324 protein-coding genes, 5 tRNA genes, 2 other RNA genes, 1 pseudogene and 1 riboswitch (1 of these 333 running past the window's edge) are annotated in these 461,373 nt (G+C 56.0%); of the genes and pseudogenes, 225 read left to right on the top strand and 107 right to left on the bottom strand.

The window, feature by feature from the left end; translation table 11 throughout:
* From OZX70_RS07705 to coaD, 8 genes are all read right to left on the bottom strand, one after another.
* A protein-coding gene (locus OZX70_RS07705; RefSeq protein WP_277180458.1) for a hypothetical protein crosses the window boundary here: on the bottom strand, positions 1-40 show its 5' end (the start). 365 nt of this gene lie to the left of the window's left edge; 40 of the gene's 405 nt are visible here — the first part of the coding sequence; its start codon is at positions 38-40; its stop codon lies beyond the left edge, outside the window.
* Positions 41-184: 144 nt separating this feature from the next.
* Positions 185-739: an acetolactate synthase small subunit gene (ilvN, locus tag OZX70_RS07700; RefSeq protein WP_277145708.1), complete on the bottom strand. Its 555-nt coding sequence runs from the start codon at positions 737-739 to the stop codon at positions 185-187.
* Between the two features lie 21 nt (positions 740-760).
* Positions 761-2,719, bottom strand: a complete 1,959-nt coding sequence (locus OZX70_RS07695) for an acetolactate synthase large subunit (protein WP_277180456.1) — start codon at positions 2,717-2,719, stop codon at positions 761-763.
* 239 nt (positions 2,720-2,958) lie between these two features.
* Positions 2,959-3,732 (bottom strand): ribonuclease III, encoded by a 774-nt coding sequence (gene rnc / locus OZX70_RS07690; protein WP_277182173.1) that lies wholly within the window; start codon positions 3,730-3,732, stop codon positions 2,959-2,961.
* A 382-nt stretch (positions 3,733-4,114) separates the two neighbouring features.
* Positions 4,115-4,309: a 50S ribosomal protein L32 gene (rpmF, locus tag OZX70_RS07685; protein WP_277142447.1), complete on the bottom strand. Its 195-nt coding sequence runs from the start codon at positions 4,307-4,309 to the stop codon at positions 4,115-4,117.
* A gap of 73 nt (positions 4,310-4,382) precedes the next feature.
* Positions 4,383-5,006, bottom strand: a complete 624-nt coding sequence (locus OZX70_RS07680) for a DUF177 domain-containing protein (RefSeq protein WP_277180454.1) — start codon at positions 5,004-5,006, stop codon at positions 4,383-4,385.
* Positions 5,007-5,052: 46 nt separating this feature from the next.
* Positions 5,053-5,934, bottom strand: coding sequence for a cell division protein (locus OZX70_RS07675; protein WP_277180452.1), 882 nt, complete (start codon positions 5,932-5,934; stop codon positions 5,053-5,055).
* Positions 5,931-6,425: a pantetheine-phosphate adenylyltransferase gene (gene coaD, locus OZX70_RS07670; protein WP_277180450.1), complete on the bottom strand. Its 495-nt coding sequence runs from the start codon at positions 6,423-6,425 to the stop codon at positions 5,931-5,933. Before coaD ends, OZX70_RS07675 begins: the two co-directional genes overlap by 4 nt.
* 229 nt (positions 6,426-6,654) lie before the next feature.
* Here coaD and OZX70_RS07665 point away from each other — a divergent pair, with 229 nt between their 5' ends.
* The gene (locus tag OZX70_RS07665; protein WP_277180448.1) at positions 6,655-6,990 is read left to right on the top strand and encodes a DUF3039 domain-containing protein; all 336 of its coding nucleotides are present in this window, start codon (positions 6,655-6,657) and stop codon (positions 6,988-6,990) included.
* A 307-nt stretch (positions 6,991-7,297) separates the two neighbouring features.
* Here the strand turns inward: OZX70_RS07665 and OZX70_RS07660 are convergent, their stop codons facing one another.
* Complete coding sequence (locus OZX70_RS07660) at positions 7,298-8,620, bottom strand: nicotinate phosphoribosyltransferase (RefSeq protein ID WP_277182171.1); 1,323 nt, start codon at positions 8,618-8,620, stop codon at positions 7,298-7,300.
* A 232-nt stretch (positions 8,621-8,852) separates the two neighbouring features.
* Here OZX70_RS07660 and OZX70_RS07655 point away from each other — a divergent pair, with 232 nt between their 5' ends.
* The 3 genes from OZX70_RS07655 (at position 8,853) to rdgB (ending at position 11,274) form a co-directional block, all read left to right on the top strand.
* Positions 8,853-9,491: a Pr6Pr family membrane protein gene (locus OZX70_RS07655; RefSeq protein WP_277180446.1), complete on the top strand. Its 639-nt coding sequence runs from the start codon at positions 8,853-8,855 to the stop codon at positions 9,489-9,491.
* 140 nt (positions 9,492-9,631) lie between these two features.
* Positions 9,632-10,396 carry a ribonuclease PH gene (gene rph, locus OZX70_RS07650; protein WP_277180444.1) on the top strand — a complete coding sequence of 255 codons (765 nt, stop codon included), beginning with the start codon at positions 9,632-9,634 and terminating at the stop codon, positions 10,394-10,396.
* 203 nt (positions 10,397-10,599) lie between these two features.
* Positions 10,600-11,274, top strand: a complete 675-nt coding sequence (gene rdgB, locus OZX70_RS07645; protein WP_277180442.1) for an RdgB/HAM1 family non-canonical purine NTP pyrophosphatase — start codon at positions 10,600-10,602, stop codon at positions 11,272-11,274.
* A gap of 11 nt (positions 11,275-11,285) precedes the next feature.
* On the opposite strand, the gene OZX70_RS07640 is transcribed toward rdgB, so the two are convergent.
* Complete coding sequence (locus OZX70_RS07640) at positions 11,286-12,287, bottom strand: AEC family transporter (RefSeq protein WP_277180440.1); 1,002 nt, start codon at positions 12,285-12,287, stop codon at positions 11,286-11,288.
* Between the two features lie 91 nt (positions 12,288-12,378).
* On the opposite strand from OZX70_RS07640, the gene OZX70_RS07635 reads away from it, so the two are divergent.
* Together OZX70_RS07635 and OZX70_RS07630 are read left to right on the top strand one after the other, a co-directional pair.
* Complete coding sequence (locus OZX70_RS07635) at positions 12,379-13,047, top strand: N-acetyltransferase (protein ID WP_277180438.1); 669 nt, start codon at positions 12,379-12,381, stop codon at positions 13,045-13,047.
* 52 nt (positions 13,048-13,099) lie between these two features.
* Positions 13,100-13,180, top strand: a tRNA-Leu gene (locus OZX70_RS07630).
* 75 nt (positions 13,181-13,255) lie between these two features.
* Here OZX70_RS07630 and OZX70_RS07625 read toward each other — a convergent pair.
* Complete coding sequence (locus OZX70_RS07625) at positions 13,256-13,753, bottom strand: YbaK/EbsC family protein (protein ID WP_277180436.1); 498 nt, start codon at positions 13,751-13,753, stop codon at positions 13,256-13,258.
* 209 nt (positions 13,754-13,962) lie between these two features.
* Here OZX70_RS07625 and OZX70_RS07620 point away from each other — a divergent pair, with 209 nt between their 5' ends.
* Positions 13,963-14,439 carry a flavodoxin gene (locus OZX70_RS07620; protein ID WP_277180434.1) on the top strand — a complete coding sequence of 159 codons (477 nt, stop codon included), beginning with the start codon at positions 13,963-13,965 and terminating at the stop codon, positions 14,437-14,439.
* A 105-nt stretch (positions 14,440-14,544) separates the two neighbouring features.
* Here the strand turns inward: OZX70_RS07620 and OZX70_RS07615 are convergent, their stop codons facing one another.
* The 3 genes from OZX70_RS07615 to OZX70_RS07605 all read right to left on the bottom strand — a co-directional run bounded on the left by OZX70_RS07615 (position 14,545) and on the right by OZX70_RS07605 (position 17,590).
* On the bottom strand, positions 14,545-15,609 hold the full coding sequence (locus OZX70_RS07615; protein ID WP_277180432.1) for a 2,3-butanediol dehydrogenase: 1,065 nt from the start codon (positions 15,607-15,609) through the stop codon (positions 14,545-14,547).
* A gap of 250 nt (positions 15,610-15,859) precedes the next feature.
* Positions 15,860-16,879 (bottom strand): aldo/keto reductase, encoded by a 1,020-nt coding sequence (locus tag OZX70_RS07610; RefSeq protein WP_277180430.1) that lies wholly within the window; start codon positions 16,877-16,879, stop codon positions 15,860-15,862.
* Positions 16,880-17,050: 171 nt separating this feature from the next.
* Positions 17,051-17,590 (bottom strand): MerR family transcriptional regulator, encoded by a 540-nt coding sequence (locus OZX70_RS07605; RefSeq protein ID WP_277180428.1) that lies wholly within the window; start codon positions 17,588-17,590, stop codon positions 17,051-17,053.
* A 397-nt stretch (positions 17,591-17,987) separates the two neighbouring features.
* Between OZX70_RS07605 and OZX70_RS07600 the strand changes: the two genes are divergently transcribed.
* Positions 17,988-19,214 carry a Na+/H+ antiporter NhaA gene (locus OZX70_RS07600; RefSeq protein ID WP_277180426.1) on the top strand — a complete coding sequence of 409 codons (1,227 nt, stop codon included), beginning with the start codon at positions 17,988-17,990 and terminating at the stop codon, positions 19,212-19,214.
* Positions 19,215-19,277: 63 nt separating this feature from the next.
* On the opposite strand, the gene OZX70_RS07595 is transcribed toward OZX70_RS07600, so the two are convergent.
* The gene (locus tag OZX70_RS07595; RefSeq protein WP_277180424.1) at positions 19,278-20,216 is read right to left on the bottom strand and encodes an EamA family transporter; all 939 of its coding nucleotides are present in this window, start codon (positions 20,214-20,216) and stop codon (positions 19,278-19,280) included.
* Between the two features lie 78 nt (positions 20,217-20,294).
* On the opposite strand from OZX70_RS07595, the gene OZX70_RS07590 reads away from it, so the two are divergent.
* The 6 genes from OZX70_RS07590 to OZX70_RS07565 all read left to right on the top strand — a co-directional run bounded on the left by OZX70_RS07590 (position 20,295) and on the right by OZX70_RS07565 (position 28,722).
* Positions 20,295-21,200, top strand: coding sequence for a LysR substrate-binding domain-containing protein (locus OZX70_RS07590; protein ID WP_277180422.1), 906 nt, complete (start codon positions 20,295-20,297; stop codon positions 21,198-21,200).
* Between the two features lie 180 nt (positions 21,201-21,380).
* Positions 21,381-21,866, top strand: coding sequence for a MarR family winged helix-turn-helix transcriptional regulator (locus OZX70_RS07585; RefSeq protein WP_277180419.1), 486 nt, complete (start codon positions 21,381-21,383; stop codon positions 21,864-21,866).
* Between the two features lie 299 nt (positions 21,867-22,165).
* A complete protein-coding gene (locus OZX70_RS07580) occupies positions 22,166-23,671 on the top strand; it encodes an MDR family MFS transporter (RefSeq protein ID WP_277180417.1) in 1,506 nt (501 codons plus the stop codon).
* A 505-nt stretch (positions 23,672-24,176) separates the two neighbouring features.
* Positions 24,177-25,724 (top strand): hypothetical protein, encoded by a 1,548-nt coding sequence (locus OZX70_RS07575; RefSeq protein WP_277180415.1) that lies wholly within the window; start codon positions 24,177-24,179, stop codon positions 25,722-25,724.
* A 21-nt stretch (positions 25,725-25,745) separates the two neighbouring features.
* Positions 25,746-27,794, top strand: coding sequence for a BspA family leucine-rich repeat surface protein (locus OZX70_RS07570; protein ID WP_277180413.1), 2,049 nt, complete (start codon positions 25,746-25,748; stop codon positions 27,792-27,794).
* Positions 27,795-27,825: 31 nt separating this feature from the next.
* Positions 27,826-28,722, top strand: a complete 897-nt coding sequence (locus OZX70_RS07565; RefSeq protein WP_277180411.1) for a class C sortase — start codon at positions 27,826-27,828, stop codon at positions 28,720-28,722.
* A 150-nt stretch (positions 28,723-28,872) separates the two neighbouring features.
* Here OZX70_RS07565 and gap (OZX70_RS07560) read toward each other — a convergent pair whose 3' ends face one another.
* Complete coding sequence (gene gap, locus OZX70_RS07560; protein WP_277180409.1) at positions 28,873-29,889, bottom strand: type I glyceraldehyde-3-phosphate dehydrogenase; 1,017 nt, start codon at positions 29,887-29,889, stop codon at positions 28,873-28,875.
* Between the two features lie 284 nt (positions 29,890-30,173).
* Between gap (OZX70_RS07560) and OZX70_RS07555 the strand changes: the two genes are divergently transcribed.
* Positions 30,174-31,049 (top strand): LysR family transcriptional regulator, encoded by an 876-nt coding sequence (locus tag OZX70_RS07555; protein ID WP_277180407.1) that lies wholly within the window; start codon positions 30,174-30,176, stop codon positions 31,047-31,049.
* Positions 31,050-31,110: 61 nt separating this feature from the next.
* Here the strand turns inward: OZX70_RS07555 and OZX70_RS07550 are convergent.
* A tRNA-Thr gene (locus tag OZX70_RS07550) sits at positions 31,111-31,183 on the bottom strand.
* A gap of 196 nt (positions 31,184-31,379) precedes the next feature.
* On the opposite strand from OZX70_RS07550, the gene OZX70_RS07545 reads away from it, so the two are divergent.
* Positions 31,380-32,744 carry a sugar phosphate nucleotidyltransferase gene (locus tag OZX70_RS07545; protein WP_277180405.1) on the top strand — a complete coding sequence of 455 codons (1,365 nt, stop codon included), beginning with the start codon at positions 31,380-31,382 and terminating at the stop codon, positions 32,742-32,744.
* 207 nt (positions 32,745-32,951) lie between these two features.
* On the opposite strand, the gene OZX70_RS07540 is transcribed toward OZX70_RS07545, so the two are convergent.
* Positions 32,952-34,289, bottom strand: coding sequence for a DUF6020 family protein (locus tag OZX70_RS07540; RefSeq protein WP_277180404.1), 1,338 nt, complete (start codon positions 34,287-34,289; stop codon positions 32,952-32,954).
* Positions 34,290-34,875: 586 nt separating this feature from the next.
* Here OZX70_RS07540 and OZX70_RS07535 point away from each other — a divergent pair.
* From OZX70_RS07535 to pgi, 4 genes are all read left to right on the top strand, one after another.
* The gene (locus tag OZX70_RS07535) at positions 34,876-35,190 is read left to right on the top strand and encodes a hypothetical protein (RefSeq protein WP_277180402.1); all 315 of its coding nucleotides are present in this window, start codon (positions 34,876-34,878) and stop codon (positions 35,188-35,190) included.
* Between the two features lie 273 nt (positions 35,191-35,463).
* Complete coding sequence (locus tag OZX70_RS07530; RefSeq protein ID WP_277180400.1) at positions 35,464-35,730, top strand: hypothetical protein; 267 nt, start codon at positions 35,464-35,466, stop codon at positions 35,728-35,730.
* Positions 35,727-36,059: a type II toxin-antitoxin system HicB family antitoxin gene (locus tag OZX70_RS07525; protein WP_277180398.1), complete on the top strand. Its 333-nt coding sequence runs from the start codon at positions 35,727-35,729 to the stop codon at positions 36,057-36,059. Before OZX70_RS07530 ends, OZX70_RS07525 begins: the two co-directional genes overlap by 4 nt.
* A 270-nt stretch (positions 36,060-36,329) precedes the next feature.
* The gene (gene pgi, locus OZX70_RS07520) at positions 36,330-38,024 is read left to right on the top strand and encodes a glucose-6-phosphate isomerase (protein WP_277180396.1); all 1,695 of its coding nucleotides are present in this window, start codon (positions 36,330-36,332) and stop codon (positions 38,022-38,024) included.
* A gap of 344 nt (positions 38,025-38,368) precedes the next feature.
* On the opposite strand, the gene OZX70_RS07515 is transcribed toward pgi, so the two are convergent.
* Positions 38,369-39,655, bottom strand: coding sequence for a hypothetical protein (locus OZX70_RS07515; protein WP_277180394.1), 1,287 nt, complete (start codon positions 39,653-39,655; stop codon positions 38,369-38,371).
* 215 nt (positions 39,656-39,870) lie between these two features.
* On the opposite strand from OZX70_RS07515, the gene OZX70_RS07510 reads away from it, so the two are divergent.
* The 5 genes from OZX70_RS07510 to OZX70_RS07490 are packed head-to-tail and all read left to right on the top strand — an operon-like array spanning position 39,871 to position 50,881.
* Positions 39,871-40,449, top strand: coding sequence for a LemA family protein (locus tag OZX70_RS07510; protein WP_277180392.1), 579 nt, complete (start codon positions 39,871-39,873; stop codon positions 40,447-40,449).
* 60 nt (positions 40,450-40,509) lie between these two features.
* Positions 40,510-43,095, top strand: a complete 2,586-nt coding sequence (locus OZX70_RS07505) for a DUF2207 domain-containing protein (RefSeq protein ID WP_277180390.1) — start codon at positions 40,510-40,512, stop codon at positions 43,093-43,095.
* Positions 43,096-43,135: 40 nt separating this feature from the next.
* A complete protein-coding gene (locus OZX70_RS07500; RefSeq protein WP_277180388.1) occupies positions 43,136-45,787 on the top strand; it encodes a DUF2207 domain-containing protein in 2,652 nt (883 codons plus the stop codon).
* 46 nt (positions 45,788-45,833) lie between these two features.
* On the top strand, positions 45,834-48,338 hold the full coding sequence (locus OZX70_RS07495) for a DUF2207 domain-containing protein (RefSeq protein ID WP_277180386.1): 2,505 nt from the start codon (positions 45,834-45,836) through the stop codon (positions 48,336-48,338).
* A 5-nt stretch (positions 48,339-48,343) separates the two neighbouring features.
* The gene (locus OZX70_RS07490) at positions 48,344-50,881 is read left to right on the top strand and encodes a DUF2207 domain-containing protein (protein WP_277180384.1); all 2,538 of its coding nucleotides are present in this window, start codon (positions 48,344-48,346) and stop codon (positions 50,879-50,881) included.
* A 241-nt stretch (positions 50,882-51,122) separates the two neighbouring features.
* On the opposite strand, the gene OZX70_RS07485 is transcribed toward OZX70_RS07490, so the two are convergent.
* Positions 51,123-52,778, bottom strand: a complete 1,656-nt coding sequence (locus tag OZX70_RS07485; protein WP_277180382.1) for a nitrate/sulfonate/bicarbonate ABC transporter ATP-binding protein — start codon at positions 52,776-52,778, stop codon at positions 51,123-51,125.
* A 321-nt stretch (positions 52,779-53,099) separates the two neighbouring features.
* On the bottom strand, positions 53,100-54,866 hold the full coding sequence (locus tag OZX70_RS07480) for an ABC transporter permease subunit (protein ID WP_277180380.1): 1,767 nt from the start codon (positions 54,864-54,866) through the stop codon (positions 53,100-53,102).
* A gap of 1,081 nt (positions 54,867-55,947) precedes the next feature.
* Here OZX70_RS07480 and rplS point away from each other — a divergent pair.
* From rplS to OZX70_RS07460, 4 genes are all read left to right on the top strand, one after another.
* Positions 55,948-56,316 carry a 50S ribosomal protein L19 gene (gene rplS / locus OZX70_RS07475; protein ID WP_277180378.1) on the top strand — a complete coding sequence of 123 codons (369 nt, stop codon included), beginning with the start codon at positions 55,948-55,950 and terminating at the stop codon, positions 56,314-56,316.
* A gap of 200 nt (positions 56,317-56,516) precedes the next feature.
* Complete coding sequence (gene lepB / locus OZX70_RS07470) at positions 56,517-57,272, top strand: signal peptidase I (protein WP_277180376.1); 756 nt, start codon at positions 56,517-56,519, stop codon at positions 57,270-57,272.
* 68 nt (positions 57,273-57,340) lie between these two features.
* Positions 57,341-58,156: a ribonuclease HII gene (locus OZX70_RS07465; RefSeq protein WP_277182170.1), complete on the top strand. Its 816-nt coding sequence runs from the start codon at positions 57,341-57,343 to the stop codon at positions 58,154-58,156.
* 157 nt (positions 58,157-58,313) lie between these two features.
* Complete coding sequence (locus OZX70_RS07460; protein WP_277180374.1) at positions 58,314-59,429, top strand: LacI family DNA-binding transcriptional regulator; 1,116 nt, start codon at positions 58,314-58,316, stop codon at positions 59,427-59,429.
* Between the two features lie 32 nt (positions 59,430-59,461).
* On the opposite strand, the gene OZX70_RS07455 is transcribed toward OZX70_RS07460, so the two are convergent.
* Both OZX70_RS07455 and OZX70_RS07450 read right to left on the bottom strand, forming a co-directional pair.
* Complete coding sequence (locus OZX70_RS07455; RefSeq protein WP_277180372.1) at positions 59,462-60,430, bottom strand: helix-turn-helix domain-containing protein; 969 nt, start codon at positions 60,428-60,430, stop codon at positions 59,462-59,464.
* A 2-nt stretch (positions 60,431-60,432) separates the two neighbouring features.
* Complete coding sequence (locus tag OZX70_RS07450; protein ID WP_277180370.1) at positions 60,433-62,799, bottom strand: DUF6020 family protein; 2,367 nt, start codon at positions 62,797-62,799, stop codon at positions 60,433-60,435.
* Positions 62,800-63,004: 205 nt separating this feature from the next.
* Here OZX70_RS07450 and OZX70_RS07445 point away from each other — a divergent pair, with 205 nt between their 5' ends.
* From OZX70_RS07445 to OZX70_RS07425, 5 genes are all read left to right on the top strand, one after another.
* Positions 63,005-64,165 carry a hypothetical protein gene (locus tag OZX70_RS07445; RefSeq protein WP_277180368.1) on the top strand — a complete coding sequence of 387 codons (1,161 nt, stop codon included), beginning with the start codon at positions 63,005-63,007 and terminating at the stop codon, positions 64,163-64,165.
* A 211-nt stretch (positions 64,166-64,376) separates the two neighbouring features.
* Complete coding sequence (locus OZX70_RS07440; protein ID WP_277180366.1) at positions 64,377-66,344, top strand: biotin carboxylase N-terminal domain-containing protein; 1,968 nt, start codon at positions 64,377-64,379, stop codon at positions 66,342-66,344.
* Positions 66,344-67,951 carry an acyl-CoA carboxylase subunit beta gene (locus OZX70_RS07435; RefSeq protein WP_277180364.1) on the top strand — a complete coding sequence of 536 codons (1,608 nt, stop codon included), beginning with the start codon at positions 66,344-66,346 and terminating at the stop codon, positions 67,949-67,951. Before OZX70_RS07440 ends, OZX70_RS07435 begins: the two co-directional genes overlap by 1 nt.
* Positions 67,952-68,091: 140 nt before the next feature.
* Positions 68,092-77,553: a type I polyketide synthase gene (locus OZX70_RS07430; RefSeq protein ID WP_277180362.1), complete on the top strand. Its 9,462-nt coding sequence runs from the start codon at positions 68,092-68,094 to the stop codon at positions 77,551-77,553.
* Between the two features lie 560 nt (positions 77,554-78,113).
* Positions 78,114-81,065 carry a BspA family leucine-rich repeat surface protein gene (locus OZX70_RS07425; protein ID WP_277180360.1) on the top strand — a complete coding sequence of 984 codons (2,952 nt, stop codon included), beginning with the start codon at positions 78,114-78,116 and terminating at the stop codon, positions 81,063-81,065.
* Between the two features lie 127 nt (positions 81,066-81,192).
* Here OZX70_RS07425 and OZX70_RS07420 read toward each other — a convergent pair whose 3' ends face one another.
* Positions 81,193-81,747, bottom strand: coding sequence for a DUF3021 family protein (locus tag OZX70_RS07420; protein ID WP_277180358.1), 555 nt, complete (start codon positions 81,745-81,747; stop codon positions 81,193-81,195).
* A 2-nt stretch (positions 81,748-81,749) separates the two neighbouring features.
* On the bottom strand, positions 81,750-82,238 hold the full coding sequence (locus OZX70_RS07415; protein ID WP_277180356.1) for a LytTR family DNA-binding domain-containing protein: 489 nt from the start codon (positions 82,236-82,238) through the stop codon (positions 81,750-81,752).
* 313 nt (positions 82,239-82,551) lie between these two features.
* Here OZX70_RS07415 and OZX70_RS07410 point away from each other — a divergent pair, with 313 nt between their 5' ends.
* Entirely contained in the window at positions 82,552-82,920 is a 369-nt protein-coding gene (locus OZX70_RS07410; RefSeq protein ID WP_277180354.1) for a hypothetical protein, read from the top strand.
* Positions 82,921-83,106: 186 nt separating this feature from the next.
* On the opposite strand, the gene OZX70_RS07405 is transcribed toward OZX70_RS07410, so the two are convergent.
* Entirely contained in the window at positions 83,107-83,595 is a 489-nt protein-coding gene (locus OZX70_RS07405; RefSeq protein WP_277180352.1) for a LytTR family DNA-binding domain-containing protein, read from the bottom strand.
* Between the two features lie 326 nt (positions 83,596-83,921).
* Here OZX70_RS07405 and OZX70_RS07400 point away from each other — a divergent pair, with 326 nt between their 5' ends.
* From OZX70_RS07400 to OZX70_RS07295, 22 genes are all read left to right on the top strand, one after another.
* The gene (locus tag OZX70_RS07400; RefSeq protein WP_277182169.1) at positions 83,922-84,389 is read left to right on the top strand and encodes a holo-ACP synthase; all 468 of its coding nucleotides are present in this window, start codon (positions 83,922-83,924) and stop codon (positions 84,387-84,389) included.
* A gap of 406 nt (positions 84,390-84,795) precedes the next feature.
* Entirely contained in the window at positions 84,796-87,561 is a 2,766-nt protein-coding gene (locus OZX70_RS07395; protein WP_277180350.1) for a BspA family leucine-rich repeat surface protein, read from the top strand.
* A 308-nt stretch (positions 87,562-87,869) separates the two neighbouring features.
* Positions 87,870-90,131: an exo-alpha-(1->6)-L-arabinopyranosidase gene (locus tag OZX70_RS07390; RefSeq protein WP_277180348.1), complete on the top strand. Its 2,262-nt coding sequence runs from the start codon at positions 87,870-87,872 to the stop codon at positions 90,129-90,131.
* Between the two features lie 347 nt (positions 90,132-90,478).
* A tRNA-Gly gene (locus OZX70_RS07385) sits at positions 90,479-90,549 on the top strand.
* Positions 90,550-90,639: 90 nt separating this feature from the next.
* Positions 90,640-91,386 (top strand): hypothetical protein, encoded by a 747-nt coding sequence (locus tag OZX70_RS07380; RefSeq protein WP_277180346.1) that lies wholly within the window; start codon positions 90,640-90,642, stop codon positions 91,384-91,386.
* Between the two features lie 128 nt (positions 91,387-91,514).
* Positions 91,515-91,784 (top strand): 30S ribosomal protein S15, encoded by a 270-nt coding sequence (gene rpsO / locus OZX70_RS07375; protein ID WP_277142331.1) that lies wholly within the window; start codon positions 91,515-91,517, stop codon positions 91,782-91,784.
* A 312-nt stretch (positions 91,785-92,096) separates the two neighbouring features.
* Complete coding sequence (locus OZX70_RS07370; RefSeq protein WP_277180344.1) at positions 92,097-94,832, top strand: polyribonucleotide nucleotidyltransferase; 2,736 nt, start codon at positions 92,097-92,099, stop codon at positions 94,830-94,832.
* A gap of 777 nt (positions 94,833-95,609) precedes the next feature.
* Positions 95,610-96,686, top strand: a complete 1,077-nt coding sequence (locus tag OZX70_RS07365) for a hypothetical protein (protein WP_277180342.1) — start codon at positions 95,610-95,612, stop codon at positions 96,684-96,686.
* 5 nt (positions 96,687-96,691) lie between these two features.
* On the top strand, positions 96,692-97,681 hold the full coding sequence (locus OZX70_RS07360; protein ID WP_277182167.1) for an ATPase, T2SS/T4P/T4SS family: 990 nt from the start codon (positions 96,692-96,694) through the stop codon (positions 97,679-97,681).
* A 4-nt stretch (positions 97,682-97,685) separates the two neighbouring features.
* The gene (locus tag OZX70_RS07355) at positions 97,686-98,354 is read left to right on the top strand and encodes a hypothetical protein (protein ID WP_277180340.1); all 669 of its coding nucleotides are present in this window, start codon (positions 97,686-97,688) and stop codon (positions 98,352-98,354) included.
* 2 nt (positions 98,355-98,356) lie between these two features.
* Entirely contained in the window at positions 98,357-99,007 is a 651-nt protein-coding gene (locus tag OZX70_RS07350) for a hypothetical protein (protein ID WP_277180338.1), read from the top strand.
* Between the two features lie 392 nt (positions 99,008-99,399).
* Positions 99,400-99,672 (top strand): DUF4244 domain-containing protein, encoded by a 273-nt coding sequence (locus OZX70_RS07345; protein ID WP_277182166.1) that lies wholly within the window; start codon positions 99,400-99,402, stop codon positions 99,670-99,672.
* A 135-nt stretch (positions 99,673-99,807) separates the two neighbouring features.
* The gene (locus OZX70_RS07340) at positions 99,808-100,275 is read left to right on the top strand and encodes a TadE family type IV pilus minor pilin (protein WP_277180336.1); all 468 of its coding nucleotides are present in this window, start codon (positions 99,808-99,810) and stop codon (positions 100,273-100,275) included.
* A complete protein-coding gene (locus OZX70_RS07335) occupies positions 100,272-100,709 on the top strand; it encodes an Rv3654c family TadE-like protein (RefSeq protein ID WP_277180335.1) in 438 nt (145 codons plus the stop codon). The genes OZX70_RS07340 and OZX70_RS07335 overlap by 4 nt, the downstream gene beginning before the upstream one ends.
* Before the next feature lie 208 nt (positions 100,710-100,917).
* Positions 100,918-103,944 (top strand): DNA polymerase III subunit gamma/tau, encoded by a 3,027-nt coding sequence (gene dnaX, locus OZX70_RS07330; protein ID WP_277180333.1) that lies wholly within the window; start codon positions 100,918-100,920, stop codon positions 103,942-103,944.
* Between the two features lie 3 nt (positions 103,945-103,947).
* The gene (gene recR / locus OZX70_RS07325; RefSeq protein ID WP_277180331.1) at positions 103,948-104,550 is read left to right on the top strand and encodes a recombination mediator RecR; all 603 of its coding nucleotides are present in this window, start codon (positions 103,948-103,950) and stop codon (positions 104,548-104,550) included.
* A gap of 274 nt (positions 104,551-104,824) precedes the next feature.
* Entirely contained in the window at positions 104,825-105,589 is a 765-nt protein-coding gene (locus OZX70_RS07320) for an aspartate kinase (RefSeq protein ID WP_277180329.1), read from the top strand.
* 188 nt (positions 105,590-105,777) lie between these two features.
* Positions 105,778-106,320, top strand: a complete 543-nt coding sequence (locus tag OZX70_RS07315; protein ID WP_277182165.1) for an ACT domain-containing protein — start codon at positions 105,778-105,780, stop codon at positions 106,318-106,320.
* Between the two features lie 191 nt (positions 106,321-106,511).
* The gene (locus tag OZX70_RS07310) at positions 106,512-107,585 is read left to right on the top strand and encodes an aspartate-semialdehyde dehydrogenase (protein WP_277180327.1); all 1,074 of its coding nucleotides are present in this window, start codon (positions 106,512-106,514) and stop codon (positions 107,583-107,585) included.
* Between the two features lie 338 nt (positions 107,586-107,923).
* Positions 107,924-108,544 carry a DUF5701 family protein gene (locus OZX70_RS07305; protein ID WP_277180325.1) on the top strand — a complete coding sequence of 207 codons (621 nt, stop codon included), beginning with the start codon at positions 107,924-107,926 and terminating at the stop codon, positions 108,542-108,544.
* A gap of 431 nt (positions 108,545-108,975) precedes the next feature.
* The gene (leuA, locus tag OZX70_RS07300) at positions 108,976-110,886 is read left to right on the top strand and encodes a 2-isopropylmalate synthase (protein WP_277180323.1); all 1,911 of its coding nucleotides are present in this window, start codon (positions 108,976-108,978) and stop codon (positions 110,884-110,886) included.
* A 290-nt stretch (positions 110,887-111,176) separates the two neighbouring features.
* Positions 111,177-113,294, top strand: coding sequence for a glycoside hydrolase family 36 protein (locus OZX70_RS07295; RefSeq protein ID WP_277180321.1), 2,118 nt, complete (start codon positions 111,177-111,179; stop codon positions 113,292-113,294).
* Between the two features lie 78 nt (positions 113,295-113,372).
* Here OZX70_RS07295 and OZX70_RS07290 read toward each other — a convergent pair whose 3' ends face one another.
* Positions 113,373-114,398, bottom strand: a complete 1,026-nt coding sequence (locus tag OZX70_RS07290) for a LacI family DNA-binding transcriptional regulator (RefSeq protein WP_277180319.1) — start codon at positions 114,396-114,398, stop codon at positions 113,373-113,375.
* 156 nt (positions 114,399-114,554) lie between these two features.
* On the opposite strand from OZX70_RS07290, the gene OZX70_RS07285 reads away from it, so the two are divergent.
* The 5 genes from OZX70_RS07285 (at position 114,555) to OZX70_RS07265 (ending at position 122,635) form a co-directional block, all read left to right on the top strand.
* Positions 114,555-115,823, top strand: a complete 1,269-nt coding sequence (locus OZX70_RS07285) for a sugar ABC transporter substrate-binding protein (protein ID WP_277180317.1) — start codon at positions 114,555-114,557, stop codon at positions 115,821-115,823.
* 243 nt (positions 115,824-116,066) lie between these two features.
* The gene (locus tag OZX70_RS07280) at positions 116,067-116,813 is read left to right on the top strand and encodes a sugar ABC transporter permease (RefSeq protein WP_277180315.1); all 747 of its coding nucleotides are present in this window, start codon (positions 116,067-116,069) and stop codon (positions 116,811-116,813) included.
* A gap of 8 nt (positions 116,814-116,821) precedes the next feature.
* Positions 116,822-117,667 (top strand): carbohydrate ABC transporter permease, encoded by an 846-nt coding sequence (locus OZX70_RS07275; RefSeq protein WP_277180313.1) that lies wholly within the window; start codon positions 116,822-116,824, stop codon positions 117,665-117,667.
* A 37-nt stretch (positions 117,668-117,704) separates the two neighbouring features.
* Positions 117,705-119,708, top strand: a complete 2,004-nt coding sequence (locus OZX70_RS07270) for a beta-L-arabinofuranosidase domain-containing protein (RefSeq protein WP_277180311.1) — start codon at positions 117,705-117,707, stop codon at positions 119,706-119,708.
* Positions 119,709-119,878: 170 nt separating this feature from the next.
* Positions 119,879-122,635, top strand: a complete 2,757-nt coding sequence (locus OZX70_RS07265; protein ID WP_277180309.1) for an Ig-like domain-containing protein — start codon at positions 119,879-119,881, stop codon at positions 122,633-122,635.
* 126 nt (positions 122,636-122,761) lie between these two features.
* Here the strand turns inward: OZX70_RS07265 and OZX70_RS07260 are convergent, their stop codons facing one another.
* The gene (locus tag OZX70_RS07260; protein WP_277180307.1) at positions 122,762-125,104 is read right to left on the bottom strand and encodes a transglycosylase domain-containing protein; all 2,343 of its coding nucleotides are present in this window, start codon (positions 125,102-125,104) and stop codon (positions 122,762-122,764) included.
* 285 nt (positions 125,105-125,389) lie between these two features.
* Here OZX70_RS07260 and OZX70_RS07255 point away from each other — a divergent pair, with 285 nt between their 5' ends.
* Positions 125,390-126,532, top strand: coding sequence for an inositol-3-phosphate synthase (locus OZX70_RS07255; protein WP_277180305.1), 1,143 nt, complete (start codon positions 125,390-125,392; stop codon positions 126,530-126,532).
* A 126-nt stretch (positions 126,533-126,658) separates the two neighbouring features.
* On the opposite strand, the gene glf is transcribed toward OZX70_RS07255, so the two are convergent.
* Positions 126,659-127,837 (bottom strand): UDP-galactopyranose mutase, encoded by a 1,179-nt coding sequence (gene glf / locus OZX70_RS07250; RefSeq protein WP_277180303.1) that lies wholly within the window; start codon positions 127,835-127,837, stop codon positions 126,659-126,661.
* 244 nt (positions 127,838-128,081) lie between these two features.
* On the opposite strand from glf, the gene ffs reads away from it, so the two are divergent.
* The 5 genes from ffs (at position 128,082) to OZX70_RS07225 (ending at position 139,976) form a co-directional block, all read left to right on the top strand.
* Positions 128,082-128,178: signal recognition particle sRNA small type (ffs, locus tag OZX70_RS07245), an RNA gene on the top strand.
* A 106-nt stretch (positions 128,179-128,284) separates the two neighbouring features.
* Entirely contained in the window at positions 128,285-132,790 is a 4,506-nt protein-coding gene (locus OZX70_RS07240) for a PD-(D/E)XK nuclease family protein (protein WP_277180302.1), read from the top strand.
* 157 nt (positions 132,791-132,947) lie between these two features.
* On the top strand, positions 132,948-137,333 hold the full coding sequence (locus OZX70_RS07235) for a UvrD-helicase domain-containing protein (protein WP_277180300.1): 4,386 nt from the start codon (positions 132,948-132,950) through the stop codon (positions 137,331-137,333).
* A gap of 222 nt (positions 137,334-137,555) precedes the next feature.
* A complete protein-coding gene (locus OZX70_RS07230) occupies positions 137,556-138,272 on the top strand; it encodes a GNAT family N-acetyltransferase (RefSeq protein ID WP_277180298.1) in 717 nt (238 codons plus the stop codon).
* A gap of 342 nt (positions 138,273-138,614) precedes the next feature.
* Positions 138,615-139,976, top strand: a complete 1,362-nt coding sequence (locus tag OZX70_RS07225; protein ID WP_348519431.1) for an MFS transporter — start codon at positions 138,615-138,617, stop codon at positions 139,974-139,976.
* Between the two features lie 471 nt (positions 139,977-140,447).
* Here the strand turns inward: OZX70_RS07225 and OZX70_RS07220 are convergent, their stop codons facing one another.
* Positions 140,448-141,470 carry a hypothetical protein gene (locus OZX70_RS07220; protein WP_277180296.1) on the bottom strand — a complete coding sequence of 341 codons (1,023 nt, stop codon included), beginning with the start codon at positions 141,468-141,470 and terminating at the stop codon, positions 140,448-140,450.
* 391 nt (positions 141,471-141,861) lie between these two features.
* Here OZX70_RS07220 and dapB point away from each other — a divergent pair, with 391 nt between their 5' ends.
* The 6 genes from dapB (at position 141,862) to OZX70_RS07190 (ending at position 149,600) form a co-directional block, all read left to right on the top strand.
* Entirely contained in the window at positions 141,862-142,614 is a 753-nt protein-coding gene (gene dapB, locus OZX70_RS07215) for a 4-hydroxy-tetrahydrodipicolinate reductase (RefSeq protein WP_277180294.1), read from the top strand.
* 9 nt (positions 142,615-142,623) lie between these two features.
* A complete protein-coding gene (locus tag OZX70_RS07210) occupies positions 142,624-143,976 on the top strand; it encodes an acyltransferase family protein (RefSeq protein WP_277180292.1) in 1,353 nt (450 codons plus the stop codon).
* Positions 143,977-144,111: 135 nt separating this feature from the next.
* Positions 144,112-145,392 (top strand): acyltransferase family protein, encoded by a 1,281-nt coding sequence (locus tag OZX70_RS07205; protein ID WP_277180290.1) that lies wholly within the window; start codon positions 144,112-144,114, stop codon positions 145,390-145,392.
* Between the two features lie 120 nt (positions 145,393-145,512).
* Positions 145,513-146,424: a 4-hydroxy-tetrahydrodipicolinate synthase gene (dapA, locus tag OZX70_RS07200; protein ID WP_277180287.1), complete on the top strand. Its 912-nt coding sequence runs from the start codon at positions 145,513-145,515 to the stop codon at positions 146,422-146,424.
* Between the two features lie 158 nt (positions 146,425-146,582).
* On the top strand, positions 146,583-148,607 hold the full coding sequence (locus OZX70_RS07195) for a ribonuclease J (RefSeq protein ID WP_277180285.1): 2,025 nt from the start codon (positions 146,583-146,585) through the stop codon (positions 148,605-148,607).
* Between the two features lie 147 nt (positions 148,608-148,754).
* Positions 148,755-149,600 (top strand): phosphatase PAP2 family protein, encoded by an 846-nt coding sequence (locus OZX70_RS07190; RefSeq protein WP_277180283.1) that lies wholly within the window; start codon positions 148,755-148,757, stop codon positions 149,598-149,600.
* A 68-nt stretch (positions 149,601-149,668) separates the two neighbouring features.
* Here the strand turns inward: OZX70_RS07190 and OZX70_RS07185 are convergent, their stop codons facing one another.
* Together OZX70_RS07185 and OZX70_RS07180 are read right to left on the bottom strand one after the other, a co-directional pair.
* Complete coding sequence (locus OZX70_RS07185; protein ID WP_277180281.1) at positions 149,669-149,959, bottom strand: hypothetical protein; 291 nt, start codon at positions 149,957-149,959, stop codon at positions 149,669-149,671.
* Positions 149,950-150,288, bottom strand: a complete 339-nt coding sequence (locus OZX70_RS07180) for a hypothetical protein (protein ID WP_277180279.1) — start codon at positions 150,286-150,288, stop codon at positions 149,950-149,952. Before OZX70_RS07180 ends, OZX70_RS07185 begins: the two co-directional genes overlap by 10 nt.
* Positions 150,289-150,821: 533 nt before the next feature.
* Between OZX70_RS07180 and OZX70_RS07175 the strand changes: the two genes are divergently transcribed.
* Positions 150,822-150,974, top strand: a complete 153-nt coding sequence (locus OZX70_RS07175; protein WP_277180277.1) for a hypothetical protein — start codon at positions 150,822-150,824, stop codon at positions 150,972-150,974.
* A gap of 108 nt (positions 150,975-151,082) precedes the next feature.
* Here OZX70_RS07175 and OZX70_RS07170 read toward each other — a convergent pair whose 3' ends face one another.
* Positions 151,083-154,151, bottom strand: a complete 3,069-nt coding sequence (locus OZX70_RS07170) for a BspA family leucine-rich repeat surface protein (protein ID WP_277180275.1) — start codon at positions 154,149-154,151, stop codon at positions 151,083-151,085.
* Positions 154,152-154,525: 374 nt separating this feature from the next.
* Between OZX70_RS07170 and pepN the strand changes: the two genes are divergently transcribed.
* The 3 genes from pepN (at position 154,526) to OZX70_RS07155 (ending at position 159,632) form a co-directional block, all read left to right on the top strand.
* On the top strand, positions 154,526-157,138 hold the full coding sequence (pepN, locus tag OZX70_RS07165; protein WP_277180273.1) for an aminopeptidase N: 2,613 nt from the start codon (positions 154,526-154,528) through the stop codon (positions 157,136-157,138).
* A gap of 344 nt (positions 157,139-157,482) precedes the next feature.
* Entirely contained in the window at positions 157,483-158,871 is a 1,389-nt protein-coding gene (glmM, locus tag OZX70_RS07160) for a phosphoglucosamine mutase (RefSeq protein ID WP_277180271.1), read from the top strand.
* Positions 158,871-159,632, top strand: a complete 762-nt coding sequence (locus tag OZX70_RS07155; RefSeq protein ID WP_277180269.1) for a peptide deformylase — start codon at positions 158,871-158,873, stop codon at positions 159,630-159,632. The genes glmM and OZX70_RS07155 overlap by 1 nt, the downstream gene beginning before the upstream one ends.
* An 81-nt stretch (positions 159,633-159,713) precedes the next feature.
* Here the strand turns inward: OZX70_RS07155 and OZX70_RS07150 are convergent, their stop codons facing one another.
* Together OZX70_RS07150 and OZX70_RS07145 are read right to left on the bottom strand one after the other, a co-directional pair.
* Entirely contained in the window at positions 159,714-160,718 is a 1,005-nt protein-coding gene (locus tag OZX70_RS07150; protein ID WP_277180267.1) for a LuxR C-terminal-related transcriptional regulator, read from the bottom strand.
* Between the two features lie 122 nt (positions 160,719-160,840).
* On the bottom strand, positions 160,841-161,263 hold the full coding sequence (locus OZX70_RS07145; protein ID WP_277180265.1) for a hypothetical protein: 423 nt from the start codon (positions 161,261-161,263) through the stop codon (positions 160,841-160,843).
* A 718-nt stretch (positions 161,264-161,981) separates the two neighbouring features.
* Here OZX70_RS07145 and OZX70_RS07140 point away from each other — a divergent pair.
* From OZX70_RS07140 to OZX70_RS07105, 8 genes are all read left to right on the top strand, one after another.
* On the top strand, positions 161,982-163,616 hold the full coding sequence (locus tag OZX70_RS07140; protein ID WP_277180263.1) for an FGGY-family carbohydrate kinase: 1,635 nt from the start codon (positions 161,982-161,984) through the stop codon (positions 163,614-163,616).
* 187 nt (positions 163,617-163,803) lie between these two features.
* Positions 163,804-165,321, top strand: a complete 1,518-nt coding sequence (gene araA, locus OZX70_RS07135) for an L-arabinose isomerase (RefSeq protein WP_277182162.1) — start codon at positions 163,804-163,806, stop codon at positions 165,319-165,321.
* Between the two features lie 401 nt (positions 165,322-165,722).
* Entirely contained in the window at positions 165,723-167,075 is a 1,353-nt protein-coding gene (locus tag OZX70_RS07130; RefSeq protein ID WP_277180261.1) for an extracellular solute-binding protein, read from the top strand.
* Positions 167,076-167,279: 204 nt separating this feature from the next.
* On the top strand, positions 167,280-168,203 hold the full coding sequence (locus tag OZX70_RS07125) for a substrate-binding domain-containing protein (RefSeq protein WP_348519445.1): 924 nt from the start codon (positions 167,280-167,282) through the stop codon (positions 168,201-168,203).
* Between the two features lie 210 nt (positions 168,204-168,413).
* Entirely contained in the window at positions 168,414-172,478 is a 4,065-nt protein-coding gene (locus OZX70_RS07120) for an ATP-binding cassette domain-containing protein (protein WP_277180257.1), read from the top strand.
* A gap of 352 nt (positions 172,479-172,830) precedes the next feature.
* The gene (locus tag OZX70_RS07115; protein WP_277180255.1) at positions 172,831-173,706 is read left to right on the top strand and encodes an aldo/keto reductase; all 876 of its coding nucleotides are present in this window, start codon (positions 172,831-172,833) and stop codon (positions 173,704-173,706) included.
* Positions 173,707-174,101: 395 nt separating this feature from the next.
* The gene (locus tag OZX70_RS07110; protein WP_277180253.1) at positions 174,102-175,220 is read left to right on the top strand and encodes an alcohol dehydrogenase catalytic domain-containing protein; all 1,119 of its coding nucleotides are present in this window, start codon (positions 174,102-174,104) and stop codon (positions 175,218-175,220) included.
* 446 nt (positions 175,221-175,666) lie between these two features.
* Positions 175,667-176,782 (top strand): Zn-dependent alcohol dehydrogenase, encoded by a 1,116-nt coding sequence (locus OZX70_RS07105; protein ID WP_277180251.1) that lies wholly within the window; start codon positions 175,667-175,669, stop codon positions 176,780-176,782.
* A 346-nt stretch (positions 176,783-177,128) separates the two neighbouring features.
* Here the strand turns inward: OZX70_RS07105 and OZX70_RS07100 are convergent, their stop codons facing one another.
* From OZX70_RS07100 to OZX70_RS07080, 5 genes are all read right to left on the bottom strand, one after another.
* Positions 177,129-180,305, bottom strand: a complete 3,177-nt coding sequence (locus OZX70_RS07100) for a DUF3427 domain-containing protein (RefSeq protein ID WP_277180249.1) — start codon at positions 180,303-180,305, stop codon at positions 177,129-177,131.
* Positions 180,298-180,717: a (deoxy)nucleoside triphosphate pyrophosphohydrolase gene (locus OZX70_RS07095; RefSeq protein WP_277182161.1), complete on the bottom strand. Its 420-nt coding sequence runs from the start codon at positions 180,715-180,717 to the stop codon at positions 180,298-180,300. Before OZX70_RS07095 ends, OZX70_RS07100 begins: the two co-directional genes overlap by 8 nt.
* Positions 180,718-181,227: 510 nt before the next feature.
* Positions 181,228-182,424 carry an ATP-binding protein gene (locus OZX70_RS07090; protein ID WP_277180247.1) on the bottom strand — a complete coding sequence of 399 codons (1,197 nt, stop codon included), beginning with the start codon at positions 182,422-182,424 and terminating at the stop codon, positions 181,228-181,230.
* A 167-nt stretch (positions 182,425-182,591) separates the two neighbouring features.
* Positions 182,592-183,647 (bottom strand): Gfo/Idh/MocA family oxidoreductase, encoded by a 1,056-nt coding sequence (locus tag OZX70_RS07085; protein WP_277180245.1) that lies wholly within the window; start codon positions 183,645-183,647, stop codon positions 182,592-182,594.
* Between the two features lie 350 nt (positions 183,648-183,997).
* Positions 183,998-185,047 carry a bile acid:sodium symporter family protein gene (locus OZX70_RS07080; RefSeq protein WP_277180243.1) on the bottom strand — a complete coding sequence of 350 codons (1,050 nt, stop codon included), beginning with the start codon at positions 185,045-185,047 and terminating at the stop codon, positions 183,998-184,000.
* Positions 185,048-185,449: 402 nt separating this feature from the next.
* Here OZX70_RS07080 and OZX70_RS07075 point away from each other — a divergent pair, with 402 nt between their 5' ends.
* Entirely contained in the window at positions 185,450-185,944 is a 495-nt protein-coding gene (locus OZX70_RS07075; RefSeq protein ID WP_277182160.1) for a very short patch repair endonuclease, read from the top strand.
* 241 nt (positions 185,945-186,185) lie between these two features.
* Here the strand turns inward: OZX70_RS07075 and OZX70_RS07070 are convergent, their stop codons facing one another.
* Positions 186,186-186,956, bottom strand: a complete 771-nt coding sequence (locus OZX70_RS07070; protein WP_277180241.1) for a DUF4391 domain-containing protein — start codon at positions 186,954-186,956, stop codon at positions 186,186-186,188.
* A 255-nt stretch (positions 186,957-187,211) separates the two neighbouring features.
* On the opposite strand from OZX70_RS07070, the gene OZX70_RS07065 reads away from it, so the two are divergent.
* Positions 187,212-187,284: transfer RNA gene (locus OZX70_RS07065), tRNA-Arg, on the top strand.
* 305 nt (positions 187,285-187,589) lie between these two features.
* Entirely contained in the window at positions 187,590-189,245 is a 1,656-nt protein-coding gene (locus OZX70_RS07060; RefSeq protein ID WP_277180239.1) for an ABC transporter substrate-binding protein, read from the top strand.
* A 184-nt stretch (positions 189,246-189,429) separates the two neighbouring features.
* Here OZX70_RS07060 and OZX70_RS07055 read toward each other — a convergent pair whose 3' ends face one another.
* Complete coding sequence (locus tag OZX70_RS07055; RefSeq protein WP_277180237.1) at positions 189,430-190,356, bottom strand: isoaspartyl peptidase/L-asparaginase; 927 nt, start codon at positions 190,354-190,356, stop codon at positions 189,430-189,432.
* Positions 190,357-190,758: 402 nt separating this feature from the next.
* Here OZX70_RS07055 and OZX70_RS07050 point away from each other — a divergent pair, with 402 nt between their 5' ends.
* Positions 190,759-191,736: an endonuclease/exonuclease/phosphatase family protein gene (locus OZX70_RS07050; RefSeq protein WP_277182159.1), complete on the top strand. Its 978-nt coding sequence runs from the start codon at positions 190,759-190,761 to the stop codon at positions 191,734-191,736.
* A gap of 184 nt (positions 191,737-191,920) precedes the next feature.
* Positions 191,921-192,121, top strand: coding sequence for a hypothetical protein (locus OZX70_RS07045; protein WP_277151277.1), 201 nt, complete (start codon positions 191,921-191,923; stop codon positions 192,119-192,121).
* An 88-nt stretch (positions 192,122-192,209) separates the two neighbouring features.
* Here OZX70_RS07045 and pntB read toward each other — a convergent pair whose 3' ends face one another.
* The 4 genes from pntB to xseA form a co-directional block, all read right to left on the bottom strand.
* Entirely contained in the window at positions 192,210-193,598 is a 1,389-nt protein-coding gene (gene pntB / locus OZX70_RS07040; protein WP_277180235.1) for a Re/Si-specific NAD(P)(+) transhydrogenase subunit beta, read from the bottom strand.
* A gap of 4 nt (positions 193,599-193,602) precedes the next feature.
* Positions 193,603-195,192: a Re/Si-specific NAD(P)(+) transhydrogenase subunit alpha gene (locus tag OZX70_RS07035; protein ID WP_348519430.1), complete on the bottom strand. Its 1,590-nt coding sequence runs from the start codon at positions 195,190-195,192 to the stop codon at positions 193,603-193,605.
* A gap of 316 nt (positions 195,193-195,508) precedes the next feature.
* Positions 195,509-195,844 (bottom strand): exodeoxyribonuclease VII small subunit, encoded by a 336-nt coding sequence (locus OZX70_RS07030; protein WP_277180231.1) that lies wholly within the window; start codon positions 195,842-195,844, stop codon positions 195,509-195,511.
* Between the two features lie 119 nt (positions 195,845-195,963).
* Complete coding sequence (gene xseA / locus OZX70_RS07025) at positions 195,964-197,286, bottom strand: exodeoxyribonuclease VII large subunit (protein ID WP_277180229.1); 1,323 nt, start codon at positions 197,284-197,286, stop codon at positions 195,964-195,966.
* A 339-nt stretch (positions 197,287-197,625) separates the two neighbouring features.
* On the opposite strand from xseA, the gene nrdD reads away from it, so the two are divergent.
* From nrdD to OZX70_RS07000, 5 genes are all read left to right on the top strand, one after another.
* Entirely contained in the window at positions 197,626-200,022 is a 2,397-nt protein-coding gene (gene nrdD / locus OZX70_RS07020; RefSeq protein WP_277182158.1) for an anaerobic ribonucleoside-triphosphate reductase, read from the top strand.
* 304 nt (positions 200,023-200,326) lie between these two features.
* On the top strand, positions 200,327-201,046 hold the full coding sequence (gene nrdG, locus OZX70_RS07015) for an anaerobic ribonucleoside-triphosphate reductase activating protein (protein ID WP_277182157.1): 720 nt from the start codon (positions 200,327-200,329) through the stop codon (positions 201,044-201,046).
* A 126-nt stretch (positions 201,047-201,172) separates the two neighbouring features.
* Positions 201,173-202,138, top strand: coding sequence for an Abi family protein (locus tag OZX70_RS07010; RefSeq protein ID WP_277180227.1), 966 nt, complete (start codon positions 201,173-201,175; stop codon positions 202,136-202,138).
* A 226-nt stretch (positions 202,139-202,364) separates the two neighbouring features.
* Entirely contained in the window at positions 202,365-205,118 is a 2,754-nt protein-coding gene (locus OZX70_RS07005; protein ID WP_277180225.1) for a leucine-rich repeat domain-containing protein, read from the top strand.
* 449 nt (positions 205,119-205,567) lie between these two features.
* Positions 205,568-210,628 carry an acyl-CoA dehydratase activase-related protein gene (locus OZX70_RS07000; RefSeq protein ID WP_277180223.1) on the top strand — a complete coding sequence of 1,687 codons (5,061 nt, stop codon included), beginning with the start codon at positions 205,568-205,570 and terminating at the stop codon, positions 210,626-210,628.
* 196 nt (positions 210,629-210,824) lie between these two features.
* Here the strand turns inward: OZX70_RS07000 and OZX70_RS06995 are convergent, their stop codons facing one another.
* Positions 210,825-211,958 (bottom strand): tRNA-dihydrouridine synthase, encoded by a 1,134-nt coding sequence (locus tag OZX70_RS06995; protein WP_277180221.1) that lies wholly within the window; start codon positions 211,956-211,958, stop codon positions 210,825-210,827.
* A 321-nt stretch (positions 211,959-212,279) separates the two neighbouring features.
* Between OZX70_RS06995 and OZX70_RS06990 the strand changes: the two genes are divergently transcribed.
* From OZX70_RS06990 to OZX70_RS06965, 6 genes are all read left to right on the top strand, one after another.
* Complete coding sequence (locus OZX70_RS06990) at positions 212,280-212,912, top strand: TetR/AcrR family transcriptional regulator (protein ID WP_277180218.1); 633 nt, start codon at positions 212,280-212,282, stop codon at positions 212,910-212,912.
* A gap of 384 nt (positions 212,913-213,296) precedes the next feature.
* Entirely contained in the window at positions 213,297-214,625 is a 1,329-nt protein-coding gene (locus OZX70_RS06985) for an MFS transporter (RefSeq protein ID WP_277180216.1), read from the top strand.
* 126 nt (positions 214,626-214,751) lie between these two features.
* Positions 214,752-216,137: a glycoside hydrolase family 30 beta sandwich domain-containing protein gene (locus tag OZX70_RS06980; RefSeq protein WP_277180214.1), complete on the top strand. Its 1,386-nt coding sequence runs from the start codon at positions 214,752-214,754 to the stop codon at positions 216,135-216,137.
* Between the two features lie 269 nt (positions 216,138-216,406).
* On the top strand, positions 216,407-218,602 hold the full coding sequence (locus OZX70_RS06975; protein ID WP_277180212.1) for a beta-galactosidase: 2,196 nt from the start codon (positions 216,407-216,409) through the stop codon (positions 218,600-218,602).
* A 125-nt stretch (positions 218,603-218,727) separates the two neighbouring features.
* Positions 218,728-221,106: a glycoside hydrolase family 3 N-terminal domain-containing protein gene (locus tag OZX70_RS06970; protein WP_277180210.1), complete on the top strand. Its 2,379-nt coding sequence runs from the start codon at positions 218,728-218,730 to the stop codon at positions 221,104-221,106.
* Positions 221,107-221,285: 179 nt separating this feature from the next.
* Positions 221,286-222,560, top strand: a complete 1,275-nt coding sequence (locus tag OZX70_RS06965) for a glutamate-cysteine ligase family protein (protein ID WP_277180208.1) — start codon at positions 221,286-221,288, stop codon at positions 222,558-222,560.
* 5 nt (positions 222,561-222,565) lie between these two features.
* Here OZX70_RS06965 and OZX70_RS06960 read toward each other — a convergent pair whose 3' ends face one another.
* Positions 222,566-223,168, bottom strand: a complete 603-nt coding sequence (locus OZX70_RS06960) for a helix-turn-helix domain-containing protein (protein WP_277180206.1) — start codon at positions 223,166-223,168, stop codon at positions 222,566-222,568.
* 212 nt (positions 223,169-223,380) lie between these two features.
* On the opposite strand from OZX70_RS06960, the gene OZX70_RS06955 reads away from it, so the two are divergent.
* Entirely contained in the window at positions 223,381-224,649 is a 1,269-nt protein-coding gene (locus OZX70_RS06955) for an MFS transporter (RefSeq protein WP_277180204.1), read from the top strand.
* A gap of 122 nt (positions 224,650-224,771) precedes the next feature.
* On the opposite strand, the gene OZX70_RS06950 is transcribed toward OZX70_RS06955, so the two are convergent.
* The 3 genes from OZX70_RS06950 to OZX70_RS06940 form a co-directional block, all read right to left on the bottom strand.
* Positions 224,772-225,374: a helix-turn-helix domain-containing protein gene (locus OZX70_RS06950; protein ID WP_277180202.1), complete on the bottom strand. Its 603-nt coding sequence runs from the start codon at positions 225,372-225,374 to the stop codon at positions 224,772-224,774.
* A gap of 353 nt (positions 225,375-225,727) precedes the next feature.
* A complete protein-coding gene (locus OZX70_RS06945; RefSeq protein ID WP_277180200.1) occupies positions 225,728-226,756 on the bottom strand; it encodes an alpha/beta hydrolase in 1,029 nt (342 codons plus the stop codon).
* A gap of 216 nt (positions 226,757-226,972) precedes the next feature.
* Positions 226,973-228,253, bottom strand: coding sequence for an MFS transporter (locus OZX70_RS06940; protein WP_277180198.1), 1,281 nt, complete (start codon positions 228,251-228,253; stop codon positions 226,973-226,975).
* 457 nt (positions 228,254-228,710) lie between these two features.
* Between OZX70_RS06940 and OZX70_RS06935 the strand changes: the two genes are divergently transcribed.
* Complete coding sequence (locus OZX70_RS06935) at positions 228,711-230,552, top strand: ABC transporter ATP-binding protein (protein WP_277182156.1); 1,842 nt, start codon at positions 228,711-228,713, stop codon at positions 230,550-230,552.
* A 28-nt stretch (positions 230,553-230,580) separates the two neighbouring features.
* Positions 230,581-232,596, top strand: coding sequence for an ABC transporter ATP-binding protein (locus tag OZX70_RS06930; RefSeq protein ID WP_277182155.1), 2,016 nt, complete (start codon positions 230,581-230,583; stop codon positions 232,594-232,596).
* A 169-nt stretch (positions 232,597-232,765) separates the two neighbouring features.
* Here the strand turns inward: OZX70_RS06930 and OZX70_RS06925 are convergent, their stop codons facing one another.
* Complete coding sequence (locus tag OZX70_RS06925; RefSeq protein ID WP_277182154.1) at positions 232,766-233,017, bottom strand: metal-sensitive transcriptional regulator; 252 nt, start codon at positions 233,015-233,017, stop codon at positions 232,766-232,768.
* Between the two features lie 446 nt (positions 233,018-233,463).
* Between OZX70_RS06925 and OZX70_RS06920 the strand changes: the two genes are divergently transcribed.
* From OZX70_RS06920 to hemH, 5 genes are all read left to right on the top strand, one after another.
* Complete coding sequence (locus OZX70_RS06920) at positions 233,464-233,841, top strand: cupredoxin domain-containing protein (protein ID WP_348519429.1); 378 nt, start codon at positions 233,464-233,466, stop codon at positions 233,839-233,841.
* A 185-nt stretch (positions 233,842-234,026) separates the two neighbouring features.
* On the top strand, positions 234,027-236,447 hold the full coding sequence (locus OZX70_RS06915; RefSeq protein ID WP_277180196.1) for a heavy metal translocating P-type ATPase: 2,421 nt from the start codon (positions 234,027-234,029) through the stop codon (positions 236,445-236,447).
* 600 nt (positions 236,448-237,047) lie between these two features.
* Entirely contained in the window at positions 237,048-237,950 is a 903-nt protein-coding gene (hemQ, locus tag OZX70_RS06910) for a hydrogen peroxide-dependent heme synthase (RefSeq protein ID WP_277180194.1), read from the top strand.
* Positions 237,943-239,379: an MFS transporter gene (locus OZX70_RS06905; protein WP_277180192.1), complete on the top strand. Its 1,437-nt coding sequence runs from the start codon at positions 237,943-237,945 to the stop codon at positions 239,377-239,379. Before hemQ ends, OZX70_RS06905 begins: the two co-directional genes overlap by 8 nt.
* The gene (hemH, locus tag OZX70_RS06900) at positions 239,369-240,316 is read left to right on the top strand and encodes a ferrochelatase (RefSeq protein ID WP_277180190.1); all 948 of its coding nucleotides are present in this window, start codon (positions 239,369-239,371) and stop codon (positions 240,314-240,316) included. The genes OZX70_RS06905 and hemH overlap by 11 nt, the downstream gene beginning before the upstream one ends.
* A 481-nt stretch (positions 240,317-240,797) precedes the next feature.
* Here hemH and OZX70_RS06895 read toward each other — a convergent pair whose 3' ends face one another.
* Both OZX70_RS06895 and OZX70_RS06890 read right to left on the bottom strand, forming a co-directional pair.
* Positions 240,798-241,427 (bottom strand): DUF6198 family protein, encoded by a 630-nt coding sequence (locus OZX70_RS06895; protein ID WP_277180188.1) that lies wholly within the window; start codon positions 241,425-241,427, stop codon positions 240,798-240,800.
* Positions 241,428-241,694: 267 nt separating this feature from the next.
* Positions 241,695-242,141 carry a MarR family transcriptional regulator gene (locus OZX70_RS06890; protein ID WP_277180187.1) on the bottom strand — a complete coding sequence of 149 codons (447 nt, stop codon included), beginning with the start codon at positions 242,139-242,141 and terminating at the stop codon, positions 241,695-241,697.
* Between the two features lie 137 nt (positions 242,142-242,278).
* Here OZX70_RS06890 and OZX70_RS06885 point away from each other — a divergent pair, with 137 nt between their 5' ends.
* The 4 genes from OZX70_RS06885 to OZX70_RS06870 all read left to right on the top strand — a co-directional run bounded on the left by OZX70_RS06885 (position 242,279) and on the right by OZX70_RS06870 (position 250,004).
* On the top strand, positions 242,279-244,459 hold the full coding sequence (locus tag OZX70_RS06885) for a TetM/TetW/TetO/TetS family tetracycline resistance ribosomal protection protein (RefSeq protein WP_277180185.1): 2,181 nt from the start codon (positions 242,279-242,281) through the stop codon (positions 244,457-244,459).
* A 102-nt stretch (positions 244,460-244,561) separates the two neighbouring features.
* Positions 244,562-245,599 carry an alcohol dehydrogenase catalytic domain-containing protein gene (locus OZX70_RS06880; RefSeq protein ID WP_277180183.1) on the top strand — a complete coding sequence of 346 codons (1,038 nt, stop codon included), beginning with the start codon at positions 244,562-244,564 and terminating at the stop codon, positions 245,597-245,599.
* Between the two features lie 221 nt (positions 245,600-245,820).
* Positions 245,821-246,522, top strand: coding sequence for an ABC transporter ATP-binding protein (locus OZX70_RS06875; protein ID WP_277180181.1), 702 nt, complete (start codon positions 245,821-245,823; stop codon positions 246,520-246,522).
* A 5-nt stretch (positions 246,523-246,527) separates the two neighbouring features.
* Positions 246,528-250,004, top strand: coding sequence for an FtsX-like permease family protein (locus OZX70_RS06870; RefSeq protein ID WP_277180179.1), 3,477 nt, complete (start codon positions 246,528-246,530; stop codon positions 250,002-250,004).
* A gap of 204 nt (positions 250,005-250,208) precedes the next feature.
* Here OZX70_RS06870 and OZX70_RS06865 read toward each other — a convergent pair whose 3' ends face one another.
* From OZX70_RS06865 to OZX70_RS06840, 6 genes are all read right to left on the bottom strand, one after another.
* Complete coding sequence (locus OZX70_RS06865; protein WP_277180177.1) at positions 250,209-252,077, bottom strand: bifunctional hydroxymethylpyrimidine kinase/phosphomethylpyrimidine kinase; 1,869 nt, start codon at positions 252,075-252,077, stop codon at positions 250,209-250,211.
* A 14-nt stretch (positions 252,078-252,091) separates the two neighbouring features.
* Positions 252,092-253,120, bottom strand: coding sequence for a bifunctional hydroxymethylpyrimidine kinase/phosphomethylpyrimidine kinase (gene thiD, locus OZX70_RS06860; protein ID WP_277180175.1), 1,029 nt, complete (start codon positions 253,118-253,120; stop codon positions 252,092-252,094).
* Entirely contained in the window at positions 253,090-253,827 is a 738-nt protein-coding gene (gene thiE / locus OZX70_RS06855; protein WP_277180173.1) for a thiamine phosphate synthase, read from the bottom strand. Before thiE ends, thiD begins: the two co-directional genes overlap by 31 nt.
* A 46-nt stretch (positions 253,828-253,873) precedes the next feature.
* Positions 253,874-254,806, bottom strand: a complete 933-nt coding sequence (locus tag OZX70_RS06850; protein WP_277180171.1) for a hydroxyethylthiazole kinase — start codon at positions 254,804-254,806, stop codon at positions 253,874-253,876.
* Positions 254,798-254,918: riboswitch (TPP riboswitch) on the bottom strand. It overlaps the preceding gene by 9 nt.
* 319 nt (positions 254,919-255,237) lie before the next feature.
* The gene (locus OZX70_RS06845) at positions 255,238-255,867 is read right to left on the bottom strand and encodes an NAD(P)H-binding protein (protein ID WP_277180169.1); all 630 of its coding nucleotides are present in this window, start codon (positions 255,865-255,867) and stop codon (positions 255,238-255,240) included.
* A 194-nt stretch (positions 255,868-256,061) separates the two neighbouring features.
* Entirely contained in the window at positions 256,062-256,676 is a 615-nt protein-coding gene (locus tag OZX70_RS06840; protein ID WP_277180167.1) for an NAD(P)-binding domain-containing protein, read from the bottom strand.
* 428 nt (positions 256,677-257,104) lie between these two features.
* On the opposite strand from OZX70_RS06840, the gene OZX70_RS06835 reads away from it, so the two are divergent.
* Entirely contained in the window at positions 257,105-257,458 is a 354-nt protein-coding gene (locus tag OZX70_RS06835) for a helix-turn-helix domain-containing protein (protein WP_277180165.1), read from the top strand.
* A gap of 79 nt (positions 257,459-257,537) precedes the next feature.
* Here the strand turns inward: OZX70_RS06835 and OZX70_RS06830 are convergent, their stop codons facing one another.
* Both OZX70_RS06830 and OZX70_RS06825 read right to left on the bottom strand, forming a co-directional pair.
* Positions 257,538-258,320 carry a TetR family transcriptional regulator gene (locus OZX70_RS06830; RefSeq protein ID WP_277180163.1) on the bottom strand — a complete coding sequence of 261 codons (783 nt, stop codon included), beginning with the start codon at positions 258,318-258,320 and terminating at the stop codon, positions 257,538-257,540.
* A gap of 72 nt (positions 258,321-258,392) precedes the next feature.
* Positions 258,393-258,572, bottom strand: coding sequence for a hypothetical protein (locus tag OZX70_RS06825; RefSeq protein WP_277180161.1), 180 nt, complete (start codon positions 258,570-258,572; stop codon positions 258,393-258,395).
* A 382-nt stretch (positions 258,573-258,954) separates the two neighbouring features.
* Here OZX70_RS06825 and OZX70_RS06820 point away from each other — a divergent pair, with 382 nt between their 5' ends.
* Both OZX70_RS06820 and OZX70_RS06815 read left to right on the top strand, forming a co-directional pair.
* Positions 258,955-261,831, top strand: coding sequence for an ABC transporter ATP-binding protein/permease (locus tag OZX70_RS06820; RefSeq protein WP_277182152.1), 2,877 nt, complete (start codon positions 258,955-258,957; stop codon positions 261,829-261,831).
* A gap of 210 nt (positions 261,832-262,041) precedes the next feature.
* Positions 262,042-263,433, top strand: coding sequence for a PLP-dependent transferase (locus OZX70_RS06815; RefSeq protein ID WP_277180159.1), 1,392 nt, complete (start codon positions 262,042-262,044; stop codon positions 263,431-263,433).
* 194 nt (positions 263,434-263,627) lie between these two features.
* On the opposite strand, the gene OZX70_RS06810 is transcribed toward OZX70_RS06815, so the two are convergent.
* A complete protein-coding gene (locus tag OZX70_RS06810; RefSeq protein WP_277180157.1) occupies positions 263,628-265,043 on the bottom strand; it encodes an FAD-dependent oxidoreductase in 1,416 nt (471 codons plus the stop codon).
* A 409-nt stretch (positions 265,044-265,452) separates the two neighbouring features.
* Between OZX70_RS06810 and OZX70_RS06805 the strand changes: the two genes are divergently transcribed.
* Positions 265,453-266,364: a CrcB family protein gene (locus OZX70_RS06805; protein WP_277180155.1), complete on the top strand. Its 912-nt coding sequence runs from the start codon at positions 265,453-265,455 to the stop codon at positions 266,362-266,364.
* Positions 266,365-266,655: 291 nt separating this feature from the next.
* Positions 266,656-267,552, top strand: coding sequence for an SPFH domain-containing protein (locus OZX70_RS06800; RefSeq protein WP_277180153.1), 897 nt, complete (start codon positions 266,656-266,658; stop codon positions 267,550-267,552).
* A gap of 215 nt (positions 267,553-267,767) precedes the next feature.
* Here the strand turns inward: OZX70_RS06800 and OZX70_RS06795 are convergent, their stop codons facing one another.
* Positions 267,768-268,613: a patatin family protein gene (locus OZX70_RS06795; protein ID WP_277180151.1), complete on the bottom strand. Its 846-nt coding sequence runs from the start codon at positions 268,611-268,613 to the stop codon at positions 267,768-267,770.
* 172 nt (positions 268,614-268,785) lie between these two features.
* Complete coding sequence (murI, locus tag OZX70_RS06790; protein ID WP_277180149.1) at positions 268,786-269,562, bottom strand: glutamate racemase; 777 nt, start codon at positions 269,560-269,562, stop codon at positions 268,786-268,788.
* Positions 269,563-269,769: 207 nt separating this feature from the next.
* Here murI and dapF point away from each other — a divergent pair, with 207 nt between their 5' ends.
* Positions 269,770-270,669: a diaminopimelate epimerase gene (gene dapF / locus OZX70_RS06785; protein ID WP_277180147.1), complete on the top strand. Its 900-nt coding sequence runs from the start codon at positions 269,770-269,772 to the stop codon at positions 270,667-270,669.
* A gap of 69 nt (positions 270,670-270,738) precedes the next feature.
* Here dapF and OZX70_RS06780 read toward each other — a convergent pair whose 3' ends face one another.
* Positions 270,739-271,413 carry a vitamin K epoxide reductase family protein gene (locus OZX70_RS06780; RefSeq protein WP_277182150.1) on the bottom strand — a complete coding sequence of 225 codons (675 nt, stop codon included), beginning with the start codon at positions 271,411-271,413 and terminating at the stop codon, positions 270,739-270,741.
* Positions 271,414-271,517: 104 nt separating this feature from the next.
* Here OZX70_RS06780 and OZX70_RS06775 point away from each other — a divergent pair, with 104 nt between their 5' ends.
* A complete protein-coding gene (locus OZX70_RS06775) occupies positions 271,518-272,402 on the top strand; it encodes a PHP domain-containing protein (RefSeq protein WP_277180145.1) in 885 nt (294 codons plus the stop codon).
* A 195-nt stretch (positions 272,403-272,597) separates the two neighbouring features.
* On the opposite strand, the gene OZX70_RS06770 is transcribed toward OZX70_RS06775, so the two are convergent.
* Together OZX70_RS06770 and OZX70_RS06765 are read right to left on the bottom strand one after the other, a co-directional pair.
* Entirely contained in the window at positions 272,598-272,822 is a 225-nt protein-coding gene (locus tag OZX70_RS06770; RefSeq protein ID WP_277180143.1) for a DUF3107 domain-containing protein, read from the bottom strand.
* A gap of 110 nt (positions 272,823-272,932) precedes the next feature.
* Entirely contained in the window at positions 272,933-274,618 is a 1,686-nt protein-coding gene (locus OZX70_RS06765) for a phosphotransferase (RefSeq protein WP_277182149.1), read from the bottom strand.
* Between the two features lie 112 nt (positions 274,619-274,730).
* On the opposite strand from OZX70_RS06765, the gene OZX70_RS06760 reads away from it, so the two are divergent.
* Positions 274,731-276,236, top strand: a complete 1,506-nt coding sequence (locus tag OZX70_RS06760) for an ATP-dependent helicase (RefSeq protein WP_277180141.1) — start codon at positions 274,731-274,733, stop codon at positions 276,234-276,236.
* 124 nt (positions 276,237-276,360) lie between these two features.
* Here OZX70_RS06760 and OZX70_RS06755 read toward each other — a convergent pair whose 3' ends face one another.
* The gene (locus tag OZX70_RS06755) at positions 276,361-278,001 is read right to left on the bottom strand and encodes a zinc-dependent metalloprotease (RefSeq protein WP_277180139.1); all 1,641 of its coding nucleotides are present in this window, start codon (positions 277,999-278,001) and stop codon (positions 276,361-276,363) included.
* A 216-nt stretch (positions 278,002-278,217) separates the two neighbouring features.
* On the opposite strand from OZX70_RS06755, the gene OZX70_RS06750 reads away from it, so the two are divergent.
* Entirely contained in the window at positions 278,218-279,279 is a 1,062-nt protein-coding gene (locus tag OZX70_RS06750; RefSeq protein WP_277180137.1) for a S16 family serine protease, read from the top strand.
* A 173-nt stretch (positions 279,280-279,452) separates the two neighbouring features.
* On the top strand, positions 279,453-279,869 hold the full coding sequence (locus tag OZX70_RS06745) for a DUF3052 domain-containing protein (RefSeq protein WP_277180135.1): 417 nt from the start codon (positions 279,453-279,455) through the stop codon (positions 279,867-279,869).
* A gap of 85 nt (positions 279,870-279,954) precedes the next feature.
* On the opposite strand, the gene glyA is transcribed toward OZX70_RS06745, so the two are convergent.
* Both glyA and OZX70_RS06735 read right to left on the bottom strand, forming a co-directional pair.
* Positions 279,955-281,274, bottom strand: a complete 1,320-nt coding sequence (gene glyA, locus OZX70_RS06740) for a serine hydroxymethyltransferase (RefSeq protein WP_277180133.1) — start codon at positions 281,272-281,274, stop codon at positions 279,955-279,957.
* A 242-nt stretch (positions 281,275-281,516) separates the two neighbouring features.
* Positions 281,517-281,590, bottom strand: a tRNA-Val gene (locus tag OZX70_RS06735).
* Between the two features lie 405 nt (positions 281,591-281,995).
* Here OZX70_RS06735 and OZX70_RS06730 point away from each other — a divergent pair.
* From OZX70_RS06730 to OZX70_RS06715, 4 genes are all read left to right on the top strand, one after another.
* On the top strand, positions 281,996-283,363 hold the full coding sequence (locus OZX70_RS06730; protein WP_277180131.1) for a DivIVA domain-containing protein: 1,368 nt from the start codon (positions 281,996-281,998) through the stop codon (positions 283,361-283,363).
* 135 nt (positions 283,364-283,498) lie between these two features.
* Positions 283,499-285,136, top strand: a complete 1,638-nt coding sequence (locus tag OZX70_RS06725; RefSeq protein WP_277182148.1) for an alpha/beta hydrolase — start codon at positions 283,499-283,501, stop codon at positions 285,134-285,136.
* Between the two features lie 266 nt (positions 285,137-285,402).
* Positions 285,403-290,841 carry an InlB B-repeat-containing protein gene (locus OZX70_RS06720; RefSeq protein ID WP_277180129.1) on the top strand — a complete coding sequence of 1,813 codons (5,439 nt, stop codon included), beginning with the start codon at positions 285,403-285,405 and terminating at the stop codon, positions 290,839-290,841.
* A 383-nt stretch (positions 290,842-291,224) separates the two neighbouring features.
* Positions 291,225-296,909, top strand: a complete 5,685-nt coding sequence (locus OZX70_RS06715) for an InlB B-repeat-containing protein (protein ID WP_277180127.1) — start codon at positions 291,225-291,227, stop codon at positions 296,907-296,909.
* Positions 296,910-297,144: 235 nt separating this feature from the next.
* On the opposite strand, the gene OZX70_RS06710 is transcribed toward OZX70_RS06715, so the two are convergent.
* Positions 297,145-297,642 carry a hypothetical protein gene (locus tag OZX70_RS06710; protein WP_277180125.1) on the bottom strand — a complete coding sequence of 166 codons (498 nt, stop codon included), beginning with the start codon at positions 297,640-297,642 and terminating at the stop codon, positions 297,145-297,147.
* A 307-nt stretch (positions 297,643-297,949) separates the two neighbouring features.
* Here OZX70_RS06710 and recO point away from each other — a divergent pair, with 307 nt between their 5' ends.
* Together recO and OZX70_RS06700 are read left to right on the top strand one after the other, a co-directional pair.
* Positions 297,950-298,672, top strand: coding sequence for a DNA repair protein RecO (gene recO, locus OZX70_RS06705; RefSeq protein ID WP_277180123.1), 723 nt, complete (start codon positions 297,950-297,952; stop codon positions 298,670-298,672).
* A gap of 2 nt (positions 298,673-298,674) precedes the next feature.
* Complete coding sequence (locus OZX70_RS06700) at positions 298,675-299,475, top strand: isoprenyl transferase (protein ID WP_277180121.1); 801 nt, start codon at positions 298,675-298,677, stop codon at positions 299,473-299,475.
* Between the two features lie 185 nt (positions 299,476-299,660).
* Here the strand turns inward: OZX70_RS06700 and OZX70_RS06695 are convergent, their stop codons facing one another.
* Both OZX70_RS06695 and OZX70_RS06690 read right to left on the bottom strand, forming a co-directional pair.
* On the bottom strand, positions 299,661-300,710 hold the full coding sequence (locus OZX70_RS06695; RefSeq protein ID WP_277180119.1) for a LacI family DNA-binding transcriptional regulator: 1,050 nt from the start codon (positions 300,708-300,710) through the stop codon (positions 299,661-299,663).
* An 88-nt stretch (positions 300,711-300,798) separates the two neighbouring features.
* Positions 300,799-301,176 carry a thiamine-binding protein gene (locus OZX70_RS06690; protein WP_277180117.1) on the bottom strand — a complete coding sequence of 126 codons (378 nt, stop codon included), beginning with the start codon at positions 301,174-301,176 and terminating at the stop codon, positions 300,799-300,801.
* Between the two features lie 153 nt (positions 301,177-301,329).
* Between OZX70_RS06690 and OZX70_RS06685 the strand changes: the two genes are divergently transcribed.
* From OZX70_RS06685 to priA, 16 genes are all read left to right on the top strand, one after another.
* A complete protein-coding gene (locus OZX70_RS06685) occupies positions 301,330-302,850 on the top strand; it encodes a glycine--tRNA ligase (protein ID WP_277180116.1) in 1,521 nt (506 codons plus the stop codon).
* 463 nt (positions 302,851-303,313) lie between these two features.
* Entirely contained in the window at positions 303,314-304,537 is a 1,224-nt protein-coding gene (dusB, locus tag OZX70_RS06680; RefSeq protein ID WP_277182147.1) for a tRNA dihydrouridine synthase DusB, read from the top strand.
* 263 nt (positions 304,538-304,800) lie between these two features.
* The gene (ftsZ, locus tag OZX70_RS06675) at positions 304,801-306,000 is read left to right on the top strand and encodes a cell division protein FtsZ (RefSeq protein ID WP_277180114.1); all 1,200 of its coding nucleotides are present in this window, start codon (positions 304,801-304,803) and stop codon (positions 305,998-306,000) included.
* Between the two features lie 21 nt (positions 306,001-306,021).
* Complete coding sequence (locus tag OZX70_RS06670) at positions 306,022-306,501, top strand: cell division protein SepF (protein ID WP_277180112.1); 480 nt, start codon at positions 306,022-306,024, stop codon at positions 306,499-306,501.
* 6 nt (positions 306,502-306,507) lie between these two features.
* Entirely contained in the window at positions 306,508-306,786 is a 279-nt protein-coding gene (locus tag OZX70_RS06665; protein WP_277180110.1) for a YggT family protein, read from the top strand.
* A gap of 95 nt (positions 306,787-306,881) precedes the next feature.
* Positions 306,882-308,156, top strand: a complete 1,275-nt coding sequence (locus tag OZX70_RS06660; protein WP_277180109.1) for a DivIVA domain-containing protein — start codon at positions 306,882-306,884, stop codon at positions 308,154-308,156.
* Positions 308,157-308,169: 13 nt separating this feature from the next.
* A complete protein-coding gene (locus OZX70_RS06655; RefSeq protein ID WP_277180107.1) occupies positions 308,170-308,718 on the top strand; it encodes a signal peptidase II in 549 nt (182 codons plus the stop codon).
* Positions 308,715-309,641: an RluA family pseudouridine synthase gene (locus OZX70_RS06650; RefSeq protein ID WP_277180105.1), complete on the top strand. Its 927-nt coding sequence runs from the start codon at positions 308,715-308,717 to the stop codon at positions 309,639-309,641. Before OZX70_RS06655 ends, OZX70_RS06650 begins: the two co-directional genes overlap by 4 nt.
* A gap of 81 nt (positions 309,642-309,722) precedes the next feature.
* A complete protein-coding gene (gene dnaE, locus OZX70_RS06645; protein WP_277180103.1) occupies positions 309,723-313,292 on the top strand; it encodes a DNA polymerase III subunit alpha in 3,570 nt (1,189 codons plus the stop codon).
* A 320-nt stretch (positions 313,293-313,612) separates the two neighbouring features.
* Entirely contained in the window at positions 313,613-315,010 is a 1,398-nt protein-coding gene (hisD, locus tag OZX70_RS06640) for a histidinol dehydrogenase (protein WP_277180101.1), read from the top strand.
* Between the two features lie 67 nt (positions 315,011-315,077).
* Positions 315,078-315,476, top strand: a complete 399-nt coding sequence (locus tag OZX70_RS06635) for a GNAT family N-acetyltransferase (protein WP_277180099.1) — start codon at positions 315,078-315,080, stop codon at positions 315,474-315,476.
* A gap of 267 nt (positions 315,477-315,743) precedes the next feature.
* Positions 315,744-316,907: a histidinol-phosphate transaminase gene (locus tag OZX70_RS06630; RefSeq protein ID WP_277180097.1), complete on the top strand. Its 1,164-nt coding sequence runs from the start codon at positions 315,744-315,746 to the stop codon at positions 316,905-316,907.
* 164 nt (positions 316,908-317,071) lie between these two features.
* A complete protein-coding gene (gene hisB, locus OZX70_RS06625) occupies positions 317,072-317,674 on the top strand; it encodes an imidazoleglycerol-phosphate dehydratase HisB (RefSeq protein WP_277180096.1) in 603 nt (200 codons plus the stop codon).
* Entirely contained in the window at positions 317,674-318,501 is an 828-nt protein-coding gene (locus tag OZX70_RS06620) for a hypothetical protein (RefSeq protein ID WP_277180094.1), read from the top strand. The genes hisB and OZX70_RS06620 overlap by 1 nt, the downstream gene beginning before the upstream one ends.
* A 149-nt stretch (positions 318,502-318,650) precedes the next feature.
* Complete coding sequence (hisH, locus tag OZX70_RS06615) at positions 318,651-319,349, top strand: imidazole glycerol phosphate synthase subunit HisH (protein ID WP_277180092.1); 699 nt, start codon at positions 318,651-318,653, stop codon at positions 319,347-319,349.
* A gap of 30 nt (positions 319,350-319,379) precedes the next feature.
* Entirely contained in the window at positions 319,380-320,105 is a 726-nt protein-coding gene (gene priA / locus OZX70_RS06610; protein ID WP_277180090.1) for a bifunctional 1-(5-phosphoribosyl)-5-((5-phosphoribosylamino)methylideneamino)imidazole-4-carboxamide isomerase/phosphoribosylanthranilate isomerase PriA, read from the top strand.
* Positions 320,106-320,171: 66 nt separating this feature from the next.
* Here priA and OZX70_RS06605 read toward each other — a convergent pair whose 3' ends face one another.
* Entirely contained in the window at positions 320,172-321,005 is an 834-nt protein-coding gene (locus OZX70_RS06605) for an IclR family transcriptional regulator (RefSeq protein ID WP_277180088.1), read from the bottom strand.
* 224 nt (positions 321,006-321,229) lie between these two features.
* Between OZX70_RS06605 and OZX70_RS06600 the strand changes: the two genes are divergently transcribed.
* The 6 genes from OZX70_RS06600 (at position 321,230) to glnA (ending at position 327,519) form a co-directional block, all read left to right on the top strand.
* Positions 321,230-321,523 carry a hypothetical protein gene (locus tag OZX70_RS06600; protein WP_277180086.1) on the top strand — a complete coding sequence of 98 codons (294 nt, stop codon included), beginning with the start codon at positions 321,230-321,232 and terminating at the stop codon, positions 321,521-321,523.
* Positions 321,524-321,534: 11 nt separating this feature from the next.
* On the top strand, positions 321,535-323,013 hold the full coding sequence (locus OZX70_RS06595; protein ID WP_277180084.1) for a glycosyl hydrolase: 1,479 nt from the start codon (positions 321,535-321,537) through the stop codon (positions 323,011-323,013).
* A gap of 70 nt (positions 323,014-323,083) precedes the next feature.
* On the top strand, positions 323,084-324,787 hold the full coding sequence (locus OZX70_RS06590) for a glycoside hydrolase family 3 N-terminal domain-containing protein (protein WP_277180082.1): 1,704 nt from the start codon (positions 323,084-323,086) through the stop codon (positions 324,785-324,787).
* Between the two features lie 99 nt (positions 324,788-324,886).
* A complete protein-coding gene (locus tag OZX70_RS06585; RefSeq protein WP_277180080.1) occupies positions 324,887-325,273 on the top strand; it encodes a hypothetical protein in 387 nt (128 codons plus the stop codon).
* The gene (gene pgmB / locus OZX70_RS06580; RefSeq protein ID WP_277180078.1) at positions 325,254-325,910 is read left to right on the top strand and encodes a beta-phosphoglucomutase; all 657 of its coding nucleotides are present in this window, start codon (positions 325,254-325,256) and stop codon (positions 325,908-325,910) included. The genes OZX70_RS06585 and pgmB overlap by 20 nt, the downstream gene beginning before the upstream one ends.
* 271 nt (positions 325,911-326,181) lie before the next feature.
* The gene (glnA, locus tag OZX70_RS06575) at positions 326,182-327,519 is read left to right on the top strand and encodes a type I glutamate--ammonia ligase (RefSeq protein ID WP_277180076.1); all 1,338 of its coding nucleotides are present in this window, start codon (positions 326,182-326,184) and stop codon (positions 327,517-327,519) included.
* Between the two features lie 104 nt (positions 327,520-327,623).
* Here glnA and OZX70_RS06570 read toward each other — a convergent pair whose 3' ends face one another.
* From OZX70_RS06570 to OZX70_RS06560, 3 genes are all read right to left on the bottom strand, one after another.
* Complete coding sequence (locus OZX70_RS06570) at positions 327,624-328,538, bottom strand: hemagglutinin (RefSeq protein WP_277180074.1); 915 nt, start codon at positions 328,536-328,538, stop codon at positions 327,624-327,626.
* A gap of 84 nt (positions 328,539-328,622) precedes the next feature.
* Complete coding sequence (hrpA, locus tag OZX70_RS06565; RefSeq protein WP_277180072.1) at positions 328,623-332,942, bottom strand: ATP-dependent RNA helicase HrpA; 4,320 nt, start codon at positions 332,940-332,942, stop codon at positions 328,623-328,625.
* Positions 332,943-333,200: 258 nt separating this feature from the next.
* Positions 333,201-333,818, bottom strand: a complete 618-nt coding sequence (locus tag OZX70_RS06560) for a methyltransferase (protein WP_277182146.1) — start codon at positions 333,816-333,818, stop codon at positions 333,201-333,203.
* A gap of 206 nt (positions 333,819-334,024) precedes the next feature.
* Between OZX70_RS06560 and hflX the strand changes: the two genes are divergently transcribed.
* From hflX to OZX70_RS06510, 10 genes are all read left to right on the top strand, one after another.
* Complete coding sequence (gene hflX, locus OZX70_RS06555) at positions 334,025-335,500, top strand: GTPase HflX (protein ID WP_277180070.1); 1,476 nt, start codon at positions 334,025-334,027, stop codon at positions 335,498-335,500.
* 242 nt (positions 335,501-335,742) lie between these two features.
* The gene (locus OZX70_RS06550; protein WP_277180068.1) at positions 335,743-336,828 is read left to right on the top strand and encodes a hydroxyacid dehydrogenase; all 1,086 of its coding nucleotides are present in this window, start codon (positions 335,743-335,745) and stop codon (positions 336,826-336,828) included.
* Positions 336,825-337,718 (top strand): sugar phosphate isomerase/epimerase family protein, encoded by an 894-nt coding sequence (locus tag OZX70_RS06545; protein ID WP_277180066.1) that lies wholly within the window; start codon positions 336,825-336,827, stop codon positions 337,716-337,718. The genes OZX70_RS06550 and OZX70_RS06545 overlap by 4 nt, the downstream gene beginning before the upstream one ends.
* Before the next feature lie 16 nt (positions 337,719-337,734).
* A complete protein-coding gene (locus OZX70_RS06540; RefSeq protein ID WP_277180064.1) occupies positions 337,735-337,974 on the top strand; it encodes a hypothetical protein in 240 nt (79 codons plus the stop codon).
* Positions 337,971-339,122, top strand: coding sequence for a Gfo/Idh/MocA family oxidoreductase (locus tag OZX70_RS06535; RefSeq protein ID WP_277180062.1), 1,152 nt, complete (start codon positions 337,971-337,973; stop codon positions 339,120-339,122). The genes OZX70_RS06540 and OZX70_RS06535 overlap by 4 nt, the downstream gene beginning before the upstream one ends.
* 46 nt (positions 339,123-339,168) lie before the next feature.
* Positions 339,169-340,440 (top strand): DUF993 family protein, encoded by a 1,272-nt coding sequence (locus OZX70_RS06530; RefSeq protein ID WP_277180060.1) that lies wholly within the window; start codon positions 339,169-339,171, stop codon positions 340,438-340,440.
* A gap of 122 nt (positions 340,441-340,562) precedes the next feature.
* On the top strand, positions 340,563-341,408 hold the full coding sequence (locus tag OZX70_RS06525) for a sugar phosphate isomerase/epimerase family protein (RefSeq protein WP_277180059.1): 846 nt from the start codon (positions 340,563-340,565) through the stop codon (positions 341,406-341,408).
* Positions 341,409-341,861: 453 nt separating this feature from the next.
* A complete protein-coding gene (locus OZX70_RS06520; protein WP_277180057.1) occupies positions 341,862-342,821 on the top strand; it encodes an L-lactate dehydrogenase in 960 nt (319 codons plus the stop codon).
* Positions 342,822-343,183: 362 nt separating this feature from the next.
* Positions 343,184-344,119, top strand: a complete 936-nt coding sequence (locus tag OZX70_RS06515; RefSeq protein ID WP_277180055.1) for an AEC family transporter — start codon at positions 343,184-343,186, stop codon at positions 344,117-344,119.
* A gap of 398 nt (positions 344,120-344,517) precedes the next feature.
* Entirely contained in the window at positions 344,518-345,411 is an 894-nt protein-coding gene (locus OZX70_RS06510) for a cation diffusion facilitator family transporter (RefSeq protein ID WP_277182145.1), read from the top strand.
* A 27-nt stretch (positions 345,412-345,438) separates the two neighbouring features.
* Here OZX70_RS06510 and lexA read toward each other — a convergent pair whose 3' ends face one another.
* Positions 345,439-346,146, bottom strand: coding sequence for a transcriptional repressor LexA (gene lexA / locus OZX70_RS06505; protein ID WP_277182143.1), 708 nt, complete (start codon positions 346,144-346,146; stop codon positions 345,439-345,441).
* 165 nt (positions 346,147-346,311) lie between these two features.
* Between lexA and OZX70_RS06500 the strand changes: the two genes are divergently transcribed.
* Both OZX70_RS06500 and nrdR read left to right on the top strand, forming a co-directional pair.
* On the top strand, positions 346,312-346,644 hold the full coding sequence (locus OZX70_RS06500) for a LysM peptidoglycan-binding domain-containing protein (protein ID WP_277180054.1): 333 nt from the start codon (positions 346,312-346,314) through the stop codon (positions 346,642-346,644).
* Between the two features lie 175 nt (positions 346,645-346,819).
* Positions 346,820-347,281, top strand: a complete 462-nt coding sequence (nrdR, locus tag OZX70_RS06495; protein ID WP_277180052.1) for a transcriptional regulator NrdR — start codon at positions 346,820-346,822, stop codon at positions 347,279-347,281.
* Positions 347,282-347,311: 30 nt separating this feature from the next.
* Here nrdR and OZX70_RS06490 read toward each other — a convergent pair whose 3' ends face one another.
* Positions 347,312-349,654 carry an AAA family ATPase gene (locus tag OZX70_RS06490; RefSeq protein WP_277180050.1) on the bottom strand — a complete coding sequence of 781 codons (2,343 nt, stop codon included), beginning with the start codon at positions 349,652-349,654 and terminating at the stop codon, positions 347,312-347,314.
* 423 nt (positions 349,655-350,077) lie between these two features.
* On the opposite strand from OZX70_RS06490, the gene mraZ reads away from it, so the two are divergent.
* From mraZ to OZX70_RS06430, 12 genes are all read left to right on the top strand, one after another.
* Entirely contained in the window at positions 350,078-350,680 is a 603-nt protein-coding gene (mraZ, locus tag OZX70_RS06485) for a division/cell wall cluster transcriptional repressor MraZ (protein WP_277180048.1), read from the top strand.
* Positions 350,680-351,795, top strand: coding sequence for a 16S rRNA (cytosine(1402)-N(4))-methyltransferase RsmH (gene rsmH / locus OZX70_RS06480; protein WP_277180046.1), 1,116 nt, complete (start codon positions 350,680-350,682; stop codon positions 351,793-351,795). The genes mraZ and rsmH overlap by 1 nt, the downstream gene beginning before the upstream one ends.
* Positions 351,792-352,241, top strand: coding sequence for a hypothetical protein (locus OZX70_RS06475; RefSeq protein WP_348519428.1), 450 nt, complete (start codon positions 351,792-351,794; stop codon positions 352,239-352,241). The genes rsmH and OZX70_RS06475 overlap by 4 nt, the downstream gene beginning before the upstream one ends.
* Positions 352,242-352,243: 2 nt before the next feature.
* The gene (locus OZX70_RS06470; RefSeq protein WP_277182140.1) at positions 352,244-354,043 is read left to right on the top strand and encodes a penicillin-binding protein 2; all 1,800 of its coding nucleotides are present in this window, start codon (positions 352,244-352,246) and stop codon (positions 354,041-354,043) included.
* Between the two features lie 82 nt (positions 354,044-354,125).
* Positions 354,126-355,013, top strand: a complete 888-nt coding sequence (locus OZX70_RS06465; RefSeq protein WP_277180044.1) for a UDP-N-acetylmuramyl peptide synthase — start codon at positions 354,126-354,128, stop codon at positions 355,011-355,013.
* A 143-nt stretch (positions 355,014-355,156) separates the two neighbouring features.
* The gene (gene murF, locus OZX70_RS06460) at positions 355,157-356,821 is read left to right on the top strand and encodes a UDP-N-acetylmuramoyl-tripeptide--D-alanyl-D-alanine ligase (RefSeq protein ID WP_277182139.1); all 1,665 of its coding nucleotides are present in this window, start codon (positions 355,157-355,159) and stop codon (positions 356,819-356,821) included.
* Positions 356,818-357,921, top strand: coding sequence for a phospho-N-acetylmuramoyl-pentapeptide-transferase (gene mraY, locus OZX70_RS06455; protein ID WP_277180042.1), 1,104 nt, complete (start codon positions 356,818-356,820; stop codon positions 357,919-357,921). Before murF ends, mraY begins: the two co-directional genes overlap by 4 nt.
* Before the next feature lie 53 nt (positions 357,922-357,974).
* Complete coding sequence (murD, locus tag OZX70_RS06450) at positions 357,975-359,477, top strand: UDP-N-acetylmuramoyl-L-alanine--D-glutamate ligase (protein ID WP_277180040.1); 1,503 nt, start codon at positions 357,975-357,977, stop codon at positions 359,475-359,477.
* Positions 359,470-360,876 (top strand): putative lipid II flippase FtsW, encoded by a 1,407-nt coding sequence (gene ftsW, locus OZX70_RS06445; RefSeq protein ID WP_277180038.1) that lies wholly within the window; start codon positions 359,470-359,472, stop codon positions 360,874-360,876. Before murD ends, ftsW begins: the two co-directional genes overlap by 8 nt.
* Before the next feature lie 66 nt (positions 360,877-360,942).
* Positions 360,943-362,112: a UDP-N-acetylglucosamine--N-acetylmuramyl-(pentapeptide) pyrophosphoryl-undecaprenol N-acetylglucosamine transferase gene (locus OZX70_RS06440; RefSeq protein WP_277180035.1), complete on the top strand. Its 1,170-nt coding sequence runs from the start codon at positions 360,943-360,945 to the stop codon at positions 362,110-362,112.
* A gap of 182 nt (positions 362,113-362,294) precedes the next feature.
* On the top strand, positions 362,295-364,001 hold the full coding sequence (locus OZX70_RS06435; RefSeq protein ID WP_277180033.1) for a Mur ligase domain-containing protein: 1,707 nt from the start codon (positions 362,295-362,297) through the stop codon (positions 363,999-364,001).
* Complete coding sequence (locus tag OZX70_RS06430; protein ID WP_277180031.1) at positions 364,001-365,389, top strand: FtsQ-type POTRA domain-containing protein; 1,389 nt, start codon at positions 364,001-364,003, stop codon at positions 365,387-365,389. The genes OZX70_RS06435 and OZX70_RS06430 overlap by 1 nt, the downstream gene beginning before the upstream one ends.
* A 253-nt stretch (positions 365,390-365,642) precedes the next feature.
* Here OZX70_RS06430 and dtd read toward each other — a convergent pair whose 3' ends face one another.
* The 5 genes from dtd to OZX70_RS06405 form a co-directional block, all read right to left on the bottom strand.
* Positions 365,643-366,128: a D-aminoacyl-tRNA deacylase gene (gene dtd / locus OZX70_RS06425; RefSeq protein WP_277180029.1), complete on the bottom strand. Its 486-nt coding sequence runs from the start codon at positions 366,126-366,128 to the stop codon at positions 365,643-365,645.
* Positions 366,129-366,207: 79 nt separating this feature from the next.
* Positions 366,208-366,602, bottom strand: a transfer-messenger RNA (tmRNA) gene (ssrA, locus tag OZX70_RS06420).
* Positions 366,603-366,811: 209 nt separating this feature from the next.
* Positions 366,812-368,044: an AGE family epimerase/isomerase gene (locus OZX70_RS06415; RefSeq protein WP_277180027.1), complete on the bottom strand. Its 1,233-nt coding sequence runs from the start codon at positions 368,042-368,044 to the stop codon at positions 366,812-366,814.
* 219 nt (positions 368,045-368,263) lie between these two features.
* Complete coding sequence (locus OZX70_RS06410) at positions 368,264-368,938, bottom strand: N-acetylmannosamine-6-phosphate 2-epimerase (protein WP_277180025.1); 675 nt, start codon at positions 368,936-368,938, stop codon at positions 368,264-368,266.
* Positions 368,939-369,018: 80 nt separating this feature from the next.
* Positions 369,019-370,077 carry an ROK family protein gene (locus OZX70_RS06405; RefSeq protein ID WP_277182138.1) on the bottom strand — a complete coding sequence of 353 codons (1,059 nt, stop codon included), beginning with the start codon at positions 370,075-370,077 and terminating at the stop codon, positions 369,019-369,021.
* Positions 370,078-370,495: 418 nt separating this feature from the next.
* Between OZX70_RS06405 and OZX70_RS06400 the strand changes: the two genes are divergently transcribed.
* The 7 genes from OZX70_RS06400 (at position 370,496) to OZX70_RS06370 (ending at position 378,788) form a co-directional block, all read left to right on the top strand.
* A complete protein-coding gene (locus OZX70_RS06400) occupies positions 370,496-371,491 on the top strand; it encodes an ROK family protein (protein ID WP_277180023.1) in 996 nt (331 codons plus the stop codon).
* Between the two features lie 16 nt (positions 371,492-371,507).
* The gene (locus tag OZX70_RS06395) at positions 371,508-372,251 is read left to right on the top strand and encodes an HAD family hydrolase (RefSeq protein WP_277180021.1); all 744 of its coding nucleotides are present in this window, start codon (positions 371,508-371,510) and stop codon (positions 372,249-372,251) included.
* A gap of 342 nt (positions 372,252-372,593) precedes the next feature.
* Entirely contained in the window at positions 372,594-373,883 is a 1,290-nt protein-coding gene (locus OZX70_RS06390) for a sugar ABC transporter substrate-binding protein (protein WP_277180019.1), read from the top strand.
* 76 nt (positions 373,884-373,959) lie between these two features.
* Positions 373,960-374,850 (top strand): sugar ABC transporter permease, encoded by an 891-nt coding sequence (locus OZX70_RS06385; RefSeq protein ID WP_277180017.1) that lies wholly within the window; start codon positions 373,960-373,962, stop codon positions 374,848-374,850.
* 2 nt (positions 374,851-374,852) lie between these two features.
* On the top strand, positions 374,853-375,689 hold the full coding sequence (locus OZX70_RS06380) for a carbohydrate ABC transporter permease (RefSeq protein ID WP_277180015.1): 837 nt from the start codon (positions 374,853-374,855) through the stop codon (positions 375,687-375,689).
* Between the two features lie 38 nt (positions 375,690-375,727).
* The gene (locus OZX70_RS06375; protein WP_277180013.1) at positions 375,728-376,846 is read left to right on the top strand and encodes a glycerophosphodiester phosphodiesterase family protein; all 1,119 of its coding nucleotides are present in this window, start codon (positions 375,728-375,730) and stop codon (positions 376,844-376,846) included.
* A gap of 187 nt (positions 376,847-377,033) precedes the next feature.
* Entirely contained in the window at positions 377,034-378,788 is a 1,755-nt protein-coding gene (locus tag OZX70_RS06370; protein WP_277180011.1) for a glycoside hydrolase family 13 protein, read from the top strand.
* A gap of 118 nt (positions 378,789-378,906) precedes the next feature.
* Here the strand turns inward: OZX70_RS06370 and OZX70_RS06365 are convergent, their stop codons facing one another.
* Entirely contained in the window at positions 378,907-380,409 is a 1,503-nt protein-coding gene (locus tag OZX70_RS06365; protein WP_277180009.1) for a DUF4127 family protein, read from the bottom strand.
* Positions 380,410-380,830: 421 nt separating this feature from the next.
* Between OZX70_RS06365 and OZX70_RS06360 the strand changes: the two genes are divergently transcribed.
* The 3 genes from OZX70_RS06360 (at position 380,831) to nagA (ending at position 384,590) form a co-directional block, all read left to right on the top strand.
* A complete protein-coding gene (locus OZX70_RS06360; protein ID WP_277180007.1) occupies positions 380,831-381,988 on the top strand; it encodes an ROK family transcriptional regulator in 1,158 nt (385 codons plus the stop codon).
* Positions 381,989-382,406: 418 nt separating this feature from the next.
* Positions 382,407-383,195 carry a glucosamine-6-phosphate deaminase gene (gene nagB / locus OZX70_RS06355; protein WP_277180005.1) on the top strand — a complete coding sequence of 263 codons (789 nt, stop codon included), beginning with the start codon at positions 382,407-382,409 and terminating at the stop codon, positions 383,193-383,195.
* A 51-nt stretch (positions 383,196-383,246) separates the two neighbouring features.
* Positions 383,247-384,590 (top strand): N-acetylglucosamine-6-phosphate deacetylase, encoded by a 1,344-nt coding sequence (nagA, locus tag OZX70_RS06350; protein WP_277180003.1) that lies wholly within the window; start codon positions 383,247-383,249, stop codon positions 384,588-384,590.
* Positions 384,591-384,984: 394 nt separating this feature from the next.
* On the opposite strand, the gene OZX70_RS06345 is transcribed toward nagA, so the two are convergent.
* The 4 genes from OZX70_RS06345 to OZX70_RS06330 all read right to left on the bottom strand — a co-directional run bounded on the left by OZX70_RS06345 (position 384,985) and on the right by OZX70_RS06330 (position 389,079).
* The gene (locus OZX70_RS06345) at positions 384,985-385,881 is read right to left on the bottom strand and encodes a carbohydrate kinase (protein ID WP_277180001.1); all 897 of its coding nucleotides are present in this window, start codon (positions 385,879-385,881) and stop codon (positions 384,985-384,987) included.
* 79 nt (positions 385,882-385,960) lie between these two features.
* A complete protein-coding gene (locus OZX70_RS06340; protein ID WP_277182137.1) occupies positions 385,961-387,259 on the bottom strand; it encodes an ROK family transcriptional regulator in 1,299 nt (432 codons plus the stop codon).
* A gap of 291 nt (positions 387,260-387,550) precedes the next feature.
* Positions 387,551-388,072, bottom strand: a complete 522-nt coding sequence (locus tag OZX70_RS06335; protein ID WP_277179999.1) for an NUDIX domain-containing protein — start codon at positions 388,070-388,072, stop codon at positions 387,551-387,553.
* A gap of 77 nt (positions 388,073-388,149) precedes the next feature.
* The gene (locus OZX70_RS06330; RefSeq protein WP_277179997.1) at positions 388,150-389,079 is read right to left on the bottom strand and encodes an AraC family transcriptional regulator; all 930 of its coding nucleotides are present in this window, start codon (positions 389,077-389,079) and stop codon (positions 388,150-388,152) included.
* A gap of 131 nt (positions 389,080-389,210) precedes the next feature.
* Here OZX70_RS06330 and OZX70_RS06325 point away from each other — a divergent pair, with 131 nt between their 5' ends.
* Complete coding sequence (locus OZX70_RS06325) at positions 389,211-390,638, top strand: MATE family efflux transporter (RefSeq protein WP_277179995.1); 1,428 nt, start codon at positions 389,211-389,213, stop codon at positions 390,636-390,638.
* A 53-nt stretch (positions 390,639-390,691) separates the two neighbouring features.
* Entirely contained in the window at positions 390,692-391,336 is a 645-nt protein-coding gene (locus OZX70_RS06320; RefSeq protein ID WP_277179993.1) for a sugar O-acetyltransferase, read from the top strand.
* Between the two features lie 7 nt (positions 391,337-391,343).
* Here OZX70_RS06320 and OZX70_RS06315 read toward each other — a convergent pair whose 3' ends face one another.
* Entirely contained in the window at positions 391,344-392,942 is a 1,599-nt protein-coding gene (locus tag OZX70_RS06315) for an aminopeptidase P family protein (RefSeq protein ID WP_277179991.1), read from the bottom strand.
* Between the two features lie 1,517 nt (positions 392,943-394,459).
* On the opposite strand from OZX70_RS06315, the gene OZX70_RS06310 reads away from it, so the two are divergent.
* The 3 genes from OZX70_RS06310 to OZX70_RS06300 all read left to right on the top strand — a co-directional run bounded on the left by OZX70_RS06310 (position 394,460) and on the right by OZX70_RS06300 (position 401,654).
* On the top strand, positions 394,460-396,103 hold the full coding sequence (locus OZX70_RS06310; RefSeq protein WP_277179989.1) for a folylpolyglutamate synthase/dihydrofolate synthase family protein: 1,644 nt from the start codon (positions 394,460-394,462) through the stop codon (positions 396,101-396,103).
* 301 nt (positions 396,104-396,404) lie between these two features.
* Positions 396,405-400,106, top strand: a complete 3,702-nt coding sequence (smc, locus tag OZX70_RS06305; protein WP_277179987.1) for a chromosome segregation protein SMC — start codon at positions 396,405-396,407, stop codon at positions 400,104-400,106.
* 381 nt (positions 400,107-400,487) lie between these two features.
* Positions 400,488-401,654, top strand: a complete 1,167-nt coding sequence (locus OZX70_RS06300; RefSeq protein ID WP_277179985.1) for a glycerate kinase — start codon at positions 400,488-400,490, stop codon at positions 401,652-401,654.
* 206 nt (positions 401,655-401,860) lie between these two features.
* On the opposite strand, the gene OZX70_RS06295 is transcribed toward OZX70_RS06300, so the two are convergent.
* The 4 genes from OZX70_RS06295 to OZX70_RS06280 all read right to left on the bottom strand — a co-directional run bounded on the left by OZX70_RS06295 (position 401,861) and on the right by OZX70_RS06280 (position 406,437).
* Positions 401,861-402,592: an amino acid racemase gene (locus tag OZX70_RS06295; protein ID WP_277179983.1), complete on the bottom strand. Its 732-nt coding sequence runs from the start codon at positions 402,590-402,592 to the stop codon at positions 401,861-401,863.
* A complete protein-coding gene (locus OZX70_RS06290; protein ID WP_277179980.1) occupies positions 402,589-403,833 on the bottom strand; it encodes a carboxylate--amine ligase in 1,245 nt (414 codons plus the stop codon). The genes OZX70_RS06295 and OZX70_RS06290 overlap by 4 nt, the downstream gene beginning before the upstream one ends.
* 54 nt (positions 403,834-403,887) lie before the next feature.
* A complete protein-coding gene (locus OZX70_RS06285; protein ID WP_277179979.1) occupies positions 403,888-405,450 on the bottom strand; it encodes a UDP-N-acetylmuramoyl-L-alanyl-D-glutamate--2,6-diaminopimelate ligase in 1,563 nt (520 codons plus the stop codon).
* Between the two features lie 222 nt (positions 405,451-405,672).
* The gene (locus OZX70_RS06280) at positions 405,673-406,437 is read right to left on the bottom strand and encodes an exonuclease domain-containing protein (protein WP_277179977.1); all 765 of its coding nucleotides are present in this window, start codon (positions 406,435-406,437) and stop codon (positions 405,673-405,675) included.
* 315 nt (positions 406,438-406,752) lie between these two features.
* On the opposite strand from OZX70_RS06280, the gene OZX70_RS06275 reads away from it, so the two are divergent.
* Complete coding sequence (locus OZX70_RS06275) at positions 406,753-407,343, top strand: sigma-70 family RNA polymerase sigma factor (RefSeq protein ID WP_277182135.1); 591 nt, start codon at positions 406,753-406,755, stop codon at positions 407,341-407,343.
* Positions 407,344-407,469: 126 nt separating this feature from the next.
* Complete coding sequence (locus OZX70_RS06270) at positions 407,470-407,763, top strand: hypothetical protein (protein WP_277179975.1); 294 nt, start codon at positions 407,470-407,472, stop codon at positions 407,761-407,763.
* A gap of 267 nt (positions 407,764-408,030) precedes the next feature.
* On the opposite strand, the gene OZX70_RS06265 is transcribed toward OZX70_RS06270, so the two are convergent.
* The 5 genes from OZX70_RS06265 to OZX70_RS06245 all read right to left on the bottom strand — a co-directional run bounded on the left by OZX70_RS06265 (position 408,031) and on the right by OZX70_RS06245 (position 412,534).
* Complete coding sequence (locus OZX70_RS06265) at positions 408,031-408,981, bottom strand: aldose 1-epimerase family protein (RefSeq protein ID WP_277179973.1); 951 nt, start codon at positions 408,979-408,981, stop codon at positions 408,031-408,033.
* Between the two features lie 393 nt (positions 408,982-409,374).
* A complete protein-coding gene (gene ybaK / locus OZX70_RS06260; RefSeq protein ID WP_277179971.1) occupies positions 409,375-409,884 on the bottom strand; it encodes a Cys-tRNA(Pro) deacylase in 510 nt (169 codons plus the stop codon).
* Positions 409,885-410,128: 244 nt separating this feature from the next.
* Positions 410,129-411,184 carry a type I glyceraldehyde-3-phosphate dehydrogenase gene (gap, locus tag OZX70_RS06255; RefSeq protein ID WP_277147295.1) on the bottom strand — a complete coding sequence of 352 codons (1,056 nt, stop codon included), beginning with the start codon at positions 411,182-411,184 and terminating at the stop codon, positions 410,129-410,131.
* Positions 411,185-411,253: 69 nt separating this feature from the next.
* Positions 411,254-411,625 carry an arsenate reductase family protein gene (locus OZX70_RS06250; protein WP_348519444.1) on the bottom strand — a complete coding sequence of 124 codons (372 nt, stop codon included), beginning with the start codon at positions 411,623-411,625 and terminating at the stop codon, positions 411,254-411,256.
* A gap of 159 nt (positions 411,626-411,784) precedes the next feature.
* On the bottom strand, positions 411,785-412,534 hold the full coding sequence (locus OZX70_RS06245) for a thiamine diphosphokinase (RefSeq protein WP_277179967.1): 750 nt from the start codon (positions 412,532-412,534) through the stop codon (positions 411,785-411,787).
* Between the two features lie 194 nt (positions 412,535-412,728).
* Between OZX70_RS06245 and OZX70_RS06240 the strand changes: the two genes are divergently transcribed.
* The 17 genes and pseudogenes from OZX70_RS06240 (at position 412,729) to OZX70_RS06160 (ending at position 431,834) form a co-directional block, all read left to right on the top strand.
* Positions 412,729-413,097 carry a VOC family protein gene (locus tag OZX70_RS06240; RefSeq protein WP_277179965.1) on the top strand — a complete coding sequence of 123 codons (369 nt, stop codon included), beginning with the start codon at positions 412,729-412,731 and terminating at the stop codon, positions 413,095-413,097.
* A 101-nt stretch (positions 413,098-413,198) separates the two neighbouring features.
* The gene (locus tag OZX70_RS06235) at positions 413,199-413,723 is read left to right on the top strand and encodes a GNAT family N-acetyltransferase (protein ID WP_348519427.1); all 525 of its coding nucleotides are present in this window, start codon (positions 413,199-413,201) and stop codon (positions 413,721-413,723) included.
* 355 nt (positions 413,724-414,078) lie between these two features.
* A pseudogene (infC, locus tag OZX70_RS06230) lies at positions 414,079-414,759 on the top strand (translation initiation factor IF-3); the annotation flags it as partial.
* Between the two features lie 349 nt (positions 414,760-415,108).
* The gene (rpmI, locus tag OZX70_RS06225; protein WP_277151572.1) at positions 415,109-415,303 is read left to right on the top strand and encodes a 50S ribosomal protein L35; all 195 of its coding nucleotides are present in this window, start codon (positions 415,109-415,111) and stop codon (positions 415,301-415,303) included.
* A gap of 54 nt (positions 415,304-415,357) precedes the next feature.
* Complete coding sequence (gene rplT / locus OZX70_RS06220) at positions 415,358-415,741, top strand: 50S ribosomal protein L20 (protein ID WP_277179963.1); 384 nt, start codon at positions 415,358-415,360, stop codon at positions 415,739-415,741.
* A gap of 110 nt (positions 415,742-415,851) precedes the next feature.
* Positions 415,852-416,967: a class C sortase gene (locus OZX70_RS06215; protein WP_277179961.1), complete on the top strand. Its 1,116-nt coding sequence runs from the start codon at positions 415,852-415,854 to the stop codon at positions 416,965-416,967.
* Between the two features lie 206 nt (positions 416,968-417,173).
* Positions 417,174-419,795, top strand: coding sequence for a hypothetical protein (locus OZX70_RS06210; RefSeq protein WP_277179959.1), 2,622 nt, complete (start codon positions 417,174-417,176; stop codon positions 419,793-419,795).
* Between the two features lie 153 nt (positions 419,796-419,948).
* Positions 419,949-421,967: an isopeptide-forming domain-containing fimbrial protein gene (locus OZX70_RS06205; protein ID WP_277179956.1), complete on the top strand. Its 2,019-nt coding sequence runs from the start codon at positions 419,949-419,951 to the stop codon at positions 421,965-421,967.
* 278 nt (positions 421,968-422,245) lie between these two features.
* Positions 422,246-423,166, top strand: a complete 921-nt coding sequence (gene xerD / locus OZX70_RS06200) for a site-specific tyrosine recombinase XerD (protein ID WP_277179954.1) — start codon at positions 422,246-422,248, stop codon at positions 423,164-423,166.
* A 317-nt stretch (positions 423,167-423,483) separates the two neighbouring features.
* Positions 423,484-424,323 (top strand): AAA family ATPase, encoded by an 840-nt coding sequence (locus OZX70_RS06195; RefSeq protein ID WP_277182133.1) that lies wholly within the window; start codon positions 423,484-423,486, stop codon positions 424,321-424,323.
* Positions 424,324-424,341: 18 nt separating this feature from the next.
* On the top strand, positions 424,342-425,166 hold the full coding sequence (locus tag OZX70_RS06190; RefSeq protein WP_277179952.1) for a segregation/condensation protein A: 825 nt from the start codon (positions 424,342-424,344) through the stop codon (positions 425,164-425,166).
* Between the two features lie 149 nt (positions 425,167-425,315).
* Entirely contained in the window at positions 425,316-425,993 is a 678-nt protein-coding gene (gene scpB, locus OZX70_RS06185) for an SMC-Scp complex subunit ScpB (protein ID WP_277182132.1), read from the top strand.
* Between the two features lie 106 nt (positions 425,994-426,099).
* Positions 426,100-426,918: an NUDIX domain-containing protein gene (locus tag OZX70_RS06180; RefSeq protein WP_277179950.1), complete on the top strand. Its 819-nt coding sequence runs from the start codon at positions 426,100-426,102 to the stop codon at positions 426,916-426,918.
* Positions 426,919-427,170: 252 nt separating this feature from the next.
* Positions 427,171-429,099: a translational GTPase TypA gene (typA, locus tag OZX70_RS06175; RefSeq protein ID WP_277179948.1), complete on the top strand. Its 1,929-nt coding sequence runs from the start codon at positions 427,171-427,173 to the stop codon at positions 429,097-429,099.
* Positions 429,100-429,253: 154 nt separating this feature from the next.
* A complete protein-coding gene (locus OZX70_RS06170; protein ID WP_277179946.1) occupies positions 429,254-429,778 on the top strand; it encodes an alcohol dehydrogenase in 525 nt (174 codons plus the stop codon).
* Positions 429,775-430,824: a prephenate dehydratase domain-containing protein gene (locus OZX70_RS06165; protein WP_277179944.1), complete on the top strand. Its 1,050-nt coding sequence runs from the start codon at positions 429,775-429,777 to the stop codon at positions 430,822-430,824. Before OZX70_RS06170 ends, OZX70_RS06165 begins: the two co-directional genes overlap by 4 nt.
* Positions 430,818-431,834 (top strand): prephenate dehydrogenase/arogenate dehydrogenase family protein, encoded by a 1,017-nt coding sequence (locus OZX70_RS06160; protein ID WP_277179942.1) that lies wholly within the window; start codon positions 430,818-430,820, stop codon positions 431,832-431,834. Before OZX70_RS06165 ends, OZX70_RS06160 begins: the two co-directional genes overlap by 7 nt.
* 11 nt (positions 431,835-431,845) lie before the next feature.
* On the opposite strand, the gene OZX70_RS06155 is transcribed toward OZX70_RS06160, so the two are convergent.
* Positions 431,846-432,103, bottom strand: a complete 258-nt coding sequence (locus tag OZX70_RS06155; RefSeq protein ID WP_277179940.1) for a DUF6725 family protein — start codon at positions 432,101-432,103, stop codon at positions 431,846-431,848.
* A 225-nt stretch (positions 432,104-432,328) separates the two neighbouring features.
* Here OZX70_RS06155 and xerA point away from each other — a divergent pair, with 225 nt between their 5' ends.
* From xerA to OZX70_RS06120, 7 genes are all read left to right on the top strand, one after another.
* On the top strand, positions 432,329-433,243 hold the full coding sequence (gene xerA / locus OZX70_RS06150) for a site-specific tyrosine recombinase/integron integrase (RefSeq protein ID WP_277179938.1): 915 nt from the start codon (positions 432,329-432,331) through the stop codon (positions 433,241-433,243).
* A gap of 198 nt (positions 433,244-433,441) precedes the next feature.
* Positions 433,442-435,088 carry an ABC transporter substrate-binding protein gene (locus tag OZX70_RS06145; RefSeq protein ID WP_277179936.1) on the top strand — a complete coding sequence of 549 codons (1,647 nt, stop codon included), beginning with the start codon at positions 433,442-433,444 and terminating at the stop codon, positions 435,086-435,088.
* A 355-nt stretch (positions 435,089-435,443) separates the two neighbouring features.
* Positions 435,444-437,075 carry an ABC transporter substrate-binding protein gene (locus tag OZX70_RS06140; RefSeq protein ID WP_277179934.1) on the top strand — a complete coding sequence of 544 codons (1,632 nt, stop codon included), beginning with the start codon at positions 435,444-435,446 and terminating at the stop codon, positions 437,073-437,075.
* Positions 437,076-437,274: 199 nt separating this feature from the next.
* Positions 437,275-438,201: an ABC transporter permease gene (locus OZX70_RS06135; RefSeq protein ID WP_277179933.1), complete on the top strand. Its 927-nt coding sequence runs from the start codon at positions 437,275-437,277 to the stop codon at positions 438,199-438,201.
* A gap of 17 nt (positions 438,202-438,218) precedes the next feature.
* Positions 438,219-439,196, top strand: a complete 978-nt coding sequence (locus OZX70_RS06130; RefSeq protein WP_277179931.1) for an ABC transporter permease — start codon at positions 438,219-438,221, stop codon at positions 439,194-439,196.
* 17 nt (positions 439,197-439,213) lie between these two features.
* Positions 439,214-441,238 carry an ABC transporter ATP-binding protein gene (locus tag OZX70_RS06125; RefSeq protein WP_277179929.1) on the top strand — a complete coding sequence of 675 codons (2,025 nt, stop codon included), beginning with the start codon at positions 439,214-439,216 and terminating at the stop codon, positions 441,236-441,238.
* Positions 441,239-441,369: 131 nt separating this feature from the next.
* The gene (locus tag OZX70_RS06120) at positions 441,370-442,236 is read left to right on the top strand and encodes an exodeoxyribonuclease III (RefSeq protein WP_277179927.1); all 867 of its coding nucleotides are present in this window, start codon (positions 441,370-441,372) and stop codon (positions 442,234-442,236) included.
* Positions 442,237-442,321: 85 nt separating this feature from the next.
* Here OZX70_RS06120 and OZX70_RS06115 read toward each other — a convergent pair whose 3' ends face one another.
* The 4 genes from OZX70_RS06115 to OZX70_RS06100 form a co-directional block, all read right to left on the bottom strand.
* Complete coding sequence (locus OZX70_RS06115; protein WP_277179925.1) at positions 442,322-442,735, bottom strand: VOC family protein; 414 nt, start codon at positions 442,733-442,735, stop codon at positions 442,322-442,324.
* Between the two features lie 130 nt (positions 442,736-442,865).
* The gene (locus tag OZX70_RS06110; RefSeq protein WP_277179923.1) at positions 442,866-443,969 is read right to left on the bottom strand and encodes a substrate-binding domain-containing protein; all 1,104 of its coding nucleotides are present in this window, start codon (positions 443,967-443,969) and stop codon (positions 442,866-442,868) included.
* A gap of 237 nt (positions 443,970-444,206) precedes the next feature.
* The gene (locus tag OZX70_RS06105; RefSeq protein WP_277179921.1) at positions 444,207-445,202 is read right to left on the bottom strand and encodes an ABC transporter permease; all 996 of its coding nucleotides are present in this window, start codon (positions 445,200-445,202) and stop codon (positions 444,207-444,209) included.
* A complete protein-coding gene (locus OZX70_RS06100) occupies positions 445,195-446,712 on the bottom strand; it encodes a sugar ABC transporter ATP-binding protein (RefSeq protein ID WP_277179919.1) in 1,518 nt (505 codons plus the stop codon). The genes OZX70_RS06105 and OZX70_RS06100 overlap by 8 nt, the downstream gene beginning before the upstream one ends.
* Positions 446,713-447,051: 339 nt before the next feature.
* Between OZX70_RS06100 and OZX70_RS06095 the strand changes: the two genes are divergently transcribed.
* From OZX70_RS06095 to acnA, 7 genes are all read left to right on the top strand, one after another.
* Positions 447,052-448,146: a LacI family DNA-binding transcriptional regulator gene (locus OZX70_RS06095; protein ID WP_277179916.1), complete on the top strand. Its 1,095-nt coding sequence runs from the start codon at positions 447,052-447,054 to the stop codon at positions 448,144-448,146.
* A gap of 196 nt (positions 448,147-448,342) precedes the next feature.
* A complete protein-coding gene (locus OZX70_RS06090) occupies positions 448,343-449,275 on the top strand; it encodes a DUF3710 domain-containing protein (protein ID WP_277179914.1) in 933 nt (310 codons plus the stop codon).
* Between the two features lie 109 nt (positions 449,276-449,384).
* Positions 449,385-450,182 (top strand): DUF3159 domain-containing protein, encoded by a 798-nt coding sequence (locus tag OZX70_RS06085; protein WP_277179912.1) that lies wholly within the window; start codon positions 449,385-449,387, stop codon positions 450,180-450,182.
* A 140-nt stretch (positions 450,183-450,322) separates the two neighbouring features.
* The gene (locus OZX70_RS06080; protein WP_277179910.1) at positions 450,323-451,621 is read left to right on the top strand and encodes an RNA methyltransferase; all 1,299 of its coding nucleotides are present in this window, start codon (positions 450,323-450,325) and stop codon (positions 451,619-451,621) included.
* Positions 451,622-451,635: 14 nt separating this feature from the next.
* Positions 451,636-452,211, top strand: coding sequence for a hypothetical protein (locus tag OZX70_RS06075; RefSeq protein WP_277179908.1), 576 nt, complete (start codon positions 451,636-451,638; stop codon positions 452,209-452,211).
* 175 nt (positions 452,212-452,386) lie between these two features.
* Complete coding sequence (locus tag OZX70_RS06070; RefSeq protein WP_277179906.1) at positions 452,387-455,065, top strand: HAD-IC family P-type ATPase; 2,679 nt, start codon at positions 452,387-452,389, stop codon at positions 455,063-455,065.
* 321 nt (positions 455,066-455,386) lie between these two features.
* Positions 455,387-458,104 (top strand): aconitate hydratase AcnA, encoded by a 2,718-nt coding sequence (gene acnA / locus OZX70_RS06065; protein WP_277179904.1) that lies wholly within the window; start codon positions 455,387-455,389, stop codon positions 458,102-458,104.
* Positions 458,105-458,226: 122 nt separating this feature from the next.
* Here the strand turns inward: acnA and OZX70_RS06060 are convergent, their stop codons facing one another.
* Both OZX70_RS06060 and OZX70_RS06055 read right to left on the bottom strand, forming a co-directional pair.
* Entirely contained in the window at positions 458,227-459,189 is a 963-nt protein-coding gene (locus OZX70_RS06060; protein WP_277179902.1) for a Bax inhibitor-1/YccA family protein, read from the bottom strand.
* 186 nt (positions 459,190-459,375) lie between these two features.
* The gene (locus OZX70_RS06055) at positions 459,376-460,140 is read right to left on the bottom strand and encodes a GTP pyrophosphokinase family protein (protein ID WP_277179900.1); all 765 of its coding nucleotides are present in this window, start codon (positions 460,138-460,140) and stop codon (positions 459,376-459,378) included.
* 132 nt (positions 460,141-460,272) lie between these two features.
* On the opposite strand from OZX70_RS06055, the gene miaA reads away from it, so the two are divergent.
* The gene (miaA, locus tag OZX70_RS06050; protein WP_277179898.1) at positions 460,273-461,325 is read left to right on the top strand and encodes a tRNA (adenosine(37)-N6)-dimethylallyltransferase MiaA; all 1,053 of its coding nucleotides are present in this window, start codon (positions 460,273-460,275) and stop codon (positions 461,323-461,325) included.
* The last annotated feature ends 48 nt before the right edge of the window (positions 461,326-461,373 follow it).

The following is a 461,373-nucleotide window of genomic DNA, read 5'->3' as shown; positions in this document are numbered from 1 at the left end:
TTTGTTCGTCAGGGACATTGCGGATAGTCAAAGTGCCCATTTGCCCTCCTTTAAAATGTTGATTACATATATGCTAGCAAAATGCTAGCATATATGTCAAATACGATTTAGCAGGAGACTCAGCAACAAAAAGGTGGATATGGCTTGAAACCATATCCACCTTAAATATGTGAATCGGAGTTGGTCAGCGCCCTCGAATTTCGCTGCCGACCACCTTTTCGCTCAAGGCGTGCGGGCCGCGAGTCACGGCTACGGCGCCGGAACGAACCAGCTCGATGATGCCGTAATCGTGTAAAAGACCGAGCAACGCGTCAATCTTGCCCTCGGCACCGGTGGCCTCGATGGTCAGGGATTCGGGGTGCACATCGACCACGCGAACTCGGAAAAGACGCACGATTTCCAATACGTCGGAACGGTTCGTCTCGTTTGCGGCGACTTTGATCAGCACCAGTTCGCGCTCGACGGCGTCGGTGTTGTCAAGGTCGACGATTTTCAGCACATGAAGCAACTTGTTGAGTTGCTTGATGATTTGCTCCAGTGGCACTTGCTCGACGTCGGCGGTCACGGTAACGCGCGAAATGTCCGGGCGCTCGGTGGGGGAGACGGAAAGTGAGTTGATGTTGAAGGCTCGGCGGGCAAAAAGGCCGGCGATGCGTGCCAGCACGCCGGGGCGGTTTTCGACCAGGACGGACAGGGTGTGACGCTCGCTGTGCGGAGTGGATGCGGGGTAGATTGCCATGATGTTCCTTTCTCCTTGTCCTTATTTTTCCGATTGTGCCGTTGACGCAGCTCCAGCGGCAACGATTGCATTGTCGGTATCGGTCTGAGGCTCGTCGGCGCTCGAATCTGAACCCGAATCCGAAGTATCATTGTGCAACAGCGGTTGCACGCCCGGCTTGTAGGTGACGGTGTCGTTGGACTGTCCGGCGGCCACCATCGGCCAGACCATCGCGTCCTTGTAGACGCGGAAGTCGATCAATACCGGACGGTCGTTGATCTCGTTGGCGCGTTTGATGGCAGCTTTCGCCTCGTCCTGCGTAGTCGCGCGGATACCGACGCAGCTATACGCCTCGGCGAGCTTCACGAAATCGGGGACGTTGATGATATCTTCCGTGTTTTCGCCATCGCGGATGCTGGTCTGCGAATAATGCTTGTCATAGAAGAGCGTCTGCCACTGACGGACCATGCCATAGACGGAATTGTTCAGGATCGCGATTTTCACCGGCGCATTGTCGATGAACGCGGCTGCGAGCTCTTCGGAAGTCATCTGGAAGCTTCCGTCGCCGTCAATCAGCCAGACCGGCTTCTTGCCGCCGAAATCTCGGGACGATCCGACTCGTGCTCCGATGGCGGCCGGAAGGCCAAATCCCATCGTTCCCAAGCCGCCCGAGGAAATCCAGGAATGCGGGTTTTCGAAGTCGATCAGCTGCGAGGCCCACATCTGGTGCTGGCCCACGCCAGAAACCCAGATGGTGGAGGGTGCAGCCTGACGTGAAAGCTCCTCGACGACCCACTGAGGCGAGAGCGTGCCGTCCGGCGTCGCTTCGTCATACTTCATGGGGTATTTTTCGCGCCACGAGTTGATGAGATTCCACCACGGCTTGAGATTCGTCGCGCCGCGTATGGCCTGCCCGCGCTTGATTTCGGCATTCAGGGCGTCAAGCACTTCCGCGACGTCGCCGACAATCGGCACATCCGGCTGGCGGCGTTTGCCGATTTCGGCCGGGTCGATGTCGATGTGAATGACGCGGGCGGCGGGGGCGAACGCGTCCATTTTGCCGGTCACGCGGTCGTCGAAGCGTGCGCCGATGGCCACCAGCAAGTCGCATTTCTGCGTCGCAGCCGTCGCCGCCAGCGTGCCGTGCATCCCCAGCATCCCAAGCACTTTCGGATCGGAATCCGGCACGATGCCGCGAGCGGGAAGTGTGGTGACAATGGGGGAATCGGTCAGATCAGCGAGCTCCTTGACTTGCGCGCCAGCGTTGGAACGCATGGCACCGCCGCCTACGTAGAGCACCGGACGGTAGGACTGCTCGAAGAGTTTTGCGGCTTCGCGCAGGACGTGACCGTGAGGTTTGGTCGTGGGATTATAGCCGGGAAGTATCATTTTTTGCGGCCAGGAATAATACATTTCACCGACTTGCGCGGTCTTGGAAACGTCGACGACGACGGGGCCGGGGCGACCTGAACGCGCGATATAGTGCGCTTCTGCGAGTACGCGTGGGATATCCTGTGCGTCAGTGACGAGGTAAGAATGCTTGACCACCGGATAGGTGATGCCGACGGTATCGGCCTCCTGGAAGGCGTCGGTGCCGATTGAATCGATGCCGACCTGCCCGGAGATGACGACGAGCGGAACCGAATCCATATTCGCGTCGGCGATCGGGGTGACCATATTCGTGGCGCCCGGCCCGGAGGTCACGATGCACACGCCTACGCGCCCTGTAGCGACGGCGTATCCTTCGGCCGCGTGACCCGCGCCCTGCTCATGGCGCATCAGCACGAAACGAAACTTGGTGTCGTCGTGAATCTGGTGATAAACCGGCAGGATAGCACCGCCTGGAATGCCGAAAACATCCTGCACGCCCAGATCTTCCAGCGTGCGGATCAGCGCCTGCGCGCCGGTCATTTTCTCGCCGTCGACGAGAGTCTGTTTGCTTGTCTTCGTTGGTGCTTTCGGCACCGCGCTGAATGCCTGTAAAGGCGTTGGTGACACCATCGTTCCTCTTATCTCTTCGGGTTTATAGGAATTGTCTTCTGACCTGCTGCGTATGGTGTACGTCTGCATGGTAATGACGCTCGGTGTTCGCTCGCCCGTTCGTGGCAGGCCGTGGCGCTATGCCGATGTGCTAGATATCATAGCGCCTTGCGTGCGTGGGAAACGCTTATTGCCCAAATATTGGCGGGGGTGTCGCAAGCCTGTGGGGATTCGAAAACCTGAAAGAATTCGAGGATTCGCTATTTTCGCTGCGATTTTCCATCGTTGTGATGATGGTGCTTTTTAGCCTGATGGCGGCTCGGATTCGTGTCCAATTCCGTCCATGCGGCTTTTGCCGCGGCGAGCTGAGCCTTGCGTTTGCTGGAACCGGTGCCGACGCCAAGCACTTCGTCATCGTCGCCGACGACGGCACGGGCGGTGAAGACCTGCGCGTATTCCGGCCCGGAGACGGCCATGCGGTAGCGCGGGTCTTCAAGCCCCATGCCGTGCGCTTTGACGGTCAGTGAGGTCTTCCAATCCAGTGCCGGACCTTCGGTAGCGACTTTTTTCAGTTCGTCGTCGACCAGATGGTGCACGACCTTACGGGCCTCATCAATTCCGTGTTCCACGAACGTCGCGCCGATCAGCGATTCGACAATATCGCAGAGAATCGAGCTTTTCTCGGCACCGCCGGATTCCGCCTCGCCATGACCGAGCAGGATATAGGGGCCGACCTGGAGCTTTTCGCGCGCGATTTGCGAAAGCGCCTTTTCCGAGACGGCCATCGCCCGCATCTTCGCGAGCTGGCCTTCGTTCATATCGGGGTGGACGCGATAAAGCGTTTCCGTGGAGACGAACTCGAGTACCGCATCGCCCAGGAATTCCAGGCGTTCGTAATTCGGCGCGCCCTCGTGCTCGTGCGAGAAAGAGCGGTGGGTGAGTGCCATCACCAGCATGTCCGGCGAAAGCGTGGTGCCCAGGCGCTTGAGCAGTTCCTGCTGCGGAGAGTTGGGTTTGACGGTGTCGGGTTTGATGGTGTGGAACTTGGCAGTGTCAGGCTTAGTGGTGCTGGATTTGGTGGCATTCGCCTGCGAAGAGGTCGTCGCTGTGGTCGGGGCAGTTTGTGAATTTGAGCCCATGGTGGTGGATTCGATATTTTCGTTATGTTGTGAATCGGTCACGATAGTCCTTTTATACGGATATGACCCCGACGAACATATTGCGGGCACCAAGCCGGTTGATGGCGAATACTGCGATATCGAATATCGTCAGGATAGCTGAACCGTATTGGCTACTGTAATACATCTGCGTGGCGGTGTAGATGGTGTTTTAATTATTTTAGATTAAAGCCGAACGTAAGTAGAGATGCAAAAGCCCCGCCACCCGTCGATGGCAGGGCTTTTATCTGCTAGTGTTTCACTTGCTCAGCGACTTGCTGATAGCCTCGCGATACACGCGGCCGCGGAACGAACCGCAGCTCGGGCAAGCCATATGCGGCAGGGTCGGCGCACCACAATTGGGGCAGGCGACGGTCTTGGCCGCGCTGGCCTTCCAGTTGGAGCGGCGCGAATGCGTGTTGGCTCGCGAAGTCTTGTACTTTGGCAGTGCCATGGTATTCCTCTATTTCGTTCGAACAAATTTGAGCTTAAGCGTAGACAAGTCTAACGCAATCTCGGTACAAGCGCTATTTGCGCTGTTCCTCTTCCTTTTCGAGCTCGGCTTTGAGACCGGCTAGAGCGGCGAAGCGGTTGTCGACCACGTCATGATGGTGATCGGGATTGTCGTTCAAGTTGATGCCACACTGCGAGCATAGCCCCTTGCAATCCGGCCTGCACAATGGCTGCAGCGGCAGGTTTTCGACCAAGGTATCGCGCAGGAGCGCTTCGAGGTCGGCGAAATTGCAATCGGCGCTCAGCGGGTAGGTGTCTTCCGACTCGTCCTCGCCGGCGATGATATCGATATCTTCGTCGTGCTTGCCGTGCCCGTTATCGGCGTTGACGCTCGCTTTGGCGGAATCAAAGGGGAAGAACGCGGTGACATCCATGCCCCAGTCGCGTTTGAGGGGGGTGAGGCAGCGCACGCATTCGGCGTGAACCGGCGCGTCGAAGTGGCCGGTGAAAATCAGCCCGTCGACGATGGAATCGAAGGAGCCACTCACTTTGACCGGCGCGCCCTCCTTCACCCCGATGACGTTGTCGCCGATGCCGCTTGGGGCGGGAAAATCGGCATCAACGCTTTTGCTTTGGCCGGGGCGCGAGATAATCTGCCCCACACAGACGGCCCATTGCGAATCTTCAGGTCTGCTCATATATCGTTATCATTCTTTCGAATCTGTCTGTTTGTATCTGTTTATGCTATTCGGTTTTCTTCGACGGCGTCTGCTTGTTGGCGAGAGCGTCGGCTTGGGTCTTTTCCAGCTGTGACGCGGCCTCGTGCTGGCGCTTGTCGATCACTTCGATGCCATTGCGGATGTCGCGGTCGTACGTGGTGACCTGGTCTTTCAAGGCCTTCATCACGTCGGCACAATAGGCGTTGGCGCCTTGTACGAGCTTGGTCGACTTGGCTTGTGCATTGTCCATGATCACGCGGGCTTTCTGCTGCGCGATATCTACGACGCGCTCTTGTCCGGCGAGAATCTGGGCCTGCTCTTCGGCATTCTGCTTGATCTGAGCGGCCTGGCTTTGCGCCTTGGTGACGATGGCCTGGGCCTGGCTTTGTGCGTTCTGCAGGCGTCGCTCGGCCTCTCGCATCAGCGAGGACGCGCGTTCGAGCTGGACGGGGAGCATGGCTTTGAGCTGGCCAAGCTGGTCGAGGAATTCGTCGCGGTCGAGACGCACCATGCCAGGGGTAAAGATGCTCGGTTTGGTCTCCTCGATGGCGGCGCTCATCTGGTCGATGATGTCATAGACCGTCGTGAATTCGTTGCGGCTTTTGCTTTCGGCGTTATCTGCGTTGTCGGAACCGTCATCGGAATCGTCGTCATTCGCGGACGTTTCGTCGTGATGTTCCCGCAGATCCGGGAGATCGGAGGGCGACGCAAAAAGTGGTTTGGCGGCTTTCGGGGCACCCGGATCATTGTCATCTACGACGGCATTATCGTTGGTTTCGTCGCTGTCAACGGGATTGTTGGGGTCCCCGTCTTCTTCATCGTGGTTCGGCGAAAGGTCGTCGATCGGAATCACCTTGGAAAGGGTATCGTCTTCCTCGCCGTTGAGGTCTTTTTCGTCCACCATCATTGACTCTTTTCTTTTTGAAGTTGTTCGGCGAGCATACCGACCACACAATCGGGCACCATGCCGGTGACATCGCCGCCGTGACGCGCCACATCCTTGACGATGGTGCTGGAAATATGCTCAAGTATCGGGTTAGCAGGCAGGAACATCGTCTCGACGCCGGAAAGTTTGCGGTTGACCAATGCCATCCCGAGCTCGGCCTCGTAGTCGCCGTTCTGGCGCAGGCCCTTGACGATAACCGATGCGCCGACCTTGGTGCAATAGTCGGTGATCAGCCCGTCGGTTGAAGCGACTACGACGTTAGGATAGCCGTCTTTTACCAAAGCCCGTTTGATGACATCTACGCGGGTCTTTTCCGAAAACATTGGGGTTTTCGCGGAATTTACGGCCACGACGACGTGAACCGTTTCGAAAATACGCGCGCTGCGTTCGATAACGTCCAAATGCCCTGCCGTGACTGGATCATACGAGCCCGGGCACACTGCAATAGTCATATTTAAAGGATAACGCCTGACGCTGATTTTCGGGCTTTATTCGGGTCTTCGAGGCGCCGGCGATTTTTTGTCCTTTGATTTTTTGTTCTCATAAACGATGCGACGATTCGGCGTGATGCCTAGAGATGAATGACATGGTAATCGTCGCTTGTGGTAAACGCCGGACGTTATGATATAGGCAGTATAGCGGTGATTGATGTGTGATTGTGTAGCCGAATAAGGAGACGTTATGACTGATTTTTTCGAAAGGCTGGATATTGTCGAGCGGCCGAATAACTGGCGCGATGAGGCTGGATTCGAAAATCCCTCCAAAAATCCGGATTCCGGCGCAGGGACCGCGGTGCTTGAGCGCCCGGAAACCAAAGAGGAAAACAAGCTTGACGACAACGGCGATGCCGATCGCTTCGCTCATTACGTTTCGCGTGACCGTATGCGCGAGTCCCAGCTCACCGGACGGCCTGTGGTGGCGCTGTGCGGCAAGATTTGGGTGCCGAAGCATGATCCTTCAAAGTATCCGGTTTGCCCCGATTGCAAGCGCATCTACGAGGAAATGACCGGCAAGTAAAGTCAGGTTTCTTGCGCGGAGACGATTATTGTTTCGCCGTTTACATAATAAAGGCTGTGTATACCGGAAATCGACGGTATGCATAGCCTTTTGCTTTATTTTGTACCTCTTGGTGCGCCAAGAGGGCGATTATATAAAGAATTGAGTGATATTCGTCAAATTTTGGGGCTCTTGGTGCGCCAAGAACCCCGTTTTCTGAAGAATTCACCTCAAAGCGTTGTATTTGGGGGTACTTGGTGCGCCAAGAACCCCAAAAATGAGCAAATTGATGCCGGAGCAGCAGGTTGTGATGCTGCGATTACGTTCTTTAGAGCACGTCGATTAGCGTGGGAATCGACGGGTCGCCCTTCATCAGCGATTGCGCGGTGATGGGCAGTTCGGCCAGTGCCTTCGCGTGGTAGTCGTGCGCGGCGGTGATGGCGTCGTGGCCCTGGTACTGCTTGTTGGGTTCACCGTGGTCCATGTAGGTGACCATCAGGTCTTTCCAGCCGTCCTCGGGATGGAACTTGGCTAGTTTCTCCTCGCTGCCAGAGATGACATGTTCGGCGGTGGCCAAACCGTATTCGTAGGAGCGGAAAGCTAGCTTGCGGCCCGGTACGGTAGCTTTGTGCTCGGATTTCTTGGCGACGGGCACCATTTCGCCGTTCTTGCCTTCACGTTCGGTGAGCTTGTAGACCATCGCGCAGGTAGGCGCGCCGGAACCGGTCACCAGCATTGTTCCTACGCCATAGGAGTCGACGGGAGCGGACTGCAGGGCGGCCAGCGCATATTCGTCGAGGTCGTTGGTCACGGTGATTTTCGTGTTCTTCGCGCCCAAGGCGTCCAGCTGGTTGCGTGTCTGCTGGGCCAACGCGGCGAGGTCACCGGAATCGATGCGCACGCATCCCAGCTCGGGGCCGGCCACCTCGACGGCGGTCTTGATGGCTTCCTTGATGTCGAAAGTATCGACCAGAAGAGTCGTGTTGGCGCCCATGGCGTTGATCTGCGAAGTGAAGGCATCGCGCTCTGAATCGTGGACTAGGGTGAAGCAGTGGGCCGAAGTGCCGATGGCCTTGAGGCCGTAAAGCTGTGCGGCAAGAAGGTTCGCGGTGCCTTGGAATCCGCCGACCACCGCAGCCCTGGCGGCGGCGACTGCGGCCCATTCGTTGGCGCGACGGCCACCCATGTCCATGCAAGGGCGCTTGCCTGCTGCGCTGGACATGCGTGAGGCTGCGGCGGCGACGGCGGAATCGTAGTTGAGGATCGAAAGCAGTAGCGTTTCAAGCAAGGTGCATTCGCCAAACGTGCCCTCGATTTCGAGGATGGGGGAGTCCGGGAAATACATTTCGCCTTCGCGGTAGCCCTTAATCGAGCCGGTGAATTTGAAGTTGCGGAGCCACTCGATGGTCTTGGGGCTGACGATCTTGCGGTCGGAAAGGAATTTCAGGTCATCGTCGTTCAGGTGGAAGCGCTCGAGCGCGTCGAGAATACGCCCAGTGCCGGCCACGACGCCGTAGCGACGTCCTTCGGGCAGATGGCGCGTAAACACTTCGAAGACGCACTTGCGATTCGCGGTGCCGTCCCTGAGCGCCGCGTCCAGCATCGTGTATTCATACATATCGGTCATCAAAGCCGGTGAATAATCCAGCATCACATGCCTCCCTGAGGTGTGTATCACTCGTGCCCCTTGCGTTGTCGGCTTTGCCGGCTTGGCCACGAGATTCGCGTCGCCGGATTGCCCGGCCGCGTTGCTTTTCACTTTGAGTCTAACCCGACACGGCGATTAATAGTAATTATGACTATAAGTAGACATTTCGGCATCGATTCATAAAAGATGCTGGCAGATTGAGCTGTTTTCGCATGTTGCCCATAAACTGAATCGCATGAAATATTTTGTCGGAATCTACCGTCTTGTCATCGCATTTCTGTGTCTGGCGTGGACGAGTGTGGCTTGGAGCGAGACCAGCTATTGGGTCTACTTCACCTACGAAACCAACTTCCTGCTCGGGCTGGTAATGCTGTGGGCCGGTATCGCGTGCCTTATCGACGGCAAGCAGCCGCCCGCGTGGCTCAAAGGCATTCTGACACTATATATATTGATTACCGGCGTTGTCGCTGCAACGCTTCTGCCGCCTGCCAATCCTGCGACCGCAAAGTATGTGTTCGGCATCATGACCAATGTCATTTTGCACCGGGTTGTGCCGATTCTCGCGGTGATAGATTTCATTCTTTTTGACGCCCACCGCCGCTTCAAGTGGCATTATGTGCTCACTTGGCTTATCTACTTCCCGTTCTATCTGGCGTTCGTGCTCATCCGTGCGCAACTCTGGCCCCATTCCGGGCCTGAGGCCGGCGGCAATCCGTACCCATACGGTTTCATCGATGTCAACAAGATTGGCTGGAACAAGATGTGGATCAATATCGCGATGTGCATCGTCGCCTTTGCTGTTATGGGGTTTGTCATCTTCCTTATTGACCGTATCCTGCCCAAGAAACCGCTGATTGGTTCCGTGCGCAACTGAGCGGTTGCGTGTGGAACTTCCGCGAACCCTGCTTCGCTATAGCAAACGGATATTTTTCTTTATTTGCATTATTCGCTATTCTTCCGCTGCGATGGTGAAATTTGTATACTGACGTGACCGGCTGATGGTAGGTTGGCGGTATGGCTGAAATCAAAGATTTATTGGATAAGAATACCGTTGTGCGCCCCGACGGACGTGCCGTCGACGAGCTGCGGCCTGTCAAGATCACCCGTCATTTCACCGATGCCCCGGAAGGCTCTGTGCTCATTGAATGCGGCAACACTCGCGTGATGTGTACCGCTACATTTGCGCCCGGAGTGCCACGCTGGCGCAAGGATTCGGGCCTCGGCTGGGTCACCGCTGAATACGCGATGCTGCCGCGCGCCACCTCCGAGCGCACGCCGCGCGAATCTGTGAAAGGCAAAGTCGGCGGACGCACGCAGGAGATCAGCCGCTTGGTCGGTCGTTGTCTGCGTGGTGTCATCGACATGAAGGCGCTGGGCGAGAATCAGGTGCAGCTGGACTGCGACGTATTGCAAGCTGACGGTGGCACTCGTACAGCATCGGTGACCGGCGCTTACGTCGCGTTGGTCGACGCCTTGCACTGGGCCGAAAAGCACAAGCACATCCGTTCCGCGCAGAAGGCCATTAAGGACCAGATTTCCGCGGTTTCCGTGGGCATCATCAACGGCACCCCGATGCTCGACCTGCCGTATATCGAAGACAGCCAAGCCATGACCGACATGAATGTCGCCATGACCGGCTCCGGCAAGTTCATCGAGATCCAAGGTACCGCCGAGCATCGCCCATTCACCCGCGACGAGCTCAACGTGCTGCTCGAGTTGGCAGAGAAGGGCAACAAGGAGCTCCAGCGCGCGCAGAACGAGGCGCTCGCAAAGGACTGAATTCAAAAGCGCCATAAATGGGCCGCTGAGACTTCGTGAATGGCTTGTTTATATCGGGTTCGGATGTTTGCGTCATAATTGGACCGCTGGGATTGTGCGAGTGGCGGTTTTATGTCGGATTCGAATATCCTCGCCATAAATGAGCCCCTGAGACCGAATCGGTGGCTCATTTATGGTGGAATATAGTTGGAAGGGAAGTTGGGATGAAAATCGTCGTCGCCACGCATAACGAGGGCAAGCTGCCGGAGATTCGTACCATCCTCGAGGAAGAGCTGGGCAAGGCCGCACAGCACGTCGAACTGGTTTCAGCAGGCTCGATGAACCTGCCCGACCCGGTTGAAACCGGTGTGACGTTTGAGGAGAACGCATTGATCAAGGCGCGGGATGTGGCGAAGCGAACCGGGCTGCCGGCGCTCGCCGATGACAGCGGACTGATTGTTGACGTACTTGGCGCGGCTCCTGGCATCCTTTCGGCGCGTTGGGCCGGTGCTCATGGCCATGACAAGGCCAACAACGCCTTGTTGCTCGCCCAACTTGAAGACATTCCCGACGGTAAGCGTGGTGCCCGCTTCAATTGTGCGGCGGCTTTGGTGGTGCCGAAGCATTGCGGTGAGGAACGGCCAAACGGAACCGCGCCGAAGGCCGAAGAGACCGTGAAGCTTGGCGAGATGCGTGGCACGGTCATCCGTGAGCCTCGTGGCGAGAACGGTTTCGGCTACGATTCCATCTTTGTACCAAATGACCAGCCTGGCCGGTTGAACGAAAACGACGAAAAGCTGACCAGCGCCGAAATGACAGCCGAGGAAAAGAACGCGATTTCCCACCGTCACAAGGCTTTCGTCGCGCTCGCCCCCGCGATCAAGGCGCTTATCGGCTGAGCAGAGCGCTCTTACATATGGATGATGAAGTGGGCGACGGTCATCATAATCGTTCCGACCACGGCGGTCAGACAGAGGATGAAGCCTGCGAGCTTGGCGTTGCCGAGCACCTTGTCGGTGAACATCGTCGAGAAGATGGCCGTCGGCGCGAGGCAGCACATCACGGCGGTCTCGCGGATGACGGAGCTGAACGGCAGGATATACCAAGCCAGCAAAGCAAAAATGATGGCGCAAGGTAGACGCCAGGCCATGACCTCGCCGACGAACTTGAGGTCGCGTTTGGAGCCTGGCAGATCGGTCAGCATGCCGACCATCACCATTGAGCAGAACGCATTCGCTGCCGAGAACGGCTGGCAGACTTGTGCGATCCAGTTTGGGAAGCGGAAGTTGAAGAGCATAAGCACCAGCATCAGAATGTAGGTGTCGAACGCCGGTGAAGTGACGAAGCCCTTGACGATGTTGCGAATCAGAGCACGGCGCTGAAGTCGGCGGGCATCGCGGTCGGTCGCCTTGATCCGCGGCAATGTCGGAGCGTCTCCGGCGTGCTGCTCGGCCAGTGTTTTGCCGGGGGTGATGTGCAGAAGATTCTGTGTCATCACGTTCGTACCGGCCGCAACCATGATGTCATTGCCGATGTCAAACATCGCCGCGGGAACCAACGCGGCCGGGCCGAGGAATGCCTGAACCATGGGGAAGCAGAAGCAGCCCACGTTGAACCCACTGCCGTTGAGCATCAGAAATGCGCGGTCGGAAACGGGGCGATGGCGCGTGGTAACGAAAATCAGCAGCGGTGGAATTAGGGCTGCGCAGAACGAAAAGCAGGAAAGCAGCAAAAGGTTGAGCTGGTGGGGGTTCGTAGCGAAGGAGTAAATAATAGCGCCGGGCAGCACGATATCGAATTCGAGCACTTGCACCACGCGATAGTCCTTCGGCCCCAAAATGCCGGTCCGTTTGAACAGGTATCCCAGCAAAATGATGAGCAGCAGCGTCGCTGGTTGAATGAGTGCTGACATGGACTTGTTTCTCTCCCTTTTCTATGGTTCTCTGCGCAGGCGGCGAGTCGGCCGTCAATTGGCTTACTCCGACATATCATAGACTTCGGCGTTGCCGTTAGACGGCAAAAAATCAGCAAATAGTTTTAAAGGTGTGCATATGGCGGGTTCAGATGCTTCAAATTCCCATATTGTGGGAACAATCAGACGTTGCGGGGTAGCCGATGCTGGTTTGCTGCACCAGCTGAGCGTCGAGACCTATGTCGATACCTTTGACGGAACAAGCTCGGATGAGGACATGAAAAAATTTCTTGCCGAGACTTATGCCGAGCCGATTCTGTGTAATGAATTGGCGAATCCGAATTCGATGTTTTTTATCATTTATATGACTGCTGATGCGCAATTTGGGGAACGGGGGCAAAGTGGCCAAATTGCAGAAGGCATTGCCGGTTCCGATGATTCTGCTGGAATCCCCGCTGGTTATATGAAGCTGAACTTTGGTGATGCCCAGCTCGAAGATATGGGACCAGACACGATGGAAATCCAGCGACTTTATATCCAGAAAGCGTTCAAGGGCTGCGGGCTTGGCACTCAGCTGATGACTCTAGCATTGGACGCGGCTCGCAAACGCAACTTGCGCAAGGTGTGGCTCGGCGTGTGGGAGCACAACGAGCCGGCCAAGCGCTTTTACGCCGGCAAGGGTTTCGTGCGCGTCGGTCAGCACGCGTTCTGGCAAGGCGATGACAAGCAGACCGATTACTTGATGGCGCGCGAGGTGTGAGAGTACTTCAAGGCTGCATTGTGCGGGACGTCTGATAGATTGAATTCGTTACGCGAGCATGGCGGAATTGGTAGACGCGCAGGATTTAGGTTCCTGTGACTTTGTCGTGAGGGTTCGAGTCCCTTTGCTCGCACTTAAGTAGTCGTCGGAATCGCAAGTGAGCCCTTAACGATATTGGGTTGCTCAGATTTCTCGGAATTGCTTCGTTTCAGATTTGAATTGGTGTAATCGTATAGCCAAGTTGTCTGCAGAATTTCTCCAAATCCGTAAAGCTCACGGCCAAAGTTTCGGTATTTTTGCCTGCATGGAAGCCAAGTGCCGGTTTGCCGCAAAGTTGCGTATCGATAAGAAATCGCAGGTTTGCAACATGGCGTTCCGGAAGAGCCAGCGGTGATACCAATCCGCTGGTAGTATGTAATACTTCCGTAAGTTCGTCTGAGGTAGCGAAATTCAGGCTGCTACGGCTGGTCTGTAGGATTTGCGCGAGTTTTTTGAAATCGATCCGGGTTGTCGGCGTTGTCATCAATAAAAAGTATGTGTTGTTCTTTTTGTTGTGGACAAGCATGTTTTTCGCGATAAGGCAGTTGAATTCAAGGCTGTGTTCCATGGTGGTCACAGGGTCGTGAAGAATGGTCCGGTAGGTGATGCCCATCCTTTCCAAGCGCCGTTTATAGAACTCGTTGTTTCCGTCGTCCAGTTGTGTCATTGTCGCTCCGTGTTCGTCTTGAGCCCAATTATATGGAGTGCCGATGGATTAGCGATGGGGAGATGTCGGGAGATAGCGCGATATGGCCAATCTAATAAGAATTAATTATTGCTGTGAGGTATGTCACTTTTTGGGTAGGCTTGGCATAAAATGTTCCTTGGTGTCATTGATTTACTGATAGTCAATGATTATCGGAGAAAGGGAACGTTATGGCTGACAATGTATTGGTGACATATTTTTCCGCTACCGGGAACACGCGCGCTGTGGCGCAGAAACTGGCAAAGGCTGTCAAGGCCGATATCAAGGAGATTCAACCGTCCATGCCTTATATCGCCTCTGATCTTGATTATGAGGATGAGAAAAGCCGGGTGAATGTGGAACATAACGTGGATGCACGTCCGCAGATGGCGGATCCAGTTGACGTCGACGACTACGATGTCGTGTTCGTGGGCTATCCGCTTTGGTTCGGCGTCGCGCCGCAGATTGTGCGCACATTCCTGGAAAGTCAGGATTTCGAGGGCAAGATCATCGTGACGTTTGCGACTTCCGGCTCGAGTTTGGAAGGTGCCAATGGCGAGCATCTGCACAGTTGCGCTCCTAAAGCGACATGGAAGACGGGTCGACGCTTTACGCCGGACGTCACACAGAAGACGCTGGCACAGTGGGTCAAAGAGCTTGACTTATAAACGAACAGCCGAACATATGAAACGGGCCGCTACCAGAAGGTAACGGCCCGATTTTGTTGGCAATGTGATCTCGGCTATAAGACCGAGACGTTTTTATCCCTCTCTTTAGAGCTGGACGAGAATCTTGACGTGTTGGGCGGGGTTGTTGTGCAACTCCTCAAGCCCGTCCTTGACGATATTTTCAGCCTTGATTTTGTCGGTGATGAACTTTGAGAGGTCGATGTGTTCATCGTGAATCAGCTTGATGACATCCTCGTGGTCGTTCGCATAGCCGAGAGAGGCCTCCATGCTTTTCTCGCCGCCGGTGAGTTCCTCGCTGACATTGATGGTCAGCGGCTTGGCGTGGATTGCGACGATTTCCAGTTTGCCTTCTGGCTTAAGCGAGGCCAGAAGCTGATGGACGACCACGCCCACACCGGATGCGTCGAACGCTACGTCGGCCCCTACGCCGTTGGTCTCCTTGTGCACCCGTTCAGCGAGGTCTTCCTTGCTGGGATCGACGACGATATCGGCCACGCCGGTATCAAGTGCCGCCTTTTTGCGGATGTCTGCAAGCTCGGAAACGATGACCTTGACACCTTTGGCCTTCAGCGCTTGGGCTACCAGCAGGCCGATAGGGCCGGCGCCGCCTACGACGGCGGTCTGCCCGGCCTTAACTCCCGTGCGGCGGACCGCATGGTAGGCGACGGAGAAGGGTTCGATCAGCGCCGCTTGGTCAAGCGGCAGATCGCCGATGGCGTGAACCCACCGGGACTCGACGACGATGTGCTCGCTCATCCCGCCGCCGCGACCATTGATGCCGATGAAGCCCATTTTCGGGCAGACGTTGTAATTCCCCGACTTGCAGGCAGCGCATTCTCCGCATACCATCAAAGGTTCTACGACGACGTTGTCTCCCACCTTGATATCGGTGTCCACGTCGTCGGCGATGGCCTCGACGGTGCCGGAGAACTCATGGCCGAACACAACCGGCAGTGTCTCCCCGGAAATGGGATGGGGCTTGTTCGGGTTGATGCCGCCCGATTCTGGTCCGTCGTAATAAAGGTGCAGATCCGAGCCGCAAAGCCCGGTGAACGCAGGGTGGATCTTGATGGTTCCGGGTTTCAGCTGCGGCTCCGGAATGTCGTCGATTTGGACACGTTCTTTACCGTAATAGCGAACAGCCTTCATGTTTTGCCTCCTTGCAAGAACTTAAATGGTTCTACTATTATAAGTAGTAATAATCAATAAATATCGAAAATCGGTAATTAAAAATGATAGATTTCTCACATAAATAGAAGTATTCGATTGATAAAATGGCTGACTTCAGCAACGTTGATGAAATATGGCCTTGGATGAGCCGAAATGCAAAAGCCTCATCCGCGAATGAAAAAATTCGTGGACGAGGCCTAGATTTCGTTAGGTTTTACAAGTCTTGAACTTACTTGGTTTCTGGGGGAACGGTAGTGCCGGCCAGGGCCTTCTCGCCCGGACGGGCCAGCGGACCGACCAATTCGTGGGCGATGTAGGGTTCTTCGAGGTAGTCGACCTCCTCTTCGTTCAGCTTGACGTCGAGCGCTGCCACCGCTTGGTCGACGCGCTTGGGGGAGCTGCAGCCGACGATCGGGGCGGAGGGGCCGTGAACCCAGTGCCACGCCAGCGCGATTTGCGACATGCTCACGCCATGCTTTTCGGCAAGTTCGGCCACGCGGTCGACGATGGGTTGGTCGACGTCGCGGTCGCGGTCGTACTTGCTGTGCTCCACTTTGTCGGTACGGCTGCGAAGCGAGTCGGAATCCCATGTCTTGCGCGCGAGATGGCCGGAAGCCAGCGGGCTATACGGCGTCGGAACGGCGTTGTACTGGCGGGCCACCGGGATGAGCTCGCGCTCGTCTTCGCGGTAGATCAGGTTGTAATGGCATTGCAGCGTCGAGAGCTTTGTCCATCCGTTCTCTTCGGCTACGACCTGCAGGTTGTGGTACTGGTAGCCGAACATCTCGCTGGCTCCGATGGCGCGGACCTTACCGGCGCGCACGAGTTCGTCGAGGGCCTGCATGGTCTCTTCCATCGGGGTGGTGTAATCGAAGCGGTGCAGGATGTAGAGATCAAGATAGTCGGTCTGCAGACGCTTGAGGCTGCCTTCGATTTCGCGCTTGATGGCTTTCGCGGAGGAATGGCCCTCGTTGAAATAGACCTTACTGGCGAGCACGACCTGGTCGCGCGGAACGCCAAGGTTTTTGAGCGCCTGGCCGATGTATTCCTCGCTGGTGCCGCGCGCGTAGCAGTTGGCGGTATCGATGGCATTGACGCCGAGCTCAAGTGCCCGGGCGAGAACGGCCTGAGTGCCTTCTTGGTCGATGGTCCAAACGTGCTGTTCCGGGTCCGGTTCGCCGAACGACATGCCGCCGATGAACATCGGCGAGATCTTGACGTCTGAATCTCCTAAGGTAATATGTTGCATTTTGTACTACTTTCTATTATTTTGTGATTATTTATGGTGTTGTTGCGTTGGACTTGTTGTATGTATTTAATGAACGATTGTTTCGATTCAAATGTTCGAATCCCGGTGGGCTTCATTCTGGGTCACCGGTTGCCTGGCGGCAAGACGACTTTTGGCGAGACCGTTTGCCTTTCAGCGGGCCGCCGCCTTCCGTTTCGTCTTTTTTGCGCTCGAGGCCGAACCGGTCAGCTTTGCTGCGGTTTCCGTTTCGGCGTCTTGATGGTTGTCGTGCCAGTGACTGATTTCCTTGACCTTTTGTTCGGCTCGGGCTCCAAGATTGGCCGCTTTTGCGTCGTCGCCGTCCGAGACGGCCTGCCAGTACTGAATTTTCAGATTGACGTATTCCTCGCGTGCCGTCAGGAACTGCCGTTCTTCGGTCAGTCGACGCTTCTGGTCGCGTAGTAAGTCGATTTCGGTCGGGGCGCCTTCACGTCCGCGCTTGCGATTGGCCATGTATTCCTTCATCTTGGCCAGTGGCATGCCTGTGGCCGAAAGGCAGGAGATGATCAGCAACGCCTGCAAATCATCGTCCGAATAGGCGCGGTGGCCGCTTTCCGGGTCGCGGGCGATCGGCGTAATGATCCCGACGTCTTCGTAATAGCGCAACGTGCTTTCCGGCAGGCCGCAATACAGCGACGCCTCGCCGATGGAATGCCAAGTCTGAGTGTTCATGTCCCTCACTCTATTGACTTAAAGCACTTGAAGTCAAAACGGCGGATACTATGAATTTTCCTCTTGGCTTTCACGTCACCTGGCCGAGAAACGATAATCACTGCTGAACTTTTCCAGGGCGGTTAACGTTCGCGTCGCTCTAGCTGGCTAGCTGGGAAAATGCTGCTCAACAGAAGATAGTGCGGAGTCCACAGAGAATATGCGGCGAAGAGAGGAAATCCCGTTTGCCGTGATTGATTTTTGCCAATATGGCAATAACGCGAGCGATTTCGGCATTATCGACAAGCGGACTCGTGGCGTGGATTATCTCTGATTTCTGGTCGTAAGTCCAGCCGGTTTTAACATCGCTATGTCGTTTCTGGGCGTAAATCTGCGGTATTGATTTACTATAAAAACAATGGGCATTTTAAGAAGAGCGGAACGATTGAAGTCGGGCTTGCTGCATTTCGCACGGGATGGCAGGAAATCTGGTGCGTTAATGCTGGCTGCCGCAATCCTTGGTCTGGCATTCGCGAATTTGCCGGTGATAGCCGGCATCTATCGTTCTCTCTCTGAGTATCGTCCGCCGATTGCGCTGCCCGGACTGATGATGAGCGTCGGCGATTGGGCTCGAGATGGGCTTTTGGCAGTGTTCTTCCTTGTGGTCGGACTTGATCTGAAGTGCGAGCTGACTACGGGTTCGCTTTCGCGGGCGCGTGACGCGATGGTCCCTGTTCTGGCTGCGATTGGGGGAGTCGCCACGCCGGCTCTTTTTTATTTGGCTGTGAACGCCGGCTCGCATCAAACCTTACGGGGATGGACGGTGCCGACCGCGACCGATATTGCCTTTTCCGTTGCGGTGCTTGCCATGACGGGTGGTGTCGGTGCGTTGCGGTTGCGGCCGTTTTTGACGACGTTGGCGGTGGCCGATGACGTGATTGGCATTCTTTTGATTGCCGTGGTCTACGCGCATGGCGGCAGTGTTTGGGCGTTGCTGGGGCTTGCCGTCTGCCTGGCTGTGTGGTTCGCACTGGTGCGTTGCCGTCGTGTCGTGTGGATTGTGGCCGTACCCGTTGCCCTGCTGGCTTGGTATATGGCGCTTTTGGCCGGCATTCATCCCACCATCGCCGGAGTTGCTTTAGGGCTGCTGGTGCCGGGGAGTCCGATTCGTGGAGAAGTCCGGGCGCGTGCGGAACGTTGGTCGAATCTTATCGGCCCCTTCTCGTCATTGCTGGTGTTGCCGATTTTCGCGTTTTTCGCGATGGGCGTCTCCCTGCAAGGTATGGGTATCGGCTCGCTGACTGGTCCCGTTTTTCTGGGCGTGTTCCTCGGGTTGGTCGTGGGTAAGCCGGTCGGGGTTTCCATCGTTGTTGAAATTTGCCGCTTATGTGGTCTGGTCACTTCTTCCAGCCAAGATCCGCAGGCCACAGTTCCCAGCCGGCTAGAACGTTTGGGGGTCGCCCAACTTTGCGGCATCGGTTTTACCGTTGCTTTCCTGATGGCGGATTTGGCATTTTCCGATCCCGTTCACGCTGGAATTGCCAAGACCGCTGTTCTCACGGGTTCCGTCGTCGCCGCACTTATTGGCAGTGCTGAATTGATAATCGCCAGAAGGTCTCGCAGCCACCAATCCGCAACGGTGTGAATCGTTGACAGTAATTGGTAATTGAAAACGATATCGATTTGTGCGTGTAAAAATTGGCTAGAATCAGCTGATATCCTTCCTGCTTTGCGTTGTGGATTGGCCGAAAAGCATGGCCGCAAGAGCGATGATAAAACCAACGATCTGAATCGGTGTAAGGGTTTCTCCGGCGAGCAGCACTCCGAGTGCGGCGGCGGTAAGCGGGGAGAGCAAGCCGAGCATGCCAGTGGAAGTAACCGGAAGGCGACGGATGCCAGCCGTCCAAATCGTGTATGTCGCCAATCCGCCGATAAGCCCCAGCCAAAGATATCCGCAGACGGCTTTGGCGTCAATTCCCGCGGGGACGCCGTCGATGCAGAATGCCGGAATAAGCAATACGATGCCGGCCCAGGTCAGTTGCCAGCTGGTCATCGCCATTGCCGAGGTGTTTTCGGGTTGTCCCCAACGTTTGGTGAGCGTGATTCCGGCTGCCATGCCGGCGTTGGCGAGAATTCCGGAGATTATGCCGATGACATCGAGCTTGGCGCCCGGTCCGAGGACCACGCAGGCTACTCCGGCAAGTCCGGCAAGACCCCAGACGAAACCACGTTTGGAGAACGATTGGCGCAGAAGAGGTGGGGCTAAAAGGGTGATGAGAATTGGTTGCGCCGCGGTAAACGTTGCGGCGACACCGCCGGGCAGATGTTGGGCGGTGACAAAAAGCAGCGGGAAGAACATGGCCATATTGAGCACGCCGAGCACGAGGCTTTTCCACCACCACGAACCGTGCGGCAGTCGTCGGGTGATGATCAAGCCGATAATGCCTGCTGGCAGTGAGCGCATAAGCCCAGAAAACAGGGGATGACCTGCCGGCAACAAAGCCGTGGTGCTCAGGTAGGTCGTGCCCCATACGATTGGCGACAACGCCGTCAGCAATGTCCATTTGGTCTGGCTACCCACATGGTCGCCTGGTTGCGTGTCTGTGTGCGTACCGGTTTGGGGCGACGATAGTTTCGATGTGCTCATAATTGCAATAATGCATGATATAAATTGATAATTCCAAGCGTTGAAAACGGTCTTAACTATGAATTAAATTCATTGATTATGCAGTTCCAGCAATTGAAATATGTGGTTGCGGTGGCCGAGGAACGTAATTTCACGCGTGCTGCCGAACGTTGCCTTGTCGGCCAATCGGCGCTCAGCCATCAGATTCGGGCCCTCGAAGAAGAACTTGGCGTCGAACTGTTCGCTCGGACCAGCCGTAGGGTCGAACTGACGCAAGCGGGCGAGGCGTTTCTGCCTCATGCCAAGGAATGCCTCAAGCAAATGAGCGCGGCGAAACGTTCTGTTGCGACGGAAACCATAGAAGGTTCCTTGACGATCGGTGTGATTTCGACGGCTACCGCAATTGATTTTCCTGAAGTGCTCAGCCGTTTCCATGCGGTTCATCCGGCCGTCGGAATCAGCCTGCAATCGGGAGGTTCCGATGTCTTCATCGAACAGATCAGAAAGGGTTCGATGGATGTCGCATTGCTGGGTGTGAGCGCGGATACCGATTTGCATGGTTTGCGCAAGCATGAGCTCATGCGTGAGCGGCTCGTCGCCGTTTTGCCGGTTGATCATCGTTTAGTTGGCAAGAGGAGCCTGCGTCTTTCGGAACTCGCGCAAGAACCGTTTATCGATTTTCCGGCAGGTGGCCCCGGACGCAGGCAGACGGATTTGGCGTTCCGCAAGGCCAATCTCGCCCGCACTGTGACGTTTGAGGCGATGGAAGTCGGGCTCATGGTTGAGCTGGCCGCGCACGGTCTGGGCGTCGCCCTTTTGCCGCCGGGTTCCGTCCCCGCTTCGCCCGGCATACGTGCGGTGCCGGTAATCGACGGGCCTACGCGAGTGCAATATCTTGCATGGAGCCAGTACAATTCCACTGCTGCAGCCCAAGCGTTCGTAGATGATTGCATTTCTTTCGCCGACCCACTTCTCTCGCTTTCTCGTTCGTCAAAGAGCGACTAGAAACGACGGTAAGGTCCAGGTTTTGATGGCCGTTGATGGTGTATACGCTCCTACTCATGCAACTTGGCGGGGTAGCAGCGGACTTGCCTCGTCAGACGGTTCCCGCAGTGCGCTATAAAAAGCGGCGCTTATAAAATGAGAATAAGTCGGGAGAAGTGATTAGTGTAGCAAGCTATGGATATGAAAGATGCGGAAATCGATGCAAACGGAGTTGATAGCTTGGGGCCGCTGATCAAGGTGGCGAATACCTTGATTGAGAAGGAGCTCAACAACCGTGTCGCTTCGATGTTCGAGGGCTACAGCCTCACCGGGCCGCAGATTACGTTGATGGTGTACCTGCACGACGCGCACGGGCATGCCGTCACCCAGCGCGAGATTGCGGATCGGTTTGTGTTGAGTCATCCTACGATTCGTGGCATCGTCAAGCGCTTGGAGGGTTCAGGGCTTATTAACACGTCGCAGCTGGAAAGTGATCGGCGGCAGATTTTGCTTGGTCTCACCGTTGAAGGGCGGCGGTTGATGGATGCGCATATTAACGATATTCATGGCGTGATGAAGCAAATTAACACAATGATTACCGATGGCTTGTCGGGAGCTGAGCAGGAGAAATTGGTAGCCGCGCTCAAACGTATCGTCGCGAACTTTTCGGAAGATTCGGCGCAATGAACTTGAGAATTGATGACGATTCCGTAGCAGGGAATGTGCATATGGGGCTAATTGATGCTTCAGTGCTGCCGTCGGCGGTGGGTCGAATTTTCGAAACGTTGAAATTCTGGGGTTTCTGCGGAAAGAGGATTCGTGTATCAGCTACTTTCGGAGCACCGAAGTTACTAATGAGCATGAAAATGGCTTCACTGCTATGTTTCTTCGATATTGAAGGGAACCGGCGCGTAATTGTGTGTCGATAATACGGACTTATTTTATTATCCAAACTGTAGCTTGCTATAAATCAGGAAAGGTTACCAATGGCAGATCAGGAATCGGAAATGCAGAAGGACGGGCAGCGGAACGCTCCGGACTCGCAGACTGAGTCTGGGCAGGAAAGCGGCAGCTTCACTTCGTCAATTACCCCGAGGCAGCGTGGGCTGATGATGGCGGTGCTATTGCTTGGCTCGTTCACGGCGCTTATGGCCGAAACATTTCTCAACAACGCGCTGCCTACAATCATGGGTGCGTTTTCGGTAAGCCAGGCTACCGCGCAATGGCTCACAACCGCCTACTTACTGGTGGTCGGTCTGATGATTCCGATGTCGGCGTGGGTGTTCGAGTCCTTTAACCTGCGCACCACGTTCGTCACGTTGATGGCCGTTTTCTTCGTCGGCTCGATAGTCTGTATTTTCGCGCCGAACTTCTGGGTACTGCTCGCGGGCCGCATCGTCGAGGCCATCGCGGCCGGCGGACTTATGCCGTTCATCCAGAATGTCATCCTGATGATGTTCCCGCCCGAAAAGCGTGGCATGGCCATGGGCGTCACAGGCTTGGTCATCGGTTTCGGCCCGGCGGTAGGTCCCACCATTTCCGGTCTGATCCTTAAAGTCTCAGGCTGGAAGATGCTCTTTATTATTCTCGCCGTCGCCAGTTTCATCACGGCCATACTCGCCCTGCCAGCCGTTCGCAACCTCACCTCGCCGCACCACAGCACGACTGATGTCATCTCGTTCGCCGAGTCCATTTTCGGCTTTGGCCTCATTCTTTACGCGCTTTCCGAAGTCGGCAACACCGGGCGGATTACGGTGATGCTCGCGGTGCTGTTCATCGTCGGTGTGGTCATCATGGCGCTGTTCTGCGTCCGCCAGTTGAAGCTTTCCAAGCCGCTGCTTGACCTCCACGTTTTCAGCAACGCACGCTTCGACCTGTGCACGCTTTTAAGCACCATCTCGAACATCGCTATGGTCGGCATCGAACTGGTGCTGCCGCTTTATCTGCAGACTACGCGTGGTGAATCGGCTCTCGCCAGCGGCCTGGTGATGATGCCGGGCGCTTTGGTCATGGTGGTCTGCAACCCGATTTCCGGAGCGCTATACGACAAGCTTGGCATCAAGAAACTCTCGCTGTTTGGATGCTTGATGCTCTTGCTCGGCTCGGTGCCGATGCTCTGGTTCAGTGCGAAAACGAGCCTGGCTCTGATCGGCCTGTGCTATGCGCTGCGCATGGTCGGCATCTCCTTCACTATGATGACCACCTTCACCGCCGGCATCAACTTGAGCTCGGCCCGCCTCACCGCCCATGCCAACGCCGCTTCGTCCACGGTACGTCAGGTCGGGGGATCACTGGGTACAGCGCTCGCGATGCTGGTCATCTCGCTGGCCGCCACCTCACAAGCCTCGGCCGGCAAGGCGGCGGCGCAGGCCATCGGCTACAACTGGGGTTTCATCCTCATGGTCGTTTTCGCGATCGTCGGCCTTGTCGCCTCGTTCTTCCTCCCGAACATCGTTGCGGAACGTGAGGCCATTGCCGCCGAGAACAAGTGAGGTTGGTCTTACTGCGACGAAAAGCATGTTTTGAGGCCTGTTTTCGTGCTTTTCGTCGCTGGTCTGGAATTGCTGCGACAAAAAGCACTATTGTGCACATGATTTGGTGTTTTTTACTGTTTGGAAGTAAATGGTGGTGGAAAGCGATGGTGCACTGCCAAGTGGGGTGGTGGTGGCCGGTAGCAGCCGAGCGGACGACACGCGGCAGATAGTGCGTTTCCGGGTTGTCAAATAAAACGAGTGACAGCAACAAATCGGGCGATGCTATGATCCGATGCCGGGCTTCTTGCTGTCTTGTTCGCGGCGTTGTGCCGCAGCTATTTCAATGGCATGGCTGATTGTCATACGTCAAAGGATTAACTGTCTACACAACAAAGTATTACCTGTCTAGTTCTTTGATAAACTGAATAATAATTGTCACAGAACTATCCATGATTGTCTGTTTTATTGTGTGATAGCCCAGGGTAATAGATTAATTCGGGAGAATTAAGGAGCGCATTACAGTATGAGTAAAGTAACATTCACTCGTCGAATCATTGGTGTTCCTGTCGCGCTTGCGGCCTGTCTGGCACTGGCCACTGGTACCGTGAGCGTGGCCAACGCCAGTCCGTCAGCACCGTCGGCTTCTTCTTCGTCGGTTGTCGGCACACAAGCCGCAGTGACTCTGACCGTCAAGGCGCTGACCGGCAATACGCTGGCGGGTCATACCCTCAAGTTCTACAAGCTTGGCACTTACACCGATGTGACGCCCGCAAGCGGTGCTATCACTGGATTCGATCTGACGACAGGCTCCGCCATGGAAACTACCATCAGCGCGGCTCTTGCGGCCGAGAGTATTACCGTCAACGGCACCGCCATTCATACCTTGGCCGGCTTGAGCGAGCCCGATTTGCACAAGGTCGCTTTGCGTCTGGCCACCGCGTTGACCGGCACCCCGGATGCAACGCTCACCAGTGCCAAGGCGACCGATACCGTCTCGCTTCCCGATGAAGGCTACTACCTCATCACCGATAGCAATGGCAACCCCGTCATCTTCGGTACGCAATCGGGCGGACGCGACATTCCCAGCCAGCAGAACAACACTGTGGTCATCAAGTCCACTGGTTCGGATGGCGAAGGTCCTTCCATCACCACCAATCCTGGGCACGACCCTACCGATCCGGATCCTGATCCCGGCGATCATATCGGCGATCACATCCCAGGCGACAACAAGGGCGACAGTTCCAAGAACAACTCAAAGCACATCGTCAAGGTCGCAGGATTGAAGACCGAAAGCTACCTTCACGGCACCTTCGCTCTGCCCGGCACCGAGACTGACCACAACACGGACCCGACTGCCACGTTTGCACTGTCCGATACTACGAACGCCAGATTGGAGACTCTGACCGTCAAGATCGGCGGAACCGCGGTCAATCCGACCGTGTCCGGCGGCAGCACCTACGATCTTTCCGGTCACCCCGGCGAAACCGTCACCGTCGACGCCAAGATCAAGGGCACCAACACCGATGGCGTGATTACCTATTCCAGCAAGAAAAGCGACAGTTCTACGGTCACCTCAACCGCCGACCTGCAACTTGTCTCCATCAAGCCTTCCATCAAGTTGCATCCCTACAGGGACAATACCCAAGACATTACTGGCACCTTCCATGTGACCGGCGGGGATGACAACATGGATGCGGTCGATACGGCGTCGTCCATCGCCAATCTTGGCCCCGGCACCTATACCGTGGCGCAGACCATGGTGCCCTCCGGCTATGACCAGAATGTCAAGCCCGGTTTTACCTTCAAAATTAATTGGGACGGCTCGACCACTGACCTGACCGAGACCACCAACTACGGTCTGCTCGGTTCCATCACCGGCGGCGGCGCGCTCGGCGCCGATCCCAACGCCGCAACGTCGACTCCGACCATTGACGTCTACAACGTGACGAACTTGGGTCAGCTCGCCGTCACTGGCGGGTTCGTCACCAAGACGATTGTCGTGGTGACCATTGTGGCGGCAATCGCCGGCATCGGTTTCACGGTCGCACGTCGTCATAATGCGCTGGCCTGATCCAAGCAAGGCTCATATCTTATGAACGGTACTGTATTGAAGCGGGTTCTCACGGCCGCCGTAGGTCTCGTCGCAGTTTTGTCGGTGACCTGCGGCTTGGCCCCGGCCAAGAACATCGCTTTGCAGGCTGCCAACAGCGACAGTGCGCAGGTATCATCCGATGACCAGCAGGATGTCAATAAAGGCAAGACACCGACCCCGCAACCGAAACCGGCGGGCAAGGCACCAGTGACGAAGAAGAGCGGCACGAGCAAGACTCCGCAGACGCAGGACGGCACCTGCACCGTCCAGCCGCAGACACCCATCGGTATCAATGCGTACTGGTCGGTCGATGCCGATTGCACCATGCACCTCGGATCGACGAGCGGAGTCGGTACGCTGCCGGACAACATCAGCAGCCTTCGGCAGTTCTATCCGTGGCTTTCTTCGTATCGTGACCTTATTGCTGCTGTCACCATCGACAACCCTGTAAAACTTCCGCAGCACGCAGAGCACATGTTCTGGTCTATGGGCAGTCTTGTTAGCTTCACTTCCGCGGCGAATTTGGATGCTTCAGGACTTATCTACGCCAATGGCATGTTCGAGGAGTGTTCTAATCTTGCAGCCCTCGACACGTCGAGTTGGAATCTTTCCGCGTTGATTAATGCTACCGGCATGTTCGAGGGCTGTTCCAGTCTCGCTGCGCTTGATACGTCGAGCTGGGGTCTTTCCGCGTTGACCAGTGCTGACAGCATGTTTAAGAACTGCTCCAATCTTGCTGCGCTTAATACAACATCGGGCTGGAACCTTGGGGCGCTGACCAATAGTCGAGAAATGTTTTCTAGCTGTTCCAGCTTGGACACGCTTGACACGTCGAATTGGGGTTTTTCTGCGCTGACCGACGCAACGTATATGTTCCTAAGCTGCAGCTTTACTGCACTCAACACGACAAATTGGCATCTCACTGCGCTGAAAAACGCCGACTATATGTTTGACAGCTGTTCCAGACTCGCTACGCTTGACACGTCGAATTGGGGTCTCGCTGCGTTGACCGATGCCACTTGGATGTTTTTCAGGTGCTCCAGTCTTACTGCACTCAACACGACGAATTGGAATCTTGAGGCGTTGACCGACAGTTGGGATATGTTTTATGCTTGTTCTAACCTAACTACGCTTGACACGTCGAATTGGGGTCTTAACGCACTGGACTATGCCAATAGTATGTTTTGGGGTTGCTCCAAGCTCACTACGCTTGACACGTCGAATTGGCAACTTTCTTCTTTGACTAACGCTGCTATCATGTTCAGCGGGTGTTCCGGTCTCACTACACTTGACGTGGCAAACTGGCGTCTTCCATCTCTGACGCATGCAGAAGGCATGTTCAGCGGGTGTTCCAGCCTCGTCACGCTCGATACGTCGAACTGGGGTATCAACGCAGTGATCTATGCATATAGTATGTTCAGCCGGTGTTCCAACCTCACTGCGATTGATATCTCAACTTGGAATCTTTCCCATGTGACCGATATCGATCGCATGTTCAGTTACTGTTCTCATCTTGATACTCTTATTACCGGCCCAAACTCATACACCCATCTTGGAGCTGGAGCTTACGCCTTCGTCGACTTTAGCGGCGAATCCCAATTCATGCGTGACAACGACCCATCCACTGTCACCAATATCCGCACAAACGGAGTGGCATCTGCACCCGGCACCTGGCGTCGCGTCCATGCGATTGCCACTATTCACGACAGCCGCGGTATTCTTCCCGACTGGACCGGTTACGAAACCGCGACCTACACTCCTACACTGCCGACGCATTCGGGCAACAATCCGAGACTTCTCGGATTCAAAACCGCGGGCGGCACCGAATACGCGCCCAGCTACCATGGCTCTCTTATCGGGCCGTCCGAATGGACCTCTGGGCAAAACAGCGCCACGTCCTACGTGCTGACGCCTCAATGGCTCGATCTGCTCTCGCATCTCGCCACCACCGGCGGTCACCGTCCACTCGTCGTGACATTTGCCATAGGAGCCATAGGTTTGATGATGGCCGGCATCGGTCTGGCGCTGCGTCAACGTCGCCATGCGTAAGTCTTCCGTGTCTGCTGATGGGCGACAACCGATGTTTCGCGACATCGTTCATATCGCTGGCCGACATGGCGCGAACAGCCGAAAGGGTTACTCGCGTTTCGTCGTTATGGCGGACACGTGCATTATCTGGCTACTCGTCGGCCTCATTTTCGGAAGCCTCGCCATCGGTTGGGATATTCGCGAAGTCGCCGCCGACAACGCCCGGCGCGACGGACTCAGAGCTCAAGCCGCGGCCGAGGCCTGGCCCAAAGAAAAACAGAAAGCCCAACTCGCAGCAGCCCTTGCCTACAACAGAGCGCTCGCCGACTCGCCCCAGGCTACCTTAGGACATGACGATGACCCCGGCGGCAAGGGATACGCCGGCATTCTCGACACGGGCGACGGCATCATGGCGCGTGTCATCATACCTACTATCAACGTCGACCTGCCCATCTACCACACGATAACCGCCAGGGTCCTGGAAAAGGGCGTCGGACATATGCCCGACTCGTCCCTGCCTGTCGGCGGAGCGTCGACACGTCCCGTTATCAGCGCCCACAACGGGCTCACCGGTGCCAAATACTTCGACGATTTGCCAAAACTCAAGCAAGGCGACCTCATCATCATCTACACACTCGGGCACGAGTTCGACTACCGTGTCAGCGACATCGTCACCGTACGCCCCGACGAAGTGCGACGGTTCACCATCGAACGAGGCAAGGACCTCATCACCCTCACCACCTGCACCAACGGCACCGCCTCCCGCCTAGCCGTCACCGCGCACCGCGTGCCATCGAGCAAACCGCCGTACCATGATGCGGGAATTGCAGCATTGGGTATCCCTGAGGCTCTGTTGGCGGGCTTGGGGACTCTATGGCTTGGCATCGGCCCCGTCATGATGCGAAACGCATGGAAACAGACCCGGATAGTTCGACATAGGCGGGCTTAATCAAAGAAAGTTTTACGGCGGCGAAAAGCACGATTTGGGCACGATTTTAGTGCTTTTCTCACGGTTTTGGTTTTATTGCGGTGAAAAGCACCATTTGAGAACTGTTTTGGTGCTTTTCACACAGGTTTGCGATTCCGTCGAATCGAGAGGTTACAGCCTCACGAAGTGTAGCAAGGTGCGCACCATGTTGCAGGTGAAGCCGTATTCGTTGTCGTACCAGGCGCTGACCTTCACCAGCTCGCCTTTGCCCTCGCCAAGCGGGACCACTTCGGTCAGGGTCGGGTCGAAGATCGCTCCGTGGGTGTCGCCGATCATGTCGGAGGAGACCAGGCCAGTGTCGTCGTATCCGAAGGAATCGTTGTCGCGCGTGACCTCGCGGAACATCGTGTTGATTTCCTCGGCCGTAGGCGCCTTGTCGAGCACCAGCGACAGTTCGGTCAACGATCCGGAACGAACCGGAACGCGGCGTGCCTGGCCCTTGAGCTTTCCGTCGAGTTCGGGAATGACCAAGCCGATGGCCTTGGCGGCGCCGGTGGAATGGGGAATGACGTTTTCGGCGGCGGCGCGGTTGCTGCGCGGGGTTTTGCTCTTCGTCCCGTCGGTCAGGCTCTGCGAGGCGGTGTAGGCGTGGATCGTGGTCATCGAGCCGCCGCGGATGCCGTATCGGTCATTCATCGGCTTGGCCAGAAGCGCGACGGACTGCGTGGTGCAGGAGCCGGGGGAGATGATGCGGTCGTCGGCGGTCAGAATGTCCTGATTGACGCCATAGACCACGGTCGGCATGTCACCTGCCGGCGCGGAAACGAGCACCTTCTTGACGCCCGCCTTCAAATGTGCCGAGGATTTTTCGGTGCTGGTGTAGAAACCGGTGGATTCCACCACCAACTCGACCCCATCGTTCGCGACCCACGGGATGTTCGCCGCGTCGCGCTCGGCGTAGACGGTATAGTGTTTGCCGTCCACGATGATGCCGGTCTCGTCGCTGGAAACTTCGGCAGGGAAGCGTCCCTGCACGCTGTCGTGCTGCAGCAGATAGGCGAGCATCGCTGGGTCGGTCAGGTCGTTGATAGCGACGATTTCGGCCTCGTCGCTTTTGAGTTCGAAAAGCCTGCGGAACGTGAGCCGGCCGATGCGACCGAATCCGTTAATACCAATCTTCACTGTCATAATGGCTCCTTGCTTTGTCTTTCGTTTTCCAACAGCTTCAAGATACGACTTCGAGCCAGTCCTGCATAGTATCTGAAATAGATATAGATATCACTAAATATGATAGATATCGTAAATTATGAGAAGGTAGAACCGTTGTGTCTACTGGGTAGTTTATTCGATATTTGCTGATAGCATATCAATATATCTGATTGTTCGGATAGATTATTCTAGTTGATTTGAAGGAGTCAGCCCACAGCGGCAACGGTGCTATGGTCATCGCTGTTACAAACGGAGGAAATGCGATGAATCTCAACGATCTGGAGATTTTCGAAGCTATTATCGAAACCGGTTCGCTCAACAAGGCCGCAAAAGCGCTCGGCTACGCGCAATCGAATATCAGTGCCCGGCTCAAATCGCTGGAGCACGAGTTCCACACAACGTTGGTGGAGCGCAGCGCGAAAGGCGTGGAGCCGACCCGTATCGGCAAGAGGCTTTATCGTGCGTCGTTGCGCATTACTGCCGAACTCGACGACGTGCGGCGCGAGGCGGCGGGAGCTCCGGGCGACCTGCTGATTACCGAAGCGCTGATGCATTACATGATGACCAACGTGCCGTCGTTCCATCCGGAAAGTTATGGCACCATCGTCGTCCGTCGCCAAAGCAATATCGTTCCCGAGGCGCGGCGGCACCAGTACAAATCCGTAGTCGCGTTCGTGGAAATGGACGAACTCGACAATTATCGACTGATGAGCACCGAGGTGCTGGAAGCCGCTTACCTTGCCGCCGAGGACATGGTCAAGAATATTCCGGTCGGTCGGGTGCCGCTGGCTGGCGCAAGGTATGACAAGAATTACGGAACGAGTAACGTCAGGACGCAGGGTGACGGAACTGGTGAGAAAATGCAGCCGATGTTCACCCCGATACCGCTCGATGTACCGCTTCTGATCAATCACGATAAGGAATGCGCCTTCCGTAAGCGTTCGTTGCGCGACCATATGGCCACGCGCAATTCACGCCGCCTGATGGAGGTCGATTCGTTGGAAACCATCGTCACCATGGTGGAGCAGGGCAAGGGAATCGCACTACTGCCGTCATATCTCACTACACAGCGTAAGTTGCGCAAGCTCAGCATGGAGCCGATTCGTCTGCAATATCGTGTCTACGGCGAAGTGGAATAGTTTCGTAATGCTTTGATGAAGTAGAAGTTAAACTTACTGTCAATTGAACTCAAAAATAAAGAGCCGCTTGACAGAATCGAACTGTCGACCTTCTCATTACGAGTGAGACGCTCTACCAACTGAGCTAAAGCGGCAATTGCCCGAGCGGTATGCACCACTCGCGCACAAAACAATAATAATACTGGATGATTTGCATTTTGTCCACGAGCCTCGCGTTCGGCCGTGTCTCGCAGGTCCGCGTTTGCAATGACAACGGGCTGAGCGACAATATATTAAGGAGCAAACAGGCTGGAATCGCGCGAAAAGGGATGGGCTACTTTGGAAAATGCAATGCCGGATGTATCGACCCAGGATAAGGGTTTCGAGGATTTTTATGCCATCATCCCCGCTGGGGGCACAGGTTCAAGGCTTTGGCCGCTGAGCCGCGGGGCGAGGCCGAAGTTTCTTTACGATTTGATGGGCAGCGGGCGCACGCTGATCCAGTCCACGTTCGACCGGTTGGCGCGGCTTGCGGGCCCGGAACGCATCGTGGTAAGTACCGGCTGGCGGCACGTCGCGGCGGTCGAGGCGCAGCTGCCGGAACTCAAGGAATCGAACATTTTTGCGGAACCCGTACCGCGCGATTCGACTGCGGCCATTGCGCTGGCCACGGCCATTCTTGCCCGTCGTCATGGCGAACATATCGTCGTCGGCTCGTTTGCGGCCGATCATGTCATCCGTGGCAAGGATTCGTTCGCGGACGCTGTGCGCCAGGCGGTGGCAGCGGCGCGGGCCGGGTATGTGACGACCATCGGCATTGCAGCATCACGCCCGTCCACGGCTTTCGGATACATTCACCAAGGTCGTTCACTCGGCAACGAAATTCCAGGCGCTCCGAACGCTCGGTTAGTGGAACGTTTCGTCGAAAAGCCGGATTCCGCGACGGCTCAGGCCTATCTCTCCACCGGTGAATACCGCTGGAACGCCGGCATGTTCGTGATGCGTGCGGATGTTTTGCTCGATCATCTGCGCGAATACAAACCGGAAATGTATGACGCAATTTCGCATATCGCCGACGCCTATATGGCTGTGGACCAAGACGACGGTGCCGATACGGCTGGAAACGCGGAAATCGCGGCGGCGCAATATGTCGGTCAAGAAGCTGCGGGTGTTGCTGGCGGCAAGAAGAATACCGAAGATGCCGCGAATGGTCGGGACGGCAGCAACGGCAGTGAGAGCGCTGATGATGGCATGGATGACGTTTGCATTGTCGGAGATGATATTGACGCTAAAGTCGACGACGCCGACAATGACGCCATTGACGAAGCGATGGCAACTTACTGGCCGGGTATCGAAAAAATCGCGTTCGATTACGCGGTAGCCGAGCCGTTGAGCGTGGCCGGCGGCGTGGCCATGGTTCCCGGCGATTTCGGCTGGGACGATATCGGGGACTTCAATTCCGTAGCGGCGCTCCTGCCCAGCACCGGAGCGCGCAATATTAAGATTTTGGGAGACAGTGACAAGGTCGTGAGCCTCGATAGCGCCGGCGACGTGGTGATGCCGCTGACTGACCGCACCATCGCCCTGCTCGGCGTCAACGATATGGTCGTCGCCGATACCCCTGACGCGCTGCTTATTGCTCCGCGCGCCCGCAGTCAAGAGGTCAAGGATCTCGTTGCCTACCTCGACCGCGAAGGCCGTGACGATATCCTGTAGGAGATCTGTATATAAGAGATTCTGGAGTGGTTTGCGAAGCTGCGAAGCTGCAAGGGCTTACTGACATTGTGCGTGACCCTGTATGACTCTTGCGGATGTTACGTGGATTACGCATGAAATACTGATTGGCGGGGGCTGTGCTGGTTTGCAACTTGATAAAGCCTGCGACGATTTGCCTCAGCTAGCTCGTTCCTTCTCGGTCTGCTTTTAGTCCGTCTTTGACGTTCCATTTCTCTTATCTCGTCCGAAAACCAGCGCCGCTAGGAACGGAATCAGAATGATCGCGCCCAGCATCAGACGTATCTGCACCGCCAGCGCGGAGAGCATCAACGAGACGCCGATGCTCAATGGTATAAGGAAAAGCGGCAGCAGCTCGTGCATACCTCGTCGCCATGCAAAAACCGCCAGCGCAATCAGGGCCCAATCCAAAATCGCGAGATTGAAGATTACGTGTGGTATGGGTGCCAGCTTGGACTGCGCGGCGTGGGCCTTGTCGGTGTGCAGCGCGGCGGCCAAAATGCTGTATTGGTCGTCAGTGTCCTGCAACGGATTGACTAGCGAGCCCTCGAACTTGGCGTAGGCGGCCACGCACGTGCCGAGGTTCGAGAAGCACACGTCGCTCCAGTTTTTCAGGAACGGGCGCAGGTCCTTGCCGGTGAGCGCGGGCACCTTGTTGCTCATGACGAAAAGGCGCTCCTCGTCGTAATTGGACGACCACTGCTGGGCGGGGCGGATTGCGGTGAAATAGGCGTTGGCCTGTGGGCTCAGGTGTTGCGGAGAACCGTGGAGGTTCTGGTAATAGATGTAGCCAACCTGCATCAGGGGCACACCGAGCATCTCGGTGGTGGGGGAGGGCTTGGCCTTCAGGCCGTAGTCGCAATAGGCGCCCCAGGCCGCGCTCAGGGCCGCGAAGGCGAGCAGCGAGGCGACAAGCTGCCTCCAATAATGGCGGAAATGGATGAGCAGATAGATGATGATGGCGAAGACGAAGATGAAATTGTTCTTGCGGAACTCGTTGGTCAGGAAAAGCGTAACGGCCAGACCGGCGAGGAACCATGGGTGGCGCAGCGCCGCGCCTCTAGTGTCGATCGCCTCGAAAACCTCCACGCACAGCAGCAGCGTGAACCCAGCGCACAGCACGTCCTTGGTGCAGGAGACCGCGTAGGCCGGGAAGAGCGGGTAGAACGTCCACAACAAGGTGGCTACGAGGGTTGCTCGGCGGCTCACCCTGCGAGCCAGCACGATCAGGGCTGTGACGATGCAGCCTGAGAAGATGAGCACCTGCAGCAGGTTGCTCAGCCACAGCTGGTTGCGTGCGATGAACCCCAGAAAGAACGTGTCGAGGATGGAATGCTGCTTATTAAAGGACCATTGAGCATATTGCTGGCGCTGGTCGGCGGCGTCGGGCGAGTCTATGCCGGGAAAGAGGACGATGTACGCTGCGAGGTTGACGACCAGCGGCAGGAGGATGTACCAAGGTCGGCGAGGTTTTGCGGAGGCTTGTCCGGTTGTGGATGCGGAGGAATCCGTTAAAGCAAGACTCATGGTGTCTCATTATAGAGGCACCGTCTAAGAGGAAGAATTGGATGCTTGGGTTGCGGGATTGTAGATAAACATTCCAGCCGAGGTCGTGGTTGCGCATAGAGATGTGAATGGTTCCGTCTGACTTTTGTTCTTGGCTTAGTAATGTGTATATCTCGCTTGACGGACGTCAAAATTGTCGGTAAATCTGTTGATAATTCATCGCCTGACCCCGCGACATGCCTAAGATGTGGATAACCGCTATCATTCGACCACAGTACCCGTTTTCGTCCCGGTAATTGGACGATTTTATGTTCAATGGGTACATGAACGAAATCAACGCAGAACCGATCATCCACCCGAGGATTCATCGACGGCATCCCGATGTCAGCGATGAGGATGTCCGGGCAGCTTGGCGATCTCGGGCATGCTTACGACTGAGACCGAATGGTTCCGGGCAATGGATTGCGATTGGTGTCGATGGCAAAGGTAGAAATCTTGAGATGATTGCCACTTATCATGTCCACTCTGGATGGTTAATTTTTCACGCTATGACTCCTGCCACGAAGCGTATACTGAAAGAAGCGAGGCTAATATGAAGGAGACAGTGATGCAGGACGAAGATGAGTTGTACCGTATGTTCGGTATTACTGCCGAGCAGGTTGAAAAATGGTCTGAAGAGGCCGACAACGATACATTGTTGGATGATGGTGGATGGGGGCCATGGATCAAGATTCGTGATTTGACTCCAGAAGAGCAGGATTCGTTAGATCGTGCAATCGTCCTTCGCGATCGCATTGACGCTCTCAAAGAAGAGACAGGGATGAGCGAACTCGAAGCCGAAATCAAAATGGAGGCCATCGTCAAGGCGGAGGAAGCGGCGAAATCTCAAGCTGAGTCGGAGAAAGCCGTTGCTTCGCGCTGATTGATGGCTGGCTTCAGCCCTGTAGGAACTGGCGGCGTTTGAAGTTGGTGACTGTTAGGCCGAGCAGGACGATGACGCTGGCGATGAGGCCTGCGACGAGATCGCGATGGTCGGTCGGGCGGGTGAAGGGCTAAGCCGACTACGCGGGAACAGGTCTTGAGTGAAAGCGGCTGTCCGTTCGCAATTCGCTCGTGGCAAACGTTGTAGTTTAAGGCTTCTGAATACGGCTACTGCAAACTTGTATTATAGTGTCAATAATGACACTATAACGCAATGGGAGATATAGAGAAGCTTGTTGGAAAGATGCGCAGCAGCCCGAAAGGTGTACGCTACGAAGATTTGCAGAAGGTGTGCGAGGCCTATTTCGGTCGACCTCGCCAACACTCCACGAGCCACTGCCTCTACAAGACCCCTTGGCCAGGTGACCCAAGGGTGAATATCCAAAACGACCATGGCAAGGCGAAGGCGTATCAAGTTCGTCAGGTATTAAAGGCCATAGATAAAATCGTCGGTGACAATACGTTAGGAAAAACAAAATGAGCGATATCCATCATTACACATATCGAGTCAGTTGGAGCCCAGAGGATGGCGAATTCGTAGGTACGGTCGCAGAGTTTCCAAGCCTTTCGTGGCTGTCTTCCAGTCAGATTGAAGCGTTCCAAGGCATCCTTGATATGACGGCTGGAACGGTGGCCGATATGCAAGCCAATGGCGAGAAGGTGCCTGATCCCATTGCGGACCGTCACTATTCCGGAAGGTTCGTCGTACGGGTTACCCCGGAACAGCACCGTGAGCTGGTACTTGAAGCTGCCGAGGAAAAGGTGAGCCTTAATCGGTTGGTCAGTGGCCGCGTCTTAGTGGGTGCCTGAGTTTCCGTGTTGCCGATGTGCGATTGTTCGCTTCAAATTCGATGGATAGCGCTTGGGAAAAATATGGAATGTCACAAAGCTCGAGAACTATCTGTCAGGTTTGAAATCGAACCTGTAGCTGGATTCGTCAACACGACGCTTTTTGTGCTGTTGTGTCCGCTTTTGTGAGTAAATTGATAAGCGTAGCAAGCGGTGGGGAACGGCATTTTCGGATAAGCAACGATAGAGCCATGAAACCCCCGCGGCACGTGATGAAAGGACCTTAATAATATGGCCATCAATCCTCCTATCGACGCCACGAAGACACCGGAATGGGCGGCGTTGCAAAAGCATTTTGACGAACTGAAAAGCGAAGGCATTGACCTCAAGAAGTGGTTCGCCGAGGAACCCAACCGCGTTGAAGAGCTGAGCTTCGATGCCGGAGACCTGCACTTCGACCTCTCCAAGGACCTTATCAAGCCCGAAACGCTCAAGCTTTTTGCCGACCTCGCCAAGGCCGTGCACCTTGAGGATCGTCGCAAGGCCATGTATTCCGGCGTCCACATCAACAACACCGAGGACCGCGCTGTGCTGCACACCGCGCTGCGCCGCCCGGTTTCCGACGAAGGCAAGTACATCGTCGACGGCCAAGACGTGGTCAAGGACGTGCACGAGGTGCTCGACCGCATCTACGCGTTCGCCGACAAGGTACGCAGCGGCGAATGGCGCGGCGTGACCGGCAAGAAGATCGAGACTGTCGTCAACATCGGCATCGGCGGCTCCGACCTGGGCCCGGTCATGGTCTACGAGGCCCTCAAGCCCTACGCAGACGCCGGCATTTCCGCCCGTTACGTCTCCAACATCGATCCCAACGACATCACTGAGAAGACGAAGGACCTCGACCCCGAGACCACGATGTTCATCGTCGTCTCCAAGACCTTCACCACCCTCGAGACGCTCACCAACGCTCGCGAGGCCCGCACCTGGCTCTTGAACGGCCTCAAGGCCTCCGGCGCCATCGACGGCAGCGACGCCAAGCGCGCCGAAGCCATCCGCAAGCACTTCATCGCCGTCTCCACCAACCTCAAGGGCGTCGAGGAGTTCGGCATCGACCCGACCAACGCCTTCGGCTTCTGGAACTGGGTCGGCGGCCGCTACTCTGTGGATTCCGCGGTCGGCACCTCCATCGCCATCGTCTGCGGACCGAAGCGCTTCGAGGAATTCCTCGCCGGCTTCCACGAGATGGATGAGTACTTCGCCAACACCCCGATCGAGAAGAACGTCATTGCGCTGATGGGCATGTTGAACGTCTGGTACCGCAACTTCTTCCACGCGGCCACCCATGCCGTGCTGCCCTACGACCAGTACCTGCATCGCTTCCCGGCCTATCTGCAGCAGCTCACGATGGAATCCAACGGCAAGTCCGTGCGCTGGGACGGCACCCCGGTGACCTGCGACACCGGTGAGGTCTTCTGGGGCGAGCCCGGCACCAACGGCCAGCACGCCTTCTACCAGCTGATCCACCAAGGCACGCAGCTCATCCCCGCCGACTTCATCGCCTTCGCCAACACCCCGAACCCGGCGAAGGACGGCGACCAGGATGTGCACGAGCTCTTCCTCGGCAACTATCTGGCGCAGACCAAGGCGCTCGCGTTCGGCAAGACCGCCGACGAGGTGCGCGCCGAGGGCACGCCTGAAGCCATCGTGCCGGCCCGCGTTTTCAGCGGCAACCGTCCGACCACCTCGATCTTCGGCGATGCGTTGACCCCGTTCTCGCTGGGCGAGCTGATCGCGCTTTATGAGCACATCACCTTCACCGAGGGCACGGTCTGGGGCATCGACTCCTTCGACCAGTGGGGCGTCGAGCTCGGCAAGCAGCTTGCCCGCCAGATCACTCCTGCGATCTCGCAGGACGATGACGCGCTGGCGGCGCAGGACGCCTCCACCCAGAGCCTCATCCGTTTCTATCGCGCGCATCGCAAGTAGTCAAAAGCGCTGAGGCATTGTGCCTTCTTCCGACTTGATGTTTGGACGAGGGTAGCAATGCGGGCAAAGTGCTCAGTCACCATACTCGGGTGACTGAGCACTTTTGCGTTTCTGAGCGTATGATGCGTTGAAAAGCTGATTGTTGGTCTCACTTTTCTGCTTTTCAACGCGCCAAAGCGTGGCACCGCGTTCAAAAGCAGATTATTGGCCCCATTTTTCTGCTTTTCAACGCAGTAGCTAGCGTTGATGCGTTCAAAAGCAGGAAAGTAGGGCTCATAATCTGCTTTTCAACGCAACTTACCGGGGTGTCTACCAACTAGCGATTGAAAAACGTACGGGGCAGCTTATTTGATGGTGTATATCGTCGTGTACAGGTCTTTCATTTCCTTGCTCGGCTTCGCGTCATCCAATTCCTTGTAGACGGGATTACTATCTCCGTACTCTTTGGTCTCGTAGAGGTAAGTCCTGATTTTGTCTTCTATGGCCCAGTACTTTTGCGCTTTGTCGAGATCGTTCAGGATTTCGTCGCGTGAGCCGAGAGCCTTGATCCTTTCGAGTTGCTTTTGCGCCTTGCCCATGCGTTTGAGGCACGCGTTCGCGTAGGCTTTGATGAACGGGTCTTTGGACTGGGCGACGCTTTGTGCGGACGCCTCGCAGTTGGTAATGATCGTCTGTATGGTATTGACGGAATCGGGGTCGTCGCTGAGATTTGTATATTTTTGTGCGTCCTCTTGGCAGGTTTTGATGGTGGCGGTGTAGCCGACCACCGAATCGCTGAAATTGTTGTGAGCGTTGATGTACTTCTTGTTTTTGGCTTGATATGCCTGATAAGCCTTGCGGATATTGCCGTAATCGCGGTAGGCCTGCGTTTTGGTGAATTTGTCGCCCGAATTGGCCACAGTGGCCGTGGCGGCCTTGAGGTCGTCGAGATCGTCCTGCTCGATGGTGTCGGCTGGGCCGTTCATGCCGCTGCTTTGAGTGACGATATACAGCGCGTGGATGAGCTGGTCGTGTGGCTTCTGGATATCCGCGGTGAACGTGTCGTTCGCCTTGTTGAGGATATGGGATTTTCTCACGCTCTCGTCGAATGTCTCTTCGTTTGAAGATGAAGATGTGGAATGGCTACCGAGATGCGGAAGAACGAACGGTGCTGCAACGAGCGCTATCACAAAGATGAGAGCGCAAGCGCTCGCGATTTTCGACTTGGGTTTGTCGCCGTTCCCGGCACTGTCGTCGTCGTCCGTGTCATCGTCATCGTCGTCGATATCATCCGCGTCATCGCTGTCTTCGCCTTCTGCGTTATCGTCTTCATTGCTGTCGGCGACGGTATATCTGCTAGCGTCTTTCTGATTGTCTTCGATGCTGTGGCTATCGTTGTTTTCGTCTTCGTTTCCGGCATCTTCGTGGCTCTCGTTATTGCCGGTTTTGCCGTGTCTGTTGTCACTTTGGTTCGACCACGGACTGCTTTCGCTGTCAACGCGGTTATCTTCGGCCTCGTCCGCTTCGTTGCTTTCGGTGGGTATTCGGCCTGAGCGCGTCGAATCGAGTTGGGATGAGGTGTCGTCGATGGATAGATTCTCATCCGATACCGGTATCTGCGTGTCTTCTGACTTCTTCTTCCAGCGATGCAATGTTGGCCGTCTCTTTCATGCTGCCAAGATGATAGGACTGTAATCTGCTCTCGTTGAGCATTGTATCAGTGCCTTCGGCAATGCGTTGAGCCTTCCTTCTGTTTCAAGGCCAGAGTCCTTGTATCATGGTTGAGAGAAGCTGTCTGGAGTTGAAATCGAATGTCAAGAATGAAGCGACGTCAGCTTGAACATGTTCATAAGAGAACGGAGAAGACATGAGCGCAGGGATAATTGCATTGCTGGTCGTGTTGGCCATCGTCATCATCATTATGGTGTGGGGCATCGTGGCTTATAACCATCTGGTCGCGTTGCGCAACCGCGTGCAGAACGGGTTCTCGCAGATCGACGTGCAGCTCAAGCGGCGCACCGACCTGGTGCCGAATCTGGTCGAGACCGTCAAAGGGTACGCGACCCACGAATCGCAGGTTTTCCAGAAGGTGACCGAGGCACGCGCCGAAGCCGTCAAGGCCGCCAGCAGCAGTGGGGCGACCACCGCCGACCGTGCCCAGGCCGAGTCGGCTTTGAGCAACGCTTTGATGGCCCTGCAAGCCACCGCCGAAGCGTATCCCGACCTCAAAGCCAATCAGAACTTCCTGCAGTTGCAGGACCAACTCTCCGATCTTGAGCAGAAGATCGCCTACGCCCGCCAGTTCTACAACGACGTGGTGCAGAAGCTCAACACCGCCGTCGAGACGTTCCCCTCCAACGTGATCGCCGGCATGTTCCACTTCAGCCAAGCCCAGTATTTCCAGGTCGCCGAATCCGACAAGGCGGTGCCGCAGGTCAAGTTCTGAGGTTGCCGGTGAAGTTGTGGTTCTGATACGCAACATGAAATCGTAGGAAGGCGCGTGGTGATGGGCGAGGTCTACAGCCTCAAACGGCTCGGCAAAGCGGCTCTGGTGGCCCTAGTGGTGGTTGTGATCGTCGTTGGCTTCTATGGGTTCTGCGCCTGGCAGGGCAGCGGCAGCGGAAACCAGATGAGCTACAATTCGCTCGATGACGATGCTGTGGTGATGTCAAATGGCGATTTGCGGATCACCCAGCATATCGACGTCAAGCTGGGCAAGCGCAAGGGGGACGACGACGGCGTCAAACCGTGGCGTGAACTGTTCCAGCGTTACCGCTTGGCCGACGCTCCCGGAAAAGCGGCGGATGAGATTGAGGACGACGAGGACACGCTCAGCGCCATCACCGATGTTTCAGTCAAAAACGTGACCACGGGCCAGACCTATCGCCATGGCGACGCGGATTCTCCCAACGCCCTGCACAGCTCACGCTGGGACGCGACCCATGCCGGGACTTGGTACGCACGCGATCTGGGGCATAATGCGAATGTGGATGACGACAAGCCCAGCGTGGATTACCGGCCCGCGGCCATGAGCTCAGCCAAATACGACGTCAAGAAGCAGCAGGACGACATGGCGAAGAGGCAGCAAAGGCAGCAGATTCTGCAGGGTCAGACGCAGGGCCAGCAGCAGACGCAGGCCGGCGGCGACAAGAACGCAGACGCGGATTCGGGTACAACAGATTCGGGAACAGCAGATTCAGATACCGCGGATTCAGATACCACAGATTCGGACGCAGGTTCCGATACGAAATATTCTTCGCGCGACTGGTACCCCGGCACAAAGCCTTCGAAAATGGGTGCAGCGCGCGACGTCATCGAAATCGGCTGGAACATTCCGACCACTACGTCGGCCGAAAGCATGAAATTCGACGTGACGATGACCTTCAAGGACGTCGTCAAGGTATACAACGACGTGGCCTACATGAAGTGGGAGCCCGTCGCCGACGACAACGGCATTCCCATCGGGCGTTTCCATGCCAAGGTTACCCTGCCGCAGGGCACGAAAGCCGGCACGATGCGTCAGTGGATGGACTATCCCCGCAATGGTGCCATCAGACGGACGGGGCAGCGCAGCATCGAGATGGATGCCGAGCATGTTCCCGCCAAGAACCATATCGATCTGATCTCCATGTTCGGCCACCACGGCATGGGCCAGGTCCGCTATCGCGTCCACAGGGCCGCGAAGGAAGATGTGGTCTCGTGGATGGAATATGAGCAGAGAAATTCCGTCAAAAACAGCGGTGACACTCGTTTTGTGCTGATCAAGTACATCGCGCTTCCGGTGCTTCTCGCTCTCGCGGTGGGCATCGCCGCGGTGATCGCCAGCAACGGGAAGGCTTGGATTCGCGGAGACGTGGATTACGTGCGCGACATTCCACGTATCACGCCCGGAGCCGCGGCCGATTTGATGGATGCCCTCATGCCCGATGACGTCGGCGACTCCAGCCTGGCATCACGACAGACGGCGTCCACGCTGCTTGAGCTGGCGAGCAAGAAATGCATTGCAGTGTATCCGGGCAAGGCGGATTGGTATTCGGGGCTCGACCTCGCCGCTGCGGCCGCCGACGTCAGCAAACAGGCCGGCACATGCCTTGACCGGGCGCTGGGCAGAGGCAAAAAAGCGGATACCGTCACCATCGCAATACTGCCGAAATCATCCAGAGCTGCCAGCAAGGGGCGAAAACTCTCGAAGTCGGAGAAAAGCCTGTTGGCCATGCTCATGGACATTTCCGTCAAGCTGAAATCCCTGACTTTCGACTTGAGCCAAGTCAACGATCAGCTCGGCGATTGGGAGAAGGGCGCGAAAGCGCAGGACAGGTTCTTTACCAGCGTCGACACCGAATACGCCAGTGGCGAGTACTTCAGGCGCTTCGTGTTCTCCTACGTTGCGGCCGCGGTGCTGGTTATCGTCGGGGCTTTGGAATCCCTGATCATCGACGGCCTCGCTTTCAGCGAATTGGGTTCCGGAACGGACGATTACGGGGCCGTCTGCGACCAGTTCCATGGCCAGTGGGGGCTGTCGCTTATCCTTGGTGTGCCGGTGATTTTCGTATTCGCATTCCTCTTCAGGCTGTTGAAATTCAAGGTCTTGACGCCGTCGGGCAGACAGGCAGGCACGCAATTGCTTGGCCTGCGTAGGTATATGGAAGACTTCAGCGATTTTTCTGAGCGGGATGTGCCCGACCTGGCGCTTTGGGACCAATATCTCGTCTATGCCACGGCTTTCGGAATCAGTGGGAAAGTCACCAAGCGGATGGCGCAGGTGTTCCCGAACCTCACCGATTCGTCCTGGCTGGACGGCAACGCCGGCGATTCGCTGCTTTACTGGTCGTACTACCCGTCGATCGGCGGTGTGGGTGCAGGCAATGGCGTGGTAGGTGCCGACGCAGGACAGGCGCTTTCCGGCGTTGACAGTTTCGGTGGTTTCGGCGATTTCGGCGCGCAGATCGCTTCCGGCTTCGACACCCTCCAGTCCACGTTCGCCGACTCCTTCAGCGGCTCCGATGGCGGTTCCGGCGGTGGTTTCGATAGTGGTGGCAGCTTCGGTGGTTCCGGTGGCGGCTCGGGCGGTGGCAGCTTCGGCGGCCGCTGAGACGTCCGGATAACTTGAAACGTAGACGGAAGAAAAGGCTATGAAGGGGAACAAAGACTGGTTGGTGAGGCTGCGAGCCATCATCTCATCGTTGATTCTTGCGACGGTGGTCACGGCTTTGGTGGCGTTTATACTGATGCCTTCCGGCGACGGCACCATGAGCTACCGGTCGCTCGACTACGACATGACGGTGCGTCCCAACGGCGACCTACGGGTGGTCGAGCATGTGGATGTGAAATTGGGCAAGCGGCGTGACAGCGACGGCGACAAGGCTCCGTGGCATCAGCTCTTCCAGCGTTACAAGCTCGACTCCAAGCAATTGAGCGCCATCACCGATGTGTCGGTGAAAGACGCCAAGACCGGCGAGGAATATGCGACCGGCGATTTGGCCGACGACTCCGATTTGAAATACACGCCGGATGACGTTTGGGACAGTGAATTCTCCCAGACCTGGTACGCGGTCAACGTCTCGTGCGGTTCCTCCGTGCGCTACAAGCCCGCCGGGGCCGCCGGACCTAGCAAGAAAACGGATGGCGACCGTCCGATTGACAACGGTATGTTCGATGGTTCCTATGGAGGCGTGGTTGGCCCCCAGCTGAATTCCAATGATCCCAGTGTTCCAGGGCAAGGCGTCAATGATTCGGGTGTTTCGGGTAATGGAGCCGAAACACAGAGCGACTCCGGCAACTCAGGCCTGAACTCCGGCAATCCCGATAATCTAAGCCGGAATTCCAGTGATTCTGGCGGTTCCAATGATTTAAGCGACTCCGGTAATTCAAGCAACCCCTCAAGCTACGTACAGCGGGTCCGTCCCCGTGTAGGCCGACTCGTGGCTCCAATCGAAGCCCGGGCCCAATCCCAGGCCCAACCGCGTGTCCATGCCGCTGCCGATACGCGCGACGATAATGGGACCTGCGCTACTGGCCAGTCAGGCGACACCATCGAGATCGGCTGGAACATCCCGGCGACTTATACCGCCGAAAGCATGAAATTCGACATCGCCATGACTTTCAAGGATGTGGTCACGCGCTACGACGACGTGGCCTATTTCAAGTGGGAGCCGGTGGGTGACGACAACAGCGTGCCGATCGACAATCTGCACGCACGGGTCACGCTGCCCAAAGGCCGGGCCAAGTCCGACGGATCTAAGGCGGCGGATAAGGCGTCTTCGGTGAACTTGCCTCAACAGTGGCTGCATTTTGCGGGGCTCGGCGATATTTCGGCTCACGGCAGCCACACCATCGAGTTCAACGCGCAGCACGTCGGAGTCCGCCGGCACGTCGATTTGGTGTCGATATCGCCAGCTTCGTCGATGGGCAAGGTGCGGCACACGCAATCCGGCGATCACGCACAGGCCGTCGTCAGCCACGAGAAAGCCGAACGATTGAAGGCGGCGGTGGTCAGCACTGCCAACCTCATCTGGCTGGTGGTCTCCGTTGTGGCGGTACTGGTCGCGCTGGGCTATCTTATGAACAAGTTCATCCGCATCGCGCCTGAAGCATCGTATCGAGGCGAGGTGGATTATTACCGCGACATCCCTGAGATCACACCGGTGGCCGCCGCCCATCTGATGGATATTCTGGAAGGCTCGCCGTCATCCAGGTTCGGCATCCGTATCGTCGGAACGAAGTACGCTCGGCGACTGGCTTCCCGTCAGATGGCGGCCGCAATGCTTTCCCTGACGCGCAAGAACCTCATCGCCATCTACCCGGGCAAGGCCGAATGGTACGGAGGGCTCGACCTTGCGCAGGCCGATTCTGACCAGGTTTCGCAACGGGTGCGTGACAATGCTTCGTCGTTTGGCGCCAAGACCAGCACCATCGTGATTTTGCCGTTGGCCTACCAGATCATCGGCGATAGCATGTCCGATGGCCAGCGTCGCGACGAACTGAATCTGACCCCCTCTGAACAAGCACTGCTCAAACTGCTCAAATCCTTCGCCGAGCACATTGACTCGCACGTTTTCGACTTGAAGCACGTGCGTCGAGCGGGCCGCAAGTGGACTGATGGTGCCGAGAATTACCGAAAGTTCACCACTGAGGCGGACAAGGAGTTCAAGCACTTCACGCTTGCTCATTCGCAAAGCGAGACCATATTCAAGGTCTCCGTGCTGCTCGTGGTGGCAGCGGTGATTGCGGGCCTTTACCTTTGGCGTCTCTACAGAATAGGTCTGCCTGATTTGGCTCTCATCGCTGCGTCGGCGGCAACGTTCATCGCCATCCTGTTCCTGTCGCTGATGCCTAACGAAACGTTGAGCGCCGACGGGCGCAAGGCGGCGGGTCCGGTACTTGGGTTGCGCAAATATATGGAGGATTTCAGCGATTTCTCCGATCGCGGCCCACAGGACTTGGCACTCTGGGACCAGTACCTGATCTACGCCACCGCGCTGGGCATCAGCGGAGAGCTGGTGCGCAAGATGGCCGAGGCGCAGCCGGCGCTCGCTGACGCGGCTTGGCTCGACGAGAATGCTCAAGGCTCGCTACTCTACTGGACGTATTGCGGTTCGGCATGGACCGGCGTCTCGGCTTCTGGCGCTTCGGGCTTTGGCTCCAGCGGCGGTTTCGCCGATCTCGGTGCACAGCTGAGTTCCGGTTTCGGCAGCTTGGGTGCGTCGCTCGGCGGCGGTGGCATCGGCGGCAGCTTCGGTGGTTCCGGTGGCGGTGCCGGCGGCGGCAGCTTCGGCGGACGGTAGGAAGCAATATTGAAGGAATCGAATTGAGAGAAAAGAGCCAAGACATATGAGCGGGAAAAGCCTGAATCTCAAGCGAATTGCCAAGGTATTGCTTGCGGCTTTGATACTGACGGCGATGATTGGCCTGTTTGTGGTGGCATGCGGTTCGCGCGTTCGGCCCTATAATCCTTACGAGTCGGATTTGAAAAAAATGAATGCCGACCTGGTCTATAACTCGCTCGAAGATGACGTGAAGGTGCTGCCAAACGGAGACTTGCACCTTACCGAGCACATCGATATGGAGCTTCAGACACGTGAAGACAAGGATGGTAAGGCCAAGCCGTGGCGTCAACTCTACCAACGTTATACGCTCAACCGCACCGATAAGGCGAAGGGTCCTTTAAGCGACATCGTCGACGTGTCCGTGAAAAACACAAGCAACGGGCAGGAGTATGCGCACGGCACCAGCGGCGACATCACCGATCCCAACTGGGATGCGAACCATGCCAATCAGTGGTACGCCGAAGACGTGGGCGGCAAGAACGGCACCGGGCACACGCCTTACCTTCCGGCAACAATGAAGGCTGACCAGTATGATCAATCGTCTGGCGCGGCTGGGTCTTCGGCCGCAACGACGGGTGCTCAGCCTGGTGCGGCAACGAACGTGCAGGTAGGTGGCGACGATACCATCGAAATTGGCTGGAATATACCATCTACCGATTACGCAAGTTCGCTGAAATTCGATGTTGATATGACGTTCAAGGACGCGGTGCAGGTCTACGACGACGTGGCTTACCTTAAATGGGAACCTATGGGCGATACCAACGGAACACCGGTATACGATTTCAACGCCACTCTCGCCTTTCCCGATGGAGTCAAGCAAAACGACACCAATGAATGGATGCATTACGTTGGTAGAGGTTCGGTATATCCGAATCCCGACGGCACTCTTTCGGCGCATGCCTTTGAGGTTGTGCCGGGCAGACATGTCGATTTGGTGACGATGTTCCCGTCTTCGGTCATGGGACAGGTGCGGCATCGCATCGCAGGCAAACACAAGCAAAAGGTGATCGATCAGGAGCGTGACGAGCAAAAGTCTTCCAACCCCAACCTTCAACGGCCCGCCCGTCGACATTGGAATATCTATCTGCCGTTCGTCATCTTGGAACTCGTCGCCATGGCTATCGGCGCGGTGTTCGTGGCGTATACCAACCGCAAGGGCAGCTACCACGGGCCAGTCGAGTATTATCGTGATATTCCGAAAATCAGCGCGACGGCGGCAGCTCAATTCCTTGACGAGATGCAAGGGACTCAAGGTGATTCGAAGCTCGACTCGCGTCAGCTTGCCGCCGCCATGCTCTCGTTGCAAAGCAAAAAGGCCATCGGCATCTATCCAGGCGAATCCCAGTGGTACGCCGGAATCGACTGGGCACACGTCACTGACAAGGAAATCGGCGATTGCATGAAACGTGGCGCAGCCGGTGAATTCGACGGGCAATCGTCTAGCGCGGCCGCCAAGCCTTACGGCCGGCACAGCAATGCCCCGAGTGCCAAAGAACCGTTGTATGAAAGAATCGGCAAGGAAAAGGGCGGTTTGGTCGACACCGTCGCAAAGACCACTGGTTTTGGTGGACGCAAAACGACCACCATCGTGTTGTTGACAAAGGTTCCAAAAGCCACCAAGGGTGCTCAAATTCTAGAAGATCCGATTGTGAGCACGCTCACCGGGCCGGAGATTGCGCTGATGGAGCTCTTACAAGCGATGGGTGAACGGCTCGGTTCCGACGTCTTCGATTTCAAGGATGTCCACGACAGGCTCTCGAATTGGTCGGAAGGCGCCAGCCGCGAGTCGAACTTCGTGCTCAAGGTGGAGGCTGAATACCGTGCCATGAAGCTGACTAAGGCATCGACGGTGTATACGGTATTTGAGGGCATCCTGCTGGTGGCCGGTGTGCTTGGCTTTGGCTACCTCTACATGATGTTTATGAGCAATCCTCTTACTGCGGCCAAACTGTTTGGAGCAGAAGCGCTGTATTTGCACGGCGATATTGCCAGGATGCTCAAGATCTTCCTGCCCGTGGTGTTCGTGTTGATTGTCGAAATATCACTGTTGCAGAAAGTCATGCTCAACAAGAAAGGCAATCTGCTCGCCGGCCAGTTGTTGGGGTTATGTAAATATCTCCTTGATTTCGGTGATTTCAAGGAGAGCGAGCCACAGGACCTGGCGCTTTGGGATCAATATCTCATCTACGCCACTGCCTTTGGCATCAGCGACAAACTGGCCAAGGGCATGACCAAAGTCTGGCCACAGATGACCGATGACAATTGGCTTGATACCAACGCTTCAGGCAGTCTGCTTTACTGGCCGCTCTACTCTGCGAGCCACGACGTGCAGGGCTATTCGTCTGCAAACTTCGACCTCGGCAATTTTGCCGACCTTGGCGGTCAGTTAAGCTCTGGCTTTGCCAGTATGAGCAGTTTCAGCGGAGGGGGCGGCTTCGGTGGTGGAGGCGGTGGTAGCTTCGGTGGTTCCGGAGGTGGCTCGGGCGGTGGCAGTTTCGGTGGAAGGTGATGGCTGTGGGTCATAGTCTTAATCTCAGACGCATTATTCGGCAGACTCCCTTCTGCCTGGTTTGCACGCTGGTGGTCGCGCTGTGCATGATTATTCCGTATTCCGACAGCGTGGCCGACGCCAAAAGCAAAGCGGAGGAGTCTTCATACAAGACCACATGGGTAGAGAAGAACCCCGGCTGCGCTGCCCGTCCCGACAGCTCGTTCGGCAGCAGCGCAATGGTGATCGATCAGTCGCACGACTTCGATGCCAAGCCCAGGATTTCCTATAATTCGGTGGATTATGACATGGCGGTGCAACCCAATGGCGACGTGCGTTTGAATGAGCATTTCGATGTGAAGCTCGCCGAGCAATGGGCCAATAATCGGGAACTTGAGTGGAATGATCTCACCACACGGATCGACCTGACTGACGAGCCGACGTTCTATCGGTTCCCCGGGGCTCAACTGGGTGCGGTGACCGACGTGAGCGTCCGCGATGCCGCGACCGGACAGGTCTATCGGCATGTGCCGCAGGATTGGCAGTATTATGGGTCCTCCGACAAGATCAGGTTCCAGCCTGGTATGTGGACGGCGGATACCATGGTGGGCAAAGTCGTCGAGGATTATGCCCCTGCCACGAGTTCCGGCGCTGCCCCGTTGACGGCAACGGATGCAAAGAATGCGCACGATATGAGCATGGTCAACCTGACTTGGGCGATTCCACCGGTGAAATCGGCCGAAAGCCTCAAATATGACGTTTCCATGACGTTGAAGGATGTCGTCACCCGTTGCGGCAACCATGCGTACTTCCGCTACGACACGTACGGCAACACGGATACCGGCCCGGCCAAGCACATGCATATGCGACTGACGCTTCCCAAAGGTACCAAGGGTACGCCGAAAGGCTTTGTGGGCTTTCCCGGACGGAAATCGGTGAAACGCGATGGTGCCAGACAGTTTGATTTTGACGCTTACGACGTCTCCGCGGCCTCGTCGACGGAATTCGCCGCCATATTCGACGCTTCCGGAATGGGACAAGTGGCGCACGATGCCGTATGGGACGGGACCAAAGGAAAATTCCGGGACAAGGGCAGTGCCGAGGACACGGATCGATATGACGATTCCGAAGAGGACAATGACGCGGCAGGCGAGGCCGAAGCCGATGCCGAGAAGGCCGACCAGGATTTTGCTTCCAATTGGCATTCGCAGGCATTCGCGTTTGCGATGATATTGCTGGCGTTCCTTGTCTTCGGAGGCATCATGATTGTCATCACCAACCGACGGACCAGTGTCAGCGGTGACATTCCCTATTGCCAGGACATCCCGTCGATGAGCCCGGCCTGCGCCGCACGGTTCATCGACGAGGTCCAGCCGTCCGGCTCCTCGATGGTCGCGGCCTTGAGCCGTGAGACACGGGCGATGCTCTCCACCCTGCTGTCGTTGGCCGACAAGAAAGTGATTGCGCTCTACCCGGGTGCGGTCTCGTGGTACGAAGGCATCGACCTGCAGACCGCCGACGTCGAGCGGATACAGGCCTGTGCCGAAGAAGGTCGGAAGAATGAAAACAGGAAAAGACAGGAAGACGGGAATGGCCATGATTCCTCGCAGCAAAGGAACATGCCGACAAGCCGTATCAGTATATGGCTCAGCCATGTGCTGTGGCGCACCGCCCTCGGCAGGTATATCCGCCGGCATCCGCGTCTGGCCGTCATCTTCGGCGGCATCGCCAAGCCCGCCGACGGCCGAACGGTAACGGTACGGCTTTTGGCGGCGACGCAAGGTTCGCAACATACGAAGAGCGGGCAGGACACACCGGAGTCGCAGAGTGCGCAAGGTTCGCAGAGTGCGCAGGGTGCGCAGGATGCGCAGGATGGTAGTGAAACGTCCGCAGCGCATCCGCAGCTGTGCGTATCCGAACAGGCGCTGCTCAACTATCTGCAGGCGTTCGCCATGTGGCACGGCTCATGCACCTTCGACTTGAACCAGTTGCGCAACTCCACCCAAAGCTGGCACCGGGCAGTGGCCAGTGGTCCGCGGCACGCGCAGCACAATACCGATTCTGCGGAGACCGAGATGGTCAATCAGTTCAATGAAGCGCAACAGGTGTGGGATGAAGGCCCGGAACTTCAATCGGATTTCATGGATGCGGAAAATGAAGAATATATGGCGCTGAGGCTGACCCAGTTCTCACGTGTCGCCGTGGGCGTGCTGGTGGCAATCGGCTGTTTCGTGGGTCTCGGCTACTATATTTTGCTGCAAATCTGGGATATGGGGCATCAGAAGGTCGCACTTACGCTGGGGCTGCCTGCGGTGTTCCTGGCGTTCATGGTGGTGACGCTGGTGCGCTATGTCGAACTGAGCCCAAATGGTCGGCTTGCCGCAACCCGGTTGGTAGGATTCATGGAATACATGAACGACTTCAGCGATTTTTCGGCGCGCGGCGTCGAGGATCTCTCTCTGTGGGGCCAGTATCTGATCTATGCTGCTGCGTTGGGAGTGGACAATAAGATTCTGCGCCAACTGGCGTTCCGTGTGCCGGACAATGCGTTGATGAACGGTTAGCAATGATGCGGATTGCGGCTGGCCGCCGACTGGTCGATGTACACGATGCTGTTGATGCGATGAAAATCACGGAATGACTGCAAAAGCCTGCTTTTTGACGCATGTGCAGCTGAAGTCGCGTTCGAAAGCAGATAATGTGGGCCAAGAATCTGCTTTTTGACGCATGTACGGCGGCAGGTGCGTTGAAAAGCAGAGAACGTGTGGCGGCCTTCTGCTTTTCAACGCAATGGGTCGGTTTGACCTACCGATTGGCCTCGTCGAGGGTGAGCTGGTCGTCATCGGCGTCGTAGTCGAAAAGCTCGCCGTAACGGCCCCAGGTCACCGCGATGTCGAACTGCTGCTGCGCTTCCTCGTCGGTGTGCTGGCTGCGCAGCAGGTCGAGGATGAGCTCGCCGCGCAAGCCACGGTCGGGATGGTTGCGCAGTGCCCGGTCGATGGTGCGCACGAGCGGCGCGTGGTCCATGACGAGCTGAGCGAAGAGCTTCTTGGCCTCGAGCACGTCGGCATGGCACCAGCGGTCGCCTTCGCGGGTGATGGTGCAGTGGCCGTTGTTGACCGTCAAAAGCCCCAGCATAGTGCCGGCATCGATCAACGGGAAGAGGTCGTCGACCTCGAAGGAAAGATCGGCCGCTAGATCGGCCAAGTCTACTCCGCCTTGATAATTCGAAACCACATCCAGCAGGCCGGCAAGTCCGCCGGGGGTGGCGTTCGGGAGCAGCTCGGTGCGTGCATTGCTCTCTTTGACCTTGGTGTCGTTTTCATGGGCTGCCAGCTTTTCGTTGGCTACGGCCTGCGCGGCGGCATGGTCGTTGCCCGTAGAAGATGCCTGGCCGGAATCGTTGCCGTTGCCATTTTCTTGGCTATCGGTCGATTTGTTCGGATTGGCCGATTTGCTGTCTTTATCGGATTTGGACGAAGACGACTGGGCGCCGTTTTTTGTTGTGTTCTGTGCAGCAGCCGAAGTCGTGGCCGAAGCAGCCTGGGCTTTCTTCTGGGCAATCTGACGGCTGCGCTGCGACTCCTGACCGGTCAGGATGGCGTAGAGTTTGTCGACCATCGCCTCGAATTGGGGGGAGTGCTTGTCGCGCGGACGCGGCAGGTTGACCGGAACCTGTGCGATGAGATGACCAGGATGTGAACCCAGAACGACCACGCGGTCGGCCATCTGTACCGCTTCCTCGATGTTGTGAGTAACAATCAGAATTGACTTAATCCCGCTTTGGTTGTTGTTCCAAAGCTTCAGCACTTCCTGACGTAGGTTTTCCGCGGTCAGCACGTCCAAGGCGCTGAACGGCTCGTCCATGAAGAGCGCGTCTGGGCGCAGCACGAGTGCGCGGGCGATGCCGATACGCTGCTTCATGCCACCGGAAAGCTCCTTCGGATAAGCGGATTCGAAGCCGTCCAGACCGATGGCATCGATCGCTTCGAGGGCGCGCTTGTGGCGCTCTTCGCGTGGCACCCCGCGTGCTTCGAGCCCGAGCTCGACGTTGTCTTCGACGGTGAGCCAGGGCATGAGTGCAAAGGTCTGGAAGACAAGCGCGACTCCTGGATTCGGCCCGTCGAGCTCCTTGCCGCGGTATGAGACCTGTCCGCTGGTCGGCTGGATGAGTCCGGCCAAAATACGCAGAAAGGTCGATTTGCCGGCGCCGCTACGCCCCAGGATGGCAACGATTTCACCTTCGTGAAGATTGAAAGAGATGTCGTCGAGGACTGTGGTCTCGTTGCCTTTTTCGGAGGTGAAGCTCTGGCTGATGTGGCTGGCTTCGATGACGGTGTGGGTGCCGTTGGCGTCGAGGTCAGCGTACTGCGGGTTGTGGCGGCCACGGGTGCGGGTTGCTGTGGTGGTTCCGGTTTCCGTGCCGCTGGCGACGGTCTTATAAAGCTTGTTGAAGTTCATGATGGATTCCTTTGTTTGGTGGTTTCCAAATGATTTATTCGGTCGGTATTATTGATTGGTTTTCAGCATTAGCAATCGGATTTGCCGAAAACCCTTCAGTTAGAGGCAGTCAGTGACCGTTTTCTTGCTTTTGCGTTCAGCGGTGCAAGAAAGTGGTCACTGAGGAGTCGTCAGCGGCTGTTTTCTTGCTTTTGTGTTTGGTTATGCAAGAAACCGGCCATTGCGGGGCTGTGAATGGCCGTTTTCTAGCATCGATGATTGAGAATGCAAGAAAACGGACACTCGGATTTCTGCTTATCATGCTCATCGAATCTCCTTAACTCATCCAACGACGAAACGACGGTCGGCGAGACGTTGCAGCGGATTCCAGAAGAGACGGTTGACGGCGACGACGAAGATGGCCATGACGGCCACGCCGATGATGGTCTTCATACCCTCTGCATGCGCGGTGGCTTCGGCGATATAGGAACCGAGGCCTTTGGCGACGAGCGTGTGGCGTCCGTAACTGACGATTTCCGAAACAATGGAAGCGTTCCACGCGCCGCCGGCTGCGGTGATGCCGCCGGTGACCCATGAGCCGAAAACGGACGGAAGGATAAGCGTCTTCCATTTCATCCAACCGGTGATATGGAAGTTCTTGGTCATTTCGATCAGGTCGTCTGGGATTGCAGACGCGCCGGCGATGACGTTAAAGAGGATGTACCACTGCGTGCCCAGCGCCATGAGGAGGATCGAGCCCCAGTTGATGTCAATGCCGCCGGCGACAAAGACCATGACCACGAACGGGAAAATAAAGTTGGCGGGGAAGCTCGCCAGCACCTGCACTAGCGGCTGGACCAGACGCGAGATTTTCGGGTTCATGCCGATGATGGCGCCAAGCGGCACCCAGATTACCGAGCAGATCGCGGTCAACAGCGCCACACGCAGGAAGGTGAGGCCCCCGAGGCCAAAGGCACGTCCGAGCTCGCCCAAGCCGGTGGTTTTCATAATGGTGACAATCAGCTCCGCGGCTCCCGCAATAACAGCGGCTCCCACGATAATGCCGAAAACGACATCACCGGCGCGACGGCGGCCAGGCTTGGCGCCCCACTTGGAGCCGGTGTGGCCGAGCGGGCGAGTGATCCAGTTCAAAAATTCACCGATCGGGCGGAAAAGGCGCGCGATGAAATCGTCGATGTGTGACTGACGAATCAGCGTCAGAACGGCGCTGCGCTTGGGCTCCGAGGACTCGCTCTGCGTAATGCGGAACTTTTCGGCCCAAGCGGTCAGCGGCTTCCAGACCAAAATATCAATGGCGAGTACGACGATAACCATGGTCAGAATGGCCCAGCCGATTTTGCCGGGATTTTCTTCGGCGGCCGCGGCCTCGACGTAGCTGCCGATACCGGGCAGCGCGTAGGTGCGGTTGTTCACCGAGATCATTTCCGAAGCGGTGAGGAAGAACCAGCCGCCGCCCACGCTCATCATCATGTTCCACAAGAGCGGAATCATGGAGTTCGGCACGTCAAGCACCCAGAAGCGCTGCCAGTGCGAAAGCCGGAGGTTGCGTGCCGCTTCGTCGAGTTCCTTGGGTTCGCTTTGCAGAGAACGGTAGAACGAGAAGGTCATGTTCCAGGCTTGCGAGGTGAAGATGGCGAAAATCGACGCGGCTTCCACGCCCATCATCGAGCCGGGGAAGAGGGCGAGCCAGATGGTCACGGTCGCCGAAAGGAAGCCCAGGATTGGTACGGACTGCAGAATGTCGAGCAGGGGGATGAGCACTTTGCCGAGCCGGCGCGATCGCGCCGCGGCGAGTCCGTATACGAAGGTGAACACCAACGAGAAGAACAGGGCGATGGCCATGCGGAAGACGGAACGCAGTGCATAATACGGTAGGTTGCGCGGATCGGTCGAGACGGTGGAAGGAATGCCTTTCGGCCCGACCGGCGCGTTGATGGCGGGCAGAACCCAGGCGATTAGGCCGAAGATGGCGAGGATGCCGACGGCCACCACGCAGTCCGAGACCACGCGCTTGGTGAGGCTGATGTTCCGCCCCGCGTCCGATGTCGCAGGCGCGGCGCGATTGAAGTTGAAGGAAAAGTTGGTCATGATGATTCCTCATGAGCGGCGTATCGTGGCGTGGAGAATCCCGGATTTGCTGTTGCGGTTGCTGATTCTATGCAGCTTTTGAAAGCATCAGAAATTTACGATTCCTGCAATTGCCGGCTTTGCTTTGAAGCGGTCAGGTGCAGACTACCAGTAACGAATCGTAAATCCTTGATACCTTTATATCCCGTAACTTTCGTGGGTTCATGGGCACGATGGATACGTTTGGTTGAATTAAAATGGGAATCTCGAAAGTGGAGTCATCTGCATGCTGGAGGAGTCGTTTCACATCGTCTTACGCTCGTAGCGTGACGCACTGAAAACGGAAGACGGGGTTTACTTCCAGCGCCGAGTCATCGTGTCGAGATGAGGTTGCGCACAGCTGCACAAATGATGCAGATCGTTGATACTACTAGGAAGATCGTCAGCCATGATCCCCACCTCCTTCGACTCGTTGTGCCATGCACAGAAATTATTACCGCCCCTAAAATAAGTGTCTCGACGTGGCTTGTCAAATTGGTTTGTTTCGAGTGGGTATCTTCGTATCTGTATTGATTTGGCAATCGTGTTTCTGGTGCTTGGCTTGTCTCAATGACCACTTTCTGGCATCGGTGAGTCGTCGTGCCAGAAAGTGGACACTGACGGGTTATAAGCGGCCTATTTCTTGCATTTCAGGCAGGTCGTGCCAGAAAACGGTCATTTATGGACCATCAGTGGCCGTTTTCTTGCATTAATTTGGGATTCTGTCAGAAAGTGGTCGCCGGAACAGCTGTCGTTGTGTAATTTTTGATGGAGGAAGCATACGGCATCGAATGCATAACGCGTGTGTCGCCGTATTTCGCTAAAATAAAAGTTTGTTATGCCGAGAGACAGGCTGCCGCATGGGTCTGTTTCTTCATTTGGGTTCAGCCTTGTGGCTATATCCGTCAGTTCGGATGTAACCTCCACGGCGAATCGGCAACATTCCGCCGGGTTCCGACGGAATACGATAGTGGGCGCGTTCGGCTCCATTAGCCGCCATGGCACGAAAGTGCGGCGCCGCCCCTGACATGTACGCTGATATGCGGCAGCGACAGGTGAAACAATGGTTAACGCTATTGAGGCATTTGATGCCAAGCACATGAAGCCTTCGGATTCTATCCCGGAGTTCCGTCCCGGCGATACCGTCGAGGTCAACGTCAAGATCCAGGAGGGCAACAACTCCCGTCTTCAGGCGTTCACCGGCGTGGTGATTGCGCGTTCGGGCGCCGGCCTGCGTGAGACGTTCGTCGTCCGCAAGGTCAGCTTCGGCTGCGGTGTGGAGCGTCGCTTCCCGCTGCACTCCCCGGTGATTGATTCCATCAAGGTGCTGCGTCACGGCCGCGTTCGTCGCGCCAAGCTCTACTACCTGCGTGCCCTGCGTGGCAAGGCCGCTCGTATCACCGAGCGTCAGGACAACAGCGCCAAGGCCTGAATGCAAGCCTAAAAGCTATGTGCAAACGGCAGTCAGATTTGAAGTTCTGACCGCCGTTTTTGCTTTTATCAAAATTTGGATTCTTGTATCGTGATGCATGACATCTCTGTACTGTCCCACAGGCTATGATGGTTTTCGGTTACTTAGGGCTGTGGTTTTGGCCAGCTTCAAGGATACGCATGTATAAGTTGGGAGTGCCGATGGCAGGGGATGATACCCGCAGCGACGAGCGGCGTGAAGCGGATTCGCATATCATCGAGGTCGCGGATTACGGAGTAAGCCCCGAACCAAGGCCGCGCGACCTTCGCAGCAATCCGGAACACGCCGACCCGGATTCGGAGGGCTATACGTTCCACGACCTGTTGAGCTTTGTGGTGCCGTTTGCCGTATTCGTGGTCATTCTGGGGTTGTTGCGGGTATTCGTCATCGGCGTCTATGAAATTCCTTCCGGTTCAATGGAAGACACCATCGAGATCGGCGACCGGCTGGTCACCAATCGTCTCGCGAGGCCTACGAACAAACTCAAGCGCGGTGATGTCATCGTTTTCAAGGACCCGGCCCACTGGCTCGCCGGCACCGACAACCACGGTTCCGACGACCTCATCAAGCGGCTGATCGGCATGCCCGGCGACGTGGTGGCGTGCAAAGGCAGCGGTTCTCCGGTCACCGTCAATGGTGTCGCAATTGACGAGACTTCGTATATCAAGCCGGGAACCGAGCCCAGCAATTTCGCGTTTAAAACCAAGGTGACTGCCGGCAATGTCTTTGTAATGGGCGACAACCGCTCCAATTCCGCCGATTCGCGATACCACGCCGACGATGGCAACGGTGGGCTCGTTCCGATGGCCAACATCAGCGGCGTGGCGATGCTGACTTTCTGGCCGTTCAGCCATTTCAAGGTGGTCAAGTCGCATCGTGAGGTGTTCGCCGCCGTGCCCGGGGTACCGAAATCGTGACTTCGAAATCCGGCAATGAGGCAGCTGGCAAACAGGGTCGCGCTGCCCACCATGTCGCCGCGCCGACGTTGGATTTGGAACGAAAACTGGCAGGCCTTGGGTTTGATTTGATCGTTGGTTTTGACGAGGTGGGCCGCGGTGCGCTCGCCGGTCCAGTGATGGTGGGCGCGGCCGCGGTATGGGCCCGTGATTTGGACGGACTTGAGGTACCGGTTGGTGTCGCTGATTCGAAATTGCTGACAGAACACAAGCGTGAGGCGATGTTCGAGGGCCTGCGCTCGTGGTGCGCCGCCAGCGCTGTCGGGCAGGCCAGCAACAAGGAAATCGACGAGTGGGGAATCTCCTATGCGTTGGGCATCGCGGCTTTGCGCGCGGTCAACGAGGTCGAACGTGAACTCAACATCGACGAAACATCTACTGCCGAAAGCTTTGGAGCGGTGATTGATAAGTCCGATAAAACCGGTGGTTCCGGTGAATTCGGTGATGGGCTACGTGACGACGGTCTTTTGAACGTTCCTTTTGATGATGGTTCGTCCCTCGCGGTATACCCGTCTTCAGCCCCGTTTCGTGTCGGTGCCATTTTGGACGGTCCGAACGACTATATTTCCAAGGCTGTAGGGACGTTCGATGCGCCGGTCATTCCGGTTTTGCCAAAAGTGACCACGAAAGTGAAGGCCGACCAAAGCTGTGCGCTCGTCTCGACGGCCTCCGTCATCGCCAAGGTGACGCGAGACCGGTTGATGGTCGCCCTGGCACAAGGCAACCCGAACTACGTGCCCTACCAATGGCAGCGCAACAAGGGCTATGGAACGGCTGTCCACCGAGCCGCCATCGTCGAGTATGGCCCGACACCGTTGCATCGCATAAGCTGGCATCTGGACTGAGTGCCTGAGGCACTATCCCTCGCGAGGATTGACGGAATTGAATGATCATCACTGTATTGTGCTGATATCATTGATATGACTGTTCGAGTAGACTTGTGAACGTTCACTGCGGGATGTGCCACGCAGGAAGCACACCGCTGACAAAGGGGAGACACGGATGAGCGCTCAACATAATCCGGGCAAGAGGCCGTCGATGTTCGAGGTGGCGAAGATGGCTGGGGTCAGCCATCAGACGGTTTCGCGCGTTATCAACCACTCCTCCGAGGTCTCCGATGCCACCCGTACTCGTGTCCAGCACGCCATCGACGTGCTCGGCTATCGTCCCAGCAACTCCGCACGAACACTGGCTTCGCACCGTTCCCACACCATCGGTCTGATCGCCGGCGGCCTCAATTTCCTCGGCCCGATTTCTGCGATTGGCGCCATCGAAACGATTGTTCGGCGTCGTGGTCTCTTCCTGATGGTTTCCATGGTGCACGAGGCACGATGCACGCAAAGCGAGTTCGAGAACCTTTGCCGCACGTTTGAAGAGCAGAACGTCGATGCCTTCATTTTCCTGACCCCGACCGATATCATGTTTTCGGCGGCCTGCCGCACCCGGCTGCCCGAGCCTCGCGTGCTGATTACCTCCACCCACGGCAACCTTTCGATGAGTCGGGCCGGTGGCCTGATGGATGCCGAAGGACGTGGCCGCACGGCTCTGGTTGGCATCGATCAGTGGGGCGCGATGCACGAGGTGGCCCGCCTGGTTTCGCGGTTCGGCCATCGTTCCGCGCTCTATTTCGTAGGTCCGGTGCAATGGCGCGATGCCGTGACACGTTTGCTCGGTTGGCGCAAGGCCTCCGCCCACTATCACATTGAATCCCGCGAAATACAGTGCAATTCATGGGATTCCTCCGAGGCTTACGCGCGTATGAACCACGAGTTGGAAAGCATCGGTTCCGCAGGCGCCGAGAAGCCTACCGTCATCGTCACCGCCAACGACGCACAGGCGGTTGGTGTCACCCGCGCCCTGCACGAGCATGGCTTGCGTATTCCGCAGGACGTCAGCGTGGTCGGCTTTGACGATATGACCGGTGTCAACGATATGTGGCCGCCGCTGACTACGGTGCGCCCGAATTTCGAAGAGCTCGGCATCGCTTCGATGCGCGAGACCTTCCGCCTGCTCGGTGAAAGCATTGAGACCACGTTTACCGCCAACGCCCACGGAGCGGGCCTTATTCCCGCCGAATTGATTCAGCGCCATTCACTAGGTCCGGTGCCTAGGCTGTAAACTGCCTGTCCTCCTCTTTCCGGTTTCAGATTTCAGTCGTTGGACTGGCTTTCTTCGGCATCTCGAATCGCTCCGATGACGATGGCTGTTCGCAGCACGTAGGCGTCGCGCGGGTCGTTGGCATCCCAGCCCGTGGCGTCGGCAGCGCGTTTGATGCGGTAGCGCACGGTGTTGGGGTGGACGTTGAGCGCCTTGCCGGTCGCTTCGAGCGAGCCGCCGTAATTGAGGAATACCGAGACGGTCTGAAGCGTCGGGTCGTTTTCGTTCTCGCTTTTCAGGCTTTGATAGACCGTCTGATACAGCTCGTCGATGGCATCCTCATCGCCGACAAGCGCGCGTTCTGGCAGCATATCGGCCGCTCTGGCCGGCCGGGGCAGTGGATTGATTGCCGGCATCACGTGGAACGCGGAAAGCACGGCACCCAAGGTTCGCGCGGCCCCGGTTACGCTGTGCCGGGTCGGACCGAGGCATACCGGCTTTTCAGGGTCGAACGCCTTCAAGACCGCCGTGCAGGTCACTTCGGGCGTGGCGGCGCTTTGCACCACGACCAGCCCGATCGTCAATCCGTTGCTGCGCCCGACCAAACAATATTGACTGCCTAAGTCGTGGGTGCCTTTGACAATGATGGATTTTGCGGTTTCGAACGTGAGCGCCGCAATGCCGCCGATGGCAAAGCAGCTGAATATTTCAGGCCAGCCCAATACGTGTAGCAAGGAGACGACCCGTTTGTCGTCGATTCCGTTGGATAGACATTCAAAGGCTATGGTTTCCAGGTTTTCGCGGTTGCCTAGTTTTTCGAAGGATTTCGTTTGTTCCGCGTCTTTTTTGTTGTCGTGGCTGTCAGCGATGACTGTGATTCGCGGTGTTTGTTTTTTCTCGCCGGCAAGCTTGTCAACCTGCTTTTGATGGTGCGCAATGTCGGCCACCCCTTGGGCGAGACTCAGAAAATCGGTGGTTTTTGCCGATTCCGTGTCGTGCTTGTCGTTATCGTGCATACTCATACTCATGATTCTAGTCTGGCGGCTTCGCCGGTGCCATTGCCTCTTTGCAGACGGGCTTGGGATCGCTGTGCCCGAGAATCCTGCCAGAAAGTCAGGAGCACAAAGCCCAACACAAAGACGAGCGGAAGCATATGGCGTTCGAAATTATTGGCCGGCGAGGTAACCATGACCCCCATCAGCAGCAGCAACGGAAGGTGCGTGGCCAATGTTTTCCAACGTCGCAAAATGACCTCGGCCGCGCCCAAAAGCAACGTGATAATGACGTAGGTATTGCCGTGGACGAGCCAGCCGAGCACAGGTTTCGAGCTCCAGTTTTCTTCGAAATCGGTAATGTTTTTCCGCCAGTCGGCGTGCCAAGAGCCAATCCAGTCGGTGAGGTTCGCACCGCCAGCGTAGACGACGTAATAGGTCATGTCGATATACGGCGGATCCATAATGTCGAAATATCCGTAGCTTTTGGCCAACAAAGCATCCAACGAGATGCGCGGGTTGGCCTTGACTATTTCCATCCATGCTGTGTTGAAATTCTTCATATCGGCTTTGGTCACCGTGCGCCAACGGTAGCTGACGCGTTTCGTCTGGATTCCCGATGATTTCACCGGATCGGCATCTTGCTGGAAATAGGCCTCGGCCATCTGGTCGAGGTTGAAGATGGGGGCCAGTTTGTTTCTTGCGTCCTGTGGGATTCCATTAGGGTTGAGTACGGCGACACGGGCAATTTGCTGAAGCTGGACGCCGTGGCTTTCGATGGGGTCGCCATTGATGATGGCTCCGTCGTGTGTCGCCAGGCTGACCGCGCCCTCAAAGAGAACGACCGGCAGCAACATGCCGATAACATAGGTTTTCCAACGTTTGCGGTCGGCGAGCAGGGCTATCACGAGTTCGAACAGAATAATATACAAGGCGTATTTTGCCGAAACCATCATGACTAATGTCGAAAGGACCAGCGCGATGAAGGTGCGTTTGCGCAGGTGAAGCACAATCCTGTCATAAGAAGGGGGCGTAGCGGTTGTACGGTTTCCGTCGCCGGTTATTATTGTATTACGTTCGTGTCCAGTGTCTGGTTTCTCCGATTCGGGTGATGTCGTCGATCCCGATGATGCCGCCGACTTCTTGCGCGATGATTGTTGCCGTAACTTCGCGGTGCAAAGTATTTCGTAGCCCACGCCGAACCACCAGACGAATGCGAAAGCGAACAACGGCGATTTGGTCAGGCTTATCGTCGAAAACAGCACCAGTGGGCAGACCAGAAACAGCAGGAGGATGAAAAAGCGGGGAAGGGGGCCGACGGATCGTGAGGCATCAGCCTTTTGCAAAGCGGAAGCTGTCTGGTCCTTTTTGGAAGGCGAGGCCGACAGGAGCTCGCTGAGTTTTCTGCGGGGCTTGAGCCATGGGTGGTTGAAGAAGCGGTTCGCCGTCGCGGCCAGACAGAATGCAGCGAACAGCAGCTGGCCTGAAGCGAGGAAAACGATGCCCCAGTCGTTGGCACCGGTAAAATAGCGCGAAATCGTGGCTGCACCGCCGTAGACCAGCGTGAGCACAATGTTGTGCTGGTCGGTCAAATAAGTGGGTTTGGCGGGCCAAAGATAGTGGGCGGTGGGGTAAATATCCATCGGAACGAAGGAGAAGAAGCCGATATACGGCTGTTTCAGGCCGGTCCACTGGTTCCAGGCCCAGCTGAACTCGCGGAACTGGCTGCGAATGTCCGCGCCGAACGCCGCCAGGAGGATTACCGGAACCCAAAGCCAGCCGATAATGAGAATAAGGGCAATTTTCCACCATTGGTCGGTGACGGCCATCATCAGGTGGTGCGCCCCGGTTCGCAGGCTTGAAGCCGTGCGACGTAGCCATTGCCGAATTCTCGTGCGCAGCCAATAATTATTGTCTAATTTCTCGTCCTGTTTGGTGTTGGATTTGCCACCTGACTCGTTGGCGGAGGCAGTGTCTAAATTGTTGGTTTTGGGGTCTGCTGGTTTTGGGTCTGCCGGGTTTTGATTGGTACGATGTTTGCGTCTTGCGGCGATTTTGGCACGGATACCAAAATCGTAGGGAATGAGCAGCTGCCCGCGCCCAAAACGGACAAGTTCGATGATGATCGCCAGGCAGATGGCGAACGTGCCGGCAAAGATGGCGGCATTATTCCACGAAAAGGCCCGTATCGTGGCAACCGTGGGGTTGAGCTCGTATTGCCGGTAGAGCGGCCCAAGCGAGGTGCACAAGGCGATCCACAGGCACGCCGCCACGGCCAACGCCCAGCGCAGGAAGGTGAAAAGTCTGCCAAAATGGGTTTTATTGTTCCCGAACCCCTGCGAATACGCTTCGCCGTCATCTTGATGGCTGGTTGCGCCCGCGGGGCTGGGATTACTCATAACCGGCATTCTATCGTCTTCACTCAACCTCCTCCGAATGGCGTATTGAGTTCATCGTCGTATCTTTGTTCGATTCGCTATAGTCCGTGCTTCAACGAAAAAGGAGAAGCTAAAAGGAAAAGGTATTCGTTTCGTTCATAGTGTGTTGTCTGATTTGTATGGAATGACAAAGTATTTCGTTACCTGTTCGAATACAGTTGCCCTTATGAGCAATAAGACCAATTTCCCGATCGCACGGCGATTAGCGCAGGCCGAGGTGCAATATGGCGATTTCGCGCGAAAGACCGGTGCGAGCAAACCGCAGATGCCACAAACCGTGCAGGCTGCAGACGAGTTGATGACGCTCGCGGCCGTCGATTCCACCAATATTCTGGCGCGAACGATGCTGGCAAATGGCGAACTTGACGTGATTGATGCGCAAGGCAATCCTCGGATGGTCGCGATGTGCGCGGACGTCCAGAGCGCCGGGCACGGGCGTCTTGGCCGGCAATGGAGCGACAAGGCCGGCGGCGCCTCGTTCCTTGTTACTTATATCACTGCGTTGCCGCAGCAGTTGGTGACGGATTCGCAATACAATGGTTGGTTTACGATCATCGCCGGACTTGCGGCGCTTGACGCACTGAACGGCGCTTTGGCCGAGTGCGGAGCCAAGCCGGTCGACCCTACTCACCGACTTCAACTCAAATGGCCGAATGACATTTTCTATAACGGCCACAAACTTGGCGGCATCTTGGCTGAGCTGGTGCAATTGCCGGACGGGAAAAAACGCCTTGCAGCGCGACGATCTGGGTATTCGTTGGAACGTTCGGCGCTTCGGAAAGGGCAAGATGGCGAAGGCGTGTTGCCGGTCGGTTCGGTTTCGGATTCCGATGGCATCGTCGACTCGTTCGAAAACGGTTTGCACGGTAATAAGGTGCAAGCTTTTGCTGCCGATGCTGCCGATGCTGGCGATGTTTCCGGTGATGCTTGCGAGCCGGCCATCGGCGTGATGTTCGGCATCGGCATCAACCTTGATATCCCCTGCGAAAGCCTGCCAACCCCGATTTCTACATCTCTGCAGATCCTATATACTCGGCTGCCCAACCCGGTCACGATGCGTGACATGATCGCCGCTCGGTTGGCCAAGTCATTGAAGCAGCGGTTGGCGGTTTTCGTCGCCGATCCGGAAAATGAACTTCCGAAATTGTTGGAAGAGACACGAGCCAAGTGCTGGACGCTGGGCCGCGAGGTCGAGGCGAAATTCACAGATGGTTCGAAGATCAGGGGGCAAGCGTGCTCGCTCAATCTCGATGCGTCGTTGACGATTCAGGATGAGCATGGCGCCCCTCACGTCGTCAAAACTGGCGACGTGGGTGTGTTGGCTTGAAGCAAAGAGGCACTTTTTTCACTGTGAGATGAATGATTACAGAAAATAGGCATCACTGATAATTTGTCACTGAACCCTAAGGCAGATTTATGCGACATGTACGAATAATCTTGTCGCGTCTTGAGCTTTGTGCAAATCTACAAAAGCGCTCGGGCGATTTTGTCGATTCTTGCGGTTCCGCAGGTGGGGGATAGACGATAGGTTGGAACCTATGGTCAAAAATGTCAATAAACTGCTGGTGGCAAACCGCGGCGAAATCGCATTACGCGTCATTCGCACGGCCCACGAAATGGGGATTCCGACCGTAGCGATCTACGCCGAGCAGGACAGAGATGCACAGTATGTGGAAATGGCTGACGAAGCCTATCTACTGCATGGGGATTCCTACCGCGCCTATATGGACGAGGACATGATCATCGACGTGCTGCACCGTAGCGGCGCCGACGCGGTCCATCCGGGTTACGGTTACCTTTCCGAAATCGCTTCGTTTGCCGACAAGGTGATCAAGGCCGGTGCCACGTGGATCGGCCCAAGCCCGACGGCACTTACCGACCTTGGCGACAAGATTACTGCCCGTCGCGTGGCCAAGCGTGCGCACGTGCCACCGGTGCCAGGGCTTTCCGAACCTGTCAGCAACATGCGTGAACTCCTGACGTTCGCACAGATCAACGGCTATCCGGTGATGATGAAGCGTACCGACGGCGGTGGCGGCAAGGGTATCACCCTGGTCCACAACGACGACGAGCTGCGCAGCTTCTATATGAACCACGACGCGCTCGAAGGCGGCGACCTCAACGAGTATTTCGTGGAGCTTTTCATCGACAAGGCGCGCCACGTCGAAACACAGTCCGGCCGTGACAGCCACGGCAATTTCACCGTCTACTCCACGCGTGACTGCACCGTGCAGCGCCGCAACCAGAAACTCATCGAGGAGGCTCCGGCTCCGTTCCTCACCGACGACGAGACCGAACAGCTCGAGCGCTATTCCCGCAGCCTGTTCAGCGCCGTCGATTATGTCGGCCTTGGCACCTGCGAGTTCATGGTCACCGCGCAGCACAAGGTCTACTTCCTCGAGGTCAACCCTCGCCTGCAGGTGGAGCACACCGTTTCCGAGCAGGTTTCCGGCCTCGATTTGGTGCGCGAGCAGATCAACATTGCCAACGGCGAGGAGCTCACCCAAGCCCCGGAAAGCCACGGCCATGCCTTCGAACTTCGTATTACAAGTGAGGATCCGGACAAGAACCTCACTCCGAGCGGCGGGACGCTGACGCGCCTCGATTGGCCCAGCGGCCCCGGCATCCGCATTGATTCCGGCGTGAAGGTCGGCGATGTGGTTTCCCCGAAATTCGATTCGATGATGGGCAAGCTTGTGGTCACCGCGCAGGACCGTCCCACCGCCGTCGCCCGTGTGCGTCGTGCGCTCAAAGAGTTCAAACTGGAAGGCGTGCCCACACCGAAAACGCTTTTCGAGACGATTTTCAACGATCCGGAATTCACTGCTGAGAATCATCCCTTCTCGGTCTATACCAAGTGGCTTGAACGCAAGTACTTGAACCGCAAGCCCGATACCGCCGGCAGCGGCCAGCCCGCTTCGCTTTCGGGCAATGAAGAGAAGCCCAAGAAGCAGGAGACCGATTCCTTCGTCATCGAGGTCGACAACAAGCGCGTCAAACTCACCGTGCCACGCGATATCGTCGACAATCTCACCGGTTCGGCCCGCGCCCGCGGAACCCGGCGACCCACCCAGCCGTTGCGTGGCTCCTCGTCGGGGGCCGTCGAAGAACGTGCGAAGGTCAACGACGGCAAGTCCGGCGTCATCGATTCGCCGATGCAGGCCATCGTCACACGCGTCAACGTCGCGGAAGGCCAAGTAGTCAACAAGGGCGACCTGCTGGCCGTGCTCGAGAGCATGAAGATGGAAAACTACGTCTACGCGCCCGTCAACGGCACTGTGCATAAGATTTTCGTTGGCCCTTCCGATTCCGTGGACGCTGGCACCACATTGATGAAGATCGATGTGGATGGCGCTGCCGATCGTGAGAAGTCCGGTGCGAACGATACTGCGGATAAGGCTGGTAACGACAGCGACAAGGCGGCCGATACCCCTGCTCCCGATTCCACCGAGAATGCCACACCCGCAGCACCTGCCGCTGACGCCGAGAAGGAAGGGGATCGCTGATGACCGACATCATGACCACCACGGCCGTCGAAAAGGCCATGGCCAGCAGCCAGCCCCTCGACCAGCAGCCGATTCGCGCCTCCGTCGCTCGAGCCGCCGAACTCGCGCGTGACGCTGAAAACCACGCTCACGCCCGTCAGAGCGCCAAAGGCAAGTTCACCGCCCGTGAGCGCCTCGACCTGCTTTTCGACACCGGCACGTTCCAGGAGATTGGCCGCTTCTCCGGCGGCAACATCAACAAGGGCATCGCCGGCTCGGCCGTCATCACCGGTTTCGGCGACGTCTACGGCCGCAAGGTCGCCGTCTACGCGCAGGACTTCTCCGTGCGCGGCGGCACGCTCGGCCACGCCGAAGGGGAAAAGATCTGCCACTTGATGGATATGGCCCTCGACCTGAAGATTCCAGTTGTCGCGTTGATCGATTCTGGCGGCGCCCGCATCCAGGAGGGTGTGGAAGCGCTGACCCAATACGGTCACATTTTCCGTAAGACCTGCGAGGCCTCCGGTTTCATCCCGCAGCTTTCGCTGATTCTCGGCCCCTGCGCGGGTGGAGCGGTTTACTGCCCGGCCTTGACCGACCTCATCATCATGACCCGTCAGAATTCCAATATGTTCGTCACCGGCCCCGATGTAGTTAAATCCGTCACGGGCGAGACCATTTCCATGGAAGATCTCGGCGGCGGCAAGGTACATAACGCCGTTTCAGGCGTGGCACACTATCTTGGCGAGGACGAAGCCGACGCGATTGATTACGCGCGTACCGTTCTTGCCTATCTGCCTTCCAGTTGCGAGGATAAGCCACCGGTTTACGCCTACGCGGCTACCCGTGCCGACCGTTCGACGGCCGAACGTCTCGGCACCATCGTCCCCGACAACGATCGCCAACCCTACGACATCAACGAGGTTATTCGCTGCATCGTCGACTACGGCGAATTCGTGCAGGTGCAGGAGCTTTACGCCAAATGCGCCGTAGTCGGTTTCGCCTGCATCGAGGGTCATCCGGTGGGTATTGTCGCAAACCAGCCCAATGAACAAGCCGGCATCCTCGATGTTGATTCCAGCGAGAAGATCGCTCGTTTCGTCCGTCTGTGCGATTCATTCAACCTGCCTGTGGTCACTTTGGTGGATACCCCCGGCTACAAACCCGGCAGCGATCAGGAGCACGCGGGTATCATCCGTCGCGGTGCGAAGGTCATCTATGCCTATGCCAACGCGCAGGTGCCGATGGTCTCGGTCGTGCTGCGCAAGGCTTTCGGCGGTGCTTACATCGTCATGGGGTCCAAGGCCATCGGCGCGGACGTCAACTATGCCTGGCCTTCCAGCCAAATTGCGGTTTTGGGCGCTGCCGGCGCGGTCAACATCATTCATCGCAAGGATTTGCACAAGGCCAAGGAGCGTGGCCAGGACGTCGAGGCGCTGCGCCAGCAATACGTCGACCAGTACGAAAGCGAGACCCTGAACGCCAACCTTTCGCTGGAAACCGGCCAGATCGATGCGATGATCGACCCCGAGCAGACGCGCGAGGCCATCGCCGAATCGTTGCGGCTTTTGCGCAACAAGAAGCGTGTCCGCCGCACCAATAAACACCATGGAAACCAACCCATGTAACGTTTGGCCCACAAGCGCAATCCCAGGCGAGATGGGTAAGATTGCAACCAACTGCCTCGCATAGGATTGCTCGAATAATAGTTTTAGATTTTTTGTAATAACCGTATCCATCAGAATTTCAACCAAATATAAGGAAGATAATGACTGAAAACACCTTCTTCTTGAACCGCCTCAGCACTGAGCCCCATGCGCTCATCTTCAGCGGTCAGTCCACGCCGTGGGTCAGCTCCCTGGCCGACGAATGCACCGACCCGAGTCTGGCGGAGAAGCTCAAGGCGCACGCCGAGGCTTCGGACCGTCTGCTCTCGGCGGTCACCCCCGACCTGCTTGCCACGATGGGCGGCACTGTCGACCTCTTCGGTTTCAAGGCCAACCCTGCCAAACTTGGCCCCGCCGCCGGCGCGGCCGCCAGCGTTCCGGGCATCGCCTTGGCTCAGTTGGGTGCGTTGATTGATGCGGAAGGCCTCGGCTATAGCGTGGCTAAGGCCAGGCCGGTTGCCGTTCTCGGTCATTCCCAGGGCATTATCGCCGAGCATATGGTCGATGCCATTGAAGCGGCTGGTTCCATCGATGCGGCCCGCGACGCCATCGACGAGATTCTCGCCATCGCGCGTCTGATCGGTGCCGCCGGCACCCGTCAGTCCCGTCTGCTGCCGGTCTCCACGAAATTCGGCGATGCCACGCCGATGCTCTCGGTACGTGGTGCCACTAAGCGCCAGATCGAGGTCTTGGTCGATCGCGTGGTAAAGCCGCGCGGCCCGATCGCGTTTGCCGTAACTAATGCCACCGATAATTACGTACTTTCCGGCCATCCGGAGGATCTTGCGTCCTTCGCCGTCGAGGTGGGCAAGGAACACCGCCGTCAGGCCAAGCTGCGCGCCGACAAGGTTCGCGGCGGCGAGGTTTTCGACCCGATCCTCGAGTATCTCGAGGTCACTGTTCCCTTCCATTCCCCGCTGATGGCTGAAGCCGTCGAGTCCACCGTCTCGTGGGCACAGGCTTGCGGCTTAGACGCCGATCGCGCCCGCACGCTGGCCAGCGAAGTGCTGGTCAACCATGTCGATTGGGCCGCGCGCACCGACGCGTTGCTCAAGAGCAACGATCCCACCAAGCTGTGGATTGTGGATATGGGCCCGGGCAACACCGTCGGCAAGCTTGTCAGCGCTCTGGTGCAAGGCACCGGCGTCGGCGTAGTCGAGGCCGACAGTGAAGAGGCTCGCGCCGCGCTTTCCACCATGGAAGAGGAACCCACCCGTACGCAGGATTGGCGCAAGTTCGCTCCGAAGGTGATTTCCACGCCCGCCGGTGACAAGATTCGCACCAAGTTCAGCGATCTGACGGGCAAGCCGCCGGTGCTGCTGGCCGGCATGACCCCCACCACTGTGAACGCTGATATCGTCTCCGCGGCCGCAAACGCCGGCTACTGGGTCGAAATGGCTGGTGGTGGCCAGGTGACTCCGGCCGTTTTCGACCGTAACGTCGCCGCTCTTAGTAAGCAGCTCGAAGAGGGCCGAACCATTGAGTTCAACGCGATGTTCATGGATCGTTATCTGTGGAATATGCAGTTCGGCCCTGCAGGCATCGTCGCCAAGAAGCGCGCCTCCGGCACCCCGATCGACGGCGTGGTGATCTCCGCGGGCATTCCCGAACTCGACGAAGCCAAGCAGCTGGTCGCCTCGCTCAACGAGCAGGGCTTCCCGTATGTCGCCTTCAAGCCCGGCACCATCGACCAGATTCGCCAGGTCGTGCGCATCGCCAAGGCCGTCGCCCCGGTCTCCGTGATCATGGAGGTCGAAGGCGGAGCCGCCGGCGGTCACCATTCCTGGGAATCCCTCGACGTCCTTCTGATGGATACTTACGCCGACGTGCGTGCCTGCGACAACCTTGTGCTGGTCGCTGGTGGCGGCATCGGCACCCCCGACCGCGCTGCCGACTATATTTCCGGCCAGTGGTCGCGCGTTTACGGCAAACCTGACATGCCCGTTGACGGCGTTCTGATCGGCACCGCCGCGATGACGGCCAAGGAAGCCCACACCAACCCCGACGTCAAGCGCATGCTCGTCGCGACCCCCGGCATTTCGCCGAAGCCAGACGATTCCGACCCGTTCGCGCCTCTGGGCGAGAACTGGGTTCCGGCCGGCCAGGTCGCCAAGGGCGGTGTCGCCAGCGGCTTGAGCCACCTGCACGCCGATATCTACGAGCTTGAAAACGCCTCCGCTCGTTGTGGCCGTCTGCTTGTCCGCGTCATGAAGCATCCGGAAGAGCTGGAAAGCCGTCGCGATGAAATCATCGAAGCGCTCGACAAGACCTCACGTCCTTACTTCGGTGACCTTGACAAGATGACCTACGTCCAGTGGGCGCAGCGTTTCGCCGAACTTACCTTCCCATGGGCCGATCCGACTTATGCCGACCGTTTCCTGCACCTGCTGCAGCGCGCCGAAGCCCGCGTCTGCGATCAGGAATCCGGCGAATTCGCCTCGCTCTTCACTTCCCGCGCCGACGTCGAAAAAGACCCGCAGACCGCCATCGACAAGCTGCAGCGGGCCTATCCGCGTGCCGCCGAGGTCACCGTGACCCCGACCGACGTGGCCTGGTTCCCGACGCTGATCCACGAGTATCACAAGCCGATGCCCTTCGTGCCGCAGATCGACAACGACCTGTTGCGTTGGTGGGGTCAAGACCAGCTTTGGCAGTCCGAAGACCCGCGTTATTCAGCCGATTCCGTGCGTGCCATCCCCGGTCCGATTTCGGTGGCCGGTATCACCACAATTGACGAGCCTGTCGGCTCCATCCTTGGCCGCTTTGAGGCCGCCGCGCTCGACCGCACCCGTGAGCTCAACGGGGGAGCAGAGCCGCAACAGGCGTTCGCGGAGCTCGATGCGGCCAGTGACGCCGAAGACTTCATTCGCAAGTCCCCGAACATCTCGTGGGTCGGTCACTTGATGACCAACCCCGCGTTCGGTACGCCGAATGGCGATAAGTATTACGAAATCCGTGAAGTTGGTGACGAGAACGGCACTCAGATGTTCGATCTCGACATCCACCTCGACACCTTCTGGGACAACGACCCCGACGGCGGACTTTCCAAGCACGCGGTGCGCGACATCGTCATCCCGCTGAACGTCCGTCCCGCCGAAACCGGGCTCTTCCCGGTGGTCGACCGCGAACGTCTGCCCAAGCACGTCTACGCGATGCTGGCCGACACCGCCGGTATCGGCAATACCGCCATCACTGGAGACAAGCTCACGGCGATGCCCGAAATCGAAGAGATGAGCGATAAGGTCGCCTTCCCCTACGGCCAGGCCCATACCAGCTACACGCTTTCCGCCAACCTCGGCTACGACCACGAAGCCGCCACCGCCGGCAATATGCCCGGCTCCCTGAACGCCTCGCGCATCGCCCCTGATGCGTTGGTCGGCCCGGCCTGGCCCGCGATTTACACGGCTCTCGGTTCGGTTTATGTCCACGGCTATCCGGTTATTGAGGGCCTGCTCAACGCCGTTCACCTTGACCATCAGATGGAACTCGAGGTCACCGAGGATGAGTTGCTGGCCCACACCGGCGAGAAGATTGACCTGACGAGCTGGGCCGACGCCTACGCCGAGTCCGCTTCCGGCCGAATCGTGACCATCCACGTCACCCACACTGCCATCGACGGCACCGTTTTGGCCCACGAGGTCGAGCGTTTTGCCGTGCGTGGTCGTTCCTATTCCGACGATCTTCCGGTGGACGTGCCCGATTATGGCGACTATCTTGCTTATCGCAAGAGCCGGACCGGCGCTGGTACCCCGTTCGACGAGGACGAGGATAAGGGCCTTGACCAGGTGGTGGCCACTCCGCGCCGCATGTTGCGTCGCGTCACATTGACCGCACCGAGCGAGATGACCGCGTTCGCCCGTACTTCCGGAGATTTCAACCCGATCCACACCTCGCATCGCGGCGCCGCCGTTTCCGGCCTGAAGGCACCGCTCGTGCATGGCATGTGGCTTTCCGCCGCCGCGCAGCACGTCGTGCAGGCACGCGACGACAAGGGCGCGCACTATGAGATTGTCGGTTGGACCTACAACATGTATGGCATGGTCCAGCTCAATGACAAGGTCGAGATTTCGGTCGAGCGCATCGGCAAGCTGCGTCACGGCGGCATGACTCTGGAGGTCACCTGCCGCATCGATGGCAACATCGTCTCCCGTGGCACCGCAGCCGTTCGCGCCCCGCGTTCCGCCTACGTCTATCCTGGCCAGGGCATCCAGCAGCAGGGCATGGTCTTGGACGAACGCGCCAAGTCCGCCGCCGCCCGCGAAACCTGGGAGCGAGCCGACAAACTCACCCGTGAAAAACTCGGCTTCTCGATTCTGGCCATCGTACGTGACAACCCGAAGACGCTGACCGCCAACGGCGTGACCTACCATCACCCAGACGGCCTGCTGAACCTCACACAGTTCACCCAGGTGGCGCTCGCCACCGTCGCCTATGCCCAGACCTCCCGTCTTCGCGAGGCCGGCAGCGACATTTGGCCTGCCTATTTCGCCGGCCACTCGCTGGGCGAATACAACGCGCTGAGCTCATTCGCCGGCATCATTCCCTTCGAGACGGTGCTTGAGCTGGTCTTCCAGCGCGGTTCCGCCATGAACAGCCTCATCGACCGCGATGAGCAGGGCCGTTCCAACTACCGGATGGCCGCCTTGCGTCCGAACCAGTTCGGCGTGGGTGACGACGGTGTGGACGATTATGTCAAGTCCGTAAGCGAAGCAAGCGGCGAATTCCTGCAAATCGTCAACTACAACCTTTCCGGCCAGCAGTATGTCATCGCAGGCACGCTCAAGGGTCTTGAGGCTTTGAAGAAGGATTCCGCCCGGCGTGTCAAGGAATACGGCGGCAAGCCCGCGCTCATGTATGTGCCCGGCATCGACGTGCCGTTCCACTCCATGCTGCTGCGCAAAGGCGTGCCCGACTTCCGCAACAAACTCGACACCCTGCTTCCGGCGCATATCGATTACCAGCGTCTGGTCGGTCGTTATATTCCGAATCTTGTGGCGACGCCGTTCGAGATGACCCGCGAGTTCGCACAGAAGATCGTCGATGTCGTGCCGTCCACCCGCATTCAGGAAGCGCTTGACAATCCGGAGATTTGGGATTCCTACGCCGCCGACGAGCAGAAACTCGGCCGTCTGCTCTTCACCGAGCTCCTGGCCTGGCAGTTTGCCTCCCCGGTGCGCTGGATCGAGACGCAGGCCATCATGTTCGGCGACCCGGCCCAAGGCGGTCTCGGCGTTGAGAATTACGTCGAAGTCGGCCTCGGCAACCAGCCGACACTCGCCAACCTAGCCACTAAGACCCTGCGTCTGCCTGATTTCTCGGGTAGCGAGGTTGCGGTCTACAACCTCGGTCGCGACGAGCAGCGCGTGTATATGACCGATTCGGATAGTCTGGCGCCGGAGAAAAGCGAAGAGCTCAGCGAGCTCTCTGCGGAGGGGAACAGCGGAAAGCCCAGTGGGCTTTCCGCCCCCGACGCTGAGCGCGATAACTCGAGCGCGAAGCAGCCAGAAACGGCGGCGTTAGCCGCTCAAAATTCTGTTGCGGTTACTTCTCCTTCGGCACCCGCTCCAGCCGCTGCCTCAACCGAACGCCCGGCGGATCTGCCCTTCAAGGCGTCCGACGGTATCGAAATGCTCCTGGCCTACGCAGCCAAAGTCCGTCCCGACCAGATCGGCGACAGTGATACCACCGACACTCTGACCAACGGCGTCTCTTCACGCCGTAACCAGCTGTTGATGGACATCAGCTCCGAGCTTGGCGTGGCATCGGTCGACGGCGCCGCCGAGGCGTCGATTACCGACCTCTATGCTCTGGTCAACAAGGTGGCTCCGAACTATAAGCCCTTTGGCCCGGTGCTTTCCGATATTGTGCGCGATCGTATCCGTGGTCTCTTCGGTGCTTCCGGCGTCAAGCAGTCCCAGGTCGTCAAGCGCGTCACCGATACCTGGCAGCTGGGCCAAGGCTGGGCTGATTACGTGCTCGGCACGTTGGTCCTCGAAACCCGCGAAGGCAGCTCTTCGCGTGGTGACGATCTCGCCAGCCTCAGCACTGCTCAGGTCTCCAACGCCAACGACGCGAACGCGCTGATTGACGCGGCCGTGCAAAAGGTCGCCGCCGATCATGGCGTTTCCGTGGCTCTTCCGAGTGCTGGCGGCGCCGGCGGTTCGGTGGTCGATTCTGCTGCTCTCGACGCTTTCGCCGAAAAAGTGACTGGCGCCGACGGCGTGCTCGCCAAGACCGCACGCTTCGTGCTTGATGAGCTCGGTGTCAAGGCTCCTGTCGTAGAGGAAGACGAAGACGAGGATGCCGCCGTGGTCGAAACCGTCGAGGCCGAACTTGGCAGCGACTGGGTTGATCAGGTCGCGCCGCGCTTCGACGAACGCAAGGCCCTGCTGCTCGATGACCGTTGGGCCACGGCGCGCGAGGATCTCGCTCGTCTGTATTACAACCACGACCAGAAGGTCTCTGCGCTGAGCTTCATCGGCGCAGGACACGAAGTCGCCGATCAGGCCACTTGGTTCGCGTCCAAGGCGGAAACCGACGGCAACAGCATTCTGTCCTCCACTTTCAACCGTATCGCGGTCGAGGCGCGCAGCAATGCCAAGACCGATCCGAAGGCGTCCCGCTTTGCCGGCGACGTCGCCGTGGTCACCGGCGTGGCCCCGAACTCCATCGCAGGCCAGGTCGTCGAAGGCCTCTTGGCAGGCGGCGCGACGGTTATCGCCACTTCGCACAGCTTCAAGCAGTCGGTGAAGGCATGGGCCGAGAAGGTCTACCGAGAGCACGCGGTCGGCGACGCCAAGCTCTGGTTGGTCCCGGCTAACCTTTCCAGCTATCGCGACGTCGATGCCTTGGTCAAGTGGGTCGGCGGCGTGAGCAAGAAGACCACCGGCGCAACGACGACGATTCTGAAGCCCGCCTACGAGCCGAGCCTCTTCTTCCCGTTCGCGGCACCTCCGGTGCATGGCACCATGGCCGATTCCGGCCAGCTTTTCGAGTCCCAGGCACGTCTGATGCTCTGGGGCGTCGAGCGTGCGATCACCGGCTTTGCGGCCATCGGCGGCGACACCGACGTGCAGCACAAGCTCCACGTCGTCCTGCCCGGTTCCCCGAACCGCGGCGTTTTTGGCGGTGATGGTGCGTACGGTGAGGTCAAGGCCTCGTTCGACGCCATCGTTACTCGTGCCCGCGCGGAGAAGGATTGGTCCAACAGGGTCACCTTCGCCCACCCGCTGATCGGCTGGGTGCGTGGCACCGGCCTGATGGGTGGCAACGACCCGCTGGTCGACGTCGTCGAACGCCATGGCATCCGCACCTATTCCACAGAAGAAATCGCACAGCAACTGCTCGATCTGGCTGACACCGGGGCCCGCAAGCAGGCCGAGAAGGCTCCGCTTCGTGCCGACCTGACCGGTGGCTTGGGCAGCGAACCCATCGATATCTCCGCCCTTCGAGCCGAAGCCGAGGCCGACAAGGCCAATTCCGCTGCGGCTAACGCAGGCGAGAACACGGATGCCGAGGCAAGCACAAAGAACAAGGACGGCAAGGCGACGCTCATCAAGGCGCTGCCCACCCCGAATCCTCCACGTCAGGCCGAGGTCAATCTCGCCGATTGGCGCAATGTCACCGTCAAGCCCGAAGACCAGATTGTCATCGTCTCCATCGGCGAGCTGGGCCCATGGGGATCCGGCCGTACCCGCAGTGAGGCCGAGCTGGGCATTCACCCCGACGGCAGTGTAGACCTGTCTGCCGGAGCGGTGCTTGAGCTGGCTTGGAACATGGGTCTGGTCACTTGGCAGGACAGCCCGAACGCCGGTTGGTACGATACCGACGGCAATCTCGTGCCTGAAGAGGATATCGCCGAGCGTTACCACGACGAGGTCGTGGCCCGCTCCGGCCTGCGTCCCTTCGACAATGGCATGGGCAGCGGCGATTATCAGGAAGGCACTGCCAGCGGCGAGGTGGAGATTTACCTCGACCATGAAGTCACCTTCAATGTGCCGAGCGAAGAAGTCGCCCAGCAGTATGTCATCATGGATGCCGAGCACACTACGATCGCCCAGGACGAGGAGTCCGGCGAGTGGAGTGTCACCCGCGAACCCGGTTCGATGATTCGCGTGCCCAAGCGCTTCGCCATGACCCGTACTGTCGGCGGCCAGTTCCCGAAGGGCTTCGACCCTGTCAAGTGGGGCATTCCCGCTTCGATGGTCGGCGAGGTCGACGAGATCGCGCTTTGGAACATCGTCACCACCGTTGACGCCTACCTCTCCGCCGGTTTCACACCGGCCGAGGTGTTGCAGACGATTCACCCTTCGATGGTCGCCTCCACGCAGGGCACCGGTTTTGGCGGCATGGCCAGCATGCGCAAGCTCTATCTCGACCGTTTCCTCGGCCACGAGATTCCGACCGACATCCTGCAGGAAGCTCTGCCGAACGTCGTCGCCGCGCATGTCATGCAGTCCTATATCGGGGGCTACGGCAACATGATTCAGCCGGTTTCCGCCTGCGCCACCGCCGCGGTCTCGCTCGAGGAAGGCGTCGACAAGATCGCCCTACACAAGGCGGACTTCGTGGTCACCGGCGCAATCGATGACATCGGCGTGGATTCGGTGATTGGCTTCGGCAACATGGGTGCTACCGCCGACGCAAACGTGATGTACGGCAAGGGCATCTCCGACCGCTTCTTCTCCCGTTCTAACGACCGTCGCCGCGATGGCTTCGTTGAGTCCGAGGGTGGCGGCACGATGCTGGTCACCCGTGGCGATATCGCGCTGAAGATGGGCCTGCCGGTGGCGGCCGTGGTCGGTTACGTCCACAGCTTCGCCGATGGCGCTCACACCTCGATCCCGGCTCCGGGCTTGGGTGCGCTCGCCGCAGCTCAGGGAGGCAAGGACTCCCAGCTGGTTCGCCAGTTGGCGGGTCTTGGTGTCGCCCCCGATGACATCGCCGTGGTCTCCAAGCACGATACGTCCACCAATGCCAACGATTCCAACGAATCCGAGCTGCACAACTCCATCCAGCATGCCATCGGCCGCAATGACGGCAACCCGTTGTTCGTCATCTCGCAGAAGTCGTTGACCGGCCACGCGATGGGCGGCGCTGCGATCTTCCAGATCGACGGCCTGACCCAGCTCTTCAAGTCCGGCGTCATTCCGGCCAACGCGGCCCTCGACTGCGTCGACCCGAAGATGCGCAAGGATGACCATATGGTCTGGCTGCGTAAGCCGCTCAACATCGGCTCCATCAAGGCCGGACTGGTCACCTCGCTCGGCTTTGGCCACGTCTCCGGCTTCGTCGCCCTCGTACATCCCGGCGCCTTCGAGGCCGCCGTGGCCAACGAGTACGGCCAGGATGCGCTCGACAAGTGGCGCGCTCGCGCCAACGAGCGTCTGGCACGTGGCGAACGCCGCCGCCTGATGGGCATGATGGGTGAGGCCCCGCTCTACGAGGAGATCGACAACCGTCGCTTCCACGAAGACACTAAGGCCTATGATTCCCACGAGGTCGAAAAGGCGATGCTCCTCAACCCGGATGCCCGCCTCGGCTCCGACGGCTACTTCGAGTAATCGGTAGATAGAAAAGAAGATTTCATTTCTCCGTTGAACGGTTGACATAAGACAGTCCGTCGCTGGTTTCTGTGCCAGTGACGGACTTATCTTGCTTTTGGTTGGCTTCCGTGGTCTGATGGTACGAATCTGTTGGAATTATTGTGATTTGTGACCGATATGGATTTGAGTATTCTTGCAATGGTTGTATTATGCTGACAGAATATTTTATGAGATTTTTTATCGCAGGAAAGTGATTTATTTTATCTTCTTCAATTAAAAAGACGCTGAAATATCATTTTTTTCTTGGGTATACAGCATATGTGATACCCCTACTCTCACAAAGGTTGTGTGACAAATACCACGTTGATGGCATTTGTCGATGAGTCGATATTTTTTATTTTGTCCGACAGTGATGCGGGACGGATTGATGAAAAAATCCATTCATTTCAAACGTTTCTAGTAATGCATTGTTATACTAATAATTAGTACTTCTGAATTATGGATGATGCATTGAACGACTGAATCCGTCATCTATACAAACAGTGATAGTGAAGAACCGTGGGAAAGGAAGAGAAGCGATGAGGTCTTTGAATAAAGCGATAGTCGGCATGCTTGTTGCTGCGGCGATGATTGCCGGTCCGTTCGCCACGGCGGCTTCCGCTGACGAAACCGCGGAGCCGCAGATACAGACGAGCACCGGCGAGGCTGCGACGTCTACCGAAGATCCCAAGGCGGGCAGCGTCGCCGGCTCTGGTAGCCAATCGGCAGCATCGTCATCAGATACCTCACAATCCGGTGATTCCAAAGAATCGAAGACGGAAGCTGCTGAAAAGAATGCCGTTGGTGAAGACAAGGCGGCTGCACCGTCTCAGCAGTCTTCTCATCCGGCGCAGTCGGTGCCTGATTCGCAGGCTGCCCAGCACGCTCAGCCCCAAGGTGAGAGCAATGTCGTTGAAGAAGGCGACTGGGGCGGTGACTCCGCAGGACAGAACAAGGTGCATTGGTCGTTGCGTCAGGAGGATGACGGCTATGTGATGCATGTCGGCCCCGGAGTTTTCGCTGTCGATGACGAGCCGTGGGGTCCGAATACGACGGCTTACAGCGATCAGCACAAGAGCAACATCGAAAAGATGGTAGGTCTGGTGTTCGATAATCCCACGCACACCTTCTTCTCCTCGGATCCGCAATCTTCGATCGGTTTCGGGTTTTTGCCCGAATTGCGTTATATCCAGGGGGTGGGCGATCTCAATGGCGGGCGGCCGATTGCTCAAGCCGTCATGCAGCAGGAGTTTGCCAACGATCCCAAGCTCGAGACTTTGGACCTCTCCGGTTGGGATACCTCTCAGGTGACCGACATGTGGGAGATGTTCATGAACGACAACGCCTTGAAACGCATCGACGGATTGTCGAATTGGGATACCTCCCAAGTGACCGATATGGCGGACATGTTCTCATATGATCACGCACTATGCGACCTTGACGGGATTTTCGGCTGGAATGTCGAAAAGCTCAAGTTTGTCAATCAGATGTTTTTGGAGTGTCGTTCGCTGACCAAGCTTGACCTGTCGCGGTGGAATACGGCTTCGTTGACAGGCCAGATGCCGTATGTCTTCTCTGATTTGAGTTCGCTGACATATCTCGACGTCTCGGGATGGGACGTTTCCAGAATCGATTGGATGAACGGCACATTCATGAACATTCCTCATATTACGGAGATCAAAGGCATCTCCACTTGGCGTGTGAAGGCTTGCAACACCAATCTTTCCCAAATGTTTGCATACGATGTGAACCTGACTTCGTTGGATCTTGTCGACTGGGACGTCTCCGGGGTCACCAGTATGAGAGAGATGTTCCGTTGTGATTTCGCGCTGGCTTCTGTTACCGGGTTGGAGTCGTGGAACACCGGCCGTGTGACCAATATCTCCCTGATGTTCGATGAGGATGAACAGCTTGACTCGCTGGACCTGTCCGGCTGGGACACGGGCAATGCTGTCGAAGGCAAGCGGGCGTTCCCGTTCACCCTCAAGCAGATTGCTCTAGGGCCGAAGACGCGGTTGAATGCTTCGTTCTTCAGTTACCGAGAACCTCAAAATGCCGGCGCCGAAGAGTGGCATGGCTATACCGGCCGTTGGACCAGCAAAGACGGTAACTGGGTGAGTGACGCCAGTCAAGGCGATAATGAGTCGCTTTCTGCGCTGACCTGTGATTCCGGCTTCACCGGTGGTATTTTCCGCTGGCAGGTGTTCGCCGAAGTGGTCTTCGAGAAGAACGCTCCCGCAGGTGTCAACGTGAGTGGCGATGATTTCAAGATTCGCGAGGTCGGTCCTGATGCCGCTGGTATCCAGATTACGGTTCCGCGCCTGATGTATCACGCCAAGATTCAGAAGTTCCTTGGCTGGAATACCAAGGCCGATGGCAGCGGAACGCCATACAGGAAAAACAATGTCGTCACCGGTTTCACGGCGCCCGGCCAGCAGGTCAAGCTGTACGCGCAGTGGAAGAGCAGAATTCCTCCTTACACCATTCATTATGAGGCACGTCCTCCGGCTGGCTTGACGGCTACCGGCGCCACGCCTGACGACGTGTTCACCGTGACTCCTGGCGAGGGAATCGACCTGTTGCATTATAAGAGGCAGCTTGCTCAGAACGGTTATGAGGTCCCTGGTTACAAGTTCCTGTGTTGGAGGACTCTGCCATATGATCATGGCGGCTACTACAAAGAGAACAGCTATATCAGGGTGGCGCCTGGCACGACCACGGTATATGCGGTGTGGGCGAAGATCATTCCTATCCAGATAGCGCCATTGCCGCCAGTGAAGCCGCTTCCGAACCCGCTTCCGACCCCGTCGCCGTCGCCCGGACCGTCTCCGTCTCCGGCCCCGAACCCGAACCCATCGCCGTCACCTGAGCCAAGTCCGTCTCCGACCCCGACCCCGACTCCGTCGCCGTCACCGTCACCGTCACCTGAGCCAAGTCCATCGCCTGCTCCGAGCCCGGCCCCGACGCCGAGCCCGTCGCCTGCACCGAATCCGAGTCCGGCTCCGACCGCACCGACGGTAGTGCCTCAATCGGTGGCTCCTCCTGCCCCCACGCTGCCTGCAGCACCGCCCGCTCTGGCTCCTGCGCCTCTTATCGGCGCCGCCGCGAACGCCGGCGCGCCCGCGCCCGCCACGGCTCCGGCTCCGGCCCAGCAGCAGCCTCAGCAGACGCAGCCCGCGCGTCCGAAGTGCATCCCGGAGGACGTCTACCGCAGGATGCAGGATGCCAAGGGCAGCACGAAGCCGGCCGACTGGATTGAACCGGACGGCTCAGCCTACGCACAGCCGGCCGCCTGGAGTCTGTCGGATTATAATGGTCTGACGCGCTGCGAGGTGGAGGCTTCGGCCCCGAGCGGTATGGTGAGGCATTTCAACTTCTGGTGGATGCTGGTGTTCCTGGTGCCGCTGTTCCTGCTGATGCTGGCCTACCGTAACGGCGGCTACATCGTGGCTCGCCACCGCGACTTTGACTCTGCCACCATCAAAAAGTAACAAGGTAGTGGATACCCAAAAGCGCCATTAAATGTTGTGCCTCCTTGCAATCGTTCTGGATTGCAAGGAGGCACAACATTTATCATTTATCGGGACTTCTATTAATCTCTCCCGCCCGTTTATCTGTTCACTCGAGTCCGCTCTGATCTTCCGCTTTGTCTGCTGCGTCAGCAGATATCGTCGCAGAATCTTCGTGTTTGAAGTTTTTGTTTTTAAAGGAGGTAAGAGCAGAGTTCAGCTTTTCGTTCATGCCTTCGGTGACCGAACGTGAATACGCGGAAATCACCAGCCAGGCGCAGATATAGAGCACAATGAACAGCACGACGAAAACGAGCATCTCATTGCTGAACAGGTGCTCTTTTCCGCCGTTGATATAGACCCAAAGCACTGATAGGGCCAGTGTAGAGACCCCGTGCAGTGGGATGATGACGCTCCATGGGAGATCGGTGCAGAACAGTGCCAACGTCAGTTCTCCAAGGATGACATCGAGAATAAGCATCGTGCCCATGCTCATCCTGCCGATGGGCATCCATCCCGGCAGGAACAGTTCGATGATCGCTACGGTCAGTGAGCCGATCATCGGGCCTTTGATGGCGTAATTCAAAATCATCGCCAGCTTCGAATCCCTTTGCGTAGGTCGCAGTAGTGCGCTGATGCTGCCGGCAGGACCATGCAGTCTCATGGTCACGCTCCTATCACTTCACGAAGGGCAGGCACATAGCGCCGTCCCACGATTTTTTCAATGCCCCCATCGAGGCTTGCGCTCATATTCCCCGAATAACTGACTTTCAGGGAGCGCAGATGGCGTATATTGATAAGCACTTGTCGAGAGATTCGAACGAATTCCGAAGGCAGACGGGTCATGAAATGGGTGAGTGTATCGCGCGTGTTCAGGGTAGTGATCAACGGCCCTTTTCTGCTCAGGCCCTCTTTGTTGACAAGGATTTGGATGTTCAGCATTTCATCGTTGACTTCCACGGCGACGATGGCAGATGTCGGTATGATTTCGAGACTGCCGTTGGTATTTATGGCGATAGTCGTCGGGTTGCGCCGTTGCAGTGTTTTGATCGATCGCATCAGTTGAACGGTTTCCTCGGTTGCTTCGCTTGCTTCAACGATGATGTTTACATCGCCTTTCGGCAATTTGGGATTCGAGCGGAACGTGATGCCCATATGTCCACCTTGTCCTTTCTTCCCTATCATCAAGAGACAGACTGTATATAAAATTACGCATAGTACACCAGTCTGTAAGTACTATTTCTACAATAATATATAATATGCACGAATTGATAAATAGTCTCTATCTACGTTTCAGTTCAACCCTTTTTTGACACCGCTTAACCCGTGAATCGAATAACTGGGCTGAAATCCCGGTGCCATGCTCCGTCGCATCGTGATATGTTTATTTTACGTGAGTTGGTGAGGGCTCTTGGCTTCATTCGTTGTAGTGAGGCCTGAGTTGTGAAGTGAACTAAGCGAAGGGGGCATGATGAAAAAGCTGAAGAAGATTCTCGTCGGTTTATGCGTCGCTGTTGCCTTCGGTGCTGCGCCCGTCGCCGCCAATGCCGAAGTCAAAGCTGATGTGGCAGATTCCAATCAGGTTACCGCCACCGTTCAGAGTACGTCTGTCGCGTCGACTCCTGATAGCAGCAGGCTTCCTGTCACCCCTGTTGAGGGCGATAACTCGGCTGACAACCAAGTGTCAAACGCCTCTATAAAATTCAACTGGACGGTGCTGGTGGCGTTTGCTGCCGCTGATTTCTTCATTCTTACTGTCGCTTATAATTACGAGACGAAGAGAGACAAACTCAATACTTTTGCACAGCATTACAACGGACGATACGTCGCCAGATAAGCCCTGCGAACCGAACAGTGCTCCTTTGATGGCATAGCTTAGAGTGGCGTGGGCTAGGATTCCTTTTTCGCCGGCGTCTGTCGGTTTTCTCGAGGAGATCAGAGTCGGGGCGGGCGGATGATTTTTGGCTGTTTCCATATGATTGTTTACAAGGTCTTTGGCTGGTTCTTTTCCGCGCTACCAGGCTCATGCCCCTATTATCTTTCGCAAATCAGCGACATAGCGTCGCCCCACGGTCTCTTCTATTCCCGCGTCAAGGCTTGCCGTCATATTGCCGGAATAGCTCAATTTCAATGACCGCAGATGATTGATGTTGATGGCACTTTGGCGGGATATCCTGACGAATTTATTGGGCAGGCGCCTCAGTAAATGAGCTAAGGTGTCGCGCGTAGAGATGGTCCGGATTGGCGGTGATGGGTTTTGCGTCACCCCCTTGCTGGTCATAAGGCGCAATAAGAGCATCTCGTCGTGGACTTCGACTGCGATGATTGAGGTTATAGGTATGAGCTCCAGGCTTTCTTCGGTGTTGATTACGATCGTGGAATTGTTCGACCGGCTCATTTTTTTGATGGCTTGCATGAGCTGCACCGCTTCATCGGTGGGCTTCGTTGCTTCGACGATTACGTTCAGTTGGTCGTCTGGCAGGTCGGGATTCACGCGGAACATGATGCTCATAAATACCTTGCCTGCTCTTTCTCCTGACTGTGTACGAGAATTACCGCTTTTACTCGTGTTCCCTACATGGTCATACAGATATATAAAAATATACTATAAGATGAATTATTTAGTCAATTGAGTTCTATTTTGATATAAAGCTGTTATGTTTTATTGATTTAGTGACGTTTTGACGGTATTTACTGTTGGAACACCGGCGTTTGAGAAACCGTTTTGTGATGCCGACGTTCTGGCCACGATTGCTCTCGAATCTCATGTCGGGCAGGTAGCATGAAACTGTGATAGAGATCAAGGATGGCCGGGAATCGAAGCCGTATGGTTCGCAGCTGCTGGGGGTGGGGCACGATGTCGTCGACGTTGCGGCGTTCGCCGAGCAACTTGACGAGCCCGGCTCGCGTGGCAGACGGCTTTTTTCTGTGCGCGAGCTACGGCAGGCAGCTGCACGCGCCAAAATCAAGCACGACGATGAGGCGACGCATTTGGCCGCTAAATGGGCAGGCAAGGAAGCCGTGCTCAAGGCGTGGTGCGAGGCGCTGGGCGATCGGTCGAATCCTTACACGCTTGACGATTTTCCGTGGTCTCAGATCGAGATCCTCGACGATTCGCGCTCGCGGCCACATGTTGTGCTGACGCAAGCGGTGCAGACGAAGCTGTTGGATTCGCTGGCAATAATGGACTCTGGTGTGGTTTCTTCCAATATGACGGTTTCGCCGCGTTGGCACGTCTCGCTGAGCCATGACGGACCGTTGGCGGCTGCCGTCGTCCTGTTGACTGGTGAATATTACCGAAACTGACTGGTTTAGGTATCATCAACAGATATAAGATGTATCGTTAGCAGCGATAAGTCAAACGTTTGATTTTTCCTTTTAGAGAATATTAAAAATTTTAGATAACTGTAAATGTTAATTATCGTTGAAATGGGATTCATAATATACAAATTGCCGGATAGAAAAAACCTGCGTATTTGGTATTTTCATGTATAAAATTATTAAAAAATACGTTTTTGAGATAATTGGCGTTAAGAAGATTATGAAAATATTCGCATGTGATGCAAATTATGGTAATGTAAAACAGTATTGAGTATATCGTTCGACGTCTTTTTGAAGAGACTTGATTTGCTGACGATGACTGTAAGTAATGCATGAATGCCGATGCTCGATTGGCAATGATCGTATCCGGTCATGACGAGGGAGATGGAAAGTGAAGAAAACGACGAAGCTTGTCGGTTTGCTGGTGGGTGTGGCCATGTTGATGAGCCCTGTGCTCGCGAACGCGAATCAGACCGCAGCGGTACTTGATCAAACGACCGCCCAGTCGCAGGCAAACGCAGGTCGAACGGATGTGTCGCCTGCGGCCGGTAATAATTCGAACAGTCCAACATCCAAGACTCCTGCCAAGGTCTCGAATTCCGCTCCTGCGCCCTCCGCGCAAGGTGATTGCATGGCGAGTGACGTGGCAAGTGGAATGTGGGGTGATGCACCTTGGACACTTTGCGATGGCGTATTGACCGTGAGCCGTGGCGTTGTTGCCGGCTGGGGAACCGGTGCCATTGGAAACTCCGGTGGTGGAAGTGTCGCCAACCATCCTTGGAACAACGCATCTGTCAAGACCATCGTCCTTGAGCCGGGCGTCCTGCTGAATTCCGACTCCGGTTGGGCGTTCGCCTCGATGCCGAATCTCGAACACATTTATGGCCTTGACACTATTGATGTGAGCTATGCGCGCAGCGTGTGGGGGTTGTTCAAGGATGATCCGAAATTGCAGAACCTTGATTTTGGCTCGAAGAACCTGATTGCGAATGCACAGAGTATCTCCCAGATGTTTGCGGGTGACACCTCGCTGACGCATCTTGATCTCTCCTCGTTCAAAGTCTCGCAGAATTACGGTGCGAACGTCGGTGCGGACAGCATGTTTCTCGACTGCTCGAATCTGCGTAGCATCACCGGCCTGAACACCATGGCTCCCGCAGGCTACGGGAGGATTAACAATCTTGATTCCATATTCAAAGGTGCTAGCAGCCTGACAATCCTTGACCTCTCCGGTTTCGATGCCTCCGCCGTTTCGAATATGGCAGACATGTTCAACGGAGATGTTTCGTTGACGTCGCTTAATCTCGACGGTTTCGACACCTCGAACGTGCATTGGATGGGACGCATGTTCCAGGGTTGCGCCAGTCTGGCCAATATTCCGACAGAGCATTTCGACACTCGCAATGTGCAAGATATGTCCAGCATGTTCAACGGCGACAACAGTCTGCGCAGCCTGGACGTTTCGAGTTTCGACACCTCCAATGTCGGGAACATGAACCATATGTTCGATCTCACCTCAGACCCGTCCCGCCGCAGCGTGCTCACCTCGCTTGACGTCTCCAACTTCAACCTTGATAACGTCAGCGATGCAAGCTACATGTTCGCATGGGCGCAGAGTCTGAAAACGCTGAAGATGCCGCAAAAAATGACTCGGGCCGCTTTGACGAACACCTCGCATATGTTCGAGGCTGACGGGGCGTTGGAAAGCGTTGATCTCAGCTGGATGGACGTCTCCAGGGTCACCGACATGAACCGTATGTTCAACGGACTCGAATCCGTCAAAAGCCTCGATCTATCCTCGTTCGACAATTCCGCCAACAGACAGGCCGGTGCCTATATGTTCATAGACATGCCGGCCCTGAGCCGGTTGACGCTTGGCCCGAAGACCTATCTGGCGTCGAACGCCTTCGACAACGACGGAACTGCACCTCATGCCACTGAGCCGAAGCTCGACGATACCTACAGCGGTGAATGGGTGCAGGTATCGGACAAAGCCAATAAGAGAGTCTTCTGCTCCGACGCCGGTGACAACATCTACCAACTCAAGAACGCGGCATGGAGCAGCTGCAATGCCGATGATGGTTCAGGTCAGGGAGCTTCCCGGGCGCTCGCGGACCATGCTGCAGAGGTTCCGCAATCTGCAGGAACCTACGTCTGGGGCCAGAGGGCCACGGTTCGCATGAAAAATGTCAATCCGAAGGATGACACGGATGTCGCCGTTGATCATGTTTACGGGCTGAAAGTGAACAATGCGGTCGTCTATAACGGGTCTGGCACTGCCAGCGCTGTCAGCATTGATAATTTCAAGGATTACACGGTTGCCAACGCCCCGGATCACAACGAAAGCGACTATGTTTTCCACGGTTGGAATACCGAGGAAGATGGTACCGGCGTCACCTACCAACCTGGTGACACCATCGCGCTGAATGCCGGATTAACTAGACTGTATGCCATCTGGCAGAAGGTGACCACGCCGACGAACGGTGGCAATGCTGGTGACGGCGGCGCTACTCCCGGTAATGGGGGCGGTAACGGTTCGGGCACCATTCCGTCGGATGGCGCTGGCAACGGTGGTTCGGGTGCCAACCCTGGTAGCGGTAATGGCGGTTCCGGCAGCAATGCTGGCAATGGAGGTTCGAACGGTTCCGGCAGCCAGAACCATGATGGTAATACAAATGGCAATAACGGTCCTGCCGCTCCCGTTCCTGGGGCTGCGAACGGCAACACCATCCAGGCCGGCGGCCAATTACCGGCTCCACTGGCCTTGCCTGCGCCGATAGTTCCTGTCGCGGCTGCAGTTCCTCTTCGTGCTGCCGGGCTTCCTGGTGTAGCTTCCAATCCGGTGAACCCCGCGAACCCGCCTGCCGGAAGCCGTGACAATGGCATTCCGGCGCCGACCACCCCGCGTAATCGAGCCAAGGAATGCGTCAGCGGAACCGAGCAGTCGGCCTATCCGGCGAGCTGGCTCGAACCAACAGCATCCGCAGCGCCTCTTTGCAATGAACCGAGTTCCACGGTCGCACATACCCAGTTCGCACAAGTCAATTGGTGGTGGATTGTTCTCATCTCGGCGCTCGCCATCTTGATGATGCTGGCTTACTGGCGTTATCAGGCTCAGAGCGAAATCATATCCCATCATCGCGGTGAAGATGAGTGATGGATTGGGCTTCGAGGTTATGGAAAGTATCGTCAGGCAATAGATAATACATTGCTCGGAACGGCATGGTACCGCCGTCTTGGCAGGGGCAACCCCTGCCGGACGGCGGCATTTTTCGATATGCATTTTTGCTTATTTTGTGTGTTATCACAGTAGAGGGTTTATGCTAAAATAATAGTTACCTACCGGTCGGTAACTAAGTAGTTATCCTGGAATCAGGAATTGCCGGATCGGCAATAATTGAACGGAATGTAGGTGTAGCGCAAGGCTCAGGGATGAGGCTTACGAGAAAACAGAAAGGTTGCATAATGACCAATCAGACAACACCAGTAACGAGTGCCAAGGATCTCAGTGTTGAAGAGCAAGCGGCGCTGACCAGCGGCACCAACCCGTGGAGCATCGGCGAAGTCGAAGACAAGGGACTGCCGAACTACACGATCACCGACGGCCCGCACGGACTGCGCAAGGCTCAGAACCTCGAAGGCATGGACGTCGACAAGGCCGTTCCCGCCACCTGCTTCCCGCCGGCCGCAGGCATGTCGTCAAGCTGGAACCCGGATCTGGTGCGCGAGACCGGAGAGGCCATGGGTGAGGAGTGCGTCCAGGAGCAGGTCGCCGTCATCCTCGGCCCCGGCATCAACATCAAGCGCAACCCGTTGGGAGGCCGTTGCTTCGAGTTCTGGAGCGAGGACCCGTACCTGGCCGGCCACGAGGCCGTCGGCGAGGTCGAAGGCATCCAGTCCAAGGGCATCGGCACGTCGCTCAAGCACTTCGCGGCCAACAACCAGGAGACCGACCGCATGCGTGTGAGCGCCAATATGTCGCAGCGCACCCTGCGCGAGATCTACCTGCCCGGTTTCGAACACATTGTCAAGACCGCCCAGCCGTGGACGATCATGTGCTCCTACAACAAGATCAATGACGTGTATTCCTCGCAGAACAAGTGGCTGCTGACCGACCTGCTGCGTGGGGAGTGGGGCTTCAAGGGCATCGTCATGTCCGACTGGGGCGCCGTGCACGACCGTGCCGCCGCTCTGAATGCTGGCTTGAACCTTGAGATGCCGCCGACCAACACCGACGAGAAGATTGTGCACGCCGTCCGTGACGGCGAGATCAAGCCCGAGCAGCTCGAGAAGATGGCCCAAGGCATGATCGATCTGGTCAATAAGACTCGTCCGGCAATGGAGAAGGGTCAGGCTGGCTATCGCTACGATGTCGACGCACATGATGATGTCGCCCGTCGCGCCGCCCGCGAGGCCATGGTTCTCTTGAAGAACGAGGACGATCTGCTGCCGGTAGCCCCCGGCACCAAGCTGGCCGTTATCGGTGAATTTGCACGTACCCCGCGCTACCAAGGCGCCGGCTCGTCGCTGATCAACCCGAACAAGCTCACCAGCTTCCTTGACGCGTTGAAGGATCGCGGCGTCGAAGCGGACTTCGCCCCTGGCTTCACACTGGACGACGACGCTCAGGACCCGGCTCTGACCACCGAGGCCGTCAACACCGCCAAGGGCGCCGACACCGTGCTGCTCTTCCTCGGCCTGCCCGCCTCTTATGAATCCGAAGGTTTCGACCGCACCTCGCTCGATATTCCTACCAAGCAGGTCGAGCTGCTGAAGGAAGTCGCCGCTGCCAACAAGAACGTTGTGGTCATCCTCTCCAATGGCTCCTCGGTCTCCATGCCGTGGGCCGATGATGCCAAGTCCATTCTCGAAGCCTGGCTCTTGGGCCAGGCCGGCGGTGCCGCAACCGCTGATGTCGTCTTCGGCGATGTGAGCCCCTCTGGCAAGCTCGCGCAGACCATCATCAACGATTTGGATGACGATCCGACCATGATGAACTGGCCGGGCGAGGAAGGCCACGTCGATTACGGCGAGGGCGTCTTCGTCGGCTATCGTTACTACGACACCTTCCACAAGGCCGTCGTGTATCCGTTTGGCTATGGCCTCTCGTACACCACCTTCGAGGTCTCCGACGCCAAGGCGGAGAAGACCGGCCCGCAGTCCGCTCGCGTCACCGCGACCGTGAAGAACACCGGTTCCGTTGCAGGTGCGGAAGTCGTGCAGTTCTACGTCGCTCCACCGAAGGAAGCTGTCGCGCGTCCCGTCCACGAGCTCAAGGGCTTCAAGAAGGTCTATCTCGAGCCCGGCGAGTCCGCTGAGGTCTCCATTGACTTGGATTCGCGTGCATTTGCTTACTGGTCTGAGCGCTTCGCCGATTGGAAGGTCGAAGAGGGCACCTACGGCATCGAGGTCGGCACTTCGTCCCGCGACATCGCCGACACCGTCTTCGTCGATCTCGAGGATGACGGCAAGACCGCCCAGCTCACCGAATGGTCCACGTTCAAGGAATGGAAGGACGATCCGGTCGGCGCTCCAGTGGTCGATAAGGTCGTGGCCAAGCTCGACAAGCAGTTCGGCCACAACATCATCCCCGACAGCCAGCTGATCGTGATGTTCCTCGACAGCTGCCCGGTCGGCGGCATGTCGATGCTGCTCGGTGCCGACGTGGCTGAGGCCCTCGCCAAGGAGCTCAAGGCCGAATATGAGAAGGTCTCCAAGTCCAAGTAACAAAATTCACCCTACATGGCAATTGGTGATTGCTGGGTAGCTTGAATGAACGTGCAGCACGGAAACGCTGATACATCGTAATCAGCGTTTCCGTGCTTTTTCTTTGATTTATTGGAAAAAGGAGAATGGCTTAATTCCGGCATTTCCAAAATCAGGTCTCGGCGTTGCCGCAGCACGGAATGTCAATTGGCGTTGAATTCATCGTTTGGTGCTATCTGGATGGGTTGAAGAATATTGTTACTTCATCGATCACACAAGTTTATGAATGAACGTGTCGCCAATTCCGTGCGTCGTGTATACTGAAAGTCGTTGTTTTGCGAGGCTTCTGGGTCGCGCATAAACGGCACGCGGATGTAGCTCAATGGTAGAGCCTCAGTCTTCCAAACTGATTACGCGGGTTCGATTCCCGTCATCCGCTCCCATTGCGGGGTGAGTGGATTTCGGACTTATTGACTAATAGAAGGTATCGCCTCACCTGTCGCGAGAAGGTTCGTAAGATCAATGAGGCATGGCTATGACGAATGATTCGACAGATATAGACCACGAGTTCTCAAAAAATTCTTCGCAGGAAAGTGCGCTTCCCGAAAACCCACAGAACAACGAGGCCGTCGAAATTGTCGAAGGCAAAGTCGAAAAAGTCAGCGTTTCCAAGCATCCTGAAGCTTCTATCCCACAGACCGACCTTTCCTTGGCCGACATCAAACGCAGTCAGTTTCACCCGATTCGTTGGGTGGTCTATCTGGTCATCCTGCTGGTCGCCCTCATTGCCCCGTACTGGTTCGGGCGTGTGCTCGCGGTGCGCCATACCGCGCAGATCGTCAAGCTACTGAGCCCGTTTGCGCCTCAGGGTGCCGCGCTGGTCTCGTGGGCGGTGACTGTCTTCGCCCTAGCCACTTTCGCGCTTTCGTTCGTGGAGGCGCATGCATGGCTGTGGCGTATCCTGTTCCTGCTTCTGCTGGCTTTCGAACAGCTGATCGCGGGGGTCTCGCTTCTGAAATTCCAGTTCTGGTATTCCACCTACGTCATGTACGGCTCTTCGTCCATGCTGCCGAATGCGGCGAACCTCGGCATCATCGCGGCGTTGATCGCGGCGGGTGTCTACGCGATCGTTTTCGTCGGCCTGCTTGTCTGCATCAGGAAGGATTCGCCGTTGAACGTGCTGACCCGCAGCTGGGCCTCGTTCCTGATGTACTTCGTCATCGAAGGCATCGCCCTCTTGATCGTTCTCTTCAGCGGTCTGCTCGCCGCCGTCTGACGCGCGCCTCCCGTCGCGTTCATCCGTACCTATTCCTATACTTGAAACTTGGCGTGTATTCGCCCGCGGATAGAGAGCGCTTCGGCATCGTGCCGACGGCACCGCGCAGCAACTATAAGGAGGATGCCGTGGCACTTACGGCTGAAGAAAAGCATGAGATCGTAACCAAGTATGCGACGCACGAAGGCGACACGGGATCTCCCGAGGTTCAGGTTGCGCTGCTGAGCAAGCGTATCTCCGATCTGACCGAGCACCTGAAGACCCACCAGCACGATAACCACTCTCGTCGTGGCCTGCTGCTGATGGTCGGCGATCGTCGTCGTCTTCTCAATTACCTGAAGAAGGTCGACATCAACCGTTACCGCTCCTTGGTCGAGCGTCTTGGTCTTCGTCGATAGCATTTTATGCCCGGGCTTCGTGCTCGGGCTTTTTCAGAGGCTGGAAACGGACATAGACGTTGGTAAACGTCTAGAAATGTTCGCGTGTGAAGAAATACCGACGACCCTAAGGTGAGGGTCGATAATTGAAATATCTGAATATGTGTTCCGGCGTGAGAGCCGTCAATGCTGCTTCAGACTGAGAAGTGAAAGTCAATGTGCCGACACCAACGTTGGTGAGGCCAGGTAAGCCTTGCAAAAAGAACAGGTTCGGACGTTGACAAAGCATTTTGCAGTATGTTGGATAGTAGAAATTAAACAAAGGAGGAACCCTTGGAGGGTCCCGAAATTAAGGCCGTAGAGGCCGTTATTGATAATGGAACATTTGGCAAGCGCACCTTGCGCTTCGAGACGGGCCGTTTGGCCCAGCAGGCGGACGGCGCTGTAGCCGCCTACCTCGATGACGATTCGATGGTCCTTTCGACCACCACCGCCGGCAGCAGCCCGAAGGAAAATTACGATTTCTTCCCGCTCACCGTCGATGTGGAAGAGAAGATGTACGCCGCAGGCAAGATCCCAGGCTCCTTCTTCCGTCGTGAAGGCCGTCCTTCGAACGATGCCATCCTCGCCTGCCGCATCATTGACCGTCCGCTGCGTCCGCTTTTCCCACACACGCTGCGCAACGAGGTCCAGGTCGTTGAGACCGTCCTCGCCTGCAATCCGGACGATGCCTACGACATGATCGCTTTGAACGCCGCTTCCGCCTCCACCATGATTTCCGGCCTGCCTTTCGAAGGCCCGGTCTCCGGTGTGCGCCTGGCGCTGGTCGACGGCCAGTGGGTCGCCTTCCCGCGCTGGAGCGAGCGTGACCGTGCGGTCTTCGAGATCGTCGTGGCTGGCCGTGTCATCGAAAACGGTGACGTTGCCATCGCTATGATCGAGGCTGGCGCCGGCAAGAACGCCTGGAACCTCATCTACGACGAGGGTCAGCAAAAGCCGGACGAGGAAGTCGTCGCCGGTGGCCTCGAAGCCGCCAAGCCGTTCATCAAGGTCATCTGCGAGGCTCAGAACGAGCTCAAGGAGAAGGCCGGCAAGACCAACGACAAGGAGTTCCAGCTCTTCCCGGAATATACGGACGAGCTCTACAAGCGCATCGACGAGATTGCTCATGCTGATTTGAACGATGCCCTTTCCATCGCGGCCAAGCTGCCGCGTCAGGAGCGCATCCACGAGATCAAGGAAGACGTCCGCGCCAAGCTCGCCGACGAATTCACCGATATGGACGACGCCGAAAAAGAAAAGGAACTCGGCAACGCCTTCAAGGAGCTGCAGCGCCAGATTGTGCGCCGTCGCGTCCTGACTGAGGACTTCCGTATCGACGGCCGCGGCCTGCGCGACATCCGCACGCTTTCCGCCGAGGTCGGCATCGTGCCGCGCGTGCACGGCTCCGCACTCTTCCAGCGCGGCGAGACCCAGATTTTGGGCGTCACCACGCTCAACATGTTGAAGATGGAGCAGACGCTCGATTCCATCTCTGGCCCGCAGACCAAGCGTTACATGCACAACTACGAGATGCCGCCGTATTCCACCGGTGAGACCGGCCGCGTCGGTTCCCCGAAGCGTCGCGAGGTCGGCCATGGTGCGCTCGCCGAAAAGGCGCTCGTGCCGGTGCTTCCCAGCAAGGAAGACTTCCCGTACGCCATCCGTCAGGTCTCCGAGGCCATCGGTTCCAACGGCTCGACTTCCATGGGATCCGTCTGCGCCTCCACGCTGTCGCTGCTCGACGCGGGCGTTCCGCTGAAGGCTCCTGTCGCGGGCATCGCGATGGGCCTTATTTCCGGTGACATCGACGGCAAGCACATCTACAAGACCCTGACCGACATCCTGGGCGCCGAAGACGCGTTCGGCGATATGGACTTCAAGGTCGCCGGCACTTCCGAATTCATCACCGCGCTCCAGCTCGACACCAAGCTCGACGGCATCCCCGCCGACGTTCTGGCCGCAGCTCTTCAGCAGGCGAAGGAAGCCCGCACCACGATCCTCGAGGTCATCAACGAGTGCATCGACGCTCCGGCCGAGATGAGCCCGTACGCTCCGCGCATTCTCACCACCACCGTTCCGGTCGACAAGATCGGCGAGATTATCGGGCCCAAGGGCAAGATGATCAACCAGATCCAGGAAGAGACCGGAGCCGACGTCTCTGTTGAGGATGACGGTACTGTCTACATCGCTTCCGAAGGCGGCGACGGAGCCGAGAAGGCCAAGGAGACCATCGATGCGATTGCGCATCCGCACGTTCCCGCTGTCGGCGAGAACTTCAACGGCAAGGTCGTCAAGACCACGAGCTTCGGCGCGTTCGTCAATCTGACTCCCGGCACCGACGGCCTGTTGCACATCTCGCAGATTCGCAACCTGACCAACGGCGAGCGTATCGACGCGGTCGAAGACGTGCTGAAGGAAGGCGACACCGTTGAGGTGACCGTCCAGGGCGTCGACGACCGCGGTAAGATCTCGCTGGCTATTCCAGGTTTCGAGGATCAGGAATCCGGCCCACGCGGCGGTGGTCGTGGCGGACGCCGCGACCATGACCGTGACGACCGTGGCGGGCGTGGCTATCGCGGCCACGGACGTGACCGTGATGACCGTCGCCGTTCAGACCGCGATGATCGTGACGACCGTCGTTCCAGCCGTGGACGTGAAGAGCGCGAGGATCGCGACGACGCCGACTTCGAGGATCGTCCGCGCCGCCGTCGTGAGGAGCGTGATGACCGTGATGACCGTCGCCGTTCAGACCGTGATGATCGCCGTGGACGTGACCGCGAGGATCCCGCTGATGATGCTGACTTCGAGGATCGTCCGCGCCGCCGTCGTGAGGACCGTGACGATTACCGTCGTTCTGACCGTCACGAAGGACGCCGTGGTGGCGGCTACCGTGGTGGCCGTCGCAACGACCGCAACCCGCGCTACGCGACCGACGATCACTATGACGAATATCGTGAGGACCGCGAAGAGCGCAGCGAGCGCCCGCGTCGCCGTGTCCGCCGCGACTTCGACCCGTTCGATGACTGATTGATTGGCTGATTGGTCGTTTCTATCGGCCAATCGCTAGTTAACTGATAACTGGCCTGCAACCTCTTTGATTTGGTTGCAGGCCAGTTTTGTTTATCTGCCGATGCCGTCAAGCTTTTGAAGTTATTTTATTATTTGTTTATATTGATTATCATTTATTTTCATCATTTACTTATCATTTCGTATACATTTTCGATGATTGATGCTGATTTGAGGTGTTTTTTGTGGATGAATGTGTACGGTTCGACGATTCAGGTTGCGACACGCCTCAAATGTGGATAACCCCTATCATTCGACCACAGCACCCGTTTCAGCTTGCATTACCGACCCTCAAGTGGATTGAATGAGTGTATGGAAAATACTCTATCGATTTCAAGACCAAGCCTCGCGGGCACTCCGTTTGCTCGGCATAAAAGAATGATGTTGCCTGCCGAGATCAAAGGCAGACCAATCAGGAGATTAAGACCGCAAAAGCCGCCTGCAGAAGTTCCGGCAGCTTCTGAGATTTCCGCAATTCCGCCGCCGGCGAGGTTGCCTCCATCATTGCAAACGTGTTCAAAGCCTCAGCCGTGTCGGCCGCAGAATCCTATATCCGTGCTCGAATTGCCGCGCTCGTCCCATGTGCTGAATGCGCCAGATTTGCCGTTGAGCTTGCCTGTTGCACAGGGGCCGATTCTCGCATCAAAAGGGAGTCTGCAAGCGCAAGCTCAGACATATGCCGCTCAACAATTAAACCTGTCAACCCCGTTTTCGGCTGCTCCGATGCTTCGTCCCGCGATGATGCAGGGGAACGTGGCGCATTGGACTCAAACCGCCGTCGCGCCGGCATTGACGCTTACCGAACCCCCGATGCCACAAGCACAACAGGCGTACGAGGTTAGTCGGACGCAAGATAAAAGTGTGGAAGGGGCCGGTTTGTCTTCGCCTCAAGATTCGCTGAGCATCAAGGCTGGTGCCGCTCATACGTTTGCCAAGCACACAGTGGTGTTCCTCTCGGCCAGCGGGGGAGTAGGGTTGAGCGCGCTCTGTTCGCTGACCGCCTTGCAGCTTAAGGATCAAGGCAGGCGCACCGCATTGGTGGACGCGGATTTCAGTGCTGGAGGACTCGATATCCTACTTGGATTGGAGAATGACAAAGGTCTGCGGTTCGGCACATTGAACGCGCCCTTGGGCAAGATTGACGGCGACGTGTTGTGCAAACGGCTCCCGCATTGGGAGGGCATTCCGGTTCTTGCGTTCGATTCGTGGAACAGCGAGATCCCTGAATGGTGGGAGGTTCAGGCGGTTTTGGCGGCCTTTCAACGAAGTGCAGAAATTGACTTGGTGCTGGTTGACGGCTCGGGCGGTCGGGTGGTCGATATGGTTCCGGGTTTGCGCCACACGTCGGTTGTTGTTGTGGCTGAGCTTTCGGTACTTGGTTTGGCCCGTGCGAAAACCTTGCTCCAGCGTCTCTCTTCGGGTTGCATGAGCCCAACTGACCGAGGCGATAGTCATCGTTTCGACGATTTTCTTGATTCTTCTGGTTCGTCCGCTTCATTACCAGCGCAATCACAAAGCGATAATTTTGCTAAAGATAGCGAGATTGGATACCGTGGCTCGGGAAGTTGCGAGACCCCGCAACTGGCGGCGATTGTTGGCATCGAACCGAGAGGTACGTCGCGGCAACGTGGAGTGGTGGGCGTCAATGAGGCGAGCGAATATCTTGGTCATCAGGTGCTTGGGCCTATATGCCCCAACAACGCGAGAATCAGCGATTCGCTGGAAGGTTTGGGCCTCAAGATTGCGAAAGCCGACCGTGCGGTGATGGGTGAGTTGGCGCACACCATCAGCGATATGGCTGAAGGAGGTGATTGACATTGATGTTCGGGCCTCTTGAAGAGCTGGCGCATGAACCGGCGTTGACCGATATTGCCGTGACCTGCGAAGGCAGGGTGTGGGCTGACCGAGGTGGAGGAATGAGCGAATACTATCCAGCAGTGCCGTTCCGCTCGCCTCGGGTCGTACGTGAATACGCAGCCCAACTCTGCGCGCAGCTGGGCAAGCGGCTCGACGACGCCTGCCCGATCGCCGATGCCTCAAGCGTCGAGGGTATCCGTATCCACGCGGTCATCGCGCCAATCGTGCCGATGGGTGCCAGCATCTCCATACGGTTCCCAAGCCGAACGGTTCCCAGACTCAGCGGTCTTGCAGCGAGGGGCTTGTTTCCGCCTTCCTGGTTTCCGTTGCTTTGTGGTTTGGTAAGCAAGCGCGCGACGATTCTGATTACGGGCGGCACGGGAGCAGGCAAGACCACACTTTTGAAGGCTTTACTCGCCCAGGTCGATCCGGCAGAACGCATCGTCAGCGTCGAGGAAGTTCGGGAGCTGGGGAAGCTGGGCCGTGGCAATCACGTTTCCTTGGTTGTTCGCGAGGCAAATGTGGAAGGTGCAGGTGCAATAGGTCTGCCCGAACTGGTCAAGGCGACACTGCGTATGCGTCCCGACCGCATCGTTCTAGGGGAGTGCCGTGGTGAGGAGATAGCCGACCTTCTGCGCGCATTCAACTCCGGGCATCACGGAGGTATGGTCACCCTACACGCCGACAGCGTTGACCGTGTGCCCTCTCGTCTGGTCTCTCTTGGACTCTTGGCCGGGCTCAATCAACCGGCGTTGACGATGCTTGCCGCAGGAGCCTTCGATGTGGTTCTGCATATCGAACGCAACAATGGCAAGCGACGAATCGCCCAGATAGGAAGACTTTCCAAGGATATCGAGCATTTCGCCGGCGAGCCGATTGCCACTTGGGACGGCGCGGGAATGCCGGTTCCTGGGCCTGGATGGGACAGTTTCGTCAGTCGTTGGTCGGGGTGATTTGATGGATTGGTTTGCATTGACGGCTGGTCTTTTGCTGGTGGCTGCGGTACTTTGTTTCGCTTGGCCAAGCGAAACCAGCAAACTGAAGATGGAGAATTCAACCCCTGCCGTAATTTCGGATAAGCAGCAGGCGGGCATTCTCTCGTGTATCGATGCTTTGAAAGCCTCTGTAAAGGCAGGAGGTTCGCTTGAGGATGCCTTTGCCGAGCAGATGCAGGTCGATGCAATGTTTCAGACTGCCGTCATGCCTGATTTGGCACAATTGCAGGATCTTCTGTATTCGCAATTGGGGCCGAAGGAGACGTCAGAACAGGCGGATCAGGCGGCAATCGAGCTGGATCTGGCCTGCAGACTGAGCAAAAGCTTGGGATGCGAGGCTTCTCACTGTCTTGATGCCGTGGCCTCCTCTTATAAGCGCAACCGGATGATGAAGACCTTGAAAGACAATGCCTTCACCGTGCCGAAATCCACGGTGAAACTTCTTTCTCTACTGCCATTGGCCACGCTTGTGTTGACGCAGCTGATGGGCGCTTCGCCGGTCGAGTTTCTCTTCGGCAACAGCGCCGGTCGGGTTTGTCTGCTGTTGGGAGTGGGCACGTATGCGATGGGTGTGTTGTGGATGAAAACGCTGATGGATGGTGTGGATGAGGCGGAAAGCAAAGGCGGGTGAAGATGAATGCTCTGATTTCAGGGTGTTTGGTGGCTGTCGCATGGTTTTTGTGGCGCTCGCCTGTGCAGACGACTTCGAGGCAACTGTGCGCGTTGGAGGTAAATTTTGCCACGAGTCCGTCTCTCGGGGTCATTCTGGAGATGATGGCGGTGGCCATGCGCGAAGGTTCGTCGATTCCGCGTGCGCTTGAGACCGTTGGCATGATTGTGGGCGGAATGCTTGGAGAAGGGCTTTGCCAGGCCTCGCGTTCGTTGATGCTTGGGCTCAGTTGGGAGGATGCGTGGTGTGCAGCTTCTTTGGCCTGTCAAAAAACAGGGGAGCAGGGCGAACAGAAGTCTGAGCCAAAGGGCAAGCATGTCCATAGACGGCAGAATGAAGACGATGATCTTTCTCCCTCAGATGATGTCGCTGCTGCACGTGATGCCTTAAATGTCATTGACGATGCATTGAAAAGTGCCTGGACCCGTGGTGTTTCGCCTGTCGGCCCTCTGGAAAGTGCGGTCGAACAACTGGATGCCAGGGCGCGTGCATCAATCGAGCAATCCGCCCAGAGGCTTTCGGTGAAACTTCTTTTGCCCACGGGCCTCTGTTTCCTGCCGTCTTTCATGCTCATCGGCATTATCCCCGCGATAGGTTCCTTCATCGGTCGTTGAATCCGTGCGGCTAGATTCACAAATATAGCCGATACTAGTTGGAAGATTTTTCTTTGTGCATCTCGCTTTGTATCAAGTTCCATACATGGACTATCGAATTATACGAGTCTATTTTTAAATACGACGTGATAGATATTGCGTTTTTAATGGAGTTATTTCTGGCCGTTTTGCAATGTTGATAACTTTCCGACATTCCACATTTTCGTCAACATTTTTGGTGGATGAAAACCGCGACACGCCCGGGATGTGTATAACCCCGAGCGTTCGACCACAGTAGCCGAAATCGTCACGGTAAATGGCGAACTTCTGTCAGACTGGTGAGTGTCGCAACCACGTTGGCTGCGGTGTTCAATGTCGCAGATATCAAAGGAGTAATCATGAGTAAGGAATTGATGACAATCAATCAAACCAATACCGGTGTTGTCACGGGATTTGCTTCCCGCCTGTCCGAGCGTTCGCGGCAGGTTAGAGGCCAGTTGTGCCTGTTGGATGCACGTTTTCGTGCGTTTTTGGCCGAACCCGACGAGGGCGCGGCGACGGCGGAATATGCAGTGGTTCTGGTGGCCGCAACGGGATTTGCCGCAGTACTGGTGGCTCTACTCAAATCCGGTACCGTCAAGACGCTGCTGATGGCATTGGTCAAGAAAGCGCTCAAGGTGGTCTGATCGCGCACGTTTCGTGATTGGGAACGGCAACAATAAACGATGCGGATTGCAGAGAGGATGCAGCGCATAATGTCACTTCAAAGAGTGCAATCGCAACAACCTGCTGGTTGCCATTGCCAAAGGCGTCTCAACGCGATGGCAGTCAGCATGTCGACTCATGGGGGTTGGTCATTGATTACACGGGTACGCGGCTTGTGTAAGCGATTTTGTGCCTTTGTGACTGGGCGGCGGCATCGGTGTGCTGAATGGTCCCGTTCTCGCTGGTGGGCGCACAATGACGAAGGCGCCGTCACTGCTGAATTTGCCGTCGTACTTCCGGCAGTGATGGCAATGGCCGTGTTGTTGATGATGCTGGCTCGGGCGGTCACCGTCGAGATGAACTGTCAGGATGCCGCTTCAGCGGCAGCACGAGTGGCCGTGGTGTCCAGCAGCGATACCGAGGCTCGTCTTGCCGCGCATGATGCCGCAGGTGGTGATGCCAGTGTCTCGATATCCCGAGGTTTCAAGCAGGTCAAAGTGACGGTGAGTTGCCGGGTGGTGCCCGATCCCATGCATGTGCTGCCCATGGCCGTTGTCGGCAAAGCGACCGGAGTAATCCAATGAGAGTCCGGAGGAAATGGTTCTCTGCCTTTCCGTTACCGGGTAAGTCTGCAACGGTCTCAGCGATTGCATGCCATCGGCGTTCAAAAAGTAACGCATTCGACGAAGGTTCGGGAACCATCAACGGGGTCATGCTCATTGCCGTTGCGGCGGTGCTTCTGTCCGCGATTGGTTTGGGCGGCAATATACTGGTCTGTATCTCCGAGGCCAGGTCGGCCGCCGACCAGGCTGCCATCGCAGGAGCGGCTTCGGCTCGTGACGGTGATTTTGACCCATGCATCAAATCCCGTCTCGCTTCCTCGCTCAACAAAGCGACGCTGATCACCTGCAAGGTCGATGGAGAAGATGTCACCGTCAAAGTCGCTGTGAAAACCGAGGTCCCATTCGTCCCTTTCGTATCCCGCATGGCTCGGGCCGGACCGGTAGAATGTTCATAACGGTTTGGAATCAAATTGGTTCACCGGTTGCTTTTTCGCATTCCTAATTGCAGTGAACATGAAACTTCAAGCGTTCGGGTCGACGTGAATTTGGTGTAGGGAAGAGTGCGATAATCAGGTTTTGACACGGGTGATCGCGCAAGGAAAGAGAATCTTTTCAGGTGTGAAACGCGTGGCCAAGATAGTCGGGTGAAGGTAGGTTAGAACTATGGCACTTGCATTGTATCGACGGTATCGGCCGGACACATTTGATGGCATCATTGGGCAGGATCAGGTCACGATTCCGCTTTCCCGAGCGTTGGATGAAGGCAAGCTCACCCACGCCTATCTGTTCAGCGGACCGCGTGGTTGCGGCAAGACCAGCTCCGCAAGAATATTGGCTCGTTGCATCAACTGTGCCAAAGGCCCTACCTCCCATCCGTGCGGTGAATGCGAAAGCTGCAAGGACTTGGCCACCGGGGGACCAGGCTCGATTGACGTCGTCGAGATCGACGCGGCAAGCCATAACGGCGTCGAGGATGCGCGTGAACTGCGTGAACGTGCCGCGTTTGCCCCTGCCCGTGACCGCTATAAGATTTTCATCCTCGACGAAGCCCACATGGTCACCCAGCAAGGCTTCAACGCCCTGTTGAAGATTGTGGAGGAGCCGCCGGAACATGTCATGTTCATCTTTGCGACCACCGAACCCGACAAGGTCATTTCCACGATTCGTTCGCGAACCCATCACTACCCCTTCCGTCTTGTGCCTCCTGAGGTCATGGGCCCCTACCTCGAAGAGGTGTGCGAAAACGAGCATATCGACTTGGAGCCGGGCGTGCTGAAGCTGACCATGCGTGCCGGTGGCGGGTCGGTGCGTGACACACTTTCCGTGCTCGACCAGCTGATGGCCGGTGCTGTAGACAATGAAGTGTCATATGATTCTGCGGTTGCGTTGCTTGGCTTTACCCCTGACGAGCTCATCGGCGAGGCAATCGATGCCGTCATTGATAAGGATGGCGAGAAACTCTATGGCGTGGTCGAGAAAGTCGTCGTCGGCGGTTTTGAGCCACGCCGATTCGTGGAGGATCTGCTTTCGCGCGTCCGTGATCTCCTTGTGCTCACACTTGGAGGTGAGAAGGCCGAAAGTGTATTGAGCGACGACTCTGCGGTTGAAGACATGAGCGATTTGCACCGTCAGTCATCGGCTCTGGGGCTTTCGACGCTTACTGCGATGGCCGAGACGATCAACGACACTTTGGGCAATATGACCGGTGCGATTTCGCCTCGTATGCGTCTGGAACTCTTGGCCGCAAAACTGCTGGCCGGGCGTGAGAACGGTTTTGCGCCGGTTCCAGCCCAAAATGGTTCGGTTGGTGCCTCAAATGCGGGGGCGGTAGGCTCTCCGGCAGGCAATAACACGGTCCGGCAGAATGGTAATCCGGCGCGTGGCCGTGGCGGTTTCATCGGTTCCACCAGGAATGCCGCGAATCAGCAGCAAGGCAATCGTCAAACTCAAGCCCAGCCGACACCTGCATCCCAAGGTTTTGCACCGAATGTCTCAGCACAGTCCCAGCAGGCCGGCAACAGCGTCAATGCGCAAGCTGCTGCCGCTCAGAATGGCAGCCATACTCCTAACGGCAATGGCAATGGTGAGCCCAACGGATGGCAGGGCAACGGGCAGGGTGGCAATAGGCAGTCTCCGGAATCTGCCGCTCAAGGTGTTGTATCCACCGGTACCGGTGCGAACGTCAATGTGCAGCAGAACAGCCAGGCTGCTGCGGCGCCCAAAGTGAATATTGATCCGAATGCCACCGTAGAGGAAAAATGGGATGCGGTACTGACGGCATTGCCGGAAAACGTACGCGACTATGTCGCTCACAGCAAGGTGCCTACGGTTTCGTTGGCGACCAATAATGCCGGCAAGTCGCGTCTGTCGATGACGTTTGATTGTGCGTTGAGTCAGCATGCGTTCGCGTTGGCGCTTGCTTCCGACGCCGAGCACAACGGCCAGAAGGCGGCCAACGTGGTGTTGGACGGTGTGCGTTCGGTTTTTGGTCCGCATACGATGATTGCTCCCACCGGAGTGGCGGCGAACGGTGAAAAGGTTATTTCTACCAAGCGTATGAAGCCGGAGGAACTTGCCAAGGTCAAACGTGATATCGCCGTTTCCAAGGTCTCAGCGACTGGTGGTTTGGGTATGGCTGCAGGGCAAGGCGGGCATAGCGCGTCGAGTCCCAAGGAACAGAAAAAATCTGATGCTGATGCCACCGGAGAATCCGATGATTCCTCTCATCGAGCCGTTCATCCCGGCAAAGCGAACGGCAGGGGCAGTGACAGTGTAGGCGGAGTTGCGGGCGACGATGTGGAGTCCGGAAACGGTATGTCGCAACATGCCAATGAGGCGAGCGAAGACAAGGCCGCTTCATTGCAGCAGCATGCTGGCGATAAGCCTTTCAATCCGGAAACCTTGGGCCAAGGGTCGCAGAATCCTATGGATGAGGATTACGACCCTTGGATGAATCCCCTGCCTACACCCGGTTCGGGGAGTGGCTCGGATTCCAGCCCGATTGTTCAACAAGCCTCCGAGAACGGCGTCACCGATGCAGCACAACGCTTTGGCGGCAATGATACAGGTCATTCAGCATCTGCTGATGCATCTGAGAATCGTCTCCCGGAACATCATAAGAAACATATCGCCGTGCCTGATTTGAGCGACGGCATCGACCCTTGGGCCACGCCTGCGACACAGAATTCAGATGCCTCTGATGCTGGCAAAAATTCTGCCACCCCGCAGCCAGCGGGCAATGCAGGGCCACACAGTTCGATGCCTGCGGCCAATGCCGGTAATAATTGGCAGACAAGGCCGGCGGAATCTGCTCCTAACGGTTCTCGCGCTTCGGCAAATCGTGTCGGCGATGTCGGCAATCCTAGTGCGGTCGCACCTGGTAATCCTCAATTGGCAGCAGAATCGGCAAATGCCAATCAAACAGCTGCGCCGGATGACAGGGGAGATATTGCCGCCCGTTTCCAGAATGCCGATTCGGTCGTTGACTCCGAACAAGGGCCGCAAGTGGCTGCTGAGGACGATGATTATTCCCTCAATGACCAGTCATTGGGCGACGTTACGGCGGTGGGTTTGGATGAACTTTCGAAACTTTTCGATGTCAAGAAAGTCGAAACATTCAAGGCGGACGATCCAAAGAACCCCAAGAACATCAAACCGGTCGAAAAACATCCGGAAGAGGAGAGACGATAGCAGATGGCTTTGGCGTATGATGGCGCGATTCAGCGTCTTATTGAAGGTTTTGCGCGACTGCCGGGCATTGGCCCCAAAGGTGCCCAGCGCATAGCCTTCTACCTGCTTTCGGCCAGTGACGAGGAAGCGCAGGACTTGGCGGATGCCATCCGCGAGGTCAAGGAAAAAGTGCGGTTTTGCGAAATCTGCGGCAACGTATGCGAGACCAGCCCGTGCCCGATTTGCTCCGACCCGCGTCGTGACCATTCCATCATCTGTGTGGTCGAGGAGCCGAAAGACGTCATGAGCATCGAGCGAACCCGTGAATTCCACGGTGTCTACCACGTCCTTGGCGGGGCCATCAACCCGATGGCCAACGTCGGTCCGGGTGACTTGGCCATTCCCAAGCTTCTGGACCGGCTTAAAACCGACGAGGTCAAGGAGATCATACTGGCGCTCGACCCTAACATCGAAGGTGAGGCCACAGTGACCTATCTGAGTCGTTTGCTTTCTCCGCTTGGGCTTAAGGTCACAAGACTTGCCAGTGGACTGCCGGTTGGCAGTGACCTTGAATACGCCGATGAAATAACCTTGGGACGGGCTTTGGAAGGCCGGCAGGAAGCCTGAGCGTTCGTTTGTGAGGGTACCAGCCTTGACTGGCTATTTTTGGCTTGTGGCTTTCGCTTCAAACAGCCGATTACTCAAGGGTGTATGCCCGTATGCTGGTAAGCGGCACAGCCAGGCGCGGCACTGACATATAATTCAATCATTACTGTCGAAAGTCGGCTGCAAGAACAGGCCATGTTGCGTTGTGTCGCATCATGTCACCCGTTGGCCGGCCTTGAGTTTTGGCGGCATACGCTTGGAAACTGGCGCATCTGCCAGGGAGATAAGGGAAATCGTGGCGCTTATCGTACAAAAATACGGCGGATCCTCTGTGGCCGACGCGGAGTCCATCAAGCGTGTCGCCAAGCGGATTGTGGAGACGAAACGCAAGGGCAACAATGTCGCGGTCGTCGTTTCGGCGATGGGGGATACCACTGACGATTTGATCGACCAGGCAATGAGCATCGATTCGAACCCTCCCGCTCGCGAAATGGACATGCTGATGACTGCAGGTGAGCGTATCTCGATGAGCCTTCTGGCGATGGCCATCCACGCCGCAGGAGAGCGTGCATACTCTTTCACTGGTTCCCAGGCCGGTTTCATGACCGACGCCCGTTTCGGCGCGGCACACATCAAATCCGTGAAACCCGAGCGGGTGGCCCATGTCATCGACGACGGCAAGATCGCCATCGTCGCTGGATTCCAGGGCATCAACGCCGATGGCGATTACACCACGTTGGGCCGTGGGGGTTCCGACACTTCGGCGGTGGCGCTCGCAGTGGCTTTGGGAGCTGATATCTGCGAGATCTACACCGATGTGGACGGCATTTTCACCGCGGACCCGCGCATCGTCCCCAGCGCACGGCGCATTCCCTCAATCAGTTACGACGCAATCCTCGAAATGGCTTCCTGCGGCTCGAAGGTTCTTGCCTTGCGTTGCGTGGAGTACGCGCAGCGCTTCAACATGCCGCTGCATGTGCGTAGCTCGTTCTCGCATCGGATGGGTACGTTGGTGGTGCCGGAGGGCGTTGACGCGAGGAAGTTGCCGAATCTGGATTAAAAATCCGATAGTGGGCCCCGTAGTGTAATACATTAGGAAATATACGGATATGACTTCAATGGCAAGAGAACAAAGGAAACACAATGAGCAGTGACAACACGAAAGACGAAGGCGTGGATTTGAGCGGCCAAAGTAAAACCGACGAAACCAACGAAACCAGCCAAACCGGCGAAGCCGACAACAAGTCGATGGGCGACATCTTCCCGGATCTCGGCCCTGAGACCCCGGTGATTTCCGGGGTTGCGCATGACCGTACTGAATCCCTGGTCACGGTGCGCGGCGTTCCCGACACCCCCGGTATGGCGGCCCGCGTCTTCACCGAGCTCGCCAAAAGTGGCATCAACGTCGATATGATCGTGCAGGCCGGGGCTTCGACCGGCAAGGCGGACATCTCCTTCACCGTGCCGGATGCCACGGTGAAAACCGTGGAGAAAGCGCTTGACGGCAAAAAGACCGATTTGGGATATGAGTCCTATTTCGTCAATTCCGAAGTCGGCAAGGTCGCCGTGGTGGGTGTGGGCATGAAAACCCATTCCGGCCTTGCCGCCAAGTTCTTTGAGGCCTTGAGCGCCAAGCATATCAACGTGATGATGATTTCGACCTCCGAGATTCGCATTGCCGCCCTGGTCCCGCTCGACCAGCTCGATGACGCCGTACGTGCGCTGCACACGGCTTATGGTCTCGACGCGGATCAGGTGGAGGCAGTGGTCTATGGTGGCACCGGCCGCTGAGGCAGCGACATATTCCTATTACCGGTTTTGAGTCTCATATAGTCGCGTGATTTCGTTCCCACGCGACACCTCGCGCTATGATATGGCACATATGCGTTCTGTAGTGTTTGTCATGCAGAACGGCAGGAATTATGTGAGATTATGGCAGAGTCTGCCTTGAGTAGATGGTTGCCCGGCGGGAGGAAAATATCATGACCGAATCAAACGAAACCCAACAGCGAAAGGTCAACGTCGCGGTGCTGGGGGCCACCGGACAGGTCGGCATGGTCATGCGTCGCGTGCTCGATGAGCGGAATTTCCCCATCGATAACCTGCGTTTTCTGGCTTCCGCACATTCCGCAGGTACCGTGCTCAAATGGCGCGATCGCGACATCGTGGTCGAGGACGTAGCCAAGGCTGACTTGAGTGGTATTGATATCGCCATCTTCTCCGCCGGTGGAGGCACCTCGAGGGTCTGGGCTCCGAAATTCGCCGAGGCCGGCGCTTACGTCATTGACAATTCCTCGCAATGGCGTATGCATGACGACGTGCCGCTGGTCGTGGCCGAAGCCAATCCCGACGATCTTGACGACATTCCCCGTCGCATTGTCGCCAACCCGAACTGCACCACCATGGCCTGCATCCCGGTCTTGAAAGCGTTGGACACCCACTTCGGCCTGAAGCGTCTGATTGTCAGCTCCTATCAGGCGGTTTCAGGTGCCGGACGCGCCGGTGTCGAACAGTTGATGAACGAGGCCAAAGCCGCCGTCGACCAGGGCGCCGACAAGCTCGTTTTCGACGGCTCCGCCATCGATTTCCCCAAGCCCACCAAGGTCGTGCGCACCATTGCCTTCAACGCCGTCCCGTTCATCGGCGCCGTCGTCGATGACGGCAGCGAGGAGACCGACGAGGAGCAGAAGTTGCGCAATGAAAGCCGCAAGATCCTGCACCTGCCGAACCTCGCCGCCTCCTGCACCTGCGTGCGCGTTGGCGTCTTCACCGCGCACGGCATGTCGGTCAACGCCGAATTCGAACGCGACGTCACGCCGGATATGGCCCGTGAGGTCCTAAAGGATGCGCCGGGCGTCGAGCTCAATGATATCCCGACCCCGCAGCTGGCCGCCGGCAAGGACCCGAGCTTCGTCGGCCGCATCCGCCAGGACCAGGCCGTCGAGGGCAAGAAGGGTCTCGCCTTCTTCATCGCCAACGACAACCTGCGCAAGGGTGCTGCCCTGAACGCTGTCGAGCTCGCCGAGATCGTGGCTCGCAAGCATTTCCGCGCGTAACCCTCGGCTGTGTTGCTCATCGTTAATGCGACCAAAAGCACAAAAGTGCACCAGAATCGTGCTTTTGGTCGCATTGACAATTATGGTGCGACGAAAAGCATGGAAAATCGCTCGGAATCGTGCTTTTGGTCGCATTAGCAGGTGTGCGGATGAGGACGTCGAGGCGGGCGTGCGGTGATCGCTGGGGCTGATAGTGCGATAGTGTCTGACAGACCTTTGGTGGTTGTATGGCGGTTCTCGTACCGTTGCCGCCGACCGTACTGAGCTGGCCGTGGCCAAGGCCTTGCTCGTCGTCGCCCGCTCTGCGTGACATACCGGCCGCGTGACATACTGGAATCATGTCGAAGGCATCTAAAGAAGCGCAAAAACAATTGGACCGCATCGTGGCGTTGGGCTATCCCGACGTGGCCGATATGAGCGCGGCGGCGTTCCGTGCGCTCGCGCGTCCGTTGATTGATGCCCTGAAAGATAGCGATTTGGGCGAGAATATCCTTCTCATTCCTACCCACGAATTGGTCAGCCCGGAGTCGCTGATTGCCCGAACCAGCATCAACCGTATGGCCGGTTTCACCACAATGCCTCCGCGCGATGTCGCCAGCTTCCTGCCGCAGGACGGTTTCGAGCCACCGGAGGGTCCGTTCTACCTGGTCGTCGATCCGCACACCGGCACCGCCTATGTCAACCGCGAGCCCGACGTCGCTCGCAAGTTGATCGATTCCGACGAACGCATGCCACTGACCCTCGAGGAAGGCCTCGCCATCGCCACCCAGCATCCGGATTGGCTTGTCAAGAAAAACGGTTTCAACCTGCTCGGCTCCCGCAGCGCCGACGGCCGCGTGCCGAGCATCTGGATGAGCCAGAATGCCCCGCGCCTTGGTTCGGTCTGGCCCACCTCTCGTCACACGTGGCTCGGCAACGCATATTGCCAGGCCCGTCGTGGCATCTCACTGTTCCGCTAATCGCTGCGGTTTTTCGGTGGTGCCGTCTGTTACCCAATTCTGCAGCGCAATATTTCTATCGACAACAGTTCACTCATTCTGTCAATTCTCGTTTTATCGAGGTTCTTGGTGCGCCAAGAGGTTCAATTTTGCAAAATGTGAGCCAATTCAGCATTTTTCGGGGTACTTGGCGCGCCAAGAAGCCTCTTTTACGATGAATATTGCGCGAAAGTTGCGATTTCAGGCCTACTTGGCGCGCCAAGTGGCATCAATATGAAGGATATAGAGGCCTCGAGCAATCGAATCTTGGAATATGGGCGATTTGAACTCATTGAACCGTCTATCATAATCATTTATATGTTTCCGTAAGGTAATAAGCCTGTCGAAACATATAATATTTGGTTACTTCGCGTCGCAACCTGCGGCGCGTAATACAAAGAAAAGGAGGAGTGATGGGTCAGGATCAACAATCATCGGTATTTGATCTCGCGGCGGTCGCCGCACAATCCAATGGAGGTAACAACGACCTGCTGCTGCCTCCACCGCGTTTCATAGGAGAACCGCAAAAGCCCAGCAAGATGCCATATACCAAGTATGTGGCCTACGACAAGCAGATTCCATTCGATTATCCCGAGCGTACGTGGCCGGAAAAGAGGTTGCGCCGTGCTCCGCGTTGGTGTTCGGTCGATCTTCGTGACGGCAACCAGGCGCTGGTCAATCCGATGGATTCCGAACGCAAGCTGCGTTTCTGGAACCTCCTGATTTCCATGGGCTTCAAGGAGATCGAAGTCGGCTTCCCGTCGGCTTCCGACACGGATTACGATTTCGTGCGTCTGTTGATTGAGCGCGAACTCATTCCTGACGATGTCACCATCGTCGTGTTGACTCAGGCCCGCGAGCACTTGATTCGTAAGACCTACGAGTGCCTGCGCGGTGCCAAGCGTGCCGTGGTCCATTTCTATAATTCCGTCTCCGTGCTACAGCGCGAGGTCGTCTTCCGTAAGGACAAAGAGGGCATCAAGAAGCTTGCAACCGACGCGGCCGAGCTTTGCAAGGACCTCGAAGGCGCAGCCGGCGGCACCGACCTGTATTACGAATATTCGCCCGAATCCTTCACCGGAACCGAGCCGGATTACGCCGTCGAGGTATGTAACGCCGTTATCGACGTCATCAAGCCGACGCCGGATCACAAGATGATCATCAACCTGCCGGCCACCGTCGAGATGACCACGCCGAACGTTTTCGCCGACGAGGTTGAGTACGTCTCCAACAACCTCAAAGACCGTGATTCCATCGTCCTCTCGCTGCATCCGCATAATGATGAGGGTATGGGTGTCGCCGCCACGGAACTGGCCGTTCTCGCCGGAGCCGACCGCGTCGAAGGCTGCCTCTTGGGCAACGGCGAACGCACCGGCAACGTCGACCTGGTCACGCTGGGCCTCAATATGCTGACCCAGGGCGTCGACCCACAGATTGATTATTCCGATGTGCCGAAGATTCGCAAGACCGTCGAATATTGCAACCAGCTCACTATTTCCGAGCGCCACCCCTACGCCGGCAACTTCGTGTTCACTGCCTTCTCTGGCTCGCATCAGGATGCTATCAAGAAGGGGCTCGAAGCGCGTCAGGCCGCGGCTGAGCGTGCTGGAGCCAACCTCGACGACTTTGTCTGGCTCGTACCTTACCTTCCGATCGACCCGAAAGACATCGGCCGCAGCTACAAAGCCATCATCCGCGTCAACTCGCAGTCTGGCAAGGGTGGCATGGCTTACCTGCTCAAGACCAACCACAACCTCGATCTGCCCAAGCGCCTGCAGATCGAATTCGAGAAGGTTGTGCAGGACTACGCCGACAAGACCGATAAAGAGGTCAAGGACGACGATATCTGGAGGCTGTTCAAGGACGAGTACCTTCCGGTCGAGGAGAACGGCGCGTTCGCAATCGGCGAGGCCGTGGGCGACAACGGCGGTGACGATCTGCAATCGTGGGGCCGTCTGAAGCTCTTGAACGTCTCGGTGACTTCCGGTTCGGACGGTTCCGATACCGTTTTGAAGGCCAAGCTCTTGGACCGCGGTGCCGAGCCGGGTGCCGATCCGATCGAGCGTGAGGTCAGCGGCGCCGGCAACGGCCCGCTCGACGCCTTCCTCAACGCGCTTTCGTCCATTGCCATTTCTGTCAGTGTCATGGATTACGCCGAGCACGCTATGACCGCAGGCACCGACGCGATGGCCGCTTCCTATATCGAATGCCAGATCGGCGGCGAGGCCAACGCGAAGATCATCTGGGGCGTCGGCATCGATTCGTCGATCACCACCAGCTCGCTGAAGGCGATCATCTCCGCGATCAATCGCTCGATGCGCTGAATTTCGGTTTATTTATGATTAGCTGCCTTGACGGACAGATTTCAGTGCCGTCAAGGCAGCTTTTTCTGTCTATCTTCTAAATAGGGATGAACCATATAAGAAATCGTGGCAAAGTTTAGGATGCACGTGGCTTTCTTGGTATCGACGATTACCATTTGCGATTCCGTTTGTCGCTATCATTTTCTTTAAGAGAAAACTTTCCGTCTTGCCAGTCATTGGAATATTTCTTAGCCACATCATTACACTTAATTCAGCAGCATCAGCAGGAATGTTCTGAAAGGCGTGTCGGAATGGAAGAATTTTCATGGAGCAATAATTGTATTACGTTATATTTTCAGTGGGATGAACATTCGCCGGTAAGTTTGGCTCGGGTGGTGGGCCAAAATGTCGATATTCGATGTGCCCACAATGTTCCTTTAGTCGAAATACTGATAGCGGGGACGGGTCACTGGATTGCCAATGATCGCTTGACGTCTACAACCGTAGGTCGAGGTATGCGTTACCGTTCGCACCACAAAAGGAAAATCGGCGATAGAAATATAGCAGCGCTGGACATCGTTATGACCAATGACGAGGTGGGCCTTCAAGCCACGGTCACGTTTGAATTGCCAGAAAATGTGCCCATGTTCTGCACCTTTGTAAAGGTTAAGAATCTCAATTCCGCCCCGGTCTCCCTTGAATCGGTGACCAGTTGGGCCAGCGAGTTCGGCGCGGTTGCAGGACATGCGCCTGATCTTGGTGCATGGTGTCTGCATGAAGCCCGTTACGATTGGCTTGCCGAGGGACGATGGCGCTCAACCAATGTCCGCGATCTCCTCCCTGATTTTTCTCAAAATCTGACAGGTCAGAATCCCCGCAGTGAGCACAAGGTGGTCTCGACAGGAACATGGTCGACCGGCAAGCATGCGCCGCTGGCATATGTGCAATCCGAAGATTTCAAGGCAACTTGGCTTTTCCAAATAGAGCACAACGGTCCTTGGCGTTGGGAAATAGGCGATGACACTTCCGACGGCTATATCGCCTTATCTGGACCGACCAACGTTGATCACGGTTGGTCTAAGATGCTGAAACCCGGTGAATCCTTCACTAGCGTTCCCGTCTCTGTCGCGCCAGCAGATACATTTGAAACTGCTTATGCGTCGTTGGTGGCCTATCGCAGGTTCATGCGTCAGCCTAACGAGGACAATGTTCGACCGCGCGTCATTTTCAATGATTATATGAACACTATCAACGGCGACCCTACCACAGCAAAACTGTTGCCGCTCATCAGTGCTGCGGGCAAGGCGGGTACCGAGATATTCTGCGTCGATTGTGGTTGGTATGACGATACTGGTGATTGGTGGCCTTCGGTGGGGGAGTGGAAACCTTCGAAGACTCGTTTCCCCAATGGTATTCAAGAGGTTTTCGACGCCATCCGCTATGCCGGCATGATACCCGGTCTTTGGCTCGAGCCGGAAGTCATTGGCGTCAAAAGTCCGATGACGCACCGGCTTCCCGATTCTGCCTTCTTCCAGCGTAACGGGCATCGTCTCGTTGAACAGGATCGTTATGTCTTGGATTTGCGGGATGCCAGCGCTCGTGCCCATCTCGATGAAGTCGTCGATCGTCTGATAGAGGACTATGGTATCGGATACTTCAAGTTCGATTACAACGTGTCGCCAGGTTCCGGAACCGATTTTCAAGCAGATAGTGCTGGTGATGGTTTGCTGGGGCATAATCGTGCGTACAGTGCTTGGATTGAGAGTATCTACAAACGTCACCCCGGCGTTATTCTCGAAAACTGCTCTTCAGGCGGTATGCGCGAGGATTTCGCCCAGACGGGCCGTTTCCAGGTGCAGTCCACATCGGACCAGCAGGATTTCCGTATATACCCGACCATCGCCGCGACGGCCACGATGATGGTGCTTCCCGAGCAGGCGGCCAATTGGGCGTATCCGTCCGCCGGAATGAGTGATGAAGAAGTGGCGTTCAATCTGAATACCACCATGCTCGGGCGTTTCTTCCTTTCCGGTTATCTGAATCGGATGGCCTCTGCTCAATTCGATTTGTGTTCGCAGGCAATTGATGTCTACAAACATGAAGTGCAACCGATGATTGGTTCGGCTCTGCCGTTCTGGCCTCTTGGGTTGCCTGAATTTGATGCCCCCATTGTCGCGTATGGCCTTGAAACCGAAGATTATTCGTTGGTCACGCTTTGGGCGCGCAATATCGACGAACAACATCCTACGATTCGCTTGGCAATACCGAAGTACCGAGGTAGGGATGTGGATATTACGCCAGTATTTCCCATTGGACAAAGGTTCCGCGAATGGCAGATGTCATGGAATCGGTACTTGGCTGAATGCGTGATTGACCTTCCGGAAGGGGAGTATGCGTCTCGAACTTTCAAAGTGATGCCAAAAGGATGATTGTATACCAATTGTATTGCATTTAGGTCTGCCGAGGCTTAGAAACAAAACACTGAAAAGGCTGTGCTGATGAATCGTCTACTTGGCATGCGAGTGTTGATTCCTTGATTCCGGTGCCGATTGCCGAATAATAAGTGAGCAGTCTATGGTGCTTAACCCTTGATGAGGATGGCCTTTGATGGCATCGAGCAGCAGGTGTGCAGCCTTGCGGCCAAGCTCGTGGAGGTTATTGTCGAAAGTGGTGATCGGAACTCGGCATGCTTGCGAGGTGGTAAGCCAGTTGTCATGTCCGATGACGGCAACGTCTTGCGGAACGCGGATGCCGTGTTCGAGCAACGAGTCTATGCATCCTCTGGCAAGCATGTCATTGAGGCAATAAATCCCGTCGAAATCGAGGTGGTCTTCAATGAGTTGCGCTGTGGCGGTCCGGCCGTAGGATTCGTTCCAGCTGCCGAACCATATGGGTATCACCGGTTTGAGGCTGGCTCGATCCATGGCTTGTGTGGCTCCTAGGATACGGTCTCTCGCAGCCTGATAATAGTCCGGACCTGACAGAATGATGATCTTGCGACGCCCAAGTTGTTGCAAGTGGGTGATTGCCCTATCTCCTGCTTTTATGTTGTCGCAGGTGATCGAGCAATCGGAGGGATCCGTTGATGGGGCATATGCGTAGACGATGGGAACATCCATGGCCGTATTGGGCTTGATGGGCGGTCTGGAATCCGTTTCACCTCCAAGCACCAGTAGTCCGTCGATGCCATGTGCCGCCATTTGGTCGATGTGGCTCCGTTCGAGTTTCGGATCTCCTCGCGAGTCAGTGAGTAGTACTGCATGGTTCGATTTCCCGAACGCGTCTTCCGCACCGGCAAGCGCGGGGATCGAAAAACGGCCTTCTAGGTCCCCTGAAACCAGACCGATGAGTCCCGATCTGTATTCATGTGAGGCTTGGCGAAGATGGGGTGAGATATATCCCAGTTGCTGCGCTGTTTTGCGCACGAGTCTTCTGGTGTGGGCGCTCAGATGGCCAGTGTCGTTGAGAGCTTTCGAAGCAGTGGAAACAGAAACGTTGGTCGCGGCTGCGACCTCTGTTAACGTAACGTGCATATTCATGCTTTGAGTTTAGGAAAATTTTCCTAATCGTGCAAGGAACGAATGTCGAATTTTCCCTCTCTTTATACTGAAATTGAATTCGCTCCGAAACCTCACAGCAGAGATGGCTCGAAGTCGAGTTTACGGGGCAAGAGCAAGAAAGGAAACAAAATGTCTGTTCGTTTTTCGTCGACAATGAGGAGGCTGGCTGCCGCGGTAATCGCCGTCGCCACCCTCGGATCGATGGCTGCATGTGGTAGTGGATCGAATTCCTCTTCTTCAAATGGGGATGAAACTTTGAGCTTCTCCGCTTGGGATAAGCTTCCAGATTCGTGGTTCGCTGGTTTTAAGAAAAAGTATCCTAATATCAAAGTCAAATTCGTCAACATTCCCGGTGACAATTACAACCAGAAAATCAACCAGATGGTTGTCGGTGGCAATGCTCCCGATGTGATGCTGCTTCAGGAAGCCGATTATGTTCGTTTTGCCAAGAACGGCGTACTTGAGGATTTGAGTGGCAAGATGAAGGGTTCGAAGGCTGTCAGCACCAGCGATCTTATTCCAGCAGTATCCGCCTTGAACTCGCAGACCGGTGGGCTCTACGGTTTGCCGTGGTGCGTTGCTTCTGAGATTTTGTACTACAACAAGGATATGTTCGACGCAGCTGGAGTGCAATATCCTACCAAGGATTGGACTTGGGATGATTATGCTGCAGCGGCTCAGAAATTGAGCAAGGGCGATTCACAATGGGGCGCGGACGCCATCACATTCAATGGCATCTGGTATTCGATGGCCGGTCAGGCCGGCGACAAAGTCGTGGATAAGGGTCAGCTTGCACTCGGCGACGGTGCCAAGAAGGCCTTGGAGTTCCAGAACAAGATGACCAACGATTTGAAGGTCTCTCCGCAGCCTTCTTCTGGCAATACCGTTTCTGATCTGTTCGCTGCAGGCAAGGCCGCCATGACACTTAATGGCAGCTGGAACATCAACAGTGCTTACAAGGATGTGCCGTTCAAGTGGGATGTCGCAACGTTGCCAATTGCTCCTGGTGGCACTCATTACGATTCCCTGCACACTGGCTTCTTCACCATCAATGCCAAGTCGAAGATGAAGGATGCAGCGTGGAAGTTCATTGAATATTACATGAGCAAAGACGGTCAGAAAGTCATCGAGAAGAACACGGGTAATCTTTCCGCCGTCAAGTCCATTTCCGCCGATGGGGGATGGAAAGTACAAGGCAAGAACGGTCCGTCCAATTGGACTGCCGTTACGGATTCCGTTGATCAGGGTAAGTTCGGCTATACCACTGTCAACTCCACTCCGACCACCGATCTGTCGAACCAGTTCAATGCCTATCTGCTCGGCCAGACCCCATTGAACAATGTGCTCGGACAGCAGCTTCAGAAGGCTAATAAGGCCCTCAAAGATACCCAGCAATAAAATCTATCGGTTTTAGCCATATGTCGGGGCATGACAAAATGTCATAGTCATGCCCCGATGGTCATAAAGAAGGAGGGGAATGCCTTGAAAACCAGACAATCCGTGAAAGCCCGCAAGGGCGCTCGATACTCTGATGCAAGAGCCGGATGGGCTTTTCTGAGTCCTTGGATTATAGGCTTTGTGCTGTTCAGCGGTTTTCCCATTATATTCAGTTTTGTCTTGAGTCTGACCAAATGGAATCTGTTGGGAGTTCCGAGATTCATCGGTTTACAGAATTACGTCACTTTGTTCTCTCCGGATTCAAGGTTCGGGCATACACTGCTGGTCACTTTTCTGTTTACGATCATCAATGTTTCGGTAACGATCATTTTTTCGCTGATTCTTGCATTGTTGTTGAATCTTAATGTTCGTTTCAAAGGACTTTTCCAGTTCTTCTATTATGTCCCCACCATCATGCCTTCGGTGGTTATGGCCAGCTGCATGATTCTCATGTTCAACCAGCAATTGGGCATTGTCGATTACGTCATGAAGCTTCTTGGTATCAAGAATCCTCCGAATTGGACAGGTAGCCAGAGTCTGGTTTGGGTGGTGATTGCAGTTGCCTCGGTGTTCACTTTCCAGACTGGGCAGCAGATGCTTGTATTCTCGGCTGCTCTCAAGGATGTTCCTCGAGATCTTTATGAGGCCGCATCAATCGATGGAGCCAATGCTTGGGTGCGTTTCTGGCGTATCACTATCCCCGGCATTGCACCGATGCTTTTGTTCAATACGGTTTCCGCTACGGTGAATTCCTTTAACGGCGCGTTCACGTTACTCTTCCCGCTTACTGGTGGTGGTCCGGGGGATGCGACCAAGGTGATGAGCCTGCTGATTTACGACAATGCGTTCAAGAGTTTCAATATGGGTTACGCCTCGGCGTTGGCCGTTGTTCTGTTTATCATTGTGGCCATTGTGGGGACAGTGCAATTCCGGCTCATGGATAAGAATTGAGGGATGCGATGAACTACCATATTCCCAAGTGGATGAAGGCCCTGCAATATGCAGCCATGATTATCATGGCGGTCCTCATGTTTTTCCCGATTTACTGGATTTTCGCCAATTCTCTCAAAACCCTGCCTGGAATCAGCGCCTATCCACCCGCTTTATTCCCCTCGAACCCTCAGTGGAATAATTATGTCATGGTGCTCAGTGACCCCAAAACCATCGTCTATCTACGCAACTCGTTGATTCTGGTTGTCGGCAACACCGTAGGAACGTTGCTTTCCAGTTCGATTGTGGCTTATCCTCTTGCGCGTATGCACTTCCGTGGGCGTGGTCTCATCTTCTCGCTGATTCTGGCGACTATGATGGTGCCGACGGTTACTCTGGTCATCCCTCAGTACCTGCTCTTCAGGGCGTTCAACATGCTTGATTCGTTCTGGCCCATGATTTTGCCGGCGTTCTTCGCCCAGCCCTATAACGTTTTCCTGTTTCGCCAGTTCTTTGTCTCGATTCCCGATTCCATCGATGAGGCGGCGATGCTCGACGGCTGCAATAGATGGCAGACATTCTGGAAGGTCATCGTGCCGCTTGGCAAGCCCATTTTCATTACCGTCGGCATTATGTCCGCCAGTTTCTGGTGGAATGAGCTGTTCACCCCGATGGTGTTCATCGACTCCGATAATCTCAAGCCCCTGACCGTGGCATCGCTGACAGCTTTCCAGATTTCCGGAACCAATGGGCAGACGGAATGGAACCTCCAAATGGCGTTTTCGATGTTGATGATTCTGCCCCCTGCCTTGCTCTACATTCTGTGTTCCAGGTACATCACAGAAGGTATCAAGACCAGTGGAATGAAGGACTGACCGACAGATGCGTAGCCACAGAGAGGAAACTGACATCTTGAATTCAACCGTATCCGCCGGTCTTGCCCAACGTGAAGGCCCTAGGGTTTCCATCACGTCCGATTTTTGGAGCCGTTATCGATCGATGGCGGTCAGGCAGTCTCTTCCATATCAATGGAGAGTGCTCAATGACGAAGTTCCGGTGGATGCTCCACAAGGTTCGAGTTGGGGCGACAACGGCCAACAGTTCAGTCATTCGCTACGCAATCTCCGTATTGCCGCAGGATTGCAGACCGGCAAGTTCAAGGGTCAGCCTTTCCAAGATACAGACGTGTCGAAGTGGTTGGAGGCTGCGAGCTATGCGTTGAGATTCGACGATGGAAGTGTTGATATGAGTGCATTGAAAGCGCATATCGACGAAGCTTTGTCGTTGTTTTATCAAGCACAGGATTCCGACGGGTATCTTGATACGAAGTTTGAGATAGATTTACCGGCCGACAAGCGTTTCAAAGGCCTTCGCTGGAGTCATGAACTTTATACGATGGGTCATTTCATTGAAGCTGCGGTTGCAAATTTCACTTCGACTGGTTCATCCGTGGCTCTCGATATTGCTCGCCGTGCCGCACATTGCATCGATGAGCATTTTGGTGATGAACCCGGGAAAATCCATGGTCCTGACGGCCATCCGGAGATTGAGTTGGCTCTTGCCCGTCTTTATGAGGTGACAGGAGAGCAACGTTGGCTTGACCTTGCGGCTTGGTTCATAAGGATTAGGGGTGTCGATCCCGATTTCTTCGATAGGCAGGACAGGGAAGGCGGGCCTCAGATCTATGAGGACATCGAAGATATGCCCTTGCGTTATTTCGTGGCCGACGGACCTGCCATAAAGTTACAAAAGGCTGGTGGCCATGCGGTGAGATTGATTTATTATGCAACCGCCACAGCCAAAGTCGGCAAACTCCTCGGCGACTCTGAGATGATTGCCACAGCCAAGCGGCTTTGGAACAATATTGTCGATCATCGTATGTATGTCACTGGCAATGTCGGTTCCTGCAAGGTGGGTGAATCCTTCACGTACGATGATGATTTGCCCAACGGCCTTGATTATGGCGAGACCTGTGCCTCGGTGGGTATGTTGTTCTATGGCAAGGCCATGATGGACATCAACCCGCTTGGCAGCGTCGCCGACGTCATGGAGCTGGAACTGTTCAATGGAATGTTGGCAGGAGTCTCTCTTGATGGGACTCGTTACTTCTATGTCAATCCGTTGGAAGCTGATCCGCAAGCCTCTCTAGCCAACCCGACCAAACGCCATATTCTCACGCGAAGGGCAGGCTGGTTCGACTGCGCATGCTGTCCGGCGAACCTGATGCGTCTGCTCACGTCTTTGGATACCTATCTCTATACCGTTCAAGGCGATACCATTTACGCGCATCAGTTCATTGCCAATACCGCTGATTTTGGTGACGGTTTCTCGGTTGAACAGACTCAGGAAGCACAAGGATATCCTTGGATTGGGGAGATTGATTTTCGTGTTCGCAACCCCAAAGAACTTGCCAAAAAACTGGCGATTCGTATTCCTTCCTGGTCGAAGAACTGGTCGATAACAGTCAATGGCAAATCGTTGAATATTCCGGTTTCCAACGGTTTTGTGAGCGTTTCTGTTTCCGAGAAATCGACGCATATCCATCTTTCCTTGGATATGTCGGTACGTTATATCCGGGCATCCAACAGGGTCAGGGATGATGTCGGCAAGCTTGCCGTTGCGCGAGGGCCGGTGGTTTTCTGTATGGAGCAGACGGATAACCAGGCACCGTTGTGGTTGGATTCCTTAAGTCCCGATTCAAAGGTGGGCGCGGTATATCATCCTGAATTACTCGATGGTGTTGAAATGCTTACCGTAGAGGGTGCCCGTATGGAACCGGCGGATTCTAATCGGCAATATCAAAGGGCGACTGCTCCAGTGCGGCGGCTTCCAGAGAATCTGAATCTGATTCCTTATTATGCTTGGTGCAATCGGTCAGAAGGTCAGATGGAGGTTTGGATCGATGAGAATCATTGATTTCATATTTTCTTAGTAGCGTCCTGTGCCGTTTGCCGTAGTAGTGACAAAACGCAGAAGATGAATAAAAACATTGATGAATCGTGACCGGACAATGTGGTCTGGTCACCAGTTTTAAGGATTTATCCCCGCAACAAGGGATAAGTACACCCAAAAATCAAAGGAGAACAATGAAGTTACATCAATTATGCGCGGTTTTTGCCGCGTCGGCGATGCTGCTGAGCGTGACATTGTGCGCAGCGTCATCAGCTCAGGCGGATGAGGTTTCCGCCGGCTCGCAACTGCAAACGGATTCGCAAGTAAGCGTCAATCTCAACGATTCGACTGGTGCTATTAAATATGGTGCCACCGGATTCCTTTATGGTCTGGCCGATGACGGGACCCCCAGCGATACCATGCTCGACGGCCTTACACATCTCGATTCGATGGTCGGTCGTCCGCTCAATGGCTTGCAGCACCCCAATGGTGATGTGATGGCGACTGCCCCGCAATGGAAACGCAACGGGGGAGGCGATATCCAGGTATATCTCAAGGATAGTTATCCTATTCCTTGGCCGTATCCGGTTTATAGCCCGAATATCCAAACCGATTATCTGCCCAAAATCAGGCAGCAGGTCAATGCCGTCAATGCCAGTCCCTATAAGGATTCATATGTCTATGTGCCATTGAACGAACCCGATTGCGGGGACGCAAACTATAAAAACGGTGTCTGCGGAATTGACACCGTGGCGAGCCTGAGCAACCTGTCTTGGACAAAGATGTTGGATGACTGGAAGACCATGTTCAACTACATCCGCAGTCTGGAGCCTGGCGCTCGTATCGCAGGCCCTAATTTCTCATGGTATGAATCCAACCATTATCGCTCGTTCCTCCAGTACGCCAAGGACAACAACGTGGTGCCGGATATCGTGACATGGCACGAGCTTAGTGGGCCGGAGAATTTCTATGGCCATTATGATGACTGGAAAGGGATCGTCAATGACGTTCTGGGGGCAAATGCAAACATTCCGGTAAGCATTAACGAATATGCGAAGTCTTCGGGAGAACTGAACAAGCCCGGAAGCCTTATCCAATATATTTCGAGATTCGAGAACTACAAGGTGTCTGCCGATCTGCCTTACTGGTTCCCCACCGGAGACTTGGATTGGCTGACCACCCACAACAACCAGGCCACGGGCACGTGGTGGCTTTACAACTGGTATGGTGGGTTGACTGGGCACACCGTGAAAGTCGATCTTCCCGATCGCGAGCAGGCCACGCAGGCTGTCGCCGCCTATGATGAGGCGACGAAGCAGACGCGTGTGATTTTCGGCGGGTACACCGATGAATCGGCTCCTTTCTCCACCAAGCTCAAGTTTGACAACGCCTCCGGCAAGTACCCCAACGGCGCTCGCGTGACGGTATATGGTGTTGATGCCACTGAGGCGGGCAATGCCAACGATAAGGTGCCAGGTGCCTCCGACGGGCCTTATCTCGTAAACCAACACTCGTATTCCGCTTCGCGACTGGCCGCAGGCATCGATCTAACCGGTCTTAATGCTGCATCGGCGTATTATGCGATCGTTTCCCCCGATACCGCTCAAAATGATGCCGTAAATGGTCGGTATGAAGCGGAATATGCTCGTGTAGATGGAGCAGCCAGTGTCGGTTATGGCAATGTTCCGGGCTATGGGGCCACAGGATACGTACAAGGATTCGATAATACCAATTCCGGTTCGACGTTCTTTGTGACTTCGAAGAAGAACGGTTATGCCAATCTTAAGATCTCCTACTCGTCGGGAGCGCCGACCAGCAGCACGGGTGAGCGAACTCTGCATATGAAAATCAACAAGGGAGAACCGTTGACGTTAACCCTGCCGAAGACCACGCACTCGAAGAAATGGAATACCGTTACGGTTCGTGCCTACCTGCCGTTGGGAATTAACCAGATCGATCTTCTGGCCGCTTCGAATGGCTCGGCCCAAGGGCTGCTTCTTGACTCTCTCGATGTTTCCGAATCCGGTGATGTCGCCAAGACCTACCAGGCCGAATCGGGCGACAATACTCGTTCGGGGTCTGCAAGAATAGAATCCTCGCCGGCGGCCCAGTCAGGGCGGATTGTCACCTATGTGGGTGCAGGCGCTGGCAATACATTGCAATTCAACAAAGTCAACGTTGCGCAAGCCGGTGATTACACGCTGACCTTCGGATATGCGCAGCATGACTTTGCCGGAGGCAATGCGTTCCAGACCACGAATCGTTGGGCCGATATAACGGTGAATGGTGATTCCGCTTCCGCGCAGCATGTCGTTTTTGCGAATACCCGCGATTGGAACAACTTCTGGACCACTTCTATTCGTGTGAATCTCCATGCCGGTGACAATACGGTATTGCTTGGTAACTCTACTGGTTTTGCCCCCAATATGGATTACATGATGGTGGGTCGAACCTCGGTTCAACTCGTCAGTGAGCCGTTGCCGCCTGATGCCGAAGCTGTCACCATCTCCGGCAAAGGTGTCGCTGAAGGAAAACTGGAGCTGCACAAAGGCGACAATGCGAAGCTCGTTGCTGCTGTTACCCCGGCTAATGCCGGAGACAAGTCCGTGACGTGGTCTTCTTCGGATGATGCAATAGCAACTGTCGATGCCGATGGTACGGTGCATGCTCTGGGCGTCGGCAAAGCTCTCATCCGTGCGGCCTCTGCCTCTAATTCTGAGGTTTCTTCAGCAGTTGAAGTAACGGTGAAATCTGAAGAATCCCATGAAGGCGTGATTGATGGAGACCAGAACAATCACAACGAACAGCTAGATTCGAATCAATATCAGAAGCCAAAAGACTCTCTTTCTCAAACCGGCTCAGATGTATTTGTCCCAATGTGCGTTGCATTTATTGTATTCGCAACAGCTCTGGTACTCACCCTTATTGTCGGTAGAAAGAAGGAAAAGTAATTCTTCTGGCTGTTAGCTAGAGAGGTATTAAAAATCAATGATTAATTGCTGTTGGGCTCGTTCGAAACCATGATATATTTTCATGTTAGTAACGATGGGCACAACAGCAATTTTTATCTAAGATTATTAATGTCCTGTATTGTTTTGGTTCGGCGATTCCGTGGTAGGAGGGGTTGTTGTTTCATTCCCGCTATTTCCCGTTCCCTCTGAGGTATTGCCTTGTTGTGGGTTGTTTGGCTCGTTCGAATTGCCAGCCCCGCCATTCGTTGCGTTGCCACCGCCGGAATTGCCGCCGGCCCCGGCGCCCGACTCACCGCTGATGCCTCCTTCGTAGGTTCCGTAGTTTTTACGGTTGTAGCCCAACTCGGAGTATGACGATTTGGCGCCTGTGCCCCATGTGCCGTCAGGCCCGCCGATCTTGCCTTCGTCCTTGGCCACAGGGAATGCTTCGTTGGGTGTGTTGGCCAGTGCCTGCTTCATATATTCCGTGAAAAGATGCACCGGATAGTCGCTGCCGTTGCCGAAGTACCCGATATTGGGCATTTCCAGGGGCTTGCCCTTGTTGTTCGGGTCGGGGTTCCACATCGCGAACACGGTCACGGTGTTCGGCGAGAATCCTGCAAAGCTGCCTGCCGTTGAGTCGTTGGCGGTGCCGGATTTGCCGGCCACGGCCTTGCCTATCTTGAGCGCTTCGGTCGCGGTGCCGTATTGCACGGTTCCCGTCATCGCCTTGGTCACGAGGGCGGCGTCGTTGGCGCTGAAGACCCTCGTGGTGTCGGTGGGCGAGCGGTACATATCCTTGCCCTGCGAGTCCTTGACGGACGCGACGATGTGCAGCGTTGGTTTGTTGCCTTGGTTGGCGATGGTGGAATAGGCCTGTGCGATGTCTTCGACGTGCACGCTATCGTTGCCTAGTACGGTGAAGGCGTTGTCTCCGGTCACGAGCTGTGGGTCCATGCCCGCGGCCTGGGCGGTCTGGGCCACCTTCTTGGTTCCCAGATGCTGCTGCAGGTCCATGTAGATGGTGTTCACCGAATTCGCTGTGGCGTTGTAGAGGTTGGTGTAGCCGAAGCTCTGGTTGCCGAAGTTCTGCACCGGCGTGTTGATGTTGGTGAAGGTTCGCGGGGAATTGCCGTTGAAGGTCGTGCTGAGGTTGACGCCTTCCGCGACCGAGGCCATCAGTGCGAACGGCTTCATTGTCGACCCGGGTTCGTAGAGGGCCTGGGTCGCGTTGTTGAGTTGCTTGGTCAGGTAGTCGTCACCGCCGTAAAGCGAGATGATCGATCCGTCCTTGGGATTGACGCTCATACCGCCGATTTGCACGCCGGCAGGCACCAGCCCGTTGCCGTCCTGCGAAGGGCTGGCGACCTTGAACATCAGGTCCTGCTTGCCTTTGTCGATAGTGGTGACGATGTTGTAGCCGCCGGTGTCAAGGTCGTCACGCGTAAAGTTCCCGCTGCTGGTCAGCTCGTCACGAACCATCTGCAGAATGTAACCGTTCGTGCCTTTGTAAGAGCTTTGCTGCGATTGCGGGGGCACAGTCGGTGGCATTTGTTTGGCCGCCGCCGCGTCCTTTGCGCTGATGTAACCCTGCTTTTCCATAATCCCGATGACTCGGGTGAAACGTTGCTGCGCGCGTTTCGGGTTCACTGCCGGATCCCATGTTGAGGGGGCGGGAATGATACCGGCCAGCAACGCCGATTCGGGCATCGTCATGTCTTTGGCGTCTTTGTTGAAATAGGCCTTTGAAGCCGCCTCGATGCCATAGGCCCCGCGGCCCAGATAAATCGTGTTCATATAGTTGCACAGGACCTTGTCCTTGTCCTGCGAACGTGTGATTTTCATTGCCAGAATGGCTTCGCGCACCTTGCCGGAGTATGAGTGGGTGTCGCCCATATAGTAACGTTCCGCATATTGCTGGGTGATGGTGGAGGCACCTTGCCTTGCTCCGCCGCTTACGTTGTTGAGCAGCGCGCGTACGATACCCTTGAAATCGACGCCGGTATCTTTATAAAAGCTCTGGTTTTCCGAAGCGACCATGGACTGCCCCACGTATTTGGGCAGAACGTTACAACTGATGATTTCGCGATTCTGTGTAGCAAAATCGCCGACCGGAGTAGTGCCGTCGGCGTAATAGACCTTGGTTTTTTCGGCCATCGCAATCTTTTCCGGCTGCGGGATTTCGGTGGTGGCGTAAAGATAGGCGAACACGCCGATTCCGGCGGCAATAAGGACCGCGAGAATCCCGAACGTCCATTTGAGGATACGATGCTTATGCTTCTTGGGCGCCTTGCGTTGCGGGCCGTGCTGAATCGGATGTTTGTTCCCATTCCGCCGTTTGTTCGCGCTATTGGCCTTACGGCGCGAGTATTGGTTGCGCGATGCCTGGGCGCTCTTGTGCCTGCGTTTGGGCTTAGCTCTGCCTGAGCTTACCGAACGCGCCATAGCTGTGCGAAACTCTGTAACCATGCCAACTACCGTAACGGTTGCCCCTGAAAAACTACTGAGATTTGCGGGCAGAAATTATTTTTGTGTGTAGTTTCGATGACGAAAAACCGAAGAGTGACACAATTCATATTATATTCTTTTCAAATTTGCATTGAGAATATTCGCAGGCTGTATCGCATGGTTGATTAGTATATATTAATAAACATGGTTACATTGTTGCCCGTGCACAGCGTGTACTGCTGCCCTTCTCTTCATGGTGGGCTAAACTCATAAGTGGAATTTTGCACGTGAAATAAAGGAGTCGATATGAGTATTCGCGTGGCAGTGGCAGGTATTGGTAACTGCGCCTCCTCCCTGATTCAGGGTGTCGAGTATTACAAGGACGCGAAGGATGACGAGAAGATCCCCGGCCTGATGCACAATAACTTCGGTGGCTACCGGGTTCGCGATATTGAGTTTGTGACGGCGTTCGACGTCGATGCCCTCAAGGTGGGCAAGGATATCTCCGAGGCCATCGGGGCTTCGCAAAACAACACCTATAAGTTCTGCGACGTGCCGAACAAGGGCGTCGAGGTGCTGCGCGGGCCGACTTACGACGGCCTTGGCGAATATTACCGTCAGATGATCACCGAGTCCGATGCCGAGCCGGTTGATGTGGCCCAGGTATTGAAGGACAAGAAGGTCGATGTGCTGGTCAGCTACATGCCCGTCGGCTCGGAACAGGCCGACAAGGCCTACGCGCAGGCCGCGATGGATGCCGGCTGCGCATTCGTCAACTGCCTGCCTGTCTTCATCGCTTCCGATCCTGAGTGGGCGCAGAAGTTCCGCGATGCTGGCGTGCCGATTATCGGCGACGACATCAAGAGCCAGGTCGGAGCCACCATCACCCACCGTGTGATGGCCCGCCTCTTCGAGGACCGCGGCGTGCGCCTCGATCGTACCTATCAGCTCAACGTCGGCGGCAACATGGACTTCATGAACATGCTGCAGCGCTCGCGTCTCGAGTCCAAGAAGGTCTCCAAGACCCGCGCCGTCACCTCGATCGTGCCTCACGAGATGGATCCGCATAACGTCCACATCGGCCCGTCCGACTATGTGGCGTGGCTCGACGACCGCAAGCTCGCGTTCGTGCGTCTGGAAGGCACCACCTTCGGCGATGTGCCGATCAGCCTCGAATACAAGCTTGAGGACTGGGATTCGCCGAACTCCGCCGGCATCGTCATCGACGCCGTGCGTGCCGCCAAGATCGCGCTCGACCGTCACCTCTCCGGCCCGATCCTTGCGCCGAGCTCCTACTTCATGAAGTCCCCGGCCGTGCAGCACGAGGACTCCGAGGCCCGTCAGCTGGTGGAGAAGTTCATCGCCGGCGAGGTCGAGGCCAATGAGTCTGAGCTTGATGCCGATGTGAAGTCTGCCAAGGACAACGGCAAGGACGTCTGGCACGCCTGAGTCGTTTCAGCATTGAAACGCTGAAACGCAGAAAAACGAATACATAATATTGTGGGGCTGCAACCTTGAATTGGTTGCAGCCCCACAATCGTTATTGATTTGGCACTTTATCGGTTTTGTATTACTTTATTTGCTCAGTAGAGGAGCGACCTGCTTTTCGTAGGCGATGAGGGCGCTGTTGATGACCTGGTGCATGTCGTAGTAGGCATAGGTTCCGAGGCGTCCACCGAAGACGACTTCCGGTTCCTTGGCCGCCAAATCCTTGTAGCGCTGGTAGAGCTTCTGGTCATCGGTGGTGTTGATGGGGTAGTAGGGCTCGTCGTCGCGGCCGGCGGCGCGGCTGTACTCCTCCCATACCACGGTCTTGTCGGGGTTCTGCTGCTCCTTGCGCTCCGGGTTGAAGTTCTTGAACTCGATGGCGCGGGTATAGGGCACGTCGCCGTCCACGAAGTTCATTACCGGGCAGCCGAAGTGGTCGCCCTCGTCGTAGCGCCGCTCCTTGAAATCGACGGTACGCCATTTCAGGTCGCCCAGCTGGTAGTCGAAGTACTTGTCGACCGGGCCGGTGTAGACCACGGGCACGCGGCCGACGACGGCCTTCTTGTTGAACGGCTGGCTTTCATCGAAGAAGTCGACGCCGAGGGTGACGTGGATCTTCGGGTCATCGATCATGCGCTGCATCCAGGCGGTGTAGCCGTCGGTGGGCAGGCCCTCCCAGGTGTCCTTGAAATAGTGGTTGTCGTAGTTGAAGCGCACGGGCAGACGCTTGATGATCGACGCTGGCAGGTCCTCCGGCGCGGTCTGCCACTGCTTGCTGGTGTAGTTCTTGATGAACGCCTCGTAGAGCGGCCGGCCGATGAGCTGGATGCCTTTGTCGTTCAAATTGCTCGGGTCGGTTCCGGCCAGTTCGCCAGCCTGCTTCTTGATGAGCTCCTGAGCCTGCGCCGGCGTGTAATGAGCGTGGAAGAACTGATTGATGGTCCCCAGGTTGATCGGCATTGGGTAGACCTCGCCGTCGTGCGTGGCGTAGACGCGGTGCTGGTAGTCCGTGAATTCGGTGAAGCGGTTGACGTAGTCCCACACGCGCTTGTTGGAAGTGTGGAAGAGGTGCGCGCCATATTGGTGAATCTCCGCCCCGGTCTCTTCGTCCATATAGGAGTAAGCGTTGCCTCCGATATGCGGCCGGATGTCGATGATCTCGACGGTGTGCCCGTTCTCTGCTGCCTGTTGAGCGACCGTAAGTCCGAAAAGTCCCGCACCCACTACGAAAAGATCGGGTAGATTCCTGTTTTCGCCGTTGGCCATTGTGTTTCCTTTTTGCCTCTATGTTTTCGTGACGTCGTTACCAGCAGCATACGTTTGTGCATGCTCGTGGTAATTGTAATTTCCATAGTACTCGACAGGTCGTTGTTATCGACCGGCCATCTTTTGCCGTGTTGACTTTTCGGGTTGGCCAGGCGTTATACGCAACGGAGATTTCTGTTTTCATTGCGTGATAGTTTTTAAAACTTTGCAAGATGCGCGTCCAGTCCGGGCATGGGGTATACTGGTTAAGCCTTCACGTGGCGTTATGTCACCCAAACCCCCCAGGGCAGGAATGCAGCAAGGGTAAGTGGCCTCTGTCGGGTGCGTGAAGGTTTTCTCGTCTTTAATCAAGCGGGTCGGAGCCGATTCTGATTGGCGGTTTGATAATAGGTATCGGAGCCTTCTTAGAAAGCGACTACACCGGCCTTTAGACTTTGAACTATGGTTATGAGTGGGAATGGTGTTTTGGATTTCAGCGATTATGCCGCAATGAATGCGGTGAAAACGATGCTGGATGATCCTTCCGAGAAGGTTTCCCGCTCACTTTTGGTGGCGGGGGCACCAAGCTGCGGCAAAACCGAGTTCGCTCTTGCGGCGACGCTCGAAGGGATTTCTCGATACGGTGATTCCAAGGTTTTTATGGCGGTTTCGGGGCGCCAGACGGCGGACAAACTTTCTGACCGAGTCATTCGCGCTGTTGGTTCTGTTTCCAGCGCGCGGCCGGTGACCACGCTTTCGGCCATCGCTTTCCGTCTGCTTTCCGTTCAGCGTGAAAGTAAACGTGAGCCGTCGCCGAAATTGTTGAATGGCGCGGAGCAGGATGCGCTTTTGCGACAGGTGGTCGCGGTGCATGTCAGGCACGCCAGGTCGGGCGAGTTGTGCGATACCTGCGAGCTCATGCGGCAGTATTTCGCCGCCGACGATTGGGTGAATACCGTTTATGGGAATGACGGAAGTGAGGCGGGCGGCAGATCACGTGGCTCTGTGTCCGGTCAACAAGCGACGAACGCTGCGACTCCCGAAACTCAGCCTCGTTCAACGTCGAAAGGCATCGGTTCCAGTGATGTTCTGTTCGCACGGGGAATCAACGATGCTTTTGTAATGCAATTACGTGACATGCTGGCTCGTATGGATGAGCTGGGATTGAGTGCCGAGCGCGAGGACGAAGTTCTCGAGATGCTTGTGGATTCGCAGAATTCCGAGCAGGGATATAGCTTGCGAATCGAACGACTTGGCATCCAGTGGAGGCTGGCGTTCGCGCTACGACGCGAGTATGCGCAGGCGGCAATTGACGCTTATCCGGAGGAGTTCCGGCTTGATTCCTCACGCCTTTTGGTCGAAGGTGCGCAGGTTGCTGCAGCGGTTGCCGATACCACACTTCCGAAATTTGTGGTGGTCGACGATTTTCAGGATTTGACGCTTGCGGGGTTGGCGTTCCTCGAGGCGCTCGCGCGACGCGGTGTAAAGCTGCTGCTGGTCGGCAATCCCGACGAAGCCGTGCAGACCTTCCGTGGTTCCTACCCAGAATATCTGTTCGCGCGCGTGCAGCAGCCTCCGCTTTCGGCCGAATCGATGAACTTGCCTGTTCGCCAAATTCATAAGGGTGATGATTCTTCATATCTTGACCTGCTGGCTTCGCGCGTCTCGCTGTCCATCGCCGCGAACGAGGATACTTCCGTCGCGTTGCCGGATCGTCCCGGAAAACTGCCGCGTCTAGCAGGTAGTCTTCCCATTGCACCGCTTGATGTCAATGATTCCAAACTGAAGGATGGCAGCGTAAGAGCTGCGCTTTACCGCAACCAGCGTGAGGAGCTGGACGATGTGGTCTGGCGCATCAAAGAGGCGCATCTTTCGGCCGGTCGCCAATGGAACGATTTCGCGCTGATCGCCCACGACAACGACACGGTGCGTGCGTTTGGTGAGCGGTTGCGTAGCGACGGGGTACCGGTGCGCTATTCCGCGGTCACCAAGCCATTGAAGGACGACCCGAGTGTGCAAGGCCTATTCGCGCTGTTGGAGTTGGCGAAGCTGCGTCATGACGGCATCGATGCTTCCAATATGTCGTTGAGCGAGACCGGAAGATATGTACGTAGCCGCGTGCAGACCGTACTTGAAAGCCCGCTGGTGAGCCTGCGTTCGGCGGCGGCTTACGCCCCGTCCTCGCCAGCACGCTTGGCACCTGTGGAATCGGTGATGAAGGCCATCGCGTCATTGGCGCAGGTGGTCGATGGTCAGATGAACGCTCAGCTCCCATTGGAAGACATCGACGAAGACGAACAGGCTTTGGATGTCACTGCGCAGCTCCCACGCCTGCAAGCTGCGTGGCTTGGATTGCGCGAGCGGATTGCCTCCCAGCGTCCGACAAGCGATATCAAGGTGGATAATAGCCTTGTTGAGAATGAAACCGTCGAGAACGACGCTGACATGCCGTTCGGCTTGGATGCGATGTATGTCATGCTCGCTTTCGGTGGTGCCGAGCAGGAAGCGGGCTCTGCGGCTGATGACGATACTTCCGATACTTCCGGTGATGGTAAGAGTGAGGTTGACTGCGCTGGGCGGGAAGACAATGCTGCCGCCGATGCCGAATCTGTATTGCAATTGATTGGCAAGGTGGGTGGTGACGCCTCGGTGCGCGCTTTCGCCCACGTTTGGGATTTGGTGGACAAGGTCGAGCAGGGAATGGCCGCCTTGCCGAGCCGTGAGCCGCAGTATGCGCTTTCGGTGGCCTGGGACGCGTGCCATGTGGCCAATGCTTGGCAGGTGGCTGCGTTTGCAAATAACGCCGATGGTCGTGCCGCCAACGACAGACTCGATGTGATGATGAGGCTTTTCGCTTACGCTTCGGGTTCCGGCGCGAAGCAAAGTGTCGAGGATTTCATTGCCAGCGTGCGTTCGATGCGTATTGAGGCGGATTCGTTGGCCAAGGTCGCGCCTATCGACGAGGCCGTCACGTTGACCACCCCGGCTGGTGCCGCAGGAAGTCATTGGCCTTTCGTTTTCATCGCCGAAATTCAGCAGGATGTCTGGCCGAATCTTGCGGCTCGTAATACGATGTTTGGTGGCGAGAATCTAGCCGATATCGTCTTGCATGGCGGGATGCGAGACGGGCGTGAACCCAGTATGGCCGGAACTGATCCGGAACTTGCCCAAGTTCTTTCAGCCGAACAGAAAAGCTTCTTGGTGGCGCTGACAAGGGCCAGTGAGCGGGTGACGCTGAGCGCTGTGCTGAGCGATGATACCGTGCCGTCCGATTTTCTCTATACCTACGCGCCTGAATACTTCGATCGCATGCGCGATGCCGACCTTCAGACCAGAAATTACACCCAACTGGCGGATTCCGGACGCTTTGCCGGGCTCGACACCGACCCGCGCGGGCTTGTGGCAGCGTCCCGTATCGAGTTGATGCGTCAGGCAGATGCAAGCGGAACTGAAACCAGCCAAACTGATGAAGTCATTAACGGTGAAGCCGGCAAAAATGCGGGCACGGCCGGTATCGAGGCTGATTCCTCACAATCAACTGTCGGGCTTGATATGGCATCTTCCGCGCGGGCTCGTGACGCTGCAGCGTCGTTGGCATTACTTGACGATGCCGGACTCGAGGCAGCCGATCCCGATAGCTGGCCATATACCTTCGGTACGCAGTCCTCGCAGAACGCCCCACGGAATAATGAGCCATCGCCTTGTGCGCCAACGGTAACGCTTTCGCCGTCGCAGGTTGACCGCATCTGGGCCTGCCCGGTCTGCTGGATGCTCGAAAGCCAGTTCGCCGGTCCGCGCCCGTCAAATGCTGCCACCAGTTTCGGAACGTTGATTCACAAGGTGGCCCAGCTTGCCAGCGAGGCCGGCCTCGACGCCCCGGATTTCACGGCAGGCAGTTCGCAAGACGAACGTATCAAAGCCATCACTGCTCAGATGATGGATATGTATCACGAGCTTGCCAGCGATTTTGACGAGATCGACGATCCAGAGCAACGTTATCGTGCGGAAAGCAAGGATGAGGGTGCCGAGCAGACGCTTACCGATATCGCTACGTATTTTGTAACTTCGAATGATAAAGATTATCCGTACGGAAATCTTAAGAATTTCCCTGTCGGTCGTCTCCAACGTGTGGATAGTGAGTACGAATTCGCCGCACGATTCGGTCTTGACGATATTTGCGCGGCCTATAACGCCATCGATGGCATTGATCCAGTAAGCAATGACGACCTTGCCGGCATCATGGGTGTGCTCAACGGCGGTTGGCCGGAGGGCATGAGCCTGGATTTGCAGATACGTCTGACCGGTCGCATTGACCGCATGGAATGGCGGGATTTGGGAGATGGCAAGGGGCATGTGCGTCTGATCGATTGGAAAACCGGGCATGCGCATACGGCCAAGCAGATGTTCAACGACCTGCAGCTGGTCTGCTATCAGCTCGGTCTGGCTTTTCCGGAAGCGAATCAGTCGGAGAAAAACGACGGCGAAAGCGGTACTTCCGCGGTGCTGCCCAACGCCGGATTGCATGGTGCACAGGCGCTCAAGGCCATGCCCGACATCACCCAGAGTGCCCTGTTCGATGTCGATTCGGCCACGGCTCCAGCGCTTGGCTACCGGGTTCCGGAAACCCTTTTCCAGCCGCCTCTGTTCCACGCGGGTGCGCTGAACAGCACCGGTTTTACGCCTCGCAGCCATTATTCCGATATACGGAAACTGGCGGATTCGCGTGATTTGCCGACCGAAGCGCCAGAAGGCGTGGGTGTGCATGTCTGGGAGCAGTTCCTCTCGTTGCGTGGCACCCAAGCTGTGTGGGCGCTGACCATGATTTCGCGAATCTTCTACACCGCTGCCGCCTCCCGTTCCAGCGTTTTGGTCGCACGCCCGCAAGCCGACCACGTGGCTTGGTGCAATATGAAAACGGTGTGCCCGGCCTGCGCCGGCGAGGTGGATACGGTCTATGAAGTGAGGAGGGGCTGAGATGACGAACGACGATAAACTGTCCCGATTCAACGGCATTAATGGCGTGCGCGTCGGTATGGGGGTACCCAATAGTATCAGTCGCAGCGATAACGGAATGCGAAATAAAGCAGATAACACTGACGGAAACGCTGTGAGACCAGAGGCGCCAGCGGATATGGCAAGACGTCAATTGGCCGGTGATTTCGACGACGCGAGTCGAACTGCGACCGACAGCCCTGAGCAGGCCGCGGTTATCAACGCGCCGGAGGACGCCGACGTCTTGGTGGTCGCAGGTGCCGGGTCCGGCAAGACCTACACCATGACTCGTCGTATCATCAACCTCATCAAGGTCGGTGTTCCGCCCGAGAAAATCCTCGGTCTCACTTTCACACGTAAGGCCGCCTCCGAGCTTCTAAGCCGCGTCTCGAACGCCGTTGCCGAAAACGCTCGAATGACGGAAGCCGAAGCGAATATTGCCGGTACGAATACTGCCGGCACCCAGCGTCGCCCCAACGTATTCCTCAAGCCGCAGGTTTCCACCTACGACGCTTTCTTCCAGTCCATTGTGCGGCAGTACGGCCTTCTGGTTGGCTTCGACCAGAACACCCAGCCGTTGAGCGAGGCCGGAGCCCACCAGTTGGCCGTCACCGTCATCGATGAGAACATGGATATTTTGCGAGGTCAGGGATTTGGCGGTTTCTCCGATATCGTTTCGAAAGTCTTGGATCTGTCAAATGCCATCAGCGGTTCGATGATTGGCGAACATTGCACAAGTGTGCCCGAGGCCATCGCCCGTATTCGCGCTTGGGACCAGGCCTTCATCTCGCAGATGGACACGGCCATTGGCGACGAGGTTGTTCCTGAAGACGAGCCGAAAACCGGCAAACCGCCGAAGCGCAGGAAAAAGGACACCGACGAGCAATTCGCCGATCGCATCGCCGAATATCGCGAGGCTTTCCATAAGCTCGCCGTCTATCGCAGTGCGGGGTTGCGCGATGTCGCACGAAAACGTGAAGTTTTGCTGACTCTGGTCGAGCGTTACCATGAGCGCAAGCAGCAGCTCAATATGGCGGAATTCAACGACTTTACGGTAGCTGCGTATGCGCTGATCACCCGTTTCCCGTCAATCGGGGAGCGGCAACGCCGACGCTATACGCACGTCCTGCTCGATGAATATCAGGACACATCCACCACACAGGCTGCGCTGATTGCAGCATTGTTCCATCCTGATGATTCTCAGTCGGGGAAGATGGGCGATTTGGGTTCTTCGAACAATGTTTCGTTGGAAAATCTATCTTCGACGCGTTCGCATGGTTCAAAGCCGGCCTCAAGCAGTTCTGCGGTCAACGCCGTCGGCGATCCTTTCCAGTCCATTTATGCCTGGCGAGGCGCAAGTCCTGGCGCCTTCCGCATGTTCGAGCGCGATTTCGGCATGGACGAGACCGCCAAGCCGTATTCGTTGAGCGTCACCCGGCGCAACTCGCGGGTGGTGCTGGAAGCGGCCAACGACCTGACCCAGCCGTTGCGCACCCCAGACCGTATTCCCTCGAGCTCGCCGATGCACGAAGTGCAGGTGCCGGCGCTGACCACGATTGACGACGCCAAAGAGGGCACGTTGGGCGTGCTCGGTTTCGATACGCTTGGCCAGGAAATCGATGCCGTCGTGCGGTTTGCGAAAGTCTCCATCGCCCGTCACACTCCGACTGATCCAAACCAAAAGGATGTTCGTCCGCATGTCGCTGTTCTCTTCCGCGGCAAACAAAATATGCCCCAATTCGCCGAAGGTTTGCGCAAAGCCGGATTGACAACGCTGACCGTCGGGTATTCGGCCCTATTGGATCGTCCCGAGATCCGTGACGTGCTTGCCCTATTGCATGTCCTGGCCGACCATACTGACTCAGGTGCCCTGATGCGGCTCCTGGCTACGCCGCGTTTCGGCTTGGGCAGCAATGACCTGAGTGCTTTGGCCAGGCTCGCCAGCCGTCGTAACGACGAATACCGGTTCCGTGCGTTGGTTGAAGCTGGGCTGGTGCCGGGTAATACCAAGCCGGGCGAGCAGGCGAAACTGGTGGCCGAACATCGAGATCAGGTGCCCAACATGGTCTTTCTCGCTGATGTCTTGATGGATGACAAGCTTGAATCCTCTCTGGATTCGTCCCGCATCGCCTCGCTTTTCACCGTTTCCGGGCTTAAGTCCATTCGTCACGCCTCCCGGGTCTTGAGGCAGGTCAACGCAGTCGTCAATCATTCACTTACCGAAATCATCGAAACCGCAATAGAAGCGCTCGATCTTGATATCGACACGGTCGTCTCGCAGGCCTTGCAGGGATCCGGCAGACTGATAGAACCGGCGTTGGCGCGCTCGCCGATGAACGCCTTGCTGGATTTGGTCACTACTTATACGCAGGAAATTACGGAAGGTGCGGCACCGACGCTGCGTGGGTTCATTTCCTGGGTGGATTCGCTCAGTAGCATCCCCGATGAAATGGCCGCGGTCCCCAGCGACCCAGTCGACGTTGTGCTGATGACCATTCACCAGTCCAAAGGTCTTGAGTGGGATTCGGTGGCCATCGTCGGTATGAAAGCCACGAGTTTTCCGTCCAATCAGGGCGACAGGCTGAAGATCGTCTTGGATGAAGACCATATTGGCGGCCTGCGTAATGGAGTCTGGCAGTCGCCACAATATCATGAGACGGCCAACACTTGGCTTGACAATCCGGCTGCGGTGCCCGTCCCGGTGCGTGCCGATGCGGATATCTTGCCCCGTTTCCCGCACGATGCAAAGGTCGGCGACGATCCGGTTGCCGGTTTATCTCAACTGGATAACGCAGAAACCGTGGCGAATGAGTCGGAGGGGCTGATGCGCGCCCTCGATGCGATGGATTGCGGAGACGACAGTATACCGGATGTGGGTGAAGTCTCAGCGTCTGCCGATGACGGCGCGAATTATCTTTCTCAGCAGGAGGAATACGGCCGCAGGCTGCACGCCGACGAACGTAGACTCGCCTACGTAGCGTTGACGCGTGCGCGTGAAGAAGCGCTGATGACATACAGCCGTCACGCCGAGCTTTCGCGTGACCCCGAGGCTGCTGGTGTGGGGCACGATTCCAAGCCGTCGAATTTCTTTTCCGAGGTACAAGACGCTTTGACCTATCGCGATGATGTGGTGGCTATCGAGGTGGATGAGAATATCGACGCCGCTGAAAACGATAACGATGACAATCTGATAAAGCCGAATGTCGAAGCTGCGGGTATTGAAGATATATTACAAAGCGATAATTCGGTGGTTGCCGAAAGGGATGATACCGAAAGCAATGATACCGAAAACAAAGATGCTGAAAGCGGCGCGGAGGTCAATTCGCCGGTTTCGCGGACGTTGTCGGAACTGAACGCGTCGAAACCGGACGGTTTATTCGTCGGTGCGCACGCGAAAGAATACGAACAGGCCATCGTTGAGGACGCATGGCAGACACCTCTTGATGAGGACGAGAACCTGCGTGAAGGCGAACCGTTACCATGGCCCGCTTCGATGAGTGAGGGAATGGCGCGACGGTTGCGTCGTTCGGCGGCGCTGACGAAGCAGATGCGCGAGCGCCTCGTTGCGGAAGTCGAAAACGATCCTGTGACGCAAACGGTCGATAATATAGCCGTCGACCTGCCGGAAGACCAATCGCTGGCCAAACGCACGCAGATGCTGCTGGCCGATGACGATTTGATGCCATCGTTGCAAATCGCCCCAAGTGCCTCACTGCCCGAAAACGCCAACGCACTAGACCTCGAGGTGCGTCGCCGAGGTGAGCGCATTCTCGCCACCAGACGCCAGAACGTCACCTCGTTGCAGGCCAGCACCGGCAACATGAGCAAGCGGGAGAGTGAGAATTATTGGCGCGCTCTGGTGCGCCCGATTCCGCGAGTGGCTTCGCCCGCCGCGCAAGCCGGAACGCGTTTCCATGCCTGGGCCGAGCGTTTCATCAATGCGTTCGGTGCTGATGAGGTTGCCGATATTCCTGTAGATGATGGCATTTCGGCCGTAGCCGCGGGTAGCCAAAACGAAACCCGAACTTCGCTGATAGCTGGACTTGAGCAGGCCGAGCAACACCCGCAAGCCGATCAAAGCGCGACAGACCGCAAGATTCTCGACTGGGAGCGCAGGTTGGTTGATGGTCGTTGGGCAGCCCGGCATCCGTATGCCGCGGAAGAGCAGATTGTCGTCGCCATCCCTGAACTTCAAAATCGCATTGTCAACGGCAAGCTTGACGCGGTTTTCTATGGTGGGCTTGACGAAAACGACCCGACGAAACGATTCACGATAGTCGATTGGAAAACAGGCAATAAGCCGACGAAACCCGAGGACATCGACCGAAAACTGGTCCAGCTCGATATGTATCGGCTGATGTTTGCGCAGATGAAGAATATCCCGTTGGATAGTATAGATGCCACATTATATTACGTAAGCGATGCCCGTGAGGACCAGCGCGAGATACCCGCGCAACCCAAGTCCAAGCCTGAGATTCTGAGGGAATTGAGTGCCGGGATTCCGTTCATTAGCGATGAAGATTAGGCATTTGCGATAGGTATGTATGTTAGTTGGTGCTATATTGTGTGATGCTTGTCGCTCGGCAGGTTTTGAAAACCACGGACAACGCGGGTATGGCTCGCAGCGTAATGGACTATGGGTATGATGTAGTGGTTTTGATTTTGACTTGGCTTTCAATGAGAGCTTCTGGCCGGAAGGTCGATCGCCGCGTTGGTAGGGCTGACGGACGGTAGAGGGCGAATAACTATGGAGGGATACGGACGTATGGAGAATGTTGCGAAAGGTGATGCTGGAATCGGAGTGGTTTATTCTCCGATGATCTGGAGTGATGTGGAGGCCATCACCAGGCAGTTCGATGAGACTTGGGGCCATTACGCACCGTTTGGCAACGATAAGAAGCTTTCGATGCTGCTTTCCTATCATTTCGTATTGCACTATATCGAGCCGGCAACCCGTGGCGAGATCGCCCACAAAAACGGTCAATTCATGGGAGTCGTTCTTTCTCGCGTCGTTGGCCAGCCGGTGATGTTCGGAAACGTTGCGCAGGAAATGGCGAAAATCGACGAACGGCTCAACTCCACTCCGGCAGGGCATAGAGCACTCGCGGACCTCGAGCTTGGTTTCGAGATCGAGCGGCGTATGGAACGCCAGACCGACATCAACGACAAGGCGCCTGCTGAGGTAGAGCTCTTCCTGGTGTCCTCGGCTTCCCGCGGCCATGGCGTAGGCGGTCAGCTGTGGAGCCGTACCATGGATTACTTCGAGCGTTCGCATGCGCCGGCCTTCTATCTGCATACCGATTCGGATTGCGACGTGAGTTTCTACGACCGTCACGGCATGAAGCGCATCGCCGAACGAGAAGAACAGCGTCACCCCGATGACGGCCGCGACCCGCAGATGGCCCCGAGCAAGATGTATATCTATGCCGGTGTTCCGGGAAGGGTGAAGCAGACCGTAGCGTAAACGACTGCTAAAAACAAGCGTAAAGCGGTATGAAGCTATCGCTGGTGTAATGCAGGCAATGTTCGCTGTCGGATGTTCTTGCTTTCACCGGAATTCGGAAGGCGGCTTTGTGCCGCTTTTCGCATATTTTCATGGGTTATTCGGCGGTTTGCTTCAGCGCAAACCCCTGAGTTACGCTGCAGGCTTTTCGTCCGAGCCGGTTGGATAGACTGGATATATACACTGGGAATATCGAATTATGTGGTTGGCAAGTGCGTGGTGATTCGATGGTTTTTGGCATCCAATTGTGCGATTTCGATGCCGCCATGATCATCTTGTCTTGCCGGAAAGGATTGATGAGGAGTGACTAATGCAGGTCGTAGCGTGTCGAGCCAGCGTCACAAGTCGCCGTATGGTCGGCTTTTCGCAATACCCGGTGCCAAAGCGTTCTGTATTTCCGGGGCGGTGGCGAGGCTTCCGATTTCGATGATGAGCTTAGGGATCGTGCTGGCGCTGAACCATATGTACAATAACTGGACGATCGCCGGCACGATGAGCGCGGTGTATATTTTGGCAGTCGCAGCCGTCACGCCGCTATACGCTCGTCTTTTCGACCGGTTCGGCCAGCACAAGATCGGCTGGGCGGCTTTGGGCCTTTCCGTGGTGTTCATGCTTGTTTTCGCTCTCGCCGCCTGGGCTCGCGTCTCGATTCCGGTCCTTTTCGTCCTTGCGATTCTTATGGGCTGCACTCAGTTTTCGTTCGGGGCCTTGGTGCGTACCCGCTGGGCCTACGCGCTGCGCGACCCGAAGGATGCCGATCTGCTTGACACGGCCTATGCGCTCGAGGCCGGCATCGACGAAATGGTCTTTATTCTCGGGCCGATTCTTGCCGCGTTCCTCGCGACTTCTGTAAGTCCCGTCTCTCAGCTTTTTGTGCCGACGATTGCCTGTGCCATCGGCGGGTCTGTCTTTTTCTCGCTGAAAGATACCCAGCCTCCCGTCATCGAAACCGTGTCCGTTGTCGCCGCGTCGCCGACCGATAAGGACGTGAAGGCCGCATCCGAAAACCTCGGCGGCACGCAAGGTTACCGGCTTGACGAGGACGGCGTCAGCCTTCACCAGTTGCATACACATGCCGGCAAACCGAAAAGCGTGTTACTTTACGCCGGCATCATCCCGCTTCTGGTCGTTTTCGTCGTCTTCAACATGAGCTTCAACGAGTTCGATGTTTCGGTCACCGCGATGATGAAGGCCATCGGCCGCGAGCAGCTGCTTGGCCTGCAGCTGGCGATGTTCGCCGTCGGTTCTTGCATCGGTGCCTTTATTTTCGGCTCCAAGAAGCCGAAAGGCTCGAATTGGCAGCACATGGTGGTTTTCCTTACCTTGCTGACCTTCGGCTACGTCTTCTGCCGCTTGGCGATGGACAATCTCATCTTGCTGGGAATTGCCTCGGTCCTCTCTGGGCTTTGTGTCTCGCCGCTTTTCGCCACCGGCAACCTCATCGTCAAAGACATCGTCCCGCCGAGCTCGCTGACCGAGGGTCTTTCCTGGGTCACCACCGCCGGCTCAGTCGGCACGTCGTTCGGTTCCTCGCTTGCCGGTATGGTGCTCGACGTCTCCAGCCCCCACGTCGGCTTGCTGTTGCCCATCGCCACGACCTTCGCTGCTGTTCCCCTGGCTGCCTTGGGCTGGTTCCTTGCGCGCAAGCATAACGCGCAGGCATAGCGTGTAGGCATAACGCCATAACGCGTAGGCATAGCGTGTAGGCATAGCGTGTAGGCATAACGCCATAACGCGTAAGCATTCTGCTGTCTCTCGCGCTTGCAATCTTCATTTTTTGGGCCTCTTGGCGCACCAAGAGGCCCATTTTTTAAAGAATCACCTTCTATTCTCTTAAAAATCAACCTCTTGGCGCACCAAGAGGCGTGAAATAGTAAGAATGAGCCCTCGTTCTTACTAAAACGGACTACTTGGTGCGCCAAGAAGGTCAAATAACAAAGAATTGGGTATCTATTATTTTAAAAAATCGGGGATGTATGCTTCAGAGGTCTCAGAAAAGAGTGTTTGGCTATCCCTAAATAGCTGGTGCGACTAAAGAATCCTGTATCCCTGTCCGGCATTGCTCAACTTCGGGATGAAAATGCCGGTGTTGGTCAGGGAAGGGGAATGGATAGCTCACTCCTTTATGAAAATACTTTAAGATTTGAAATCATGGGAATGTTCGTGACGCCCCAATGAGGCCCCATCTCTTCTTGTAGGAGGGCAGGAGCGTTTTGTGATTGCATTGCGCTTCTGGTACTTTCTTTTCAGCAAAAGAGTGTCACCATTTTTGAGTAATTGCCGATCGGAGAAGGCTTCATGTGTTACCACTCGTTTTCCGGAATTCTGTTGTAATGCGGCAATGATGTTTTGAGCGATTTCCGAGCGTGGTCCGGTTTCAGAAAGTTCTTTTAGATCCTTTGCATATACTGTAATGATTTGCCATCCTGATTTCCGCAGACGTTGGCGCTTATGGGTATCAGCAATTATCTGTTGCTCAGAAAAGTGATAGTGCCCGTCGTATTCAAGGCCAACTCGGTACTTGCTCCACGCCAAGTCGATTGACCAGTTGTGTTGTTCTTCGACATCGAAGACCTGAGCGTTGACCTCCATTCCTCCCAGGCCGATTCGCTCAAGTTGCATTCGCAGCCTGCTCTCCATCGACGAGTCCGTGTTTGGCCGCATAAAGAGTAGAGCCGACTTGCATTTTGCCAGTTGAGGAGTGTTGGGTTGGAATTCATTGATTGACTTCCGAAAAGCTGCAGGTGTCATGCGCCTCAAGGACGAATTTTTACGCATCATGCTATCTCCCACGACCACAAGTTCCTCCCAATTGATATATGGGGACATCTGCCACCAGGCCAGAGCGGGAGGGGCTGATGCAATATAGTCCTCGATGTCTAGCGGCTCGTAGTGGATTCTAGTGCTATGGCAAGTAATCAAATTGGAATCAGGTAGTCGTCTAGTATGTTGACGATTGCTAAGAATATGGATTTTATTGTTTTTATTGGAGAGCGGCAAGGGCAATTCGACTCTTAACAATTTAAGCGCCGTTGTGTGGCTGACGATGATTGGTTCACCGAATATAGGCGCTAAACCACGTAAAACATCCATTGTCTCTTCGTAAGCAGCCTCAAGCTGTTGATGAGCGAGGCTTTCCGTCCGATATATCGTTGTCATAGCGGCAGTCTAAATGAAAATCAACTTTTACCGTGCCAAAAACGACCACTGTGGTCGAATGCTAGGGGTTATCCACATTTCGGGCGTGTCGTTTTTTTACAAAATTTTTGGGTTCATTTTCTAAATTATGTCTATTTGGACCCTCTTGGCGCGCCAAGTACCTCATTTTCTAAAGAATTACCCTCTATTCTCCCTCAAGTTGGCTTCTTGGCGCGCCAAGAGGGTCGAAAAATGAAGAATGAGTACTCAATCTTCGAAAAATTGAGGGCTTGGTGCGCCAAGAGGTCAAAAAAACGAAGAATGGAGGAATTTGGCACTGAGTGGTTGTTGTACCATAAAGAGAAGGCAAACTTTTATATTTATATTGCAATAGATGGTGAATTGGAGAAAAATGATCAAGGTTTCAGTGGTCGGGGCACAGGGTCGCATGGGTGGCAGCGTGGTCGAGGCCGTCAAGGCCACAGACGATATGGAAATCGCGCAGCAAATTGGCGAGAACGACGATATCGCTGCCATTACTCCTGAAAATACAGATGTAGCAGTGGAATTCACCGTTCCGGCCTCATCGCTGGCCAACGTGTTGAAGCTCGTGGCGCAGGGCGTCGATGTAGTGGTCGGCACCACCGGCTGGACCGACGAGAAGCTTGATCAGGTCAAGGCGGCGCTCGCAAAGTCCCCGCGTCAAGATCAGGCTGTGTTCATCGCGCCGAATTTTGCCATTTCCGCCGTCCTGGCAGACAAGTTCGCTGCTGAAGCCGCGAAATACTTCACTTCGGCCGAGGTTATCGAGCTGCATCACCCCGACAAGGTCGACGCGCCTTCCGGCACCGCCATTCACACCGCTCAGGCGATTTCCGAAGCCCGTCAGAAGGCCGGTTGCGCCCCGATGCCCGATGGTACACAAGGCGAGGCAGCCTCCCGTGGCCAGGTCGTCGACGGCGTGCATGTTCATGCCGTGCGGCTGCAAGGCCTAAACGCCCACGAGGAAGTCCTGTTGGGCAACACCGGCGAGCAGCTGGTCATTCGCGCCGACAGTTTCGACCGTGCCTCCTTCATGCCCGGCGTCCTGCTCGCGGTGCGCAACATCGCCTCGGGCGCTCACTCCGGCCTCACCGTCGGTCTCGACGCCTTCCTCGACCTCTAGGAGTCGTGCTTGCAGACGCCTGATAACCAAGAGTCTGATATTCAAGGTTCAGCCGCTGTCTCATCTTCAGTGGAACGGGAAGGCTCAGCTGCTGTCTCATCTTCAGTGGAACGGGAAAGCTCAGCTGCTGCCTCGCCACCGGTGGAACCGGAAGACTTTGCTGCCGTCTCGTTCCCAGTGAAACATAAAGGCTTTGCTGCCGTCTCGCTAGCAGTGGAACCGGAAGACTCTGCTGCCGCCTTGCCCGAGTCGGAGAGGACTAGTGCTGCCGAGGTGTCTGAAACCCCGCCGTTACAGTCCTCGCATGGCTCCAGTCAGCGGGTATCCTGGATCGACACGGCCAAGGGCATCACCATGTTTCTCGTGTTCTTCGGCCATCTCAACGCCACGTGGTTCCCCGCGCTGGCCTCAACGATCGGCGCCATCTTCCTCTTCCACATGCCCGCGTTCTTCGTGCTCAGCGGCATCTTCTTCCGCCCCGAAATGAGCTTCCCGCACCTGGTGAAGCATCGCGCCTGGCAATTGCTCGTGCCGTATTACATTTTCTCCGCGCTGTTGCTCGGTCAGACGCTGGGCAAGGACGTGCTGCCGGCCTTTTACGCAGGTCGTCCCGGCCGACAAGGCACCTTGTGGCAAGACGTGGTGGCGATCATCTTCAACACCACCGACGGCCTGTGGTTTCTTTGTTCGTTGTTCACCGCCTCGCTGCTGCTGTGGTGCATCGTCCGTGTCTGCGGCGAGCGTTTCTTAATCCCTATCGCGTTGGTGTTGCTGGTGGCTGATGCCGCGGTCCGGCATGTGCTCACGCGCCCTTTGCCCTTCACGCTCAACCAGGTACTCAGCTCCACGGCCTATCTCGCACTCGGTTTCGCCTGCCGAAAGGTGTTGCTCGCGCTGACCCGTCGCCGCGCCGCCTTGCTCACTCTGATCTGTGCGCCAATTTTCCTTTGCCTCGCATGGCTTTCCACGCTTCCGCTGGTCAACGCTCGATGGACGTTGACGTGGACAGTCTCCATTCTCGCGTCATTGTTCGGCACTGGCATGCTGCTTGGGCTCTCGCGTCTGCTCCCGGTATTGCGGCCGGTCACGTTCGTCGGCCGCTCGACGCTGATTTATTATTCCCTCAACGACATCATGCTCAAGGTCTGCAAGCTTGTCGTCTTCAAGCTGGTCCCGGTGGCCTCGGCCTCGTTGCCCGCTTTCGGTCAGTTCGCAGAAGGTCTTTTCGTCGTCCTCCTCGCCATGGCGCTGGTCGGTTTGCTTGTGCCGTTGCTGAAACGCTACTTGTGGTGGACCGTCGGCCTTTCCGGTCCGCAGCGCAAGAGCCGCAGAACAGGAGTCGCGGCGAGTCGCAGAGCTTGAAAGTCGATGCCGTTTAGTCGTGTGAAGGCATGGTCAGAGCGAATAGTAGCTAGGCGCTTGCGATGCCGTTGATGCATTATGATGGTGCTGTCAACGATAAGCGATGTGGATTGCCTGAACTTTTGTGGAGACGACGTGGATTACGACGATGGCGTAGATGAGGCGAGAGAAGGAAAGCCCGACGACGCGGCTTCCGCAAATTCGGCTACCCCTATCGCAGCTACAGCAGACACAACGGTCACGGTCACTGCAACTCCGACCACTTCATCCGCAGCGACGATCGTCTCAATCTCGGCCACTTCGGCCATGGGCACTGTCACCGATACCGCAACCGTGGAAGGCATACCATCCGCGCATTCTGGTGAGGTAACCTCGCGTCAACGTATCGCCTGGATTGATGTCGCCAAAGCCCTCACCATGTTTCTGGTGGTCTACGGCCATCTCAACACTGACTGGCTGCCCGGCCCAGGCATCTCCATCGGCGTCATCTACCTGTTCCACATGCCGGCCTTTTTCTTTCTGAGCGGCATTTTCTTCTCCGCCAGCCGCTCGTTCGCCTCGCTCGCCAAACATCGCGCCTATCAGTTAGTGATACCGTATTATTTCTTCGCGGCGTTGATGTTCATTAAAAAGGCGGTCGGGATTTTCGCCTCGTGGTTGCGGCTTAGGGACGGCGCTGGCTCGACAGTTGCGTTCAAAAACCTGCTCAAGAATCAGATTCCGATACTTTTTAATACCACTGACGGCCTTTGGTTTTTCTGGTCCTTGTTCGTTGCGTCTCTGCTGCTCTGGTGCATCCTCAAACTCTGCCGTGGCCGTTTTCTTATTTTGATTTCGTTGGTATTGCTGGTCGCCGACGCAGTAGTGAGACATTGCATTGTAACTCCTTTGCCGTTCAGTCTCAATCGCGTGCTGAGTTCCACAGCTTACTTGGCGTTGGGCTATGTCTGCCGCGCGAAGCTGCTGAAGCTCACCCGTAGGCAGGGAGCTGCGCTGTTCGTGGTGTGCGGCGCGGTGTTCGCCGTGCTGGCTTGGGCATCATTCGTCGTAACCCCCGGAAAGCCTTGGCTGTTTGTCGCGCTGCTGTCGGCGGTTGCCTCGCTTTTTGGCATCGGCATGGTGGTCGGTTTCTCCAGAATGGTACCCTCGTGGCGCGCATTGAGGTTCGTGGGTGAGGCGACCCTGATTTATTACGCTATCAACAATCCGGTTTTGAACCTTTGCGAGCACGTTTTCGCAGGATTCGTCAACGTCCCGTTGCCGGCACTGCCGATGTTCTGGCAGGATATGTTAGGTGTATTACTTACCGCAGCGGCCATGCTGGTGATAGCCGCTCTCGTCCCGTTGATCAAGCGTTACCTGTGGTGGGGCGTTGGATTGCCGAATCCGAGACGTGCGGCAAGGCGGGTTGCCTAAATCGTTGGGGCATCGGTTTGCGGTTCAAGCGGTTCAAGCGATTCCAACGATTCCAGTTCGGAATGATTGTTCTTGATTAATTGCCGATAAGCGTCCCGCCCGGCAAGTAGCGTTAAAACTATGAGTGAGTCTTCTATGCATCTTCTTGAGCCGGCGCCATTTGGCCGTGTTATTCCCGCGATGGTGACGCCGATGCACGATGATGGTTCCGTTGATTTTGAAGCATCCGTGGCATTGGCCAAACATTTGGTCGCTTCAGGTGCCGATGGTCTCTTGGTCAACGGCACGACCGGTGAGTCGCCGGTCACCCACATGGACGAGAAGGTCAAGCTCGTCCAGGTCGTCAAACAGGCTGTCGATGTGCCGGTGATTTCCGGCGCAGGTTCCAACGATACCGCCCATACGGTGCGTATGGTCGAGCAGACTCAGGAAGCTGGCGCCGATGCGGTGCTGGTGGTCGCTCCTTACTATTCTCGGCCTTCGCAAGAGGGTATTTTCCAGCACTATCAGGCGGTCAACGAATCGGCGGACAAGCCGATCATCGTCTATGATGTCCCCGGGCGTACCGGCGTGCATCTTTCGCTTGACACCTATTGCCGGCTTGCCGGACTTGACCACATCAAGGCTGTGAAGGATGCGACGGGTGATATAGCAGGTGCTGTGCGCAAGCGTATGGAAACCGGCCTGACTTGGTATTCCGGTGATGACGCGTTGTTCCTTCCGTTCCTTTCCATCGGGGCAGTCGGCATTATTTCGGTTATCGCGCATGTTGCCTCGAACCCGATGCGCCAGCTTGCTGATGCTTTCGACAAGGGTGATATCCACGAGGCACAGCGTCTCGCGGTTCGTCTTGCACCGTTGGTCGACGCCATCAACGGCACCGGATTCCAGGGAGTCCTGGCCAAGGCCGCGCTGCATGAGCGTGGATGGCTTGACGTGACCACGATGCGCCTGCCGAACGTCGGACCAGGGAAGCCGGAGTACGAGCGTGCCCACAAGGGCATGGTTGATGCAGGCATTTTAGACGCCTAGTTTTCAAGAAGGTTTGACGATCAAGCAAAGGCAAAAGCATAGCTCATTACAGCGGGGAAGTTGGTGACGCGTAAGCAGTCACGGCTTTTGTCCGCTGTTTTTATTCCTCGTCTGCACACAGGTGCAGACACTAAGTAAACAGAAGTTCAGTAATAGATATGACAGATACAGAAGAAAAAACCGCAGCGCCGACCACGCATCGTCGTGGCAGCGCCAGCAAGACACGTGCCCGTAAAAGCGAGGGTGCGTTTGAAAAAACCACAAAGCGCAGCAGTGCTAAAACCAGCACGAAAAGCAGCGAAAAGCGCACGAGCACCAAGCGCGGCGAATCCCGCGGTTCCTTGCGTTCCGGCGGACGTCGTTCCAGCGGTTCCAATTCATCACGCAATACGCGTGCTGGCAACCGTTCCACCAGTCGCCGTTCCAATCCGCGCGCCGTCTCGCGTACTCCGGGAACTTCACCCAACCAGGACGCCGTGCTGATCGCCCCGCCGAAGTACCGCAAGGGCTCGATGCGTATCGTTCCGCTCGGCGGCTTGGGCGAGATCGGCCGCAACATGAACGTGATCGAATACAACGGCCATCTGCTGCTCGTCGATTGCGGCGTGCTCTTCCCCGATGAGGAACAGCCCGGCGTCGACCTCATCCTCCCTGATTTCAGCTATATCAAGGACAGGCTCGACGACGTCGAGGCGCTCGTGCTGACCCACGGCCACGAAGATCACATCGGTGGCGTGCCGTACCTGCTGAACCTGCGCCCGGATATCCCGCTGATAGGCTCGAAACTTACGCTCGCCTTCGTCAAGGCCAAGTGCGAGGAGCATCACCAGAACCCGCGCTGTGTCGAGGTCAAAGGCCGCGACAAGCTCAAGGTAGGCCCGTTCAACCTCGAATTCGTTGCCGTCACCCATTCCATCCCTGACGCGCTGGCCGTGTGCATCAACACCCCTGCCGGCACTGTCATCGACACCGGCGACTTCAAACTCGACCAGCTGCCCATCGACCATCGTATTACGGATTTGGTCGAGTTCGGCAAACTCGGCGAGAAGGGCGTCGACCTGGTCATGGTCGATTCCACCAATGCCGAGGTCCCCGGTTTCGTCCGTCCGGAAAGCACCATCGGCCCCGAGCTCGAGCGAGCCTTCAGCGAGGCCACCCGCAAGATCATCGTCGCCTCCTTCTCCAGCCATGTCCATCGCGTCCAGCAGGTCGTCGACGCGGCGCACAAGGTCGGCCGCAAGGTCGTCTTCGTCGGCCGTTCGATGGTGCGCAACATGTCCATCGCCGCCGATCTCGGCTATCTGCACATTCCTGAAGGCACCGTGGTCGACCTGAAGAAGGCCAAGGACATCCAGGACAACAAGCTCGTTTACATGTGCACCGGTTCGCAGGGCGAGCCGATGGCCGCGCTCGGCCGCATCGCCGACGGCACTCACCGCGACATCACCATCAACGAGTTCGATACCGTCGTGATGGCCAGCTCCCTGATTCCCGGCAACGAGAATGAGGTCTACGGCATGATCAACAAGCTCGTCCAGAAGGGCGCGCGCGTGGTCAACCGCGACAACGCGAAGATCCACGTCTCCGGCCACTCCAACGAAGGCGAGCTCACCTACTTCTACAACATCCTGAAGCCAAAGTGCGTCATGCCAATCCACGGCGAGAACCGCCACCTGGTTGCCAACGGCCTCGTGGCCGTCAAGACCGGCGTCGACCCGAAGAACGTCGTGCTCGCTGAGGACGGCGATGTGGTCGATCTCTACCATGGTCAGGCTGCGGTCGTCGGTTCTGTGCCGTGCGCCTATGTCTACGTCGATGGTGATACGGTCGGCGAACTGACCGACGAAGAGCTCGAGAAGCGCAAGATTCTCGGCACCGAAGGTTTCGTTTCCATCTTCGCCGTGGTCGACACCGACGCCAAGAACGTCATCTCGGGCCCGAAAGTCTACATGAACGCGATTCCCGATGACGAGGGTGATCTCGACAAGGTGCGTCGTCAGATCGTCGGCCAGCTCGAGGACGCGATGATGCAGGGCACCCACGACACCCACAAGCTCCAGCAGATCATGCGCCGCACCATCGGCGGTTGGGTCTCCCGTCAGCTCCATCGCAAGCCGATGATCGTCCCGGTCGTCGCCGACATCGCCCACGACGTCATCGACGGCACGCCCTCCGGCAACTGAAGCTGAAGTTGAGGCTGAGGCTGGCCTGTTGATAACTTGTTGATATTCAGATCGGTTTATCACTGAAAATCTAAACAAGTTGTTATATGATTTCCCCGGTAGGTTTCGCACCTGCCGGGGAATTTATGAATTGCGAGGAATGAACGTATGAAAAAGATGTTTCCTGCCACTGCAATCGGCGCGCTGGTGCTGCTGATTGTCGGCACTTTTGCCGATTTGCGCATTGACCAGGCGGTTTATATGCCCGGCAATGGATTTTCGGCGTTCTTCGAACGTCTGGCTCCGATTATCGGCGCGACCGTTCTGATGATCGGCGCGGCGTTGTTGTTCTGGACTTACAAATTCGTCAAGGAAAATCTCGCGAAACTCGTGCTCTCCGGCCTTGTCTACCTCGGTTCGACGCTGGTAGGCCTTGCGCTTTGCTACAAATACTGTCACCTGTTCGGTGTCGCGTACGGTGTCATCGTCGCCGTGCTCATCGCCTGCATCGTCTACAAGATTCCCGACGGGCTGAAGCAGCGCTACCGCTGGGCCGGCATCGCCATTGTGGTTGTGTTCCTGGGCTCGATGTGCCTGCTGGAAGTCCTCAAGATTTTCTGGGGCCGCGTCCGTTTCCGCTCGATGCAGGGCCATTTCGACCTCTTCACCCCTTGGTACCACCCCAACGGCAAACACTATCTCGCCGCCGTCGGTGGCGTGGCCGAGGAGATTAAATCGTTCCCCTCCGGCCATTCCCAGTGGGCCGGCACCACCTTGTCACTTTGCCTGCTCGCGTTGGTCAGCCCGCATTGGAAAAATAAGGAAAGTATGGTTTACGGCGTCGCGTTGGTCTACGCGCTGGTGGTGATGTTCAGCCGCATGATGCAGGGTGCCCACTTCCTCTCCGACGTCACCGTTGGCTTCGCCCTTCCGATGCTTGCGCTGTGGCTGGCCCGCCATCTGTTGCTCAAGCAACTTGCGCAGCATTATCCGCAGGAATATGAACTGGTATGAGTGGTTGATACAGGATTAATAAGAGCGGTGGCTATCAGGTTTGGTGGTCGCCGCTTTGATATTGTCTGTTATTTCACCGCCGAAACGTAGACCTTGTGGCTGCGGGGAAATTCGCGCTTGAACGCCTGTTTGACGGCATGCTTGCATTCGTGGGTTGCCTCGGTTTCGGCGGTAACAGCGAAGGTCGTGCTTTCATCCTGATAACCTTGTTCCCGCAGGATAACGCCGCTTTCGTCGTGTTCAAGGCTGAGAGAGCGGTCCTTTTTCGCGGTTAGAAACGTGATTTTCCTATACTCCGATTTCGTTGTCGCTGCGTTCTCCATCATGCTTAGCGCCTGCTTGACGGGAATCAGTCGCATAGTCCTGCCTCTTTCAGATTGCGTTCGAGCATATGGGTGAATTCGTCCTTCTGTAGCACCGAGGAAATAAACAGCACATCGATATTGTTGTCGTTTTCATTGACAATGAAGGCGACGCGCGCCGAGCCGGTACGTTTAAGATTGATGCGGCATTCATAGACGCATTGCCCGTCGACCCGAGCCGACACAGCCCGCTTGACTTTCGACATTCCCGTTTCCAGTTGCAGATTGAGCGCGTTTTCGATGCAGCCTTTGATGGTTTTCTCGTCGTCGCGATGCTTCTTGAAAAACTGCTTGCACCCGGAACGCTCGTATTTCACGTCCATCACATCACAACCTAATTCTTTCCCAATACCTGTTTTCAGCATAAGGCACTGTGGGACATTTTATTCAATCGTATGTTCGCTCCGGCTAGTTGCCAATTGTCTTCACTGGCATCATTGTGTACTGGCCACGTTGCCGCTAGAAACTTGTATGGGCCGCCAGCCGAAGCCGACGACCCACACAAATCAACTATATTAATAGGACGAGGAAATCAATCGCCCTACCGGTGAAGCCCAACGAGGTGAAGCTTTAATGACCCGGGCAAATACCCCGAAGTGAACCGGCTTCGGCCGACATTTCGAGCGTATCATGGTCTTCCTGAATCCACAACTTTTCTCAAGGTTTCTCGATTTAGATATCAAGAAACCTTGATTTTTCTCTGATAGTGCCGTTTTAATTTGCAATTCGTTTCTCGATGTGTCACGTTGGATATGCCGCGCGTATGCGGCGGGTAATCCTTGAACCGGAGAACCGGAAACGTACGTGCGACCGGCTTGGACCAAAAGGTCGGCTGACAACTATAAGAAGGAGACCGATTATGGCATCCAACGAAAATCAAAAGCCCGGGGACTCCGGGCTCTGCTGGCTCGTGGCAACGGTGTTGCTCGCGATCGTGCGCAAGGTTGGTTCACTTGTAGCTGCGGCAATCCTGCTGATTTGCTTGCTCTATGCAATCAACAGGATGGGGTAGTGCCAGCACCTTGCTGCTTGTAAAAGAGTGAGCGAGGCGGGATTATCCGGCGGCGAGTCGATCTGCTGCCGGATTTTTATGTCGGTTGTTGGTTGCTGTCTGATTGCGTCAGCGTCCGAAGCCTTTGCGGCTGCGGTTCCACTGTCTGCTGCGGACATAGGCGACAATGCTCAAAGCAATTCCCGAAGCCACTAGCAGCATGAGTCGTTTCGCCATGGTCCACCAGTCATTGCCCGTGAACGGCAATGCGGACACCGGAGTCGGGAACGGATTCACCTGACCGTCGAGTATGTAAGTACCTGTCGAGTTGGTTCCTGCTGCCCGATCCGCAAGGGCTGTAGTATTTCCAGTCCAAGCCGGGTTCGTTAGTCCGCTTCTATCCGTCCAAATGCCCGGAGCTGGAGGCGCGACATTGGTGAACGCCCCGCTGATAAGTTTTGTCTTCGTTCCCAAACGCAGTGCCTTCAGATTCGGAGGCAGCATATTCTCCGCTATGGAGACATTGGTTGTGTCCCATCCCTGTAAATCTAAATTATTAAGGCTATTGGTTTTGTAGAACATGTGGCCCATGTCGGTGACGTGGCTGGTATCCCAATTTGATATGTCGTCTAGGTTGGTGAGCAGCCCGGATTCTTGGAAGGTGCTGCGCATGGTTGTGACTTTTCCGGTGTGCCATTGGTTCAGTCCGTCGATTTTGGTGAGTTTGGGATCGGTATCGAACATTGCGTGTATGTTGGTGGCGTCGCTAGTGTCAAGGTTGCCGACGTAGGCTGATTCAAGACTGGGCATCTTGTAGAACAGGTAGTCGCCGCCTTCGGAGGCGAGTTTGACCGTGGGGTTGACAGTAGCTTTCTTGACGTTGTCATCGTCGTGCCAAGGGGTTGCCGGGTCTAGGTCCGTCCCGTTGTGGTTAGGTACGGTGCCACTTTCCAGTGTGAGGACGCACATGGTGTCGTCGTTGTCATCGGTGTGTTCGTTCCACTTGAGGGTGTTGATGCCGTTTGCCCACCGATGACGCCCAGTCTTGGCCTTACACGGTAGTCCTGAGCCGGTGTACATGTCGTTGGTCGTGTAATCAATGTTGTCCGGTATGTTGAGTCCGGGATTACCTATGGTTTTCACATTGGCATCGTTGTAGAACATCTTGTCCATATCGGTGACACGGCTGGTGTCCCAGCTATCTAAATTTAAGTTATTAAGGCTATTGGTTTTGTAGAACATGTAGCCCATATCGATAACTTGAGAGGTGTTCCAGTTTGATATATCTAGGTTGGTGAGGAGCCCACATTCTTGGAAGGCGCTGCGCATGGTTGTGACTTTGCCGCTGTGCCATTGATCGAGTCCGTCGATTCTGGTGAGTTTGGAATCGCCACTAAAAATGGCGTGTATGTTAGTGGCGTCGCTAGTGTCGAGGTTGGCGACGTCGGCCGATTCGAGGGCGGTCATCTTGTAGAACAGATACTCGCCGCCTGCGGAAGCGAGTTTGACCGTGGGGTTGACGGTTGCTTTCTTGACATTGGTGTCGTTGTACCAAGGGGTTGCCGGGTCTAGATCCGTCCCGTTGTGGTTAGGCACGATGCCGGACTCGAGTGTGAGGACGCACATGGTGTCATCGTTGTCGTCGGTGTGCTCGTTCCATTTGAGAGTGTTACCGTTTCCGGTCCACCTGTGGCGACCGGTTTTGACTCCGCATGGCAAGCTGGTGGCTCCGGTGAACATCTCATTGGTGGTGTAATCGACACTATCCGGTATGTCGAGTCCGGGGTTGCCGAGGGTCTTCAAGCTGGCGGAGTGCCAGAACATGTCATGCATATCGTTGATGCTGTGGGTGTCCCAGCTCGACAGGTTGAGTTCTGTCAGAGCTGTGGAATTGAACATTGCGCGCGTGCTGGTGATTCCACCAGTGTTCCATTGATCCAACCCATCAATGCTGTTGAGGTTGGTATCAGTCCAGAACATGGCATATAAATCCTTGGCGTTATCGGTTTTCAAACCAGCAACGTTGGCGGTTTTGAGACTGGGAGTTTTCCCGAACAGGTATCTTCCTCCTGTCGGAGTAAGTCTGACTCCTTCGGTGACGGTGGCACTGACGATGTTGTCACCAGTCCAAGGAACAAGTGTTGCCTCGTTTGTACCTGTATGGTCAGGTACGGTGCCACTGTCAAGGGTGAGGTTACATTCGGTCAGTTCTGCGTTCGGGGCCTCATGCCAGGTAAGGGTGTTGGTGCCGTCGCCCCAATGATATTGGCCGGTATGTTCTCCGCAGATGAGGCCTGTATCACCGAGGAACCTATTGGTAATGTTGGCATTGGCAGGGAAGTTGAGACCGGGATTCCCTATTGTTTTCAGGCTGGGGTTATAAGCGAACATTCCTACTGCGGCATTCAGGCTGGATGTGTTCCATGCTGAAAGTTCAAGTCTTGTCACCTTAATGCCATTGAACATCGAGCGCATATCGGTGACACTGGAAGTGTCCCAATTCTCGAGGCCGTCGATTTCTGTGAGGTTGGGGCAGTCCCAGAACATATCGAACATGTCGGTGGAACCAGTGGTATTGAGCCCCTGAACATCCGCGGTTTTGAGATCAGGCATCATACTGAACAGATAACGGCCACCGGTAGAGGCGAGACTAACCTCTGCGTTGATTTTAAGTTTTGTGACGCTATGACCGGTCCACGGAATAGTAGTATCGGTGTCTGAGCCAGTATGGGCAGGTATGATGCCGGATTCCAGCGTCAATACGCAATCGCTCCCGACTGTTTCTTCTTTCCAAGTCAGGGGGTTGACGGCACCAGGAGTATCTGGCCATCGGTGTTCGCCGGGTGAGGTGCAGGTGCCATCTTGGGAGCCGACCGAATCCAGCGGGACAGGTTTTGGTTTTGATGGTGCGGGTTGTTCTGTTTGAACAGGGGGTTGCTCGGAAGAAGGTGTTAAGGAATGTTCTGTATTTCCGGTTTCGGTTTGCTTCGAACTATTCGTCGCAGAGTCTTGAGCGGGCGCATGAGAGTTGGAATCTTTAGTATCAGAGGTTTTGGATTGTTCAGAAATTGTTGGGGAAGTGATGTCATTTTGCGCGCTGGCTGGTTCCGCGGCGCTGGCGGCGGGCACGATGGCGAAGCAGAGGGTCAGTGCGGAAAGCACAGCCGTGAGTTTGCCCGCAAAGCCTTCGTGTCGCATCCTTGTCCTTTTCATCTAGTCCTGTAACCAGCCCCAATTGCGTGTCATACTTGCTCATCATCTTATCGTCTCAAGGGTACAAAAGCCACTTCGCTGTCTGTGGAAAATATCGAATGTTTGACGATAATAATCGATAGATATAAAAGCGATAATGGTGATATTCTGCAAATCGTATTGTGTACCTATTGTTTTGTATTTTTTAATGAAAACGTGCCACACCTTATATGTATGCTTGACCTGCCGGCAAACCGTCCGAATCTCCGTGTGCGCTGTGGGCGTGGTGCTGACGTGCCCCGTTGACATAATGGAATTAATCTCTTGATCCCGCGGCACAAGCCGTTGCCGCCGCATGCACAAACAATAAAAGGAGCGAAATGCCAGGAGCGAATCTCACACGCGTCGAAGCCGAGGAACGCAAGTCCATTATCACCGGGCCGGTCAGCTATCATGTCGATTTGGATTTGACCAAAGGGCCAAAAAATTTCCCGTCGATTTCCGTTATTACGTTTGACGCGAAGGCGGGTGCTTCAAGCTTTGCCGATCTCATTGCCGACGAGGTCAGTGATATCGAACTGAACGGCGAAAAGCTCTACCCCGATAAGTATTACGTCGATAATCGTATCGAACTTCCGGCGTTGAAGGAACATAATACGTTGAAGGTCGTTTCCTCCTGCCAGTACTCCACCACGGGCGAGGGCTTACACCGCAGTGTCGATCCGGCCGACGGCAACGTCTACCTCTATTCCCAGTTCGAAGTGCCGGACGCCCGTCGCGTCTACGCCGTCTTCGACCAGCCCGACATCAAGGCGACGTTCGATTTCGAAGTCACCGCGCCGCAATCTTGGCTCGTCACCTCTAACATGCCGGTCGCCTCCACTGCCGACCTTGACGAGATGACCGCCGAGGGCACGCTAGGTACGCACCCCGCCGAGTCCACGAAGCGTTGGGTGTTCGAGACCACGCCGAAAATGAGCTCCTACCTCACGGCCATCTGCGCCGGTCCGTACGCCGAGTGGCACACCACGTATGCTAACGAGGACGGTCGTACCGTGCCGATGGCGCAGTACTGCCGCCAGTCGTTGAAGAATGACTTTGACAAGGACGTGGACTATCTCTTCGACATCACCAAGAAGGGCTTCGCCTTCTATGCCAAGACCTGGGGCGTGCCCTACCCGTACGCCAAGTTCGACCAGATCTACGTGCCCGAATACAACGCGGGCGCCATGGAGAACATCGGCATGGTCACCATCCGCGATTCCTACGTTTTCGGTTCCAAGGTCACCGACGCGCTGGCTGAGCGCCGCGTCGTTACCGTTCTGCACGAGCTCGCCCACATGTGGTTCGGCGACCTGGTAACGATGAGGTGGTGGAATGACCTGTGGCTGAACGAATCCTTCGCCGAATTCATGTCAAGCCTGTCAACCGCAGAGGCCACGGAATGGAAGGATTCTTGGGCTACTTTCACCTCCGGCGAGAAGAGCTGGGCCTTGAATCAGGACCAGCTGCCGACCACCCACCCGATCACCGCGCCGATCAACGACCTGCACGACACCGAAGTCAACTTCGACGGCATCACCTACGCCAAGGGTGGTTCCGTGCTGAAGCAGCTCGTGGCTTATGTCGGGCGCGACAAGTTCTTCAAAGGCATCAACAGCTACTTGAACAAGCACCAGTACGACAACGCGACGTTGAACGATTTGCTGGTCGAGCTTGAGGCGGCGAGTGGCCGCGACTTGAAGACGTGGAGCAAGCAGTGGCTCGAGGAAGCCGGTATTAATACGATTGCCGCAACCGTAGAAGAGAACGGCGACGGCACCATCAAATCGCTGACGTTGACGCAGACCGCGCCGGCGGAACACCCCGTGCTGCGCGTGCATCGTATGGCCATCGGTTTCTACAACCGCGATGCGGCTAATGGTAAGGTTGTGCGCACCGATCAGATTGAGCTCGATGTCGACGGTGAAACCACTGTGGCTGCCGAAGCCGCCGGTAAGAAGCGCCCCGACTTCATCTTGCTCAACGACGATGACCTGACCTATACCAAGCTGCGTTTCGACGACAAATCCCGTGAGTTCGCCGCCGAGCATCTTTTCGAATTCGACGACGCCTTGGCCCGTGCCGTGGTCTGGCTGGCGTTCTGGGACATGACCCGCGACGCCGAATTCTCGGCCGAGCGCTTCATCGACCTGAGCTTGAAGATGCTTTCCACCGAGCATGAGTCCACCACGTTCCGTTATGCGTTGAGCTGCTTGAAGACCACGGCCACGCACTATGTCGCACCGGCACGTCGCGAGGCCGTCGACAAGCACGTTGCCGAGGGTCTGTGGAATCTGGCCAACGAGGCCGAAGCTGGCAGCGACGAACAGTTCCAGCTAGTCACTGCCTATTTGGGTTATGGCGAGCGGGGCGATGCCCTGTTCATTTCCAACGTCAAGAATCTGCTTTCCGGTTCGCTCAAACTCAAGGGTCTTGAAATCGACAACAACATGCGCTGGGCCCTGGTTAAGGCGCTCGCTTCCGTCGGCGAGATGGACGATGAGGCGATCGATGCGGAACTGAAGCTCCGCGATACCACCGATAATCGCGAGTTCGCCTACGGCGCCCGCGCGTCCGTGCCGACTGCCGAAGCGAAAGCGTGGGCTTGGGATGCTTCGATTCACGATTTGAACCTTACCAATTCGCAGCTCGCCGCAGCCGCTCTCGGTTTCTCGTCGAACCTGACTGGGAAGTTGGCAGAACCATATACCGCAAAGTATTATGATACCGTCGACTGGATTTGGGAAAACCGTACCTTCCACATGGCTGAAACGCTGCTGGAAGATCTCTATCCTGCTTATGCAGATCCGGCTGAACTGGTTAACCTTGGCGACGAATGGCTGGAATCCCACAAGGATGCCGCCCGCGCCCTGCGCAACATCGTCATCGGCAACGTCGAGTCCTCTCGTCGCGCTCTCAAAGTGAGCGCCTACAACGCCAGCTTGAAGTAATCCATCTGATCAGCAGAAGCAAGAGCGAAACCCCGTTGCAAGCAATCCGCAGCGGGGTTTCGCATACATAAGGCTTGAAAATCAGCGACGTACTCCGGCTGGTGGAGTCGCTGCAATCATTTCTTGCAAAGTAGCTATACAAGAAATACCGAAATCTTGTAAAGCTGCGTTGCAAGATTTTACTTTCTTCTGATGTCACCTTTCATGGGATACCGTCGTCATTTTGAATGATCATGTTGAAATGCGACGAAATCGGGCAGTGTTGGGGTAGGGTGCGGCGTTCGTGGAATCTCTTGAGTAAGATGAGACCCAGTAACATTCGCGCAAACGGAGGATGTGGCAGTATGCCCAATATGTTTGGAACCGATGGCGTTCGCGGATTGGCGAACAGGGATTTGACCGCAAGGCTGGCGCTCGATTTAGGCGATGCGGCGGTGCGTGTGCTAGGCGATTCTTCGGGAACGGAAGAGGAACACAGGGAAGGGCGTCGCCGTGCGTTGATTGGCCGTGATACGCGAGTTTCCGGTGATTTTCTCGCTTCGGCGCTTGCGGCAGGTATGAGCGCAGGCGGGTTCGATGTCATTGACGCCGGCATCATTCCGACCCCTGGCGTGGCGTATCTGACCAGCGAACTCAACGTTGAGATGGGCGCTGTCATTTCCGCTTCGCACAACCCCATGCCCGACAACGGCATCAAGTTCTTCGCCAAAGGTGGATTCAAGCTCCCGGACAAGAAGGAAGACGAAATCGAGGCTGTGCTCGGCAAAGATTGGGACCGTCCGACGGGTGCCGGCGTAGGCCGCATCAGCCATGACATCAGCACCGCCACCAATATGTACATCGATCATCTGGTCAGCGCTATCGCGCCGATTGCACCCGACAAGACCCAGCCCAAGCCGCTTAAGGGGCTGAAACTCGTGATGGACTGTGCCAATGGCGCCACCTCCGTGGTCGCGCCTGAAGCGCTGCGTCGCGCCGGCGCCGAGGTGCTGGTCATCAACGCTTCGCCGGATGGCTACAACATCAATAAGAAGGCTGGCTCCACCCACCCCGAGCAGCTGCAGGCGATGGTGAAGGCTTCCGGCGCCGCGATGGGCGTGGCGTTCGACGGCGACGCCGACCGCTGCCTCGCCGTTGACGAGGACGGCAACATGGTCAACGGCGATCAGGAGATGGGCATCCTCGCGCGTGCCAAGAAGCGCGAAGGCAAACTCAAACATGACACGTTGGTTGTTACTGTGATGAGCAATCTTGGCCTGAAGCTGGCCTTGAAGGATATGGGCATCGCGACGGTGCAGACCAACGTCGGCGACCGCTACGTCCTTGAGGAAATGCTCAAGGGCGACTATTCCATCGGCGGCGAGCAGTCCGGCCACGTCATCAACCGTGAGTTCGCCACCACCGGCGACGGCACGCTGACCGCGCTCACCCTGTGCAACGAGGTAGTCAAGTCCGGCAAGTCGCTCAAGCAGCTGGCCGCCGACTTCCCGCAGCTGCCGCAGCAGCTCATCAACGTTCCCAAGGTCGACAAGAAAGCCGCGCCTACCAACGCCAAGGTGCAGGATGCCGTGGCTCGCGAGGAGAAGCTGCTTGGCACCACCGGTCGCGTGTTGCTTCGTCCGAGCGGCACCGAACCGTTGGTGCGCGTGATGGTCGAAGCCGAAACGCAGCAGCAGGCCGACGAGGTCTGCCAGCGCTTGGCCGCTGTGGTCGCCGAGGAGCTGGCCATCTGATGTTTTCGCGCAATACCAAAGTCGACACCGAACTCAATCGTGCAGTTGAGCACCTGATTAAAACCGGCGGCAAGGAAAAGATTCTTCCCATCGTGCAGATGGGGGAGCCCGTGCTGCGTCAGAGTGCGGTGGAATATGACGGCCAGCTGAGCAAACGCACGCTGTCCAAGCTCATCGAGGCCATGCACGTCACGATGCTCGAGGCGCCGGGCGTCGGCTTGGCTGCGCCGCAGATTGGCTTGGGACTGCGTATAGCCGTGGTCGAAGACCACGTGCGCGTTGGTGGTAGAGGAGTCGACGACAATCCCGAAGGCCACGTCGGTAGCAAAGATAGTCAAGATTCATCGAATCAGCAAGACGATTCCGACGATGAAGATACTATCAACGATGCCAACGATCCGCGCGAAATCGCCGAATTCCCGTTCCGCGCCATCATCAACCCCACCTACGAACCCATCGGTACGCAGCAGCGCAGCTTCTACGAAGGCTGCCTGAGTTTCTCCGGTTATCAGGCGGTTCGCCGTCGCTGGCTTGACATCGTCGCCCGTTGGCAGGATGAGGAAGGCAACAAGCACCAGGAACACCTGCACGGCTGGCCGGCCCGCATCTTCCAGCACGAGACCGATCACCTGAGTGGCGAGGTTTACATCGATCAGGCCGAAATTCGTTCGCTCGCCACCGATGAGAACCTTGAGGACTACTGGTGCGAGGATCCGGTTCCGAGAGATGCTGCCAAAGAGCTAGGTTTCAAGCTTGCCTAGCGTTGGTTGAATCTCTGCATAACCAACTCATACATTTTTCCAGAACGCGGCAAACCAGGATTCGGTTTTGCCGCGTTATCGTTATGCGGTTCCGTTTTTCTTTCTTTCTTCGTATATGATGAGTGCCTCATGCCAGGAATGTACATGGTATTTGCCCATGATATGGCTCCGATGGGAGTAAACGGTGTTGGAAGAAATACTGAGAGAATCGGCAACTTCATCTGTTTCCATTCCCTGCGAGCACAGATTGATGACGCGTAGTTCGGCAGGTGAAAGCGGCAAGACCTTTTGTTGGAAACGTAGCGCAACGGTCATATCCTCCTGTGTTTGTGCAAGGTCGCTGTTGAAAGAAGAACCGACGCTTTGAAGATTAACGGCTGTGGGGAGGACATGGTCATGGTGATCATGATGTGGAATCCGTTTTTGAACTCCTTTGTTCGGATTTGTCAATTGTGTTGTTTGATCGGCAATGTTCCCATGACGCGAATCCGCAGTTTTATGGGTGATCAAGGTTTGCTGCCAGCTATGGTCGCCGTCATCACCAGTTGAGCAATGAGGGTCGCGGGATTTTCGATCCCGTTGCTTTCGTCGTTGTGTAGTTTGTCCGTTCGTGCAGTGAGAGGGAGGGATGGTTCTTTTCGGTTCGAGCGGTCTCGTAGGAGGATGCAATATTTTTTCGTGGTAGATTGCTTCGATCTCTGCGGGAAGTGCGTGGTTGAGTTCGGCTTTATCGATAATGCAGTTAAAATACTGTCTTGATGTTTCCGAATCGTCATATCTGTCGATGTGTGCGGTGATGCCAATGAGGATGATATCTGGTCGAGCGTTCTTGATTTTTTCGGCAATAGGTTCGATAACGGCCTTGTTCATCGAAATATCGACGATGACTACATCAGAACGGAGCGGAGAATATAGGGATCGGTGGAGTCCGGCATCCGGTTTTGTTGTAGGCCATATTTTGATATGACAGCCGTCACGATTCTGAATACGACTGACGATGCTGGCTTCATGCTCTAATGCGCAGGGGTCATCGTCGATGATGACAATACGTAGTTCGCGTCTTGGCGATGATTTTCTCTCTTCCATGACTCAATTTTATACAATGTGTTTAAAAACGCCAATTATTTAGACAAAATTCAAGATTTCTTGATTTTTATGAATTTGTGTCTTTGAATTTGACATTCGTGAATATCGTGCAACTCAAGGTCTCATCCATTGACCAACTGGCTTGCGCGCTGGTAGGAGATGCCCATAGCCTGGCCGATTTGACGCAAAGTGAGGCCGACCTGGCGCAATCCTTTAGCGGCTTTGCGGGATTCCTTTGCTGCCAGCGTGTTCGCTTTCTTGGACTGCTCGCGATAGCGTTTCATGGCTTCCAGATGCTCTTCGACTTCTTCCGGGAACTTCATTTCCTGCTCGAGGGCGAAATTCCGGTCGCCGGTCATGATCTCAATGAGGTCGCGCGCCATGGTGTCCACTTCGCTCAGGGTTCGTGCTTGCGTCACTCCGACGTCGGGAATGGTAAGAAACCAATATTTCCCATCTGGCTCGATAGTGACGCGGTAACTTTCCTTGTGAATGGTTTTGTTGCCGTCCACGTCGTAGCCGGCTTTGAATTTTTTGAGTCTCATTGTGTGTCCTTTCTTTTCAGAGCGTACGCGACTTCCTTCATGATCATTTCTGCTTGGTGCTTTCCGATTTCCTTATGTCGAGGAACCGGGATTATCTGATTATTGAGATAATAAATTTCGTGATTTCCTCCCTGCCGGCGATGGTAAAATTTCACCCCTTGCGCCTTGGCTTCTTTGCGTATCTCCTTGATGAGCCATTTCCTAAGTACCATATACTAAACCCTCCACTAGATTAAAAACACAATCCTGCACTAGACAAAAGCAATGTGACGTATTGCTTTTACCTCTGTCCTTCGAAGCTTAGGGAACTTGGCTCGTAAACCGTGCCAAAAACGGGTGCTGTGGTCGAATGCTCTGGGTTATCCACATCCCGGGCGTGTCGTGGTCAAGTTGTCGACATTCCGGACATTCTCGTTTGATTTATTCACATGAAATGGTGATGGGCAAAAACTTGATTGGTCGGTTACGACGTGAGGATGAATTAGAAAACGATGATTGTAATGACGACTCGCGCTTGGCAACGGCTACGTGTAGGATAGTGTTTAGCAAAATGTGAGCGTTCACATTATCGATGACAAAATAGTCGGTAACGGTAATGCGTCGCTTGCAACCAAAGGAATACGGCTCGTGGCAATCGACAAAGCGTCTGTTTTGTCCGCGGCGATGGCGGGTTCCTGCGACATAGTGATGATGACGATAGTAAAGGAGCTACAACACGATGGCAGTTGCAACAGACACCACAGAGCATGTGGCGGCGATAGCCGAGAAAATACGGGCAGGCAAGACCTCGCTCGGTATCGAGTTCGGGTCGACTCGCATCAAGGCCGTGCTTATTGACGATACGTATACCACGATTGCCGCCGGCGATCACGGTTGGGAAAATCATCTTGAAAATGGTTTGTGGACCTATTCGCTCGATGAGGTATGGTCCGGTTTGCAGGCGGCGTACGCGGCGCTCGCCTATGATGTCGAAAACGCTTATGGCGAGAAGCTCACCAAAATCGGTACGATGGGCTTCTCCGCGATGATGCATGGCTACCTTGCATTCGATAAGGATGGCAAACTGCTGGTCCCGTTCCGTACTTGGCGCAATTCCAATACGCACGCGGCGCACGAAAAACTTTCCGAACTTTTCCAGTACAACATCCCCGAACGCTGGTCGATTGCTCATCTCTATCAGTGCATTCTCAACAAGGAAGATCACGTGCCAAACGTCGCGTTCTTCACCACGCTCGCCGGATACGTCCATTGGAAGCTCACCGGCAAGAAGGTGCTTGGCATCGACGATGCCTCTGGCATGTTCCCGATCGACCCCGAAACCCACGGCTGGAACAAGCATATGCTCGCGCAGTTCTCGGCACTACCCGAGGTCGCGGCCGAGCCTTGGAAGATCGAGGATTTGCTGCCGACACCATTGGTGGCCGGAAGCGATGCGGGAACGCTAACATCCGAAGGTGCAAAGCTGCTCGATCCAAGCGGCACCTTGCAGCCCGGCACACCGCTGGCCCCTCCGGAAGGCGATTCCGGCACCGGTATGGTTGCCACGAACTCCGTGCGCGTGGGCACTGGCAACGTTTCGGCTGGTACCTCGATTTTCGCCTCTGTAGTGCTTGACCATCCACTCGAGCGTCTGCACCCCGAAGTCGACTTGGTTTCGACTCCGGCCGGTGACCCTTGCGGCATGAGTCACGCCAACAACTTCACCTCTGATCTGAACGCCTGGATGAAGGTCTTCAGCGAATTTGCCAAGGCCATCGGCACCCCGCTCGATGCCGGTACACTTTACGGCACGCTGTTCCGTGCTGCCATCGGGCCCGAAGCCGACGACAACGCAGGCGGGCTCATCAACTACTGCTTCTATTCCGGCGAATTCCTGGCCGGGCTTGAGGAAGGCCGCCCTGTCTTCGCGCGCGGCCCGGAAAGCCATATGAACCTCGCGAACTTCATGCGTGCCCAGCTCTTCGGCGCATTCTCGCCGGTCAAGATTGGCATGGACATCATGACCAAGGACGAACATGTCAAGGTCGATTCGATGGTCGGCCACGGCGGCATTTTCACCACGCCGAAGGTGGCACAAAAGATTCTCGCAGCGGCCTTCAACACCCCGATCAAGGTCATGTCGACGGCGGCCGAAGGCGGAGCCTGGGGCATGGCCGTACTCGCCGATTACCTCTGGCACAAAGACACTCCGCTCGACGTTTATCTCGACGAGCGGGTCTTCGCCGATGCCGAATCGACCACCGAGGATCCCGACCCGAAGGACGTCGCCGGTTTCGAGGACTTCTTCGCCCGGTTTACCAAGGCACTGCCGATCGAGAAGGCAGCCATCGAGACCATCGACTTGGAAAGTTAACACTAGCTAACACTATGGTTTCCCCCATATTCAAGTCGCTGACGGCCGCTGAGTGGCTCATTTATGGCGCTTATCTCCTTTCCCGCCATAAAAGGCCACTGGCCGCAAGTCAGTGACTTGAATATGGCGGAAACCAGAAACTGTCAACCAACAATGAAGTACACAACAGAAACAAAAGGAAGTAATGATGACATTCGAAAATCCATTTGAAGGCAAGACCATCTGGTTCGGCGTCGGTTCGCAGGACCTCTACGGTGAGGAGGCGTTGCGCCAAGTCGCCGAGCAGTCCACTAAGATCGTTGACGCGTTGAACGCCACCGGCAAGATCCCGGTCAAGCTGGTGCTGAAGCCCACGCTGAAGTCCTCCGACGGCGTCAAGCAGTTCATGACCGAGGCCAGCGCCGATCCCAGCTGCATCGGCGTTATCGCTTGGATGCACACGTTCTCGCCGGCCAAGATGTGGATTCGTGGCCTTGAGGTGCTCACCAAGCCGCTGCTGCAGCTCAACACCCAGTTCCACAAGGAGATCCCGTGGGACACCATCGACATGGACTTCATGAACCTGAACCAGTCCGCCCACGGCGACCGCGAATTCGGCTACATCGTCACCCGTCTCGGCATCCCGCGCAAGATCGTCGTCGGCCACTACACCGACCCCGAGGTCGCCGAGAAGATCTCGACTTGGGTGCGTGCCTGCGCCGGCTGGAACGAATCGCAGAACATGCGCGTGATGCGCTGGGGTGACAACATGCGCAACGTCGCCGTCACCGAAGGTGACAAGACCGAGGCCGAGCGCGTCTTCGGCACGCAGGTCAACACCTGGGCCGTCAACGAGCTGGTTGGATACTACGAGAAGGTCAAGGACGATCAGGTCAAGGGCATCATCGAGGACTACAAGGCCAAGTATGACGTGGCTCCCGAGCTTCTGGACTCCCGTTACGAAGAGCTGTTCATCGCTGCCAAGGAAGAGGCTGCGATGGTCAACATGATGAAGGACAACGGCGCCACCGCCGCGGTCGACAACTTCGAGGATCTCGGCACGCTGCCGCAGCTGCCGGGCGTGGGTGCCCAGCGCCTGCCCAGCGAGTACGGCTACGGCTTCTCCGCCGAAGGCGACTGGAAGACCTCGGTGCTCGTACGCATCGCCAGCGTCATGGGCTACGGCCTTGAGGGCGGCTCGAGCCTGATGGAAGACTACTCCTACAACTTCGTCGAAGGCCACGAGATGGACATGGGCTCGCACATGCTCGAGGTCTCGCCGTCCGTGGGTACCATCGCCAAGCCGAAGCTCGAGATCCATCCGCTCGGCATCGGCAACAAGTCCGATCCAGTGCGTCTGGTCTTCACCGTAGCCCCGCACAAGGCCGCCACGGTCATCTCCATGGCCGACATGCGCGAACGCTTCCGTCTGCTGATGGATGTGGTCGACGTGGTTGAGCCGGAAGGCTCCTTGAAGGCACTGCCGTGCGCCCGTGGCTTGTGGAAGCCGCGTCCGAGCCTCAAGACCGCGGCCGAGTGCTGGCTGCGCGCCGGCGGCTCGCACCACACCTGCATGACCACCTCCTTCGGCCGTGAGGGATGGGAAGACTTCGCCCGCATCGCCGGCGTCGAGCTGGCCACCATCGACGAGAACACGACGCCGCGCGAGTTCGAGCGCGACCTCGAGATCTCCGAAATGTATCATCGCCTCGACAACCGCTGCTGAAACGGTTTCCGGCTCGCTGATGGCAGCATGCTATAGCTGAGTTGCCATTGATCAGTTAAATAAGCTGGTTGTAATCAATTGGGCACCTTATGGGATTTCCATAAGGTGCCCAATTTGTTGTCGAAGATTCCTTGGCTGTGTTCATAGCAAAGGTCTTGAAAGCCATTGTGCGAATATAGTTAAAATAAAATTCAATAGATAAAAAATTAGACTTATCGACTAGAATTGACAACCGAATGCAATTGTGTGCCATAAGTGAGCATTGCCGATGCATGGTTGTATCGAACAACCGAGTGTCCATGGAGAGATCCAAATCTGCCGATTGATGATTCGAAGAGCACGCGGATAATTCAAATAGGACTTATGGATGATGCGGCAAGGTTCAAAGTAAAGGAGCCGAATTGAGCAACGTGAAGAAGACCATCGCGGTTGTAGCTGCTGCAGCGACGATGATAGGTCTGGCAGGGTGCGGTTCGGGCGGTTCGAACAATGCCGGCGCCAAAGGTTCTGATTCCAAGGGCGATTTGGTTTTCTGGGGATGGGATAGCGGAAATTCGATGAAGGAAATCATTGCAAATTTTGAGAAGGAGAACCCGGGGATCTCAGTGAGTTTCAACAATACCGCGACGGCCGAAAAGACCTCGACGGCGTTGAGCGATGCCATTGCTGCCAAGAAAGGCATCCCTGATGTGGTGATGCTTGAGGACCCTACGGTCACACAATTTGCCGTCACGGGCGATTTGGTCGATTTGAGCCAGTTCGGAGCCGCGAAACTGGCTGATGATTTCACGTCTGGACCTTGGAACAAGTTGCAATATGCCGGCAAGCCCTATGCGTTGCCGATCGACGCCGGTCCTGAGATGTTCTTCTACAACAAGGCCATCTTCGATAAAGCGGGTGTCGATGGAGAGGCAATCAAGACATGGGACGATTACTATGCGGCGGCCAAGAAAATCAAGGCGGCAGGTTCGTATATCACCAACAGCTCAGGCAATTCAGGCGATTACCAGCCCTTCACGGCGCAGGTTTGGCAAGCCGGTGCGAAACCTTGGACGATTGACGGAAAGCAAATCACCATCAATATGACCAAGGATGAAGGCATGGAAGGCTACATCGACTTTCGTCAGAAGCTGATTGACGAGGATCTGATAGACACCAAGACTTCCAATTGGTCCGTTGAATGGAACCGTAAATTGAATGACGGTACCATCGCCTCGCTGACCATCGGCGCCTGGATGCCGGTCGACCTTCTCAGCGGCGCCCCTGATCAGAAAGGCAACTGGCGTGTAGGCTCGCTGCCTCAGCATCAGGCAGGCAAGCAGGTGTCGGCAGAGGACGGCGGTTCCGCCCTCGCCGTGTCGAAGACCAGCAAATCGCAGGCAGCTGCCTACAAGTTCGTGAAATATATGACCCACGGCGCGGGTGCCCAGCAGATGGCCGATACAGGCACGTTCAGCAGCTTGAAGAAGATTCTCAATTCAAATTCCTTCACCGATCCGACCACTGAGAGCAACAAGAAGATCAACGACTATTTCGGCGGTCAGAACGTCAACAAGATCCTGGCTGAAGGCGCTCAGCGTCCCGTTGAAAAGTTCCAGTATCTGCCCTATAACCAGTTTGCCCAGACAGCTTTCGGCGATGAGATTTCTAAGGCCTACAGCAAGAACATCCCTTTGAAGAGGGCCATGGAAAATTATGCCCAAAAGCTCGCCGATTACGGCAGGGAGAAGGGGTACAGCGTCACCGTCAAATGAGGTGCGGGACCGCAGAGAACCGATTGAGCAGAGAAGATCACGGCTTGACTAATGTTCTTTTCTGCTAGTAATAATTAAAAAAGAGTCTATTTGCCGGCGGAACGCTGATAACAAGACAGTCGCAGTGATGGTAGATTAAAAATAAGGCAAAGGAGACTTGAAATGACGCATGATGTAACGAGGCATAATGTAATACGTGAGGATATGAACGACGATGATTTGCAGCGTAAGTCGCGTAGCGTAGCCGACCGTGATCTGAATCGCGGAACCACCGGATTCATCACACTCGTTGTACCCTCCCTGGCGCAGCCTTATCTTGGGCAATTGGCGGACCGTGTAATCGGTGAGGCGCGGAAACGCGATTATTCCGTGTATGTCACCGCGTATGCGGAAGGCTCACCAGGCGGTGCCCGCGAAGTCCTGCAGTCTTTCGACCCCGCCGTCTCAGACGGGATTATTCTTTCCCTCAGCGAGCTTGAGGATATCTCTCCGGACAATTTTGACGTCGATTATCCGCTCGTCGTTTTGGGTTCACGCACTACTTGGCGGCGTGTCGACCATGTGACTCATGACGATATTGAATCTGCCAAAATCGCGGCCAGATATATGTTGGAGCATGGAAGTTCCCGGATTGCCGTCATCGGAGCACGCGAACCGTTGGATGTAAGAAAATTGCGCAATGCCACGGAAAGCAGTGCCCAGTTGCGTTTGAAGGGGATTGTCGAGGAATGTCGCAGCTATCACCGACAGCTTGACCCAGCGCTCGTCGGAATAACTCCGGGCAGCTGGACCATTGGTGCAGGAGCCGATGCAATGCGTCAGCTGATTGACAGTCATGTCCCATTCGACGGTGTAATCGCGTTGAACGATCAGCTGGCTTATGGAGTGCTTTCGGCCCTTGCAACCAGTGGCATCAGGGTTCCTGGGCAAGTACAGGTCATCGGTTTCGACAACGCCGAGGAATCAGCATATCTGCAAACGCCGTTGACCAGCATGGACTCGGGCCTGTATTGGATCGCTTTCACGGCAGTAAAGCGCATTATCGGCAGGATCCAAGGAACGATCACGACCCCCGAACTGTTGAAGGCCAAGTCCAAAATCATCGTACGAAAAACAACGCGGCCTTAGATTGGTTACTGGGCGTTTAACCTCACGCTGATGAGACAGCGTGTTTTCCGTGAACCCCCAAATCCCATAAATTTAGTATTTTTGTGATGAATTTTGCTTCAAGATAGCATCGTATTCGGCCTACAGTATTGTGTAATAGGCGTTTCATGGAATGTATCATCACGCTTCCTCGATGCATAAGCCATGGATTGCCGCTGGAAAGGTGCTTCTATGTTCGATCGTCGGCTATTCACCCTCGTTCCGCGCAGTGGCGCGTTCGTCGTCGCGAAAGTGCTGAGTCTTTGGGTCTCGTTGCTGGCGGATATCGGATTCGCGTTCATCTCCGTCGGCCTTCTCGGCAATCTTTTTCCGGTGCTCACGTCTGCCAACGATGGGGTGAAGCCCGCAATCGTAAAAAAGCTGCTGAAGGATTTTCAAGCGGTGCCAGAAGGCTACTCTGCCTTTATCTTTGCGCTGGTAGTGGTGGCGATTATCAAATACCTGGCCGTCCGCGCCTCCCATTTCTTTGGAACGGAAGCCTCGGAACGCGTCAAAATCGCGCTGCGGGAGCGCTTGTATAACAAAATGCTCGATTTGGGCCCTACCTATTCGGAACATGTGAAAACGGCCGATGTAGTGCAATCGTTGGGTGAAGGCGTCGACCGTATCCAGAGTTTCTTCGAAACCTATCTGCCACAGCTTGTTTTCGCCGTTCTTGCGCCGTTGACGCTTTTCGTAGCAATCCTGCCTTTGAATGCGCCGACGGCGATTCTCCTCGTGGTTTGCGTGCCGATTATCATCGGCATTGTCTGGTGGGTGGCGGTGGCGACATCCCGTGCATTCGGCAAATACTGGGATTCATACACTGATATGGGTGCCGCATTCCTTGACAATGTTCAGGGTTTGGAAACGCTCAAGACTTTTGATGCCGACGAAGCGGCCGCCCGACGCATGAATCAGAAATCGGAAGATTTCCGTAAGACCTCGATGAAGGTCCTTCATCTTGAACTTCGCGCCCGCCTTGCGCTGGATCTGGTTTCCTACGGCGGAACCGCCGGCGGCATCGGCATCGTCATCTGGCAGGTGGCGAGCGGTCATCTGAAACTTCCTGCGGCGCTTGTGGCCATACTGCTTTCGGTGAGCTTCTTCGTGCCGCTGCGTCGGCTCGCCTCCTGTTCCCATACAGCCATGAACGGCGTGGCGGCAATCAAACGTATTTATGCGATGCTGGACGTTCCGGTAACTGGGGACGGGCAGTCCGCATTGCCGCAAGGTGTGGAGGATTGCTCGATTACATTCCGTAATGTCGATTACACCTACAAGCCCATTGACCAGGCAGTAGATGGTGTGGCATCCAACGTTAATGCCGCTTCCGATAACGGCACCGCCTCGAAAAACGCTGCCGGAAACGGACAAGATGGCGATTCCGATGGTCATAAAGCCTTGGACGGTGTCAGTTTCACGGCCCGTGCAAACGGTTTTACTGCCATCGTCGGCGTCAGCGGTTCGGGCAAATCCACTATCGGCGCACTTATCGCCGGCACCCGCAACGACTATCAGGGTTCCATCCGTCTGGGGTATCGTGTGCTCGGAAGCGTGGGAAGCTGCGAGCTGCACAGCCTCAAAAACCGTTCGCTTTGTGATGCCGTCACATTGGTTGATTCCCGCAGCCATCTTTTCACGGGTTCTCTGCGCGAAAACCTCTTGATGTCCAAGCCGGATGCCACGGCCAACGAGATGTGGCTTGCCCTCGAAGGTGCCCATATCGATGATTTTGTCTATTCCCAGCCGCAGCGCCTCGATATGCGTATCGAACCGGATGCCAGTAACCTTTCAGGCGGGCAGCGCCAGCGTCTCGCCATTGCCAGGGCATTGCTGCGTGACAGTCCGATTTACGTTTTTGACGAGGCCACCAGCAGCGTCGATGCCGAAAGTGAGGAGCTGATTGATGGCGCGATTCGCAACCTGGCCAGGACGCGTACGGTTATCGTCATCACCCATCGTCTGACCCAGGCTCGCGATGCCAATAATATCGTGGTTCTCGACGGCGGGCGAGTAGTGGAAAGCGGTACCCATGACGAGCTCATGGACGTTCAGGGACGTTACGCCACGATGTTCGAAACCCAGGCGTCAATCGAGCATGTTTCGCATCGCAACAGCTGGGGGAGTGCTTACGCCAAGCCGCAATCGGCCAAACCCAAGGTGCGCAGGCCGTTTGATTTTGCTTTGCTGGGTTATCGGGAGCACGATGATTTTGACGATTTTGGTAATAGGCCCAAAGCTCAAGGTTCAGAGCGCTCCGGCTCGGATACGCAGCAGGCGCGACATCTGACCGCCGCTGAGGCTGCTGCCGGCCATCCGGCCAAAACCGAAGATGCCCGAGTCCATACTCCTGCTGCAAAATCCGTAGCAGGTTCCGCCAAACGCAACGGTTCTGCAACCGGAAAGATTTCTACGAAGAAGTCCGGGGGCACCTCGTCCGATTTCCGCAATTCTGCTTCTGCTTCTGCCACGGCTGGAAGCCGACATTCCAACGGAAAGTGCTCGGATGAACCGGCAAAACAGGGCGACGAAACCGATGCGATATTGGATGTCGCCAATCGTCCCCATAGCGAAAACAAGGATATGGGAACCTTCCATCTGACGTTGAGGCTGCTGGGCTGTGTTGGGCGTCTGACCCCGTTCATCGTCGGTGCCAGCCTCTGCGGGACCATTGAACGGCTTGCAGAAACCTTCATGCCTGTTTTCGGTGTACTGGCCTTGATGGCGTTCTTCGGCCACCCGGTTTGGGGCATGAACGTCGCCTTCGCAATTGTTGGTGTGGTGGTGTGTGCCATTCTCAAGAGCTTCATGCATTACGCCGAGGAATATATGAACCGTGAGATGAGTTTCCGCGTGGTCTCGCTTTTCCGCTCAAAGGCCTTCGAATCCCTTCGTCGTCTTGCCCCGGCGAAACTGGCTGGGCGAGGCAAAGGCGACCTGACGACGTTGGTGACCTCCGATGTCGAGTTGCTCGAGACGTTCTTTGCCCATGCCATTTCTCCTGTCGTCATCGCGGTGACGACTTCGGTGGTGTTTGCGGTGGCGCTGTTCACCCTCGATCCTTGGTTCGCGCTGTTGCTCATTGCCGCCCATCTGGTCGTAGGCTTTGTCTTGCCTCGTCTTTATACGGGTAATGTGCGCGGGATAGGTGCGAGAATTCGTTCCGATTCCGCCAAACTCGGCGACAGGCTTATCGATGATATGCACGGCATGGACGAAATCATCAGATTCAATCAAGGCCGTCGGCGTCTGACCGATATTATCGCGGAAGACAAAAACCTATGGCTTTTCGAGAGTAGGCTGAGCCGCAAGGATGGCGTGTTCGGAGGTCTTGACGCGGTTTGCGTCATTGTGGTTACGTTTATCGCGGTGAGAATCATGTTCGGCATCGTTACAGCCGATCCTGTCTCGATGGCCAAGTGTGTGGTTGCAGTGATGCTCATTTCCGGCTCGTTCGGCCCTACTCTTGCGTTGAGCGATTTGCCTGGGAATCTCAACCAACCGCTGGCGGCTGCCAGGCGCATGTTCGCCTTGTTCGACGAAGTGCCTGCGGTTCAAGAGACCGGAAAGGACACGCCGAAATTCGAAACCGTCTCGCTCAAGGATGTGACTTTCGGCTATCCGCTTTCTTCCAACGGTTCGACTTCCATTCCTGCTTCTGCGTTGGTGCTGAAAGACTTCAACTTCACCACGTTGCACTCGGGGATTCTTGGAGTGCAGGGGCCGTCTGGACACGGCAAATCCACGATCTTGAAACTTATGATGCGCTATTGGGACCCGCAGGGCGGCGCCGTCGATTTCTCCGGCGAGCCGTTGCCGCAGGTCGAAGCGCATTATCGCCGTCGTGTGGAGACGATGATGGATCAGGATACGTATCTTTTCGATGGAACGATTCGCGACAACCTTCTGGTCGCCGACCAGCATGCCTCGGATTTGCAGATGCATGAGGCGCTTGAACGCGCTTCGATCGATTCCGTTATCAGCGCGTTGCCGGATGGTTTGGACACGCAGGTGGGTGAGCTCGGCTCCAGGCTTTCGGAAGGCGAGCGGCAACGTATCAGCCTCGCCCGGATTTTCCTGACTGGCGCCTCTTTGGTGCTTTTCGACGAACCTACGAGTCGAGTCGACGCTTTGAACGAATCGGTGATTCTTCATTCGATCAACACGCTTGCAAACGAGCGTCCGGTTTCCATCGTGCTGGTCTCGCATCGTGCTTCCACCATGCAGATTGCCGATCGTGTGATTACGCTCTAGCTTTACCGGGCAGGGTTTGATTCTGTGGCTTTCCGTATGTACCGGTTTCTTTATGTGACGCTTTCTTGTTTGTCGTTTGCCGATTGTGCAAAACCGTCAGCGGATGTTTCTTAGCGACCGATTCCTTGCATCTGCAAGCATTCAAGCAAGAAAGCGGCCACTGACGGACGCTAAGTGACCGATTTCTTGCATCTGCAAACGTCCGTGCAAGAAAACGGTCATTTAGTGTCCATAAGTGCTTGTTTTCGGCATGAATGTTTGCAGACGCTGGAAACCGTTCATTCCCATTTGTTGGCTGGACGGGGTTGACTAGTAGTCTGGATACCAGTTGACGGCAAAAGGAGCAGTGACGATGAGCGCTGGAGAAACCAAAGGAACAGTACCGAAAATTCCGAATATCACGCTAAGCGATGGCAACAAAATCCCGCAAATTGGACTTGGCGTACTGCGTATCAGCGACGACGACGTGACCGCCGTTGTCGAATCCGGACTTGAGGTCGGATACCGGCATATCGATGCTGCCGCGGGCTACAACAATGAGCCTGGCGTAGGGCGTGCGCTTGCGGAAACCGGTTTCAATACAGGCGAGGCGCGCAAGTCGCTGTGGGTGACCACAAAACTTAAGGATTCCGAACAGGGTTATGACAGTGCACTCAAGGCGTTCGACCGGCAACTGGGTGACTTGCGGCTTGATTACGTTGACATGTATATGCTGCATTGGCCGACTCCGTTCAACTGGCGTTCCGGCGAGACATGGAAGGCGCTGATGAAGCTGCGCGACGAGGGACGTGTGCGCACGCTCGGTGTCTGCAATTTCCTGCCTGAGCATCTCGAGCGCTTGCATCGAGAAACAGGGGAGTGGCCGACGGTTAATCAGATTGAGCTGCACCCCACGTGGCAGCAGCGCGAGGTCGTCGCTTTCTGTAAAGCGCATGGCATCGCTGTAGAAGCATATTCGCCGATGGCCCGTGGAGCCGACCTCAATGCTGGAGATGGCACCATCGCCCGGATCGCTGCAGCACACAACGTTTCGCCCGCTCAGGTCATCTTGCGTTGGCATATCGAAAACGGCACCATCATCATCCCCAAATCCGTGCATACGCAGCGCCAGCGCGAGAACCTCGACCTCTTTGGATTCGCCTTGACCGCAGATGAGCATGCGCAGATAGATGCCCTCGACGGCCCGACGCGCGCCGGCCACGACCCGATGACCTTCACCTATGCGTGATCCGCGGTGGAGAATGTAGAGGTTATAGAGATTCAGCGTCTTTCGTTTTTTTCGAAAAGAACGAAACTTTACTCTCATGCAGAATGTGCCAAGCCTTTGCGCTTCTCGGTGCATTCTGCATTTTTATAGCATTATTTCTTGCATCTTTAAACGTTGGTATTAGGCCAGAATAGAGCAGCGGGTCTTCAATCAACATCATTAAATCTTGGTAAAGTGACAAAAATCACTCGACGATAATAGCCGCTAACGATAAAAATAGATACAATTCGAGTACTGTTACTGATTCCTTGATGGACGCAAACAATGAATGTTTGTATTGATTGGGTTGAGGGATGGTGACGGTAATTGTTGGTTGACACGGTGTCACCTGCAAATATCGCGAAGGAGCGTGTATTATGCCGCAAACAATTAAGGCGTCGGTTTCGTATGGTTTGAATCAAGGTTTCTCAGAGCCTGAAGATGTAGTGATTGATGATCCGAAGGGCGCTGAGGTACTGGTTGACATCAAGGGATCAGGTCTATGCCATTCTGATCTGCATGTTGTCGATGATGGTAATGCGCTCGGATTCTCGTTCCCCATGATTTTGGGACATGAGGTTTCCGGTGTGGTCGAAGCGGTTGGGCCATTTGTGTCCGGCTTGAAGGTCGGTGATCGTGTCGTCGCGTCCCTAGAACAGGTATGCGGCCATTGCGCGAACTGCTTGAACGGTCATCCTGAGGTCTGTACTCAGCCCCAGGAATGCGTGCGTGGCGCGGATGAGACCCCGCGCCTTTCCTTCCCCGATGGACGTCCGATTTACCAAGGATGGGGCATTGGCGGATTTGCCGAGAAGGCGCTGATTCACGAGAACCAGCTCGCTGTGATCAACGACCAAGTGCCGTGGGATCAGGCCGCCTGCCTGGGTTGCGCGACGATTACCGGTGCCGGCGCGGCGATCAATACGGCGCATGTCCGTCCTGGCGATACTGTGGCCGTCGTCGGCACGGGCGGTGTCGGCCTCAACGTGATTTCCGGTGCCAGAATTGCCGGTGCCAGCAAGATTATCGCGATTGACATTCTCGATAATAAGCTTGAGTTCGCTCGTAAGTTCGGCGCGACCGATGTGGTCAACTCCAAGAAGGAGGATCCGGTCGCCAAGGTTCGTGAGCTTACCAACGGCGGTGTCGACAAGTCGTTTGAAGTCATCGGCTTCCCGGCTACGGTCAAGCAGGCGTGGGATATGCTGGGCATGCATGGCACGACCTATTGCATCGGCATGTCCAATCCGGGCTCGAAACTGACCATCGACGTCGACACTGCGAGCATCCTCGTTCCCGAGAAGGGGCTGCGCGGTGTGTCGATGGGCTCGACCAACATCAAGCATGATTTGCCGATGTATGCCGATTTCGTGGTCGACGGGCGTCTCAACATGAAGGATCTGATTAGTCAGAATATCAACCTCGGCCAGATTAACCAGGGCTATGACCAGCTGCAGAAGGGCGAGGTCATCCGTTCGGTCATCACCGAGTTCTGACATTCGCTTTCGGCGATGCGGCGGTTGCGTTTGGCCTATAGCCGATCGCCGCATTGCCTGTATTTGGGCCGGTACCTGCCTGGAAGGCTTGGGACCGGCTCATTTTTTCTTGTTTGTCGTTTGAACCGATCTGCTTGATTCTATTGTTGGGGTGTAAAGGAATCGATGAATGTATCAAACCTGTCGAGCTGGTTTGATTGATTCCTTTATGGTTTTCATTGTGTCGCGATGTCGTGAATTTGCGGTTTTACTATTTTGGGTTAATGGTATATTTTGATTTGTTTTGTGTACTTATGTCCAGTTGTTGATTGTGTGATGTGATTCTTCTGCGTCGAGAATGTGAACAATTGTTGTGGAAACGCGACGATTCGAAAATGGTTGCGTCATTCGATTCCTATGTTGTAATGTGACTTACGTTACATTTCAAAGAATTGAGGAGCGTAACTATGCCACAAAAGATCAAGGCATCCGTAGCGTACGGCATCGGCAAGGGATTTGCTCAGCCGGAAGAGATTATCATCGACGACCCGATTGGCGCCGAGGTTCTGGTGGACGTTCAGGCGAGCGGCCTGTGCCATTCCGATCTGCATCTGGTCGAGGACGACGACCAATTCTTCCCGTTCCCGGCCGTCATCGGCCATGAAGTAGCCGGCATTGTCGAGGCTGTTGGCCCCGAAGTCCAGGGCATCAAGGTCGGCGATCACGTCGTCGCCTCGCTCGAGCAGGTGTGCGGCCATTGCGCCAACTGCCTCAACGGCCATCCGCAGTCCTGCTCGCAGCAGCAGGAGTGCGTGCGCAAGCCCGGCGAGAAGCCGCGCCTGTCCTTCCCCGACGGCCGCCCGATCACGCAGGCCTTCGGCACCGGCGGTTTCGCCGAGAAGGCGCTGATCCATGAAAACCAGCTCGCCGTGGTCAACAACGAGGTCAAGTGGGACGAGGCCGCCTGCATCGGCTGCGCCACCATCACCGGCGCGGGTGCTGCCATCAACACCGCGCACGTTCGTCCCGGCGACACCGTGGCCGTGGTCGGCACTGGTGGCATCGGCCTCAACATCATCTCCGGCGCTCGCATCTGCGGCGCCAAGAAGATCATCGCCATCGACCTGCTCGACAACAAACTCGAGTTCGCGAAGAAGTTCGGTGCCACCGACGTGGTCAACTCCTCCAACGAGGACCCGGTCGCCAAGGTGCGCGAGCTCACCGACGGCGGTGTGGACGAGGCGTTCGAGGCCATCGGCTTCGAGTCGACGATGAAGCAGTGCTGGGATATGCTCGGCGTTGACGGCACCGCCTACTGCATCGGCCTGGCCAAGCCCGACGCGACCATCAACCTCGAGATCAACCCGGCCGACCTGCTGGTGCACCAGCGCGGCTTCAAGGGCGTCTGGATGGGCTCGACCAACATCAAGCACGACATCCCGATGTATGCCGACCTCGCCGTCGACGGCCGCCTGAACATGCACGACATCGTCAGCCAGCACATCAACCTCAGCCAGATCGACGAGGCCTACGTCCAGCTCAAGCAGGGCAAGGTCATCCGCTCCGTCATCACCGAGTTCTGATCGCTTAGTTTCGCGTTCGGCACCGGCCCCACTCGTCGCGGTCGCCGAATGCGTATCAGTAATTGAATAACCCTCATTGGCCGGTCTTGTCTCTCCGCAACAAGCCCGGCCAATGTTGTTTGGCAAGGTGTTTTATTCCCCTTGCTGAGAGGTAAAAACCTCTGGAATTTTAATATTGTTGTCACTGTTCTCGTAAACCCTTGAAATATAAGAGTTTGTGAGCTGTGCCGCGACGTTTTACGCACTTCAAAAGGTGCTTTCTGCGACGTTTTACACGTTGCAAACACCGTCTTTTGCAACGTTTTGGAAAGTAAATCAACGTCGCAGCGATATATAGGCCCATTCGCTATAAAGCGGATTTGCCGGTCAGGTGTCTAAACAGCTCCGGGTCGACGGGCTTGTCGAGACGAAGCGTAGAGATGACGACATTCAGCTCCTTCCCATCGTCAGCAAGGTTATGGTCCGGATGGATGTCGGCGATGGCGGCGACATGGCCGACGTAATAATAGGTCTTTTCCTTCTCCTCTTGTTTACGACGAATGAAGATCGGGACGAAGTGAGAACGTTGCCATTCCGGTCCTTTGGCATTGGTCATGAGCCAGACAAATTCATTTGAGTTCAACGTTCTCTGATTCTTGCTGAACCATTCGATTTCGCTGGTGTTGAGGAATCGGTCACCATACTGGCTTGCTTCGTATTTGATGAAAATGGGCAATGAATCCGTCTCACGGTCAAGCTTGTAACCGCCCACGTTTTGCGGTACCTGCTCGTTCTTCCATCCGCACAGCCTCATGACGTCGAAGATACTGTATTTCTCTCCATAGATAAATCCGCGTGTGCGTTCGAGTGACGTATTTGAGATTTGCTTGTATCGTTCCTGGCAGTTAAACAGGCCTGCTTGTATGGTATCGGCGAAGAACTGGGCGAACGTTGAATTTGAGCGTAGCGATTGCAGCAGCCAATCCTCGAGGATGAATGTACCGTTTTCGGTCTGACGTATCAGCGGCACATTGCCGAAGCGTTCTTTGTTTTTCGTAGTGAAATACGTCAGATCAAGCACGTGGAATGCTTGTGTGATCTGCTCCGGGCTGTTGTCCGCCTGGGAAAATCGAGTCGACAGCATTGCTCTCAGATTTTCGGCTGAGAGCTCGTGATAGGAATCAGGCCCAAGGTAACGAGCGATATGATGCTCAACCGAGGTGTTCGATGGGTCCGGCAACGTGATATCGCAAAGGTTCGCCAGAATCATTAACTCATGTGGTCGCAATCCGCGCAGTAATGTTGAGGTCAGCATTTTAAGAATACCGTCTTCGCGCGCGTCGGTCGGTTGCAGCAGTTCCAGATATGACGTCTGCGTGTTCTTGCCTCTCGAAAGGCTTTGCTCGCGGGAACGGACGAACTGCAGATAGCTGTCCTTCTTGTCAGCCAATGTATAAATCAACGATGGATCGGTTTTGGCGAAATCGGTAAGCATGGGGATGCGGTTCAGCTGGTTTCGTAGTTGCCGGTATTGGCTGGAAAGCAGCTGCATTTCAGAAAGATCAGCCTTGTCGATGGATGCCAGCACTCTTTTCTCGGCGATAGGATCGAAACTCACCGAAGAGAGGCCGATTGTTTTTCGCTGTAGATTTTTGCGTTCGATGTCTCGATCTCCGGTATTGCCATACAGGGCGATGGGGATGAGATAGTTGTTGGCGTAGTTACCGATGAAGTCGATGATGGTGACGGATTCCTTGCCGGGATATTTACGCAGGCCTCGACCGAGTTGCTGTGTGAACACGATGCTGGATTTGGTCTGGCGCAGCATCACGATCTGGTTCAGCGAGGGGATATCGACGCCTTCGTTGAAGAGATCGACGGTGAAGATGTAGTCAAGTCCGCCGTTTTCAAGCTGCCTGATAGCTTCGTCTCGGTCGACGGCATTATCGCCGGTGACAGCTGCCGTGTGATATTTTCGTTCGGCTTGCTGATTCCATTGAGCATTGAACAAGGCCGAGAGTTCTTTTGCCTCTTTCTGCAAGCTACAAAAGACCAAGCCTTTTACCGGGGTTCCTGGATCTTCATAAGTCTGCAATCTGTCGATGATGTAGTGGACGCGCTGCGGCGACACCAGTTTCTGTATCCATTCATTGAGCGCCGTGCGCTCTCCGGTTTGTGCCACGTCGATGCGTCTATTGAGCTCACCTATGGTGCTTGGATCAGGCTTGTCCTCGATATACTCATGAACGCCGTAATAATGGAACGGACACAGCATGTTCTCTTCCAGCGCTCGTTGGAGGCGAATGTTATAGGCAATGTTGTTGCCGAACAGGCCGAAGATGTCGGCGTCGTCTGTCCGTTCTGGTGTCGCCGTCATCCCGAGAAGAAAATCGGGCGTGAAATGACTCAGCACTTTCCTGTAGGAATCTGCTGCGGAATGATGTGCCTCGTCAATAAGAATATAGTCGAAAGAATTTGGTTCGTAGGAATCCAAATTGTTGACGAGCGTTTGCACCGTTGCGAAGACATATTTGCGATCGCCTTGCTTACTTGTTCCCGAGAGCAAGCCAAGATCGCTATCTTCACAACCGAGCACTTTCTGATAGGACTCCATGGATTTCTTGAGTATCTGTTGCTGTTGGGCGACGTAAAGCATCCGCTTTGGCTTGCATTGACGCACGTCAAATGCCGAAAGATATGTTTTGCCGGTTCCCGTGGCCGAAACGATGATGGCTTGGCTCTCTCCGGCTTTTCTCAGCTGAGCCAGATTCATCAACGCTTCCTGCTGCATGGCGTTGGGTTCGATTTTCGTGATTTTATGTTGTGGCAGGACTCGTTGCACAGGAGCATAATGTTTGAAATCTTCCTCGTATTGTTTCAGCCATTCGTCCGTGAGCTGCACCGATTCGCTCAACTGGTCATCGATCTCGTTGTTGATTTGTCGAGTCAGACCGCTGTTGGTCTGTGAGGAAACCCTGAGGTTCCATTCTTTGTTAAGCTTGAGCGCACTGGATGTCAGATTCGAGCTGCCAATGTAGGTTGAATCCAGTTCTTCTCCGCTTTCGGTGCGACGGCGGAAGACATACCCTTTTGGATGATATCGATAGCTTGGTATCGAGGTCGAACCGTGATTTTCAGAGTCGGCTTGCCAAATATATATCTTGATATTGGTGCGAGCCTGAATTTGCAGAAGAGTTTTGAAGGCTTCAGGTTTGTTGAAATAGTTATAGGTAGAGGTGATGATGCGACCTGATCGCTCGCTTGTTTCTTTACCGAAATTCAGAAAATATTGTTTGAGGCTTTTGAGTTCCTCGTTGTTGAGGAATGCGACAGACATGTCGAAATCATGGCACTGATCCAATTCTGACTCAATGGATTCTTCCATGGTCAACCCGTTGCGATTCGCAATGAGAGTCGGCGTAAGCGTATTGTCGGCATTGGGATTTTGATGGATGAATCCTGAGGTTATCGCTTCCACCAACGAATCGTTTGAGGATACGGTTTCGTTGGTCGTGTCTTTCTTGTTTGTTTCGTGTTCAGTCATCGTTTTTCTCGCCTGTCCGGTTCGCCACCGCTAGATGTTGTGCCGTTTCTCGATCGGCTGGAGCCCAATTCAGTGTTTTGAGTTTGCTTTGAGAAATCCAACGAAGTTGGGTGTGTTCGGTGAGTTCGGGTTCACTATCGACAAGGGAGCATAAAAAGGTGGTAAGTTCAATAGTCCCGAAATCATAGTGTTGCTGGGTTGAACATATTTTGGGACCAACTTTGATATCACAGAGCAGTTCTTCTTTGATTTCACGTCGTAACGCTTCCTCTGGTGTTTCACCGCGTTCGATTTTCCCGCCAGGAAATTCCCAATACCCGGCCAAAGATTTTGATGGCCCTCGTTGCGCACAAAGAATTGTGCCATTCCTTCTTATCGCAGCTCCGACGACCTGCACTGGCGCAGTACCCATATCAATAACATCCTTTGAAAAAACGTTACGTCCAGGATAGCGCGAAAGGGCACTTGTTTTGCAACTATTGCTGATTGATTGTGCGACTATTGTTGCTTGATATATGGGGAGAGATTGTTTTAAAAGCAATATCAGTGGGGGATGCGGATTGTTTTTCAAAAAGTAAATTTCTGATGGTTACCGAGATTGATCTTTTTCAACGACCGATCAAGGCGCAAATTTAACAAATATATTTGTGTAAGCCTATGCAGGAATTAGGGCATTGAAATAGTAAATAATTTTGTTTCATGAGTTTGAACTGCGATCTAGTGACAAGCCGTACGGTTCACTTCGCTGGGGTAGATATTCTATATGAAACAGGTAATCAATCCAGTGCAAATTATCCGTTGAAATCTATGTTAATTGTGGAGTAGAAGTTATGTTAATTGGGTAGTAGGAGTTATGTTAATTGTGGAATAGCGGGAGAGCGGGCTCTCTAAAATCTCCATTTTTCTACTGTGTTTTCTTGTTTTATCCCTCCAACAGCCAATCGAGGGCGTAAACCTGGCGGATGCCTTCGTGACTGGTGGGTCGTTCGTCGTCCAAGGTGATGAGGGTCTTGGGGTAGTTGTCGTCGATGCCATGGAACGAGGAGAGCTCGCGCTCCAGGGTTTTGGGGATGTGAACCGATTCCGAGACCTGATAGTAGGCGGGGCCATTCACGCCATTGGTGACGAAATCGATTTCTCCGCTGGCGCTTTGTCCGACATATACCGTTCTTGTGCGACGCTTGAGTTCAAGGAACACGATGTTTTCCAGAATTCTGCCGGTGTCGCGGACCTTGCCGGAAATGAGTATGCGACGCAGGCCCATATCTACGGCGTAGTATTTGCGTTCCTGCTTGAGGATTCGCTTGCCTTTCACATCGTAGCGCTGGGCCGGGTAGAAGATGAACGCGGAGCAGAGCGCCTCCAACAGATTGGTTACCGTAGGTGCCGAGATGCGTGTACCGAACGAGGTCATGGTGTCGCTGATGGTTTTCGCCGTTGTCAGATTGCCGATGTTATCGAACATGAAACGGGTGACTGCTTCCACCGCTCCTGTGCGGGTGCTTCCTAGACGTTGTGAGACGTCCTTGATAAGAATGGTGTTGAGGATGCCTTCCAGATAATCGTGGATGAGGGTGTCGTCGCCATTGAATTCTGTGGTCGCGGGGAAAGCCCCGTCATGGATGTAGCGTGACCAGGTGCGTTGAACTGATTCGTCTTTCGGCGCGGCCGAACGATATTCGTCGAATGAAAGTGGCATAACCGGTATCTCAACGTATCTGCCGGAAATCAGCGTGGCGAGCGTGCCGCTCAGCAGCATTGCGTTTGAGCCGGTGACGTACAGGTCGATGTTTTGGCGGGTCTGCAGACTGTCGAGGACCTTTTGGAAGTCCGGTACGTTTTGGATTTCATCAAGCATCACATAGTACATTCCCACACCTTGGCAATGCTCGATGATGAATTCGTGAAGCCGATGATAGTCGAGCAGTGGCTCATTTTCGAGTCGTTCCAGATTGATGGAGATGATGCGGTCTTGTGGCACGCCACCAGCAACGAGTTGTTTGCTGAACAGTTCCAGAATGGTTGATTTGCCGCAGCGTCGCACGCCGGTGACCACCTTGATGACGGGCTTGTCCCGCCATTGTTCCAAGTGACGGAGATATTGCGGTCTGTCAATCATGGTGCCTCGAATGCATAAGTTGAAAAATATTTTTTAACTTCTCATAAAAGAATACTAAGTTAAAAAGTATTTTTCAACTTGTCTGAGAAATTGCATAAGTTGAAAAATACTTTTTAACTTACCGCAATATGCCGCAATGTATCGTGCTGTTGGACGGCCGCTCCGATTTACTCGAACGGGAACTTGAGGCCCCACTCGCCGCGAATTTGGTCCATGAGCTTCATGATGCGCAGAGTGTCGGCGTGGGGCATCTCCTCGCATTCGCTCTTGCCGTCGAGGATGGCGTTGGCGGCGCTCGCCACCTCGTACTCGTAGCCGGTGAGCTGCGCGGGGACGTCGATGTGGCGGGTGAGGCGATGGTCGAGACCGTAGAGGTCGATGCCCTCGATGTTGTTGATGTTCTGGCAGACCATGTAGCCCTTGGTGCCCCAGATGGACCCGGTTCGGTCCGAAGGGCACATCATCGAGGCCGTGGCCGTGGCCATCACGCCGTCGTTATAGTGCAGGGTGATGGAATCGGTGGCGTCTACGCCGGTTTCGTACGGCACCATGGAAGTCGAGATGTCGGAAATCGTGCGCTCGCTGGTGTCGGCGCCGAGCGCCATGTCGAAGAAGTTCAACGGATAGACCCCGACGTCGAGCAGCGCCCCGCCGGCCATGGCCGGGTCGGTCATGCGGGCCTTGTGCGTTGTGGGATAGCAGAGGTTGGCCGTCGCGGCCTGCACCTCGCCGATTTCGCCGGACTTGATGATATCGGCGACGAGCGCGCGCGAGGGCATGTAGCGAGTCCAGATGGCCTCGGTGCAGAGCAGTCCGGTCTCCTTGGCAACGTCAAGTAGTTCCTGCGCTTGCTCGGTGTTGGCAGTGAACGACTTCTCGACCAGGATATTCTTTCCGGCCTTGAGACATGCGATGCCTTGCTCGGCGTGCAGTGCGTGGGGCGTGGCGATGTAGACGAGGTCGACCTTTGGATCGGCCAGCAGCTCGTCGTAAGAACCGTAGGAAACGTCGAATCCATACTTTTGCGCGAAATCGTTGGCACGATCGGCGTCGCGTGCGGCCACGGCGTAAGGTTCGATAAGGTTGTTATACCGCGAATCGCCTGCCATCTCGACCAGTGTGTTCGCCATCGATTTCGCGATGCCGCCAGCTCCGAGAATCGCGACGTTGACCTTGAGTCCCTGTTCTTCCGCTTCGGCGCGTTTGCCATTCAGCCTACTCATAAAAGTCCTTTCTGACATGAAAATCTACGCAGCGCTTCCATTCTAAAGTCTGGCACGCCTTATCTGTCGAAGCCGAATAAGCAGGGAGCGTCAATATGCGTTCTTAGATGTATGTGTGCCGCAAAGACGTAGCAATGAAGCCAGAATCGTGAATTTGCATTGTTCGGTGCTGCTCAGGAGGAGCGAGGCGAATTTAAAACCCCGCAATAGCAACGTTTGATATTTTGTACATAAAAAATTCGCAGCAGAGAACGTTGATTGAATCCGATTTCAACGTTCCGTGCTGCGAATCAGGGGAGAATAGCTACTGGTTTATTTTGTTATCATCCTCTGATACTTTTAGCTTCGTTTCAGTCTTTCTTGGCATCCTTAGTGGAGATATCGGCAGTCTTAGGGGCGCTAGCAACTTCGTTTGCTTCGCTGTCATCGGCAGCGACCAGTCCCTTCTTCTCGTCGTGACGACGCCACCAGGAGGAGAGCACCGAGCCGGAGATATTGTGCCAGACACTGAAGAACGTGGACGGGATGGCAGTAATCGGGGCGGCGGCGAAGGAGGTTAGCGCCAACGTGGCGCCCAGGCCGGAGTCCTGCATGCCGACTTCGAAGGTGATAGCCTTCTGCTGCGCATACCCGAAGCCCCTCGGATAGATTTTGTACATGAGCCTTGAGAAGCCGAAGCCAAGCCCGTAGCCGCAAAGGTTGTGCAGGATGACCACCGGTATGGCCAGAGCGGTGGCTGTGCTGAAGAGGCCGGCATGGTTGGCGGCGACGACGATGCCGATGATTAAGAGAATCGCGGTCTGCGAGATGATCGGCAGTACATCAGTTACCTTAGCGATCTTGTCTTTGAAGATGGTGTGGCAGATCACGCCGAGAGCGACGGGGATAAGCACGACCTTGACGGCTGTCAGGAAGAGCGACTGCCAGGGGATCGCCACGTACTTCGAGGCGAGCAGCTGCATCAGCAGCGGAATCATGAACGGAGCAAGCAATGTGGAAAGCAGACCGATGGAAACGTCGAGCGCCACGTCGCCGCGGGCGAGGAAGCTCATCACGTTCGACGAGGTGCCCGATGGGCAGCAACCCACGAGGATCACGCCGACGGCGAGCGGTCCGTCGAGGTGGAAGATGGCGCAAAGGGCGACGGCGATAAGCGGCATGATGACGTAATGGGCCACGGTGCCCACGATGACCATCAGCGGTTGCTTCAGAATTCGTGCGAAATCCTCAAGCGAAAGCGTCAGGCCCATGCCGAAGAGCACAATGCCCAAGAGCCAGCTCGTGTCGTGCTTGGCCCACTTGCTGGTCTGCGGCACAAAATAATTGAACACCGCCCAGACGATGACGATCAGCGTGAACCATTTGGTGATCCAATCCGCTACTTTTTTGACCTTTTCCATCTTCCCGTTACTTCTTTCTCTATTTTCAGGGTTGTGTGCCATGCTAAGTAGGTGTTCGCTGAATTGAGCGAGTTGTCTCAAAAATAGAAAAATGTTTCATATAGTGGACATCCGTTCCGGTGATATCAGCTAAATAACAGCATTGTTGGTTATACAATGAAAAATTGTTGGGTTTCGTAGGCTTTCCACCAAGTGCTCGCGAGCGATTCGATGTGATATTCCTTTCTGTGATTTGTCGCGCGCTGAAAGTGGAATGGAGGCGTGGCACGGCAATCAGTAACGGCAGACAAGAACGCTTCCTTAAAGCAGGATGATAGCGATGGCGTTGCAACCGACGTTTCCAAGGCATCGAAACCAACCGTAAAAGCGCCGGCGAAAGGTGGAAGACCCGGTTCAGGAAAAGTGAGGAAATCCGGCAAATCCAGCAAGTCCCGCAAGTCCGTCAAGGTTGCTGAGAAATACGAACGTGGCACCCGCAGTTACACTATGTCGCATATTCGCGGCAAAAACACGAAAATCGAAGTGCTGGTCCGTTCCTATCTGTTCCGTCGTGGGTTGCGCTTTCGCAAGAACGACAAGCGTTACCCGGGGCATCCGGACATTGTGTTGCCTAAGTGGCACACGATCGTGTTCGTCAACGGCTGTTTCTGGCATATGCACGAAGGTTGCACAAAATTCTCGATGCCCAAGTCCAACGTTGAGTTCTGGACGGCGAAGCTCGTTCGCAATCACGATCGTGATATCCGCCAGCGTGCCGAGCTCGAGGCTGCCGGTTGGAAGGTGCTCGTTGTGTGGGAATGTGAGCTGGCCAAAGATCGTCGTGAGGAAACGCTGGAACGGCTCTATCGGCAGATTGTCGGAACTGATGAGTCCGGTGAATTCTCCGATAATTCATGAGCTGTAGGTAAAACTAGCGTATGGGTCGTAGCACTGAAGCAATATAGTCAGATTTCTGAGATTCCCTGCTTTTTAAAGCCGCGATCGAGAATTTCTCAAGTGTTGATATTCCAACGATTTGGCGATGGAGTAATTTGCGATTTCGGGTTTGACATAGCAGAGAACGCGTTTATGATGGTGAGTTTTCGTTCGCTGCTATATCAGGTGAGGCGCGTCGTCAGGTGTGCCGAGATAAGCCTCTTCAGCTCTGCAATTCTTCCAACTGTTTTTTGGCTTTGTGCAGCTTGACGTAGATTTCGTTGCGCTTGGAGCCATCTTTTGCGCGGGCATGATCGCCTTCCAATTTTGTAATTTGGGCCGTGAGCTCAGCGATTGCCGCCTGCTTGGCGAGGCGTGCATCAAGATTGCTGCCGTCGGTGTCGCCGAAAATGACCTGTGCGCACAGGCTTTGCCACACTTCGTCAAACGTGGTGCCAGCCACTTCCAGATGTGCCTTTTCTGGTTTCTGCCATTTGCCGACGTAGGTTTGCGTCTGCGCTTCGCCTTGATGCCCGGCGCGAACAGGTAGAATGCGTTGCACGGCAAAAGCGCATTCTAAATCCGCGTTGTCCGTTTGAGTCTCGTTATCGGCGTTCTGAGCGTGAGCTTTGTCGTCTGCACCGGTAAGGCTCGCATCGCGTACACAGACAAAAAGAATCTTCGAAGCCGATCGCAATTTCGCGATATGCTCCATCACTTCGACGGGTGCATCCTTGCAGTTCTGTTCGATGCCCATCACCAAGATTTCGCGGGTTTTCGTGCCGGCTGCCATGCCGAGGGTGTTCGGCCGCAACAACGCAAGCATGGTGATGGATTCGACGTCACCGACGAAACGTTGCTTGAGCCGTGCCGAAACCGGCGGCTTCATATAGAACATTTGCTTGGGAAGAACACTTTTCGCCTCGGGTATGGCGCAGGTTTGGGGAAGTCCCAGCGTGAGGGCAGATATGTTTCCGCAGTGTGCAATAGTCATCGTCGACCTTTCCCTAGTGCCGTTTGCGTTCCGTGAGTCTAAAGGATATGACCTACTTAAAGGATAATATGCATTGCTGATTGTTCGCTGATTTCTCCTGCAATCTGTTCTGATCGATTTCCTGATGAATTGATTACGACTTGTTGCTGGGCATGATTTGCTAGGGGAATCCTCTTCGTCGCCTTTGCAATCGCGGGGGTTATTCTAGCTTGCCGTGATGTACGGGCCAGGTTTCCGTGTACAATACAAGATGTTGCCCGGGTAGCTCAGGGGATAGAGCACCGCTCTCCTAAAGCGGGTGTCGTCAGTTCGAATCTGATTCCGGGCACGAATCCTCCTTCTGGGAAGCTTTCACATAGACCTTGACCGACAATCGGGCTGGGATTTCTCAATATTCGGGGTGTTCCACTAATCATTCAGACTCTGTGCCGATTGGGTTTTTGTACGAGTTATAAGTTTTTTCTCTAGCTTGCGATGCGGGTTTATCTCAATTTCGCCGTGCTTCATCATTTAGAAACAAAAGGGTGGCCTATAATCCAAGCTACGTTATTAGTATAAATTATATATATACATACATTATATGGTGATATGCGCTGTTTTTAAATAACGATGATCGAGAAGAAAGGGCAAATCATGGCTTCGAAGGCATGGAATAAAAAAATCGTAGCCGCACTTGCTGCGGGGGCGGCGCTGGTTTCCGTCGCCGGTTGCGGAAATTCCGGCAGTAATAATGGGTCACAGGCAAAGAAGGCGACGACCACCGATCAGATCATTAAGGTCGACAACACTGAGCCGCAAAGCCCGCTTGTTCCTTCCAACACCAACGAGATGGGTGGAGGCAAAGTCATCCGCTATATCTTCGAAGGTCTGGTGAGCTACGACGCCAAAGGCAAGCAGCATATGGAGGTCGCCAAGTCGATTACTCCCAATGCTGATGCCACGCAATATACCATCAAGCTCAATGACGGATGGAAATTCACCAATGGTGAGAAGGTGACGGCTTCGTCCTTCGCCGACGCTTGGAGCTATGCGGCAAACGTCAAGAATGCTCAGAAGCAGTCCAGCCGTATGTCCATCATTAAGGGTTACGACGATTTGCAGAACCCAAGCGTTGCACCCGATGCAAAGCTCTCTGGCATTGAGGTCAAGGACCCGCTGACGTTTGTGGTCACCTTGAAGCACCCCGATTCGGTCTTCCCCATCCAAGTCGCCCACCAGTCCTTCTTCCCGCTGCCGACTGTTGCATACAAGGATATGAAGGCCTTCGGCAAGAACCCGATTGGTGATGGACCATACAAGTTCAAGTCCTGGCAGCCCAACACCGACATTCTCGTGGTGAAGAACCCGGATTACAAGGGCAGTCGTAAGGTCGCCAACGCCGGCATCGATTACCGCGTCTATACCAGCGAAGACGCTGCCTACTCCGACCTGCAATCTGGCAACCTCGACGTCATGGTGGAAGTGCCGCAGTCGGCACTGAAGACCTTCCGTTCCGATTCTACGGTCAAGGCGTTCGTCCAGCCCGGTTCGTCCTATCAAGGCTTCGTCATTCCCGAAAGCCTGCCGCACTTCGCGCTTGGCAAGGAAGGAAACCTGCGTCGTCAGGCCATTTCCATGGCCATCAACCGCAAGCAGATCGTCAGCAAGATCTATCAGAACACGAAGACCCCGGCCACCGATTTCACTTCGACCCTGGTTCCCGAGCATTCGTCAAAGCTGAAGAATTCCGACAACTTGCAATACAATCCTACGAAGGCCAAGGAGCTGTGGAAGCAGGCCGACGAAATTTCAAAGTTCACCGGAACCTTCAAGATCGCCTACAATGCCGATGCCGCCCATAAGCCTTGGGTGGATGCAGTCAGTAACAGTCTGAAGAACACCTTGGGCATCGATGCTTCCGGCGATGCGTACCCGACGTTCAGCGATATCCGCAACCAGGTGACCGACCGCAGCATCAAGACTGCATTCCGTTCCGGCTGGATGCTTGATTACCCCACGGCCGAGGATTATATGACTCCGTTGTATTCCTCCTCTGCCGCCGACGGCCATGGCTCCAACGATGGCGATTACAAGAACCCGGCGTTTGACGCAGCCCTGGCCAAGGCGTTGGGCCAGACCGACGTCGCCAAGCGCACCGCCGATTTCCGCGACGCGCAGGACATCCTCCTGAACGACCTGCCTTCGATCCCGCTGTGGAACGAGGACGTCGCCGCCGCGGCCTCGACCAAGACCAAGAACGTCCAGTTCGACTACACGAACCTGCCTACATACAACACCATCACCAAGTAAGGTGTGCGTTCGCAGTTAAGTGAGTAAAAGCTAAAAAGGTCGGGCAACTGCCGATGAAGCGTTGCCCGACCTTTTCGTATCGTTGCCACTCGCGTTATCGGAATCGCTAGGGCTCGGTGCCCCAATCTATATAGGACTACAGATTGTTCGGCACTGGGCCCGTTTTCAAGAATCGGTTGGTGAATCAGCCCTGCACGTAGCTGCCGATGGGGGACTTATAGCCGCAGTTCATCATTTCGCTGTTGTAGGCAATGACGCCTTCGCCCTTGGCCGGCAGCACGATCAGACCGCCGTCACCGCGATGGGCCTCGATGTCGTTGAGGGTGGCGCTCGCGGATTCGAGCGGGGTCTGGCCGGCGAATTTCACTCGATCCGAAACCTGATGGCAGGCCACCGTGCGCATGAACGCTTCGCCGATGCCCGTGCCGGAGACGGCCACCGTTGCGTCATCGGCATAGGTGCCACAGCCTGGAAGCGGTGTGTCGCCCACACGGCCGTGCATCTGGTTGGTGATGCCGCCCGTCGAGGTCGCTGCGGCAAGATGGCCCTGCGCGTCACGGGCGACGGCGCCGATGGTGCCGTGCTTCTCCCACTCGTCACCGTTCGTCTGTGCCTCAATCAACGATTGCTTACGCTGCTCGGTGATGAAGTAGCTCGGGTCGCGCGTCTCTACGCCCCAATCCTTGATCTCTTTGTCCTGCGGGTCGGCAAAGAGCACATGCTTGGTCTGTTCTTTGACGGCACGAGCGGCATCGATAGGGTTCTTCACGGTGTGTACGCTCGCGACGGCTCCAACTTCTCCGTCCCCGCCCATCAGGCAGGCGTCCATCTGGGCGATGCCATCGCTGGTCAGCGCGGCTCCGTGGCCGGCATTGAACTCGGTGGCGTCCTCCATGACGTGAATCGCGGCGACAACGGCGTCTTCGGCGCTAGCCCCGGCTTCAAGTTTGGCATACCCGGCATCAAGCGCACGCTGCAAATCCTTCTCCACCTGTGCCTGGCGTTCCGGAGTGCTGTGCTTGCCGCGGCTTCCGGCACCGCCGTGGATAACCAGCAGAATGCCGTTTTCCGCACCTTTGGTAACGACTGATTTGACTGGGCTCGATGTCATGGGTTTCTTCCTTTCGACGGGATACCGCCAATTCTTGATTGTTGGCCTTGCTTTCCAGTTGCCATGGTACGCCAGAGGTGAAGATTCTTTGGCGCGTTTTCGAGGAATCCGTTAATGTTAAGCAAAAATCGGTATCGTTTCCATGTTGTTTATATATGATGGATTTGCTATTTTTCCAAAGTCGCAGAGGGTGAGCATGACAAGACCCCTGCAGAGAAACCCTAAGCAACATCTGAAAACAAGACGAAAGGCAAAGTGAAAAAGACAGCAACCAAACCGCGTTCGACGGCAAGAGGCAAGTCGGCATCGAAAACGAAACCGGCGCCAAAAGGCAGAACGAAGTCGAAACCAGCAGCGAATAAGCGGAAGCGGGCAAGTTTTCCGAGGAGGATTCTTGCACTTCTGGCGTGGTTATGTCTGCTCGTCGCATTGCTCGGGACGGTGAGTTGCGAACTGCCTGAGGAATTGCAGTCGTTGCCCTATGTGCCCGTAGTCGCCGCGTTCGCTCCGTGGTTCGCTGCATTGGGCTTGATTGCGCTGTTGCTGGCTTTGGCCTCTCGCAGATGGTTTGCGGCCTTGCTGGCGCTCGCGTGTCTTGGACTTCAGGGTTGGTGGCAATACCCGTATTTTGTCTCGCACACGCATCTCGACAATGCTGCGGTCTCGGCAGTGGGCGAAAGCCACGCAGATACTCATGATTCCTATGCACGCGTGATGACAGCCAACGTTTATAAAGGTCAGGCCTCCGCAAAAGCGGTGGTCGAGACGGTGAGCAACCAGCGCGTGGAAGTCTTGGCATTGCAGGAAACCACGAAGTCCTTCATCCGCGCGCTCAAGGAGGAAGGCATCAACGATTACCTGCCATATTCGCAAGTTTCCTCCTCGGACGGCAAGTACGGCAACGCGCTGTTTTCAGCCACGCCGTTGGATTCGCCGGCCGATGATGACGTAGATTCCAGTGCTTCCTTCATGCCCGGCGGCACGGTTTCGTTCGGGAACGGCAAGGCACCCATCCGTTTTGTTTCGGTGCATACCACGTCTCCCAAACCGGGTTATTGGAACAAGTGGCGCACCTCGCTCGATGATGTGGCAGCAATGCGCTCGCACAAGGACAACCGATACGTGCTGATGGGGGATTTCAACGCGACCACCGATCACACGCCGTTCCGCAACATCCTGGGTTCGCGCTTCCATGATGCCGCGCAAAGTTCGGCAAGCGGGTTCGTGTTCACCTGGCCAGCGGACAAGCCGGGAGTGCCGAAATTCACAGGTATCGACCATATCGTTCTCGATCAGGGCATCGTCGCCGGGCAAGTCGCCACCGTGCCGATACCCGGGTCGGACCATGCCGCGTTGCTGGCCACCATTGCGGTGCAATAATCGATTGCGATAAAACATACTATTTTTAATTATCCGTTTGGTTTCCTGCTAGACGTCTTGATTTATTTTTATCACAATTTAATATAAATTGTGACACGGTATACATTCATCTACATGGGTGGCTAAGATAAAATGCAGGCAGTGAATGCCGAACGTACAAGTGAGATTACAACGAGGAGTGCTCATGGACGAGAAAACATTGGTAGACAAGCTCTCGAAGGTTACTACCATCACTGATTTGCAGGAAGTTGCCAAAGAGGTCGGCAAGCCGATGACCGTCGAACAGGCCGACAAGGCACTGAACCGTCTCTTCGGCGCAGAGAACGATACGGGCGAGCTCATGGGTGACTCTGTGGCAAAGGCCGCCAAAGATATCTTCGGCTGAGTTTCGTCTCAGTTGCTTTTAAACGATTTGGGTCTATCCACTTTGTAAGTGGATAGACCCAAATCTTGTTTATAGATGCGTTTTGCGCTCACACCGCGTTAGAGATGGCCTCCACGCTGGCTTTTGCGTCGCCGAAAAGCATTGACGTGTTGTCGTTGAAGAACAGCGGGTTCTGCACGCCGGCGTAACCGGTGCCCATCGAGCGCTTGAGCACGACGACCTGCTTGGCTTCCCAAACACGCAAGACCGGCATGCCGGCGATGGGGGAGTTCGGGTCCTCGGCGGCAGCGGGGTTGACAGTGTCGTTGGCGCCAATGACGAGGACGACGTCGGTATTGGCGAAGTCGTCGTTGATCTCGTCCATTTCCATGACGATATCATACGGCACCTTGGCTTCGGCCAGCAGCACGTTCATGTGGCCGGGCAAGCGCCCTGCCACCGGGTGGACGGCAAAGCGAACCTCGACGCCCTGGGCGCGCAGCTTCTCGACCAAGCCGGCGACGGCCTGCTGGGCCTTCGCCACGGCCATGCCATAGCCTGGGGCGATGATCACTGAGTTCGCGTTCTTGAGCATTTCCGCAACGTCAGAAGCGGTGGTCTCGTGCACCTCACCCGTGATTTCCTTGGCATCGCCCGACTTGGTCGGCTTCTCGCCGAATCCGCCGAGGATGACGGACATGAACTTGCGGTTCATGGCCTTGCACATCAAGTAGGAGAGGATGGCGCCGGAAGCGCCGACCAGCGATCCGGTGATGATCAGCAGGTTGTTGTCGAGCATGAAGCCCGACGCGGCCGCGGCCCAGCCCGAGTATGAGTTGAGCATCGAGATGACCACCGGCATGTCGCCGCCGCCGATGGCCGCCACCATATGCAGGCCCAGCAGGAGCGCCAACACGGTCATGATGGCCAGCGGCCAGATCGAGTTGGTGGGGATGAACCAGGCGATCATCGCGATCATGACAATCAGCACAATCAGATTGATGAGGTTATGGCCGGGGATGATCAGCGGCTTGGACTTGATTTTGGCCGAAAGCTTCAGGTAGGCGATGATGGAGCCGGTGAAGGTCACGGCTCCGATCAGCACGCCGATGTAGGTTTCCGCCAGATGCGCGCCGTTCGGGCTTTTTTCGGTCAGCCACGAGTTGTAGCCGATCAGCACCGCCGAGATGCCCACGAAGCTGTGGAGCATCGCGATCAGTTCCGGCATCTGCGTCATTTCGACGGTGCGTGCCTTGTAGATGCCAAAGGAGGCGCCGACGATGAAGACCAGGGCGATCAGGAGGGCGGTCACCCAGACCGGGCGCTGAGAATCAACGAGTGCCAAGGCGATGGTGGCGACGATGGCGATGAACATGCCGATCATGCCGAGGATGTTGCCGCGACGGGCGGTTTCCTGCTTGGAAAGGCCTGCCAGCGAGAGGATGAAGAGCACTGCCGCCAGCAAGTAGGCGGATTGGGCAATGGATTCAAGTGTCATGATTTCACGCATCCTTCCTGAACATGCTGAGCATTCGGTAGGTCACCAGGAACCCGCCGAACACATTGATCGAGGCGATGGCCGCCGAGATCACGGCGAGCACCGTCACCAGCGTGTTGGACGAGCCGATCTGCAGCAGCGAGCCGATGAGGATGATGCCGGAAATGGCGTTCGTCTGGCTCATGAGCGGGGTGTGCAGTGAGTGGGTGACGTTCGAGACGACGTAATACCCCACGAAGATCGCGAGGATGAAGATTGAGAACGTCATCAGAAGCTTCGAGTCGGCGAAAGCCAGCGCGATGGCGAGCAGAATGGCTGCAATGGCCATGAGCACGGTGTTGCGCTTGCTCTTTTGTGCCGCAATGGCGGCTTCCTTGGCTTTGGCGGCTTCCTCCTGAGCCTTCTTTTCTTCAGGGGTGAGTTGTTTGGCTTTGTCATCGGTTTTCGCTGCGGCCGAGACCGAGACCTTTGGCGGCGGCCAAAGAATCTTGTCTTCCTTGGTCACGGTCATGCCGCGCTGCACCTCGTCGTCAAGGTCGAGCGTGACTTGCCCGTCCTTCTTCGGCGTCAAGAGCTTCATCAGGTTGACCACGTTGGTGCCGTATAGCTGCGAGGTCTGCTGGGGCATACGGCTGGCGAGGTCGGTGTAGCCGATGATGGTGACGCCGCCCTCGGTCGTGATCTTCTTGCCTGGTTGAGTCAGCTCGCAATCTCCGCCTCCGCTTGCTGCGAGGTCGACAATGACCGAGCCGGGCTTCATACCGGCCACCGCGTCCTTGGTGATGGTCAGGACGCCTTGGCCGCGCACCAAAGCCGTGGTGATGACGATATCGGCGTTCGCTGCCTCTTTGGTGTAAAGCGCCAACGTTGCCTTCTCCTGATCGTCGCTCAATGCCTTAGCATAACCGGTGTCGGATTTCTCCTGTTGTGCACCCTCCGCGCGAACGAACGTGGCACCGAGCGATTCGATCTGTTCCGCTGCTTCGGGACGCACATCGAAGGCGCGGACCTCGGCGCCCATGGATGCGGCCGCACCAATGGCGGCCAGACCTGCCACGCCGCCGCCGATGACGAAGACCTTGGCGGGGGCCGTCTTGCCGGCTGCGGTGACCTGCCCGGCGAACATGCCGCCGTAGGATTCCGCGGCCTCGATGACGGCACGGTAGCCGGAGACGTTCGACATGGTCGAAAGCACATCCAGTGACTGCGCTCGCGAGATACGTGGAACGGCATCAAGCGCCAGGGCTGTGATATTGCCATGGGCCAGGATGTCGAGCAGCTTGGCGTTGCTGTGCGGTGCGAGGCGCGAAATCAGCATGGCACCCGACTTCATTTGGGCGATTTGTTCGGGTGTCGGCGTGTCGACGGTGACGACGATGTCGGCGTTCCAGACGTTCGCTGCCTTGCCGATTGTTGCGCCTGCTTCTTTGTAGTCGTTGTCGGAGAAGCTTGCCTCTTCTCCGGCTGAGGTTTCGATAGAGACATCGTAACCGAGCTTTTTCAGCTGGCCGACGGTTTTCGGTGTCGCCGCAACCAGTCTTTCACCCGGGGAAGTCTCCTTAGGTATTCCGATAATCACAGTCGCTCCTTTCATGGGGCAATGATGCTAAAGCATCATCATAGTTACTGCACAACTTCTCTGTCGCTTTCATGTCCCGTCTTTGGGCACTTTGCAATTGCCAGTATAGTCGTTCATTGTATATTGTCAGCGGGAAACGTGCGGTTTGCTGATAACCGTATTCTCTTCTCAATGAGTTTTAAGATTTATGAATAATGGCCGTTGCATTTTAGAGCGCGAAATATTGACTTATTCGAGGTTAGATTGCCGAGCCGTTAAAAACGAAGCCCTGTGGGCTCCGTTTAGGTGAGGTGAGCGCGCAAATCGCGCGAAGGCTCAATCTGATTTGGCATTACTCCAAATTAGATTGAGTTCCAGCCGTCGCCGCTGTGGACTGCTGCTCGGCTTCGGCATTTTCGAGCTTGGCGCGCACCTCGTTCAAGAGGCTTTGCGCGCGCTTGGCCAGCGCCTCGCCGACCTCCCATTGATGCATGGACTGGTCGAGGTTGAGGCCGCCGGCCTCCAGCGCCTGCACAGCCTTGATGAGATTGTCGCGTGCCTCTTCATACGGCATTTGCGCAATCTGATCGCGTTCCTTGTCAGTGAGGCTCGAAGCGGGGGCAGTGGTTTCTGCCGCTTTCGTGCCTTCGGTCTTGTCGTCCTGTGAGTCCTTGTTTGCTGTTGCCATGATCAGTCCTTTATATTTTTAGTTCTATTTATTGATGTTATTTATTTGTTCGCTATATTCAAATGTCAAATGCCGCCACCGATATTCTGATTTCTGATTGCGGCAATCTCGTTCTTTTTCTATTCTGGTTTCACTGATTTCGCCTCGGTGACTACCTCGCCCTTCTTCAAGGTCAAAGTCAGCACGTCGCCGGGGGAGATGGCTGTTGCGTCGTCGAGCACATGCCCGTTGGCCGCCTGCACCACGGCGTAACCGCGGTCGAGCGTGGATTGAGGGCTCAGAGCACTCAGGCTGGCGTGCAGCTTTTCGATGGTCAGGCTGGCGTCGTCCACAATGCGGGTCAGCCCGAGCTGCATGCGCTGTACGGATTCATCGAGGAACCGTTCGTGTGGCTCAAGCATGGTTTGCGGATGGGTGAGGCTTGGCCGGCTGGCATAGCCTTCGATGACGCGAATTTCGTTGTCGACGCGGGCATGCACGCGCATATTCATCTGCGCACGAGCATTGGCGATGAGCTGCCATTGTTCCCTTACGTCCGGCACCACTTTCTTCGCGGCGTCGGTCGGAGTGGAGGCGCGCAGGTCGGATGCCAGGTCGATCAGTGTCCAATCGTCCTCGTGGCCCACCGCTGAGATAATAGGAGTCTCGCACGCTGCGGTGGCGCGCACCACGCCTTCGTCGGAGAAGCCGATAAGATCCTCAAAGCTGCCGCCGCCTCGGGCGACGATAATGACGTCGACTTCAGGGTCAGCATCCAGCTTTTGGATGGCTGCAATGACGTCGGACGGGCATTGCACGCCCTGTACGTGGGCATGAACGACCTTGAATTTTACGGCCGGCCAGCGCAGGTTGACGTTGGTGATGACGTCGCCTTCCGCTCGTGCCTGCGGTGCGCAGATGAGTCCGATACATTTCGGGAATTCGGGGAGCTCGACTTTGTTCTCAGCGTCGAACAGCCCTTCTCCCTTGAGTTTCTTGCGCAGTTCATCTATTTGCGCCTTGAGGTCGCCTGCGCCGATGCGGCGGATATCGTCTGCCACAAAGCTCAGACGGGTTGCCTTGACCCAGATATCCGGCTTGCCGTGGATGACCACGCGGTCGCCCTGATGGAAGTTCGAGGCCATCGCCACGAAATTGCGGAATCCCATCACCGAAATCGAGATGTCCTCGAAATTGTCGCGCAACGTGATGTAGCCGGAACTGGCGCGGCGCATATTGATCTCGACGATCTGACCTTCGATCCATGACCCAGGCCAGCGCTTCACCGCATCGTGGTATTTCTGGCTGACTACACTGACTGGCCACGGGTTCTCCGGTGTGGTGTCCCGCGCGAGCCGAGGCAGCTGGTCCAGCGGCCTCGGTCCTTGTTCGTTTGTGCCCGCACCCGCTGCAAACCCTGCTTGTTTGGGTGCGGTATACCCGTATCTCGTATTGAAAGCCATGCTTCCACAATCCTCTTTATGAAGGACAAGAATTCATTTCCTTGATGGCAATGTGAAGATTTCTTTTGTGATACGTATTGTAGTTTGCATGGACAATCGTGTTTGCGATGCAATGCGACACACCGAGGAAAAAATTTTGTGGTTTATTTCACATCTGCTTTTCGCGTTATTCCGCCATTATTACTAAATCTGGGGTCAAAATCCTGAATATATCCCTAGATATAGTATTTAGGGGGTCGTATAGTGATGGAAGACACAGAAAGTTACACGCGTGTGATTTCATCCATGTGATTTGTAAGATTCTGTATCGGTTTCTTTGATTTTAGAGGAAGGTATGTGATGCAGGCTCAGGTTCTGGATGCGCCCACAAAGCCAACGACGGCGACAAAAACCGTACTGGTGGAAAAGCGTGACGGGCGGATTGTTGATTTTGACCCGGTGAACATCATCGCGGCAGTGAAATCGGCCTTTAAGGATCTCGACAAGGAAGTCGGTCCTGAAGAGGAACAGATGATTCGCGATCTCGCCAACGGCATCGAAGGCGAAGTCAAGGAGCGTTACAGCGGCCCGGCCAAGATCGAGGACATCCAAAGCCTCGTCGAACACGGTCTGGTCGAAAACCATCTGTACGAGGTGGCTCGCAATTATACGAACTATCGTCTCAACAAGGACATCGACCGCGCCAAGGCCACCGATATCAACGCCGCCGTCGACCGTTTGGTCAACAAGGACGAGACGCTGGTGCGCGAGAACGCCAACAAGGACTCCAACGTCTACGCCACGCAGCGCGATCTGCTCGCCGGCGCCGTCTCCAAGGCATCTGCGTTCTCGATGCTTCCCAAGCGCGTCTCCAACGCCCACATGAAGGGCGACATCCACTTCCACGACGCCGATTACTCGCCGTTCACCGCCGAGACCAACTGCTCGCTGCCGAATTTCGCCGACATGCTGCACAACGGTTTTGAGCTGGGCAACGCGATGATGGACACCCCGAAGTCCATCGGCACCGCAGCCACGCAGATCACGCAGATCATCAAGGACATCGCAGGCGACCAGTACGGCGGCCAGACCGTCAACCGCGCCGACGAGATGCTCGACGAGTACGCCCGCAAGGACTACAAGAAGTTCCTCGAGCAGGCGCGCACCATGATTCCGGATTCCATGCCCGAAGATGTCGCCCAGGAGATCGTCGACGGACTGAAGGCCAACGAGCCCAAGACCCTGCATTTCGACGCCGACCGCAAGCCGATTCCGCAGGATGTTCCCTTCCATACCGACGTGCCTCGCATGGAGCAAATCCGCGAGATCTACGCCAAGATCATGACCCGCAAGGCCATCTACGACGCCATGCAGACCATGGAATACCAGATCAATTCCAACCGCGTTTCCAACGGCCAGACCCCGTTCGTCACCGTCGGCTTTGGTCTCGGCACCTCGTGGTTTAGCCGCGAGATTACCCGTTGCATCTTCCTGGTGCGCATCTTGGGACTAGGCCGCGATCACCACACCGCGATCTTCCCGAAGCTTACCTACGCCATCAAGCACGGCATCAACTCCGAGCCCGGCGATCCGAACTACGATTTGAAGCAGCTCGCGCTCGAATGCTCCACCAAGCGCATGTACCCCGACATCCTCTTCTATGAGAACCTCGTCAAGATCACCGGCTCCTTCAAGGCGCCGATGGGCTGCCGTTCCTTCTTGCCTGCCTGGACTAATCCCGACACCGGCAAGGAAGAAGAGGAAGGCCGCATGAACCTCGGCGTCGTCACCGTCAACATTCCGCGCATCGCGTTGGAATCGCGCGGCGACAAAGATCGCTTCTGGAAGATCTTCGACGAGCGCATGGATGTCGCCCACGAAGCCATGCAGTTCCGTATCATGCGCTGTAAGCAGGCCAAGCCGATCAACGCCCCCACGCTCTATCGTTACGGTGCCTTCGGCCGTTTGGATGCCAACGACAATGTCGATCAGCTCTTCAACCGCGATCGTGCTACCGTCTCGCTGGGCTACATCGGCCTCTATGAGGCGACCAGCGTCTTCTACGGCAAGGATTGGATGCAGGATCATAGCTGGGATCCGGAAGGCAAGGAATTCGCCCTTTCGATCGTGAAGAAGATGAACGCGCTGTGCGCCAAGTGGGCCAAGGAAGAGGGCTATCACTATTCGCTCTACTCCACGCCTGCCGAGTCGCTGACCGACCGCTTCAACCGCATGGACCGTGAGAAGTTCGGCCGTGTGCCGGGAGTGACCGACCACGACTTCTACACCAATTCCTTCCACTATCCTGTCTGGCTTTCGCCGACCCCGATGGAGAAGCTCGACTACGAGAAGGACTTCCCGTATTACGCTTCGGGCGGCTTCATCAACTACTGCGAGTTCCCGACCCTGCAGACCAACCCGAAGGCGCTCGAGGCCGTGTGGGACTATGCCCACAACATCGGCATCGGCTACCTCGGCACCAATACCCCAATCGATCACTGCTATGTTTGCGGCTTCGAGGGCGACTTCGAGCCCACTGAGGAGGGCTTCAAGTGCCCCGAGTGCGGCAACTCCGACCCCGACAAGTGCAACGTCACCAAGCGCACCTGCGGCTACCTCGGCAACCCGGTGCAGCGCCCGATGGTGCACGGCCGCCACGAGGAAATCACGCATCGCGCCAAGCATATGTCCGGCGAGACCGGTCACGTCGTGCTGAAGGATGGCACCGAGCGCGAATGGTACGAAGAGGCCAAGTAAGTTTCTAATTTGATTAGTAAAGGCGGTTCACTGTTCGTTCGGTGACCGCCTTTACTTTGCATGGTAATGCTGGAACTGCTTATTGGCTACGTGACTAGGGTCAGTGGCTGGGTGGCTGGACGCACGGCTGGGTGCCTGGACTGCCGGTTACCAAATAGCCCCGCTGCTGGTTACGGAGTTGCCGGCTGAGGGTTGTGGGACTGCCGAGTGATGAAGTAGATTCTTTTTATTGTTGTGCGAGAGATTTTCCCACGTCACGGGTTTGAGGTGGCGGTTGAAGCAAAGGAGGAGCGATATGGGCAAGCTGGCAGGCGGCAAGCTGCATGATTTCGCAGCGGACGAGGCTGATCGTGGCCCTTGGATTCCCACCGCGTTGGCCAACAACCCGAAGGCTGGTCAGTGGACCAGCGATAAGCTCAGCCACGACATGATCGCCGACTACAAGCCGCTGGTGATGACCGACGGCGAGGGTATCCGTTGCTCTATCTATGTTTCCGGCTGCCCGTTCCATTGCGTGGAATGCTTCAATGAGTCTATCTGGGATTTCCAGGCGGGCCACCCCTATACCCAGGGTTTCGAGGACAAGATCATCAAGGATTTGGGCAATGATGTCGTTCAAGGCATCACCTTCCTTGGCGGCGAGCCGTTGCTCAATACCGCTGTGCTGCTGAAACTCTCGAAGCGTATCCGCAAGGAGTTTGGGCACAGCAAAGACATCTGGTGCTGGACCGGCTACACGTGGGAGGAGCTGCTGCGCCCCGGCGAAAGCGCGGACAAGCTCGAGCTACTGGATTATGTCGACATTCTGGTCGACGGCCGCTATATGAAGGACCACCACGATTCGCTCCTGCAATTCCGCGGCTCGTCGAACCAGCGCATCATCGATGTACCGGCCTCGCTGCGTGCCCATACCGACAACGGTTCGATCGCACCCGTCATCTGGTCGAAGTTGCACGATCAGCATCGCTTCATCCCGGAGGTCTACGGCAAGGACCGTTCGGCAGGTGAAGGCGCTGCCAGCTGAGCGGCGTGAATATGGTCTGTCCTGTGCGATAAACTATGGATGTGATAAAGCTGGGCAGTGTCCAGTTCGCAAGACCGTTGGTGAGTGATTACCAGCGGTCTTTGTGCATACAGCGAGGGAGCCGCAATGCATAAGCCATATACTTCAATTGGCCAACAGGTTGAGTTGATGCAAGCCAGAGGAATAGCCACATCGCCTCGTACAAAATGGATACTTGAACGTGAAGGTTATTATTCGGTGGTCAATGGGTATAAGGATCTATTTTTAGATAATTCCGGTGTTGCTGATCAGTATCGAGCAAATACGGCTTTTGATGATATATATCGATTATTTGTTTTTGACAGAGAACTGCGGTTCCACCTGTTTCAAATGCTTACCTTAGCAGAAGCCGAACTTAAGACGATATGTTCTCATGAATTCAGTGGTCGGTATCGGGGAATAACAAATCCTTTTCTTATGTTATCTTGTTACGCTCAGACGGTGGATGGAACGCGCAATGGCTCCGCTGACCGTCTTATCTTAATTTTCAGAAAGATACTGGAACTGGATAGTCCTGCAAGAAGTGGAAGTGACCATCGCTTTGGACGAGAAAGATATGGTGGGAAATCGTATCTGAGACATTGCATGGAAGATCACGATGGGGAAGTGCCGATGTGGGTATTGGCGAACGACTTGACACTTGGCCAGATTTACTGGTTTTATCAGGAACAAAATCATGAGGTAAGAAAGAGCGTAGCCCGAAGTTTCACTTCGTTGTATGCCAATACACACAGAAGACAAGTGGATGTCACCTCGGAAAGGTTGGACAAGATTTATCGGCGTTTCAAAGATTTTAGAAATATCTGTGCTCATGATGAGCGGTTGTATTGTGCGCATCCACATGATCGGAATGCCAGTGTGTGGCAGGTAATTCAGGACTTGCGCTTCGTCATTGACAAACGTCGGTATCTGGAATTTCTTCGTCTGATTGAGCGGTTGACGAAAGGCATTGTTTCTCAATTGCCGAATTGTGGTGAAGGTATCGTACGATCCATGGGAATGTCGGATGTAGGAGATTTCGCCACGTATGCTTTTCGAATATCGCTCTCATAGGAAAACGCACAAGAGTGGTGGCTGAGTTGAGGGTGGACAATAGGCAGTAGACAATATTGGCATGCTCATATTCTGTGAATCTTTTGGGCACAGCTGTCGAACGGGATTGTGGTCGGTCTGAATGTGACTGATTGTGATAAATGGCAATGACGCGGTCGCCGTAATCATAGTTTAAAAATATTCAGCGCATTAGGTAAACTGAATTACAGAAATGGTTTCCATTCTAATGATGGAGGAAGTCGTGCGCTTGTTGGTCAGGGGTGTTGCTGCGCTTATATCGGCGTTGTCGCTGATGCTGGCTAATTCGCCTGCTTCTGCATTGACTCTATCTTCCCGTCAAGTACATGGGAATGAGCGTCTGTCATCTGCTTCGATTGTCAGTCCCAGAAAGCCGAATAATCCGGTTTCCTTTGCAGTCGACAAGCGAATCAGACAAGGTAGAGTGAACTTTGCATCACAGCAGACTCAGTCGGCTCTGCCGGATGGTTATCATCATGGGGAAACCGCAGGGCAGAAGGTTGACCCTGCTGATTCGCAGGGCATGGCTGTGGGAACATATGCGTGGCACGGTACGATTTGGGGCAATTCCTTCAAAGTGTTCTTCCGCGATCCGGTAGTGGCGAAAACCGTCGCCGAAATGCTGGGTAAGCAGGTCTCAGATTCATTTACATATGAGATGTCGCTGAGTATTACTTCTCTGGATCTATCCCATAGAAATGTCCAATATCTCGATGGTACGGAGTGCTTGACAATGATGACGAGCCTTAATGCATCCTATAACAATATCGCGGAACTTCCGGATCTTTCTGTGAACAGCATGCAGAATTGGCATAGTTTGCAGTCTTTAAGTCTTGGAGGAAACCAACTAACGAATGTTGATGGATTAAAATATGTTACAACGCTAAAATATCTTGCGTTATACGGGAACAAATTAGGCGATAATGCGCATCTTGGAGCACTTGGTTCATCTGCCGGACTTTGGCAGGTAGATTTGACCGGTAATCAGTTGAACGATGTCAGTAAATTGAATACTCTGACGAACCTGCGAGAACTGTATCTGGGTAATAACCGAATAGCCGATATGTCGGTGATTGCATCGCTCCCGAATCTTACCTTCCAAGGTACAACATCGTTTCCCGATCCTATGTCGCCGCAAACTATTGTTGCACCGTCGGTGCGCACCAAAGTCGGGCAGCCGTTGTCGGTTAATGTCGCAGGCAAGCTCAAGGGCGGTAACAACTCGCTTCTAGCATTGTCTGGGCCGCAGCCGTCGACCGGGGTCACGATGAACGGGGGCACAGCTTCGTGGGCAGCAGTGCCACCTGGCCAACCGCATCAGGTTTCTGTGCAGTTCAGTGAGCCGGCGATTGGTTCGAGCGGCAAGACCACTCCGTTCCATGGAACTGTCGTCCAGCCCTATGAGCTGGACTCCTATACCGTGTCGTTCGTGGGGCAAGATGGTACAACGATGTCACCGGTGCAGACGGTATTTGACAGTGACAAGGCTTTGCGACCCACCGTCGAACCAGCACCATCGAATGCGGGCCTGAGCTTCATGGGGTGGGGAACTGTCGCCGATGCATCACCCAATGGCAAAGGGCTCATGCAGACCTACGATTTCACAACTGCCGTGACTTCGAATCTCACGTTATATCCGCTTTGGGGAGTGAAATGGTCGGAAAGTAGCACCGCGAAATCCTGCACCATGGGCATCGATACGATAACGGCATGTTTTCCAGACACGCATTTGGCCGCTAAAGTGGCAGCGACATTGGGATTGTCACATCGGGTTTCCGACGTATTTACACAAGCCAATGCAGAGTCGATCACGGATTTGGAAGCTAATGCCAGCAATATTGCGGGGATTCAGGGGCTTCAGTTGCTGACAAAACTTACAAACCTGAATCTAAACGATAATGGACTGATTTCTGACATTTCTCCAATCGCAACAATCGTTGAGTTGCAGGAGGTTATGCTTGGCTCAAATGCGATTACGACGTTGGAACCGTTGCGAACCGCAAGTCTTCCCAATCTCGTATCTCTGGCCGTTGCCCATAACCAGATTTCTGACTTTAGCCCGCTTGTACATATATCATCGTTGACTTCTTTGGATGCGGGGGCCAATAAAATAACTGATCTTTCTGCAATCTCTGAAATGACCGGGTTGAAAAGACTAAGTATTAATCTCAATAATTTGGCCGATATCTCAAAGTTAGCAACGCTGACCGCTCTTGTTCATTTTGACGCAAGCGAGAACGACATTAAAGATATCGGTGTGGTGACGTACTTTACCCATATCCAAGAATTATATTTGGAGAAGAATCACATTTTCGATATATCGCCTCTCAATGGATTGACAACGCTTACGAATGCCGATATTTCAAATCAGACCATTACTTACCCAAGTGTTGTGGCGAATCCGAACGTGAGTGTGGAATCTGCTATCGGAGTGGATGGGAACCATGTCGTTCCATCGGCTTCGACCCCTGCTGGTGGCAATTTTGATGCCGATACCGGCAAGGTGACTTGGACAAAACGTGCTGAAAACGGTACAGCCATCGTTGATTTCAATAAGACATTATCTATTGGCACGGCGTCGGTACCATTTTCTGGCCGTATCACTCAGCCCTATACGGTTATCAAATACATGGTGAGTGTAGATAAGCATGATGGTTCGGCGCAGACTTCCCAACAAATCGCGCTTGGCCAACCGATACCAGATCCGGGAACGCCACAACGTGACGGCTACCATTTCATAGGCTGGACCACCGATTCAAGTGGCGAGGGAGACAAAGTCGATTTCGCTACGGCAACGGTGACCGGCGACGTGACGTTGCATGCCATGTGGGAGAGAGCTTTGACCGGATTGCCCTCCACTGGTCACAATCCATGGATGACGTGGTTCGCGCTCGCAGGAGGTATCGTGCTATCCGTATTGATTGTCGAAGAGACACGACGTAAACAGGCATCTTGGCTTTGACCAAGACTCGGATTTGGCCGGATTCTAGTGCTATCGCTATCTGATGGAATCAGAATGAGTGACGATAATGATTGGATTTCCGAACCATTGCCCAGCTTATGGCAGTGAAATGGTTGCTGGGGATTCCTTGGTGACCAGTTTTCAGGATGGGCGATGGTGCGATGCAGAAACGCGGTCGCTTAGACAAGTCGATTGATTGCTGATTGCCTAAAATGTGACGAAGCGTGTTGGTATGGCAATGCGACAACGAGGATTTGCATGAATCATTACGTTTGTCAAGAGATGTAGGTCACACTAGTTGTCTCTTTAAGCTGAATCATGGTGAGGGGTCTGCCCAATGGGTTGTGCGGCGACTAATCTTGCAATGTATATGTGTGTAAATTCACAGCGTTTTAAGTGTCGGATTACGCAAAACGCGGTGAATTTACGGGAATGGTAAGGATTCAGGCATGGCTGACGTGATGGAAACCAAGACAACGGAGCATGAGGTTACGCCCCTGCGGGTCGGGCTCGATATCGGTTCAACTACGGTCAAGGCCGTCGTTCTCGACAAAAGCAGCGACTTGAAGGATGTGCTGTTCGCGGATTACCGGCGTCATAACGCCAATGTGCGCGCTACGGTGGCAGGGTTGCTGCGTGACATCAAGAAACAGCTTGAGGAAGAGGGTCGCGGCTCACAGCCGATCAACCTTGCGATTACCGGTTCCGGCGGCTTGGGCTTGGCCGACGATATGAACGTTCCGTTCGTCCAGGAGGTCATCGCCGAAACCAAGGCCATCGATCAGGTCTATCCCGAAGCCGACGTCATTATCGAGCTCGGTGGCGAAGACGCGAAGATTACGTACCTGAAGCCTACTCCCGAGCAGCGTATGAACGGTTCTTGCGCTGGGGGTACCGGTGCGTTCATCGACCAGATGGCGACGTTGCTCGATACCGATGCTTCCGGTCTGAACGATATGGCCAAGAATTACAAGCTGCTTTACCCAATTGCCTCGCGTTGTGGCGTGTTCGCCAAATCCGACCTGCAGCCGCTGATTAACGACGGTGCGGACAAGCCCGACCTCGCCGCCTCCATCTTCACCGCAGTGGCCACGCAGACCATCGCAGGCCTCGCCTCCGGCCGTCCGATCCATGGCAACGTGGTCTTCCTCGGCGGGCCGTTGTTCTTCCTTTCCGAGCTGCGTGAGGCCTTCGCACGTGCCCTTGAGGGTAAGGTCGACAGGTTCATCGTTCCCGAGAACGCCCACCTTTATGTAGCTTATGGTTCCGCACTGATGTGCGGCGACGACAACGAGCTCGATGTCGGCCAGCATTTCGAGCCCCGCAGCTGCCAGGAGATCATCGACGACCTTGAAGCCTTGAAGAACAAACCGGTCGACACCGCGACGATGCCGCCGCTGTTCCCGACCGAGGAGGACCGCCGCAAGTTCAACGAGCGCCATCATAAAGAACAAGTCAAGGTCGGTACGCTCGAAGGTGCGAAAGGCCCGCATTTCCTCGGTATTGACGCTGGCTCGACCACCATCAAGGCGACGCTGATTAACGACGACCGTGAGATCGTATGGTCGTCATACGGCACCAACGACGGAAGCCCGCTCGATGCGGCCGTCGAAATCGTGCGCAAGATCGAGAACGAATTGCCGGCCGAGGCGTGGATTGCGCGCAGCTGCGCCACCGGATACGGCGAAGGGCTGATCACCACTGGTCTGCATCTGGACGAGGGTGTGGTGGAGACCATGGCGCACTATCGTGGCGCCGAAATGGTGAGCCCGGGCGTCACCGCCGTCATTGACATCGGCGGACAGGATATGAAGTATCTGGCCATCGCCGACGGCGTGATTGATTCCATTTCCGTCAATGAGGCCTGCTCGTCGGGCTGCGGTTCGTTCTTGCAGACCTTCGCGTATTCCATGGGTCTGACCATCGAGGAATTCACTCAGGCCGCGCTGAATTCTGACCATCCGGTCGACCTGGGTTCGCGCTGCACCGTGTTCATGAACTCATCGGTCAAGCAGGCGCAAAAGGAAGGCGCCACCGTCGAAAACATCGCGGCGGGCCTGTGCTACTCCGTGGTACGCAACGCGCTTTACAAGGTCATCAAGCTGCGCGATTCGGGCCAGCTTGGCGACACCATCGAGGTGCAGGGCGGTACGTTCCTCAACGACGCGGTGCTGCGCGCCTTCGAGCTGCTTACGGGTAAGGAAGTCACGAGGCCCAATATCGCCGGTCTGATGGGCGCGTTCGGCGCGGCGCTGACCGCCCGTATGCATTATGAGGATGCCCATGAACTCGATGAGAGCGCGGAACACACCAAATCCGCCATTGTCGAAGGTGACGAGCTCGACCATCTGTCGATGACCTCCGAGCGTGACGTGTGCAAGCGCTGCCAGAACCGTTGCAAGCTCACCATCACCACTTTCCAGGACGGTTCCCGTTACGTCACCGGCAACCGCTGTGAGCGCGGCGCCGACGCCAAGGCAGAACGCAGCGACCGGCCGAATCTTTACGATTACAAGTACAAGCGCGTCTTCGCCTACCGCAGGCTCACCGACAAGAAGGCCTACCGCGGCGAAATCGGCATCCCACGCGCGCTCAACATGTACGAGAACTATCCCTTCTGGTTCACCCTTTTGACCAACCTCGGCTTCAAGGTCCGTCTCTCCGGCCGCTCCAGCCACGAGCTCTTCCAGTCCGGCATCGAATCCATCGCCTCGGAGAACATCTGCTACCCGGCCAAGATGGTGCACGGCCACATCAAGTGGCTGCTGGACCGTGGCGTCAAGACCATCTTCTATCCGTGCGTCTCCTACGAGGAGAACCTGGTCGAAGGTGATACCGACAACCATTACAACTGCCCGATCGTCGCCAACTATCCGGTCGTCATCGAGGCGAACATGGCCGAGCTGCGCGAGCCCGGCATCCGCTACATGCGCCCCTACTTCAACCTCGCCGACCATGAGCTGATGGTCGACCGCATCGTCGAGGAGTTCGCCTGGACCAACGTCACGCGCGAGGAAGCCGAGAAGGCCGTCAAGGCCGCGTACGCCGAAGACAAGATCTTCAAGCACGACGTGCAAGAGGAAGGTCTGCGCGCGCTTGCCTATATGAAGGAACACAATTGCCGCGGCATCGTCCTGGCCGGCCGTCCCTACCACATCGACCCCGAAATCAACCACGGCATCCCCGAAACCATCTGCTCGCTGGGCATGGTGGTGCTTTCGGAGGATTCCATCTGCGAGCTGCAGCCGGGCCAGAACCTGCACTTGAGTGACTATCTTGACGAGGGCGAAAAGGACCCGCGTGCCAAGGACGAGGGTGGGTTCCGTGAGGTCGGCGATCGCAAGGTTATCAATATGCCTCTGCGCGTGGCCAACCAGTGGGCCTATCATTCCAGGCTTTACGCCGCGGCCAATTTCGTCGCTTCCTACCCGGGGCTTGAGCTTGTGCAGCTCAACTCCTTCGGATGCGGCATCGACGCCATCACCACCGACCAGGTCAGCGAGATCCTCGCCGACAAGGCCGATGTTTACACGTTGCTCAAGATCGACGAGGTTAGCAACCTCGGTGCGGCGAAGATTCGTCTGCGCTCGCTCAAGGCGGCCATCGAAGAGCGCGAGAACAACAAAGCGAAACTCAAGAAGGCTGCGGATATGGCGAAGCTTGAAGCGAAGTCTGCGGTCAGCGTCGCAGGCAAGGGAGATACCATGGAATCCACAAAGGTTTCCGTGCAGGATGAGGCCAAGAACGCCGCTGAAGAAGTCAAGGCTCGTCAAGAGGCCGCTGCCAAGCGTGAAGCTGAACTGAAGGACGCCGAAAGCAAGCTTGAAGATGCCAAGGCACAATTGGCCGCCGCGCAGGCTGCTGTTGACGCCGCTGAAAGTGCCAAGCAGAATGCCGATGCTTCGGCTGCTGAGAATTTGGCTGAGTCCGCTGATTCCGTCGAAGATTCCGATAACGCAGACGTTCCTGCCGACAAGCAGGGCGAGTTCCGCAAGACCGGTTCCAAGGCTCCGACCGCAGGCCGTCAGGTCTTGCTCGACAGCGTCATGAAGGCGAACCCGAAGCTCACCGAGTCGATGAAAGAGGCCTCTCGCCGGGCCAATGGCAAGAGTGCCGCCGCAGGCAGCGCGAAAGCCGGCGAGGCAAGCGTCGCTTCGAGCGCCGACAAGTCCGCCGATGGCAAGGACAAGAAGCGTAGCAAGGGTACGATTTCCGCCTACGCTCACAAAGTCCGCTTCCAGAAGACCATGCGCCGCGACTACACCATCGTCGCCCCGCAGATGAGCCCGGTGCATATGAGCCTGGTCGAGTCCGTGATTCGTTCCGGCGGCTACAACTTTGATGTCTTGAAGATGGCCGACCAGCAGGATGTGGAGACCGGCCTCAAGTATGTCAACAACGACGCCTGCTACCCAGCCATCATGGTCGTGGGGCAGCTCGTCGACTCGATCATCAAGGGCAAGTATGACCCCGACAAGGTCTGCCTCGCCATCACCCAGACCGGCGGCATGTGCCGTGCCACGAACTATTATGGCCTGATTCGTAAAGCTTTGGTCGACGCCGGTTACCCGCAGGTGCCGGTTATCGCGTTGTCCACGCAGGGTATCGAGGACAACCCCGGTTTCACGGCGACACCGACGCTGCTGTGGCGCGCGGTCAAGGCCTTGGTGATCGGCGACCTGTTGATGAAGTGCCATTACCGCGTGCGGCCGTATGAGAAGGTCAAGGGCAGCGCCAACAAGCTCTACGAGATGTGGGACAAGATCGTGCGCGAGACCATCGAGCACCACGGCCATTCGGCGACCGCCAAGCGGAAGATCGGCAAGGGCTATCTGCCGTATCAGACGCTGTTGAACGAGATCGTCAAGAGCTTCGACGCTCTGCCGCTGCGCAACATCCCGCGCAAGCCGCGCGTCGGCGTGGTCGGCGAGATTCTCGTGAAGTACCATCCCGATGCCAACAACCATCTGGTCGATCAGATCGAGGAACAGGGTTGCGAGGCCGTGGTCCCCGGCATCATGGAGTTCATGACCACGCGCCCCTACATCACCGACTGGAACGAGAAGAACACCGGCATGGGCGGCAACAAGAAGCTCTACGCGCTGATGCGCTGGGGGCTTGATCGGATTCTGAATCCGGTGCGCCGCGCCATCGATCTTTCTCATGGCAAGTTCAGCCAGGACACCCCGATGCCGGAGCTGGTCAAGATGGCCTCCACGGTCACCTCGATTGGTGTGCAGGCCGGTGAAGGATGGCTGTTGACCGGCGAAATTCTGGAACTCATCAAGTCCGGCTGCCCGAACGTCGTGTGCGCCCAGCCGTTCGCCTGCCTGCCCAACCACGTCACAGGGCGCGGCATGTTCGGCAAGATTCGTCGCCTGCACCCTGAGGCCAATATCGTTTCGATCGACTACGACCCCGGCGCCTCGGCTGCCAATCAGTTGAACCGGATCAAGCTGATGATCGCCGCCGCGAAGAAGGCCGACCAGAAGCTGGCCAAGGCCGACTGAGTGGCAGTTTATCGGTATTGGCAGTTGGCATATCGGTACCGGTAGTAGCTGACAGAAGCTACAAGATATATAAAAGCTGGGCGATACCTCCTCGTGGGTATCGCCCAGCTTTTGTTATCGGAACTGCGGTTCAATTATCATTTTATAAAGCCCTATCTGAGACGAATAGCAGACGCTCAGATGTTTGTCGCGAAAATTAGCTGTTCCACTCTGCGCGCCAATATTGCGCGGCGGCAGGAATGTCTTCACGCGGGACGCCGAGACGTGCAGCGGCCATGGCGGGCCAGTGCGGGTTGCGCATCGCGGCGCGGCCGATGGAGACGGCGTCGACCTGATGGGTGCGCAGCATCGTTTCGGCCTGCTCAGGGCTGGAAATGCCGCCGACGACGCTGACGACCGCATCCGTGTCGGCAAGCGCCTGCTTCATTTGTGCGCCGAGGACGGCGTGGAAGCCGGGGCCGGAAGGTTGCAGCGGGGTATTGACTAGTCCGCCGGAGGACACGTCGACCCAGTTGATGCCGTGGTGTTTGACCAGTTCGCGCATCAGGCGTGCGGTGGTCTCGATATCAAGTCCGCCCTTGACCCAGTCGGTGGCGGAAATGCGGATACCGAGCGGCTTCGAGCCCGGCCACACGGCACGGATGGCATCGACGACCTCGCAGATCAGCCGCGAACGGTTTTCGAAGCTGCCGCCGTATTCGTCGGTTCGCGTGTTGATCAAAGGCGAAAACGCCTGATGCAGCAGATAGCCATGTGCGGCATGGATTTGGATGGCATCGTAGCCGGCGGCATCGGCCCGACGCGCTGCTACAGCAAAGTCCGAGACGATTTGCGCGATTCCAGCTTTGTCTAGTTTCGTCGTCGGCCGGTAGCCTTCGGCGATGGATTGGTCGGTCATCCCCACCGTTTGCCACCCGCCCTCTTCAAGAGGGGCGGAACCGCCGTGAATTCCCGGAAGCCAAGGCTTTCCCGAGGCGCGACCTCCTGCATGGTTGAGTTGAACCGCAGCAGCGGCGCCCTGAGAGTGGATGAAGGAGACCAGATGCCGATGCGCGGACTCCTGTTCGTCGCTATACATCCCAAGATCGTACGGCGAAATCCGACCAACGGGGTTCACCCCGGTTGACTCGATGGTGAGCATCCCGAAACCGCCGGCGGCAATCGCTCCGTAATGCTGCAAGTGCCAGTCGGTGGCGACCCCGTCTTGCCGATTGACGGCATATTGGCACATGGGGGAGAGGATGGTGCGGTTGCGTAAGGTGAGGCCCGTCCCGTCTGGCGTGGAAAGAGTCAACGGCGAAAACAACGTGCTGCGATTATCTGTGGTCATCAAGCGCTCCTTTGGTTATCAACGATCAGATACCTTCATTCTAGATGGTCGGCCGTCTCACGGCAGTTTTGTTTTCGTCGAAATAGAATTTCATTTCGTAGGGGTTCAGAAAGTCGGGAACGTAATACGTAATGTGGAATGTAGGACATACGAAGCAGGATACACGACGCAAAACACTGGGCAGGAACATATGATCCGGCGATAAGTCATATACGCATACGATAGCCGAATTCAGTGCTGCGAGAATTTTGGCACTGCAGATAGTAACCCGGTAAAGGCCTCTCTCTGCGCCTGACTTGCGCTTCTCCTATACTGGAAACCATGTCAAAAGCCAAGCAGCGCCGAATCCGCAAGTCTCCCGAAGAACGGAGGCAGGAGATTACGCAGGCTGCTGCCAAGCTGATCAGCACCAAAGGATTCAACGGCATCTCGCTGAAGGACGTGGCGGACGAGGTCGGCATGAGCCAACCCGGGCTTCTCCATTATGTCGGCAACAAGGACGGTTTGCTTTCGCCGCTGATCACGGATATCTACGACACGTCCGGCACCCCGGAAGATTTTCTGAAATCCGGATTGCCCGGCAGCGATCCGCAAGCCCCATTTTTCCCGGCCTATCTTCGATTCTTGGTGCGGCATAATGCAGGTCGAAAAATGATGGTGCAGCTCTATATGGTTCTGGAAACGGAATCCTTCAACCCTTCGCACCCTTTGCACGACTATTTTGAAAAACGTCCCGAATCGGTGTGGGGATATTATTCGAAATTCGACTGGGCCCTGCCTGAGGAATTTCGTCCGTGGACCGACAAGATGCAGCCGGTGGTCAGGCAGTGTATCGAGGCCATGGATGGCATTCAGCTGCGTTGGCTGCGTGAGCCGCCGATCGATCTTTATGATGAATGGCTGGGTTTTGAAAAGATCATTTTTCCGGATGGGGTATGGGAGCATTATCGCTGAAGTGATATCGCTGTGATGCTTTACGCAATAATGCTTGGGATATAAAGTACTTATTAGGTAATACAACAAAAACTAGTCATTGGAAATTATTTTTTGCAATTTTAAATCACTTTATCGAGTATTTATAAGTTAATTATCATTTTTCTAGATCTGTGATATATGGCGAAAAATCAATCGTTTATAACGAGAATTGGCATAAAAATGACGTTATTAAAGAAAAATATAACCAAAAAGGATGAAAAGTCGAAAGAAATGTCTTAAAAAATATTAGTTATTTGATTTGACAAACTATATCGAGTTTATTATTATCTCATTTATCTAATGGTAGTTAGATAAAGTGCTATTATTAGAAACGTCATTGTTGATAGTGAAAGAAGTGGGTCAATGAGTGATTCCGTAGTCGCCAGCAAAGCCGAGCGCCTTGCTGCGCATAACGCCGCGATAGAAGCGGCAGAAAAAGATCCAGCCTTAAGCCCCGAGACGGGTAAAAAGGTCCCCAAGAAGAAGCTGGTGCGGTTCGGTGCCGGATTCTTCATGTTCGGCGTGTTCTGGATGACGGGCCTCGGCATCGTCTCGATTGTCTTGTTGCCTGAACACTACAAACAGGTGGTCGGCATTCGTCCTGACGTCTTGATCGGTTACGTCAACGCCTGCACGGCGGTCGCCTCCTTGGTCGCGAATCTCGTGTTCGGCACGTTCTCCGACCGTTCCCGTTCTCGTTTCGGCCGTCGTACCCCCTTTATTCTTTTCGGTGGCGTGCTTGGTGGTGTGATGCTTTTCCTGACGGGCACCACCAACAACGCGGTATTGCTCACTGTCTATTACTGCCTGTGCATGTTCGGCCTCAACTGCATGATCGCACCGATGACGGCGACCATCTCGGACCGTATTCCTTCGGGAGTCCGTGGCACGATGTCGGCGTTCTATGGGGCTGGCTCCACCATCGGTTCACCCATTGGCTCGCTCATCGGCGCGTTCTTCGTCACCAATTTGGTGCCAGGCTTCGCCTTGGCCGGCGTACTGATGTTCCTCGGTGGCGTCGTGGCGGTGGTGCTCATTCCTCGTGAGGAATCGGCCGACTATCTGCCTCCTGCCAACAAAGGCTTCAAGGACGTCATCATGTCCTTCCGTCCGCCGAAGTTCTCCACGGGCCACGATTTCTACAAGGCGTTCGTTGGACGTCTGTGCATGCTTGTCAGCTACCAGATGATCAGCGTTTACCAGATGTATATTGTCGAAAACTATGTCGGACAGTCGGTCAAGCAGGCCGCTGCCACTATTTCTGTGATTTCGGTGATTACCATGGTCGTCTCCCTGGTCGGTTCCATCGTCGCCGGTCCGTTCTCTGATTTCATCGGTCGCCGCAAGGTCCCGGTCGTCGTCGCTTCGGTGTGCTTCGCCATCGGTATCGCAATGCCTTGGATTTTCCCGACCACGACAGGTATGTATCTCTATGCCGCCATTGCCGGATTGGGATATGGTGTTTACTCTTCGGTCGACCAGGCATTGCTCGTCGATGTGCTGCCGAACAAGGAGCAGGCCGGCAAGGATCTTGGCATTCTGAACCTCGCCACGACGTTGGGGCAGATGTGCGGCCCGCTGATCATGTCGAGCATCGTCGTCGCCGCCGGCTATTCATTGGCGTTCCCGGTGGCCATCGCACTCGCGCTTATCGGCTGTGTCTTCATTATGTGGATCAAGGGCGTGAAGTGAGTCTCGCGGACTTCCGTTGAACGAAGTCCGGTATTGCTGAGTTCCAGCGGATTGCGGAATCGCAACAATCGTTTCGCAATCCGTACGAAATCACAAAATAATAGAAAACTTTAGAAAGGCAGAATAATGACTGCGACATGGATTGCATCGACTCCTGATGCGAAATTGGTAGAAACGACATTGGCATCGCCGCAAAATGGTACTGCGCCGGTTGCCGGCAATGGTGAAGGTAACGGCAGCGACACCGGAGGGCTCAAACTTACCGGCGAGATTTTCCAGAAGATTCGCGGTTTCGGTGGTTGCTTCAACGAACTTGGCTGGCAGGCGCTCACCAAATATACCGATGAAAATAGCGCCGATACCGTGTTCCACGAGCTCTTTGGACAAGACGAAATGAACTTCCGCTTCAATCGCGCGCCGATTGGTGCCAACGATTTCGCCGAAGAGTGGTACAGCTACGACGAAACCGACGGCGACTACGACATGAGCCACTTCAGCGTCGAGCATGACGACAAGACGCTGGTTCCCTATATCCAGCGCGCGCAGAAGTACCAGCCCGACATGCAGCTTTTCTCGAGCCCGTGGAGCCCGCCGACGTGGATGAAATTCCCCAAGGCCTATAATTTCGGCCGGATCGTGATGACCCCGGAGAACCTCACCGCCTACGCCAAGTATTTCGTGCGTTACATTCAGGAATACGCCAAGCGCGGCATCAAGGTGACCCAGCTGCACGTGCAGAATGAGGTCTTCGCGGACCAGAAGTTCCCGAGCTGCCTCTGGAGTAGCCACGACCTGAAGGTTTTCATCCGCGACTATCTCGGCCCGGCCTTCGAGCGCGAGGGCATTGACACCGACATCTTCCTTGGGACGATGAACGGTCCGGAGGACATGTCGTGGACCGGCGGCGGCTACGGGATGAGCCTCAACAACTACAACCGCTACATCGACGACATCCTCTTCGATGCCAAGGCGCGCGGTTACATCAAGGGCATCGGCTATCAGTGGGCCGGGCAGAACGCCATCGCCCGCACCCACGAATCGTGGCCGGAGCTCGAGCTGGAGCAGACCGAATCCGAATGCGGCACCGGCGACAATTCTTGGGACTACGCCGAATACGTGTTCCATCTGATGAACCATTACTTCCGCAACGGGGCCACCGCCTACGTTTACTGGAACATGGTTTTGACCGAGATCCTGAGCACTTGGGGCTGGAACCAGAATTCGCTCTACACGGTGGATTCCAAGACCGGCAAGCTCACGCGTAACCCTGAGTGGTACGTGATGCGTCATTTCTCGAAGTACGTGAAGCCCGGCGCCGTGAGGCTGGGCACGACCGGACGCTTCAACTCGATGGGCATCGCCTTCCGCAATCCGGACGGCTCCATCGCCGTGGTGGTGCAGAACGCGCTCGAACGTCCACTGGACTTCAGCTTTGAGGATCCAGACGATGCAACGCATGCGGTCAACGCAACGCTTGCCCCGCGTTCGTTCAACACCTTCGTCATCGACTGAAGGATGCGTTAGCAGGATGCGATAATCGCTGACAAAACTCTTGCAGGTATGGTCGTCGCTTGTCACCGGCGGCGGCCATGTCTGCATCTTTCTTATCGTCATTGTCGAACGTTGTATGACGATTTGGTGTTGGTTGGTTGTTGCGAGTGGCGGACGATACTTTGGGCAACGACAAGGTATTGGTGAATTGGGCAATGTGGCAAGGTGACGGGCGAAACGACGAGGTCCGTTGGTCAAGGAAGACAATATGAAAGATAGGATGAACGACTATGAGTGAAACAAGCCGAGCGGCAAAGCTTCCGGACAGAATTCTTTTCGGAGCAGCGTATTACGACGAGTACATGCCGCGTGACCTTGACCGGGTCGACACGGATATGGAGATGATGCGGCATATTGGCATCAATACCATTCGCATCGCCGAATCGACCTGGAGCACTTGCGAACCCCAACCCGGCGTCTTCGATTTCTCGCATATCGACCGCGTGCTCGATGCCGCTCAGCGCCACGGCATTTCGGTTATCGTCGGAACGCCGACCTACGCCGTGCCGACCTGGCTGGTGCGTATGCATCCCGATGTGCTTGCCGTCACCCCCGACGGCCCCGGCAAATACGGTGTCCGACAGATCATGGATATTGTCAATCCTTCCTACCGCTATTATGGCGAGCGGATCATCAGAAAGCTGATTGCCCACGTCGCCCAAAATCCTGCGGTCATCGGCTATCAGGTCGACAACGAGACGAAATACTATGACTGCGTTTCTGCTGATATGCAGGCGTTGTTTGTCAAATACCTGCGCAAGCGTTTTGATGACAATCTGGACGAGCTCAACGCTACATTCGGGCTTGATTATTGGTCGAACCGCATCAACGCCTGGGAGGACTTTCCCGATGTGACCGGCGCGATCAACGAGTCGCTGCGTGCCGAGTTCGACAAATTCCGGCGCACGCAAGTGGCTCAATACCTGGCTTGGCAGGCAGATATCGTCCGCGAATATGCCAGGAACGACCAGTTCATCACCCATAATTTCGACTATGAATGGCGCGGTTATTCCTTCGGCGTGCAGCCGGCGGTCGACCATTTCAAGGCGGCCAAGGCACTGGATATCGCCGGCGTCGATATTTATCACCCCACCGAAGACGAGCTGAGCGGCAAGGAAATCGCGTTCGGCGGCGACATGGCCCGTTCGATAAAAGGCGGCCAAAATTACTTGGTGTTGGAAACCGGAGCGCAAGGCCAGCATGGTTGGCTGCCCTATCCCGGCCAACTACGCTTGCAGGCCTATAGCCACTTGGCCAGCGGTGCGGACAGCGTGATGTACTGGCATTGGCATTCCATCCACAACTCCTTCGAGACTTACTGGAAGGGCCTGTTGAGCCACGATCTTGAAGCGAACCCGACCTACGAGGAGGCAGGCGTCTTCGGCCGTGAAATCGCCAAGTCCGAGGTGCAGAAACGTCTCAAGCACTTGAAGAAGCGCAATCAGGTCGCCATCATGATCTCGAATGAGGCGCTGACGGCACTCGACTGGTTCACACTCGAAACCGGATTCCCGGCGGATGGTGGGTTGCGCTATAACGACATCGTTCGTATGTATTACGATGCGTTGTTCGAGCTGAATGTCGAGACCGATTTCGTGCCTACTGATGTCGACGCCGAGAAGTTGAGCCAATACCGCCTCGTGGTGACGCCGGCGCTTTACTGCACGTCGCAAAGCACCATCGACACCTTGCGCGATTATGTCAAGGCTGGCGGGCACCTGCTCTCGTCGTTGCGTTCGTTCGTCGCCGACGACGATGTTACGGTCTGGCATGATTCGGCCCCTCACGGACTTACCGATGTGTTCGGCATGAGCTATAACCAATTCACGAGACCGAACGATGTCGGTGTCGTGCCGGCTGAAGAAGGTGCTGATACTGCGGCTGCCGCGGCGCAAGTTGGAACGAAGGGCGGAGCGAAAGCCGGTACGAAAGCCGAGGCGTTGATTGAGCTGCTCAAGCCGAACGAGGGCAGTACGCAGGTTTTGGCCGACTATGAGCATCCGGCTTGGAAAGCGTATGCGGCGATCACCCGACATGCTTTCGGTTCCGGTTGGGCGCAATGGGTTGGAACGGTGCTTGACGCCGATGCAACCCGCGATGTGGTCCACGGTGCCGTCGAAGCGGCTGGTATCAAGCCGTTGGGTGCCGATTTGGCGGGTCGTGTCACGGTGCGTGTAGGGTTCGACCAGCAGGGTGAGTGTGTGGTGTACCTGCTCAACTACTCGCCCAATTCGGCATCTTTCGCTTCTCCCATATCCGGCAAGGTCATTGTGGGCGGCGTCAAGGTCGCTTCGGACGGATCGGTCGTTGAGGACCGCGCATCTGGCCCGGCGACCGGAACGCGGATTGAAACCGGGGATGAATTGAGAATCGGCCCTTGGAATCTGGTTGTTGCCGTCTGCCAAGAGGACAGCGCCAATGCCTAATTGAATATTGATATACGCTGATACTAAGTCTTGTGGTGATTGGCGCCATTGAATCGCATCAGATCAATCTCTTATCGGCGCTGCAGAAAGTATTGACCTTCAAGCAAAAGTCAAGGATGATAATAATGAATACAAACGAAAAACTGCCGTATCAAAACCCCAACTTAAGCGACGGCGAGCGTATTGCCGACCTTTTGGGGCGCATGACGATTGAGGAAAAGGTCGGGCAGATGTTGCAGCTCGATGCCCGCGGAGGCGATTTGGAACACCTTATCGTCGAGCGGCGCGTCGGCTCGATTCTGCACACCAGTCCTGAGGATTTGCCGAAGGCGGCTGAGATGGTGCGCACACAGACGCGGCTTGGCATTCCGCTGGTCATCGGCGACGATTGCATTCACGGCTATTCCTTCTGGCCCGGTGCCACGATTTACCCCGAAGAGCTCGGCATGGCAACCTCTTGGGACCCGGCCAAGGTCGAAAAAGCGGCTCGTGCCACAGCAGAGGAGGTTTCCACCACGGGTGTGCATTGGACGTTCTCGCCGGTGCTTTGCATCGCGCGCGATACCCGTTGGGGCCGCGTCGGGGAGACCTTCGGCGAGGATCCGACGTTGATCGGCGAATTTGGTTCTGCCATGGTACGCGGCTATCAGGGCGGTGCCAAGGCGGGGGAGCCACTTGCCAAAGACGCCATCCTGGCCTGTGCAAAACATTTTGCGGGATATTCGGAAACGCAGGGCGGACGTGACGCCAGCGAAGCCGATCTTTCGCACCGCAAGTTGACCTCGTGGTTCCTATCGCCCTTTGAAAGGGTAGCGCGCGAGGGTGCGGGCACATTCATGCTTGGCTATGAATCCATCGAGGGCGTGCCGGTGACCTATAACCACTGGCTGTTGAGCAAGAAGCTGCGCGGCGACTGGGGTTATAAGGGCATGCTGGTCACCGATTGGGACAACGTCGGCCGCTCGGTCTGGGAGCAGAAGATCAAGCCCGATTTCATCCACGCCGCTGCCGATGCCGTCAAGGCAGGCAATGACCTGGTGATGACCACCGAGCAGTTCTACGATGGCGCAATTGAGGCCGTCAAGACCGGATTGCTCAAGGAAAGCGAACTGGATGAAGCAGTTTCGAGGATTCTTGCGGTGAAGTTCCGTCTGGGGCTTTTCGAGGACCCAAGGCTACCCGACCAGAAACGCATCGATGCGGTCATCGGCAGTGCCGCGCACCGCCAGACCAATCTTGAACTCACCCGTGAGTCGATTGTGCTGCTGCGTAACGGTTCGCTGTTTTGGGGATCTATCGGTAATACGAACGATGCAGACGATTCCCATGATTCCGATGATTCCTCGAAGGGTGACAAGCCGGCGCTGCCGCTCGACGGCAAGGCCATCCACAGTATCGCCGTTGTCGGCCCTCTTGCCGATGATGCACAGACGCAGCTGGGAGACTGGGCCGGCAATTCCGGCCAGGTCTCATGGATGCCGGAAGGCCAGCCGCGCGACATGATTACCACGGTGGTCGACGGCTTGCGAGACCTTGGCAAGGACGACGATTTCGAAGTCACTTATGCCAAAGGCGCCGAAGTGGTGGAACTTGTCGACGACCCAGCCGGCCGCGTCTTCCCCGACGGCCAGCCGCGTCCGAAGGTGGCTCAATCCGCGCCGATCGATCGGGCCCAGCTTGACGAAGCCGTTGCCGCTGCCAAGGCGGCCGATGCCGTGGTCGCCGTCGTGGGCGATGTCATCCCTCTGATCGGTGAAGGTCGTTCCACCGCAACGCTCAAGCTGCAGGGTGGCCAGGTGGCGTTGCTCGATGCGCTCGCCGATGTGGCCAAAGCCGAGCACAAGCCATTTGTCGTGGTCCTGATGAGCTCGAAGCCTCAGGTGCTTCCGGACAGTGCCCTGAATGCTGATGCATTGCTTTGGGCCCCAAGTCCGGGCATGGAAGGCGGCCGTGCGATCGCTGAAATCATTATGGGCATCACCGCCCCGAGTGGCCGTTTGCCCATCACCTTCCCGCGCGACGCTGGTCAGCTGCCGGTCTACTACAACCAGATTCGTGGACAGCACGGCTGGCGTTACGCCGACCTCACGCAGGACCCGGCCTTTGCATTCGGTGAGGGCTTGGGATACACCACTTTCGCCTATGGCACCCCGCAGATTGAAGGCGGCGATACGCCGTTTAGCGCCGATGACATCTTGCATATTTCGATAGATGTGACCAATACCGGCAAACGCGCTGGCACTGCTGGCACTGAAGTGGTGCAGGCTTACATCGGTGATTTGGTGACGTCGGTAAGCTGGACGGACCGTGAGTTGAAGACCTTCCGCAGGGTCGATCTGAAGCCCGGGGAGACCAAGTCGGTCACTCTCGATATTCCGGTTTCTGCCTGTTCCATCGTCGACGCCGATGCCAACCGCATCGTCGAGCCTGGCGAATTCGAGTTGTTGGTCGGCCACTCTTCCCGTCGCCGCGACCTGAAGCGCACCACGTTCACCGTCGAGTAATTATCCGTATCGATCATCTGAGGAAATGTGTGTGAATCCACTGCTACTACTGTTGGATTCGCACACATTTTTGTTCAGCTCTCTATTCTGTGGTTTGCTGTGCTCACTATCTACTCAAAGTACTGCGCAACCCGCGTAATCACTCAATGAAGCTGGCGTGAGCGAATATGATAGAGATTATGAATACTACTCCACGGGTGAGTTACGCACATGTCGGCGCGAAGGTGAACAGCAAGCATGTGGACAGTCTGTTGCGCTTCTTCGAATCCGGTGCCAAGCCTGAGCGCAATGATGGCTATGGGGTCGAGATTGAGCATCTTCCCGTGCGTAACAGCAACGACCATGCGGTCAGTTACGCTGAACCGAACGGCGTCGAAACATTGTTGGAGCGGTTGCGACCATACTATGACCCCGACAAGGAATTCGTCGAGGACGGCCACCTGCTCGGGCTTGCGCGGCCGGGTATCAGCCTGTCGCTGGAGCCAGGCGGGCAGTTCGAGACCTCGATTGGTGTGCTGCATACCCCGCAGGAGTTGCTTGATGTCTATGGGAAATTTCGCAGCGAAATCGACCCGATTCTTGACGACCTCGGATTTCGTCTGATTCATTACGGCTACCAGCCGGTCACGAGCTTCGCGGACATCAAGATCAATCCGAAGCGTCGCTACGCGGCGATGAACGACTATCTTGGGCGCGTCGGCGCCTACGGGCCCTGCATGATGCGCTGCTCGGCCTCGACGCAAGTGAGCATCGACTATAGCGACGAGAAGGATGCCGTCGCCAAAATGCGTATCGGCTCCGCACTAGGACCCATCATCTCCATGTTCTTCCGCAATTCCCCGTTTTTCGAGGGTGCGCAAAACCCGTTCCCGCTTCTGCGCCAACGCATCTGGGACAAGGTCGACCCGCAGCGCACGGGTATTACGCCGGGGCTTTTCGACCCACGCTTTGGTTGGGAGGATTACGCCCGTGACGTGCTGGCCACGCCCATGATGTTCGCCGACCTGACCCATACGCCGGAAGCGGCGGGCTTGAGCGAAGACGAGCAGGAATTCGCGGCCTTCAAGCGCAATGCCGCCGATATCTACCCGGATCGCGAACTCAATGCCTACGAGGTCAGTCACATTCTTTCGACCCATTTCAACGACGTGCGTCTGAAGAATTTCGTGGAGCTGCGGCACTGGGATTCATTGCCCATCGAACGCGCGGAACTCTTGACCGAAACCGTCGGGAACGTCTTTTACAACGATGCCAATTTCGTCCATTGGAAGTCGTTCGTTGAGGGGCTTTCCATCGTCGACGTCGAGCTGGCGAAGGACGATTTGCAGGCTCGAGGCATGGCGGCCACCCCGTTCGGAAAGTCCATGGATGAGTGGCAGGATGCGCTGGGTCTGGAAAATATCCGGGCCGACATCCCTGGCGATCCGGCCCATCCCGATGTGTTCCAGATCTGAGAGGCTTACCGATACCCTTCCCATTGAGGTATCGGCATGAGCTCGGCTTCGCATTCGGCCCACATCTTGTTGAGGTCACGTTCGGGTGCGCGCAGCCAACGCAGTTGAAGGCCGTCCATCATGCTGAATCCGGCCTGTAGCAGGGCTCCGATATTGGTGCTCTGCGGCACGTACCAAGGAATCTGCAGCATTTCTTCCACCAGATTTTGATCCCGTTTTCTGAAGTATTCGTGTGCAGGGTGCTTGGGATCGATAGCTTCCGCGTCCAATGTAGAAAACATGTGGACCTGCTCGGGACGGTCGGCGTTGATGGCCACGACCTCGCGCCACATGCGTGCTACATTGGGGCGGTCGGTCATTCTGAAACCGTTCATGATGCTTTCGGTGGTGGGGTCGTAGATTTCGTTGAGCACGATGTCGAGCAGGCCTTCTTTGCTGCCGACGTGGTGGAGCACACCTGCTTTGGTCATGCCTACGGTGTTGGCGATTTTCTGCAGTGAGGTGCCGTAGTATCCGAGTTCTCCGAAGGAGACGACGGCGGCGTTGAGGATGGCGGTGCGATTGTCGGCGCCGTTGTCGTGTTTCTTTGCGTGGGGAAGGTGCAGCATCTGTAAAAGCCTCTTTTTATACGAGAACACTCATTGTCTCCTATGTGCTAGACCTAGGTAATTATGCAAAACTATTCATTTAGATAGAGAAACATCTAAAGATAATTAGTTAGATGATTTTACTTTTCATTTGGAAACTGTTAGACTAATTACTGACCAAGCGGCAACTATGGAGTTGCCGCTTCGAAGGAAGGTTCAAACAGGTATCAATTATGGAAACATCTAACACAGAAGTCGTGTCGGATCTCGCACCCGATACAGGAAAACCGCTGACTCATAAAGTGCGATTCGCCTTAGGATTCGCACTGGTCTCCCTTTTAGGGGCGTTGCCGGCCACCATGGGCTCCGGCGTTCTCCTGCCTCAGGTATTTACCAGTATCCACGGCATCTCTGCTGAAGGTGCACTCGCCACCATGAACTCGGTGAGCGTCTTCTTCGCGCTCGTTGCCAATATCGTTTTCGGCGCCCTGTCCGATGTTTCGAAGTTCAAGATCGGCAAGCGTACGCCGTGGATCATCTCCGGCGGCGTCATCAGTGCGGTGGGCTATTTCATCACCTCGCAATCCAAGACTTTGCTGTGGATCGTTGTCGGCTGGTGCATCGTCGAGATCGGCATCAACGCTCTGATCGCGCCTGCGGTCGCCGTGCTTTCCGACCGTATCCCTGAAAACGTTCGCGGCACCTATTCCGCCGTTTACGGCGCGGCTACGATGATTGGCGTTCAGTTGGGTATTTTCGTCGGTGGCTTCTTCCTCACCAAGCTCAACACTGGCCTTGTCCTAGGCACCATTATCTTCCTGTTCTCCGGCATCATCACCGTCTTGGTGTGGCCGCGCGAGCAGTCCGCAGAAAACAATACGAAGGCGACGTCGGTCTCCGAAATCCTCAAGTCCTTCATCCCGCCGACCAAGAACGCACGTGACTTCTACCTTGCTCTGCTAGGTCGTCTCACGTTCACGCTCGGCTGTTTCATGATCCAGGGCTTCCAGCTGCTCATTCTTGAGAAGTACATCCACCTGAGCGTCAAAGGTGCTGGTACCGCCATGCAGATCATGTCGATCATCACGATGATCACCACCCTCCTTGCGTCTGCGCTCTCCGGTCCTCTTTCAGACTTCCTGCATCGCCGCAAGCTCATTGTCGTCATCGCCTGCGTCATCATCGCCATCGGCATGCTCGTGCCTTGGATTATGCCGACTACTATGGGTATGTATATCTACGCGTTGCTCGCCGGTCTTGGCAACGGCTGCTACATGTCCGTCGACCAGGCCCTGAACGTCGACGTCCTGCCAAACCCGCAGGAAGCCGGCAAGGACCTCGGCATCCTCAACCTCTCCAACACCCTGGGCCAGATCATCGCCCCGATCCTCACTACTGCGTTCATCGGCATGACCGGTGGATACAAGGGTGTCTTCCCTGTCGCCATCATCTTCCTGCTCGTCGGCACGGTCTTCATCATGATGATTCGCAAGGTGAAGTAATACATATAGTCCAAAACTCAACCATAGATTAACGGTGGCGGTGTCGCACTCTTTAGGGGTGCAACACCGCCATTTTTGTTGGGAAAAGCATTGGTTACGGTTTGGGTATCGAGTAAACCGGCTTACCGGTATCCTTCCCACATCGGCATCGGCATGAGTTCGGCTTCGCATTCGGCCCACATCTCGTTCAAGTCACGTTCCGGAGAGCGAAGCCAGCGCAACTGGATGCCATCCATCATACTGAACCCGGCCTGAACAAAGTCCTTGATATCGATGCCCTCTGGAACGACCCATTTGGTCTTCAGGGTGACGTCGACGACGTGTTGATCGCGATTTTTGAAATAATTGTGGGCTGGGTGTTTGGGGTCGATGGATTCCGCGTCAAGCGTGGAGAACATATGCACTTGTTCCGGCCGTTTCGAATTGATAGCCACGACGGCGCGCCACATTTCGGCGATGAGCGGCCGTTTGGCATCGATATAGCCTACTACGATGCTATCGGTTGCGTCGTCGTAGACTTCGTTGAGCACGATATCGAGCAACCCCTCTTTGCTGCCGACGTGGTGGAGCACACCTGCTTTGGTCATGCCTACGGTGTTGGCGATTTTCTGCAGTGAGGTTCCGTAGTATCCGAGTTCTCCGAAAGAGACGACGGCGGCGTTGAGTATGGCAGTGCGGCTGTCGACGCCGTTATCGTGTTTCTTTGCACGGGGAAGATGCAACATCTGTATGGACCTCTTTTTTATACGACAATCTTCTATTATCCTCTATGTGCTAGACCGTTGGAATATTCGATGTCGTATATATTTTTTATCGGATATGGGTTGTGAAACCGCATAAAAATGCCGTGTCCAGTGAAACGTAGAACACGGCATTTTTGATTGGTCGGTTTGTCGTTACTTCACGTTGAGGATGAGCATGATGAAGATTGTACCGACGAGCAGGCGGACCACGGCAACTGTCAAACGGCCAGCATGCCATTCTTTGATGATAATAATGTCCGGCATGTTTGAAAACAAAAGGGCCACTGCACCGATTCTGTGCAGCGGCCCGACTTCGTTTTTACAATCAGATTAAATCAGATTAGGTTATAGGAAAAACCCTTGATCTGTTGCAGCGTCTCTTGGCTTTCTTCGAGCCAGCTCATTCCCACCGGATAGACGTGGCCCAGCGATTCGCCGCGCTTGGTGTGGCGGTCGTGGATTTCGAAATCCTTGCCATTTTGGCTCAGCATCATAGCCAGTTGCAACGAGCTGAATTGGATGAAGTCGTCGTTGCTGGTGTTGAGGAAAAGCGGCGGCAGGTCGACGTTGGCTACCAGATAGTTGAGGTCGGCCCATTGGATGGCCTTGTCGTGAATCGACTTGAAAAAGAACGGAGCAATCAGCGCGACGATATCGGTCGGATCGCCGCCTTCGCCGCTTGCGGGCGTTTCGACCGCTGCCATATAGTCGGTCAAGTCGAACAGCCCGGAGATGAAGGCACCGCCCTTGAGGTTGAGGCCAGCTTGGGCAATGCCGAAGTCTTTGGCCATCTTCTCGCTGCGTTCGAGCGCCACCGAATAGAGGCCCAGCGTGCCGCCTGCGGAGTCGCCCGTGATGAATACCGAATTCGGATCCACCGGATAGTCGGCGAGGTGGGCGGCAATCCAAGCGAATCCCTGTTCGATATCGGTGAGCTGACCAAGGAAGTCGGTTTCCGGTGCGGGACGATAGTTCAGCGAGAACACCGCGAAGCCCTTTTGTGCAAGGTGGGTGTTGAAGTTGCGGTTGAGTTCCTTGTGCCCGTACATGAATCCGCCGCCGTGGATGTCGATATAGACCGGGGTGGTTTTGCCGCCGCGGACCACAGCATCGTGCGGCAGATACAGGTCAAGCTTGTGAGCCCGGATGCCGTCTCCGGCATAGTCGATGTCGGTAATCAGGTCGATACCTTCCGGATTCTCCCAGTAGGCGGCACGTGACCTGTCTCCGCGTCCGAAAAGCAAGCGCAGCCCAAGCGCTACTTGGGCGTATTTGGGGTCGCAGCCTTCGAGGTCTCCGTCCAATTCCGTCCAGGTGGACAGCACCTTTCGTTCTTCGTCACTGATGGTCAAATCAATAGGCATGATTACCCAGCTTTCACTTCATTGTTATCGGTAACTTTACCATTACCTTTCGGTCGGTAAGTAATATAGCAGGAAAGTATAAAATGTCTGGATTGTTCTGCATGTCTTATTCTGTAACGTACAACGAAAGCCCTTCCAGATACATCCTGGAAGGGCTTTCGAAAGTTGGTGTGCAAGGCTTGCAACGCCACATATTGATTTATGGACTGTCTGGTCTTACTTGACCTTGCGGATCATCATGATGAAGATGGTGCCGACGAGCATGAAGACGATGGCTACAGGGAAGACACCCCTGTAGCCACCGGTGATACCGATGAACAGGGTGGTGAAGGCGGGGGCGAGAGCCTGGCCGATGGTGTTGGCGAGGTTCAGGATGCCGAGGTCCTTGCCGGCTTCCTGCGGGTTGGGTAGGACATCGACGTTCAAGGCCTGGTCAACGGACATGTAGCAGCCGTTGCCGAGACCTGCGAGCGTCGCGTAGATGTAGACGCCGGTGGTGGTAGGGATCAGCCATGCCACGAGCATGCCCAAGGCGATGATGACGCAGGCGATGGCGACGATGAACTTACGGCGATGCAAGAAATCGGAAAGCGGGCCGGAAACCACGGAGGCCAAAATGGTGGCGACCAGCGTGATGACGGCCATGACCTGCATTGCGGTACCCGCATCTTTGACGCTCAAATGTACGTAGCGCTCGAGAATCAGAAGCTGGTAGCCGGAGATCATGAACGAGCCGATGACGAAGGCGAGGCGGCCGAAGAGGGCGAGATAGAAGTCGCGGCAGTTCTTGGTCGGCGGGATGAACGACTTGAGGATGTCGGTTACGGAAGTCGCTTTGGTGTTGTTTTCAGCGGACTTCTCACGCGGCCAAATCAGTACGGTGATGATGCCGGAGAAGAGGAAGACGCAGGTGCCGATGGTCAGACCGGTGTTGAGCTTGGTCAGGAAGAAGCTGCCGATAAAGTTGCCAGCCTGCATACCGACGATCTGGCCGGCGCCATAGAGAGCGGAGAAGGTGCCGCGCACATCCTCGGGGATGCGGTCGGAAAGTACGGCGACGGCAGGGGCGATGAGGCAGTTGATGCCGATCTGTACGATACACCAGCCGATGACCATCCACAGCAGCGAAGTGGAGTGAGCTGTCAGGAAGTAACCTGCGGCGCCGATGACACCGCCGGCGACGATCCATGGGGTGCGCTTGCCGATTTTGAATTTGGAGACGTCGGAGAAGGTACCGAAAACGATGTTCGAGACCAGTGCGAAGATCGAGCTGACTGCGTTCATCGTGCCGAGCGCTCCTTCAGCGGAGATGCCCTTGATACCGGAGAAGACCTGTGGCAGCAGTACGCCGGAACCCATGCTGAAGGGGAGAGCCCATAGAATCGAGACCAGCGCAAAGCCAGTAGCAAAGCGAATCTTGTGTTCCAGCGGCTTTTGCGTATCAGGCGCCAGATTAGGTGGAGTCACAAATATTTCTGGTTGTGTTTCTGCTTCCATGCATTTCCTCCTTGTTTTTACGGCAACAGCATAGTTACCGTCCGGTCGGTAAGTATTGTATCAGAGTAATAGTTGATGAAAAATAAGTTTATCGTAATTTCGCTGGTCCTGTTGATTCCCTTAATTGGAAAAACAATAAAAACGAAAAAGACGCAGTGAAGAAATACTCTCAGAGCATAAAAAAGTAAACAGATAGAACATTTGGGGCTGGCTAATTTTGAATTATCGGGTACGTGTTTTCTCAACAATAATGTAGCCGGTTCGTAATAGCGTTATATAGTCTGTCGGCTTCAGTAGTCCCTCGCTTCTGGCCGGATATACGCCGCGAATTTCATACGCCGTATCGGCATCAAGCGGGACGAAAGTCATGGGGGAGAAGCGACGGTTGACGTCAAAGCAAGAAAAGAAAGAGGAATGGATGAGCAAGGCACTTGATGCTCCCCAGAACGCGCAGGTGATGGCAACGAGTGAGGAACACCCCAAACACCTGATACGTACGTTGCTGCACAGTCTGCGTGAATACAAGCGCGAAAGCCTGTTGGCCCCGGCTTTCGTGATGGTCGAGAGCATCCTCGAAATCGTGATTCCCACCATCATGGCCCAGCTGATCGACCAAGGCGTTTCCGGCGGCTCGATGCCGGCGATCTGGAAATTCGGCCTTATCTTGCTCGGCTGCGCTGTGGTTTCGCTCTTCGCCGGGTTCATGTCCGGGCGCTACGCGGCTATTGGCTCGTCCGGTTTCGCCAAGAACCTGCGCCACGATCTCTTCGAGAAGGTGCAGTCCTTCAGCTTCACCAACATCGATCGGTTCTCCACCGGCTCAATCATCACCCGTTTGACCACCGATGTCACCAACATCCAGTTCGCTTTCCAGATGATCATCCGCGTGGCCGTGCGCGCTCCGATGATGGTCATCGTCGCCTGGATTTTCTCCTTTAGAATCAGCCATTCGATTTCGATGGTGTTCCTTGTCATTATCCCGATCCTCGGGGTGGCACTTACCGGGCTGGCGCTTTCCGTACACCCGATTTTCGAAAAGGTCTTCCATACTTACGACCACCTGAACAACATCGTCGACGAGAACCTGCAGGGTATCCGCGTGGTCAAGTCCTATGACCGAGAGGAGCACGAGGACCGCAAGTTCGGCCGCGTCTCCCAGCGCATCTTCAGGCTTTACTGCAGGGCCGAGCACGTCATGGCCTTCAACTGGCCGATTCTGAACACCTGCGTTTACGGCGCGATGCTCATTATCTCCTGGATGGGCACCAAGCAGATTGTCGCCTCGCACAACAATCCGATGTTGGGCCTGACCACCGGCGATCTGACCGCGCTGGTCACCTACGCCATGCAGATATTGATGTCCCTTAATATGGTCTCGATGATCGTGGTCATGGTCGTCATCTCCCGCGCCGACGCCGAACGTATCTGCCAGGTCTTGAACGAAGTGAGCACGGTGCGCGACAACAGCCACCCGATCACCAAGGTTCCCAACGGATCCATCAAATTCAACGATGTCACCTTCCGCTACTCTGAAGGCAGTGAGCGACCGGTGCTCGAAGACATCAATCTCGATATCAAGTCCGGCAAGACCATCGGCATCGTCGGCGGCACCGGCTCGTCGAAGTCCAGTCTCGTGCAGCTTATTCCGCGGCTTTATGACGTGTCGTCCGGCTCGCTTGAAGTCGGCGGACACGACGTACGCGACTACGACCTGGTCGCTTTGCGCGACGCTGTGGCCATGGTGCTGCAGAAGAACGTCCTCTTTACCGGTACCATCGCCGAGAACATCCGCTGGGGCAATCCCGACGCCACCGACGAGGACGTGGTTCGCGTCTGCAAGTTGGCACAGGCCGATGGGTTCATTCGCGAATTCCCCAAGGGCTACGACACCTATATCGAGGAAGGCGGTTCGAACGTTTCCGGTGGGCAGAGGCAACGCTTGTGCATCGCCCGAGCGCTGTTGAAGAAGCCGCAGATTCTGATTCTCGACGACTCCACCAGCGCCGTCGATACCAAGACGGACAAGCTGATTCGCAACGCCTTCTCCACCGAGATCCCCGACACCACGAAGATCATCATCGCCCAGAGGCTTGCATCCGTGCAGGAATCCGATGAGATCATCGTGATGGAGGAAGGCAAGATCCTCGACCACGGCACTCACGATGAGCTCTTGAAAACGTGCGAGGAATACCGCTCGATTTACGAATCCCAGACGAAGAACCAGGGCAAGGGGGATGATGACGATGAGCGAAGCAACAATGACTACGAAGAACAGCAACGAGCAGAATGTTACTGCTAAAGACGGCAAAGGCCAGACCAAGGGCGCGATGAAGAAACGCAAGGCTGGCAAGCCCGGTATGCCCGCGGTGCAGAAAGCGCCGAAAGGCACCACCAAGCGGTTGCTCGGCTATATCTTCCACTACCGCTGGCAGTGCGTTGTCGTGATTATCGGCATCCTGATTTGTGCCTGCACGCAGTCGCTGCCCTCGTTCGTGCTGCAGCCGCTGATCGACAACTGCATCATGCCCTTTATCCACGCGCAGACGCCGGATTGGGGCCCGCTGATTCGTATGACAATCATCGTCGGTTCCATCTATGCGCTAGGTATGGTCGCCTCATTCGTCTGGAACTATATGGTCGTCGGCATCGAGCAGGGCGTGCTCAAGACGGTGCGTGACGAGATGTTCGAGCACCAGCAAAAGCTGCCGATTCGCTATTTCGATACGCACGAGCACGGCGACATGATGAGCCGATACACCAACGACACCGACACCTTGCGCCAGATGGTCTCTCAGGCCCTGCCGCAGTTGCTGATTTCCGCGGCGTCTGTGGTGGCAGCCCTGTTCGCCATGCTCTGGCTTTCCGTCCCGTTTACCATCTTCACCATCGTCTTCGTGGCGCTGATGATGCTTCTGGTGCGTGTGATCGTCAGCCGTTCCGGACGCTACTTCGTCAGCCAGCAGGAGAAAATCGGCGACGTCAACGCGTTCGTCGAGGAATCCGTCAACGGGCAGAAGGTCATCAAGGTCTTCAACCACGAGGATGCCACGCAGAACCGTTTCGACAAGAAGAACGAAGAGCTTTTCGAGGCCTCTTCCAAGGCGAACATCTACGCGAACATCACCATGCCCGTCATCGGCAACATGGGCAATGTGCTCTACGTGCTGCTGGCCATTGTCGGAGGCGTAGCGGGCATCAACGGCTGGTTCAACTTTGGTTTCGGCGGTTCCGGGTCGTTGACGCTCGGCGCTATCGTTTCGTTCCTCACGCTTTCCAAGGCGTTGATCAACCCGATCAGCCAGATTTCCTCGCAGATCAACATGATCATGATGTCGCTGGCCGGAGCGGCGCGTATCTTCAACCTGATTGACGAGCCGGTGGAATCCGACAACGGCACCGTGCGTCTGGTCAGCGTCGAGCTTGGCTCGGACGGCCGCACAATGACGGAAACCGATCACGAGACCGGCCACTGGGCATGGAAGCGCGCGGCGGACGACGATGGCACACGCTCCCTTGAGGCCGCCAAGAAACTCAAGGGCTCGGCCCGTGAGGTTGCGATGAAGGCGCATGAGAAGGCTGTTACTTCTCCGGATGGTCGTTTGACGTTGCTGCGTGGCGACGTGCGCTTCACGAACGTTTCGTTCGGCTACAATCCGGACAAGACCGTCCTGCACGACATCACCTGGTTCGCCAAGCCCGGTCAGAAGATGGCTTTGGTTGGTGCCACCGGTGCCGGCAAGACCACTATTACCAATCTCATAAATCGCTTCTACGACGTGCAGGAAGGCCAGATCCTTTACGACGGCATCGATGTCAACAACATCAAGAAGGCCGACCTGCGCCGCTCGCTCGGCATCGTGCTGCAGGACGTCAACCTCTTCACCGGTACAGTGCTCGACAACATCCGTTACGGCAAACTCGACGCCACCGATGAGGAGTGCATCGATGCCGCCAAGCGCACCAACGCCGACGGCTTCATTCGCATGCTGCCGCAAGGCTACAACACCGTGTTGCAGGGCGACGGTTCCGGGCTTTCGCAAGGCCAGCGTCAGCTGATTTCCATCGCCCGCGCCGCCGTGGCCGACCCGCCTGCCATGATTTTGGACGAGGCCACCAGCTCCATCGACACCCGCACTGAGGAAGTTGTGGAACAGGGCATGGACGCGCTGATGAACGGCCGCACCGTCTTCGTCATCGCCCACCGTCTCTCCACCGTGCGCAACTCCGACATCATCATGGTGCTCGACCACGGCCGCATCATCGAACGTGGCACGCACGACGAGCTCATCGCCCAGCACGGCGAGTACTACCAGCTCTACACTGGCAAACTCGAACTGGAGTAAAGCTGTTGGCGGCTCTTTTATAGCATTCGGGGCCTTCAAAGCAAGAAACCGGCCATCTAGCGGTTGCTAGTGGCCGGTTTCTTGCATGAAGCGTTATTGATGCAAGAAATGTGTCGCTTGGCGGCTGTCAGTGGCTGGTTTCTTGCATGAAGTGCTATTCGAGCAAGAATCAGGACTTGACCAGCCGTTTGATGGCGGTGACGGCCTCGTCCATCTTCTCGTCGGCCACTGGTCCGCCTTTGGCCGCCGCCGTTGCGACGCAGCTGTCGAGATGGTCTTCGAGCAGAAGCAGCGCCACTGATTTCAGAGCGCTGTTCGAGGCGGCGATCTGGGTCAGCACATCGATGCAATAGGTGTCGTTCTCGACCATCGACGTGATGGCCCGCACCTGTCCTTCGACGCGGCGCAAGCGCGTGACGATTTTTTTCTTGTCGTGGACATAGCCGACGTGGGTGCAATGTTGCGATGATGCGTCGGCTGCTTTGTTGTCGCCGCAGGCACAGGTGGCGCTTCCTCCGCCGTTCGCAGCAGGCGGCTTCGGGGTTTTGCCTGATGCCTCGGTCGATATCGTCGCTATGGGTTGGTTCGCTGAAGCCGTGCCAGTGAAGGCCCGTCGCGATTCGTGGTTTTGGGCGGTATCTGCACCAGGGTCCGTCTTGTGTCTGGTTTCGTTGTCTGTCATGTGTTTCATTGTGATTGCTTTCCGTTATCGCACGTTGCTGGCCCATTGGCCTTGCGCGGCGAACATTGCGATGCTGAGCTGAATATATTGACATTATATACCCTAGGGGGGTATGGTAAATTTCAGTTACAGCGAATACGAAGAAGCTGCCGGAAAAGACTCCGGCGACGGAATGCGAGGGGAATATGGTTGTCAACATTGCAGTGATTCTTGTGGCTCTGATCGTAAGCGTGGCCATCATATGGTATTTCTTTGCACCTCGCAAGGCGGCGCAAGCAAGCCGTGAGGGTGCTTTGCAGACCGCGCATATCGTGGTGAAGGGCGGTTATACGCCGGCCGAGATCGACGTGGAGGCCGGTTCCCCGGTCCGTCTGCAATTCGACCGTCAGGAGGACGGCGAATGCTCGTCGCATGTCGTTTTCAGCGACTTGGGCATCGACCAGACCCTGCCGCCATTCAAGACGACCGACGTCGAATTCACGCCGAACAAGCCCGGCGATCTGCCGTATGCGTGCGGTATGAACATGCTGCACGGCATAGTGCACGTGTTGCCGAAACAATAAGGGATGGCGGCGTGATGGGAAAACATGCTCATAACGTCTCAATTGTGCCTTTGGATGCTGTCCGCGGCGTGCTTATGGCAAGAAGGGCGTCGGAGTTATTTATTTCTGCAGTGAGGAGCGAATAAAGTCCATAGCGTTGGCATTGAAAAAATGCCGAATGCTACGAGTCGAGCGAAAGTTGGAAAATGACCGATAAAATGAGAGGTGCCGATGTGGCCGGCGGAAGTACGGATCCGGACGCAGTGCGCAAAAAAGAAATCAAGACGCTTGAACGCAGACTCATCGTCGCTGCTGTGCTGACGATTCCCGTGTTCGTCTTCGCCATGTTCGGCATGTGGCTCAAAGCGTTCATCCCTATGGGCATCATCGACTTCTTTACCAATCCCTGGGTCGAGTTCCTTTTCATCACCCCGGTCATGTTCTATTCCGGCTGGCCGATTCATCGCACCGGATGGCTGGCGCTCGTGCACCGCGCTCCCGAAATGAACTCGCTGGTGGCGTTGGGAACCGCAGCATCATATGCGTATAGCGTTGTGGTGACTGTTGCCCCGGGCATCCTGCCTCCGAGCGCGCGCGATCCGTATTACGAATCTGTTGGTACCATCATCACATTAATGCTTTTGGGCCAGCTGCTCGAAGCGCATGCCCGCCTCGGTACCGGCGAATCGATTCGGGCGCTCATTAACCTCACGCCGAAAACCGCGCATGTCGTCCGCGATGGCAAGGAGCTTGACATCAATGCCGACCAGGTCGAGGTAGGCGATATCGTTGTCATCAAGCCGGGGGAGCAGCTTCCGGTTGACGGCAAGGTGATTTCCGGCCAGACCTCCATCGACGAATCCATGATCACCGGCGAATCCATGCCGGTTGCTAAGGGTGAGGGTGATACCGTGACCGGTGCCACTATCAACGGCAACGGAACGCTGCGATATCGTGCCACGAAGGTCGGGCGCGACACGGTGCTCGCGCAGATTATCAAGCTCGTTCGCACCGCCCAGACCTCGAAGGCACCGATTCAGAAGCTCGCCGACAAGATCTCCGGCTATTTCGTGCCGGGAGTCATCCTCATCGCCATCTGGACCTTCGTCATCTGGTGGGTCTTCGGCCCCGCGCCGCAAGGGCTTTACGGTCTGGTGTCGGCCGTGGCTGTCTTGGTCATCGCCTGCCCCTGCGCGTTGGGTATCGCCACCCCGCTTTCCGTGACGATTTCGACCGGCAAAGCCGCGCGATACGGTGTGCTCATCCGTTCTGCCGAGGCGCTGCAAACCGCGCGTGACGTCGATACCGTCGTGCTCGACAAAACCGGTACCATCACTCGTGGCAAGCCGGAACTGACCGATATCGGTTGGGTGGGCGACATTGCGAACGAAGCTCAAAGCGACAACGCAAACGACAACGCAGGTGTACGAGCGCAACAGGGCAATTTGCTCTCCTTGATAGCGGGAGCCGAACAGGTTTCCGAGCATCCGCTGGCACAGGCCATCGTCAAAGGCGCCGAACAGCGCAAACTGGAAGTGCCGAAGGCGGATTCGTTCGAGGCCGTGCCGGGTAGCGGGGTAGTGGCCAAAGTGGCCGGTCACGATGTCGTTGTCGGCAATGACGAGCTGATGAACAGTCGTCAAATTGGTACTTCGATATCTGGCAAAACCGAAACGATATTCTCAAACTATGCCCAGAAAGGCAAGACTCCGATTCTGGCCGCTGTGGATGGCAAATTGGTTGCCGTGCTGGCCGTCGCGGACACCGTCAAACCGGATTCGGCGAAGGCCGTTGCAGCCCTACGCGAGCGCGGGCTGCAAGTGGTCATGCTCACTGGCGACAACAAGACGACCGCCTCGGCCATGGCCAATGAGGTGGGTGTGGACCGCGTCATCGCTGGTGTCCGTCCGGAACGCAAGGCCGAGGAAATCGTGCGCTTGCAGAACGAGGGCCACATGGTCGGCATGGTCGGCGACGGCATCAACGACGCCCCGGCGCTCGCAGCTGCGGATGTCGGCTTCGCCATCGGCACCGGCACCGACGTGGCCATCGAGTCCTCGGACATCACGTTGGTGTCCGGCAGCCTCAGCGGCTTGGTGACGGCAATTGACCTGTCACGTGCAGCCATGCGCAACATCAAGCAAAATCTAGGCTTCGCCTTCGGCTACAACGGCATCGGCATCCCGATCGCCGCCGGCATCCTCTACCCGCTCTGGCACATCATGTTGAACCCGATGATCGCAGGCGCCGCGATGGCGTTCTCCTCGCTTTCCGTGGTGCTGAACGCGAACCGTCTGCGCTCGTTCAATCCGGCCACGGTCAAGCCGCGTCGGTTCACCTTCAAGCTCCGCGAACGTCACGTTGAGCTTAAAGGTAGCCAAAAATCTGTTGACGCGTCCCCGGATGCGTCGCACAACAACAACCAACCCGCGAAAGCGAAAGAAGGAACCACCATGGATATGAACATGAACAGCGGCGCCAGCACCGTCAAGGACCCGGTCTGCGGCATGATGATCGACCCGAAGAGCGCAGCCGGAAGCCAGGACTACAACGGCAAGACCTACTACTTCTGCAGCGACAACTGCGCCAAGTCCTTCGCCGCCGACCCCGCCAAGTACGCGGAGTGACGCTTAGGTAATCATTAGAAATTTAGGCTGTGGCCATCTGTTTTGTGGATGGTCACAGCCTTTTTCGTATTGAGCGCTTGCGCTAACACACCTTGCTAAAAGATACAGTACGAATATCCATGGTATCTTTCGATAATTATGGGTCAGTATGAGTCGTTTTTGGTCTCTCGATTGCGACGCGATGTCGCCCTTCTAAAGTGCGACACGCCGGAAAATCCGCGGAATAACTTGTTTTGAGACTAAATATTATCGAAACGTCTCAAAAGTGATTTGGAACGTGTAACATAACTCTTGTGACTTGAGAAGTCAAACCTTCTAATAGCTATTATAGCAGACTTTTATTTATTTGTCTGCGGTAATTTTATTTGAAGATTTTCGATAAGATGACTGTTTTCGTTGTTTTATTGAGGTTTTCACTGTCGATATCGATAGTTGCATTGGTCGTAAAGCGGTAATAGCCGATGCAATTATAGATGTGGCATATAAGGTTTGACGTAACCTGTCGGATGTATCTGACTGGTCTTGTCGACAATGACGTGCAACAGCGCCGTGCCGTGGTCCAGCGGGCATATCCGCATACAAGCTAAGGAGAGATGAGATATGCAAGAGCCAGTAGCGACATTGGATGGCTGGTACTGCCTGGACCTGTGGTGGAAGATGGATTGGCCGTCGTTCCAAAAGCAGAGCCCCGAGGCGCAACGCAACGAAGTCAGCCAGTTCAAGCAGATGCTCGCCGAATTCGAGGCCAACGAGGAGGCGGGCAAAGGCAGCTGGTACCTCTTCGATGTCAGCGGCACCAAGGGCGACCTGGGTCTCATTCTCTACCGCGAGACGCTTGACGAGCTCAACGAAATCGAAAACCGCTTGGCAAAGTTGCCACTTTCGGCGTATCTGACCAGAGCTGGTTCGTTCGTTTCCATCGGCGAAGCCGGCACCTATTCTGGCAAGCCGAAAAGCGATCGCGGCTGGGCCTATGTCAACCGCGCGGTCAAGCCGAAGCTGCCGAAGAAGCCATATGTCTGCTTCTACCCGATGTCCAAAACCCGTAACCCGGGTGCCAACTGGTACACGCTTCCCTTCGAGCAACGGCAGGCCTATATGAAGGATCACGGCAAGATCGGCCGGTCGTTCGGCGGCCGTGTGCTGCCGTTCATTACCGGCGCGATGGGCCTTGACGACCACGAATGGGGCGTCTTGCTGCTGGCCGATGACCCGCTGGTCTTCAAGAAGATTATCGAGGCGATGCGTTACGCCGAAGCCAGCTCCATTTATGGTGATTTCCCTTATTTCGTATCAGGCACGTACCTTCCTGTCGAAGATCTGGATCACTTCTTCCTTGATGGCTGGGAAATAAGCCGCCCGAAGCCGGGTGCCCGCCACACCCTGGAGGGCGAGATCATTGCCGCAGGGGCCGAAGAACCTGTTTCTTCGCCATCTGGCATTGCCGCATCCGCCTCCGCATCTCCATCCGTGTCAGCCCCAAGGGCCGAACATCATGAGTGATGCTGTGCCCCAAGCTCAAGCCAAGGCATCCGAGGCGGCGAAGACCTTGGGGAAAGCCGTGCGCAAAACCCCGATCTGGTTCTATGCGCTGGTCGTTTTCGTCACGCAGCTTGACAGCGGTTCGGCCGGCACCCTGCTTTCCTCGATTAGCAAGACCTTCGGTCTGACCACGCTGGGCTCCTCGTGGGTGGCAGGCATCTACACGCTGGGTCTCGTGGTGGGCACCCCGATCATGGCGAACCTTTCCGACACCCGCGGCACCAAGAAGGTCTTCCTCTGGGAGCTCGGCCTCTGGTTCGTCGGTTGCCTGATCATCGCGCTTGCACCTCTATACCCGCTGATGCTCGCGGGCCGCTTCATCCAGGCCATCGGCGACAGCGGCATCATGGTGCTCGCGATGAGCGAGCTGATGCAGGCCGCGCGCAAGAACCACCAAGGGCGCAGGGTCTCCTTCGTCGGCGTGGTCGCGGGACTTTCCGCCGTGGCCGGACCGGCCCTGGCAGGCATGGCGATCGGGATGGCCAAAAACTGGCGTGTCTTCTATTACGGCATGCTTCCCGTCCTGCTCATCCTCTTCGTGATGGCCTGGTTCGTCATGGACAACCAGCTTGCGGCGACGAGCACCAAGACGGATCTGGCTGGCCTGTGCTCCTTCTCCGTGGCGCTGTTGACGTTGATGCTCGGCATCACGTTAAGCCAGCATTTCAGACAGTATTGGGTCATCGTCCTCGCACTCTTCGCGGTCGCCGTGGTCGCGTTTCTGCTCTTCCTATACTCCGAAAAGAAGCTCGATAAGGGCACGATGCCGTTCCTGCCGATCAGCCTGTTCCGCAATCGTTCCTATGTGCTGACCCTTGTACTGGCGATGGTCGGCGGCAGTCTCTTCTCGCTTTTCATCTATATTCCCACCTACGTCCACGCCGTCTTCCACCTTTCCAAGGCGCTTTCCGGCATGACCATGATGGGCACCGGGCTGGGCAGCCTGGTCGGTTCGTACGTCGGCGGCGTTTTCGTCGACAAACTCGGCAACAAGAAGGCTCTGATCGTCTCGAGCGCCATCAATGGTATTTCCGTTATCGGCATTCTTCTGACTTCCAGTAGCCTGCCGGCGTTCTTTGCGCTGTCGACGCTGTTCGGCCTCGGCCTTGGTGCCTTCATGTCCTCGCCGCTGCAGGTCATCGCCGGCCGTTTGGCCGCACCCGACCAACGTATGCAGGCCATCGGTGGTGTCTCGGCCTGCAAGAAAATCGGCATGACCATCGCTCCGCTCGTCTTCGCCTCGGCCATGCTTGTCGGCAGCGTGAACGGCAATCCGACGTTGACCTCCTTCCGCGCCATGTTCATGGTCGCGCTGGCGGTCGCCGTGGTGTGCATTGTGCTGACCCTATTTATCCCCTTCAACAAAGGAAACATCGATTATGACAAGTAAACATTCCGACAACGCATCATCCGCCCAGAAAAAGGCGGTGCTCCTAATGGCCTACGGCACCCCGTACAAAACGGAGGACCTGATGGGTTATTACACCAATATCCGTCATGGCGTCAAGCCGTCTCAAGCGCTGTTCGACGAACTGGCCGGTCGTTACGAAGCCATCGGCGGCACCTCGCCGCTCGCCAAGATCACTGACGATCAGGTCGCGGGCCTTCAGGCTGCGCTCGATCGCGATCATCCCGGCGAATACGTCGTTCGCAAGGGATTCAAATACATTAAGCCCTATATCGCCGATACCGTCGACGAGTTTGCCGAAGCCGGGATTACCGAGGTCTATGGTCTTCCGTTGGCCCCGCAGTATTCCGTGTACTCCGTCGAGAACTATCACGAGCGTGCGCAGGAGGCGTTAAAGAAGCACCCAGGAATCGCCTACCATCCTATTCGTAGTTGGTGGAAAGACGAGAATCTCATCAGGTTCTGGGCCGACCAACTGACCGCCATGAAAGACCTCACCGATCGCGCCGACACCGAGGTCATTTTCAGCGCCCATAGCCTGCCGATGCGCATCATCAATGGTGGTGACCCCTATCTCGATGAGGTTACCGGCAATGCCAAAACCGTGGCCAAAGCCGCCGGTCTGAGCAATGGACAATACACTATCGCATGGCAGAGCGCCGGACGCACCGGTGAGCCTTGGATTGGCCCTGATTTCAAGGAAACCGCCAAGGACCTCATCCAAGATGGCGGCATCTCCACCATCGTTTCGGCTTCGCTTGGCTTCATTGCCGACAATCTTGAAATTCTCGACGATGTCGACATCGAGCTGAAGGATGAGATCGAATCCGTCGGCGGTAGGCTGCGTCGTCTGCGGATGCCGAACGCAGACCCGCTTCTGATCGCCGCGTTGGAAGATGCCGTTTTGGGAGCCGAGTAGCAGGCATTCGCAGCGTTGTGGTTGCCGGATAGCGGAGTATGGTATCGTCCCCGTAATCCGGCAACTCGGCAATCCGGCCCCGGCAATCCGGCAAGTTTGCGCGTCAGCAAGTTCCGCTAACTGAGGAATTCGCAGGCAGGTTACCGCAATTCCTTTTGGACAGTCTATCTTGAATAAAGCGCGAAACGGTGCATTTCTATTTTTTTATGATGAATTCCCGCATTTTGAGACGAAACTTTGTTAAGGTGTCGCAAAAGACGGTAAGGGCGTGTACACTGTAATCAGTGATTCGATGAAGGCCTTGTCTCTTATCTTTCGCTTGTTGTAAGCGGTGTCCGGTTTTACTGGAGGATCGGATATCCGCAGGTTGTGTGGTGAAGCGGCGTCGCTTGTTCTTTCTTCCCAAATTCTTTTGGCTCGCTTCACCATGCCCATTTCGCGTGTGATGTTGTTTTCCGTGTGCTCGTCGTTTTCCTTGGCTTCAACGGCGCAGAAAATTGGTGAATCTGGGTAGTCCGCGTTCGACGAGACTGACGCATTCGCCGGTGAGCAAAGCCGAGAGAATGGTACCCTCTCGTACGCCGATGAGCCGATGGGTACAAACAAGTGCGAGAAGGGCCGCCGCCACTACCATGGTGCTGTCGGCGAGAATTTTCATGGTTCCGAATTTTTTGTGGAACCGTTGTGCCAGAGCCGACGCGATACCCTCTCCCGGCATCATCAGCAGATTCGAATTGACCTCGCAATAGACGCCGATGGCAAGAATCGGTATGCTTACCAGACTAAGGGAAAGTTGTGCGATGTAGGTCTGAGGATGGATGGGCCGCAAAAAGGAGACGAAGACGTCGATGATGGCTCCGAAGAGGAGTGACGGTAGGATCTGGATGAGGTTGTGCCAGCCGAATCCGTGACAGAGCACCACCCATTCCAGGAACACGATGACGAGCATGAAAAGAACGGTTGCCTCGCCGATGGTCAGGGGCGTGATGATGCTGACGACGTTGGGAACGCTGGAAATCGGCGAGGTCCCGATCAACGCTGTTTTCGCAAGGGCTACGGCGAAACCCATGACGGTGATGCCGAATGCCAGTGTGATGATGCGCTTGGCCAAATTCCCTGCTGAGATATGCGGACGATTGATGGTCGCTTCTTCGTCGGAGATTTCGCTTTCCGGTTTTTGGTTGTGCTTGTTGTTTTTTGTTATTGAGTTGAACGTATGCGGTTCCTTTTTGTGCTTGGTGTGCTTGGTGTGCGTAGTTGGTTGGTTTTGTTTGTGTGTGCGCGGGCGGGTTTGGGCAATGCCGAACGGTCTTTTGGCCTATGGGACTTTGGGCGTCTTGCGGCCGGTTGCGCACGCGTTTGGGATTCGCTTAAAGGCTCATTGGTTTCGGTTGTGTCGCTTGTCGGGTCCCAGCAAGGCCTGATAGGTGGCATGGAGGTCATCGGCGAATCGCTCCGCGTCGAAATGGGGCATGGCGGCGAACAAATCGTGCCATTCCTTGTCCATGATGTCGGTGAGCTGCTCGGCCATTCGTTCGCCAGATGGCGTAAGCGATATGGTTTTCGCCCGTCTGTCGGTGGTCGAAGTCTCGCGCACTACCAGATTCTGCGAGGCGAGAACCGTGAGGTCCTTGGCTAGCAGGCTTGGATCCACGCTCATTTGCTTGGCGATGGCCGATTGCTGCAGATTCGGGTTTTCGTGGATGAACATCAACAGGTCGCTTTGCGTGGCGCGAAGATTCATGGAGTCGAGCTGATGGTTGATATTGCTTTTGGTTTTACGGTAGATGCTGGCGATGTATTTGCTGAAATAGTGATAATGCATACTGACCTTCAAAATTTAGTGGATAAGTCCATTATATATAATTCATGGACTTCTCCATCATTTTTTCATCAAGAGCCCAGACCGTGCGGTAATCTCGGTGTGCCAATAAAGAAACGTCGACCGGCCTGGAGGATGAGATGGCAAGACGAGCGGTGGTGGGGATCGCGGCGCATGTGGACGCGGGGAAGACCACGTTGTGCGAGGCGATGCTCTATCGAGCCGGCGACATCCGCAAGCTTGGGCGGGTTGATCACGGCGACGCGTTCCTCGACACCGACGTGATGGAGAAGCGGCGTGGCATCACCATCTTCTCCAAGCAGGCCATTTTGCGGCAGGGCAATTTTGAATTCACCTTGCTTGATACGCCTGGGCATGTCGATTTTTCGGCCGAAATGGAACGGACTCTTACCGTATTGGATTACGCGATTCTCGTGGTGGGTGCGAACGACGGGCTGCAGGGCTATACCGAAACGTTGTGGCGCCTGCTGGCCCGCTACCATGTACCGACGTTTATTTTCATTAATAAAATGGATGCCGCTGGGGCCGATAAAGCCGGACTGATTGCGCAGATGAAACAGCGGTTTTCCGAAGGTAGCGTTGATTTCGAAGGGGACGCTGAACCGGGAGAACAAGAAGAGGTCGCGTTGCTTGACGAGAGCGGCACGGCAATGGACGAGCTTTTGGACGACGGCCAAATCTCGGATGACACCTTGCGTTCGATGGTCGCCGAGCGTCAGATTTTTCCTTGTTATTCCGGGTCGGCGCTGAAGCTCGAGGGCATCGATGAGTTCCTTGCTGGGCTCGAACGATTCACGAAGCGGAAAAACTATTCGAGTGTGTTTGGCGCTCGCGTCTATAAAATCTCCCACGATGCGCAAGGCAATCGCCTCACTTGGCTCAAAGTCACCGGTGGCACTCTCAAAGTGAAGGAAACGCTGAGCAATAAGCGTGACGATTATTTCGGGAAACCAGAAAATGCCGATAAGCATGCCGGCGATGACTCATCTGGCAACTCTGGGAGCGATAATCAGAGTAAGAACAATGGTGCTCAATCTGAGAGTGGATTGTCCGAAATCGAAACTGAAATCTGGCAGGAGAAAGTCGACCAGATTCGGCGGTATTCGGGCGCTAAGTTCGAACTGGCCGATGAAGTCGCCGCCGGTGACGTGTGCGCCGTAACCGGCTTGACGAAAACTTTCCCGGGAGAGGGCCTGGGCTTTGAGGCTGACGCTGGGGAGTCGGTTCTTCAGCCGGTGCTGACCTATACGGTTCTGCCGGGCAAAACGGGAACGGGCGACGAGTCGCAAAACCATGTCAATGAAACACAAAATGACGATTCGTCTTCAACTCCGCCATCCTCCAAGCCTGCCGAAGTCACGCCACAGTTGCACAAGATCTTGGTGGCTTTGCGCACGCTCCAGGACGAGGATCCGGCCTTGCATGTGCGCTGGGTGGCGAGGCTGGGCGAGATCCACGTGCAGCTGATGGGCGCGGTGCAGATTGAGATCATCACCCAGATGATGCACGACCGATTCGGCCTCGACGTCCATTTTGACACCGGCGGCATTCTTTATCGCGAGACCATCACTGCGCCGGTGGAGGGCATCGGCCATTTCGAGCCGTTGCGCCACTATGCCGAAGTCCACCTCAAACTTGAGCCGGGCAGACCTGGCAGCGGTCTGCATTTCGAGTCCCGCTGCAGTCTGGACGATCTCGACCGCAACTGGCAGAGAGCGATTCTGACCCATTTACGTGAAAAGGAACATCTCGGCGTCCTTACGGGTTCGCCGATCACGGATATGAAGATAACATTGATCGCTGGGCGGGGTCACGAAAAACATACGGAAGGTGGGGATTTCCGCGAAGCCACCTATCGCGCGGTTCGGCAAGGCCTGATGGAGCTCAAGGCGAAAGGGGAGTGCCGGCTTTTGGAACCCTACTACAGCTTCCGTCTCGAGGTTCCGCAGGACTTGCTGGGCCGTGCGATGTCCGATATTCAGCGGATGAGCGGCAGTTTCGATGCCCCGGAATCCGATGGCGATTACGCGCAGCTGGAGGGTGCAGCTCCGGTTTCGCAAATGCGCGACTATTCGATGGACGTCAACGCCTATACCCACGGCCAGGGCTCGCTCACCTGTGTTTTCGCTGGCTACCAGCCTTGCCATAATGCCGACGAAGTCATCAAGCAAACCGCCTATGGCCCGGAAACGGATCTTGAAAACACGCCCGATTCCGTCTTCTGCGCCCATGGTGCCGGCTACACGGTGCGTTGGAACAAGGTTCCCGATTTTGCCCACATCGATAGCGGATTGGTGTAATAGTCGAAACATTTTGTATCTGATAGTTGAAAATATAATAGGCTTGCGGTTCCTGTGTATAATTTAGTGACATTATATTCACCGATTTCAAGGAGGTAATTGATGAAGGGTTTCGGCATGATTGACACTGGGAAAGTCGGCTGGCTCGACATTCCCGAACCCACGCTGGACGATCCGTCCGGTGTGCTGATTGATATCACCGCGGTAGCGCCATGCACGACGGACGTGCATTTGGTGAAGAGCGGTGTTTCGATTCTTAGGGGCAACGTCATTGGGCATGAGGCCATTGGCATTGTCAGTGAGGTCGGGGAGTCGGTTAAGGACTTCAAAAAGGGCGACCGTGTGCTGGTTCCTGATTTCAGCCCTAATTTCGGTGATTTCGCCAGCCAGGATGGCATGGCGAACCGTTCTCCGAATTCTTCGCGAATGTTTGATCCCAATATGGACGGCTTGTTCACCCAAAGGGTGTTGTTCAAACGCGCAGATTCAGGTTTGGCGCATATTCCCGACAACGTCACGGATGAGCAGGCGTTGATGGTCGCGGACATGGTTCCGACATCTTTCAAAGCCATTGATTTTCTTGATGTCCAATTTGGTGAAACCGTCGCGGTTATCGGCATAGGCCCGGTTGGCTTGACAGGTGTGGAGGGGCTGTCCATCAAGGGCGCCGCAAAGATCATCGCTGTCGGTTCTCGCCCCATCACCAAGAACGTCGCCAAAGAATATGGAGCCAGTGTCATTCTGGACTATCATGACGGTCCTATTGTCGATCAGATCATCAAAGCCAATGATGGCAAGAAAGTGGACAAGGTTCTGATTGCCGGCGGCAACACGGATGTGGTCAAGGACGCGTTCAATGTCACCAGACCGGGAGGCAAAATCGCCAACGTCGCCGTGTTCGTTGTCCCTGAACTTGCGATTCCGACCAGCGGCGAGACGTTCGACATCGCCTACCAGGCCATCACCATCGGTGCTGGGCGGCTGTTCCTTGAGCGCTTGTTGAGCCTGATCAGCTATGGTCGTATTCATCCGGAACGCATCATCACCAAGACCTATCACGGTTTCGATAAGATTCCGGAGTCGTTCGAGTATATGACGGACAAGGGTCCGGACACGATCAAGGCGATTGTGATTTACTGAGTATCCGATTGACAACTTATAGCGTGGGGACTGCGGGTGTGCTTGCAGTCCCCACGTCTATTGTGCACAATGCATGATTCAGAATAAAAACTAGACGTATTTTTGTTGATATTCTAACGATTTAGCGGTGACACACTTCATCCTCGCAAGACGTTATCATCGATAGTCAGGACGTGGTTTGTCTTCGTCACAACCGCGTATCGAGTTGTGGAGGCAAAGCGATGGCATATATCGACGTTCGAAGCGAGACGAAGCAATATAAAACCGGTGATACAACCATCTACGCGAATCACGACGTGACTTTTTCCATCAACCAAGGCGAGCTGGTGGTCATTCTTGGCGCTTCCGGCGCTGGTAAATCCACGCTTCTGAACATCCTCGGCGGGATGGATACCTGCGACTCGGGTCAGGTGATCATCGATGGTAATGACATCGCGCAATACAATGCACGGGAGCTGACGACGTACCGTCGTTACGATGTCGGCTTCGTTTTCCAGTTCTACAACCTCATCTCCAACCTGACTGCACGCGAGAACGTCGAGCTTTCCGCCGAAATCGTGCCGCACGCCGCCGATCCGACCCAGACGCTGATCGACGTCGGACTCGAAAATCGTCTTGACAATTTCCCGGCGCAGCTTTCCGGCGGTGAGCAGCAACGTGTAGCCATCGCACGAGCGGTGGCGAAGAAACCGAAAATCCTGCTTTGTGACGAACCGACGGGAGCGTTGGACTACAGTACCGGCAAACAGGTGTTGCGCATCCTGCAGGACCAATCCCGAAAATTCGGCTCGACCGTCATCATCGTTACCCATAACGCGGCCATCGCGCCTATCGCTGATCGTGTCATCCACATGCGCGACGCTAGGGTGCAGTCTATCGAAGACCACGCAACACCGGCCGACATCAACGACATCGAATGGTGAGCGGCATGGCGGACGACAATATCATGCGTTCAGATTCCAGACAGGACAACGCGGACGACACTCGATTCCGCGGTTCTAAACGTATGCTCTGGCACGACATCTGGCAGGCGTTCTCGAAATCGAAAGGCCGTTTCTTCTCCATTGTCTGCCTCGTGGCGCTGGGGTCCTTTGCGCTGGTTGGCTTGAGCGTTTCTGGACCTGATATGCGTGATACAGGCAATGCCTACTTTGCCGAACACCATCTGGCCGACTTGAGTGTCATCTCCAGCTACGGCTTGGACAAGGCCGACCGGCAGCAGATTGACAAGGCACCTGGAGCCTCGCGAATCGAATACGGGTATCTGAAGGATGTCGTTGTAAGAGGGAGCGACGAAAGCGTTCGTGTGCTTTCCGCGCCGAAAGATATCTCCACCTACCATCTGGTGGCGGGACGGATGCCGAAAAACGCGAATGAGACGGTTATCGATTCTTCCCATCAAGGCAAATATCCGATAGGTTCGACCTTGCGGCTGACCGAAAAACCGGACGCGTTGGGGCGCAAGGTGTTACGTCACGACAACTTCAAGGTCGTCGGGTCTGTCGATTCCACTGAAATCCTCAGTTCGGTGAACATGGGGCCTTCGACCTCGGGTTCAGGCTCGTTGGACGGGTACGCGGTGGTGACACCGGGTGCGTTCAAATCCGAAGATTATATGATGGCGAGGCTGACCTACACCGACCTTGACCATATGCGCGACCATTATTCAACCAAATATAATGACGCGTTGCAGGCGCACAAGAAAACGCTCGATAAGATCCTTGCCGGACGTCCCAAGGCGAGGCGACAGGCCATCGAAAAACAGGTCAAGCCGCAGATTGATTCCGGGCGGCAACAGGTCATCGATGCCAAGCAGCAGCTTGCCGACGCACGGCAGCAATTGGCCGACGGTAAGAAGCAACTTGACGACGGCAACCAGCAGCTCGCCGATTCCAAGCAGCAGTTGGCCACTCAGGTTGCTTCGGCGCAACAGCAGATTGCCTCGGCGCAAGTCAAGCTCACACAGGGCCAGAGCCAATACAATGCGAACAAGCAGCAGTATGATGCCGGGGTCGCACAGGCTGGGGCGGCCACGCAGCAGGTCAACGATGCCTATGCACAAATCAATGCCGGGCAATCTCAGATCGATACTAACTCGGCCAAACTTGCCGCGGGCAAGCAGCAGGCCGATGATGCTGTGGCGCAATTGCAGCAGGCACATACTGCTGTGGTAAATGCCATCGCAAACGTGCAAGCGCAAATTTCGGCCATCACCTCGTCCGACCCGCAGTGGGGGCCACTGCAAGCTCAACTGAGTACTTTGGAAACCCAGAAAGCAACCTTTGAAGGCCAACTTGCCTCGGCGCAGGCTGCCCAATCTGCCTTTATGACTGGAACGTACAATCCGGGTATTGCACAGATCCAGGCGGCTCAGGCGCAACTCAACGCCAAACGTGCTCAGGCGGACTCCGGCAATGCCCAACTCCAGCAAAAGCAACAGCAGCTTGCCGCGGCCAAGACCCAGCTCGATCAGGCGGCGGCACAACTGACGCAAGGTGCCGCGCAGATTCAGCAATCACAGCAACAGCTGGCCACCACGCAGCAGCAGGCTCAGGCGCAAATTGACGCTGCCCAAACGCAGCTCACCGATAAAACCAACGAATACAACACCAAAAAGGCGCAGTTCGATCAGGCCGAGCCAGGTGCGCAACAGAAAATCAAGGATGCCGAACACAAGCTCAACGATGCCACGGCGATGCTCAATGCCGTCGAGGACCCTGTCTATTCCGTGGATTCCAAGCGCGAGACTCCCGGCTCAGACGGCTACAAGATTTACGATTCGATTTCCGTGATCGTCGACTCGCTTTCGCATATCTTCCCGTACTTCATGTATCTGGTCGCGGCGCTGGTCACGTTCACCACGATGACCCGTTTCGTCGACGAAGAGCGTATCAACGCCGGCACGCTCAAAGGGCTGGGCTATTCCGACCGCGATGTGATGAAGAAATTCGTCGTCTACGGTTTCATCGCCTCGATTCTGGGTGCGGCAATCGGCATCTTCGCCGGACATACGCTCCTGCCGATGATCGTCTACAACGCCTACAAGGTCGGCTTCAACGTGCCGATTATCCGCCTCGGATTCCACTGGCAGGTCACGTTGCTTGCCTTTGTGCTGGCCATGCTGAGCGCCGTGGTGCCCGCGGTCTGGAGCGCCGCTCGCGAGCTGAAGGAACGGCCGGCCGCGCTCATGCTGCCAAAACCGCCGAGCGCCGGGTCCAAGATCCTGCTGGAACGCATTCCCCTTATCTGGAACCGCCTGAACTTCACTCACAAGGTGACCGCACGCAACATCTTCCGTTATAAGCAGCGCATGTTCATGACCATCTTCGGCGTGTGTGGTTCGGTGGCGCTCCTGACGGCAGGATTCGCGGTGCAGGGTTCGATCTCCGGTATCAACGAGCACCAGTTCGGCGGCGTGATGCATTACAACCTCATTGCGGCTGAGAATGCCCACGTCACCGACCAGCAAAGCAAGGCCATCGACAGCCGTCTTGAGAAGTCCGACATCAAGCGTTCGTTGCCGGTCCACTACGAATCGGTGAGCAAGGTCGCCGGACGCAATGGCGACAAGCAATCCGTCACGATGCTCGTACCGCGCGATACCGCAACCTTCAACGATTACATCAAACTCAACACGCGTCGTGGCCACCACCCGCTTTCGCTCGAGAAGAACGGGGCCGTGATTTCCGAACGCTTTGCGAACCTCGTGCACGCCAAAAAGGGCGATGCCATCGACTTCCAGAACAGTGCCGGCAAGACCTACCGCGTCAAGGTCACCGGCATCTGCGAGATGTATCTCGGCCATTTCATGGTGATGAGTCCGTCGGCCTATCGTTCCGTCTTCGGGCAACGCTACCAGACCAACGCCTATATGGTCACACTCAAGGATGGGAGCATGTCCAACACCAAACGGCAGGCGGCCTCGTTCATGCGGCTGGGCGGTATCCAAGGCGTGGTGCAGAACACGACGCTGATGCATCAAATCGACGTGGTGGTCAAAGCCCTCAACCAGATCATGTGGGTGCTCATCATCGTGGCGACTATGCTCGGCGTGGTCATCCTCTACAACCTGACCAACCTCAACGTCTCGGAGCGTGTCCGCGAGCTTTCCACCATCAAGGTGCTGGGCTTCTACAACGGCGAGACCACAATGTACATCTATCGTGAAACGATTCTGCTTTCGATGCTCGGAATCGTCGTCGGCTACGGATTCGGTGCTTGGCTGCACCGATACATCATCACCGCCGTCCCGCCGGACGATGTCATGTTCGATCCGTCGATCGGCTGGCTGCCGTTCGTGGTACCAGTGGTCGTGGTCGGACTCATTACCGCCGCCCTCGGCTGGTTCGTCAACTCCAAGATGAAGCACCTCGACATGCTTGAGGCCCTGAAGTCCGTGGACTGAATGCGTGCCGGACTGTGTGCATCGGCATACGCCCGTACTTTTGTCCTGTGTTGCTCGCGGGTTCCCGTCAAAAAAGTGCGTTTAAGCGGGACATAGGTGCACATTTTTGACGGTGGCGTCGAGAAAGTGCACCTTTGCCGACCGTAGATGCACTTTCTCGACGGAACACTGTGGCCGTGCGAATGTAAGGCCATGCGCAATCAGTCACGCATGGCGTGTCAGGGCTTGATTGAAGAAACGGTATTCGTGCTCCGTGGAGCCCAGGGCTGCGTCCATCATCCGGTTGTAGTCGGCCATGGTGGCGCTGCCGGCCAGTCGGTCGCAAATGCGCAGTTCCTCGAGCGTGCGCGAGGCGAAACCGGGGTCAGAGTACATGCGGATCCACAGGCCGTATGGATGGTGGCCGAGGTCGAGCCGGCGCTCACGGACCTGCGCTTCCATCTCCTGCCCGACCACAGAATAGACCCAATAACAGGGCATGACCACGGCGACCAACGCAGAGTAGGAGCCGGTGTCGGTGAAACGGTGCTCATGGCCGAGGTAGGCGGCGGTCGTTTCGTTCATCGGAGCACGCCCGACGTCGAAGCCGTGTTCACGGTACCACTGCCGATGAAACGTCAATCCTTCCTCCAACCCGTACGAGGCGGCGTCGGCGAAGAACGCGCGTTCATGCGGGTCGGCGGCACGGCTGCTCGCCAGCGCCAGCAGCGAGGTGTAATCGGTCAGGTAGATGTCGTCCTGATGCAGGTAGAACGAGAAGTCGTCAAGCGGCAACGTCCCGTCGAGCATGCGTTCGAGGAACGGCATCGTGGCGATGCGCTTGCGGATTTCGGCGGTGCGGCGCCAATAGTCCTCGGTGAAGCTCAGTCCGGTGGGGGAGTGCTGCCAAGTGAAATCGACGGGTCCGTGTCCGTGCCCGACGTGCAGATTGTCGGCGGCGGCGATGGCACCGGTCATCCACGCTTTGGCCTGTTTCGCGGTTTCGATCCAATCGTCGCACTGTGGGCGCAAGGCCGCCAACGTGCTGGAAAGCGTATCGCCGGTGCCGTGGACGTTACGGGTGTGAACGGCCGCGCCTTCGATGCGGGTGACGGTTACCGATGCTGCCGGCTGCTTCGAAACGGGTCCGGTCGGTTGATCGGTTGTCGTTGTATCGGTTGTACCTGTTTCGCCGTACGATGCCGGAACCGCGAGGATATCGGTGCATTCCGCGCTGCCGTTCAACGCCAAAGCCCCGCCCTTTGCGTAGACGGCGACGCCGAAGTGAGCGGCTACAGATGTCGCCAGTCGTTCTATGTCCCCATAGGACTTGGGCGCGTGGGGAACAGAGTGTCTAGTTTTCGCTGGTGTATCGGACGTCATGGCGGTGGCTGAGGGCTTGTTCCCATCGATTTTTCCGTGTGAGCTTTTGCTGTCTAATTTCGTTTCGTGGCTCATTGCATCGAGCGCGGCCAGTTCCATCACATTCGGCGTGATGATATCGACCAACGGGATCAAGGTGGTCAGCGCGCGCTCGGCCTCGGCGGTGAGCAGACGGTCTCCGGATTTCGCATACATCACTGGGTCGAGCACGATCGCGGGCCGGAGTTTGCCGCGAGCCTCATAATCCCGCAGTAGCTCTTCCAGCCAAAGACGCACGGTATCGACCAATTCCGGTGTGCCGAGCATCCCGATTTTCATGGCATCAATGTCCGCATCGTCGCTTACGGCTTTGAGCTGGGCGAGCAGGAACGACGGTTCGACGTTGACGATGTCCGTGACGCCTTGCGTGTTCTGCGCCAGGACGCTGGTCATCGCCGCATAGCCGAAGACGCCTTGCGCAGTGAATGCTTTCATATCCGCCATCGTGCCCGCCCCACCGATCGGGTCGGAGCCTTCGATGGACAGCACGCGGAGGCGCGAGGGTTTGGTTTGTTCCAAGTCGCTATCGTAACGTTGCTGCATATCGAGCAGCTTGGCTATGGCCTGCGCCGAATCGGCATCCAATGCCTCTGTCGTATTTGTGGTTATTTCTGTCTCTGAACTATTCGTGATGGTATTGGAATCATTGGAATTGATGGTGTTGGTCATCATAAAACCTTCTCTGTCTAATTTTGACTGTCGCGCCATTTCCACGCATGGTCCATCGGTCCCGAGCCGGCCCCGAGGTCAAGGCCGGCAGCGATGCAACCGGTGAGGTAGTCCTTGGCGTTTTGTACGGCCTCGGTCAACGATTCGTGTTTGGCTAGGCCTGCGGCGATGGCGCTGGAAAGAGTGCAGCCAGTGCCGTGGGTATTGGGATTGTTGATGCGAGTGTGGCGAAACCATGTGGTCTCACCGTTCTCGAAGAGCAGGTCGTTGGCCGCGCCTTGCCGATGCCCGCCTTTGATGAGCACTGCACAGCCGCCACAACGTTCGACGATGGTGCGGGCAGCATTGATGGTGCTCGCTTCGTCGCTGATGGCGAGGTTGTGTGCTGATGTGGTGTCGCGATCGCGAACAGGTCGGGTCCCGAGATTTGCGATGGTTTCGGCTTCGGGGATGTTCGGCGTCACCAGGGTGGCAAGCGGTAGAAGCTTCGTGCACAGTGTGTCGATCGAAGCCTTGCTGCTCAACCGGTCGCCGCTGGAAGCGATCATCACCGGGTCGACCACAACGTTGACAGCATTGTAATACTTAAGCCGATCGGCAATGACTCCGATGAGTTCGGCGTTCGGCACCATACCGATTTTGACGGCGTCTGGCCGGATGTCTTCGAAGACGGCAGCAATCTGCGCTGCCAACATGTCCGGCGAAGGAGCCGCGGAAGCCCTTACGCCGGTCGTGTTCTGTGCGGTCAACGAGGTGATGGCGCTCATTCCATAAACCCCGCAAGCCATGAACGTCTTGAGATCGGCTTGAATGCCGGCCCCACCCGAAGAATCGCTGCCTGCGATGGAGAGCACTGCAGGCAGCTTGTATGGGTGGACACCGACGGTGTCCGTTGAATTGCACTTGGCCGGATTCGTATGAGTCTCGGATGTTTCGTTTATCCCAGTATCATTCGAAAGATGGTTTTCTGCCTTTGTTTCATGCTCGCCGCTTAGCGATGCATCCTGCGACATCATCAGCCACGTTTTGCGCGTGCGGCGTTCCATGAGCTCACCATAGCTTTTGTCGTGGCTTGCGGATTGTCGGCTCCGGCGATGGCCGAGACCACGAACCAGCCGGCGGCTTCGGTTTGCGCCAGCTCCGGCAGGTCTTCGAGTTTCACTCCGCCGCCCACGACAATGGGATAGTTCGATTCACGGCACAGCGCGTTGATGGATTCCGTGTCCTGCGTGTGACGTTTGTGGTCGGCGCCGAAGACGATACAGTCGGGCTTGGTGGTGCTGGGGTGCAGCGGGCCGGCACCGATGTAGTCGATGGTGCCGTCGGGCAGGGCGTTGGCGGTCTTCACTTCGTCGAGCACCTTGCAGCTCAGCCCGATGATGGCGTCCGGGCCGAGCAGCTTGCGCGCCTCTTCCGGGTTCATATCGTCCTGCCCGATGTGAACGCCGTCAACCTTGATCCCCAGATCACGGCACTGCCAAGCCGCATCCACGCGGTCGTCGATGACCAGCGGGACGGACTCGGACGCTCCGGCCTGTGCGATGACTTCGGCACTCCGCCGTGCAATTTCGGTGATATCCCTGGCGTCTCCGGGCTTGACGCGAATCTGGACGAAGGTGATGCCACCGGCCAGCGCCTGTCGCACGATGTCGGGGACAGGCCGCGATTTGGTGTCGGCCGGCCCGAGCACGAGGTAAGAGCTCAGGTCGAAGTTATGGCGCATGGAAGCAAATGATGAATTGTTGGTAGTCATAATTGTCTCGATTCTCTATGGTTAAGAAATACGTTGTGTGGTGTATTCAGGCGAGAATCGGCGAGGCGGCGATCTGCGCGGGTGTGGTCGACCAGAGTCCGTCGAGGAAGGCGACCTGGAAGGAGCCGGGGCCGTGGGAGTTGGCTTCGCCGGTTTCGCTGGCACGGTTATAGAGGGCGCTTGCGGCGAGGGCTGCGGTCAGCGGGTCAGCAACGGCCAGATAGGTCGCGGTCACACCGCCCAGTGAGCAGCCGGCTCCGGTGATCTTGGTCATCATCGCACTGCCGCCGGGCAGACGATAGGTGTGTTCGCCGTCGGTAACCAGATCGGTTTCGCCGGAAACGGCGACGGCGCCTTGGCCCTGAGCGTCGGACTTGGCGATGAATCGGGCCAGTGCCTTGGCCGAGGCTTCAGCCGCTTCGACGTCGTCTGCGGATTCCACGCCGACCGGTCCGCTGGACTGCCGTGCAATGCTGTCCAGCGCATTGTCGTTTTCCTGAAGCGGCAGCTCCCACATCTCGCGCAGTTTGATGACTTCGGAGGCGTTGCCGCGGATAATGGTCGGCGGTGCCGCCTTGAACGACTTCAAAATGGCGGTGCGCGTGGTCCCCATTCCCGCAGCCACCGGGTCGAGTACCCAACGATGGTGGTCGGCATGGAATTTCTCGGTGATCTGCTTCAGCGCGTCCTTGTAGAACGGCAGCAGCGTGCCCACGTTGATGTAGCTGGCGCCGCTCGCCGCCTCGCCGCCCGCGATGTCGTCGGGCAGGAAGCTCATCGCTGCGGTGCCGCCCGCCGCCAGCTGCGCATTGGCCACAAGGTTGATGGTCACGAAGTTAGTGAAAGACTGGGCCAGCGGCGTGGTGTCACGCACGGTTTGCGCAGCCGTACGAATGCTTAATCGCAACGGATTATCCGCCGCCAGATCCTTGAGATTGCCGAGATTGTTGTTTGTTGATGAGTATGCGTCATTGACCATATTCGCGTCTCCCTACGATGGTATTAACCAACAGGTTCCAAGGGTCGGGCGTTGTGTCCGTCTCAACTTGCGCGCCCGCCGAAGCGGACCGCAGGTTCCCCTGCACTTACAAGTCACGACGCTATGCGCTTCATTGGACAAGGGTGATTTGGGTTCATTACAGCTGTGCTCATTGGCGGCCATCCATAGTGTTTCTTTATGCAATGCAATAGTAAAACTGTGTTTGAAAATGAGAACGCAACGTTGCGTTCCGTTGGACGGAGACAAGCAGCATGGTCGTGTCGGTCGGTCGCTTTATATTCTCGCGCTCCGGCAGTCTGGTGGCAATGTGGCATGAATGTGCCTCTGACCCTTTAGAAACATAATTTCTGGATAGGTCAGAGGCACAGTCAAAGTGAAGGTCTGATGCTATTTGTTGATTTAGGACGTCATTACCATCGTACGGAGATGCGCTCGCGGTCATGCGGACGGTCGGTTTCGATCTCGTCAACCATCGCGATGGCATAGTCGGCGTAGCTGATGGCGCTCTTGCCGTCCTTGTCGGTGGTGTAATCCTCGCCCGCAAGCACATAGTGACCGGTACGTTCGCCGTCGGCCTGGAAGTCGCCGGCGGGGCTGATATAGGTCCAATGCACGTCGTCACGCCCGCGCAGCGCGTCAAGCGCCTTACCCATTGCCAGCGGCACACCTTTGATCTCTTCAGGGAACGTGTCCGAAAGTTGGGCGGTGTGTTCCTTGTTTGTGTAAAGGCTGCCCGCGCCGCCGACCACTAGCAGGCACGTGTCGGTGCCGGAAACAAGGTCGGCCAAGTGCTTCAGCGAGGTGCCGTATTCGTCGAACTTCGCCGGGTCGAAGACGCCGAAAGCGCTCACTACTGCGTCAAAACCAGCGAGGTCGTCGGCTGTGAGATTGTAAAGGTCCTTGATGATGGCGTGCTGGGCGGCGGTCTTGTTTTCGCTGCGCACGACTGCGGTGACGTCCATGCCGCGATTGACGGCTTCGGCGACGATCAGCCGTCCGGCCTTGCCGTTGGCCGCGACTACTGCGATGTTCTTGCTCATAAACATGTTCCTTTGTTGAAATGATTGGTGGGTTGAGAATTGGCGTAAAAGTGATTGATAGGCGAATGTGGAATTGGACTTCGTGTTGGTGCAGATGGCCGCATTGCGTTTACTGCGGTTACGTGAGGTGCTGATATCGACGTTGCGGGTGAATGATTGTTGGATCGATTCACCCACGACAAGTTGCCATCAAGTTACTCGACGACCTTGAATCCGCCGGTCCACGGGGTGCCGCCGCCCATCGCGACGACCATCTGCAAGGCGCCGAACGCTTCCATGTAGCTGGCGCGCTTGAGAGCGCCGACATCCACGAAACGCAGTCCCGCGGCCTCAACTAGAGACTTCAGCGCGGTTTTGGCCTCGCTCGAGTCAGAGGCGGCCATCACGGTCACCGGTTTGCCGTCGATGGTGCCCGACGCCAGAGTGGCGGCGAAGGTGGTGTTGAACGCCTTGACCACGTTGCTGTCCGGCAACTTGGCTGCGAGGTCTTCGGCTGCGGAATCGGCGCCGTTCGGCAAGGCGAGGTCCATAGTGTTGAAATCGACGGGGTTGCTCGGATCGACTACGGTCTTGCCGGCCAGTTGCTCGCCGTAGTCGGCCACTACGCTGGCCTCGGCGGCCTGGGGGAGTGCCAGCACGACGATGTCGCCGGTGATCGGCTCGCCCCATGCCGCCGCCTTCACGCCGCCGATCGCCTCAGCCTTGGCCTTGTCGCGGTTGATGACCTGTACGTCGGCGCCCGCTTTTACGGCGAGGCCCGCCACGCCTGATCCGATGTTGCCTGCTCCGAAAACGGTTACTGTTGCCATGATGATGCTCCTTGTTTTGATACCTGTGCTGTGGTTGTTTCTGATGATGCCGTGTCTGTGGTCATTGCCGCTTTGCCGGCTGATGGTGTCAACGGCTGTGTTGATGTCGTTGTTGCTTTCACTATAGCGGAGAACAGTAGTAAAAGTTGGTAGTTACAAAAAGGAAGTATAGGAACTTTAAAGTAAGCTTTGTGGATTTCCAACAGAAAAGATGAATAATAAATCCGGTATTACGCTACTAGAGGAACCATCTTTTAAGTTGATAGTGTCTAAAAATATCTTTAGTATCTTAAAATAACTATTGAAAGTGTACAAACGCAGGATATCCGCTGAATTGTTGCCGACAATAAGTCGTCGGGGTTCGGAATGGAGTACGTGCCTCTACGGTTTGATCGGCATATGGCACGTGCGTTAAAAGGAATAGGGAAATGACGATGCGAGGAAAATTCGATAAAAACGCGTTGCCGGCGTGTCCGGTGGAGACCACGATGACATTGATCGGCAACAAGTGGACGGTGCTGATTGTCCGCGATCTGTTGCAAGGCACCAAGCGGTTCAGTGAACTGCAACGTTCGGTCGGCGACGTTTCGCAGAAGGTGCTCACCTCGAATCTGCGTGAGATGGAAGCCGACGGTTTGGTCAATCGCAAGGTCTATGCCGAGGTACCGCCGCGTGTCGAGTATTCGCTCACCGATACCGGCCGCAGCCTGAAGACGGTCATCGACGCCTTGCGTTCGTGGGGAACGAGCTATAAAGAGGCCATGGGCCAGCCGGTTGACTGATTGGCGAAGTGGTGGGACGGAGCCGCGAAATGGAGCGGACCGAGACAAGGCCGATTGTCGGGTCGGTGAAACCGTAAAGTTACTTGGACGTACCTGGGCCCCAACCATCGATCAACGCGTCAAGGGCTTTTTGGTATTCGTCCTTCATCCTCCAGGGCGTGGAGGTGTCGGCCAGTGGTGCCAGCAACTTGGCGAGTTCAGGGAATTGACGCATGGCCTCGTCGCGTGTCGCGTCTGATGGGTCGGGGGTGGACCGTCCTGTGTCGCCGAAGGGGGCGACGGCTTCGGCCAGCACATAGCCAGTAGTCAGGATGGTGGCGCCTTGGATCAGCCCCACCAGGTCGTCGGGTGGATTCTTTCCGGCAAGAACAGTCATGAAAGGTTTGATGGCAGCGGCGAGGAGTTGGTATTGCTCCAAGGTATCGATAGGATGTGTTGCCACCAAAATCGCCGCGTTGGGGTGTTTGAGCAGCGTGGCATGCAACTTCATCGCGTAGCGTTTCACATGGCTTTTCCAATCGCGGTCGATGGCGGTGTCTGCGGTATCTGGTGTCTTCTTTGACTCTGTTTTCGAAGCTGTATGAGTGGTTGTGTCACGCTTTGTGTCGGGATTGCTATCCTCAAGTCCGGAAAGTGTCTCGCGCCAGATTTGTTCGGCGATGCCGTCGAGCAGTGCGTTCTTGTCGGGTAGATGTCGGTAAAGGGCCGTGTAGGAAACACCGATCCGTTTGCCCAACGCCCGCAGGCTCAAGGCGTCAAGGCCGTCCTCATCCACAATGGCCAGAGCGTTCTTCAAAAGCGTTTCGCGGTTGAGCGTGCCTCTGTTTGTGCCGGTTTTTGCGGTTTCGGCCTTGCGTGCCATACATCCCTCACTACCCGTCACACGATGCCCGGTTGCTGATCAGATAGCCGGACATCGGACGTTTTGCTGTTGTTATCTGTCCACTTTGGTCTGCCTGCGGTATCCGGCGAGAACCAATAGTGCCAATACTACGCTCACGGCTACAATGATGCCCGTCGGTTTGAGGATATCGCCGAATGATTTTTTGAGCTTCTGGCAGTCAATCGCGAGACCGTGTGAGGTATCGCGCTGCCTGATGTTAACAGTGTTCACACAACGGATGCTAATACTGTTTGCAACGAGGGCGGCTCTGTTCGCTCACGGCGATAATCGGGTGTTCTGTGTGAGCGGTATCGGACTCATCGCGTCAAAAAGCGGCAGCCGCGCCGCCTTTCACTGCTTTTCGACGCAGGGAAGTGTGTGATTGCGTCAAAAAGCAGATTGCAAGGGTGATTACTCTGCTTTTTGACGCATCGCATTGACTCAGCGCGTTCAAAAGCAGATTCCGCACGTGATTTTCCTGCTTTTCGACGCGGCGGCGCAATTTCTCCATATCGCCCGCCGACGGCGAACCGGGCCGTGCGTCGGGGTAGAGTGGCAGGACGACGTGCGGTGTCGTGAAGGCACGCATATACATAGAGGCAGCGGGGAATTCGTGCTACAGATTAAAGACATCAGCAAGCAATACAAGACCGGCGATTTCGTCCAGAAGGCGCTCGACCACGTGAGCCTGACCCTGCGCGACAACGAATTCGTCGCCATTCTGGGCCCGTCCGGTTCCGGCAAGACCACCCTCTTGAACATCATCGGTGGGCTAGACCGCTATGATTCTGGCGATCTGGTGATCAACGGCACCTCGACCCGGCAATACAAGGACCGAGACTGGGACTCCTATCGCAACCACACGGTCGGCTTTGTCTTCCAGAGCTACAACCTCATCCCGCACCAGACCATCCTCTCCAACGTCGAGCTGGCACTGACAATCTCGGGCGTCTCCCGTGTCGAGCGTCGCAGGCGTGCCAAAGAAGCGCTGAAAAAGGTTGGCTTGGGCGAGCATATCAACAAAAAACCGAACCAGCTTTCCGGCGGTCAGATGCAGCGCGTGGCCATCGCCCGTGCGTTGGTCAACGATCCGAGCATCGTCCTGGCCGACGAGCCTACGGGTGCGCTCGATTCCGAGACTTCCGTGCAGATTATGGACCTTCTGAAGGAAGTGGCGCAGGACCGCTTGGTCGTCATGGTCACCCACAACCCAGACCTCGCCCATCAATACGCCAACCGCATCGTCGAACTCAAGGACGGTGTGATTCGTGGTGATTCACGCCCCGTCGAGCCTGAGGAAATGGTGGACGAAAAGCCTGCCGTCCACCGCACGATGGGCAAGGCGTCGATGTCGTTCGCCACCGCGGTAGCGCTGAGCTTCAACAACCTCAAAAGCAAGAAGGCTCGCACCATTCTGACCTCCTTTGCCGGTTCCATCGGCATTATCGGCATCGCGCTGATTCTTTCCGTCTCCACCGGCGTGAACCGCTATATCGCCGACATCCAAAAGGAGACGCTGACCTCGTACCCCATCGAGATCAACGAGCAGACCTTCGACATGAACAAGATCATGGACACTGCCCAGGCCGCGGTAGATTCCAAGGCCAAAGCCAAGCCGCGCAACGGCATCTACCCCGACGATTCGAGCGTCAAGGGTGCTTCGTCGGTCACCAATGGCATCACCAGCAACAATCTAAGCCCGTTCAAGCAGTATCTCGATAAGCCAGGCAACGATGTGCGCAAGTATGTTGGCGACATCGGCATCCAGTATTCATACGCGCCCAAGTTCTCCGTGTTCACGCATGATTCCAAGGACACGCTTGTGGACGTGGATGGTGTGAAGATGGGAGGTTCCGCATCTCAGTCCATCGCAGGCACCATCGCCGGCCTCAATTCGTCCTCGACCGATTTCTCAAGCATTCAATCCCTGCAGATGTCGAAGCTTACTGGCAAAACCGACAACAACAAGGCTCCTTCCGCCTTTGCCGAGATCATGCCAGGTGAGCACGCCGACAAGCAGCCCATCAGCTCGGTGATCACCGACAACTACCAGATGGTCAAAGGCCATTGGCCCAAGTCGAGCAACCAGGTAGTCCTCGTACTCGACAAGAACAACCAGATCCCGCTGACCCAGGTCTATGAGCTCGGCCTGCTTCCTGCAGCCGACTACAACGACATGATGAACCGGCTCAACAGCGGTGAAAAGGTCAAGACCAACACAACGCGCATCGACTATTCCAAGGCGATGAGCCAGTCGTTGACGCTGTTGCCCGCGGCCGACCAGTACGTCAAAGGTGCGGACGGACACTACAAATATGTGGGTAACGATGCCGACCAAGTCGGCAAACTTATGGACTCCCAGTCGGCAGTCAAACTCAAGGTGGTAGGTGTCATCCGTGCTGATGCCAATGCCAAGACGACCCCGCTTGCGCCAGGCATCGGATACACACGTATGCTCACCGACTCCTTGATCGACCATGCGAAATCGAGCGAAATCGTCGACGCTCAGAAGGCCGACCCGAGCCATAACATCTTGAACGGCATGACCTTCGCCCCTTCCGATGATGCGACCAAGGCCGCCAATGCCAAGGCCTATGTGGCCTCACTCCCTGTCTCCGACCAAGCCAACATGGCCAAAAGCCTGATGACCCAGGCTCCGGGCGGCATGGGTGCCGCGAGCGCCAATCAGTCCGCCGAGGTCACCCAGCAGCGTAGCGCGGCTGCGGCGGCGGCCGGCAACTCGGCTGTAGCCAGCAACCCGCAGGAAGCGATTTCCGGCATGGGAGAGCAGCAGGTGGCGCAGGCTTTCAGCAACTATCTCGCCACGGCTCCCGAAAACGTTCTGGTCTCGATCTACAACCAGTACGTCTCCACGGGCACCTACAACGGCAATCTTGCCGACTTCGGCGTCATCGGCCGCGATGCCCCGAGTTCCATCAAGATCTACGCGGACAGCTTTGATTCCAAGAACAAAATCGAGGACGCCATCAAGCAATACAACGACGGCGCCAAAAAGAAGGACCGCATCGTCTACACCGACTACGCGGGCCTGATGATGAACTCGGTGACCACCATCATCAACGTCATCACCTACGTGCTGATCGCCTTCGTGGCGGTCTCGCTGGTGGTCTCGTCGATCATGATCGGCATCATCACCTACATCTCGGTGCTTGAACGCACCAAGGAGATCGGTATCCTGCGCGCGATGGGCGCCTCGAAGCACAACGTTTCCACGGTCTTCAACGCCGAGACGGGCATCATCGGCCTGTGCGCCGGGGTGATAGGCATTGTGGTGACGCTGATACTGATCGTGCCTGGCAATGCGGTGATGCACCACTTCATGGGCACGGATCGCGTCAACGCCGCGCTGCCGCTTTCCGGCGCAATCATTCTCATTATTCTGTCGGTAGTGCTGACCTTGATCGGCGGGCTCATTCCGTCGCACAAGGCCGCGAAACAGGACCCAGCCACCGCGCTGCGTACCGAATAACCTTCTGCACAGTCATTGCACGCGCGCCTACATTCCAAGATGTATGCGCACGTGTTTTCGTCTGTGGAATCAATCATTCCCGTTGTGTCTTGTAGCCAAATGAACCATGTATAGATTTTTGATATGGCGGGATGCGTGGCGGCGAAGGTTTGACACGGTAACGTAGTATCAAAACATTTATCGAAAGCGACAAGATATTGGGGGAGCACTATGTCCAGTGACACCGAAAACGGTTTGGCGGGCTGTCCAAAGTCCAACGATTCCCAAGCCTACGATGCAGGGACTGCCGATTCCCCAAGTGCACAGCCGCAACTGGCCTTCGAAACCCGTGCCGTTCACGCCGGCTACAATCCATACGAGCACAACGGTTCGGTGAGTATCCCCATCTACCAGAGCGCCGCTTTCGCCATGCACGACGCGGTCCGCGGCGACGGCCTTTCCTCTGGTGAAATCGAGGGATTCTCCTACTCCCGCTGCGCCAACCCCACGGTTGATGCGCTGGAACGTCGCCTGGCTGACCTTGAAGGTGGGGTTTCAGCGGTGGCGCTCGCCTCGGGCATGGCAGCGGTCTCGTTCGCACTGCTCTGTGCGGCCGAAGGCGGCGGCAGGCTTATCGCTCCCAAAGACCTCTATGGTGCCTCCGTCGATGCTATGGAAAGCTTCTTCCCGCAGTTCGGTATCCACACCGATTTCGTTGAGGACATCAACGACATTGCCGAGGTCGAGTCGAAAATAACGCCCGATACCCGCGCCGTTTTCGCAGAATCCGTGGCGAACCCCTCCACCAATATCACCGACATCAAAGCCCTTGCCGACATGCTCCATCGCCACGGCGTTGCCCTCATCGTCGACAACACTGTGCCGACGCCGTATTTGTTCCGTCCAATCGAGTTCGGTGCCGATGTCGTCGTCCATTCCACCACCAAAGGCATCAGCGGCCACGGCGACGCCCTGGGCGGAGTGGTCGTCGATTCCGGCAATTTCGATTGGACCAACGGCCGTTTCCCGCAATTCACCCAAAAAGAGCTGGTCGTCAGTGACGAACGGAAAGGCATCTGGAAAAGTTTCGCCGAAGCCTACGGCAATGCCGCTTTTGCCGGCCGCGTACGCATCAAATACCTGCACAATCTCGGCGCGGTGATGTCGCCGACCAACGCCTACCTTCAGCTGATCGGCTTGGAGACGCTGCCGCAGCGTTTCCGCCGCGAAACCGATACCGCTCTTGAAATCGCGCGCCACCTTGAAACGGTGCCGCATGTCACCCAAGTCAATTACTCCGGGCTTGATTCCAGCGCTGACAAGCCGCTTGCCGACCGCTATTTCCCCCACGGCATCGGCCCGGTGCTTTCCTTCAGGCTGGAAGGTGACGAATCGCATATCAACCGCGTCGTTAATGCCGTTCGTGTGTTTTCCTACGTTCCCAACATCGGCGACACACATTCGCTGATCGTCAATCCGGCGCGCATCACGCACCGCGAGGTTCCGGGGGACTATCGTCGCGCGGCCGGTGTCGACGACCATTTGCTCAGACTTTCCATCGGTTTGGAAAAACCTTCCGACCTTATTGCCGATCTCGACCGGGTCATCGCCGGCGCATACTAAAGCGGTGACGCGCTGACCAAAGAAACAATTCAGCCCGATTCGCATCGTTGACTTGCGGACCGGGCTGGAACGTTGACGGATGAAATAACCCTGTGAGGATGGTGCTAAGCCGTCATTTCAACTTTCGAGGTCGGCCTTTACCGTTTTGTGGCAGCTCAATGGTCATTTCCCGGTTATTCTTAAGCTGATCCCGCTTACTCTTTGGCGCTTTCAGCCGCTTTGCTGCGCTTGTCGGCAGCGGCCATTGCAACGGAGCTGACGAAATTGACCGGCTGGTCGAAGTTGGGCTGGAAAAGCATATCGGTCGAGGCCAGCTGTTCGACGGTGAATCCCGCTTGGATGGCCACGGAAATGAGATTGGCCGCCATCGAGATGTCGTGTTTCGCGGCGAACTGTGCGCCCAGAATGCGCCCGGTCGCTTTCTCATAGACGATGGTCGCCGTCACCGGGGTGGTGGAAAGCATGAATTCCGGACGGTAGTTTTCTTGGATGGTCGCGGAGTCGGCTTCGATATGACGCCGGTCAGCCAGATCCAAGGTCATGCCGCTGGAAGACATCGACAGGTCGTAAAGCTGGATGGCGCTGGTAGCTTGCGTGCCTGCATAGGCTTTGGTGGGTTCTTCAATGTTCTCGCCGATCAGCATCGCCTCGCGGATGGCGTTCGTGGCCAGCGGCCGGTATTCGTTGCTGTTCGTCGGGTTGAAATGTACGGTCGCGCAGTCGCCGGCGGCGAACACGTCATCGAGGATATCGTTTTCAGGCGTTGCCGCGTGCATGTATTGGTCGACGATGATGGCGCCGTAGCCCAATGTGCGCAGCTGGGAGGCGACCAGGCGGGTATTCGGTACGAAGCCTGCGCCCATCACCGCGAGATCGGCGGTGTATTCTCCAAGTTCGGTGACCACGGTGACTCCGGAATCCTCGGCCCCGTCGCTGCCGGTCTCAGGGCGGAAGGCGACGACTTTCTGGTTCATAGCCAGGGTGACGTCGTGCTCCTTGAACGCAGTCTCGGCCTGATCGGTAACGGACTGGTCGTAATTGTTGTCGAGCACATGCGGCAGCGCGTCGACGAGCGTCACTTTGATGCCGCGCGTGCTCAGCTGTTCCGCCAGCTCGCAGCCGATATAGCCGGCTCCGACCAGCACGACCGACTTGATCTTCTTGGCGCGTTCAACGATACGTTTGCCGTCGTTGAAGTCTTTGCACAGCATCGCCTGGCCGTTCTCGAGTGCCTCTTTGAGACCTTGGATGAAGGGCGCCGCCGGCGAGGAACCCGTGGTGATGACGAGTTTATCGAACCGGTATTGTTTCGATTTGCCGGTTTCAAGATCGGTGGCATCCAGTTTCTTCGCCTTGATGTCGACGTCGGTGACCTCGTGGCGCATGTGCATGCTCGCCCCGTTTTTTTCAAGCTCTTCGGGGGTGGTGTAGAACATCTTTTCCGTGCTGCTGACATGGTTGCCTGCCCATAGGGCGATGCCACAAGAGAGGAAGGAAACGGTGTCATTTTTCTCGAAGACGTCGACCGTCCAGTCAGGATGGTTTTTAAGAATGGAATTGGCAGCATACGTACCTGCGTGTGTGCATCCGATAACAGCAACTGTAGTCATGACAATTCCCTCTGATAATTCCTCGATGCCGCGTTGAACTTGGAAACGAGTAAAACGTAAGCCTTTCTAAAAGAATAGCTAGAAGGCTCGACGAATGCCTTGCAAACGTGGGATTATTAAAACGTTTTTAGTAAGATTTGTCGTTGGGTTTTCGTTGAAAAATCAATAACATCAAATATTTTAGCAGATTTTGCGATCTTGTTTGACTTTCTATAAGTATAAAGTTTTTTCAAAGGTCGTAAAGAAATACAAACGAATATACGACATTAGAACAATAGATGTATATATAAATCGTTTTGTCAGCTTGAAGGATTATTTTTTTAGAGGTCCGAATGATGTTTTCGTCTACAGGCGGAATGACGCGTATCCGGTGAAAACGGATGCCGGCGGTGTGAATGGAGGGCCGGTCATGGCACGCAAGTCGAATTCGGTTACTGTTTCCACAATGATGGTCGCCGCAAGTCTGTTCATCGGCGGGGCGTGTGGATCCCTCGTGCGTCTGGCGTTGAGCGCGTTGCAGCCTAGCGATGTCACCTGGCCTTTCATGACCACGATTATCAATCTCACCGGTGCCTTCCTGTTGGGGTTCATCACCGCATATATGGCCGCACTCGGGCCTGATATCGGTGTCTGGAGGGTGACCAGACTCGGCCTGGGGACCGGTCTGATCGGCGGATACACCACGTATAGCACGTTCATGCTCGAGGTGGGCAAGCGCATCAAAAGCGGCGAAGTGGCAATAGCCGTGGGATATCTGCTGGTCAGTATCGTTTTTGGGCTTTTGTGCGCGATGCTGGGACTTGCAATTGGCAAGGCCCTTGGCAAGCGTCGTGCCCTGCGCAATGGCGATTTCCTCGAGCCCAGGCGAGGCCCGTTGATTGGCGTTGCCTTCATGCTTTTTGCCTGCGTCGCGATTGTTTCCTTGCTGATTAATCCGCATTGGCGAGGTCATGTCGCCGCTTTCGGTCTGCTTTTTGCTGCATCGCTTATCGGCGGATTGGGTGCGTTCGCGCGATACAGCGTTGACGCTTGGGTCAACAATCGCGTTCATCTTCCGTTCCCTTGCGGCACTATCGTCGTCAACCTCACCGCCTGTTTGGCCATGGGCCTCGTAGCCGGCTGGTGCGGGACGCACGCCGGCCTGGCGACATTGCAGTACCTGCTTGCTTCCGGGTTCCTCGGGGGTTATTCGACGTTCAGCACCGCCAGTGTGGAAGGCGCGAAACTGGTGGATGGCCGCAAGCCGTTATGGGCTTTCGTCCATACGGCGGGCATGATGGCGCTATGCCTTGCCGCGCTCCTACTTGGCATGCTTATCTAGGTGCTTCCGCCGACCTGCCGATCAGCAAAGGCCGGGCAGGCGTGCGGAACAATTTTCCTCCGATTCTGTGATCGGAGGTGCGGGCGATGGGCTCGTTTCGGTGGGGATTCGGTCAGGTGCTCGAATTTTCGATATCGGTTATTTCGACAAACTCGGAAATCTGTTCCAAAAAGCCGCCCGAGGTTCTGCTACGATTTGATTAAAGATGTGCCGGTGCGTGGTTGAAGATTTTGTGCCCACGCTCATTGCTTTGTTGCGGTCGTTACACCTAAGGGTTTGAAAGGAAACATTATGGTAGGGCTAATTTTTCTGATTGTGGTTCTGATAATTATCATCGCGTTGATTATCGCGGGCATCTTCGTGGTGCCGCAGCAGCAGGCGTATGTCATCGAGCGCTTTGGCAAGTTCCTCAAGGTTGAGCTGGCGGGCATCCACTTGAAGATTCCGGTCGTCGACCGCATCGCCACCAAGACGAACATGCGTGTCAACCAACTGAATGTCAAGCTTGAGACCAAGACGCTCGACAACGTCTTCGTCACTGTCGTGGCCTCCACCCAGTTCCGTGTGGACCCCAACAACGTGGCCACGGCCTATTACGAACTTCGTGACCCGGCCGGCCAGCTGCGCAGCTACGTCGAGGATGCGTTGCGTAGTGCCATTCCCGCGCTTTCCCTCGATGATGCCTTCGCCAAGAAGGACGATGTGGCCGCCGATGTGCAGAAGACCGTGGGCGGCGAGATGTCGAAGTTCGGCTTTACCGTCGTCAAGACCCTGATCACCGCCATCGACCCGAGCCCCGCGGTCAAAACCGCTATGGATTCCATCAATGCCGCACAGCGCGAGAAGGAAGCCACCCGCCAGCGTGCCGACGCCCAGCGCATCCAGATCGAGACGCAGGCCACCGCCGATGCCGAGAAGACCCGTCTGCAAGGCGAGGGCCAAGCCAACTACCGCCGTGAGATCGCCAACGGCATCGTCGATCAGATCAAGAGCCTGCAGGCCGTGGGCATGAACATCGCCGATGTCAATAACGTCGTGCTTTTTAACCAGTATCTCGACGTGATGCGTTCGCTGAGCGAATCCGGCAATGCCAAGACGGTCGTGCTTCCGGCCTCGACGCCGGGCGGTTACCAACAGCTTTTCGATGAAGTCACCAAGGCGATGGTCACTTCCAATGAAACGAAATAAAATCTGATATGTTGTATGAGTTTGCAGTCTGCCACGCCGATGGATTTGTGAGCGAGATTACAATATATCTACTATAATGAGCAACACTGGTCAAGATGCCCAACAAATCCAGTGTCTTGATCTGGGCACAAGGGTGTGTCGTTACGTTGGGCGGTTTCCTCACTCACCCGAGGAAACTGCCCAACACTTATGCTTGCAGCTATTTTCAGTTATTCTCAGCTCGCAAGGAATTCCGGCACGGCTTCGGCCGCGTCGAGCCCTTTCTGATACATCTTTTCCAGGCCCTCGGAATTCTTGCTCAATGTGTCCAGTCCGCACAGGTCGTCGGGAGCCAGGATCAGGACTTTGCCCTCGGAGGCGAGTTTTTCCGCCACTTTCATCTCCTCGTTGTAGGTGCGGTAACGGTTCTTGAGCCGTTCCGCAGCGGCTGGGTAGGAGCGCTTCAGCAGTGCCGCAGGAGCAGCGTCTTTCTTGGCCTCGCGTACGAAATCGCGCTGGTGGGTGAGGATGAGCACGATGCGGTCGTAGCCCTCGTCCGCTGCCAGCTGGACCGGAATCGGGTCGGCGATGCCACCATCGTAATAGGGGATTCCGTCGATGATGTACGGTTCGCAGGCCACCGGCACCGCGCTGGAGGCTTTCATCACGTCGTAATTGTCTTGGTACACATCCGACTTGTCAAAATAGCGTGCGTAGCCATTGCGTGCGTCGCAGGCCACCACGGTGAATTCGGTGGGTGAGGCTGCGAAGGCTGGGTAGTCGACGGGGTACTCGCCGTCGGAATTGGAAAGGGTGCCGTAGATATAGTCCAGATTGGCGTAATTGTGCAACTTGAAGAAGTTGTTGGCGCTCGCGTATTCCGGACGGAAGGCGTACTCCGTATAGAATTTGTGGGTGCGCCCGCGCTGGCCGGAAATGTAGGAAATCATGTTCGCGCTGCCTGCGGAAACGCCGTAGCATTTGTCGAAGGTGATGTCTTTATCTATCAGCCCGTCCATCACCCCCGCTCCGTAAATGGAACGGAAGCCCCCGCCGACATCGATCAAAGCAGTTTTCGTCATCGTCTCACCTTTCCTTTATGGCCAAAGTCACTATCTTTAGTTAACCGAGCATACGTCTGCCTTACGGACATTATTTCGGCTTTAGTCGGGGATTATATAAACAATGGGAATATGATGAATTTTCGCAATGCGTAATAATTCGTATGAGGTGGAAGCACGGTTTCGCTGGTTGTCAGGAGTTGAGGCGCTTGGCGGCCAAAGCGGCCATACTCTCGCTTTTGTCCGAGTTTTCCAGCGTAACGCTGCCTTTGGCGTCTAGGGTAGCCAGTTTGTCGGAGGCGTCGAGCAGGTCGTGCAGATGGCGGGCAGTGCCTTCGTTGCCGTCGATGATGGCGGTGGAGGCCGGAAGCAGCTCGCGGAAATAGTCGCGGTAAAAAACGAAATGCGTGCAACCGAGCACCACGGAGTCGATGGTGTCGAGATCATAACTGTCGAAATAACGATGCAACGTGTGCATCACGAGGTCGTGATCCTCGAGCTGGTCGTGTTCCACGATTTCCACCAGATCGGGGCAGGGCTGGCGGTAGATGGTGTTGGTGGCGCTGAAACGCTGCATCAACGCCGTGAATTTCCTTTCGCGAAGCGTCAGTGGAGTGGCAGCCACGATGACCCGTTGAGGTTCCCCGTGTCCCCTGTCACAAGCTACTTTCAGTGCCGGTTCCATGCTGATGATGGGTAGATCATAAGTCGCGCGAAGGTCATTGACGGCGGCCGAGGTGGCGGTGTTGCAGGCGATGACGATGGCTTTGACACCCATGGTGATGAATCGCTCGACGATGGCGAACGAGAGCTTGCGCACCTCTTCCGGGGTCTTGGTGCCGTATGGTGCGTTGGCGGAGTCTCCGAAATAGATGATGCGCTCATTCGGCATCTCCTTGCGGATTTCACGCACGACAGAGATGCCGCCCAGCCCCGAATCGAACACACCAATGGGAGCGTTTAATGCCATGCCGTCCTCTTTCAGCGCGATTTTCAACCAATCTGATTGTAAGCCTAGCGATTTTGCCGTTGCCTCGCAGTGCTTCGCTTGAACATCCACACGATAGCCCAACTACCCCGAGTGCAGCGATGGCGTTTTGACTCGTAATCTCAAAAATTATTAGCTCGTGGCTCGGGTTCGCGGCATGAGGTGCGGGAGCAGGTAGACTGGTTTCTTATGAGTCTTCCGCAATTCGTTTATAAAGGTCACGGTACCGGCAATGATTTCATCCTCTACATCGACCGTGACGGCAAGCTTGAGCCGACCGCCGACGAGGTTCGCCATATCTGCGACCGTCATTTCGGCATTGGTGCCGACGGTCTTATTCGCTTGACCAGGCCGGAATATGTCGGTGACCTTTCGGCCGGTCAGATAGCTCTTTGCCGTGACGGCGGGGCCGAATGGTTCATGGATTACCGCAATGCCGACGGAACACTCGCAGAGATGTGCGGCAACGGGACCCGAGTGACCACATTGCTCGCCCAACGTGCCTTCATAGCGGAGGCTCCCGGTGGCGCGCCTTTCAAGCTCGGTACAAGAGCGGGGGTCAAGACCCTGCGCTCTCTGGGAGCACTTGAGCCTTATGGTCAAGATGTGTTCCAAGTGAGCCTTGGTGCTGGCAAGATCGGGGCTCTGGATACCTTCAAGGTTACGATTCCCGGTACGGCCGGCGAGGCTGCTGGAACGTTTGTCGATATGGGCAATCCCCATGTCGTCTCCGTCTTGGAAGACGGAAAAGCCACACTGCCGGCTGTAGAGAACCTGAATTTGACTGTCAAGCCGATGGTAAGTCCCGCGCTTGAGACCGATCAAAACGCCGAATTCGTGCGTATCGACGAGTGTGATAAGGCCACTAATATGGGCCGTGCCACGATGCGTGTTAACGAGCGCGGTTGCGGGGAGACGCTTTCCTGCGGTACCGGCCTGGGTGCCACGGCGGTGACGTTGTGTGCGAAAACCGGTGTGAGCCGTTGGGACATCTCAGTACGTGGAGGATTGCTGCGGGTCGATGTGAGCGATGATGACGTGCAGCTTACCGGTGCCGCGGTCATCGTGGCAAAAGTGGAACTGTTGTAAGAAACCCGCATATCCGTCTATCGTGACGAACATGCGGGTTCCTGATACCTGATAAAGGCTTGAAAACGCTCAGGCGAAGATCGCGGCGCCTTCCTTGACGAAGATGAGCGCGATGATCGCGAAGATCCAGACGATGTCGACCATCCAGTCGTAACGCATGCGATAGTAGGTATTGAGGCCCTTACGCCAATGCTTGCGCGGGATTTTCTGTACCGTTACCGTGGCATGCGTCAGCCCCATGAACATGAACGTGGTGGCGAACATCATGGTCATGCACCAAGGGCAGAGCGCCTTGATGACGAACATGGACTGGCTCATCAGCCAATAGGCGTAGCTGATTGCAGTGACTCCGCCGATCCAGGCGGCTGCCGAGAACCAGTAGGGAAGTTTGACGTTGCAGGCGCCGACCACGGCGACAGTGACGAAGACCGAATAGAAGCAGATGCCGAAGAACGCGTTCGGGAAGCTCAGGCCTCCGAACTTGATGATTTCGGCCTGCCAGGATTCTGCGACGGTGGAGCAGGAAAGCACGGAGTTCACATCGCAGCCCAACGCCTTGTTGGGGTTACGGGCGAGCTTCAGGGTATCTGCGGCCAGCATCAGCGAGGCGAACAGACCGATGCCTGCTCCCAGGCACATCACCCCGTAGTTCCAGATGGGTCCGTGGAAGAATCCTGTGGGTTCGCGGTTGTCGCTCAATTCGGGAGGCAGTTGGCCGTTGAAGTCTTTCGACGCACTTTCCATGTTCCTCACGGCTGCAGCGCTGTGTTTAGTCGGCATGCATATCCCTGCTTTCTTTTCCCCTAACATTTCATCGGCTGTCAGGCTCATAGGCCTACGATAGGTCTATGACTAGCGACAAATATAACGATTGCGGTCCGGCACTCGGCTGGGACCTTCACTGTCATACGGTCTTTTCCGATGGTACCAAGACCCCTGCCGAACTTGTCGACCTGGCATGCGCAAATGGCCTGCATGGTGTTGCAATCACAGACCATGATACCACCGCAGGTTGGGCGGATGCTCAAAAAGCCGCCGAGAGTTGCGGTCTTCCGTTGCTGCGTGGCAGCGAGATCACCGCACAGGACCATCATGTTTCGGTGCACATGCTCGCCTACCAATATGACCCCGAAAATGAGGGTATTGTGGACCTGTTTCGTTCCACTCGTGAGGCTCGCGTCGAGCGGGCGAAGCGTATGGTGTCGCTGTTGTCGAAGGACTTTCCCATCACGTGGGACGATGTGATGGGTCAAACCAAAAAGGGCGATGAGACGACGGTGGGCAGGCCGCATATGGCCGATGCATTGGTGACGGCTGGGTTCTATCGCACGCGTTCCGAGGCCTTTGCCGGAGCCATTTCATCCTCGAGTAAGTATTACATACCGACCCCTTCGCCGAGTGCTTTGCAAGTCGTTGAGGTGGTCGAGCAGGCAGGCGGAGTGAGTGTGGTCGCCCATCCGGCGGATTACAGCCGCAACAGGGTGTTGCTTTCTGACGAGCAGATTGGAAGGCTGGCCGATGCGGGGCTTGGTGGACTTGAGGTCTGGCATCGCGGCAACGGCACCGAAGATCGCGAACGTCTCTCGGGACTCGCTCGCAAGTTTGGCCTGTTGGTCACCGGAGGCTCGGATTGGCACGGTGACGGCAAACCCAACAAGTTGGGGGAGAATTTGACTGCCGACGATGTCGTAGCGCAAATCGTTGAGCGCGGGACCATCGGGCTGGTTTCCTGAACTTAGAAATGACGATAGGCAGTAGTTCTTAAGGTGCCTATCAGCCGGAAACGTAGCCGGTAGTAGAGGTTTCATAGTCAAGAAAATAGGCTTAAGAAAAGAAAATGCCCAGTTTGTGACATGTGTCACAAAAGACTGGGCGTTACTTGGAAATATTATTCCACAGGCGTAATTATAAACCTGTGGTTGTTTTGCCTAAAGAGCTCCGAAGCCGACGGCGTGCTTCGTTTCCGAGCCGACGATGGCATAGCCCAAGGCACCGGCCGGCACCATGATATGACGGTCTTTGTCGTCCACCAGATCGATAGGCTCGCCTTGCGTCACCGCGTTCGAAATGGCCTTGCTAACTTCATCGGCGCTTTGCTCGGTCGTGAAATTGACCGGACGTGCCACGTTCTGAATTCCGAGTTCGACATCCATGTGTAATCTCTTTCCTTTAGGAATTATTCTTAGGTTTTATTCTGCCCGAAGGCTGGTCATTACGCTTCTGGCTATGATTCTCATGCTTGTCCATTGGCTGGAGAATGAAGTCAATCGGCATCTTCCTTTTCTGGCTTTTCGGCTGCGTCATCCAGTTCTTTGGCTACATCCGATTCCGAGACATCCCCATCGGTCTGGCCGTCTTGAGCCTCGATGTCGGTTCTTGATGTCTCGCGCTCTTTATCGGCCTTTTCTTCGACTTCCTCAAGTCCCAGCTGAGCGTCATGCAAGGCCTGCTGTTCCTGTTCCAGCAAGGGAATGAGAGCCGTGGGCGCATCGTGGTCGACATCGCTCGTCTTTGCCGCTCCGTTGTAGATGTCGTCTTCCTCTGAATACTGGGCATGCCACGAAACCTTGGCTTCCCCCGTTTCGTCCTTCTTGTCTTCTTCCAGGGCCTCGGCGCCGTGCTTGTCTTTGGCACTTTCGGCATCGGCATCGTCATCATCGAGAAAATCAGGGTTTTTCTCGGTTTCGCTCAACGTTATCGTGGCGGAAGATGAAGGATCGGGCATGTCGGGGTAGAGCGGCTTGGATTGTTTGGCTGGTTTCTGTTTGTCGTCGGTCCGGTCATCGTCCTCGTTGAACGAGTGCGAACGTGAGGGGCTGAAACGTACCGGATGGTCGGCAGTGCTGTCGCTGGACTCGACAAGTTTGGTGACTTCGGCGGAACCGGTTTTGTCGCTTTCCCCAGTCTCATCGTCTTCCTGGCTTAAAGGATGCCCCGAATTCTGGCGTTTGGCTGCGGGAGAATTTTTATCGTCTTTTGGCGGGACAACGGCCGAGGCCGCTGTGGCGGCACCTGCGGCCTTGTTGGCCACGACGGTCAACTGATGAGCCAAATGCTCGACCTGTGCCTTGAACTGCAAAATCCTGGTGTTGTCTGCGCGGCCGAGCGCCTCGATGAAATCACCCACCTGCTCCATCTGCAGCCACAGATTGGCGCGGAGGAGGATGAGGTCATCCACACGCGAACCCATCATCCCACCGTAGGCATTCATCAATGCATTGCGATGAGCTTCATCCATTTTTGCAAACATCCATGCCAGGTCGCGCGCAGGGTCGTTAATCTGCATATCCTGCCAGTTGCGAACTTGCGTGATGGTGGAACCGGCGAAGAGAAAATCACCGTCCGCAAAGCCCCCGTGGGTTAGCATGGTGGAGAAGGACCAAAGGCCTTCTGTCTCGATGATTTTCGCCCAGCTGGAAGTGATGGCGGGCGGCACATGACCGGCCTGTTGCAGACGTTTGATCCAGCCTGTCAGCTGGGCCCGAATCTGGCCGGTGGTGAACGCCGGATATTTCGCTTCCGTCAAGAAATCAGTGCGCTGCCGGTGAATGGCGCCGATGGCCGTGCCAACGCTTGCGGCGTCCTGAATGGTCAACAAATCAAGTTGGCGCGCTTCGCCTTCCACATGCGGGCCAACCAGTACCGAATTCTTGCCGGTCGGGCTGCCGGTTCCCGCCGCGCTGAACGCCAGTGCGCGGTCCACGGCGAAGCCGAGCCCGCTCATTTCATGGGATTTGGCCAGTACTTTCGCGGCTTTGGCGCGCGCCGCAAGAAGCTTTTTACCTTTTGCCTCGCTGGAAACGAATACATCGTACTGCCGTCCTGCGGTATCCTGCACCACGGCGTAATCGATACCGACGGCATTGTCGGCGTTGTCGCTGCGGTTGTGTTCGCACACACCGGCCATGGAGGTCTCCGGCATGGCGGCCGAGGCGAGCGCCGCCAGCATAAACTTGCTTCGTAAAGTCACATCTACCAGATTAATACACCCCTATGTCCTAGAGTTTGTGGGCTTTCAAGGGATTGGCCGACTATCGGGTGTGGCTGGCACAATGAGGAATATGACCACCATTGATGCCGAGACGATGCTCGAGGGGCTTGACGACGCCCAGCGTGCCGCCGCCACCGCCCTTGACGGTCCGGTTCGCATCATTGCGGGAGCCGGCGCGGGCAAGACGCGAACCGTCACGCGGCGAATCGCCTATGCATGCGCGAAAGGCGAGTGGGACCCAAGCCTTGCGCTCGCGGTCACTTTTTCGGTGAAGGCGGCCGACGAGATGAAGCAGCGTCTGGTGGCGCTTGGCGTGGGGGATAAGGTCACCGCCGCCACCTTCCATTCCGCCGCATTGCACCAGTTGCGTCGAGTTTGGTACGACGTCAGCGTCGCTCCGTTTCCGCATGTCATCGAGGACTCGCAGGAAATCATGGCTCGGGCGCTCAAGCGCGCCACAGGAACCGATGAATACGACGGCATTGCCAGGCGCAATCTGCTTGCTGAAATCAACTGGGCGAAGGTCTCGCTGATTGCTCCGGAGGATTACGTTCGGGTCTGCGCGGCCACCCATCGCGTTCCTCCCGCCGAACTTGACCCGCAACGGTTCACGGACGTCTATACGGCCTATGAGCAGGAAAAGACCTCGCGCGGCGAGATGGATTTCAACGATATCCTGTTGCTAGACTGCCATGTGCTCGAGGCCTTCGACGAGCAGGCCGAGCAGATTCGGCAGTCGGTCGGCTGGCTCACCGTCGACGAATACCAGGACGTCTCGCCCCTGCAACACCGTCTGATGGACCTGTGGTTGGGAAGCGACAACCGTAACGTTTGCGTAGTCGGAGACCCGGCCCAGACGATTTATTCCTTCGCCGGGGCTTCGAGCTACGACCTGCTTAATTTCGCGGGGGAGTTCGGCAAGTTGAGCGTCGACATCAATCTCAATACCGATTACCGTTCCACCCCTCAGGTCGTTTCGATGGCCAATCGCGTGCTGGCCGCCGCGCCTGACCGCGATCAGTATTTGCGCCTGATCTCCGCAAGGAGCAAAGGCGAAGGCATGCGGGTAGTCAAAACCGCGTATGAAAGCGACGAGCAAGAGGCACAGGGCGTGGCCAAACGCATCGCCCAATTTGTCACCGAGGGTGCGAAACCCTCGGAATGTGCGGTTTTGACGCGGCTCAACGCCCAACAGCAGGTGGTCTGCAAGGCCCTGAAAGCGCAGGGAATCGCGTACCGAACCCGTCGCGATGCCAGCGGGCAGGACACGGTGCTGGAAGACAATAACGAAAGCCGGCGCGAAGCCTTGGAAATACTTGCCAGCCGACGTGAGCCCGGTGTCATGATTTCCTCGATTCACGCCGCGAAAGGTCTGGAATTCAAACACGTCTTCATCATCGGTTGTTCGGAAGGCCTCTTGCCATACGGTTCCCCAGCACCGGGGGACGCCTTGGAAGAGGAACGTCGCCTCTTTTATGTGGCCGTCACCCGTGCCGAAGACTCGCTGCATCTTTCCTACGCCCGCAGCAAGGACGGAGCCTCGACCTTTTCGCGCACCCCGAGTCGTTTCTGGTAATGCTCGATGATACTGGAGTGACGATGATGCTGAAATAATAAGAAAGGCCGGTACCGACTTTTGATAAGTCGGTACCGGCCTTTTCCGTTGCAGTTATATCGTTTGTTGGATTTCAGGCGTGACTTCAGCTTTGTGATTTGTCGCTGTCATTGGGTTCATTGCCATCGGTTTTGCCGGGTGTGTTATCGCCTGCATCGGGCTTCTCTGAATCATCGGGTTTCTCTGAATCACCGGGTTTCGATGACGAATTGGTATCTTTCTCGTCTGCATCATCGTCGCCTTGGGCGTCAAGCAATTTTTCGAGTTCAGCATCCCAGTCGATGCTGTGCTTGGACGATGAGGTGTCACTGCCGTCGGCGGCGAACGTGGTGATGTTCGCGTCAGGGTTTGTATTACTGTCAGACTCGGAGGTTTCCGGCTTCTCGACTTCGGCTTTTTCGCCATCGATATCCGGCAACTTCGGCAACAGATCTGGGTGCGACCACTTCTCGTCGCGAGCCTGGTCTCCTTCTTGGGCACCGATCCTCTCCCAGATGTCGGCCGCCTCGCGCATGCGCTTCGGGCGCAGTTCCATGCCAAGCAGGCTCTCGAAGGTGCGTTCTGCAGGGCCGCCCACCGCGCGCTCACGGCGCAGCATCTCACGCAGCTGTTCGATATGCGGGATATGGGCCACTCCAGCTTTCCATGTCACGGCATCGACCCATCCTTCGACCAATGCCAGCAGCGTTTCGAGGCTTTCGAGCGCCTCTTTCTGCTCGGGAGTGTCCGCGATGCCGACCTTGGTCAGATCAACGGCACCGGAAATCGAATCAGGATCCATCGAAGTCGCGTCGCGCAATTGCTCTTCCATCGCGTCCAGATCGATGTTGATGCCGCGCGCATACTTGCCAATCAACGCCTCGAAACGGGGCATGAGCCACGGCACGTGCGCGAAGAGACGGGCATGCGCCACCTCCTCAAGTGCGAGGAACGCAAGCACTTCAGACTGGTCGATTTCCAACGTTTTGGCATACTCAATCGAGTTTTGGGCAATCAAAGCCCCGGCGGGGTTCTTCTGCAAGGCGATGCCCTGATCGAAACTGCCGCGCACCTCGTGGGAAAGCTGGCCTGCGGCGTGCCCGAGCTGCGTCGAGAAAGCGGTGTTGCCGAGAATCTTGATGAGATTGGCAGGGTCTTTCATATTGTCGGGAATCGGCACAGGAATCGGGCCGGCGAAAACGCCTGCGATTTCGCCGTTACCAAACGCGTCGCCGAAACGTTGGGAAACGACGCTGGAAAGCGCGTCGCTCATCGATTGCTCGACCGGGCTGGCGAATTTCGCCCAGGAATCGACGGTCGCATTCACCCAGTCGGCGCGTGTGAACACCTGTGGCTCACCCGGGGCCGGATCGATGCTGCTGGCCGTGTCAAGCCAAAGGTTCGCCTCGCTCATCGCCTGTCGCACGGCTTCGCCTTCGCTCGCGGTGACAGTCTGTTCACTGCCCTCGTCGTTGGCGATGGCCAAAGCCAGGGAAGTCGCCAGTTTCACGTTGACCGGTCCTTGGTCGGCGCTTTGCTGCATGTCGCCCATCGTGTTGAGCCCGCTGGTGGTGAATGCGTTCATCAGTGCCTTTACTTCAGCGGGTTTGGGCAGCTTGGAAGGATCCTGGCCAAGGAGCTGGTCTTTGACCGCGTCGGGCAGCGCGCTCAGCTGCTGGAAGGCCATGTCGCCTTGAACCTGACCGAAGCAATCGATCAGCCATTGGTGAATCGCGTTTTCGTCCATCGGTATCGTCCTTTATCTTGAAGTCCCACTAGTAATATAGCGTCCGTATGTTGATTCCATATTATGGTCTTCTATGGTCTTATCGGCGCAATCTTCCGCTGGCGACGAGATTGCGGCAAAGTCGGGAATATGCTGCGAGTCCGGCGATATTTCGTTCTTTTGCTGCCATGTTTGGTTGATGCGTTGCGTCTGGGCGAGGCACCATACTGGTAGACTATGGCACGCAGCAATCAGGACCAACGGTATTCGGGCGATCAAACGCCGATATCACCGGCCGGCAAGGGCATGGCGGATTCTTCGTCTTACGGCAATGTTGATTTCAATAGCATTATCGGCGCTTCCAAAACGGAGAGTAGCGCCACCGAAACCAGCGAAAGCACGAGCAAAACCGACGGGGATTCTGTTTTCGATGTCATTGCCGAAGGTGGGCAGACGGCCATTGCCGATCGTGGCCATTATGGAATCTGGCATCGCTTCACCCGCTACTGGTCACGTCATTCGCTGCGATATTTTGCGGGGCTTATCTGTGCGGTGCTGTGTTTTCTGGTATTGCTGCTCCCGAGCCCCTACGTCATCGAAACGCCCGGCCCTACCCAGGACGTGCTGGGCAAAGCGGACAGCAAAGAGGTCATCGCCATCACCGGCGCGACCACGCACAAAAGCCGGGGCAAATTGCTCCTGTTGACCGTCAACGCGCAAGGTGTGCCAGGTTCGCCCGTGCCTGGCATCCAGACTTTGATCGCTTGGCTTGATCCGAATCAACAGGTGATGCCCAAGGAAGCCGTGTTCCCGATTGGACAGAATTCGCAGGAATATAAAAAGACCTCCGCTAAGGAGATGACTGGTTCACAGGACTCCGCCACCGCCGCGGCGCTCGCCTTTGCCCAAAAACACAAGATAGCGGGGGCCAAAACCGCCAAAATCGAAATGCATGTCGATGATATCGGTGGTCCGTCTGCCGGCATGATGTATGCGCTTGGTGTCATTAATAAGCTCACCCCGCAAGATGAAACCGGAGGGAAAACGATAGCCGGCACCGGCACCATCGACAAGAAGGGCCAGGTCGGCAAAATCGGCGGCATCCAGCTGAAAATGCTCGCCGCCAAGCGCGACGGTGCTACTTATTTCCTTGCTCCTGCCTCCAATTGTGACGAGGTGGTAGGGCACGTACCGAACGGCTTGCGTGATGTGAAGGTCTCGACGCTGGAAGAAGCTTATCGCGCTTTGGTTGCCATCGGGCAAAGCAAGGCCGACAACCTTCCACATTGCACGGCTTGATACCTATCCATTCATATCATTTTTTAGCTGTCACCATAACGGCATCAAATGGTTGAAAGCAACATCAAAAATCTGTGAATTGCAAGACGTCCCCCCGTTTGATAGTGCCCGCAATGTGGATACCCCATAGCCTTGTTGCGCGTGCTGTTCCGTATCTTTGCTATATTAGAAGTGTGAATGAAACGGCATCAAAAAACGCTGAAGAGTTCGGTTTCCAAAAAGGCGACATCGTGCAGGAATGGCTGTGGGATGACGACGTGAGTGAATCCACTCGAGAGAAAATCATGGATTTGACCGGTCAGGATCTGGTCGATGAGGATTATGATTCTGCTGTCGATGGCGTCATCATCTGGTGGCGCGACGGCGATGACGAGGACGCCTTGGCCGATACCATCATGGATGCGCATGGGGTCATCGGTGAAGACGGTCCGCTCTGGATTCTTACCCCCAAGCCGGGTCGACCGGGCGCTCCTGCCTCCAATACGGTGCAGTCAGCCGCCAAGACCGCGGGCATGAACGCAGCCACCCCGCTGACGATTTCCGAAGACTGGAATGGCATTCGTCTCCGTGCCTTCGGTAAGGGCCGCTAAAATCAGGTTTTATAACTAGTTATGCTAAAGTCCCCACCGGCGATGAACCGGTGGGGACTTTAGTTATTGGGTTTCAGCTACTGCTTTAGAGACCCGGATAAAGCGGGAAGTCTTCGGTCAGCTTGGTGACGCGGGCGTGCAGTGCCTCGACATCCGCATCCTTGCCTTGAGCGAGGGCGGTGCCGATGATGTCGGCGACCTCTTCGTATTGCGGGGCGGCGAAACCGCGGGTGGCCAGCGCCGAAGTACCGATGCGCAGGCCGGACGCTACGGAAGCCGGACGCGGGTCGAACGGCACGGTGTTGCGGTTGACGGTGATGCCGCATTGCGCCAGCAGGTTTTCGCCGGTCAGCCCGTCCATCTCGCTGTTTCGCAAGTCGACCATGACCAGGTGCACGTCGGTGCCGCCGGTCAGCACGGTAATGCCCTGAGCTTTGACATCATCGGCGTTGAGGCGGTCGGCGAGAATTTTCGCGCCTTCCAACGTGCGCTCCATGCGGTGCTTGAATGCCTCGGTGCCGGCGACCTTGAAGGCAACGGCCTTGGCGGCGATGATGTGCATCAGCGGCCCGCCCTGCTGTCCCGGGAAGACGGCGGAATTGATCTTCTTGCCGTATTCTTTCTTGGCCAGGATAAAGCCGGAACGTGGCCCGCCGAGCGTCTTGTGCGCGGTCGAAGAAACCACGTCGGCGTAGGGGACCGGGCTCGGGTGCAGGCCCGCGGCCACCATACCGGCGAAGTGGGCCATATCGACCCAGAACTTCGCGCCGACCTCATCGGCGATCTCCTTCATCGCCTTGAAGTCCTCGATGCGCGGGTAGGCGCTCCAGCCGCCGATGATGAGCTGCGGGTGGACTTCGAGCGCTCGCTGGCGCACGATTTCGGGATCGATCAGGAAAGTATCAGGATTCACGCCGTAGGATTCGGCGTGATAGAACTTGCCGGAGAAGTTCATCTTGGTGCCGTGGGTCAGGTGGCCGCCATGGTCGAGCGCCAGGCCCAGCACGGTGTCGCCCGGCTTGATGAGCGCCTGATAGACCGCGGCGTTGGCCTGAGCTCCGGAATGAGGCTGCACGTTGGCGAACTCGGCGCCAAAGAGCTCTTTGGCGCGGTTGCGTGCGAGCGTCTCGATGCCATCGACGAATTCGCAGCCGCCGTAGTAGCGGCGTCCGGGGTAGCCTTCCGCGTATTTGTTGGTCAAGACGGAACCCTGCGCGTCCAGAACGGCGCGGGGCACGAAGTTTTCGGAAGCGATCATCTCAAGGCCGTTCTGCTGACGCTTGAGTTCGTCCTGAATCAGCGACGAGATTTCGGGGTCCGCTTGTGCGATGGGTGCATTGAACACGTCCGACGAACTCTGCACGACTGCAGGGTTGGATGTGTCGGCTTTAAATGGTTCAGCCATTTCGAACTCCTTAATACTCGTTAATACTCATGACCTGCCGGAAATTCGGTAGGTTGCTTCCGCTTCGTCGTCCTTATTAAAGGAATGGATTCTACGGATTGCGCAGTCAGGGGGATTTTGCCTCATTGCTGCACAAAATTATTATGCCAGAAAGAAGCCGGAACGCGCCTGGTCTGTTCTATTTATGGACAAACAGCTATCGCAAGAATTGATAATCCGTTAAAAGCAAGGGATTGAGAAGGTGGGCAATAAGGGATTCGAACCCCTGACATCCACCGTGTAAAGGTGGCGCTCTAACCAACTGAGCTAATTGCCCGAAGACCTCGTCTAGCTTACCGCAACCGTTGCCCAGCGGGGTGTCGAGGATAGCGAACATGATTGTTATCCAACGGTTGAAGAAACGTTCTCAAAAGTAAAATAAGAAAGCATTGCCGTAAGGCTTTACGGTATTTTCGCGATGTAGCAGGCATTTTTTCATGGCTGAATCTAATACAACGTAAGAGATAGCAAATGCCTAGCAAATGCAACAAATGTGATGCATCGGGATTGTTTGAGACGTTTTTTTATAATTTGTCTTGAAAGTCGTGCTGCCCTATTTCGTCAAGTAGTATTAAGGTGTGTTATAGAACGTTTGCGATATTTAGGTGAAGGCAATCGTATTGCGTCGTAACGGCCACGTATACTGGCACAGATGCATAGACCACCTCAGGAGGCAGAACTGATGGCTGAAGAGTCGGAGAACAACCAAAGCTCGACAGGAATAGAATATGCGGGGAAGCGTAAGTGGGGATATGACGTTGATCAGGTGAACGATTTCCTGGAGCGCGCCCATGAGATGTATGACAGGAACGATGGAGAACTTACCCAGCAGGACATTCAGAGCGCTGCGTTCACTTTCACCAAGGGTGGCTACGTCATAGCCGAGGTCGACGCTGCGTTGGCTCGTCTCGAGCACGCCGTAGTCGATAAGGAGACGGCCCGTCAGATTGCCGGCAATGGAAGTGTCGCCTGGCAGGCTCGTACCCAGCAGCTTTACAGCATGATTAGCGCCCACGCCAAGCGTAGCCACAGCGACCGCTTCATCCGTGGGGAGAGGAAGCATCCTTCCTACGATGTCAAGCAGGTTGATCGACTGATTGACCAGATCATCACCAAGTCGGCCGACGATTTGGGCGTCAGGTCGATGAGCAGCGACGAGGCCAAGGATCTCGCCGATCTTAATTCGAGTACCGTCGCCAATGTCATCTTCACCCAGCGCAAGGGCAGCCGTGGCTATGACGAGCGTCAGGTCGATTATTACCTTGATGCTTGTGTACAGCTTCTGAGCCGCGTCGAATCGTACGCGCGTATCACCGATTACAACGAAAAGAACGCCGTTGCGGCTGCGGCCGCGCAGCCGGCTGGTGTGCCCGTCGCTGCACCTATGGCCGTTCCGGCAGTTCCGCAGTCGCAGCCTGTTTCTGGAATAAACAATGCTCCTGTGAGCCCCTTGATTAACAGCAATACCACGGCTCCGTTCGCCGATCCGACGGTTCCGTCCGCCCAGACGGCTGCTCCTGCCTACCAGCCCACCGAGCCGACGCAGCCGTTGCAAACAGCTGCCTCATCGACTGCCTTCGATGCGTTCCAGACGAGCACCACGCCAACAACCACTGGTGATTCAGCTGCCACGTCTTCCTCGACGTTTGATTTCAATACCGCGGTTTCCGATACCCCTGCTCCAGCTGCGCCGGTAATCCCGAATTTGCCTGATGGCGTCGGAACATCCAGCGGCACGACCAATGCAACGACTCCCTCGCAAGGCAATACGGACGGCGCCGATGCCAACTCTTCGTTGGCTGCTTTGGCAAATATGGCGAATACCACGCAAAGTGCTTCCAGCGATGCGGAAACAGCGGCCTTTACCCCTGAAATGCCGACCTTCAACACCCCGGTTCAGGGCAATGCGGGCAATACCGATGTGAATACGAATGCGACCAGCAATGCCAATGCCGCTTCGCCGCTCAGCACTCCTGATGTCGACATCCCCGATATCTCGTTCCCCGATTTCGGCGCCCCAAAAAGCGACGACCAGAAGACCGGTGAGTAACGCTTCCACCAGAAGCGTACGCTGTGCCGCGGGTCGTTTATCATGAGCACTGTGTCAAGCGAACTGTCCCCTCAAGCTCAAGCCAAGGCTTCCGCGAATTCTTCCAATACTTCGTGGGGTCTTGGCCGTCGTCTTTTGGTGACCATTCCTATTTTCATCGTGTTATTGGGCATTCTGGTCACCGTCTCCAACCTCACCAGCGTGCCGTGGAAAAGGGAGCCGACGGGCCAGTCGGTATCGACGCTTTCGCCGAACACCGCCGTCACGTTTGACAATCCGCAAGGTGTGCCCTTGGCTCAACGTGATACCTTCAAGGTTTCTTCGCGTACAGTTACGCTGGATATCAAGCGCCCTTCCACCGGCGAGGTGCAACATATTAATGTGCTGATTCGAGCCCCGAAGGACCTGGCAGGCGTGAGTGCAAAGCACCCGGGAGTCGTTTTCATGCACGGCGCGGGCTACGGGACCGCGGAAAACAGTTTCGGCGACGCCGCAGAAGACCTTTCATCAGCGGGGTTTGTCACCGCCGTGCTCGACAAGCCTGTCTGGTCGACCAATGATCTGACCCGCGACTATCCAGGAAGCGCAAAAGCCTACGACCAGGTCGTCCAATATCTGCGCACGCAACGCAACGTTGATCCGGACAAGGTCGGACTTTACGCGACTTCCGAAAGCACATGGATTTCCCCATACGTCATTAAGTATGACAAGCGCATCGCCTTCCAACTCCTGTTGAGCCCGATGGTCTACGGGCCGCGACAGTCTCTGGGATTCTTCGTCGGTCAGGACTTCTCGCTGGTCGGGGCGAACAACGGCTACCAGTCCATCGTCCGCAGGCTTTTCCACGCCGATACCGACATGATGGGACTCCACAACCTTGATTTTCCGATGGATTTGCCGCAAGCCTACGCGGTACCGACCATGGTGGTCTATGGTTCCAAGGACGTCCTGACCGCGCAGGTTGAAGGGCTCGAGCATATTCTCAATTCCGCCCACCGTGCCGGCAACCAGAACGTGACGGTACGCAGCTATTCCGTGGCGAACCACGTTTTGCGACTTGGCGACGAGGCGGACACCGGCACGCCGTTCGCCGACGATTACATCAATGACGTCATTTCCTGGGCCGTGGGCACGACTTCGGGTCTCAAACAGACCAGCGAGCTCGTCGCCGGCACCACCATACGCCAGTCCATCGCGGTGCCGCTGGAGCTCAAGGCGGACCGCAATCTCACCATCTACGGAACCATCGTCAATGTCGGCATGGTGATTTTACTTGCCGTTGCGTTGCTTGTTGCGTTGATTGGCTGCGGCATCAAGGCATTCCGTTTGATTCGCCGCCACCATAACAAGGTGTTCGGTTTCATGCGTGGCTTCGGCAGTGAGCTATTGGCGGTAACGCTCACCACGATGGCCACCTTCGTGCTCTTCGCCGCGGGTCTGGGGCAGGTCATCATGGCCGTCGTGAAGCTCGGCTGGGGCGGGGCGCCTACGGAAAACCCGGGCATGATGCATTGGAGCTGGCCGGTCATCCAGGTGGTTTCGACCTTGGTTGTCTGGGCGTGGGCGCGGATTCTAGCCCGTTGCATCGAAGTCGCACAGGTGCGCGGACTGGCGCAGTTCCCGCCGCGTAAAGGGGCTATCAGTGACGTGGTCAGTGGCCGTGAGCCGGTGTTCGCCTCGAAACGGTTCGGTCGCGTTTTCTTCTGGCTGGTCGCGGCAGCGATGTTCAGTGTTCTGCTGTTTTTCGCATTCTGGGGTTTGTTCATTTTCTAGCGGATGATTCGATTCGCTGCTTGTCGTATGCCATCAAACGATCGCGGTGTCGTTTGCCTGTGGCCGGAATGTGATTTTGTACAAACGGTTGGTTGTTATCTGTTATGTCAATCACATTTGCTAACTTATTATTGTATTTTGTTGTGATGCATCCGGCGGGTGCGTGTGTTTATGATGTGGCGGGCCTGTTTGTGTTGATGCATGTTGTTCCAAGTGTTTTTTCGAGCTGGTGAGAGTACGCCTTAAAGCAGTAGGAGAATTGAATCATGCTGTCGGTGAAGAGTCTGATTGGTGTTGTTTTAGCCCCGGTGATGCTTGTGGGTCTCGCCCCTCCCGCGGCGAATGCCGTTTCATTAAACAATGATACTGTAAATGCGCAATCGCAATCGACAAAAGGTACCGCAGGCAGCAATGATGCTGCTCCGACAGGTACGATCTCCAGCAATAAAACGGATGCTTCCTCCCTTTCACCATCTACAAATTCTTCCAATGTTCCGCAGCAGCCCAAGGCTCCTGAAACCGCATCCTCACCGGTTTCCAAGTCTGACGTGGGCACTGCTGTCCCTGATGCAAAAACGCAGGCTGCCAATGGTTTGTCTGGCTTGACCGCCCAGCCCGCGTCGAGCCCGATTCCCGATAATCGCAATGGTGCGATTACGCAGACAAAGCCGTCCGTCGGAGCGCAGGACGCGGTACCGTGCACGCAGAAGTCCAATCAGATCTGGGGCACGACCGATCCGCTGCACTGGAACATCCACCTGAGCGACGATGGGCAGGATTGCGTGCTTGAGCTGGAGCATGGCACAATCCCCGAAACTGGACTCAACGCAGGGAGTGCGGCTGGCGTCCCTCCCGGCTCCAGTGGGAGTTCCTCCGGATCAGAGGGAGGTGATGACGGAGTTCCCGGTGACTATATCAACAGCAACCCCATCCCGTGGAAAGATGCAACAGTCACCAAACTTGAGATAGATGCCCCCGGTGAGAACGGTTCAGTCAAACTCACCAACGGATGGGGTCTGTTCGATGTGTCCATCACGCCGAATCTTAGAACCGCCGAAGTCGGCCATCTTGACACATCCAAAACCACTCTCATGGCGTACATGTTCCATGGTCTCACTGCCTTGACCAATGTGAACGGCACTGAGCAGTGGGATACCAGTAAGGTCACGAACATGCATTCCATGTTCCTTGATTGCACAAGTTTACGTGAAATCGACATCAGTAGTTGGGATATGCGAGGTCTCACGTGGTTGACAGGGAGCCAGATATATCAGTGTCCGGCGAGTACTCGCTATTATAACCAAGGAGGCTGCTACCTGAATGTTAAGATGTTCAAGAATTGCCCTAAATTAGCGCGAATACGTGTCGGGAAGCTGGTAAATTTTGAAAGCTCCCACCTTATTGAAGGCGGTTACACTAATTATATCGAAGAGTCGGTTTTCGATTTGTCGTACTGGAACGCGTATTATCATCCGCCGTTTGATATTCCTGCGTACGTGGCTGCAGACCGTGAGCATATGGTGCGTGGCTCAGAGGTTAAAAATGTCAATACAAACGAACCTACTTGGATTTACAAAACGCTCTCATACAACGGTAACGGAAGCGGAAGCGACATCAGCTCATGCGCTGTCAATGGGTACAACGACGCCGTACCGACCACGCCAATTTGCAAAAATGCAACCAAAGCCGGTTCGCGTTTGTTGAATTGGAATACTGCGGCTGATGGGAATGGGCAGGACCTTCCTCTCAAGAATGCGGATGGCAGTACCGCGACCATTCCATACCCCCTACCTGATGGTGTAACGACTTTGTATGCGAAGTGGAGTACCAAGCCGCAGCCGACCATCGCCTCGCATACGGTGAAGGCTGATGGTGTGCATCTGAGTGGCACGATCGCGGGCACTATTGCCGCGGGCGATAAGTTGACGGTGTCCGATGACGATGGGCAGCAGAGCGTGCCGGTGACGCTGGCGGCCGGGGCGGCATCGTGGAACGCGGTGGTTCCCTTGCCGAAGGACACGGTTGGCGCGGGCGGTGATGTGAAGTACACCGCCAAGATTACCCGGGTCTCCAATGAGGATGCCGATGATTCTGCGCCGTATACCGCCACAATTGACACGGTAGCTCCTGGAGTTAAGGATCTGAAGGTCGATCTTGACCGTGTACTGAGCGGTACGGTGCAGACCAGCGCGGATGAAATTGCGCAGCCTAATCGCACGTTTGAGGTCGGTGACGCCATCAGCGTCAAGTGGCCCGACAATACGACGACCACTACCGGCGATGGCGGCGCGCCATTGGTCTCGGGCTCCGATGGCACGTTTAGTGTTGCAGCTCCTGCGGCTATGACCAGCAGCGGCGAGGTGACAGTCACGGTGAAGGACAAGGCCGGTACGCATGGCATCGAGGGTGCTGACAATTCTGGCGTGTCCACCACGAACATGCCCTTTACCGTTCATTTCGATTTGGGTTCGGGTGCCATGGCTGGTACTGGTAACGTGTCGACGGCGGACCAGCAGGTGGCTGATGGCGGGCATGTGACGAAGCCTTCTCAAGATCCGGCTCCTCCGGCTGGTTATCGGTTCGACGGTTGGTATACCGACGGCAATTACGGTACGAAGTTTGATTTCGGCGGAACCGCCATCAACGAGGACAAGACAATTTATGCGAAGTGGGTGAAGTTCTGGGAAGTGACGATGGAGCCGAACAACGGCGGCCTGTCGGGCCCTGTGGTGGTGAAGGTCGATGACAACGGCACAGTGCCGGAGGATGAGCGTGTTGCGCCTTCGAAGGCGCCGGACGACCGTTACGGCCAGCCTTCGGTGTTCCGCGGCTGGTACAAGGACGGGGAGTCTGAGTCGTTCGACTTTGAGGCGCCGGTGACGGAGGCTGTGACGTTGACGGCAAAGTGGGCGGATTCGAGCCATAAGGTGACGTTCGACGCGAACGGCGGCAGGAATGCACCGGCCGAGGCCAAGGTCGCCGATCATGGTAAGGTGAATCGTCCTGCGGCGGGCGAGAACCCGACGCGCGAGGGCTACCGGTTCGATGACTGGTACACGGAAGCGACGGGCGGCTCGGCGTTCAACTTCGCCGGCACGGCTATCGACGATGACATCACGGTGTATGCGCATTGGGTGAAGACGTATGTGGTGACGTTCGATTCGGCTGGTGGCAGTGATGTCGCCAAAAAGACGGTGGATGCGGGTCTGCCTGTCTCGAGTCCGGCGGATCCCACCAAGACGGATTCGCATGGCGAGCGGGCACGGTTCCTTGGCTGGTTCGCTCCTGAAGCGACCGAAGCGTATGACTTCTCCGCCTCTTCGGTGACTGCCGATGTGACGTTGACGGCGCGTTGGGACGATCTGCACCGTGAGGTCAGGTTCGACACCCAAGGCGGCCCGAGCATCGGGCACCGGTTGAAGGATGATGGCGGCACGCCGGGTGCGGCGCCTGCGGATCCGGTGTGGGCGAAGCACCGTTTCCTCGGCTGGTTCGATGCGCCCACGGGCGGCTCGCCGTTCGACTTCACCCAAACGCTGCACGGTGACGTGACGGCGTACGCCCACTGGACCGGCACGTGGGATGTGACGTTCGACGCGAACGGCGGCGACGATGTTGCCAAGCAGGAGATCGACAGCGGCGGCACGGCCACCGATCCCGGCGCGCCCGCCACGCCTCCGACCGACAATCACAATGAGCCGTCGAGGTTCCTTGGTTGGTTCGCCGATGGTTCGGACACCGCCTATGACTTCTCGACAGCGGTGACCGGCGATGTTGCGTTGAAGGCCAAGTGGGACGATGCGCATCGTGAGGTCAGGTTCGATTCCCATGGCGGTTCGAACGTCGCGCGCCGCTTGGTCAACGACGGTGCCACGCCGGGTGCGGCGCCCACCGCCCCGACCCGTGCGAACCACCGCTTCCTCGGCTGGTATACGTCCGAGACGGGTGGAACGCCGTTCGACTTTACCCAGAGGCTGCATGGCGACGTGACGGCGCACGCCCACTGGGTGCGGCAGTATACGGTGACGTTCAATGCGAATGGCGGCAGTGCGGTGCCTGAGCAGACGCCGGACACCGGCACCTCGGCCACCGATCCGGGCACGCCCGCGACCGCCCCACTGGATTCGCATAATGAATCGTCGAAGTTCCTTGGCTGGTTCGCCGATGGCTCCGACACCGCCTACGACTTCTCCAAGCCGGTGACCACAGACCTGGCGCTGAAGGCGAAGTGGGGTGACGCGCGGCACAAGATCACGCTTGATCTGGGCAATGACCAGCCGACGGGTGTGGCGTGGGTTGACGACGGTACTTTGCTTTCTGCCTCCTCGCTCGCGGTTCCGGTGAAGACTGGTTACCGGTTCGACGACTGGTACACGATCGCGCCTTCGTCGATTATTCTGATTCGGCTGCGTGGCGCGGGGGCATACGACTTCTCCGTGGCTCCAACGGGCGATTTCACCCTGTATGCGCACTATGTCAAGACGTGGAACGTGACGTTCGATCCGAACGGCGGCAGCGTGACCCTGCCGGCGCAGACGCCGGACGCGGGGTCGCTGGCGACAGATCCTGGCCGGCCGGGTACGGCGCCTTTGGATCATCATCAGGAGCTGAGCACGTTCAAGGGCTGGGTCGTTGCAAGCACAGGCGAGACGTTTGATTTCGCCCGGCCGGTGACCGCCGATGTGGCCCTGAAGGCCATGTGGGCGGATGCGCACCATCGTGTCGTCTTCGATTCGCAAGGTGGTTCGTCGGTGGCCTCGCAGGATGTGGCCGACGGCGCGAAGGCCACCGAGCCGAGGGATCCGATTCGGGACGGCTACCGGTTCGACGCGTGGTACACGGCCGCTTCGGGCGGCTCGAAGCTCGATTTCGGTGCCGCGCCCACAGCGGACGTCACCGTGTACGCGCGTTGGGTCAAGACCTGGCAGGTGACGTTCGATCCTGCCGGCGGCGTTGGTCAACCCCCGGCTCAGATTGTCGACCAGGGCAGCAAGGCGACCCGGCCTGCCGCCGGTGCTGTGAGCCGCGAGGGCTATGTACTTGCCGGCTGGCTGGACGCTCAGGGCCGTGACTATGGTTTCGATGTTCCGGTGATGGCCGATATGGTGCTCAAGGCCAAGTGGAAGGTGGACAAGTCCGCGCTCAACGCGTTGATCGACAAGGCGAAGGGCAAGGACAAGTCGGGCTACACGCCTGATACGTTCAAGCCGTTGCAGGATGCGCTCGACCATGCGAAGAACGTTTCCAAGGATCCGGATGCTTCGAAGGCGGATGTGGATCAGGCAGTAGCCTCTCTGCAGGACGCATTGAACTCCCTGAAGCCAGTCGATTCTGGTTCCAACAGCGCGAACGGTAACGGTTCCGATGGTTCCAACGCTTCCGGCGGGCTGGCCGGTCTGAACGATTTGATTAATCAGGCCGCCTCCCAGATAGGAAACCACAAGCAGTCGGACTACACCCCCGACTCATGGGAGGCCTTCCAGGACGCCCTGAACCACGCCAAGGCCATGGCACGCGATCCGAACGCCTCGCAGTCCGACATCGACCAGGCCGCAGCCGCGTTGCGAAACGCAATGAACGGCCTGAAGCTCCGTGATGGTCTGTCGGCCACCGGCGCCGGAGTCGTGGCCCCTGCCGTGCTCGCAGTCGTGTTGACGGCTTTCGCCGGTATCGCGCTCGTGCTGCGCATGTGCGAAGAACGGTAGAGCGAACAATAATCGTCACCTCCGCCATGCGTGGTAGGCGATGACCGATGCGGGCCGGTTTTCATCCCTGGAACCGGCCTGCATTCTTGTAATCGCCCGATTTGTAAATTGACTGGTGATGGTGTTGAGAGGCGTGGATGCCGTGCCCGCAACGGTTGGTTGGTGATGCTGTTTGCCTGGGAGCGGGCGGTTTTCCGACATTTGGATTATGGGTTGTTTGTTATGTCGGTCATATTTGTATAATTATTATTGTATTGTGATGTAGTGCATCCGGCGGGTGCGTGTGTTCGTGATGTGGCGAGCCTGCTTGTGTTGATGCATGTTGTTCCAGGTAGTTTTCGAGTTGGTGAGAGTGCGCCTTAAAGCAGTAGGAGAATTGGGTCATGTCGTTGGTGAAGAGTCTGATTGGTGCCGTTTTAGCCCCGGTGATGCTTCTGGGTCTTGCTCCTCCCGCAGCGAATGCCGTTTCACCGAACGATGATACTGCGGCTACTCAAACAACACAGTCGCAGTCGGCAAACGTTGCCGAAGACAGCAATAGTGCACCCTCGGCAGGTACGCCGTCCAGCAATGAAGCTGGTGTTTCCTCACCTTCGTCACCCACAGATTCCTCCAGCACTTCACAGCAAACCCAAACCACCGGGCCCGCATCTTCAACTGTTTCCAATCCTGGTCCCGGCACTTCCGCCTCTAATGTAAAGGGACAGGCCGCCAATGGTTCGTCTGGCTTGACCGCCAAGTCCGCGTCGAGCCCGGTTTCCGATAATCGCAATGGCTCGATTACGCAGGCGAAACCGTCCGTCGGCGCGCAGGACGCGGTGCCGTGCACGGCGAAGACGAATCAGGTCTGGGGCGCGCTGCACTGGAGCATCCACCTGAGCGACGACCAGCAGGACTGCGTGCTTGAGTTGGAAGGCGGCACAATTCCGGACACGCACTCCATCGGCGACCAGGCCTCCAACCCGATCAACCAACAGTATAAGAGCACCGAGGTCACCAAGCTGGTCGTCGACAAGAATGACGCTAACCCGGTAAAGCTGACGAACGGCTGGGGCATCTTCGACGGCTACTTCCTGCCTAACCTGAAGACCGCGGACGTCGACAACCTCGATACGTCCGGCTCCACGAACATGGGCTACATGTTCCACATCCAGTCCCATCTGACCTCGATCACTGGGATGGACAAGTGGGACACCTCCAAAGTCACCGACATGCAGTACATGTTCCAGGGCGACACCGTGCTGGTCGGCGACGTTGACACCAGCCCTCAGGCTGCCCCTAACGGCCGCAATCTCGACCTGTCGAACTGGAAGACGTCCGCCGTCAAAAACATGACGGGCATGTTCCAGAATTGTTCGGCGTTGCAGTCCTTGGACATCAGCGGCTTCGACATGAACGGGCTGAGCTGGGTGTGGTTGGGAAGTGACGAAGGACCAGGAGGCCAGGCGATTTTAAGAAACTATTATAGCATGTTCGCAGGCATGAATCTGAAACGTGTGAAGCTGGGACAAGGTGCGCACATCGTTACGGATTATTCGAGTAATTCTGAAGTATATTATTCTGTTTATGGCTCAAAGGGTGTATTCAGCTATGATTGCGCTGGTAATGGTCATGAATTTGACGATGCCTGTCTTGCGACTACTCCTAGGTATGAGACGGTGGACCAGTCCGCCGTATTCAAAGGCTGGCATGGAATCAACCCGGGCCCTGCCGGTCCTGACGGCAAGGGCGAATGGTTGTATCTGACCACTGCCCATTATAACGGCAACGGGGCCGGTAGCAGCGTTACGCCATGTGGCGACGGGAACGCGGTCCCCTTCGCTCCGGTGTGCACGGCGGCTACGCGCCCTGGTTACCGGCTCAAGGGCTGGAACACCCAGGCGAACATGCAGGGTACCGATTACCTGTTGAAGGACGGGAACGGCAATGTTCCCGTGATTCCCTATGATCTGGGCAATGTCACCTTGTATGCTCGTTGGACTGATAAGCCGCAGCCGACTATCACCGGGCACACGGTGAAATCGGATGGGGTGCATGTGTCGGGAAGTTCGCTGGGCACGTTGCGGACAGGCGACAAGGTTACCGTTTCGGATGGGGATGGACAGTCCAGTCCGGCGGTCGCGGTTACGACCGGAAGTTCGTGGGAGGCTGTGGTTCCCTTGCCTAAGGACTTGGTCGGCAGGGGCGGCGACGTGACGTATACCGCTACGATCACCGGAGAGAACGCGGATCCGTCCGACGCGTATACCGCCACGATCGATGCGGTTGCTCCCGGGTTCGAGGACCTCAAGGTCGATTCCTCGGCGAGGACGCTGACGGGAACCGTATGGTCAAGTGGCGATAAAACTGCTCAGACGGGCAGGACGGTGGAGTCCGGCGATACGGTCGATGTCACTTGGCCGGATGAGACGACCTCGACGTCGGCTTCCGGCGCTGATGGCAAGTTCAGTGTGCCGGTTCCTGCCAGTGTGCCGATGAGCGGGAAGGCCAAGGTCAAGGCCACGGATGCCGCCGGTGCGAACGGCGTCGAGGGCCGGAGCAACGGTTCCGATCCTGTCGAGGTGAAGATGTCGAACACGGTCCGCTTCGATGTGGGGCCGGGCGCGGTGACCGATGCCCCGGTTGATCAGAACGTCGCGGATGGTGGTCATGCCATTGCGCCGACCATTGACCCTAGTAAGACCGGCTATCGGTTCGACGGCTGGTATACCGATGACAATTACGGTACGAAGTTTGATTTCGGCGGAATCGCCATCAACGAGGACAAGACGATTTATGCGAAGTGGACAAGGCTGTACAAGGTCAGTTTCGATCTGGGGTCGGGTGCCATGGCTGGCACTGGCAATGCGTCGACCGTGGACCAACAGGTGGCTGATGGCGGCCATGCTGCCAAGCCTTCCACCAACCCGGCTCCTCCGACTGGTTATCGGTTCGGTGGTTGGTACACCGACAATACGTATGCCACTAAGTTCAATTTCGATGATATGGCGATTACCGCCGATACGACTATCTATGCCAAGTGGGTCAAGACGTGGCAGGTCGTGTTCGATGCGAACGGTGGTGGCGCAGTGGCCAACCCGACGGTGACGCTGGACGATGGCCAGAAGGTCGGCGACCCAGGCGCGCCGAACCCGGCTCCGGCCGATGGCGACGGCAATCCCTCGGTGTTCCGCGGCTGGTACAACGGCACCACCAAGTACGACTTTAACGACGTGGTGACCGGTGATCTGAACCTCAAGGCGAAGTGGGCCGATGCCAACCACACGGTGACCTTCGACCCCAACCAGGGCCAGGGCGCACCGGACGCGGTGAGGGTCGCCGACCATGGCAAGGTGACCCGTCCCGCGGCCAGCAAGAACCCCACGCGCGAGGGCTACCGGTTCGATGACTGGTACACCGACGCGACCGGTTCGACGAAGTTCGATTTCTCGACGACCGAGATCACCGGAAACGCCACGGTCTACGCCCACTGGGTCAAGACCTACAAGGTGACCTTCGCCCCGGCCGGCGGCAGCGATGTGGACGGGCAGACGATCGACGCCGGCGGCACCGCCACCGATCCGGGCGCGCCCGCCACGGCGCCGACGGATGCGCACGGTGAATCCTCCCGCTTCCTCGGCTGGTTCGAGAGCGGCTCGGCCACGCCGTACGACTTCTCCGCCACTTCGGTGGGCGCCGATGTGACGTTGACGGCGCACTGGGACGACCTGCACCGTGAGGTCAGGTTCGACACCCAGGGCGGCCCGAGCGTTGGGCATCGCCTGAAGGACGACGGCGGCACGCCGGGCGCGGCACCTGCGGATCCCGAGTGGGCCAGGCACCGTTTCCTCGGCTGGTTCGACGCGCCCACGGGCGGCTCGCCGTTCGACTTCGGCCAGACGCTGCATGGCGACGTGACGGCGTATGCCCACTGGACCGGCACATGGGACGTGACGTTCGACGCGAACGGCGGTGACGATGTCGCCAAGCAGGAGATTAACAGCGGCGGCACCGCCACCGATACGGGCGCGCCGTCCACTCCTCCGACCGATCGCCACGGTGAATCCTCCCGTTTCCTTGGTTGGTTCGCCGATGGTTCGGAAACCGCCTATGACTTCTCGACGGCGGTGACCGGCGATGTTGCGTTGAAGGCCAAGTGGGACGATGCGCATCGTGAAGTCAAATTCGACTCCCACGGCGGTTCGAACGTCGCGCACCGTCTGGTCAACGACGGTGCCACGCCGGGTGCGGCGCCCGCCACTCCGACCCGTGCGAACTATCGCTTCCTCGGCTGGTTCACGGCCGAGGATGGCGGTACCGAGTTCGACTTCGGGCAGGCGCTGCATCGCGACGTGACGGCCCACGCCCGGTGGGTGCGGCGGTATACGGTGACGTTCGACGCGAATGGCGGCAGTGCGGTTGACGCTAAGACTGTGGATGCGGGTCGGCCTGTCTTGAAGCCTGCGGATCCCACGAAGCGGGATTCGCATGGCGAGCCGGCGCGGTTCCTGGGCTGGTACGAGCCGGGTTCCGAGACCGCATACGTGTTCGCCTCGACTCCGGTGAGTGCGGATGTGACGTTGACGGCGCGTTGGGATGATCTGCATCGCAAGGTGTCGTTCGACTCGCATGGCGGTTCGGCAGTGGACAGTCAGTTGAAGGTTGACGGGCAGAGCCCGGACGTGGTGGCGGACCCGTCGAAGACCGGTTATCGGTTCGTGGGTTGGTTCACGGCCGCTGATGGCGGTACCACGTTCAGTTTCGGCCAGGTGTTGCATGGTGATGTGACGGCGCATGCGCGGTGGGTGAAGACGTGGACGGTGTCGTTCGATACTGGGCTTGGCGGCAGTGTCGTGCCGTCGCAGACGCGTGACGAGGGTTCCTCGGCGGTGTCGGTGACTGACCCGACTACGTCGGCGACGGATTCGCACGGTGATCTGTCGAAGTTCCTTGGCTGGTTCGTAGATGGTGCGGACACGGCCTATGACTTCTCGAAGCCTTTGACGGCCGATGTGTCGTTGAAGGCGAGGTGGGGGGATGCGCGGCACAAGATCACGCTCAATCTTGGTAACGGCGAGGCCGACACCGTTTCGTGGGTCGACGATGGAGGCCTGCTCATCCGGCCTGTGACGGATCCGGTGAAGACGGGCTACCGGTTCGACGGCTGGTACACTGTCGCGCCTTCGCAGGCCAGCCGGATTCGCCTGCGTGGCGCGGGAACATACGACTTCTCCGTGGCGCCGACCGGCGATTTCACTCTGTATGCGCACTATGTCAAAACGTGGAACGTCACGTTCGACGCGAACGGCGGCACGGGCCAGCCCGTGGCGCAGGTCGTGGACGACGGCGCGAAGGCCACCGCTCCCGCGGCGGGCAGTGTGTCGCGCGACGGGTACGTGCTGAATGGCTGGAAGGACGCCAACGGCAGGGCTTACGACTTCGATTCGGCGGTGACCGGCGACGTGAGCCTCAAGGCCAGCTGGAAGGTGGACAAGTCCGCGCTCAACGCGTTGATCGACAAGGCGAAAGGCAAGGACAAGTCGGACTACACACCGGAGTCGTTCAAGCCGTTGCAGGACGCGCTCGACCATGCGAAGGACGTTTCCAAGGACCCGGATGCCTCGAAGTCGGATGTTGATCAGGCGGCAGCCTCCCTGCAGGACGCATTGAACTCCCTGAAGCCGGTCGATTCTGGCTCTAACGGTTCAAATGGCTCGAACGGTTCCGGTGCTAACGGTTCCAACTCGAATGGCTCGAACGGTTCCAACGGTTCCGGCGGGCTGGACGGGCTGATCGATCAGGCCGTGGCCCAGGCGGGCAACCACAGGCAGTCGGACTACACCCCCGACTCGTGGGAGGCCTTCCAGAACGCTCTAGACCGTGCCAGGGCCGTGGCGCGCGACCCGCATGCGTCAAAGGCCGACATCGACCAGGCCACGGCCGCGTTGCGCAATGCGTTGAACGGCCTGAAGCTCAGGGGCGGTCTGTCGGCCACCGGCGCCGGGGTCGTGGCCCCTGCCGTGCTGGCGTCTGTGCTGGCGGCTTTCGCGGGTATCACGCTCGTGCTACGCAAGCGTGAAAAACGGTAAGCTAGTACGGCTGACATGCTTCATGCCCGCCAGCCGATAAAGCATAGGTAGCCAAATGTGAACCAACTTCCAATTCGGAGGCTGGCCCGCATTTGGCCTTCGAGCCGATTGCTCCTCTGCCTTATATGTGGTAATATAAATCTTACCGGAGGTCCCACGCGACCAGCCATAGGACTGGAACATAAGTCGGGGGAGTGCTTCCGGCAATACTTTTGTTTTAATACTTGGTAGTTTCTTAACTGAGATTGATTCTGTCAATCCCATTTTTATCAAATATGAACAGATTTTTTATTTTAATGTCGTGAACTTTATTGTAGCGGGTAAGTTGTTGGTGTAATTTCCCGGGAAGTGAGCTATTCCCTAGATCGACGATGAAATTTTCTTTGATAAATCCTTGCCGGGCTGCTTTTGCCGCGGCGTCGCTTATTCTTAGGGAGATGCTTCGGTACTTGAGGCTGGACATTGATTTTAATTCCATGTCTAACTTGGTTTCGTTCCAATGAAAGTCGTTCGTAGGTTGATGATTTTTGGTCTGTTTCGCTATCCAAATACAGTGGTTTCCCAGTTCGATGAAGCGTTCCAGAAATACGATTTCATGCATTTCCAACACATCTTCATCAGGGGGAATGCCTAGTTGCAATTGTCTGCGATCCCAGTCCTCTTGTAGGAGGTTATGTTCGTCTCGCATGGAAAGTATCGATTGTTCCTTGTCCCAATTCGCTCTTTTCCGCATCTATCAAACCTCAGTGTTTAGCATGTCGTCGTTTTCAACAGCAAAGATATCGTCAAAAAACGATATGCAGCATTGCGTGTTTTGTCTATATTTGATCTGGTTTTCATACTAACAGTCATATTGCCAATCGGGGTAATTGATTTGTTATATCGGTCGTAATCGCAGGGTTAGTTGTGTTTACGATGCTGGCAAGTTGGCCTGTGTCCCTTTGCGATGTTCGGATTTGTCGGTGACACTGCCGGTTGATATATGGCGACGTGTGTTGCTTGTAGTATGTACCTGTTGTTGCAATCGGGGGGTGATGTGAATGGCGCTGTATCGTGATGAAGGTGTGGTTCTGAAGACCGTCAAACTCGGCGAGGCCGACCGTATCATCACACTGCTGACCAAAACCCACGGCAAAGTACGTGCGGTCGCCAAGGGCGTGCGGCGCACCAAATCTCGCTTTGGCGGCAGGCTGGAGCCGTTCATGCGCGACGATCTGCTCATCGCCGAAGGCCGTTCGCTCGATGTCATCTCGCAAGCCGCTTCCATTTCCTCCTACGCCGCGCGCATTTGTGTGGACTACGATGCCTACACCGCCGCCAACGTCATCGCCGAGACGACCGACAAACTGGTTTCCACGGAGCACGAGCCGGCCCAACGTCAATATATGTTGCTGATTTCGGCATTGGCTGCGCTCGCAAAGGCGCAGCATCCGGCCGAAGCCATCAGTGATTCCTATGTGATGCGCGCGCTGGCACAGGCTGGTTGGACCCCACGACTTGCCTCGTGCACGGTGTGCGGCAGGCGTGATGACCTCGAATACTTTTCTGTGGCTTCCGGCGGCATCCTGTGCTCCGTCGACCACACCCCGGATTCCAAGCGCATCGACCTTGACGGGAGAGAACAAATGGAGGCGCTTGTCGAAGGGGACTGGAAAGTACTTGATTATGCGCCTTTGAAGGCCGAAATTCGGCGATTTGTTGAAGAATGGGGTGAATATTACCTCGAACGCCCCATCCGCTCGTTGAAGTTGCTAGATTCGTAAGTATGGCTTTTGAACATGTGGACTATACCTCGCTTGACGTTCCGTCGGCCCCCTTCTCGGATCCCTCGATAATCCCTGCGTTCCCGAAGAACAAGGTTCCCCGTCACGTCGGCGTCATCATGGACGGCAACGGACGCTGGGCCCAGCAGCGCGGCTTGACCCGCACCCACGGTCACCAGGCGGCCGAACCGGTCGTCTTCGACACCATCGCCGGTGCCATCGAGGCCGGTGTGCGTTACTTGAGCCTCTATACTTTTTCCACCGAAAACTGGAAACGCAGCCCGCAGGAAGTGCGTTTTCTCATGGGCTTCTCCCGCGACATCATCCACCGCCGGGTGGCGCAGATGGACGAGTGGGGCGTGCGTGTGCGCTGGTCGGGCCGCCGCCCGAGGCTCTGGAAGTCGGTGATCGACGAGCTTGAGGTCGCCATGGAACGGACCAAGCACAATTCCACCATCGATGTCGTCTTCTGCATCAATTACGGCGGTCGTTCCGAGATAGCGGACGCTGCGGCAGCCATCGCGAAGGCAGTTCGGGATGGCAAAATCAGCGGTGACCGTGTCACCGAATCAATGATTGCCGAGCATCTTTATAATCCTGATATTCCCGATTGCGACTTGGTGATCCGCACTTCCGGCGAGCAGCGCACCTCTAACTTCCTGCCGTGGGAAGCGGCTTACGCTGAACTCGATTTCGCTCCCGAACTGTTCCCGGATTACGGACGCGAGGCGCTTTGGCGTTCCATTGACCATTACGTTCACCGCGATCGTCGTTTCGGTGGTGTCAAGACCAAAGCGAAGTGACAGATTTCTAAAACGAAAACGTAATGCGTTTAACGAACGTCGAGTAATAACAGCACCAAAATCAAATAACGGCTCTTCCGAAATATTATGGAAAAGCCGTTATTTGATTTTTTTATCGGTTAGCTGCGGGTTATCGGACTGTCTGCCTTACTCTCAATCAAGTGTAAAGCAACGCCAACCTTCCGCTATTCTTTGCCGACAACCGATTGGTTGTCAATGATCTGGCAATGAATACAGGCCGGAATCGCGGAATTGATGGGTGGCAGATCGATGAGGTTCTTCGGGAATGGGTCATCGCCCAAGGAGCGCTTTTCAATCAGCGAGACGAGCTTGCAGACTGCCCAGTAACCCATTTCGTAATACGGCATGGCGACGCTGGTCAGCTTGGGGGTGAAGGTGTCGGCGATATTGCTGTCGTTGCCCACGCCGATAACTGAAAGGTCCTTGCCGACGTTCAGTCCGCGGCGCGCTGCGCATTCGTAGATGTACCAGGCGCGTGCGTCGTCGTAGCAGAAGAACCCGTCGGGGTGTACTGCGTCGAAAAGCGATGAGACCTTGCCGAGGGCGTCGTCGTTCTTCGAGACGTTGACGACCAGATTCTTGTCGAAGGGCATTTTGGCTTCCTTGAGCGCCTTGCGATAGCCTTCAAGTCTTGTAGCTTGTGCGATGGTCGGTGCGGCATTGCCGATATAGGCGATTTTTTTCGCTCCGGAACCAATCAGCTTCTTCGTGGCGTCGTAACCAATGGCGAATTCGTCGGGTTCGACGATGGGGAAGCGATTGTCGACAGTATTGGTGGAAATCAGAACCAGCGGGGAGTGGACGAGGTCCTCAGGGACTTCGGTGACCTGGCTGGAAGGCTTGGAATAGAGGAATCCGTCCATACCGTACCGTTGCAGCACCGAAATCTGGTCTGTCTGGCTGGCAGATCCGTCGGTATCGACGAAGAGGATGATGTAGCCGTAGTGGCTTGCGGCATCCTGTGCGCCCTGCAGGGTTTGCGCGGTGTAAGGGATGTCGTAGATTTCGTCGGCGACGAATCCCAAGATTCCGGTTTTGCTGGTACGCAGGCTGCGCGCCATCGGATTCGGTTTATAACCAAGCTCATCGGCGATTTCTCGCACCCTTGCGGCTATCTGAGTTTTTACACGTCCGGCATCTCTGTTGTTGAGTACCAAGGAGACAGTGGAGATTGAGACTCCGGCCTTCTCCGCGACGTCTTTCATAGTCATCATGATTTTTAATCTATACCTATTTACGGACTAAGTAAAACTCAATGACTACTATTTGAAACCCATGCTCATTTCATTGGAAATTGGCGGTTTATTTCGTTTGACTTAGAATGTCGTCAACAAGTTGCTGTTTCTCTTTGATTTGTCCGGAAAAACCGGGACGTATGTCGAGTTTAAGTGTGACGCCAGTGCGATATCCTTGGGCTGCCAACACCATGGTGGCGTCCCGCACGGTTTTGAGTACGTCGTCAAGATCGCCTTCGATGTTGGTGAACATCGCGTTGGTCTCGTTGGGCAGACCAGATTCGCGAATGACGTTGACGGATTGCGCGACGTATTCGCTCAGTTCCGAACCTGTGCCGCTGGGCGCGATGGCCACGGCTGCGACGGTATTGATATAGGGTTTGCCGGTTTTCGGGTCAGTGGGGACAGTCTGTTTGACGGCGTTGCGGTCGATATTCTCGCTCATTTATGCTCCTTGAAATCGCTACCTGTATGCTACTCGCAAGGCTTGGCATTGCCTGTCGTTGCGTTTGCGCCGTGTGTCAGGCTATGTCGGTAAAGTGGCACACGAGTAATTGTCATGAAATGGCTGATTAAAGCCGAAAGCGGAAGGTGTGTCGTGGCTCAATCCAAACTTGATGAAGTCGTATCGCTGGCCAAGCGTCGTGGTTTTGTGTTCCCTGCGGGGGAGATCTACGGCGGCACACGTTCCGCATGGGATTATGGCCCGCTCGGCGTCGCGCTGAAAGACAATATCAAGCGCGAATGGTGGCGCTCGATGGTCGTCACCCGTGGCGATGTGGTCGGCGTTGACACCTCAATTATTCTTCCTTCCGCCGTTTGGGAGGCCTCCGGCCATGTCAAGGTATTCAACGACCCGCTGATCGAATGCCTTAACTGCCACAAGCGCCAACGAGCCGACAAGCTGCAGGAGTCCTACGCCGAGAAGCACGGCGACAAGATGCCTGAAGATGGTTTGAAGTCCATCGTCTGCCCCGAGTGTGGCACCCGCGGCCAGTGGACGGAACCGCGTGATTTCAACATGATGCTGCGTACGCATCTCGGCCCGGTGGACGACGAGAACTCGTTGCATTATCTGCGCCCCGAGACTGCCCAGGGCATCTTTGTGGACTTCAAGAACGTGATGACCTCTTCGCGTTCGAAGCCGCCGTTCGGCATTGCCAACATGGGCAAGTCTTTCCGCAACGAGATCACCCCCGGCAACTTCATCTTCCGCACCCGTGAGTTCGAGCAGATGGAGATGGAGTTCTTCGTGGAGCCCGGCACCGACGAGGAATGGCACCAGTATTGGATTGACACCCGCACCCGCTGGTATACCGACCTTGGCATCAACCCGGAGAACCTGCGCCATTACGAGCATCCCAAAGAGAAGCTCGCGCACTATTCCAAGCGCACCGTCGACATCGAATACAAGTTCGGATTCAAGGGCTCCGACTGGGGTGAGCTCGAAGGCGTGGCCAACCGCACCGACTTCGACCTCTCGGCACATCAGGAGCATTCCGGCGAGGATCTGACCTTCTTCGATCAGGCCAGCGGCAAGAAGTACATCCCCTACGTCATCGAGCCGGCCGCAGGCCTGACCCGTTCGCTGATGGCCTTCCTCGTGGACGCCTACGCCGTCGACGAGGCGCCGAACACCAAGGGCGGCGTCGACCGCCGCACCGTACTGCGTCTCGACCCGCGCCTTTCCCCGGTCAAGGCCGCCGTCTTCCCGTTGAGCAAGAAGGCCCCGCTGCAGGGGATCGCCCACGATCTGGCCGCCGAACTTCGCCAGCACGACTGGATGATCGACTACGACGAGGCCGGCGCCATCGGCCGCCGCTACCGCCGCCAAGACGAGATCGGCACCCCGCTGTGCATCACCGTCGACTTCGACACCGCTGACGACCACGCCGTCACCATTCGTGAGCGCGACTCCATGAAACAGGAACGCGTCGACCTCGACAACGTGGCCCAGTACGTCGCCGACCGCATCGGCGAGAAGCGCGTGCGCTACCCCGAAGGCCCGGCTTCAATCGTCGGCACCACCGCTGCCGACGGAGGCGTCGATTTCGCCAAGGAGTCGGGCATCGACGAGTCCGCCCCGGTCAAGGTCGCCGAAGCAGGCGGGTTGTACTGAGTCGTTCAAAAGAATAAGGTAAAAACACTGTCAAGACTTGGACTGACGTGCTTGGGGCTGGGATATACAATGTCCGACACGCTCCGGGCCGCTCAGGCCAAGTCTTTACGGTCTGACATCGCATATCCCAGCCCCAAGCACTCAACACATTCTGGCTCTTGTACGAATATCTTTAGCAGTTGATGGTGGAATACTTTGACATTTAAAAGAGTCTTTGGTTGAGTGTTGGAGAGCGGGATATGCGATGGTCGGGCGTAAGACACGGCCGAGCGGCCAAGGAGCGTCCCGAACATTGTATATCCCGCTCTCCAACGCGTCAGTTGGAATATCGTTGACGAAGATTGAATAAATAAACAAATAAAATAGGGGATACGTGAAGAACTTTGTGGAATGGCTGAAGAAAGTGGATTATTCGGAGGCCCGACAGCACTTTGATGAGGGCTGGGACGAGGCGCTCAAGGCGCTGCCCGGGCTCGATCCGGAAGCGACCAGTGCCGCAGCCGGCGAATATGAGGCGCCGGCCGATGGCAAGCCGTTGCCGAAGATCGCACCGGTCGACCTAGGACCCATCCACGTCGAGACGCCGGTGGTGCTTTCTCCGATGGCGGGCGTCACCAACTGGCCGTTCCGGACGCTTTGCCGTGCGTATGGCCCCGATGGCCTGTATGTCGCCGAAATGATCACCGCGCGTGCGCTGGTCGCCCGAAACCCCAAAGCGTTCAGGCTGTGCCGCTTCGCACCCACCGAGCAGCCCCGCTCGCTCCAGCTCTACGGTGTCGATCCCAATATCACTGCACAAGCCGCGCAAATGGTGGTTCATGGCAATCTGGCCGACCACGTTGACCTCAACTTCGGCTGCCCTGTTCCCAAGGTCACGCGTCGTGGCGGCGGTTCCGCGCTGCCGTGGAAGACCGACCTGTTCCGCGAGCTCATCCACCGTGTGGTCGAAGTGTGCAGTGATGCCAACATTCCTGTCACCGCGAAAATCCGCGTAGGTATCGACGCCGACCATACGACGTTCCTCGATGCCGCACGTATCGCGGAAGATGAGGGCTGCGTCGCAGTGACGCTTCACGCGCGCACCACCGCTGAATACTATGGCGGCCATTCCGACTGGAGCCGTATCGCCGAACTGGTCGAGGCCGTGGATATTCCGGTCTTTGGCAACGGTGACATCTGGGGTGCCGAGGATGCGTTGGAAATGGTGCGTGAGACCGGTTGCGCCGGTGTCGCCATCGGCCGCGGATGTCAGGGAAGGCCTTGGATATTCTCCGATATCAAGCATGCCTTCGCTGGTTCCGACGAGCGTTTCAGCCCTACTTTGGGTGGCGTTTGTCAGATCATTCTGGCCCACGGTGAGCTCTTGCTTCGTTTCTATGACGGCGACGAGACGATGGCCGTGCATGATTTGCGCAAACACATCGCGTGGTACCTCAAAGGTTTTCCCGTCGGCGGCAATATCCGTCGCGAGTTCATGGAGTCCGAAACTTTGGACGACGTCAGAAAAGTGATGGACAGGCTTGATCCGACTGTCACTTATCCAGAACGGATAACCGATAAGCCTCGTGGCCGTGTTCGCTACGCGAAAAAGGTCCACGTTCCTTACGGCTGGTTCGATTCGTGTACCACTACCCACGAAGAACGCGAGCAGCTTTTCGGTGATGACCCGATGGATGCCAGCTACTGATTTGTGTTGATAAAAATTAGTGTGGTTGAGTGGTGGGGTGGGGATATGCGATGTCAGACCGTAAAGACTTGGCCTGAGCGGCCCGGAGCGTGTCGGACATTGTATATCCCCACTCCACCACGTCAGTTGTGTGTCTGTATTGATGATTTGGAACAAATAATTAAAAAATTCAAAAAAATACGTGGTACACCCCGCGAAATAGTCTTAATTTAGGCGTGTTCTGCGATAGAGTAATAGGCATAACCGTGAAGTGACAGGAGACTATGGTGAGCGAGATTGCCCAGAATGACAATTTCAACGATAAAACGAGCATCAAGGTGGTTGGTGTCGGTGGTGCTGGTGGTAACGCCGTCAATCGAATGATTGCCGAAGGCTTGCAGAACGTTGAATTTGTAGCTATCAATACCGACGCGAAAGATCTGCTCCGCAGCGACGCGGATGTCAAGATTTCCCTGAGTGATCACTCCAGTCGTGGGCTTGGAGCCGGGGCAGATCCGGAAAAGGGAGCCAAGGCCGCTCAGGATCACCAGTCGGATATCGAAGAGGCGCTTAAGGGCGCCGATATGGTCTTCGTCACCTGCGGTGAGGGCGGCGGCACCGGCACTGGTGCAAGCCCTATCGTCGCGCGTGCGGCGCATCAGCAGGGTGCTTTGACCATCGCGGTCGTCACCCGTCCGTTCGCCTTTGAAGGCCCGCAGCGTGCGGCCTCTGCCAAGCTCGGTATCGAAAACCTGCGCAAGGAAGTCGATGCGCTCATCGTCATTCCCAACGACCGTCTCCTCGAACTTTCCGACAAGACCATCGGCATTGTCGACGCCTTCAAGACTGCGGACACCGCGCTGCTGGCCGGCGTGCAGGGCATCACCGACCTCATCACGATGAACTCCTACATCCACGTCGACTTCTCCGATGTCACCGCCATTCTGCGCGGTGCGGGCACGGCCCTCTTCGGCATCGGTTCTGCACGCGGCGAGGATCGCGCCACCCAGGCCGCCGAAATCGCCATCAGCTCGCCTCTGCTCGAAGAAAGCATCGAAGGCGCCCACGGTGCGCTCATCAATATCGCCGGCCCGACCGACCTGAAGCTGCAGGAGGCCAGCGACGCCACCGAACTCGTGCGCAAGGCCATCCATCCCGAGGCTCAGATCATCTGGGGCCTGGCTCTGGACGATGCCTATGGCGACGAGGTTCGTGTCACCGTCATCGCGGCGGGCTTCGATGCCGAAAGCAAGAAGGATGCCGAAAATCTCGGCGAAGTCTCAAAGCCGGCATCCCACAGCGCGAGTGATTCGTCGAACCAGACCTATGAGGCCGATTCTCAGACTCCTCTGGTGCGTCATGTGCCGGATCTGGATACTCCGACCGTATCGCATACTCCCGAACCCGAGCCCTACGACGACCCGGGTGAATCGTCTTCGCCCGACGATCCCGGCGACCTCGATATCCCCGATTTCCTGCGCTAAAGAGAAGACGAAAGGATTGTAATGGCTGGATATATGAAAAAGGCGATGTCGTATCTCGGTATGGCTGATGTAGTCGGTGATGATGACGAGATGCAGGATGAGGATGCGGCGCCTTCCGACTTCGATTCCGACAGCACCGTGACGCCGATCACTCAGCACGCGGCTCCTGCCTCCCAAAGCCAGGAGGCTCCTTCGTCTTCGCGCGCCGCCAAGCCTTTCCCGGCTGGCCGTATCAACCGCATCACCACGATTCACCCCAAGACTTATGACGAAGCCCAAAAGGTCGGACGCGCCATTCGTGACGGCATTCCGGTGGTTTTGAACCTTACCGGCGTCTCCGAGGCCGTCGCCTACCGCATCGTCGATTTTTCGGCCGGTGTGGTCTTTGGTGTCCGCGGTTCGCTCGAACGCGTCACACCCCGAGTCTTCCTCTTAAGTCCTGCCCAAGTCAATATCAAGGTGGATCAGTCCTCTGACGAGTCAGAAGACGGTCTGTTCTGAGGTTTTATGCTCTTCACCATCCTTTACCTGATCAAGTGGCTTATCGGCATCTATTCCACGGTGCTTTTTATCCGTGTGCTCATCGATTGGGTGCTTGTGCTGATTCCCCGCTGGCGTCCGGGACGCGTGATCGGTTCGATTATCAATGTCTTCTACGTGCTCACCGAGCCGCCGCTGCGTTGGTTGCGCAGGTTCATTCCCATTATTCGTATGGGCAACGGGGGATTGGACGTCACGCCTATGGTCTTGTGGTTCATCCTGGCAGTGGTGGATTTCATCATCTGAAGCCATTTCCGGCGTCAGGGTATACTGCATAGTGTAAGATTTATCCAAGAGTCAAAAATCAGAGGCATTATGCCCAAAGTGAGGTGTAAAAGTTTATGGCACTGTTAACGCCGAAAGATATCAGGGAACATGCCTTCCAAACCGTACGTTTTAAAGAAGGGTACGATGTCGAAGAGGTCGATGACTTCCTCGATCAGGTCACCGAGACCGTTGAAGCTCTCGGTAAGCAGGCGATGGCGAATGGCAACGGCCAGTCGACCCAGTCGCTTGGACCGGACGTCAGCAAGCTCAATTCCAAGATTTCCGATCTGACCACCCAGGTTCAGACCCTGAGCCGTGAAAACCAGACTTTGAAGACGGCCGCAAGCCAGCAGCAGAGCGCCGCCAATCATTCCGCGACCGCAAGTGTGGATGCCTCCAAGCTCGCCGAGGCAGAGGAAAGCAACAGGGCACTGGCCGAGCAGAACAAGCAGCTTAAGGATCAGGTCGACCGCTTGAATGCGCAGATTGATCAGCTCACAGCCCAGGCCGCCCAAGCTCAAGGCAAGAAGGACATCGACAACCAGCTTGTCGCGGTCCAGCACGAGCGTGACGAGTTCCGCAGTGGCAATGAGAAGCTCTCTCGTGAGCTCGAACAGGCCAAGAAGCAGCTTTCTTCCGCAAGTCAGCAGGCCAGACAGCTACAGGATCTTTCGCGTCAACTTGAGGAATCGAAGCAGCGTGAAAACCAGCTGCGCGCTCAGGTCTCCAAGATTGAGCCGAATACCGAGACCGGCAGCCTGCAGAAGATTGCAGGAGCCGCCGCTGGAGCTTCCAGTGAGCCGGAACGTGCGACCGCCATGCTGACGCTCGCCATGCAGCTTCATGACCAGTATGTGGACAAGGGCAAGGCCAAGGCCAAGGAAATCACCGAGGCCAGCCAGACCAAGTACCAGGAGCTGGTCAACAAGGCCAACGATTACTCCACCCGCACGCGCAACGAATCCGACGAGTATGCCAAGCAGACCCGCAGCAAGGCTGAGGATTATTCCAAGCAGACGCGCTCCGAAGCCGATACGTACGCGCAGAAGACCCGCACCGCCGCCGACGATTACTCCACGCAGAAGCATTCTTCGGCCGATACCTACGAGTCCGAAGTTCAGCGTCGTGCCGCCGAGTACGACCAGAAGACCCGTTCCGCCGCAGAGACTTATGCTCAGCAGGTGCGCGACAACCTCGCATCTCAGTCCAAGGTCATCGAGGCCAATATTCAGAGCCTCAAGCAGTTCGAGACCGAATATCGAACTCGCCTGACTGAGTTCCTGGGCCAGCTTGTCTCCCAGGTCAGCGATACGAATACGTACAATAAGATGGAAGAATCCAAGGACTGATTCGGCCATCGATATGAAGAATGTATCCCCTAAACGGCCGCGCAATCGTGTGGCCGTTTTCGTTATCGTCACGGTGGTGGCGCTGCTGCTCGACCGTCTTACGAAGCTATGGGCGCAAGCCGCTCTCAGTGACGGTAAGACCATTATCGTCATTCCCAAGCTTCTCGGTTTGACATTGGTACATAATCCTGGGGCGTCTCTTGGGATGGGATCGTCAGTGACCTGGCTCATTTCCTGTCTGGCTTTGGTTGCTTGTGTGGCGCTTGTGTATCTAGCGCTGACCACGGTTTCGCTCTGGTGGACAGCTGTGCTCACCTTGGCGTTTGCAGGGGCTTTTGGCAATCTCATCGATCGTGTTATTTTTGCCCAAGGGTTCCTTAACGGAAAAGTGGTGGATTTCCTCAACTATGGCTGGTCGGTCGGCAATGTCGCCGATATCGAACTTGGCATCGCCGCAGTGCTTATTGTCATCTTGCTGCTTGCAAACGTCCCATTCAGCGCGAAAGATCTTAAAAAAGAATCGAAGAAAACTGCCGAAAACAAGGAAGCAGACGGCCGATGAGTCGCTTGGTGCCTGCTCCCGATGCGTTGATTGGCAAACGGTTTGATGTCGCCGTCGCCAAGATGCTTGGTGTCTCGCGTTCCAAGGCCGTCGAACTCATCGAAGCAGGGGAAGTAAGCGTTCTTCAGCATAAGATATCAAAATCAGGTACGCTTTGTAGCGGGGATACCGTCGAATTCGATATTGTCGAGCACGACCCCGAACCCGAACCGCTGGCTCAAGACATGGCCGTCGTCTACGAGGACGAGGATATCGTTGTGGTTGACAAGCCGGTCGGTGTAGCAGCCCACGCTTCTGCCGGTTGGACGGGGCCGACGGTGCTCGGTAGCCTTCTGGCCAGGGGAGTGCATATCACATCTCTGGGGGCTCCCGGCAGGCAAGGCATTGTCAGCAGGCTTGATGTCGGCACCAGCGGACTGATGCTGGTGTGCAAATCCGACTTGGCATACCGCGAGATGCGTCGTCAATTTTCCCATCACGAAGTGACCAAAATCTATCATGCCTTGGCACAAGGCAATCTCACCAACGACAAGGCGACCATCGAGGCACCTATCGGACGGGCCAAAGTCTCGGATTTCCGTTTCACTGTTACCCCGCTCGGCAAAAAGGCGATCACGCATTTTGACGTGTTGGAGCGTTTCAACGAGGCGACGCTGGTGAGTGTCAACCTCGAGACCGGTCGCACCCACCAGATTCGTGTGCATTTCTCATCCATCGGCCATCCGCTGGTAGGCGATTCGATGTACGGCGCCAACCCTGTACTGGCCGAACGTTTGGGCCTGACACGTCAATGGCTACACGCGATGCGCCTTGAGTTCAAGCATCCCCGCACCCACGTCCGCACGGTAGTAGAATCTCGCTATCCCGCCGATTTGCAGCATGCGCTGGACGTCGTGCGCGAAGACAAACGCGAAAAAGAATAAAGTTTTATAGCAAATAATCGATAGGCAGCGACGATTCGCTAAAGGCTTTTCGCGTCTGACCGGCTCGGTATCGTGGAGAGCATGGCTTATTCGGGAAACTTTGTTCAATTGCATAACCATACGCATTACTCGCTGCTCGACGGTGCGTCCAAGATTCCCGATTTGATTAACCGTGCCAAGGAACTCGATATGCCGGCCGTTGGTATTACAGACCATGGCAATATGCACGGTGCCTACGAGATGTGGAGCAATGCCGTCAGCGCCGGTATCAAGCCGATTATCGGTATCGAAGCCTATGTAACCCCTGAAACCTCCCGCACCGACAAAACCCGCGTGCACTGGGGGACCGAAGCCCAGCGTAGCGACGACGTCTCCGGTGGCGGTTTTATCACCCATATGACCCTCTGGGCCGAAAACGACGAAGGCTTGGTCAACCTGATGAAGGCCTCATCCGTGGCCAATCTGGAAGGCCGCGTCGGCAAATGGCCGCGCATGGATTACGACGTGCTCGAAACGTATCACAAAGGCGTTATCGGTACTTCGGGCTGCCCGTCCGGCATCATCCAGACCCGTTTGCGCTTGGGGCAGTACCAAGAGGCGTTGCGCGCAGCCCACCAGCTGCAGGATATCTTCGGCAAGGATAATTTCTATATCGAACTGATGGACCACAATCTGGAAATCGAAAAGCGCGTCTCCAAAGACCTGCTCAAGATTGCCAAAGACCTTGGCGCCCCCATCATCGCCACCAACGATTCCCACTATGTCCACGAAGCCGACCGAGGTTCGCAGGACGCAATGCTCTGCATCAATTCCGGCTCGCATCTGGATGACCCGAACCGCTTCAAATTCGACGGTTCCGGCTACTACATCAAGTCGGCCGAGGAAATGCGCGAACTCTTTAAAGACCTGCCTGAGGCGTGCGACAACACGCTGGAAGTGGCCGAACGCTGCAACGTGATGTTCGACGACCACGAGGACGGCGCGTTCATGCCGCTCTTCGACTGCCCGGACGGATGGGACGAAACTTCGCTCTTCCTTCACGACGTGCAGCAGGGCCTCGAGAAGCGTTACGAAGGCAACGTGCCCGACAAGGTGCGCAAACAGGCCGATTACGAATGCGGCGTGATCTGCCAGATGCAGTTTTGCGGCTACTTCCTCGTGGTTGCCGACTACATCAACTGGGCCAAGACCCATGGCGTGATGGTCGGTCCCGGGCGCGGCTCTGCGGCAGGCTCCATGGTGGCCTACGCCATGGGCATCACCGAACTCGACCCGCTGGAACATGGCCTGATCTTCGAACGATTCCTCAACCCCGAACGCGTCTCTCTGCCTGATATCGATATCGATTTCGACCCCGAAGGCCGGCAGAAGGTGCTTGACTATGTGGCCGACAAATACGGTCACGACAAAGTAGCGCAGTGTGTCATCTACGGCACCATCAAGACCAAGCAGGCCCTCAAGGATTCCGCGCGCATCATGGGCTACGAGTTCTCCGTGGGCGACCGTATCGTCAAGGCGCTGCCGCCGAGCAAGAACGGCAAGGACGCGAGCTTGAAGGAGATGTTTGACCCGACCTCCAAGAAATACGCCGAGGCGCGTGAATTCCGCGAACTGTACGATTCTGACCCCGATGCCAAACGTATTACAGACGAGGCTAAGGGCATTGAAGGCCTTATTCGCCAGACCGGTGTGCATGCCTGCGCCACCATCATGTCGGCCACGCCAATCACCGATACCTCGCCGCTTTTGGAACGCACCGACGGCACGGTGACCACGACCTTCGAATACCATACCTGCGAAACGCTGGGGCTGGTCAAGAACGACTTCCTCGGCCTCTCCAACTTGACGGTCATCCGTGACACCCTGAAGAACATCGAGCTCAACGGCAAAGAATCCATTGACTATACCAAGATCCCGCTGGACGACAGAGCGACCTACGACCTGTTGACCCGAGGTGACACACTCGGCGTCTTCCAGCTCGATGGCGACGGGATGCGGGCTCTGCTCAAAAGTCTCAAGCCCGATAACTTCAACGATATTTCGGCACTTATCGCCCTTTATCGTCCTGGCCCGATGGATGTGGACTCTCACAACAACTATGCCAAGCGCAAGAACGGCCTGCAGCCCATCACCCCGATCAACGACGAGGTGGCCGAGGCGCTCGCCCCGGTCTTGGACGAGACCTACGGCCTGATTGTCTATCAGGAACAGGTGCAGTCCGCCGCGCGAATACTGGCCGGTTACTCGCTCGGCCGAGCGGACGTGCTGCGACGCGCGATGGGCAAGAAGAAGCCCGAGGTGCTGGCCAAAGAGCAGGTGCCGTTCTTCGAAGGCATGAAGCAGCATGGCTATTCGCGCAAGGCCGCGCAGGATGTTTGGGACATCTTCGTGCCTTTCGCCGGCTACGCGTTCAACAAGGCCCATTCCGCGGCCTACGGCCTGATTTCCTACTGGACGGCCTACTTGAAGACCCACTATCCGGTGGAATTCATGGCCGCGCTGCTGCAGAACGAACGCAGCAACAAGGACAAGACCGCCCTTTATTTGGGCGAGGCACGGCGCATGGGTATCAAGGTGCTGCCGCCGGATGTCAACGAATCTCGGCTAGAATACGCTCCTGTCGGTGACATCATCCGTTTCGGCCTCGGTGCCATCCGCAACGTCGGCGACAAAGCCGTGCAGGACATCATCGCCGAGCGTGAAAGTAAGCGCGGCAAGTTCGTCAATTTCATGGATTTCATCCGCCGTGTGCCGCTGAGCGCGCTCAACAAGCGCTTGGTGGAATCGCTGATCAAGGCCGGGGCCTTCGACTCGATCGACCCGAACCGTCGTGCGCTCTTCCAGATTCACGAATCCGCCATCGACTCGGTGGTGAGCCTCAAACGCAAGCAGGCCGAAGGGCAGTTCGACCTCTTCAGTGACTTGGGCTCTGATGGCGATGACGGAGGGGCCGGCGGTGCCGCGATGGGCGACGCTCAGGTCAGCGTTCCCGACATTCCCGAATGGGACAAGAAGACCAAGCTCAACTTCGAGCGCGAAATGCTTGGCCTCTATGTCTCCGACCATCCGCTGTCTGGCATGGCCTCGGTGCTCAACAGTCTGCGCGACATGTCCATCGCCCAACTGGTCAACAGCGCCGCGAACATGGACGACCGCCAGCAGGTCACCATCGCCGGGCTCATCACTTCCGTCGACCGACGTGTCTCCAAGAAGGGCAACCCTTGGGCTATCGTCACCGTCGAAGACATGGAAAGCTCCATCCAGTGCATGTTCTTCGGGCGTGCCTATACCTCCGCGGCCGAATCGATGGCCGTCGACGAAGTGGTCCAGATCCGCGGGCAGGTCGAACTGCGTGATGAGACGGTGAGTCTGCGGGCCAATGATATGAACGTGCCGAATCTTGTGGCCGAAGACGAACGGCCGCTGGTGCTCACCTTGCCGCAGGCCGCCCTGAACCGGCCGCATGTCATGCAGCTTGGGCAGATACTTACCAAGCACCCCGGCGTCTGCGAGGTCGAGCTGGCCATCATGGACACTGATGGCAACGCGAAAGTGCTGACGTTCGGTGATCGATTCCGCGTAAAACGTGACACGTCGCTGTTTGCCGAAATCAAGATTCTCTTCGGGCCGAAGTGTTTGCCCGCGTCCTGAGTTTCTCTGAATATCGCGGGATGAAGTTTATTGTGCCACAAATCATCTCATTTGATACCCTCTTGGCGCGCCAAGAGGTCTGAAATCGTAAGATTCATGGTGCAATCTTCGAATAATTGGTCCCTTGGTGCGCCAAGAGGCCCGAAATCGCAGGATTCATGGTGCATTCTTCGAATAATTGGCCTCTTGGTGCGCCAAGAGACCTCGGAATAGAGGATTACGATACAACGGTACGTAATACGTCTGAGCGGCTGGGCAATCAGTCTCAGAATGTGAGTTGTGTCTCATAGCGATACGCCGTGCAGAATACGATGGTGAGTATGGAAAATAACAACATGCGAATTATTGACCTGCGCGGAAAGCGCCTCACCAGAGCCCAGATGCTGGAAGCTATGCCTCGTGCCGAAATGGGCACGAACGAAGCCAGTAGCGCTGTGCGCCCTATTCTCGACGATGTCAAGGCCCGCGGTGCTGCGGCCCTGCGCGATTTCGAGGAGAAATTCGATCATATCCGTCCGCATCATCTGCGCGTGCCTGTCGAAGCGATGCAAAGTGCGCTCAAAGAACTCGATCCCGAGGTTCGCGCCGCCATCGAGGAATCGGTACGTCGTATCCGCAAGGTCTGCCATTCTCAGGTTCCCAAGGACTTCTACACCGACTTGGCCGAAGGTGCCCGCGTCGCCGAACGCTGGATTCCCGTCGAGCGCGTCGGCCTGTATGTGCCTGGCGGCAAGGCGGTTTATCCGACTTCCGTGATTATGAACGCCGTTCCGGCCCAGGTCGCGGGCGTTTCGTCGCTGGCCATCGCCACGCCTCCGGCAGCCGACAACGACGGTCTGCCCAACAAGACCATTCTCGCTACCTGCGCTATCCTCGGCGTCGACGAGGTCTATGCGGTCGGCGGGGCACAGGCCGTCGCCATGTTCGCCTATGGCGCCAACGGAAGCGAGCCGCAGGACGGCGAGGTGCTCTGTGAACCGGTCGACAAGATCACCGGCCCCGGCAACATTTTCGTGGCCACGGCCAAATCCATGGTTTCCGGCATCGTCGGCATCGACGCGGTCGCTGGGCCTACCGAAATCGCGATTCTGGCCGACAAGAGCGCCAACCCGAGCTGGGTGGCCGCCGATTTGATCGGTCAGGCCGAGCACGACGAGCTCGCCGGTTCCGTGTTGATCACCGACAGCGAAGAACTTGCCAAGAAGACGCAGGAAAGCCTGGATGAGCGCGTGCCGCGCACCATGTCGCATGAACGTGTCGCCACGTCGCTGACCGGTCGTCAGTCCGGCATCATCCTGACCGACGGGCTCGACCAGTCGGTCGACGCCGCCAACGCCTACGCCGCCGAGCACTTGGAGATCCAGACCGAAAACCCCGATGAGGTTGTGCCGCTCATCAAGAATGCCGGTGCCATCTTCCGCGGGCCATATTCGCCGGTCCCGCTGGGCGACTACATGTCCGGCTCCAACCACGTACTGCCCACCGGCGGTACCGCCCGTTTCGCCTGTGGTCTGGGGGTGCACACCTTCATGAAGCCCGTCGAAGTCATCGAATACGACGAACAGGGCTTGAAGCCGCTGGCGTCGCTGATCAACGCTTTCGCCGTTTCCGAGGACCTGCCCGCCCATGGCGAGTGCGTGCTGAGCCGTTTCATCGACGACCCATATGATAAAGCCACGCTGAAGGATCAAGAACGTAAGGCCGGCCTACGCAAATAGGTAGTTCGATGTTCGAAATCATGAGATGTGATAACGGCATGGATGATTATTTCGGGAAAGAATCTGCATGATTATCGTTTCAGATGACCGGAAAATCGACGCCAAGCAACTGGCATCGGTTTTCGACAGGTCGACGATTCATCGGCCGACCGGTAATCTGAAACGATTGCAGACCATGCTCGACAACAGTGATATCTTGCTTACTGCGTGGGACGGCGATAAGCTGGTCGGCGTCGCCCGCGCGTTGACGGATTTCAGTTATGCGTGCTATCTTTCCGATCTTGCCGTCGACGCGGATTATCAGCGTCAAGGAATCGGTAGAAAGCTGGTCGAAGGTGTTCGCAGTACGATCGGTCCTGATGTGTCATTGGTGCTGCTGGCGGCAAGCGGTGCGATGCAATATTATCCCCGCATAGGTTTCCGTCATGCCGACAACGCATTCACCATCGCCAGACGTCCATTCTAAGGTCGCTGTGACTGACTGTTTTTCGGCACGAACGTTGCTGGACGCAGAAAAGTGCTTATTTACGGCAGCTTAGTGACCGGTTTCTTGCATCAAGCTGATGAGATGCTAGAAAGTGGTCGTTTGGGGTCGCTTAGTGGCTGTTTTCTTGCATAGGAGTCGGTAAGATGCTAGAAAGTGGTCATTTAGAGTGGTTCAGTGACCGTTTTCTTGCATGGCCGGTACCGGATGCTAGAAACAGGACATTGTTGAAATGAAGGGAAGAGCAAGATGACCGATACGATTCCGCAGGATCTGCCGCTGCGCAACGACCTGATCGGCGAGGTGCCGTACGGTGCGCCGCAGCTTGACGTGCCGGTGTGCCTGAACGTCAACGAAAACCCGTACCAGCCTGCACCTGCGGTGGTCGATGAGATTGCCGAAGACGTACGCAAGATTGCCCCGACTTTGAATCGTTACCCGGATCGTGAGCACACCGCGCTACGGCAGGCGTTCTCGAATTATCTCGAACGTGAGTCCGGCGTGAAGCTCGGCGTCGATCAGCTGTGGGGCGCCAACGGCAGCAACGAGATCATGCTCCAGCTCTTCCAGGCCTTCGGCGGTCCGGGACGCAAGGCTTTGGGGGCAGATCCGACCTATTCGATGTATCCAGAATATGCGCGAGACACGTTCACCAAGTGGATTACGGTGCAGCGCAACACTGATTTTTCCCTGAATCTTGACGCCCTGCTGGAAGCCATGGAGCGTGAACAGCCGTCGATTATCCTCTTGACCAGCCCGAACAACCCGACCGGCACCATTCTGCCTATGGATCAGCTCGAAGCGGTGCTGAAAGCAGCGCAAAATGCCAAGGTCGATGGGGCGGCAGCTGGTGTGCACCCGGTGGTTGTGGTAGACGAGGCCTATATCGAATTCCGCACGCCCGGCACCCCGACCGCGCTTCAACTGCTCACCAAATACCCGAATCTTGCGGTCAGCCGCACCATGAGCAAGGCTTTCGCCTTCGCAGGCGCGCGCGTGGGTTATCTTGCCGCAGATCAGGGCATCATCGACTGCGTGCGTATCGTGCGCATGCCTTACCATCTTTCCGCCGTCACGCAGGCCACGGCGCTCGCCGCGTTCAAGCACACAGATGAGCAGCTGAGCCAGGTGAAGCACTTGCGCGAAACCCGTGAAGCGACCGCTGAGTGGATTAAAACGCAGAGCTGGCACGGCAAGCCGCTTCAGGTCGCCGATTCCCAGTCCAATTTCGTGCTTTTCGGAGGATCGTTCGAAAACCGCGAACGAGTCTTTGACGAACTGCTGAAACGCGGCGTCTTGATTCGTGTGGTCGGGCCTGATGGCTGGCTGCGCGTGTGCATGGGCACCGATGAAGAGATGGCCCGTTTCCGAGAGGCGTTGACGGAAGTGCTGGCGCAGCTCGAAAACGAATAGCGGTTATTGCGATTCGTAGTCTAATTGTCGGCAGTGGTAGTTGCTACGACGTGTTCGTCTCTTTCGTCATTCGTGTGATACATTCAGCTTGTTTCGCTTGACTTTGCGATGAATTATGATAGTAGAAGCGTTGAAATGTGCGAACCAGCGATAAAGGAGCGGATATGGCAAGAACGGCGACGATAGTGCGCGAGACCAGCGAATCCAAGGTGGAGCTGAGCCTGAATCTTGACGGCACCGGCAAAACCGACATCGAGACTTCGGTGCCTTTCTATAACCACATGATGACCGCGCTCGGCAAACATTCGCTGATCGACTTGAAGATCCGCGCCAGCGGCGACACCGACATCGACGTGCACCACACCGTCGAAGACACGGCCATCGTGTTCGGTGAGGCGTTGAAGCAGGCGCTGGGCGATAAGCGCGGCATCCGTCGCTTTGCCGATGCCACCGTGCCGCTTGACGAAGCGCTCGCCCGCGCTGTGGTTGACATTTCCGGTCGCCCGTATGCGGTGTGCACCGGGGAGCCGGCAGGATTCGAATACGCCATGATCGGCGGCCATTTCACTGGTTCTTTGGTTCGTCATGTCATGGAATCTATCGCCTTCCACGCCGACCTTTGCCTGCATATGACGGTGCTTGCCGGCCGCGATCCGCATCATATCGCCGAGGCCGAGTTCAAGGCGCTCGCCCGTGCGTTGCGCTTTGCCGTCGAGCCTGACCCGCGTATTGCGGGTATCATTCCCAGCACGAAAGGGGCGCTGTGATGAGCGAACGTCGCGATGACGACGAACGAGACGACAGCTTCAATGATTTCGGCAGCAGTGGCAATGCCAACGGGTTCAACAATGCCAATCATTCCAACAATGCCAAAGATTCTCAAGGTTCCGACAAATCCAATGATTCCGCCGATGAAAATGAGCGTTTGTTCAGCGACGAGGAGCTCGAGGCGGCTCTGGCAGGTTTCGAAAAGGAATTCGCGGACGACTCTGACGGCAAAAATGCCGGCAAAGACGAAACGATTGATTCCGATGTGAATGGCGCAAGCCAAGACTCCGAGCAGTCTGACCGCAAGATTACCGACGAACTCGACAAGATGGACTTTGACGAAGAGCTTGAGGGGCTTATCGGCAACCGCGCCAAGGTCGCTGTGCTCATCACCCGTTTGATTTCGGCGGACTTGCTCGCCGCGTTCTGCCAGATTGCGGATATTTCTGCCGATTGTGTGGCCGATCAGAACGGAGCCGTCGCCATTTTGCACAATCTTGATGGGGACGCGCCCGAAGCTGCCGCGAAAGACCTGACGAGTGTGGTCAACGGCATGCCGGCGGTGCTTTCGGTCAATCGTGCCGACAAGCTCGTTTCCACGCTTTACATGGCGGGGGAGCCGGGCCAGCAGTTCGCGCCGCCGGTGCTGTTCACCACCACGCCCAGATGCGTCGAAGACCTGATGCTTGGCATCACCGATGTCGCCGAACTCAAGGAACAGGGTGAACATGTGGTCGCCACCGCTGATTTCGATCGTAAGAAGGCGATCGGGGTGATTGCCGACCATACGCGTTCGCGTGGCCGTGGCAAGCCCAGCATACAGTAGCCGGTATTCGCTTTCGGATCGAGCGGCTTCAGCCTTCGGTGCGCTGCACCCTGAATCATTCCATATCGTATCGTGAATGATTCTGATGTGCCACGAGAATCAGGACGATACTTGACATATCTAAGCAAACTTACGAAACGGGGTAGGCAATGACCGCAGTGGTGGTGTTCGATTATGGTTTCGGCAACGTGCGCTCGATGATGCGTGCGCTGGCGCATATCGGGCTTGAGCCGACGCTGACCAGTAATCGTAAGCAGGCTTTCGAGGCCGATGGGCTGGTGGTGCCCGGTGTCGGCGCTTTCGCGGCGTGCATGGACGGGCTCAAGGCTGTGGGCGGTGACCGGATCATCCTCGGAAGGCTCAAGGCGGGGCGTCCGGTGCTCGGCGTGTGCGTCGGACTGCAGGTCATGTTTGCTCAGGGGACGGAAGGCGGTTCGGTGGCCAAAGGTCTTGGCGTGATCGACGGCAGCGTGGATTTGCTCGACGCGGACGTGGTACCGCATATGGGCTGGGATACCATCAGCGCCCCCGACGATTCGGTGATTCTGCATGGGCTTGAGAACGAACGCTTCTATTTCGTGCATTCCTATGCCGCCATGAGCGCGTCCATTCCCGAAAACCCCGTGGCCGCAGCAAGTGTGGCAGCGTCACAAACGGACGGATACCATGGTCATGCGCAATCTTCCATTGACGACGCGAGCACGCAAAAGGTCGGTTTCTGCGATTACGGACGTAGCCATTTCGTGGCGTCCTACGAGCGTGGTCCGCTTTCGGCCACCCAGTTTCACCCGGAAAAGTCGGGGGAGGCGGGTGCCCAGCTGCTCAAGAACTGGGCTGCGACGCTATAGAAAATATCCTTCGATCCAAAGGAGAACGATATGCTGACATTGCTTCCGGCCGTTGACGTCCGAGGTGGCAAGGCCGTGCGCTTGCGTCAGGGCAAGTCCGGGTCCGAAACCGATTACGGCAGCCCGTTTCAGGCCGCGCAGACGTGGTATGGCGAAGGTGCGGATTGGATTCATCTGGTCGATCTCGACGCCGCGTTCGGCACCGGCGACAACCGCTCGAAACTGCGCGAGATCGGCGAGAAGCTGGGTGATAAGGTCCATATCGAAATGAGTGGCGGCATCCGTGACGACGCGAGCCTCGAGGCCGTGTTCGCAGCGGGGGCGGCGCGCGTCAACATCGGTACCGCAGCGCTGGAAAACCCTGAGTGGACGGCAAGGATAATCAAGAAATACGGCGACAGGGTGGCCATCAGCCTCGACGTCAAAGGCTATGCGTTGGCCGGTCGTGGCTGGACGAGCAAAGGCGGCGATCTTTTCGAGACGATGGAGATGCTCGATAAAGCAGGCTGTCAGCGTTATGTGGTCACCGACGTCGCCCACGACGGCATGATGGACGGGCCGAATCTCAAGTTGCTACGTGAAGTCGCCGAATGTACGCCTGCCCACGTCACCGCTTCCGGCGGCATCTCAAGCCTGGATGACATCCGCGCGGTCGCTCAACTCGAAAGCGTCGGTGTCGATGCGGCGATTCTCGGCAAATCCCTCTATGCCCATGCTTTTACGCTGAAAGAGGCGTTGGCGCTTGTTGGCCAATAAAGGAAGATAAAACGGCAAGAGCCAAGACAAAGAAACAAAAGCGAGCAGGACAATAAAGCGATTCTGCTAATTATCGGCATTCCATGGTGGCAGAACGCGACCTGGTTTTGGCCCAGCCAGCTTCCTCGAGATTTCTTTGGCTGTGCCTTTCAACAGATCCGCCAACTTCGGTGCCAGCGGGACGGTGCCGGTTTTGACGACGACGCTGACGGCGGCCACCACGTTCTTGCTCTGGCCGAAAATGGGGACGGCGACAGAATTGACGGGGATATCTTTGAGATCGAGAAAGGCGATATGTTCCCGTTCCACCTTCTTCAATGTTTCGCGTACACTCTGCGCACTCGGACGTTTCGTTCCCCATGAGGGCCAAATGAAGTTGTCGTGGTCAAGTACTGCGTTTTGCAGTGAAGGCGAAGCAAAAGCCAAGAGCACCCGTCCGACCGCCGTTGGAACTATCGGCAGGATATCGCCGATATGGTAATAGATGGGAAGTTGCTGTTTTCCATCACGTCGGTCGACGATCAGGGCACCTGACCCCTGCAATGTTGCCAGCTGGACATGAAGATTTGTTATGCGTTCAAGATTGTCCAAAGACGGCGAGGCGGTCTCCTGGATGCCTAGCATTGGTCTTGCCGTCTGGGCCAGGTTGATAAGGTGGGAACCGATGGAGTAGATGCCGTTGTTCCGTCGTTCCACTGCGCCATGGCGTTCGAGGTCCGCAAGAATCCTGCTGGTGGTGCTGATGGGAAGTCCGCTGCGTGCGGAAATTTGAGTGAGGTTCAGGTCTGGCTGGTCGGGTGTGAAACAGTCAAGAATGGCGAAAGTCCGGTCGATCATTCCTGGTTTTCCGGCAGTGGTATTCGCGTCCGTCTTCTTTGACGTGTGCAATGGCTCATTCATAATGCTAATCCTAAACGGACATAGGTTATGTTTTTTCCTATTTTTCCATTGAGCGGAAAACCGGTTCACAGAACTTTACACGAAACGATAGAAATGAAATATCGATGGTTGCAATAACGACATTGTGCCATCGCGTATATGGGTTTCATAGGCCTTTTGCCATGAATGTCGGAAGTGGCGATAGCGATTGAAATTCAACAAAATTTGATAACGACGTCAAGGAGATGCTCTTTGAAAGAGAAGCAAGTATTAGCCGCCACTGGCATATTGAGCATGAATCTGTTGCTGATGTCGACTTCGACGTTTCGCTTGAGGGTGACGGCAAGATTCACGCCGTCGGTAGCGGCGATCACAGCGCCATCCTGCCGTTCAACGGTACCAAAGGCAAGACCTTCCATGGTCGTGCGCTTATAGTTGTCGAACGCGATGCTGGAAATGCCACATCGGCCTTGCTAGTTGCGTCCGAAAACGGGTTTAATGGAAAACTCGTTTGTTATAGTGAAAAACAATTAAAATGAAAGGTAATACAATGGTAGATTTCAAGGTTTCACGAGATTCAAAGACCTCTGATTTCCCGCATTATTGGGAGACCTGCGTAGGCAGCTGCCACGCATACACGGCGTTGCGCGAGGATTATCGCCAGCAGCTCAGGAAGGCACATGACGAGCTCGGGTTCCGCTATGTGCGCTTCCACGGTCTCTTCGACGATGACATGAGCATCTGTATCGAGAATTTTGGTTTCGACGGCAAGTCGCAGGGTATCCAATACAACTTCGTCAACCTCGACAACATCGTCGATTTCCTGCTGAGCATTGGCATGAAGCCTTTCTTCGAGCTTGGGTTCATGCCCACCTGCCTGGCCAGCGGCAAGGAGACCTTCGGCGCCTATCACGGCAACATCACCATGCCCAAGGACGACAATCTTTGGACGGGGCTGATTCGCCGGTTCGTTGAGCATCTGCTCGACCGCTACGGCAAAGAGGAAGTCGAATCCTGGTTCTTCGAGGTCTGGAACGAGCCGAACCTCTCGGCCTTCTTCACCGGAACGCAGGATGATTATTTCCATCTCTATGAGATGACAGTGCGCACGCTCAAGGCGGCCGATCCGAAGGTGCGCGTGGGCGGGCCTGCCACCTCTTTCAACTCGTGGATTCCCGACCTGATCAATTTCTGCAAGAAGAACGAAGTGCCGCTGGACTTCATCTCGACTCACCAATATCCCACCGACGATCCGCTGTGGAAGAGTGGCAAGAATGTCGATGAGTTCTTCAAGGAAAACAAGGGGCAGGAGATCAATTACCGTCGTGGTATTTTGAAGGAAATGGTCGTCGAGGCCAAGCAACAGGCCGGAGATCTGCCGCTCTATTACACCGAATGGAATTCCTCGGCCAGGTCGGACGACTTTATCCACGACGAACCGTACACGGCGACTTTCGTGGCCAAGACCTTGGCGGACAATGACGGGATAGTCGAAGGCTATTCCTTCTGGACCTTCACCGACATCTTCGAGGAACAGTCACAGCGTCCGGGCGTCTTCCACGGCGGATTCGGCCTGCAGACCACTCAGGGCATCGAAAAGCCTTCGTATCGCATCTACCAGATTTACCACCAGCTTGGCGAACAGCGCCTGCCCGTCGAGTCCTCTGATCCGGATTCCACAGCGGAACTTCTGGCCGTGCGCAAGGGCGATGATTTACAGCTGCTTGCCTACAACGTGAACGTTCCTATGGGCACTATCAGCGAGCAGGACATCGACATCGACCTGGGTGCCTCCGCAGGCGACATGCAATGCGCTCTGCAACGCATCGATGACGACCATGCCAACCCGAAGAAGCAGTGGCAGATCATGGGCAGCCCGGAGTATCCGACTGCCGCTCAGATCGAAGAGCTGCGTGCCGCTTCCAGCCTTAGGACCGAGCAACTGACCGCGCACGACGGGCATATCAGCCTCACACTGCCGACGCAAGCCTCCGCGTTCATCACCGTCCCGAAGTATTTCCGCGTGTGAAGCCAAGGCAAGTCGAAAGCGGACGTAAGATAAACCGGGAAATCAAATTTCATGTTTGATAAGGGACACGATGATAGATCTGAAAGCAATGCCATACAACTTGAACGACGAGCAGATTAGGTTCGTCCAAGATGCCGTGGCAGGAATGGAGGCAGAGGAGAAGATCGGACAGCTCTTCTTCGTGATCGGAGAGGACGAGGACCAGACCGACCTGAAGCAGTTCGTCGACAAGTACCGTCCCGGCGGCATCATGTACCGTCCCGACAAGGCCGGCAAGCTGCAGCGCGAGGTGGCGACCTGCCAGTCTGAAAGCAAGGTTCCGCTCTTCATTGCGGCGAACCTTGAGGCCGGCGGCAACGGACTAGTGTCCGAGGGCACGTGGTTCGGCCGTCCGATGCAGGTCGCCGCGACGGCCGACCCCCATCAGGCGTACGAGCTCGGCGATGTCTCCGGATACGAGGCACGTCAGGTGGGCGGTAACATGTCGTTCTCGCCGATTGTCGACCTCGATCTGAACTTCCGCAATCCGATCATGAACACCCGCACTTTCGGTAGCGACGAAAGCACGGTCATCGCCATGTCCGACGCCGAGATCGATGGGTTCAAAGCCAACGACATCATCCCCGTGGCCAAACATTTCCCCGGTGACGGCGTCGACGAGCGCGATCAGCACCTCCTAAGCTCCATCAACTCGCTTTCGGCCGATGACTGGATGGAATCGTACGGACAGATCTATCATCACCTGATCGAGCGCGGCCTACCGGCCGTCATGATCGCCCATATCATGCAGCCGGCGTGGGAACGTCGCCTCTGCCCAGGCATCGAAGACAAGGACCTGCGCCCGGCCACCACTTCCAAGCTCTTGATCGACGGCTTGCTGCGTGGAGAGCTCAAGTTCAACGGCCTGACCATCACCGATGCCACGCCGATGATGGGCTACAACGCCATCATGCCTCGTGCCAAGGCGCTGCCGACCACCATCAATGCCGGCATCGACATGATCCTGTTCAACAAGGACATCGACGAGGATTACGGTTACATCCGGGCTGCCGTCGCCGACGGCACGCTGCCGATGTCCCGAGTCGACGAAGCTGTCACCCGCATCGTCGCTACTAAGGTCGCTCAGGGCGTCATGGGTACCGACGGCAAGCTTAAGAACCCGTCCTCTCCGGACTTCGACCTGAAGCTTGAGGAGCACGGTAAGCTCTCCGCCGATCTCGCCGCGAAATCGGTCACGTTGGTCAAGGACCGCGACAAGATCCTGCCGATCACCCCGAAAAAGTACCCGCGTGTGCGCATGGTCGTGCTCGGTGACACCAATGACGGCGGCTTCAAGGAAGGCGGCCTGGTCACCGACAAGTTCAAGAAGAAGCTTGAGGATGAAGGCTTCGAGGTGACGCTCTTCGACCGCAAGCATCTTGATTTCCAGGAGGTCTTCGAAGGCGGCGTCAAGGAAGAGGAGGATCGGTTCGACCTCGCCTTTTACGTGGCCAATGTCGAGACCGCCAGCAACCAGACGACGACCCGCCTCGACTGGATCCACCTGATGGCCGCCGACGCGCCGTGGTTCATGCGCAGCATCCCCACGGTCTTCGTCTCGACCTGCAACCCCTATCATCTCTACGACATCCCGATGGTATCCACCTACGTCAATGCATATGCCGGCAACAATGTAACCATCGACGCGGTCATACGCAAGATGACCGGCAAAGAGGAGTTCATCGGCAAGAACCCCGTCGATCCCTTCTGCGGCCATTTCGAGACGAGGCTGTAAGGCAAATGGAAAACAAGGAGGTCGCGATGGAAGTTTCGGATATTTCGATTAACCACATGCGCGAGCCGATCGGCTACGATTTCGCAGGCTCGATACGCATTGAATTCGCGGTCCAGCCAACACGCCGAAATCAGCGTCAACGGGGTAGTCGTTTCGCAGCGTTTGGTGCTGACCAACGGGACATACCATATCGCGTATCGGCCTGATGAGGACTATATTGAGCACTACAACCTCGACATGCCTGTCGCGGCCCTGATGGCCGACAAGGAATTGCTGGGGCAGCTGGAACCCATTAACGGTGTCTTTGGATTCCTGCAACAGGACGGCAACCTCGATAACTTCGGGTCGCTTTCCCTGGTCAAGATGAATACCATGTTCCCGTTCGTCAATATCTCGGCGGAGGACTTCGGCAAGATCAAGGCCATTATGGACAAGACACCACTTGAAAGCGAAAGGAGATTCCTCGATGAAAGGCGCTCTCTTTGATTTGGACGGCGTGATCGCCGATACCGCCGTTTACCATTTCCAGGCTTGGCGCAAGCTGGTCAAAGACCACTTCGACCGCGAGCTCCCCGACGAACTCGAGGAGAAGACCAAGGGTGTCAGCCGCGTCGACTCGCTCAAGGTCATCCTGAACTATCTCGGCGTCACGGTGCCGCAGAAGGAATTCGACGCTCTGGCCGCCGAAAAGAACGCGGCCTACCGCGGGCTTCTCGCGGAGCTCACCTCGGCCGATATTCTGCCTGGAATCCCGGAATTGATTGCGCAGATGAAGCAGCACGGTGTCAAGCTTTCGCTGGCCTCGGCGAGTATGAATGGTCCGTTTATCCTCGAAAAGCTCGGGCTTTCCGACACCTTCGACGCCATCGCCGATCCAAGCAAGGTAGCCGCCGGCAAGCCCGCTCCCGACATCTTCCTGGAAGCAGCAGCGGAAATCGGCCAAAAGCCCGAAGATTGCGTGGGCTTGGAGGATTCCGTCGCCGGGATCACCGCCATCAATGCTGCCGGAACGTTCTCGGTCGGCGTCGGCAGTCCGAACGAGCTCGGCCATGCCAGGCTGCTGGTGCCGAATACCGCCGCGTTGAAATATGACGAGATCGAAAGCGCGTGGGAACGCCGATAATTTCGTAACAACAAACGAAGGCCAATAATCCATAAAGGCCGGCAGATAGCAAAACGAAAAATGACGGGATACCGTCTATCCTATATTGCTATCTGCCGGTCTTTTGTCCGTATTCATGGTCATAAAACGGAACTGTCTCAATGGTTTCCTTACTTCTTGAATGGAACGTGTACTAGTCTCTGCCTGCAACGTTGGCTGTGAAGTGTGCAAATCCCGTCCGCAATCCCATGGTTTAACTGAAATGTAATAATGCCGTGAGACCATAGTGGCTATGGATAAACAGCAAGAATTCGCCTTGCGCACCGTTGAGGAACGTGACGTGCGATTTATTCGTTTGTGGTTCACCGACGTGCTGGGTACGTTGAAGTCTGTGGCCATTGCCCCGGCGGAACTTGAGGATGCCTTCGAGGAAGGTCTCGGTTTTGACGGCTCCGCGATCGAGGGTATGACCCGCGTCTCCGAAGACGACATGATCGTCAAGCCGGACCCTTCCACCTTCCAATTGTTGCCGTGGCGCGACGGCCCGCAAGGCACCGCCCGTATGTTCTGCAACATTCTGACACCGGACGGCGAACCGTCGCTCGGCGACCCTCGTCACGTCCTCGAGCAGGAGCTGGACAAGGCCAAGGAGAAGGGCTTCACCTTCTATGTCCATCCGGAAATCGAATTCTATCTCTTCGATCAGCAGGACGATTGGGGAGTACCGCCCACGCCCGTCGACTATGGCACCTACTTCGACCACGTTCCGCGCAGCCCCGGGATGGACTTCCGCCGTGCCGCCGTCAACATGCTCGAGCAGATGGGCATTTCCGTCGAGTATTCGCACCACGAGGTCGGCCCAGGCCAGAACGAGATCGACCTGCGTTACGCCGACGCGATGGCGACCAGTGACAACATCATGACCTTCCGCACCGTGGTCAAGGAGATTTCGCTCGAGCGCGGCATCCACGCCAGCTTCATGCCCAAGCCCCTGACCGACCAGCCGGGCAGCGGCATGCACACCCATCTGAGCCTGTTCGAAGGGGATTCCAACGCCTTCTATGAGGCCGGCCAGGAATTCAACATGTCTCTTATCGCCCGCCAGTTCGCCGCCGGCATCCTTTACCACGCCCGCGAAATCAGCGCGATCACCAACCAGTACGTCAATTCCTACAAGCGTCTCTGGGGCGGCAACGAGGCGCCGAGCTATGTGTGCTGGGGTCATAACAACCGCTCCGCGCTGCTGCGCATTCCACAGTACAAGCCCGGCAAAGGCAATTCGGCGCGTATGGAGTTCCGTGCGCTCGACCCGGTGGCTAACCCGTATCTGGCGTTCTCTGTATTGTTGGCCAGCGGCCTCGACGGCATCGAGCAGAAGATGACGCTCGCGGAGCCGACCAGCGACGCGGTCTGGGATCTGACCGACGCCGAGCGCAAGTCAATGGGCATCGAGCCGTTGCCGGAAAGTCTTGACGAGGCGCTCAAAGTCATGGAGAAGTCTGATTTCGTCGCCGGTGTCTTGGGGGAGCACGTTTTCGAGTACTTCCTGCGCAACAAGCGTCAGGAATGGGACGATTATCGCCGGCAGGTCACTCGCTACGAGCTGGAGAAGTTCCTGCCGAAGCTATAGAGACAGATGACTTTGCTGAATGAGGCCGCTGTGATTTGATTCATGGCGGCCTCATTGCTATTTCATATCGCTATTTGTGCGTAGATGTTTGCTACTGTGTGTTGCTATTTGCGCGGGTCGCCGAACCAGTTGTTGTAGATCAGAGCGAAGTTGCGGTTGCCATAGCTGGAGCAAGAGTCGCCTTCGCCTAAGCCCGCTGCTAGCGAGGCGGTGTTGGGCTGGTAGGGCGTGTAGACGTAGAGCAGTGCGGTGGCGGAGTTGCGGATGTAAACCTGGCTGCCGCCGCAGCTTTTGTTCGGATGATACTGCACGTAATTGAGCGTGCCGGCATGGTATCCGTACTGGCTTTCGTGGGCCTGATAGTACTTGAACCGCTTTGCCGCGCCGTAGACCTGATTGAAGAATCCCGCGTACTGCGGGTCACAGTCGGCGTCGTCCGGGCAACTCAGGCCCATGGCGGCCTTGTATTGGAAATCGCTGGGATTGGCCGAACCGATGAGATGCTGCTCCTTTTGCATTACGGTCAGGAGCACTTTTTCGCTGACGCCGCAGGCCTGTGAGGACTTGTAGATGATGGCGCTCGCAGACTCGGCTTTGGCACCTTTGTAGGCCTTGCAGAGGCTATTGGCGGCTATGTCAGTGGTATCGAAAGTTTTTACCGGCAGGCAGTTCGCGGAAGTACAATTCGGGCCATGTTTGATGATGAAGGCTTGCACTTCCGCCTGGCTCATGGCGTCAGCGTTGAAGAACTGGGCGTCCGAGATGATGTTGCCAGGGTCGAAATCGTACTTTTGTACCATCTCTTCCTGTCGTTTCTGCGCCTCGGTGACTTCGATATGCCATTGGACCATGCGAATCAGTCCCATCACCAGTGCCATCACACAAATCACCGCCACGATGCCGCCGAGCACCACTCCGATTTTGGCGGGAACACCGGCGTTGCGCCACTTGCGTTTGCAGGCCGCGATGAATTTGCTTGGGGAATGGGAACGTTTGCGAGACTTGGAAGAAGATGTCACAAACTCAATGCTATCGTCCGCCCCTGAAAGTTTTCCTGAAGCAAAGTCAAGGTTATGGAAATTGCCGGCACGATTATGCCAAAGTCATGACAGCAGTTTGCGAATGCGCTTGAGGCTGGCGGGGGATTTCGTGCCCAGTTCCTGTGCCCACAGGGAGACATAGAACTCTTCGAGCATCCAGCGGGCCTGCTGAACCTGTTTGCCGAATTGTTCGCGGCGAGGGCCGGCGGGTTCGGTCTTGAGCTTTTCTTGGGCTCGCGTGACCAGATCCTTGGCTTCGTCGGCTTCCCATGCCCAGCGCACGTCACGGTTTTTGTCGGCTTTGGCCTTTTCCAAGCGCATCAGATCGGCGTGAAGATAACGCTCGATGTTGGGCAGCGCTTCGGGTGGGGTCTTGCCAATGAAGCCTGGGTAGACGAGCGTTGCGATGTGTTCACGTACCGATTGCAGCACGGCCAGCATTGTCAGGTCCGCTTTGCCTCCCACTGCTGAATCGACAGCAGCATAACGTTTGAGGATGGCGATGACGTCGTGTGCTACGGCGTAAACCGTATCTTCGAAGGTCTCGGACACCCCGCTCACAGCCTCTGCCAGCGCGGTGTCGTCGGCGAGTTTGTCGATATGGGGGAGCAGACGTTTGACGGCCGCCAGTTCAAGGTCGTCGACCAAGAGTTTTGTCGACTTATAGGGAGCACTGGCGAGCATCAGCGCTTCGCTGCCGAGCCAACGCGAGGAGATACGGTCTTCGGGCAGCTTCAGCTTCTCGTAGGCGGCTTGCCAGAGCATTTCGGCGCGGGAGACTGTGGTGGCGCCGGCTTTGTTGAGGAGGTTCGCCTGTGCGACCACCAAGCCCCGCGACTTGGCTTTGCTGGCCTGACGCTCCACGGTTTTGCGGGCGCTGGCCTGTGCCTGACGAGCGAACTTGTGTTGCAGCTCGACCAGCGATTTGCCGGTTCCGAGCACGCGGTAACGTTGGGCTTTACCGTGACGTTGGGCACGGAACGTTGCGTCGTCGATGATGACGGGATTATTGGCGCTGCCTGAATTGTTTCGGCTATCCCGCCCCGATTGGGTGTCGGCGTTGCCGCTATCTTTGCTGTGAATCGAACCGGAACCGTTTGCGTACTTATTGTAGGGTTTCGTTGTATTGCTGACATCAATGTGATTGCTGCTGCCTTTGCCGTCATGTTTGCTGCCGTGGCGACTGCCTTTGCCGGGTGCCGGCGGCAACGGTTCCTCGACGCTGAATGTAACCCGTAAATAGGGCGAGAGCTTATCGAGCTGGTCGCTGTTGAAATCCTCGGGGTGGATGGTGGCGTTGACGCTGGTGATGGCCGCATAGGTGAACGCGTGCGCGAAATCTGGCCAGCGCGCGCTACCGGTTGCCTCGTCGACTGGGGGTAGGTTTGGCTTGCCTTCCGTACCCGAACCGGGCAGATTGGGGTAACGCTCGTCGATGGCGGCACGGATCGTGCGGGCTGTGTCGGGCGCGGGCACGAACTGGACGCGCAGCGACTTCGGCAGCGACTTGATATAGCCCAGAATGAGCTCGTCCAAAAGCCCCGGAACGTTCCATGTGAACTGCTCAGGAGTCAGGCGGGACAAGGCTTTGATAGGGATGTGCACCGTCACGCCGTCGGCTGGGTCGCTGGGGTTGTAGATATAGCTCAGACGCAGATCAATGGGAGTGCCATCGGTGCCAAGCGTATGCCACTGGTTGGGGTAATCGCGCAGGTCCACGGATTCGTGCGACTGCAGGCGTTCGACCTTGTCCGGGTCGAAATCAAGCAGGTGCGGCTGCGCCTCGTGGATGGACTTGACCCATTTGCCGAGGTCGGCGACGCTGGTGACATCTTGGGGAATGACGGTGTTGTAAAAGTCGAAGAGGTCTTCGTCGCTGACGGAATCGGAAATCTGACGGGTACGATTGGTGTCATCCACCGCGTCCTGCAGAATGTCGCGATTAGCCTCGATGAAATCATCGTAGGAGAAGCGTTGTTGGATATCACCTTCGACCAGGCCTTGCCGAATCAGGAAATCTCGGGCTTCGGGAGGGTTGATACGTCCCCATTGCACCTGTCGGTCCTGTACGATCGGCAGGCCGTAGAGCAGCACTTTCGAACTGGCGATGGCGCTGCCTCGCGAACCAGACCAGTGCGGTTCGGCGTAGGTGACGCGGGTGAGACTTCCTGCCAACGGTTCGGCCCACGCCGGGTCGATGGCGGCAGAATAGCGCGCCCAGAGGCGTGAGGTTTCCGTGAGATCGGTCGACATAACCCATGGCGGGGTCGACTTGGCCACCGACGAGGCGGGGAAGAGGGCGAAGCGTGTGCCGCGCGCCCCCTGATACTCGTTCTTCGACTGCTTGGCCGCACGTTTCATCGCTCGTGCCTTGGCAGCTCCCTTGAGCCCCGAGAAGTCCGAAGCCTTGGGTTCGCGCACCACCTGCATGCCCATCATCGAAAGCAGGCCGGCGAGCATCGAGGAATGGATTCCCTGAAAGTCCCACGAGCAGCAGAGGGCATGCGCCGCCTGCTGGTTGATAGGCAGCATGAGGATTTCCGGTGCCGGACGCGAGATTGGAGCGGGTTTGCCGACTTTGAAGTGCATCTGTCGGCACATTTGCCGCAGCTGGGAGACGAGGTCTCGCCATTGCCGCAAGCGGATGAAACTGAAGTATTCAGACTTGCAGATTTTGCGCAGTTTGGCGTTGCCGGTATGGTTGCCGTTGCCGCCTTCGTCAGGGCCGAAGATATGGTCCCACATGTTGAGCGCCGTGAGAAAATCGCTGGTCTCGTCGGCGTAGCGATTGTGGACGCGGTCGGCCTCGGCGCGTATCTCGTCGGGTCGTTCGCGCGGGTCCTGCAGGCTGAGGAAGGCGACGATGACCAGCACTGCGGCGAGCGTGTTGGGCGTGGCCTTTTGTGCGGCCTCGAGAATCATACGACCGAGGCGAATGTCGATGGGAATGCGAGAGAGCTGGCGGCCGGTGTGGGTCAGGCGCACCTCGCCGTGTTTGCGTGCGATGGCCTTGAGTTCGGTCAGCTCGTTGAAACCGTCGGACACCGATCGGGTGTCAGGCGGGTCGATGAAGCCGAAATGGGTCACGTCATCGGCCGTGCGGGCCACGCCCACCGACAGCATGTGCAGCACCACTGCTCCCAGCGAGGTACGCAAGATTTCGGGCTCGGTGAAGCGCGGACGGGACTCGTAGTCGTCTTTGGAATAGACACGGATGGCGATGCCGTCGGCGATACGCCCGCATCGGCCGCTTCTCTGGTCGGCGCTTGCCTGGCTGATGGCCTCGATGGGTAGGCGCTGCACCTTGGCCGACTTGGAATAGCGCGATATACGCGCTTCGCCCGGATCGACCACGTAGCGGATGCCTGGGACCGTCAGCGAGGTTTCGGCCACGTTGGTGGCGATGACGATGCGTTGATGGGAATGGCGTTCGAAGACGCGATGCTGTTCCTTCGATGAAAGGCGGGCATACAGTGGCACGATTTCCAGCGCGTCCGGCCGGCGCATGTCAGCGGCTCGGGGCCCGAAGTGGTGACGGATGGCGTCTTCGTATTCGTGGATGTCGCGCTCGCCAGAAGCGAAAACGAGGATATCGCGCGGTCCGCGGTCGTGCGAGGAATGGATGACCAGCTCGGCGCACGCGCGTGCCACCGCGCGTGGCATATCCTCGCTGCCCGTATTGCCCGAAGTGCTATCTGCCCCCAGAATTTCGCCGTTCTCATCGGGCAGCGACCCGTCGGCGAAACCGGGGACGTGACGCATCAGCGCCGGCATGCCTCCCAGCGGCTCGTAGACGATCTGCACCGGGTAGGTACGTCCAGAGACTTCGATGACAGGTACTTTCGTACGCAGCGCGTGTTCGAAATGCTCCTTGAACTTTACCGAATCGATGGTCGCCGAGGTGATGATGAGCTTGAGGTCGCGGCGCTTGGGCAGTAGGGCGGTCAGGTAACCCAAGAGGAAATCGATGTTGAGGCTGCGTTCGTGCGCCTCGTCGATGATGATGGTGTCATAGCGAGTCAGCTTCGGATCGTGCTGGATCTGCGCCAAGAGAATGCCGTCGGTGACGATGCGCAAACGTGTCTTGGGCGAGCTTTCGTCGTCGAATCGTACCTGATAGCCGATTTCCTCGCCGAGCTTGACACCCATTTCATCGCAGATGCGCTCGGCCACAGTGCGTGCGGCCAGGCGGCGCGGCTGGGTATGCACAATCTGGTGGCTGTGGGTGCCGCGGCCCATTTCGAGGAGCATTTTCGGGATCTGGGTGGTTTTGCCCGAACCGGTCTGCCCGGAGACGATGACGACCTGCGAATCCCGCACCGCCTGCTGGATTTCATCGTGCGCCGCGCTGACCGGCAACTCTTGAGGATAATGGTATTTCATAAGCTTCTCTATTGTACGCATACCCTATGTTTGCGTATTGGTGATATATCGGGCATAACAGGTTGATTGTATTACGTTGTTGTGCGTCGGAGTATGTTGACAACAGAAGATGCTGTCATTGATTTGCCCGAACCGACTTGCGCCTCATATTATTGCTACCGTTTCCATCTGAATCCTGTTTCGTGCCCATAAAAACGGTTCCGAAATTGATGCTGACGGCGAATTGACGCTAAGGCGGCCAGGTCAATCAACGTTGGTTCAGTGGCGAACTTCGATAACGCGGTAGCCCTTGGAACTGGCGTATTTGGCGACCGAAAAATCGTCGCCGAGCTCGGCGCCCAGCCATTTGATCAGCGAATCGCTGCCGAGGTTCTTCTGCACCACCAGATAAGCGTAGCCACCCACCTTAAGTCGAGGAAGCCAAGCCATCAGCAGAGTGTGCAGCTCGTCCTTGCCCACGCGGATCGGCGGGTTCGACCAGATAAGATCGAAGGTCAGATCTGTCGGTATGTCTTCGGCTTTCGCCGCGTGGATTCGTTTGTCAATCCCGAGTTTTTCGGCGTTCGCCCTTGTCAGTTCCAGCGCACGTTCGTTGACGTCCAGCGCCCAGATATCGGCTTTCGGCGATTCCAACCCCATCGTCAACGCAATGGGCCCCCAGCCGCAGCCGATGTCGAGGAATGTTCCGTCTTCTGGTGGTTCCGGTGCGTGCCTTAGCAGGACAGAAGTTCCCAAATCAAGCCGATGCCCCGAAAACACCCCGTTGGACGCCTCGACATCCACCTCGTGTCCGCGCAGCGAAACGTGCAGGTTTCGCCGTACGTCACGTGAAGTCGGTTCGGCGGAAAAATATTGCTCAGTCTTGCGTGTTTTCATCGAGTGGGCATCCACTTGTTCCGGCCGTGTCTTTTCGGTGCTGTTCTCGCCCATGCTATCCTGTTCGTTTGTCCCGTTCATGGCCCAAGCCATATATCGATATCAGAGTCTCCATACTAGTTTCCATGCCGGAACAGTGAACATGGGTTCACCTCATCGAATATGCTGATACCAGAAAGATTGTCAACTGACGAAAGGCTGATTTATTGGCGAATGATGATACGCGCGGCGACACCCAAAGCGAGGTGCTGCGCAAGCGCTCCGACATCCTGCAGGAGAGCAGTGATAACCGTGCTCCGGGGGCCGAGGAATGGAGTGAGCGCGAGGCGCGTAACAAGCTGAAGCATGTTGTCGGCCTGGGCGAGATGCAGGACGAGACCGACGTCGAATACCGCAAGGTGCGTCTCGAACGCGTGGTCTTGGTGGGGGTGTGGTCGAACGTCGAAACCACCATCGAACAGGCCGAGGAGTCGTTACGAGAGTTGGCGGCGCTCGCACACACCGCAGGCGCGGTGGTCTGCGATGGAGTCTTGCAGCATCGCCTGAAACCTGACGCAGCCACGTACGTCGGTCGCGGAAAGGCTAAGGAGATCGCTGGAATCGTGGCACAAAATGAGGCCGATACCATCATCGTTGACGGCGACCTGGCACCGAGCCAGCGCCGTGCGCTCGAGGACGCCACCAAGGTCAAAGTGGTCGACCGCACCGCCGTCATTCTGGACATTTTCGCCCAGCACGCCACCAGCCGTGAGGGCAAGGCGCAGGTCGAGCTCGCGCAACTGGAATATATGCTGCCGAGGCTCCGTGGCTGGGGCGGCTCGCTTTCCCGTCAGGCCGGCGGTCAGGCGGCCGGCGTCAACGGCGGCATCGGTTCCCGTGGCCCGGGCGAGACGCAGATCGAGATGGACCGCCGCGTCATCCGCACTCGTATCGCGAGACTCAAGAAGCAGATTCGCGCGATGGCTCCGGCGCGTGCTGTCAAGCGCGGATCACGCCATCGCTACGGCCTGCCCACCGTGGCTGTGGTCGGTTATACCAATGCCGGCAAATCCTCACTAGTCAACCGATTGACCAATTCCGGCGAGCTGGTCGGCAACGCGCTTTTCGCGACCCTTGACACCGCGGTTCGTCGGGCCAAAGCCGCCGACGGACGGCTCTATGCCTACGTCGATACTGTCGGCTTCGTGCGTCGCCTGCCTACCCAACTGGTCGAGGCGTTCAAGTCGACATTGGAGGAGATCGGAGAGGCCGATGTCATTCTTCACGTCGTCGATGCGTCCACCACCGATCCGTTCGCGCAGATCGAGGCGGTCAACGACGTGCTCGCCGGCATCGACGGCGTCTCCGACATTCCACGTATCCTCACCTTCAACAAGGCCGATCAGGTCGATCAGGGCACGCTGGACCGCCTGCATAACATCCGCCCGGATGCGCTTATCGTTTCCGCAGCCGACAATAGTGGCTTGGACGGCTTGCGCACGAGGGTGGAAACGACACTACCTGTCCCGCAAGTCCACGTCGAGGCGCTGTTGCCATATAGTGACGAGGCCGGTTCCTTGCTTGCCCGCGTACGTGAGTATGGAAAGGTCGAGAAAGAGGATTATCGAACCGACGGTGTCGCGTTACAGGCCGACGTCGACTCGCGTTTGGCGGCTCAGGTGATGGATCAGGCAGTAGGCTAGGTTTTTGCGTATCGTCGTAATTCGTATTGCGATTTATGCCAGAATTTGTCGTCGTGTTCGCTTCGAGGTGACAGGCAAAGTATTCAGCCGAAGTTCGCAGGTAGTTGCGGCCTGCAAAAATCGATGGTCTATGTCCGGTATTTTCGGCTGCTTCTCTTCTGTGATATTCTTTAGTCCGTTACAGGGGGATTGCCAATATCGGCGATGATTGCCGATTTGATGCGCCCTGGCGAAGGAGCGTTATGACGGGGAAGTTCAAAATCGGTATATCCATGAAACCGGGTTTGCCGGAAATGTTGCTGACTGATTCGATGTGGAAAAGATTGCGCAAGATCGCGGATTTCACGCAGCATCAGGAGGTGATGGATTACGATAATCCCGCCGAAATGGCGCGTCTTCACGATATCGACTACCTTTGGTACGGCTGGGAGGCACCTGAGGTCACGCCTCAGGTGCTCGAGGCCATGCCCAATCTCAAGGGCATCATCGCCTCGCAGGGCAGCGCGTACGTCAAGTTCACTACCGAAGCGCTTGAGGTCGCCAAGAGGCGCGGCATTTTTGCCACGAACGTCCAAGCTGCCAATTCCCTGCCTGTTGCCGAATTTTGCCTCGGTGTGACACTTTTGGAAAGTAAGTACTACACCCTTTCGCAACGCCAGTACGAGCGTGACCGCAAACCGATCGACCGCGAGCAGGCCTACCCGGACGCGGGCACCTTCGGCAAGACCGTCGGCATCGTCACCGCCACTTCGCAGATCGCCCGCGACTTCATGACCCTCTTGAAGCCCTTCGATTTCAAGGTCATTGCATGGAGCCGGCACCTGAGCGACGAAACGGCGGCACGCTACGGGGCCACGAAGGTCAGCCTCGATGATGTATTTCGCTATTCCGATATCGTCTCGATCCATACGCCCGGCATCCCGCAGGCCAAAGGCATGATAGGCGCCCATGAGCTAGGCCTGATGAAGGATGGAGCGTTGCTGATGAATTCGGCGCGTGGCATCGTCATCGACCCCGAAGCGCTCGAAAAGGAACTGGTCTCCGGGCGTATCCGCGCCGTGCTCGACGTCACCTACCCGAGTGAGCCGTTGCCGCCGGACTCGCCGCTGTGGAACCGCGACAATGTCATCCTAACCCCGCATATCGCCGGATCGATGGGTTGCGATCTAAAGCGTATGGGCGAGTCCGTGGTGCGCGAATTCGAGCATATCGCCGCGGGCGAGCCGCTCGACCACCCTGAGCCGAACCCGCTGGGCGACGCGAACCATCCTGATACGAAGGAAGCTAATGATGCGAACCATCCGGATATGAAGGGCGGTGCGCGATGACGTGGGAACTGGCCGCAAGCACACTTGGCGCGCCCTATGATTCGATTGACGAGCTGGCAGCGACGTTCCGCGCGACCGGAGTAAAGACCATCGAGGTTTCGGTTGGCGAGGAAATGATTTTTCGCATGGACTCGACCGACGACGAGCTCAAGGCGATGCGCGACGAACTGGCCGACAAGGCGGGAGTCGGTATTGTCTCGGTCGATTCCCGTGTACAAATTTGCAATACGTCTCGTTCGGACGACGAACTGACCGAAAGCCTCGAACACTGCCTAAAGATGGCGAGCGTACTCGGTGCGCGGTTCGTGCGTGTCTTTCCGACCGCGCCGCTGGACGCGGGCAGTGCCTCCACGCCTGACCGGTTGCCCGGCCTCGAGCTGCCCGACGATATGAATCTGGCTGATGTGTCGAAGCGCGGAGCTGAGATCGTGGCGCGGGCCTTGCCTCTTGCGGACCGACTTGGCGTACAACCGTTGATTGAGACCCACGACAGCCACACCAACGGCGCTCGCAATGCGCTGATCCATCATTATCTTGACAAGATCGCCCCGGGCAACCATGTCGGCTCGATTTGGGACATCGCGCACCCCTGGCGCGTGGGTGAGGCACCACAGACGACGTTTGACTATATCGGGCAGTATCTGGTCGACGGCCGTGGGCTGGTACAAATCAAGGACTGCGCATACCCCGGCGACCAGACGCCGGTGCTGCAGGGCTCGGGGCGCGTGCCGCTCGCGGAGTGCTGCCGAGTGCTGAAAGCGGGTGGCTACACAGGCCCGCTTTCCTTGGAGTGGGAGAGACGTTGGTACCCGGATGTCGAGCCGTTACGTGAGGCGCTTGTTGCTGCGCATGCCGCCATAGAAGCCTTGCCGGCCGATGCGCAACTCTGATGGATACGAGCGGTACTTGAAGAGCAAAACGATGATTTGCATTCCACAGACACCGGTCGTCTGCATTGAATCGAATCAAGATTTGCAAAATGGCAGGATCGCAACGATTCCGATTCTGAGCGGCAAAGGATTCGGCGGCAAACCGCTTATGCATCGAAAAGTACGTGTTTGCCATGAAATAGACGACGTGGCTGAAACAGGTGAAGCAGCGCGGACCACGGTAAATCGTAAGGACAACGAAAGGTCGATATTATGACTGATAAAACCATCGGCGTAATCATGAACGGCGTGACAGGGCGCATGGGTTACCGACAGCACCTCTGCCGTTCCGTGTTGCCCATCATCGAGGCCGGTGGGGTCGAGCTGCCGGACGGTTCGCGCGTCATGCTCGACCCGATACTCGTCGGACGGCATGAAGACAAGCTGCGTGAGATTTCAGCACGGCACGGTGATCTCAAATACACCACCGATCTCGATAGCGTGCTGGCGGACCCGCATTATTCGCTGTATGCAGATTTCCTGACGACCACGGCACGCGCCGATGCCATCAAAAAGGCGATTGCAGCCGGCAAGGATATCTATACCGAAAAGCCCATCGCAGCGGATTACGAAAGCGCCTGCGAGCTGACGCGACTTGCCGAGGCCAAAGGCGTGAGAACAGGGGTCGTGCACGACAAGCTCTTTCTTCCAGGTCTGATCAAGCTCAGGCGCCTTATCGACTCAGGTTTCTTCGGCCGTATCCTTTCGGTGCGTGGCGACTTCGGCTACTGGGTCTTCGAAGGGGACTGGCGTGCCTCACAGCGGCCGAGTTGGAATTATCGCAAAGAAGATGGTGGCGGCATCATCTCGGATATGTTCCCGCATTGGAATTATGTCATCGAGGGACTATTCGGGCCGATCTCTTCGGTTTATACGGAGGCCAGAATCGAGATTCCTGAACGTGTGGATGAAAACGGCAAACGCTTCAAATCGACGGCCGAGGACGCAGCCTACGCAATTTTCGAGCTCGAAAGCGGGGCGAGCGTGCAGATGAACTCTTCGTGGAATACGCGCGTGGATCGTGACGAACTTCTTGAGCTGCACGTTGACGGGACGCATGGCTCGGCCGTGGTCGGGCTGTTCGACGCCAAGATCCAGGTGCGCGACGCCACTCCTCTGGCCGTGTGGAATCCGGATGTGCCGGACGCGCATGATTACCAAAGTGATTGGCAGCGTGTCGGTGATGACGAAACGTTCGAGAACGGCTTCAAGGCACAGTGGGAGCAGTTCATCCGCGCTTTGGCTACGGGCGCGACATATCCCTACGATCTCGCGTCCGGGGCGCGTGGCGTGCGGTTGGCCGAGCTTGGTTATCAGTCGGCCGAACGCGGCGTGAAGGTGGCGGTGCCGAAGGCCCGGTATTGACCTTGTGATTGGACGGGCAAGGTCTGAAACGCAATTGAAAAAATGTATGACAGCAATGGGAAACGAGGCAATGATGACGACATTGACGTTGATCGACGAATCTGGCGATAAACGATGTGTCGAAGCGAACCCGGCACCTAGGTTCGTCAAGCCGACAACACCATTGCGCTCGCGTACGGTGTATGCCGCGGCGCACGTCGTGCCGCTCGCTTGGGCGGACAATACGCCGGGGCGTCCGGCACAGGTCGATTGGGAATCCACCATCGGTTTCCGGCGCATGATTTGGTCGTGGGGCCTGGGCGTGGCCGATTGTATGGACACGGCACAGCGCAATCTCGGTATGGACTGGCCTGCCACTGCTGAACTGATGCGTCGAAGTGGGGCCGCCGCTGCTCAATATGCGCGTGATGAAGGCTGGGGCAGGAGTGTGGCCGACTTGGTGTGCGCTGGAGTCAATACCGATCAGCTTGAACCTGCCGGGCGCCGTGATTTCGACCTTTTGCAGATAGTCGAGGCCTACTTGGAGCAGTTGCATGTCTGTGAACAATCGGGTTGTGGGCCGGTCATCATGTGCTCGCGGCACTTGTGTCGGGCCGCTTCAAGCGCCGCCGACTATGTCAAGGTGTATGACAAAGTGATAGCTTCCGCGAAGTCTCCGGTGATCCTGCACTGGTTAGGGGAGGTATTCGACACTCAGCTACATGGTTATTTTGGCTCGTCCGATTGGCGGGAGGCCTCGCAAACGGTTTTGCAGATCATCGCCGACAATCCCGGCAAGGTGCGTGGTGTGAAGATGTCGTTGCTTGACGCGGACGCTGAACGCTATATGCGTGCCATGCTGCCGCAAGGGGTGATGATGCTCACCGGAGACGATATGCACTATGTCGATTTGATACGGGATTGCGAGCAAGACGATCCCCGTTGTGAAAGCGCCTCGGGTGGCAAAATCATGATGCATTCCGATGCCTTGCTCGGTGCATTCTCCGTTATCGCTCCGCAAGCCAGTGCAGCCATACAAGCGCTTGATCGTGGCGACGAAGCGGGTTATCTAGGAGTTCTCGAACCCACCCAGGCGTTGGCGCGTCAGGTATTCGCCGAGCCCACCGAATACTACAAAACCTCCGTCGCCTTTCTGTCATGGCTCAATGGCCACCAGCCGGCGTTCCAAATGGTCGGTGGCCTGCAATCGGCTCGCAGCCTGCCGAACCTCTCGCGGGTGGTTGAGCTGGCAAACGAGTGCGGTGCGCTCGAGGTCCCGGAATTGGCGGCACAGCGCTGGAACTCACTGCTCGCGCTCAACGGTATAGACACAGCCTGATCGGTGACGTCAATACGGCTTTGGACGCTTCTTTTTATGCAGCTTATTGATTGTCGTGATGGGAAAAGTCCAGCTGGCAAGTGCAGCTAATAATGGCTAATAACAGAATGAAGGAGTTCGATATGGTCAGTCCCATACTCTCGATGAATCAGGCGACGATCAAACATGCCGATTTGCGGCAGACGCTTAACACGCTTACCCAGGCCGGTTATGGCAGCGTGGGACTTTGGCGTGAGCCGGTGGAGGCGGTGGGTGTGCCGGCGGCGGTACGTATGGTCGCCAATTCCGGCCTGCGCGTCTCATCGATGTGTCGTGGAGGCTTCTTTACGATGCCGGAAGGACCGGAACGACGCGCTTCGATTGACGATAACCGCAAGCTCATCGAAGAGACCGCCGCCTTCGGATGCAAGACACTCGTGCTCGTCGTCGGCGGGTTGCCCCAGGGGTCGAAGGATCTGGCGGGGGCTCGCACTCGTGTGTCCGAAGCGCTCGCGGAGCTCGAGGACGATGCTCTGGCTGCCGGCGTCACGCTGGCCATTGAACCGTTGCATCCGATGTATTGCACCGACAGGGCCTGTGTCTCGACGCTTGCCGAGGCACTTGATATCGCCGCACCTTTCGACCCGAAAGCGGTGGGCGTCACCGTCGACACGTTCCATATTTTTTGGGATCCTGATGTGTTGCGCTCCATCACGCGTGCCGGACGTGAAGGCCGTATCGCCGCCTATCAGGTCTGCGATTACCGTACCCCGCTCGAGGCGGATCCGCTTTTGAGCCGCCATTACCCAGGTGAGGGCGTCATCGATTTCAAACCGCTGACCGAGGCTGTCGCCGCTACTGGTTGGCGTGGCGACATCGAATGTGAAATCTTCAATCAGGCTGTGTGGGATACGCCGTTTGACGAAGTTGCGCGCCGTGTTGCCGATACCTTCGATACTTACGTTGCCCCGTATTGGCCGGCTTGCTGAGTCTATTGGCTTTCGCTACGTGACGTGAAGAAAGGCTTTTGCGACGATGTCATGTGCGCGTAAGGCATAGTGAGGCGGTCGGATAGACGGTGGTTTTGGCGAGTGTTTGCTTGGCTTGAGATGTTGGTCATTCAGGCAAGGAACGCCGTGTTTTTAACCTTTGATTTATGTATATCATCTGATAAAATGATGAAAGTCACAAGGCTTTCGTTTTGATGTCGATTGAAGCTCGACCGGACGATTGCCAACGGTGCAAAGGCGGGTATTTCATCCGTTTTGAGTTTGCGCCGGTCAAGGCTTGTGGCTACCACAATGACGAGATGCATGGCGCTGCTATATCTGCTGCGTCATAGTTGCTCGCATGGCTGTGTGAAAGAGGTTTGAACGAAGGGATGAGGATAGCACAGTCGATTATTGACTTTCTTAAAAAATCATTCTGAAAGGTTCGATTACATGTCTAATTCGATTAAACCAACCAAGCTTGCCATCATCGGGGCAGGAGCTGTCGGCTCCACACTCGCTTTCGCTGCCGCCCAGCGTGGTGTCGCCCGCGACATTGTGCTCGAAGACATTAACAAGGAGCGCGTCGAAGCCGAAGTCCTCGATATGCAGCACGGCTCCAGCTTCTATCCTTCCGTCTCCATCGACGGTTCGGATGACATCGAGATCTGCCGCGACGCCGACATGGTGGTCATCACTGCAGGCGCACGTCAGAAGCCGGGCCAGACCAGACTCGACCTCGCCAACGCGACCGTCAACATGATGAAGTCCATCGTTCCCGGCGTCATCAAGGTCGCTCCGAACGCCATCTACATGCTTATCACCAACCCGGTCGACATCGTCACCTACGTCATGTTGAAGCTCTCCGGTCTGCCGGCCAACCAGATTTTCGGCTCGGGCACCAACCTCGACACGGCCCGCCTGCGTTTCCTCATCGGTCAGCAGACCGGCGTTAACGTCAAGAATGTGCATGCCTACATCGCTGGCGAACACGGCGATTCCGAAGTCCCGCTTTGGGCCTCCGCCACCATCGGTGGTGTCACCATGTGCGACTGGAAGGCGCTGCCGGGCCATGAGCCGCTCGATGCCGCCAAGCGTGAGGAGATCCATCAGGAAGTCAAGAACGCCGCCTACCGTATCATCAACGGCAAGGGCGCCACAAACTTCGCCATCGCCATGTCCGGCGTCGACATCATCGACGCGGTCCTGAACGATTCGAACCGTGTGCTGCCGGTCTCCTCGCTGCTGCAGGACTTCCACGGTATTTCAGACATCTGCATGTCCGTACCTACGCTGGTCAATCGTTCCGGCGTCAACTCGCACATCAACACGCCGCTTTCCGATCACGAGCTCGCGCAGCTGCGTCGTTCGGCCGACACGTTGAAAGAAGCCGTCTCCAAGTTCGGTTTCTGATCGTTTTTCGAATACCGCCATCGTCGATCTGAACGCCGGTGGTCGTTGGTTCTGAACATTCGAATATGATTCGATACTTTATTGAACACCGGTAATGTATCCGGCCCGCATCGTATGCCGCTTCTACTTTTATTAAGGTAGATGCGGCATACATCATTTTGCAGGGATGCAAGTATCGGGTTTTGTTAAAAGTTATCGGATTATTGTCCGCTCGTTGAGACGTGAAACGTCCGGAAAATATGCGTTGTGTAGAGTATCCGTAACTCACGTAAAAGAACGTCTGCCTGAAATGTCGGGATTCAACGATGCTCGCCTAGACGCTATGCAGGGGGAAAAGCGTGGGTGAGATGGAGAAATAATTTATGCTGAAAACTGTCATATTTGCCTTGCTGCCGATACTTGTCACCATGTTGCTCGGCGCTTTTGCCGCCAAACGCGGCGATTTCGATAGCACCGACAGCAGTCGGCTCATCAAATTCGTGATGAATTACGCCCTGCCCATGCACGTGTTCGGCGGTATCTGGGCCACCAAACGCAAGTTGATCGTCGAAGATATCCCGTTGGCGTTGTGGATGCTCGGTGCGATGCTCGTCTCCTATTTCCTGCTCTATTTCATCTACTGGAAGATTGTCAAGAACCAAAGCGGGCTTTCCTCGTTGCGTGCGCTTTCGGTGGCCGACCCCTCGATTCCCTTCATCGGTTCCGCGGTGCTTCCGCTCTTCTTCGACGAGACTATCAGCGCCATAGACATTGGCATTGCCAGTCTCATCATCAATGTGGTTCTGGTCCCGTTTGTGTTCGAGGCGCTCGCCGCGGATGTGAATAAAAAGAATGGCCCGAAGATTTCCGTAGGCAAGCGGCTGGTGAAAGGGCTGACGAAACCGTTGGTGCTGGCAGCCTTCCTTGGCTTCATTCTTTCGATCTGTGGTTGGTCGATGCCCAGCGTTCTCGAGCCTACGTTCACCGTGCTCGGCAAGACTGCAGGCGGTGTGGCGATGTTCGCCACAGGCATTGTGCTCGTCACCCGCAAGATCTCCTTCAACCCTCATGTCTGGCTGACCGTGGGTTTGAAAAACATCGCCTATCCGGCCATCATCTGGGCTTTGATGGTCGCCACCGGCATGCCGAGCGAGCTGACGCGTATCGTCGTGATTACCATGGCCATCCCTACCGCCACGCTGCCGACGAACCTGGCCATTGACTACGGCATCCATGAGTCGGAGATGGCATCGACGCAATTCTTGAGTACGGTACTCTCGTTCGTCACCTTGAGCTGCGCAATGTTGCTGCTGCAGTAAAAGAAAAATCCTTGGTATCACTGGGTTTTATCGTTTCGGCTGCGGCAGTATAAGCCGCTTTTTGAAAATGAAAAAGATTGTCGGTTTTAGTGTCAAAGAAAAACGAAACGGACAATATTGTGCGACCTGCTTGTTCTTCGGCTCTGAGTCGCAAAACCCAACTCCCGCTTACGTTTTGACGCGTATAGTGTCACCAGTAACACAGCGTTTTAACGTTGACAATGAGCTTACGCCAAATCGACGAAAGCAAGAGAATGGACGTTCCGTTTTCGTCGATGGCGATAAATGCACGGTAGGGAGAGGATATGGTTTCGCAACGGCAAGGGCAAGGAACTGAAACGCAGAAAAGCCAAAGAACGCAATCTGCTGATGGTCAAGCGGGTGGCCAGGGCAAGGCGATGGAACATCAGAGAAGACTTATGGTGACGCTGGGCCTCACCCTGACGATTTTCGTGGTCGAAGTTTTCGGCGCCATCATCACCGGATCGCTTGCGCTTCTGGTCGATTGTGCCCATATGCTTACGGATGTCGCGGTGCTCACCGCCTCTACGATTACTGCTGTGCTGATGCGCAGAAGGCCTAACAAGGAACGAACTTGGGGCTGGGCCAGGCTTGAGCCGATCACGGCAGGGCTCGGAGCGCTGATATTGATGGCCGTTGGGGTCTATGCGTTGGTCGAAGCGGTTCTGCGTCTGGCAGGCGTTTCCGGTGATGAGGTACAGAGTGTCGGCATGCTGCTCGGTTTCGGTATTCTGGGTCTGGTGTTCAACGTCGTTTCCGTCCTTGTGCTTTCCGGCCAGCACAAAGACAATATGAACATGCGCGCGGCCTTCTTGGAAACGATGAACGACGCGCTCGGTTCTTTTACAGTCGTGGTTTCCGCCATTGTCATCATGACCACTGGCTGGCATGGATTCGATGCTCTCGCCGGCGCGGTTATCGCGTTGCTTATCGTGCCGAGAGCTTTCGTATTGATGAAGAACGCAGTCAAGGTATTACTTGAAGAGACCCCGGAAGGCCTCGATCTTGACGAAGTGCGCGAGCATATGAAAAGCGTCGATCACGTCATAGATGTCCACGATGTTCATGCTTCAACAGTGGCGACCGGCATGCCGATTCTGACTGCCCACGTCGTGGTGGAGCCGAATCTGACGATGGCTCAGGGCGCCGATATTCTTCATCAGCTGCATACCTGCCTAACCGACCATTTCTCGGTTTCGATTCCCCACACCACCTTCCAGCTGGAGCCACAAGGCTTCAGCCAGGCCCAAAGCGAGGCGATTCACCGCTGATTCTGCAATATTTGGGAATATGAGGGTTCAGATCTTACGTAAAACCGTGACGACTTTGCCCATCACTTTGGCGTAAGTGCCGTCGATGGGGGAGTAAGACGGATTGTGCGGCATCAGCCAGACATGGCCGTGGTCTTTCTGGAAAGTCTTGACCGTGGCTTCACCATCGAGCAGGGCCGCGACGATATCGCCGTTTTCCGCAGTCTCCTGTTCTCGCACCACCACGAAATCGCCATCGCAGATGGCAGCATCGATCATCGAATCCCCGTGAACCTCAAGCATGAAAAGATTGCCGTTGCCGGTAAGCCGCTCAGGCAGCCTCATCACATCGTCAACATGCTGTTCGGCAGTGATGGGCGTGCCGGCTGCAATGCGGCCGACCAGAGGAATGTCGTGTGATTGGGCGATGGCTTCGTCCGTTTCGTCCTCGGAGCTGAACGGAAGCACGGTAGAGGCGTGGTTGCTTTCGGGGATATTGGACTCGTTCTCCACCAATTCGATGGCGCGGCCCTTGTTCGCGTTCATTTTGATATAGCCTTTGTCTTCAAGGACCTCGAGCTGATGTTTGACCGAGGACGGGCTTTTGAGTCCTGCTTCCTCGCCGATTTCGCGGAATGAAGGAGCGAAGCCATAACGTGAAACATGCCTGCGAACGGCTTCCAATACTTTGCGTTGCCGATCCGTCAACTGTTGGTTCGGCGTGGCTTGAGAAAAGTTGCCATGCGGGTTATGGATAGGTGGGAGGGTGCTCACGATAGTTCCTTTCGGCGTTTGACTTACAGCATAACCTATTTTCTTTAGAATTTCAAACAGATGTTCGATTCCGCCTTGCTTTTTTCGAACAAGTGTGCCAATATAGAACAAACGTTCGTTAGTACAGATGTTCGAAGGAGTGCAGAGATGAGTGAAAAAGACAGGGATTCCAAAGTTCGTTGTGCCGCCAATCGTCGTCGCATCGCGCGAAACAGGGTCGTTGCGGCGGTTGTGCTGGCATTCGTTGTGTTCTTTGGTTGGCAGGCGGTCGCCCCGCATGTTGCCAATTCGGCGACCGATGACGCCAATGTGGTCAGTTATACGGTTCGTCCGGGCGATACGTTGTGGTCATATGCGCAGCAGATTACACCGAAAAACAAGAATGTGGGGGATACGGTCGCCGAAATCATGGATCTGAATCAGCTGAATTCCGCTCAATTGCAACCGGGCCAGAGGATTATGGTGCCTGAAGAGGCATAAATCGCGCATGGTCGGAGTCTCTTTCGGCTTAATGCCGATTGATAGAGATAATTATAAAATATAGGCGTGTTTAATTTTGAAAAGTGTGCCTTGCCTACTCTTAGATGCACAGTAAGTTTTAAACGCCGTGAAATATGTGTGTCTTGTTCTCCCGCCCTCTGGTTATGGTGACAGTATGCATTGTCCCTTTTGCCAGAATAATGACACTAAAGTAGTCGATACGCGTATCAGTGAAGATGGTCATTCCATCCGGCGTAGACGCGAATGCCCCGAATGCGGCCGCAGGTTCACCACAGTGGAAACGACGATGCTTCTGGTCACCAAGCGTTCCGGAAATTTGGAACCATTCGATCGTCAAAAGGTTATTGATGGGGTTCGCAAAGCCTGCCAGGGCAGACCTATTGATGAAGACGCGCTGAAGCAACTGGGGCAGCAGGTCGAAGAGGATTTGCGCAGTCAGGGTTTGGCGCAGGTCAAATCGGAAGATATCGGCAAGGCAATCCTCAAACCGTTGCGCGAACTTGACGAAGTGGCTTATTTGCGTTTTGCCAGTGTCTATCAGAATTTCAACGGACTGGCGGATTTCCAGAAGGCCATTGATGAACTGAAACGGGACAAGGGCGCTTCCGAGAAGTAGTCCCATCCTTTGATTGACTACGCCGAAACGCTATAGGTCAAGCAGGCGCTTGTCGCGTTCGGTTTCAATGATGACGAGTCGCTGGGTCGGACGCGTCAAAGCGACATAAAGATCGGCCGCCCCTGAGAGTCGTGAAGGTGCGTCCTGAGCGATTTCACCGGGCTCTACGAGAATTACCGCGTCGTATTCCAGGCCTTTGATCATTTGGGTGTCGCAGATGCTCAAAGGAGCATCGCTCGGCGATTCTTCGAAACGAGAGTTTGTGTCGGTTTGATTGTTCTTCTCGGAGATTCCCATTAGCTTCGAGGCAGTGGACTTGCCTTTGGCGGTTGCCAAACGGTGGTAAAGGTCTTGGCGGATACTGGCGCTCAGCGAATTCGGTGCGATGACCGCAACACGACCAGTGCCGTCGTCTGAGATGAATTGCTTTGCCATGTTCAGCGCTTCATCGCCGATTGTCTGGAAAAGATCACTCTTTGAGCCGCTTCCATTGCCGGAGCCCACACTCAGGTGTTTTACCGAATCAGCCATCGTGCGCACGCCTTTGGTGGTCGAGACATACAGTCCTTCGTCTTCGGCGAAATGGGTGGCCAGTTGCGAGACCTCCTGCGGATTGCGGTAGTTGATTGTCAATTCTTTCAAGTCCCAGCCGTCTTGCCCGAAGAGGCGGTCCATGGTCTTCTCCCAACGGCGTGTGCCTCCCAGAGCCGAGGTCTGTGCCACATCACCGACGATGGTGAACGAGCGCGACGGGCAGCGACGCATGAGCATTCGCCAGTCCATCGGGGTGAGCTCCTGAGCTTCGTCGATGACGATATGCCCGTATGTCCATTCGCGGTCGGCGCCGGCTTTCTGCGCCACAGCTTCGGCGTCCAAACCGTTGATATTGTCCACCAGCATTGAGGAGGTGACGATGCCGGAACCGATGCCTGCCTGCGCCAATGTATCTTTGGCGAATTGTTCTTCTTCGTCGCGCTTGGCCTTCGCCGCCGCTTCGCGAGCCGAAACCTTCGGGTCGGGCCCAAGCAGCTCCATGGCCTCATCGAGCAACGGAATGTCGGAAACGGTGAGCGGTGAGTGCTTCGGTCGTGTCAGCTCCCTGATATCGGCTTGCGAAAGCCAAGGAGCGAACCGGCGCAATTGTGCAGGCTTCGCGAAAAGCTGGTCGACAAGCCATGGAGCGTTCATGGGAAGCCATGCCAGATTCAGGGTCTTGCGAATCTCATCATGCATTTTCAGCTGCATCGCCGCGTCGGAGATTTCCGACTGCTCGGGTGTGTAATCAAGGTTGTCGACGTACCGGTTGCGCATCGCGCTCAGAACGCTTTTGACAAAGGTCTCTCTGGCCTTGTTGTGTGGGGAACGGGTGCGTTTGGCATCCTGTATCGCTTGTATGACATCGGTTTTCCGCATCGGTACGTCCATGCCATTGATGCGCACTGTCGGCAAGTGCTTGGGGATGCGTTCCCTCGCGGCTACGGCGTTGGCGATCGCCGAAGCCATGCGGGTCTCGCCCTTAAGCTGTGCGGCACGGGGAGAATCCATCTTTTCGGCGGCGAAACCTGGTACGAGGTCGCCGATGGTGCGGGAGACCACGCCAGTCTCACCGAGCGAAGGGAGGACCTGATTGATATAACGTAGAAAAGCGGGACTCGGGCCGACCACGAGCACTCCGGAACGCTCGAGCCTGCGGCGGTGTGTATAAAGCAGATAAGCGGCGCGGTGCAGCGCCACCGCCGTTTTTCCCGTTCCGGGCCCACCTTGCACCACGATGGCACGGTCCATCGGCGCCCGGATGATGCGATCCTGCTCGCCTTGGATGGTGGCCACGATATCGGTCATCTTGCCGGTACGTTTGGAATTGAGCGAGGCGATCAGGGCGCCCTCCCCGGTCAATGTCCCCGCTTGCTCGGCCTGACCCACCTGTCCGGAGTTGACGTCAAGCACTTCGTCTTCGATGCCGATCACCTTGCGGAAATTCAACGTGATGTGCCGACGCATGACGATATCGCCATGATGCGAGGGCGTCGCTTCATAGAAGGGCCTTGCCGCCTCGGCGCGCCAATCGGTCAGAATCGGCTCATGGTTGTCGTTGGAAAGTCCCATACGCCCGATGTAGCGTTTTTCGCCCTTGTCGCTGTCAATGCGCCCGAAGACGAGTCTGTCCTCGACGCCGCGCAGCTGGGTGAGTCGGTCCTCGTACATGGTGGCAAACGAATCTCGTTCGGTGCGCATTGTCGGAGAACCGTGGGCTCCTGCGGCTCGAACAGTATCCAGTCGAGAACGGGTCTGGGAACGCAACGAGTCCAGCCGTCCGTAGGCGCGATCGACCGCGTGCTGTTCTTCGTCGATTTGCGAGGAGTAGCTCGACATCTATAGGTTCCCCTTCATCTGGGCAGTTCGGGTTGTGTGTGTGCTGCTTAAAAACTCAAGTTAATAATTCTAGCCTGTGCACTCTATTTCTTGGATGGTGATTGTGCTCTTGGAAAATGCCGTTTCAGATGATGAAAATTCTCGTTATTTCAACGGTTTCGAATATGTGCAGTGATAATCGACAGATGAAACTTCGGTTTCAAAAAAATGTTCAGTGAACGTTATTTCTCCTATCGGCGCATGTCGAAATTGATTTTTTTAGAGAGAGGGAGCAGAGGGAAATTACTGTAACACTGAATTTTTTGAAGAAAAATTGATTTTTTTGTGTTTTTGTGGGGAAGAATGGTGATAAGTGGGGTAAAGTGGTGAACTAGTTGTAAGACTTAGCAAAAACATTGGCAATCATTGAAAAGAGGAGGCGGAATGGCGGAACGCGATAACGACTCCATCGACGACGAACCGTTCCACGATTGTTCGAAGCCTGACGCAGCAGGTGTGAATGCCAATAGTGCCTCTAATTCCGCTACTTCGCCACTGCAAAGACCTACAAATTTGATTCCTGTATCAGCTTCTGCACCTCAGGCGGAACCCCTGTTGCTCGGCACCTATACCCCCAAAATCGACAAGAAAGGGCGTATGGCCTTACCAGCCAAGATGCGTTCGCAGCTTGGCGAGGGCATGGTGATGGCTCGCGGTCAGGAAAAATGCGTTTATCTGCTTCCCCAAACCGAATTTCGGCGTATAGCAGCGCGGATTCAGCGTGCCTCGATGGGCAACAAAGCCACGAGAAGCTATCTGCGCGTCTTCCTTTCCGGTGCGGTCGAGGGCGAACCGGACAAGCAGGGCCGCATTTTGGTCCCGCAGACCTTGCGCGGTTACGCAGATCTGGGCGACGACATTGTGGTGATCGGTGTGGGCACCCGTGCCGAAATCTGGAACAAGGAATCCTGGGATGCCTATCTCGCCGACCAGGAGGAAGGCTATTCCGATATAGCCGATGATGTATTGCCGGCGGTGGAGTGGTGATGACTGATCTCAACAATATCCATACACCGGTTCTGCTGGACGAATGCGTCCGGCTGGTCGCTCCCGCGCTGGAACATCCTGATGCCGTAGTGGTTGATTGCACCCTCGGCCTGGCCGGGCATGCGACGGCGTTTTTGAAGGCCGCCCCGCAAGCCAGACTTGTCGGCATCGATCGTGATGAAGAAGCGCTTTCCATGGCTACGGAACGCATGGAGGAAGCAGGGCTGGGCGCCCGGTTTACTCCGATTCATGCGGCGTTCGACGAATTTGACGATGTACTAGAAAACCTCGGTTTGAAACATGTGGATGCCGCTTTTATGGACTTGGGGCTTTCGAGCCTCCAGATCGACGAGACCGACCGAGGATTCTCCTATTCGCACGACGCCCCGCTTGACATGCGTATGGACACCAGCCAAAGCCTCGATGCCGCGCAGATTCTCGCACAATATTCCGAAAGCCAACTTGTCCGGATTTTTCGCGAATATGGCCAGGAACGGTTCTCCAAGCCGATTGCTCGCGCCATCGTCCGTCAACGTGAAAAAGAGCCGCTGAAAACTTCAAGCCAGCTGGATGCTCTGGTCGACCGGGTCGTCCCCAAATCCCACCGTGCCAAAGGCAACCCCGCCAAGCGCGTTTTTCAGGCCCTTCGTATCGAAGTCAACGGCGAACTTGACAAGCTCAAGCGTACGCTGCCGCAGATTGCCAACAGGCTTGAGCTAGGCGGCAGACTGGTCGTCGAATCCTACCATTCACTGGAAGACCGCACGGTCAAGACGTTTATGGCCCAGGGGCTTGTTGTCGACGCTCCCGCCGATCTGCCGATCGTGCCTGCCGACGCGCAACCGTTCTTCAAAGAACTGACCCGTGGGGCAATCAAGGCCGATGAAGCCGAAATCGAACATAATCCACGCTCGGCACCCGTCAGATTGCGCGGGGTAGAGCTAACACGGGAAATCCCCGAGCGCTGGCGCAACAGGTTCGCCGAAGACGCCAAGGAAAATCCGGGCGACCGAGACCTGGGCTATGGGCCGGATGCGCACAACAAGTTTTTGCATGACAGGCGGAAGCATCAAGACAAACACAATCAAGACAATCGAAGGAAAAGGAGGGAATGATGAGCAGCGCCACAGCAAGATCGGTTCGCTCCCGTGTCGCACCAGCCGGCCGTGAAGACGATAACCGCACGACGTCTTCCCGTCCCGAGCTCCAGGTCGTCGCCGGCGGCAAAGCGAAAAAAGACAGTGAAAATCTCGCTGCCGGTATTTTCAGCAGGATCAATACGGTTTCGGTGGTCCATGTCATCATCGCGGTGATCTTCCTTTTCGCCGCATTGCTCGGGTCGTTGGCTCTGCGCACACAAATGGTGCAGAATTCCTTCCAACAGGCTCAGGTGCAGGCCAACATCAGCAAGCTCAATCAGGATGTCGAGGACGACGAGGCGCAGCTTGACAGCCTGCAGGCGAGTCTTCCCGACCGCGCCCAGAAAATGGGCATGGTTCCTCAGTCCGGTCCATTGTCGATAGATCTTCAGGGATACCAACCTACGGATAAGGGTCAATGATTATGCGTTCCTACGCCAATAAAACCAAAGGCAAGCAATTCGTGTCGCGTTGCGCCGTGATCGCCACGGTGCTTGCGCTCGTATTCGTTGTGTGCTTTGGCCAATTGGCCAATCTTCAGTTGCTCAACGGCCGCGAGATGGCTGAGGCTGCCACGGCAGGACGGACGCTCAAAGTGCCCGTCCATGGTATGCGGGGCAAGATACTGGACAGCAACGGAGCCGTTTTGGCGCAAAGCGTGGAGCGTTATACCATCATCGGCGATCCGAAGGCCGCTCAGGAATACGACCCGATCTGCAGCACACAGATCACCGACAATTGCACCCAGACAAAGAAAGACGGCGGTAAGACACTTGGCGTGGTCGGTGCCGCGCGTGTGGCGAGGATGGCTGCTCCGATACTGGGCATGGATGCCATGGAGCTTGGCGGCAAGCTTGCCGGCCCAGGCCGTTATGCTGTCTTGAAAAAGGACGTGGAACCCGCGGCCAAACGCAAGCTTGACAAACTTGGTCTTGGCGGCATCGTCTACGGTGAGCTTTCGCAGAACCGCGTCTATTCCGACGGCACGCTCATGGGTGCCTTCCTCGGCGGCGTCGACGACAAGACCAATGGCGTTTCGGGAATGGAACAGGTTCAGAACTCGACGCTTGCCGGCAAAGACGGATACAAGATCTACCAACAGGGCAACAACGGTGTCGAAATTCCCGGCACGTTGACCGATTCGCAAGCTGCCCGCAACGGCAGCGATGTCAAGCTGACCATTGATTCCGACGTCGATTGGTTCGTCAAAAAGGTGTTGAAAGACGGCAAGGACCAATACAAAGCGGATTGGGCTATTGCCTGCGTCGAAGACATTCGCACCCATCAGATTATCGCCCTCGACGATTCCGACGATGTTCAGGCCGGCAGCGATCAGGCCAAGCTCAGCGTCTCCCGTGCGGTTTCGGAAACCTTTGAACCCGGCTCGATTGGTAAGACCTTCTCAATGGCGGGATTGTTGCAGCATGGTATCCATCAGATGACCGATCATTTCCAGGTTCCCGATAGACTCGATAAAAACGGCCAGGTTTTCACTGACGTCACGCCGCATCCCCTTTCCAATTGGACGTTGGCCGGCATCCTCCAGCAATCTTCTAACGTCGGCATGGTCATGTCTTCCAACGATTACAAAGACCAGGACCGTTACGACATGCTCACCAAATTCGGCATCGGCCAGCCCACAGGCCTTAACCTGCCTGGGGAGTCACGCGGGACGTTGACCAATCCGAACGCATGGGACAAGCGCACACGCGACACCATACTGTTCGGCCAGGGTTATGCCACCAACGTCGTCCAATTGACCAATGCCATCGCAGCCATTGGCGACGGCGGCATCTACCGCAAGCCTTCCATCGTCGATTCGACGGTCGATGCCGACGGCCATGTTACCAAGCAGCCGTTGGATGAGGGCACACGCATCATGGATGCCAACGTGAACGCGCAGCTGATGAATGCGATGGAGTCTTCAGGCGAGGAATACGCGAAAACGACTGGTGTCGACGGCTATCGCGTCGCCGGCAAGTCGGGAACCGCACAGGTGGCCGGTCCAACCGGCGCACTCGACAGCATCGTCAGCGATTTTTCGGGCATCCTTCCCGCCGACAATCCGCGTTTCGTGCTTACTGTGGTGATGCGCAATCCTCAGGGCATCTACGGCGGTCTCACCAGCGGTGCGTTGTTCAAGCAAATCGGTGAATTCCTTATGCAGAAGTACGAGGTCCCTCCCTCCCAGCCTCGCAACAATGCTATTCCTGTGACGTGGTGACAAATGGTGATAACAGCATGAAACGGGACAGAGCAGTGGCAGCTGGCCGCTACCCGACGTTTCCTGCGGGAAAGGTCGAAGCATGAGCGTGGTAAGCGAATCGATTTCGCGGCGTGTGACTTTGGGCTATATCGCCAGTCACTATGGCTTTGGGCTTGAACCTAAATTCGCCGACGGCGTTACGGTCACCTCGATCGCTGATAGCCCGAATTCGGTGCGTCCGGGGGCTCTTTACATTCTGAAAAGCAATGACGACCCCTCGTTGCTTTCGTTGGCTGTGGCTCGTGGCGCCTATGCGGTTTTGGTGCCGCCATCTTTGCTTTCGCAGGCACAATCGGTAGGTGTCCCGGCTTTGCTTTCCGTTCCCGACCAGGAAACCATGGGTGAGCTGGCCTCTGACATCGCGGGAACTCCGGCCAATACCATGGCCGTGTTCGTCGTCTGTGGTGAGGATGACGAAGAGGTTCAGGCCGATGTGGTTCGTCTGGCCGATTTCCTGCATATGCTTGGTAATCCTGTGGGCATCGTGAGCAGATCTGGTTCCAGTTCGTTGGAGCGTGAACTGGAATTGACTTATCCTTTGGGGATTCTTGATGTTCAGCACACGCTTGCCGTCTGCTCTGAGGACGGTGCTGCGGCGATGGTGATTTCCGCTGATAATCAGACTCTGCGCCCAGGCGCGCTTGAAGGTGTCAGCGTCGATGTTTTGGGTTCCATCGAAATGCTGAACAAGGCCCAAGGGGCTCATGTGCTCGAGTCGGTGCAAAACCTGTACGGTTTCTCGATTGACGAACGCAAGCGTCTGGTCACTTGTGACGAGGAGTCCAGCTGGTTGGCCGGACAGGCGAGTGTGGCAGGTGGCTTGCAGGGCCAGCGTCGTCTTTCCTTGGCGATCGCGATGGCTTTGGATGCAGGGGTCCGTCGTAGCAACATTCGCAATGCCCTGCGCGTTTCGAAGGAAATGCAATGAAAGCTTTTGCGACGGTATTTCGTCTGGCATGTTGTGTACAGACTGACTACGGTTTGCTTTGCTGGCAATATTAAAGATATATGGACAAAAGGTGGCATACGTTGAGCGCTAAGATGACCGGAACTTCGGATAGCGAATCCGGCATGATGCCGATGACAATCGAGGAGATTGCGCAGACAGTCGGTGGCCGCATCGTTTCGGGTCCCGGTTATGCGGTGCCTGATGGGGCCGTGGCCACTTCGGTATTCAGCGATTCGCGGCAAATCACAAACGGATCGGTGTTCGTTGCCATCAAAGGCGAGCATGTCGACGGGCATGATTTCGTGGCCGGTGCCGGTGCGAAAGGTGCGGTGGCGGCTTTGGTCGACCACGTGGTGGCCGGTGCGGACGGCATTGCTCAGATTGTGGTGGACGACACTGTTGCCGCTTTGGGACATTTGGCGCAGCACAATATCGTGCGTCGCCGGCAGTCGAATAAAGATTTTTCCGTTATCGGCATCACCGGTTCGGTCGGCAAGACGACCACCAAAGATCTTCTGCGATCGCTGATGGACAAGCTTGGCGAAACCGTGGCTCCGGTGGGTTCGTTCAATAACGACATCGGCCTGCCGTTGACCGCATTGAAGGTGGGGGAGCGCACCCGCTTTTTCGTCGCCGAAATGGGTGCCAACCATGTCGGCGAAATCGCGAATCTGACACGCATCGTGCCTCCGGATTTGGCCGTGGTGCTGAAAGTCGGCGTGGCTCACTTGGGCGAGTTCGGTTCCGTGGAACGTATAGCACAGGCCAAAAGCGAAATAGTGCAAGGCTTGGTGCCAAGCGGCGTCACCGTCTTGAACGCTGACGACAAACGCGTGGCGGCGATGACGAAATTTGCGCCCGGTGATGTGCTTTGGTTCGGTTTGAATGGCGAGGCGCAGCCTCAATCAAAAAAAATGACCGCTGCCAATATTAGCGTCGACACGCTCGACCGTCCCAGCTTTACACTGGTGGCCCCGAACGGCGAAATGGCCCAGGTGCATTTGGGTATCGGCGGAGCGCACAACGTCATCAACGCATTGGCCGCCGCCACGGTGGCTGATTATTTTGGTATGCCTCTCACCGACATCGCCGAAGGTCTTGGCGACGTCAAACATATCAGTCCGCACCGCATGGCCGTATCGTTGGTCGATCTGGGTGAAGGTTCAGGCTCCTTTACGCTTATCGACGATTCCTTCAACGCCAATCCTGATTCCATGCGGGCCGGACTTGACGGGCTGGCCCGTTGGGAAGCACCTGATGAGCCGTCGGAAAAGAAAACGCAAGATAAAACCGATAGCACCGCAAGCAAACCAAAGCCCTACCGTGTCGCCGTTCTGGGCGCGATGCTCGAACTGGGAGACGACGAGCTGAAGCTACACCGCCAGATCGGTGCCTACGCCGCATCCCTCGGGCTCGATGAGATTATCGCGGTGGGCAACGAAATCGACAAGCATTTTGACGATCTGGCACACGCGTTGGCGCAAGGTGCCGAAGGGCTGCAGGTTACTGGTGACGTGTCGGGTGGCAGCGCATCATCTGAGGCTGCACCAGCCGATACAGTTTGTGATACAACCATTGCTTCAGACGGACCGCAGCGTACCCCCGTCGTGGTGCAATGGGTACATAGCGCCGTCGACGCCGAGCGGTTGGTCGCACAAATCGCACGGCGTCACCAAGACACTGTTGTGCTGCTTAAAGGTTCGCATTTTTCGGGGCTTTCCGCTTTGGCCGAACGTTGGGCGGGCATGGAACAGAAAACGCAACAAGAAGTGGAGCCGAAACATTGATTTCCCTCATCATCGGCATTGTGGTCTCGCTGTTGGTCACGATGATCGGCACGCCGGCCATGATCAAACTGGTGCACAGGCTGCACTACGGCCAGTACATCCGTCAGGACGGCCCACAGTCGCATCTTTTGAAACGTGGCACCGCCACAATGGGTGGCGTGGTCATCATTCTGGCCGTGTTGCTCGGCTGGGGTGCTTCCGCGATATACCGTGGACTGACTGGCGGCCAGGTTGTTTCGTGGTCGGCCGTATTGGTGCTTTTCGCGATGGTGTCGATGGGCAGTCTGGGATTCATCGATGACTTCGCCAAAGTGCGTAAAAAGCAGAACACCGGGTTGAGCGTCGGCGGGAAGTTCTTCGGCCAATTCGTTTTTGCCACCATTTATGCGGTGCTGGCTTTGCTTATTCCCACCAAGTCAGGTTTTCCCTCTGCCCAGGCGGGCATGAGTTTCATTGAGCATCCTTTCTTCAGCTTCGAGTTCGCGGGCAGGGCCGTCGCCATCGTCGTCTTCGTAATCTGGGTCAATTTCCTGATGATCGCATGGACCAACGCCGTCAACCTGACCGACGGGCTTGACGGGCTGGCCACCGGCTCCTCGATGATCTCCTTGGCCGGTTACACTATCATCGCCTTCTGGGAAAGTTATCATGTCAAGGGCGGTCCGAAGCCGGGCTATTCCTACGCGGTTTCCGATCCGCTGGATCTGACGATTATCGCGGCCTGCGCCGCTGTGGCCTGCTTCGGCTTCCTCTGGTACAACTCCAACCCTGCCACCATTTTCATGGGCGATACCGGTTCTTTGGCCTTGGGCGGGCTTTTCGCCGCACTTTCCATCGCCACCCACACCGAATTCCTTGCCGTGATCATCGGCGGACTATATGTCATCGAGGCGATGAGTGACGTCATCCAGGTGGGCTGCTTCAAACTCACGCATAAGCGAGTTTTCAAGATGGCGCCGATTCACCATCATTTTGAGCTGAAAGGTTGGAGCGAGCAGAAGGTCGTCGTGCGCTTCTGGATGATTGAGTTCATGTTCGTGCTGATTGGTCTCATGATTTTCTATACGGATTGGGCTTCGCGTTCCGGTCTGCTGATATAGGGACTATTCGAATCAACGTTGAGGCTAAAAGCTTGAAGGAAAGGCAGATTGAGATGCAGAGTGCAGGAGATTCCGGTTTTTCGTCGGTGCGTCGTGACGGCGCCGCAAACGGGTCGTCACGTCTCGATGTAAGTGGCAAGACCGTATTGGTAGCCGGTCTCGGAGTTTCCGGTCGCGGTGCCGTCGAAGCCTTGCAAGGTCGCGCGGGCCGTGTGTTGAGCGTCGACGAGAAGAAGCCTGAAGCCGATCTGCATTCCTTTGACGATATCGATTGGGACGATGTTGATATCGTCGTCGCCTCGCCGGTTTTCAATCCGCGTACACCTTTTATCCTTGAAGCCCAGCGCCGAGGTATTCCGGTGATCAGCGAGGTTGAGCTGGCTTGGGCGCTGCGGGTCCCGGCCGAACATTCGGCGTTGCACGAACCCGCGTATTGGATAGGCATCACCGGTACGAACGGCAAGACCTCGACCACGCAGATGGTTTCCGCCATGCTTACTGATTGTGGTATGGACGCCCCGGCCGTGGGCAATATCGGCAAATCCGTAAGCCTGGCTGCCGTCGACCCGAAACATGATGTGTTGTGCGTGGAATTGAGCAGCTTCCAGATGCATTTCACCGATTCGTTGGCGCTCGATTGTGCTGCCATCACCAATATCGCCGCCGATCACCTCGACTGGCACGGTGGCATGGCCAATTATGCGGCCGACAAATCCAAGGTCTTCCATGCGGCCAAGCGTGTGCTGGTGTTCAATGCCGACGATGAACGTGTCACAAATCTTGCCCAAGCGGCACAGACTGGTCCGGAATGTCGCAAGATCGGCTTCACTCTCCATGCCCCCGAACCCGGTCAGATCGGCATTGCCGACGGCTGGATCGTCGACGCCAGCGGCTTGGCAGGCGCTCCGGCCGGCGATATGAATGCACTGGCCAAAGTCACTGAATTCTCGCATCTATGCGAACCCGACGGTACGGTTTATCCGCACCTTTTGGCCGATGCCATCACCGCCCTTGCTTTGGCGATGGGCTTGGGCGCCGATCCGGGTCGCTGTCTTGACGCCCTGCGTGCCTTTGCCCCCGGCGGCCATCGCATCCAGACCGTCGCCACCGAACATTTCAAAGATGGTGGCACATTGCGTTTCGTAGACGATTCCAAGGCCACCAACGCCGATGCTGCCCACGCCTCGCTTTCCAGCTACAAGCCGAAATCTGTGGTTTGGATTGCCGGAGGCTTGGCCAAAGGTGGTCATTTCGAAGACCTCGTGGCCGATCAGGCCAAAACCATCAAAGCCGCCGTCATTATTGGCGTCGACCAGAAGCCCATGCTCGACGCCTTCAAGGCCAGCGCCCCGGATATCCCCTTGACCGTCATTGATCCTAAAGACAAAGCAGGCGTGATGGATCGTGCAGTCGAAGCCGCCGGCAACTATGCCGAAAGTGGCGACGTGGTGCTGATGGCACCGGCTTGCGCTTCGATGGATCAGTTCGTCTCGTATGCCGACCGCGGCTCGCAGTTTGCCGACGCCGCCCGTGATTGGGTACGCAAGCATGGCTAGACGTGTATACGACTACGATGAAAGCAAACCGGAACGCAGGGCCAAGAAAAAGACCCGTTCAGGCCGCAACTCTGTGTCCAGATACGGGCGAAGCAAAACCGTCAACTCTCGAGATGGAGACCGCGATAAAACCAAGAGGCAATCGCGATCACGCCTGAATCTGATGTATTACAAAGTTAAGGATGTGGGTGTCTCCGACCGGCAGGTCGATACCGATACCTCCGAAGTGCTCAAAGTCACCGATTATTCAGGCATCCACGCGTTGATGAACCCTTTGTGGTGCTATTACGGTTTCCGCATCGCGGTGATCGCCCTGACCTGCTTCGGAGTGGTCATGGTGTTTTCGGCCTCTTCGGTGACCATGATTTCCTATGGGCTTTCCCCTTGGAAACAGGCGCTAACACAGGGGTTCTTCTGTGTGCTAGGCCTGATCGCCTGCTTCGTGTCGATGCGTTTCCGCTCTGAAAGCTACCGCAAGGCCTCGTTTGTGTTCGTGGTGATCGCAATCTGTCTGCAGCTGTTGACCATGACGCCGATCGGGATTGAGGTCAACGGAAACAAGGGGTGGATCGGCATACCTGGCCTCGGCTCCATGCAGCCGGCGGAATTCATGAAACTCGCTTTGTGTATCTGGATGCCGTGGGCTGTGGCCTCGGCGGCAAAACATTATGAGCGCGAGGGCTTCAAAGCCTATCTGCCTCTGATTGTCGTCTTTATGGGGTGTCTCGGCGCCGTCATGCTCGGCGGCGATCTCGGTACGGCGCTGATTCTCGTGGCCATCGGCGTCACTGCGATGTTGGTCGGAGGTTTCCCGACTAAATGGCTGATCGGGTCTGGTCTCGTGCTGCTGGCGCTCGTGGTCCTGTTTGTGGTGACCAGTCCAAACCGTATGCTTCGTATTACAGCCGCGTATCGCCCCTGCCCGGCTTCCGCGTTGCAGGGGGAGTGCTACCAATCGATGCATGCCAAATATGCCATGGCCTCAGGTGGGCTCTTCGGCGTAGGTATCGGCAATTCCCGCGAAAAATGGAACTATCTGCCAGAGGCCCACAACGATTTCATCTTTGCCATCATCGGCGAAGAGACCGGATTCGTGGGTGCCGCCGCCGTGGTTATTCTTTTCGCCATCCTTGGCTGGTGCATGTTCGTCATCGCCTTGCAGACTCCCGACAAATACGCCTCTCGCGTTCTGATCTGCATCGCCATCTGGATTGTGGGTCAGGCGCTGATCAACATTATGGTCGTCATTGGCCTGCTGCCGGTGATGGGCGTGCCGTTGCCGTTCGTTTCGGCAGGCGGCTCGAGCTTGGTGATGTGCCTCTTTGCGGCGGGTGTATCCACCAGTATGATGAGAATGCAGCCTGAGATTCATATGGATATCACTTCGTCGCGTGTCTGAAAGATGCTGAAGAATGGTAAAAAGACGTTGACGATACCGTTATAGAGGCGGACAGGGAAAGAGAATATGAAACATATCGTATTGGCCGGAGGCGGTACGGCCGGGCATGTCAACCCGCTCTTAAGCGTCGCCTCCGCCATCAAGCGCCAAGACCCGCAGGCTGGCATCAGCGTGATTGGCACCGACGTTGGACTGGAACGCGATCTGGTGCCCCAGGCCGGCTTCGAACTTGACACCATCGCCAAGGTGCCGTTCCCGCGGCGTCCAAACATGCAGGCGCTGCGTTTCCCGGGTCGGTGGCGGCAGGAGCAGAAGAAGGTGCGTGCAATTCTCGAGCGTCGTCAGGCCGACGTGGTGGTCGGTTTCGGCGGTTACGTTTCCGCGCCCGTCTATTCCGTGGCGCATTCCATGGGACTGCCCATTGTCATCCACGAGCAGAACGCCCGTGCAGGCATGGCCAACAAACTGGGTGCGCGTTGGGCTGATTTCATCGGCACCGCTTACGAAAACACCGGTCTTAAAGCGCATGGCGGCGCCGAAATCCGCCGCGTCGGGCTCCCATTGCGGCCGGTAATGGCAGATTTGTGCCAAAAACTGGAAGATGACAGGCAATGCACACGAAAGCTCGCCGCCGCGCAACTCGGCATCGATCCTGAACGTCCTTTGGTGGTAGTTACCGGTGGATCGCTGGGAGCGGTAAGCCTTAATGAGGCCGTCAGCGCTGCGGCCGCCGACCTGTTGAAAGTCACGCAGGTCATTCACCTTACCGGGCGCAAGAAAAGCGCTGAGGTCAATCGGCATGTGATTCAGACGGCAGGGGAGCAGGCGCTCACCGATTTGGACCCGGCCCACGCAGGCCACGGTGATTACCATGTCGCCGAATATTTGGAACGCATTGATCTGGCGTTTGCGGCGGCCGATTTGGTGATTTGCAGGTCCGGTGCCGGAACGGTCAGCGAATTGGCCGCCATCGGCATGCCGGCCGTTTATGTGCCGCTGCCTATCGGCAATGGTGAGCAGCGGTTCAACGCGCAGCCGGTGGTCGACGTCGGAGGCGGGCTGATGGTTGCTGACGCTGATTTTTCATCGGATTGGGTGCGTGGGCATGTACCTGCCTTGATTGCCGATTCCCAAAGGCTTGAGGACATGGGCCGCAAGGCGCACGATTACGGCATCCGTGACGCCGCCGAAATTATGGCCCGTATTGCCCTTGACTTCGCCGATTCCGGCCGTTAGCTGACTGTATGGCAGGATATGCCCAATGTTGCTTCATTTCAGTGTGTCTGTCCATTCAGTTCAGTGAATTGCAAGTAGTCTGCGTGGGTTTGCGTCCAAGGCAACGATAAAGCCGAGGAATCGGGTATAACGGCATCAGTGATGTTTTTCAACGGTAGATTTTAGTGTCCAAGGAGCGTATCGTGCAGTCAACTATCGGCTCTGAACCCATCGTGCTTGACCCGACGAAGGCCGCGTTCGGCCCGTCGGATACGTTGACGTCGCTGGGACACACCCATTTCATCGGTATCGGCGGAGCAGGCATGAGCGTACTCGCTGAAATGATCAGCGAACAAGGCGTCGAGGTTTCCGGTTCCGACCGCGCAGCCAACGCCAAAACCGACCGGCTGACTGCCTTGGGTGTCAAGGTCTATTTTGGCCAGCGAGCCGAAAACGTTGTGGGTGCGCAGACCGTCGTCTATTCCAGCGCTATCAAACCAGACAATCCCGAAATCGTTGCGGCCGCTCTTGCTGGAGCGCATATCGTCCATCGCAGCGATATCCTCGCGCTGCTGATGGCCAGCAAATGTGCGGTCAGCGTCGCCGGTGCGCACGGCAAGACCACCACAAGTTCGCTGATTTCCCATATTCTCGTCAACGCTGGAGCACAAGCCGATGGCGGAATCGATATCAGCGCACAAGCCGGCATGGCCGTCAAGCTTGCCGATCCGAGCTATGCCATCGGTGGTTCCATCCAAGGCCCTGATGGTGTCGCCATTGATGGCGGACACGCGGGCAGCGGCGACGTGTTGGTGGCCGAATCAGACGAATCTGACGGCAGTTTCGAAAAATACCGGCCGCAATTCGCACTGATTACCAACGCTGAGGCCGATCATCTCGACCATTACGGAGATGCCGAGCACTACCAGCAGGCGTTCGTCGAATACGCCAGCCATGCCAAGGGATACGTGGTCATGTCCGTCGACGACAAGGGCGCGCAGGCCATCGTGCGTGCGTTACCGGCTGAGGTGGCCGCCAAGACAATCTGCTATACGACGCAGGCGAGCGCTGATATCACTCAAATCGTGGGCTTGAATGATGCGAACGTTCGCGACAATAGCACCAGCGGCACGATGCATAAAAAATCTGCTGAAAATAAAGATAAACCGACCGATACCGATGCTGTTCGTCCGCAGCTTGTCCATATCCTTTCAGAGCAGGAAAGCGCGGGAGATGGCACGGAACGGTTCACCATCGAGTTGCCGGCAGGTTTTGCCGGATCTGACGAAAAGCGCCGCATCCCGGTCACTTTGCGGATTCCGGGTATCCATAACGCCCGCAACGCGACCGCGGCGATCATCGTCACTACGCTCTTGGGAATGGATCCGGCGCTCGCCACCCGCACGGCCGCGACCTTCAAAGGCGCGTCTCGTCGTTTCGAGGTCAACGGCGTTGTTGACGGGGTGACGGTGGTCGACGACTATGCCCACCATCCTACCGAAATCGCGGCTTTACTCGATGCCGCCCGTCGCCGATATCCCGATTCCATCATTCGTGTGCTGTTCCAGCCGCATCTGTTCAGCCGTACCAAGTTCTTTATCGACCGGTTTGCGGCCGCACTGGCCAAGGCCGACGATGTCGTCATCGCTCCGATTTACCCGGCACGTGAACGTCAGGAGGATTTCCCGGATATCACCTCCCAGGTCGTTGTCGATGCTGCTGGCAGCTTGCCTCATAACCCCTCTCAAGGTTGGATTTCGGCTTCAAAGGATCTTAAGTCCGGCGCCGCGACGTTGGTCCGTCACTCAAAGCCGGGTGATGTCCTTATCACAGTCGGAGCGGGAGATGTCACCGAAATGGATGACGTCATGCTTGATTTGCTCAAAGCGCGTGCGAAGGATTCGCGCTGATGGCAGGTCGTCATGTAACCAGTGGAGGCGGAGGGAAAGGCGGTTCAAACCGTCGTGGTCGAAGTGCCGCTTCTTCGTCTCGTTGGTCTGCGTCTTCGGAGGATGAACCCAGGGTCAACGATTTTGGCGTGTCGACGGGAAAGCGGCGCAAAACCGAAAATTCGGATTCCCATAGCGGGGGAAACGGACGAAAATCGTCTGGATTGTCAGCGAAGGGTTCCGAAAGTGGTTCCGGGCGTCGGACGCGTTCGGTGGTATCCGGTACGCCTGTAAGAGATGACACGACCGTAGATCCTCGCCGTAAAAAGCGCAGGGTCGCGGTTTCGGAAGCATCTTCGGGTGCCGGACGATCTTCCCGATCCTCCGATTCGCCGAAATCCCGCAACAAAAAATCCGTCGGTTTTTTCCAACGTCGTCAATCGACGAAACCGAAATACGGTATCGATGAGCCATTGGCGGATACGGATCAGGCTTCTCGGCCTTCCCGTTCAGCGCGATCGGCTTCGTCGGCCAATGCCGTCACCAAAAGCGCTCCGGGCGATTTTGTCGATGCCCGGGCACTGAAAAACGAGGATCTGGTGGGTGAAACCTTGAACCAGACCTCAAGCCCGTTGGGTATTGCGGCACGTCCCAAGGTCATCGATTTCAATGCGCGTTTGAAGGAACGTCGGCGAGTCAGTAGGTTTAAGACGATGACCAAAGTGTTGATTGCCCTGGTGGTTGTGGCTCTTTTGGCGGCTCTTGGGTGGCTGCTCTTCTTTTCGCCGGTCTTTTTGCTTGATGCCCACCAGATTTCGGTGTCGGGCGAGAACCAGTGGGTCGGTAAGGCCCGTGTCGTTTCGATTGCTGAGAAACAGGCCGGAAAATCGCTGCTGCTGGTTTCGAGCGGGGACGTTGAACAGGAGCTGAAAGACATTCCTGGTGTCTCGATGGCCAAAGTTGAGAAAATCTATCCGAAGGCAATCAAGGTCACGATTACGGCGCAGGAGCCTGCAGCGATGCTGAAGACTCCCGACGGCAGCGAGACTGCGGTCGATGGGTACGGGCGAGTACTCAACAAGGTCGAAAACGTCTCGACCAAGGGGATTCCTGTCATCGAAGTCAACAACGTGGAAACGAGTCTTCGCGATCGTTCGGTTCAGCAGGCTTTGAAGGTCCTGAATCTTCTTGGGCACAATATGCGTGGTTCCATTACCAAGGTGACCGCGAAAACCCAGGATTCCGTCACGACGGAGCTCAATGGAGGCGAACGGGTCATTGTCTGGGGAGATTCTTCCGACATGAAACTCAAGAAGGCCGTGGTCGATAAGATCATCAACGACCCCACCAAAATAGGCGACAAGCATCAGGTCGATGTTTCGGCACCGCTCCGTCCGATTATCAAGTAGCTGTACGTCGACGGTCGGCGTGTGCGGCACGAAGATGCGATGAAAATCAGTGTTTTGCTACGATTTCCTTGATTTTGCTCGCACCGTCATTGAGCCTGCGATGAAACTCGCGATTTAAGGCTGATTTTGTTGATTTTGCACGCATCTTCGTGTTGTATGAGTAAACAATGTACGATTATGACCCATGCTTTGAAGCGAAGTCGTGCTCGCGAAATGTCACTGCCAATGAGTGGCTGGCTGTCACATTTTGTCGTCAGTGTTTGGCCATCAGCTCGTCGGTATCGAAGAGGATGGTCACCGGGCCGTCATTGGTCAGACTCACTCGCATATGCGAGCCGAATCGGCCTTCTTTTACGGTGATGCCCTCCGACCGTAGCGCCTCGTTGAATTGAAGCCAGACGCGCTTGGCGTGTTCCGGTTCGCCGGCCTTGATGAAGCTTGGCCGGTTGCCCTTCCGCACGTCACCGAACAGGGTGAACTGCGAAACCGACAGGATCTCGCCGCCGATCCGGCCAAGCGAAAGGTTCATTTTCCCGTTTTCGTCTTCGAACACGCGCAACTTGCTGATTTTGCGAGCCAGCCAATCGACCTGTTCCTGCCCGTCCTCGTCACTGACCCCGACGAGCAGCACATATCCGATGCCGATATGCTGTGGTTCAAACGATTCGTCGACTTCGCCGCTGATTTCGTCCACGACGTCGATATCGGCCTTACTGACTTTTTGCAACACGATTCTCATGGTTACCAAGTCTAGTGCGAACTGATTCGTTTTTTGATAATGAAAAACGCCGCCAAGGATGACCCTGACAGCGTTTGAACAGTGGAGATGCGGGGAATTGAACCCCGGTCCGATGACCGAACCCTCAGTCTTCTACGTGCGTAGTCCGCTGGCCTTTTGGCAGTTTTTCTGCCCCCATCCGTGTCGCGGACAATGGATGGCGAGCATATCTACAGTTAAAGTCCCTGAGTCACCCTGTGGTTCAATGGCTCAAGCAAGTCCTCTAATGACGCCCAACATCCTTCCGAAGACGAAAAGGAGTGGACGGAGCAGCTGCTCACTGGTTAATCCTGGCGCGAAGCTCAGGCAGCGAGAGCGAACTCAGTGCGATTAGATTTAGCACTTGTTGTTTCGTGGAGGTCATCTCGAGTGGACTCCACATTCTCGGCACGCTTCCCTGCGACGAACAGGTCACCGTCGAAACCGATCATCCCCATTCTTGAATTATCAAATATCAAGCCCGGTTTGCGCCGGAACACTTAAGCATAATACATCAGGTGGACGGTTCTTATGGTGTGCTCCATGGGCGTAATGTCATTGGTTTTTATTGCATAAGAAGACAGGCACGCAGCATCGGCAGCAATGGTAATGCGTTGCGTTGTGTTGCATGCCCATTCAGTAAGTTTGTAGCCCCAGCTTATGGGTCACTCTGCGTTCTTCACGGCCGTGGCGATCGAGACCGACGGATCAAGGAAAGGCACCAGGGTGGACTGGAAGGCGTGGTAGACATCGGACTTGCCCGGCCACACCGTGCCGATGACGTGGTTATTCTGGTCGAGCTGATGGAACCAGCTGCCCTTTTCGTGGTCGATCAGGTGCTCGTCGACATACTGGGCGAAGGTTGCATACCAGTCGAGGTACTCTTCCTTTCCGGTGACCTTGTAGAGCGTAGAGGAGGTGTTGAGCGATTCGGCCAGTGTCCAGTGCATGCGGTCTGTGACCACCGGGTTGCCGTCCCAGTCGACGGTGTAGGCCATGCCCGTCGTACCGTTGCGGTTCCAGCCATCAGTGACCGCCTGATTGAACAGGTGTTCGGCGGCATCGATGTAGGGCTTGGCTCCGGCGCGGTTGGCGAAGGAGCTCAGCGCCCATTGCGTGATGAGGCGGGCCCATTCGATGCCGTGGCCCGGGGTGGCGCCGTAGGGCTTGAACTGGTCGTCTTTCTTGTCGGCGTTGTATTCGAGGTTGATCGACCAATCCGGTCCGAAATGCTCCGGGATGCGCCAGTGGTTGTTCTTCGCCCAGCCCACGACGTGGTCGATGATACGGCCGGCATGTACACGGTATTTGTTGTCTCCGGTGGCATCGGCGACGGCGAGGAAAGCCTCGGTGGTGTGCATGTTGGCATTGATACCGCGGTAATCGTCAAGCTTTGAGAAAGTGGTATCCCACGTATCGACGGCCAGCCCGGCCTCGTCGTCCCAGAAGTATTGATCGTAGATCTTCAGGACTTCATCAAGCAGTTCCTCGGCTCCTGGGCGTCCCGCAAGCAGGGCCGAAGACGCGGAAAGCATGACAAATGCATGCGGATAGCAGGTTTTCCCCGCCTCGGGTGTGCCGTCGGCCTGGATGGAGGGATACCAGCCGCCGTTCTTGTCATCGTGCAGGATGCCGGTAAGTCCCTTGAGCCCAGCATCCACCAACGCTTCGGCACCCGGATAGCCGAGCATCACGGCGATTGAATAGACATGAGTCATGCGTCCCGTAATCCAGGTCTGTACACCATGCGATGGGTCGATATGGCCTTCGTCGTCAAGCCATCCCGATCCACCCTGCGGTACCGGGAAGCCCTTGCCGAAGTTCAGCAGCTCATAGGTCTCGTTGGCCATGAATGTGCGGTTGGCAACGGTGCCCATCTCGTATTTCGGATTCGTCATTGTATTCCTTTCGTTTGCCGCATATGCGGGTTCGCCTGACACTGATCTCAGGTCATTGTCTGCAAATATTGCTGTCATATTGACAATATCCGCTTGGCTGTTTTACCGGTAACCGATTCCGATGATTTTCTTTGCCTCAGCAATCTTCGGCAAGCCCTCCGTTCGTCACAGTTAACGGGTAGAAAAAGACATTTTTGATTTACGTATTATTGGACGCAACTAACGGTTCAGTCGTGCCTTGAACCAGCTGGTGATGGAGGTCGGATGGGTGATGGCAGTGCCGACCACCGCTGCCCAGGCCCCGCAGTTCATGACTTCGGTGAGCTGATCGGGTGTGTGGATGCGTCCTTCGCAGAACACCGGCATGTTCGGGAATTCCGCAACCATCGATTTGAGCAGAGCAAAGTCGGGGCCGTCGGTTTTCGGTCGTTCGCCGGTATAGCCAGACAGCGTTGTGGAGATGATGTCGCTGCCTGCTTCAACGGCTTGCCGAGCGTCGCCGACACTGCCGCAATCGGCCATGACGATTGCGCCGTCCTGGTGCAAGGCCTTTACGGTTTGGGCGTAGGTCAGTCCGTCTGGCCGGGGACGTCGGGTGGCATCCAGCGCGATGATATCCGCTCCGGCTGCCATACAGCAACGGGCATGCCGCAGGGTGGGGGTGATATAGACGCCTTCGTCCCCCTCTTTCCAGATACCGATGACCGGTATCTTCACCTGTCCTTTGATGGCCGCGATATCCGCAAGCCCTTGGCAGCGTATGGCCGAAGCGCCGCCGATTTCTGCCGCCATCGCCATTTGCGCCATGGTTTCGGGATGCCGCAATGGTTCTCCCGGGTATGCCTGACAGCTGACGATGAGGCCGCCTTTGAGTTGTTCGATGATCTGATTCATGGTCTTCCTTTCCTATTGTTTTTTCGTATTCTTAAAGAGCGGAAGTTATACGTTGATTTTGTGTTGCGAAATATCAAACTTTAAGCAGCGCACATCGATTGTATGGCACCCACGGCTGCTCCAATCAGTGGTGCCTCGTTTCCAAGCGAACCCTGCAACAATGGAGTATCGCGTATTGCAGGAAGTGCACTGTCTTTGAAGCCCTCCAATAATGGGTTAAACCACAACAGACCGGCTTGCGTCACGCTCCCAGAGACGACCACCACTTCAGGATCCATGAGATTGCATGCCCCACCGATGCACTCGCCCAACGCATGTGCACTGGTTTGGATAACGGCTATGGCTGTTGGATCGCCACTTGAGGCCAGATCGCTCACCTCTTTGCCGTTGCTCAAGGCAGGCACTTTATTCTTTTCGTCGTCGGTCAGGATAAGGTCCTTCATCCGGTTATATAAAGTCGCCAGTCCAGTACCGGAGGCCACTGGTTCGATGTGTCCTTTTGCACCGCAGGAGCAGCGTATCCCAAGCCCAAGCGGATGTGGCATGTGTCCGATATTGCCGGCTGCGTAGTGGCTCCCCTCGCAAAGTTTCCAATCCTCGATGAACGCTCCGCCGATACCGGTACCCACACCCACCGAAAGTACGCTGTTGTACCCGCGCCCTGCGCCATACTTTGCTTCTCCAAGGCCGTGAGCCCCCACGTCCCCAATGACGTGCACAGGCAAACCTGTTGTCTTTTCTAGCGCATCAGCCAAGTGTTGCCCGGCCCATCCGGGAATGAGATTTGTGGCTGTCAGAATTGTTCCTGTTGAGCTGTCAACCACACCCGCCGAACCGATGCCGATGGCATCTGGGGTAATCCCACATTGCTTGCATTCCCTGAGTTGTTCCTGTGTGAACTTTACCAGCCGAGAGATTATATCGTCACCGCCACGTCCGGCCAAGGTGGGGATTTTGGCCGACAGGATGACGCCGGGTTGTTTATCTATTTGCCGATTACTTCCATCCGAACTGTCGGTTGTTCCTGCACCGTTGGTTTTAGGTAAGGTCACCAGACCGGAAGCAATTTTGGTTCCCCCAATATCGAAAGCGAGAATAGAGCACTTTTCGATACGAAACACAATGTTTTTCTCTTCCATCGCGTATTGGGTTCGACTATTATTGCTCATCATTGATCCTTTTGTTAAGAGGACGACTGCTCTGCGTCTTCGAATTTGTACTATTGTATTATGGCATGACAATAACTTCTGTCGTATTTTCATGAATATGCCTGTTTGTCAGTAACCCTTCTGCCACCTTGTCAGTGTCATGCTATGTTCCAGTCCGGTTAAATCTTCAATAACCTGTTGTTTGAAACATGAGTTGTCGTATTTGCTTTCGGAAAGCTCCCGCCAAAGGTTTACCCCGATTCATTCTTTTATCTTGCACAAAAAGAAAACTTACTAAATAATTTGAACTTTAGACAATTTTGTGCCATAATCAGTTAATGTTCCTAACTAAACAAAGATAACCTGCTTCAAGGACACCATGATTGCGGGTTGAGACAGGACAAGCACGATGAAGAAAGACAACGAACAAGGTCAAAATTATGCCACAAATTCGGATGATTCTTCCGTTCTTCGCGTCGGAGTAGACGTAGGTGGCACCAAAGTCCTCGTTGTGGTCACCGATTGTGTCGGGCATATTATTGCGCAATTGAGCAGACCGACACAACGTGGCGAAAGGGCTGTTGTCGAAGGAATAGTAAGTACTATTACAGAAGCATTGCATCACGTTGCTGTTCGCAATGGCCATGGCTTTGAGCTTGAAAGCATTGGCGTGGGCATTCCCGGAACGGTGGATGTGTCCAGCGGCAGGGTAAGCAATGCACTGAATCTTGATGTTGATGAACTAACGCTCGGCAAGATTCTGACAGATCGTTTTCATCGTCCGGTTGTAGTCGAGAATGATGTGAATGCTGCGGCTCTTGGCGCGTATCGTCTCTCGCGTCACGGCAAAGGCAATTTCGTATTTCTTAATATCGGTACGGGAGTGGCTGCTGGAGTCATTGTCAATGGCAGGATTATGAGGGGTGCCACCGGTGTCGCCGGTGAGATAGGCCATTTGATCATCGAACCTGGTGGGGAGCCCTGCGCTTGTGGACAGCGGGGTTGCGTGGAGACTGTCGTTTCGGGCGTGGCACTGGCAAAGCAATGGCCGGTTGCGCAAGGCTACCCAGCCCAAGACTTCATGGCGAAGGCGGCTGCCGGTGATACGAATGCCCTTAAAATCTATGAACGTTTCGGCATGGGTTTGGCGCATACCGTCCAGATGCTTACGCTGACGCTCGACCCTGTTCAGATTGTGTTCGGCGGGGGAGTCAGTCAGGTAGGGCAGCCTCTGCTGGATTGCGTGAATAGTGCGATATCGCGGCTTGCGGCATCTTCCGATTTCGTAGCATCGCTAAGAATGGACAAACGGCTGCGTCTTGTTGCAAATGATGCCCCGGTCGGAGCGCTCGGGGCGGCTTATCTTACAGAAGACCGTACAACGGTTGATCAACAAAGTCGTTAAAGGAGGCTGATTCGCAATGCTTACTGCGGTTTTTTGGGATATGGATGGTACTCTTATTGATTCCGAGCCTTACTGGCATGATGCGGAAATTGTCGTTTCGCTTACACATGGAGGTTTTTGGACCGAAAAGATCGGCTGGGCGTGTTCAGGAGAACCGGTTCCACGGTTGGCCGCACGCGTGGTCAAGAATGGTGTGCAGTTGCCGGTTGATGAAGTCGCACGTTTGATGGTCAAATGTGTTGGTGAACTTGAAAAAGCCCACATGCCATGGATTCCAGGGGTCGAAAACGTGTTGCAGCAATTGGCAGATGCCAAGATCCCTTCGGTCCTGGTCACGGCTTCGCCTCGTCAGTTGGCTGAAAATTTGATGGCACAAGCTCCTAAGGGGGCTTTTGTGGGATGTGTTTGCGGTGATGATCATTTGACTGCAAAACCAGATCCTGCCCCTTATCTTGCGGCTGCACGATTGGTTGGTATCGAACATGAAACCGTGCAAAGTGAGGGCAACAATACCGATGTTGAAGACTCCGACTTTGCCCTTGCCATGGCGCATTGTATTGCTATTGAGGACTCCTTCACTGGTCTCGAGTCCGCTGCCGCCTCGGGCGCCACGACTCTGGCGCAGACAGCCTTTATACCTACAGACACTTCACAAGGTCCTCAATTCGCTTCGATCGACGGTTATGAGGATCTGACTGTCGCGCGTTTGGAGAATTACGTCAGTCGCAGGATTGCTGAACTTGCTGAATGTATCGGGTGAAAAGCAACAGGTTGTGTTCAACATGTTGGTGCGTCGGATCATTTGGGCCGTCAACATCGGATGTTGCTTTCCTGGCATATGTATTGGATGTATTGCCCTTGGCTCTATGCGTGATAACGAAAATATATTTGAAAACTAAGCAATAGATAATTATGTTTATTTTGTCTAGAAAACCTAACTATTTATATTGAAAACTTTTAGTTAAATACAGTTTAACTAGCTCATTAAGTTGACAATTATAAAATAGTTAACTAACCTTACTTACGAGCGGCAATGTCGCTCGGTGGTTTAGTTGTTGAACATTTTCTTCAAATTGGAGAAGAAAACAAGGAAGGTGAAAAGATGATTTCATCGAAGAAGATGATTGCCATTGTTGGCGTTGCTGCCATGGTGTCTTCCGTCGCCGCGTGTGGCGGGTCCCAGAGCAGCAAGAGCTCAGGCGGCAAGGTTCAAGTTTCTTTCCAAACGTGGAACCTTAAAAACGACAAATATACGCCGTACTTTACTAAGCTCATTGCGGATTATGAAAAGGCAAATCCCAATGTGCGTATCAAGTGGATGGATCAGCCCGCTGACAATTACGAGGAAAAGCTTTCCTCGCAGGCGGCCTCCGGTGAATTGCCGGACATCGTCGATGCCGGCGTGGTCCATCAGATTGGCCTTGCCAAGGCTGGGGCGCTGATGAACATCGACAAGGAAGACCCGAACGCGAAGAATGACTACCTGCCCAATGCGTGGGAAGCAGTGACCTTCCAAGGCAAGAAGCTGAAAAAAGGTGCCTATGGTTTCCCGTGGTACGTCAATGACGGACCGTATTATTACAACGCAGATGTGATGAAGAAGTGCAACCTCGACCCGAACAAGCTGCCTAAGACATGGGACGACTTCTTCGCGGCTGGCAAGACCATGGTTCAGAGCGGATGCGGCGCCTACCTGACTTCGCAGCAACCGCAGGTGATGGAGTTCGCGGGTGCCGGAGTGCCGATCATGAACAAGGATCACACAAAGTTCATCTTCAACTCTCCCAAAGGCGTTGAGTTCCTGCAGAAGTATATCGATCTCTATCAGTCCAAGGGCATGCCCCCGGAGTCATTGGATGCCAATTGGTCCCAGCAAGGCAATTACTTCCAGCGTGGTTCCATCATGACCCTGGCCGGTAGCGCCTATTCTGCCGCGGATTTCAAGAAGAACTCTCCTGACCTCTACAATCATCTTACTGTCGGTCCGAGGCTCAACTACGATGGCCGTTCGACCAGCGTCAGCTATGAGATGCTTAGCGTGAGCGCGACCACCAAGCATAAGGCGGAGACTCTCAAGTTCGTCAAATATGTCACCAACAATAAGAACCAGCTGGAATTCGCCAAGTTATCGAACACCTATCCTTCCAGTAAGAAAGGTCTCGATGATCCTTATTACAAGAATATCAAGGATGACGACCTGCAAGGCAAGGCGCTCAAAATCACTCTTGATGGTGTTAAGCATGGCTACATGGCTCGTCCTGCACAGCTGACGGACCAGGGCGGCAGCGTTTATCTGAAGCAGCAAATCGCTCTGGCGCTTCAAGGCAAGCAGAGTGCAAAAGAGGCTTTGGACAAGGCCGCTCAATTCGCCAACGAGAAGTTGGATAAGTAATTTCCATATGAGAAAACTAAAGCTGGGTCTCTAGATTTGTAGTCTAGAGACCCAGCATTAGGGAAAGTTGGCAAATATGAAGGAAAAGAAACAATCATTCGGTACTAAGATCATCCCCTATCTTTTCGTTCTTCCTTCTCTTCTGATTGTTTTCGTATTTACGATAATTGCAGCATTGAACACTTTTCGTTTAGCTTTTACTGATTCGACGCTGCTGGTGCCAGGCCACTTTATCGGTTTTGATAATTTTGTGGAAATAAGCCATGATGAATATTTCTGGACGGCTCTGCTGAACTCCACACTTTATGTGGTGTGTGTAGTACCGTTTATGATCATTCTGCCATTGATTCTGGCGAATTTGGTACGAGGCGATTCGAAGATCATGGGATTCTTCCGTACTTCGTTCTATACGCCAGTGGTGATGAGCGCTGTGGTTGTTGGTATGATCTGGACGAATCTGCTTGATTCGAAAGGCCTTATCAATTCGCTTTTTGAGGCATTGCATTTGATTCGTGAACCAATTCCATTCCTTACCGACCGTTGGATGACGCTATTTTCAGCGATGTTCGTGACGATTTGGCTGGGACTTGGCTACTACATGGTCATTTATCTTACGGCTCTTGCCAATATCGATGATTCGCTTTACGAGGCGGCTTCGATTGACGGCGCAGGGCCGATTCGCCAATTTCTCTATGTAACGATACCGGGCGTGCGCCCGACGATGGTTCTTATCATGATGCTTTCAACGATAGCGGCGTTCCGTGTCTTCAGCGAGGTTTATGTACTTACCAACGGTACGGGTGGACCCGGTGGGGAAGACATCACGATGGCAATGCTTATTCAGCAGGAAGGTACCGGTATTGAAGCCCACACAGGTTATGCCAGCGCATTGTCGTTGATTGTGCTGCTTGTCGTAGGAGCCATGCTCATTATTCAGCAAGTCATTCAGGCCAGGGGGAGGCAATAATCATGAAGAACCGTAAAAACGTGACAATTGGCAAAATCGTCAAATATATTGCTCTAATTTTGATGTTTGTTCTTTTGGTTGGCCCATTTGTTTGGGAACTTTCCCTTTCGTTCAAAGGCACGGGAGACAATGTCTATGCTGTGCCTCCATATGTGATTCCTAAGACACCCACATTGCAAAACTACATTGATGTTTTCCATCAGGTTCCGGTATTCCGTTATATGCTTAACACCGCCATCGTGGCGCTGCTCTCTATTGCTGGTAACGTGGCGTTTTCGACGATGTCCGGCTACGCTCTTGGTAGGTTGGAATGGCGAGGGCGCAAAGCGGTGTTCCTGATTTTCATGACCACCATGGTCATTCCTGTTGAAGGTGTTATCATTTCGCGTTTCCTCATTATGAGAAGTGTCAACTTGCAGAATACCTTGCTGGCCGTCGCTCTTCCTGGGATGTGTGGGGCCATCAACATCATTTTGATGACCAATGCGTTCAAAGCAATTCCTAAAGAGCTCGAGGAAGCGGCGCAAGTCGATGGTGCCAATATCTGGCAGCAGTTCATTCATATCTGTGTTCCGCAAGTAAAAGGCACGATGACGGTGGTCGGTATTTTCGCTTTCGTTGGCGCGTGGAATGATTTCCTCTGGCCGCTTATCGTTATTTCTGACGAAGAGAACTATACATTGACTTTAGGAATGAATCGGCTCAAAGGCATGTTCGTCAGTGACCCCAGGCTTACCGCAGCAGGCGCTGTGGTTTCTCTGGTGCCGATTCTCGTTTTCTTCGCCTGTTTCCAACGCTACTTCTTCCGTGGGCTGGAAGGCGGAGGTATCAAGGAGTAGCCCGTTTCAATAACTCTTGTAGTATTAGGAGGTAGAAGATGGTTGTACACAATGTAACTGCTCTCAAACGGCATTCCTGGCTAGGATCTGCATTGCGGGCGGGTGTGCTGGCTGCAGGTTTCGTCGCATGGGCGATGGCACCGCGTTCGAGCGAGGCAAGACGGCGCAACAAGGTTCCCAAGGTGCCTGATGTCTTATACGCGCATCGTGGTTTGCATGACGTAGGATCGGGGCTGACGTCTCCGGATGCCCATGATGCGGCGAAATATGTGGCTTTTGCTCGTAAAATGGCAAGACAAGCGGGTTTTGGCAATGATTTGTCACAAGCCGATGCCGACGATGTGACAGGTGTCCCTATTGCTCCGGAAAACTCCCTCCCCGCATTCGCGGCCGCATGTGAAGCCGGCTTTGGTATTGAGCTAGATTTGCATTTGACCGCTGACCATCAAGTCGTTGTGGTCCATGACTCGGAGCTGATGCGAGTTGCCGGGGATTCTAGGCGTGTTGAAGACCTCAATTACGAAGAACTCTGTCAAATCCCTCTTTTCCCTTCACCGAGCCGGATTGGCGATTCAGAGGCCAAGCCTCTGGGTGCCACGGGGACGGCTTCCATGAGCGTTGCCAGTCAGCACGTGCCGCTTTTTACCGATGTACTTCATCTGGTGGCAGGGCGGGTCCCGATTGTGGTCGAATATAAGTTCGATCATCAGGGTTGGCGGTCGCAGGACAATGAGCTTATGGAGCGAGGAAATGCGTTGCTGCGTGAGTATGAACGTGAATATCACGGCAGTTATGTTGTCGAATCGTTCAATGCGATGGCGATGCGTTGGTATCGTAATGCTTGCCCTGACGTCTGTCGTGGTCAGCTTTCCAACCCCATTCCATTCCCGTTGCACAATATCCAGGATCTGGGCAAAGTGAGCGCTCAAGATTGGCGTACATGGGTTCGCGGTTGGTTTGGGTTTGACTGGCTTTCCCGTCCGGACTTTGCAGCGTATGAGTGGCATGGCTTTGATACGATACAGATGAGCCTTGTCCGTCGCCTTGGTGCTGAGCCTGTTACGTATACGATTCACAATGAAGAAGAATTGTCACAGAGTGCACAAGGTTTTGATCGTTTCATCTTCGAGGCCTTTGTCCCAAAGTGTGCTCGGTAAGTAGAGAAGGTGATGCTTTTGACGATAAAACATGGCAAAGGCATCACCTTATTCGATTCGTCAAAATTCGGGTAGAAGCAAGTGGCGCAATCTAAGGCATGCCTGATTACCAACCTTACAAGAGCTGCTTTTGTAATCTGAAGCGGTTGTAGGTTCGGGTCCGCTACGAATGAAAAAGAAGGAAACTATGAGCGCTAACAACTTGTTGAATGACTGGTGGAAGCAAGCCGTCGTTTATCAAATCTACCCGCGCAGTTTCAAGGATGTCAATGGGGACGGCATCGGGGACATCGCAGGAATTACCGAAAAAATGGGCTATTTGAAAAAGCTCGGCATCGATGCGGTGTGGCTTTCGCCTTTCTATCCCTCGGCTCTTGTCGATGGCGGCTATGATGTGGACGATTACCGAAACGTGGATCCACGCCTAGGAACGATGGATGACTTCGATGAGATGGTTGCAGCGGCACATGGGGTGGATATCAAGGTGATTGTTGACATTGTTCCGAACCATACCTCCAATAGGCACGTATTTTTTCAGGAGGCACTTAAGGCCGGACGCGGATCGTCGGCGCGTGATCGGTATATCTTCCGTGAAGGGCGAGGCAAGAATGGCGAACTTCCGCCAAACGATTGGCAGTCGCTTTTCGGAGGTCCGGCTTGGGAACGTGTTCCGGATGGACAGTGGTATTTCCATATCTTTGCGCGTGAACAGCCTGATGTAAACTGGAAGAATCCCGACATTCATGAAGAGTTCAAGAAAACCTTACGTTTCTGGAGTGACCATGGCACCGATGGTTTTCGCGTGGATGTGGCACACGGCTTGGCCAAAGATCTTGATCGTGAGCCGCTTGACAGGCTTGCCGAACACTATCAAGTAGGTGGGGATGGCAAGAACGAAGTGGACAGTCCGCTGTGGGACCGTCCTGAGGTTCACGATATTTACAAGGAGTGGCGAAAGGTCTTCAATGAATACGATCCACCTCGCTTTGCCGTCGCAGAGGCTTGGGTCAGGCCGGAACATCAGCATCTCTATGCCTCGCCAGACGAACTCGGCCAGGTTTTCAATTTTGAATTAACCTCGGCACTGTGGAAAGTCGGCGACATGCGCAGGGCTATCCATGATGGATTGGATGCGGCCAAGGAGACAAAGGGTTCGACCACGACTTGGGTGATGAATAACCATGATCTTATCCGCAGCGCGACTCGTTATGGATTGCCACAATATTTTGCGTTGGCCAAAGATTGGCTGTTGCGCGATGGAAAGACGTATTGTGAGAATCGAGTCTCGGGTACGCTTCGTGCACGTGCTGCTGCGCTGATGGAAATGGGTTTGCCGGGTTCCGTCTATATCTATCAGGGCGAGGAATTGGGCCTGTTCGAAGTCGCAGACATTCCGTGGGATCATCTTGAGGATTTAACGGCTTTCAATAAGTTCCGTAGTGAATCCGACAAGGGCCGCGACGGCTGCCGTGTTCCATTGCCATGGAACGCCGCTGATCTTCCACAGCCTGCCGAATGGGATAAGAACTTTGGCACAGGGGCTTCATTCGGGTTCTCGCCTGCCGTCAAACCGGACGGCAGTGCCGCCGATGATCTGCATCTCCCTCAGCCGCTCTGGTTCAAGGACTTTGCCGTCGATTCAGAGGATGAGGATCCTGGCTCAATGCTGAATTTCTACCGCGCCGCGCTGAAGATTCGTGCCATGCTGCTCACTGCCACCGGTGATTATGAGAGCATCGCTGAGCTTGATTTGGGTCCGGATGTTATTGCCTATAGCCGTCCCACTGTCGACAAGCATGATCGCTGGTTTGCAAGTATCACCAATTTTGGTGCCAAGCCTATTACCATGCCTGCAGGTAAAATCCTTTTGACTTCCTCTGGCCTTATTGCCGCTGGGAAACTTCCACAAGACTCAAGTGCTTGGATTTTGCTGAAGAAGTGATTTTTTGTAATTAAGATTGTTGCCTGTGTAATTGCGTGACACAGACAACGACCACTAAACGAGGGCGTTGCTTCCGGTAAAGAGACTCGATAAAACAGGCAAAAAGACGTAGGCTTTTTTAAACCGCCATATCGACATCCAAATTGATTTCGAATAGGCGTTTCCATGGGAATCGTACCGTTCTAATACAAGCGGGAAGTGTCTTCGATAGTTTCGTTTTGTTATATTGCTTCTGAAGGTCGCTTTTGGTTTCTGTTTCGGCCCAATCGTTGCAAGGCATTATGTCTTCGTATGAACCGCCGTGTTCTTTCGCACGGCCTGCGATCGTCCAGCGAGTTTTGGTCTGATAGAACGTATCCTCAATGAGGCGGTAAACAAGATTGGCGCTCGTTTGCGGGTTTTGCGAATCTGCGATGACAGCTTGCGAGAGGACGGTTCCTAATGTATTACAATTAGTGTTCCATCCCGCATAGCCAATGAGGCCGCCCAGTGCGCCTGAGCGATCGAGGTCGTCAACCAACTGTGGATCGCCTCCGTTCGAGTAGGCGCTGTCGCATACTGCGACACGTCGGCCTTCTAGCAGATATCGTTCGATAGACGCTTCAAACTGAGGCAGATTACGGAATGAATCGTAGGTCATGTCTCGATTGAGTATGGCCTGTCTGGCCTCCTGCATGCATTTGCCAGGGGCATTGACCATTAATTCGATGTCGGCGTGCTCATCGGAATCTGCCAGCCGGCCACCGCAGGCCATCACATGTGATTTGAGGCTTTCAAACATGGGCCGGTCTTCATAAAGCGGGACAAGTGTGGGGCCCAAAGTTGAGGCGTAATGGATTCCGAATGTAGGCTTTTTCTTCTGTATTGAGCATATTGCGCGTGACAGCAAAGTACATGCAACTTCATCCGAGCCGGGATAGACCATCAATTGGTCATGTACCCCTGCTGCTGATATCGCTTTTTGCAACTGTTGTTGTGCAATCGCGGAATATCCGTATGGGCTTGAGTCGTCTTGTGGTAGTGCAAGGAAGTCGATACTGCCATCGGAAAGAAGGTCGAGGCATGCTGCATTGACAGTCAGGTTGATGTGTTTTCGATTTTCGTAATCTTGGACAACATTTTCGGCAATGACGATAGAGTCCAATTCTTTCTGCTCGATAGCGGAAAGCCCTTTACGTCTTTTCTTATCGGTAAGGTACGCCCTTCGAAACAGATCGCGTCCGTGAATTGCGTAATAGCTTGGCTCTTCGTCGTCGCTGTTGTAAGCGGGAGAGCGCATGATTGACATTGATGCATAGACAGTCAGTGTGGGATTGGCTTTTTTCAGTTCGCGAACCGTTTCCAAGCGCGCCAGTGCTTCATTTTGGCTTAGGTGGTGCAGACGTGAGGGGATAAGTCCGCCGTATACCAGCATGTCTAAGGAAAGTATAGCAACATCGGTGCTACTTGCCTGATCGATGAGGAAATCCTTGAGAGCGGTTGTGTCTGCCGGCTGTTTTTTATTGCCTAGCAACCTGTCGTTCGGTTGGATCAGTTGTATACCGCCACTTTTAGCGATCATCGCGGGGAACTTCGTGTTGCAAGGTCGTTCGTCCAGTGGAATCAAAAGGATTCGTGCCATCGTGATGCCTTCCTGCCGGTCGTGAAATTTCTTTACCGAAAAGCCGACGCTAACTGGTGTTGGGTACAGACGAGGTCACGTTGTTTGCAGCCACACCTTATATTTGGTAATGTAGTTAACTATATTAATGAGGTAGGATAAGATGAAATGCTGACAATGATACGTATCTCTTATTCTTATGTCGGGGATGAAAAAAGGGTTGCCAGCGTATCTTGTAGCAATTTAGATGATGCTGGGCAATCGATAAAGAAGCGGATTTGGATGGTGTCGTCGATGTATTGGGTTGGTAAACTCGATTATGGGAGTAAGGTTAGTGTTTGTGCCGATGCGTTAAGAAAGATGTCTCGGTCTTTCCTTGTTCTTAGTGTGTGTTGCTGTACTCAATACTTGGTGTTGATGCTGGACTAAAAGAAGGTGCGTTATGGTCGATCGAAAGTTGGATCAATCTGATAAAAGTGGCCATATACCTTCCGGAAGGTCAGATGGATTCCTTTCGGGAGCGTTGCCTTCCGATGTGCGGGTGCGCAATCGGACTGCGATTTTGCGAGCTTTGTATTCCGGAGAACGGCTTTCTCGCGCGGAACTGGCCAAGGTTACTGGGATATCAAAGGTTTCTACTTCTGATGTCGTCTCCGATTTGATGAGTGACGGTTACCTGCGCGAGCTTGGTTATAAAAGCTCGGCGCGTCGAGGTAAGCCTGCGCTAATGCTTGAATTCGATCCGACGGCGAAGGCTGTGATTGGCGTAGATTTGTCGGAGAGTCATGAAATCAAAGGTGTGGTCAGTGATCTCAAAGGCACCATATTACATCGCGAATCGCTTTCCTTGGCTGATGGCCAGTGGCTTGGAATCAATCAAGTGGTTACGCTATGTGAGGCTTTGATGGCCGATAACGATTTGCCGCTTTTAGGATTGGGAGTTGCCACTCCCGGTTTTGTTGACAGTAATGGAGTGGTGATTGAGGCGCCGCTTCTGGGATGGAAGGACGTCGATATTGTCGGCAAGCTCGAATCACGGCTTGGGTGCTATGTTTATGCCTCAAACGATGCGGATTGCGGTGTATTTGCTGAGCGTAGCTTCGCGGCTGGCCCTCCGAGCATGATGTTCGTACAGATTGCCAAAGGTGTAGGGGCAGGTCTACTTGTCTCCGATGCCGTGGTGCGAGGCATAGGCAATACAGCCGGTGAGATCGGCCATGTGGTTGTTGACCCAGATGGTCCTGAATGTGTGTGCGGCAAACGTGGATGTCTTGAGACGATTATTGCCGCTCCGGTACTCGATCGACAGATTACTGCTTGGCCAGAGCGACGCGAAGAAGTCATAGGTCATGCAGGAGAAGTGCTTGGACGGGCGTTGGCAATGGTTGTGGCAATGACTGATATCACGGATGTGACAGTAGCCGGTCCGGAAAATCTAGTCGATGCCCACTTCTGCCTTGCAGCGCAGAATCAGGTCAACAGGCTGGTGCATTCGCGGTTTATCGATGAAATCGTGGTGCACGGCCCTCATCTCAAGGAAGACACGTCCGTATTAGGTGCGGTGGCTAATGTGTTACGAAGTAAATTGAATCTTTTGTAGGTTTCTGGTCACGGACGAGATATTTCCTCTTCCCGAGGAACGGTGGGTTGTCTGGCTGGTATTGCTCAGACAAAGCACCGTTTGTTGGTACCATTTCCTGGGCAAAACGCTAAAGGCCAGCTGCTATATTGCATTGCAGATTGTTTGTGAAAAGTGTTTTTTGATAGCTCTAAACATTGACGTTCTTGGGCAGTGCAGTGTCCCTATAAATATTCGAAAATTCAGTTTTTCCGTTGTTTGCACCTCAACGTATGTATCCAGTGTTTGCGTTTAAAGCATTAAAAATCACAATATCCATATTAGTCAGTATAGTTAACAAATAAAAGCAGCTGGCGACGAATGCTGTGAAGTAGTTGTAAACCGTCATCCGAAACCAGCGGATAAAAGACATTTCAACGGAGACAAAGGAGAAATCAATATGGCAGAAATCATCATTACCAAAAACGAGGACGAGGCCGGTGAGATCTACGCTAAGTGCGTCGCCGATCTTATTGAGAACAAGCCCAACGCCGTACTTGGCTTGGCGACAGGTTCCAGCCCGCTCGCGGCTTATCGTCATTTGGCTGCAGAGATCAAGGCGCGTCATCTTGACGTCAGCCAGGTGCGTGGATTCGCGCTTGACGAATACGCCGGTCTTGACCCGGCGCACCCGCAGTCCTACCGCAGCACCATCACCCGCACGGTGGTGGAGCCCTTAGGCCTCGACCCGGCCAAGGTCCGTGTGCCTAATGGCAAGTTGGAGACCATCAAGGACGCGGGGCGCGAATATGATGTGGCAATCGAGGCCGCAGGCGGTGTGGATGTACAGATCCTTGGCATCGGCACCGACGGCCATATCGGATTCAACGAGCCCGGTTCCTCGCTGGCCAGCGGCACCCGCATCAAGACGCTCGCCGAGCAGACCCGCATCGATAATGCCCGCTTCTTCGACGGCGATGTCAGCCAGGTCCCGACCCACTGCATCACGCAAGGAATCGGCACAATCATGAAGGCCCGTCATCTGGTGCTGCTCGCGTTCGGCGAAGGCAAGGCCGAGGCCGTCAAAGAGACCTGCGAGGGCGGTATCAGCGCCTTCTGCCCGGCCTCCGCACTGCAGCTGCACCCGCACGCCACCATCATCGTCGACGAGGCCGCCGCCTCCAAGCTCGCGCACAAGGACTACTATCGCTACGCCTACGCTCACAAGCCGGTGTGGCAACAGATCTGAGTAATAAGAAAGCAATCCTAAACACAATGGATGAAGGAATGTGAAGCGGCAATGTCAAATGAAGACAGGGAGCAAACGGTTGGAAAGGTCACAAAAGCCGTCGAAGGTGAGCCGACCCGTTGGCTTGTGGTACAAAACGCGCGGAAAATCGATGCACGGGGTATTGAACATGGCTTCTGGATCATTGCTCGCGATGGTGTGATTGCGGCGACTGGCAACGGGGAAATGTCTATGATATCAGCCTGTCGCGGATTCGGCATTGCCGATGAGAGACCCGACAAAGTTGCCGAAGATACCGCTGGTAATCAGGATAACGCATATTCGAGCGAAATCGCGCCATTGATGCTGAAAGGCGACGTGGCCGAAGTCAATGCCCAAGGCAAGAACCTTACCCCCGGTTACATTGACATCCATGCTCATGGCTCCTGGAACCGTTCATTCGACGACGGCTTGGAAGGCATCGACATCGCGCGAGCCGGCCATTTGGTGCACGGCACCACCCGTCAGGTGCTTTCGCTGATCACCAATCCGATGGATGTGATGTGCAGCAACCTGAAGAACGTCAAGGCTGCGATGAGCAAACGTCCCGATGTGCTCGGCGCCCACTTGGAGGGGCCGTTCCTTGCGCTTTCCCGCAAGGGCGCGCACGACCCGAACTGCCTGAAAGATCCGACCGACGACTTGGTCGACCAACTGCTCGAAGCGGCCGACGGCTCGCTGCGTCAGATCACCATTGCCCCTGAGCTGCCGCACGGACTGAGCGCCATCAAGCGGTTCGCGGCTGCCGGTGTGGTGCCGGCGGTGGGCCATTGCGATGCCGATTACGAGACGGCCAGGCGAGGTTTCGAGGCGGGTGCCGGCATCATGACCCATATCTTCAACGCGATGAACGGACTGAAACATCGTGAACCGGGTCCGATTCCGGCGGCGGTGGAAGATCCCCGTGTCACCATCGAGCTGATCAACGATGGCTTCCATGTGCAAAACCCGGTCCTGAAGATGGCGGTCAAATTCGCGCCGCATCGTATCGCTTTCGTCACCGATGCGATGTCGGCCACGGATTGCCCGGACGGTGCTTACAAGCTGGGCGCGCTTGACGTCACTGTGAAGGGCGGGCATGCCCGTTTGGTCTCGAACGGTGCCATAGCCGGTTCCACGCTTCTGCTTGAGCACTCGGTCGAGCGTGCGGTCAACGTGCTCGGCATGGATCCTGCTGATGCCGTTGAGGCTGCGACGTTGACGCCGGCCCGAGCATTCGGTTTTGACCGTCCGAACGAGGTTACAGGTGCGCCGCTTGGTCTACTCTCGCCGGGTTATGCCGCCGATCTGCTGATCAGTGATCCCAAGACTTGGCAGGTCGAGCACGTCTGGTGCGCCGGGCGCCGGATTCACTGATGGCCGTTGTCGATTGCCGTTCCGATTTTTTCTCTCTTAAGAGCACAGTCTCAGCAATGGACTCTTAACGATTGAATGTTTTGGGACCTGTGGCGTTGACGTCGCACAGCAGGGAGTCATGAACATCGCGATTTACGGTGTGGATGCTGTGCAAATGCAGCATTGAATACTTTATTCCAGTAAGTTTTTATTTGGTGCTACGGACTGTTCAGTCGAAATGAAAAGAAACGTTGGAATTACAACGCTTTGCAATCGCCCGATAAAAAATCCGCAGCAGGGAACGATGAAAACTAGATAATCTGTTTTTATTGCTACTGCTGCGGATTTTTCGTATCTGTTATGGCTCAGATTCTTTTTTGTGAAATGACGCGAGACGAGCCTTTCTCGGGATGACTCATTTCTCAGTTTCGCCCAGATAATCCGGAATGGTTTCCGGGTACTTGGGCCAGGCGCCGTTCTGCGTGCAGACGAAGGCGGCGGTGTTGACGGCGGCGTGGTGGGCCTCCTGCAGTGAAGAGCCGGTGAGGACTTTGGAGGTGAAGGTTCCGGAGAAGGAGTCGCCGGCGCCCACGGTGTCGACCACGTCGACGCGCGGGGTATCCAGCGTCGAGGATTCCCCGTCCTTCGCGATGATGGTGCTGAAGGTCGAGCCACCGGTCAGGATGACGTAGTTCAGATTGTATTTCTCCATGAACCAGTTGCAGGCCTCCTCGTCGGAGGTGCCGCGGATGTTGAACATATCACGAAGCAATAGCAGCTCAGCGTCGTTGATCTTGAAGACGGTGGCGTAACCAAGGAGTTCATTGATCAGATCCTTGGAATAGTGGTCGCCGCGGATGTTGATGTCGAAGAACTTCATGGCCGTGGGTTTGGCGTGCTTCAACAGCTCGACGATGGTGTCGTGGGATTCCTGCGAACGTAGCGCCAGGGTGCCGTAGCAGATGGCGTCGGCCTTCTGCACCATGTTGATGAGCTCACGTGTGTAAAGAATGTGGTCCCAGGCGACGCCCTTGATAATGGTGAACTCGGGGATGCCGTTTTTAAGCGCCACTTCGGCTGTGGAGGTGGGCCAGGCGTTGCGCTGCACGATGGATTCAACGCCCGACTTCTTGATGGCTTCGACGAGCTCATCGCCCAGTGGGTCTTCGCCGACGGCGCTGATGGCGTGGCCTTCCGCGCCGTTCATCGTGGCGTGATAAGCGAAATTGACGGGAGCGCCACCTGCGCGCTTGCCGGTTGGGAGCATGTCCCAGAGCAGTTCTCCTAGAGAGACAACGATTGGCTTGGTCATGATGTGATCCTTTCTTACATCTTTTATACGTTCTTAAATTATGAGTCTATTGAATTGTCGGTTCCGTTATCCGTTTTCGCTAAGTAGCCTCGTTGGAAGCGGGCTTATTGCGGTTTGGACTATTCCGCATTTCCTGGTGGGTGGGAAGTACGAAATAGGAAGGACGATCCAAAAACTGTGTAATGGCAGTGGCGGCGGCACCAAGCACTGCCGCGTCGGTAGGTAGGCTGGAGAAAGTAATTTCGGTGGATTGCGCGATTTCGGGAATCACCCGTTCATCGACCACAGCCTGTGCAGCATCGAGAAGCTGTTGGCCGCCGAGTGCCCCGATGTCGCCCAGGACGATACGCCGGGGGTTGAAGGCGTTGCAGATGATGACGCATCCGTAGCCCACGTAACGACCGATATCGGCGACCAAACTTCGGGCCTTTGCGGTTTGGGCGTCATCCCCATTTTCCCTCTCGGCAAGCGAGAACAATCCCCGACACGCTTCGATATGCGTCAGGTTGGCAGAGTTTTGGATGATGCTGATTCTGTCGATTTGCTCGTGAATCGCGCCTGCGGAGCAATAGCGTTCAAGGCATCCGACATTGCCACACTCGCATTTCTTGCCGTTCACGGCATCGATGGAGACATGACCGAGTTCGGTGGATGCCCCGAGATTGCCGTAGATAAGTCTGCCGTTTTCGATGACCCCGAGACCGACGCCTTCGCCGAGCAGGAAATAGGCGAGGCTTCCGGCGTCATCAAGTCCACCGAAAAGCCGTTGGGCAAGGGCGCCGGCTCGTGCATCTTGTTCGATAAAAACGGGGACGGGGCAGTCTTGCCCGAATTCCTTCTGGAAGTTGATATTGCGCCAGTGCGGCATACTGGAGACGAGTGCGGCGTAGCCGGTGCCGTGCAAATAGGGGCCGGGCACCGCCATGCCGATGGCGACGATATCGGGGTCGCTTGCCAGCAGGGAGTTGATGGTTTTATGCGTGGCGGCGATGGCGGCATCGACGGTGTTGTCGCTGACACGCGGCATGTCAGCGAGGCTCAGGCGCTTGCCTTTCAGGTCAAAGACACCGATTTGCACCAAGCTGCGCGCGAATTTGACGCCGATGAAGTGGAAACGTTCGCTATCGATTTTGAGTCCAATGGACCGGCGGCGCTTGCTGCCTTTCATATCACCGGTTTCGGCGACAATCCCGGCGTCGATCAGACGTGCGGTGATTTTCGTGATGGCAGCGGGCGTCAGCCCCAGCGCTTTGGCGATTTGCGCTCGCGAAGAGATACCGTAATGGTAGAGGTGCCATAAGGTCCTCGAGCGATTGCGTTCCGAAACGACGGATTGTGGGTCGGTGGCACGGATGGGGTCGTCGGGAAAGTCGGGCATAGAAGGAGCCAGATGGTCGATTGAGAAAGCTTGCAAGGCAGGCTGGGACATTGGCGATTCACTCTTTTCGTGCATCTGACACCTCCTCGGGCCATTCCTGCATTTGTAATCGTTGTTTGCGACGATTGCATATTGATGAACTGACTTCATATATTAACGAGGTTAATGTAAAACTGCAAATCCAATTGTGAAGAAGGTATTGATGGCAAAATATAGTCTGGTGGTATTTAAGGCCTAAATGCTGATAGTAGGTCTCCAGTTGCTTTGGTTGAAAACGCCATTGCTTTTAAATCAACGAAGTTGGTCGTCAGCGATGAAAAGAGCATGGGTGTCACCAGCAGCTTTGTTACGCTGGTATTCATCAAAAATTTTCAGACGTTCGACGGTGCTTATCGCAAGTGGCTGGGGCAGAGCATCACGCGAGAACCAGCCGACCTTGAGACTCTCGTCATCGCCGACGAACGGATCGGCGTTGCCTCCCGGCTTGAGGCGGCAGAGGAAGGAATGATCCATATATTGCGTGCGGTCGCCGTTGTCGTAGGTGATGATTTTGGAGGAAGAAATCACGGCTACCAAATCGGTGACTTCGGCGTCGACGCCGGTCTCTTCCTTGATTTCGCGCACCACGGTGTCAGCAGGCTGTTCGCCCGGTTCGTTAATGCCATAGACCATCGCCCATTCGCCGGTGTCGGCACGTTGCCCGAGCAGAATCCTCCCTCGCGAATCCTCCACGAGTCCCGTGACCCCGTTAAGCCAGAGCAGGTCGTGTCCGATTTTCTTGCGCAGCTCCAAAATGAATGATGGTGTAGTCATATTTTCTTTCCTGTTTATGCGTCTCTGATCTTGTTTTGCCTTTTACCAGCGATAATAGGACTTCTGGGGTACGTCCGTTACGTGGTTTTCTGATTTTTCGCCCGATATTCCTTTGGGGTGTTGTCCATCAGTTCCCTGAATTTGGCAGCAAAGTAGCTCGGTGACGAGAAACCCACGCGATGTGCGATTTGGGTGACGGAAAGCTCTGTGTCGCGCAAGAGGTTTGCAGCGTCTCCGATTCTCACGCCGGTGGCGTATTGGATGGGTGATTGGGCGAGGAATTTCTGGAAGATGCTGTCACAGGCGCTTCTGCCTACCGAGCCTGAGGCTGCAATCGCAGACAAAGTGAGGTTTTCGGCATAATGGCAACGGATATAGCTGGTCATCTTTCGCAGGGCCCCGATTTGACCATTTTCGGGTATTGCCGGAGTTGTGGTCTTTTTGTCCAGCGTTTTCATCCGTTCATACAATATTTTTACGATGCTGAAAAATGCTCCCAAGCCGGTCAGCGGCAAGGTTGGTTTGTCTCTTTCGTCGTGAAGCGCATCGAGCAGATTGGTGATTGGGTCTTTTGCTCCGTTCTCGCTGCGTAGCACCAGATAAGGCATGAATTGAGAAGCGAGAATCGGCAATATGAAGCGTTTGGTGATTTCGTCCGGCGCGTTGACCTCGATGGGATTAAGCAAGATGCAATAGAATTTGGAATCCGAACCGTCAAGTGAAAATCCGTAATGCAGTCTTTTGGAATTGACGAATATGGTTTCGCCTTCATGGACTCGCACGACTTCGCCGTCGATGAAGTAGTCCATGTGTCCTTCGAGCATTCTGGTGAATTCAAGGTCGACATGCCAGTGGCACAGCGCTCGGTTTTGAGGGAAGTCGCTGAGTCTCGTGTCGTCAATATAGAGGAAATCGGTCGGGTATCGGTAATGAACGATTTCCGAACCGTCGGCGTAAAGCGGTGGTCTTGCATACGGCCGGTTATTTGATACGGGAGTTCTGTTCATTCCGACCTCTTTTGATTGTTTCGTCGTCGTATATAAGATTATCGCAAGCTATGGCATATATTTATAGTTTCAAGGTATATTATTGCATTTTTTGTTCTGTGTGTGGAAGATTATATTAATATACTTGCTTCATGACGAAAGAAGCCGAAGAATCCTCCTCCCTTGGTGTTAAAGAGGGAGAAACCGGTCAAATTATTGAGGATTCTTCGCGTTCGTCGTTCCTCCGACTGATTGCGCCGCTTGCACTTCCTATGGCGGCGCAACAGTTTATGGTCGCGCTTTCCTCCTGCGCAGATTCGCTGATGATGACCGGCATTGGCCAGAATGAACTGGCGGGCGTTTCCCTCGCCACGCAATTCCAGTTCGTCTTTTCTCTCTTTCTAACGGCTCTTACGGTGGCCATGAGCACGTTGATTGCGCAGTATTGGGGCATCAAAGACAGGGAAGCGGTTTCCAAAGTCGCAGCGTTCGTCATGCGTTACGTTCTTCTTATTTCGTTGGTATTTTTCTTGCTGTTGATTGCGATGCCGGACGCGTTGATGCGGTTCATGACCAATGACCCATCCTTGATTCCTGCGGGTGCCGAATATCTGCGGATTTCCGCGCCGTCGTATTTCTTCCTTGCTGCCTCCCAGGTGTTGTTGTGCCTGATGAGGAACACCGGACTGGTGGCCCAAGGTACTTGGGTCAGCTTCGCTGGGCTTCTGGTGCATCTTATACTGAACGTGGTGCTGATTTACGGCTGGTTCGGGGTGCCTCGCATGGGTGTCCTGGGTGCGGCCGTCTCGAATCTGGCATCTCAAGTGCTGATTTGTTTGGGATTGATGTTGATCCTTTGTGTTCATGGCTGGGCCCATTGTTTCGGGCTCAAAAACATCGTACGTAGCGAACCGCGGCTGCAGCGCGATTTCTGGCACTACTGCCTGCCTCTATTGGGCAATCAAATCGTCTGGGGCGGCGGTTTCAGCATGTACACCGTCATCATGGGTCATCTCGACGGTGACGCGGTCGCGGCCAACGCCATAGCCAACATGGTCAAGGATCTGTTGGTATGCGGTTGTCTTGGGTTGGGCAATGCCGGGAACGTGATCGTCGGCAACATGCTCGGCCGCAATGAGTTTGCAAAGGCCAAACGTACTGGCCGCGAGCTTGTGAAATTCGCCATACTGTCTGGTGCCATTACCGGTCTGGTGATTCTTGCATTACGTCCATTGTTGCTTCGTTTTGTGGGATTGTCTCCTCGGGCTACAAAGTATCTTTCCGTCATGCTGGTCGTTTGCTCGTATTATGTGATCGGCAAATCCATCAATGTCACCACAATCAACGGCATTTTCCCGGCAGGCGGGGATACCAAGTTTGGTCTTCTGTGCGATTCGGTGACGATGTGGGTGATTGTCATCCCGCTCGGGTCATTGGCCGCGTTCGTCTTCAAATTGCCGGTTCTGGTGGTATACGTGTTGCTCAATATCGACGAAATCATCAAGCTTCCTGCCGTATTCATCCACTATCGCCGCTATCGCTGGCTGAAAAACGTGACCACCAAAAGCGATAATAACTAATACAAGGGATAGTCTTGGAATAATACAATGCCGTATCAAGCCAAGGAGTATTGATGATGAGAACCATGCATGAGCGTATGGAGCAAGGTTTGCTGTTCACCGACGAGTGCGAGGGACTGCCCGAAGAGCGGCTTGCGGCAAAGCGGCTAATGCGCGAATTCAACGCCAGCGAGCCGGCGGACACCGAACGGCGCGTGAAGTTGATGGCGAAGATTTTTCACATCGATGAGGCTCAAGCCGCGACATTCTGGATTGAACCACCGTTCAGCTTTGCCTACGGCAGCCACATTTCGATTGGTGAAGGCGCCTATATCAATGTCGGATGTACCTTCATCGATGACGGCAAGCTCAAAATCGGCAAGGGCCTAATGTGCGGGCCGAACGTCACCATCGCCACTGTGAGCCACCCCATCAATCCCGACATGCGCGAATACATGTACACTTCACCGGTGACGATCGGCGATGATTGCTGGATCGGAGCTAGCGTGACGATCTGCCCTGGCGTGTCCATAGGCTCCGGGACGACCATCGGTGCTGGCAGCGTGGTCACCAAAGACATTCCCGACCGTGTGGTGGCGGTAGGCAATCCCTGTCGCGTATTACGCAAGGTCGGCGAGCGGGATATGACCACCTACAACCACGGTCGTCCCATCGATCCCGCCGACCTTGAGGAAGAACATCAGCTAAGAAATAGCTGATGCTAGCTCATTTTCTGGCTGCTGCGCGCTGCGCCATCCACTCTTCTACGTCGTCGATCTGCTTGGGGATATCCTTCGAGATCCATTCGGGGCCGTTTTCGGTCATCAGCACGTCGTCTTCGATGCGCACGCCGATGCCGCGCATCTCGGCCGGAATCAGCAGATCGTTCTTGGCGAAGTAGAGGCCAGGCTCGATGGTGAAGACCATGCCCGGCGTGATTTTCGCGCCCTGATAGGACTCATAACGTGCTTGTGCGCAGTCGTGCACGTCCAGGCCGAGGTGGTGGGCGACGCCGCAGGCGAGCCAACGGCGGTGCTGCTGGCCTTCAGGGGAGAGCGATTCCTCCACGTCTACCTTCAGGATGCCCCAGTCGTGCAGCTTCTGCGCGATGACACGCATACAGGCGTGGTGGATGTCGGAATAGGTAGCGCCCGGCTTGGCGGCCTCGAAACCGGCCTGCTGGCTATCGAGCACGGCCTGGTAGATCTTCTTCTGCAGCGGGGTGAACTTGCCGTCCACCGGGAAGGTGCGGGTGATGTCGGCGGTGTAGAGGCTGTCGACCTCGATGCCAGCGTCGATCAGGAGCATCTCGCCGTGCCCGACGACGCCGGTGTTGCGCATCCAGTGCAGAATGGGCGCGTGCTCGCCGGAGGCAATGATGGTGTCATAGCCGACGGTATTGCCCTCCTCGCGAGAAACCGCATTGAACTCACCCTCCAGCATGCGCTCGCTGCGCGGCTTACCGACGGCTTCGGGCAGGCGGGTCAGGATGCGGTCGAAACCGTCCTTGGTGGCGGCCACAGCCTTGCGGATCTCGCCGACCTCGTAGGAGTCCTTAATCATGCGGGCCGTCGAGGCGAACTCCTGCAGCTCGTCATCGGCCTTCTCGTTGGCGGCTGGGTCGGGGAAGCCATTGGCTTCGCGCACGTTCTCGACTTCGGCGGTCATTTCCGGGTCGGCCAAGCGAACCACGCGCATGCGTACGGCCCCGGCTTCAGCGCCGACATCCTTGCCCAAGGCATCCGGCAATTGCGCGATATCGTGGGTGGCGATGCCGGTCATCGCATTGAGTTCCTTCAAACCAGCACGTGGGCCGACCCAGTATTCGCCATAATGGGCATCGACATAATAGGCTTCGGTGCTGTTGTCGGCGCGAGGGGCGACGAACAATTCTGGCGTATGCGTCTTGCCGGCCTTGGCCTCGGGGCTTTCCGGATCGACCGGGTTCAGCACGAGCACCGCTCCGGCCTCGTAATCCTGCCCAAGCCCAGTGTAATACGAAAACTCGGTGTTGGGACGGAACGCGTAGTCGTCATCGTTGTTGCGCACCTTGGGTGTGCCCGCGGGAATGACGATGCGCTCGCCGGGGAAGCGTTTGCCCAGCGCCTCAAGGCGCGCGGGAATGAACTTGCTGGATTCCAGCGGCTCGATATCCGGTTCCTGGTTGTCCCAGCCGGTCTTCATGAATTCCGCGAATTTCTTGGACGTGGTGGGCCGCAACGTGCGATTATTGGTCCTGTCTTCCATCGGTTGGTCCGCTCCCGGTGCCTGTGCCATTTCCGCTGCCTCGTATTCCTTGTCGTTTGCTGTGATGACGTCTGCCATTGCTGCCCCTATTAGGATGAAATTTGATACTTATTTTCATCCTAATAAGCTTTCGCGACGGGGCAAACTATTCAGTGGCTACAATGAATATCCTATTCCGAATGGCTGCGGACTGGTGGGTATCCGTAATAGATAGGATAATCAAAGGGTACCCTAGCTCCTCTCTGGAACATGAGATATGAAGCATGTGGAGGCTTGTTGATGCTTTCGATACTGCGTTTAACTGCATATGGATTATTCGGCCATCCTGCAGTAACCTGTAAATCAGATATATTTACAGAGTTCCATATTGCCGATGAGAAAGAAGCACAATTCGTTGTCAGGCTCCATTTGTCGTTTTGTTTGATATTCCTCATTACAATATCAAGATCCTGTTGACGTAGAGGTACGCGAATAGAAGCAGAATCCGAATAGGAGCCCTGCTGAGAGTATTTGCCCTCGAGATCGTACCATAGGCCTGTATGCTCGTCTTTATTCCCCCCAGGTTCCTATACTGATTGTTTTACCGCCTCCCACAGTAATTCCCGGAAGATGGAGATTCCCTCCAAAATTAGTAATGGAAATCCAAGAATGGCCGAGATCTACAGGTGACGAACTTGATGATGAACTTCCTGCTGATGCATATATGCGAAGATCTGCTACAGCTATTGCTTTTGATTGGACATCGGTAGGATTAAGCTTTTCCCTTTTGGGCAGCGAAGTGATATTGAGTGGTATTTCATCTTCGGCAGAACGAAGATCTTGTAAAGTTGTTCCCGCGGGAAAGCTTGTTTGTGCTTGATTTGTTGAAGAGCTTTGAGGTTCTGAAGCATTTGCAGGTAGAGCTAGGAAGCCTGTGAAGGTTGGGATAAGCGAAATCGTTAAAGCCGCAATGAATAGTTTTTTATCGTTTGTGTTTTAAGCATGATGTGTCCTTACGTTTTTTTAATAATTTGTAGTGCTGTGACTGCCACTACTGCAATGATGCAGAAAATAACGAATCTGAGTAGGACAAGGTAACGTGGAGCGCTCACTTCGGGATGTGCCAGTGAATCCAGATAACCTTGATAGGTGTACAGGGCTCCGAAAATGATAATCAGTATAAAAAGGAGCCACTGTACAAGCGTTAGAAGAAGGTTTAGGGTTCGTATGGAAATTAATGAATGAATGATTTTACCTTTCAAACTAAGATTTATGATGTATAGAAACCGTGGACTTCGCTGTACGGGTTAAGCTCAACATAGCAGTATTCGCAAACAAGTTCAACTTATTTTAGAGATTATTATCAGGGAGTTCATTGTGTGATGATTGTTTGTCCATAACCTGTTAGATTTGTCATGGCCTTGTCGATGTCAGTTTATTGAGTTTTGGTTCCGAATGATTGATTGATAGTTTCCATTTAGGGTTCATGGGTCAATATTGAGCGTGGAGCTATTGCTGATGTCTGCTGTATTCGTCGTACGGCTTAGCGCTTTCGGGGCTGTTTCATAGAATGATGATGTCTGTTTTTCAAGGGTATCAAGCTAAAACGAGGTCTTATGTCATTCGAGCATCCGAAAACCAACGGGGTCACCATTCGCGAGGTCGAGCGCGAGATCATGTCCCGGCGCACCACGCACGAGGAACTGGGGCACGACCTCGAGGTCATGGACCTGATGCTTGACCTGCTCGGACATCCGGAAGACACGTTCCGTATCATCCACATCACCGGCACGAACGGCAAGGGCTCCACCGCCCGCATGGCCGAGGCCATTTGCCGCGCCTACGGCATGCGTACCGGCCTTTATACTTCGCCGCACCTGCAGAAGATTAACGAACGCATCGCCGTGGACGGCCAACAGCTTTCCGACGATGATTTCATCGATACGTGGATGCAGATTAAGGACTTCGTCGCGCTGGTCGACCACAAGATGGAGGCCGACGGCAAGGCGCCGATGAGCTATTTCGAGATCCTGACGGCAATGGCCGTCTGGAAGTTCGCCGACGCGCCTGTCGATGTCGCCATTTTCGAAGTCGGCATGGGAGGGCGTTGGGACGCCACCAATGCGCTCAACGGTGACGCCGCGGTCATCGGCCCGGTCGATATGGACCACATGCAGTGGCTGGGGGACACGGTCGAGAAAATCGCCACCGAGAAGGCCGGCATCATCAAACACGAATCCACTGCGATCATCGGCGCGCAGCCGCATGAAGCCGAAGTCATGCCCATTTTGGAGCAGGTGGCGGTGGCCGAGCATGCCACGCTTATCCGTGACGGCGAGGAGATGGAAGTCGTTTCGCGCCAGCCTGCCGTGGGTGGCCAGTTGGTTACGTTTCGCACGCCCAACGGTACGTACGAGGACATTCCCGTCGCTAAGTTCGGCGAGCATCAGGCGCACAATGCCTTGGCGGCGCTCGCAGCCGCCGAGGTTGTCATACCGGTCAATGGTCAGCTCACGCAGGACGTGGTGGCTGAAGCGCTGGGCGGAGTGAAGATTCCCGGCCGCATCGAACAGGTACGCACTTCGCCGACCATCATCGTCGACGGTGGACACAACGTCAACGCCGCCGAATCTTTGCGCGCGGCGCTCGAGGAAAACTACAACTTCGAACAGCTGGTTGGCGTGGTCGCGATGATGAAGGACAAACAGGTTGAGGAATACCTTGGCACTCTCGAGCCGATCCTGAGCCATATCATCGTCACCGAAAATTCGTGGCGAGACCGCGTGATGCCCGCTGAGGTGTTGGAGAAGATTGCTGTCGGTGTGTTCGGTCGCGACCGCGTTACCCGCATCGACAACCTACCTGACGCCATCCAAGAGGCCGTCAACATGGTGGACGCCGACGACGAGTTGGGTGTCGGCTATGGCCACGGCGTGCTCATTTGCGGCAGTTTTGTCACTGCCGGTGACGCCCGGACACTGCTGATGGAAAAGAAGAATCCCGAACTGGCGCTTCCCAAAGTCCAGCGTGTGTCCGGCAAGGCTACCGATGGCGAGAATGCCAACGATAAGGACAATTCCGAGAACTCCAAGAACGAGGATGAAGACATCGTCTCCGAGGTTTTCGGCGACGCATTCGGCGATTTCGGCGTCAAACAGGTTCCGTTCGAAGGCGAGCCCGAGCCAGGTACCACCGCCGAGCAGCTGCGCCATCATGCCAATGGTGACGGCAGCGGCAACAGCAGCAAAAGCGGCAAGTAATCCTAAACCCGTAAGAAAAGCACTTTTTTACCCCCGAAAATGGTGCTTTTCTCCTTAGAAAGTTGCAAACCAGTGAGAAAAGCGCCCCAATAAGCTCGATTTGGTGCTTTTGCCACAGGTTCCCGTATTTACTGCGACGAAAAGCATGTTTTTGGGCCGATTTTTATGCTTTTCGTCGCAGCCTTGGCATTAACAACTGGGTTGTTGGGTTGCCCCAGACGGTATGATAGCTACAGAAAGCGGAACCGCCATGTAAGGACGCTTAAGGGCAAGCGGAAAGAACAGAGGAAGTCAATAATCCATGTATCTGAAGGAACTGACGCTCAGGGGATTCAAGTCCTTTGCTTCCGCAACCACTTTGCGCTTTGAGCCGGGTATCACGGCTGTGGTCGGCCCGAACGGTTCTGGCAAGTCCAACATCGTCGACGCGCTGACATGGGTGATGGGGGAGCAGGGTGTCAAAAATTTGCGTGGCACCTCGATGGAAGACGTCATTTTCGCAGGCACATCCTCCCGCCCGCCGCTCGGGCGCGCGCAGGTGAGTCTGACCATCGACAACACCGATGGCACGCTTGATATCGATTACACGGAAGTCACCATCAGCCGCACCATCTATCGCAACGGCGGCAGCGAATACGCCATCAACGGTTCACCTTGCAGACTTCTCGATATACAAGAACTGTTGAGCGACACTGGTTTGGGCCAGCAGATGCACGTCATCGTCGGTCAGGGTCGGCTTGACGAGATTCTGAAGGCCGACCCCGCTGGTCACCGCGCGTTTATCGAAGAGGCCGCTGGCATCCTGAAGCATCGCAAACGCAAGGAACGCGCGATACGCAAGCTCAAGAACACCGAGGCGAACCTTGCACGCACCGACGATCTGCTGCACGAGATTCGCCGGCAGCTGGGACCGCTGGGACGGCAGGCCAAGATTTCGCGGCGTGCAGCCAGCATCCAGATTTCCTTGCGTGATGCGCAATCGAGGATTTTCGCCGAAGATGCCCAGAAATCCATGGAAAGTCGCGCCAAACTACGCAACGACTTGGGAGACGTGCGCCGAGAACTGGAAACCGCGCAGCGCGATTTGGCGAAAGTCAAGGTGCATATCGAGCAGGTCGAGGCGCTGAGTTCCGAGTCCAGCCCGGCCATGGAAAAAATCAACGAGACATGGCATGAGCTCTCGAGCATCGAGGAGAGGTTCCGTTCGCTGGCCTCGCTTGCCGACGAGCGTGCGCGTTCCCTCGCCGGTCAGATGATTACGAACTTCGGCGAAGATCCGGACATTCTCGAGTCCCGTGCCAAGGAATTGGACGAACAGGCCGAAGCCCAGAAAAAGAGCGTTTCCGACATGCGCATCGCCTATGACAAAGCGACTGAATCTCGTGCCGGCAATGAAAAGCAGCTCGCTGCGGCCCGTCAGACCTTGACGGAACTGCGCAAGGCTGCGCAGGAACACACTTCGAAGGTTGCCAATCTGCGCGAGCTCAAGACGCGTGAGGAATCGGCCATTGAACTGGCGCAAAGCCGTGCCAAGGACTTTAACGGGCAGCGTGAATCCATCGCCAAACAGCGTAACGATGCCACTGCCCAGCGTGATGCGTTTGAAACGGAAACGCAGAACGCCGGTGAAGAAGACAGCGCCGCGGATCTCGAAGCGGCGAAAACCGCGATGCAACAGCGTCAGGAGGAACTTGACGCCTTGCAAGAGCAGCTGCGAGCCACAACTGCCAAGGTGACGGCGCTCAAGGCGAAGGCAGACGCGTTGAATGAGACGCTGGAAAGCCGCAATGCTTCCGGCGAGCTCGAGCAGGATAACACCGTGGCCGCGCTGGGCAGACTTGCCGACTTCATTCACGTCGAGGATGGCTGGGAAGAAGCCATCGCCCATGCGCTCGACCAGTTTGCCAGCGCCATCGTGGTGCCTGGCAAATCCAATATGGTCGAGGCCTTGCGCCGGGCCAGTGAAGGTAAGCTTGGGCAGGCTGTTGTATTGCATCCGCTTGAAGAGGGAGCTGTTGACAACGCTGAAGCCGGGAATGGCAACGGAAAAGACAGCCGGTATCCGGTTCGTTGCGCCTCGACTTTGGTAAGTGTCAATGACTCTGCCAAAGACGCTGATTTCGCCGAAAACGTTGTTCGCGCCGTCCGTTTGTTGCTTGATGACGTCGCTGCCGTACCTGATATGGACACGGCGCTGGAAGCCGTGGAAGACAAGCAGAGGCGGTTCAGCCAGGCTGTCACCAAAGCCGGTGAAGTGGTCAACGCTGTGGGCGCTATCGGCGGTTCCTCGCGCTCGCAGAGCGACCTTTCACTGGCTGCGCGACGTGACAAGGCGATGGCGGAAGCTAAAAAACTTCAGGGCAAAGCGGATGCTATACATCCAAAGATTGAAGCAGCAACGCAGGCGCGTGATAAAGCTCGTCTTGAAGTCGATAGGCAATCCCAGCAACGCATTCAAGCTAAGGTCAAAGCCGATCAGGCGCGTAAGAATCTCAAGAATGTCGAGGAACGGGTCAAGCAACTGACGAAACAGCTCAGCGGGCTTGACGAAAAAATCAAGCAGACCGATGACGACCGCCAGACACATCAGCTTAAACTTGAGGATTTGGCGCAGGCGCTGGAAACCGCGGAACATTCCGATACCGACAACGAGGACTTTGATGATTTGGACAAGCGCGTCCACGAACTCGAGACTTCGCTGGATAAGGCGCGTGAGCAGGAAGTCTCGGCCAAGATCGTTTGGAACGACGCCAATCGCAAGGCCGATTCGCTCGTGCGCCAGGCTGGTCTGCTCCATGATCAGGCAAGCGAAGCCGTGGCAAGGCGCACGAAGATAAAGGCGCTCAACGAAAAGCGTGAACATCAGCAAGCCCATGACCGGCAAATTGCCGCGGACGCACGTGGTATGGCCGCGTTGGTTTCCGCTGAGCTCAAGACGGTGGTCGCCAAGCGTGACGAGCTTTCCAAGGCCGCTTCAAGCCACGATGCCGAACTGAAGCAACTGCGTGCAAGGCGCGACGAAGCTGAGCCAAAAGTGGCCGCTTTGCAACAACGTGAGCATGAACTGGATGTGAACCGTGAGCGTCTGGCCGCGCAATATGGCCAGATCGAGCAGAAAGTCTCGGACACGCTGGGCTTGGATCTCGAAGCGTTGGTTGACGAATACGGCCCCGACAAGCTGGTTCCGGTGCTCGATGACGAAGGCCATCCGATTCCGCTGGCAAACAGTGACGACGAAATTGATAACCAGCGCGATTCCGGTGAAGAGACGTCTGATGCTGATGGTTACAACGATTCAAACCAGGATGCACCGATTGATGCCGACCATTACCAGATGGTGCCGTACGTCCGTGCCGAGCAGCAGAAGCGTCTGCAGAAAGCCGAACGCGATCTAAAGGCGCTGGGCAAGATCAATCCCCTGGCGGCTGAGGAGTTTGATGCGCTCGAGACGCGTAACCAGTACTTGAACGACCAACGCAATGATGTCGCCAAGAGCCGCGATGATTTGCTGAAGCTTATCCAGGACCTCGACCGCACGATGATCGAGGTGTTCAAGAACGCTTTCGATGACACGGCTGCTGCGTTTGAAAAGGTCTTCGCAACATTGTTCCCGGGTGGTAAGGGACGTCTGCGTTTGGAAAATCCTGACGATTTGTTGACCACGGGCGTCATCGTGGAGGCGAGCCCAGCAGGCAAGCGTGTCAAGCAGCTGAGTTTGCTTTCCGGCGGCGAACGCAGTCTCACTGCTTTGGCCCTGCTCTTCGCCATCTTTACCGCGCGTCCCAGCCCGTTCTATGTGATGGATGAGGTCGAGGCTGCACTTGATGACATCAACCTGACCCGCCTGATCAACGCGTTCAATGACCTGCGCAAGCACGCCCAGCTCATCATCATCACTCACCAGCAGCGCACAATGGCCATCGCCGATGCCCTCTACGGAGTGACGATGCGCTCCGACGGCGTCACTGCGGTCGTCAGCCAGAAGCTCGAGCACAATAGCTGATACATCTGCCGAGACATCTTCTGTGATGAGGTCGGTCTGAATAACGTTCAGTACTCGATTTCACTTTCGTCATCCGACTTTTCCGAGATGAAGCCCAGATAGTCGTGCATGGTGAAGACTAGGCTGAGAACCTGATAATCACGGAGGCCGCGAGAGGGTTATATCCGGCGCGTTCGGCAAGTTTATTGAGCCGGTTCTTCGTTGTTGTGCACGATGTTCGTTTGCTTTGCTGCAATCGCTTCCCCTGCATCGGCTTAGGGTGTGCCGATTCGAGATTTGTCGGTGATGACGATGACGGTCGTGGCCACCCTGATGTTGGATATCGTGTTCTGATTGTCGATGTTCGAATCGATTGATTGTTGAAAGTAAGGAGATGGGCGGATGACAACTGGATATAGCACAGACAAAGAAGTAAAGGTGCTGATCGCACCGGATTCGTTCAAAGGTAGCCTTACCGCCAAGCAAGTGGCCGATGCCGTGGAAGCCGGCGTTTTGAAGGCCGCTCCCAATGCCAAGTGTGTGAAAGTGCCCATGGCCGATGGAGGCGAAGGCACGGTGCAATCGTTGGTCGACGCAACGAACGGCACATTCATCACGGTAAAGGTCACCGGTCCGCTCGGTACGCCGGTGGATGCGACTTACGGTCTGCTTGGTGACGGCAAAACCGCCGTCATCGAAATGGCGGCGGCCAGCGGCATGCAATTCGTTGACGACCAGACCAAGAATCCTTTCATCGCTACCACACGCGGTACGGGCGAGCTGATCGTCAACGCGCTTGACCACGGTGTCAGCGATATCATCGTCGGCTTGGGTGGAAGCGCCACCAACGACGGGGGTTCCGGCATGGCCCGTGCCCTTGGCGCCCGTTTTCTGGACGGTCAGGGAAATCCGCTTGAAGAAGGCGGCCTAGCGTTGAAGGATCTGGCCAACATCGATATTTCGGATCTCCACCCGAGACTTGACGGGGTGTCCATCATCCTTGCCTCGGACGTCACGAATCCGTTGACCGGGCCTACGGGCGCTTCCGCGGTGTTCGGCCCGCAGAAAGGCGCCACTCCGGAGATGGTCAAGCAGCTCGACGCGAGCCTGAAACATTATGCCAAGCTCATTGATCATCAGCTGGGTCGCGATGTGGCCGATATTCCCGGTGCGGGTGCCGCCGGCGGTTTGGGTGCAGGGTTCCTTGCGTTCACCGACTCGCGCATGCGTTCGGGCGTTGAAACCGTCGTGGAAGCCACCGGGCTCAAATCCAAGGCCCGTGGCATCGATTACTGTTTCACCGGCGAGGGCGGCATCGATTTCCAGACGCAATACGGCAAAACACCGATGGGTACGGCCCAGGCGGTGAAAGAGGTTGCTCCGAACGCCAAGGTCATCGCTTTGGCAGGCAACGTGGGAGATGGAATCGAGACGCTGTACGGTCTGGGTATCGATGCCATTTTCGGTGTGCTCTCTGGTGTCTGCACGCTTCCCGAGGCGATTCGCGAAGAGACGGCAAAAAAGAACATCAGCCGCACCGCAGAAAATGTGATGCGTCTGTTGAGCTGATGCGTGAATCAATTATGGAATATTGTGCGGAGGCAAGCGCGTTGCACCTGCCTTCCGTCTGAGATCCGAGCGTTAGGCTAGTTATGGTTTTTTATTGCCAGCTTATTATTTCGAATTTGTTGTGGGCGTGCGTAAGTGCATGCACTTACGCACGCCCACAATTTGCTATTGGCAAGTGCCATACGTTTTTGAATATTACTATCGCTCTATTGCCGCAGTGCCTTCGCGCGCGCCACAGTATCTTCGGCCAGAATGGTTTGGGCATCGATGATGGGAAGGCCAGGGAGCGGGAAGGCCTCATTGAGGACCGAGAGCTCAGTGCAGCCTAGAACCACGATATCGCAGCGATAGCGAGCCGACTCAGACTTGTCAAGGAACGTATCGATGACGTAGCGGTAGCGCTCAAGGCTTAGTGGTCCACCACTTTTCACGTCGTCATAAATCAACGAATCGATGCGCTTCTGCAGTTCATCGTCGGGTTCGATGAACGTGTAGCCGGCGGATTCGATTTCACGCTGGTAGAGGCCGGAATGGCGAGAACCCTCGGTGCCCATGAAACCGACGCGTGGGTGCGTTGCGACGGGCAAAGTCGCCTTCATGCGTTCCACGGCGCCGGTCAGCATGTTGAGAATCGGCACGTCGGTAAGTTCCTGGAAACGTGGCAGCATAAAATGCGCGGTGTTGCAGGGAATCGTAATGAAGCTGGCCCCGATGGCTGTGGCCTTGGCGATGTCATCGGCGATGACGGGGAAGGGGTCGTCGAAGCTATCGCCCAGCATGAACGCCGTTCGGTCAGGCACGGAAGCGTCGTTGAACACCACATAGTCGAGGAAGTCCTGATCGGTGGCGGCGTCGCTCATCTTGTCGATCAGCCGGATATATGATTCGGTCGCCAAAGTCCCCATGCCGCCAATAACGGCGAAAAACGGTCGTTTCACTTGAGATCTGCCTTCTGTTTGAAGTACTGCGCGTAACGCTTTTTATAAATCGAGAACGCGTGCCGGATCAAAAGCCAACGCATCGGGTTCATGTCCTTGCGATACTCCAAGGTCGTGCCCCAATCTCCGTCAGCGATCATCTTCATGCCCCGACGCTTATCTTCGCCTTCGACCACGTAATCGCGGAAAATCGAGCGCGGAATCTCCATCCACAGCTTGTTGCCGCGGCCGATGACGGTGTTGCCGTCGAACGGCGCGTCTTCCACCAAATCCTCAGCGAAATAGCGAGCCAGGTTGTAGCCGTTCAAAGTGACGAAATAGCTGGAACGGCCCTGCCGCAGGTTGATCTCGAAAAGCTTGTAAGTATGGTCCCGGTCGTCGTATTTCATGTCGAAATTGGCGACGCCCTCATAGCCGATGTCCTCGAGGAACGTTTTGATTTTGAGGCATATCTCCTCGTTGTAATCGGGGATGATGGCCGCGTAGTTGCCTACGGCTTCGGGGGTCGGGTCCTCGAGCAGCGGGTGGCCGAGGAACATCATGCGCACGCGGTGATGGCGGTCGACGTAGGCGTTGAGCACGCGCATATGAGAGTCGTCGCCGGGGATGAAGTCCTGCAGAATCATTTCGGCGTGATAGCCGGCGCCGTAGGAGAGGTTAATGAGCTTGTCCAGTTCCTCCGGCGTCTCGATGACGAACGCCTTCTTGCGCCCCGGGAAGTCGATATCGAGCCATGCTGCGGAATCGGCTGGTTTCATGGCGACGGGGAAGTTGAACGGCAGATTCTTGTATTCGCCGCGCGCCACGCTTTCCTCGGTCATGACCTTGGTTTTGGGATAGGGAAGACCGTAACGCTCGCAGGTGTCATAGAACGTGTTCTTATAGCTCAGCTGCTTGTTGAGCGCCGGGTCGAGGGTGTTGAAAACGAAGTAAGGTGCCAGGTCCGCGCTGCTATGGCTTAAGAGGTTCGCATACAGGTCACCGCAAGGAATGAGCAGCAGAGTGGTGCCGGGATGGCCGGATTTGAAGGTTTTGGCGTAATCGATCAGCGTCTTGCGGAACGTCTCGGCTTGGCCGAATCCGTCGACGATATGGACGTCGACGATTTTGCTGAACCTGGTGGGCGCGAGCTGGAAGTGCGCGAAGGCAGTCGAGACGATGCCGTACGCCTCGTGGAAGGCACGGGCCATGCCGTAGGCGTTGATATCGCTGCCCAAAAGTACCGGTTGGAATTGCTTCATGGTTCTTAGCTTACCTCTGAAAATTGCAGAAACAGTGGATGCATCTGTTCGGTGTCATGAATGGGTTTGGCCGAACAACCTGGTAACGATATGGGTGTCGCCTTCGTAGGGGGCGTGTTTGCCGTCCACTTTGATCCACTGTTCCTCGCCTTTGCCGACGATCAGCAGCACGTCGAAACCATCGTGCGCCTGTGCCTCGGTGATGGCGGTTTCGACGGCCTTTTGCCTGTCGATAATGACGGTTGATTGCACATTGGGATCGTTGACGGCAGCTTGCATGGTCTCGCAGATATCTTCCGCGCGTTCCCTGTCGGGGTCGTCGCTGGTGATGATGATGCGGTCGACGCGGTGCTGCGCGGCGTCGATGATTTCTTTCCGCCGGTCTACCGCCTTGCCACCGGCCGAGCCGCTGACAAGCGTAATTCGTGGCTTGTTTGCGCCATACCGTTCGATCGCGAAGTCAATCAGGGCAGAGACGCTGGCAAAATTATGCGCATAATCGACGATGGCGACATTCGGTCCGTGTGAGTCCTTGAACTGCTCCATGCGCCCCGAAATACGAACGTTTTCTAGTGCGTGTGAAATTTTTTTATTATTGAGGTCGATACCGGCAAGCTGTGCGATGGTCAGTGCCGCGGCGGCGTTGGCATAGTTGAAATCGCCATCCATGCGCAATTTATAGGTGCCGGTTGTGCCTGCAACTTCGATATGAAACGCCGTACGGTCTTTATCCGCCGGCCATGCAACGGTGTCGGCTTTGGTCCCGCTATTGGTTGCGCCGCTGGTGTGCAAAGCAAAAGTGGTAACAGGAACGCCCGCGGCCGCAGCGTCTTCTTCAATAAGATCGGCGTGGTCGCAGTCAGCTCCCAGCACCAACGTCTTGCTGTTGGTCGTAATCTGCCGTTTGCAATACAAATAATCTTCGAACGTAGGATGTTCGATGGGGCTGATGTGGTCGGGGGAGATGTTCAAGAAAGCCCCGACATCGAAAGTGAGCCCGTACACGCGCTCGACTTTGTAAGCCTGCGAGGAGACCTCCATCACCAGGTAGCGCATTCCGTTATCAAGGGCCTCGCGCATCATGCGGAACGCGTCCATCGATTCCGGCGTGGTCAGCGCGGAGGCTGTGTAGGTATGTCCGTCAAGGCAGTTGTCCACTGACGAGAACAGGGCAGCCCTGCCATCGCTGGCAGCGTTCAGAATCGACTGAACAAAGTAGGCGGTAGTCGTTTTGCCCTTGGTCCCGGTGATGCCGATGACGGTGAGTTCGTCCTGTGGCCGTCCGTAAAATTCGGCGGAAAGCAGACTCATCGCCTTACGTATGTCATCGACGATAATGCCGATGGCTTCGGTTTTCTCGCTGAAGTCCGTTTCCGCAACGTAGGCCTTGAGTCCGTGTTCGTCACAGCCTGAAAGATAGTCGGCTTTGAAATGGCCTTTGCAACACAGCAACGAACCTTCGCGCACCTGCCGTGTGTCATAGGTGATGGAATTAAAAGCGTCTTCGGCACCCGCAAAACGTGCGGGGTTACGCGACCAAGTCTTGCCTTGGATGATTTCCCGCAAAAGATGATGCTTATCAAGCAATTCGACCGCAGTTGCCAGAGTCAGAGCCATATCAAACCTTTCTTGCCACCCATAAGGCTAGCGCATCATGGAAGCGGAAATAAGAGGAACCTGTCACAATCGAATGGAACTTACACATCACAGTGAATCTTCTGCATGCCGACGTGAAACCGGGCTTAATCCCGCATCGATAATCGGGTATCGCCGTAAAATATGGTGTTCTTTTATGAAGATTCCGCTATTGCTGGTTTCGTAGCTGCTATACAGAAGCGTTCAGAGCCAGTTATCGGTGATAGGCCGACGGCCGCGCGATTCCATCCACTTGTTGAACGAATCCTTCCACTTCTTGTGCGCCTCGCGCTGCCAGTCCATGAGTTCACCGAGCTTTAGGTTGCCGACTTTCGGGTAGAGCGTGGACATCGGTTGGATGAGGTCAACGGCCGCGGTGGTGTCGGCGGTGGCATCGTGGAAATCGCCATGTGGTTCGACTCCGTAGTATTCGGTGGTATAGGTCAACGTGCGCTTGCCGTGACGGTGCGAGATCTCGCGATCGATGACTAGCGGATCGGCCACCAGAAGTTCATCGGGGAGCGCTTTCAGGTTCCAGCGTTTGAGATCACCGGCCAGCATGCGCACGTCGAAAGGCGCGTTGTAGGCGAGCAGCGGGATTTGCTTGCCTTGAGCGGCTGCGACGATGGAAGCGATGGCGGCGATGGCGTCGGCAGGTTCCGCGCCGTTGGACTCGAGGAATTCATCGGTGAACCCGTTGACCCGGCTTGCGCCGGCGCTTATATGACGGTGTGGATTGATGACCCATTCCGCCACGACGTCGCCCTCGTAGCCTTTGCTGGGGTCGCGCAGAACCAGCGAGGCGGAGACGATGGCGTCAGCCGAACCGGTTCCGGTGGTCTCGGTGTCGAAACCGAGCAGCCAAGCAGTTCCGAGTGTGGTGTCTTCATCTTGCTGAGGAGCTTGTGCTATCGCGTCGAGCATGGGTGCCGCGTTGTCGGCGTCCGCATTGTTTTTCGTTGTTGTCATAACAATATTGTGCGTTCCGATTCCGACATTGCATTACATTATAGAGAGAGCGATATTCTTTCTTCTCGATGGTTCTCTTTTGAAACAATCCTAAGAAATATCGTTGTGCATGGTATCAAGTTTTCTGATTGAATATGTTCATAAAACCATATGCCTATATTGAAAATATCTAAATAAAATGCGGGAAAAGCGCGTGTCGGGCGATATGAGACGAACGTTTACAATAGTAACGTGACACAAACCGACCAGGCACAGACCAAGCAGCAGGAGCAGGAGACGACAGCGCAGAAGCGCGCGCGTTTCGAGGCTCTTGCGATGCCTGCCGTCGATGCGCTTTACCGACAAGCGATGAAGCTTACTAACAACCCCGAGGATGCGCAGGACCTCGTGCAGGACGCTTACGAGCGTGCGTTTAAGGCTTTCGATAGCTTCCGCCCAGGCAGCAACTTCGAAGCGTGGATGACCACCATCGAACGCAACGCCTACTTCAACCAATATGCCAAGGCCAAACGCCGCCCCCAGCGTGCCAACGATTCCACAGGGGAGTACGACGATTGGGACATCTATTCGGCCTCTGATCATTCGTCTGAGGGACTGAAATCTGCTGAGCAGGAATACCTGGACGGTTTTGCGCCGGCCGAGATCATGCAGGCGCTGGATTCACTTTCCCCTGAACGCCGTCAGGTCTTCATCGATACGGCCATCGACGGCAAATCCTACAAGCAGGTCGCCAAGGAACAGGGCATCAAGATCGGCACGGTGATGAGCCGCCTCAACCGCGCGCGCTCGCAATTGAAGGACGAGTTGACCGAATATGCTCGGCAGCGTGGTTATGGCAAGGAGATGGGCATAGAACCTGGGAATCCTGCACAAAAGGCGAAGTCTGGAAAATCTTCGGAACGGTAAAACCCAAAGAACCCAAGGAATAGCCCGGGAAATTCGGAAAAAGGCCTTGTCTTCACTATCCGCGAACCCCAAAACGGCCAAAATGAGTAATAATAGTGGATTAGCAGTCATGAAAGGAGAACGACGATGGACGGACGAGTCGAGCGTACCAGTCGGGTGGTGGTGAGAAGCCAACACGCTGATGGTGTCACGCGTACCGACATCGAAATCTCCTGTTATGATTCGAACAAGCGCGTCCCCGATGACGAGTGCTTTAATCCTGAATCCTGTTGTGATGCCAGTGAAAAGGCCTTGATTGCTGAACTTCGCGGTTTGTTGCGTCCGGCAACAGCGCCACAATGCCTTTTCGCCAAGCTTGAGGCCACGCTCGACCGTTGTTGCCTCGAAGAATCCCGCGACGGCGAAATCGCTTCTGCATGATGTTTTGAGTTGTATATGAAAATGCCCCGCATTTACTGCGGGGCATTTTTCGTTTTCTGCGTACCTAACGGAACTCAGGCATTTGGCCTTTTGCCGTGGTTGGCTGCCTTCTTGCGGCGGTCTTTACGCTTACGTCCGCGCATTCCCATGATGGACTCCTTTACGTTCAATGAATAAGCCTTAGGCATTATCGCACGTTGTTGCGACTTCTCGCAAGCCAACGCCGGAGATTCGACTAAAAAATCTACGGTACCTATCCAGGACGATTCAGCGCTGTTCAGCCTTGAAATAGAGGTTGGTGGAGCTGGTCTCGCCAGGCTTGATGACGATGAGATCACGGCCACTGTTGAACGCGTTGGCATATGCGGTCTGCGGTTCGATGGCGACACCCGCCGGATGGCTTTCCGGCGCAAATCCGGTGCCGGTGCACATCTGGAACGAGGTAATGGTCTTGTCACCGCCGACGCTCACCGTCAGCCCGTCCGGACGCGTCAGAGTGGCGAAGGCATTGCCGTCTGCGTCACGTTCGACGTCGGTCCAGGCGTCGTCGAAAGGCTGTTCGGTGAGGGCCGTAGGCTGACGCAGGTCATACTTGCCGGCTACAGGTTCGGTGCCGGTGGGGAGCAGACGCTCATTGACGGTGACGTGCGTGCGTGCGGGGATGGTGACTTTGCATTGGGCGTTCTGTCCGTCGATCTCATCGCCATAACCGTCAAATCCGTTGGCGATCCACGGGTGGATGGCTAGGGCCCACGGTGCGTCTACGGAATCGTTGTTTGTTGCCGACAACGTGAGCTTGAGCCCGTCGTCGCTCAAGCTGAATGTGGCACGAACCAGAAGGTCGAAAGGATAGCCTTTCATATTGCCGGTGCGCCAGGTCAGTGATACGCAATCCTCTTCAAGGCTTTCCAGCTTCCAGAAGGCGCGATAGCCATAACCATGGATGGCGTTATGCTTCTCATGCTCGTCAATCGGCAGCTCGTAGGTCTTGCCTTCGAAGGTGTAGACGCCGTCCTCGATGCGGTTGGGGAAGGGTACGAGCAGCTCGCCGTTGGTGCAGGGCACCGTTTTATCCGGGTCCCACGAGGCGATCATGTCCTTGCCTTGGTAGGTGAGTTTGCGCAGCGTGGCGCCGAGCTCAGTGACTACTGCCATGTAGTCGCCGTGCGAAATGGTGAATTGTTGTCCCGAGCGAGGGGGCAGTGTCGTTGAAGTCATATCAACTCCTGTTGTAGAAACGTAATTGTTACCGTTCACTATTCTAATATGACACTCGGTCTGATTCTGCGACGGTGCAAATGAAACGAACATGTCATTATCCATATTTTGCCGTTTTTTAAAGCTGTTGGTGCACCAAGATGGCCAAAATACGAAGAATGAGCCTCAATTTCGGATAAAAACGGCTGCTTGGCGCACCAAGTTGGCCAAAATAAGAAGAATGAGCCTCAATTTCGGATAACACGGCCTCTTGGTGCGCCAAGAAGGTCAAAATATGAAGTTTGCTTGGTCAAAGTGGCTAATAAGGGCTTCTTGGCGCACCAAGAGGGTTATTTTTATGACATTGAGAATCAGAAGGTTCTTTTTGGGCCCAGGATTTGGGAGGAGGCGACTCTACCAAGTACCGATTGAAGCGACAGTGGCGCCGAGTACTTTCACCAGGTCATTTGGATTTACGCCGACGCTGAAACCGCGCTTGCCACCGGAAATGATGATTTCGTCGAATTGCATCGCACTTGCGTCAATTACCGTCTTATGCTTTGTACGTTGGCCCAGAGGCGAGATGCCGCCGACCACGTAGCCGCTTTCGCGTTGCGCCACTTTCGGGTCTGCCATAGCCGCTTTCTTGGCCCCTACGGCCGTGGCGAGATATTTCATATCCAAGTGCCCGCTGACTGGTACCACACCGATGACCCGTTCATCTCCTGTGTCAGCCATGAGCGTTTTGAACGAACGATGTGGGTCGATGCCCAACTTTTCCGCGCCTTCAAGTCCGTAACCTTCGTCCATATGGTCAGAAGAATGTTCATATTCATAGATTTTGAAGGGAATTCCTGCTTCACTCAGCTCGCGCGTGGCTGGGGTAGAGGCCGTTCCCGCTGCTTTCTTGTGTTTTTTGCCCATATCTTCAAGTCTAATCGTGCCAGATCATCATTTCGTTTCTGAATTCAGGTTTTGTTGAACTGATCAGGCGACATTCGTGTAAAGTGCCGGCGTGGGCAAATGATAGTCAAAGTTTGCAGACGTAAGCAATGAACAATGGCTGCTGCAGATACGAAAAGATCCCCAACCGAACGATTGGGGATCTTTTCATCACGAATCACGTTTCGGAAATGAAACGATTCTGCAGCTTATCGCCGCAACGTGTTCACTTGCTGATTTCAGCGAAGTAGAGCAGGGTGCGGATCATGTTGCAGGTGAAGCCGTACTCATTGTCATAGAAGGCAACGGTGCGGGCCAGCGTGGTGCCGTCGATGGTGTTGACGTCGGTCTGCGTAGGATCGAAGACGCCGCCGTGGGTGTCGTCGATGATGTCGGAGGTGACGATGCTGTCGCCGTTGTAGCCGAAGGTCTCGTTGTTCTCGAAGGCCTTCTTGGCGGCGGCGTTGATCTCGTCAACAGTGGTTTCCTTGTTGAGCACGGTGAAGAGCTCGGTGAAGGAGCCGTCGGGGATCTGCACGCGCTGGGCGTGGCCCTGCAGCTTGCCGTTGACCGAAGGAACGACCTTGCCGATTGCCTTGGCGGCACCGGTGGAGTGCTCGATCGTGTTCACGGCGGCGGCGCGGTTGTTGCGCGGCTTGGAGCCACGAGGACCGTCGAGCAGCATCTGGCTGCCGGTGTAGGCGTGCACGGTGGTCATGAAGCCGACCTTGATGCCGAACTCGTCATCCATCATCTTGACGAGCGCCGCGAAGGAATTCGTGGTGCAGGAGCCGGCGGAAACGATGTTGTCGCTGGGCTTGAGGATCTCCTGGTTGACGCCGAAGACCACGGTCGGGGTGGTGTCGTCCTTCGCCGGAGCGGAGATGAGGACCTTCTTGGCGCCGGCGTCCAGGTGAGCCTGGCTCTTGGCGGCGGAGGTGTAGAAGCCGGTGCACTCGAGCACGAACTCAACGCCATCGTTCTTCACCCACGGAATGTTGCGGGCGTCCTTCTCGGCATAGACCTTGTATTCCTTGCCGTCGACCACGATCGCGTCATCGGTGGACTCGACCTTGACCGGGGTGCCGTCATCGTGACGGAAGGTGCCGTGAACGCTGTCGTACTTCAGCAGGTAAGCGAGCATGGCCGGGGTCGTCAAATCGTTGATTGCTGCGACCTCGATGTCACTGGCCTCGCCACCGCGGGCCTGAAGTTCGAAAATGCGACGGAACGCAAGGCGGCCGATGCGGCCGAAACCGTTAATACCAATCTTTACTGTCATGTAATTCTCCCTAAAGGAACAGCTTGGGAACGCGGGCTCGCGCCCTTTGCTGTAATTTACCAACAATTGTTATTTTAACTTGTCTCCTCTACTAGAAAAGGTGTTTTTCCATGTTTCGGGATCAAAACCGACCAAAATTGTGTTAGCGTTCACAACTATTGGGCGCTTGACCAGCATACCATTGGTTGCAAGGAGTTTCAGCTGCTCGTCTTCGCTCATTTCCGGCAGTTTGGTCTTGAGTTTCATTTCGCGATAGGGCATGCCCGAGGTGTTGAAGAAACGCTTCAAAGGCAGACCGCTCGCCTTCCACCAGCGCTTGAGTTCGGCGGCGGTGGGGTTGTCGCCTTTGATGTCGCGTTCGGTGAAATCGATGTTATTCTCGCCTAGCCATTTGCGTGCTTTGGCACAGGTGGAGCAATGGTTGTAGCACACGAAGAGCACTTTGCCGTCCTGTTGGGCAGGGTCGGGTTTCAAAGTAGTGGAGTTTGCGCTGGTCATGACGGATCCTTTCATTACGTTGTTGCTTTGATACTAGGCCCTATTGAAGTATGAAATACGAGAAATAATCCAATCGTGTGCTATCAGACAAAAATGTCTGTTTCAACGCGACTTATTGAGCAGCGCCGAGACATGCGAAGACAACGGCCCCAGTGTTTCCGGGGCTTTGACACTGGTCTTGAACGTAGGCAACGTCGCCTCAAGGGGAAAAGTGACGATAAGGGTGCCGTCCGACACGCTGATTGAGGCTGGATGACCAGCAAGGAATTCGTTGCTGACTCCAAGAACGGTGTCACTGTGCATGATTCCGTCTTTGAGTTCGTATTTAAGTCCCGTTTCGTTTATTCCGCGCGAGGTGTCGGCATGCGAAAAAACCGAAACCATGCGATTGGTGGCATTGTCTTCTAAAACATCCGACACAAACGATAACGAGCCGTTGCAAATCGCGGTGACCACGCTGTGCTCGCCGTATAACAGCCCGACGCCGCCGTTGTGCGCCAGCAATGCGAGCATCTGGATATTGGCGACTGTGTGATCGATTCGTCCGCCCAATCCGCCATAAATGTGGAAGTCTCTGTATCCACGCGACCATCCGGTTTTCAGTGCCGAAAGCATGTCCGGATCGTCGTGTTCCGGTGGCAACGCGATGGTTTCGACATCCCGCGGAATTTCTGCCTTTGCGGAATCGAAATCGCCGATCACCAAGTCGGGCCTGATCCCCAAATCCCGGGTGCGATCAAGACCGCCATCGGCCGCGATGATAAAGGCGTCATCCGGAAGTTGGCTGGTGGATGGCTCATTGCCGTAGTAGGTTCCGGCGGCGAAAATGAAACATGGACGAGAAAGGGTCATATATAAATTTTACATGTGTTGTTGGCTTACATTTTGCAGGGACGTTGAAAATGCCGGCCTAACTAACATTGACGATTTTGAAAATGTCTCGAAACAGTTGCAATGATGCTATTATGCTGTGAGCAACGTTCGTTTTTGGCTCGCATTTTGGGGACTTGAAAAATGTGAGTCTACCTCAACAGAAGGAAAGAATCATGATCAACCATATTGGTGTGTACACGCTTAATTTTGATGCCGAAAAGGCTTTCTATCAGGCGGCGTTGGCGCCTCTCGGTTACGTTCAAGGTGCCGAGTTTCCCGGAGCTGTGATGTTCTCGGACGGCACGGATAACGACAGCGTCTGGATCGAAGCCGCAAAGGAGGGCACGACTCCGTCGCCGATTCACCTCGCGTTCGTGGCGCAAAGTGAAGATGAAGTGAGAGCGTTTTATGACGCTGGTCTCAAGGCCGGTGGCAGTGACAACGGTGCTCCAGGTCCTCGTCCGAATTACGGCCCGAGCTATTATGCGGCCTTTGTCCATGATCCTGATGGCAACAATATTGAAGCAGTAATCAACAAGTAGGACCGAAGCCCGCTTCACGATGATGTGAGGCAGGCGCATCCGTCCCCGTCGTTCTTAGACGTTGATTGACGGGACATGACTTTCCAAGGAAGGGAACGATTATGCCGACTACAAGTGAGCATTGTGAGCATTCCGTCGTCGTGCGGCATATCATGCCAGCCGATTTCGAGGCCAAGGCGAAGGTGCACTCGCAGACCTGGCATGAGACCTATCAGGGCAAGCTGCCGCAGTGGCTGGTTGACAAGATCACGCCGGAATTCGCGCTTGAAGTCACGAAACGTCACGACCCGGCGAATGTGTTCGTGGCGCTGGTGGACGATGAGGTGGTCGGTTATGCTGAATCCGCCAATCCTGCTCGTAAACCCAGCGATTATCCCAATTGCGCGGAGCTAGCAGCAATCTATGTGCTCAACCGTTGCCATGGTCTGGGTATCGGGCGCAAGCTGGCGCAGGCAGTGTTCGATGCGTTGCCAACCAAGCGTGTGGTGCTGTGGGTACAGGAATCCAACGACAAGGCACAGGGCTTTTACCGCCATATCGGTTTCCATCCCACCGGCAAGGTGCAGATTGAAGACGACGGTGCCTCGAAAGAGCTGGAATACGCAAATTTCGATACCCGTCAGTGAGTTCTTTGCTAACCCAGCTGTGAAGACTCGACGACGCGGGATTCTTGATTAGAAACGTTTGGGGACGACAACTATCACGCATCACGGCGTTTCACTTGCATTTTCGGACACGGCTCTGTTGTCGTAGCGTGTAGTATAATTATTTGTTGGCTTGAGAAATCAAGAAAGTGGGTGCGCCCCACCTGGAAGCTTTTCGTAGCTTCGGGTTCAAAGCATTTCCTACGTTTGCGGGGAATCGAAAGTGCGGTATTTACCGTGACTTTCTGCGTGTCGATTGGATTCGATACCTGTGTTTTGAATCTTTGCTGCGTCTATTGTCGAAGTGATTCGGCATTTGCGTTTTCATAGACGGTGCATCCAACAGCAGCAAGGATTGGAGTTCATCATCAGCGCAGAACCACGCATTAACGACGAGATACGCGTTTCCAAGGTACGCCTGATCGGCCCGAACAGCGAGCAGGTCGGGGTCATCGCGACCTCGGTCGCATTGAATCTGGCCAAGGAAGCAAATCTCGATTTGGTTGAAGTGGCGCCGAATGCAGATCCTCCGGTGGCCAAGCTCATCGACTATGGCAAGTACAAGTACAACGAGAAGATCAAGCAGCGTGAAGCACGTCGTAATCAGAGTGCGGCCGAGATCAAGGAAATCCGTTTCCGTCTGAAGATTGACGAGCATGACTTCGAGACCAAAAAAGGTCATGTGATTCGCTTCCTTCAGGGCGGCGATAAGGTCAAGGTCACCATCATGCTGCGCGGCCGTGAACAGTCACGTCCGATTGGTGGCGTGGAGCTCTTGCAACGTCTGGCCGATGAGGTCTCCGAGTATGGCACCATCGAGTTCTACCCGAAGCACGAGGGACGCAACATCTTCATGACGTTGGCTCCCAAGGGCAAGAAGATTCACGCCAAGTCCGAGCAGCGACGTCGTGGCGCCGACACCCGTGCCGACCGCCAGGCCCGCCAGAAGGCAAGGCTTGCGGCAAAGGAGAAGGAAAAGGCACAGGAAGCCGGCGAGACGAAGGAAGCTGCCAATGAAATCAAGGTAGCCGAATCGTCCGCTTCCGCAAAGCCTGCGAAGGCTGCCGAGCCGAAGGCAACGGCCAAGTCTTCTACCAAGGCAACGTCCAAGGCTAGCAAGGCCGAAGCACCCGCCAAGTCGGAGAAGCCTCAAAAATCGGCTAAGCCCGCCGCAGATGCTGCAAAGCCTGCCGACAAGCCGAAACCAGCCGCTGCGGCGAAACCTGCCAAGCCCGCAAAACCGGCCAAGCCGGCGCCAAGGGCAAGCAAGAAGTAAGAGGAAATTTTTGTGCCGGCCGATGGCAACGTCGGCGGGCACAGGGCATCGAAGAATGATTCGATATCCGAAAGAAAATAGGAGGGCAGCAATGCCGAAGATGAAAACCAATTCCGCCGCGAAAAAGCGCGTCCGCGTCACCGGTACGGGCAAGCTCATGCAGGCTGGCACCTCGATGCGCCACAACCTTGAGCACAAGTCCGCTCGCAAGCGCCGCAACCTCTCCCGCGACCAGGTGCTGGCCACGTCGCAGAGCAAGAACATGCGAAAGCTGCTCGGCCGCTGAAATCGGCTTGGTTTACAAGGGTATATAGGTTTATAGAAAGCTAGAGGAAACAATATGGCACGTGTCAAGCGCGCAGTGAACGCTCATAAGAAGCGTCGCGTCGTTCTCAAGAGGGCTTCGGGCTATCGTGGCCAGCGCTCCCGTTTGTATCGTCGTGCGAAAGAGCAGCTGCTCCATTCATTTAACTATAACTTCCGCGACCGCAAGGCGCGTAAGGGTGACTTCCGCAAGCTGTGGATCCAGCGTATCAACGCTGCCGTCCGTGCTCAGGGCATCACTTACAACCGCTTCATGCAGGGCCTGAAGCTCGCGGGCATCGAACTCGACCGCCGCGCGCTTGCTGAGCTTGCCGTTTCCGATCCGGACACTTTCAAGACCATCGTCGATCAGGCGAAGGCCGCGCTGCCCAAGGACGTGAACGCCCCGGTGGCCGCCTGAGCATCTGCTTTAAAATAAAATATGTCAAGCCTCCGCAATCGCGGGGGCTTTTCGCGTATTAGGGCACCATGAATCGACTTGGTGCCTTTAAAACGTGTAGCGTAAGAGATATGAACGATGATGGAGCACGCGGGCCCAGGCAAGACCGCCGAACCGTTGCACAGACGCAGGGGTCTCGGAACGGTCGGCTGACGCTGCCGGAACGTGTTTCAGCTCGGTTGAGCAACGGTGCCGCGCGTACCGATGACACGCATGGCGAAAACTTCTACAAGCCGTTCCTTGCAGCCATTCACGAAGGATTGAACCATGCTGCGGTTATCCGCAAAAAACGCAGGATAATCAACTCCATGAAGGCCGTGGCCGCGCTTTTTGTAGTGGCCGCTGTCGCCTTGGCGCTCTGGTTGCCGGCGAATCAATATGTCAATGCGCGACGACAGGAGGCCGAAGCCGTCGCTGCCATGAACCGTGTTCGCAAGTGGCCGCAAGGCAAAGTGGTTGGGGAATACCAGGCCGCACAGCGATACAACGCATCCATAGCCTCGAGTACGCAACATTCATTGGGAGAGTTCAGCGATCCGTTCGCCTCGTCGGTCAAGAACTCCAACGGCGGCAGAAAAGCCTTGACGTCCTCGCAAAAGGACACGACCTATCAAGGGCTCTTAAACGGTGGCGGCGGGGTGATGGGAGTCATCCATATCCCCAAGATCTCCCTGAAACTGCCGATCTACCATGGCACTTCCGATGAGGTGCTCGACAAGGGCGTGGGCCATCTTTACGGCACCAGTCTGCCAGTCGGCGGGAAGTCGACCAACAGCGTGCTAACCGGACATCGAGGCCGTCCCTACGAAACGTTGTTCACCCGGCTGGACCAGCTCCGGCAAGGCGATGTCATCTACATCGATACCTTGGGTCGCACCATGGGCTACCGGGTCACGGCCATTCACGTCGTCTCCCCGGACGATGTCCATCTTTACAAGGTGCAGCAAGGCAAGGATCTGGTGACGTTGATGACCTGCACGCCTTATGGGGTCAACACACATCGTCTGGTACTGACGGCGGAGCGTCGCCCGATTCCCAAAGACATTCCTTACCCTGAGGATTCCGTGGGTGACGGTTTGTTGTGGGGGACGATCACGGCGTTGACGATTATCGCCGTTGGAATAATCTTTATTCTAATGAAGCATCGTCGCCATTGGCCGATTCGTCATGCAAAAGGATGGTTTTAGGGTCGTCAAACCTTAGCGGGAGTAGCTCGAACGGCATTATGCAGTGTTGGTACACGGATTTTCGTTAGACGAAAACGGATGTTCGTCTAGCGTTAATGGGCGGCTTGAGTTGGATTATCCACGCATTACCGCACTAATATGTGAAGTGTAATTCATACCTGTGCGTGGTTTGCATAGTGGCATCCATCAAGGCAAGGCAAGAGCATATGACCAGTGGCAGGGTTCGGAAACAGTGGTGGCGGGCGGTGGTTTGCTCGCTGCTCGCGATATGTTTCGCGCTAGTGTCATTGGCAATTGTGCCGCCATCGACCTCTTCGCCGATTTCGTCACCGGTCGGTGTGGCTCAAGCTAATGAAGTTTCTGTCCAAGCCAATGAGCCGATAGACTACAAACCCAAGCTCTTCAAGATGCTGGCTTTGAACACCCACATCGACACCGATCAGGATGAGCTGCGCATGGACTTTGTGTTGCGCGTCGCCCGCGGCCAGGTCAGGGCAAACGATCCCACGCAATGCCAGACCGGCTTCCCCTCCACAGGGCGCAGCTGCGGACTCAAACTTCTTTTTCAAAACGATGCGAGCGCCACTGGTGGGTTGACCACGCTCACTTATATCAACACTCTCGGCAGTGGCCTTGCAGGGGCTGCAGGAGCGTTGAAATGGGCGCAGAACAGGGATGAACGCTACACTATTCACAGCATCGTGAATTCAGGTGTCTACGATTACCTGACAATCTCCGTCGAGGCGGACCTAAGCTATACCAATAGCGTTGACCGGACGGCGATAGGTGGTGTCACCACACCGCAATATGTTTATGCGCAGACCGGCAACGTCAACGACAACAACTGGACGATTCCGCCGAATCGTGCCGAAGGCAGCACCTGGACCAATCTTACCGCCGCTTATCCGGCCAAACTATACTCCAGGGAGTGCAGCGGAACCGGAGCAGGTGCGGATTGCAACGGTCCACGCGCGTTTGTGGGCTGGGACGATAACCCTCTATTGTGGAGCGGCAATCAGGCCAATTGGGGCTTGATGACCGACGTGGGCATCAACGTCGTCAGTGGCACGCCCATTAGTGCCGGTACCGCTCCACCGAACTCCTTCTTCGTCTATTGGTACAATCCTTGGTACGACTCGGGCGTGACCAACACCTGCTCGCGCAACACGTCGTTCTATTTCCAGTGGCTTGGCCTGAGCGGTGGCCAGAAGTGGGTGCCGGTCAACGATCTGACGCCCACCGCGCAACGTGTCGATGGGCAGACTCCACGGGGCACTTCCCCTGCCAGTGGCTCCACGTCCAACTCAGCGTTCAATCGTATTACTCTCGATAATCATGATATTCGGGCGAGGTCGGGCAGCAACATGGCACCGGCGCAGAATCTTGATGGCACCATTGATTTCAAAAAGGCAAAGGATGACCAGCCCGAGCTGGACGGGTATTTCAAACTGGTGACTTGGCCCATCACTACCACTGCTTCAGGCTCCACCGCCAACTGCGTGGCGCCCAACATGCGCGATGCATACAACCCGCTTGACGGACAGCCCAACGGGGTCACCGCCGGAATGTCGCAGAGCGAAGCCGACGCGCTGGTCGCCAAAGGCTGGGACATCGACACGGCCTACTACAAATACAGTCTGCCTGTTGTTACGCCTCCCGTAATCACCACACCCGCCGAGGGCAGCTGGTTGCAGACCCAGCATCCGACCATTGAGGGTACGGGCATTCCCGGCCATGTGGTGCGGCTCTACGCTGAAGACCCGAGCAAACCGATTGTCGGCACCGCTCCTGACGACCCCGATACGCGCGGACGATATATAGGTGAGGCGACGGTCGGTTCGGACGGGCGCTGGTCCATTGCAGATAACGACAACACGGTGACGAATGGCTCGGTGCGCTATCATGCTTGGCAGGCCGAGACAACCAGCGGTTACGACCTGACTTCCGGATTCTCCAACATCCGTACCTTGCAATTCGTGCCGCCGCCGGTGGTGCTGCCGAATCTGACCGAAGTGCCGCACACCAAGACGACTGCGAACGGTTTGTTGCCTACGGGTTCGAAGGTCAAGGTCCACGGCACAGTCAATACGCCCGCCGCCGGAATGACGCTTAAGGTCTATGCGACCCGTGTGGCGGCGGAGTCGAATGTCGGCAATTCGCATCCCACCTCGGACAAGTTGCTGTGCACCCTGACCAATCTTTCAGCTGGCCAGCAGAACTGGACATGTGAGGTCGAGCCGAGCTTCTTCTACGGGCAGCATACCAAGCTCGATACGTATGTGTTCCAGGCATATCTGAGCGATGCGGCTGGTACAAACGAGACTTCCTCGTCGATTGACCGCACGGTGGTCACCCTTGACATGACCTCGCCCAGGCTCGATGACACGGCGGTCAGCGGTGGCAATCTATCCGGTACGATCAACAAGACCTATCACAATTTCGGTGCGGACGCCGACCCGGAGGGGAACGTGACGGTACACGTCACTTGGCCCGACGGCTCGACCGCCACCCCGGTCACCACCGATGCGAGCGGTCATTGGTCGGTTGCAGTGCCCAATGGGCTCTCTTCCGGCGACATCCACATTTACGCGGTCGACTCGCAAACCAACGAAACCGCGATTATCGCAGTGCCGCTGAACCTCATTCCACCGGCGAAGGCGTTGCCGTTCACCGGCGACCACAGCAATCTGCCGTGGATAATTACTGGGCTGATATTGCTGCTGTTGACTCTTGGCGCTGGAATCTACGCATACGTAAGCCGACGAATGGCGTCAGAAGACCCTTCATTCGCTGATCCGACGACGGGAAAGGCGGTGGATGATCCATAAAGCAACCGGATATCGGCGGCATGCAGCGTATCATCGCAGGCCGCCGGGTGGCTGGGCGAATGATGATGCGTCGTCCAGCGATCGCCGACAACAATCAAACTCAAGCATCGCAATACAAGTTTTGCAGTCTTACACAATAGAAAGAGCATAATCATGAAGAGCACACATTTCAAGGCGCTGGTGGGAGGCGTGGCCGCAGCGGCCGCGTTGCTCGCTCTGAGCCCGGCAGGCGTAGCCAACGCAGCCTCGACGTCCATCCCCATCAATCCGATGGATTCAGCCTCGAAGATTGCGACGTTGACCATCAAAGGCAAAGGTTCGGCCATCAAGGGGCACGCGTTCACAGCGATGCGTCTGGGCGTTTACATGACCGCCTCCAAGAACGCAGACAACCAAATCGAGAGTGTGAGCATCAGCTCCAAAAACATCGATAACAGTGCGCCTGCGGGACAGGAAATTGCGGATGCCATGAAGAACGCATACCTTCAGACCGCAGGTGTCTCGTCGATGCCGACAGGCTACGAGGACAATGTCATGGGAGCGGTGGCCAAGTCCTGGCTCGGCTACGCTTCGACCACTAACACCTCCGAGGACTCAACCTCGAGCGCCCGTGGCAAGGCCTACGACGGCAAGCTGCGCCAGTTCGTCACCAAGCTTTCCGACAACGCCAACGTCAAGGCCCGTATGGCCGCCACCGGCCGAGAAGACGTCAGCACCATTGCGGCACCGACCACTGGCAGTGATACCGCCGATATGAACGTGACCTTCCCGACTCTCAAAGGCGGCATGTATCTGGTGGTGGACACCACCGCCACGCTTGCGGGCAATTCGCCGGCTTCCATCCCGATGTTGGTGGGAACCCAAGTGGTCTCCACGGATGGCACATTGTATGACACCTTCGCAGATGATGCGGCGAACAAGCTTGGCGTCATCAACATGAAGAGCGAGACGCCGATGATCAAGAAGAAGCTCATCGCCCCGACACCCGCCACGGCCGGTATCGGCGACGAGCTGACCTACCAGATCATCGCCAGCATCCCGCTGACCACCGGCTTTACGCACTACACGTACAAGCTCACCGATCATCCCTCTCCGGGCCTGACCTATGTGCCGATAGGCACGACCGTCAAGATTAGTAATTCCGAGCTCTTTGACACTTCACCTTCTGGCCAAGCCATTGACGTCGACGCACCTGACGGCTACACCATCACCCCGGCGGCTGGTAATGAGACCTCAGGTGGGGTGGTCACTTTCAACTTCTCCCCGGTCATCAGGCTCATCTCGCAAGGCGACGGCACTCCGGCCAACCCGATGTACTTCGGCACGCACTTCATCAAGATCACCTACAAGATGAAGATCGATGACAGCGCCGTGAGCGGTGCCCTGAAGAATGGTATCAAGCTGACCTACTCCAACGACAGCGGCACCCAGCCTGATAATGACAATGGCGACCCCAACAACCCGTCGAACCCGCCGGCCAGCGAGGGCGTGATCGACCACACCGAGGACACGAACGACCCCAACCTGCCCAAGATCTACTTCTACAGCTTCGGAATCGTCAACCAGGCACGCAACAACCCCGACACCAAGCTCGAAGACGGCGTGTTCCGTATCCTCGACAGTAACGGCAAGGCCATCAAGTTCTACCCGGTCAAGGACGGCAACGGCAAGGTCATCAAGGGCAGCTACAAGAAGGCGGCCAATCAGGGTGACGACAACACCGAAGCGGTCACGGCCTTGCAGCGTTCGAGTGCTCCGGGCGATGCGGTTAATGGGAGTCTGACCGCCGGCCAGCTGCGCTTCGACGGGCTTTCCGCTGGTGTTTATACCGTCGACGAGACCAGCCAGCCGTCCGGCTACTCCGACATCTCCAAGTCGAACTTCACGGTGACCATCGATGCGGGCGCACCGAATTCCGCCGAGGAGCCGCACTATAAGAACACCGGCGACTTCTTCGACCTGGTTGAGGCGAACCCCACTGGTTGGAACTCGACCACCAACGCCAGCTATTTCATTCCGGTGCGTGAGGTCAACTCCATCTCGCAGCTACCGATGACCGGCGGTGCGGGGGCCATCCTCGTTGGGCTCGTGGTTGTGGCACTGCTCGGCGGCGCGGGTGCGATTTACATCTACACCAAGCGCGGCGAGAAGGCGCTCAACAACGAGGGCTGATGAATGATGAAATGATGATTTCATGATTGCTCTGTGAGCAATGGGTCGGACCGGCAGCGATAGCAATATTGCTGTTGGTCCGACCCATTGCTGTATATAGCAACGAAGAAACCCGTCGTCGCGCAGCCACTATCAGGCGTGCAAGTCTTAAGCCAATGCCGTAAGCCCCACAAGGAAACCGAGGAAATGAATGTTTCTGGTCGTATGACGCATCACTTATGTAAGGCCGATAATGGCATCGGTGTTACGAACGTGCATCATCGTCTAGAATCGGAACCATGAATGAGACGGACAACCTGCTCGAGCAGTTTCTGGCGCATATCGGCGTCGAACGGGGACTGGCGAAGTCGACGGTGAACGCTTACTCCGCCGATGTCAAAAAATACTTGGGCTGGCTTTCCTCTCATGGAATCAAGAAACTCGATGAGGTAACGTCCCACGACGTCGAAGACTATGTGGCGGCGCTCGACAAGGCCGGTGAAAGCGCCCGCAGCAAGGCGCGACGGCTCGCCAGTGTTCACGAGTTCCACAAATTCGCGTTGATGCAGCAGGTGGTCGATGACGACGTATCCGCTAGGGTGAAGGCTCCAAAGGCCGCTGGCCACTTGCCTGATGTGCTGAGTATCGACGAGGTGTCGCGTCTGCTCGACGCGGCGGCGATGGGCGGTTCGGCTGACCCGGTGGTTTTGCGCGACAAGGCGTTGCTGGAATTCATGTATGCCACTGGCTGCCGTGTCTCCGAGGCCACCGGTTCGGATTTGAACGATATCGATTTCGACGAACGTGTGGTGGTGTTGACCGGCAAAGGCTCAAAGCAGCGTCTGGTGCCGTTGGGGGAGTATGCGCTGAAGGCGTTGAAGCGTTATATCGCTGAAGGAAGGCCTGAACTTGAAGCCAAAGCGAAGGGCACCAAGGAGCGGCGTGCGATCTTTCTCAACAAGCGCGGCCGGCGCATCTCTCGCCAGTCGGTCTGGGAAGTGGTCAAGGCAGCTGGTGAACGCGCACATATCGAAAAACCACTGCACCCGCACACGCTCCGTCATTCCTTTGCCACCCACTTGATCCAGGGAGGCGCCGACGTGCGCACGGTTCAGGAGCTTCTGGGCCATGCCTCGGTGACCACCACGCAGATTTATACGCACGTCAGTCCCGAAACCCTCATCGAGACCTACCTGACCGCCCATCCTCGCGCCCGGTGATGTTGGTATGCGGATGGATTAGGATGATTATCAGTATTGTGTAGGCGATGAGGCGGGAGAATTCGATGGCAAAGAAAATCGCAAAGTCTCGTGAGACCAATAATAAAGGTAGGAATAAAAGCGGAGCCAAAAACGGAAGTCTCGAAACTGTGCACAAGTCCAAAAATCAATACCGTGACGGCGGATTCAGCGCCGCGAGATGGCTCGGCGAGGAGCAGCCGAAACGTGTGGTGCAGGGCAAGCTTTCGCTTCCGGGGACGGTTTCCGTTAAACCTGTGGAACAGGCCGTGAACAGGCCTGTTGATAGCATAAAAGACATGCCTACCGATCTTCTTGGACGAAAATATGAGACGTTTCCCGCGCCGAAACCGCTTGACCACCACGGTCCGGCGCGCATCATCGCGATGTGCAATCAGAAGGGCGGTGTCGGCAAGACCACCAGTTCCATCAACATTGGTGGGGCGCTGAGCCAATATGGCAGGCGCGTGCTCATTGTCGATTTCGATCCGCAGGGTGCCGCCAGCGTCGGTCTCGGCATCAACGCGAATACGGTGGATGCCACCATTTACAACGCGTTGTTCGACTCGTCGCTCGACGTCCACGACGTAGTGCAGCACACCGATTTCGAGAACCTAGACATCATTCCGGCCAACATCGATCTTTCCGCCGCTGAAGTGCAGCTCGTCACCGAGGTCGGGCGCGAACGTATTCTTGCCAGCGTCCTTGAAGGTGTGAAGAACGAATATGATGTCATTATTATTGACTGCCAGCCCTCGCTGGGCCTCTTGACCGTCAACGCGTTGGCAGCAGCCGACGGTGTGATTATTCCCGTGGCCGCCGAGTTCTTCGCGCTGCGTGGCGTGGCGCTATTGATGCAGTCCATCGAAAAAGTGCGCTCGCGCATCAACCCGCAGCTCGAGGTCTACGGCGTTCTGGTGACGATGTACACCTCCACCCTGCACTGCGAGGAAGTGCTGCAGCGTATCTATGAGGCCTTCCAAGACAAGGTCTTCCACTCCGTGATTTCCCGTTCCATCAAGCTGCCGGATTCCAACGTCGCCGCCGCGCCGATTACGATCTACGCGCCGAACCACAAGACGGCCAAGGAATACCGTGAGACTGCACGCGAGCTCATCGCCCGCGGCATCGTGGATTGATCGCAGGCCGATTGACCAGTGGAAGAACAAACGCAAGAGGCTGAAAACAAGGGATTTTCGGTTAGCCTTGCCGTCTATTCCGGCCCGTTCGACGCGTTGTTGACGATGATCGCCAGCCGTAAGCTGGAACTGACGGAGCTCTCGCTCTCGGCCATCACCGAGGAATTCATCGAATATGTGCGCGGGCTTGATATGGCGCGTGACATGGAGCAGGTCAGCGCGTTCCTCGATGTCGCATCCGTATTGGTGGAAGCCAAAAGCGCGGCGATTCTGCCCGGCGACGAGAACGGCGAACGCGATGAACAGAGCATGGAGGCCCTGCGCGAACGTGATCTGCTTTTTGCTCGGCTTGTGCAGTATCGCGCGTTCAAAAGTGCCGCCAATGATTTCCGTGAACTGTTCGCCGCTAATTCTGGCCGTTTCCCGCACCCTGCTTACACTGACGAGTCCATTTCCGCGATGCTTCCGGAGCTGGCATGGTCTCTTGGTCCTGAAGATCTGGCGAAAATCGCCGTCGACGTATTTTTGAACGCCCCGGCCGATGAGGTGCGGCTCGACCAATTGCACGTCTCGCAGGTCGATTTGAAGCAGCAGTCCGAGGTTGTGCGCGATCGATTGCGCGGACTGGACGAAGGCGGCTCGATGACGTTTGCCGAACTTACCGCGGATGCGAAAAGCACGTTGGTGGTTGTCGCCAGGTTTCTATCCGTTCTGTTGTTCTTCAAGCAGGGTGTGCTGCAGTACAAGCAGGCCGGTCCTTTTGAGGATTTGCATTTACGATGGATACCAGGTGCCGATAATGGGGACGACGCCGTGGAAGTGAACGAAGGTGATTTCGCATGAGCGAGACCAATGATATGGCCGGAAACGGCGTGGAATCGACAAACAGGAAAACGCTTGGCGTGAATGACATCGAGACTGATATGAATGAAATGAAAGTATCTGAGAGTGATAATGTCTCGTTCGATGAAGCCACGAGCGAAACCGAAAACATGAATGCGCAACAGCAATCCGTACCCGCGGAGGGCTCGGACGCGGCTCCTACGCGTCCAGAATATGTGGACTTTTCCGTCGAAGATTTCCCGGGAGGTCTCGAATCCTGTCTCGAGGCGATTCTGATGGTGGCCGATCAGCCGCAGCAGGCCGTTGATATGGCTCGAGTGCTGGCACTTGACGAAGACGAAGTCACCTCGGCGCTTGAATCGATGCAACGCGAATATGATGGTGATGAAGCGCGCAATCTTGCTCCGCGTGGCTTTGAGCTGCGGCATACCGCCCGTGGTTGGCAATATGGCAATCGCGCGGTGTTCGAACCGGTCGTTTCCGCTTTCGTCACTGATGGACAGATGGCGCGGCTTTCGCAGGCGGCGCTTGAGGCGCTCGCCATTGTGGCCTACAAGCAGCCGGTCACCCGTGCGCAAATCGCCGCCATTCGTGGCGTCAATTCCGATGGAGTGGTACGTGCGTTGAGCGTTCGCGGCCTCATTCGTGAGGAAGGAACCGACCCTGATTCCCGTGCGGCGCTTCTGGTCACCACCGGGCTTTTCCTTGAAAAAATGGGACTCGAATCACTTGACCAGCTTCCGGAACTCGCTCCGTTCATGCCAGCTGCCAGCGATGTGGTCAATGAGGCCGAGAACACGGAAAACGAATCGTCTGCTGCGCTTTAGACAATCCGGCACTTTGTGGCACGGCGACATGCCGTACTCGGTAATCTTGACTTGGTAGTCTTGCATTGGGCAATAGGACCGAAAGATAACGAAGGAGCGCAGCAGCATGTGGCAGGGCAATGTGACGGAACGCAAGGCTGGCCCGCCTGAGGTCGGGGTTTCCGTCATTATTTTCGCTCTGGCGCATTCTCATGACAAGCATGACGGCAAAGCCGAACATGACGAGTTGTGGATTCCTTTGGTGCGGCGCGTTCGTGAACCGTTCAAAGGGAAGTGGGCGCTTCCCGGAGGCGACCTGCTGGCTGGGCGGTCGCTGGAATGGTCGGCATACGAGGCCTTGGAATCGACTACGAATCTGCGTCCCCGTTATCTCGAGCAGCTCTACACCTTCGGCGACCCCCACCGCTCCGGTTCCGCCCTGCCCATGGTTTCCATCGTTTATTGGGCGTTGATCGGCAGTGCTCAGGTCGACGACCTGCGTGACGGTGACAATGTGCAGTGGTTCGCTGAATCTGCCTTGCCCGAGCTCGCTTTCGACCACGCCGACATCATCAAGTACGCTCTTGATCGTCTGCGTTCGAAGATGTCGTACCCCGACGTGGCTTCCAAGCTGGTCGGTCCGCGTTTCACCTTGCGTCGTTTGCACGATGTCTATGAAGCTATCGCCGGACGCACTTTTGATCTGGGCAATTTTCGTCGTAAGATGCTTGCTTCCGGTCAGCTTGAAGACACAGGGGAGAAGCTGGCGGAGGGTCGTCACAGACCCGCAGCCGTCTATCGCTATGTGCCTGGGGTTGTCGCCGTCGGTAATGAGATATGGAAACCGTGGGACACGCAGCTCAATCCCAAGTCGGAATCTTCTTTCACGGCGTTCAACGGCTCTGGGACAGGCGACGATGTGCTTTCCCCGTTGACCACGGAATAATTGATTGTGGTCCGATCAGTTTGGGCTAATGGGCTGCAAATTGATCGCCGGGTTGCCGGTCAGGATATATTTTGGATTTAACGTTTTCCGTACTCGAAAAAGATCAACGTAGCCACGGCTTTTCGACGCTTTGCAAATAGCGTATCCGTGTCGGGATACGTGGATACTATTGTGAAGGTTTGTGTGTAAGTAGAAGGTTAGAGTAGTTCTATCTGATAAACACCCAAGAAAAGGTAATTAGGAGAGGCTTTTATGGCGGTACGTGGTGATATTCGAAATGTGGCGATCGTGGCTCACGTCGATCACGGCAAGACCACGCTGGTCAACGCGATGCTTCAGCAGTCGCATGTGTTCAGCGAACGCGAGGAAGTGCCGGACCGTGTGATGGATTCCAACGATCTCGAGCGCGAAAAGGGCATCACCATCCTCGCCAAGAACACCGCAGTGCAATACATCGGTCCGTTGGCCGCCAAATACGGCGAACCGCAAGGCATCACCATCAACGTCATCGACACCCCCGGCCACGCCGATTTCGGCGGCGAGGTCGAACGCGGTATCTCCATGGTCGACGGCGTGGTGCTCTTGGTCGACGCTTCCGAAGGCCCACTGCCGCAGACGCGTTTCGTGCTGCGCAAAGCGCTTGAAGCCAAGCTGCCGGTAATACTCTGCATCAACAAGGTCGACCGTCCCGACGCGCGAATCAGTGAAGTTGTCAGTGAGACCACCGACCTGCTGCTCGGCCTGGCACAGGACGTCACCGAGGAAGGAGTCGACCTCGATGTCGACTCTCTGCTCGATCTGCCGGTCATCTATTGTGCCGCCAAGGCGGGCTACGCCTCGCGCAACCAGCCGGAAGACGGCGGCCTGCCCGACAACAAGGACCTCGAACCGCTCTTCGACACCATCATTTCCAACATCCCTGCTCCGCAATACACCGAAGGCGCACCCTTGCAGGCGCATGTCACCAACATCGACGCCTCCGACTATCTCGGACGTTTGGGCTTGGTCCGTATCTATAACGGCACCCTGCAAAAGGGTAAGCAGTACGGCCTTTCCCGCGTCGACGGCTCCATCGAGAACTTCAAGCTCACCGAAATCCTGCGCACGCAGGGCCTCGACCGCAGTCCGGTCGAAGAAGCCGGCCCCGGAGATATCGTCGCCGTCGCAGGCGTTGACGACATCATGATTGGCGAGACCATCGTCGACCCCAACGACCCCAAGCCGTTGCCGCTGATCCACGTCGACGATCCCGCGATCTCCATGACCTTCGGCGTCAACGATTCCCCGCTGGCCGGCCGTGAAGGCAAGGACCACAAGCTCACCGCCCGCATGATCAAGGACCGTCTCGACCGCGAGCTCATCGGCAACGTCTCCATCAAGGTCCTGCCGACTGACCGCCCCGACGCATGGGAAGTCCAGGGCCGTGGCGAGCTGGCTTTGGCCATTCTCGCAGAGCAGATGCGCCGCGAAGGCTACGAGCTGACCGTCGGCCGCCCGCAGGTGGTCACCAAGACCATCGACGGCAAGCTCAACGAGCCTATGGAAAACGACACCATCGACGTGCCGGAAGAGTACATGGGTGCCGTCACCCAGCTCATGGCCGACCGCAAGGGCCGTATGGACTCCATGTCCAACCACGGTTCCGGCTGGGTTCGTATGCAGTTCACGGTTCCTTCCCGTGGCTTGATCGGTTTCCGCACCGCGTTGCTCACCGCCACCCGCGGCACCGGCATCTCCAGCTCCATCTCCGCAGGCTACGCACCGTGGGCGGGCGAGATCGTGACCCGTCAGAACGGCTCCATGGTCTCCGACCGCGCCGGCACCGCAACGCCTTACGCCATGCAGCGTCTGCAGGCCCGTGGCAACTTCTTCATCGAGCCGCAATCTAACGTTTACGAAGGCCAGGTCGTCGGCATCAACAACAAGCCCGACGAGCTCGATGTCAACGTCACCTTGGCCAAGCACATGACCAACATGCGTTCCTCCACCGCCGACGTGCTCGAAACGCTCACCCCGCCAATCAAGATGAGCCTTGAAGAAGCGCTTGATTTCGCCAACGAGGATGAGTGCGTCGAGGTCACTCCCGAGGCCATCCGCGTGCGCAAGGTCATCCTTGATCGCGACGAATGGTACAAGTGGCATGCGCGTCAGCGTCGCCAGAACGCCAGCAAGACCAAGTAAGCAGCCGCTGTCCGTTTTCTTTGCGCCTCCCGAATTTCAGGTTCGGGAGGCGTCTTGTATATCTGGCCATTGCATCTGCAATCCAATGGCGACAGTAGCGCCGCAATCGCAACGTGTTTGAGGGCTTGACCGCCCGATGGGGCATACTGGCACTATGAGCTCTCGTGTCGAATCTTCCAAGACAGCCGCGCCAAAGGCGGATCTGCCATTCTCGTATCGGTACAATGTGTGGATTCGTGCGCTGATTTGTGTGCTCACAGGAATTGCTGCCGGTGTGTGCGGTACGCTCGTGCATCGGCTCGGAGCGCAATACAATGTGCCGATCGGCTTGGTGCTGGCCCTGTTGATCATCGCTCTTTCGGCCTGGAGCGCCCGCGCCCGCAGCGGGGTAGTGGGCTTAGGGTTGCATTTGATTGCTTCCTCAGGCGTCATCGCCGTCGCGTCAATCACCGTTTCGTCGGGCGACATCCTGTTGCCGATGGGCTTCTACAGTTCAGGTATCCCGTTTTTCAGTCAGAATGCGTTCTGGTTCTGGTTCCTTGGCATGATTGTCATCCAGCTGCTGATGGTGTTCCTTCCGCAAAGCTGGTTTGTTATTTCTGCGCCTAAAGCACCTTCAACCGCACACCGCCAGGCTGGAGCGGGCGATACTCTTTCGGATGAGGTAAGTCAACCATGACTACGAACAACGAGAACCCGAACCACAATACCGGCAGACAGCCGAAGCCGCCGTTCGCGAGCACGCTTTTCTTTCTCGGACCCGAAGGCTCTTTTACCCATCAGGCTGCGGCGAGTGTGGCAAAAGCGTTGGACGAGCAGCATGACAGCGTTGCGCTCGTTGCTCGTGAAAACGTCCCGTCCATCATCCATGACGTCGAAGCTGGCTTGGGTTGGGGTGTTGTCGCTTGGGAAAACAGCGTCGAAGGCTATGTCGTTCCGAACCTCGATGCCGTGATCGATGCGAAGGATCTCGCCGGGCTGGGCCGTTTGAGCGTTGATATCGCATTCGATGCGTTCGTGCGCTCAGATGATGACACTGCACTGGACACAGGCAAAGGCGGAGAAACCCCGCTGCGCGAGATTGCGGCGCATCCCCATGGTCTTGCGCAATGTACGAAATTCGCCAGAGCCCATGATTTGACTCCAGTGCCTGCGTCCTCCAATGCCGCTGCGTGCCGCGACGTCAAGGCGGGGCAAGTAGCCTTGGGGCCGACGTTATGCGGTGAATTGTATGGGCTCAAAACGTTGGAACACAATGTTCAGGATTTCAGCGGGGCCAATACCGATTTCCTTGTGGTTGCACCCAGAGACGATGTGCGTGCCGTTTTGCAAGCATATCGGCGAAATGATGCCGTCGATTTCGAGACGATCGTCGCGGTGATTCCCCTGAGCACTGGCCCCGGCGTCATCGCCAAGCTGCTCGATTCGGTGCGCGATGAGGGACTCAATATGACCAGCCTCATGTCACGGCCCATCAAAGGACATGCCGGCACTTACAGCTTCATTATCACCTTGGATGCCGCCCCGTGGCAGGCCAATTTCAATCATCTGCTGCACCAGATTGTCGCCGAGGGGGATTGGGTCAAGACCTTGGCCGTCTACCCGAGAGGGGAACACCCGAACCCGCCGGTGGATACTTGGATGCTGCCGCAGGGCGGAATATGCCGCAAACGTATTCATGCCAGCGATGTCGAGACGAAAGAGGAAAGGGAACTGCTGTGGTGAAATCGGTCGGGATTGTCGGCCTCGGACTTATCGGCGGTTCGCTGGCCAGATTATTGGTCGAGCGAGGCGTCGAGGTCGTCGCTTGGAACCATAATGAAAAGCCCTATGCCGCCGCGCGCCGGGACGGGATTACCTGCCTGACTACATTGGAAGATTTGGCCGCAGCGAAGCCGGAGGTGCTTTTCCTGTGCAATCCGCTCAAGGTCATGCCTGAGATGTTGCAGCGACTTGCCCCTGTACTTGACCGTAATACAACAACATTGAGTGATGTCGGCAGCGTCAAAGGGATGGTGCGAGCGCAGGTCGAAGAAGCCGGTCTCGCCGATTGTTTCGTCGGGGCGCACCCAATGGCCGGCACCGAGTTTTCCGGGTTTGCGGCCAGCGATCCCGCCATCTATGACGATGCGCTGTGGGCCATTACCGTTGACGAAACGACCGATTACGAGCGTTTCCTCAAAGTGGCCGCGCTGATTACTGATCCTGTCAGCAACCGCATTATCGTTCTTGATGACCAGACGCACGACCGTGCCGCCGCAATGATTTCGCACGCCCCGCATGTCGTTTCCACCGCGTTCATCAACGAACTGAGCGCCAACCCGGACCGCAATATCGCCGCAGCGCTCGCCGCCGGTTCATGGCGCGACATGACCCGCGTGGCCTTGACCGACCCTGAACGTACCCGTGCGATGATCGAGGAGGACGCCGACAACGTCGAAGTACTGTTGCGTGATCTGGCCGGCAGGCTCACCACTTTTGCCGATGACCTCCACGCTCACGACGACGCTGCATTGACCAGGTTCTTCGAAGCAGGCCAGGCGTTCCGAGACTATAAGCTGCGCGAACGCAAGTCCGGCAACTCTGTCACTTCTGGCGATGCAGGCCGCATCACCATTGCTGTTCCCGAATCCGGCTGGCAGCAAACGTTGCTTGATTCCGCGCGTCATGGCGAGCACATTGTCCGGTTCATTCAGCCGTGGCAAGTCGAAGTCGAGACTCGTTCCAAGGTGTGAGTGTCATACGTTTATTGTTGTTTCTGATGCGGTTTACGTTCGGGGATCGGTTTCAATGCCACAATCCGATCGCGGGGAATATCAACATCCTGTGCCGGCCTTGATCCGTTGGCGGCCGGGTCACGCGTGATGCAAAGCGTGCGCTCGTCCCAGACGCGAACATGGCCGATGAAATCGCGGTATTGCTGTCGACCGGTCTGCGGATCGCGCCTGTCAAGCGTGCGGACCATCAGACGTGCTCCGATAGGAATCGATTTCGGCAGCGGCATGTTTCCTCATTTCACGTTGACGGCACGTTTAAGCGTAGACAATGTTTTCATTATAGGTCGTTTGCACCGTCGACAATAGGTTTGTGGTTCGATCCGGATGTGTCGGGAGCGCTGTGGCCGGAAGGAAATAGAATAATAAAAGAATGGCGCAGTAAGGTAATAACCAAATATCATAAATACAGAATCGATTCGTAAGATTTCGGTTTCGGCAACGAAAGGGGAGCAATGGAATATCAACCTCAGATAAACCAATTTCTTGCCTTTCTCAAAGCCAACCGCGGCCTTTCCGACAACACCGTGAAAGCCTACCGTACCGATTTGGAGGAATGTCTGGGATTCCTTGCGCGCAATGGTGTGGCCAGCCTCAATGACGTGAAGCTCGAGGATTTGCGCGGCTGGATGGCGTACGAATCGCGCAATCATGCCCGCAGCTCCATGGCACGCAAGACCGTAGCCGTCCGCAACTTTTTCGCGTGGGCTGACGAGCATGATGTCATCGACACCAATCCAGCAGCTGCGTTGATGACGCCGAAGATTCCGCAGACTTTGCCCACCGTCCTAAACGAATCACAGGCCGAACGTCTGATGAATACGGTTGACGCGGAAGTTTCCAAAAAGCCCAAAGACGAAGCGCTTATCTTGCGGGATGCGGCGATGGTCGAGCTGCTGTATGCCACAGGCATCCGTGTGACAGAGCTCACGGGGCTTGATATCAACGATGTCTCCTTTGATACCAGAACCGTTCGTGTTACCGGCAAAGGCGACAAGCAACGTGTTGTGCCGTTCGGGGCGCCAGCGATGCAGGCACTTGAACTTTGGCTGGGTGAGCACGGACGTCTGGTATTGGCCGAGAATCCGAAGTCAGAGAACGCGCTGTTTCTTGGCGCACACGGCTCACGCATCGACCAGCGCGTGGTTCGCGAGGTGGTCCATAAAAAGGCCGAGGAAGCTGGTGTGCCCGATATCGGACCGCACGCGTTGAGGCACAGCGCTGCTACCCATTTGCTCGACGGCGGCGCGGACCTGCGCGAGGTGCAGGAGATGCTTGGCCATTCCTCATTGAAAACCACGCAACGGTATACGCACGTCTCCATCGAACAGCTCAAATCTCGCTACAAGCAGGCTTTTCCGCGAGCATAAAACACGAAAATTCTATTATATCCTGAATTTCTGCTGTATTTGCTGAGTTTTTCCTGCTCATTTTATGGATACTAACTTGCATAATCTGTAAGCTAGCGTATAAATTAAAGAGAAAAGCAATGAGGTTGGCGTGTCTGCCGGCCTTTTTTGTTTGAAGTGCAAGTTTTTGCACAATAACAAAAGGATAGGAGAAATCTTATGAAGAAGAAAGGTCTGGCCCTTGCAGCAGTAGTGTGCTCAGCGGCCATGCTCCTCAGCGCCTGCGGTGGCTCCGGCTCCTCGTCGAGCTCATCGTCCAATGGCGGCGGTAAGAACGTCATTTCGCTGTTTGACACCGAACCCCAGAACCCGCTCATCCCCGGCAACACCAATGAAACCGGCGGCGGCATGGTCCTGCGCGGTCTGTTCTCGCAGCTGGTTCGCTTCGACACCAAGGGCAACCCGGTCGACGACCAGGCCCAGTCCATCAAGCCGAACGCCGATGGCACGCAATACACTGTCAAGCTCAAGCCCGGTCTGAAATTCAGCGACGGCACCCCGATCAAGGCCGAGAACTTCACCAAGGCCTGGAGCTACGTCGCCAATGCGAAGAACGCGCAGAAGTGCTCGTCCTTCTTCTCGACGATCAAGGGCTATGATGACCTGCAGAAGGCTGACGGACTCAAGGGTGACGAACAGCTTTCCGGTCTGAAGGTCGTTGACGACACCACTTTCACCGTCGATCTCAAGTCCCCGGATGCCACCTTCCCGATCAAGGTCGGCTATTCCGGTTTCGCTCCGCTGCCAGCATCCTTCTACAAGGACCCCAAGGGATTCGGCAACGCCCCGGTGGGCAATGGCCCGTACAAGTTCGATTCCTGGAAGCACAACACCGAGATCAAGGTTGTGAAGAACCCGAACTACAAGGGTGACGACAAGCCGCAGAATGACGGCATTACCTTCAAGATCTACACCAAGATGGATGCCGCCTATGCCGATGTGCAGGCTGGCAACCTCGATGCTTTGGATTCCGTGCCTCAGGCCGATCTGAAGACCTTCCAGAAGGATTCCAGCCTTCAGGCCTACAACAAGCCGGGCTCCTCCATCCAGCAGTTCACTATTCCCTCGAACCTCGCCCATTTCCAGGCTGGCACTGAAGAGGGTACGCTGCGTCGCCAGGCCATCTCCATGGCCATCGACCGCAAGGGCATCGTCAGCAAGGTCTTGAATGGCATCGGCGAGCCTGCACACGAGTTCACCGCTCCGGTAATCCCCGGCTATTCCGCCACCCTTAAGGGCAATGAGAACCTCAACTACAACCCGACCAAGGCCAAGGAACTGTGGCAGAAGGCCGACGCCATCTCCAAGGACACCGACCAGTTCACCATCGCCTACAACTCCGATGGTGACGGCAAGCCCGTCTTTGACGCCATCGTCAACTCCATCAATAACGCGCTCGGCTCGCAGGTGGCTGCCACCAACCCGATGCCGACCTTCCAGGAGTTCCGTGACGCCATCAGCAACCGCAAGGTGAAGGGTGCCTTCCGTTCCGGCTGGATGCCTGACTATCCTTCCGCCGAGAACTATCTGGTCCAGAACTTTGCTTCCTCCGCTGCCGACGGCCAAGGCTCCAACGATGGCGACTACAAGAACCCGAAGTTTGACGCCATTATGGATCAGGCCTATGCCGCCAAGTCCGTCGACGAGGCCAACAAGCTCTATCAGCAGGGCCAGGAGATCCTCCTGAACGACCTGCCCGCCATTCCGCTCTACTACAGGGCCAATGACGGTGTCGCCGCCAAGGGCGTCAAGGGCTTCGCCATCGATTGGCAGACCTACCCGACCTTCGTTCAGATGCATAAGTGATGGATTGAAGTTGCCGTACATTGTTCTGACATAACAATGTCGGAACATTGGTAAGAACCGGAGTGGGAAGATGCGAAAGCGTCTTCCCACTTTTGCGCGCTCGGGCTGTTTCCTGTAATCTGGCGTCTTTTGTCGATGTGCTGTTGTTGCACACGAAGTGCGGCGATGAGATTATGTTCGACCGCATCATTTTGCACAATTTAGCCGGAAAGTGTCCGAATAGTGTTCATTGGGGCTTATCGGTAGCTTCAAAGAGGTTCAATGCATCTTGCGGCCGTTTGCCGGGCCGAGTATAAGACTTTCGGCATGATTTGCCGTTGAGACCGATTAGAGATTGAAGGGAAGAAGAGGAATAATGAAGAAACGAATGCTTGCGCTTGCCGCGCTGACATGCTCGCTGGCCATGGTTTTGGCCGGTTGCGGTGCATCGAACACAACGGGGAGCAAAGACGGCAACGAGGTGATCACCGCTTTCGACACCGAACCGCAGAATCTGCTCATTCCCGGCAACACCAACGAGTCCGGCGGCGCCAGGCCGGGCACACTGCTCTTCGCAGGTTTGGTGTCGTTCGACGCCAAGGGCAAGGCTTCCAATGAGGTGGCCCAATCAATCGAGAGCAATGCGAACGCCACCCAATACACCGTCAAGCTCAAGCCGGGCTGGAAGTTCAGCGATGGTACCCCGGTGACGTCGAAATCCTTCACCAAGGCGTGGAGCTATGTGGCCAATGTCAAAAACGCGCAGAAGTGCTCGTCCTTCCTTTCCACCGTTCAAGGCTATGACGATTTGCAGAAAGCCGGAAGTCTGAAGGGAGACGAGCAGCTTTCCGGTCTCAAAGACATCGACGATTCCACTTTCACCGTCACCATGTCGAAGCCGGACGCGACGTTCCCCATCAAGGTCGGCTACCTCGCCTTCGCGCCGTTGCCAGAGTCGTTCTATAAGAACCCGAAGGCCTTCGGCGACGCCCCCGTGGGCAACGGGCCCTACAAGCTGGAGAGCTGGAACCATAACACGGAAATCCGGTTGGTGCGCAACAATCTGTATAAGGGCAACGTCAAGCCGAAGAACAAGGGCGTGACGTTCAAGATCTACACGAAGGTGGACGCGGCCTACGCCGATGTGCAGGGAGGCAATCTTGACGTGCTCGACACGGTGCCCACCGCCGATGCCAAAAGCTTTAAGACCGACCAGAACGTGCAGGCATACAACCAGCCCGGTTCGATCATCCAGATGTTCACGATTCCCTCGAACCTGCCGCATTTCGTGTCGGGTACTGAAGAGGGCACCTTGCGTCGTCAGGCTATTTCCAAGGCCATCGACAGGCAAGGAATCATCGACAAGGTGCTTAACGGCACGGGTACGCAGCCGGTTGATTTCACCTCGCCCAAGACCCCGGGATTCTCAAAGAACCTCAACGGCAAAGACAACCTCGTCTTCAACGCTGCCAAGGCCAAGGAACTGTGGGCCAAAGCCGATGCAATTTCCAAAGACAACGACAAATTCACCATCTCCTATAACTCGGACGGTGGCAACAAGGCGATTTACGACGCCATGGTCAACTCCATCAAGAACACGCTCAGCATCGATGTGGCCGCCGACCCCATGCCGACGTTCCAGGAATTCCGCAATGCCGTCGACAAGCGCAGCATCAAGGGTGGCTTCCGTTCAGGTTGGCAGCCCGACTATCCCTCGGCTGAGAACTATCTGTTCCAGGAATACGATTCCGCCGCGGCACACGGCAGCGGTTCCAACGACGGGGATTACCAGAACCAGAAATTCGATCAGTTGATGGACGACGCCTATGCGGCGCCTTCCACCGATGCCGCCAACGCCATCTACAGCCAATCGCAGGAGATTCTCCTGAACGATCTGCCGACGATTCCCATGTACTATGACAATGCTCACGGTGTGGCTGCCAAGGGAGTCAAGAACCTGGCCATCGACTGGCAGAACCTGCCGGTTTACAGCCAACTGCATAAGTAGCGTTTGGCTTTATTCGTTCCGAAATAGAGCGAAAATCCATGTGAAGGTGATGGTCGGTGTGACATCACCTTCACATTTTTTAAACATTCTTGACTTGTGCCTGCGCTACACTTACAGGCATATGTCTAAAAGCCGAGGGTTATCAGTGCTTTCAAGCTATGTTGGGAATCCCGGGCTTAAGAAAATAAGGAGTTAACCGATGGGCAAGTATCTTCTGCGCCGTATCCTGCAGATGATCCCCGTGGTTCTCGGCACAACATTGTTGGTCTACGCCCTCGTCTTCGCACTTCCCGGTGATCCGGTGAAGGCGATGTTCGGTGACAAGCCGATCAACGCGGCCGTTGCAGCCCAGATCCGCGCAGAATACAACCTTGATAAGCCGTTCATTATTCAGTATCTGCTGTTCCTGAAGAATGCGCTGACACTCAACTTTGGCAATACGTTCTCTGGTCAGCCGGTCATCGACGAAATCGGGCAGGCGTTCCCCGTCACGATCAAGCTGGCGTTGATGGCGTTCGTTTTCGAAGCGGTGTTCGGTGTCATCTTCGGCATCATCTCGGGCCTCAAGAAGGGCAAGTGGTACGATTCCGTCATCCTTATCGTCTCCCTGCTCCTGATTTCTGTGCCAACTTTCGTTACCGGCTTTTTGGCCCAGTACTTCATCGGTGTCAAGTGGCGTCTGCTACCGGTCACCGCGGGCAGCGACCCGGGCTTCCTTGATCTGCTGATGCCGGCCATGGTGCTTGGTTCAGTCTCGATGGCCTATATCATCAGGCTTACACGTTCCGAAGTTTCGTCGAACATCGCCGAGGACTATGTGCGCACCGCACGTGCGAAGGGCATGAGCAACCGCCAGGTCATTGTGCGTCACGTACTGCGTAACTCCCTGATTCCTGTGGTCACCTACCTCGGGCAGGACTTGGGCGCGTTGATGGGCGGCGCGATGATTTCCGAGACCATCTTCAACGTGCACGGCATCGGCTTCCTCACCTACCAGAGCATCCTCAAGGGTGAAAGCAACATGGTGGTCTCCATCGTCACGCTGCTGACCCTGATATTCGTGGTATGCAACCTGGCCGTCGATATGCTCTACGCGGCTCTCGATCCGCGCATCAGGTACGCGTGAGTAGGGGAGGAGACCAAATGAGCGATAAGACAACAGATACAACCATGGCCAATTCCCGTGTACTTCCCGGGCAGGAACGCTACGTCGCCGCCCCGGATGCCGTAAAGTTGCAGGAAGTCGATTCGGTCGACGAGTCGGCACCTGCCACCAGCATGTGGGCTGATGCGTGGAGAACACTGCGCAAGAACCCGCTGTTCATCGTTTCGGCGATACTGATCCTCTGCGTCATCTTCGTGGCGCTGTTCCCAGGTGTCTTCACCCGTCAGAACCCCAACTTCTGCCAGCTGGAGCATTCGCTGGAGAAAGGCGGCCCCGGCCATCCCTTCGGCTATGACACCCAGGGCTGCGATGTGTTCACCCGTACCGTCTACGGCACCCGTACCTCGCTGAGCGTCGGCATCCTGACCACCCTGCTAGTCATGATCGTGGGCTCCTTGATTGGCGCCCTCGCCGGTTTCTTCGGCGGCTGGATTGATGCGGTGCTGAGCCGTTTCACTGATATCTTCATGGCTATCCCGATGCTGCTCGGCGCCATCGTGGTGTTGCAGATGTTCCGTACTTCCGGATCGGTCTGGAAGATCGTGCTTGTGCTGACGTTGTTCGGTTGGACACAGACCGCGCGAATATCGCGAGGTGCGGTGATGGAAACCAAGAATCTTGAGTTCAACACCGCTTCCACGGCGCTGGGTTCGACGCCGTGGCGCAACCTGATGCGGCATATCCTACCCAACTCGATGGCCTCGATTATTGTGGTCACCACCACATCGCTGGGAACCTACATCGTCTCCGAGGCGACGCTGAGCTTCCTTGGTATCGGCTTGCCGACCACCACTGTGAGCTGGGGCGGCGATATCTCCAACGCGCAGACCATCCTGCGCACCGATCCTTCGGTCCTCTTCTACCCGTCGGCCGCGCTGGCCATCACGGTGCTCGCCTTCATCATGATGGGCGATGCCGTCAAGGATGCGCTTGACCCCAAGAGCCGTACGGCGTGAGTGCGGAGGAAAACACGATGAGCGAAATGAATAGCAAGAACGAAAAGAACGACAAACTCTTCGAAATGCAGAAAGAGCAGGGGCCGATTCTTGAGGTCAAGGATCTCAAGGTTGACTTCATCACCGGCGACAAGCATGCGGTGCATGCCGTGCGCGATGCCTCCTTCAACGTCTACCCCGGCCAGTGGGTGGCGATTGTAGGCGAGTCCGGCTCCGGCAAATCCACCTCGGCCATGGCCGTTCTGGGGCTGCTTCCCGGCACCGGCCACGTGGTGGGCGGCTCTATCAAGCTGGAGGGCGAGGAAATCTCCGGTTACACGCGCAAGCAGTACGAGCAGATTCTCGGCGACAAGATGGGTCTGGTCCCGCAGGACCCGATGAGCAACCTGAACCCTGTCTGGCGTATCGGCACCCAGGTGGAAGAAGCCTTGAAGGCCAACCACATGGACATCTCCCACGAGAAGCGCTCGAAGCTGGCCAAGGCGTTGGCCGGCAGCGAGGTGGCCGTCAAAAGCGAGGACGATGAGACCTTCATCGGTTCCAAGGAGCTTCCCGACCTGCTCAAGGCCGCACAAGCCGCGCTTTCCGAGGCTGGTGTGTCTGGCGACAAAACCAAGAAGAAGATGGATTACTTCACCAAGGAATGGGTTCCCGGCTCGGAAACCCGTTGGCGTGTGGCCGATGACCTGATCAAGGCTGGTGTGTCTGATGACAAGGCTTGGGAAATCGCCAAGCAGTATGTACTTGGCAGCACCATGACCGATCGTATCTCTGGTCTTCTGGAGGAGGCTGGACTTCCTGACGCGGCCACCCGTGCCCGCCAGTATCCGCACGAATTCTCCGGCGGCATGTTGCAGCGTGCCCTGATTGCCATTGGTCTGGCCTGCCGCCCTGACCTGTTGATTGCTGACGAGCCCACCAGCGCTCTCGACGTAACGGTGCAGAAGAGGATTCTCGACCACTTGCACGCCTTGACCGACGAGTTGGGGACTGCAGTGCTTTTCATCACCCACGATCTGGGACTGGCCGCCGAACGCGCCCAGCAGATCGTCGTGATGTACAAGGGGCAGGTCGTCGAATCCGGTCCGTCGCTTGAGGTACTCCAGCACCCGCAGCATCCCTACACGAAGCGTCTGGTGGCTGCGGCCCCGTCGTTGGCCTCGCAGCGCATCATCTCCGCCAAGGAGCACGGCGAGAACACCGAGTCCCTGATGGAGCATCATGTCAAGGGTGAGGAAACGCTTGAAAAAAGTGAGCACATCATCACGGTGAGCCACTTGACCAAGGAATTTAAGCTCCCGCGTAAGAAAGAGATGTTCAAAGCCGTCGACGATGTGTCGTTCTCTGTCAAGCGTGGTACCACGCTCGCGATTGTGGGTGAATCCGGCTCCGGCAAATCCACCGTGGCCAACATGGTGCTGAAGCTCCTGAAACCGACCAGCGGCACGGTGACCTATGAAGGCAAGGATATCAGCGGCTTTGAAGGCAAGTCGCTGCTGGACTTCCGCAGGCATGTCCAGCCGGTCTTCCAGAACCCGTACGGTTCGCTCGACCCGATGTATTCGATCTATCGCTCCATCGAGGAACCGCTGCGCATCCATGGCATCGGTGACAAGAAGAGCCGTGAGAAGCGCGTGCGTGAGCTGCTCGATTTGGTTGAGATGCCGCAATCGGTGATGCAGCGTTACCCGAACGAGCTTTCCGGTGGCCAGCGTCAGCGTATCGCCGTGGCACGCGCAATGGCGCTGAATCCCGATGTCATCGTCTGTGATGAGGCCGTTTCCGCCTTGGACGTGTTGGTGCAGGATCAGGTGCTGAGGCTCCTGAACGATCTGCAAGCCGAGCGTGGTTTGAGCTACCTCTTCATCACCCATGATCTAGCGGTCGTCCGTCAGATTGCCGATGAGGTCGTGGTGATGCAGAAGGGCAAGCTCGTCGAGCACGCCACCACCGATGAGGTCTTCGACCATCCGCAGAAGCAATACACCAAGGATCTGCTCGACGCGATTCCTGGCGGGCACTTGCAGCTTGGTCTGGACTAATTCTCGGATTAGCCGATAACAATCTGAAGGTTCATTGATCCCGTCACTTAGCGTGGCGGGATTTTCATATTCTGCAAACGAGCGTAGTGTTGTGCGCGCCGCGACCACGCAAGCGTGTATCGTCAGGAACCATGAGCATAACAGTGACTACTTCGAATCTGAACGGTATCCGCGCAGCCAAACGCAAAGGCGTCCTCGACTGGGCCGAGACGAATACTCCCGATATCTGGTGCATGCAGGAGGTGCGCGCCCCACAGGAGGAGATTGACCTGATTTTCGACGACATGGCTAAAGGGTACGAGAAGGCTGGCAAGGTCGGTGCCGCGGACGGGCTTGGCCGCATGGACGAGGTCTGCCGTATCAAGGGCCGGGCCGGTGTCGGGCTGCTTTCGGATCTCAAGATCGAGGAACAGCGTTACGGGCTGATGAATCTCAAAGAAGATGTCGATTCCGGACGTTGGATAGAGGCCGATGTCACCACACCGGAAGGTATGAAACTGACCATTGCCAGTGTCTATGTCCATGCCGGCAACACCGATGATCCCGTGAAGATGACCCAGAAATATCGCTTCCTCGACCGCATGCTTGAACGCATGGGTCAGCTGCGCGACGAGGCTGAAAAAGGAGGACGCCAGGCGTTGTTGTGCGGCGATATGAACATCGCCCACACCCCGCTGGACATCAAGAACGCGAAGGCCAACGAGAAACATTCCGGCTTCCTGCCCGCCGAACGCGCCTACGTTGACAAGTGGCTCGATCCCGCACAATACGGTTTTGTTGACGTGATGCGAAATCTCGCCGGCGACGTGCAGGGTCCCTATACCTGGTGGAGCCAGCGTGGTCGTGCCTTCGACAATAACGTTGGCTGGAGGATTGACTATCAGCTGGCCACTCCGGGACTGGCGCAAAAGGCCGTCTCATTCGATATCGACCGTGCGCCTTCCTACGACACTCGCTGGTCCGACCACGCGCCGTTGAGTGTGGTCTACGAGGTCTAAAACATGAAGGGTGCGCTTCCTGACACACAGGGAGCGCACCCTTCATTGATTGTTAGTGACAACCGATTGGACAGCCGAAACGAATTCAACCTAAGTTACCGTATTGCACTATTTCGATTTGGAATCCTTCGGGATCTTGAATCATGGAGGATTGAAAACCTAGTTGTTCCATAAAACAAGGTTCATTCAGAATCTCGCCTCCTGACTGTCTGACTTTTGCCAGTGTTTGATCGATGTCGTTGACGGCGAACGCCAGATGATGACGTAATTCTTGCTCTTCGTCGTCACTTATGGCGCGGTCGTCAAGATATTCGATGAATTCGAGCATTGCTGGCGTTCCGCTTTCGATATATTGAATGACATGATTGCCCATATTGATTTTCCGGCCAAGGGATAGTCCCAGAACGGAATGGTAGAAATCCGTTTCCGTGGACAATGAGTGAACGACCAAGGAAACGTGGACAAGATGAGTTGCACTGTCGGTTGTCGATTGATTCATGAGTTTCCTCACCTTTTGCCTGTTTGTGTTGACTATTCGATACATCGAGGGATGGCGCAGCGCCGAAGGGCATAATCAGTACGCCATTATTCCGAGCATTGCTTGTTTGAGGCTGTATTGCCCCATGTCTTCAGTCGTAGAGCAGTTTCGCGATGTCCGGGTTGTCGATGTTAGAGCTGTCGTACCAGTGGGAACCGGTATCGGAATTAGATACTTTCTCTCCCTTTGCTGCCTTCACGGCCAATGCCACGGCCTGATAACCCATCTGATAAGGATCCTGAGTAACTGAGCCCAGGAATTCCCCGGCCTTGAGTGCCTTGCGCTGTGAACTTCCGGAATCGAACCCAACAACGAAGATATCTTTGTATTTGCCGGTTTTCTTGTCCAACTCGGTCCCATCGTTCGTCGCGCTGAGCAGGGCGTTGACGCCATCTTGGTTGGCAGAGAAGATGCTTACCAATCCTTGGGTGCCCAATATGGAAGTCGCAGCTGATTGAATATCGGCTTGGCTGGTGGTTGGAGGCACAGTGACCACGACTTTTACTTTTGCGGGCTTAGCGGAATTCTTGGTCCATTTCTCTTGACCGGACACGGAAACAGCTCCGTCCAAATTCGGGAGTTTACTGATTTCCTCTACTGCGGCTTTCACGAACCCGTCGACACGGTTGACAATCGAACCTGAAGTTGAATCCTGTGCGAGGATGGCAACAACCGCCGGTTTCGCCGCGGTTCCGGCTTCCAGCTTAGTCTGCACGTCCTTGTTCTTGACGAGGTTTGTGGCGACATTGGCGCCAGCCTTGTTGTTGTTAGTCGTTGCTGTTGCCACGACCGCCCCTGACTTATCGCCAGGAACGCCTGAATCGAAACCTATGACCGGGATTCCGCTGCTTTTTGCCTGTGCGAGATTGTCTTGTACAGCGTTTGGATCGCATGCTGCCAAAGCTATAGCGCTGGGCTTTTGATTGATTGCGGAGCCAAGTTGCTCAACCTGTTGTGATACGTTACTTTCCGCGTCGGGGCCGTTGGTGGTCAGATCGACCTTGTACTTTGCCGCAGCATCCTTTGCTCCCTTGAATGCAGCCTGATAGAACTGGTTCTGATAGCTTTTGGAGATGATGGTTATCTTGGTCTTTCCGCTACTTGAGGTTGAGTTGTTGTTGCTACCGCAGCCGGTGGTGATGGTTGCACATGCAAGTACTGCGACACTGGCAGCGAGAATCTTCTTTACCTTCATGGTTTCTCCTTGTATTCGATTAACTGTGGGAAACGGTTTCCGTTCTCCACAGTTAAAACTGTGTGTTTTAAAATGCCCGAAAATCATCTTCGTGATTCGAACAGAATGCACCCACATTCAACGGTTATTGGTTAGTACTTCAGTTGTTGCGCCGCAATGGAGCTGTGGGCATGTAGATGGGGAATATAAGCCGGCTCCGACGTGGAGCCGGCTGTTAGTGTTAAAAGCGCGAATTGATTATGATCTTTGCCTCCTTGTCCTGATGACGTCCAAGAGTACGGCCAGAATTACGACGACACCGATGAGGCATTGCTGCCACTGAACCGGAAGGCCCATAGCCAATAAGCCGTTTTTCAGTACGCTGATGACGAAGACGCCGATGAGCGTGCCCCATAGCGAGCCAACGCCTCCAGCGAGGGATACGCCGCCGATGACTGCTGCGGCGATGGCGTACATTTCTTGGCCGTTACCGGTCTGAGGGGTGATTGAGCTGAAGGTGGCCGCGTAGATGACACCTGCAAGACCGCAGAACAGTCCATTGAGCACATAGACTCCCACCTTCCAACGGGCAACGTTGATGCCGGAAAGCTCCGTGGCTTCTTCATTGGAGCCCATGGCATAGGTGTAGCGTCCCAGCTTTGTGCGGTTGAGCAGGAACCAGGCAATGAGGAAGAACACCATGAGCCAGATCGCGCCCATTGGAATATTTCCCCATTTGTAGATCACTTCCTTGAACGCGCCGTCACGTGTGCCTAGGCTCGGCCAGGTCTGCGTTTGTACTTTGGCGATTACGGAGCATAGGCCGAGCGAGATGAACTGCATACCGAGTGTGGCGATGAAGGGAGGTAATCCTAGCACACCAATCAGGATGCCATTGGCCAAGCCAAATGCCAATCCGGTGAGTACCACAATCAGCAAGGCCACGACTACTGGCAAATGCCAAACGTTGTAAGCCACGCCACCGATGAGTGCGGCACCCACCATGACCGTGCCGGACGACAGATCGATGCCACCGGTGATGATTACAAAGGTCGTGCCGATGGCGAGGAAACCAATATAATACGACGAACTCAAGATGCTCAGAGATGTGCCCGTGGTTAGGAAGTTGTTTCCAAAAATCGAGAAGAACACATATAGTATGACCAATGCGGCCAGTGCGACGACTTGCTGCATTGCAGATCCTGATAGGTTCAGACCGAATGGTCGTTTGCGTTCTACTTTGTTTTCAGTCATTGTTGCTCCTTGAATTTTCTCTTTTGGTTGCCAACTTCATAATTGTTTGTTCAGTGGCTTCGCTGATGTCCAGCGAACCAGTGGTGCGTCCTTCGCACATGACCACGACCCTGTCGGAGAGGTGGAGAATTTCGGTAAGGTCGGACGATACGAGAATGATGGATTTTCCTTGTTTGACGAGGTCTTGCATCAGTTCGTAGATTTCGGCTCTGGCTCCGATATCGATACCTCTGGTCGGTTCGTCGAAGATGAAGATTTCGGCATCCCTCAGCAGCCATTTCGCCAAAACGACCTTTTGCTGATTGCCGCCCGATAAGTTCTTAGCCTTCTGATCAATGCTTGGGGTTTTGATGTTCAACAGATCTGTGTAATGCTTGGTGGACTCCCGGCATTTTTTACGATTTACGACGATGCCATTCGACAGTTTGTCATAAGACGGCAGAACGGTGTTGTCCACCACCGACAAATTGGTCACCAAACCATAACGCTTCCGGTCTTCGGACAGATAGGCGATACCGTTCGAGATAGCTTCCCGAGGGTTTTTAAACCGCACCTTCTTACCGTGCAATGTGATGTCGCCTGAACCTTTGGAATCTGAGCCGAAGAGGATTCGCATGGTCTCTGTCCTACCGGCTCCGATGAGCCCTGCAAAACCGAGAATTTCGCCTTTGTGAAGTTCGAATGAGGCTTGCTTGACGTCGGGCGAGTGCAGATTTTGAGCGCTTAGTATGACCTCGGCGTTCTCGGGCACTTCGTTGACGGTTTTCCGTGTGTTGCTCACGTCACGGCCTACCATCATCCTGATGATTTCATCGGTCGTCGCGTCTTCGGTCCTGAGTGTTTTGATGAATTGGCCATCCCGTAACACCGTGATGCGATCAGATATCTCCATTACCTCATCCATACGGTGAGATATGTAAACAACCGCTAGGCCGCGTTCCTTCATCTGTCTGATTTTATTGAGCAGCTCTTCGACCTCGGTTTCGGAAAGCGAAGCGGTAGGTTCGTCAAGGATGAGCACTTTCGTGTTCACGTATGACATCGCACGGGCGATTTCAACCATTTGGGCTTTACCGACGCTAAGATTGCGCAATAACTGATCAGGTTGCACCTCGATGTCATACTCCTTGATCAGTTTTGCCGCTTGGGCTTCTAGCCGTTTATCGGATAAGACGAAATGGTTCGATTCCCGACCAATGAAGATGTTTTGCGCCACCGTCAGGTCGTTGAGCATGTTGAGTTCCTGATGGACAATGGAAACGCCTGCGTCTTGGGCATCTGCGATGTTCTTGAATTCGGCCGGCTTGCCACAGTACTCGTAAGTTCCCTCAAAGTCAGGATAAATTCCAGTCATGATTTTGCATAATGTCGATTTTCCCGCTCCGTTTTCACCCACAAGCGCATGAACCTCGCCGGGGTAAAGTTCGAATTTTACGTCTTTTAGGGCTTGCACCCCGGGAAACGACTTGCTGATGTTCTGCATTGACAGAACTGGTCGTTGATTATCCATATTGCGCTCCAATCTCATCTTTGATGTTGTTCTTCATTGACTAACGCGAATCGATCATCGATTTCAGACAACGTTATCATATTCTTTTTCGATGTCAAATCGTCATATTGAAAAATAGACCGAAGTCCCGTATGATGATTGAAAACATTGGTATGATGCGATTATTTCGACGTTTGATTGATAATTGAAATGTTATCCGCCAACTAATTTCGTCATTTAATACCGATAATTGGAAACGAGTCCACTGGCTCGTTTTTGTTTAGGCGCTCCTATACGCACCTACGCTTTTCGGCAATACGCACTGATACCATGAATACAGACAGTGAAAAGAGTCCGTTTGTGAATAAAACAGATGACCGTGCACGACGGAAACAGGAGAACGGCGATTCGGCCGTTTCCGGGCTTGTGGCACCTAAAAAGAATGTCACCATGCGTCAGGTTGCTGAAAAGGCGGGTGTTGGTTTAAAGACCGTGTCGCGCGTGATTAATCAGGAACATTATGTCACGCAAGAGACTTCTGATCGTGTATGGAAAGCGATTAAAGACCTTCACTATCAAGTCGATGTCCGTGCCAGAAGTCTACGGCGCTCCGACGGACGTACCAACGCGTTCGGGCTAATTATCAGTAGCGTCACCAATCCGTTTGCCGGTCAGGTGCAAAGTAGCATAGAAGATACACTTCGTGTGAAAAACTATACGTTGATTACCGGCAGCTCGCATGAGGATCCGTTGCAAGAGGCGGTTATCTTCAAAGATCTTGTCAGCAGAAGGGTGGATGGGATAATTCTCAGCTCTGCCGACAGCGACCCGCGCAATCTCAAGATGGCCGAATCGTTGAATATTCCTTTGACGTTCATTGACCGCAAACCGGCTGGAGTGCCCGCGGATTATGTCACCAGCGATAATCGTGAAGCGTCGAAATCCGCTACGTTGCGTCTGATCGAACAGGGCCATCGTAGAATCGTGTTGCTGACCGAACGCTTGCATGTGCAAACCGCTATGGAACGCCAATTGGGTTTCAGAGATGCTTTTGTTGATGCCGGTATTCCGTTTAACCAAAAGAGCGTCATTTCTGAATTGGCAAACAAGGAGGAGGCACGCAAGGCAGTTTCTGTATTGCTCAGACAATCCGAGCGGCCAACAGCAATATTCAGTGCACAGAATTTCATCACAATTGGGGCTTTACACGCGCTTTATGAGGCTGGTTTGCAACATGATATCGCACTTATAGGCTTCGACGATTTTGACCTTTTCGATTTACTGGATCCAGGTGTCAGTGTTATTTCGCAAAATTGTGTGGAATTGGGGAAGCAAGCCGCGCAACTGATGCTTAATAAAGTCAATTCCACGGATTCGACTGTTAAATCCATTGTCATACCCACCACGTTTATTGCGCGAGGTAGCGGCGAAATCCCGCCAAAGCCGCAGGTCTGAAAGGCAATGACTGGTTTGGTTCCCATTTGGTGTTTTGCCTATGATTCCTGATCTTTTGATAGCGTTTTGTTGTCGGTTATATGACCGTTGCCTTCGTATTTGGCCGTAAAAATCATTAAAGGAATTCGGCACGGCTTTTGCGACTGCGCCCGGTGATAGGCTTGAACCATCATTTTAGGTTTTGAAACGAGGAACTATGGGATTGTTCGGATTCGGCAAAAAGAAGCACGATGACGAGGACGAGGCCAAGGCAAAAGAGGTCGAGGCAAAAGACGAGGCCATTGATTCGGCAGCCGATGATAGCAGTGCTGATAGCGGTGCGGCCGCTGCAAAAGATAGTGAAAACGCGGAATCCGAGAATACCGAAGCGGATTCTGAGAACGAAGATACCGAAGCGGCCGATGAATACAAGGTTCCCGACGAGCCGAGTGAGACCTACCCCGAACGTGGCGAGTTGTACGGGCCATGGGACATTGACGAGGAGGAAGCGCCGAATTACGATGACTACCTCGATATGGGCGCCTACTATCTGCCGTTCCTGCAAGGCATCGAGCTGAGGGTCAAGGCCAACCGCGCCAGCGGTCAGGTACTCGGCTGCACCATCTCCTACAAGGCCTCCAGCCTTGAGATCGAGGCGCTCGCAGCTCCCAAGACTTTGAGCCTGTGGGACGGGGTGAGCGAGGATTTGCTCGCTGCCAATCCCAAGGCCAGTAAGGAACCGGGCATTTTCGGTACCGAGATAAAGTTGCCGGTCGTTGTGAAGGGCGGCAAGAAACTCATCACCCGCATCGTCGGCGTCGACGGCCCCCGCTGGATGCTTCGCGGCATCTTCTCCGGTCGCGCCGCCACCCATCCGGAAAGCCCTGAGACCAAGACTTTGAATCAGTTCTTTTCGGATATCGTCGTCGACCGCGGTGAGGAACCGCTGGCCCCACGCGACCTGATTCCGATGCATGCCCCGGTCTCGCCCGAGGAGCGTCGCAAGGCCAACGAAGCCGCGGCGAAGGCCGACAAGGATAGCAAAGACCACAAGATTCCCAAGCGCATCAAAGGCCCGTTCGTCGCCGACCAGCAGACCGAGGTGCAGACCACCATTTCACGTGGCCCGATGTTCTCGGAATTGCGCTGATTTGCTTGCTCTTCGATTCGCCGGTTTGCCTTTGGGGGCTGACCGGCGAATCATGTACCGGCATGAGATGATTTGAGATAATAAACCACTTCAAACAGAACAGGACAACATGGCCGACACCAAAAAACGTCAAGGATTCGCAGCGCTGGCGGCAGCCGGAAACGGCGAGGATTTTTCAGTCATTGACGCCATTGGTGGCATTCGTGGCGTCGTCGAATCCATGTTGCCGGGTTTCGTGTTCGTGGTCATGTTCGTCATCACTTCGGACCTCAAGATGACCATCATCGTTTCGGCGGTGCTGGCCGTGCTGCTGGTCGTCGTGCGTCTCATCCAACACCAGACTGTGCTGGGCGCGTTGGCCGGGCTGATTTCCATCGCCATCTGCCTTATTTGGGCGTGGAACACACACGAGGCCCGCAACTATTACATGTACGGATTCCTCACCAACAGCATCTATATCGTGGTTCTCGCCATCACACTTGCCATCCGCGTGCCCGGGGTCGGTTTTCTGGTAGAGTTCATCCGGTCCCTGCCTACCGAACACTTCCGTGCTTGGCTGGCCGATTGGCGTGGCGACAGGAAACTCATGCGTGCCTACGACATCGTCACGGCCATGTGGATCGGAGTGTTCGCCCTGCGGTTGGTGGTGCAGGTGCCGCTTTACCTCACCAATCACGTCACTTGGTTGGGTACGACAAGGCTTTTGATGGGTCTGCCGTTCTGGGCATTGGCGATTTGGGTTTCGTATCTGCTGATTGCCGACCCGATGAGGCATCATCCCAAGTTCAAATCGGAAGATGATGAGGATGAGCAAGCCGAAAATGGCGAGGGTACTGGCATTGACAATGGCGGTGCCGTCGAAGATGATGTGAATACCGCGAAAGCTACGGACGAGGGTCAACGATAGACTGATACCCCAGTCAAAGGGATATGCCGGTTTCGATAAATCAAGGATATCGGCCGCAAGATGCCCTACAAAATGAACGATAAAGTGCGGGACCTGACATCCGTCCGCGCGGAAAATGAATGTTAGAAGCAGAGGTCAACATGCAAACCACAGTACGTATCGAGCGTTACGCCGACCAGGGGCGTTGTGTCGCCCATATCGACGCGCGGGTGGTTTTCGTGCGTTTCGCGCTGCCCGGCGAGCTGGACACCATCGAGCTCGATGAGCCGCACAATCGAGACGACCGTTTCTGGACCGGCGAGGTCATCGAGGTCGTGGAGGCTTCGGAAGACCGTGTTGAACCGCTTTGGCCATTGGCTGGGCCACTTGCTCAAGGCGGGGGAGTCGGCGGTGCCGATTTGATTCACGTCTCGCTGCCGGGTCAGATCAAATGGAAGTCCGCGGTCATCACCGACCAGATGCGACGCATGGGTCATCTCGACATCGATGACGTGCCAGTCGCCCGCATGGACGGCGACGTGGACGAAAAAGGCCTGCACTGGCGAACCCGCATCGAACTGATCGCCGACGAAGACGGTCGCGTCTCCATGCGCCGCCGCGCTTCGCATACACGCGTGCGTATCGACACGATGCCGCTCGCCACCCGTGCCTTGCTCGCCGTCGCCCGTGACCAGAAACTCTGGGACGAACAGTTCGAGCCCGGTGCCAAAATCCGTGTTGCCGTACCCGAGCCTCGCGATATCCATACTTCCCGTGCGCCAAACAAGGCCTTGCTTGAGGCCGTCGGCGACAACTTTGCCGTCACGGTTGACGGTCATCTCCACGCCGGACAAAAACGACTCAAAGAAGTCGTGGACGTGGACGGCAAACGCTACAAATACGGTGTCGAGGCCGACGGGTTCTGGCAGGTTCATCGCTTGGCCCCACCCACGCTAGTCAAATATGTCATGCGTCTGGTGAGCCAGGAGCTTTCCGGTGTGCAGTCCGCCACGCTCTGGGATCTCTTCTCTGGCTCCGGCCTTTTCACAGTTCCGCTGGCCAAGACCTTCAGTCACACCAAGATGCTGTCGGTGGAGGGCGGTCGTATGGCCGTGCGCAACGCCGAACGCAACCTGCATATCGCCAAGGACGCCAACGTCACCGTGATGCAGGGCGACGTTGCGCACTGCCTGCGTAGGGTTCCGGAAGAACTGGTTAATCCCAACGTTGTCGTGCTCGATCCGCCGCGTGCCGGAGCCAAGGCGCAAGTCTGCCGCCAGCTTGCCGAGGCCGGAACACACGCCATCATCTATATTGCCTGCGACCCGACCAGCCTTGCTCGCGACACCGCTACTCTGACCAAGCTCGGTTACACCCTGAAATCGATTCAGGCCTTCGACATCTACCCAATGACCCACCATGTCGAAACTGTGGCGCTCTTCGTGCGCGACGGCGAATGAAGTAGGCGGTTGCGATGCGCCGGGGATTGTCAATCGTGCTGAGTGTCTGTATAGCATTGTCGGCGATGCCGGCGCTCGCTTCTTGCGCCCCGAAGAATGCCGCAGTGGGGGATACCACTTCCGTTTCCCGACATATCAACCATGATAGTGTCGACAAATCCGACCTCCTTATCGGCGTCGTCACCACAGGTGACGAAGACCTCGACCATACGGTGCTTGATGCTTTCGGCAAAGTCGATATCAAGGCCGTGTATGCCCCTATGCCCGACGGAACCACAACGCTCAATCCGACCCAATCGTTCAAAGACATGACCCGCAGGCCCGTCAGCGCATTCGTGGTGAGCAGTCTCAATATGCAAAACAGCCAAGCTGACGGTTGGCCCGAGGCGTTGCAAACCGCGAGGGATGCCGGTATCCCAGTGATATTGGTCAACCCGGTGGACCCTCCGAAAGACGTGAATTTGTATGCCGAATCGTTGCGGATAGTGGCTTCGCCTGACGCCAAGCGTGTGATTCCGTTTGACCAGGCCGTCCAAGCAGCGATCAATGACAATCCTCACGACAAGACAATCAGCGTGACGTTACCATAAATATGCGGCGCAGGCCCAACGCGAACGCGGCTGAAACGATAGAGTGCACAACATATACTTTAACAAGGAAAAGCCGCCTGAGGGGTTTAAGATGGCGGCGGGTGAGCAATAGGAATCGCATCAGTGGCTGAGAATCTGCGTATGGGATGGATAAGGCGCTGGTAAGGGGCAATCAATGAGTGCAACCGGAATTTTTGGGAAGAATGACGGCCAGGGTGCGGCCGAGACGTCCGTGAACGGGCAAGGTGGCAATGGTCATGGCAACAAAGATGCGCAACAAGGCGCGTCCACGGTTCGTCTTCCCCAGATTTCGGAAGTAGGACTCACACAAGCCGAAGTCGCCGAGCAGGTCCAGCAGGGCAACGTCAACAAGGTTGACACCGAAAGCTCGCGCTCGCTGGGGCAGATCATCCGCGAGAACGTCTTTACGCTCTTCAACGCCATCATTTTCGTGGCCATGGTCTTGGTGCTTTTGACCGGGCAGTGGAAGGACGCCGTTTTCGGGCTCGTTATCATCATCAATTCTGGCATCGGCGTTTTCACTGAAATGCGGGCCAAACACACGCTTGACAAGCTTTCCATTCTGGTCGCCTCGAAATCGTTGGTAAGGCGTGACGGACGGGATGTCGAAATCGAGCATGAGGACATCGTGCTCGGCGATTTGCTTTGGCTTCGTAGCGGTGAGCAGGTGCCCGCCGACGCCACCATCGTGCATACGTGGGGACTTGAGCTCGACGAATCGATGCTTACCGGCGAATCCCGCACGGTCAAAAAAGGCGAAGAGGCCGAGGTCTATTCCGGTTCCAACGCGACTTCCGGCATGGCGCTGGTACGCGTCGACGCGGTGGGTGAGCACGGTTACGCCGCGAAGCTCACGGCCAAGGCCAAGGTCTACAAGAAGACCGTCTCCGATTTGAGCAAGGGCATCAACACCATTCTCAAAGTGATGACCGTCATCGTCATTCCGCTCTGTATTTTGCTCGTTGCCTCCCAGATTCGTACCGTCGGCGGCTGGCAGGTCGCCTTCTCCACCGGAGCGTGGCGTTCGGCCATCGTTTCGGCCGTAGCCGGCGTGGTCGGCATGATTCCCGAGGGCCTGGTGCTGCTGACCTCGCTGAATTTCGCCATCGCTGCAATGCGTCTGGCACGTCAGCACACGCTGGTTCAGGAACTGGAAAGCGTCGAAACACTCGCTCGCGTCGACGCTCTGAATCTTGATAAGACCGGCACCGTTACCGACGGTGGCATCGTCTTCAATCAGGTCGTGATGCTCGGCGAGACTGATGTGGCAAGTCAGGTCGCCGATGCCGATATCGTCGTGGATGCGCCGTCTGGGCAAAACGCCGTACACGCCAGCGTGACCGTCGGCACCACCGACGACGAAAAGGCCGCGGCGGTGCAGGCGTTGTATGACCTCTCCAATGAGGAGAACCCCAACGGCACGGGGGAGGCGGTACTTAAGGCCTTGAATGCCAAGGGTGTCCATGCCCAGGCCGTCGATGCTCGCGTGCCTTTCTCGTCGGCCCGCAAATGGAGCGCCATCGTGCGTGGCGGTGACGTCTGGTATCTGGGTGCACCGGAAATGCTGTTCAGCGGCTTTGAAGGCGACAGCACGGCTGCCAAAAATATGGTGGCCAAGTATGCCAATCAAGGCATGCGTGTACTGCTGATTGCCCGAGCAACCAGTGCTTGTAATACGTCCGAGGCCACAACCAACTTTTCCAACGATCCGCGTCTGATTTCCGCTTCCGTGCCGGTTGCGTTGGTGTTGTGCCAAGAGCACATCCGCGATGACGCCGAGGAAACGCTGGAATGGTTCCGCGAGCAGGGCGTGCGTTGCCGCATCATCTCCGGAGACAGCCCAGCTACCGTCGGCGCCATCGCCAGAACCGTTCGCCTGACCGGAGACCGCGAGCCGGTGGCGATGGATGCCCGCGAACTGCCTAGTGATGTCAAGAAACTTTCCGTCGTCATGGAAAACGTCGACGTGCTCGGCCGTGTGTTGCCCGAGCAGAAGAAAGCCATCGTCGACGCGCTGCACGAAAGCAAGCACGTCGTGGCCATGACCGGTGATGGTGTCAATGACGCGCTCGCCTTGAAAGAGGCCGATTTGGGCATCGCCATGGGCAACGCCGCGCCTGCCACCAAGGCCGTCGCCCAGGTCGTGCTGGTCGATTCCAAATTCTCCCATCTGCCCAGCGTTGTGGCCCGCGGCCGTCAGGTCATGGCCAACATGGAGCGCGTCTCTTCGCTCTTCCTGGTCAAAACCGTCTATTCCGCGCTCATCTCGCTCGGCGTGGTCTGCACGTTCATTCCCTTCCCGTATCTGCCACGCCACATCACCTACATCGGTGCGTTGACCATCGGCATGCCGGCTTTCATCCTCGCGCTTGCGCCGAACAGCCGGCGCTATATTCCGGGATTCTTGGGGCGCGTGGTGCGTTTCGCTTTGCCGGGCGGTATAGCGGTGGCGCTTTCCGTGTTGCTCACTATGTGGACCTTGCCGGGCTTCATGAATTGGAATCTTTCCAATCCGGGTGATTTGCTGAAGCTGCGTGATATTTGCGCCATCGTCGTCTTCGTGTTGGGTATCTTGGTGATGGCCCGCGTAGCCCAGCCGTTGAAATCATGGCGTGGCGTGTTGGTGGCCGCGTTCGCAGCGGCAGGACTGATTGGCATGTTTATCCCGATTGTCTCGAATTTCTTCGAGCTTCAGTTCCCGACCGGTTGGACGTTGGTCGCTACCATCATCGTGTTGGCCCTTTCCGTCGTTATCTTTGCTGGTATTCAGACCATCGCTGACCTTTTTGGACGTCTTTACTCGAGCGTCGTCAACCGCAAGAAGAACAAGTAGGTTCGCGTTTAGAGAACGTCTTTCGATAACACAGGTCAGGCATCCTTGCAATCCGGGGAGGAATCAGGCCTGTGTTTTGTATGTCACGACATATTGACATACAGACTAATAATAATTACTTATCTACGATTGAATGCTTGGTGGGATTTGGTTTCATATTTGTGGGTCTCACATAGTGAATTGACGATTTTCGTTGATTTCCAAGGGTTTTACCTCGCAATTATTGTGGAATCAAGAAGAAAAACGGATTTATTAACGTTTCCGACTTTCGATTGACCGATAATAAAAAGAACGTATCTTTACAACGTTCGGAGGGTTTCAATGTCATTGCGCGACGAGCAGCTGAGCACATTGCGGGTCGGAGGCAAGGAAGTCGATTATTACCGGATCTCGGATTTGCGGGGCATCGAGCACTTGCCGTATTCGTTGAAGGTCTTGGTTGAAAATCTGCTACGCCGTGTCGACGGGGTCAACGTCACCGAAGACCAGGTTCGCGAGCTGCTCGATTGGGATCCGAATGCCGAGCCGAGCCACGAGATCGAATTCGGGCCCTCACGCGTGCTGATGCAGGACTTTACCGGCGTGCCATGCATCGTCGACCTGGCTACCATGCGTGATGCTGTGGCGGATCTGGGCGGCGATCCTGAGGTCATCAACCCGCAGGTCGAGGCCGACATGGTCATCGATCACTCTGTGCAGATTGATAACTATGGAGTCGCCGATGCCGTGGCGCGCAACATGGACCGAGAATACCATCGCAACGGCGAACGTTATCGTTTCCTGCGCTGGGGTCAGCAAGCGTTCAAGAACTTCCGCGTGGTGCCGCCGGGGACCGGCATCATCCATCAGGTCAACATCGAATATCTTGCAAAAATCGTCATGAGCAAACCAGGAGAGCGTGGCCGTGACCTCGCCTATCTTGACTCCTGCGTAGGCACCGATTCCCACACCACCATGGTCGGCGGACTGGGCGTGCTCGGCTGGGGTGTCGGCGGCATCGAGGCCGAGGCGGCCATGTTAGGCCAGCCCATCTCCATGCTCGTCCCGCGCGTGGTTGGCTTTAAGCTCATCGGCTCGATTCCCGAGGGCGTCACTGCCACCGACGTGGTCCTCACCATCACCCAGATGCTGCGCGAGCATGGCGTGGTCGGCAAGTTCGTCGAATTCTACGGCGACGGCGTCGCTTCCGTGCCGCTGGCCAACCGTGCCACCATCGGCAATATGAGCCCCGAATTCGGCTCGACCTGCGGCATCTTCCCAATCGATCAGGTCACGCTGGATTACCTGCGCCTCACCGGACGCAGCGACGAGCAAATCGAGCTAGTCGAAGCCTATGCCAAGGCCAATCGACTCTGGGGAGACACAAGTGACCCTGATTATGTGGAGCCGGAATATTCCGAATATATGGAACTCGATCTCGGAACGGTTGTCCCTTCGATTGCCGGCCCTAAGCGTCCGCAGGACCGAATCAGGCTCGACGAGGCCAAGGAGACGTTCGAGAAAACGCTGCCGGACTATGAGACGTCGAAGACCTGTCAGAACCCGGTGCCGGTACACACCGATTTCCGCGGTGACTTTGAGATCACGAACGGCGATGTTGCCATCGCTTCCATCACCAGTTGCACCAATACCTCAAATCCCTCAGTGATGATCGCTGCTGGGCTGCTCGCCCGAGCTGCCCGAGCCCACGGTCTCAAGCCCAAGCCGTGGGTCAAAACATCGCTGGCTCCAGGCTCGCAGGTCGTGGCCGACTACCTCAAGAAAGCCGGTCTGCAGGAGGATCTGGACGCATTGGGTTATGAGCTGGTCGGCTTCGGCTGCACCACTTGTATCGGCAACTCCGGACCGCTGCTGCCCGAGATCTCCAAGGCCGTCAACGACAATGACCTGACGATGACTTCGGTACTTTCCGGCAACCGCAACTTCGAAGGCCGCATCAGCCCTGACGTCAAGATGAACTACCTGGCCTCGCCGCCACTGGTCATCGCCTACGCCATTGCCGGCACTCTCGATTTCGACTTTGAAACCCAGCCGCTGGGCACAGATGCCAAAACCGGCCGCGAAATCTTCCTGCGCGATATTTGGCCAAGCAATGAGGAAATCGACAAGGTCGTTTCGGCATCCGTCAACCGTGAGATGTTCGTGCGCGATTACGCCGACGTCTTCGAAGGTGACGAGCGTTGGAAATCTCTTGACGTACCGACCGGTGAGCGTTTTGCGTGGGATCCGGACTCCACTTACGTACGTCGCCAGATTTTCTTCGATGGCATGAGTGCCAAACCGCAACCGGTTGAGGATGTGCGCGGCGCTCGCGTTTTAGCCTTGCTTGGCGACTCCGTGACCACCGACCACATCTCGCCGGCCGGTGCGTTCCCTGCCTCGAGCCCTGCAGGCAAGTACCTGATGGACCACGGCATCGAGCCGAAAGATTTCAATTCTTATGGTTCCCGTCGCGGCAACCACGAGGTCATGGTGCGTGGCACGTTCGGCAATATCCGTCTGCGCAACCAGTTGCTCGCCTCGGTGGGCGAAGAGGTACGTCCGGGTGGGTTCACCTACGATTTCACCGTCGGCAAGCCCTCGACAATCTTCGATGCATCGCTCGATTACCGCAAGGCCGGCACCCCGTTGGTCGTGTTGGCAGGCAGTGAATACGGCACCGGCTCTTCGCGAGACTGGGCGGCCAAAGGCACGCTGATGCTCGGCGTCAAGGTCGTCATCGCCCGCAGTTTCGAGCGCATCCATCGCTCTAACCTTATCGGTATGGGCGTGCTTCCTCTGCAGTTCCCCGAAGGCCAATCGGCCGAGTCGCTGGGTCTCGATGGTACGGAAACCTACGATTTCCAAGGTGTTGAGGCTCTCAACAATGGCGTGATTCCCAAGACTGTCCATGTCGTCGCCACTAAGCCGGCGTCTGACGGCAAGTCGGCGAAGACCACGCAATTCGACGCGGCCGTTCGTATCGATACCCCCGGCGAGTCCGAGTACTACCGCAACGGCGGCATTCTCCAGTATGTCCTGCGTCGGTTGATGAAGTAGAGGCTGGAGTTCGACGGTGACTGTGGTTGGAAACACTCGGTAGATAACAAATCGGGGATGGCAGAAATCATCTGTCATCCCCGATCGAGTATGCGCTACAGGCCTATTGGGCTAGCTGGCTTTTAGTTGTCGCTGTTGCCGAAAATCTGCAGCAGATAGAGGAACATGTTGATGAAGTCGAGGTAGAGGTTCAGCGCGCAGATGATCGAGATGCGGTTCAGCATCACGGTATCGCCGCGCTGCTCGGCCACATCGAACATGGCTCGCGTCTGCTGGGCGTCGTACATCGTCAGTCCCGCGAAGATGATGAGGCCGATGGCTCCGGTGACCATGAGCGTAGTCTGCGAGGGCGCAAGGAACATCATGATGACTTCGCCGACAAGCAACACCAGAAGCGCGACAAACAGAATCGGGCCGGCCTTGAGCATGTCCTTCTTGGTCGTCAGCGAAAGCATCGTGAGCACGAAGAAGAACGCGACGCACAGCCCCAATGCGATGCCGATGGACGGTAGGCTGTAAGTATAGAAAATGGTAGCGAGCGTGAAGCCGGTCAGTGCGGCGTAAAGATAGAACATCGCGCGTGCGGTGCCGACCTTCATCTTGTCGATGCGCCAGCCCAGCACGATGGCGATGGCCACCTGCACCACGGCCAGACCGATCCAGCCGATCATGCCCGTGGCCAGTAGGAAGCCTTCGAGTGCGCCGGTCATCTGGGTGAACACGGCGACTACAGCGGTCAAGAGCAGGCCGAGCGTCATCTCGCCGTAGGCTTTGGTGGTGGAGACGTGGCGTGCACGTTCGAAGGAATAGGCGGTCTGCCCGTTCATCGTCATCGTCGGTGCCGCCGTTCCAGCGCCTGCGCCTGCGTAGGCCGGCTGCCCGTACTGAGGCTGCTGATACTGCGGCTGTGCGTACGGCTGGCCGTACTGCATGTTCTGGCCTTGGCCGTAGTTCTGCCCGTAAGGCTGCCCCTGAGGTTGACCGTACTGGTTGTATTGTTGCTGTCCGTAGTTTTGCCCGTACGCGTTCGGCTGCCCGTAAGGCTGTTGCGTATTGTTGTCTTCAGGCCTGTTCCCGAAAGCCATGCCTGCTCCTTTTATCGATTTTCATTGACACTTGTTGGTTATAGTTATCAGTCTATCGGCAGTTACTGGCAATTGGCTGAGTGTGAACAACGAAAAATACAGGAATAAAATTTCGCCGGTTCCTTTTTATCGACAAGAAACCAGCGAAACGATTGCAGAAAAACGGCAATCAATGTCGTCACATCATTATTTTTTGGGGTCGAACGCCTGCGAGGTTGGGGCTTCCTCCTTTTGCGGGGCGCCGTTGATATCGCGGTGGATGTTCTGCATCTGTGTTTCGATGTTCTGTAGGCTGCGCGCGCAGTCGAGCAGCGTCTGGGAATGCTCGGTGAGCTTGGCGTCCGGCAGGTCGGACTTGTAGCGCAACGCGTGTTCGAGGCTGGCCCAATAATCCATGGCGATGGTGCGGAACTGCACCTCGACCGGCGTGTAGTGCTCGCCGTTGGATAGGAAGACCGGCACCGCGTAGATGACGTGCAGGCTGCGATAGCCGTTCTGCTTCGGGCTTTTGATGTAGTCCTTGACTCGCAGCACCTGGATATCGGACTGGCTGGAAAGGTAGTTGGCGACCGAATAGACGTCGTCGCGATAGTTGCAGATCACGCGGATGCCGGCCACGTCGAAGAGGTTGTCGCGTATCGATTCCGTGCACATCGGCAGGTTGCGGCGCTGCAGTTTGCCGAGAATCGAATTGACGGATTTGAGTCTGCGCTCCATATGGTGGATAGGATCGTGGGCGAAATGGACATGGAATTCGCTGTCGAGCACTTCGAGCTTGGTGCTGATCTCGTACATCGCGCCTTCGTAGACCTGCATCATATCGATGAATGAGGTGATTTCCTCAGGCGGGAAAACCGGTTTTTGCGTTTCCACGCTGCCGGTTTCGGCCACCTTTTCGAGCCTTGCCTGTATCTCTGCGGTATTAATGCGTTCGTGTCGATCAAGTATCACGCCTTCCCATCTTAACGAGGGCTGCGTATCTAAACTGGACGTTTCCTTAAAAACCAACACGAATATCATAGGTTATGCCCGTCGTTAGAATCGCGAATGAGAAGGTTAACGCCGAATACCTGGAGGTGACATATGCCAGCGAGTGACAGCAACTCCCGTGTCGTTTCCATTATCGGGCCTACTGCTTCCGGCAAGACAGGCTTGGGCATTGCTCTGGCGCAAAAGCTCGGTGAGCGCAGCCAGAATGCGGAAATCGTCAATGCCGACGCCTACCAGATGTACCGCACTATGGATATCGGCACAGCCAAGGCGACTGCCAAAGAACAGGCCGCGGTGCCCCACCATTTGCTTGATATTATCGATCCGAACGAGACCATGACCGTCGCGAGGTTCCAGAAGCTGGCACGTGCCGAGATTACTGATCTGCAGGGCAAGGGGGTGCGCCCGATTTTGGTCGGTGGTTCCGGTCTGTACGCGCGTGCGGCCATCGATGACATTTCATTTCCCGGTACCGACCCAGAGGTGCGTACACGGCTTGAACGGCGTGAACAGACCGAGGGTGCCGGAGCATTGTTTGACGAACTGAAGCGCCGGGATCCGGAAGCCGCCGAGCGCATGGACCCGCACAACGCCCGTCGCACCATTCGCGCACTTGAGGTCATCGAGATTACCGGCAGGCCTTATTCGGCGAGCCTTCCGCGTTATCGTTACGTTATCCCTTCGGTTCAGGTTGGCCTTGACCTGCCGCGTGAGGAACTGGACCGGCGCATCGATATTCGCACTGCGCAAATGCGGGAGCAGGGCTTTGTCGACGAAGTACGCCGCATCCGACCGCAACTTGGTGTCACTGCTTCGCGTGCGCTGGGTTATACCCAAATCGAGGCGTATCTGGACGGCAAAATGAGCGAGAACGAAGCATTCGCCGATATCGCGCAGAAAACCAAGCGTCTGGCCCGCAAACAGATGGGCTGGTTCGGCCGCGATCCGCGCATTCACTGGCTCAACGCCCTTGACGATGATTTGACGGGCAAAGCGCTCGATGTGGTGACTCGTGCCGATGCCGGCGACTACGACGAGGCTGATGCTCATGCCGACGACCACCACGTCACTCACCACTTGGGTGACATTGCCAACCAGCGAGAAAACACTAAAAACGACACAAAATGGTGCTTTTCTCCTCAGTGAACCACGAATCAGTAGGAAAAGCATCAAAACGGTTCTCAAAAGGTGCTT

Origin of the sequence: Bifidobacterium sp. ESL0732 (assembly GCF_029395535.1) — a bacterium.
In the GTDB taxonomy this organism is placed as follows: domain Bacteria; phylum Actinomycetota; class Actinomycetes; order Actinomycetales; family Bifidobacteriaceae; genus Bifidobacterium.
The sequence above is the reverse complement of the archived record's forward strand: the minus strand, read 5'-3'. Positions and strand labels throughout refer to the sequence as shown.

Excerpts from the sequence above, each read along its gene's own strand:
- OZX70_RS07440 (WP_277180366.1), top strand. The coding sequence starts at position 64,377 with ATGGTCAAAAATGTCAATAAACTGCTGGTGGCAAACCGCGGCGAAATC.
- OZX70_RS06620 (WP_277180094.1), top strand. The coding sequence starts at position 317,674 with ATGAGCGAACGTCGCGATGACGACGAACGAGACGACAGCTTCAATGAT.
- rph (WP_277180444.1), top strand. The coding sequence starts at position 9,632 with ATGGCTGAAATCAAAGATTTATTGGATAAGAATACCGTTGTGCGCCCC.
- OZX70_RS06635 (WP_277180099.1), top strand. The coding sequence starts at position 315,078 with ATGATTATCGTTTCAGATGACCGGAAAATCGACGCCAAGCAACTGGCA.
- OZX70_RS06170 (WP_277179946.1), top strand. The coding sequence starts at position 429,254 with ATGAGCTCTCGTGTCGAATCTTCCAAGACAGCCGCGCCAAAGGCGGAT.
- xerD (WP_277179954.1), top strand. The coding sequence starts at position 422,246 with ATGAATGAGACGGACAACCTGCTCGAGCAGTTTCTGGCGCATATCGGC.
- OZX70_RS07640 (WP_277180440.1), bottom strand. The coding sequence starts at position 12,287 with ATGTCAGCACTCATTCAACCAGCGACGCTGCTGCTCATCATTTTGCTG.
- OZX70_RS06520 (WP_277180057.1), top strand. The coding sequence starts at position 341,862 with ATGTCTAATTCGATTAAACCAACCAAGCTTGCCATCATCGGGGCAGGA.
- OZX70_RS06890 (WP_277180187.1), bottom strand. The coding sequence starts at position 242,141 with ATGCATTATCACTATTTCAGCAAATACATCGCCAGCATCTACCGTAAA.
- OZX70_RS07415 (WP_277180356.1), bottom strand. The coding sequence starts at position 82,238 with ATGGGCATCACGTTCCGCTCGAATCCCAAATTGCCGAAAGGCGATGTA.
- OZX70_RS07615 (WP_277180432.1), bottom strand. The coding sequence starts at position 15,609 with ATGAAGGCTGTTCGCTATTACGGTAAAGAACGTGTCCAAATCGACGAC.
- OZX70_RS06990 (WP_277180218.1), top strand. The coding sequence starts at position 212,280 with ATGTCAAAAGCCAAGCAGCGCCGAATCCGCAAGTCTCCCGAAGAACGG.
- OZX70_RS06145 (WP_277179936.1), top strand. The coding sequence starts at position 433,442 with ATGAAGAAGAAAGGTCTGGCCCTTGCAGCAGTAGTGTGCTCAGCGGCC.
- OZX70_RS06885 (WP_277180185.1), top strand. The coding sequence starts at position 242,279 with ATGGCAAGACGAGCGGTGGTGGGGATCGCGGCGCATGTGGACGCGGGG.
- OZX70_RS07110 (WP_277180253.1), top strand. The coding sequence starts at position 174,102 with ATGCCGCAAACAATTAAGGCGTCGGTTTCGTATGGTTTGAATCAAGGT.
- OZX70_RS07310 (WP_277180327.1), top strand. The coding sequence starts at position 106,512 with ATGACCGAATCAAACGAAACCCAACAGCGAAAGGTCAACGTCGCGGTG.
- OZX70_RS06075 (WP_277179908.1), top strand. The coding sequence starts at position 451,636 with ATGCGCCGGGGATTGTCAATCGTGCTGAGTGTCTGTATAGCATTGTCG.
- OZX70_RS06600 (WP_277180086.1), top strand. The coding sequence starts at position 321,230 with ATGCTCTTTGAAAGAGAAGCAAGTATTAGCCGCCACTGGCATATTGAG.
- OZX70_RS06550 (WP_277180068.1), top strand. The coding sequence starts at position 335,743 with ATGACGGGGAAGTTCAAAATCGGTATATCCATGAAACCGGGTTTGCCG.
- gap (WP_277180409.1), bottom strand. The coding sequence starts at position 29,889 with ATGACAGTGAAGATTGGTATTAACGGATTCGGTCGCATCGGCCGGCTC.
- OZX70_RS06440 (WP_277180035.1), top strand. The coding sequence starts at position 360,943 with ATGAAACATATCGTATTGGCCGGAGGCGGTACGGCCGGGCATGTCAAC.
- OZX70_RS07035 (WP_348519430.1), bottom strand. The coding sequence starts at position 195,192 with ATGAAAGGAGCGACTGTGATTATCGGAATACCTAAGGAGACTTCCCCG.
- OZX70_RS07095 (WP_277182161.1), bottom strand. The coding sequence starts at position 180,717 with ATGGGTACTGCGCCAGTGCAGGTCGTCGGAGCTGCGATAAGAAGGAAT.
- OZX70_RS07610 (WP_277180430.1), bottom strand. The coding sequence starts at position 16,879 with ATGCAACATATTACCTTAGGAGATTCAGACGTCAAGATCTCGCCGATG.
- OZX70_RS06345 (WP_277180001.1), bottom strand. The coding sequence starts at position 385,881 with ATGACCAAGCCAATCGTTGTCTCTCTAGGAGAACTGCTCTGGGACATG.
- glyA (WP_277180133.1), bottom strand. The coding sequence starts at position 281,274 with ATGGCTGAACCATTTAAAGCCGACACATCCAACCCTGCAGTCGTGCAG.
- OZX70_RS06660 (WP_277180109.1), top strand. The coding sequence starts at position 306,882 with ATGGCACTGTTAACGCCGAAAGATATCAGGGAACATGCCTTCCAAACC.
- OZX70_RS06085 (WP_277179912.1), top strand. The coding sequence starts at position 449,385 with ATGGCCGACACCAAAAAACGTCAAGGATTCGCAGCGCTGGCGGCAGCC.
- glnA (WP_277180076.1), top strand. The coding sequence starts at position 326,182 with ATGGATAAACAGCAAGAATTCGCCTTGCGCACCGTTGAGGAACGTGAC.
- OZX70_RS07030 (WP_277180231.1), bottom strand. The coding sequence starts at position 195,844 with ATGGCAACAGCAAACAAGGACTCACAGGACGACAAGACCGAAGGCACG.
- OZX70_RS06940 (WP_277180198.1), bottom strand. The coding sequence starts at position 228,253 with ATGGAAGCAGAAACACAACCAGAAATATTTGTGACTCCACCTAATCTG.
- OZX70_RS07345 (WP_277182166.1), top strand. The coding sequence starts at position 99,400 with ATGACAATCAATCAAACCAATACCGGTGTTGTCACGGGATTTGCTTCC.
- OZX70_RS06865 (WP_277180177.1), bottom strand. The coding sequence starts at position 252,077 with ATGATGACCAACACCATCAATTCCAATGATTCCAATACCATCACGAAT.
- OZX70_RS07575 (WP_277180415.1), top strand. The coding sequence starts at position 24,177 with ATGAGTAAAGTAACATTCACTCGTCGAATCATTGGTGTTCCTGTCGCG.
- araA (WP_277182162.1), top strand. The coding sequence starts at position 163,804 with ATGACATTCGAAAATCCATTTGAAGGCAAGACCATCTGGTTCGGCGTC.
- xerA (WP_277179938.1), top strand. The coding sequence starts at position 432,329 with ATGGAATATCAACCTCAGATAAACCAATTTCTTGCCTTTCTCAAAGCC.
- xseA (WP_277180229.1), bottom strand. The coding sequence starts at position 197,286 with ATGGCTTTCAATACGAGATACGGGTATACCGCACCCAAACAAGCAGGG.
- OZX70_RS06215 (WP_277179961.1), top strand. The coding sequence starts at position 415,852 with ATGAACGATGATGGAGCACGCGGGCCCAGGCAAGACCGCCGAACCGTT.
- OZX70_RS06530 (WP_277180060.1), top strand. The coding sequence starts at position 339,169 with ATGACAGCAATGGGAAACGAGGCAATGATGACGACATTGACGTTGATC.
- OZX70_RS07000 (WP_277180223.1), top strand. The coding sequence starts at position 205,568 with ATGGCTGACGTGATGGAAACCAAGACAACGGAGCATGAGGTTACGCCC.
- OZX70_RS07605 (WP_277180428.1), bottom strand. The coding sequence starts at position 17,590 with ATGAACACTCAGACTTGGCATTCCATCGGCGAGGCGTCGCTGTATTGC.
- OZX70_RS07290 (WP_277180319.1), bottom strand. The coding sequence starts at position 114,398 with ATGCACGTTACGTTAACAGAGGTCGCAGCCGCGACCAACGTTTCTGTT.
- OZX70_RS07410 (WP_277180354.1), top strand. The coding sequence starts at position 82,552 with ATGATGAAAAAGCTGAAGAAGATTCTCGTCGGTTTATGCGTCGCTGTT.
- OZX70_RS06410 (WP_277180025.1), bottom strand. The coding sequence starts at position 368,938 with ATGAATCAGATCATCGAACAACTCAAAGGCGGCCTCATCGTCAGCTGT.
- OZX70_RS06560 (WP_277182146.1), bottom strand. The coding sequence starts at position 333,818 with ATGAAAACACGCAAGACTGAGCAATATTTTTCCGCCGAACCGACTTCA.
- OZX70_RS06710 (WP_277180125.1), bottom strand. The coding sequence starts at position 297,642 with ATGCGGAAAAGAGCGAATTGGGACAAGGAACAATCGATACTTTCCATG.
- OZX70_RS06430 (WP_277180031.1), top strand. The coding sequence starts at position 364,001 with ATGGCAGGTCGTCATGTAACCAGTGGAGGCGGAGGGAAAGGCGGTTCA.
- OZX70_RS07595 (WP_277180424.1), bottom strand. The coding sequence starts at position 20,216 with ATGAGCACATCGAAACTATCGTCGCCCCAAACCGGTACGCACACAGAC.
- OZX70_RS06975 (WP_277180212.1), top strand. The coding sequence starts at position 216,407 with ATGAGTGAAACAAGCCGAGCGGCAAAGCTTCCGGACAGAATTCTTTTC.
- nagA (WP_277180003.1), top strand. The coding sequence starts at position 383,247 with ATGTCAAATGAAGACAGGGAGCAAACGGTTGGAAAGGTCACAAAAGCC.
- OZX70_RS07120 (WP_277180257.1), top strand. The coding sequence starts at position 168,414 with ATGTTCGATCGTCGGCTATTCACCCTCGTTCCGCGCAGTGGCGCGTTC.
- acnA (WP_277179904.1), top strand. The coding sequence starts at position 455,387 with ATGTCATTGCGCGACGAGCAGCTGAGCACATTGCGGGTCGGAGGCAAG.
- thiE (WP_277180173.1), bottom strand. The coding sequence starts at position 253,827 with ATGACTACCAACAATTCATCATTTGCTTCCATGCGCCATAACTTCGAC.
- pgi (WP_277180396.1), top strand. The coding sequence starts at position 36,330 with ATGGCCATCAATCCTCCTATCGACGCCACGAAGACACCGGAATGGGCG.
- OZX70_RS06930 (WP_277182155.1), top strand. The coding sequence starts at position 230,581 with ATGAAGAAACGCAAGGCTGGCAAGCCCGGTATGCCCGCGGTGCAGAAA.
- OZX70_RS06915 (WP_277180196.1), top strand. The coding sequence starts at position 234,027 with ATGACCGATAAAATGAGAGGTGCCGATGTGGCCGGCGGAAGTACGGAT.
- OZX70_RS07220 (WP_277180296.1), bottom strand. The coding sequence starts at position 141,470 with ATGACAACGATATATCGGACGGAAAGCCTCGCTCATCAACAGCTTGAG.
- OZX70_RS06590 (WP_277180082.1), top strand. The coding sequence starts at position 323,084 with ATGATAGATCTGAAAGCAATGCCATACAACTTGAACGACGAGCAGATT.
- pgmB (WP_277180078.1), top strand. The coding sequence starts at position 325,254 with ATGAAAGGCGCTCTCTTTGATTTGGACGGCGTGATCGCCGATACCGCC.
- OZX70_RS06515 (WP_277180055.1), top strand. The coding sequence starts at position 343,184 with ATGCTGAAAACTGTCATATTTGCCTTGCTGCCGATACTTGTCACCATG.
- OZX70_RS06595 (WP_277180084.1), top strand. The coding sequence starts at position 321,535 with ATGGTAGATTTCAAGGTTTCACGAGATTCAAAGACCTCTGATTTCCCG.
- OZX70_RS06270 (WP_277179975.1), top strand. The coding sequence starts at position 407,470 with ATGGACGGACGAGTCGAGCGTACCAGTCGGGTGGTGGTGAGAAGCCAA.
- OZX70_RS07445 (WP_277180368.1), top strand. The coding sequence starts at position 63,005 with ATGAGCAATAAGACCAATTTCCCGATCGCACGGCGATTAGCGCAGGCC.
- typA (WP_277179948.1), top strand. The coding sequence starts at position 427,171 with ATGGCGGTACGTGGTGATATTCGAAATGTGGCGATCGTGGCTCACGTC.
- murD (WP_277180040.1), top strand. The coding sequence starts at position 357,975 with ATGCAGAGTGCAGGAGATTCCGGTTTTTCGTCGGTGCGTCGTGACGGC.
- OZX70_RS06700 (WP_277180121.1), top strand. The coding sequence starts at position 298,675 with ATGGCTTTTGAACATGTGGACTATACCTCGCTTGACGTTCCGTCGGCC.
- OZX70_RS07455 (WP_277180372.1), bottom strand. The coding sequence starts at position 60,430 with ATGAGTATGCACGATAACGACAAGCACGACACGGAATCGGCAAAAACC.
- OZX70_RS07195 (WP_277180285.1), top strand. The coding sequence starts at position 146,583 with ATGACAGATACAGAAGAAAAAACCGCAGCGCCGACCACGCATCGTCGT.
- OZX70_RS07260 (WP_277180307.1), bottom strand. The coding sequence starts at position 125,104 with ATGGTTACAGAGTTTCGCACAGCTATGGCGCGTTCGGTAAGCTCAGGC.
- OZX70_RS07055 (WP_277180237.1), bottom strand. The coding sequence starts at position 190,356 with ATGACATCGAGCCCAGTCAAATCAGTCGTTACCAAAGGTGCGGAAAAC.
- OZX70_RS07365 (WP_277180342.1), top strand. The coding sequence starts at position 95,610 with ATGATGCAGGGGAACGTGGCGCATTGGACTCAAACCGCCGTCGCGCCG.
- coaD (WP_277180450.1), bottom strand. The coding sequence starts at position 6,425 with ATGACTATTGCAGTGTGCCCGGGCTCGTATGATCCAGTCACGGCAGGG.
- OZX70_RS06715 (WP_277180127.1), top strand. The coding sequence starts at position 291,225 with ATGTCGTTGGTGAAGAGTCTGATTGGTGCCGTTTTAGCCCCGGTGATG.
- OZX70_RS06650 (WP_277180105.1), top strand. The coding sequence starts at position 308,715 with ATGAGTCGCTTGGTGCCTGCTCCCGATGCGTTGATTGGCAAACGGTTT.
- ftsW (WP_277180038.1), top strand. The coding sequence starts at position 359,470 with ATGGCTAGACGTGTATACGACTACGATGAAAGCAAACCGGAACGCAGG.
- rplT (WP_277179963.1), top strand. The coding sequence starts at position 415,358 with ATGGCACGTGTCAAGCGCGCAGTGAACGCTCATAAGAAGCGTCGCGTC.
- OZX70_RS06080 (WP_277179910.1), top strand. The coding sequence starts at position 450,323 with ATGCAAACCACAGTACGTATCGAGCGTTACGCCGACCAGGGGCGTTGT.
- OZX70_RS07525 (WP_277180398.1), top strand. The coding sequence starts at position 35,727 with ATGAGCGATATCCATCATTACACATATCGAGTCAGTTGGAGCCCAGAG.
- OZX70_RS07105 (WP_277180251.1), top strand. The coding sequence starts at position 175,667 with ATGCCACAAAAGATCAAGGCATCCGTAGCGTACGGCATCGGCAAGGGA.
- OZX70_RS06315 (WP_277179991.1), bottom strand. The coding sequence starts at position 392,942 with ATGGCAGACGTCATCACAGCAAACGACAAGGAATACGAGGCAGCGGAA.
- OZX70_RS07060 (WP_277180239.1), top strand. The coding sequence starts at position 187,590 with ATGGCTTCGAAGGCATGGAATAAAAAAATCGTAGCCGCACTTGCTGCG.
- OZX70_RS07500 (WP_277180388.1), top strand. The coding sequence starts at position 43,136 with ATGAAGGGGAACAAAGACTGGTTGGTGAGGCTGCGAGCCATCATCTCA.
- OZX70_RS07355 (WP_277180340.1), top strand. The coding sequence starts at position 97,686 with ATGGATTGGTTTGCATTGACGGCTGGTCTTTTGCTGGTGGCTGCGGTA.
- OZX70_RS07185 (WP_277180281.1), bottom strand. The coding sequence starts at position 149,959 with ATGCGACTGATTCCCGTCAAGCAGGCGCTAAGCATGATGGAGAACGCA.
- smc (WP_277179987.1), top strand. The coding sequence starts at position 396,405 with ATGTATCTGAAGGAACTGACGCTCAGGGGATTCAAGTCCTTTGCTTCC.
- hemQ (WP_277180194.1), top strand. The coding sequence starts at position 237,048 with ATGCAAGAGCCAGTAGCGACATTGGATGGCTGGTACTGCCTGGACCTG.
- OZX70_RS06750 (WP_277180137.1), top strand. The coding sequence starts at position 278,218 with ATGGCACGCAGCAATCAGGACCAACGGTATTCGGGCGATCAAACGCCG.
- OZX70_RS07435 (WP_277180364.1), top strand. The coding sequence starts at position 66,344 with ATGACCGACATCATGACCACCACGGCCGTCGAAAAGGCCATGGCCAGC.
- thiD (WP_277180175.1), bottom strand. The coding sequence starts at position 253,120 with ATGGAACGCCGCACGCGCAAAACGTGGCTGATGATGTCGCAGGATGCA.
- OZX70_RS06815 (WP_277180159.1), top strand. The coding sequence starts at position 262,042 with ATGTCCAGTGACACCGAAAACGGTTTGGCGGGCTGTCCAAAGTCCAAC.
- OZX70_RS07530 (WP_277180400.1), top strand. The coding sequence starts at position 35,464 with ATGGGAGATATAGAGAAGCTTGTTGGAAAGATGCGCAGCAGCCCGAAA.
- OZX70_RS06120 (WP_277179927.1), top strand. The coding sequence starts at position 441,370 with ATGAGCATAACAGTGACTACTTCGAATCTGAACGGTATCCGCGCAGCC.
- OZX70_RS07430 (WP_277180362.1), top strand. The coding sequence starts at position 68,092 with ATGACTGAAAACACCTTCTTCTTGAACCGCCTCAGCACTGAGCCCCAT.
- OZX70_RS06985 (WP_277180216.1), top strand. The coding sequence starts at position 213,297 with ATGAGTGATTCCGTAGTCGCCAGCAAAGCCGAGCGCCTTGCTGCGCAT.
- hisH (WP_277180092.1), top strand. The coding sequence starts at position 318,651 with ATGACCGCAGTGGTGGTGTTCGATTATGGTTTCGGCAACGTGCGCTCG.
- rsmH (WP_277180046.1), top strand. The coding sequence starts at position 350,680 with ATGACTGATCTCAACAATATCCATACACCGGTTCTGCTGGACGAATGC.
- OZX70_RS06945 (WP_277180200.1), bottom strand. The coding sequence starts at position 226,756 with ATGCCTATTGATTTGACCATCAGTGACGAAGAACGAAAGGTGCTGTCC.
- OZX70_RS06385 (WP_277180017.1), top strand. The coding sequence starts at position 373,960 with ATGAAGGAAAAGAAACAATCATTCGGTACTAAGATCATCCCCTATCTT.
- OZX70_RS06205 (WP_277179956.1), top strand. The coding sequence starts at position 419,949 with ATGAAGAGCACACATTTCAAGGCGCTGGTGGGAGGCGTGGCCGCAGCG.
- nagB (WP_277180005.1), top strand. The coding sequence starts at position 382,407 with ATGGCAGAAATCATCATTACCAAAAACGAGGACGAGGCCGGTGAGATC.
- OZX70_RS06130 (WP_277179931.1), top strand. The coding sequence starts at position 438,219 with ATGAGCGATAAGACAACAGATACAACCATGGCCAATTCCCGTGTACTT.
- OZX70_RS07360 (WP_277182167.1), top strand. The coding sequence starts at position 96,692 with ATGTTCGGGCCTCTTGAAGAGCTGGCGCATGAACCGGCGTTGACCGAT.
- OZX70_RS07100 (WP_277180249.1), bottom strand. The coding sequence starts at position 180,305 with ATGACTGAACACGAAACAAACAAGAAAGACACGACCAACGAAACCGTA.
- OZX70_RS06470 (WP_277182140.1), top strand. The coding sequence starts at position 352,244 with ATGCGTTCCTACGCCAATAAAACCAAAGGCAAGCAATTCGTGTCGCGT.
- OZX70_RS06950 (WP_277180202.1), bottom strand. The coding sequence starts at position 225,374 with ATGTTGCATCTTCCCCGTGCAAAGAAACACGATAACGGCGTCGACAGC.
- OZX70_RS06210 (WP_277179959.1), top strand. The coding sequence starts at position 417,174 with ATGACCAGTGGCAGGGTTCGGAAACAGTGGTGGCGGGCGGTGGTTTGC.
- OZX70_RS06265 (WP_277179973.1), bottom strand. The coding sequence starts at position 408,981 with ATGACTTCAACGACACTGCCCCCTCGCTCGGGACAACAATTCACCATT.
- OZX70_RS06395 (WP_277180021.1), top strand. The coding sequence starts at position 371,508 with ATGCTTACTGCGGTTTTTTGGGATATGGATGGTACTCTTATTGATTCC.
- OZX70_RS06965 (WP_277180208.1), top strand. The coding sequence starts at position 221,286 with ATGAATACTACTCCACGGGTGAGTTACGCACATGTCGGCGCGAAGGTG.
- OZX70_RS06285 (WP_277179979.1), bottom strand. The coding sequence starts at position 405,450 with ATGGCTCTGACTCTGGCAACTGCGGTCGAATTGCTTGATAAGCATCAT.
- nrdD (WP_277182158.1), top strand. The coding sequence starts at position 197,626 with ATGCAGGCTCAGGTTCTGGATGCGCCCACAAAGCCAACGACGGCGACA.
- nrdR (WP_277180052.1), top strand. The coding sequence starts at position 346,820 with ATGCATTGTCCCTTTTGCCAGAATAATGACACTAAAGTAGTCGATACG.
- dtd (WP_277180029.1), bottom strand. The coding sequence starts at position 366,128 with ATGAGAATCGTGTTGCAAAAAGTCAGTAAGGCCGATATCGACGTCGTG.
- OZX70_RS06105 (WP_277179921.1), bottom strand. The coding sequence starts at position 445,202 with ATGACTGAAAACAAAGTAGAACGCAAACGACCATTCGGTCTGAACCTA.
- dapF (WP_277180147.1), top strand. The coding sequence starts at position 269,770 with ATGAGTCTTCCGCAATTCGTTTATAAAGGTCACGGTACCGGCAATGAT.
- OZX70_RS07010 (WP_277180227.1), top strand. The coding sequence starts at position 201,173 with ATGCATAAGCCATATACTTCAATTGGCCAACAGGTTGAGTTGATGCAA.
- OZX70_RS06755 (WP_277180139.1), bottom strand. The coding sequence starts at position 278,001 with ATGGACGAAAACGCGATTCACCAATGGCTGATCGATTGCTTCGGTCAG.
- OZX70_RS06335 (WP_277179999.1), bottom strand. The coding sequence starts at position 388,072 with ATGACTACACCATCATTCATTTTGGAGCTGCGCAAGAAAATCGGACAC.
- OZX70_RS06405 (WP_277182138.1), bottom strand. The coding sequence starts at position 370,077 with ATGGAAGAGAAAAACATTGTGTTTCGTATCGAAAAGTGCTCTATTCTC.
- OZX70_RS07590 (WP_277180422.1), top strand. The coding sequence starts at position 20,295 with ATGCAGTTCCAGCAATTGAAATATGTGGTTGCGGTGGCCGAGGAACGT.
- OZX70_RS06475 (WP_348519428.1), top strand. The coding sequence starts at position 351,792 with ATGATGAGCAGCGCCACAGCAAGATCGGTTCGCTCCCGTGTCGCACCA.
- murF (WP_277182139.1), top strand. The coding sequence starts at position 355,157 with ATGATGCCGATGACAATCGAGGAGATTGCGCAGACAGTCGGTGGCCGC.
- rpmI (WP_277151572.1), top strand. The coding sequence starts at position 415,109 with ATGCCGAAGATGAAAACCAATTCCGCCGCGAAAAAGCGCGTCCGCGTC.
- OZX70_RS06695 (WP_277180119.1), bottom strand. The coding sequence starts at position 300,710 with ATGATGACTATGAAAGACGTCGCGGAGAAGGCCGGAGTCTCAATCTCC.
- OZX70_RS06810 (WP_277180157.1), bottom strand. The coding sequence starts at position 265,043 with ATGACTACAGTTGCTGTTATCGGATGCACACACGCAGGTACGTATGCT.
- lepB (WP_277180376.1), top strand. The coding sequence starts at position 56,517 with ATGGCAGGGGATGATACCCGCAGCGACGAGCGGCGTGAAGCGGATTCG.
- OZX70_RS06920 (WP_348519429.1), top strand. The coding sequence starts at position 233,464 with ATGGTTGTCAACATTGCAGTGATTCTTGTGGCTCTGATCGTAAGCGTG.
- OZX70_RS07625 (WP_277180436.1), bottom strand. The coding sequence starts at position 13,753 with ATGACACAACTGGACGACGGAAACAACGAGTTCTATAAACGGCGCTTG.
- OZX70_RS06765 (WP_277182149.1), bottom strand. The coding sequence starts at position 274,618 with ATGCTGGCGGCGCTCGCCTCGGCCGCCATGCCGGAGACCTCCATGGCC.
- OZX70_RS07545 (WP_277180405.1), top strand. The coding sequence starts at position 31,380 with ATGCCGGATGTATCGACCCAGGATAAGGGTTTCGAGGATTTTTATGCC.
- OZX70_RS06070 (WP_277179906.1), top strand. The coding sequence starts at position 452,387 with ATGAGTGCAACCGGAATTTTTGGGAAGAATGACGGCCAGGGTGCGGCC.
- OZX70_RS06195 (WP_277182133.1), top strand. The coding sequence starts at position 423,484 with ATGCCTACCGATCTTCTTGGACGAAAATATGAGACGTTTCCCGCGCCG.
- hemH (WP_277180190.1), top strand. The coding sequence starts at position 239,369 with ATGACAAGTAAACATTCCGACAACGCATCATCCGCCCAGAAAAAGGCG.
- OZX70_RS07565 (WP_277180411.1), top strand. The coding sequence starts at position 27,826 with ATGTTTCGCGACATCGTTCATATCGCTGGCCGACATGGCGCGAACAGC.
- OZX70_RS06995 (WP_277180221.1), bottom strand. The coding sequence starts at position 211,958 with ATGACCACAGATAATCGCAGCACGTTGTTTTCGCCGTTGACTCTTTCC.
- recR (WP_277180331.1), top strand. The coding sequence starts at position 103,948 with ATGGCTTTGGCGTATGATGGCGCGATTCAGCGTCTTATTGAAGGTTTT.
- rplS (WP_277180378.1), top strand. The coding sequence starts at position 55,948 with ATGGTTAACGCTATTGAGGCATTTGATGCCAAGCACATGAAGCCTTCG.
- OZX70_RS06155 (WP_277179940.1), bottom strand. The coding sequence starts at position 432,103 with ATGCCGCTGCCGAAATCGATTCCTATCGGAGCACGTCTGATGGTCCGC.
- OZX70_RS07125 (WP_348519445.1), top strand. The coding sequence starts at position 167,280 with ATGAACGACGATGATTTGCAGCGTAAGTCGCGTAGCGTAGCCGACCGT.
- OZX70_RS07585 (WP_277180419.1), top strand. The coding sequence starts at position 21,381 with ATGAAAGATGCGGAAATCGATGCAAACGGAGTTGATAGCTTGGGGCCG.
- OZX70_RS07580 (WP_277180417.1), top strand. The coding sequence starts at position 22,166 with ATGGCAGATCAGGAATCGGAAATGCAGAAGGACGGGCAGCGGAACGCT.
- OZX70_RS06280 (WP_277179977.1), bottom strand. The coding sequence starts at position 406,437 with ATGACAACAACGAAAAACAATGCGGACGCCGACAACGCGGCACCCATG.
- OZX70_RS07660 (WP_277182171.1), bottom strand. The coding sequence starts at position 8,620 with ATGCTGGATTATTCACCGGCTTTGATGACCGATATGTATGAATACACG.
- OZX70_RS07140 (WP_277180263.1), top strand. The coding sequence starts at position 161,982 with ATGGCAGTTGCAACAGACACCACAGAGCATGTGGCGGCGATAGCCGAG.
- OZX70_RS07480 (WP_277180380.1), bottom strand. The coding sequence starts at position 54,866 with ATGACCAACTTTTCCTTCAACTTCAATCGCGCCGCGCCTGCGACATCG.
- OZX70_RS06245 (WP_277179967.1), bottom strand. The coding sequence starts at position 412,534 with ATGACCCTTTCTCGTCCATGTTTCATTTTCGCCGCCGGAACCTACTAC.
- OZX70_RS07570 (WP_277180413.1), top strand. The coding sequence starts at position 25,746 with ATGAACGGTACTGTATTGAAGCGGGTTCTCACGGCCGCCGTAGGTCTC.
- OZX70_RS07655 (WP_277180446.1), top strand. The coding sequence starts at position 8,853 with ATGAAATATTTTGTCGGAATCTACCGTCTTGTCATCGCATTTCTGTGT.
- OZX70_RS06670 (WP_277180112.1), top strand. The coding sequence starts at position 306,022 with ATGGCTGGATATATGAAAAAGGCGATGTCGTATCTCGGTATGGCTGAT.
- OZX70_RS07230 (WP_277180298.1), top strand. The coding sequence starts at position 137,556 with ATGGAGGGATACGGACGTATGGAGAATGTTGCGAAAGGTGATGCTGGA.
- OZX70_RS07080 (WP_277180243.1), bottom strand. The coding sequence starts at position 185,047 with ATGGAAAAGGTCAAAAAAGTAGCGGATTGGATCACCAAATGGTTCACG.
- OZX70_RS07350 (WP_277180338.1), top strand. The coding sequence starts at position 98,357 with ATGAATGCTCTGATTTCAGGGTGTTTGGTGGCTGTCGCATGGTTTTTG.
- OZX70_RS06795 (WP_277180151.1), bottom strand. The coding sequence starts at position 268,613 with ATGACGAAAACTGCTTTGATCGATGTCGGCGGGGGCTTCCGTTCCATT.
- OZX70_RS06830 (WP_277180163.1), bottom strand. The coding sequence starts at position 258,320 with ATGGCACGCAAGGCCGAAACCGCAAAAACCGGCACAAACAGAGGCACG.
- OZX70_RS06100 (WP_277179919.1), bottom strand. The coding sequence starts at position 446,712 with ATGGATAATCAACGACCAGTTCTGTCAATGCAGAACATCAGCAAGTCG.
- OZX70_RS07315 (WP_277182165.1), top strand. The coding sequence starts at position 105,778 with ATGGGCGACATCTTCCCGGATCTCGGCCCTGAGACCCCGGTGATTTCC.
- OZX70_RS06090 (WP_277179914.1), top strand. The coding sequence starts at position 448,343 with ATGGGATTGTTCGGATTCGGCAAAAAGAAGCACGATGACGAGGACGAG.
- OZX70_RS07085 (WP_277180245.1), bottom strand. The coding sequence starts at position 183,647 with ATGAGTAGGCTGAATGGCAAACGCGCCGAAGCGGAAGAACAGGGACTC.
- OZX70_RS06380 (WP_277180015.1), top strand. The coding sequence starts at position 374,853 with ATGAAGAACCGTAAAAACGTGACAATTGGCAAAATCGTCAAATATATT.
- OZX70_RS07175 (WP_277180277.1), top strand. The coding sequence starts at position 150,822 with ATGGCATCCAACGAAAATCAAAAGCCCGGGGACTCCGGGCTCTGCTGG.
- OZX70_RS06165 (WP_277179944.1), top strand. The coding sequence starts at position 429,775 with ATGACTACGAACAACGAGAACCCGAACCACAATACCGGCAGACAGCCG.
- priA (WP_277180090.1), top strand. The coding sequence starts at position 319,380 with ATGCTGACATTGCTTCCGGCCGTTGACGTCCGAGGTGGCAAGGCCGTG.
- OZX70_RS06360 (WP_277180007.1), top strand. The coding sequence starts at position 380,831 with ATGGTCGATCGAAAGTTGGATCAATCTGATAAAAGTGGCCATATACCT.
- ftsZ (WP_277180114.1), top strand. The coding sequence starts at position 304,801 with ATGGTGAGCGAGATTGCCCAGAATGACAATTTCAACGATAAAACGAGC.
- OZX70_RS07150 (WP_277180267.1), bottom strand. The coding sequence starts at position 160,718 with ATGGAAGAGAGAAAATCATCGCCAAGACGCGAACTACGTATTGTCATC.
- OZX70_RS06845 (WP_277180169.1), bottom strand. The coding sequence starts at position 255,867 with ATGAGCAAGAACATCGCAGTAGTCGCGGCCAACGGCAAGGCCGGACGG.
- OZX70_RS06135 (WP_277179933.1), top strand. The coding sequence starts at position 437,275 with ATGGGCAAGTATCTTCTGCGCCGTATCCTGCAGATGATCCCCGTGGTT.
- OZX70_RS06835 (WP_277180165.1), top strand. The coding sequence starts at position 257,105 with ATGACGATGCGAGGAAAATTCGATAAAAACGCGTTGCCGGCGTGTCCG.
- OZX70_RS07405 (WP_277180352.1), bottom strand. The coding sequence starts at position 83,595 with ATGAGCATCATGTTCCGCGTGAATCCCGACCTGCCAGACGACCAACTG.
- OZX70_RS06365 (WP_277180009.1), bottom strand. The coding sequence starts at position 380,409 with ATGGCACGAATCCTTTTGATTCCACTGGACGAACGACCTTGCAACACG.
- OZX70_RS07240 (WP_277180302.1), top strand. The coding sequence starts at position 128,285 with ATGAGTGGGAATGGTGTTTTGGATTTCAGCGATTATGCCGCAATGAAT.
- OZX70_RS06465 (WP_277180044.1), top strand. The coding sequence starts at position 354,126 with ATGAGCGTGGTAAGCGAATCGATTTCGCGGCGTGTGACTTTGGGCTAT.
- hisD (WP_277180101.1), top strand. The coding sequence starts at position 313,613 with ATGGAAAATAACAACATGCGAATTATTGACCTGCGCGGAAAGCGCCTC.
- rdgB (WP_277180442.1), top strand. The coding sequence starts at position 10,600 with ATGAAAATCGTCGTCGCCACGCATAACGAGGGCAAGCTGCCGGAGATT.
- ilvN (WP_277145708.1), bottom strand. The coding sequence starts at position 739 with ATGGCAATCTACCCCGCATCCACTCCGCACAGCGAGCGTCACACCCTG.
- OZX70_RS07600 (WP_277180426.1), top strand. The coding sequence starts at position 17,988 with ATGGGCATTTTAAGAAGAGCGGAACGATTGAAGTCGGGCTTGCTGCAT.
- OZX70_RS06655 (WP_277180107.1), top strand. The coding sequence starts at position 308,170 with ATGAAGAATGTATCCCCTAAACGGCCGCGCAATCGTGTGGCCGTTTTC.
- OZX70_RS06240 (WP_277179965.1), top strand. The coding sequence starts at position 412,729 with ATGATCAACCATATTGGTGTGTACACGCTTAATTTTGATGCCGAAAAG.
- pepN (WP_277180273.1), top strand. The coding sequence starts at position 154,526 with ATGCCAGGAGCGAATCTCACACGCGTCGAAGCCGAGGAACGCAAGTCC.
- recO (WP_277180123.1), top strand. The coding sequence starts at position 297,950 with ATGGCGCTGTATCGTGATGAAGGTGTGGTTCTGAAGACCGTCAAACTC.
- OZX70_RS06415 (WP_277180027.1), bottom strand. The coding sequence starts at position 368,044 with ATGACGAATCCGAAATACGAGATGGGCACCGTTGCCAACCGCACATTC.
- OZX70_RS06400 (WP_277180023.1), top strand. The coding sequence starts at position 370,496 with ATGAAGAAAGACAACGAACAAGGTCAAAATTATGCCACAAATTCGGAT.
- OZX70_RS07535 (WP_277180402.1), top strand. The coding sequence starts at position 34,876 with ATGCAGGACGAAGATGAGTTGTACCGTATGTTCGGTATTACTGCCGAG.
- OZX70_RS06970 (WP_277180210.1), top strand. The coding sequence starts at position 218,728 with ATGAATACAAACGAAAAACTGCCGTATCAAAACCCCAACTTAAGCGAC.
- OZX70_RS06510 (WP_277182145.1), top strand. The coding sequence starts at position 344,518 with ATGGAACATCAGAGAAGACTTATGGTGACGCTGGGCCTCACCCTGACG.
- OZX70_RS07680 (WP_277180454.1), bottom strand. The coding sequence starts at position 5,006 with ATGAGCAGACCTGAAGATTCGCAATGGGCCGTCTGTGTGGGGCAGATT.
- OZX70_RS06780 (WP_277182150.1), bottom strand. The coding sequence starts at position 271,413 with ATGGAAAGTGCGTCGAAAGACTTCAACGGCCAACTGCCTCCCGAATTG.
- OZX70_RS06500 (WP_277180054.1), top strand. The coding sequence starts at position 346,312 with ATGAGTGAAAAAGACAGGGATTCCAAAGTTCGTTGTGCCGCCAATCGT.
- OZX70_RS07540 (WP_277180404.1), bottom strand. The coding sequence starts at position 34,289 with ATGAGTCTTGCTTTAACGGATTCCTCCGCATCCACAACCGGACAAGCC.
- OZX70_RS06800 (WP_277180153.1), top strand. The coding sequence starts at position 266,656 with ATGGTAGGGCTAATTTTTCTGATTGTGGTTCTGATAATTATCATCGCG.
- OZX70_RS06110 (WP_277179923.1), bottom strand. The coding sequence starts at position 443,969 with ATGAAGGTAAAGAAGATTCTCGCTGCCAGTGTCGCAGTACTTGCATGT.
- OZX70_RS06290 (WP_277179980.1), bottom strand. The coding sequence starts at position 403,833 with ATGAAGCAATTCCAACCGGTACTTTTGGGCAGCGATATCAACGCCTAC.
- OZX70_RS06115 (WP_277179925.1), bottom strand. The coding sequence starts at position 442,735 with ATGAATCAATCGACAACCGACAGTGCAACTCATCTTGTCCACGTTTCC.
- OZX70_RS06850 (WP_277180171.1), bottom strand. The coding sequence starts at position 254,806 with ATGGTCAATGACGCATACTCATCAACAAACAACAATCTCGGCAATCTC.
- ybaK (WP_277179971.1), bottom strand. The coding sequence starts at position 409,884 with ATGGGCAAAAAACACAAGAAAGCAGCGGGAACGGCCTCTACCCCAGCC.
- OZX70_RS07115 (WP_277180255.1), top strand. The coding sequence starts at position 172,831 with ATGAGCGCTGGAGAAACCAAAGGAACAGTACCGAAAATTCCGAATATC.
- OZX70_RS07170 (WP_277180275.1), bottom strand. The coding sequence starts at position 154,151 with ATGCGACACGAAGGCTTTGCGGGCAAACTCACGGCTGTGCTTTCCGCA.
- OZX70_RS06535 (WP_277180062.1), top strand. The coding sequence starts at position 337,971 with ATGACTGATAAAACCATCGGCGTAATCATGAACGGCGTGACAGGGCGC.
- OZX70_RS06905 (WP_277180192.1), top strand. The coding sequence starts at position 237,943 with ATGAGTGATGCTGTGCCCCAAGCTCAAGCCAAGGCATCCGAGGCGGCG.
- dnaX (WP_277180333.1), top strand. The coding sequence starts at position 100,918 with ATGGCACTTGCATTGTATCGACGGTATCGGCCGGACACATTTGATGGC.
- OZX70_RS07275 (WP_277180313.1), top strand. The coding sequence starts at position 116,822 with ATGAACTACCATATTCCCAAGTGGATGAAGGCCCTGCAATATGCAGCC.
- OZX70_RS06665 (WP_277180110.1), top strand. The coding sequence starts at position 306,508 with ATGCTCTTCACCATCCTTTACCTGATCAAGTGGCTTATCGGCATCTAT.
- OZX70_RS06060 (WP_277179902.1), bottom strand. The coding sequence starts at position 459,189 with ATGGCTTTCGGGAACAGGCCTGAAGACAACAATACGCAACAGCCTTAC.
- OZX70_RS06935 (WP_277182156.1), top strand. The coding sequence starts at position 228,711 with ATGGCAACGAGTGAGGAACACCCCAAACACCTGATACGTACGTTGCTG.
- OZX70_RS07340 (WP_277180336.1), top strand. The coding sequence starts at position 99,808 with ATGGCAGTCAGCATGTCGACTCATGGGGGTTGGTCATTGATTACACGG.
- OZX70_RS06330 (WP_277179997.1), bottom strand. The coding sequence starts at position 389,079 with ATGAACAGAACTCCCGTATCAAATAACCGGCCGTATGCAAGACCACCG.
- OZX70_RS06525 (WP_277180059.1), top strand. The coding sequence starts at position 340,563 with ATGGTCAGTCCCATACTCTCGATGAATCAGGCGACGATCAAACATGCC.
- miaA (WP_277179898.1), top strand. The coding sequence starts at position 460,273 with ATGCCAGCGAGTGACAGCAACTCCCGTGTCGTTTCCATTATCGGGCCT.
- OZX70_RS06125 (WP_277179929.1), top strand. The coding sequence starts at position 439,214 with ATGAGCGAAATGAATAGCAAGAACGAAAAGAACGACAAACTCTTCGAA.
- OZX70_RS06630 (WP_277180097.1), top strand. The coding sequence starts at position 315,744 with ATGACCGATACGATTCCGCAGGATCTGCCGCTGCGCAACGACCTGATC.
- OZX70_RS07235 (WP_277180300.1), top strand. The coding sequence starts at position 132,948 with ATGGCAAGACGTCAATTGGCCGGTGATTTCGACGACGCGAGTCGAACT.
- OZX70_RS07450 (WP_277180370.1), bottom strand. The coding sequence starts at position 62,799 with ATGAGTAATCCCAGCCCCGCGGGCGCAACCAGCCATCAAGATGACGGC.
- dnaE (WP_277180103.1), top strand. The coding sequence starts at position 309,723 with ATGGCTTATTCGGGAAACTTTGTTCAATTGCATAACCATACGCATTAC.
- OZX70_RS07665 (WP_277180448.1), top strand. The coding sequence starts at position 6,655 with ATGACTGATTTTTTCGAAAGGCTGGATATTGTCGAGCGGCCGAATAAC.
- OZX70_RS07390 (WP_277180348.1), top strand. The coding sequence starts at position 87,870 with ATGACCAATCAGACAACACCAGTAACGAGTGCCAAGGATCTCAGTGTT.
- OZX70_RS06760 (WP_277180141.1), top strand. The coding sequence starts at position 274,731 with ATGACCACCATTGATGCCGAGACGATGCTCGAGGGGCTTGACGACGCC.
- OZX70_RS06545 (WP_277180066.1), top strand. The coding sequence starts at position 336,825 with ATGACGTGGGAACTGGCCGCAAGCACACTTGGCGCGCCCTATGATTCG.
- OZX70_RS06310 (WP_277179989.1), top strand. The coding sequence starts at position 394,460 with ATGTCATTCGAGCATCCGAAAACCAACGGGGTCACCATTCGCGAGGTC.
- OZX70_RS07255 (WP_277180305.1), top strand. The coding sequence starts at position 125,390 with ATGAGTATTCGCGTGGCAGTGGCAGGTATTGGTAACTGCGCCTCCTCC.
- OZX70_RS07505 (WP_277180390.1), top strand. The coding sequence starts at position 40,510 with ATGGGCGAGGTCTACAGCCTCAAACGGCTCGGCAAAGCGGCTCTGGTG.
- OZX70_RS07420 (WP_277180358.1), bottom strand. The coding sequence starts at position 81,747 with ATGAGACTGCATGGTCCTGCCGGCAGCATCAGCGCACTACTGCGACCT.
- OZX70_RS06300 (WP_277179985.1), top strand. The coding sequence starts at position 400,488 with ATGACAACTGGATATAGCACAGACAAAGAAGTAAAGGTGCTGATCGCA.
- dapB (WP_277180294.1), top strand. The coding sequence starts at position 141,862 with ATGATCAAGGTTTCAGTGGTCGGGGCACAGGGTCGCATGGGTGGCAGC.
- OZX70_RS06875 (WP_277180181.1), top strand. The coding sequence starts at position 245,821 with ATGGCATATATCGACGTTCGAAGCGAGACGAAGCAATATAAAACCGGT.
- OZX70_RS06880 (WP_277180183.1), top strand. The coding sequence starts at position 244,562 with ATGAAGGGTTTCGGCATGATTGACACTGGGAAAGTCGGCTGGCTCGAC.
- rpmF (WP_277142447.1), bottom strand. The coding sequence starts at position 4,309 with ATGGCACTGCCAAAGTACAAGACTTCGCGAGCCAACACGCATTCGCGC.
- hrpA (WP_277180072.1), bottom strand. The coding sequence starts at position 332,942 with ATGAAATACCATTATCCTCAAGAGTTGCCGGTCAGCGCGGCGCACGAT.
- OZX70_RS06980 (WP_277180214.1), top strand. The coding sequence starts at position 214,752 with ATGACTGCGACATGGATTGCATCGACTCCTGATGCGAAATTGGTAGAA.
- OZX70_RS06390 (WP_277180019.1), top strand. The coding sequence starts at position 372,594 with ATGATTTCATCGAAGAAGATGATTGCCATTGTTGGCGTTGCTGCCATG.
- OZX70_RS07510 (WP_277180392.1), top strand. The coding sequence starts at position 39,871 with ATGAGCGCAGGGATAATTGCATTGCTGGTCGTGTTGGCCATCGTCATC.
- OZX70_RS06805 (WP_277180155.1), top strand. The coding sequence starts at position 265,453 with ATGGCACGCAAGTCGAATTCGGTTACTGTTTCCACAATGATGGTCGCC.
- OZX70_RS07460 (WP_277180374.1), top strand. The coding sequence starts at position 58,314 with ATGAGCGCTCAACATAATCCGGGCAAGAGGCCGTCGATGTTCGAGGTG.
- OZX70_RS06275 (WP_277182135.1), top strand. The coding sequence starts at position 406,753 with ATGCCTGCCGTCGATGCGCTTTACCGACAAGCGATGAAGCTTACTAAC.
- OZX70_RS06180 (WP_277179950.1), top strand. The coding sequence starts at position 426,100 with ATGTGGCAGGGCAATGTGACGGAACGCAAGGCTGGCCCGCCTGAGGTC.
- hisB (WP_277180096.1), top strand. The coding sequence starts at position 317,072 with ATGGCAAGAACGGCGACGATAGTGCGCGAGACCAGCGAATCCAAGGTG.
- OZX70_RS07495 (WP_277180386.1), top strand. The coding sequence starts at position 45,834 with ATGAGCGGGAAAAGCCTGAATCTCAAGCGAATTGCCAAGGTATTGCTT.
- OZX70_RS07335 (WP_277180335.1), top strand. The coding sequence starts at position 100,272 with ATGAGAGTCCGGAGGAAATGGTTCTCTGCCTTTCCGTTACCGGGTAAG.
- OZX70_RS07005 (WP_277180225.1), top strand. The coding sequence starts at position 202,365 with ATGATGGAGGAAGTCGTGCGCTTGTTGGTCAGGGGTGTTGCTGCGCTT.
- OZX70_RS06730 (WP_277180131.1), top strand. The coding sequence starts at position 281,996 with ATGGCTGAAGAGTCGGAGAACAACCAAAGCTCGACAGGAATAGAATAT.
- OZX70_RS07295 (WP_277180321.1), top strand. The coding sequence starts at position 111,177 with ATGGAAGAATTTTCATGGAGCAATAATTGTATTACGTTATATTTTCAG.
- OZX70_RS06140 (WP_277179934.1), top strand. The coding sequence starts at position 435,444 with ATGAAGAAACGAATGCTTGCGCTTGCCGCGCTGACATGCTCGCTGGCC.
- OZX70_RS06870 (WP_277180179.1), top strand. The coding sequence starts at position 246,528 with ATGGCGGACGACAATATCATGCGTTCAGATTCCAGACAGGACAACGCG.
- OZX70_RS07695 (WP_277180456.1), bottom strand. The coding sequence starts at position 2,719 with ATGGTGTCACCAACGCCTTTACAGGCATTCAGCGCGGTGCCGAAAGCA.
- OZX70_RS07265 (WP_277180309.1), top strand. The coding sequence starts at position 119,879 with ATGAAGTTACATCAATTATGCGCGGTTTTTGCCGCGTCGGCGATGCTG.
- pntB (WP_277180235.1), bottom strand. The coding sequence starts at position 193,598 with ATGACACTTGAATCCATTGCCCAATCCGCCTACTTGCTGGCGGCAGTG.
- OZX70_RS07675 (WP_277180452.1), bottom strand. The coding sequence starts at position 5,934 with ATGATGGTGGACGAAAAAGACCTCAACGGCGAGGAAGACGATACCCTT.
- OZX70_RS07090 (WP_277180247.1), bottom strand. The coding sequence starts at position 182,424 with ATGATTGACAGACCGCAATATCTCCGTCACTTGGAACAATGGCGGGAC.
- OZX70_RS06955 (WP_277180204.1), top strand. The coding sequence starts at position 223,381 with ATGGAAACATCTAACACAGAAGTCGTGTCGGATCTCGCACCCGATACA.
- OZX70_RS06375 (WP_277180013.1), top strand. The coding sequence starts at position 375,728 with ATGGTTGTACACAATGTAACTGCTCTCAAACGGCATTCCTGGCTAGGA.
- OZX70_RS06960 (WP_277180206.1), bottom strand. The coding sequence starts at position 223,168 with ATGCTGCACCTTCCCCACGCAAAGAAACACGACAACGGCGCCGACAAT.
- glmM (WP_277180271.1), top strand. The coding sequence starts at position 157,483 with ATGCCCAATATGTTTGGAACCGATGGCGTTCGCGGATTGGCGAACAGG.
- OZX70_RS06340 (WP_277182137.1), bottom strand. The coding sequence starts at position 387,259 with ATGCCCGACTTTCCCGACGACCCCATCCGTGCCACCGACCCACAATCC.
- OZX70_RS06775 (WP_277180145.1), top strand. The coding sequence starts at position 271,518 with ATGACTAGCGACAAATATAACGATTGCGGTCCGGCACTCGGCTGGGAC.
- OZX70_RS07620 (WP_277180434.1), top strand. The coding sequence starts at position 13,963 with ATGGCTGACAATGTATTGGTGACATATTTTTCCGCTACCGGGAACACG.
- OZX70_RS07190 (WP_277180283.1), top strand. The coding sequence starts at position 148,755 with ATGAAAAAGATGTTTCCTGCCACTGCAATCGGCGCGCTGGTGCTGCTG.
- OZX70_RS06490 (WP_277180050.1), bottom strand. The coding sequence starts at position 349,654 with ATGTCGAGCTACTCCTCGCAAATCGACGAAGAACAGCACGCGGTCGAT.
- OZX70_RS07425 (WP_277180360.1), top strand. The coding sequence starts at position 78,114 with ATGAGGTCTTTGAATAAAGCGATAGTCGGCATGCTTGTTGCTGCGGCG.
- OZX70_RS06370 (WP_277180011.1), top strand. The coding sequence starts at position 377,034 with ATGAGCGCTAACAACTTGTTGAATGACTGGTGGAAGCAAGCCGTCGTT.
- OZX70_RS07070 (WP_277180241.1), bottom strand. The coding sequence starts at position 186,956 with ATGACTATTGCACACTGCGGAAACATATCTGCCCTCACGCTGGGACTT.
- scpB (WP_277182132.1), top strand. The coding sequence starts at position 425,316 with ATGAATGCGCAACAGCAATCCGTACCCGCGGAGGGCTCGGACGCGGCT.
- OZX70_RS07145 (WP_277180265.1), bottom strand. The coding sequence starts at position 161,263 with ATGAGACTCAAAAAATTCAAAGCCGGCTACGACGTGGACGGCAACAAA.
- glf (WP_277180303.1), bottom strand. The coding sequence starts at position 127,837 with ATGGCCAACGGCGAAAACAGGAATCTACCCGATCTTTTCGTAGTGGGT.
- OZX70_RS07045 (WP_277151277.1), top strand. The coding sequence starts at position 191,921 with ATGGACGAGAAAACATTGGTAGACAAGCTCTCGAAGGTTACTACCATC.
- murI (WP_277180149.1), bottom strand. The coding sequence starts at position 269,562 with ATGGCATTAAACGCTCCCATTGGTGTGTTCGATTCGGGGCTGGGCGGC.
- gap (WP_277147295.1), bottom strand. The coding sequence starts at position 411,184 with ATGACAGTAAAGATTGGTATTAACGGTTTCGGCCGCATCGGCCGCCTT.
- mraZ (WP_277180048.1), top strand. The coding sequence starts at position 350,078 with ATGGCGGAACGCGATAACGACTCCATCGACGACGAACCGTTCCACGAT.
- OZX70_RS06690 (WP_277180117.1), bottom strand. The coding sequence starts at position 301,176 with ATGAGCGAGAATATCGACCGCAACGCCGTCAAACAGACTGTCCCCACT.
- dapA (WP_277180287.1), top strand. The coding sequence starts at position 145,513 with ATGAGTGAGTCTTCTATGCATCTTCTTGAGCCGGCGCCATTTGGCCGT.
- OZX70_RS07555 (WP_277180407.1), top strand. The coding sequence starts at position 30,174 with ATGAATCTCAACGATCTGGAGATTTTCGAAGCTATTATCGAAACCGGT.
- leuA (WP_277180323.1), top strand. The coding sequence starts at position 108,976 with ATGGGTCAGGATCAACAATCATCGGTATTTGATCTCGCGGCGGTCGCC.
- OZX70_RS07155 (WP_277180269.1), top strand. The coding sequence starts at position 158,871 with ATGTTTTCGCGCAATACCAAAGTCGACACCGAACTCAATCGTGCAGTT.
- OZX70_RS06770 (WP_277180143.1), bottom strand. The coding sequence starts at position 272,822 with ATGGATGTCGAACTCGGAATTCAGAACGTGGCACGTCCGGTCAATTTC.
- OZX70_RS07485 (WP_277180382.1), bottom strand. The coding sequence starts at position 52,778 with ATGAACTTCAACAAGCTTTATAAGACCGTCGCCAGCGGCACGGAAACC.
- OZX70_RS07305 (WP_277180325.1), top strand. The coding sequence starts at position 107,924 with ATGTCGAAGGCATCTAAAGAAGCGCAAAAACAATTGGACCGCATCGTG.
- OZX70_RS06320 (WP_277179993.1), top strand. The coding sequence starts at position 390,692 with ATGATGAGAACCATGCATGAGCGTATGGAGCAAGGTTTGCTGTTCACC.
- OZX70_RS06235 (WP_348519427.1), top strand. The coding sequence starts at position 413,199 with ATGCCGACTACAAGTGAGCATTGTGAGCATTCCGTCGTCGTGCGGCAT.
- OZX70_RS07285 (WP_277180317.1), top strand. The coding sequence starts at position 114,555 with ATGTCTGTTCGTTTTTCGTCGACAATGAGGAGGCTGGCTGCCGCGGTA.
- OZX70_RS06840 (WP_277180167.1), bottom strand. The coding sequence starts at position 256,676 with ATGGCAACAGTAACCGTTTTCGGAGCAGGCAACATCGGATCAGGCGTG.
- OZX70_RS06605 (WP_277180088.1), bottom strand. The coding sequence starts at position 321,005 with ATGAATGAGCCATTGCACACGTCAAAGAAGACGGACGCGAATACCACT.
- OZX70_RS07380 (WP_277180346.1), top strand. The coding sequence starts at position 90,640 with ATGGCTATGACGAATGATTCGACAGATATAGACCACGAGTTCTCAAAA.
- OZX70_RS06720 (WP_277180129.1), top strand. The coding sequence starts at position 285,403 with ATGCTGTCGGTGAAGAGTCTGATTGGTGTTGTTTTAGCCCCGGTGATG.
- OZX70_RS06325 (WP_277179995.1), top strand. The coding sequence starts at position 389,211 with ATGACGAAAGAAGCCGAAGAATCCTCCTCCCTTGGTGTTAAAGAGGGA.